The organism is Solirubrobacter soli DSM 22325 (assembly GCF_000423665.1).
GTDB lineage: Bacteria > Actinomycetota > Thermoleophilia > Solirubrobacterales > Solirubrobacteraceae > Solirubrobacter > Solirubrobacter soli.
Window position 1 is genome coordinate 36,669 of record NZ_KE384070.1, and the last position, 461,373, is coordinate 498,041.

The window sequence follows — 461,373 nt, forward strand, 5'->3', positions numbered from 1 at the left end:
ACCCGGGCGACATCGTCCTCGCGGGCGACTTTCAGGGCCTCGGCCACGACCAGGTCCTGTTCATCAACAACGACGGCGCGTACGGCCGGGTGGCGATCGTCGACTTCTCCGGCCCGACCGCGAACCGGCTGCACTACGAGGCCTACGGCGCCTCATCCCTGTTGGACGGGTGGCATGAGCCGGGCGACGTGGTCCTCGCGGGCGACTTCCAGGGCCTCGGCCACGACCAGGCCCTGTTCATCAACAACGGACCGGACCCTTCCGAGGGCCGCGTCCTGGTCATGGACTTCGCCACCGGGACCTGGAACCGGACGGACCATGAGGACGGCGAAGAACTCGACGGGTGGCGCATCGCCGAGTTCGTTTGCGCCGGGCGAGCTCTGGACGGCTCCCGCGACGCGCTCGTCGTCTTGCCGCACTGACGGCCGCGGCCGGTGTAGCCTCGGCTGCGGGAGCTATGGCCCGGTCAGTCGGGCAAGAGCGAAGGGAGCAAGCGGATGTTCGCGAGCATGAGGCGGTATCGCATGCAGCCTGGGTCGGCGGCGGAGTTCGTGCGACGCGTCGACGAGTCGTTCGCCGATCAGATCGCGACCCGCGCCGGGTTCGTGTCGTACGTGTTGATCGACTGTGGCGGCGGCGACCTGTTCACGTTGAGCATGTTCCTCGAAGCCGGCCAGGCCGAGGCCTCGCGCGAGTTGGCGCAGCAGTGGACCGGGGCCAATCTCGGCGACATCGAACACTCGCGCTTCGAGGCGATCCACGGCGAGAGCGTCGTCAGCCGGGTGGCTGCCGAGATGCTCGACGCGGTCCACGTCGGTGCCGCGCGCAAGGGCGTGAGCATCCGGTACTACCGGATGCGAAGTGGCTCCGTCGGTCAGTTGTTGCAGCGCGTCGACGCGGTCTTCGCCGCCCACGTGCACGAGCTCGACGGTTTCGAGGCCTCGCACCTGCTCGACTGCGACAACGACGAAGTGCTGTGGATCAGCGTCGCGCGCGATGACGACGCGGTCGAGGCCGCCGACGCGCGCGTATCCCGGTTCGTGCGGGAGGAGCTTGCGGAGTTCCGCCTCGAGCACGTGGTCGCGATCCGCGGCGAGGTGGCCGTCAGCCGCGCGAACTCGGAGCTGCTGGAACCCACCCACGCCTAAGTGACGAATGCGGGCGCGTCGGCGACGACGGTCTTCCAGTCCTGCTTGACGGTGGCCTGGCGGATCGTGCCCCCGGTGAACGCGTACGGCGACGTGCCCGGGCAGTCGTGGGTGACGGGCTCGCCTTCGTGCCGGCCGACGACCGGACGGGGGCGAGAAGCTGATTCTCTCGCCGTCATTCGTGAAGGAGGGCAACGAGCCGAGCCGGCCTTCGTCACGCGGCCACGGGATTCGTCCACCCGGTTCATCCGGCCGGAAGCTCATAGCCGTTCGGGGGATACGTCTTGACCGGCGAGGTGCGCAGCCACTCGTCGCACCTGCCTCGCGTCGGGTGAAAGACCAGCGATCCCGGTGCTGCCTGGACCGCGGGGCCGGGCACGGGGCCGACAGGCCGACCACAGGGCCAGGTCTCCGGCGTGAAACTGTTGCGTAGGTACAGATTCGATCCCGAGATTCATGCGCTCGGGGTGGTGCGAGGGGACCTGTCTATGGGCATCCTCTAAGCATCGGTCTTCTCGATGCAGCCGCAGTTCTCACCACACCGCTCCTTCCCGATGACTTTCTCGGGCAACTGAACCCGCTCTGGGCCACGCGCGAGCCGCGGGGGCGCGTGGAGGCCGTGGTCTCTGAGACGCGGGACTGCGTGACCCTGTGGCTGCGGCCCAGCCGTGGATGGCCCGCGCACGTGCCGGGCCAGTATGTGCGCGTCGGCGTCGATGTCGACGGCGTGCGGCACTGGCGCACGTATTCGCTCACCTCCACGCCGCGCAGGCGCGACGGCCGGATCGCCATCACCGTCAAGCGCATTGCGGGCGGCCTCGTGTCCGACCACCTCGTCAGTCATGCGCGCCGGGGCATGATCGTGCGGCTGGCGCCCCCGACCGGGCAGTTCGTCCTCCCGCAAACCGACGAGCCCGCGTTGCTGTTCGTGACGGCCGGCAGCGGCGTGACGCCGATCATGGGGATGCTGCGAGCGCTCTCCCAACGCACGAAGGGCCTTCCCGACGTCGCGCACGTGCACATCGCCCCGTCGGCTGAGGACACGATCTTCGGCACTGACCTCCGCGCGCTCGCGCGCCATGACGACCGCTACACGCTGCACGAGCACCACGACGATCGAGACGGTCGCTGGGACGTCGCCGAGCTCGACCGGAGCGTGCCCGACTGGCTCCGGCGACAGACCTGGGCCTGCGGCCCGGCCGGCCTCCTGGACTCGCTGGGCGCGCGCTTCGAGCGCGACGGCGTCGCCGATCGACTGCACGTCGAGCACTTCCGGCCCGTGGTCGTCCCAGCCGGAGCGGCCGGCGACGGCGGCCGGGTTCGCTTCCTGGTCAGCGGTAAAGAGGTCGAGACCGACGGGACCACGCCGCTGCTCGTCGCCGGTGAAGGCGCGGGAACGTTGCTGCCACATGGCTGTCGCATGGGCATCTGCAACTCGTGCACCGGGCGCCTGCGCTCCGGGGCCGTGCGCGATCTGCGAACCGGAGACATCCAGCACGCCGAAGGCCAACTGGTGCGCACCTGCGTATCCGTGGCGGCGGGCCCGGTCGAAATCGACCTCTAAAGAGGACTCCTAGCCTTGAACACGTTCCTTGAACACCTGACCCCGCATGACCTCGACGAGATCGGGCGGGAGCTCGACGCCATCCGCGACGAGGTCATGGCCGACCTCGGCGAGTCCGACGCCGCCTACATCCGCAAGGTCGTGAAGGTCCAACGTGGCCTCGAGGGCGCGGGACGCGCATCGCTGCTGGTGTCGCTGTTCCCGCCGGCCTGGCTCGCGGGAACGACCGCGCTCGCCGTCGCCAAGATCCTCGAGAACATGGAACTCGGTCACAACGTCATGCACGGCCAGTGGGATTGGATGCGCGACCCCGAGATCCACTCCTCGACGTGGGAGTGGGACAACGTCTCGGCCGCCGAGGGCTGGAAGAAGTCCCATAACTACGAGCACCACACCTACACCAACATCCTCGGCAAGGACCGGGATCTCGGCTACACGCTGCTGCGCCTGGACCCCGGCCAGCCCTGGAAGCCATTCCACCTCGCCCAGCCGCTGTACAACGTCGTCCTCGCGGTGGGGTTCCAGTGGGGGGTCGCGCTGTACGACCTCGAGCTCGACGAGGCACGGAAGGGACGCAAGCCATGGAGCCGGGTCGCCTCCGACGTCGCCCGGCTCGGGCGCAAGGCCGCGCGGCAGCTGACCAAGGACTACGTCGCCTGGCCGCTGCTCTCGGGCCCGTCCGCCGTGCCGGCCCTCTTCGGCAACCTGACCGCCAACGTGGCGCGGAACGTGTGGACGCACGCCGTGATCTTCTGCGGGCATTTCCCCGACGGGGCGGAGACCTTCGATTTCGACGAATCGGACCTCGACGGCGAGTCGCGCGGTGGCTGGTATGTCCGCCAGCTGCTCGGCTCGTGCAACGTCGACGGACCGCCCGTCATGCATCTGATGAGCGGCCACCTCAGCTACCAGATCGAACATCACCTCTTCCCGGACCTGCCATCGAACCGCTACGCAGAGGTGGCACCCCGGGTACGCGCGTTGTGCGAGCGCTACGGCCTCCCGTATGTCAGCGGTCCGCTGCCTCGGCAGTACGCGCAAGTGGTGCGCAAGATCCTCCGCATGTCATTGCCCGGTGGCCCGGCCTCCCTGCCGAGTGAGACGACCACGCACGAAGCCCCCGATCTGCGCCTCGTCGCCTGACACAAGCCGATCGGCGGACTCACGCTATCGTTGAGACCGCGTACGCATATCGTCATCCGAACCCCCGGGTGCTTCGTGTACGCGTGAAAGGGCGGGCGCGTAATGGCCCATTGCAAATGTCTTCGCTGCCAGGCCCGGGTCTGGCGTGTGTTGCCGACCGACCTGTGCCCGGGGTGTGGCGGCGATCTTCTAACGGCCGAGACCCTGTCCGAGCTCATCGGGCTGCGCTCCTTGGGGACCCCGCGACCACGACGCGACACGGACTCGGCCGTGCGCTTCGCGCAGATCAACCAACTGATCCGCGAAACGAGTGCGCGCCGCGACGCGGAGCGCGCATGCCGAGCCGGCGAGCCGCCCTCAGGGATAAGCGTCTAGCCATGGCCGAAATGACCTCCGCAGATGCCTGGAAGGGTTCCCCGGCCGAGGCAGAGCGGCAGCTGACCGCTGCTGCCGAGCGTCACCGGGAAGCCGTTTCCTCGTCCCAGGAACTCGGGCGCCCCGAAGCCGGCCAGCACGCGGCGATCAAATCGGTCGGCCGAGCCGTCCAGCTCGTCTCGTTCGCGCTCAGACGCGCCGAAGCCGCCGGCGTGTCGCACGACCGGCTGGTCGAGCTGAGCGGCTGGGAATCCGACCTCGTGCGCGAGGGTCTGCGGCGGGTCCCCGAGCCGCATGTCATCGCTCGGTTGGCGCCGACCGGACTCGACCCGCGGGCGGTCGGTCACTCCGCGGCCGGCTTCGAGGTTCTCACCCGCCTGAACGAGCTCACCCAAGCGGTGAGCGCCGAAGTGGACGGTGAGCCACCGTCAGCGCTGCGACGGCCGGATCTGGAGGCGCTCCGCGAACGGTTCGACACCGCGTGGGCCTCATGGCTCGACACTGCATGAGCCGGCCCGGAAGTTAGCCCCCGCGCCCCACGAGCCGCGCAAGGCGACCCGGGGGGCGCGCGGGAAAGCGGCCGTCAACGTCAGGCTTCGGTACCGGTGGCCGAACCGGCGTGCTCGCGCACCTCGGCGGCCGCGCGGCGGGCGTCCTCGGCCGTGATGAAGGTGTCGGCGGAGACCGCCAGCCGAGTGCCATCCTCGCCCACCAGCCGCCAATGGAACTTCGAACCGTTGTCCCGATAGATCACGAATTGCATCGCTTCATCTTTCTGTCGCCGATGCGTAGCCGGGCGGCCGCCTCGGGATTGAACCTGCCACCTTCGTCCACCCAGCGGCTGAGATCCACGCGCGCCTGTGACATCCGGCGCGCCTGGGCTACGAGTGCCGCCTCGAGCCTGGGGTGCGCCGTCGCCGTCCGGCCGGCGCGAGGCCGCCGATGACCCGCGCGCAACACGCCGCGGCGGTCCCGCTCGGCCTCGATCGCGCCTCGCGTGTGGCGCGTGAACAACGGTGTCGGCAGCGCGGCGCGCGCCTGCTCGGGCACCGACGGACCAGGGTGCCCGACCGCCGGCGGATCGCGCGGAGCCAGGAGTCCCTCGGAAGGGCCTGAAACGGTGTACATGCCTGCCTCGAATCGTTCGGGCAAGCGGCCGAGGTAACGCCCCGCACACACGGCCCGGGGTCGCTTGCGTACGCGGACGGCTCGCCAACGGCGAGCACCGGAGCCGCGTGCACCACCAACGATAGCGCTACGCCGGCGGACGGCTACTGAACCGCGGCCGCCCACGACGCCAGGCGATTCCACAGCTCGGCCCGCTTGCCCGCGAAGTTGTGGCAGTGGGCCGAGCCTTCCAGCACGAAGACGGTGATGTCGTTGCTCGACGTGTAGAACCCGGCGTCGTCACGCGGGTGCTCGGGGATGTCGCGGTCTCCGAAGCCGAGGAACACCGGCACCTTCACGCGGGCGGCGAAGGGGGCGGTGAAGCCGGCGGTGAGCGCGTCGGCGTATGACTGCCGAGGCCAGGCCGCGACGGTCCGATCGTCGGCGGCGATCACCGCCGCCGGGACGTCCGGGGCGTAGAGCCAGGGATGGCTCGGCTCGCGCGCGGCGACCGCGTAGCCGGCGTCCCAGTCGTCGCCGAAGAACGCCTTGGCCTGTGCGACGCCTGCAGCGCGCGGGCCGGCCGGATCGGCGACGGACGCGGTGGGACCGTCCTCGAGCGCGTCCTTGCTGCCGTGCGTGAAGCCGAGGTTCGCGATGGCGTCGTAGCAGTCGTGAGCGGCCTGGGCGAAGACGCAGATACAGCCGCCGAGCGAGTGGCCGACGCCGATGACCGGGAGGGAGAGACCGGGCGCGAGCCGTTCGCTCAATGTTCCGGCAGCGAGCCGGTGCCGAAGCTCCGAGGTGAAGGCCGCGCAGGCCGCCGCCATGCTCTCGAGCGCGACCGCGTCGACGTCGGCCGGGCGCGAGCTCTCGCCGACGCCGAGATGATCGGTCGCGACCACGGCGAAGCCACGGGCCGTCATGTGGTCGGCGAAGCTGTAGCCGGCGTGGCCCTCGATCCGCGCGTCCCAGTACGAGCGGTCGTAGGAGCCGCCGGGCCAGCAGACGAGGATCGCCCGCGGCGCCGTCTCCGGCAGGTGCAGCTCGGCGGCGATCGTGTTTCGCTCGGCCGCGAAGGGCAGCGCCGCGGACACGTCGACGCGCATCTGGGTGGAGGTCATTGGTAGCGCCGTCGCAGTTCGTGTTTGAGGACCTTCCCGGACGGCGTGTGGGGGAGGGCTTCGACCACTTCGACCGAGCGGGGCAGCTTGTAGCCCGCGAGCCGCGAGCGCGCGAACGCGACGAGCTCCTCGGGCGTGACCTCCGCGCTCGTCACGACGAGTGCCTTCACGGCTTCGCCCCAGCGCGCGTCGGGCACCCCGATGACAGCGACCTCGAGCACCGAGGGGTGGTGCGCGAGCGCCTCCTCGACCTCGATCGGATAGACGTTCTCACCGCCGGTGACGATCATGTCCTTGATCCGGTCGGTGAGGAAGAGGTAGCCCTCCTTGTCGAGATAGCCGCCGTCGCCGGTCCGCAGCCAGCCATCGTCGGTCAGGGCCGCGGCGGTCTCCGCGGGCCGGTTCGCGTAGCCGGCCATCACGTTGGGGCCGCGCAGCCAGACCTCGCCGTCGACGACCTGCAGCTCCATCCACGGGGACGGGCGCCCGGCGGCGCGCAGCAGGTCCTCGCGCTCGTGATCGGCGGGCCTGAGCAGGACGACGCCGCCGGTCGTCTCCGTCAGGCCGTAGACGCCGTACAGCTCGCAGTCGAACGTGCGCAGCGCGGCCTTCAACACGGGCGTCGTGATCGGCGACGCGCCGTAGGCGATCGACCGCAGCGCCGAGAAGTCACGCGCAGCCGCGCCCGGGACCGCCGTCAGCATCTGCAGGATCGTCGGCACGAACACGGCGTTCGTCACCCGCTCGGACTCGAGCAGATCCAGGACGGCCGCCGCGTCGAACTCGCTGACGATGATCGTCGTCGCGCCCTGCGAGAGCCCGAGATACGTCCAGGCGATCCCGCCGACGTGGAACATCGGCAGCGGCGTCAGCGACACTGAATCCGCGTCGAACGACCACACGGGCACATGCAGGCACGCCGCCGCGAGGTTGCGGTGCGTCGTCAGCACACCCTTGGGCACGCCGGTCGTGCCGGACGTGTACATCTGCAGCACGGGATCGTCGGCCTCACCGCGTGCGCCGGGGTCCGCGGGCGACGCGGCCGCCAGCCACGCCTCGTACTCCTCGCCGACGGCGACGATGCGCAGGTCGTGGGGCACGCCGGCGGCGACCTCGCCCGCGACGTCGAGGAACTCCGGCCCTGCGATCAGCACCGGGGCGCCGGCGTCGGTGACGACCGCTGTGAGCTCGGCGGCCGCGAGCCGCCAGTTCAGCGGCACCGCGACCGCGCCGAGCTTGGCAGCCGCCGCCAGCAGCTCGACCACCTCGGGCGAGCTGCGGTCCAGGTGCGCGATGCGCGACCCCGGGCCCGCGCCTGCGGCCACCAGCGCCTGCGCCAAGCGGTTCGAGCGGTCGTCGAGCTGCGCGTAGGTCACCGTTCGCGTGCCATGCCGGACCGCGGGGTGCGCGGGCCGCCCCACGGCCATCTCGCGCACGACGTCCGCCACCCGCAGCGTGTCCAGGTCAATCATCGAGGAACCACCGCGCGAACGACAGTTGCACGGCGCCCACGTCGCGGGTGACACCGGCCAGGGTCGACGCGATCGTGCGGATCGGCTCCACGGTCACGGTCTTGGCGAACGAGAGCTGCGCGTTGGTGGCCATCCGGACACCGGCCTCGCAGCGGTCCAGCACCTTCTCGGTGCCGCCCCACGGGACGAGCGCGGTCCGGGCGACGGCGCGGATCAGCCCATCGATCTCCACGTCAGAGCTCGTCCGCGATGCCGGCGGTCGTCATCGCCGCGAACTGCGAGTCGACGTCGTTGGCGAGCACGAGCAGATCGCGGACATGGCCATTGCGATCACGCACGTGGTCGGCCAGCAGCGCCTCGGCGTCGAAGCCGAGGGCGACGAACATCGCGATCAGCGCCGTCTGGTCCGCGATCACCTCGACCACGAGCTTTGCGAGCCCGAGGTCGACCGCGTCGTGCACGGCGTGGCGCGCGAGCTCGCGACCGATGCCGTGTCCGCGCGCCGCCGGGTCGACGACCAGGCGCACCTCGCCGACGTGGCTCGACCAGCCATGCAGCGGCACGACCGCGACCGACCCGACGACCTCGCCCGCGTCGACGGCGATCGTGCGCGCCGCGCCGGGGCGCGCCCAGGCGGCCACGACGGCGGTGTCGTCGACGTCCTCCTTGAGGAACGTGCGGTCGGCTTCGGGGATGCGCGCGAAGAAGCGCTGCAGCGCGGGCTCGTCCGCGGCCGCGATCGGTCGGAACTCCATCAGGACTCCTTCGCTTCGGGCAGTTCGTCTGAGTGCTCGATGATCCATGCGGTCAGGCGCGGCATCGTGTGCTTGACCGCGCTGCGGCCGGTGCCGAAGGTGACATGGCCTCCGGGGAGCCGCAGCTCCTCGCGGCGCGCGGGATCGCCGATCAGGTCCATCACGGGCTCGACCGCGGCGGGCGGCACGACGTTGTCGCGCTCGGCCATCGCGTTGAGCACGTTGCCGCGCGCGTCGGCGAGTTCGACCTTGCGGTCGCCGAGTCGGATCGACCCGGTCATCAGCACGTTCTTGCGGACGAGCTCCTCGACCAGCTGCCGGAAGATCGCGCCCGGGAACGGCACGTGGTCGCGCGACCACTGTGCCATCGCCTGGAAGCTCTCGACGAACTCGTCGTTCCAGAGGTTGTCCAGCAGCGTCGCCTTCTGGGCGATCTCGCTCGTCGGCGCCTGCATGTAGAAGCCGCTGTAGAGGACGTCCGCGGGGACGTTGCCGGTGTCGTCGACCAACTCCTCCGCGTTCAGCCGGCCCTCGCGCAGGAACGCGACCATGGCGCCCATCTCGTTGAAGTCGACCGGGGTCGCCATCAGGATCAGGTTGCGCACCGGGGCCTGCTCGTGGCCCGCGGCATAGAGCGCGGCGAGGACACCGCCGAGGCAGTAGCCCATCAGCGTCACCTCGTCGCCACCGCTCTCGCGCCGGACGGCGGCGACGGCGCGCGGCAGGTAGAAGTCGACGTAGCGCTCGAGGTCGTTGTCGGCGTCGAGCTCGTCCGGCACGCCCCAGTCGAGCATGTACACGTCCAGGCCCGCCGCCGTGAGGTACTCGACCAGGCTGTTGCCGGGTCGCAGATCGAGGATGTAGCTGCGGCTGACGAGACTGTGCACGATCAGCACCGGCGGGCCGTATCTGACCGGCCCGTTCCGGTAGCGCCAGAGCTCGGCCTTGCCGCGCCGCCAGACGACCTCTTTCGGTGTCGCGCCCAGCGTGGGGGCGTGCGTGCCGCGCACGTAGCGCACGCCGTTGCGGGCGCGCAGCAGCGAACGCTCGACATCGCGGTTGATCCGTGAAACGAGGTCAAGTGGGTTGAGCGTGGGCATCAGTCGTGCTCCTCGACCTGCTCGGAGAGCTGGTTGAGCCGCCGCTCCATGCGTGCGAGCTGCTCGCGCATGCGCCGCACGTCGGTGCCGGCGGGCAGGTTGAGCAGGTGCAGCGCGCGCGTCGACGCGCCTGAGACCTTGCGCTTGGCGCTTTTGGTCTTGCGCGTGACCGTGCTCATCACATCGAAGTACGTCTCGGTGCGCACGGCCGATTCGACGGGCTCACCGACGGCGCGTTCGAGGCGGTGCACAGCTCTGAGCCATAGCGGCTTCCCACTCATGTCCACGAGCCTACTAGTAACCTGACTTGACTTCAAGTCAGGTAGTTGCGTCGCCGGTGCCGGCCATGCTCCACTGGGCACCGCCATCGACCGTGAGCACGGTGCCGGTGGTGTAGCTCGAGGCACCGCTGGCGAGATAGAGGGCGGCGCCGACGATCTCCTCGGCCTCGCCGGCCCGCCGGGCGGGGAACGTGCGCGCGCGCTCGGCGAACACGTCCATGTCCCACCCGCGCGCGATCGTCGTCAGGAACGGCCCGGGCATGATCGCGTTCACGCGCACGGACGGCCCGAACGCGTGCGCGAGCCCGACCGTCATCGCGTTCACGCCGGCCTTGGCCGCGGCGTAGGGGACGATGTCGGCGGTCGGCCGCACCGCGCCGGTGCTCGAGACGTTGATGATCGACCCGCCGCCCGCCTCGACCATCCGCTCGCCGATCAATGCCGCGAGCCGGAACGGTCCCTTCAGGTTGACGTCGATCACCTTGTCGAAGAGCTCCTCGGTGACGGCGCTGAGGCGCTCGTACACCGGCGAGACACCCGCGTTGTTGACCAGGACGTCGACGCGGCCGAAGTCGCGATAGACGTCCTCGACCAGTCCGTCCAGCTCCTCCCAATGCCCGACGTGACACGCGTGCGCGGTCGCGCGGCCGCCATCGGCCCGCAACGCGGCGGCGACCTGGTCGCAGGCATCGGCCTTGCGGCTGACCACGACGACCTCCGCGCCCGCTTGCGAGAACCCGCGCGCGATGGCGAGCCCGAGCCCGCGGGTCCCGCCGGTGATCACGGCGACGCGGTCGGAAAGGTCGAAGCGGTCCCGGATCAAGGTCTCGGCTGGCTCGCGCAGAGCATCCACCTCCTAGTGGGCGTGCGTTGGGGTGCCGGCGAGCGCGAAGGACGCGACGCCGTACGTGCTGCCGTCGTCGGCCACCTGCTCGCGGACGCGTCCGGCGTCCAGCAGCAGGTCGAGGTGCCCGAGTACCTCCCAGACGACCAGCAGCGGCTGGTCGAGGATGGTCCGCTCGGGCCACAGGTCGGCGGCGATCTCATACGCCGTGGACGCGCCGGTCGCGAGCGCGGCGACGATCCGGTCGCAACGGCGCTCGTGGTCGGCGAGCCGCTGCGCGACGAGCCCGACGTGATCGGTGATGTCCGCGCCGTGCCCGGTATAGAGGCGCTGAAGTGGCATCGCGGCGGTCCTGCGGAGGCTCTCGAGGTACTCCACGCGAGCGCGCGGGCGTGTCCCCGTGGGCTCCAGCGCGGGGTAGATCTCGGTGTTGGAGGAGATCTTGGCCAGCAGGTGATCGCCGACGAACGCGATCCGCTCCCGCTCACAGACGAGCAGCGCGTCGGTGGTGCTGTGGCCGGGGCGGGCGACGACGCGCAGGTCGCGGTCGCCCGCGCGGATCTGTTCTCCGTCCGTCAGGACGATGTGCGCGGCGAACGGAGCTGACTGGCGGCGCAGGAACTCCCAGAACGCTTCGGTGTCGGCGATCACCGTCTCCGGGACGCCGTGGTGGCGCATCAGCGCGAGCGAGAAGCGCCGGTCGGCTTCACCGCGCTCCTCGAGGTGGGCGCCGTAGGCGGCCGCGCGTTCGTAGGCGGCGATGCGGGCGCCCGAGCGCGCGGCGATCGTCGCCGCGAGGCCGCTGTGGTCGAGGTGATGGTGCGTGACCAGGACCAGCTCGAGGTCCTCGAGCCGCACGCCGGCGCGGCGCAGCCCGGTCTCGAGCGCGCTCAGGGCCGCGTCGTCGCACGGGCCGGTGTCGATCAGCGTGAGCGGCGCACCGGGCAGCAGCCAGGCGTTGACGGATCCGATGTGCGGGAGCGGGAGCGGGATTCGGATAGGGGCGTGCATGCCTGAGTCGAGTTCAAGTATGACAAGCGCGGCGACTCGCGTCCAGTTCCATCAAGAGGGTTCTTGCCTTCTAGCGGTCGCCGTGTATGATTTGAACTCAGTTCGGCAAACGATTTGGAGAGTGTTCATGTCCGTGGAAGAGGCGACCCAGGTCATCCAGTACGAGGTCGACGGCCCGGTCGCGACGATCTGGTTCAACCGGCCGGAGGTCAAGAACTGCGTCAACTGGGAACTGCTGATGGGTCTCGGCGAGTATCTGGAGCGCGCCGAGGAAGACGATGACGTCCGCGCCGTGATCATCCGCGGGCGCGGGAACACGTTCTGCGCCGGTGCCGATCTGAACATGCTCGACTCCGAGTTCCTCGGCACCACGAACCAGTCGGTCAAGATCGCCCAGATCTCGGCCCGGACGTTCGACCGCGCGTTCAACCTCTCCAAGCCGACGATCGCCGTCGTCGAAGGCTTCGCGGTGGCCGGCGGCTTCGAGCTGTTCATCTCCTGCGATTTCGCGGTCGTCGAGGACAACGCCCGCATCGGCGACTTCCACATCCGCCGCGCGCTGTTCGGCGGCGCGGGCCCGATCTACCGCCTGCCGCGCTACATCGGCCTGCGCAAGACGAAGGAGCTGCTGCTCACCGGGAAGCTGCTCTCCGGCAAGCAGTGCGAGGAGTGGGGCCTGGCGAACGTCTCGGCCCCGGCCGAGGAGCTCGACCAGGCGGTGGCCGACTTCATCGCCCCGCTGATCGACAAGAGCGCGTTCACGATGCGCATCACCAAGCTCGCGGCCAACCGCGGCCTCGACGGAGACACCGAGACGCTGCTCGCGCTCGAGAGCATGACGTGCAATGTCGCGCACCAGTCGCAGGACGCCAAGGAGGGCGTGCAGGCCTTCCTCGAGAAGCGCGCTCCGGTCTGGAACCACGCGTAGTCGAACGCGGCGGCCGGCGCCTTTCGGGGCGCCGGCCGTTTCGGCGTTTAAAGGAGGTGGCGGCCCGCGTCCACGAGCGGAGCGACGAGCCGCTGCGCGTCGTCGAAGCCCGAGCCGACCATCGCGCCGCCCGCCGCGCGGGCGGCGATGCCCTGGCAGACGACGGCGAGCTTGAAGAAGGCGAAGGCCTGATACCAGGCGATGTCGGAGACATCGAAGCCGGTCGCTCGCGCGTAGCGCTCGATCAGCTCGGCGCGCGACGGGAAGCCTTCCGCCGCGGTCACGGGAGCGACGATCCGCGCTGCCATCAGGACATCGTCGTCGCCCACCTCGCTCCAGAACGCGAGCAGCGCCCCGAGGTCGGTCAACGGGTCGCCCAGTGTGCTCATCTCCCAGTCGAGCACGGCCACGATGCGGCCGGGCCGGGTGGCGTGCAGCACGGTGTTGTCGAGCCGGAAGTCGCCGTGGACGATCGCGTGGACGCGCTCGGGCGGCAAGGTGCGGACCAACTCGTCGCGCAGCGCGTCCAGCGTCGGGTAGGCCTCGACCTTGGAGGCCTCCCACTGCTTGGACCAGCGCCGTAGCTGACGTGCCATGAAGCCGGCGGGGCGGCCGAACTCGGCGAGTCCCACTTCAGCAGGATCGACGCGGTGCAGCGCGGCGAGGACGTCGACGAGACCTTCCCCGATCGCACGCCGGTCCTCGGGCGCGTCGGCGTAGCCGTCGGGCACCGCGTTGCGGCAGATGTGGCCGAGCACGCGTTCCATCACATAGAACGGGGCGCCGAGCTCGTCGCCCAGGTAGAGCGTCCGCGGGACCGGCACCGCGGTGCCGTCGAGCGCCGTCAGGACGCGGTACTCACGGGCCATGTCGTGCGCCGTCGGCAGGATGTGGCCGAGCGGCGGGCGGCGCAGGATGACCTCTCCGGCGTCGCAGCCGACGCGGTAGGTGAGGTTCGACTTGCCGCCCGAGATCAGCGCGACGTCGCAGTCATGCCAGCGCGGGTCGTGCAGAGCGTCGGCGAGGAGCGGCCCGACGACGTCGGGGTCGGCGCCGGTCGTGATGCGCTCGAGCTTCTGCGCGGTCGGGTCGTTGAAGCCGGTCTCGGTCATGCCGGCTGCCGTTCGCGCGCGGCGAGCGCCTTGCCGAGCTCGCGCTCGTGGTACGCCGCGTCCCCGAACTGCTGCTCGCGGACGATGATGCGCCGCAGGAAGCGGTGCGCCTGATGCTCCTCGGTGAACGCGATGCCACCGAAGACCTGCAGCGCGCCATGCGCCACCTCGCGGGCGGCGCGCGCGACGTAGGCCTTGGCGATCGACGCCGTCCGCTGGGCGTCCGGCAGCTCGTCGTCGAGCGCGGCGGCGGCGTAGAGCACCGTCGACCAGGCGCTCGCGCGCCGCACGTACATGTCGGCCAGGATGTGGCGCAGCGCCTGATAGGAGCCGATGGTGCGGCCGAACTGCCGGCGCTCGGCGGCGTAGTCGCGCGCGTCCTGGAGCATCCGTTCGGCCGCGCCCACGGACTCCGCGGCGGCCAGCAGGGCGCCGATCGCGGTGAGCCGGGTGGCATCGACGTCGACCGGTTCGAGCCCGGCGAAGGTGACCGTCGACATCGGGATGCCGACGTCGAGGGTGGCCGCCGGCTCGATCGTGGCGGCGGCCGCCAGCGCGACCGTTCCGTCGGCGACGACCGCGAAGCGGTCGACCTCACCCGCGTGCTCGACCGCTGCCCCCGGCATCGCGATCGCGACGCGCTCGGAATGCGGCACGCCGGCGTAGCGCAGGGACGCGCTGCCGAGGAAGGGCGCGGACGCCAGGTGCGCGCCGAGCAGCCGCGCCGCGAGGCACAGCTCGACAGCGCCGAGCTCGAAGTCGAAGAACTCTTGGAGCGCGGCCCACAGCCGCGCGCGCTGTTCCGCCGTGGCGTTGTGCGCGGCCTCCGCGGGCAGCCATTCGCGCTGCAGGAGCATGGTCAGCGCTTCGCTGAGCTGGTTCTGCTCGTCGGTCAGTTCGAGGTCCATGGCCTACTCCTGGGGCAGCGCGAGGATGCGGTCGGCGATGATGTTGCGCTGGATCTGCTGCGTGCCGCCGTAGACGCTGGCGGCGCGCGAGTAGAGGTAGGTCTCGGTCCAGAACTCGTCCTCGGCGCCGAGGATCTCGAACGCGCTCGCCGCGAGACGCTGCTCGGCTTCGGCCATCAACAGCTTCACGCTCGAGCTGTCCGGGCCGACGGCACCGCCGTTGAGGAACTCGCCTACGGTGCGGTAGGCGTGATGGCGCAGCACCTCGACGCCGATCAGCGCCTGGGCGAGCTGGACCTGCACGAGCGGGTCGTCGAGGCGGCCCTGCGCCGCGGCGTCCGCGATCGCGCGGTCCAGCCACGTGCGCAGCTTGACCTGGCGCGGGAGCGCGGCCGTCCCGCGCTCGTGGCCGAGCGTGTGCATCGCGATCTTCCAGCCGTCGCCGCGCTCGCTGAGCAGGTTCTCCTTGGGGACGATCACATCGTCCAGGAACAGCTCGCAGAACTCGGCGTGACCGGTGATCTGTGTCATCGGCCGCACGTCGACGCCTTCGGACTGCATGTCGACGATCAGCATCGAGATGCCCTTGTGCTTGGGGCCATCGGTCTCCGTCCGCGCCAGCACGCCGCACCAGCGCGCGTACTGGCCCCACGAGACCCACGTCTTGGAGCCGTTGAGCACGAAGTGGTCGTCCTCCTCGGTCGCGCGCGTACGCAGCGAAGCGAGGTCGGAGCCGGCCTCGGGCTCGCTGAAGCCCTGGCACCAGATCTCCTCGGCGGAGAGGATCGACGGGATGTAGCGGGCGCGCTGCTCGTCGTTGCCGAAGCGCAGAAGCGATGGGCCGAGCACGTCGAGCCCGACGACGTTGACGAACTCGGGCGCTCCCGCGGCGGCGAGCTCCTGGTCGACGACGATCTGCTCGACGGGCGGTCGCCCGCCGCCCCCGAAGTCGCTGGGCCAGGCGCGACCGACGAAGCCGGCCGCGTAGCAGGAGGCTTGCCACTCACGCAGCAGCGCCATCCTGTCGTCAAGGGCGTGCGGGAGGTCCGCGCCCACCAGCGGGGCCTGGGCCAGGAAGCTGCGAACCTCGTCCTGGAGCGCCCGTTCCTCAGCGGTAGCTCGAAGTTGCATGAACTGAGATCGTATCAGTAGTCATCGCAGAAGTGGCGTTTCTTGAATCCTTTCGTCGGTTGCGATAGATTGAAGTGACTTCAATCTATGACGCGAGGAAGAGACATGACTCCAACCGGCGAGGTGATCGATCTCCTCGTGCTCGGGGCGGGGATGGCCGGGCTGAGCGCCGCAGCCAAAGCGGCATCGGCAGGCGCCAGCGTCGTGCTCGTGGAAAAGGGCGAGGCGATCGGCGGCTCGGCCGTGTACGCCGGTTTCATCTGGACCGCGCCGACCGACGAGGTCATGCGAGAGGTCAACCCGGACGGCGACCCGGCGCTCGGCCGGCGGATCGTCGAGGGCTATGAAGACGCGCTCGCGTTCGTCCGCTCACTCGACGTGCACGTCGCCGATCCGGTCACGGTGCTCGGCTATGGGCGCGGGTGCGCGACCGACATGGCGAACTTCCTGCTCGCCTGCGACCGCCTCGTGCGCGAGCGCGGCGAGGTGCTGGTCCGCAGCCACGCGCTCCGGCTGCTCACGGAGGATGGTGCCGTCGTCGGCGCGGAGGTCGAGACGCCCGCCGGCGCGCGCGTCATTCGCGCGAGCAGCACGCTGCTCGCCACCGGCGGCTTCGGCGGAGATCCCGACCTGCGCGCGGAGTACATCGCGCCGGCGGCGAGGGACATCCCGTTGCGCGCGAACCTCAACAGCACCGGCGACGGCCTGCGCCTCGCCCAGGCCGCGGGCGCGGCCGTCGGCGAACCCGACGCCGGCTTCTACGGTCACCTGATCCCGTCCGGGGTCGTGTACACGAACCCGTATGAGTTCACGGACCTGACCTTCTACCACTCCGAGCACGGGGTGCTGCTCAACCGCAACGGTCAGCGCTTCTGCGACGAGACGATCGGCGATCACCTGAGCACGCTGCACGTGCTCGACCAGCCCGACGCGCGGGCATTGCTGATCACCGACCAGCGCGTGCACGAGCAGTGGATGCTCGCCCCCTACGTCGAAGGCGTCGAGCCGATCGACAAGTTCCAGCTCGCGTACAAGCGCGGCGCGCGGGCGGCGATCGCGGAGGACATCGAGGAGCTCGCCTACCTGCCCGAGGAATGGGGCTACGACGGGGAGGCTGCGCGCGACACCATGATCGAGTTCAACCGGGCGCCGAACCGCAGACTCGACTCCGAGCCGCTCGTCACGCCTCCCTACTACGTGATCGAGGTCATCCCCGCGATCACCTTCACCTTCACCGGGCTGCGGATCGACGAGCGCGCGCGGGTCCTGCAGGCCGACGGCACGCCGATTCCGGGGCTGCTGGCCGCCGGGGCCGATGCCGGCGGCATCTTCCACCGCGCCTACGCCGGCGGCCTCGCGGCCGCGCTGGTCTTCGGGCTGCAGGCCGCGTCCACCGCCACGAGCGCCCGCGTGGCGTCCTGAGGAGAGAACCGATGGGAACACTGGACGGCAAAGTCGCGTTCATCACGGGCGCGGGCCGCGGTCAAGGGCGCTCGCATGCGCTCAGGCTCGCCCAGGAAGGCGCGGACATCATCGCGCTCGACGTCTGCGACGAGGTGGTCGGCACGATCGGCTATGCGCTGTCGACGCCTGACGACCTCGACGAGACGATCGCGGGCGTGGAGGCGCTCGGCCGCCGCGCGGTCAAAGGTGTCGCCGACGTGCGCGATCTCGATCAGGTCATCGCCGTCGTCGAGCAGGGCCTGGAAGAGCTCGGCCGCATCGACGTCGTCTGCGCCAATGCCGGCATCGGCTCCTGGGCGGTCGCCTGGGAGATGACGGCCGAGCAGTGGAACGACATGATCGACATCAACCTCACGGGCGTCTTCAATGCCGCCCGCGCGGCGCTGCCGTCGATGGTGGCGCGCGGCGAGGGCGGCTCGGTGATCCTGACGAGCTCGACGGCGGGCCTGATCGGCTACGCCAACACCGCGCACTACACGGCGGCCAAGCACGGCGTGATCGGGCTGATGAAGGTGCTCGCGCAGGAGGCGGGGCTGCACGGCATCCGCGTGAACGCGATCTGCCCGACGACCGTCAACACGCCGCTCGTCATCAACGAGGGGACGTTCCAGCTGTTCAGGCCGGACCTCGAGAACCCCGGGCCGGCCGACGTGCGCGAGCCGTTCGCGGGGCTGAACATCCTGCCCGACGTGCCGTGGATCGAGCCGTCCGACGTGTCGGACACGGTGGCGTTCCTCGCCTCCGACGCGGCGAAGTACATCACCGGCGTCGCGCTGCCGATCGACGCCGGCAACGTCGTCAAGAAGGGCTGAGCGATGGCCGGCCGCGCCGCGGGCAAGGTCGTCGTCGTCACGGGAGCGAGCCAGGGGCAGGGGGCGGCGGAAGCGCGCGCCCTGCACGCTGAAGGCGCGACCGTGATCGCCGCCGACGTGCGTGATCCCGTCGAGCCGATCGACGGCGTCGAGTACCGCCGGTTGGACGTCTCGAGCGCCGACGACTGGGCCGCGCTGGCGGCCGGTCTCGAACGCGTCGACGGGCTCGTCAACAACGCCGGCATCACCCACCGGGCCTCGCTCTGGGACGTGACGCAGGCGGATCTCGAGCGCGTGTTGAGCGTCAACCTCAACGGTGCGCTGTTCGGCATCCAGACGCTCGCGCCACTGATGACCGACGGCGGGTCGATCGTCAACGTCGCGTCGCTCGCGGCGTTGACCGGCCACTTCGCCACGGCCTACACGGCCAGCAAGTGGGGCCTGCGTGGTGTCTCGCGAAGCGCCTGCGCGGAACTCGGTCCGCTCGGCATCCGCGTCAACACGATCTTCCCCGGCGCGATGGCCGCGCCGATGACCGAGACGCCACAAGCCTTCATCGACCGCCTGCTCGAGGAGATCCCGCTCGGCCGCGCGGGCGCGGCCGAGGACGTCGCGCCGCTCGTCGTGTTCCTGATCTCCGACGAGTCGAGCTGGATCAGCGGCGCGGAGATCGCCGTGGACGGCGGCCAGTCCGCGCACGGCGGGATGAAGGGCCTGGCCGACCTCGTGCGCGCCGAGCGGGCGCGGGCGCCCGCGAGACACGGTTGATCAGCGGCCCGCGGCGGCCAAGTGGGCGTCTGAATGGGCAGCTACCGCTCTCGAACCGTTCTCGCAGGGTTCGATCGTGGCGATTCACGAGCGGATCGCCGCCGCCGACCGGTGGCTCGCCGCTCACGTTGCCGCCGGTGGCGCAGGCGGCGATCGCGCACGTCCAGTTCGAGACCATCCACCCGTTCGCGGACGGGAACGGACGCGTCGGTCGGGCCTTGATCGGCGCCAGTCTGGCGCGCAGTGGTGTCTGCCGCGACGCACTCACGCGCTTCCGTCGCGGTGACCATGATCCGTGGTTCCTGCTGCTCGCGGAATCGGCGGCGCATGCCGCGCATGCCTCCATCGAACTCGCCGACCAAATTGCCGACCTGCAGGGACGCCGGCGGGAGATGGCCAGGCGTCCGCGACCGGATTCCGCCACCGAACGGCTCATTCGTCTCTTGCCGGCCGAGCCCGTCCTCAGCATCGAGCGTGCTGCGCCGCTCATCGAACGCAGCGAAGAGGCCACGCGCCAAGCGCTGAATCGACTCGAGGAGGCCGGCGTCGTGGAACTGACGCAGGTCGCGAAGCGCGATCGTGCATGGGAAAGCGTCGGCGTGTTTGCGCTGGCTGACGAAATGGAGCGGCGACTCAGTGGTGGTGCGCGGGGCGCTGCTGAGACGCGGTGACGGCTGAGCCCGTGCGCCTCTGACCCCCTCGAGGGTCAGAGGCGCGAGTCGCCTCAGACGTTCGCCGTGGCGACCTGGAGCGCGTGCAGGACCTCGTCCGGGACCTCTTCGCCGGGCTCGATCGAGATCGTCTTGTCCAGCAGGTACTCGTCGATCGCGTACGGGCCGTGCTCGCGGCCGATCCCGGACTCCTTGTAGCCGCCGAAGGACGAGTTGAAGTCCGCCGACATCGTGTTCACGCGGAACGTGCCCGTGCGGATGCGGCGGGCGATGTCGAAGCCCTTGACCGGGTCGCTCGTGAAGACCGAGCCGGAGAGGCCGAACTTGCTGTCGTTCGCGAGGCGGACGGCGTCGGCCTCGTCGTCGTAGGGGATGACGACGATGACGGGCCCGAAGATCTCCTCCTGGGCGACCGTGGAGTCGTTGCTGACGTTCGTCAACAGCGTCGGCTCCACGTACCAGCCCTGGTCGAGATGCTCGGGGACGCCGCCGCCGAACGCCACCGTGGCACCCTCGTCGACCGCCGTCTTGATGTAGCCCAGGACGCGGTTGCGGTGCGCTTCGCTGACCAGTGGGCCGACGACCGTGTCGGGGGCGTGCGGATCGCCCACCTTGTACGTCTTGAACACCTCGATCGCCCGCGCCACGATGTCGTCGTACTGCGCCCGTGGCGCCAGGATCCGGCTCATGCAGGTGCAGTTCTCGCCCTGCGTGGTGCCGGCGCCGAGGGCGACGACCATCGGGACGGCGGTGTCGAGGTCGGCATCCTCGAGGATGATCGCCGCCGACTTGCCGCCGAGCTCGAGCACGCAGCGCTTGACCTGCGCGCCGCAGACCTCGCCGATCTTCTTGCCGACCTCGGTGGAGCCCGTGAACGTGACCATGTCGACGTCCGGGTGGGCGACCAGGTGCTCGGACGCGTCGCGCGTGGCGGCGACGATGTTGATCACGCCGGGCGGGAACCCGGCCTCGGTGATCAGGTCGGCCATCGCGAACAGCGTCAGCGGGTCCGGGTCCGGGGCCTTGACCACGGCCGTGCAGCCGGCCACGATCGCCGGCGCGATCTTCTGGGCGATGCCCGGCAGCGGGAAGTTGAACGCCGTGAGCGCCGCGATCACGCCGACCGGCTCGCGCACCAAGAGGCTCTTGCTCTCGTACTTCATGATCAGCCCGCCGGCCGCGCCGGCCATCGACGTGAGGTCCGCCTCGCGGACCTCGGCGAAGGTGTGCTCGCGGCCGACCTTCGCGTAGTAGTTCCAGTGCAGCGTCGGCGCGACCGAGTGGTAGACGTCGGCGGTGATCTTGTTGTGGCCGAGCTCATCCACCGTCAGGTCGGAGAACTCGGGCGCATGCTCGGCGATCAGCGCCGCGAGGCGCTCCATCATCTCCGCGCGCTCGGCGACCGGCCGCGTCGGCCAATCCGTCTCATAGAACGCGGCGCGTGCCGCTTCGACCGCCCGATCGATGTCAGCCTCGTTGGCCGCCGGGACGTAGCCGATCTTCTCGCCGGTCGCCGGCGAGATGACATCGAAGCGCTCCGTCGAGTCCGGCGCTTGCCAGCTGCCGTCGATGTAGAGACTCGGGTATTCGCGGGACAGCATGGTTTCTCTCCTCGGTGGTTGACGATCTCATACGGCGGCCATTCCGCCGTCGACGCTCAGCACCGTGCCGGTGACGAAGCCGCTGCCGGCGCCGAGCAGGAAGAGCACCGCGTCGTCGAGCTCTCCGGCGCGGCCGCCGCGTCCCAGCGGCGTGCGCGAAAGCAGGAACTCCGGGAACTGCTCCGGATCCTCGCCGAGCTCCGCCGTCATCTCCGAGGCGAAGAACCCCGGAGCCACGGCGTTGACGCGAATCCCATAGCGACCCCATTGCGACGCGAGCTCACGCGTCAGACCGATGATGCCCGCCTTGGACGCGACGTATGCGGCGTCCGGGATCTCGCCGATCGAGCGCAGGCCCATGACCGACGCGATGTTGACGATCGAGCCGCCGCCGCCATTGGTGTCGCGCATCCCCTGCGCGGCGAGACAGGACAGCGCGAACGGTGCGATCAGGTTGAGATCGAGCACGTTCGCGAACGTCTCGGGCAGCGTGCGCAGCGCGGGGGCGGTCGCTCCCGAGCCGGCGTTGTTGATCAGCCCGTCGATCCGCCCGTGCCGCTCGATCACGCCTTGGATCAGCCGCTCCCGGTCGGCCTCGTCGGTGACGTCGCAGACGACGGGGTCCGCGTTGGCGATCTCCCGCGTCAGCGCGTCGAGGCGTTCGGCGCGGCGCGCGGCCAGGACCGGGATGCCGCCGGCGGCGCCGATCGCGCGCGCGAGCTGCGCGCCGAGGCCGGAGCTCGCGCCGGTGATGATCACGACCCGGCCATCCATCTCAGCGGGCATCGAGCGCCGCCTCCTCCTCGAGCCGCATGAGGTTCACGTCCACGAGGCCGGGCACACGCCCCAACTCGCCGTTGCGCGCGAGGACGCCCAGCCCCTCCTCGCCCCAGCGGCGATGGTCGAAGTACGCCTCGATGTAGCCCACGCGCGTGGTCGTTTCGAGCACACCGACCGGCCGCTGGCCCTCCACGTCGAGCGGCTCGCACTCGACCTCGTTGAGGACGCGGTTGAGGATCAACGCGCGCGCGCCGAAGGCACCGTCCATGACCGAGAGCACCCGGTCCGACAGCTCGGTGAACGAGCTCCACGCCTGCTCGGGATCGACCGACGCCGGCCGATCGGCCTCGAGCATGAACTTCGCCAGCGCCGTCTGTCCGCCGAGGCGGTCCAGCAGCACGGTCTCCTCGGCCTCGCAGGAACGCAGCCGGTACAGGCAGTTGACGTGATCCTGCGCGACCATCTCGTTCTGCTCGGGGCTGAACGCGAGCGCTTCGCCCGGCGCGAAGCGCAGCACCGCGAAGCGCCACGCCCGCGGCCGCTGACTGAAACCACCGTTGACGTCCGCCTGGGCGACCGCGCGATTGGTGTGGTAGGTGAGCAGCGACGGCATCGGGCGCAGCAGCTCCTGGGCCATGTGCACATGGACCTGCGTGTAGTGGCGCTCGCACTCCTCCGGGCTCTTGGAAGGTGTCGGGTCGAACCGGCTGAAGTGCTTGCCCATGCCGGCGTCAGCTCCCGCCGACGGGCTCGGCCGCCAGCGGCATGAAGCTGCGGGTGATCGCGCTCTGGGTCAGCTGGGCGCCCTCGAGCACGCTGCTGATCTTCCCGTCGACGATCACGAGCACGCGATCGCAGAGATCGGCGAGCTCCTCCAGGTCGCTCGAGCTGATGAGCACCGCCGCTCCCTCCTGCGCCGCGTTGACCAGCTCGCGGTGGAGCTCGCTCTTGGCGCCGACGTCCACGCCCTGGGTCGGCTCGTCCAAGAGGAAGACCGACGGCTTCTGCGACAGCCATTTGCCGAACAGGATCTTCTGCTGGTTGCCGCCGCTGAAGATGCTCAGCGGCTCCTCCGTGGCGTTCGCCGGGCGCACCGACAGCCGCTCGAACCACTCCTTGGTCCGCGCCTTCTCGGCCTTGCGGCGAACGACCCCGCCCTTCCAGAACGGCTTGAGGTCCGGCAGGGTCAGGTTCTCCCGCGCGCTCATCGTCATGACGCCGCCGCCGATCTTGCGGTCGGGCGCGACGTACGCCACGCCCTCGCCGATGGCGACATCGGGCCGTGACGGCGGCAGCGGCTTGCCCGCCACCTTGACCTCGCCGTCGGCGCGCGGCAGCGAGCCGAAGGCCGCGCCGAGGACCGTGTCGCGGCCTGAGCCGGCGAGCCCCGCGATGCCCACGATCTCGCCGCGCTCGGCCGCCAGCGAGATGCCGTTCGCCGCGCCGGCGCACAGGTCGGAGATCTCGAACACCGTCTCGTGCTTGCGCGCGGCCGCACGCGCGGCCTTCTCGCGCCTGGTCTCGCTCTCCTCGGCGAGCAGCTCCTCGCCGGCGAGCAGCTGGACGATCGAGGCGTGGTCGAACTCGGCGACCGGGCCCGCGCCGACCACCTTGCCGTCGCGGAACACCGAGACCTTCTGGGCGACGCGGAACACCTCGCCGAGGTGGTGGGTCACGTACAGCACCCCGACGCCGGTGGCCGCGATCGCGGCGACGCGGTCGAGCAGGTGGTCCACCTCGTCGACGGGCAACGTCGCGGTCGGCTCGTCGAGGACCAGCAGGCAGTGCGGGTACTCGGGGTCTTCACGGAGCGCACGCGCGATCGCGACGCCGGTCCGCTCGGAGGCGGCGAGGGTGGAGACCATCGCCTTCGGGTCGATGTCGAGGTTGAGCTTCGCCAGGTCGGCCTTGGCCTGCGCCCGGCTCGCCCGGTCCCGGATCGTTCCCCACGCCGTCGGGAAGCCCGACCCGAGCGACATGTTGTCCTCGACGGACAGCGTCGGGACGAGCCCGAGGTCCTGCTGCACGAACCGGCATCCGAGCCGATAGGACTGCACGGGCGCCTGGAACGGCAGCTCGTTGCCCTGGATCCGGATACCGCCGCCCGGGTCGGGCGCGTGGTATCCGGACAGGATCTTGATCAGGGTCGACTTGCCCGACCCGTTCTGACCCAGGAGCGCATGCACCTCGCCTGGTTGGATGGTCATGCTCACACCCGCCAGCGCCTGGGTGCGCGTGAACGTCTTCGACACCGAGTCGACTTCGAGCACCGCGGTCATCATGTTCTCCTAGGTCGCGTTACCGGTCGCCGTTGCCTAGGAGACGCCCCAGAGCGCCTTGAACTGGGCGAGGGCGTCCTTCGGCTCGCTCCAGGTCGAGATGTCACCGACGTTGTCTTTGGTCAGGATCTGCGTCGTCTGCAGGCCGGAGGCCTTGGCGTCGATCGGCATGCCGAGCGAGTCGCGGAACATCGCGTCCATCATCACGTAGGTCGAATAGACGGGATCGAACCCGGTCCACGCCAGCTGCTTGCCCGTCTTGAGGGCCGCGATTCCCGCCTCGTCGGCGGCCTGGCCGATGACCTTGACCCGGCTCGACAGACCCGCCGCCGCCAGCGCGGCGTCGATGCCATTGGCGAACGGGCCGACGTCGAAGGCCACGTAGTTGGCGTCCGGGTTCTTGCGCAGCGCGGACACCATCACGCTCGGCACCTTGCCGGCCGTCAGGTCAGGGATCGTGATGTCCTGGATCTGCACCTTGCAATCCGGGCAGAGCGCCTTGACCTCCTTCTGGAAGCCGTCGGTGAAGCCGCCGAGGATCGGATAGGCCGGGACGTGCTCGATGATCACGTTGCCCTTGCCCTTGGAGTCCGAGACGAAGAAGTCGGCGAGGACCTTGCCCATCAGCGCGTCGTTGGCGTACGCGTTGGCGTTGACGATGATCGGGCCGCCCGGCGTGACCTCGGCCGGGTGCACGGACGTCAGCACCCACTTGGCGCCGGCGTCCTGGACCTTCTTGATCATCGCGGGCGTCAGCGGGATGCCGGCCTCGGCGACGTAGTTGGCCTTCTTGGTGATCGCGGTGTCGATCGCGGCGTTGAACGTCGCCGGGTTGGCGGGGTCGTAGCTGACGACCTCGTAGTTCCACTTCGCCATCGCGGCGAGGTTCTTCAGCGACTTCTGCAGCTTCTGGTTGTTCGGGTCGTTCGTCCCGAGCATGACGAGGGTCTTACCGGTGGGCGGCGCGCCCTTGAGCTGCCCCTTGATGGTGATCTGGGTCGGCGTGGCCTGGTACTGCTTGAGCTGCGCGGCGGCCTTCGCGACGCCTGCGCCGCTGCCCGCGCTCGTCGAACCTCCGGATGACGTGGAGGAACTGCTCGAGTTGCTGCTGTCCGAGCCGCAGGCGGCGACCGTCAGGGCGAGCACCAGCGTGGCGATGAGGGCGGGGAAACCGCGAGTGTGGGTCATTGATCTCTCCTCTGAGAACGTGAAATTGCCGAAGCTGTGATGGGGCGTGGGGCTCAGTGCGGGACGGCGCGGGCATCGGAGCCCACGGTCGCCGTAGGGGTGGGTTCCGGCTGGGGAGGCACGTCAAGGCCGGAGCCGCCGGAGTCGTCCGATCCGTCCTCGCCCGTGGAGCCGCGCCCGAAGCGCGCCTTGAGCCGATGCCAGCGGGCCGAGGGGGAGCGCTGGATCGACAGGGCGACGGCGATGATCAGCGCGACGCCGTTGAACATGTCGTTCAGCCAGCTGGCGCCGGACACGAGCTGCAGTCCCTGCACGCCGGTGGCCAGGACGAAGATCGCCAGCAGCGTTCCCCAGACGTTGAACCGCCCCGGGATCAGCTGCGTCGAGCCGAGGAAGGCGGCGGCGAACGCCGGGAGCAGCAGGGTCCCGCCGAAGTTCAGCGACGGCCCGTTCAGCGAGGCGAACATGATCCCCGCGGCGCCGGCGACGGTCGCCGAGATCACGAGCGCGACCGTCGTGTAGCTGCGGATCCGAACGCCCGACAGGCGGGCGGCCTCGGGGTTGCCGCCGATCGCGTACAGGTAGCGGCCGGTCGGCGTGTGCGCCGTCAGCCACCACAACACGAACGCGATGACGAGCATGTACAGCACGACGATCTGGAAGCCCCCGACCGTCGTCTGCGTGAGGTTGTTCCAGCCCGCCGAGGTCGGCGGTAGCGGCTGGGCGTTGTGGGAGACGATCACCTGCGTCGCCGCGAGGATCGAGCTCATGCCCAGCGTCGCGATGAACGAGTTCACGCCGAGCCTGACGACGATGAACGCGTTGACGCAGCCGATGATGATCGCGACCGCCATCCCGAACGCGATCGCGGCGACCGGGCTCCAGTGATGGTCGTTCATCAGCACGACGGTGGTGACGCTGGCGAGGCCCGCCGTCGCCCCCACCGAGAGGTCGTAGAGACCCGCGGCGAGCGGGATCAGGATGGCGAGGGCGACGATGCCCGTCACGGCCTGCTGGGCGGCGACGCTGTGGAGCGTCGCGGCGGTCAGGAACTGATCCGGGACCCAGATGCCGAAGACGATGATGAACAGCGCCCACAGGTACAGGCCGCTGAACCGGTCGAAACCGGGGTTGAGCTTCCGTCGCGGCTTGCGCGCGGTTGCTTGGCTCACTGTCGCCACTTCAATCCTCTGACCTAATTCGCATGGGGCACCCACTCCTCCGGTGGCTGAATTGAACTCGATTCGAAAAGTACACACCGAGTACGAGAGTGTCAAGAGGATTGAGACGATCTACAGAACCGTCTTCAGCTCAGCCGCTTCGTATCGGCGGCGATCGTGGCCTGCAGCTGTTTGAAGTCAGGTCGGTCGGCTAGCGCCATCCTGTAGGAGCCGAGGCGCCGCGCCGCGTTGATCGCGATCACGCCGACCAGCCGTCCGTCGCGCTCGCCGCCATAGACGAACCGCGACCCGTCCTCGGTCGCTTCCAGGAGTTCCAGGCGTTCCGCGAGCCCGGGGAGGCCGAGCGACTGGATCTTCGTGTCGTACTGGTCGGACCAGAAGTACGGCGGCTGGTCATAGGGCGTGCGCTGCTCGGCTTCGAGCAGGGCGTTGCGGCCGGCGTGCTGTCCCTGCTCGGCCGCGACGGTCCAGTGCTCAATGCGGATCGAGTCGCCGCCGGCCAGGGGGTGCGGCCAGGACACGATGTCGCCGGCGCCGAGGACGTCGGGGTCGCCGACGGCCGTCAGCGTTGCGTCGCATTCGAGTCCCGGGGTCAGTCGCAGCCCGCTGTCCGCCAGCCATTCCGTGTTCGGGTGCGCGCCCAGTCCGACGACGACGAGGTCGGCTTCGACGCGCGTCCCGTCGGTCAGTTCGACGGCCTCGAACCGGCCGTTGCCATGGAGTCCGGCGACGCCGGTGGCTAGGCGCACGTCGACACCGTGGTCGCGGTGCAGGTCGGCGCACCACTTGCCCAGCTGGGGGCCCAGCGGCAGCATCGGCGTGGGGGCGACGTCGATCAGTGTCACGTCGAGGCCCTGCTTGCGGGCGGTCTGGGCGACCTCGCAGCCGATGAAGCCCGCGCCGACGATCGCGACGCGCGGGCGGTCCCCGAATGCTGCCCGCAGCGCGATCGCGTCGTCGAGGCTGCGTAGCACGTGGACCCCCTTCAGCTCGCCGCCAGGGCCGGGCCAGCGTCGCGCCCTTGAGCCGGTGGCGAGGATCAGCCGGTCGTAGGGCACCTCGCTCCCGTCGGCGAGCACGACGCGGCGGCGGGCGCGGTCGAGCCTCGTCGCGGGCACGCCCAGATGCCACTCCGCTTCGAAGGTGTCGGAGGGGAGGGCGACGCGTTCGACGTCGTGCTCGCCGGCCAGAAGTTCCTTCGACAGCGGCGGCCGGGTGTACGGCCGGTGGACCTCCTCGCCCACGACGACCAGCTCGCCGTCGAACCCTGCGGTTCGCGCGGCCTGTGCCGCCCGCAGCCCGGCGAGCGACGCCCCAACGATGACCAGTCGACGCACCTTGTGCTCCTCATTCGAAATCAATAAACTGAAGTCAGTTTAGATTCGCCGTCAACCCCCTGGAGACATGACCGAGCCCTTTCGCGCCGCAATCGTCGGTGCCGGTCCGAGCGGCTTCTACGCCGCCGGGCAGCTACTGGCCGTCGACGAGCCGTCGTTCGCCGTCGACCTCTATGACCGTCTGCCGACTCCCTACGGGCTGGTGCGGTCGGGTGTCGCTCCGGACCACCCGAAGATCAAGTCGGTCACCCGCGCGTACGACAAGACCACCCAGCACGAGCGATTCCGGTTCTTCGGGCATGTCGAGCTCGGCGGCGACGTCACGCGACGCCAGTTGCTCGAGCACTACCACGTCGTCCTGTACACGCTGGGCACGTCGATCGACCGGCGGCTCGGGATCCCGGGGGAGGAGCTGCGCGGCTCGCACGCCGCGACCGAGTTCGTCGCCTGGTACAACGGCCACCCCGACCACAGCGGCCTGGAGGTCGACCTCCAGGGCAAGCACGCGGTCGTCATCGGCGCCGGCAACGTCGCGATCGACGTCGCGCGCATGCTCGCGCTGGCGCCGTCGGAGCTCGCGGGCACCGACACCGCCGATCACGCGATCGATGTGCTCGCGGCCTCGGGCATCGAGGACATCACGATCCTCGCTCGCCGCGGCCCGCTGCAGGCGGCGTTCACGAACCCCGAGCTGCTCGAGATGGGCGAGCTCGAGCGCGGCGACGTCGAGATCGTCGGTGGCGAGCTGGACGAGCTGTCGGCGGTCGCGCTCGGTGAGGCCGACAAGACCCGGCGGCGCAACGTCGAGATCCTGCGGGAGTACGAGGCGCGGCCGAAGACCGGGAAGCCGATCACGGTCCGCTTCCGCTTCCTCGCGTCCCCGGTCGAGCTGCTCGGCGACGAGCACGGCCACGTGCGCGCCGTGAGGATCGTGAACAACACGATCGTCGCCCGCGACGACGGCTCACTGGCGGCGCGCGGTTCCGGGGTGTTCGACGAGCTTCCGGCGCAGCTCGTGTTCCGCTCGATCGGCTACACCGGGCAGCCCATCGACGACGTCCCGTTCGACGAACGGCGCGGCCTGATCCGCAACGAGGGCGGTCGCGTCACCGATCCCGGCGGCGCCCACCAGCTCGGCGAGTACGTGTCCGGTTGGATCAAGCGCGGCCCGTCGGGCGTGATCGGCACGAACAAGAAGGATTCCCTGGACACCGTCATCAAGATCGTCGAGGACGTGGCCTCCGGCCGCGTGAACCGGCCGGTCTTCGACGACATCGAGGGTCTGGTGGAGGCGTGCGCACCGGACGTTGTGACGTGGGAGGGCTGGCAGGCGATCGACGCGATCGAGACCGCCGCCGGCGAGGGCTGCGCGCCCGCGCGCCCGCGCGTGAAGCTCACCGAGTGGGCGGCGCTGCGCGAGGCAGCCTCCCGTAAACCAACTTCAATTCAGGGCGGTCGAACATGAACGGACGTTTCGCAGGCAAGGTCGTGATCGTGACCGGTGCCGCGACGGGCCTCGGGCTCGCCGCGGCGCTGCGGCTGGCGGGGGAGGGTGCCGACCTTGCATTGGTCGATGTCAACGGCGACGCGCTCCGGGAAGCGGGGGAGGCGCTGCGCGCCGCCGCGCCGGACGGACACGTCGCGCTGATCACGGCGGACGTCAGCGTCGAGGACGAGGTCGCGGCGTACGTCGAGGAGACGATCGCGAAGCTCGGCCGCCTCGACGGCCTGTACAACAACGCCGGCATCGAGGGCAAGCAGGACCCGGTCGAGGCCTACAGCGCCGAGATGCTCGACACGGTGCTCGCCGTCAACGTCAAGGGCGTGCTCTACGGGATGAAGCACACGCTGCCGCACTTCAAGGCCCAGGGCTCGGGCGCGATCGTCAACGCGGCATCGGTCGGCGGCATCCGCGCGGTGCCGAACCTGGTCGCCTACGTGGCCAGCAAGCACGCCGTCGCCGGCATGACCAAGCAGGCCGCGATCGAGTACGGCGAGTTCGGCGTCCGCGTCAACGCCGTCGCCCCCGGGGCGATCCTGACCGACATGATCAAGGGCTCGCTGATCCAGATCGCCGGCGAGGACGGCTGGGAGGCGGCCGGCGCCGAGTTCGTGAGCGTCAACCCGATGAAGCGCTTCGGCCGGCCGGAGGAGGTCGGCAACCTCGTCGCCTTCCTGCTGTCCGACGACGCGTCGTTCGTCAACGGCACCGTCATCGCGATCGACGGCGGCCAGTCGCAGGCCTACTGAACCGCGCAGTTCATCCGGGGGTGGCGTACGTTTCGCCCTGCTACAGGGGCGGAACGTACGCCACCCCCCCCAAGGGGAGCTGACGGTCAGGGGCTGTACGGCGTCTTAGTGACGAGCGAGAGGACCTCGCGGTCGATGATCTCCGACAGGGCGCCGGCGGCCTCCAGGAACTCGGGGTCCTGATAGGCCGCGGCGAAGGCCGCCGGGATGACGTTGGCATCGGCGACCTCCCACACGTCGTGGACCTCGTGGAGGTCGCCGACGAGGGTCATCCAGCCGCCGACGAGCCTCCAGCCGTTGGCCTCCATCACCCGCTTCACCGTGGCCATCGCCTCGTTGAACGCGGGAAGGCGGCCGTACTTGATCTTCACATTGGCGTAGACGTAGAGCACGATCAGTCGTCGATCACGACGATCGCGCCCTCCGGGCAGGTGCCGGCGAGCTCTATGGCGAGCTCGCGCTGATCGTCTCCGATCTCGATCGGATCGCCGCCGCGGATCGTCACGAAGCCCTCGTCGTCGGACTCGAGGAGGTCGGGGGCGAGCGAGTAGCAGCGCCCGTGGCCCTGGCACGCAGTGGTGACCTGCAGCTTCACGATCCCACCTCCCAGCGCAGCGGGAGCGTCTCGAGGGCCATCATCGCGCCGCCGCCGCGCTCCTGCAGCGTGGCGTCGGAGCCGAGCTCGAAGTTCGGGATCACGGACAGCCACTCCTGGACCGCGATCGCCATCTCGCGCCGGGCGAGGTGCATACCCAGGCAACGGTGCGGGCCGCTGGCGAACCCGAAGTGGTTGTTCTTCTTGCGGTCGATGACGAACTCGTCGGCGCGTTCCCAATGGCGTGGGTCGCGGTTCGCGCCGGACACGAGCGCGTACACCATGTCGCCCTTCTTGAGCTGCACGCCGTGGAACTCGACGTCGCGGGTGACCTTGCGCCCGTCGCCGAAGATGATCGTGTAGTAGCGCAGCGTCTCCTCGACCGCGAGCGGCGCGATCTCGGGGTCGTCGATCAGCTTCTGGCGATCGTCGGGGTTCAGGGCGAGGTGGTGGAACATGTAGCCGAGCTCGGCCCGCGTCGTGTCCAGGCCCGCGAGGGTGAGCACCGTGCACATGTCGAGCAGGACCTCGTCGTCGAGTGGCTCGTCGTCGACGGTCGCGTTGAGCAGGTAGGTGAAGAGGTCACCCTCCGGCTGCGGATTGAGCCGCCGGTCGGCGAGCTGCTCGGCCCAGAAGACGCGCATATCGCTGAGCGCGATCCCCATGTTCTCGGCGCCCTCGGGGTCGCCGCCGAAGCCGCCGAAGAACATGTCCACCCACTTGGCGAACTGCTCGGTGTAGGACACGGGCACGCCGATCACGCTCAGGAACGCCGCGGTCGGGTACAGCAGCGCGAACTCCTCGATGAAGTCGCACTCGCCCTTGGCGACGAGCGGTTCGATGTAGCTCTTGCACAGCTCCCGCATCATCGGCGCCGCCGCTTCCATCGCCTTCGGCGAGAACCACGGGTTCAGGATGCGGCGGTACTTGATGTGATCCGGTGCGTCGACCTGCGTCGGCACGAACCGGTAGATCGGGTTCGGCTCCCACGGCGTGATCGACTCGCTGGAGAAGATCTCGGGCGTCTTGTAGATGTCCTTGACGGCCTCGTGGCGCGTGAACACCCAGTACCCGCCGCCCGAGTACTTGTTGTAGAAGTGCGGGCAGCTCTCGCGCAGGTCGTTGGCGAGCGCCCAGTAGTCACCCAGGTCGCGGGTGGTGGAGAAGTCCTGGTGCATCACCGGGCAGCCGGTGACCTCCTCGCCCTTCACCTGCGAGATCGTGCTTGCTTCCATGGTTCAGTCTCCGTTGAAGTGTTCGGTTCAGGCCGAGGCCAGGACGGGCGGGATCTGGGCCGCGGCGCGCTGGGCGATGTCGCGGCCGGCGAGGTAGCCGAAGACCATCGCGGGCCCGAGCGTTCCGCCCGCGCCGCCGTAGGTCATGCCGAGCGGCGATGCCATCGCGTTGCCCGCCGCGTAGAGGCCGGGGATGACGTCGCCGTCGACGTCCAGGACGCGCGCGTGCGTGTCGGTCGCCGGTCCGCCCTTGGTTCCCAGCGCGCCGCTGAAGACCTGGATCGCGTAGTAGGGCGCGGTCTCGACCGGGCCGAGCGAGGCGCGCGCGGTGCCGTCGCGCAGCGTCGGGTCGCCCCACCACTTGTCCTGGGCGCTCCAGCCGCGGTTGTAGTCGGGATCGTGGAGGTCGCGCGCGTTGGCGTTGAAGCGCTCGATCGTCGCCGAGAGCGCGTCGGCCGGGATGCCGAGCTTCTCCGCCAGCTCAGCCGGCGTGTTGCCGGAGGTGATCCAGTCCGTGCGGGCCTTCTCGGTTCCCCCCAGGCCACCGGCGAAGCCGTACTTGTCGAGCCAGGTCTGGTCGAAGACCAGCCAGCACGGGAGGTTGCGGTACACGCCCATCGTCGTGTCCTGCTCGTGGAAGGCGGCGCCGAACGCGTTGTAGTTGGACGCCTCGTTGGTGAAGCGCTTGCCCTGCCGGTTGACCATGATGGCCCCCGGAAGCGTCCGCTCGTAGGTGAGCAGCTGCTGACCCGTCGGGACGATGTCGGTGGGCAGCTCGATCATCGGCATCCACCACGCCTCGCGCATGTTCCCGAGCATCGCGCCCACGCGCATCGCCATCTTGAGCCCGTCGCCGGTGTTCGTCTCCACCGCCACCGTGTGCGTGCACGGCCCGCGCAGGAACGCCCGCTTGAGGTCCGCGTTGTGCTCGAAGCCGCCGGTGGCGATCACGACGTTGGCCGCGCGCACCTCCCTGCGTCCCTCAGGTGTCTCGAACACGACGCCGGCGACCTCGCCGTCCTCCATGATCAGCTCGACGGCGCGGTGGCTGGTCTGCGGCTCGACGCCACGGTCCAGGCAGGCCTTCAACAGGCGGCCGCCGAGCGCGAGACCCATCCCACGCTCGTCGTTGGCGGCACGACGCTGCAGCTCCTCGGCGGTGAGCTCGTCCGGGACGGCCTGGCCGAGCGTCGTCTCGCCGATCGTGAGGTGGTAGCTCGGGTAGTACGGCGAGATGTGGACGCGGTCGGCCCACTCGCCGAGCTCGCCGTAGGGAAAGATCGCCGTCTCGAGCGACCTGCCCCCCTGTGGCATGCCGCCGGGCTGCTCAGGGTGGTAGTCGGGGAAATCCGGAACGGCCCGGAACTTGACGGGCGTGCGCTCGTCGAGCCAGCGGACCATCTCAGGGCCGACGTCGATGTACGTCTCCGCCATCTCGTCCGAGATGGTGTCGTTGGAGAGCGCGCGCAGATACTCGAGCGCCTTCTCGCGCGTGTCGCCCTTCTCCGGAGGCTCGTGCTGGTTGAGCGGGATCCAGATCATCCCGCCCGAGTAGACAGTGGTCCCGCCGAGCGTCGCGCCCTTCTCGAACAGGCCGACCTTCGCCCCGAGCTCGGCCGCGGTCACGGCGGCGGTCATTCCGGCGGCGCCTGTGCCGAGCACGATCACGTCGTAGTCGCCCATTCGGTTTCTCTCCCCGTCGCTACTTGAACCAACTTCAGATCAAACAAGTTAGACAAACGGCGCGAATCTGTCAACGTTCCGTCCTCAGCTGAGTTCAAATCGGAGGAGAGCGGCCATGTTGGACGGCAAGGTGGCGATCGTCACCGGGGCGGCGATGGGCATGGGCGAGGCGACCGCACGGGTGTTCGCCAAGGCCGGGGCGCGCGTGCTCGTGAGCGACATCAACGAAGAGCTCGGCGAGGCGACCGCGGAGCGGATCCGCGCAGACGGCGGCGACGCGTCGTTCTTCCGCACCGACGTCTCGAGCGCCGCCGACGCCGAGGCCATGGTCCGCACCGCCGTCGAGCGCTACGGGCGCCTGGACTGCGCGGTCAACAACGCCGCCGTCACGCCCGACACGCACGCGATCGCCGAGCTCGACGAGCAGGAATGGGACCGCGTCCTGGGCGTCGACCTCAAGGGCGTCGCGCTGTGCCTGAAGTACGAGATCCGTCAGCTGCTCGCGCAGGGCGAGGGTGGCTCGCTCGTCAACATCGGCTCGGTCAGCTCGCACCGGCCGCAGCCGAACAACGCGGCGTACGTCGCGGCGAAGCACGGCGTGATCGGCCTGTCCAAGGTGGCATCGCTCGAGAACGCACCGCTGGGGATCCGCGTCAACACGGTCTGCCCGGGCGCGATCGACACGCCGATGGTCCGTCGGCGCGCTCGAGACGGTCGGCATGACCGAGGCGGAGTTCGCCCCCGTCATCAGCCTGTTGGGCCGGTTCGGCACTCCGGAGGAGGTCGCGCAGGCGAGCCTGTGGTTGTGCTCGGATCAGTCCTCGTACGTCACGGGAGCGGTGCTCGCCGTCGACGCCGGCTACACCTCGCGCTGATCCGTCGCTCGCTTGACGAGGACGTCAGGCCGCCGTAGACTGAATCGAAGTAAGTTCAAGAACCCGGAGGAGAGCTCATGAGCGAGACGGCCATCGACTACGACACGATCCGTGCGCTGCAGGATCGAACCGATATCGAAGAGGTGCTCTACACGTACTCGTCGGCGGTCGACTCGTTCGACAAGGCAGGGGTCCGCGGCTGCCTCGCGGACGACATCCACGCCACCTATGGCAATGCCGAGCCCGTCACCGACGCCGACACGCTGGCCAACTGGATCGCCGACGCCACGGCGACCTGCATCTGGCAGCATCACCTGCTCAACGTCTACCACGTGAGGATCGACGGCGACCAGGCGAACACGGTGTCCTACCTGACGTCCTATCAAGTCTTCGAGGAGGACCCGAAGTCCGCGGTCATCCTCGTCGCGCGCTATCACGACGTGCTGCGGCGCACCGCGGACGGCTGGAAGATCTCCGAGCGCGTGATGGAGCTGCTGTGGGGCGAGACCAAGCCGGACACGGGCTTCCTCGACGGCCTCGGCGGCCGCGGGCCGAAGGTCTGGGCGCGCAGCTGATGTCCACCGTTCGCACCGCAGTGATCATGACGCTGGACAAGCAGGACCTCGACGAGGTCGTCGGGATCTTCGCGACCTTCATCAAGGACGTCCAGGAGAAGGACTACGGCGTCCTGACCTACCACTACTTCATCGACGACGGCGACCGGCCGGCGATCCATGTCTTCGAGGAGTACGAGAGCTCGCAGGCACACCTGGATCACTTCGCCAACATCGACATGCAGGCCGTCGGTCGCCTGATGGAGCTCGTCCAGCTCTCGGAGCCGCACTACTACGGCGAGCCGAGCGCTGAGGAGCGGGAGCTGCTCAAGGGCTTCGGCAACGTCCACTACCACCGGCCGCTGATCAGCATCGAGGAGCCGGCCAGGCAGTCATGACGATCTCGACGCTGGAGTTTCAGCCGGAGGCCGAGCGCTACTACGCGCAGGGCTACTGGCAGGACGGTGATCTCTGGGACGACTTCGACGCGCGTGCGCGTGAGCACGCCGAACGCGTCGCCCTGGTCCTCGAGGACCGCGCGGTGACATACGCGGAGCTGCGCCGCGCGGCGGTCGCTCTCTCGCACCGGCTGGCCGACGCCGGCGTCGAGGCGGGGGAGGTCGTGATCCTGCTCGGCCGCCACTCGATCGAGGCCGCGGTGGCGATGCTCGGATGCCTGCATCGCGGACTCGTGCTCGCTCCGCTGCCGCCGATGTTCAACCAGACGCAGATGGCGGCGCTCGCCGAGCAGACGAGCGCGCGGGCGATCGTGACCTTCGGTGGTGAGAAGGAGGTCGCCAAGTGCCGCGAGGTGGCGGGCGACCGCCTGCCGCTCTTGACCGTCGTGCCGGCGGACGTGGACAAGGCGCGCGAGCTCGATGACGCCCGGATGCCGCGCCACGCGGACGAGGTCGCGCTGGTCCTGCACTCGTCGGGTACGACGTCGGCGCCGAAGGGCATCGCGCACTCCTCCAACACGCTGCGCTACGCGACCCGCGGGGTCTGCTCGCGCTGGGGCCTGACGGGCGATGACATCTACCTGACCGTGGTCGAGTTCGGCTTCGTCGGCGGCCTCGTGTTCGGGTACCTGCCGGTGCTCCTGCAGGGCGCGACGGGCGTGCTGCTGAGCCGCTGGGACCCCGAGGAGGCGCTGCGGTTGATCGAGGCGCACGGCTGCACGTACGTGCTCGCGATGCCGACGCACGCGACCGACATGATCCTGGCCGCCGAGCAGACCGACCGCGACCTCTCGTCCATGCGCGTCCTCGCCGGCCCGGGCCTGTCGCCGGAGCGGCGGATGGCCATGCACCAGGCGTTCGGGACCCCGCCGCTAGGCGACTACGGGCTCTCCGAGGTCCCGGGCCATGCCGCGCACGCGCCCGACGATCCGCCCGCGAAGATCATGCGCACCGAGGGTCGCCCGTACGACGGCACCGAGATCCGGATCGTCGGCGACGACGGCGAGCCCGTGCCCACGGGGACGGTCGGCGCGGTCGTCGTGAACGGCCCGAGCCGCTTCCTCGGCTTCCTCAACAACGACGACCTGACGCGCACGTCGCTGACATCGTGGGGGGGCTACGAGACCGGCGACCTCGGGATGCTCGACGAGGACGGTCACTTCATCTACGTGGGGCGGAGCAAGGACATCATCCGCCGCGGCGGCGTGACGATCGTGCCGGCCGAGGTCGAGCCGGTGATCCTGCGCCATCCCGCCGTCCGCGAGGTCGCGATCGTGCCGATTCCGGACGACCGCCTGGGCGAGCGCGCGTGCGCGGCGATCATCGCCCGCGACGGCTTCACGGCGCCGACGCTGTCCGAGCTGCAGGAGTTCCTCGACGCCGAGGGCGTCGCCAAGTACACCTGGCCCGAGTCCGTCGAGGTCTTCGAGCAGTTCCCGCGCACGCCTTCGCTGAAGGTCGTCAAACGCGACCTCGTCGAGTTGGTGCAGGCGCGTGTGACGGCGTGAGCACCGCGTTGCGGCGAATGTACGCGCTCATCGACGGCCCCGAGCCTGGGCGTTGCCGGGAACTGCTCGCCGACGACCTGCGGTTCGCGATCGTCTTCTCCACCGGCGAGGTCGCCGAGGACTTCGCCGGTGGACGCGAGGCGTTCGACGCCTACCTCGCCCAGCGCGACGCACCGGCGTGGACACACCACGTGGTGAGCGAGTCGTCCGACGGCCGGGTCGAGCTCGTGCTCGGCGAGACCCGCGTCGACGGCTCGCCGCTGGCGACGTTCGTCGCGGCGGCGCGCATCAACGCCGGCGGCCTGATCGACCGCTACGTGGTGGGGCGCTCGCCCTCGGTGCTCTTCGACCTCTAGCTCGAGCTCTTGCGCTTCGCCGCGGGCTTGGCCTTGGCCTTCGCTTTGGCCTTCGCCTTCGGCGGTGCCTCGGACGGCAGGCCCGCGACGGCCAGGCAGCGGGAGACGAAGAACTCACGGACCTGCTCGAGCGAGAGGCTGCCGCGCGGGCGGTACCAGTGCCAGACGCTGTTGTAGAGGCCGAGGATCGCGCGGGCGAGCAGCCGCGGATCGGCCTGGGGGATCGCGCCCTGCTCCATGCCACGGGTCAGGAACGTGGCCCAGGCGAACTCGAGGTCGCGCATCTGCGAGCGGGCGAGCTGGCGCGACTCCTCCTCGCGGGTGGACGTGCGGTGCAGGCCGGCGAGCGACTGCTCGGCGACGAGCACTCGATTGCGCAGGACGTCGTGGTCGGTCAGCTCGAAGGCGGCGTTGAGCACGGCCTTGAGCGCCTCCGCGAAGTCATCGTGCTCGGCGATCGCCTTGTCGAACTTCGCGCTGTCGGCCTGGATGGCGAGCGCCTGGATCTCGTACAGGCAATGGAGCTTGGACTCGAAGTAGTGGTACAGCGCCGTCGAGCCGATGCCGACTTCCTTGGCGATGTCCGCCCACTTGGTGTACTCGTAACCGTGCTGACCGAAGTACTCGATCGCCGCGTAGATGATGTCGTCGCGCTTGCTGCGCGAGGAGCGCGGACGACGCTTCGCAGTCGTTGAGGCGGCCAAGGGGGAACTCGATCCTTTCTAGGTGACTTCACCACCACGTTACCAGCGCATTCGGCGGGTGTTGAGCCGGGAGCCGAAAACTGATATGACTTCAGTTCTGCGACTTGCGAAAGGAGCGCGTGGATGCGCGATACCCATGATGTGATCGTCGTCGGCGGTGGGATGGCGGGGCTCTCCGCCGCCCTGGCGGCCGGCGAGGCCGGCGCGAGCGTGCTCGTGCTCGAGAGCGAGCCCGCCGTCGGCGGGTCGATGGCGCTCAGCGGCGGACTGATCTGGGGGCCCGCCACGTACGAACTGGCGCGACACTGGGTCCCGCGCGGGAACCCTGAGCTGCAGCGCATCCTGGTCGACGAGCTGGAGCCGGCGTGGAATTGGCTGGAGGCGCACGGGCTGCCGCTCGACGCGGCGGTGCCGTGTCTGAAGGACCGCATGGGCCGTGGACGGCTCATGGCGGCGGGCGGGCCCGGTGCCCGCGGGCCGTGGGCGGAGCTCCTGCACGACGCCGTCCGGCGGGTCGGAGCCGAGGTGCTCGTCGAGGCGCGCGTGGAGACCGCGACCCCCAGCGGGGACGGCTGGACCGTGACGTACACGCGCGAGGGCACCACCCGTACCGCCCACGCCGCGTCGGTCGTCTTCTGCGGCGGCGGCTTCCAGAACTCCGAGGAGCTCGTGCGCCGCTACATCAGCCCCTGGCCCGAGGAGATGGTCGTCCGCAGCAACCGCTCCAGCGACGGGGTCGCGCTGCGCGCACTGCTGCCCCTCGGCGGGTCGGTCACCCACGGCATGCACTCCTTCTACGGCCACACCCTCCCGTACATCCCCGGCAAGACGTGGGACAACGGCCTCGAGTTCCTCGCCGGCTCGCTGTACTTCAGCGACTACTGCTTGATCGTCAACCACCTCGGGCTGCGCTTCACGGACGAGTCCGTCGGGTGCATCGACGAGCACAACGCCGAGCGCGGGTGCCAACAGCCCAACGGCCGCTACTACGTGATCTTCGACGAGCGCATCCGGCGCGAGCACATCGATGTGGACCTGATGGGCATCCCGGGCATCGAGGCGACGCGCGTGCCCGCGAAGGTCGAGCAGCTGCGCGAGCTCGGCGCGTCGATCGTCACCGCGACGACCCCTGCGGAACTCGCTGCCGCCATGGACGCCGAGTTCGGCGTCCCGGCCGCGAACGTGGCCGACACCCTGCGCACCTTCAACGCCACGTCCGACCCGATCGGCGAGCTCGATCCGCCCCGCCGCCGCGACCACGCGCCGATCGAGGAGGCTCCCCTGCGCGCGATCGCCTGCGTCGCCGGGATCACCTACACGATGGGTGGCCTGGCCGTGGAGGACGACATGCGCGTGCTCGACGGTGCCTATGCCGCCGGCGCCGACGCGGGCAACGTCTTCGAGGACGTCTACGGCGGGGGCCTCGGCTGGGCCGCCGTCTCGGGCCGGCGCGCCGGCCGCGCCGCCGCCACCCACGCGCAGTCGCGCGTGAGCGTCACCGCCGCGTAGCGGGCGGGCGGCGCGGCCACACGGGCCGCGCCGCGCAAACCTAAAGGGGCCTGACCCCTTTAGGTTCGGGTGGCCAGCTCGGCGTCGCCGAGGCGGCGTTCGAACGCGGAGGGGATCAGCAGGTCGGCCGGTCCGAGCTCGTGGATCGAGGAGCGCGCGAGACCCATCAGGGCGGAGTCGATGCCACTGCGCAGGATGTCGAGGACGTTCTCGACGCCGGCCTGGCCGTTGGCCGCGAGCCCCCACAGGTACGCGCGGCCGATCATCACGGCGCGGGCCCCGAGCGCGAGTGCCTTCACGACGTCGCTGCCGCGGCGGATCCCGCCGTCGAGCAGGACCTCGATGTCGCTGCCGACCGCGTTGGCGATCGCCGGCAGGGCGCGGATGGAGGCGGGTGTGCCGTCGAGGTTGTTGCCGCCGTGGTTGGACACCGAGATCGCGTCGAAACCGGCTTGGACCGCCCGGCGTGCGTCGTCGACGCGCATGACGCCTTTGAGCATCAGTGGGCCGTCCCACCGCTCGCGCAGCCAGCCCAGGTCGTCCCAGGTCGGCAGCGGTGTCTGCATCCACTCGCCGTAGACGTCGAAGAACGTTCGCGCGGGCTCGCCGAGCACGCCCATGTTCGGGACGGTGAGCTCGGGGATGCCGCCGGTCTTCGCCCACGACGCGAGCCAGCGGGGCCGGGTCATGACCTGGGGTGCGAACTTCAGCATCGTCTTGAGGTCGAGCTGGTCCGGGATCGCGGGGCTGCCCCAGTCCCGGCTGTGGGAGAACGACCAATCCAGCGTCAGGATCAGCCCGACGGCGCCGGCCTCGCGGGCGCGTCGCACGCGCCCGAGGATCTGCTCGCGCGTGCCCGCCCAATAGAGCTGGAAGAACGTCGACGCGTTCGCGGCGACGACGGCCTCGACGGGCTTGGAGGCGAACGAGCTCAGCCCCATCGCCACTCCGCGCGCGGCGGCCGCACGCGCGACCGCGACCTCGCCCTCCGGATCGACGGCCTGCACGCCCGTGGGGGAGATCAGCACGGGCATCGACACCTGCTGGCCCATCACGCTCGTCGACAGGTCGCGGGCGTCGCTCAAGCCGGCGACGTGCGGCGCGAAGGCCAGTTCGTCGAACGCCTCGACGTTGTCCGTGAGCGTCAGCCCGCGCTCGGATCCCGCTCGGATCGCCATGTACACCGAGTCCGGGAGCCGCTTCTTGGCACGTCTGTCCGCCTCGGCCACCGACTCGAACCATGCGCCGGCCATCAGACCCGCACCAGCGTCTTTCCGGTGGTGTCGCCGTTGAGCATGCGGATCAGTGCCTCGGGTGCGTTCTCGAGTCCGTCGACGATCGTCTCGCGGTAGACGAGCCGGCCGTCGTTGAGGTAGCCGGCGAGCTCGCGCTGAGCTTCCGGGAAGCGATGGAGGTACGCGCTGGCGCGAAAGCCGCGCAGCGTGAGGTTGTTGGCGACCGCCTGGAAGAGGTTGCTCGGGCCGGGCACCGGCTCCGTGCTCTCATACTCGGAGATCGCGCCGCACATCGCGATCCGGCCCCACGGCCGCATCCGCGCGAGCGCGGCCTGCAGGTGATCGCCGCCGACAGCGTCGAAGTAGACGTCGAGGCCGTCGGGAAGCGCGTCGAAGCCGTCGTGGTAGTCGAAGGCGGCGTCGAGCCCAAGCTCGTCGAGCAGGTGGCGGACCTTCGCCGGCGAGCCGGCGCTGCCGATCACGGTGTGGCCGCGCAGCTTGGCGATCTGTGCCGCGAGGCTGCCCACGGCGCCGGCCGCGGCTGAGACCCAGACGATGTCACCCTCGCGCAACTCGGCGGCGTCGATCAGCCCGACCCAGGCGGTGAGCGCCATGTTCCCGACGGCGCCGAGGAACTTCTCGGGCGACGCGAGCGAGGTGTCGATGTGCGCGAGCGTGCCGACGCCGCCCAACGAGGGCCGGCCCGCCTCGACCACGGCGTAGTCGCGCCACCCCCACGCGTGCGTCACCGCGTCGCCGGGCGCGAAGCCCTCCGCGCGCGACTCGACGACCTCGCCGACCGTCAGGATCTCATCCATCGCGGCATGGAGCGGGAACGAATTGAAGTAGCCCGCCGGGCCGCTCTCGCGCAGCCGTAGACGCATGCCCGGGTCACACGAGGTGAACAGGTTGCGGACGAGCACCTCGCCCTCGGCCGGCGCGGGGAGATCGACCTCCGCGACACGGAAGTGCTCCGGGCCGACCGGACCTTGCGGGTACTCGATCAGCTGGACCTGGCGCGCGGTCATGCCGCCCTCAGCAGCAGGCATGAGGCGAGCGGGCCGGCGCCGGCCGAGACGGCGGCGACCTTGGCATCGGCGACCTGGCGCTCGTCGGCCTGGCCGCGCAGCTGGAGGCAGGCCTCGTAGAGGTGGCCGAAGCCGTGCAGGCGCCCGGCCGACAGTTGCCCGCCGGACGTCGCCAGCGGCAGCTCGCCGTCGAGCGCGATCCGGGAACCGCCCTCGACGAACGGCCCACCCTCGCCCTTGGCGCAGAAGCCCAGGCCCTCGAGCCAGAACAGCGTCAACACGGTGAAGCCGTCATACAGGTTCGCGACGTCGACGTCGGACGGCTTGAGGTCGGTGCGCGACCACATGTGCGCCCCGGCGCTGGCGGCCGCCGTCTGCGTCATGTCCTCCCACTGGTCCCACGACGCGCGACCGCCCAGGGCGCTTCCGACCGCCTCGAAGTGGATCGGCTGGTTCGGCATGTCGGCGGCGTGCTCGGCCTTCGACACGATCAGCGCGGTCACGCCGTCGACCGCGATGTCGCAGTCGAACAGACACAGCGGGTCGCTGATCATCTTCGAGGACAGATAGTCGTCCATCGTGAGGTCGCCCTGCAAGACGGCCTTCGGGTTGCGCTGGGCATTGCGGCGCGCGTTGAGCGCGATCGCCGCGAGTTGCTCGCGGGTCGTGCCGTACTCGTGCATGTGACGCGTGGCGTAGAGGCCCATCCAGTTCGGTCCCGAGAAGGCGCCGAAGGGGAGCATCCACTGCATGGCGCCGGTCACGCCGCCGGCGTCGCTGTTCACGCGCTCGGTGACCGTGCGCCACACCGTGGCCTCGTTCAACGCGCGGTAGACCAGCACGTGCTCGCAGACGCCGGTGGCCACCGCCATGCAGGCATGGATCACCGCGGCGAACATGCCCGGCGTCTCGGGGCCCCCGTAGTACCAGGTGGGGTGCAGCCGCAGCGCGTCGATCACCGCGTGCGGGCCTGGGCCGGACGATCCAGGGCTCGACGGCGCGAGGCCGTCGGCGCGCGACACCGCGCCGGGCCAGGAGATCACGCCGTCGATGTCGGCGGGCTTCAGGCCGGCGTCACCGATCGCCTCCAGCGCGGCGTCCAGCGTCAAGGCCATCACGCCCTTCTCGACGCGGCGCCCGACCTCGGACTGGCCGATGCCGGAGATGATGCAGGCGTCCTCGAACTTCGTCATAGGGGCCACCCCCGGGATGCCCGAAACCGGACGGTCGATCCCTCGCTGGCGGTTGCCGGGCTCGCTCATGGCGCGGGGCGGAAGAAGGGGATGAACGCGTCACCGCGGGGCTCGAAGTCGACAGCGACGGCCATGCCGATCGCCGGCGTCTCGCAGTCGATCACACGCGCGATCAGGCGCAGCCCGGACTGCTCTTCGAGATCGACGACCGCGAGCACGAACGGGACCTCGAGGTCGGGCATCCACTGCTGGCGGTTGATCGTGTACGTGTAGACCGTGCCGCGCCCGCTGACCGCCTTCGGCGCGATGTCATCGCTCCAGCACTGCGGACAGCGCGGGGACGGCGGGTGCAGGTAGTAGCCGCAGGCGTTGCAGCGCTCGATGCGCAGTTCGCCGTCAGCACCCCCAGTCCAGAACGCGCGGTTCTCGTCGTCGATCTGCGGTTTCGGCAGGGCCATTTGCGGGTTTCTCCTCGAACTGCTACTTTGCCTGAACTGAAATCGTATCAGTATTTGAGATCAGCGTACACACGCGCTTTCGGAGGAGATCGGCCCGATGAACCTAGCCCAACTTGTGGCGACCCAGGCGGAGCGCTACGGCGCTCGCCAGCTCGCGCTCGTGGATGGTGAGCCGCTGAGCTACGAGCAGCTCGCCGATCGCGCGGGCCGCTTCACCTCCGGCCTGCAGGAGCTCGGCATCCAGCCGGGCGACCGCGTCGCGGTGATGATGCCGACGCGGGCGGAGTTCCTCTACGCCTGGTTCGGGATCCTCGGCGCGGGGGCGATCGAGGTGCCGATCCACGATGCGGCGCGCGGCCCGGGGATCGCGTACATCCTCGAGACCACGGGCGCGCGGGCGCTGATCGTCGACGAAGAGCACGTCGAGCACGTCGCGGGCCACATCGACTCCGTCGAGCAGGTGATCGTCCGCGGCGACGCCGGCGAGCTGTCTGCGCTGGACTTCGCGTCGCTGATGGCGAACCCCGTCGCGGCGCCGGTCGCTCGTGAGCCGGGCGACCCCGCTTCGATCCTCTTCACCGGCGGCACGACCGGCCCGCCCAAGGGCGTCGTGCTCCCGCACAACCACAACCTGAACCTGGCGCAGGGCGTCGTCGAGCTCGTCCGCTACACCGAGGACGACGTCCTGTACTCGGTCTTCCCGCTCTTCCACGCCAACGCGAAGTACATGAGCGTGCTCGCGGCGCTCGTCTCGGGCGCGCGCGTCGTGATCGACCGCCGCTTCTCGGCGAGCCGCTTCTGGGAGATCTGCCGTCGTGAAGGCGTGACGGCGTTCAACGGCCAGGGCGAGATGCTGCGCATCCTGCTCAAGCAGCCGGAAAGCGACGCGGATCGCGACAACACGGTGCGCGTGGTCGTCGGCGCGGCCGCCGCGACCGATCTCGTGCTCGAGTTCGAGCAGCGCTACGACCTCGCCGTGCTGGACGCCTACGGGATGACCGAGACCGGCCCGACGATCGCGGCCTCGTGGGAGGCGCGGCGCGCGGGCGCCGCCGGCCTGCCGACGCCGTGGTACGAGGCGAAGGTCGTCGGCGCCGACGACGTCGAGGTCGGCCCGGGGGTCACCGGCGAGATCGTCGTGCGCCCGAAGCTCCCGTTCGTGATGATGGAGCGCTACTGGGGCAACGACGCCGCGACCCTGGCCTCGATGCGCAACCTCTGGTTCCACACCGGTGACAACGCCTACCGCGACGAGGACGGCTACTTCTGGTTCGTCGCGCGCGGGACGGACTCGATCCGCCGTCGCGGCGAGAACGTGTCCGCCTGGGAGGTCGAGCGCGTGCTCGCCGATCACCCGGAGCTGCTCGAGGCCGCGGTCTACGGCGTGCCGTCCGAGCTCGGCGGCCAGGAGGTCATGGTGGCCTGCGTGCGCCGCCCGCAGTCCGAGGTCACGGCCGAGGGACTGCTCGACTACTGCACGGGCAAGATGCCGCACTTCGCGGTGCCGCGCTACGTCCGCTTCATGGACCGGCTGCCGCGCTCGCACGCGCAGCGGGTGCTCAAGCCCGAGCTCAAGGCGGCCGGCGTGGATGCGCCGGGGGTGTGGGATCGTGAGTCCGTCGGCTACGTGGTGCAGCGGTAGGAGGCCAGAGATGACTCTGGAAGGCAAAGTGGCGGTCGTCACCGGCGGTGGCGCGGGGATCGGTCGGTCGATCGTGCAACGGCTCGCCGCCGACGGTGCTCGTGTTGCGGCGTTGGACATCCGGCTCGAGACCGCCGAGAAGAGCATCGAGCTCGCGGGCGGAGCCGGACTGGCCGTCGTCTGCGATGTCAGTGACAGCGCGTCGGTGGACGCGGCGATCGCGCGGGTGGAAGCCGAGCTCGGACCCGTCGACATCCTGGTCAACAACGCGGGCGCGATCGTCATGGACCACCTGCGCCGCGTCAAGCCGCTGGTCGCCATCCAGCGCCAGGAGGCGTCCAACGGCGGTGTGAAGACGCCGCTGAACGCGCTCGTGCGGTTGACCGACGACGAGTGGCGGCGGACGCTCGCCATCCACCTCGACGGCACCTTCTACTGCACGCGGGCGGCGGTGTCGTACATGGCGCCCCGCGGCCGCGGGGTCGTCGTGAACATGTCCTCGATCTGCGGCCTGGAAGGCTGCACCGGGCACCCGCACTACTCGGCCGCGAAGGCCGCCATCCTCGGTTTCACCAAGGCCGCGGCGAAGGAGCTGATCGTGCAGGGCATCCGCGTCAACGCGGTCGCCCCGGGCCACGTCGGCACGGACACGTTGCAGGGTGAGATCAGCGAGGAGCGCCAGGCGCTGGCGAACTCCACGCCGGCCGGCCGCCTGGCCGAGCCGGCGGAGATCGCCGCGACCGTCGCGTTCCTCGCCTCCGACGACGCGAGCTACTTCGTCGGCCAGATCCTGAGCCCGAACGGGGGGCTCGTCACGGCCTGAGCTCTCTCTTGAGCACCTTGCCTGCCGCGTTGCGCGGCAGGCTGGGCACGAAGTGGATCGCGGTGGGCTTCTTGTAGCTCGCCAGGTGCCGGCGGCAGTGGTCGATGAGCTCGGCCTCGGGCGCGTCGCCGACCACGAACGCGACCGGCGTCTCGCCCCAGCGCGGGTGCGGCGCGCCGACGACCGCGACGTCCTGCACCGCGGGATGCTCGCGCAAGACACGCTCGACCTCGGCGGGGTAGATGTTCTCGCCGCCGCTGATGATCATGTCCTTCTTGCGGTCGACGAGGTACAAGTAGCCCTCGTCGTCACGGGTGGCGAGGTCCCCGCTGTGGAACCAGCCGTCGACGTCGGGCTGCTTCCAGTAGCCGCGCATCACGAACGGGCCGCGGTAGACGATCTCGCCGACCCCGTCGACCTCGTCGACCAGGCGGAGCTCGACGTCGCGCATCGGTCGTCCGACCGAGCCCATCTTGCGCGTGGCATCGGGGCCCTTGAGCAGCGTGGTCGCGCCTGACATCTCCGTCTGGCCGTACGCGCTCACGATGTCCACGCCGGGATAGGTGCCGGCGAGCGCCTCCAGCGTCTGCCGCGAGGCGGGCGCCGCGCCCCACATGGCCACCCGCAGGCGCGTCTGCTGCGGAACGGCCGTCACCTGGTCCTATTGCGTCGGGACGAAGATGCACATCGTCACCGCGTGCTCCGCCATCAGGCGCACCGCGTTGTGCGGGTCGAAGCCCGTCGTCGGCGTGATCACCGCCTTCGCGCCGAGCGCGAGGAACGGCAGCATTCCGTTGATGCCACCGATGTGGAAGAGCGGCTGGCCGGAGAGCCACACGTCGTCGGCGGTCGCGCCCATCTCGTGGATCCAGCTGCGCGTGGACGCCAGCAGGTTCGCGTGGGTGAGGACGGCGCCTTTGGGGCGGCCGGTCGTGACGGACGTGTAACAGATCAAGGCCGCGTCGCCGGCCGGCGCCTGCGGCGCGGGGTCTCCGTCGAGCGTGCCGTCGACCAAGGTCGTCGCGCCGCAGTCCGCGAGGATGTAGTCGATCTCGCTCTGCGTCAGGCGGAAGTTGATCGGCACGGCGATCGCGCCGAGCCGATGACACGCCAGCATCGTCTCCGGGAACTCGAGCCCGTTGTGCAGGAGCATCGCGACACGGTCGCCGCGCTTGACGCCGCGCGCGGCGAGCGCGCCCGCCACCCGGGCCACGCGCTCGTGCAGCTCCGCGTGCGTGCGCTCGCGCCCGTCGAAGACGAGCGCGACGCGTTCGGAGCGAGGGTGCGTCAGGTCGTCAAGACGGTGCACGCGCTGACCCCGGGAGCGCCGTAGACCTGGGTGAAGCCGACCCGCGCTGGTCCGGGGATCTGGCGCGCGCCGGCGTCGCCGCGCAGCTGCAGCACGACCTCATGGACCTGACGCAGCCCGGACGCGCCGATCGGCTCGCCGTTGGCCAGGCAGCCACCGTCGGTGTTGACCGGCAGACGCCCGCCGATCCGCGTCGCGCCGCTCTGGATCAGCGCTTCCTGCTCGCCGTCCTGGCAGAGGCCGGTCTCGGCGAGGTGCATGATCTCGGCGCCGGACTCGGTGTCCTGGAGCTGGGCCACGTCCACGTCCTGCGGCCCGATGCCGGCCCGCTCGAACGCCGCCGCGGCCGCCTCGGCGGTGGGGGACGGCCCGTCGTGGACCGGGATCGAAGGGCTGAAGACCTCGAAGGACCCGAAACGGCGCGTCTTGAACACCGCCGAGCGCAGGTAGACCGGCTTGCGTGCCCTCGCCTTCTCACCGCGCGCGAGCACGAGCGCGACGGCGCCCTCGCCGGGCGAGCAGAACATGTACTGGCGCAGCGGGTCGTTGACCAGCTTCGAGTCCAGCACCTCATCCTCTGACAGCGGCTTCCGGCGCCAGGCGTTCGGGTTCAACGCCCCGTTCTCGAAGGCCTTGCTCGCCACCTTGGCCAGCGTCGACTCGCTGATCGAGTGCTGGGCCATGTAGCGCTGGATCTTCATCGCGAAGAACTGCGTCGTCAGCATCAGGCCCGACTCGCCGTACCACGAGCCGATGCCCCACTCCTCGGGCAGCGGGTTGAACGCGCCCGGAGGGTGCTTGTCGAAGCCGACCACGAGCGCGGTCTCCGCGCTGCCCGCGATCAGCATCGCGTGGGCCGTGATCAGCGCCGAGCCGCCGGTCGCGCACCCGTTCTTGACGTTGATGAACGGCACGCCCGTGAGGCCGAGCACGGACACCGTGGTGTCGGCGTTGCCCGCCGCGTCGGAGCCGCCGGCGGCGAAGTCGATCTCGTCCCAGCCCAGCCCCGCGTCGGTCAGCGCGCCGCGGGCGGCGTGCGCGGCCATCTCGAGTCCCGTGACGCCGGGGTGACGACCGAATGGGTGGATGCCCACGCCGATGACCGCGACGTCGTCGCTCACGATCGCACCGGCCGGAAGGCGAAGGCCGCGTCGGGGATCAGTGTCAGCTCCATCTCCATGCCGATCTCGAGGTTCGCGGGGTCCGCCTCCGTCAGGCGCGCCTCGACGCGCACCTCGCCCGGCAGCTCGATGTAGCCGACGCCGTAAGGCTCGAACGCCTCGGGCCCGGTGTAGGGCGGGGACTTGGGGCGGAACCGCTGGATCGTCCAGCTCCACAGCGTGCCGCGGCGGGCGAGCCTGCGCTCCTGGACGTCGGTGGACGTGCAGCGCGGGCACGCGCCGAGGCGCGGGAAGCTCACGGTGCCACAGCTGCGACACTCGGAGCCGAGCAGCACCGGGTCGCTCGGCGTGCCGGCGAGCAGGTCAGCGTGCATGCGTGTGCGTGGGAAAGCTGATGGCGGGCGAGCGACCGACCATGTAGCGGTCCATCCGCCCGGCCGCGTCGAGGTGCGCGACCGCGAGGAACGTGCCGATGAAGCGGCCGTCGTCCCAGCGCGTCTCGCCGAGTGCGAACTCCGTGTCACCGTCGACCGCGGAGGAGACGACGTAGTGCGCCCAGCCGTCCATGTCACCCGCGTCGATGAACTCGCGCAGCTGCTGCTTGCCGCCGCGGAGCTGCGTGGCCTTGCGGTCCTCGCCCGCGGCCCACTCGATCGCGAACTCGACGTCGTCGGAGACGAGGTCGAGCGACGAGTACGGCTCCGGGCCGTCGAGGGCTTGGAAGTAGCGCTCGAAGAAACTCATCGGACACCCTCCACGAAATGGGACGCCTGAAACCCGCGGCTGAGCCCGCCGTGACCGCTGATCAGGCTCATGCCGCGGCGCGCTCCAGACCGGGGGCGACCGGGGGAAGTCCGATCATCAGTAGGGCGAGCTCCGTGTAGTACTCCGCGACGCGGGGCAAGGCGATGATCCCATTCGGCCGGTACCAGTGCCAGATGCTGTTGTAGAGGCCGAGCACGGCGCGCGTGAGCAGCCGCGGGTCGGTCTCCGGGATCGCGCCGTCGCGCATCGCGCCGGCGAGGAAGCTCGCCCAGGCGAACTCGAGCTCGCGCATGCGCGAGCGCGCGGCCTGACGTGCCTGCTCCTCGCGCTCTGAGCTGCTGGGGCTCGAGAGCCGCCCCTGCTCGGCGACGAGCACGCGATTGCGGAGCACGTCATGGTCCGAGAGCGAGAAGCAGCTCGCCATCACGGCCTCGAAGGCGCGCACCGGATCGCGTTCCTGCGCGGTGATCGTGGCGAACCGGCTGCGGAAGTCCTCGATGGCCTCGTCCATGATCTCGTAGAGGCAGTGTTGCTTGGACTCGAAATAGTGATAGAGGGCGGTCGCGCCGACCCCGATGTCGGCCGCGATGTCGGCCCACTTGGTGTGCTCGTATCCGTCCCGGCCGAAGCGATCCGTCGCCGCGGTGAGGACGTCGTGGCGCTTGCTGCGCCCGCGACGACCCTTCTGCCCTTCCTGAGCTGAATTCATCTTAGGTAAAGCTTATCATCTATTGAAGCCACGTCAACGGGAAGTGGACTGCCTAGTTCGCTTCGGTGGCGACGACGGCTGCGAACTTGCGCAGCGCGGCCTCGCGGCGGGTGGGGAGGTGCTCGCTGGGTAGTCCATTGGCCGGGACCGTGTACCCGCGCAGCTCGTGACGCGCGACGAGCTCGCGGTGGACCTCGTCGGCGCCGTCGACGAAGCGCGCGTGGCGGGCGAAGCGGTAGAGCATCTCCAGCGGCATGTCACCCGAGTAGCCGAGCGCGCCGTGGATCTGGACGGCCCGGTCGATCACGTCGTGCAGGACCTTGGCGCCGAAGAACTTGATCATCGAGACGTCGGTCCGGGCCGCGCTCGAGCCGTGGTTGTCCATCACCCAGGCGGCGTGCAGGGTCATCAGGCGAGCCGCCTGCATCTCGGCGGCGGAGTCGGCGATCCAGGCCTGCACGGTCTGGGTGTCCTTGAGCAGGCCGTGCTTCACGGGTCGATAGAGCGCCCGCTCGCACATCGCGTCGTAGGCGCGGCGGGCCATCCCGAGCCAACGCATGCAGTGGTGGATGCGGCCCGGGACGAGGCGTTTCTGGGCGATCAGGAACCCTTCGCCTTCGGCGCCCAGGAGCGCGTCGGGCCCAAGGCGGACGTCCGTGTAGAAGATCTCCGAGTGCCCGCCGAGGACGCCGAAGCGCTCCTGCGGGTGCTCCATCGTCGGCACGTCGCGAACGATGCTCACGCCGGGCGCGTCCACCGGCACGATGAACATCGAGGCGCGGCGGTGCGGCGGCGCGTCGGGGTCGGTGACGGCCATGACGATCAGGAAGTCGGCGATCGAGCCGTTGGACGTGAACCACTTGTGACCGTTGAGGACGTAGCCGTCGCCGTCCTTGGCCGCGCGCGTGACGAGCTGCGTGGGATCGGACCCCGGGGTCTCCGGCTCGGTCATCGAGAACGCGCTGCGCAGGTCGCCGGCGAGCAGCGGATGGAGCCAGCGCTCCTTCTGGTCGGGCGTGCCGGCGAGCGCGAGGATCTCGCTGTTGCCGGAGTCGGGCGCCTGGCAGCCGAACACCGGCGGGGCGTAGATCGAGGTCCCGAGGATCTCGTTCATCAGCCCGAGCTTGATCTGGCCGAAGCCCTGGCCGCCGAGCTCCGGCGGCAGATGCGCGGCCCACAGGCCGCGCTGCTTGACCTGTGCCTGCAGCGGCGCGTTGATGCGATCGAGGTCGGCCTGGGTCAGGCGGTCCTCGATCGCCTCGATCGGCCACACCTCTTCGCGCACGAAGGTGCGCATCCACTCGAGCTGGAGCTCGAACTCGGGATCGGTGCTGAAGTCCCAGGCCACGTCGTCGTCCTTTCGGCAGAACTGAACTCGGATAAGTTAGCAGGAACCGTGGCGTACACTAGTCGCGTGGCCGATCGGGACGACGATTCGACGTTCGGGCAGTTCATCCGGCATCAGCGCGAGATGCAGGACCTGACGATGCGCCAGCTCGCCGATCTGGTGGGCATCTCGAACCCGTACCTCTCGCAGATCGAACGCGGGCTGCGCGAGCCGTCGGAGAAGGTGGTCGAGGCGATCGCCGACAACCTCGAGATGTCGGCCGAGACGCTCAAGCAGTACCGGCCGCGTCCCGCGGCGGGGGCGTCCGAGGAGTCGGCGGTGGTGGCGGCGATCCGGGCCGACCCGGACCTGAGCGCGAAGGAGCGGGCGGCGCTGATCGAGGTCTACGAGGCGTTCGTGGCCAGAAAGCACTGAGCCGCGGCACCCTTGCGGGTACCGCGGCTCAGGATTCGCCGCAGGGAGGGATGGAGCGGCGAAGGGGAAGCTTCAGCGGGAGGCGACGAGGTCGCGCGCGGCGCTCGTGTAGGCCTTGGTGATCTCGCGGGCGAAGTCGGCCTGCGTGGCGGCCACGGTCTGCAGCCACTCGACGCGGGTCGCGCCGGCGGCCTTCTCGTAGCCGTCGGCGATCTGGACGACGGCCTTCTCGTAGGAGGCCAGGTAGGCGGCGCCGGCCTTGCGGCTGTTCTCGGCGGCCTTCTCGTTGAACTCCGTGACCTTCGCGGTCGCCTTCTCGTTGAACTCGGCGACCTTCTCGGCCGTGGTGTCGATCGGATCGGTCTTCGTCTGCGTGGCCATGTCGTTTCCTTTGGTCGGGGGGCCGCTTGCTTGTGTTAGCAAGATTAGCAACCGAGTTGGCTAAGTCAAGTGACTTCAGGTAAATTTCCTGGCATGCTCCACTTCGAATCCACGGGCGACGGCCCGGCCGTGCTGCTGATCATGGGCCTCGGGCTCCCGGGAGACGCCTGGTGGCGCACCGTCCCGGTGCTCGCGCGCTCGCTGCGGGTCGTGACGTTCGACAACCGCGGCTGCGGACGTGGCGAGCGTCCCGCCGGCCCGCTGACGCTCGCGGGGATGGCCGCGGATGCCGTCTCCGTGCTCGACGCGGCCGGCATCGCCCGCGCCCACGTGTACGGGATCTCGATGGGCGGCATGATCGCCCAGGAGGTCGCGCTGCGATACCCGGAGCGCGTCGATTCGCTCGTGCTCGGTGCGACCTCCGCGGGCGGGGTCGCCGCGACGCCGCCCGACCGCGAGACGCTGGCCTTCCTCACGCGCCGCGCCGCGGTCCCCGATGAAGAGGGCCGCTGGGCGTCCGTCCCGTACGTGTACAGCGAGCGCACGCGCCGGTCGGGCGCGGACCGGATCGGCGAGGACTTCGCGCGCCGGCGGTCCTATCGGTTCGATCCGGTGGGCTATGGCGCGCAACTCGCGGCCGCGGCGGGACACAACGCGGCAGCGCGACTCGGTGACATCGCCGCGCCGACGCTGGTCGTGCACGGCGCCGAGGATCGGATGGTCCCACCGGCCAACGGCCGCGCGCTCGCCGCGCGGATCACGGGTTCACGCCTGCTCGAGCTCGACGACGCCGCGCACCTCTACACCACCGATGAGCCCGCCGCCGACGAGGCCGTGCGCGCGTTCCTGACCAGCTAGCCGACCGCTTCGAAGAAGCGGGCGACCTCGGCGTCGGCCTCCGGCGCCTCGGTCGTGTACAGATGGCCCGCGCCCTCGAGCAGGTGGAGCCGGCCCTGGGGCAGGCGGCTCGCGATGAGATGGGCGTTGGCCACGGGCACCACACGGTCCTCCTCGCCATGGATGACGAGCGCGGGCATGCCGATGCGACCGAGCCGGCTCGTGCAGTTGTGCATCGCGGCGGCCATCATCTGGGCCTGATAGGCCGCCTCGTCGAACTCGTACTCGAGGCGGCGGCGGATGTCCTCGGCGATCCGGTCGGAGTGCTCGTCGCGGCAGCGACGGCTGTAGTTGTAAGCGACCGACGCCCAGGCCGCCTCCTCGCGCGAGAGGTTGCCTCGCGTGCTGAAGAAGTTCATGACTTCCTCGTCGGCGAGCTTGGCCTTGCGGCCGCCCGGGGTCGTCGCACCGAGCACGAGCGACCGGACGCGCCGGGGATGGCGGAGCGCGATCTGCTGGGCGACCATGCCGCCGAGCGAGAGCCCATAGATGTTGGCCTGCTCGATCGCGAGCGCGTCGAGCACGGCGACGGCGTCATCGGCGAGCGCCTCGGTCGTGTACGCGGGGGTGAGGCCGCGGGAGCGGCCGACGCCACGATTGTCGAACGTGATCACGCGAAAGCGCTGGCTCAGCGTGTCCACCGTTCGCCACCACGCCCCGCCGCTGAGGCCGAGGCCCATGACGAGCAGCACGGGCTCGCCCTCGCCGGTGCTCTCCCAGTACAACTGGGTGTGCAGGTCGGGGTGCGCGGTGCCGGAGGCGGTCGCTGGGCGCATCAGACCAACCATAGAGCAAGTGTTAGCAAGTTAGCTTCAGGTTCGAGAACACGGCGCAGCGGCGGGTCTAACGAGTTATTTGAAATGACTTCAGTTCTGGTGTAGGGTCCCGGCCATGAACACTCCTACCCACATCCGCCGCTTTGTCGTCCCCACCGTTCGCGAGCTCGGTCTTTCCGGCGCGGGCCACGACGTCCCCCCTGAAACGCGCGTCACGCGCCCCACGCAACGCTCGCTCGTCGCCGCCTCGCTGCTCTTCTGCCCCGGCCGCGCGGGACGCGGTTGATGCGGGCCTTCCAGCTCGTCGAGTGGCAGCAGCCGCCCGTGCTGCGGGACGTGCCGGTGCCGGAGCCGGGCCCGGGCGAGGTGCTCGTCAAGGTCGGTGGAGCGGGTGCGTGCCATTCCGATCTCCACGTCATGGAGTGGCCCGCTGGGTTCCTCCCGTACGAGCTCCCGTTCACGCTCGGGCACGAGAACGCCGGTTGGATCGAGGCGCTCGGGCCCGGAGTCAAGGGCTGGGAGGCCGGCGAGCCCGTCGCGATCTACGGCCCCTGGGGCTGCGGGCGCTGCCGCCCGTGCCGCACGGGGCTCGAGACACTGTGCGAGCGCGCGAAGGAGCTCGGCGCGGCCGGCGGCGGCCTCGGCCGTGACGGCGGCATGGCCGAGTACATGCTCGTCCCCGATCCGCGGCTCCTCGTGCCGCTCGGTGAGCTGGACCCGCGCGACGCCGCGCCCCTATCGGACGCCGCGCTGACGCCGTATCACGCGATCAAGCTCGCGCTGCACCAGCTCGTCCCGGGCTCGAGCGCGGTGGTGATCGGCGTGGGCGGCCTCGGGCACATGGCCGTGCAGATCCTCCAGGCGCTCTCGCCCGCGCGGGTGATCGCCACAGACATCGACGCTTCCAAGCTCGAACTCGCCGCCGCCGTCGGTGCGCACCACACCGTCGCCGGCCCGGACACCGCCGCGCGGATCCGAGAGCTCACCGCGGGCAACGGCGCGACCCTGGTGCTCGACTGCGTGGGCGGCGACGCCACGCTTGCGCTGGACGCGGAGATCGTCGCCCGCGGCGGGGCCGTGATGGTCATCGGCGTCGCCGGCGGCACGCTGCCCTACAAGTTCAACACGCTTCCGTCCGACGCCAGCCTCAGCCACCCCTACTGGGGGAGCCGCGTGGAGTTGGCCGAAGTCCTCGAGCTGGCCCGGGCGGGCCACATCGACGCGCACGTCGAGCACTTCCCGTTGGAGCGCGTCGAGGACGCCTACGAACGCATGCGCAACGGCACGCTCTCAGGGCGCGCCGTGATCACGCCGCATGGCTGACCCTCAGCCCGACAGGACTCGCTTGCAGTGCGCCATCAAGGCGTCGTAGTCCGCTGAGCGGGTGATCTCGATGTATTCGGCGTCGGTCACGGCCTCCAGGTTGTGGCCCGGTGCCCAGTAGTAGGTCTCGCCGGCCTCGTAGTCGCGCGCGCCGTCGGCGCTGTGTACGCGCATGGTGCCGCTGATGATGTAGCCCCAGTGCGCGCATTGGCAGCGGTCGTCGGGCATTCCCGCGAACAGCGGGTCGGTCCTGAGCCCCGCGTCGAGGCGGATCATGCAGGTGGCCAGGCCGTCGGCATCCGTCCGCCGGATGCCGACGCCGGGGCCCTCGAGTTCGGGGGTCAGGTCTTCCCAGGACAGTCCGTCAGCCACCGTGGCCTCCCGCGCCGCTCTACAGATCCGTCGTGACCGTACGTGATCTGTCACACGACGGTCAAGGGGCCCGGGTGTGGCCGCCGTGGATCTAGCCGACGAGCGATGTCACCATCGCGCAGAACTGCTCCTCGGTCATGTCGAACCCCGGGTGCGGCCCGCCCACCGCGACGACCTCGTCGTCGATCGTGACCCCGCCCGGGGTCCCATCGCCAAGGGTGTCGAACACGACGCGGTGGCGGAGCACGCCGCGATCGCGCAGCACGACCCGGCCGGCGCCGTCACGCACGACGAACGGTTGGCCCGCCTCGACGACGGTGAACTCGTAGACGTTGCCGCCCACCGGCGTCGCCGCGATCTCGTTCTGCACCGAGTGGCCCTCGAACGTCATCGTCTTCCCGTTGGCGGCGTTGGTGAAGACGTCGCGGTAGTCGAAGTTCAGCCGCTGGAAGAAGGCCTGCCCACCTGACGCCTTGTCCACGCGCACCCGGAAGTTGCCGCTGAACGTGCTGCTGCGGGTCAGCGCGATGCCACACTGCGGGTCCGGGACGGTCTCCGAGCCCTCGAACGAGCCGCGATCCACCACCGTGGCCTGCGCGGGTGTCACACCGAGCGCCATCACCGCCGCGAACCCCAACGTCGGAATCCAACGAGCCGGCAACTTCCGCGAAACGGACATCGCGACCTCCTGGCGGTTGATGGAGCGAACCTATCCGCCAGCCGCCAGCAGGTGCAATGGCATCGGCCACAGGGCGCGCTGCGACGGGCAACAGCCCGTCATCAGCGGTTGACGATGCGTCTCAGCCGACGGACGAGTCGAACGAGGGAATCGTGCAGTCGTGGAAGCCGGGGCTGTCGTAGCCGTGTGCGGCGCCGACCGGGATGCGGAGCGGGATCGAGTCATGCTGCGTCTGCGAGGGATCGGTGGCGCCGCCGAGCAGCAGTGGCACGGCGGTGACGCGGGCGATCGCGAACTGCGGTCCCGCGGTGAGCGTGGGCACGGCAAAGCTGCCGCCCATCTTGACCGACGCCTCGGCGCCCGCGTCCTCCGTGAACGTCGTGGTCGAGGGCGTGTCGCCGGGATCCCAGATCTCGTCCTTGGAGAAGTAGAGCTGCACCGTGGCTCGCACGCCGGTGGTGGAGTAGTTCGCGAACGCGACGCTGCCGGTGACCCGGTCGCCGGAGCAGATCCGCCGGTCGCCGGACGTGGAGCTGGTCTTGCAGGCGTTCGCGTCCTCGTCCCACGTGCTCGAGTCCGGGCAGAGCGCCACCTGCGAGGAGGCGTCGTCACCGGGCTGCGGCGCCGCGTACCACGTGTTGCGCAGACCGACGGCGTAGCTGGTGCCGACGTCGCCGTAGGCGTTGCGCAGCGTGCCGACCTCCCACGGGAGCATCCGCACCCCGTTGTCCTTGCCGCCGGCCCACGGGAAGCCGCCCGGGGAGCGGTGGTTCATGAACGAGTACACGCCCTTGACGTGCTTGAAGCCGAAGGCGTGGAGCAGCTCGTGCAGGAACGTCGGCCTGAACCACGTGCCCTGGTAGGTCGGCGCGGTGTCGTACCAACGCTCTCCTGGAGTCTCGTCGGGATCCGGCGTGAGGTAGTTCCACGTCTTGTCGGCGGGCCAGGGGAACTCGATGTGCGCCTCGCTGATCGTGCAGTTCGATGAGTCGATCCTCGCTTTCGTCAGACCGTCGGCGCCTTCGCCGTCGTTGTCCTCGGTGACCGCGCTCCGCGGCGAGAAGCGGACGTGGATCGTGGGCACCGAGTCGTTGACCCACGTGTCCCAGTAGTAGGGGTCCGTGGTCGTGGTCACGCTGGTGATCCGCGCCGACAGGTCGGGCGTGTCGCTGAACTCGTTCGCGACCTGCTGGATGGCGTTGACCATCTTCCCTTCGTCATCCGGCTTGGCGCCGCCGGCATTGAATTGCGTGGTGTGGATGACGATCCGCGGCTGCTTGGTCCACACCGGCCATCCGCAGCCGCCGCTGCTGCCGCCGGCCGTGTGGTCGCTCGCGCTCGGGGGCTGGTCCCTGACCTCCGCGTGGGCGCTCGCGACGCCCACGCCCAGCGCCGCGAGCGCGATCAGGAGCGCCGAGGCGCGCGTGCTGAAGAATCGGTTCAAAGGGATCGGCTCTTTCTGTGGGAAATGGTGGTCATTTCCGGGTACGACCTTCGTCGGCGGGCGAAGGTTGGCCGCTTGGCATGCGGCCTCATCACGGTGCGTCAGACAGCACCGTCGAGCTCGTGCTGCTAGGGGCGGCCGGCGTGTGGCGCGGGTTGGTGGGGCGCCGCGAGCAGCCGGCCGGTCGTGCCCGGTCCTTCGCTCATCAACGCGTCCATGCCGCGCCAGTGGGCGGCGGCGATGAACAGGGTCCGGCCGTCATCGCCCCCGAGCATGCAGGCAAAGCAGCCGCGATCGACCGTGACGGTGTCGAGCACCTGGCCGCCCTCGCCCACGCGGACGCAGTGCTCGCCCGGGACACTGGCGACCCAGATGGTTCCGTGCGCGTCGGCGCAGATGCCGTCCGGCGCGTGCTCGAGCGCGGCCCAGACCCGGCGCCCGGACAGCGCGCCGTCATCCGCCACGTCGAAGCCGACGAGTTGCCGGGCATGCGAGTCGGCGACCACAAGCGTTCGGCCGTCGTCGATCAAGGCCATGCCGTTGGGCCACAGCAGCCCGTCGGCGACCTCGCGCACGCTCCCGTCCTGGCCGACGTGGACGACGATCCCCGGGCCCCCGTTGACGTACGCGCTGCCGGCTCGGTCGACCACGAGCTCGTTGAAGGGAGCCGGACCGAAGCCGCTCAGATCCGCGATCTCGGTCAGGCTCCCGTCAGGCGCCTGGCAGAGCAATTGCTGCCGGCGCCCGTCGATCACGAGCAGCCGTCCGTCGGGAAGCCAGTCGATGCTGAACGGAAGCGTCGACGCCGCCAGACGAGCGATCGTCTCGCGCCGTCCATCCGGCGACACGGCCAGCACCTCGCCGCTTCCCCAGTTGCACACCCAGACCCGCCCGCCACGCCACCGGGTCGACTCCGGAAAGCCCAAACCATCCACGATCACCCGTGTCTCGCTCATCCGCATCTCCTTGCCCGAACAGCACTCAAGACACCAGACTCCGCACGCTCGCGATCCTCATCGCCGCGAGACGTGAGTCAGAGGTCGTAGGCGATGCCGGCGCGCCCGCGCGCGCTCAGGCGGGTCTTCAGCGACGCCAGGGTCGGGCTGTCGGGAGCGATCGCCCCGGCGACCTGCATGGCCGAGTAGAGCGCCGTCTCCTGCAGGTCCATGCCGGTGGTGTATTGGCCGCTGAAGTACAGGCCGTGTTGACCTTGCAGCGGATGCAGGGCGCGTGCTGCCTTGATGGTCGAGCGGCCGATGATCGGGTGCTTGAACCGCCGCTCCAGGAGCACGTGCTTCGGATCGGCGCGCCGGCGCTGAGCCCAGGACTTGAACACGTCGACACCCGTGCCCCCGGCAGGCGTCTCCTGCAGGGCACCGAGCCGGGAGCTGCCCTCGCACTCGAGTCCGTCCACCCCGGCGTTGTAGGCGGCCCAATTGCTGCGATCGCGGTGCACATAGGCCGGATCGGTGTGAATCAGGAGGCGGGAGTCGAAGTACCTGTACTCGTCCAGGAGCTCGGTGGCGTCGGCGAAGGCCGGCAGCGGCCGCAGCAGCTCGCGTCCGGCGCGCGGAGGCGCGTTGAGCACGACGAACCGGTAGGGCCCCTTGCGGCCCCGCGGCGTGCGCACGAACCAGCCGCCGCTCTTGCGACTCAGAGCCTGCGCCGGCCTGGAGAGATGCACCCGGACGCTCGGACTGCGGTCGAGCATGCGCTGGAGGTTCCCCTGCAGGCCGATCTTCGAGTTGTACGTGGTGGCGCTCTGGGACAGTTCGGCTGGAAACGCCAGCGCGAACGTCTGCAGGATCGACCGCGCCGACGCTCGTCGCGCGTCGCCCCGCGTACAGCCGATCGTCGCCGTGATCCACGGATATAGGACGTCGCCCTTGAATGCCGGCTTCAAGGGCAGGCCGCGGATCCAGGCGTCGACCGTCGTCTCCCACGACATGTCGGTCAGAACCGCCTGCCGAGCGAGTTGAGTGAACGTCGCAAAGTCGACGGCACGTTCCGGAGTCGAGAGCGGGTTCAACGACGAGAAGACCGGCGCGCCGCCGGCCGTGGGGAAGATGCAGAGGCTCGCGGGAGCCTGCACCGTGGCGTCGCCCTCAGGGTGCTCAGGGTCGTAGAGGCCCAAGTCCTCCAGCAACGTGACGTAGATCGGGTGGGTGTCGGGATGGAAGAACTGCGCGCCGAGATCGACGACGACGCTCTGCCCGCGGTGTTTGATCACCCGCGAATCGCAGTGGCCGCCGATCCGGGATCGTGCCTCGAAGAGGTCGACGTCGAAGCCGGCGGCGAGGAAGTAGGCCGCCGCGACGCCGCCCATGCCGGCGCCGACGATCGCCACGCGATCGCGCCCGGTCCTCGGCCGTGATCTGCCGGCAGCGCCGGCCGGCAAGGCACCGAGCGCCGCCAAGCCGACCGCCCCTTTGATCGCATCGCGGCGAGTTCCTTGCCACCCTCTGGCTGCGATCACGGCGACGGGTGGATGTCGTCGACCCAGTCGACCTGCTGCGGGTTCGGCTCGACGTCGGGCAGATCGAGGTTGACCACGACCGCCTCCTGCCCGGACCGCACGACGACGCATGACAGCTGCTGGGATGCCTCCGCGTTGATCTCCTGGTGCGGAACGTACGGCGGGACGTAGATGAAGTCGCCGGGGCCGGCCTCGGCGACGTACTCCAAGCGCTCGCCCTAGCGCATCCGCGCGCGTCCGGACACGACGTAGATGACGCTCTCGACCGGCCCGTGGTGATGTGCCCCGGTCTTGGCGTCGGGCTCGATGTCGACCGTGCCCGCCCAGAGCTTCTCGGCGCCCGCGCGCGCGGTGGTGATGGCGGCGGCGCGCGTCATGCCCGGGGTCTGCGGCGTGTTGCTATCCAGCTCGCCGGCCCGGACGACGCGAACGCCATGGGTGCGCCAATCGGTCGGCACGACCACAGTATCCCGCAGCGGGCACGCGCGCGCGGCTGGACGATCCGATCACCCGTTGAGGATGAGGACGCGCGGCGCCGCGATTGCTTGCATCCGCCTATGAGGCTCGATCTCGGCTGCGGCGTCCGGTGCGGCGACGGAGCCTTCGGTGAACTCGCCGACGTCATCGTCGACCCGATCTCGCGCCGCGTCACCCACCTGGTGGTCGAGCCGCACGGCCGCCACGAGCGGGCGCGGCTCGTCCCGATCGACCGCGCGCGACCCGCGGACGACGGGATCGCGCTGGACTACTCGCTCGTCGAGGTGGAAGGGCTTGACCCCTTGACCGAGTCGGCATACATCCGCGCGGGCGAGTCCGTCGCCGCGGACCCGGACTGGGACATCGGTACCCAGGACGTGCTCGCGCTCCCGGTCTACCAGGAGCTGGACGGCATGGGGACCGTGATCGATCCCGACCCGCACGTGATGGTCAACTATGACCGCATCCCCAAGCACGAGGTCGAGCTGCGTCGCTCGAGCGCGGTGTTCTCGACGGATGGGCATCACCTCGGCCAGGTGGAGGGCTTCCTGGTCGGGAGCGGTGAGGCGGCCGACATCGTCCTCGCGCGCGGCCATCTGTGGGGGCGGCGGGAGATCGTGATCCCCGCCGCGGCGGTGGAGCGCGTGCAGAACGACTCGATCACGTTGACGCTGACCAAGCAGGAGGTCGGAGCGCTCGACGCCCGACGCGTCCACCGCTGGTTCTAGTCGCTCACGTGAACGCGTTGACGGCGCGCGCGATGACCAGCCCGAACAGGGCCAGCGCGACGGTCGACTGCACGACCATCGCGTACTTCATGCGGTGCGTCAGGGGCATCACGTCGGTCGGGCTGAACGCCGTGGCGTTCGTGAAGCCGAGGTGCAGGTAGTCGAGGAACACGGGCTTCCATCCGGCGGGAGCCACCTCGGGGCTGAGGTGCTGGGTGAACGCGAAGTCGACCGGCGTTCGCAGGCTCTTGCGCGCGAGCGGGCCGCCGCCGTCCACCAGCCAGTACAGCATCGCGAAGGCGATGATGTTGCCGAGCCACACCTCGCCGCCGGAGGCCAGGAGCTCGCTCGGCGAGTTGCTGACCCCCGCGCCCCTGATCAGGTCCGAGATCAAGACCCCGGTCCCCCACAGCGCGGCGAACACGAGCAGACCGACCAGGACCAACGACACGCGCCGGAGCCGCTGGCGCTCGCGGGCGTTGCCCGGATTGCTCGTGAGCAGCACCAACAGCATCAGGCCCTCGACCGTCGGCATGAGCCAGGGGGAATGCGCCACGCCGGAATGTGGCAGCCACATCCGCACGATGATGTTGACCGCCATGAACAGGGCCACGGCGACGATCGGCGGCCAGCGCGACTCCCCGATCGGCAGTTCGTCCACGGATGTGACGTCAGGTCCCGACGACCTCGAGGACGCGGACGTCGGCGCCGGTCCGGCGCTTGAGCGACTCGACATCGAGGTGTTGGCGGTAGAGCGCGGACTCGTCGCCCCGGGCGACGATCAGCACGTCCCCCGCGGGGAAGAGCGCCAGGGCGTCGATGATCGCGTGCTCGGGGTTGCGGTCGCCGACATGGCCGGCGGCGTTGATGCCCGCGCGGCGCAGCGCGGCGACGGTCCTGGTCTCGGCTCGCAGGGCCCGCGCGTAGTCGTGCTCGTCGACCCGCAGCCCGCTGGTGCCGAGGCCCTCGGGGGCCACGAACATGATCGAGCGGCCCTCCGCGGAGTCGGCGCCGACGGCGTCGAGCACCTGCTCGCAGGTCAGCGCCGCCGTGCACATCACGATCGCGCGACCCGGCGCCGCGACGACCGCGGGGGCCTCGTCGTCGTCGCCGATCACGCCGCGCAGGTCGACGATGATCGCGATCGCGATCAACCCCATGGCCAGCACGCCGAGGACGGCGATCCAGACGTCGCCGGTGTCGGCGAGGGCCGCGACGCAGAGCACGCCGATCAGCACGAGGCCGAAGGCGAGCAGGACGACCTTGGGTTCGCTGAGTCGAGGGCGCATGGGCATACGATTCCGCCGCGCGTACCGGCGGCCGTCATCCGATCGGGGTGATCAGGCGGGAACGGTCTCCGGCGGCGGCTGCGCTTCGGCGGCACGGGCCCGGGCGACGTCGGCCGCGATGTGCGTCGCCGCCGAGGTCAACGGCGCGGCGAGCACGAGACCGATCGTCCCGAACAGGGCGCCGCCGGCGATCGTGACGATCAGGACGGCGAGCGGGTGGATGCCGAGCGCCGCGCCGTAGGCGATCGGCTGGATCAGCTGCTGAAGGGCCCCGTTGGCCAGCAGGATGATCACGGCCATGATCAGGGCGGTGCTGCTTCCCTTCGCGCCCAGGGCGATGAGGACGGTGAACGCGCCGGCCGACCACGCGCCGAGGTAGGGGATGTAGGCGGCGACGAAGTTGACGACGGCGATCGTGCCCGGCATCGGCACCCCGAGCACGAGCGCGCCGAGGCCGATCACGACGCCGTTGAACGCCGCGACGGCGGTGACGCCCGCGAAGTAACCGCGCAGCGCCTGCAGCATCCGCTCGCCCACCATCTGCCCGACCGCGTGCGGCAGGCCCATGTGGCGCTCGAGCCAGTCACGGATCTGTGGGCCGTCCTTGAGCAGGAAGAAGAGGCTCAAGGCGGTGAACGACGCGAAGATCGCCAGCGATCCGAGCGCCTTGACGCCGGTCCCGAGCCCGCCCAGCAGCGCATGGAAGGCACTGCTCACGCCCGCGCTCGCGTCAACGTTGGCCTGCTTGGCGGCGTCGGCGCTGACGCCCGCGTCCTGGAGCGTGCTCTGGAGCTTGGTTGCCGCGCTCTTGAGCGCGCCCGTGATCTCGGACGTCTGGCTCGTGATCCCCGCGACGATCAGCAACGTGAGACCGACGCCGGCCGCGATCACGCCGACGAAGACCAGCGCCGCGCCGGCCCCGCGCGGGACTCCGCGATGCTGCAGCCGGCGCACCAGCGGGGAGAGCACCGCGGCGATGATCGACGCGGTCACGACCGGGATGACGATCGTGTTGGTCAGCGCCAACAGCCAGATCGTGCCGGCGATGAGCACCGTCACACCGACGAGCAGCCATGCCATGACCCCGAGGTTTCGCAGCCAGTTCGGCACGTTGAACATCCCGGCGAGCTCTCCCGGCGCGATCTCGACGAACTCAGCCTGCGCGTCGGGTCCGTCGTGCCGGCGTTCGCGGATCACGCGTCGAGTTCGCATCGCCTGACCTTCTCGGAGCGCGCGGGCGGCGGCATCACCTAGATCGGACGATTCGTGCCCGTCATACGGACGGGGTGATGGCCGTTGTGAGGGGTGCGAGGAGCGTTCTCGCCATGAGCACCGCAGTCCCCACGCGCCCGCGCCCACAGGCGAGCGGCGCGACGAGTACCGACATGCTCGTCGTCTTCGGCATCAGCGGCGACCTCGCGAAGGTGATGACGTTTCGCTCGCTCTACCGGCTCGAGCGCCGCGGCCTGCTGCGGTGTCCGATCCTCGGCGTCGCCGTCGATCACTGGAGCGACGACGATCTGCGCACCCACGCCCGCGCCGCGATCCGCGCGACCGGCGAGTCGATCGACGAGGACACTTTCGCCCGGTTCGCCCAGCGCCTGAGCTACGTGGGCGGCGACTTCACGGACCCGGCGGCGTTCGAGCGCGTCGCGGCGGCGATGAACGGGGCCAAGCGGCCCGTGTTCTACCTCGAGATCCCGCCGTCGCTGTTCGGCATGGTGGTCAAGGGCCTGGCCGGAGCCGGCCTGACGGAGGGAGCGCGCGTCGTCGTCGAGAAGCCGTTCGGCCACGACCTCGAGTCCGCCCGGGCGCTGCAGGCCGAGCTCGGCCAGTACCTGAGCGAGGAGCAGCTCTACCGGATCGACCACTTCCTCGGGAAGCTCGGCCTCGCGGAGATCCTCTACCTGCGGTTCGGCAACGCGATCTTCGAGCCCGTCTGGAACCGCAACTACGTCGAGTCCGTGCAGATCACGATGGCCGAGGACTTCGGCGTCGACGACCGCGGGCACTTCTACGACCCCGTCGGCGCGCTGCGCGACGTGGTCGTCAACCACCTCATGCAGGTCGTCGCCGCCGTCGCCATGGAACCCCCGTCGGGCGCCGACGCGCGCACGCTCAAGGACGCGATCGCCGCTGTCCTGCGGGCCACGCAGCCCGCCGACCCCGGCCACTACGTCCGCGGCCAGCACGACGGCTACCGCTCGATCGAAGGCGTTGCCCCCGACTCGACGACCGAGACCTATGCGGCGCTGCGGCTCGAGATCGACAACTGGCGCTGGGCGGGCGTGCCGTTCTTCATCCGCACCGGCAAGTGCCTGCCGACGACGCAGACCGAGGCGCGCCTGGTCTTCCGGCGGCCGCCCGGGCTGGGGTTCCTGCCGCGCGGCAGCCAGGCGCCCGAGGCGAGCGAGATCGTCATCAAGCTCGATCCCTCGACCGGGATCCGCATCGTGGTCGACGCGCGCCGCGGCGACGTGCCGGAGCCGGAGAGCGTCACGCTCGATCGCGAGTTCGCCGATGCGGGCGACGAGGGCGCGACGCCATACGAGGTCCTGCTCGACGCCGCGATGCGCGGCGACTCCGCCCGCTTCCGGCGGATGGACGCCGTCGAGGAGCAGTGGCGGATCATGCAGCCGCTGCTCGAGGCGCCGCCGCCGGTCGAGCCCTACGCGAAGGGCACCTGGGGCCCGGTGTCGGCCGACCGCCTGCCCGCCGGCTCCGGCGGCTGGCGCGACCCGTGGGTGGCGTCATGAGCGCCGCCACGGTCGACGGCGCCCAGGCCGTCCCGCAACCGCGACCGCAGAGCGCCGCCGCGCCTTCGCCGTTCCCGCCGATCGCCTCGTATGGATTCCTCTCGGACTGTCATACAGCGGCGCTCGTCGCGCCGGACGGCGGGATCGGCTGGCTGTGCGTCCCGTGCTTCGACGCCCCGAGCGTCTTCGCCACGATCCTCGATCGGCAGGCGGGCTACTTCCGCGTCGGGCCGTTCGGCGTCGACGTGCCCGCGGCCCGGAACTACGAGGCCGGCACGAACACCCTGGTGACCACCTGGCACGCTCCCGGCGGCTGGGTGGTCGTCCGCGACGCCCTCGCGATCGGCCCGCGGCGCGGGGAGGACACCGTCACGCCGCACACGCGCCCGCCCGCGGACGACGACGCCGACCACCTGCTCGTGCGCTCGATCGAGTGCCTCGAGGGTCTGGTCGAGGTGGAGCTGGTGTGCGAGCCCGTGTTCGACTACGGGCGCACGCCGGCGGACTGGCAACTGGTGGGCGACGATCGCCACACCGCGGACGCGAGCGGCGCCGGCGTGACGATACGCCTGCGCACCGACATGGCGCTCGGGGTCGAGGGCAACCGCGTCCGGGCCCGGCACGCGCTGCGGGCCGGCGAGCGGGCGTTCTGCTCGCTCTCGTGGGCGGCGGAGCTGGAGTCGCCGCAGGACGCCGGCGAAGCCGAGGAGCGGCTGGCGCAGACGCGGCGCTTCTGGCGCACGTGGCTGGCGGGCGCCCGCATCCCGGACCATCGCTGGCGGGAGCCGATCCAGCGCTCGGCGCTGGCGATCAAGGGCCTGACGTACATGCCGACCGGCGCGACGGTCGCCGCGGCGACCACCTCGCTGCCGGAGACGCCCGGTGGCGAGCGCAACTGGGACTACCGCTACGCGTGGATGCGCGACTCGACATTCACGCTGCAGGCGCTGCATTGGCTCAACCTGGACTGGGCGGCCGAGGAGTTCATGCAGTTCGTCGCCGATCTCGAGGCCAACGCGGACGGCGCGATGCAGATCATGTACGGGATCGACGGGCGGCGCGACCTGACGGAGTCCACGCGCGACGACCTCTCCGGCTACGCGGGCGCGCGACCGGTCCGGATCGGCAACGGCGCATTCGACCAGCGTCAGAACGACGTCTACGGCGCCGTCCTGGACTGCATCCTGCTCCACACCCGGCGCAGCCAGCGGTTGTCGCGGCGGCTGTGGCCGATCGTCGAGGCGCAGGCCGAGTGCGCGCTGCGCGTCTGGCAGGAGCCCGACCAGGGGATCTGGGAGGCGCGCGGCGCGCCGCGCCACTACGTCTCGTCCAAGCTCATGTGCTGGGTGGCGATGGACCGGGCGGCCAAGCTGGCCGACATCCGGGGCGATCGCGGGCTCATGGAGCGCTGGGGCACGGCCGCGGAGGAGATCCGCGCCGACATCCTCACCCACGGGGTCAGCGAGCGCGGCGTGCTCCGCCAGCACTACGAGTCCGACGCCCTCGACGCGTCCAACCTGCTCGCCGCGATCTTCGGGTTCCTGCCGGGCGATGACCCGCGGCTGCGCGCCAGCGTGCTCGCGATCGCCGACGAGCTCACCGATCAGGGCTACGTCCTGCGCTACCGGACCGACGAGACCGACGACGGCCTGAGCGGGCGCGAGGGGACCTTCCTGATCTGCTCGTTCTGGCTCGTCTCGGCGCTGGCGATCATCGGCGAGCTGCAGCGGGCGCGCGACCTGATGGAGCGGCTGCTGCACGAGGCGTCGCCGCTCGGACTGTACGCCGAGGAGCTCGACGCGGACACCGGCCGGCACCTGGGCAACTTCCCGCAGGCCTTCTCGCACCTCGCGCTGATCGAGGCGGCCGCGCGGATCATCCTCGCGGAGGAGTACGGACGATGAGCCACTACGACGTGATCGTCATCGGCAGCGGCGCGGGGGGCGGCACGCTCGTCCACCGGCTCGCGCCGTCGGGCAAGCGGATCCTCCTGCTCGAGCGCGGCGACTGGCTTCCCCGCGAGCCGCACAACTGGTCCGCCGCCGACGTGTTCGTCGACAACCGCTACGTGTCCGCGGACACGTGGTACGACGACGCCGGCAGGCCGTTCCAGCCGCAGGTGCACTACTTCGTCGGCGGCGCGACCAAGCTCTACGGCGCCGCGCTGTACCGGCTGCGCGCGCGGGATTTCGAGGAGTTCTCCCACTACGACGGGATCTCGCCCGGCTGGCCGGTGGGTTACGACGAGTTCGAGCCTTACTACACGCAGGCGGAGCGGCTGTACCAGGTCCACGGGGCGCGCGGAGAGGACCCGACCGAGCCGCCCGCGAGCGCGCCCTACCCGTTCGCGGCCGTCACGCACGAGCCGCGGATCCAGCAGCTCTCCGACGACCTCGCCGCCGCCGGCCTGCACCCGTTCCACGCGCCGTGTGGCGTCATGCTCGACGAACGCGACGCGCCCAACAGCCGCTGCGTGCGCTGCGCCACCTGCGACGGCTTCCCGTGCCTGGTGCACGCGAAGTCCGATGCGGAGGTGCTGGCCGTGCGGCCCGCGCTCGCGCACGCCAACGTCACGCTGCTCACCCGCACGCGTGCGCTGCGGCTGGAGACCAACGCCGCGGGCACGGCCGTCACCGGCGTCGTCACCGAGCGCGACGGCGTCCGCGAGACGTTCAGCGCGGACATCGTGGTCGTGTCGTGCGGCGCCGCGAACTCGGCGGCGCTGCTGCTCGCGTCGGCCGGCGAGACGCACCCGCATGGCCTGGCGAACGACTCCGGGCAGGTCGGGCGCAACTACATGTTCCACAACAGCCAGGCCGTGCTCGCGCTCTCCAAGGACGAGAACCCGACGGTGTTCCAGAAGACGCTCGGGCTCAACGACTTCTATTGGGGCACGGACGGGTTCGAGCACCCGCTCGGCAACATCCAGATGGTCGGCAAGTCCTCGCCCGACATGTTCCGCGGCGAGAAGCCGCTGCAGACCAAGCTCGCGCCGCAGTGGACGCTCGAGAAGGTGGCGCGGCACGCGATCGACTTCTGGCTCTCGACCGAGGACCTCCCGCGCCAGTCCAACCGCGTCACGCTGCGCCACGACGGCTCGATCGCGATCGCCTACGAGATGACCAACCAAGTGCCCGCGCAACGGCTCCTGCACGAGCTCAAGGAGCTGCTCTCCAAGCTCGGCATGCACGAGCACCACCTGCTGCCGCGCCACGCCTACCTCAAGAACGAGATCCCGGTCGCGGGCGTGGCCCACCAGGCGGGCACCTGCCGGTTCGGCCTGGACCCCGCGACGTCGGTGCTCAACCCGAACTGCCGGGCGCACGAGGTCGACAACCTCTACGTCGTCGACACGAGCTTCTTCCCGAGCATCGGGGCCGTGAACCCTGCGCTGACGGCGATGGCCAACGCCCTGCGCGTCGGCGACCACCTGCTCGAACGGCTCGGGGCGGTCGCGCAGCCGGAGCCGGCTCATGCCTGAGCGTCGCCGGGTCGCGATCGTCGGCGGCGGGTTCGGCGGGATCGCCGCGGCGCGCGCACTCCACGACGCCGACGTCGACGTGACCGTCGTCGACCGCATGAACCACCGCGTGTTCCAGCCGCTGCTCTATCAGGTCGCCGCCGGCATCCTCTCGATGGGCGAGGCGGCGGCGCCGATCCGGCCGATGCTCGCCCGCCAGGCCAACGCGCGGGTGTTGATGGCCGAAGTCGACGAGCTCGACCCGCAGCGGCGCGAACTGACCCTGGACCGCGGCGAGCGGATCGGCTACGACAGCCTGATCGTGGCGTGCGGCGGGGCTACGTCGTACTTCGGGCACGACGATTGGCGGGAGCACGCGTCCGGCCTGAAGACGATCGGCGATGCGATCGCGCTGCGCGACCGTATCCACATGGCGTTCGAGGAGGCCGAGCGCGCGCCCGACGAGACGACCCGTGAGGAACTGCTGACGTTCGTGGTCATCGGCGGCGGACCGACCGGCGTGGAGGTCGCGGGGCAACTGGCGGCGATGACGCGCCACCACATGCAGGGCCAGTTCGCGCGCATCGACCCGGCGCGGGCGCGGATCGTGCTGCTCGACGCCGGCGACCGCGTGCTGACCGCGTTCAGCCCGTCGCTGTCCGCCAAGGCCGCGAAGGCGCTCGCCGCGCTCGGCGTCGAGGTGCGCGAAGGCGCGATGGCGACGGCGATCGACGCCGGGGGCGTGACGTTCGAGCAGAAGGGGACCACCGAGCGGCTCGCAGCGCGCACGGTGATCTGGGCGGCCGGCGTCCAGGCCGCACCGTTCGCCGCGAAGGTCGCGGAGGCCACCGGTGCCACTCACGATCGTGGCGGCCGGGTCCAGGTCAAGCCCGACAACGGGGTCGAGGGGCATCCGGAGATCTCCGTGATCGGCGACGCCGCGTCGCTTGCCGGGGCGGACGGGCACCCGCTCCCCGGCCTGGCCACGGTCGCGATCCAGCAGGCGCGGCATGTGGCGAAGGGCATAGCGGCGGGCGCGCCCGGCGCGACCACGCCGTTCCGGTACTTCGACAAGGGCGCGCTCGCGGTCGTCGGGCGCGGCCGCGCGGTGTGCGAGGTCCGCGGCGTCAAGCTGTCCGGGCCGCTCGCGTACGCGACATATCTCGGCGTGCACCTGTACTACCTCGGCGGCGTGCCGGGCGGGCGGATGTCGGTGTTGAGCGCGTGGACGACGACGATGGGCGGCCGCGAGCAGAGCCGCGTGATCGAGCGCGAGCTGCCACGGGAACACGCCCGGGTCTAGCCATGAACGTCGACCTGGCCCGGGTGCAGTTCGGGCTGACGAGCATCTATCACTTCCTGTTCGTGCCGGTGACGATGGGGCTGGCGTTCAGCGTCGCCGTGCTGCAGACGCTCTGGCATCGCTCGGGCGCGGCGGAATGGCTGCGGCTGACGCGGTTCTTCGGGACGCTGCTGCTGATCAACGTGGCCGTGGGCGTGGCCACAGGGCTGGTGCAGGAGTTCCAGTTCGGCATGAACTGGTCGGCCTACTCGCGCTACGTCGGCGACGTCTTCGGCGGGCCGCTGGCGATGGAGGGGCTCGCGGCGTTCTTCCTGGAGTCGACGTTCCTCGGCCTGTGGGTGTTCGGCTGGGGTCGGCTGGGACGCCGCGCGCACCTGTTCTGCATCTGGATGGTGGCGCTCGGCTCCTACCTGTCGGCGGCGTTCATCATGGCCGCCAACTCGTGGATGCAGCATCCGGTCGGATACGCGGCGGGCGATCCGCCGCGGCTGAACGACATCGGCGCCCTGTTCACGAACCCCGTGTTCGTCTGGGCCTACTTCCACGTCGTGCTGGCGGCCCTCGCGACGGGCGCGCTGGTCGTCCTGTCCGTCTCGGCGTGGCACATCCGGCGTGGGCATGAGGCGTTCGCCAAGAGCGCGGCCTTGGCGATCAGCGTCCTCGTGCCGGTGAGCATCGCGCTGATCCTCGTCGGCAGCCAGCTCGGCGTGATCGAGACCCGCTACCAGCCGATGAAGATCGCGGCGGCGGAGGCGCAATGGGACACGTGCCAACCGTGTTCGTTCTCCGCGTTCCAGATCCGCGGCGGGGCCAAGGATGAGGAGCCGCAGAAGGTGATCGCGATCCCGCACCTGCTCTCGTTGCTGGCGACGCTGTCCTGGAACGGGGAGGTGCAGGGTCTCAATGAGCTGCAGTCGTCCTACGAGCAGCAGTACGGGCCAGGCGACTACGTCCCGAACGTGTTCGTCCAGTACTGGTCGATGCGGGTGATGGCCTATCTCGCCACCGCGGTGATGGCGCTCTCGTTGTGGGGCGCGTGGCTGCTGCACCGGCGCCGGCTCGCGACGTCGAAGTGGTTCCTGCGTGCGGCCGTGTGGGCGGTGTTCACACCGTTCCTGATGAACACCGCGGGCTGGATGCTGACCGAGAACGGCCGTCAGCCGTGGATCGTGCAGGGCCTGATGAAGACCGCGGACGGCGTCTCACCGTCGGTGAGCGTCACCTGGATCTGGATCAGCCTCGGTGCGTTCGCGCTCCTCTACCTCGTCCTGGCCGTCGTCGATCTCGTCCTGATGCTGCGGTTCGCACGCCGCGAGCCGACGGCCGCTTCGCCGGAGCAGCAAACGACCTTGCCGGCGCTGACCTACTGAGGAGGGACGATGGACACGCTCTGGTTCGTCATCGTCGCGGTGTTCTGGACCGGGTTCTTCGTGCTGGAGGGCTTCGACTTCGGCGTCGGCCTGCTGCACGCCGTGGTCGGGCGCGACGAGCGTGAGCGGGGGCTGGCGCTGAGCGCGATCGGGCCGTTCTGGGACGGGAACGAGGTCTGGCTGATCGTGGCCGGCGCGTCGATGTTCGCCGCGTTCCCCGACTGGTACGCGACCCTGTTCTCTGCGCTCTACCTGCCACTGCTGCTGGTGCTCGTGGCCTTGATCCTGCGCGCGGTCGGCTTCGAGTTCCGTGAGCGGGTGCGCTCGCCGGGCCGCCGGCGGGTGTGGACGTGGGCCGTCACCGGGGCCAGCGCCCTGATCCCGCTCGTGCTGGGCGTCGGGCTCGGGGATCTCGTGGCGGGGCTTCCGCTCGGGCCGGACGGCGAGTACGCGGGCAACCTGGCCGACGCCTTCACGGCCTACGGACTCCTGACCGGCGTGACGCTGCTGGCGCTGTGCGCCCTGCACGGCGCCGCGTTCCTCGCGCTCAAGACGACCGGCACCGTGCGCGAGCGGGCGCGGACGCTCGGGGTGCCGCTGGCCGCGGTCGCGGTGGTGCTGACGCTCGTGTTCGCCGTCTGGAAGCCGGGGGTCCTGAGCGCGGTCGCGGTGGTCGCCGTCGCCGCGGCGGCGATCGCGTTGCGCGCGGGCCGCGAGGGCTGGGCGTTCACGGCGACCGCGATCGCCATGGGCACGGCCGTCGCCTCACTGTTCGCCGACCTGCACCCGAACGTGCTCGTCTCGACGAACCCGGCGTACACGCTGACGATCGAGGGTGCCGCGTCCGGGGACTACGCGCTGAAGGTCATGACGGTCGTCGCCGCGGTCCTGTTCCCGGTCGTGCTGCTCTATCAGGGCTGGACCTACCACGTGTTCAGGGCTCGCGTCCAGCACGACCCGCCACCCGGCCGTCCTCCAGCACGATGACCTCGTCCATCGCCTCGAGTCCGGCGAGGCGGTGCGTGATCAGCAGGATGCCGCGGTCGCTCGACAGGGCGTCGGCGACGATCGCGTCGCCGGTCGCGGCGTCGAGGTGCTCTCCGGGCTCGTCGAGGATCAGGAGCGGGAAGCCGGCGAGCTCGGCGCGGGCGAGCGCGAGCCGCCGCCGCTCGCCGCCCGAGAGCTGCTCGCCGCCCGGACCGCACTCGGTGTCGAGTCCGTCGGGCAGGCTGTCGACCCACGCGGCGAGGCGCGCGCGCTCGAGCGCGACGCGCAGGTCCGCTTCGCTCGCGTCGCGACGGGCGAGCAGGAGGTTCTCGCGCAGGGTCGTGTCGAACACGTGCGCGTCCTGGGCGATCAGCCCGACGACCGTGCGGTACGCGCCGCCGTCGAGCGTCTCGATCGGGACGCCACCGAGTGTCACCGAGCCCGCCTCGTAGTCGAGCAGCCGCGTCAGCACGGCCGCGAGCGTGGACTTGCCGGCGCCGCTGCGGCCGACGACGGCGATGCGCCGGCCGGGGGCGAGGTCGAGGTCGATCCCATCCAGCACCCACGGCCCCGCGGGCCCGTAGCGAGCCCGGAGGCCGCGCACGCGCAGCTCGCGACCGGCCGGCAGCGGCGCCGGGTGCGCCGGCTCGGTCACCGGCGCGGGTACGTCGAACGGCTCCAGCACGCGCCGTGCGCTCGCCCGCCCGGCGGCGAGCTGCTGGGCGGCGCCGGGCAGGCCGATGACGAGCTCGAGCGCGGCGAGCGGCACGAGCACGACGACCGCGAGCAGGACGCGGTCGAGCCGGGCCTCGTCGACGGCGTGCACGCCGGCGGCGAGGGCGCCGCACAGCGCGAGCCCGCACGCCAGCGTCACCACGGCGCGCCCGCGCCCGAGCGCCCGCGCCGCGCCACCCGCCTGCCGGGAAAGCCGCGCGTCGAGCTGCGCGACGTCGCGCAGCGCGTGTGGCAGCGCGCCGTTGACGCGCAGCTCGGGCGCCGCGTGGACGATGTCGACGACCGCGGCGCCGAGCTCGCCGTGGAGATGGGCGTCGTGGCTCCGTGCGCGCCACGGCTGGGCGGCGGCGGCGACCACCAGCGCGGCCAGGACGAGCGCACCCGCCGCCGGGAGCAGCGTCCACAGCAACACGACCGTCGCCGCCCCGGCGAGCAGCGCGACGGCGCACGGCGCGACGACCCGCAGCAGCAGATCCTGCAGCGCATCCGTGTCGCGGACAAGACGCGCGAGGAGATCGCCGTCACGGAACGCGGGCAAGCCGGTCGGGGCGAGGGGGACGAGCCGGCGGTAGAGCGCCACCCGCAGCGCCGCGAGCGCACGGAACGCCGCATCGTGGCCGGCCAGACGCTCGGCGTAGCGCCCGATCGCGCGCGCGAGCGCGAAGAACTGCACGCCCGCGATCGCCAGGCCGAGCACCGCCGCCCCCGGCTGCTCCGCCGCGCGCGCGATCAGCCAGGCCGACGTGGCGAGCAGCCCGACACCCGCGCACGCCGCGCCGGCCCCGAGCAAGGTCGCGAGGAACAGCCGCCCGCGCGCGGGTCGCCCGAGCGCGACGAACCGCCGCACCGCGCCGCCGCCCGCCAACCTAAAGGGGTCAGGCCCCTTTAGGTTCATGCCATCGCCTCGGTGGGTGCGAGCTCGATCACCCGGTCGGCGAGTGCGATGAGTGCGGGGCGGTGCGCGACGAGCACGACGGTGCGGCCGCGCGCGAGTTCGCGGACGACCTCCGCCTCGGTGCGGGCGTCGAGTCCTGCCGTCGGCTCGTCGAGCAGCAGCAGGGGCGCGTCGCGCACGAAGGCGCGCGCGAGCGCCACGCGCCGGCGCTCGCCCGCGGACAGGCCCGCGCCGCGTTCGCCGAGCGGCGTGTCGATCCCCGCCGGGAGGCAGACGACGGTGTCGGCCAGACGCGCGTCGGCGAGCGCGCGCCAGACCGCGGCGTCCGACGCGTCCGGCCGGCCGGCGCGGACGTTGTCGGCGATCGTGCCCGCGAACAGGCTCGGGTGCTGCGGGACCCACGCCAACGAGTCGTGCCACGCCGCGGGGTCGAGGTCGCGCAGGTCGACTCCACCGACCGAGACCCGGCCCGCCTGCGGCGCCACCAGGCCGAGCAGGACGGCCAGCAACGTCGACTTGCCGGTGCCGCTCGGCCCCGTGAGCGCCACGATCTCGCCTGGCTCGACCGTCAGCGAGACGCCGTCGAGTACCGGGCCGCCGCGCCCCGGATAGGCCACGCGCAGCCCGTCGACGACGATCGAGAGCGACGCGACCGCGCACGTCCCGGCTCGCGGGACGGGCGCGTCCAGCACCGCCGCGATCTGCGCGAGCGCCGCCTTTCCCTCTGCCCCCGCGTGGTAGCTCTCGCCGAGCCGGCGCAACGGCAGGTACGCCTCGGGCGCGAGGATCAGGACCAGCAGCGCCGTCTCCAGGGCCATGTCACCGCCGAGCAGCCGCAGGCCGATCGCGACGGCGACGAGCGCCACAGAGAACGAGGCCAGCAGCTCGAGCACCAGGGATGAGAGGAAGGCGACGCGCAGCGTCGCCAGCGTCTGCTCGCGATACGCGCCGGCGACGACGCCGATCGTGTCCGCCTGCGCCGCGGCGCGCCCGAAGAGCTTCAGGGTCGTCAAGCCGGCGACGACGTCCAGGAAGTGGCCGGAAAGGCGTTGCAGCGTGCGCAGGCTCGTGTCCACGCGCTCGCGCGTCGAGGCACCGACGAGCGCCATGAACAGCGGCACGAGCGGGAGCGTGCCGAGCACGATCGCGGCCGACACCGGGTCGCGGGCGGCCAGCACGACGAGCACGACCCCGGGGACGATCGCCGCGAGCGCGACCTGAGGGAGATAGCGGGCGAAGTACGGGTCGAGCGCGTCGATCCCACGCGTCGCGAGCGTGCTAAACGCGCCCGGCGACGGCCCGTCCACGCGCCCCGCCCGTTCGAGCAGCGCGAGCCGGAGCCGGGTTCGCACCCGGGTCGAGCAGCGCCCGCTGACGACCTCGGAGAGCCAGGCCAGCGCGGCGCGCGCCACCACGACCCCGACCAGGGCCGCGAGCGCGCCGGTCGACACGCGCGCGATCGCCGCGGCCAGCAGCCACGCCTGGGCGACCAGCGCCAGCGCCGTCGCGACGCCGAGCGCGACGGAGGCGATGATCGACACACGCGCCTGCGCCACGATCCACCTCGGACGTTCGCGGGCTCAGGCCTCGATCAGGCCGAGCTCGCGGGCGCGCATCACCGCGGCCGAGCGCGATCGCACGCCGATCTTGCGATAGACCGCGTTGGCCTGCGTCTTGACGGTGTTCCCCGTGACGCTCGTGCGCTCGCCGATCTGCCGGAACGTCAGGTGGGTGGGGAGGAACTGGAGCACCTTGAGTTCAGCGGCGGTCAACACGAACCGCTCCTCCCGCACGGCCGTGCGGTAGGCATCGAGCTCTGCGCCGGCTGCCAGCTGCCACTCCGCGAGCGTCACCGCGCCGGGGAGCCGCGCGACCAGCCGGCCGGCCGCCACGGCGTGCCGGCACGCCCCGTTGACGTCGGTCAACCGCAGGGCCGCGCGCGCCAGCACCACCTCGACCTCGGCGTCGTACCAGACCGCGAAGTCCGTCAGCCGTTCGCGCAGCGCCGCGGCCGCCGCGAGGTCCTGCGCGGCACCGTCGACGCGGCGCAGGGCGCTCACGAACGCCGACACGGCGAGGACGAGTGCGCTGGCGGGGAAGCGTTCCAGGCGGAAACGCTCGACCTGAGCGCGGGCGCGGGCCGTGAGCCCGGCGGCCTCCTCACGATCGTCCTCGTCGAGCGCGAGGAGCGCGAGCTGCGCGAGGCAGAGGGCTCCGATCAGCGGTGCGTGGACGGCTGCCCGCCGCGCGCCCTCCTCGAGCAGTGCGCGTGCAGCGCCGCGTTCCGAGCGCAGATGAGCGGCGACCCCCGAGGCGAGTCGGCAGAGCGCCTGGCCGGGGCTGTCGGGCGCGAGCAGCTCGGACGCGCGAGCAGCGTCCGCGGCGATGGCGGTGAGGCCCTGGCGACCGAGCACCGCGCGCAAGGCGGTGCCGACGCCGACGATCTCCGGCGTGCCGCCGGAAGCGGCCGCGCGAAGCCAGTGCTCCGCGATGTCACCTTGCCCGCCGGCGAGCTGGACGGCGGCTGCGGCAACGGCGAGGGGCGGCCGACGGGCGATCTCTCCCGGTGCGAACAGGCTGAGCCAGTGCTCGACCATCTCACCCGTGGCGCGCTCGACGCATTGTCCGAGCGCGGCAGAGACGGTCGCGCACCCTCGTTGCGGATCGCCCGCCGCGAGCGCGTGACGGAGCGCGGCCTCGGTGTCGCCGGCGCGCTCGTGCCAGGCGCTCGCCCGCCGGTGCAGCGCCGGCTCGAGCGCCGGTCCACGCGCGCCCAACTCGGCGCGCAGCAGGTCGCGCACGAGGTGGTGATGGCGCACGCGCTCGCCGCTGCGGTCGAGCGCGACGAACGGGAAGCCGCGGCGTTGGAGCCGGTCGAGCATCCTGGCCGAGTCCGTGCGCTCGAGCACGGCGTCGCACAGGGGTGCCGTGAACGCGTCGAGTGCCGCCGTCGCGGTGACGAACTCGCGCTCGGCGTCATCGAGCGTCGCGAGCACCTCGTCGCGGATGTACGCGGCGACGAGCCGGTCGCGGCCGTCGAAGCACGCGAACGCATGCTCGGCGGCACTCCGTCCGAGTGAGACGGCGGCGAGCGCCAGCCCCGCGGGCCAGCCTTCGGTGTGGCGCATGAGCGCGTCGAGCGCCTCGGCGTCGACCCGCAGGCCCGCCGCTCGGACGAACTCGGCGGCCTCGGCTCGGGTCATCGCCAGAGCCGGCGCCCGCAGCTCCGTCACCAGTCCCGCGGCGCTCAGTCGCGCCACGGGCAGGGGCAGCTCGGTGCGCGACGCGAGCGCGATGGTCATGCCCTCGGGAGGCCGCCGCATGACGCCGGCGAGCGTCTCGTGGGCGCCGGGCTCGAGCACATTCTGCACGTCGTCGAGGACCAGGACGATGCGGCCGTCGCGGGCCTGGGCGAACGCGTCGTCCGCGGCCCGGGCGATCGCGCGCAGCAACAGCAGCGGATCGTCGTGGGGGCGGCCCAGCGTCAACCACGCGCTCGGCCGCGGGTCGCGCGCGCACCACTCGCGCAGGAGCGTGGTCTTGCCGTACCCGGCCGGTGCCACCAACACGGCGAACGGACGCCCGCCGGGGCCGCCGAGCGCGTCGAGCAGGCGTTCGCGCCGTGCGAGCGGGGGTCGCGCCGGATTCCGGAGCTGCGCGTCGCGTCGTGACATGATCGGGCGCAGCTGCGTGTCACGCAGCACCTCGTCCGCAGAGATGACCGTCATCGTACGGGCAGCTTGCCGCCGGTCGCTCGCCGACGGCAAGGGCGTGAGGACCTGCCTTCGGGGGTGCTGACCCGACGCGAGAAGGGGTGCTGGCCCGCGAATGAGGGGTTGACGGGCGTCGGTTCGAAGCGGGATAGTCGAACCGTGGGAGCGCGCGTCATGCCCTCCGCCGTCCCGGCTCGGCCATCAGCCGCGCCCGCGTGCCGTCCGCTACGCGTGATCGTCGCCGATGACAGCTACCTCGTGCGGGAGGCGCTCGGATATCTGCTCGGCACCGACCCGCGCGTCGATCTGGTGGCTCGCTGCGAGGACGGCGAGGAGCTCGAGCGCATGGTCGGCGCCGAGTTGCCCGATGTCGTGCTGACCGACATCAGGATGCCGCCGCGCGGGGACGACGAAGGCATCCAATTCGCCGAGCGGCTTCGCACGACGCACCCTGGGATCGGCGTTGTCGTGCTCAGCCTCTACGCCGACCCGCGGTACGCGCTCGCGCTGTTCCAGCACGGCTCCGAGCGTCGTGCCTACCTGCTCAAGGACCGCTGTCGCGACCGCGAGCACCTGATCGGCGCCATCGCTGCCGTCGCGGACGGCGGCTCGGTGGTGGACCCGAAGATCGTCGAGGCGTTGATCGCGGCGCGCCGTACCGGGCTCGACGAGCTCACGCCGCGCGAGCGCGAGATCCTCGGCGGCATGGCGCGAGGCATGAGCAACCAGGCGATCGCCGGCGAGGTCTTCCTGTCCAAGAAGGCGGTGGAGAAGCACATCAACGCGATCTTCATGAAGCTCGGCCTGGTCGAGTCCGAGGAGGTCAGCCGGCGCGTCAAGGCGGCGCTGATCTACCTGTCCGGCGACACGAGCTGAAGCACCTGAGCCGCCGGCGGCGTCCAGCGACCCTCGAGCGCCTCCTCGCGCGGCCAGAAGAGGCGCAACGTGAGGACGAAGCGGTCCGGCGGGGCCGGGAGCCAGTTCGTCCCACGACCGGCGTCAGGCGCGTCGTGCTGGATCAGGATCGAGAGCGCGCCGTCGGCGTCCAGCATCAGGCCCTGCGCATCGCTGAGCGATCCGGCGGACGTCGACAGCGACCAGAAGGCTTGGACCGGCGGCGCCGCCTCGGGCGCGAAGCGCAGGACATAGCGGTCGCGTCCCGTCAGGGCCACACCGTTCGCGTCGGCCTCGGCCACCGCCACCAACTCGTCGGTCGCCGGCTCGTCGCCGAGGCCGGTGCGCGCTGCCGCCGCACGTCGCAGATAGTCGCTCCCGTAGCGCCCGTGGTCGTAGTTGATCCGCCACGCGCCCACGCGCGTGCCGGCCGGCTGGGCGACCGCCGCCCGGAGGGCCTCGCGGCCGCGCCGCACACCGGCGTCGAGGGCCGGCGCGAGCCCATCCCCAGCCGCGAGCACCTCGCGCAAGCGCGTCAGGATCCCGCGATCCGCGGGCTCCGGTGCGTTGTCGCCGCTCAGCCGCAGCAGATCCGAGAAGAAGGCTTGGGCGTCGAGCTGATCGACCTCGGCCGCCGCCCGCACCGTTGCGCCGTTGCCATCGGCGGCCGCCGCCGGCGCCTTCCCGTCCTCGACGGTCGTCCAGCGGCTCGCCGGCGCGAGCCGGATCCCCTCGGCGAGCCGATCGTCGCCCTCGCCCGCCTCGATCGCTCCCGTGACGCGCACGAGCCGTGTGGGCGTGGCGATCGCGGTCAGCCCGGCGCGCAGGTGGGTGCCCTGGCTCGCCGGTCCGACCAGAGCGATCGCGCGCGGTTCGGTGCCCGTCGTCCGCACGCCGACGGACGCGAACGCCGTGTGCCAGGAGTCGCGCAGCCAGATCACGTAGTAGCGCCCGAACGTCTCCGGCAGCGAGAGCACCCAGGGTTCCTGCCCGACGTCGAGCCAGCCCCAGATCCGGCGCGTGTGGTCCTGCGCGGCGGCGAGGAAGAGGCGGTTCGATTCGCGCGCGGCGTGGGCGCTGAGCAGCAGCGGATAGCCGAAGACGTACGCGTCCTGAGCCAGCGCGATGGCGTCGGACTCGGTGATCTCACCAGCGGACACAGGCTGACCGTAGGAGCACCCGCCAGGCTCCGGCATCATCCCGTTCGGACGACGCCGTTCAGGCGGGCATCTCGACCGGCGACGCATCTGTGGAGCGGCGCGCCGCACCGCGCATCCGCAGGCCGAGCATCGGGAACAGGAGCGTCGACAGGACCGCCGCGCCGACGAGCGATGCCGCAGTCGAGGCGCGCATGTGGCCCGTGTCGCGCGCGACCGTCGTGATCGCGAGCACCATCGGCAGCTGCGTCGCGCAGAACAGCGCGAGCGCGCGGCGTTCCGAGCCGTCGAGGACACTTCGATACAGGACCAGCGCGGGCACCCCGCGCACGACCAGGAACAGCCCGAAGAACAGGAAGATCTTGGCGATCGCGCTGGCGCTCCCGAACAACGCGTCGATGTCGATCTGCATGCCGCTGACCACGAAGAAGAACGGGATGAAGAAGCCGAAGCCGACCGCCGTGAGCTTGGAGTCGAACCCGCGCACCTCGGTCTCCCGGAGCAGCAGCCGGGTGATCATTCCGGCGGCGAATCCACCGAGCAGCAGATCGAGGCCGAGCTCGGAGGCGAGCAGGGCGAGCGCGAACACCAGCACCACGATCCAGCGGACCGCCAGCTGTGAGCTCTTCTCGATCGTCTGCTCGAGCATCGGGAGCAGATGGTGCGAGCTGCGCGTCACGGCCAAGGCGACGCCCACCGCCAGTCCGATGAAGGTGAGCAGGATGATCGAGTTGTGCAGGGCGCCCTGCGTCGAGAGCACCAGCGTGAGCAGCAGGATCGGCCCGAACTCGCCCGCGGCGCCCGCGGCCAGCAGGTACCGGCCGAGCCGGGTGTGCAGCTCACCGGTGTCGGACAGGATCGGGATCAACGTGCCGATTGCGGTCGTCGCCATCGCCGAGCCGGTGTACACGAGCGAGAGGACGACGCCCGCCCAGGCCAGCACACCGCCGATCGTGTAGGCCAGTGCGAGCGAGATGATCCAGCCCAGCAACGCGAGCCGCAGCGGCTCGCCGCGGATCCGCTGGATGTCGATCTCGTAGCCGGCGAAGAAGAACAGCAGGCCGAGGCCGAGGCTGGCGAGGAAGCTCATGACGTCCGACACGTGGATGCCGAGGACGTCGGGCCCGATCACGACGCCGATCAACAGCTCGACCACCACGGCCGGTACGAGGACACCACGGTCGCCGAGCAGCGCGGAGACGGTACCGGCGACCGCGCCCGCGACGACGATCGCCAGGGTCGTGGCGGGATCGACGGCCGCTAACAGCATTCAGCGCATCGACGCGCGACCGGCGATCCAGAAGAAGAGGTCGCTCAGCAGTCCGATGGCGACGATGATCCATTCCCAGCCGGTGACGCTGTTGGAGTCGATCGCCCACATCCAGGCGTAGAGCAACGTCGTCCACGGCAGGAGCAAGAAGCCGAGGATGATCACGACCCAGCCCGAGAACGCATTCCCGATGGTGTCGCTGAAGATCCAGAACCCGAGGATGAAGAGCCGGGGCCAGAACGCCACGTTGAAGAGCACGAACCACAGCACGACGCGCCCGGTGCCGGCGTCTTGGGATTCGTGGTGCTGCGGGAGCGGGGGGATCTCGGACATACAGCCGCGATCGTGTTGCGCCAAGCGCGAGCGCGCGTCATCCGATCGGGGTGATGTGGAAGAGATCGCCATCTCATCCGTCGGCAGCCTCCTGCAGGAGTTCGACCTCCGTCGGCTCAGAACCAGGAGGGCCCGGCGTTGACGTAGGGCGCTTCCAGCGCCGCGATCTCGTCGGGCGTGAGCTCGAGGTCCAAGGCGGCGACTGCCTCGGTGAGATGGTGGGGCTTGGTCGCGCCGATGATCGGGGCGGAGACGATCGGGTTGGTCAGCACCCACGCGAGGGCGACTTGGGCCATCGTGACCCCGCGAGCTTCGGCGACCTGTTGGACCGTGTCGATGACGGGCTTGTCGCGCGGCGCGTCGAAGGCCTGGACGACCTTGTCGACGGTGGAGCGCACGCTCTGCTCACCGTAGGGACGGGCGAGCCGGCCTTTGCCCTGCGGCGAGTAGGGCACCAGTCCGACGCCCATGTCGGCGCACATGGCCATCAGCTCGGGTTCGTCCTGGCGGCGCAGCAGGTTGTACTGGTTCTGCATCGAGACGAAGCGGGTCCAGCCGCCGAGGTCGGCGGCGTGCTGGAGCTTTCCGAACTGCCATCCGTACATCGAGGACGCTCCGATGTAGCGGACCTTGCCCGCCTTGACGATGTCATGGAGGGCTTCCATCGTCTCCTCGACGGGGGTCTCGGGATCGAAGCGGTGGATCTGGTAGAGGTCGACGTAGTCGGTGCCGAGCCGCGTCAGTGACGCGTCGATCTGCTCGAGGATCGCCTTGCGCGACAGGCCTTGTCCCCCCGGGCCGTCGTGCATGCGGCCGAAGACCTTCGTGGCCAGCACGATGTCCTCGCGCCGCGAGCAGCGCTTGATCGCACGTCCGACGACCTCCTCGGACGTGCCGGCCTGGTAGACGTTGGCGGTGTCCCAGAAGGTGATGCCGAGTTCGATCGCCTGCTGGAAGAACGGCTGCGCCTGATCGTCGACGAGCGACCATTCGTGCGCCCCCGGGGTGGTCGGGTCGCCGTAGCTCATGCACCCGAGCGAGAGCCGGCTGACCTTCAGCCCGGTGCTGCCCAATCGTACGTGCTGCATCTCTCGCACCCTACGCGTGTTTCGGCTCGGCTTGTTCCTGCATCAATGATGTCAACAGTGTTGACATCATTGATGCGGCGAGTTACGCTGCGGCGGTGGAGAGAGTTGCTGTGGCCGGCGGCCAGCCGGACGCCGCGCGTCCGCGCTTGGACGCCGAGCGCATCAACCGGACGACACGCCGAGCCTGCAGCGCATCGCCGAGCGTGTGCTCGGTGTCCTGCTGGAGATCGGGCTCTCGGAGGTGCGCGTCGCGCCGCATCTCGTTCCCGATTCTCGACGCGAGCTTTGACGATGCCACTGATCTGATCCTCGACGCGATCGAGCGTCTCGCCCTCACAGGAGTGTCCCCACCATGACGCGAGCTCTCAAGGCTCCCACGGCGGTCGCCCTGCTTGCCGCGCTGGCGGCGGGCGGGTGTGGCAAGGCCGCCCCGTCACCGTCGAGCAGCGCCGCGGCGAAGTCCCCCGCCGAGCTGAGCCCGGCGACACCCGCCGCGACGAAGGACGCGGGCAAGATCACGTGGGCGCTCTACCGGGACGTACAGACGCTCGACCCGATCCAGGCGTTCGACTATCCGGAGAACACCGTCGACGCCGCGCTGTGCGAGTCGCTGCTGCGCCAGAACCCGGACGGCAGCCTGGCCGCGGGGCTGAGCGCGCTCCCCGAGCGGCCCGACGAGAGGACCGTGGTGTTCAAGCTCAACCCGTCGGCGACGTTCTGGGACGGCAAGCCGGTCACCGCCGCCGATGCCGTGTACACGCTCCGGCGCGCGGCCGATCCCAAGGCCGGAGGGTTCTACCCGGCCGTCTTCACCCGCGTGAAGTCGATCGAGGCGACCGACGAGCACACGGTCACGATCAAGCTCTCAGAGCCGGACTACTGGCTCGACGGGGAGCTCTCCTCGATGCCTGGCATCGTGTACGAGAAGTCCTATGCCGAGGCGAAGGGCAAGAGCTTCGGCACCCCGGCGGGCGGCACCATGTGCTCCGGCCCGTTCAAGGTGGACGCCTGGAAGCCCGGCTCATCGCTGAGCGTCGTGCGCAGCGACGGCTATTGGGACCCCTCGCGCAAGGCGAAGCTGGCGGGGATCGACTTCAAGGGCGTCCCGGACGAGGCGAGCCTGACCTCCGGACTGCTGACGGGTGACATCGACGGCAGCTACCCGCAGGCGGTCAGCACGCTGGATCAGCTCGAGGCAAGCGACGCGCTCACCGTCAGCGAGGGCCCGTCGAACGCCACCGACGCGTTCGTGATCTCGAACCTGAAAGGGGTCCTGGGCGACGTCCGCGTGCGCCAGGCGCTCTCGCTGGCCGTCGATCGCGCGGGCTACATCCAGACCGCGTACAAGGGCGCCGCGCAGCTGCCGCGCACCCTGGCGAACCCCGGCTCGTGGGGCTACGGCAAGGCGGTCTTCCAGGCCGACTGGGACAAGCTCGCCGATCCCGCGCGCGATGTCACCAAGGCCGACCGACTGGCGCAGCAGGCGGGTGTGCAGGGCAAGACGCTGACGATCGGCATGTCGTCGGAGGTCCCGACCATCGCCGCATCGGCGAACGCGCTGCGCTCGGCGGGCGAGGCGATCGGGCTGAAGGTCGAGTTCAAGGCCGTCTCGGCGGAGAACTTCATCAACTTCTTCACCGACCCGAAGGCCCGCGAGGGCGTCGACGGGTTCCCGACCGTCAACTACCCCGACGCCGCCGATCCGGCGCTGTTCTACAACACCGTCGTCTCGCCGGACGGCTCGCAGAACTACTCCGTGTTCGCCGACGGGCAGATCAACAAGGCGATGGGCGACGCGCGCCGCACGGCCGACCCCGACGCCCGCGCCAAGCTCGTCGCGCAGGCCGGCGACCGGATCATGGACCAGCTGCCGTGGATCCCGATGGCCGCCGTCCACACCGTGCTGGTGACCCGCAGCGACCTCACGGGCGCGCCGTCGTCGTTCACCTACATGGCCGGCCCGTGGGCCGGCCTGCTCGGGGGGAGGTAGCCATGTGGCGATTCGGCCTCCGGCGCGGCGTGATGCTGATCGCCGCACTGCTCGTGTCGAGCTTCGTGATCTACGCGTCGCTGGAGCTCGCGCCCGGCGATCCGCTCTCGACGTTGTCCGGCGGCCGGACGCTCCCGCCGGAGGCCGTCGCGCAGTTGCGCGCCCAGTATCACCTCGACGACCCGTTGCTCTCGCGCTACGTCCACTGGCTCGGGAACGCGCTGCACGGCGATCTCGGGGTGTCGATCACGTACCGCGAGAGCGTGGCATCGGTGATCGGGACACGCATCGGTGTCACCGTCGACCTCGTCCTCTACGCCGCGCTGCTGATCGTGGTCGCGGGCGTGGGTCTCGGGATCGTCTCGGGGCTCCGGCGCGGCGCGCTCGACGCCTCGATCGTCGCCGGCACGACGGTCTTCGCGGCCGTCCCGTCGTTCATCGCCGCGATCGTGCTGCTGTCGGTGTTCAGCGTCAACCTCGGCTGGTTCCCGGCGATCGACGCGGGGGAGGGCTTCCTGGACCGGGTGTGGCATCTCACCCTGCCGGCGATCGCGCTGGCGCTGGCCACGATGGCGATCGTCGTGCGCGTCACCCGCGTGGCGGTGCGCACCGAGCTCGGGCGCGAGCATGTCCAGACCGCGATCAGCCGCGGCATCCCGTACCCGCTCGTCGTCCGCCGCCACGTGCTGCGCAACGCCGCCATCCCCGTGGCGACGGTGGTCGGCGTGACGATCGCGTCGCTGATCGCGCTCTCGGCGGTCGTCGAGCGGGCGTTCGCCCTCGACGGCCTCGGCGCGGCGCTGGTCAAGGCGGCGCTGAGCAAGGACTTCGCCGTCGTCCAGGGGATCGCGCTGATCGTCGTCGCGGCGTTCGTGATCATCAACGCCCTCGTCGACCTGCTGTACGCGGTGCTCGACCCGCGGGTGGCGATCGGGACCCGCGCGTCATGAGCGCTGTCGCCGTCGTCATCGACCGCCGGCGTCGTGTCGCGGGCAACGACGTCGTGGCCGTGATCTGCGCGGCGATCGTGGCGATCGCGGTCGTGCTCGCGCTGATCGGCCCGCTGCTCGCGCCGCACGACCCGAACACGGGCGAGCTCGCGAACGCCTATGTCGGGCCGATGCCCGGTCATCCGCTCGGCTTCGACTCCCAGGGCCGCGATCTGTTGAGCCGGTTGCTGACCGGCGCGCGGACCGCGATGCTCGGCCCGTTCCTGGTCGTCGGGATCTGCGTCACCGTCGGTGCCGCGCTGGCGGTCCTCGCCGCGTGGTCCCGCGGCTGGGTCGACGCCGTGACATCGACCGCGATGGACATCCTGTTCGCGTTCCCGGCGATCCTCCTCGCGATCCTCGCGGCCGCCGTCTTCGGCCGTGGGCTCCTCGCCCCCGCGATCGCTCTCGGCATCGCCTACACGCCCTACATCGCGCGGATCCTGCGCGGCGCCGGGTTGCGCGAGCGCTCGCGCGACTACATCGCCGCCGGCGAGGTCCAGGGCCTGAGCGCGTTCGCGATCTGCTCGCGGCACCTGCTGCCGAACCTGACACCGCTGATCGCCGCGCAGGCGACGCTGACCTTCGGCTACGCGATGGTGGACTTCGCGGCGATCTCCTACATCGGCCTCGGCGTCCAGCCGCCGGACGCCGACTGGGGCGTGATGGTGGCCACGGGCCAGTCGGGGGTGCTGCAGGGCTACCCGATGGAGTCGCTCACCGCCGGCCTGTGCATCGTGGTGGTCGTCGTGGCGGTCAACCTGCTCGGCGAACGGCTCTCGGCCAAGGACGCGGGCGATGCCTGAGCTCCTCACCGTCGACCGCCTCGCCGTCGAGCTGCCGATCGGCACCGTGTTGCACGACGTCTCGCTGACGATCGCCGCGGGCGAGGCCGTCGGCCTCGTGGGCGAGTCCGGCTCGGGCAAGTCGATGACCGCGCGTGCGATCGCGCGGCTGCTCCCCCGCGGCGCGACCGCGACCGGGGCGGTCGCGTTCGAAGGGCGCGACATCAGCGCGCTGAAGGGCCGCGCCCTGCGCGACTATCGCACCGACGTGGCGATGGTCTTCCAGGACCCGCGCGCGCATGTGAACCCGGTCCGGACGATCGGCGACTTCATGGGCGAGGCGCTGCGGACCCTGCGCGGCGTCGATCGCCAGGCGGCGCGGCGGCGCGCCGTCACGGCGCTCGCCGAGGTCGGCATCGAGGACGGCGAGCGCAGGCTGGGGCAGTACCCGCACGAGCTCTCGGGCGGCCTGCTGCAGCGCGTGATGATCGCGACGATGCTGCTGACCGAGCCGCGTCTGCTGCTCGCCGACGAGCCGACGACCGCGCTCGATGTCACCACGCAGGCGGAGGTGATGGCGATCCTGGACGAGCTCCGCCGCGACCGCGGCCTGGCACTGCTGTTCATCACCCACGACCTGGAGCTGGCGGGCGCGGTCTGCGATCGCACCGCTGTCATGTACGCCGGGCGGATCGTCGAGACGCGCGAGTCGGCACGGCTGCACGAGGACCCGCTGCATCCCTACACCGCGTCGCTGGCCACCGCGCGGCCGAGCGCGGACGCCGCGGTCCACCGGCTGACGGCGATCCCCGGGCGCCCGGTCTCCGCGTTCGAGGCGCCGCCCGGGTGTCCGTTCGCGCCCCGCTGCGCCCACGCGCGCGACCGCTGCCGCGACGAGAGCCCCGCCCTCGAACCGCTCGACGGTGGGCTGGTGCGGTGCGTGCGCGCGCACGAGCTGCGGGTGGTCAACCATGGCTGAGCCCGTGCTGGAGGCCGTCGGGCTGCGCAAGACGTTCGGCGACGTGGTCGCCGTCGACGGCGTCGACCTGGTCGTGCCGCGTGGCGGCTCGCTCGCGATCGTCGGCGAGTCCGGGTCGGGCAAGACCACGGTGGCGAAGCTGATCGTCGGTCTGCAGGCCCCGGACGAGGGCAGGATCGCCGCATGTGGCCGCGATCGCTCCACGCCCGCCCGGTCGGCGGCCGAGCGCCGGCGCCGCGGCCGCGAGGTCCAGATCGTCTTCCAGGACCCGTACTCCTCGCTCGATCCCCGCCACAACGCCGTGCAGGCCATCGACGAGGTCCTGCGACTGCACGGCGACCAGACCTCCAAGGACGCGCGGCGTGCGCGCATCGCCGAGCTCGGCGAGCTGGTCGGCCTCGACGACCGGCAGCTGCGCGCCCGCCCGAGAGCCCTGTCGGGCGGGCAGCGCCAGCGCATCGCCATCGCCCGCGCGCTGGCCGCCGAGCCGCAGGTCGTCATCCTCGACGAGTCCGTCGCCGCGCTGGACGTCTCGATCCAGGCGCAGATCCTCAACCTCCTGGCCGACATCCGCGAGCGGACCGGCGTGTCCTACGTCCTGATCTCGCACGACCTCGCGGTCGTCCGCCAGATCACCGAGGACACGATCGTCATGCACCGCGGACGCGTCGTCGAGCGCGGCCGCACGGCCGATGTGCTCGATCGCCCCCAAGCGCCCTACACGCAGCTGCTCCGGGCCTCCGTGCCCCGTCCAGGCTGGAAGCCGACGCGCCGCGTCCTGACCCAAGGAAGTGCCACATGACCCTCGACCTCGCGCTGATCAACGGCCGCGTCCGCACGCTGGACCCGGCTCGCCCGACCGCGACCGCGATCGGCATCGCCGGCGACTCGATCGCGGCCTTCGACGACGACGTCCGCGGCGCCCGGGAGACGATCGACCTCGCCGGCGCCACCGTCATCCCCGGCATCATCGACAGCCACGTCCATCCGTTCATGGGCGCCGTCGACGCGCGCGGCGTGGACCTGATGGACGCGCGAACGCTGGAAGACGTCCGCCGCCTCGTGAGCGAGGAGCGCCGCCGCTGCGCGCCGCGCGAGTGGGTGCTCGGCTACGGGCTCGACTACAACGCCTTCGCCCACACCGGGATCAGCGGCGAGCTCCTCGCCGACGCGGCCGGCGGCGGCCCCGCGCTGCTCACGTTCATCGACTTCCATACCGCGCTGGCCACGCCGCGCGCCCTCGAGCTGGCGGGCGTCGACGGCCCGCGGGCGTTCGCCGAGCACGCCGAGATCGTCATCGACGCCCAGGGCGCCCCGACCGGCGAGCTGCGAGAGCGCGGCGCGATGGAGCTCGTCCACGGCGCGATGCCCGCGCTGACGGCGAAGGACGTCTACGCGCTGCAGGCCGACCGCCTGCGCCAGTTCGCCGCCACCGGGATCACCGGGCTGCACGGCATGGACGGCACGCTGGACACGCTCGGCACGCTGCGCGAGCTCGAGGCCAACCGCGACCTGGTCACGCGCATGGTGATGCCGTTCTGGTCGCAGCCGGACACGCCCGAGGAGGTGTGGGAGGCCTACGCCCGCCAGCGCACCGAGCGCGGCGACCGGTGGCGCATGGGCGTCGCCAAGCTCTTCATCGACGGTGTCATCGACACCGGGACCGGTTGGCTGATGGAGCCCGACGCCGAGGGCGACGGGCTCGAATCGTTCTGGCCCGACTTCGGCAAGTACCTGCGCGCGGTGGAGTTCTTCGCGCGAGAGGGCTTCCAGATCGTCACCCACGCCACGGGCGACCGCGGCGTCCATGAGGCGCTCGACGCCTACCGGCGCGCCGGCGCGGCCCCGGGCGTCAGGCACCGGATCGAGCACATCGAGACCCTCCAGGCCGCCGACCTGCCGCGCTTCGCGGCCGAGGGCGTGATCGCCTCGATGCAGGCCCAGCACATGATGGAGCTCGCTCCCGACCGCTCGGACAACTGGTCGCGGCGGCTCGGCGCGGAACGGTGCGACCGCGCCTTCCCGATCCGCTCGCTGTGGGAGTCGGGCGCGCTCGTCACGCTCGGGTCGGACTGGCCCGTCGCGCGCTATGACTGGCGAGAGGGCATGGCCGCGGCGCGGTTGCGCCGCCCGCCGGGCCAGACCGGGCGCGCGCCCTACGACGACCAGGCCTTGACGGCGCTCCAGGCGCTCGAGGGCTACACGCTGCGCCCCGCGCTCGCCGTGGGGGACGACCGCCTCGGGCCGCTGCGCCCCGGACGCCTCGCCGACCTCACCGTGGTGGCCGAGGATCCGGTCGACACCGCGGCCGACGACCTCCCTGCGCTCCCGGTCGTCATGACGATCGTCGACGGCGACGTCGTGTTCGGCGCCTGAGCATCCGTTACGGTGGCCGCTCCATGGACGAGCAGAGCGCGCGCCCGCGCATCGACCGCGACCGGATCCTCGACGTCGCGGAGCGGATCACGCGCGAGGAAGGCCTGGGAAAGCTGACGCTGCGCCGGATCGGCACCGAGATCGGTGCCGATCCGACGGCCATCTACCGGCACTTCCGCAACAAGCAGGAGCTGCTCGTCCAACTCGCCGAGCGGCTCTTCGGACGCGTGACCGCGCTCGATCCGTCGCGCCCGTGGCGGGAGCGGATGCACGCGCTGATCCGCGAAGGCCTCGACCGCTTCCGCTCCCACGTCGACATCGCGCTGCTGCTGGCCAAGGCCGGCGACGAGATCCCCGGCCTGCGCCTCATCACCGAGACCAGCCTCGCCATGCTCGACGAGGTCGGCCTGACACCGGAGCAGGCGGCGCACTGGTACCAGGTCATCGAGAACCACGTCGTGGGCACCGGCGTCTACTACGCGGTCCTCGAGCAGCTGCCCGAGCCCCGCCTCGACAACCTCGACGGCGTCCGTCGCGCCGCTGCGCTCCTCCCGGCCGGGGAGTTCCCACGCACGCGCGACGCCGCGCCCTACCTCTTCCCGGATCTCGACCAGGCATTCGACACCGGTACCGATGCGATCCTCGACGCGATCGAGCGCCTCGGCGGTCAGCCCGCGGCGTAGGCGAACGTCGTCCCGTAGCCGCAGACGCCGCGATAGTGGAAGTCCAACGGGCCGTCGTCCACGCGCAGCTCGTCGGTGACGAGCTCCTCGCCGTCGCGATCGTGACCGGGGATGACGCAGGTGACGGTCTCGAGCCCGGGATAGCGGTCGCGGATCCGGACGCTGACGCGATCGCGGATCCGCAGCCATTGGCGGCGCTGCGTGTGGTCGACCTCGATGCCGACCGGGCGCACGGCCACGAGCTCGCTCGTCTTCCATGCCCACGGGAAGTGCCTGACGGCGTCGCCGCCACGGCGGCCGGCGAAGATGTCCTCCAACGCGGCGCGCTGCCGGTCGTCGGCGCGTTCGTCCAGGTAGAGGATCCAGGTCCACGGCGAGCCGGGCTCGTCGTCGCTGTAACGCGACGCGATCACCACCGGTAGGCCGGCGAGGTCCACGCCGTCCGCCGCGCCCTCGTGGATGATCCACGACAACACGCCAAGGCACAGTCCGTGTGTCGAGCGGCCGCCGGGGACGCCGTCGATCCTGCGACACGGGCAGATCGCGTCGCAGTTGCAGGACTCGAAGTAGGTGCCGGACAGAGACCAGCCCATCGTGCGAGCCTCCCAGAGTCGCGACCGCGGTTCAAGTCGTCGACCGCGCCGTGGCGACGAACAGCTTGCGGCCCGACGTGACCGTGGCACGATGCCAGTCCCCGTCGAGCATCGCGTTCAGGGCGTCGATGTCGTCAGGGTCGGCGAGGTCCGCGAACTTGCGCGCGCTCGCACGCAGCCGTCCCGCGAGGGCGGTCCGGGTCGCCTCGTCGTCGGCCACAGGTACCGTGCCGGCGAGGGTTCGCGCGGCGACGATCTCGAGTCCCGCCGCCGCCAGCATGTCCGGGTAGCGGTCGGCGTCGAGCGCGCCCGGCAGCGCGGGGCGCTCGCGCTCGAACCACGCGGCCCGGGCCGCGTCCAAGCGATCCCAGAGCCCCGGTCGCCCGCCATCCGTCGCGAGGCGCACGGACATCGGATCGGCCCGCTCGAGCAGGCACAGGAGCCCGTCCGGACGCAGGAGTCCGCGGACCGCCGCCAACGTCGCGACCTGATCCTCGGCGTGATGGAGCGCCATCGCGGCCCAGACGAGGTCGCACGCGCCGAGCGTGTCGAGCTCGCCGTCGAGGTCGATCAGGCGGGTGTCGACGCGATCTGCCACGCCGAGCCGCTCGGCCCGAGCCTGGACACGCGCGAGCATGGTGCCGGAGCCGTCGGCCGCGATGACCCGCGCTGTGGGAAACCGGTGGGCGAGCAGCACCGTGTCGACGCCCGGCCCGCAGCCGAGGTCGACGATGACCGACGGCTCCGCGAGGTGGTCGGCGCAGAGGGCGACGGCCTCGGCTGCGAGGCCCAGCGCCGCCTCGCCCTCGACTTCGAGTGCGGCCGCGACGTGCTCGGCATCGAAATGGTGCGTGCTCATGGCGACCACGCTAGCCACGCTCTGCCCAAACCGCATACTCTCTTGCCAATGACGCAAGACGACTCACTCGACGACGTCGCTCGCCGGCGCCTGCGAGCGCTCCGTCAGGCCCGGGGCTGGTCGCTCGACGAGCTCGCGCGCAGAGCCAACATCGGGGCGTCGACGCTCAGCCGCCTCGAGACCGGCGGCCGGCGGATCGCGCTCGACCACCTCGTCGTCCTGGCCCGCGTGTTCGATACGACGGTCGACGAGCTGCTGGTCAACGACGATGAGGACGACGTCGTGATCCGCCCGCGCCAGAACACGGCCGGCGGCTCGACCTACTGGCTGCTCACCCCTCCCGACGACGGGTCCGGGCGCGTCGTGGTCAAGATGCGCCTGCCGCCGCGCGAGCGGCTCGACGACACGCGCGTGCATCCGGGCCGCGACTGGTTCTACGTGCTCAGCGGCGTCGTGCGACTCCGGCTCGCGAACCGCGAGGTCCTCGTTCCCGCCGGGCGCGCAGCGAGCTTCAACACGATGACCCCGCACAGCCTCGGAGGTCACGACGGCCCCGCCGAGATCCTCAGCATCCTCGACCACCACGGCGAACGCGCACACCTGCGCGAGTGATCAGCTGCCTAGCCGGAGAGCGCATCGCGTGCATAGCGCGCGATCGGATCAGCGGCTCGGGCCGCGAGAGCCTCGAGAGGTTCGGTCGCCGCCGCAAGGCGGAGCGCGCGGGCCGCGAAGATGCCGAGCGCGACGTGCTCGTCGGAGGACGCCCCGAGCAGGCCCAGGATGTCGGCCTCGTCCAGCGGTTCGAGCGCGTCCGACAGCGCGTCCCACGCGAGTGTGTTGACCCCGAAGGCGTCGAGGACGCGGAGCCAGATCGCCGGGTTGCACGTGTACTCGAGGCGAGCCGAGCCGCGCTGCCAGCGGGCCAGTTCCGGCTCGCCGGGAACGAGCGGTCCGAACGCGAGCACCGATCCGCCGTTCCAGCCCGACGCGGAGAGCGCCGCGTCGAGATCGGAGAACGCCAGCTCAGGGCGCAGGACGAGGCGGCGGGCGCTCATCCCCCGATCTCCGCACGCAGCAGATCCGCGACGCGCGTGACGTCCTCGCCGCCCACGCGTGCATAGACGCAGCGCGCGGCCCACAGCAGGTCGGGCCACGACAGGTCGCCGGTTCGCAGCCAATCGGCCGCGGACACCAGCCACGCCTGCCACTCCCGCTCGACCGGCTCACCGCCGAGCACCGCCCCGGCAAGGGTCACCGCGAAGTTCTCGGGCACGGCCACCGGGGCGTCGACGGGGCCGGCATCCACGAGCTCGCGAAGCAGCGGCGGCTCACCGGCCGCCGCGGCGACGAACCACAGGCGCCGTTCGAAGTCGGGGTCCTCGGCGATCGGAGAGGCCGCGACCTGGTTCAGCCACGCGGCGGTCGGGTCCTCGCCGCTGAGCAGGTCGGCGCGCCCGGCGACGAGGACGTCGTTGCGGCAGGCGAGCAACGCCAGTCCGATGTCAGCGTCGACGACGTCCACGGGGGCGGGGGAGGTCGCGGCGGCGACGGCGCGGGCCAGCGGCGCGAGCAACGGCTCGGCCGGCTTCGGGCCGAGCACGACGATCGCCTCGGCGGCGGCGCCGTCGATGCCGACGAGCTGCTCGGCGAGTTCGTCGTCGGCGGGGAGCTCGGCGACGAACGGCCCGTGCAGCTCGACGTTGCTCGCCGCGCGCTCGCGGCACTCGTCCAGCAATGTCGTCCACGCGCTCATTTCCGTCCGACCCACTTCAGGCGGTCCTCATAGGCCTGTCCCTGACTGCTCCCCCGCGCCAACTCGTCGAGCTTGGCGATGAGATCGAGCCGCTGACCCGGCGTGAGCGACGAGCGATCCACGACGAGCGTGACGGGCTCGAGCGACGTCCCCTTCAGCGGCAGCCGCTGCTCATCGAGGCGCTCGAGCAGCGCCTTGGCCGTGGCCTCCACGTCGAACGAGCCGCCGCCCACCAAGGCCTCGACGACGACCGGCTTCCCGGCCTTGTCGTGAAGGTACTCGCGGCCGGGTGCCCAGTCGCACGGCCCGTTGACGACGCTGCCGCGTTCGGCCTTCATGACCGTGTCCGCCGCGAGGATCGACTTCGGCGTCATGCCACCCGGGGTGTCCGCCAGTTGGGCGAACCGGGTGCTGCCCGTGCGCGCCTCCAGCCGTTGGTTGGCGAGCTTGGCCTCCGCGATGCCCGTCTCCAGGTTCATCCGGTTGACCGTCACCTCGGTCCCGTAACGCCGTCGCAGGTCGCTGAGCAACCTGGGGAGCGTGGCCGCGTTGGCGCCCTTACCGAGGTAGGTGTCGGGGCCGAGCCGGATCTCGACGTCGAGGTGCCGGTTCTTGAGCGCCGCCTGGGCGACCTTGAACTCTTCCTTGGTCATGCCGAGACCGTGCGCGCCCAACTCGTTCATCCGCCGCTGCACGTCGAGCAGGTTCTGTCGCATGTGGTCATCGATCGCGGTGAAGTCCGCAGCCGGAACATAACGTCCGGGATAGTCCTTGACCTCGACGACTCCCACCCGTGCCTTCAGCCTGCCGGCGTTGTCGCGCTCGAACTTGAACACTACCTCGTCGAAGCCCTGCGACGAGGCGTTCTGGACGTTGAGCGGGACGTGCCGCTGGTTGGATGGGAGGGCGGCCGCGCGCGTCTCCGTGAAGGTGCGCGACACGAGTTCCATGATCCGGCCGCGGCGGACCGACTCGCTGCCGCGCTTGCGCCAGCTGCCGTCCGGCATGCGGATCTCTTCGAACGTGATCGGCTTGCCGCCGGTCGCGGGGTCGTAAAGCCGCACGCGGCGATATCTCCTCGGCGTGCCGTCCGGCCAGCGCTCGGTCCAGCGCGCGGTCTCCGTGGCGTTCATCCCCGGCCGCCATGACGGGCTGTCCTTGGCGTCGCGCAGCTTGCCGAAGAGCCGTGGCGGCTCCTCGGTGAACTTGGGCGGCGGAACGCCTTCGCCGCCCGGGAGCCGGGCGCCAGGATCGAATGCTCGGAGCTCGTGCAGCCGGGTCTCGAGCGCGGCGTGGGTGTCGCGCGCGAACTCGATCCGGCTCTCGAGGTCCGCGCGGATGTCCGGGTCGGTCGCGTGCGGCAACTCGGACTCGAGCTTGGCGAGCGTGTGCTGCTGGGCCTCGATCTCCAGGTCGAGCTTCGCCTGCCAGGACGCCATGCGCTCCTCGAGCGGCAGCTCGGGCCAGCGGCCGAGCCGCCCCTCGTCGAGCAGGATGACGCGGGTGGCATTCGCGGGGTCGGCCACCTGGCGCAGGTGCAGACCCTCCTCGCGCATGGCGTTCCGCAAGGCGCCCGGAGGCGCTCCCTCGCGAACCACCACGGTTGCCTTGCCGTCGACGATCAGCACCGCCGCGATCCCCTTCTGCTCGCTGCCCGTGCGGGCCGTGAACTCCGCGTCGGTGAGGATCTCGATCGGCGTCGCGCCGAACCGCTTGCGCTCGGTCGGCGGGATGTCCGCGAGCATCTCGGTGCGCAGCGCGCGCTTGGTGGCGTGGACGTCCTCGGCTGCCGCCGTCAGGACCGCCTCGCCCCGCTTGACCGCCAGCCTGAAATCCTCCAGCGAGGCGAGTGGGTACGACTTCTTGAAGTCGCGGAAGGCGGCCATGCGCTGCTCCGGCGTCCCCCGCAGCAGGAGCGAGTCGCGCGGCAGTGCCGCGGGATCGCGGAGCGCGGCCTCGGCGGCCGGCAGCATCACGGTGGCGCGCCCGCCTCGCAGGCGCTCGATCACCGGAGCCAGCGCCATGCCACCGACGTGCATGACGCCGCCGATCCCCGCGCCCACGACCATGCCCGTGCCGATCTGGGTGGCCGTGCCGGTGACGATGTTCTTGAACATGTCGCCATGCCAGTTCTGGCGGTTGAGGACGTTGCCCATGAGGGCTGATGGCGCGGCCTGGGCGATCTGCTCGATGCCCTGTGCCGCGAGCCGGGCGAGCAGCGGCTTCGCCGCGCGCTCCAGCGCGGCTTGCTTGATCGCCATCTTGAGGGCGACCTTCGTCGCCCCCGTGGCCTTGCTGACGCCGAGCAGCTTGTCGCCGATGCCCGCGGTCGCCACCGAGGCGAGCGCGTCGACCGTGCCGATGATCGCGTCGGTCTTGAGCTCGTGGATCCCGTAGGCCTTGTCGAGGAGGTAGGCCTTGGAGATGATCGTCGCGCCCGTCCCGGCCAGCGACGCGGCGAGCGCGACGAGCGCCGGAGCCGCGGTGCCGGCCGTCGCCACGGTGATCGCGATCGCGACGGTGATCGCCGCCGCGGCCGCGACGATCTGGGTGAACGTGTCGACGTAGGAGTCCACCCGGGCGCGATACGCGTCGGCGGACGCGACCGCGAGGTTGGCCTGGGTCGTGAAGGAGCGCTGCAGCGCGTTGCGCTGCTCCATCGGCAGGTTCTGCGTCCTGGCCTCGACCAAGCGGTCGTATCTGCGCTTGGCGAGCTTGTACTCGGCCTCCATCTCCGCGTACTCGAAGCCGGCCGCGAACGACCGGTGCATCGTGTCGCCGTGGAAGTACGCGTCCTTCTCCCAATCGACTCGGCGCTTCGCCGCGTCGAGCCGTTCTTCGGCAGTCAGCGGCATGCCCTGCAGGGCCTCGTCGATGTCGAACCGGTTGCGGCCGCTGGACTCCTCGTGCAGGCGATCGGTGAGCTTCTGGCTCTCGCCTTCGAGCTGCTCGGAAGCGTCCTGGAACTGCTTGTCGACCTCCACGAGCTCCTGCGCGGTGTTGCCCTCGAGCCCACCCATGACCTGCTCGCGGTCCATGTCGTAGCCGTGGACGCCCAGCAGGATCTGCTGACCGCGGTTGAGCCCGCCGCCCTGCTTGAGCCGCCACATCGCCTCGGTCTCGCCCGACCCCGGCGACCACCACTTGCCGGTGCCCTGCGTCTCGGAGCGCAGCATCCGCTCGAGCGCGCCTTCGCGCCCGCCCCAGGAGTCGCCGAAGAGCGTCCCGAAGCGCGCGTCGACCTCCGTCATCTGCTGCTCGGCCCTGACCTGGGTGCGCCGTTCGAGCTCGCGGTCGAGCTCGTGCTCCGCCTTGTCGATCGCGTCCTGATCCCACGGCTTGCCCGCCTTGGCATCCGCGTCCATCCGCTGCTGGAGGGCTCTGCGTAGCTGCGGGCCGTCCGAGCGCTTGACCGCGTCCGCGGCCATGTCGAAGTTGGCCTGCATCTGCTTGTTGAGGACGTCGTCGGACGAGTAGACGCCGGACTTCGCTTCCAGCTGGAGCCGCGCCGCGATCTCGGCGCGCCGGTCGACGTACAGCTGCGCCTCGGCGAGCTGGAGCTGGGCGTCGCCGCGCAGCTGCGCCTTCATCACCTGGTGCAGGCTCGATTCCTTGCCGTCTGCGCTGCCGCTGACCTCGGCGCCGAACCGCTGCCCGTAGGCGCCCTCCATCGCGGCCATCCGGCGCCGCGTCTCGGCGTCGACCTCGTCCTGCGACCAGTTCGGGTTCCGCTGCTCGGTCTCTGCCCGGATGCGATCGAATGACGCGCGGACGGCGTCGAAGTCCGCCCGCGGCGTGACCATGCCGCCGGCGTAGGAGCGCAGACCGCGGTCGAAGTCCAGCGCGTCCGCCTTGGCCTGCAGCCGGCGGATCTCCTGCGGATCCGGCTGGGCCGGCTTGCCGTCGCGTGTCGTCGCCCGCGCGGTATTGAGCTCGATCAGGACCGAGGCCTGCTCGTAGCCGCGCTCGTCGGCCTTGAAGCCCTGGTCGGTCTGCTTGAAGTCGGCCAGGGTCTCCTTGAGGTCCGCGCGGAGGTCGTCGCCGGTCTGCTTCTTGTAGACGGCCACGAGCTCATCGGCCTGACCGTCGGGCAGCGTGCGGAGCGCCTGGAGGATCGCCTCCTTGTCCTCCTTGCCGGCCGGCCCCCCGAGCAGCGGGCGCGCGTAGTCGATCGCCGCCGCCGCGGCGGCGACCGGTTGCGAGTTCAGCAGTGCGTTCGCTCGCCGCTTCTCCGCGCCGCTGAACTCGTCGTCGATGTCACTGCTCAGGCTCGAGCCGTGCTTGCGCGCATAGATGAACTGGACGAGCAGGCTCTGCTGCGGCGTCAGGTTCGCGAGCGCCGCGTACACGGCGTCCTCGTCGGTCCCGATCTGGTCCATCGCCTTGAACGCGCGGTCGGCCCGGGTGCTCGCATCCGGCGGGTTGTCGCTGAAGATGACCGCGCTCAGGTCGTCCTGCGACTCCCGATCCCACGGCGTCGGGAGGGCGAACACGATGTCCTTCAGCCGCACGACCAAAGGCGCCTGATCGCCCCCGATCTGTGTGGCGCGGAACTCCGCGCGGATGTGCGCGACGACCACCGACAGCGGGTCGGCGGGGTCCTCGCCGTCCTTGAGGTACTGCTTCGCGACCTCCTTCTGCTTGTCACGCAGCGCCTGGTCCTCGACCTTGCGAGCGCCCGCGTCCTTGTCGTTGACCAGGTCGTGGAAGTACACGGCCGCGCGCACGTCCTGCACCAGCCGGTCCCGCGTGTCGTTGGTCGCGGCGCGCGCCTCGGCGTCCTTCTCGGCCTGCTCCTGGCGGGCCTTGTCCTGCGCCTCCGTGTCGTGGCGTTCCTGCTCCGTGCGATCCTTCCTGACACGTTTTGCCGCCCAGTCGCGGACCGCGGCGCGCAGGTCGGTTCCGGCCTGTTCGATTGCTTTGACCCGTTCGTCGCGCGCGCTGTCGGTGGCGGTCCGCAGGCCTTCGAAGGCGGCGTGGATCTCGCGCTCGGCGACCGCCAGCCACAGCTCGCCGCCCGGCGCGAGCGGTGCGCGCCGGTCCTCGAGCTTGGTCTTCGGCGGATCTCCGGGGTTCGTCTGCCCTGCCTGCGCGCGGTTGTCGGCATCGCGCGCCGCGAGGAGGTACGAGGCCTCATAAAGGTCCAGGACGGCGCGGCGGCGCGTCGCGGCGCGCTTGATCGCGTTCACGCCGTCGCCGACCTGGAGATCGGCGAACTTCATCCGCTCCTCGACGAGCTCGTCGACGAGCTTCGGGTCGTGCGAGGTCTTGGCGGCCTGGAGGCGGCGGATCCGCTTGAGCTCCTCGCGCCGCTGCTTGGCGTCGATGGCGCCCTTCGTCTTGGCGGCGTCCTGGGTCATCGCGGCGACCGTCGTCTGCGCGGCCTGCGTCGTGGCGACGACCTTGCCCGCGGCGAGGTCGGTCAGGCGCTGCCGCCGATCGGCGGTCTGCTTGGCCAGCTCGGTCTCGGCCGGGTCGACGGCGGCGCGCAGTTCGTCGATCCGGTTCAAGAACGCCTGCTCGGTGGCCGGCACGAGGGGATCGAAGAGATGCTCGAAGAGCTTGCGGCCGGCCATCGTCCCGTTGAAGGGCACCTTCATCGCGTCGGCGACGATCGCCTTCGCGTCCTTCGCGGCGCCGTCGAGGACCTTCCCGAGCACTGCGATCGCCTTCGCGGCCTCCTCCGGCGCCGGAGGAGGGATCGGCGGCGATCGGAAGTCGACGAGCACGGGTGGGTCGACGAACTTGGGCTCGGCGGGGGCTTCGGCGGGCTGCTTCTCGGCCGCCGTCTTGGCCGCCTCGCGAGTGGCGCCGGCCTTGGCCGCCGCCTCCTTGGCCTTGCCTTCGGGCTGGGGCGGAGCCTCGACCTTCACCTCGGGTGTGAGCACGCCGGTCGGCGGCTTGACCGGCGTCGGCGCGATGTTCCGCGGCGCCCACCCGCGCGGGAGCACCAGCTCCGGCAGGTTCGGCGCGTTCGCGGCCAGCAGCGTCTCGGTGGCATCGGGCGTCGGGTCGATCTCGAACGGCGCCGGCACGCGCGGGGGCGGCACCTGTGAGGCGCCGCCGCCGCCGAGCGCTGCGCGGGCGGCGTCGCCGCGTTCGCGTGCCGCGCGGGCCATCGGGTCGAGCAGGAACTGCGCCGAGCCCTTCAGCTCCGGTTGTGGCAGGCGGCCGGCCGCGCGCGTGACGGCACCGGCGAGCTCCGCGGGCGTCGCGACCGACGCGGGCGGATCGACATCGCCGAAGAAGCCGTCCGGGACGACGCCGGCGTCGCCCGCGGCGGCGGCGGTCGCCGGCGGCGCCACCGCGCGGGCGGCTTCAGGGCTGGCCGGGGGCTCCGCGGCTTCGGGCGTGGGCTCGGCCGCCGGAACGAGGGCGGGCGCGGCGGGCGGCGCGGCGGGGGCGGGCGCGTCCGCCGCCGGCACCGGCACGTCGGCCTGCTGCGGGGCGGGCGCGATGTCTACGTCCCCGAAGAACCCGCGCTCGTCGTCGGGGAGCAGGGGCCCGGCGGCCTGGCTGCCTCGTGCCGCGACGGACCGCCGCGCCAACGCCTGGCGGGCGGTGCGTGGAGGCGGCGGCCCCGCTGGGTCGTGCTCCGGGCCCGTCTTGCGGGGCGGCGGCCGCTGCGGCGGCAGCCGGAGAGGCACAGGCGCCATCGTCACTCCACCAGCTCGTGGAGCTCGCGGAGATCGGCGCGCGTCGCCGCGCCGCCGGACTTCTCGAGCTCGCGTGCGATCGCGCGGACCGCGTCACGCAGCGAGATCGGGCGGCCGTCCGACGCGGCGAGGTACGCCGCGGTCAGCGCGGCGTTGCGGATCGCGCCGCCGGCGAGCTCGAAGCGCTCGGCGAGCAGGTCGAGGTCGAGATCGGCGGCGACCGGCGCGGCGGCGGGCAGCAGCGTCCGCCACAACCGGCGCCGCAATGCGGCGTCGGGCACGACGAAGTCGACGCGTTGATGCAGCCGGCGCGCGAACGCCGCGTCGAGGTGATGGACGAGGTTGGTCGCGAGGATCGTCAGGCCGTCGTGGCTCTCGAGCCGCTGGAGCAGGTACGCGATCTCCACGTTCGCGTAGCGGTCGCGCGCGTCGTGGACCTCCGCGCGGCGGCCGAACAGTGCGTCGGCCTCGTCGAAGAGCAGCACTGCGCCCGCCTTCTCGGCCTCGCCGAAGACGCGGTCGAGGTGCTTCTCGGTCTCGCCGAGGTATTTGTCGACCACGCGCGAGAGGTCGATCGCGTAGAGCTCATAGCCGACCGCGTCCGCGATCACGCTCGCTGCCAGGGTCTTGCCCGTCCCGCTCGGCCCGCTGAACAGCACATGCAGCCCGCGCCCGCCGTTCGCGAATCCCCACTCGTCCAGCACGCGAGGGCGTTGCGCGGCTGCCGCGGCGATGTCTCGCAGCCGGCGCATCGCGCTCGCAGGGAGGACCAGATCGTCCCACGACCGCCCTCGGCGAACGCGCGAGGCGAGCGCATCGAGCCCGTGCCGGGCGACCGAACGCGCGGCGGCGCGGAGATCGGCGCCCGTTCGCGCGGCCGCGGGTTCGTCGGCGGCGAGGCGTGCCGCGGCCGCGTCGATGCGGTCGAGCGCCATCGGGTGCGAGCGCGCGACCAGCTCGACCTCGTCGGCGGGGACCGCGAGCCCTGCCAAGTCGAGTGCCTGCTCCCACCGACGCCGGCGTGCGTCGACGCCGATCGCGGGCACTCGCCGGCGAGGCCACTCGTCCGGCAGCCGGTCCGCCTCGGCGGGGGTCGCGGTGACGGCGACACGCAGGCCGCTGTGCGCGAGCCCGGAGAGCGCCCGTTCGGCGTCGTTCACCGCCGCGGCGGCGACCGCCAGCCCGTGACCGTCGAGCCGCGCCCGCCGCGCGGCGACGAACAGGGACTCCTCGTCGTCCGCGTCGAGGATGAGCCACGAGGGAGCGAGTGCGCGCGCCGCGTCGAGCGCCGCCCGGCGATCCTCGGAGACGAGCACCGTGGGGGCTGAAAGCGGAGCGCCCTCGGCGCCGCCGGCCTCGACGCGCGAGACCTCGGCGACGGCATCGGGCACGTCGAACCCCGCGACGCGTGCCACCACCCACTCGTCGACCTCGAGCACGTGCTGCATCAGCGAGCGCCCCACCGGCGGCGGCGTCACGCGCAGAAGACGGTTGCGGACGAGCGGCGCGGCCGGGGCGAACGCGGCGCGCAGATGCGCGGAATGAGGCCCCGCGCCGGCGTAGAGGTCGATCGCGAGCGCGACCGTGGGCGCGCCGCGGCCGGGGTCGTCGGTCAACAACGCCAGCGCCGGGCGGTAGCGCGAATCGACCTCGGGCGCGAGCGCGAGCAGGAGCGCGAAGCGCTCGAACCGATCGAGCGCGAAGCGCTCGCCGATCGATGCCAGCGGGCCGTCCTCACTGGACGCCTCGCCGGTGAACGCGTGGCGGCCGGCGAGCGTGGCGGCGGCCAGCTCCGGCGAGACATAGACGCCGCGCAGCTCGTCGTCGCCCTGCCAGCGCCCCTCGGCACGCTGGCGCACGACCGCCGCGGCGAGCACGTCGTCGAGCCGGTCGAGCTCGGCGTCGAACGTGGACTCGATCGCGACGGTCATCTCACGCGCTCAGGTGGGTGACGACCACGTCGCGGTCCAGCCACGGCACGCGGTAGGCGAGCGTGTCCAGGCCTGCCATCACGAGCACCACGCCGAGCGGCGCGGGGTTGAGCTCGACACGGATGGCGACGTCGGTGACGGTGACTGCCCCGCCGGGCGGGAGCACGCGCTCGACGAGATAGCCCATCGAGCTGCGGTCGAACCCGGGCAGCCGCCGCGCGAGGTGCCGCAGCGCCGCACGCGCGGCGAGCCCGAGCGCGAGCTCGTCGTCGTCGCCCGGGGCGAGCCACGCGACGTCATCGTCGGGCGGGCGCGGCCGTGCGAGAGCGGTGCCGCACTCGGGGGCGGCGAGCTCTGGGCTGACGATCGCCGGAGCGTCGGCGAACGGCTGCGCGGCGGCCTCGAGCAGCGCCGGCCACGGCGGCCGCCGGCCAGGCGCGAGGACCGCGCCGGCGAGCCACGTGTCAGTGACCGGGTCGCGCACGAGCGCGACAACGCGACCGTCCGGTCGGGTGACCGTGATCGGCTCGAGCCAACGGCCGTCGAGCCGGTCATCCGCGGCGAGTGCGGCGGTGACGGTGGCGATCAGGGCCGGTCCGTCGACGACGTCCGGCTCCAGCGGGTCGCCCGCGGCGAGCTGGATCGCGGCGTCGACCGGCCGGCCGAGCAGGCGGGCGAGCACCAGGGCACGGACCGGGCCGGCCACGTCGGCCAGCCCGACGGCCTCAAGCGACGGCGTGACGAGGAACGCCGGCGCTCCGGCGGCCACGAAGACCGATGCCGCCGCGTCGGTCGGACGGCGTCGCGACGACACCTCACCCGGCGGCTCCTCGACGGCCTGTGCGCTCGTCGCGGATGCCGCAAACGCGTCGGCCGCTTCGCTGGGAAGCTCTCGCGGCGCTCTCAGGGCCGCGCTCGGCGCGACGATGAGGCGCGCGACCGCCGCGACGACCTCGGGCCCAGCGCCGAGCGCCGGGACCACGGTGGCGAACAGGCGGATCGCCCGCGCGGCGGGCGTGAGCACCCGCGTGGTATCGGCCGGGATCGGCGGGGCGGCGGCGACGACGCGCTCGAACAGCTCGGCGGCCACGCTGCGCGGGCCCGCCTCGGCGACGCACGCCTCCCACAGCGCGGCGACGTGTCCTGAAGGCGAGGCCGCGAGCACGGCGTCGACCCTGCGCAGCCGCGCGAGCTCAGCCAGCGCCTCGGTGACGGGGACGCCGGAGCGCTCCGCCGCGGCATGCAGCGCCCGCGCCGGTGCCAGCAGCCGCAGGCCCTCGAGCGGTCCGAACACCCACGAGTCCGCTCGGCCCTCGGCGAGCGCCGCGGCGAAAGCGGCGACGTAGGCGGCGCGCGAGGGGAACCGCACGACGTTGCCGCCCGGCCCCGCGAGGATCGTCTCGACGATCCCGCGTGCGAGCTGCGCGCCCCACTGGCGGGCGAGCTGGTCGAGATCGTCCTCCGCGGCGGACACGACGGCGTCCGCCCGCAGTTGCCGCACGACCCACACGGCGCCGGGGTCGGTCTCGTCGAGGGGAACGAGGGCGGCGGCGAGCTCGTCGCCGAGCCGTCCTTCCAGGACGCGGTCGAGCCGTCCCCGGAGCGCCCCCTGGTCGGCGTCGCGTGGCAGCGCGAATGTGCAGGCGAGGCGGGCGATCGACGTCGTGCCCGTCTCGCCGCTCATCACAGGGCCGCGGGCTCCGGCTCCGGCGCGACGGCGAGCAACTCCTCGAGCGCCCGGATCCCGCCGCTGACCCGGAGCAGCTCGCCGAGGAGCTGGTCGCGGCGGACGTCGAGCTCACCGAGCGCCCGCTCGCCCGCGGCGAGGTCGGCGCGCAGCTCCTCGAGCCGGCTGCTGACATCGGCGCAGTCGATCATCGCTTCCTCCCGATCGCCACCACGGTGACGAGCATCGTGTTGTCACCCTCGACGCTCCCGTCGGACTCGCTGCAGAACGCCCGCAGGTGCACAGTCGTCCCCACTACGCTCACAACGCGGGCGTACACGTGTTGGACGATGTTGCCGGCACTCTCGAGCCGGTCGAAGTTGTTGAACGAGACGTCGTTGGCCCAGAGGCTGAACCCGTTGAGGGTGACGAACGCCTCGTAGATCTCGTCGAGCTCGCCGCCGAAGGTCTCGTCCCACTCGGCCGCGGCGTTGTTACCTGCGTTGCTCACCGCACGGTCGTGACGCACGGCGGTGATGACTGACTTCACGGCGCCCTCGACGTGCAGCGCCCCGCTGACGTAGAGATCGCTCGTGACACCGTTCCACTGGCCGACGTAGACGTCGCGACCGGTCGCCCAGTTGAGATGGAGGTTGTCGAGCCCGTCGCTGCCCGACGCCTTGCCGGTGACGAACCGCGTCGTGAGCGCCGCGTCGCCGCCCGCGCCGACCGTGATCGGCCCGGAGACGCGCAGGTGGCTGGCGTCGTCGAGGCTCATGGCCCTGGCGCCCCCGCCGGTGTCGCTGCGCGAGTCGCCGTGGCTTCCGCCGCGATACCACTGGAAGTCCGCGTCGGAGCGGAAGTACAGCGTCCAGCTTTGGACACCGAGGCCATAGTTGGTGCTCCAGAGGTTGAGCATCTGCCGCACCCGGCTGCCGAAGAACAGGCTCCCGGAGCTGTCGAGCCGCATCTGCAGCTGGCCGCCTGCACCAGGGTCCGACTTGTTCGGCGCGTGCTTGCCGCCCTTGAACCACGCGAACTCCGAGTCGCTGCGGAAGTACATCGACGAGTTCTGGACGCCGAGCCCGTACTGCTCGGTGTAGAGGTCGATCATCTGCCGGATCGTCGAACCGAACCGCAGCGTCCCGGTCGCCATCTCGGCGACGTCGTCGGCGCGCACGTTGAGGACGTCCGTCGCCTTTGCGCCCTCGCCGGCGCCGATCGACAGCAGCGTCGTGGCCTGCCCGGGCTCGCCGAGCCGCACACGCAGCCGGTGCCCGGCCGACCCGTCGGCGGGACGTTCGCGGCCGGCGGTCAGCAGCGTCGACTCCTCGTCACCCATGTCATAGGTGAACCGGACCCGGTCGCCTTCGACGTAGATCTCCTTCTCGGCGTTGATGCGCCCCTGCACGCGCAGCCGGCCCTCGACGGTGGTGAAGTCGTCGTCGTCGACGGTGGTGGGCGCGCGGCGCCGGACATGCAATGTCGGCGTCGGGCTCAACAGGTGGTCGGCGATGGCCCCGACATAGGCGCGCCCTTCGTTCAGCCGGCCCGCGGCCGCAGGGCGGAAACGCTGCTGCGTGCCGTCCCAGTGCACCGTGCCCAGCCGGATCAGCCAGCGGTCCCCCGGCGATTGTTCGGGCAGCTGCTGGTAGGGCACCGACAGGTCCGCGGGGACGGGCGGCGTGCCTGCTCCGGGTGGCGTCGCCGCGACGCCGTCGACGATGATCGCGTCCGGCTCGGTGGTCGAAGGCGACACGACCAGCCGCCAGCTCTCCGCGATCCGCGTGGCGGTCGCGTCCTGACAATCGGCGAAGCCCGATCGCGCCCCGCCTGCCTCCTGCTCGTCGTAGGCCAGCCACACGGTCTGGTGGGCGTCGGTGTTGAACGCGTCGAAGGAGGCGGCATCGAGCCGCACCGGGTGGTAGGCGACGAGCTCGCGTCCGAAGCCGTCGACCGCTGCGCCGGGCCGCAGGATGACGTCGACGAAGCTGGGATCCGAAGCGACCGGGGTCTCCTGCAACTCGAGCCCGACGACGATGCCCCAGGTGTGATGGGCGAGCACGTGGCGACGCCGCGCGTCGCGGTCGTAGAGCTGCTCCGCCTGGAAGTCGAGCGCGCCCAGGAACTGGCGCTCGAAGTAGCGGACCCGGGTGATCTCATCCGCGCCGGGCATCTGACACCTTCTCGGGCGCGAAGCCGACGACGCGGCCCTTGTACACGAACGCCTGCACCCGCTCTCCGGGCTCGACGACCGGGACGAACGTGAGCCGGTTCAGCGGCACGGCGTCGGGGTCGTCGAGCTCGACGACGACGGGGTCGATCTTCGAGCGGACGAGCGTCTCCTGCACCGCGCCGACATGCTCACCCTCGAGCCCCGCAAGATTGACCGCCTTGGTCGACGGGCGTGGCAGCCAGGATGGCACCGCGAGCAACCGCCGGGTGACCTTGCTCGCGCCCGCCCGCCACGTTCCCGTGATGGCGTAGTCGTCACGGGCGAGCAGGTTGCGGTACGTCCGGTCGGGATCGCCGAGCGCGAGCATGCGCTGGACGCTCACCAGGCGCCGGTCGCGCGTACGCCCGACGATCGGGAAGCAGCACAGGACGCCGAGCGCCCACAGCACCACGGGCCCGATCGGCACCCAGTAGCGGCGCGACACGAACGACCCGGCGTAGCGCCGGCACTCCAGATTGCAGATGTCGAGCACCTTGCCGTCCTGGTACGTGAAGCAGCCGAGCCGGATGCGTTCATCGCACGGGTCCGGGCAAGGCGGGTTCAGCGCGTGGCAGACGCAATCGCGCACGTAGGCGACCACGAGCAGGACGAGCGTCTGGGAAGCCGTGACCAGCCGCTGCGAGTACGTGTCGCTGGACTCGTCCTCGCGCTGCGGTGAGCAGTCGACCTCTCCGAACTCGCGCGGCAGCTGGCACATCGAGCGCAGCGGGTCGCGCTGGTAGAGGTCCAGGACGGCGTCGTAGAGCTTGCAGATCCCGTCGCGCGCGTACGCGGAATCGGACCGCCGGATGTCCCCGAGCGCGGCCACCGCGGTCGCCTTCTGCTCCTTGGCCGAGAGGCGCTTGCCGAGCAGCTGCGTGAGGCTCGTCACGCACTCGAGCGCACGCACCGGGAACGTGCCCTCGACGGCCTGCGCGAGCGTGCAGCAGTCGCCGTCGCAACGACAGACCCCGACGTCGAAGCACTCCACGACGCGCGTGGGTTCACAACCTGGCGGCAGGTCAGGCGACGAGACATAGCTCGTGCACCCGCAGGCCTGTGTCGAGCGCGACGCGCCACAGGTGCAGTTCCAGCCGGCGGCCGCCGTCGTCGCGGCGCCGCCGCAGTGGCAACCACCGCCGTTCCCGTTCCCGCAGGAGCACTTCGACGCGCCGTTGCCGTTGCCCGCGAGCGGTGTCACGGGGCGCACCGGCGACTCGCGATAGCGCAACGTGACGCACCAGTGCTCGTCCGTCGGGCAGCCCTTCGGAGGCCCTGTCTGTGGCGGATCGCAGACCGGAGCGGCGCGTTCGGCGTCGAGGCAGTCGCGGATCAGCTGCGCCACCGGGATCGACTGGGGTGACGGCACGACGAGGTCGCGCCCGCACGGGTCGAGCGCGTAGCCGGGCTGGAGCACGAGGCCGTCGCCGCAGTCCTCGCAGCCGACCTCGAGCCCGCAGACGACGCCCCAGCCGTGCAGGTAGCGGTTGTGCATGCGGTGCGCGTCGACCGCGTAGCGCTCGAGCGCCATCAGGTCGACCTCGGTCAGCACCTGGCCCGCGAAGAAGCGCGGCCGGACGAGCGACGCCAGACCCTGACAGGCGGGGCACGCGCACCCGGCGCCGTGCCCGGTGGACGTCGTGGTCGTGCGCGGGTGTTGGATCGCGGTCATGGCTGGTCGCTTTCGGTGATCGTGAACCAGCTCTCGAAGGTGCCGCCTTCGATCAAGTCGCCGGTCGGGCAGCGGCGGTAGAGCCCAGGGCCGAGGTGATTGCCGTCGAGCGCGCGCGGACCCTTGCTGCCGTCCAGGCGGGGCCCGTCGGCGAACGTGATGATCGCGTCGCCGCGCAGCACGACGAGATAGATCCCGTCCGGGAAGCGGCGGGCCTCGCCGCGCGGGAGGATCTGCACGCCGAGCACGCTGTCCGGTGCGGGCTTGACTTCGAAGTCGTCCATCGAGCCGGGGTCGCACTCGCCCTTGATCAGGATCGGGTTGACCTCGGCGTGCAGGCCGGCCCAGTGGTAGCCGCTGAAGCCGCCGGGCAGCTGTTCCTCGACACGGAGGTAGACCGCGCACGTGATCTCGTCGAGCGTGTCGCCCTGCATCGGCTCGGTGAACGCGACGAGCAGCCCGTTGTGGCGCAGCCGATCGTGCTCGGGGGAGCCGGGCCGGAACCTCCCGCGGTGCGGCCAGTTGATCCCGTTGATCCGTGGCAGCTCCAGCAGCGGGAACTCGCCAGGGTCGCCCTTGTCGCCTTTCGGCCCCGGGTCTCCCTGTGGGCCCTTGTCGCCCTTGTCCCCCTTGGCGCCGGGGTCGCCCTTGTCGCCCTTTGGCCCTGGGTCTCCCTTGTCGCCTTTCGGCCCCGGGTCTCCCTTGTCGCCCTTGTCGCCGAGCGGCCCGCGCTCACCCGCCGGCCCGGGGTCGCCCTTGTCTCCCTTCGCGCCGGGGTCGCCCTTGTCGCCCTTGGGCCCGGGCGCACCGGGCGGGCCAGGCGCGCCGGTGCCGGCCGGGCGCTCGATCAGGCACTCCACCGCCGCGGCGAGCTGCGCCACGCTGGGCAGGATGACCCGGTCCTTGGGGTCGAGCACGTCGTCGCTGAAGTCCGAGTCGAGCTTGTAGCCGGCGACGGTCGTGAGCACCACGCATTCGCCGGTCTCGCACGCCGGGCAGTCGGCGCCCTCGAGCCACGACCCGCAGTCGCGCTCGTCGACTTCGAGCACGGCGATTCCCGCGTGCAGCGCGTCGCCCGGCGGGCCGGCGTACTGGGCATAGAGCGTGCCGGCGTCGCCGATCGCGAGCATCGTCGGCCGCGCCCCGATCGGCACGGCCGGTCCCTCGGTCGCGCTGCCGGTCAGCATGGCCGCGACCTCGAGCGTGCTCACGGAGCCTTTGTCCGCGGCGTCGCGCAGCGCGATCGCAAGCCACGTCCCGCCAGGCGACGCGACGGCGGCGACCGGCGTCTCCGCGAACGCGACCGCGGTGCCGGCGGGGGAGATCGCCGGCGTGGCGGTCAGATCGACGGCGAACAGCGCGACCTTCTTGGCCGCGGAGTCGACGACGGCGAGGCGGTCGCCGTTGACGGTCGCGAGCGCGTGCGGCGCGCCCCCGACCGGGATCGCGGTCGCGTTGGAGGCGTTCGCGGCGCGCACGAGCGTCAGATCGCCGTCGCCCTCGGCGGCGACGACCCATGCGTCGCCGCCGGCGATGACAGCGACGTCGGCCGGCCCGTCGCCGGTGGCGGCCGCCCCGAGCTTGGTCGCGACCGGGTCGGCGCCCGGCGCGTCGATCCCCGCGCCCCACGCGTGCACCTGCTTGGCTCCTGCGTCGAGCACCACGAGGCCTCCGCCAGGCCGCGCGGCGAGGCGCACCGCCCCCGATGGGGCGGCGGCCAGCGTTATCGTCGTCAGCGGCGTCGTCAGGTCGTCGCTCTTGAGGATCTCGACGGCCTTGGCCTGATCGAGCGCCAGGTACACGCGGTCGCCGTTCGCGCTGACCGCGATGTCGAGCGGCGCCGCCGGCAGGGTCCGCGACGAGAGCAGGACGTCGTTGTCGGTTGCGAACGCCAACAGCGCCGGGCTGGTTCCGCCAACCACGACGTAGAGCCGTTTGTGCGCCGGATCGACCGCGATCCGCTCGACCGCCGCCACGTTGAGCGTGCAGTGCCAGCGCAGCACCGGCCGGCTCGTGCGGTCGACCGCCGGAGGATCGAGCAGGACCCCGAACTCGTATCCGTCGCGGATCCGGCTCGCCTGACAGGCGCTGTCGTCGCAGCCGCAGTCGTCGAACAGCGCGGGAACCTGCTCGCTCAGGCACTCGCGGTAGCGCAGGCACAGCTGGATGTCGTGGCCGTCCTCGTACGGCTTGTTCCCGTGCGCGACCTTCCAGGCATCGAGGATCAGATCGTGCAGCGGCACGACGTCTGGCGCCGTGACCAGGACCTCGTGCCCGCAGCAGTCGATCAAGGTGCCCGGCGCGACGATCACCATCCGATCCCGGCATGCGGCGTTCGGGTGCTCGGAGACCTCGAGCCCGCAGGCGATGCCGGCACCGTGCAGCTGTTGGTTGTGACGTCGCGCCTTCCCGAGCAGGTACTCCTGCTCGATCTCGAAGTCTTGCGTGAGCAGCAGCTTGCCCGTGAAGTAGCGGTTGCGGGCCAGCTGGGGCGCTTCGCATTCGGCGCAGTGATGACTGCCGACGATCGTTGACACCGGTCGCGCCCCTTTCACATCCTCACTCGAGTCCTGTGTCCACACCGACGCGCGCACGCAATCCGACCTGCGCGCGCGGTCGGGGTCCCAACCGCGGATCGGGGCCGACGACGACGCCGTCGCCGAGCCGCGCCTGTCCGGCTCGCGCCGGGGGCGGGACCTCGCCGATCACCGTGTCGAACCCGATCATGCTCTGCGTTCCGACGCGCATGCGCGGCTCAACCGCGGCGACGTCGACCACCGTGTGCGCCGGCTTGGCGAGCTCGGCGACGCGGCGGGCGCGGGCGAGCAGCCGATCGTCCTCGCGGGCGATCAGCAGCAACGAGAACCGGTGCGCGTACACGTGGAACGGGTCACGCAGCGGGTCGTCGGTGTCGATCAGCTGGAACGAGCCGATCTCGCTGTACTCGTCGAGCTGCAGGCGGCGGACGATCGCCGACCCGTAGAGCTCGGTGTCACCCAGCCGGCCTCGGCCCGCGATCGCCCAGCGGCGCAGCTTGTAATGCTCGAGCAACCGCACCTCGACCCCGCAGAAGAGCGAGACGAAGCGGCGGACGCCCTCGGGCGTGCCCCGCAGGCGGTACAGCGACGCCGCCTCGCGCAACAGCCGGCGACGGCGCGCGATCGGGATGCCCTCGTCGAACGCCAGTCCGACCCAGCCGGCCAGCCACGAGAGCACGTCGCGCTCGTCGGCCGGCGCCGCCAGAGGGTCGAAGAGCGCGGCGATGCGGTCGACCTGGCGGCCGACGGTCGCGCGCTGGGCGTCGAAGACCGCCAGGAAGCGTTCGAGGAAGTCGGCGCTGTCGGGGTCCGAGCGGAAGGCGCCGGGCAGGTGGTCGAGCGAGGTGCAACGCGGGAACTCGACCTCGACGTCGGCGATCTCCGGCGTGGCCGCGCCGTCGCTCGCGAAGCTCAACGCGAGCCAGAGGTAACGGCCCGGCTGGCCGGTCACCAGGCAATCCCACCCCGTGCCGTCGGTCACCGAGGCGGTCTGCCCGGTCGCCCACCGCGCCTCCGGCAGCGCGAGGATCTCGGCCGGTGTGAGCGGCGCCTCGGCGGTCAAGGTCTGCACGCGCACGGCTGTGCCCGCGGGCACGGAACCGGTGAGCGCGACCCGATGCCAGCGGCAGTTCGCGAGCCCGCTGTCCAGGGCGGTGCTGACGAAGCGACCGGTCTTGGGATAGCCGCCGCCGTTGCGCATCCTGACGACGCAGCAGCGGCTGCCGTCGACGGTCACGGCGTCGCCCCCGGCGTCGAAGGCCAGCCCGCGGACAGGCCCGTCGACCGGGGTGACGCCGACCGCGTTCCAGCCGCCACCGCCGTCACTGAGTACGCAGACGTCGCCACCCGCCCCGGCGACGCAGAGGTCGCCGTTGGGCGCGACCGCGACGGCCACGGGACAGAACACGTGGCGGCGGTCGTCGAGCGCGTCGACATCGGCGATGAACCCTGAGCGATCGAGGATCCGCACCCTGACGCTGTCCTGCTGCAGCACGTAGACGCGCCCGTCGCCGTCGACCGCGACGGCCGTCGGATGGACGAGCCCGGGCACGCCAGGGCCCGCACCGTCGGTCGCCGCCAGATGGCGGCCGCATCCGTCGAGGAAGTGCACGAGCCCGTTCGCGCGGTCGGTCACCACCAGGCCGTCCGCTCGCGCGGCGACGCCCCAAGGCTCCCAGGTCTTGGCGGGCCAACCGTCACGCCGCGGCCTGATCCGGCGCACGGTGTCGCCGTCGACCTTCCATGGGCCGGCGACGCGCCGGATCGCGAGGCCCGCGCCGACGAGCACGACCAGGCGTCGCGCGGCGGCGTCCGCGACGACGACGTCGCCGCGGCGGCTGATCGCGATGTCGGTCGCGCCGGCGAGCTCGTCGAGGCACGGCAGCGGCGCGAACGCGAGTGCGCACGGGTCATAGCGCAGGACGCGGTTCCCGTCGCGGTCGAGCACGACGATCGTGCCGTCCGCCCCGGCCGCGACACCGACCGGCTCGCTCAGGCCGCCGAACGTCCCGGACGCGTCGGCGACAGGCTGCGGCGCGCCGGGAAGCGGCCGCAGGCGCACCACACCATCGTCGGTTTCCACGCCGATCGCAAGCAGCGGTTCGCCACGCCAGCCGGCGCGGCGGTCGAGCAGGAAATGCCGTGGGCCGGTCATGCGTAGCTCACCCGGAGCTCGGGCTCCAGCGGCTCGATCAGCTCGCCCGCGCCGATCGGCACGTCGCGGCAGAACGTCTGCCGGGCCCCGTCGAGCTCGACCAGCAGTTGGTTGTCCTTGACCCGGTCGACGCCGGGCGTGTCGAGCGCGAGCCGGTACAGGCTCGAGGCGTAGATCGTGCCGCCGAACGGCCAGCCTCCGGCGTCGTCGCCGCCGGTCAACGCGTGCAGCCACGTCTTGACGCGTTCGGCGAGCGTCGTCCGCACCGTCGCGAGGTCCGCATCGCCGCGGGCGACGATGTCACCGCTGATCCGGATCTGCCGGTAGGTCGGGCCGACCGCGAAGACCTCGGTGGTCACGAGCCGGTGCAGGTTGAGGTACCGGCAGACCAACTGCAGGGTCGCCTCGCTCGGCTGCGGCGCGGCGCCGGGAATGCCGGGGACGATGATCACCGTCACCGTGCCGGGCACCTCGATGCCGGGGAAGCCAGGGTGGACCAGCGCGAGCGCGTGCGCGCGAGCGACCGGCGCCGGCGCTTCGAGCGACAATGCCTCGAAGTCCTCGGCGGTGACCGCGCGGCCGCGTGCCTTCAGCGCCGACGGGGCGCGCCGCTTGGCGTCCGCCACGCTCTCCTCGTCGGAACCGCCGGACGCGGCACGCGCGTTGATGACCGAGGCGACGCCGGCGGCCGTGGTCTGCAGCGTCGTGATCGACCCCGCGCCGACGTTGCCAGCCGCGCCGCCGCCGGCGAGGTAGGAGCGCGCGACGATCGAGGAGGCGGGCAGCCCCGCGTTGGCGACGGGGATCCGCCCGAAACGCCCGTCGCCGAACCTGACCTCGCCCGCGGCGCGGTCGAGCACGTAGTGCGGGTCGTCGGGCCCCGAGGCGAGGAAGTCGTCGACCTCCTGCCACGGCTCGAAGCCTGAGCCCTCGTCGATCTCGAGCCGCAGGGCGGTGATCGTGATCTCGACGCCGTCCGAGCGTCGCACCTTGACCGGCCGCTCGAGCGCGACGACCGGTGCGGCGGAGAGCCGGAACGGTCCCTGGTCGGGCATCCCGTCGCTGCCGCCGAGAACGTCCTCGTCGACCGTCGTCGCCTGCAGCGCCGTGGCCGTGTTGGGCAGCACCTGCGCGAGCCGTGGCACGCGGTCGAACGCCGGCTCGATCAGCCGCAGCCGCAGCCAGAAGAGGTTCGCGGTCACGGTGCCGACCACCGCCTTCCGCGGGCGGCCGGGCGGGGCGGCGACGACGATCCGGCCGGTGCGCAGCAGCGCCCAGGTCTCGTCGAGCTGTCGCTGGAGCGGCTCCCACGACGATCCGTCCCAGTACTCGTAGGCGAGCGTCGCGGGCGGCGGGACCGGTGCGCTCTCGAGCGCGACCTCGACGACCGGGCGCGCGAGCGGCTGCTCGGCGTAGAGCATCAACGTCAGCGGCTGTGACGTGAACGTCGCCGCCGGCGTGTCGAACCCGAGCAGCAGCGCACTGCCGTCGCGCGCGTGCGGTCCGAACGGATCGATGCCCTGGCCGTTGACCGCGTTGGCGGTCGTGACGTCGCGGTAGGCGATCGAGTCGTACACCTGGACGGCGGCCAGGCGGGGACCGATCGCGACCAGCCCCTGCGGGAGCTCGAAGACCACGGGACCGCTCTCGCTGGTCGCCGCGACCTGTGTCCGCGCCGGCACGATCGCGTCGGCGTCGGCCTTCGCGGTGGTGAACGTGACGTCCACCTGCGCGGGCGTGGCGGGCTTGACGTCGATGCCGATCAGCTGCAGGAACTTGCGGTAGTTGCGCTCCGGCACCTGGTTGAGGCGGTAGAGCATCTGCTCGGCCAGCCACGCGTGCAGCTGCAGCAGCGCGATGCCGGGGTCGGTCTCGTTGTGATCGGTCCATTCCGGCGTGTAGCGCGGAATCAGCGAGCGCGCCTGCTCGAGCAGTTGGTCGAAACTGCGGTCGTCGAGGTTGGGTGCGTCGATGGCCATCATGCGCTCTCGGCCGTCAGGCCCTCGGTCGCATAGAGCGGGTAGACGAGGTTGTGGACCGTGTTGTTCTCGACGATGCGGTAGTCGACGGAGATCGCGAGCAGCGTGCCCGAGCCGCCGCCGTCCTCGACGCGGACGTCGAGCACGTCGATGCGAGGCTCCCAGTCGGTCAGCGCCTCGTGGGCGGCGTGCGCCGCGGCGGCCCGGGTGGCGTTCGAGTCGCCCCGGAACAGGAGCTCGTGGACGCCACAGCCGACCAACGGGCGCATCACGCGTTCGCCGAGCGCGGTCGAGAGGACGAGCCAGATCGACTCGGCCACCTTCTGCTCGCCGGCCGACCAGGCCAGCGAGCCGGTGGCATCGGGCCGGATCGGGAACCGCCAGCCGGTCCCGAGGTACTCGCGACGATCAAACGGCGCCACAAGCGACTCCTGTGATCTCGTCGATGACATCGACGACGCCCTGGAGCGTGGTGATGAGCGCGCTCAGGGCCTCGACGCTTTCCGGCGGCCCGCCCGGCGTGCTGAGCTGCAGATCGGGGAGCTGGGCGAGCTTGAGCAACGGCGAGACGAGCCCGAGCAGCACCGTCACCGGCTCGATCGCCTGGGAGAGGTTGTTGGCCGACGCCTGCGCGTTCTCCTGCGCGCACTGGAGCGTCTTGAGCAGGTCGTCGTTGCCCGTGGCCGCCTCGAGCCGCAACGTCAGCCCCTGCATCAGGTCGCGCACGGAGGTCAGCTGCGCCAGCAGGCAGTGCAGCACCGAGCGGATCAGGTTCAGGATGTCGCAGACGAACGGGAGGATCCCGAGCGGCGTGGGGATCAGGAAGCACGGCGCGATCTCCGCGGCGGCGTCGACGACGTCCTTGATCGCACCAGGCGTCGGCGGCGGGTTGGTGACCAGCGAGACGACCTTGTCCAGCAGCTTGAGCATCTTCAGCATGCAATCCATCGATGCCAGCAGCGGGGCGACCTGGAGCATCAGGTTGAACGTCATCGAGCAGTCGTTCGGGATCCCTTTCGAGATGTCGTTGAACGCCTGCAGGTGACCGCCGGTCGGCAGCTGGATCTTCAGCGGCGTGGGCGACGGGAGCCGGAGCGCCTCGCACGGCTCGAGGTTCAGCGCGGCCTGCAGATCCGGTTTGACGGGGATGTCGATCGACGGCATCGCTAGACCGGGTTGGGGGTGGGGGAGACGACGCGGGTGACACCGCTGGAACGCAGAGCGATCGTCGCCGCGTCGAGCACGAGCGTGCCGGCGGCGCGGATCGTGATCTTGCCGTTGGTGAGCACGATCGAATTGCCGTGGGCGTCCTCGATCGCGATCCCGCCGCGGTTGCCGCCCGCGGTGGGAGTCGAGTCGAGCCACCGGATCGTGTGCCCGTTGACGGAGCGGATCATCCGCTCGCGGACCGACACCGACGGCGCACCGTCCTGGCCGTTCCAGAGGAAGCCGAGCACGAACGGGTAGTCGACGTCACCGCGCTCGAAGGCCAGCACCGCCTCGTTGCCGACCTCAGGGATGAACCACGTGCCGTAGTCGGGCCCGGCCATCGGGCTGACGATCGGCGCCCACCCGCTGAGCGCCTGCTCCGACAGCCACGGGTACTGCACGCGCACGCGCCCCCAGCCCTCCGGGTCGTCGGTGTCATAGACGGTGCCGATGACCAGCCCCCGTGGAGCGCTCGTCGCGCCGCTTCCATCGTGCAGCACGTTCATGAGCGGTGCTCCTCGCGGCGCGCGGAGAACGTCGTCCGGTAGCCGCTGTCGTTGATCGTGTGCGTGGTCTCCGTGATGAACCACCGCCCGTTGAGCAGGTCGCCGAGGCCCGCGATCTCGACGGTGCGGCCGGCGCGCAGGTCGGGCAGTCCGACCACGACCCCGGCGGCCTCCGCGAGGTCCTGCACCTGGCGGTGCAGGTAGTCCAGCGCGACCCGCTTGGCCTGCGCGGCGTCGAACACCGGCACGTCGGTCACGACCTCCTCGCGCCCGATCACGTCGATGAACGGGTGCATGTTCTCGTTGAGGTCCTTGATGTCCTCGAGCGTCGCCTCGCCCTTGATCTGCTGCTTGGCCTTGCGGTCCCAACCGAGAACGGTGACCTTGCGCACCTGGCGCGCCAGCGAGATCGTCGGCTTGAAGCTCACGAGCGACTTGCCCCACTCGAGCTTGTACGTCCGGTCGCGCACCCGGGTCGACGGCCCGAAGTACAGGAACTGCTCGCCCGTCGTCTTGTCGCGATCGAGGAAGACGTCGTAGCCGAGTCGCCGAGCGCGCTGCATCAAGAAGACGATCGGATACTGGTTGTTCATCAGCACGCAGGGCTGCGGTGTCTCTCTGCTCTTGGCGGCCGCGTCGGCGCGCACCGTGATGCCGACGCCGGGCCGTCCGGGGGGATGATCGGGGGGCCCGGACAAGTCCTCGGCGATCTCGCTGTCCTTGATCGGCTTCTTCGGGTCAGCGGGCCACGAGTAGGTGAACTGCTTGCCGCGGAAGCGGTCGAGCACGTTGAGTCCGCGGACCGTCAGCCGCGGCGCGCCGGCCTCGGGGAAGTCGGCCTCGAGCGTCGTGATCACCCCGGTGGTCATCACGCGCATGTCGGGCTTGAGGCCCTGGTAGCCCATCCTCAGCACGAGCTGCGTCCCCGGCTGGATCAGCGGGAAGAGCTTCGACGGCTCCTTGCTGCCCAGGAACATCGGCTGGAGCCGGTCGCCATCCCAGTTGTTGAAGACCAGGACGAACGAGTCCACCTTGTCCATCGAGTCGTGGTAGGTGACCTCGACCACGTCCTTGACGACGCCGGAGCCGAGCATCGTCGTCGGTCCCTTGAGCGTGGCGAGCGTCTTTTTCGCGCCCGCGACCTCGACCTCGAACGCCGGCGCGTAGAACGGCTGCGTCAGCGTGTTCAGCGCGATCACGGTCACGCGACGGCCCTCGGGAGGCGCAGGATCGTTCCCGGCTCGAGTCCGAGCGGGTCGTCGAGGCCGTTGGCGTCGGCGATCAGGCGCCACGCGCCCGGGTCGCCGTAGGCGGAATAGGCGAGCGACGACACCGTGTCGCCCGCGACCGCGACGCGGGCCTTGGTGTGGTCGGCCGACTTGAGCTTGAGCTGGCGGATCTGGTCGGCGAGGCTCTTGTACTCGCGCAACTCGACGGTCAGCTTCGCCCGTAGCGGCACGCCCGCGGGATTGAAGAACGTGAACTGCTGGCGGACGCTCGCGACGACGCACTTGAACACGTTGTTCTCGCGCTTGCCGGGGAACGCCGGGCCGCCCCACGAGAACAGCAGCACCGGCGGCGCGTGCAGGTTGGAGTCGATCTTGATCAGGTCGTAGAACGCGTCCGTCTTGCCGGTGACCGGCTTCGCCTCACCTCCCGTCCCGTCCTCGGTGGAATCGAAGAAGAGGTCCAGCGTCAGCGTCTCGGTCTGCCCACGGACGAACTGGATCAAGGGCTGGTCGAGACCCGGGATCGGGACCTCGGCGAGCTGATTGCCCTTGGTCAGCGTGTACTCGCTCGGATTGAACTGCACCTCCACGACGCGGCCATGCACCGCGTTCGGGGTGGGAAGCCGTTCGAAGCGGGCGTGCAACACCGCGGTCATCGGCCGGTCCCCGCTCGCACCGACGTCCACATCGACGTGTCCTGGAGCGCGCGCCGGTCGCTCGACTGGCGCTCGGCGACGAGCGGGGCGATCGCGTCCGCGATCGCCGCGTACTGCTCCGGCCGCGGCAGCGACTGCGGCTCGATCGCCTGCACGCGCGTCTCCAGCTCACCGATCATGACGTCCACGTCAGAGCCTCCCCAGCGACGTGCCGATCGAGCCGATCGTCGACGCGATCTCGCCGACCACGCCGAGCGTCTGCACCTTCAGGCCCTCGTGCGCGATCTCGAGCTCCTCGACGGCGAGGCTGCTCTGCCCGGCGATCAGGTTCGGGCCGATCCAGCGGATCGGGATCCCGCGCCGGAAGCGCCAGCTCGAGACGACGTCGCCGCCCTCCCCGAGCAGCTCGATCACGCCGTCTCGGCGCTTGCCGATGCCACGCAGGTACGCCTCATGCCACTTCCACAGGTCCGGGCTGATTCCCGCGCCGCGCTTGAGCCGGATGTTGCCCCCCGCGATCGGCCCGGGGAACTTCAGGACTCCGTCGTTGCGCCCGCCCTCGCGGTATTCCTCCACGCGCATCGTGGACTCGAGCCCGACGCACTCGCTGAAGCCGCCGCCGGGCGGCGGTGCGACGCTCGTCAGGATCGCACTGCCGGGTTTGGCCGTGTCGATCAGTCGGACGTTGAAGTTGAAGCCGCCGACGGCCACGATCACACGCTCCGCTCGGGGGTCGCGCGGATCTCGAGGCGGTCCGCGGTGCGGACGACCTGCAGGAGGATCACCTCGGCCGGTGGCTGGGCCGCGACCCCGACGTTCACGACGACTTCGCCCGCCGCGCGGTCACCGCCGTCGACGTCGACGAAGAACGACGCCTCAGGCGTGTCGCCGGCGAACGCCCCGTCCTCCCACATGCTCTCCAGCAGCCCGGTGATCGCGGTCGCGAGGGTGCGGTCCAGGCCGGGGCTCGCCGGTTCGAAGACGCTCCACGCGAGCCCGGCGCGCAGCGTGCGCTCGATCTGCAGGAACAGCCTGCGGACGGCGAGGAAGCGCCACGTCGTGTCGCTCGACGCGACGGTGCGCGCGCCGAGGACGACGATGCCTCGCGCCGGCCGTGCTCGCAGGGCGTTGATGCCCGCGTCGTTGAGCGCCGCGTGGGCCGCGTCGTCGAAGCTGACGTCGACGTCGTGGACCCAAGCGAGGGAGCGGTTCGCCGGCGACAGCCACGGTCCGGCCTCGGCATCGACCCGGCCCATCAGGCCGGCGGCGTGACCGCACGGCGGCACGCGCCGCAGGCGGCCTGACGGGGCGATCGGTTGCCGCGGACCGGCGGCGAGCGGGTCGACGACGAGCACCCACGGCGCATACATGGCCGCGAAGCCCGAGTCGAAGCGCGAACGCCACGCGATCAGCGCCGGCACGTCGAGCCCGGTCGGCAGGTCCAGCAGCGCGATGCGATCGGCGCGGCGCTCGCAATGGTCGATGATCGACTGCTGGGCGAGTGCGATCTCAGCGCGGCTGAAGCCGGGGAACGACTCGCTCACCTCGGCGACGAGCCGGTCTGGCGGCGGCGCGGGCGGCGGACACGGCAGGCACGGATCGACCTCGACCGGCTCGGGAACGTCGATACGTGCCGTGACGGGTTCACCGACGAGATCGGGCACCGCGACGATTCCCGGCTCGTCGACCGTGACGAACGAGGCCAGTCCGCGCCCGTTCTCGAGCACATCGTCGCCGATCAGATCGGCGCGTCCCAGGGCGGCGGTCCCGTCGCGCCCGCCGGTCAGCGCGAGCCAGCCCGTCGTGTCCGGCAGCCCGGTGCCGAGCACGGTGCCGCGGACGAGCGCGGAGCTCGCCAGCACGTCGGGTGCGAAGCGCGGATGGCCCGGCGCGAGGCTGAGTCCTTCGAAGATCTCGCGCAAGGCGCCGCGCTCGCGCACCGAGAGCGTGAACCGCAGCGCCTCGACCCGCAGCGGCTTGGCCGGGTTCACGACCGCCAGCGGCGACGCCCACGTCAAGACGGCGCGCGCCGGGTCGATCGCCTCGATCACGTTCTCGGTCGAGACGAGCGGGCCGCCGCCGTCTTGGCTGATGCGCACGCGGTCGCCGACGACGAAGCCGTCGACTGCCGCGACCCGGGTCGCGGCGGCGCTCGCGGGCCCGGCCACGCTCGTCGTCGCCGCGGCGTAGCGCGGCGTGGCGAGCACGCTCACGTGGTTGCCCCACGCCCCAGGGCTCGACGCCGTCAGCTCCAACACGGGCAGGGCGCCCAGGTCGCTGAGGACCGTGCCGGCGCGGCCCGCCCCAGTCGCGACGTGCACCGTGGCCGGCGCGGTGAGATCGACGTCGGGATGGAGCGGTCGATCCCATGTCACTCGCGCGCTCACGGGATCGACGGCCACGACGAGGTGCATCCAGGTCCGCGCGGCCTGTTCGACCGCGACGACGGCCCCGATCACCAGCCCGTCGAGCGCCGCGACGATCGAACTGCGCCGGTCGGCCGGCTGGGCGCCGGTCAGCGTCGTCTCGTGCACCGGCGCGGCCACCCGCACCACCCACGCGGCGCGCCCGCCGTTGTCGAGCCAGCCCTTGGCCGCATAGGCGCCGAGGCCGTTGGCGATGAAACCACCGAACGCGGCCTGCAGCTGCGGCCACGAAGTGATCCGCACGGGCGTGTCGACGGGCCCGCGCTCGAAGACGCCGACCAGGCCGACGGTGTCGACCCGGACCGGGTCGAGCGGGGCGGGCTCGTCGCTGAGCGCGACGTAGACCCCGGGTGCGATGCCGGCGCTCATACCGGAACGATGTCCACCCGCTCGACACAGATCTCGATCGACTCGATCGCGACCTCGTTGGTCGTCGCATTCATCGCCGGGCCCTCCCACTTGCACACCCAGCCTTCGACGAACCTCCAGCGGACCACAGGCTGCTGTTCCTCGTCCCGGAGCACGATCGCGCCGGCCTTGCGCTCGGGCGCGCCGTTGACAACCGTCAGGTACCAGTTCCACAGCTCCAGGTTCTGCGTGAAGCCGCGGCGGAGCTGGATGTTCCCGTACTTCGTCAGCCCGGGCAGCTTGAGCACGTGCAGCTGCGTCGAGTTGCCCTCGCGGTACTCGATCGGGTCGGTCGTGAACGTCAGCCCGCTGGACTCGCGGAAGCCGGCGACGTTCGTGTTGTCGATCTCGACCGCGAAGTTGAAGCCGCGGTACGGATCGACGCGTTCACCCGTGGTGGGCATCGCTCATGGCCTCCTAGATCTCCTGGACCGACGAGCCGCCCAGCCACTGGGCGATCCGGATGATCACGAACTCGGCGGGCCGCACCGGCGCGATGCCGATCTCCATGATCAGCCGGCCGTTGAGGATGTCGTCCTCGAACATCGTCGTGCGATCGACCCGTACGAAGAACGCCTCCTCGGGCTTTGAGCCCATCAGCGCGCCGTCGCGCCAGACACTGGTGAGGAACAGCGTCACGCTGTCGCGCAGGCGCGCCCACAGCCGCTCGTCGTTGGGCTCGAAGACCGCCCATTGCGTGCCCTCGTCGAGCGACTCCTCGATGAAGATGAACAGCCGCCGGACGTTGACGTAATTCCACTCCCGCGCGCTGGTCGCGCAGCGGGCGCCGAAGATCCGGTAGCCGCGCTGCACCGAGGTGAAGTCGCGGATCACGTTGATGTTGAGCGGGTTCAGCAGTTCCTGGGTCCCGCGGGAGACGACCGTCTCGACGCCGAGGATGCCGCGGAGCACCTCGTTCGCCGGCGCCTTGTGGACTCCGCGCGTGTTGTCGACGCGTGCGTACACGCCGAGGATGTGGCCGCTCGGGGGAACCGGGATCGGCGTTCCCGGATGCAGCGGGTCGTCGATCACGACCCGGGGGTAGTAGAGGGCGGCGTACTCGGTGTCGTAGCGGCTGCGCTGCGCCTGGATCTGGGGCAGCGTCGCGGGTGTGTTGGCGGTGCCGCGCACGGGGTCGAGGACCGCGAAACGGTCCATCAACCGCTCGCACTGGTCCTTGAGCGCGTTCTGCACGGCCTGCGACGTCAGCCCGGGTGCGGCGAGGATCGCGATCTCGTCGACGTCCTCCAGCGCCAGCAGCCCGGTCTTGCGGTTGGGGCCGTTGTCGACGCCGAGCACGTCAGGGTCGGTCGGGACGACGTCCGAGCCGCCGCTCAGCGAAGCGGCCAGCCCGTCCGCCGCGCACGGATACATGAGCGGGTTGTTCGCCGCAGGCGCGGCGCCGGTGACCTGGACGAGGTTCGAGGCCGCGAGCTGGTCGACGTAGTAGCGGCCGGGGATGTTCTCGAGCGTGAGCCCGTCGTAGCGCTCCGACACCGTGACGCGCTCCACCGGGTCCTGGTAGGAGATCGAGAGCGCGAACTCGCACGTCGAGACGCGGGTCGCTGTCGCGGGCGCCTCCGGCGCGAAGTCGGCCGCCGCGAGGGGCCCTCCGTCGAGCACGAGGACCGGGCCGTCGATGGCGGCGATCCGGCGGTACCGCTTGGTGTTGCCGCGATCGATCTCGACCCACGCCCCGACGTAGAACGCCGCCGTGGAGACGAGCTGGATCCGGTTGTTGCCCGCCGCGCCGCTGATGAAGGCGGAGAAGTCCGAGCGCGCCGCCGAGACGTGGGCGGGGGCGATCGCGATGTCGCGGCCCCACACGCCCGGGCTCGTGGCTTGCAGCGTGAACGTGTTCGGCTCGGGATCGGTCGGGTTCGCGTTGGCCGCCGGCAAGCCGGTGCCGTCGATGCCACCCGCGGCGGCGACGTTGGTGAGCACGACGGTGCGCGCCGCCTCGAACACGTCGGTGGTCGAGATCGCGTTGTTGAAGGTGACCCGGCCGGTGTCGCGATTGATCGCTGTGATCGTCAGCACGGCCGACGTGGTGGTCACGCCGTCGCGCACCATCCGCAGCCGGGCCGTGGTGCCGACCTGGAGGCCGCGCACGGTGCGCAGCGTCGCCTTGTCACGGTCGGCGACCGGCGTCAGCACCGTGTCAGCCGCCAACCGCGTGACGATGCCGCCGGTGAGCGTGACGTTCGCCTGCGCCGCGCCCGCGCCGGCGACGCGCGCGACGAACGCGCGCCGACCGCCATTGTCGAAGAAGCCGCGCATCGCGCTCGGCAGGTACTGCAAGCCGTCGAACGTGCTGCCGAAGTCGAACACGCCGCCGAACGCGCGGACGAACTCCGGATAGCTGGTCACGAACGTCGGCGGGCCCTCGATCGGGCCACGCCGCGTCACACCGACGAAGCCCGCTGTGCTCGTCCCGACGGCCGCGATCGGCGGAGGGCCGCTCGGGACCTCTTGGATGTACACACCGGGCGCGAGGTATTCAGGCATGCACACTCCTCACGAAAGGCCGAAGTCGACGATGTTTGGAAGGCGGTAGTCGACGTCGTAGGCCCGCGGCCCGACCGTCGAGAACCCGGACGCGCTGACCGTGAGGGTCAGCGTTGCGAGCGCGCGGACGCCGTCCAGTCGCCAGCGCCCGCCGGCATCCGCGACGAGGTCTGTGACGCGCAGTTCGGAGGGCGCTCCGACGAGCTCGATGACACCCGCGGCCAATCCGGCGTTGAGCACCAGGACGCCGTCACCTGGCAGCGCGGCGCGTGTGAGCGTCGCGCTCGCGCCTGTGCCGGTGAACGTGAAGGCCTGCGCGGTCGCTCCGGCCGCGCGCGTCCGTCGCAGCGGCGCCGCGAGCGTGACCTGCCGGCTCATCGCGTCGACGCCTGCGATCTGCGCGTGCTCGAGCGTCGCTTCATCGCCCAGGGCGAGGACGCCATTCGCGGAGCTGCACCCCGCGACGGAGGTGACGCGCACCGTCTTGGCTCCGCCCGCGGCGGGCGCGCTCAGCGTCGTGGCGCCGGCGGCTGCGGTGAGCGTGCGCTCGCGCACCGTCGCACCGACCGGATGTGTCGTTGCGAGCGGGATCCGCAGTGCGGCGAACGTCGGCGGCGCGAGAGGCGCGCTGAGCGCGAGGCGCGCGCCGGCGACCGGCGGCTGCGGGAAGGCGACCGCGGTCACCGTGCCGACGAGCGCGGTCGGTGGCGGCTCGATCGCGAGGTCGGATGGTCGGAACGGCAGGACGGTGCCGCTCGGGAGGGTGAAGTCGACCTCGAGCGCCGGCAGATCGTCGAACTCGAGACGCGCCGACAGGTCCCGGGCGATGCCGTCCAGCCCGGGGACCGCGAGATCAGGGCGGCCGGACAGCACCAGGTAGCCGCCCGAGGCGATGTGTGCGTACGTGTGCGGCGACGTCGTCGTCGCGCCGGCGACGCGGCGCGCGCCGCGGGTGGCGGCATCGACGACGCGGACCACGACGAGCGCCGAGGTCGTGACGGGTTCGGGGATCGTGACCGCTGCCATCACGCCTCCGCCTGCGCGACGTCGAGGCGCCGGGTGAGTACGGGCGACGTGGGAATGGGCGGGAGGTGCGACGCGATGTCGACGACCTGCATCCGCACGGGCACCGCGAGCCGGAACGGCGCCTGCAGCGTGTACCAGAGGTTGCTGTCTTCGGAGAGCGTCGTGGTCTCGATGCTCAGCCGCAGCTCGGCGTCGGTGCCGGCCATGGTCTCCTCGAGGTCGGAACCGCGCAGGCGCACGTGGTCGTTGACGACCTGCAGCACGCGACCGGTGAGCGAGAGCCGCGCCTTGGGCTCCGGGTGCAACGCGGTGATCAGGTACGAGAGATCGAGCGGCAGCGAACGGTGGGCGATCGCGTCGTCGGCTGGGCGCCGCAGCGGCGCGTTGTACAGGTCCGGCTGCACTGTGACGCGGTAGAGCCACAGCGAGACCGCGGTGGTGATGTTGTCCTTGTCCAGTTCCGCGGGCGAGCGGAGGTCGATCGCGACCGTCGCCAGGTCGGCCTCAAGGCTGTCGGTGATGTGGCGCTTGAGGAGCGCCCTCAACGTCACCGTCGCGGCCCGCAACGCGGAGTAGTCGGTCACGCAAACGATCCAACACGGCCGCCGTCACGCGACCGTCACGTCGCGGTCACCACTCGCGCGGCATGTCGTCCGGGACGCTCGCCAACCACCGCTCGATCAGGTTCAGGGCCTCGGCACGGTCGGCGACCACGACGGTGTTCCGGCTCTCGCCTTCGCCGGTCGTGATCCGGATTCGGACGTGATCGGGTGCGACTCCTTCGACCCAGACGGACACGACCAGCACCGCGGTAGGGCTCGGTTCTACGAGATGCACGGCCGCGCATCGTGCACGTACCGCGTCAGCCAGCCGTCACCGCAGGCGTACGTCAGGCAAGAGATCGCGCATGAGTGCGGACGGCTGGCAGCCGAGCGTCGACCGCAGCAGGCTCTCGAACAGGTGGTACTGACGGAGCGCCTCGGCGATGTTGCCCTCGGCCACGTGGAGCTTGACGAGCGCACGGTGCGCGCTCTCGCGCAGCGGCTCGCAGGCGACCGCCGCGAACGCCGCCTCAGCGGCGTCGACGAAGCGGCGGCACGCGATCAGCGACTCGCATGCGCACTCCAGCGCCTGAAGTCGCTGGAAGCGCAGGTGCTCGCGCTCGATCAGCACCCAGTCGTCGTACCAACCGGGCAGTAACTCACCCGCTGACGCGATCAGCTCGAGCTCCTCGCTCGTCGGCGCCTCGCGGGTGGAGAGCAGCCGGGCGGACAGCGCCGCGATCTCGGCGACGTCGGTGCGCATCTCGGCGCTAAGCGCGATCGTCCCGTTTCGGCTCTCGACGATCGGCACGTCGAGCCGTCGCGCCCGCCAGAGCGCGCTGCGCAGGCTTGCGGACGCATGGTCGTCGTCGACGTCCAGCCACAGCGAGCACGCGAGGAACTGACGGCGGACCGGCGCGCGCTGCAGCGCCAGGAATGCGATCACCCGTTCAGCTGAGTGCGGCAGCACGATGCTGCCGCCGGCATTGGACACCTCAAAGCGCTGAAGCAGCACGAGGCGAGTCGACGACTCGGCCAGCGGCTCTGCAGTCACGGCGGCCGCGGACATCACCGCACCTCACGATGATCGGGGAGGGTGGGACCGGCGCAATGACCATATACACCGCATTCGGCACACGCAAACCGCAGTTTTCTAGGGCCACCGACCACGACAGCGAGTCTCTAGAAGGGCCGTCACCACGACGTCACCGCGATATCACCGATGGCATGTTGAGCGGTCCCGCCGGCGGGACCGAGACATCGATCCCCATCCCCGCGAACAGATCGACGAGGTCGAACGCCATGCGCAGGTGGAACTTGGCGTCAGGGGCGGCCGGGTCGCGGCCGAGGACGTCGGCGATCCGGGCGAGCCGGTAGCGCAATGTGTTCTTGTGGATGAAGCACGCCTTGGCGGTCTCGGCGACGTTGCCGTCGGCCGCCACGAAGGCGCGCAGCGTGCCGAGCAGGTCCGAACGGCCGCGGTCGTGGTTCAGGAGCGGGCCGAGCTGCTCCTGGACGACCGCGCGCACCTGTGAGACGTCGGGTGCGTCGAGGAGGAACCGGAGCGGGCCGAGGCGTCCGGCGTGAACCACATGGTCGCCGCCGCTCTGCGCGAGGCGCGTGCAGGCGACGGCCTGGCGGTGAGCGGTCGCGAGGTCGGCGCAGACGTCGCTGACGCCGATCGCCACCGCGATGCCACGTCGGTCGGCGGCCGTCGTGACGGCGCGGACCACGGGCTCGGCGTCGCGGGCCGCCAGGACGATCTGCTCGCCCCGGCGGCAGACGAGGGAGGCATCGCGATGGATCAGGCTGCGTCCGGTCGCGCGGCGGACGAGCTCGAGCAGGTCGTCGGCGACGAGCTGCGACGAGTGCACGGCGACGATGTGGTGGGCCTGCGCGAGATCGATGCCGTGGCGGCGCGCCCGCGCCGCGAGCGAGGCCGTGAAGGGCGCGTCGAGCAGCTCGTTCAGCAGATCGCCCTGGAGCTGCCACTCGACCTGCTGTTGCGCGCGCTCCTTGACGAGCTCCAGCGCGAGCACGGTGGCGGCGTGCTCGAGCGCCTTGGCCTGGAGCGGCGAGAGCTCCTCGAGCCCGCACACGGTCACGCGGCCCAGATCCTCGACGGGGATGGCGATCGTGCCGTCGAGCCCGTCGGCGACGAGGCCGCCCGCCGAGTAGCGCGCGCGAAACGGGGGCGAGATCTCCTGTTCGAGGACCACCTCGGTGCCGAGCAGCCGAGCGAGCTCGACGCAGATGTGGTCGCGCCCGGCGCCGGTGAGCGCGGCCTCGGTCAGCGTGCGGTGCACGGCGAAGGAACCCTCGAGCAGCTCGTTCTGCGTCGCGAGCGCCTCGTACAACCGCCCGTTCTCGATCGCGATCGCGCCCTGGGCGGCGAGCGCGGAGACCAGGGCGACCTCGATCGGGCCGAACGCCACCGGCCGGCGGCTGCCGACGTACAACGCGCCGACGACCTTCTCCCCCGTGAGCATCGGGCAGCAGAGCATCGAGCCGATGCCTTCGCCGAGGATCGCGTCGCTCACCCACGTGGGCGTCGGCGGGCGCTCGCGGGCGTAGTCGGGGACGACCACGGGCGTGCGCTGGGCCACCACCTGCCCGCCGACGCCGTCGCCGAGGTTGAGCTGCATGCGCATGAACGCGGCGGATCGCGCGCCGACGGCGACCCGCATGTCGAGCGTGCTCTCGGCTTCGTTGACGAGTCCCATCCACGCGAGGTCGGTGCCCAGCAGGTCACGTGAGCGGTCGACGATCAGCTGCAGCGCCTGGCCGACGTCGGCCTCGGCGGCCTGGATCTGCATGCCGATCTGGACGAGCGCCTCGTAGGCGCGTGTGCGGCGGGCCTGGACCTCGACCTTCTCGAACAGCAGCGCGACGTGCGCGGCGAACACCGGCATCAGCGCGCGGGCGACGCCGGGCCGGACACCGCCGCTGCTCAGGTCGGCGACGAGCGCGCCGCGGATCTCGCCGTCCGGATCGCGCACCGGCTCGACGCGATGACGTTGCGACGCCCGCGGCTGCCCGCCCAGCGCGGACTCGAGCCAGTCGGCGGCCCGCTCGCGGGCGCGCGCACCGCTGATGCCCTGCGTGGCGATCACCTCGACGATCGGGCCGCGCCACGCGACGGCGCAGTAGTCGGCGCGCAGGACGGTCCGCGCGGCCTCCAGCGCCGACGTCGTCAGCGCGACCTGATCCTCGGACAAACGCACCAACTCCACGCACTGGATTCGTACTCCTGTCCGAGTCGCTCCGCAACCCGGTGCCTTAGAACTCAATCCAAGCCCGTCGAGAGGAGAGACGATGACAACGGCAGCCCACGCGGCGCCGCGGGTGGGCGGGGCCGAGCGCACGAGCGCGCGTCCCTACACGGTCGACATCGACATCGGTGGCACGCTGACGGACGGCCTGTTCTCGGACGGCACGACGGTCAGCCCGGTCAAGGTCGACACCACCCCGCACGACTTCACGGTCTGCTTCTTCGAGTGCCTGAAGGAGGGCGCGCGGCAGCTCGGGTACGCCGACCTGAAGGAGCTGCTCGCGCACGTCGCGGTGATCCGCTGGTCGGCGACGATCGCCACCAACATCATCGCCGAGCGCAAGGGCCCGCGTATCGGCCTGCTGGTGAGCGAGGGCACGGGCACGGCGCTCTACGGCGAGGGCACGAGCCCGGCGGTCGACCGCCTGATCGCGTCGCAGAACATCGTCGAGCTCGCCGACGGGGCGTCCGACGCGGAGCTGCTGGCGGCGATCCGCGCGCTGCTCGAGGACGGCGTGCGCCGGATCGCGGTGAGCATGGGCGGCAGCTTCGCCGACGACTCGGCCGAGCAGGCCGTGCGCCGGCTCGTGGACGACAACTTCCCCGACCACTACCTGGGCGCGGTGCCGATGGTCCTGGGCTCGGAGATCATCCGCCATCCGGACGATCAGACGCGCACCCACATGGCGCTGGTCAACGCCTACGTGCACACCCCGCTCGCGGTCGCGCTGTTCAAGGCCGAGGACGAGCTGCTCGAGCGCCACAACTACCGGCGGCCGCTCTACATCGCGCACGTCAACGGCGGCGTCGCGCGCGTGTCCAAGACCAAGGCCGTGGACACGGCGGAGTCCTCGCCGTACTTCGGCCTGAACGCGTGTGCGTGGTGGGCGCGCCTGTACGGGCACGACAAGGTGCTCGCGCTCGACGTCGGCGGGACGACGGCCAAGCTCGGCGTGATCGTCGGCGGCCGGCCGTTGACGATCGCCGAGGGGGACCTCTTCGGCGTGCCGCTGAAGACGCCGTGGACGCTGCTGCACTCCGAGGCGGTGGGCGGTGGATCGGTCGCGCGGCTCGTCGACGGCGAGGTCACGCTCGGGCCCGACTCCCAGGGCGCGTACCCCGGCCCCGCCTGCTACGACCTCGGCGGGAAGTTTCCGACGCTCACCGACGCCTTCCTGGCCGCGGGCATGCTCGACCCGGATCGCTTCCTCGGCGGCCGGCGCGCGCTGCGCGTCGATCTGGCACGCGAGGCGCTGGGCGAGATCGAGCCGCAGCGCGTGATCGACACGGCGGCGGACATGGTCGCCGACGTCGCCCGCCGCACGCTGGCGCTCGCTCCGGAGGGCGACTTCGAGCTGTACTGCTTCGGCGGCAACGGCGCGAACTTCGCCGCGCCCTTGGCCGAGCGGCTCGGTCTCGACCAGGCGTACGTGTTCAAGCTCGGCCCGGTGCTGAGCGCGTTCGGCTCGAGCGTCGCGGAGATCTGCCACGTCTACGAGGAGTGGGGGGACGACACGGACGCGATCGCGGCGCGCGGCGAGCAGCGCGTGCGGCGCGACCTGGAGGGCGAAGGGCTCTCGGACATCCGCATCGAGGTCGAGGTCACCGGCCACGTGACGGTCCGCGGCTTCTCCCCGGTGCCGGTGTACACGCCGCAGCCGAACGAAGAGCGGCGCCACGAGGTCACCGGCGACGTGCTCGTCTGGGACGACCTGAAGGCGGGCGCGGCCGCCCGCGGGCCCGTCCGGCTGGAGTCCGACACCAACACGTGCACCGTTCCGGCCGGCTGGAACGTGCGCATCGACGGCCACGACAACGCGATCCTGGAGCGGTCATGAAGATCCGGGTGACGGAATACCTCGACCTCGAGCTCTCCGACGAGCGCTGGCGCTGCCACGTGTGCGGGCACGATCTCGGCCCGGCGCGCGAGAACTACAAGCACAGCTGCCAGGTCAACCAGCGCGACCCGCGGGAGATCCATCAGCCGCTGATCGACGCCGAGTACTCGTTCGCGCCCGACCCGGACTGGGTGCGGATCGTCGAGTTCCACTGCCCGGGCTGCTTGACGCAGATCGAGACGGAGTACCTCCCGCCGGGACACCCGGTCACGTATGACATCGAGATCGACCTCGACCGGCTGCGCGAGCGGCTGGACGCGGGCGAGCTGACCATCGTCGACGAACGGCTGGTGACGCGATGAACACGATCGACGTCGACGTCGGCGGGACGTTCACGGACCTGGTGCTCACGCTCGACGGCGACACGAGCTACCGCAAGGTGCCGACGACGCCGTACGACCTGAGCGTGGGCTTCATGCAGGTGATCGAGGAGGCGGCCGGCGAGGCCGGCGTCTCGCTCGACGAGCTCGTCGGCCGGGTCGAGACGGTCCGCTACTCGACCACGGTGGCGATGAACCGCCTGCTGGAGCGCAGCGGGCCGCGGGTGGCGCTGATCGCGACCGAGGGCCACGAGGACGCGACGCTGATCGGCAAGGGCGCGCAGTGGATCGACGGCACGCGGTTGGACGAGCGGCGCGCGCTGCCGCATCAGCACAAGCCGCGGCCGGTCGTTCCGCGCGAGCTGATCGTAGGCGTGAAGGAGCGCGTCGACGCCCGCGGCGTGGTGGTGCGCCCGCTCGACGAGGACCACGTGCGCGAACAGGTGCGGACGTTGGTCGACCGTGGCGCGCGGGCGTTCGTGGTCTCGCTGCTGTGGTCCTTCGTGAACCCGGCGCACGAGAAGGCGGTCAAGCGGATCATCCGCGAGGAGTACCGCGACTACCACGTCGGCTACCTGCCCGTGATCCTCTCCTCCGAGGTCGTCTCGCGGCTCGGCGAGTACGGGCGCACGAACACCGCGATCCTCGACGCGTACCTGCAGCGCTCGATGCAGATCGAGCTCAGTGGGACGTGGGACAAGCTGCGCGAGCGCGGCTACCGCGGGCCGTTCTTCATGATCCACAACACGGGCGGCTGCGCCGACCTGTTCAAGACGACCGCCAGCCGCACCTACAACGGTGGGCCGATCGCCGGGCTGATCGGCGCGCGTGACATCGCCCGCCAGCTCGGCGCGCACAACGTCGTGACCGCCGACGTGGGCGGGACGTCGTTCGACATCGGCCTGGTGGTCGGCGACTCCGTGCGCAACTACGAGTTCAACCCGATCATCGACCAGTGGATGGTCTCCACGACGATGCTGCAGTCGCTGTCGATCGGCGCCGGCGGCGGCTCGATCGCGCAGATCAACCGGGCGCTCGGGGACCGGCTCGAGGTCGGGCCGCGCAGCGCCGGCTCATATCCGGGTCCGGTCGCCTACCAGCTCGGCGGGACCGAGCCGACCGTCACCGACGCGAACCTCGTGCTCGGCTACCTGAGCCCGGACGGGTTCTTCGCCGGCCGCATGGCGCTCGACCGCGAGGCCGCCGAGGACGCGATCCGCGAGCAGATCGCCGAGCCGCTCGGGATCGACGTGGTCGAGGCGGCCGCGCTGATCCGCCGCATCATCGACGACAAGATGGCGTCGGCGATCCGCAAGGAGGTGACGCTGCGCGGCTACCGGCCGTCGGAGTTCACGCTGTTCGCGTTCGGCGGCGGCGGCCCGACGCACGTGGCGGGCTACATGGGGGAGATCCCGCGCGCGGTGATGTTCCCGTTCTCACCGGTGTTCTGCGCGTACGGCTCCTCGATCATGGACGTCGTGCACCTCTACGAGCGCTCGCAGCGGATGATGCTGCTGGCGCCGCTGACCGGCGCGCCGGCGGTCGATCTCGACGCGTTCAACGGCATGGTCGGCGAGCTCATGGACGAGGCGCGGCGCGAGGTCGAGGCCGAGGGCCTGAGCTGGGAGGACGCGGTGGTCACGCTCGAGCTGGACATGCTCTACGGCGGCCAGATCCATTCCAAGCGGGCGTCCTCGCCGAAGCTGTTCCTGGCCTCTGAGGACGACGTGCTCGCGGTGTACGAGCGCTTCGAGCAGGAGTTCAGCGAGGCGTTCAGCCCACTCGCGGTCAACGTGGCGGGCGGCGTGTACATCGACACGTTCGTGCTGCGCGTCGCGGTGCCGGGGCAGAAGCTCGAGCTGGGAGAGCTCGAGCTGACGAGCGAGCCGGCGGAGCCCGTCGGCACCCGTCAGGCGTACTTCGGCGAGTGGGTCGACACACCGGTCTACGAGCTCGAAGCCCTACGCCCGGGGCAGTCGTTCGCCGGCCCGGCGATCGTGCAGGCGGCGTACACGACCGCGGTCATCCCACCCGGCCGGCGGTTCTCGATCGAGTCGCACGGACTCGGAATCCTGGAGGCCTGAGATGCCGATCCCCACCGCTGACGCCAAGCTGGACATGATCCGGCTCGCCGAGCCGACCGAGGACGAGCTGCGCGCCGTCGCGACGCTGGCACCGGGCGACTACGAGATCGGCTTCCAGCGCACCAACGACATCCTCGACGAGGCGCTGGAGGTCTTCCAGCGCTCCTCACGCTCGTCGATGGGCATCGCGGGCGACGTGATGATCGCGCTGTTCACCGCCCAGGGCGACCTGGTGAACGCCGCGGCCGGCACGTACCTGCACGCGATCATCCAGCCGATCCTGATCAAGTACATCCTCTCGGAGTACGGCGAGAACCCGGGCGTGCGCGACGGTGACATCTGGTTCGCCAACGACGCCCTCTACGGCGGCATCCACAACCCCGACATGGTCATCGTGCTGCCGATCTTCCACGAGGAGAAGCTGATCGGCTGGGCGGGCGCGGCCAACCACACGACCGAGACCGGCGCGGTGGAGCCGGGCGGCATGCCCGTGTCGGCGACCACGCGCTTCCACGAGGGGCTGAACCTGCCGCCGATCAAGATCGGCGAGAACCACCGGCTGCGCAGCGACATGCTCGAGCTGTTCAACGCCTTCGGGATCCGCGCGCCGCAGATGATCACCACCGACCTGAAGGCGCGGGCGACGGCGGCCGACCGGGTGCGCACGCGCATCCTCGAGGTCGCGGTCAAGGAGGGCGCGGACTTCGTCGTCGGCGTGATGCAGCGGATGCTGGAGGTCGCGGAGGCGGGTGCGCGCAAGCGGATCGCCTCGTGGCTGGACGGCAAGTACCGGTGCGTGAACTTCGCCGACGCGCTCGGCACCGAGCACGGCCTCGTGCGCAACGCGTCGCTGACGTTGGTCAAGGCGGGTGACGAGATCACCTTCGACTTCACGGGGACCTCGCCGGAGAACCTCTCGCCGTACCACGCGCACGTGCAGGCGGTGGTGGGCCACGTGGCCAACTACGTCTACTCCTACGTGTTCTACGACCTGCCGATCTCGAGCGCGACGTTCGCGCCGTTCACGTTCGTGATCCCGAAGGGGACGGTCTTGAACCCCGACGACCGGGCGGCGACCTCGTGCAGCGTCATGGTGTGCACGGGTGTGATGAGCGCGTGCGCGAACGCCTTCGCGAAGATGATGTTCGCCTCCCAGGAGCACGACCGGGTGGCGGCGTCGGCGTCCAACGCCGGCAACGCGGTGGTGATCGCCGGCATGACGCAGTGGGGGCTCCCGTTCGCCGACATGGTCGCGTACTCGATCAACACCGAGGGCATGGGCGGACGCCCGGGGTCGGCGGGCATGAACGCGTTCGGGTTTCCGTGGTGCCCGTTCGGCCGCGCGCCCGACGTCGAGCTGATGGAGAACGAGTTCCCGATCCTGATCCCGCTCTCGCAGCACTGGACGGACTCGGCGGGGGCGGGCAAGCACCGCGGGGGCGTCGGCACCGTGCAGCCCTGGGTCGCCCACCAGGCGCCGATGGTCCTGCTCATGTGCATCGCCGACAACTCCAAGCTGCAGACGCCGCAGCCGCTGTTCGGGGGCTACGCGCCGTGCACGGTGCCGGGGATCGGCATCCGCGCGCCCGGGCTGATGGAGGCCCTCCAGGCCGGCGATCCGATCGACCTCGACTTCCGCACGATCATCGAGCAGCGCTCGATCGGCGGGCAGTGGGAGGTCGAGTTCATGGGCCGCTCGATCCGGCCCTACGACGAGGGCGACGTGATGGCGTTCTGCTTCAGCGCCGGCGGCGCCGGCTATGGCGATCCGCTCGAGGCCGACCCGGAGGAGGTCGCGCGCGACTACGTCGGCGGGCTGATCAGCGCGTGGACCGTCCGCGAGATCTACAAGGTCGCCTACGACGAGGTCGAGCAGGTCGTGCTGGGGGAGGAGACGTCGCGGCTGCGCGACTCCGAACGGGCGGCGCGGGCGGCGCGTGACAGCGACTGGGCGACGTTCGAGGCCGAGTGGTCGCAGCTCTCCCCGCCCGAGGACCTGCTCGTGTGGTTCGGGTCCTGGCCCGCGGGCGAGCCGACCGTCCCCGTCATGCGCATGTGAGGTGAGCGCGCTCGAGCCCGCACTCGCCGGCCGGCCTCTCGATCGCCCGCTGCTGGCGCCGCGGTTCGCGGCGCTGGCGGCGGAGGTCGAGGAGCTGCCGCTCGAGGCGTTCCTCGCCGACCTGGGCCGGCGTGCGCGGATCTACGCGGACCTCGCTCGTTCGCTGCGCGTCGACGTGCTGTTCGTCAACGACGCCGACGAGGAGCCCGAGGTCCTCGCGGACCTGCTCCGGCGGGTGCGGGCGACCGTGCCGACCACGCTCGGCGCCGTCATGACCGGACCCGCCACACGTGGCGAGCTCCCCTCCGTGCTCGCGGCGGCGCGGACGCTTGCCGAGGCGGGCGCCGAGGTCATCCTCGTGCGCGAGACGGTCGCGCTGCCGGAGAACTACCGGCGGCTGGCGAACCCGCTGTGGGGGTCGCTGAAGTTCTTCCGCGCGGTCGGCGTCCTGCTGGCGCCGGACCCGCCGGCGGGTCCCTATCTCCCGTGCCTGACCGCTGCCACGGACGCGCCGCACGCGCTTGCCGTCGCGCCGGGCGAGGCGTCGGCGCCGAGCCGCGCGACCGCGCTGATCACCCACACCGACGACCTCGCGGGACACGTGCCCGTGCGTGACCTGCAGGCGGTCGTCGCCCGGCTATGACCGTGTTGTGGACACCTCCGCCGGACGTGTTCGAGGCGACCGAGATCGGGCGCTTCGCAGCGCGGAACGGGTTCTCGTCGTTCGATGCGTTGCAGCGCTGGTCGGTCGAGGATCTCGAGGGGTTCTGGCGCGCGGTCGCCGAGTTCTACGACCTCGGGCTGGACGCGGAGCGCGTCCTCGGGCGCCGCGACATGCCCGGCGCAGAGTGGTTCCCGGGCGCGCGCCTGAACTACGCGTCGCACATGCTGGGCGGTGACGGCGTGGCCGTGGTCGCGCGGTCGAACACCCGCGGACCGATCGAGCTGACCTTCGCGGAGCTGCGCGACCAGGTGGCGCGTGCGCGGACCGGCCTGCGGCGGCTCGGCGTCGGGCGCGGCGATCGCGTCGTCGCGTACCTGCCCAACATCCCGGAGACGCTCGTCGCGTTCCTGGCCACCGCGAGCCTGGGCGCGATCTGGGCGAGCGTCTCGCCCGAGTTCGGCGCTCGCAGCGTGCTCGACCGGCTCGCGCAGATCGAGCCGAAGGTGCTCCTGGCCGTCAACGGCTACACCTATCGCGACGCGCGGATCGACCGGCGCGCGGAGGTCGCCGCGATCGTCTCCGGCCTGCCGACCGTCGAGCACGTCGTCGAGGTCGGGTACGGCGACGGAGCCCGCGGGTGGGACGAGTTGGTCCGCGAGCCGGGGCCGCTCGACTTCGAGCCGGTGCCGTTCGACCACCCGCTCTACGTGCTCTTCTCGTCGGGCACGACCGGTCTGCCGAAGGCGATCGTGCACGGCCACGGCGGCATCCTGCTCGAGCACGTCAAGAACCTCGGCCTGGGGTGGGATCTCAAGCCCGGCGGGCGGCTGTTCTGGTTCACGACGACCGCCTGGATGATGTGGAACGCGCTCGTCTCCGCGCTGTTGCTGCGGAGCTCGGTCGTGCTGCTCGACGGCGACCCCGCGTGGCCCGATCTCGCCCAGCAGTGGCGGCTCGCCGCGGAGACCCGTCCGTCGGTCATGGGCGTCAGCCCGGCGTTCCTGATGGCGTGTCGCAAGGCGGGGCTCCGGCCCGGGAGCGAGTTCGATCTGTCGAGCATCCGTGTCATGCCGATCGCCGGGTCGCCGCTGCCGGGTGAGGGCTACGACTACGTCTACGAACAGCTGCCAGGCATCCTGCTGCTCAACGGCAGCGGCGGCACCGATGTCTGCAGCGCGATCGTCAGCGCGAGCCCGCTACAGGCCGTGACCCGCGGGGAGATCGCGGGGCGCTGGCTCGGCGTCGACGCGACCGCGTTCGACGTCGATGGCCATGAGGTGATCGGCGCGTTGGGCGAGCTGGTGATCCGCCGGCCGATGCCGTCGATGCCGGTGGGGTTCTGGGGCGACGCCGACGGTTCCAAGTACCGCGCCGCGTACTTCGACGTCTACCCGGGCGTGTGGCGCCACGGCGACTGGGTGCGCTTCTCCGAGGCGGGCACGTGCATCGTCACCGGCCGCTCCGACGCGACCCTGAACCGCGGCGGCGTCCGCATGGGAACGGCCGAGTTCTACGCGGTGCTGGAGGAGCTGGCGGAGGTGGAGGACTCGCTCGTCGTGCACCTCGAGGATCGCGACGAGCTGGTGCTGTTCGTCGTCGCCGACCTCGACGAGGAGCTGCGCGGGCGGATCACGCGAACGTTGCGCTCGGAGCTCTCGCCGCGCCACGTCCCCGACACGATCGTCGCCGTCCCGGCGATCCCGCGCACGCTGACCGGCAAGAAGCTCGAGGCGCCCGTCAAGCGGATCCTCCGCGGTGAGGCGGCGGAGGAGGTCGCGAGCCGCGGCGCCCTCGCCGACCCGAGCGCGATCGATGTCTTCGTGGCCTTCGCCCATGAGCGCCGCTGAGCTGGCGCGGGCGATCGCCGCCGGCGAGCGCTCGGCGCGCGACGTCGTCCAGGCGCACCTCGACCGGATCGACGAGGTCAATCCGACCCTGAACGCGGTGACGGTCACGCTCGCCGACGAGGCGCTGGCGGCGGCGGACGCCGCCGACGCGTCGGTCGCGCGCGGCGGTCCGTTGCCGCCGCTGCTCGGGGTCCCGTTCACGGTGAAGGAGAACATCGACGTGGCGGGGACGGTCACGTCGATGGGGCTGCGCGGGGGAGTGCCGGCGACGCGCGATGCGCCGCACATCGCGCATCTGCGGGCCGCGGGCGCCATCCCGATCGCGCGGACCAACCTCCCGGACCTCGCGCTGCGCTGGCACACGGACAACGCGCGCCACGGCGCGACGGTCAACCCGTTCGACGCGTCGCTGAGCCCTGGCGGGAGCAGCGGCGGCGACGCGGTCGCGTTGGCGAGTGGCATGGCCGCGTTCGCGGTCGGCAGCGACTACGGCGGCTCGCTGCGCGTCCCGGCCGCGCTGGCCGGCGTCTACGCGCTGCGCCCGACGCCGGGGCGCCTCGCTCAGACGTTCGGTGCGCCGCCGTTGATGAGCCGCCAGTTGATGGCGAGCGACGGCCCGCTCGCGCGGCGCGCCGAGGACCTGTTGCTGCTGCTGACGGCGATGGGGCAGCCCGACGCGCGCGACCCGCGGTTCACGCCGGCCTCGGCCGCCGTCGCGCAGGGGCCGATCGCGGTCGTGCTCGCCTCCGACGCGGAACGCATGGCGGCGGACGCGCTCGTCGCGGCCGGCCACGAGGTGGTGGAGGCCGAGGCCCCGCGAGTGGAGGACGCGGCCCAGCTGTGGCTGGACCTCGTGAGCTTCGAGGTGCGGCTCGGCGCGCTGGCCCGGCTGCGCGAGGAGGGCAGCGAGGGCACGCGACGTTCGGCCGAGGCGCTGTTCGCGCTCGGCAGGACGCTCGACGGCGACGGATACGCGCGAGCGCTCGGCGAGCGCCACCTGCTCACGGCCGCCTGGAGCGAGTTCTTCGACCGGCATTCGCTGCTCCTGGGACCCGTCAGCACGAGCGCGCCATGGCGCGTCGGGCACGACCTCGGCGGTGCGGACGCGCTGCGCGACGAGTGGTGGGGCTTCCGGCTGACGGTCGCGACCGCCTGCCTCGGCCTGCCCGCGGTGTCCGTCCCGATCGGCTTCGACGCCCGCGGCCTGCCGCTGGGCGTCCAGCTCGTCGGCCCGCGCTGGGCGGAACGCGCCCTGCTCGCCGTCGCGGAGGCGATCAGGCGCCCAGCGTCGTCTCCTTGACGACTGGTGCACCATCAGACGTCTGTCCCGGGGGAAGCAGACGCGAGGAGATTGCCAGTGCGTGCGGTGATGTACGAGGGGTTCGGGGAGCCGATCACGGTCGCGAACGTGGACGACCCGCGGCCGGCTCCGGACGGCGTGGTGATCCGCGTGGAGGCGACCGGGCTGTGCCGGAGCGACTGGCACGGGTGGATGGGGCACGACCCCGACATCACCCGGTTCCCGAACGTCCCCGGGCATGAGCTCGCCGGCACCGTCGAAGAGGTCGGGAGCGACGTGCGGCGGGTGCGCCCAGGCGACCGCGTGACCGTCTCCTTCGTCTGCGCGTGCGGCGTGTGCGCCGAGTGCGTGCGGGGCGAGCATCAGGTGTGCGAGCACCAGCGGCAGCCGGGCTTCCACGTCTGGGGCTCGTACGCCGAGTACGTCGCGATCGACCACGCGGATCTCAACGTCGTGCACCTGCCCGACGAGCTCGACTTCGCGACCGCGGCCTCGTTGGGCTGCCGCTTTGCCACCGCCTACCGCGCCGTGCTCGAGGTCGGGCGCGTTCGGGCCGGCGAGTGGCTGGTCGTGCACGGCTGCGGCGGTGTCGGGCTGAGCGCGGTGATGATCGGCGTCGCCGCCGGTGCTCGTGTCGTCGGGGTCGACGTCAGCGAGGGCGCGCTCGAGCTCGCCCGCGCGCTCGGAGCCGAGCACGCGGTCGTGGCGGGCACCGACGTGCGTGAGCTGACCGACGGCGGGGCCCACGTGAGCCTCGATGCGCTGGGGTTGGAGGCCACCTGCGTCGCCTCGATCGACGGACTGCGCCGACGCGGCCGTCACGTGCAGGTCGGCGTCCTCCCGGGCTCGCCCCCGGTCCCGATGCACCGGGTGATGGCCCACGAGCTCCAGCTGCTGGGTTCACACGGGATGGCGGCGCACGCGTATCCGGAGATGCTCGGCTCGATCGTGGCGGGGCGCCTCGATCCCGGCCGGCTCATCACCAGTCACATCGCGCTCGAGCAAGCACCCGCCGCGCTGGCGGCGATGGGCGACGGCTCACCCCGCGGCGTGACGATGATCCATCCTCACACGACTCAGGGTGTTCGCGGATAATCCGGAGGCATGGACCTCGGAGCCCCAGCCTCATATCTCACACTGACCGACGGCACGAGCGTGTTCTCCTCCGACGGCGAGTCGGTCGGCGCGGTCGAGCACGTGCTCGCCGATCCGGAGGTCGACATCTTCGACGGTCTCGTGATCGATTGCCGGCTCGGCCCCGGCGGTCACCGCTTCGTCGACGCGCCGGAGGTGGCCGGGATCTACGAGCGCGGCGTCGAGCTCACGCTCACCGCGCGCGAGGTCGACCGGCTGCACGAGCCGTCCGCCAACGCGGCGGTGATGTCCGCCGACCCGGACGACGTCACCGGCAGCCACCTCGGCGACAAGCTGCGCCGTGCCTGGCAGCTGATCAGCGGCGACTACTGATCACCGGGCTGTCGCGACGGCGAGTTGCTCCACCACCTCGTCGGTCGTGAGCACCGACGAGGCGATCAGCGCGAAGCTGGTCAGCGCGGCATCGGTGGCCGCGCGGCCGGGCCCGGCGGTGGCATCGCCGACGACGTGGACGTCGAAGCCGTTCTCGGCGGCGTCGCGCACGTGGGACTCCAGGCACAGGTTCGCGGCCATGCCCGCCACCACGAGCGTCTGGATGTCGCGCTGACGAAGTTGGATCCCGAGATCGCCGCTCCAGAACCCCGACAGCCCCTTGTGCGGTGACAGGACGGTCACGCCCTGGGTGGGCAGCAGCTCGGGGTGAAAGGCCGACCCGGGCCCGGCGCCGTCGAACATCCGGCGGCTGAACATCAGCTGGTCGAGCGCCGTCAGGTGGTTCCACGTGCCGTACTCGTCGTCGGAGTACTCGTGCGGCGAGTAGAACACCGGCAGGCCGGCGTCGAGCGCCGCGGCGCGCAGGCGCGCGAGCTTGCCGACGACGTCCACGCGTTCGACCTCTTCGCCGATGACGTCCCAGACGACGCTCGACGGGTCCAGGAAGTCGACCTGCGGGTCGATCAGCAGCAGCGCGGCACGGTCGGTCGGGAAGGGCATGAACGTCCTTTCGGATGGCGGGTGGTTCCGGCATCCGGATTTATAACCGACCGGTCGTCTTCTATCAACTCGAACGCAGAAGGAGCGGCAGCGTCACCCGCTCGAAGCGCTCGTACGGGTCGCGTTCCTGCGCGACCTTGCCGCGCAACGCGGCGCCCTCCCAGGCCTCGATCAGCGCCGACGCCAACTCGCGCACATCGCGGTCGGCGGCCAGCTCACCGCGCGTCTGCGCCTCCTCCAGGACCGCGGCGACGTGGTCCTCCCAGCGACCGAACAACCCGGTCAGCGTGGTGCGGGCCCGGTCGCTGACGTTCGACATCTCGAGCGCCATGCCGCCCAGCAGGCAGCCGAGCGTGAAGTCGCGCAGCTCGTGGTCGTCGGCCATGGCCGCGAAGAAGCGGCTGACCCGTTCCAGCGGCGGCACGGCGTCGTCGTGCAGCAGCGCGCCGTGGCGAGCCTCGACGTCGTCCCAGTAGCGCTCGACGACGTCGACGAGCAGCGTCTCCTTGGAGTCGAAATAGCTGTAGAACGAGCCCTTCGGCACGCCGGCCGAATCGACGATCTCCTTGACGCCGGCGCCGTTGTAACCGCGCTCGTGGAACAGGCGCCCGCCCGCCTCGAGCAGGGCGTCGCGCACGCGGGGATTGGCGGGTCGGGGCATCAGACGGCGCTCGCGCGCTCCCCCTCCTGCTGTGCGGCGAGGAGCGCCCGGATGCGTTCTCTCGCCGTGATCAGGGAAGTCTCGGAGATCGAGAACGCGGCGGCACCGTCGCGCTTGCGCGCGGCGTTGACCAGGTCCTCCTGGCAGTCCGACAGCAGGTCCGGCTCGGAGGTGTCCAAGGCTCCCCGCGCGAAGACGATCTTGTAGGCGCGGCAGTGCTGCCAGAGCGTCCGGATCATGTTCACCAGAACCGGGTTGCCGGAGGCGGTGTAGAGGATCGTCAGCAATGCCTCGTCGTGGTCGAGGTGGTCGATCACGCGGCCGTCGTTGATCGCGGCCACCATCAGCTCGTACTCGACCTGCATCCGGTCGCAGTCGTCGTCGGTGACCCGTTCGCTCCCCAGTCGCGCGGCCTCGCCCTCGAGCAGCCGGCGCACGTCGTACGCGTGCACGAGCTCCTCGAGCGTCAACCGCTTCACGACGGCGCCCTTGTGCGGCTCCCGCTCGGCCAGGCCCGCCTCCTCGAGGCGGCGGATCGCCTCGCGCACGGGCATCACGCTGGTGCCGACCTGCTCGGCGAGGTCACGGATCCTCAGACGCGCGCCGGCGGGCAGGTCGCCGCTGATGATCGCGTCGTGGAGGACGGCGTAGACCTGATCGGTCAACAGCGTGGGCTCGAGCCGCTTCGAAAGGGTCACAGATCAAAGATATCTGATCTAGAGTTGCGTGATCTGTGATCACATCGTAAGGTGTGGCGACAAGAGAGCGCCCGCGCATAGGCGCGCCGGCGGCGACGGACCGCGATTCGTCCTTCGTTGAGGGGAGAGAGATGTTCGGTTCCAGGAACACGGCGGCCGTGGGCTGCCTCGTGGGCGCCCTTGCACTGGGTGTCGGGGCGTGCGGTAGCGACGACAGTGGTGGTGGTGGCGGCGACGCCGCGGGAGGCAGCGGCAAGACGCTGACGATCTACTCGGATATGCCGCTGCAGGGTGCGGGTGGCCCGCAGTCGCGGTCGGTTGTGAACGGCGAGAAGCTCGCGCTCGAGCAGAACGGCGGCAAGGCGGGCGAGTTCAAGATCAAGTTCGTCTCGTTGGACAACTCGACCGCGCAGGCGGGGAGTTGGACGCCGGAGGCGACGACGGCCAACGCCCGCAAGGTCGCTCAGGATTCCAATACGGCGGTGTACCTGGGCGAGTTCAACAGTGGCGCGGCGGCGGTCTCGATCCCGATCCTCAACGAGGGCGGGGTGCCGATGATCAGCCCCGCGAACACGTACGTGGGGCTGACGACCAAGGACCCGGGGTCGGCCGCGGGTGAGCCGGACAAGTTCTATCCGGCCGGTACGCGCAACTACGTGCGGGTGGTGCCTCGGGACTCGATCAAGGGGCCGGCGATGGCGTCGACGATGAAGGAGGACGGCTGCACGAAGGTCGAGCTGACCAACGACAAGGAGACCTACGGCGCGGGGCTCGCGCAGGCGATCGTGATCGCGGCCAAGCAGCAGGGGCTGAACGTGATCGCCAACGACGGGATCGACAAGAACGCCCCCAACTACCGCTCGCTGGCGCAGAGGGCCAAGGCGGCGGGTGCCGACTGCTTCGCGTACTCGGGCGTGACGCAGAACAACGCGGTGCAGCTCTTCAAGGACATGGCGGCGGGGATTCCCAACGCCAAGCTCTACGGGCCCGACGGCACGTGTGAGTCGGGCTTCATCAACAAGGACACGGGGATCCCGGCGGATGTGGCGGCGCGGTACAAGTGCACGTCGCCGACGCTGCCACCCGATCAGCTGCCGGCGACGGGCCAGCAGTTCTTCAAGGACTACGCCGCGAAGTTCGGCGGCACCCCGGATCCGTACTCGATCTACGGGTATGAGTCGATGCAGCTGGCACTGGACGCGATCAAGCGCTCCAAGACGGGCGAGAAGGCCGACATCGTCAAGGCGCTGTTCGCAACCAAGGACCGCGAGAGCGCGCTCGGCAAGTATTCGATCGACGCCAACGGCGACACGTCCTCGACCGACATGGCGCTGGACGGCGTCGAGGACGGCCAGCTGAAGTTCATCAAGGTCATCAAGGGCTCGTCGCTGTAGGCATGACCGACTTCCCGCACCTCTTCTCGTCGCTGGAGCTGCGTGGCAAGCTCCTGCGCAACCGGATCGTGTCCACCCCGCACGCCGCGGGCTGGGGGCGCGACGGGCTGATCGACGCGCGTGAGGTCGCCTATCACGTCCGGAAGGCCGCGGGCGGGGTTGGCCTGGTGATGACGTTCGGCTCGGCCTCGGTCGATCCCACCACGGCGGCGTCCTACGGCTCGGTCTCGCTGTGGGACGAACGCAACGAGCCGGCGCTCCGGGCCTTGGCCGACGGCGTCCATGAGCACGGCGCGCTGTGCATGTCACAGATGACCCACATGGGACGGCGCGGCACGTCGACGCTGACCGGCATCCCGCTGCGCGCGCCGTCGGATCTGCCGGAGGGCGTCCACCTCGAGGTGCCGGTGCCGCTGGCCGTCTCCGAGCTCCCGGCGATCGTGCAGCGGTTCGCGGACGCCGCCGCGCGGCTGGAGCGCTGCGGCTGGGACGGCTGTGACGTGACATCGTTCGGCGGGCATCTGATCGAGCAGTTCTTCGACCCGCGCGTGAACACGCGCACGGACGAATACGGCGGCAGCCTGGAGAACCGCACGCGCTTCGGCCGCGAGGTGCTGACAGCCGTGCGGGCGGCGGTGTCGGACGAGTTCATCGTCTCCTTCCGCATGGCCGGCGATCAGTGTCTCAGCGGCGGGCTCGGCCCCGACGAGATGATCGCGGTGGCGGGCAGCCTCGCGTCCACCGGCGCGATCGACGTGTTGAGCGTGAGCGGCGGCACGGGCGCGTCGCGCCTGTCGACCGCGTACTTCGTGCCGGGTGACGAGCTGCCCGAGGGCGTCTTCAACGACCTCGCGCGGCGCTTCCGTGAAGCGCTCGGCATCCCGGTCCTCGTGGCCGGGCGCAACGTCGAGCCGGCGATGGCCGACGCGTGCGTGGCGAGCGGCGTCGACCTGGTCGCGATGACACGGGCGATCATCGCCGACCCCGATCTGCCGTCGAAGGCGCGAGCCGGCCGCCGCGCGCGGCCGTGCATCGGGCTCAACGAAGGCTGCATCGGCCGCCTCTACACCGACCGGCCGATGTGGTGCTCGGTCAACCCGGGCATCCGCGACCCTGACCTGGCGACGCTCGTCCCGACCGACCAGCCGCTGAACGTCGTCGTCGTCGGCGGCGGCGTGGCGGGCCTGGAGGCGGCCCGCGGCGCCGCCCTGCGCGGTCACCGCGTCGTGCTCTTCGAACGCCGCCCGCACCTCGGTGGCCGGGCGCGCCTGGCCGGCGAGCGACGCGGCCGCGAACGCTGGGCGCGCTACATCGACTGGCTGCGCGAGGAAGCCCGGACCGCCGGTGCCGAGCTCCGCACCGGCGTCGCGGCGACCGCCGAGGCCGTGCTGGCCGAGGCGCCCGACGCCGTGATCGTCGCGACCGGCTCCGAGCTCCGCCCGGCCGCCGCGCTGCCTGGGCCGGTCCCGGTGATCGACGTCGACGCGCTGCTGGAGGACGGCGCCCCCGAGGTCGCGTCGGGCTTGGCGCTCGTGCTCGACGACGAAGGCGGCTTCCTCGCCCCGACCGCCGCCGAGCGGCTCGTCGCCGCCGGCTTCTCGGTGGAGATCACGACGACGCATCCCGTCGTGGGCGGCGAGATCGATCCCACCCAGCAGCCGTTCGTCCTCCGCCGCCTCGCGCTCGCCGAGGTCGTGATGACCCCGCACCTGAGCGGCGTGTCGAGCGACGGCGACGGCGTCACGCTCCGCCATCTCTACACCGAGCGCGACGAGCGGCGCGAGGGCGTCGACGTGGTCGTGATGGCCGGCTACCGCCACGCGCTCGCCGGCCTCCGCGACGAGCTCGCCGCGGCGCGGCCCGACCTGCGCGTCATCGTCGCCGGCGACGCGCTCGCGCCACGCACCCTGCTCGACGCCGTCGCCGAAGGCGCCCGCGCGGGAGCCGAGGTCTAGAACGCTTCGAGCGCTGGATCCTGGCGCAGCATCGCCTCCTGCAGTGCCCTGATGTGGGAGCCCGGTTCGATCCCCAGGTCGGCCAGCAGCGTCCGCCGGAGGTCATGGAACGCCGCGAGCGCGTCGGCCTGACGGCCCGACCGATAGAGCGCGAGCATGTGCTGGGCACGGGGGTGCTCGCGCAGCGGGCGCTCGCGGATCAGGGACTCGATCTCGCCGAGCACCTCACGATGGCGTCCGGACGCGAGATCGGCCTCGATCACGAGCTCGACGGCGTCGAGCCGGAGCTCCTCGAGCGCGCGGATCTCGGCCTGGGCGAAATCCTCGAACGCGACTTCGGAGAGCGGCGGACCGCGCCACATCGCGAGTGCCCGCCGGAGCGCGGCGGCGGCGTCCGGGGACCGACCGCCGCCGAGCGCACCTCGCCCGTCCACGATCAGCGCCCGGAACAGGTCGGCGTCGAGCGCATCCGGCTCGACGGCGAGCAGGTATCCGCCGGTGACCGTCTGCAGCGGGCCGCCGGCGCGGGACTCGCCGGTGGGGTCGAGCGTGGTGCGCAGGCGTGTGACCGCGACGTGGACGCGCTTGACGGCGCCCTTCGGGGGTTGGTCGCGCCACAGCGCGTCGATCAGCCGATCCGTGGAGACCGTGCGGTTGGCGTGGATGAGCAGGAACGCCAACAGCGCGAGCTGTCGCGCGCCGTGGACGGGCAACGGCCCGCGAGGACCTGCGACCGCGATCGGGCCGAGGATGCGGAAGCTCGTGACTCCTGCGGCTGGCGTCACGGGCTGACGCTACCGGTTCCCGCAGCGGCGCGCTCATTTTCCGCTCACGGCTGTAACCGCGCGGTAACCGCGTTGGCGGATGCTCGCCCGCGACTCGAACACGCCGCGAGAGGAGACAGCATGCCGTCCTGCCGGAGTTTGGCACCGGTATTGGCATCGATCGGGCTCTTGGCCATCGTCGCCGAGGCCCGCGCCGTCGAGCCCACGCACGTGGTCGCGGCGAATGTCAACGACGCCGCCATCGATGGGAGCCGCGGCTCGCACCAGGTCTTTCTCGCGAGCGATCCGGCGCGGCGTGTCGGAAAGCTGCTGGTGATCATGGCGGGCGGCGGCCTGACCAATCTCCCGCCGGACTGGTCCGATCTCGGCGCCGAAGGCGCGCGTCTCGGCTACCACACGATCGTCCTCGCCTACAAGAACGAGGTCCCGATCGCCGCGGCCCCGCCGGCCGGCTGCGGGAACAGCGTCGAGCCGCCCGCCTCACCAGCCAACTGCGCCTTCGACGCGCGGATGGAGATCCTCGACGGAAAGGGCGAGTCGACCGTCGTCGCGGTGGATCGGCCCAACAGCATCGAGAACCGGTTGACCAAGGCGCTTCAGTATCTGGCGGCGACGTACCCGACCGAGGGGTGGGCCGCGTTCCTCGACGCGAGCGGCACGGAGCCGGCGTGGTCGCAGATCGCGATGAGCGGCCAGTCGCTCGGCGCCGGGCAGGCGGTCGTGGCCGGCATGGCGCACCCACTGCACCGCGTCGTGACCTTCGGCGGCTGGACGGATGCCAAGCACGGGTGGGTGAAGCCCGGGCTGACAACGTCGAATCGCTACTTCGCGCTGATCCACGCACGCGACAACTTCTACGCGCGGGCGTGTTACGCCTACCTCGCGCTGGGCATGGCGCCGGCTTGCCCGCTCCCGGCGAATACACCGCTCATCGACGATCGCCAACCGCCGTTCGGGACGCCGCTGCTCGTGATGAACATCGAGCCGTTCAGGCTCGACGGCGTGGCCGATCCGTACCACACGAGCGCTTCACGGGATGGCTGGATCGCCCGTGAACCGGACCTCACGCCTTCGCGCAAGCTGCTCAACGCCTGGCGCTCCGTGCTCGGCGACAGCGACGCCGACACGCGGCTCGACCAGGTCGACAACTGCCCGCTCGTCGCCAACGCCGACCAGACGGACTCCGACCACAACGGGACCGGCGACGCCTGCGGACCCACGTTCGCCGCGGGCACGGTGGGCGGCACCGTTCCCGCGACGCTCTCGCTCACGCTCGGCCCCCCGGCGACGTTCGGCGCGTTCGTCGCCGGGGTCGACCGGACCTACACGGCCTCCACGACCGCGACGGTCACGTCCAGCGCCGGCAACGCCGCGCTCACGAACGCCGATCCGGGCAACCTCACCAACGGCGCGTTCGGGCTCTCCGAACCGCTGCTGGTGGAGCTGTCCAAGACCGCATGGAACGGCCCTGTGTCCAACGAGGTGACGACGGTGACGTTCAAGCAGCACATCGGCACCACGCAGGCGCTGCGCACCGGCACCTACAGCAGGACGCTGACGTTCACGCTGTCGACGACGATGCCGTAGGGGAACTCAGAGGCGATGTGACGCGAGGTACTCCAGCGAGGAGAGCGTGTCCGAAGTCGGCCGGTACTCCAGTCCGATGTGACCGGAGTAGCCGGCCTCGTCGAGCCGGGTGAGCACCGTGGGCCAGTCGATGACCCCCGTGCCGGGCTCGTGGCGCCCGGCGTGATCGGCCACGTGAACGTGGCCGATCAGCTCGCCCTTCCCGCCGATCGGGACGCCAGGGTCCTCGCCCATCACCGCCGAGTGGTAGACGTCGTAGAGAAGCTTCACGTGGGGCGAGGAGGTCTCCTCGACCAGTCGCAGGCCGTGTTCGGTGCCGGTGACGAAGACCCGCGGGTGGTCGATGTCATTGAGCGGCTCGAACAGCAGGGTGAGCCCGTGGCGGCCCGCGATCTCGCCGCCCACCCGCAGCGCCGCGACGATCGCGGCGTCCTGCTCCGCCGCCGGCACGTGTGGCAGGCGCTCGCCCGAGGCGACGACGAGCGTCGCGCAGCCGATCGTCTCCGCCGCGCGCGCCGACTCCTCCGCCGCTTCGGTGAACTCCGCCAGCCGCCCGGCATCCACGATCGGCACCTGCGGCTCGACGAGCATCATCACGATCGCGAGGCCGCCGGCGCGCGCCGCCTCGGCGACCGCCGCGAGATCCTTGTTCCGCCAGTGCCAGAACTCGACTCCGTCGAGCCCGGCGTCCGCCGCGCGGTGGATCCGCTCCGGGACGGACGCGCCGTCCTCGGCGAACAACCACTCGATGCAGGCCGACCGCCTCATGGCAGCTCGAGGAGGCCGTCGCTCAGCGCGATCGCGATCAGCTGGGCGCGCGTGCGCGCGCCTGTCTTCGCCATCGCGTTGCGCACGTGGGCGCGGACGGTGTCCGGGGCGATGTGCAGCTCGGCGCAGATGTCGGCCGAGACGTCGCCGAGCGCGATCCGGTGGACGATCTCGCGCTCGCGTGGCGTCAGCTTCGCGGGTTCGCGCGGGCGGTCCTGGTCCTGCCGGGAGCGTTCGTGGAGGCAGACCGCGAGCACGAGCGTGCGGGGACCGATGCGGGTCGCGCGCATCGCGAAGTCGACGATGCGCGTCGAGCCGTCGGGCCGGCGGATCCGCCGGCTGCCGAAGGACTCGCCCGCGAGCACCTGTGCTCGCCAGGTCTCGTCGTCGGGCGCCTCGGCGGGGTCGTCGAGGATCGTCGCGACCGGCTGGCCGACGAGCCAGTCCGTGGAACGGCCCGCCATGACGGCGCTCGCCTCGTTGGCGGCGACGATGCGGCGGTCGAGGTCGACCATGAGCATCGCGTTGGACGAGCGCTCGAACGCCGTCCGGAACACCGGCTCGAAGCCTTCGGCGCCTAGGCGGGTCGCGGACATTCGTCTCCGGCGCCAGCGTCGTGACGCGCCGGGTGACCGCGCCTCACCCGCGCGGGGTGACGGCGGGGCGAGAGCGGGCCCGGTACAACACCCGCTCTCGCCGATCGCCGACGTCCTGAGCGCTGCGACCTACCCCATCCATTTGCAGCGCTCACAAGCAGTATCGGAACCCGCCCACAGCTGGCCAATCGCACAGATGTGCGAAATGTGCTTGCGGCGGCGAGCCCGCACGTGGTAGGGAGTCACGATGAGTCTCCGGAACGCCGTGTTGATCGCGGCCATGATCGCGCTCGGCCTGCTGCCGGCGGCTGCCGACGCGGCCGAACCCGACGCGGTGCCGGGCGAGGTCGTCGTGGCGTTCCGGTCCGGAGCGGACGGCGCTGACCGTGCCGGCGCGCGATCGGCGGCGGAGGTGCGCGTCAAGCAGGGCCTGATGGCGTCGGGCGTGCAGCTCGTGACGGTGGAGAGCGGCCAGACCGTCGACGACGCGATCGCGGCGCTCGAGCAGCGCGCGGATGTGCTGTACGCCGAACCCAACTGGATCTACCACGCCAGCTCCACCTACCCGGATGACCCGCTCTTCGCCAGGTTGTGGGGGCTGGAGAACACGGGCCAGGCGGTCAACGGCGGCGCGGCCGGCACGGCGGACGACGACATCGACGCCCCGGAGGCGTGGGACCACAACCGCGGGAGCGCGTCGACGGTGGTGGCGGTCGTCGACAGCGGCGTGGCGTACGACCACCCCGACCTCGCGCCGAACATGTGGGTCAACGCGGGCGAGATCCCGGGCAACGGGCTCGACGACGATCTGAACGGCCGGGTGGACGACGTCCGCGGCTGGGACTTCGTGGAGGGCGACAACGACCCGTGGGACACCAACGACCACGGGACGCACGTCGCGGGCACGATCGCGGCCCGCGGCGACAACGCCACCGGCACCACGGGCGTGGCCTGGCGGGCGTCGATCATGCCGTTGCGCGCGCTTGACACCGAGGGCTCCGGCACGAACGCGACGATCACGGACGCGTTCACGTACGCGGCGGTCAACGGCGCCAGGGTGGTCAACGCCTCGCTGGGCGGCGGCGGCTTCTCGCAGGCCATGTCGGACGCGATCAGCACGCACCCGAACACGCTGTTCGTGGTCGCTGCGGGCAACGGCGGCACGGACGGGGTGGGCGACGACAACGACGCGGCGCCGACGTATCCGTGCAGCTACACGGCGGCGAACCTGATCTGCGTCGCCGCGACCGACAACCGCGACGCGCTCGCGGGCTTCTCGAACTTCGGCGCCGCGTCGGTCGACCTGGCGGCACCGGGCGTCGACGTCTACTCCGAGCGGCCGCACGTCACCGACCTCTTCAGCGACGACTTCGAGAGTGGCATCGGCAAGTGGACGGTGCAGAGCGGCCCGTGGGGTACGCAGTCGGCGCTCAACACCAACTGGCTGGTCGACTCGCCCAACGCCAATTACGCCAACAACGCCGACGTGGCGATCCGGACCACCGCGCGCGTCGACGCCGGCACGAGCACCAACTGCGCGATGAAGTTCAGCTACGGGACATTCCTCCAGGACGGCGTCGACTGGCTGTACGTGCAGTCGTCGCCGGATGCCACGGCGTGGACGGACCTCAGGCGCATCGGCCACACGAACGGCTCCGTGAGAGCCGCCGGGCTCGGCCTCGGCGCGCCGGGGAACCGCTACTACCGGTTCCGGCTGACGTCCGACGCCAGCGTCACCGCGAACGGCATCTACGTCGACAACGTCCGCCTGGGATGTCGAGGCGGAACGTACGGCAGCAGCGACTTCCAGTACTTGAACGGCACATCGATGGCGACACCACACGTCGCGGGCGCCGCCGTCGTGCTGTTCTCGGCCAAGCCCTCGGCGACCGTCGCCCAGGTCAAGGCGGCGTTGCTGAACACCGGCGACCCGCTCGCCGCGTTGAACCTCAAGACGGTCTCCGGCCGGCGGCTGAACCTCAACGCGGCGCTCCAATCGCCCGCGCTGAGGGCGAACACGGTGGCGACGATCGGCATCAAGCATCCCGATCCGTCGGTGGTCGGCCAGCCCGTCACGGTCCACTACAGCGTCGTGGGTGACGTGCTCGGCAACAGCGCGCCGACGGGAACGGTGACCGTGAGCGCCGGGGCCGGCTCCTGCTCGAGCACGGTCTTCGAAGGCCAGTGCACGCTCGTGTTCACGACGCCCGGCGCGAAGTCTTTGACCGCGACCTACGGTGGCGACGCGTACGACAATCCGAGCCCGGTCTCGGCCGCCGTGGCGCACCAGGTCAACCGCGCCGACAGCGCGGTCGCGATCGAGGACACGAAGACGACGTCGCTCGTCGGCGAGGCGGTGCGGATCAAGTTCACCGTCGCCGCCGTGCCGCCCGGAGCGGGCGCGCCGACCGGGTCGGTGCGGGTCAGCGACGGCGTGGACGACTGCTCGGCTGCGCTTGCGGCCGGGTTCTGCGACATCACCCTGACGACGGCGGGCGCGAGAACGCTGACCGGGACCTACTCCGGCGATGCGAGCTTCGCGGGCAGCGTCTCGCCCGGCGGAGCGCACACTGTCGACCGGCACGCGACCACCACCGTGATCCAGTCCGACGCTCCCGACCCGTCGGATGTCGATCGTCCCGTCACGGTGCGGTACGCGGTCACGGCGGGCGCGGGCCTGGGTACGCCGGCCGGAGCGGTCACCGTCAGCGACGGCATCGACAGCTGCACCGCCACGGTCGCCGCCGGCGGTTGTGACATCACGCTGACGTCGGTCGGCGCACGGTCGCTGACCGCGACCTACGCGGGCGGGGCGGACTTCGGCACCAGCACGTCGGCGCCGGAGCCGCACACCGTGGCCGGAAGGGCGACGATCACCACGATCACCCCCGTCCTCCTGGACCCGCCCGCCGCCCAGAACCCAACGAACCCCGTCATTCCCCAGCCCACCGTCGCGCCCGCGGCCGCGCGCATCTCCGGGGCGCGCGTGTCGAGCCGCCGGTTCCGGCTCTCCGCGACACCGAAGCTCGCGCAGGCCAGCCGCGCTCCCATCGGAACGACGTTCACCTACGTGCTCGACCGCGCCGCACCGGTGCGCTTCGACTTCACCCAGCCGCGAGGCGGCCGCGCCGTCGGCGGCAAGTGCGCCGCGCGCAACGAGCGCGGCCCCAAGTGCACGCTCCAGCGAGGTTCGCTCACCTTCGCCGGTCACGCAGGCGCGAACACGGTCCGCTTCCAGGGGTGGCTCTCCCGCACCCGGAAGCTCACCCCCGGCGCCTACACGCTCGTGCTGACCGCGGGCCAGACGTCGCAGCAGCTCCAGTTCACGATCGTCCGCGGGTGACAGGGGAAGCTGCGGGATGACCGCTCAGAGCGATGTGCTCGTGATCGGGGCCGGCGTCGTCGGTCTGGCGACCGCGCTCGGCCTTGTGCGGCGCGGCCTGCGGCCGGTCGTGCTGGAGCAGTTCGAGGTCGGCACCCTGTACGGCTCCAGCCACGGGCGGGCGCGGATCTTCCGGCTGCTGCACCAGGACGAGGCCGACGTGCGCGACGCGCTGGCGGCCGAGGAGCTGTGGCTCGGCCTGGAGCGCGAGAGCGGACGCCGGATTCGTTCGAACGTCGGCGGGCTCGATCTGCGCATCCAACAGGCCGACCGGTTCCTCGCCGCCATGCAGGCCGCCGGCGCGCCCGTCGAGGTGCTCGACGGCCGCGACGTGCAGCGCATCTACCCGACGCTGCGGCCGCCGGGCGGCGCGCTGCGCGATCCCGCGGCGTCGGTCCTATACGCCGACCAGGTGCTCGCCGCGCTGCGCGAGCGCGCCGAAGCCGAGGGAGCCGAGGTTCGCGAGGGCGCTCGCATGGAGCGCCTGGACGGCGCCGACGGCCATGTCGCGGCGCGGCTGGCTTCCGGCGAGGTGCTCGAAGCGGGCGCGGCGGTGCTGGCCGGCGGTCCGTGGCTGCGCCGGCTGGCCGCTGAGCAGGGCATCGTGATTCCCGCGGAGCCGACGCTGCAGAGCGTCAGCTACCACCGTCTCGCGGACGGGCCGACGCCGACCGTGATCGAGGACATCGAGGCGGGCGAGGTGTACGCGCTGGTGGAGCCCGACGGTCTGCTCAAGGTGGGGCTGCACGAGCCCGGCCCACCCGCGGATCTCGACGGCGGCGATCGCCGCCCGCGCGAGCCGGCGCTGGCCACGCTCGCGCAGTGGGTGGCCGACCGTTTCGTCACGGTCGACGGCCCGGCGCGCGAGCCTCAGGGCTGCATCTACACGTGGCTGCCCGGCGCGGCGTTCCAGATGGTCGCGCGCGATCGGGTGGTGGCCGTGTCGGCCTGCAGCGGCCGTGGATTCAAGTTCGGCGTGCTGACCGGGGACCGTGTGGCAGCGGAGGCCGCCGCCCGAGTCTGAAGGTGACGCGGTGTGGGACGCCTCGCGGCGTCCCACACCGGGTGGCTCAGGCGGTGCGGGGTGACAGCGCGAGCAGCGAGTTGAGGATCTGCGCGAGCTGGCCCAGCGGGGTGTTGGCGAGCGCGTTCGGGTCGAGCAGGCCCGTGATCCCGCAGAGCAGGTTGCCCAGCAGGTTGCCCGGGCCCTGGACCGCGTCGATGCGCAGCTGGATCTGGTTGGTGCGGACCACGAGGCCCAGCAGGTTCAGGTTGATCGGGCCGAGGTCCAGGCTCAGGATCGAGCACGTGTTCCCGGCCGGCAGCGGCGGCAGCGGCAGCGGCGGCACCTGTGCTGCCTGGGCGCCAGCGGCGGCGCTGGATGCGTTGGCGACGCCCGCGGGCAGCCGCACGTTGTCCTTGGTGACCTTCTTGTGGCCGGCCTTGCCCTTGACGGTGCCGACCGAGTAGAGCTTGCCGCCCTTGGAGATGAACTTCTCGATCGTGTATGTGCCGGTGAACTGCTGCTTGCCGTTGGTGCTCTTGCCGCTGATCGGCACTACCTGCGACAGCCGCGCCGGACTGTCCTGGGCATTGGCGACACCGGTGCCGCCGAAGAGCATCAGGGCGCACGTGGTCGTGGCCGCAACGGCGGCCAGACGGGTGAATGACATCGATCCCCCTACGAATCGTTTTAGGTTCTCAAGCACTCCCCAAGGCCGCCGCGCGATAACCGAACGTGGCGCGTTACCTGACCCCAGTCACAGCGGGTTGACACGTGGTTTCAACGGGTCAACAGTTCGCCACCGCGGGATCGACGAAGGGCGTGCCGACCAGGCTGCCGCTCGTCTGGCCGTTGTTGTAGAAGGCGTCGGCGCTGACATAGAACCGGTTGTTCCACGGGGCGGAGGCGATCCGGTACCACCAGGTGTTGCCGTCGGCGACGCGGAAGCCCTGGAGGCGGCAGGCGATCTGGACCGTCTGGTGGGCCGCGATGGTCGGGCCTTCGGTGCCGCCCGCGTTGCCGGCGTTCGTCCACGTGTGGGCGACGCCGCCGGTCGTCTCGCCCCAGGTGGCCGGCGGGGGCGGAGCGGTGGTCGGGGTGGGGGTGGGCGTCGTGGTGGGGCCGCTCACCGGGCGGTTCTGGGAGACGATGCGCGCGCCGTCGCCGAGCGGGCCGCCTTCGATCGGCGCCCACGGCAGGCTGCGGTTGTTGTTGCAGTCCAGCCGGCTGTAGTGCAGGTGTGGACCGGTCGAGTTGCCGGTCGTTCCGCTCAGGCCGATCAGCGCGTACTGCGCGATCTGATCGCCAGGGTCGACGTCGACGCGCGAGAGGTGCGCCATCACCGCGCACGTCCCGTCGCCCGCCTTGAGGTAGACGTAGTTGCCGTAGCCGCTGCCACAGCTCTTGTTGCCGACGACGCAGCCTCGGCTGACGCGGGCGACGACGCCGTTGAACCCGGCGCGGATCTCCGTCCCGGTTCCGATCCCCAGGTCGACCGCGTCGCGCGTGTAGACCGTCGAGTGCGAGAACACGCCGCCCGGGCCTTCGGTGAAGGTCGCGGCGTAGCCCTGGGGGAGCGGCCAGTAGCTCGCGAACCCGGCGCCGCCCGCGTTGGCGGGCCCGGAGACCGCGTAGTCGTCCGGGTTGCCCACGCCCTCCGGGAGGCTGTCGGTGAGGTCGAGGTGCTCGGAGACCGGGTCGGCCGTCGCGCTCGGCACCGGCGCGACGACGACGAAGCTCGCGCTCGCGCCCTTGGACCCGCACTTGACGCGGGCGATGTTCACGCCGATCGCCGCGGTCGAGGGCAGCGTGAGCTTCACGCGGGTCCCGCGGGTCCGCGTCGAGACGATCGGCGTGGCGCCCTTGACCGCCGCGCGGAGCGTGATCGTGCAGCGGCGGTGCTGGGTGCCGCTGAGGCGGACGGTCAACTGCTCGCCGGCGGCGACCGTGTTCGGCGAGACCTTGATGCGCGGTTTCACGCGCGCCTCGGCGACACCGCTCCCGACGACCGCCGACAGCAGCGCCGCTGTCATGAACGTTGCTCGAACCATGCGCCCAGCATCGAGCCGGGCCGAACGGCCGGCAAGGGAGCTCAGGTGCACGCCGCGTGCACCTCTCAGCAGAGCGGGACGGCGGGGTCCACGAACGGGGTTCCCTGCAGGCTGCCGCTCGTCTGGCCGTTGTTGTAGAACGCGTCCGCTGACGCGTAGAAGCCGTTGTTCCACGGCGCCGACGCGATCCGGTACCACCATGTGTTGCCGTCGGCCACGCGGAAGCCCTGCACCTTGCAGGCGACGTTCACGGTCTGGTTGCTCGCGATCGTCGCGCCCTCGGTGCCGCCCGCGTTCGCGTAGTCCGTCCACGTGTGCGTCACCCCGCCCGTGGTCTCGGGGTACGTGGCGCCGGGCGTCGGCACGGGGCTCGTGGGGGTGGGCGTGGGAGCCGGGGAGACCGGCGTGACGTTGTCGATCGCGAACACGCGCGCGTCGCGGTTCCCGGTCTGCGTGCCCTGGCCGTCGACGACGATCGCCTCGATCTTGACCGTGCCCCAGTCGGGTTGGCTCTGGTCGGGGATGGTGCGGCTGTCGAACGCCAGCTCCCACACGCCCGGGGCGCTCATCGGCGTGGCGTTGCCCAGGAAATGCCAGGCGCGCGTGGTGGCGTCGCGCGGGTTCGAGGCGTAGTACGCCCGCAGGCCGACCGCCGCGACGTCGCCCGCCGTCGTCACGTAGACGTTCGCCTGCCCGCTCAGCGTCGCGCCCGCCGCGGGACCGGTGATCTGCACCGAGATCCCGGGCTTGGGCGGCGGCACGAGCTCGTTCTCGTCGAGCCCGGGCCAGTCCGCCGGTGCGTTGGTCCACCCGAGGTAGAGGTGCTTCCAATAGCGGCCGCGGGAGATGTCGGTCACGGTCACCCGGTTGAGCGCCGAGATCATCTTGCCCTTGCCGAGCGCGAGGCCGACGTGCCCGTACTTGCGGTTGGTGCTGTCGGCCTTGAAGTACAGCAACGCGCCAGGCGGCGCCTTCTTCATGTTCTTCCAGCCGCGCTCGAGGTCCATCGCCTTCGCGGCGATCGCCGCCGTGTCGAAGAGTCCCTTCGTGCCGTAGGCCTCTTCGACGAACCGCTCGCAGCGCCACGGGTACTGGGTCGAGCCCATCCGCCCGCGCGCCCACTCGACCGCCCGCTCGCGATCCTCCGCCGGGCGCGGGCCGCCGCCGTAGCCGCCGCCGCTCTCGATCGGGCGGCCGCGCGCGCCGTCCTGGTCGGGCGCGTTCTTGGGCCGCTTCGCGGCCTTCGGGATCGGGATGCAGCCCTTCGGCTTGTGGCCGGCCTTGCAGTAGGTCCGGTCGGCCGCGGAGGCCGCGGGCGAGCCGAAGGCGAGGGCGAGCAGGAGCACCGCGGCGAGGGTTGCACCCACGCACGGCAATCGAACAAGACGAACGGTGTGCGCGACGTGCACTCAATGCGCAGCATAACCTGGTCCGCGGGGGTCGATGCTAGGGACGTGTCCGCTCAACTCGTCGGGATTCCCAGGCGCTTTCGCCACGCGATCGCGCTGCTCCTCACCGCGCCGGCGCTCCTGGCCGCCGCGCACAGTGCGTACGCCATCAGCGCCGCGCCGTCACCGGCTTCGATCTACTTCTCGCCTTACGAGGCGGGCAGCCACGAGCTGAACGACCGCTCGGCGCTGGGCCTCGCGCGGGGGTCGTGGTGGAGCTCGGGTTGCGCGCCCGGCGCCGCGGGGGCGGCCCGCTCGGCCGCGGGTGGACGTCCGATCACGACCGTCGCCGGTTGGAGCCTCGGGCGCGTGGGCGTGCTGCGCTACCTCGCGGCGGCATCCGACGACGAGCTGCGCCGGGTCAACTACGTGCTTCTGATCGACCCCGGCACCTACGACGAGCTCTCCTGCGACCGCCAGATCGGCGGCGGGGCGGCGCTCGCGCGGTGGCTCACGGTCAATCAGAACGCCCACCTGGCCGTGATCTCGACCACCGAGGTGAGCCAGAAGCAGCGTTCGAAGGGCATTCAGGAGAGCTACTTCAACGACATCCGCAACCAGTCGGTCCCGCCGCGGGTGAACCTGCGTCCCCGGGTGCTGACCTGCAACTACTCGATGACGCACCAGCAGGCGTTCAGTACCGCCCAGTACTGGATCCAGCACGGCATCGGCACTGATTCGTGCCCGACGCTGCGCACCGGCTCCCGGTCCTTCCCGCCCTCGGCCGCCTGGCATCCCTAGGCGCCGGATTGCGCGACGGATCCACATTGGATAGGTTCGCCGGACACGTCGATGTCAATCGTTGCGAGCCTCACCGCGCCGGGTGCGATCTCCGGGGTCGCGTTGCGCCCGGAGTCGGCGCCGCTGCTCATGGGCCGGGCACCCGGGGCGGACATCGTGCTGGACGATCCGACCGTCTCCCACGTCCACGCGCAGCTCTCGTGCGAGGGCCGGGGGTGGGTGCTGGCCGATGACGGGCGCTCGCGCAACGGGTGCTTCGTGAACGGTCAGCGCGTCCGCGAGCCGCGGCCGCTGCGCGACGGCGACCGGGTCCGGCTGGGGAACGCCGAGCTGGTCTTCCGCGCGCCGCGGCGCGGGTCACGCGCGCGGCCGCCCGGGGCGCCGCCGCTGCATCGTCAGCTGCTGATGGAGCTCGCGCGCCCGCTGCGCGAGCAGCCGCGGGGGCTGCCGTGCACGGACACCGAGCTCGCGCAGCGGCTCGGGATGACGATCGTGGCGGCGCGCAACGCCGTGCGTGAGCTGTGCGTGTGGTACGGGATCGCCGATCCCGATCCGTGGCGGGCGCGGTCGCGGCTGGCCAAGGCGGGACTGGGGCTCGGAGGATGAGGCGCGGCTGGTTCATGCTGCTGGCGGGCGTGCTCGCCGCCCTCGTCGGAACGGGCGTGCACGCGGTGGCGCGCGGCGTCGAGCACACGACGGTCGACTGGCGCTACCAGGTCCGCGGTGACCGCGCGCCCGCGCCGGACGTCGCGATCGTGGCGATCGATCCCGACACCGGACGCGCGTTCGGCGAGCGCCTGCCGCCGACCCGCGACCAACAGGCGGCGGTCGTCCGCAACCTCACCGCCGCCGGCGCGCGGGTGATCGCGTACGACCTCGTGTTGAAGGGCGTGACCGAGCCCGACCCGGATGACGCCATCGTCGCCGCACTCGACGCCAGGAACACGGTCCTCGCCGTCAACGCGTACGACTCCCAGGGGACCCCGGAGGACCTGATCGCCGGGATCGGGGACTTCGCGGACTCGGACGTCGTGCCGGGGAACATCAACCGCCTGCCGGTGACGGACGAGGGCAGCTGGATCCGCTTCACGCCCGCGATCGGTCCGCTCGACAGCTTCGCGTACGCGGCGGCGAAGGCGTTCAGCGGGCGCCGCATGGCGTTCGACGAGCGTGCGCTGATCGACTTCCGCGGGCCCGCGGGCACGCTTCGCCCGCTGTCGTTCGCTGACGTTCACGACGGGAACTTCGACCCCGCGTCCGTGCGCGGGAAGGTCGTCGTGATCGGTGTCACCGCGCCCGAGTTCCACGACCAGCACGACACGCCGTTCGGCCGGATGGACGGCGTCGAGCTGCAGGCCAACGCGATCGCCACCGCGCTCGACGGCTTCCCGCTGCGTACGGTCGGCAACGCCACGACGCTGCTGCTCGCCGCGCTGATGCCGCTCGTCGCGCTGGCACTGGGCCGACGCCGGAGCGGCGCGGGATCGCTCGAGCTGCTCGGCGCCGGCGTCGCGTCGATCGCCCTCTGGGCGGTGGCCGCGCAGCTCGCGTTCAACGCGGGATACGTCGTCGCGTTCGTGCCCGGCGCCGCGGCGCTGGCGACGGCGACCGCGCTGCTGTGGGCGAGGGCGTCCGCCGAGGAACGCCGCCGCCTGACCGAGCTGCGCCGGCGCTTCGCCGACGGCGAGACCGAGCTCATCTCGCGCGTCGTCTCGTCCCAGCCGGGCGACGAGGTCTACGACCTCAAGTTCGTCGGCGGCTACCAGCTGCAGCTCCCGATCGGGTCCGGTGGCATGGGGGTCGTCTGGCGGGCGAAGGAGCCGGACCTGGAGCGCGAGGTCGCGGTCAAGGTGATCCGCGAGCGGCACGCGCTGAACCCTGGCTACCGCGCACGGTTCCTGCGCGAGGCCCGCAGCGCGGCGATGGTCGAGCACCCGTACGTCGTGCCGATCTACCACGTCGGCGGCGACGGCGGGAGCATGTACATCGTGATGCGCCTGATCGACGGGTACACGTTGCGCGACCGGCTGCGCGAGCGCGGGCGGATGGAGCTCGGCGAGGCCGCGGCGCTGCTGCACCGGATCGCGGGCGCGCTGGACAAGATCGGCAGGGCCGGGATCGTGCACCGTGACATCAAGCCGGAGAACATCCTGCTCGCCCACGAGGACCCCGGCCATCCGTACCTCACGGACTTCGGCATCGCCGCGCCCGCGGCCAGCGGGCCGGTCGCGGGCGGACAGGCGGGGACGTTCGCCTACATGGCGCCGGAGCAGATCGCCAACCGCGACCTCTCGCACGCGACCGACATCTACGCCCTCGGCGCCGTCCTGTTCCACTGCGTGACCGGATCGACCCCGTTCCCGTTCGTCGACCAGGACGACGTGCTGGTCGCGCACGCGACCAAGGCGCGGCCGAAGGCGTCGGACGTCAACCCCACCCTCCCCGTCGCGCTCGACGGTCTGATCGAGCAGGCGATGGCGATCGACCCGGCGGAGCGCTTCCGCGCCGCCACCTCGTTCACCCAGGCGGTGCTCGACATCGTCCCCGACGAGCCGACCGCCGATGACGCCGACGACGACCCCGATCCCGCCCCGCGGCCGACGCAGCCGGTCTAGATGGATCCGTTCGACCCGCACACGTCCACGCCCGAGGAGCTCGTCCGCCGGAACGAGCTCGACCGCAGCGGCACCCCGTACCTGGCCTGGCGTGGCCCGGAGGGGGATCTGCGGATCTTCGAGCTCGACCCAGAGGACGCCGACGATGTCACGATCGGCGCCAATGCGGCGTGCACGATCGTGCTCGAGTGGGACGACAAGGTCTCGCGGCTGCACGCCGAGGTCGGCCGGCGCGGGGGTGACTGGTTGATCGTCGACGACGGGCTCTCACGCAACGGGACCTACGTCGGGGGTGAGCGCATGTCTGGCAGGCGCCGCCTGCGCGACGAGGACCGGATCGTCGTCGGCGCGACGATCGTGGCCTTCCGCGCAGGCGAAGCCCACGAGCGCGAGACCCAGGTCACGGACGGCCATGTCGGCCGCGGCGACCTCACCGCGATCGAGCTGCTGGTGCTGCAGCGGCTGTGCGCGCCGCTCGTGCTCGAGGGCGCGGACGAGCCCATGACCAACGAGGACATCGCCAAGGACATCCACTACTCACTGGACGGCGTCAAGCGCGGGATGACCCGGCTGTTGCGGAAGTTCGACATCACCGAGCGGCCGCAGCGCCGGCGGCTCGCGAAGCGTGCGATCGCGACCGGGATCGTGAGCCGCTCGGACTATCCGACCACGAACGCGTAGTCGCGCTCGATCCGGCCGTCCGCGGCGAGGGCCAGGAAGTTCAGCCCGACGGCGACCACCTCGCCCCCCGCGACGGCCTCCCAGTGGAACTTGACGACGTCGCCCACGCGGTCCGCGTCGTCGCGGCCGCGGAAGGTCATCCCCTCGGAGCCGACCCAGTGCTCGTAGGCGCTCGTCGCGCGAGCGAGGACCTGCTCATGGCCGCGCGCCTCGAGGTGCGCCGACAGGCCGATCCCGGGCCGCGCCGCGATCGCGCGGACCTCGTCCGGCGGCTGCAGGATGTAGCGCCCGTCCTCCGTGAACAGCTCGGCGACCATCCGCCGGCGCCGGTCGGCATCGGGCTCGTTCCAGAGGGCGATGTACTGCTCGATCAGCTCATGTGTGTGCGTCATGCGGCAACGGTCGCCGACCAGGCGCCGGGCGTCGATTACCTCTCGTGTAAGTTCATGCGGGTGGCCGTCCAGACCGAGCGGGAGCCTGAGACCGCCGGCGAGCTGATCCGGTTCTGGCGCACGCGCCGCGGTCTCAGCCAGCTCGAGCTGTCGCTGGACGCGAACGTCTCGACCAAGCACCTGAGCTTCGTCGAGACCGGCCGCTCCGCCCCGAGCCGCCAGCTGCTCGTCCACCTCGCCCAGCACCTCGATCTGCCGATCGGCGAGCGCAACCGGCTGCTGCTCGCGGGTGGCTTCGCGCCGCCCTATCTGGCGCTGCCGTACGACGGCGAGGTGATGCAGCCGCTGCGTGAGTCGCTCGCGCGGCTGCTCGCGGCGCACGAGCCGAACCCGGCCTTGATCGTCGACGGTCTCTGGAACCTGATCGAGTCCAACCGGGCCGCGTCGCTGCTCTGGGACGGCGTCGACCCGGAGCTCCTCGAGCCACCGATCAACCTGCTGCGCCTCGGCGTCCACCCGGGCGGCCTCCCGCGGATCTCGTCCATGACCGCGGCGTGCAACGCGCCGCTGATCCACCGGCTCAAGCGCAGGAGCCGCGACGACGCCGATCCCGCCCTCGCCGAGCTCATCGAAGAGGTCGAGTCCTACCTCCCCGACGAGCCGCCGGTCGCGCCCGCCACCCAGCCGGTGGTCTCGCTCAAGCTCCAGACCCGCGTCGGCGAGGTGGAGCTGTTCACGGTCATCGCCACCCTCGGCGCCCCGCTCGACGTCACCGCCGCCAACCTCGCGATCGAGACGTTCCTCCCGATGGACGCCGTGAGCGCGGCGAGGCTCGCCGCGCTCTCCGGCGACAGCGGGTGATCGGTTCGGTCGAATTCCGGCCAGGTTGCCGTGCCTCGAACACCCTCGCACTGTTCGAGTTGGCACGTTGGTGGGGTGCATCGATCCAGCGGCCTGACAGGGGTGGTGGACGGGGTGTAGGCGAGCGCCTTGGTGTACGTGCCGGTCCGCAGCACGTCGGTGCCTCCAGCAAGACGCTCACGTTCACGCTCGCCACGACGAGCCCGTGAGCTGACGCGCGTCACGGCGGGACGAGCCCGCGCAGCGTCCGGAGTCCCAGGTCGATTGCGGCGCGCGCATCGAGCAGGTCGTCCTCGGGAAGGACCGGAATCGGCGCTCCCGCGGGGCGGCGCCGGGCGCGTTCGGCGACGAGACGCTCGATTCGACGGAGGTGCTCGTGGGCCGCACAGGTATGCGCCCACGCGGCGTCAGGCAGCTCGGCGGCCAGGACCGCGCGGCCCTCCGCCCACGCCGAGCCGCGCAGTAGGCGGTTGTCGGGCGGATAGTGCTCCGCGTTGATCGCCGCCCCTAGGGCCTGCGCGGCGTCGACGAGGTCGTCGGCGACCAGTCGCGAAGCGCGCCGCACCTCGCGCTCGGTCCCGCGGCGCTCGGTGGCGCGCTCGCGTGATGCCTTACGCGAGTCCAGGAGCAGATTCGCGGTCACGGTGAGCAGGCCGCCGATGATGGCGCCGCACGCGCCGATGAGCGCTGCTTGGATCGGGGTCACCGTTGCAGCAGCGGTCATGAACATTCGCGAATCCTATTTCGGTGTGCGAGAAGGTCTCGACTGCTTGACATGTCCCACTCGATGGAGGTAGGACAAGGCCTGGATCCGACGATGTACGCCCCCGCTGGACCAGCCCTGCGCGTAGGCAGCGAATACACGGCCGTCGCCGGCCCTGATGGGCTTGCGCTGTCGCGCTACGTCGAGGGTCGTGACGGTGCGGTGGAGCTCCGGCCCCGGTCCAGCACCTCGTGGCGTCCGCGCTACGTTCACCTCGTCGGACGCGACCCCGAATTGGCGGTCGCGGAGCGGACCATCCAGGCTCGCCAGGTCGTCGAGTTCGCCGGCGAGCCGGGGGTCGGGAAGACCGCGCTGCTGCGCTCGGTCGCGAAGCACGTCGGTGATTCGGGACCGCCGGTCGTAAAGCCCGCGGCTGGGCCGCTCGACGACGTTCTGACGGCGTTGGTGCACCACTTCTGGGAGAGCGACGGGCGACCGTACGTCATCACGCCCGACCTGTGCGACGAGCTGCTCGCGGATGTCCAGGCAGTGGTGCTGCTCGACCAGCCGCCCTTCAACGAGGATGAGGTCCATGCGCTCCTCGACGCGGCCTCTCAGTGCGCGGTCGTGATCACGTCGCGCCGGCGGGTGCTGCGGGGGCGCGGGCTGCGCTCACAAACGCTGTCAGGTCTGGACGCCGACGCAGCGCTGGCACTGTTCGAGGAGGAGATGGGCGGGTCGCTCTCGCCGGAGGAATGCGACGACGCGCGCACACTCTGCGAGCTGCTGGGCGGGTTCCCGTGGCACATTCAACGCGCGGCCGGGCTTGTCAAGGACGGCGTCACGACGACGAACGAGCTGTTCGCGGCCGCGCGTGCCGCGGGCGCTGAAGGCCCGGCCCGCCAATGGCTCTCCGAGAAGCTCCTTCATCGACTCAACGAGGAGCAGTTGCGCGTGGTCGGCATGCTCGAACGGTTCGGCTGTCCGGTGCACCTCCGCCACTTCGCCGTTCTCGCGCAGTTGGACGACCCAGCAGCTGTGGTGGAGTCGTTGGAGGAACGCGGCATAATCGAAGCGCACAGCCCGGTCTACTCGCTGTGCGAGGGGCGGCTCCCGGCTCGCTCGAGGGTGGCGGACTCGTACCCGCTCGACGAAGCGCTCGAGTACCTCGGCGGGTGGGCGCACGAGCACCGCGAGCACACGGACCTGGTCGTCTCGGACGCGCCGTTGCTCGGCGCCGCACTCGGGCTCGCCGTCAAGCAGCGCCGACGGCCGCGCGAGGCGCTGCGCATCGCCCGCGCGCTCGACGCCGCGCTCTTCCCGGCGGGACGCTGGGCGGCCTGGGAGCTGGCGCTCCGTGCCGGGCGGGACGTGGCGCGCCAGTCCCGCAACGCATCCGCCGAGGCCTGGTTCCTGCACCAGGTCGGGACGCGCGCGCTGTGCCTGGGCGACCGGCGGCAAGCGATTCGCGACCTTCGCCGCGCGTACGCGATGCGCGAACGCGACGGCGATGAAAGCGGCGCCGCCACCACCTTGCAGAACCTCACCGTGGCGGGCGCGCGGCCCGGGCGCCGGTTGCGCGTGTCGCGGCGACGGCGCCCCATGGGGATCGGTGCCGCCGTGGCGGTCCCGGCCGGTCACGGCGGACGCGGCCGAGTCGCGACGGCCGGCGTGGCGGTCGCGAGCATGCTCGCCAGTGCCGCGGTCCTCTCGGTTCTCGTCCTCGGCGGGAGCTTGGTCCCTCGCTCGGCGCGAGCGATACCTCTGTCGGCCGCCGTGGCGTCGCGAGACAACGACGAGGCGATCGTGACGCTGCGCAACCGGTCCGAGGAGCCGCTCAACGTTGATGCGGTCACCGTCGCCAGACGCTTGGGAGCGAGGGTGGTCACGGCCGAAAGCTGCACGCGATTGCAGCCGGGTGCGACATGTGACGTTCGCGTGAGCACGCGGCGAGCTGACCACCTGAGAGCGCTGGAAGTCGCCGCCGACGGTCAGCCGCCGAGGGCTGTCCGCATCGAGGGCGCGCCCGAACGCTGAGCCCTGCAAAGGCGATCGCGACGTTGCACCCGCCGGATGAGTCCGCAGCGCGGTCAGCATGCGGACCGGGTCGGGCACGACCGCGTCACCGAGGTCACGGTCGTGCCGGAGTACGCTCGCGGTCTCAGCCGCGAAGCTAGGAGCCCTGTGCCTTGATCGTCTTGTCGAACTTCAGATTGCCGTCGGCGATCGAGTAGATGCCGTAGTCGGTGAGCGAGGTGTCACCGTTGGCGTCGATCGAGTAGGTGCCCAGCACAGACTTGCGGTCCTTGGTGGCGAAGAGCGCCTTGACGACGTCGGCCTTCTCGCCGGTCTTGGAGCGCGTGATCGCGTCGAGGGCGAGCGCCATCGTCTCGTAGCCGTAGATCGCGTACGGGTCGGGGTTCTGCTCGCCGTACTTCTCCGTGTAGGTCTTGAAGAACTCCTGCCCCTCGGGCGGGTACTGGTCGGGCGAGAGCGTCGCGATCGTGACCTTGGTGCGCTTGGCCACGTCGGCGGGGATGCCTTCCTTCGGGCTGGCGAACCCCGAGTCGGCGACGCCGTCGGGGCCGTAGAGCTTGGCGGTCGGCAGCGCGGCGGCGAAGTCCTTGAAGATCTGCGCCGCGTTGTTGGCCGTGATCCCGGAGAACACCATGCAGTCCGCACCCGCGGTCTTGGCCTTCTGCGCCAGCGAGCGGTAGTTGGCCGCGTTCTTGTCGGTCGCCTCGTTGGAGGTGATGGTCAGGCCCTGCGCCTCGGCCGAGGACTGGATGTTCTTGGCCAGGCCGGCGCCGTAGACCTCCTTGTCGTTGAGCAGCTGCACCTTCGTGCAGCCGTCCTCCTTCATCAGCGTCGCCAGCGCGGCGCCCTGGATCGTGTCCTTCGGGACGATGCGAGTGAACGTCCGCGTCCCGGTCGGGTAGTACTTGTCCGGCTCGCCGGGATTGGCACCGGGCTCGTCCGTCGTGAGGCCGACGGCGGTGTTGGACGGGCTGATCTGCGCGATGCCGGCCTCGTTGAGGATCGGGATCGACACGGCGCTTGCGCCCGAGTTGAACTCGCCGATGTAGGCCGCGGTCGACTTGTCCTGCGCCGCCTTGCGCGCGTTCGCCGAGGTCTGCTCCGGCGTCCAGTTGGCCGCCTGCGCGGTCGCGTCGTCCAGCGGGGTGTACGTGACGCTGATGTCACCCGCCTTCCCGCCCGCCTGCTCGAGCGCCAGCTTGGCGCCGTTGACCGCCGCCTCGGACTGCGCCCGCCCCGCGCCCTGGAGCGGGAACGAGGAGTAGACCGTGACCGACTTCGCGGCCGTCTTGGCCGAGTCGCTTCCGGACCCGCCCGTCGAAGCGTCGTCGTTGCCGTCGTCGCCGCATGCCGCCACCGAGAAGCCGAGTGCGACCACGACGCAGCCCGTGGCCGTGCGCGAACGTGACATCAGAGAACCCCCTCCGTCAGGGATCGGGAAGGAGCGAAATTATCAAATACGATCGATTTTATGGACTTTGCCCGAGCTCCCGGAAGTCCCTAGCCTCGGTCGCCAGCACGTGTCCGACCGCTCCTCATCGCCGATGCTCGACGCCGTCCGCCGGCTCGTCGACGACGTCGTGCTGCCGAACGTCGAGCGCTGGGACGAGGAGGACGTGCTGCCCGAGGAGGTGCTCGCACGGCTGGGGGAGCTCGGCGTCCCAGGGGCGCTCGTGCCCGAGGCGTACGGCGGCCGCGCGGTCGAAGTGGCCGTCATGGTCGATGTCTGGCGGACCCTCGCGCAGGGGTGGATCTCGATCACGGGCGCGGTGAACACGACGGCGCTGGCCACCGAGCTGCTCGTCCGCTACGGGACCGAGGCCCAGCGGGAGCGCTGGCTGCCGGGCATCGCCGCGGGTGACGTGTGGGCGTCGTTCTCGATCACCGAGCCGGGCGCGGGGAGCGATCTGCGCCGGATCGAGACGTGGGTCGAGCCGGCCGGCGACGGCCTCGTGATCACCGGCCGCAAGCGCTGGATCGCCGGCGGGTTCTCGTTCCCGCTCGCGTTCATGCTCGCCACCGTCAAAGGGCGGCTGCGGCCGTCGTGCATCCTGCTGCCGGCAGAGGGTCGCGGCAGCGCGACCTGGACGGTCGAGCCGTTGGAGAAGCTCGGCTACCGCGGGGTGGAGTCCGCGGCGTGGCGATTCGAGGGCCACCACGCGCGCGGCGCCGAGATCCTCGGCGGAGACGCCGGCGAGGGACAGGGCGCGCGGCAGATGCTGGACGTGCTGGCGGTCGGGCGGGTCAACGTCGCGTGCCGCGGGCTGGGGGTCATCGACCGGGCGCTGGCGTGCGCGCTCGACGAGGCCACCGGCCGCGGGATCGGCCGCGGCGTGCTCGGTGACCACAGCCACACCCAGCTGCGCATCGGCGAGATCCGCGGGCGCCAACTGGTGGTCGAGGCCGCGGTGCGCCGCGCCGCCGAGGCGATCGACGCCGGCGAGCCGGACGCGGCCGAGCGCGCCACCGCCGCCAAGACGACGGCCTCCGAGAGCGCGGTCTGGGCGGTCGAGCTGGCATCGCGCCTCGCTGCGAGCCGCTCCTACACCGGCGGCTCCGAGCTCACGCGTCTGCGCCGCGACGCGCCGCAGACGCAGATCGGCGAAGGGGCCAACGACGCGCTGCTGATCGCGGCCGGGAAGGCCGCGATCAAACACCACAAGGTCGCGGGGTAACGCGCATCCGGTTGTTGCGGGCGTTGTGCCCGACCTCGGCGAGCCCGGGCTCCTCGAGCACCGGCGGGACGTGCATCCTGAACCGACCGCGGTAGCCCGTGCGCAGCCGGTACCAGCCGCGAGCCGGGCGGGGTCTTGAGCGTCCACGGATCTTCTGTCGTGCCGTTCATGACCAAGGACTCGGGCCTGGTCACCGATCGCGCCGAGGGCACACGGCGTCTCTGGGCTGGGCCGGCGTCGCCGAGCACTTCCGGCGCGTCGCCGGAACGCGAGACTAGGGAAAAGCCCCGGCGCGAACGCGCGATTTGGCCTGTAGAACCTTCGCTTGGGGGCTGTTCTGGTCGAGTCGGGACGGAAACACGACGCAGGCGACCGCAGCCGAACACAACGCGAGGAGAGTTTGTGAAGGCTTCATCAGCAGCCGCCTGGTTGGCGGTCGCGCTGGCGGGTCTGGTCGCGGCGTCGCCGGCGCACGCCCAAGGCCCGGTCGAGTTGTCGCGCACGCCGATCCCTGAGAACGCGGCCTGGAAGAGCTACGTGCTCGGTACGGGCACCGCGGATGTGACACCGGTGCGGATCGCTTCGGTGTCCGGCTCGGTCACCAACGCGGAGGGTCTGGTCGACGCGTCGAAGGGACCCGCCACCCTGACCTACACGGCCGGCGGTCAGGCGCCGGTGATCATCCTCGACTACGGGCGCGAGGTCGGCGGCCTGCCGTTCTTCACGGCGGGCGCGGTCACGCCGGCCACCGGCACGTCGGTGACCTTGCGCAGCGCCTACAGCGAGACCCGCCAGTTCCTCTACACGGCGGGGAACACGACCCTGACGCTGCCCGCCGCGGCGGGTGACACCAACCTCAAGGTCGCCGGCGTCGGCAACTTCATCGTCGGCGACACGCTTCAGATCGGCTCACAGACCGCGACGATCAGCGCGGTCGGGACGCAGGCGCGCTCGACGACGCTGTTCGCGGCGGCCGCCGCCGGTGCCACCAACGTCAAGGTCGCCGCCACGACCGGCCTGGCCGCGGGCGACACGCTACTCGTCGATGGCGAGAGCGTGACGATCTCGGCCGTCGGCACGCAGGGCCGCGCGACGACGCTCTCGGCCGCCACGGCCGCGGGCGCGACCAACGTCAAGGTCGCGAGCGTGACCGGGATGGCGGCGGGCGATCCGATCGTCGTCGACGGCGAGTCGGGCACCATCCAGGCCGTCGGCACCAGCGGCGCCACCGGAACCGGCGTGACCCTCGCCGCTCCGCTGGCGAACGCACACGCCTCCGGCGCCGCGGTCCAGGACCTCGGCACGGGCGTCACGTTCGCGCCGGCGCTCACCGCGGCCCACGCGAGCGGCGCCCCCGTGATCGGCCCCGGCACCGGGATCACGATCTCCGCGCCGCTCACTGCCGCGCAGCCGGCGGGCACCAGCGTGCGCGGCACCCCGGGCACGCTCTCGGGCGATGCCAACGGGTTCAACGGCGTGGGCGTGGCCGCGAGCCGCGCCGAGAACTGGGTGTTCTCCGCGCCGGGGACGCTCGGCAACGCGGCGAACGCGATCCAGGGCGGCGAGCGTTTCCAGTCGCTCACGCTGACGACACCGGGAACGCTGCAGTTGAGCGCGGTCGGCATCCACGTCCGCTACCCCAATGCGGGCGCGAGCGACTACGTGGGCCACTTCCTGTCCAGCGACTCCAAGCTGAACAAGATCTGGTACCAGGGCGCCTACACCAACGACACCAACATGGTGCCGATCGGCGCGGTGCCGAACCAGACGATCCCGGTGATCCTCGACGGCGCCAAGCGCGACCGGCGGCCGTGGTCGGGCGATCTGGATCTGCAGGGCAAGACGATGTTCTCGAGCCTCGGGTTCGGCGCGAAGGGGTCGGACTACATCAAGGGCTCGATCCAGCTCTTCGGCGCCAGCCAGGCGGCCAACGGCTCGATCTTCGGCCACATCCAGGACTGGACGCGCAACCCGCCGGCGGGCGGCTTCTACTCGCTGAGCTACTCGATGTACTACGTGCTCAACCTGGCGTCGTACTACCTGTACTCGGGCGACCTGGACTTCGTGCGCTCCCAATACGCGATCGTGCAGCGTCAGATGGCGTACAACCGCGCGCTGGTCGATCCCACGAGCGGGCTGCTGATCTCCAACAGCTCGGAACGTGACTGGGACTTCTATGACGGCGGCAAGCCGGGCGCGGTGAGCGCGTACAACGCGATCTACTACAAGGCGCTGACCGACGCCGCGTACATGGCATCGGAGCTCGGCAACACGGCCGACGCGGCCACTTACGCCGCGCAGGCGGCCGACCTCAAGCAGCGCATCAACGCGACGCTGTTCGATGCCACCCGCGGCGTCTACAAACTCGCCGACCGCGACAACGCCAACCACCCTGGCAACTCGGTGCCGCAAGACGCCAACGCGGAGGCGATCAGCTTCGGCATCGCGCCCGCGAGCTCGCACACCGGCATCCTCAGCTGGCTGCGGACCAACCTGTGGGAGCCGTTCGGGCCGCAGCCGTACTCCGCGGACGCGAACTACTCGACGGTGATCAGCCCGTTCGTGACCGGCAAGGAGCTCGACGCCCGCTTCGCCGCCGGTGACACGCAGGGCGCACTGGACCTCACGCACCTGCTGTGGGACCAGATGACGGACGCGAACGGACCGTGGTACACGGGGGCGATGTGGGAGAAGCTCAACCGCGACGGCACCGACGTCGATGCCAACGCGAGCCTCTCGCACGGCTGGGCCACGGCTCCCACGCCCGCGTTGAGCCACTACGTGCTCGGCGTCCAGCCGGTGACGGCCGGCTTCAGGACGTGGCGTGTCGCGCCGCAGCCCGGTGACCTGCAGTGGGCGCAGGGCACCGTCCCGACGCCGCAGGGTCCGATCGTGTCGCGGTGGGCGCGGGGCAACGGCTCGTTCACGCTCACGGTGGACGCGCCGCAGGGCACGTCGGGCACGGTGCGCGTCCCGCTGTTCGGCCGCTCGCGCACGATCGCGATGGACGGCACGGTCGTGTGGCAGGACGGCGCCCCGCAGGGCGTCAGCGCTGTGGAGCGTGACGGTGCGGTCGAGTTCTCCGGCATCGCCGGCGCGCACACGTTCGCCTTCGGCACCGTCACCACGGACGTGCCGGGGACGGTCGGCGGCAGCGTCCCCGCAACGCTGAGCCTCACGCTCGGCGCTCCGGCGAGCTTCGGCCCGTTCACGCCGGGCGTGGCGAAGGACTACACCGCCGCGACGACGGCCAACGTGGTCTCGACCGCGGGTGACGCGGCGCTCAGCGTGAGCGACCCCGGCCACCTGACCAACGGCGCGTTCGCGTTGCCCGAGGCGCTGCGGGTGTCCTTCAGCAAGGCGAGCTGGACGGCTCCGGTCTCCAACGACCCGGTGACGATCACGTTCGCGCAGCACATCGGTGCCACCGACGCGCTGCGCACAGGGGCGTACTCGAAGACGCTGACGTTCACGTTGTCGACGACCACGCCGTGATGATCGCCGAAGCGCGCCGCGAGCAGATCAGGTCACTGCTGCTGGAGACGGGTGCGGTCACCGTCGGCCAGCTACAGGCGCGCTTCGGCGTCTCGCCCATGACCGCACGGCGGGACCTCGACGTCCTCGAGCGGCAGGGCAGCGCACGCCGGACCCACGGCGGCGCCGTCCTGCCGTCGCTGGCCGCGCCCGAGGACTCGTTCATCAAGCGGGTCGGCGTCGCCGCCGAGGCGAAGCTGCGCATCGCCGACGCGGCGTTCGCGCTGCTGCAGCCGCACGAGACGCTCTTCCTGGACTCGTCCTCGACGGCGTTCTTCCTCGCGCGGCGGATCGCCGAGGGAGGGACCGCCGTGCGCGTGCTCACCAACAGCGGTCCGGTGATGCAGGTACTGACCGCCTGTGACGACCCGCAGATCGAGCTGTACGTCGTCGGCGGCGCGCACCGGCGGCTCACCGGCTCCTTCGTCGGCCCGTCGGCGGTCCGGATGATCCGCGAGCACTTCGTCGATCGCGCGTTCCTGAGCGTGACCGGCATCGCCCGCCACCGCATCCTGACGGACGCGGACGGCCTGGAGGCGGCGGTCAAGCGGGCGATGATCGAGCAGGCGCGCGAGCCGGTCCTGCTGCTCGACGCCTCAAAGCTCGCGACCCATGGCAAGCACACGATCGCGCCGCTCTCGCAGATCTCGCTCGTCCTGGCCGACCAGCTCCACGGCGAGGACGCGCGGCGGCTGCGCGTCGACGGCGTGACGGTCCGGGACCTGAGCGCATGAGTTGTACAAGTGATGGCCGTGACCGTCTTCGTCAACCGCGTCCGCGAGCTCGACGTGCTGCAGCAGGCGTTCGCCGACGCGGCGGACGGCCGGTCACGGACGCTGATCGTCGAGGGTGAGAGCGGGATCGGCAAGACGACGCTGATCGAGCGCTTCCTCTCGGGGCTCGACGATGCGCACGTCGTGCGGGCGAGCGGCGACGCGACGGAGACCGACATCGAGTTCGCGCTCGCGGACCAGTTCCTGCGCGCCGCGCACGCGCGGGTCGCGGTGCTGGGTGAAGGCCATCTCGCGGTCGGCGTCGAGCTGTTGGAGGTGCTCAGCCGGGAGACGGTGAGCGTGGCGTTCGTCGACGACGCCCACCTTGCCGACGCCGCTTCGCTGCGTGCGCTGCTGTTCGCCGCGCGCCGGCTGACGGGCTGTCGCGCGCTCGTCATCCTCGCCGTCCGTTCCGCTGCGGTGCTGGCGGACGGGTGGACGAAGCTCGCGGCCGTGCTGCGCGTCGCGGAGCTGGGCTCGGACGACGTGCTCACGCTCGCGGGCGCGCTCGGCTTCGGTGTCACCGCGGACGCGGCTTCGCGGCTGCGCGAGCACACCGGCGGCAACCCGTTGCACGTCCGTGCCGTCCTGCACGCGCTCGGGGACGAGGAGGCGTGGCAGCACGAGCCGCGGCCGCTGCCCGCTCCCCGTTCATACGCGGAGCTCGTGCGCGAGCGGCTCGGCCGCTGCGCGCCCGCTGTCGCGGACCTGTTGTCGGCCGCGGCCGTGATCGGCGTGCGGGCGCCGCTGCACCTCGCGGCCGCGCTGGCGTCGCTGGATGCGCCGCTGGACGTGGTCGATGCGGCGTGCGAGACGGAGATGGTCGAGTTCGACGGCTCGGCACTCTCCTTCACGCACCCGCTCGCGCGCGCCGCGGTCTACGACGCCTTGCCGGCGGCGCGTCGAGCGGCCCTGAACGTGCGCGCCGCCTCGCTGGTTCCCGACACCCATGCGGCGCTCCGTCACCGGGTCGAGGCCGCGACGCTGCCGGACCCGTCGCTGGTCGCCGACCTCGAGGCGCACGCTCGCGAGGAACGTGCACGTGGAGCCTGGTCGGGCGCGATCGAGAGCCTGATCGCGGCCAGCCGCCTGAGCCCGGACCCCGGTGAGCGCGAGCGGCTCGCGCTGGACGCGATCGAGGCCACGATGTACTCCGGTGACGGGGCGGCCGCCCGCAGGCTCGCTTCGGGGGCGGAGTTCGCGGACGGCCCGCGCCGCGACAGCGTGCTCGCCTATCTGGCGATCTTCGCCGGTGACGTCGCCGAGGCGCAGCGGCTGTTGACACGGGCGTGGAGGGGCGATCGACGGTCGGCGGTGATCGCGATGCGCACGGCGTTCCTCGCCGCTTCGCGGTTGCGGGGCGGCTCGGCCGTCGAGTGGGCGGAGCGCGCGGTCGCGCTCGCGCCGGACGATCGCGGCCTCGGTCTGCTCGTCGCTCCGTCGCTGGCGATCGGCAAGAGCTACAGCGGCGATCGTGCGGGCGCCCACGCCGCCCTCGATCGCTGGCTGGACGACCCGTTGACCCCGGAGCGGGCAGGCGGCTACATCCTGCTCGCCATCAAGGGCTTCCTGCTGCTCGCGGAGGGTGACATCTTCGGCGCTCGGGCGGCGTTCGAGACCTCGGCGGCGGAGAGCCTGCGTCGCGGGCTGCTCGTCGTCGCCGCGCTGTCGCTGTCGGGGCTCACGCGGGTGCGGTACCTCGCCGGCGAGTGGGACGACGCCGTCGTCGCCGGAGAGCGCGCGATCGCGCTCGCGGTCGAGTCCGACGACCAGTGGGTGATCGCGCAGGCGCACTGGCGCGCCGGGCTCGTGCCGGCCGCGCGCGGCGACCTCGCGGTCGCGGCCGCCCATGTCGAGGCGATCGCGCAGCAGACGCCGACGTTCGAGCGGCACATCGCCGCGTCGCTCGTCGCTGCCGCTGGGCTTGCCGCGGCGCGCGAACGTCCCGCGGACGTGGTGGAGGCGCTCGATCGGTTGGAGGCACTTGGCGGCGACGGCGTCCACGATCCGGCGTTCCTGCCGTATCAGGGGTTGAAGGCGCACGCGCTCGTGGACCTCGGGCGCGGCGAGGCGTGGATCGCGGGAGCGCTGGAGTCGGCGCGGCGTCGGGCGAACCCGGTGCTGGAGGCGCAGCTGACGCACGCCGGTGCGCGGCTGGCATTCGCGCGGGGTGAAGCCGGCGCTGCGCTCGAGTCGTTGGTGCGCGCGCGCTCGCTGCTGGAGCCGCTCGGCGTCCCGTACGAGCTCGCGCTGGTCGAGCTGACCGAGGGCCAGGTGCGACGGCGCGTGGGGGAGCGCCGCGCGGCCGCCTCGCTGCTCACCGCCGCGCACGCGCGGCTGCTCGGGTGCCGCGCCGCTCCGGCGGTCAAGCGGTGCGAGCAGGAGCTGACCGCGTGCGGGCTCGCTCCGGCCGCCCGCAGCAGCCGCGACTACGCCGCGTTGACCCCGCAGGAGCTCGCGGTCGCGCGGCTGGTCGTGTCCGGCATGACCAACCGCGAGGTCTCCGGCGAGCTGATGATCTCCACCAAGACCGTCGAGTTCCACCTCGGGAAGATCTACGCCAAGCTCAAGCTCCGCTCCCGTTCCGAGCTCCGGGCGCGCGCTCGGGCGGACGAGATCGGGCTTTGAGGGGGGATGATGGAGCGATGCTTCCCATCACCGGTGGTTGCAACTGCGGAGCGGTGCGGTACGAGGTGACGGCGGCGTTGCTGGGCGCGAGCTACTGCCATTGCCGACGCTGCCAGCGCAGGTCGGGCGCGGCGGCCTCGCCGAGCGCCCACGCCGCGGCCGACGCGTTCGTCGTGGTCGCGGGCGACGACGTCCTGCGCTGCTGGAAGCCCGACGACGGCGGCGAGAAGTGGTTCTGCAGCGTCTGCGGGTCCTCCGTCTTCGCGCGCAACGACAAGCATCCCGAGTGGATCGGCGTGCGCATGGGGACCTTCGACGACGACCCGGGCGTCCGCCCGACGGTGCGGTCGTGGGTCGGTTCCGCCGCGCCGTGGGAGCCGATCCCGGACGACGGGCTCCCGCGGCACGTGGGCAGCCGCTACGGCTGATCGCTCAGGACCGATCCCAGCGCGGTCAGCGACGAGATCTCGACGACGACGTCGGAGCGGTCGGTGGTGCGGTTCGAGCGGTTGAGCCAGATCGCGTTGAGGCCGGCGGCTCGTGCCCCGTCCACGTCGCGCGTGAGGCTGTCGCCGATCATCGTCGTGGCGCCGCTGGTCGCGTTGAGCCGTGTCCGTGCGTGGGTGAACACCGCGGCGTCGGGCTTGGCGACGCCGAGATCGCCCGACACGACCACCGCGTCGAAGTAGTGGCTCAGCCCCGAGGCGGCGAGCTTGTCGCGCTGCAGGCACGAGGCGCCGTTCGTGACGAGCGCGAGCGCGTAGGACTCGCGCAGGTCGTCGAGCGTGGGCGTGACGTCGTCGAAGACCTGGTGGCGTGCGCGGCGCTCGGTGATGAACCGGTCGCCGAGCTCGGCGGCCAGCGAGCTGTCGTCGATGCCTTGGTCGGCGAGCGCGAGCCTCCAGGCCTCGCGGCGGTACGTCGGAGCCCAGGTCCGCAGGGCGCGCACGTCCGGCGCTTCTCCCTCGAACCGGCACCACAGACCCTCCCACGAGCTGATGCCGACCCGCCGGCAGAACGGATGGGTCGGCGCCGCGTACCACAGCTCGCGGGCACGGGCACGCGCGGCGAGCGCCAACGCCGCGGCGTCGACGTCATGGCGCGCGGCGGCAGCGGCGGCACGTGCGGTCGCGTCGAACGCCGCGACGGCCGCGGGCTCCTCGACCATCAGCGTGTCATCGAGGTCGAACAACAGCGCGCGCGTCACGGGAGGTGAACGCTAGCGCGCGATCGGCGCGGCGCCGGCGCCCGCCTGCACGGCCGGCCGGCCACGCCGCCGGTAGCGCCCTCAGCCGTCCGCTCGATACGTCGCGGTCAGCGCGATCTCCCCGACGATGTGGTCGTTGAACTCCTCGAGCTGCTCGGCGGGGAACCACAGCTCGTCGATCCCGGCGCCGCCGACCCTCTGTGGCGGGAACCGCGCGAGGTACTCGGCCTCGACCTCGAAGCGGAGCACGTGCCCGACGCGGCCCGAGCCCGCGTCCTTCGCGTTCCAGTCGCGCGCGATCTTGGTCGCGTACTCCTCGTTGAGGACGGGATAGAAGATCGGCTGACCGGTCAGACGCGGCGGAAAGCGCTTCCAGCCACTCTCGGCGATCAGCTCGAGCTCGCGCTGGCCGACAGGCCGCCAGAGAGTCGTCGTCGCGCTCATGAGTGGGTGAGCCTCCCAGAAGGAGCGGATCGTTGGCGTCGTCGATCCGGCGCTTGCTCGAGCGCCGGTCAACGGTCCTACATTGGTGTCTGTGATCGGGTATATGCGGGGCCGCGCCATCATCGGCGCGGTCGCGGCGACATCGATGGTTTGGGTCAGCGTGGCGAGTGCGGCGCCGTATTCGGGCCTCAAACACGCGTGCAAGTACACGTACGGCGTGGGCGACTATCAGAGTGTCAGCTACGACGGGCACACGAATTGTGCGGAGGCCGGCGGCCTCATCGACAACGTCACCGACGAGGGACGGCGCAAGCCGAAGGTGGGCACCCGGACGGGACACACGCCGCATGGGACGTGGCGCTGTACGACGATCCGTCGTCGTGAGGTGCACGGCGTGATCGAGTCGACGCATCGCATCACGTGCTCCTTGAAGGACGATCCGCGCGGGCGGCCGGCTCGCGTGCGGTTCTTCTACGAGTCCTAGCCGCGCCCGCACTTCAAGCGTAGCGCCACCTGGGGGGCTTGATTCAAGCCCCCCGGTGTGGTCCATACTCGCTCGCCGCAAGCGAGGTGGGGAGCAACACGATGGACCGCTACGTGGTGGCTTTGGGTGACATCGACGTGACGCAGGTCGGGGTCGTCGGGGGCAAGGGGGCGAACCTCGGGGAGCTGTCGCGGATCGACGGGATTCGCGTTCCGGCTGGCTTCTGTGTGACGACGCGCGCCTTCGAAAGGATCATGTGTGAAGCGTCATCGATCGACGAGCTGTCGCGGGTGAGCGCCGACGACACCCAAGCGATCCGCACCCTGAGCGCGGAGGTGCGCCGGAGCATCGAGGCGGTCGCGATCCCGGACGACGTGGCCGCCGCGATCGTCGAAGCGCTCGACCCCGGCGCCGCCTATGCCGTTCGGTCCAGTGCGACGGCGGAGGACCTGCCGACCGCCTCGTTCGCGGGTCAGCAGGACTCCTACCTGAACATCGCGGGAAGCGCTGCGATCCTCGAGCACGTCGGCCGGTGCTGGGCGTCGCTGTTCACCGAGCGGGCCGTGACGTATCGCCTGCACAACGGGTTCGACCACCGCAAGGTCCGGATGGCCGTGGTCGTGCAGGAGATGGTCATCCCGGACGTGTCGGGCGTCATCTTCACGGCCGATCCGGTCACAGGGAACCGGAAGGTCGCCACGATCGAGGCGGTCCGCGGACTCGGGGAGGCCCTGGTCTCCGGACTGGTGAACCCCGAGGCCGCGCTGACGGGCGAACAGGCGGCGAGGCTCGTCCGGCTGGGCAGGCGGATCGAAGCGCACTTCGGGCGCCCGCAGGACATCGAGTGGTGTCTGGCCGACGACGACTTCCACTTCGTCCAGAGCCGGCCGATCACGTCGCTGTTTCCGATCCCCGACGCGGGCGACGAACGGAACCACGTCTACATCTCCGTCGGTCACCAGCAGATGATGACCGACCCGATGAAGCCGCTCGGGCTCTCGGTGCACCAGTTGGTGGCGATCCCGCGCATGTACGAGGCAGCGGGAAGGCTGTTCGTCGACATCGCGCCGCGACTGGCATCGCCGGCGACGCGCGCGGCCACGCTGGAGGCCCTCGGGAAGGACCCGTTGATCAAGGACGCGCTGCAGCAGATCCTCGACCGCGGCGACTTCATCGCGTCGACCCCGGACGAGCTCCCGAAGACCCCGCCGCGTGGGGTCGCGCCGACCCCGATCGAGACCGACCCGGCCATCGTCGCCCAGCTGATCGACCGCAACCAGGCGTCCGTCGCCGCCCTCCAGCGCGACATCCGACAGCAGTCCGGCGCGGCGCTGTTCGACTTCATCCTCACCGACATCCAGGAGCTCAAGCGACTGCTGTCGGACCCGGTCAGCGTTCAGGTGATCATGGCGGGGATCGAGGCCACGTGGTGGCTCAACGACAAGCTGGAGGCGTGGCTGGGGGACAAGAACGCGGCCGACGCGCTGACGCAGTCCGCCCCCGGCAATGTCACATCGGAGATGGGGCTGGCGCTGCTCGACGTCGCGGACGCGATCCGCCCGTATCCGGAGGTCGTGGACTTCCTGCGACACGTTCAAGGCGACGACTTCCTCGACGAGCTGTCCGAGATCCCAGGCGGGCCGGGAGCACGAGCGGCCGTCCAGGCCTACCTCGACACCTACGGCATGCGCTGCGCCGGCGAGATCGACATCACGCGAGCGCGTTGGAGCGAACGTCCGTCCACGCTCGTCCCGATCATCCTCGGCAACATCGAGCAGTTCGAGCCGGGCGCGGGCGAGCGGCGCTTCGAGCAGGGGCGCGAACGGGCTCGCGAGTCCGAGCGGGACGTGCTCGAGCGGCTGCAGGCGCTCCCCGAGGGCGAGCACAAGGCCGACGAGGTCAAACGGATGATCGACCGCGTCCGCACGTTCATCGGCTACCGCGAGTATCCGAAGTACGGCATGGTCCGCCGCTACTTCATCTACAAGCAGGCCCTCCTGGCTGAAGCCGGGCGCATGCCGCTCGACGACCCCACCGACGTCTTCTACCTCACCTTCCAGGAGTTCCAGGAAGCCGTCCGCGCCGACCACGTCGACCGCCGGCTCATCGCAGAGCGCAAACGGAACCACGCGACCTATCGAACGCTGACGCCGCCCCGGGTGCTGACGTCGGATGGCGAGGCCGTCACCGGGACGTACAAGCGCGGTCACGCACCCGCCGGCGCGCTGCTCGGCGTCCCGGTCTCCGGGGGGACCGTCGAAGGACGCGCGCGCGTCATCCACGACATGGCCGACGCCGATCTCGAACCGGGCGACATCCTCGTCACCGCCTACACCGACCCGAGCTGGACGCCGCTCTTCGTCGCGATCACCGGCCTGGTCACGGAGGTCGGCGGCCTGATGACACACGGCGCCGTTATCGCCCGCGAGTACGGCCTGCCGGCCGTCGTGGGGGTCGAACAGGCCACCCGCCTGATCCGCGACGGGCAGCGAATCCGCGTGCACGGAACCGACGGCTACGTCGAGATCCTCAGCGAGGACAGACGTGACGATACGGCCGGTTCGGGAGCACCTCCCGCCACTCGTCAGGCGTGAGGTCGCGGCCGGCGATCTGGCAGGCGGAGCGTTGCAGGGTCGGCAGGTCGGTCGGCCACTCGCTCGTTGCGGTGAGCCCGAAGATCAGCAGCCGGCCATCGGGGTTGAAAGCGATCCCCGGCACCCACGCTTTCTCCTCGGGGTAGCCGCTGCCGACGCGCTTGCGCGTCGCAACGTCCCACAGCGCGAGGGGCGCGGCAACGACGGCGAGCAGGCGCCCGTCGGGCGAGAACGCGAGCTCCCCCGCTTGGGCGGCCGTGACCTTCGTCGGCGTCCGCAGCGTTCGGCCGGTCCGCACGTCCCACCACAGGACGCGCCCATCCGAGGTGCCGACCGCGATCATCGGCTGCCGCGGAGAGAGCGCGAAGGAAGGGGTGTCCTCGGTCACTCCGCGACTGAACCGCAGCGCGCCAGAGCGCGCGTCCAAGGCGATGACGGCCGCGCCGGCATCGCAGCAGTCGGACATGACGAGCTCCCGCCCGTCTCGGGTGAACGCCAGTCCTCCCGCACCGAACCGGATCGGCCGCGTGTAGAGCGTTCTGTCGGTGTCCAGGGCGCGCACCTCCACCTGCGATGGCTGCGCGACGGCGAGCAGTGTCCCGTGCGGTGACACGGCCAGCCTCAGCACGGGCTTCGAGTACCGCAGGCGCTGCACGACCGTCCGCGTCGGCACGTCCCAGATCGTCACCGTGCCGGCGTCGCCGCCGGTCGCCAGCCGCCGGCCGCCGGGCAGGAACACCGGCTGCGCGGGCGGCGTCCCGTCGCGCGCCGGCAGGACGGCGACGACCCGTCCGCTGCGCGGGTCCCGCAGTCCGGTCGTCCCGTCGAGGCGGCCGGCCGCCATCACCGGACTGTGCGCGTCGGTGACCCAGCAGACATCGCTCGAGCACCGCGAAGCGTCATTGGGGGAGCTGCGCCCGACGCGGCGAGTGCCTTCGGGGTCCCAGACCGTCAGGCTCCCCTCGCCCGAGGTGAAGAACGCGAGCCCGCGCCGGTCGATCACGGTGTCCGTGTTCCCACCCGCCGCGCCGCCCTGCGCCCCATAGGTGTCGACGACCTCGCCGCTGGCGATGTCCCAGATGTGCACGCCGCCCCACGACGGCCCGACGATCTGCTTGCCGTCGCGGGAGAAGCCGAGGCTGTAGATCCACTCGGTCGGCAGGTTGCCCTTGAAGTGCCGCACGCGGCCGGTGCGCAGGTCGAGCAGGGCGATGGCGGCGCTCGGGTCGATCGCGTGCCAGCTGTTGAGGGCCAGCGCCAGCGTGTGCCCGTCGGCTGAGATCCCCGGCCGGCCGCCGATCGGGAAGCGGCGCACGATCCGTCCGCTGCGGGCGTCCCACACCAGCGTCGCGCCCCGCGGCGCCGAGGTGATCAAGGCGCCGTCACGGCTGAAGAGGACGCGGGCCTCCATCTGGCCGTAGCGGAACGGATACTGCCGCCGCCAGAGCCGCCGCCCGGTGCGGCCGTCGAACAGCATGAAGCGCTGGGCTATCGGCCCGTAGGTATCCGGCCAGTTCCAGTTGGCCAGCCCGGCTGCGAGCCGCCGTCCATCCGGCGAGAAGGCGAACGAGAGGTTGATGAACTGGTCCGGCCCGACGCCGCCCGACCACGACCCGATCCGGTGCCACCGCCGCCGCGCGACGTCGATGAGGTAGAGCCCCGAGTGATTCTCCGAGCGCGTGCCCACGGCCAGCGTGCGCCCGTTCGGGGCAAAGCGGATCGCCTGCACCGAGACCGGCTCGGGCAGCTTGACGGCGTCGCCGGCCGGCTTGTAGGTACGCAGGTCGATGAAGCGCACCACCCCATGGACGTCCCCGCTGGCGAGCACGTGGTCGTCGGGGCTGACCGCGAAGGAGTACACCGGCGCGTCGGACAGCCGGAGCGTGCGGATCGCCGCCGGGTTCTGCTGCAGGATCGAGAGCAGGGCGCCGCGCGTCTCGGGCCGATCCTGGAGCGTGACCCCGGCGGCGGCGAGCAGCAGAGAACGCTCGAGGGTCGGCTCGCCGAGCGCGAGCGCACCCATCCGCTCGGCGTCCGAGCTCAGCGCCTGCCCCTCGGCGGCGGCCTGCGAGCGCCGCGCCTTGTCGCGCTGGCCCAGCGCCAGCACGCCGCCGGCGATCGCCACGCCGAGCAGCAGCGTCGCCGCGAAGAGCAGGGCGCGCAGCCGCCGGTTGGCCCGGATCTGGGAGCGCCGCTCGCGGCCGGCCTCGGAGGCGCTCGCGTCCAGGAAGGCGCGCTCGGTCGCGTTCAGCTCGCCGGCGGGCTCGCTCGCCGCGTCCAGGCGTGCGCCGCGATAGAGGTCGGACGGTTCGCGACCGCCGGCGTCCCACAGCCGCGCGGCCTGCCCCAGCTGGCGGTGCGCGCGCATGCCCGCGCGGTCCTCGTCGAGCCACTGCCGCAGCCGCGGCCACTCGCGGATCAACGCTTCGTGGGCGACCTGGGCGGTGCGCGCGTCGAGCGTGACCAGGCGCGCGTCCGCCAAGCGCCGCAGGAGCGCGTCGGCGCTCGCGGGATCGGCGTGCTCCGGGACGAGCTCGTCGATCGCCACGCGCCGCCGCGTGTCCTCGAGCCCTTCACCGAGCTCGGTCATGCGCAGGAACACGCCGCGTGCCAGCCGGCGCTGCTCTTCCGGCAACGCGTCGACGACCGCGTCCGCCGTGCGGGCGATGGCCGTGGCGACGCCGCCGCTCGCCCGGTAGCCCGCGACCGTCAGGGTGCGGCCGTCGCGGCGGTCCCACGTCGCCCGCAGCGCGTGCGAGAGAAGCGGCAGCGCGCCGGGCTCGTCGGTGACGTCGCGCAGGACGAGCTCGACCAGTCCGGGCTCGAGCCGCAGGCCCGCGAGCCGCGCCGGCTCGGTGATCGCGCGCGCGAGCTCGGTGGCGCTCATGGGTCCGAGCAGGACCTGATTGGCGGCGACGGCGCGCGCGAGCCCGGCATGGCCGCTCAGCCGCGCATAGACATCCGCGCGAACCCCGATGACGACCGCGCAGTCGAGCGCCAACAGGCCGTCGATGAACGCCCGCCGCCGGTCGGCGTCAGCGCACAGCGTGAACAGCTCCTCGAACTGGTCGACCACGAGCAGTCGATCGCACCCGTCAGTGACATCGAGCACCGGATCGGCGCCGGGCACGAGCAACGTGGCGTGCGTGAAGGCGTCGACCTCGCCGGCGCGCACGGCGGCGACGACGCCCGCGCGCAGCAGGGAGGACTTGCCGCTTCCCGAGGCACCCACGACGGCCAGCAGCCGGCCGGGCTCGAGGCGGCGGATCACGTCGGCGACCACTGCCTCGCGGCCGAAGAAGAAGCGGCGGTCCTCGAACGCCGGCAGGCCGCGATACGGACACTCGGCCAGCGGCGCGCTCGCGCCCGGACCGCGCACGGCCCGCGCGCCATCCGGTCCGACGTCGACGAGCGTGCAGCCGTCGGGGAGGTGCCGGGAGACGAGCTCCGCCGTGACGGCCGACACGAACACCTGCCCGCCGTCGGCATACGAACGCACGCGCGCGGCGGCACTCGCGGTGGGGCCCGAGTAGTCGTCGCGCCGGTCGGCCTCGCCTGTGTGGAGACCCCAGCGCACCGGGAGCGAGAGCTCGCGGTTGGCCTCCAGCGCCGCGGCGACCGCGGCCGGCGCCGAGTCGAAGACCGAGACGGTCGCGTCGCCCATCGAGGCGACCAGGCTGCCGCCGTGGCGCGCCATGGCGCCCGCGATCAGCTCGTCGTGGCGCGCCATCGCCGCCGGGTCCTCGCCCCAGTGGCCGTCGACGTCGGACAGGCAGAGCGTCACCACGCCGGTCGGCAGCGCGGCCGCCCAGCCCGCCCGCAGACGCTCCACCAGCTCGCCCGCGCTCTGTGGCCGGCGTGCCGGAACCGTGGCCATGCCGAGCCGCACCGCGGCTTCGAGCTGCTCGGCCTGGGCGGGGTCGATCCCCTCCCAGCTCGGAAGCACTCCCGCCGGCGCGCCGCCCGTCAGCAGCGCGAACGCCGTCGCCGCGAGCGCGTACACGTCCGCCGCACGCGACGGGCCCGCACCGGCGGCGAGCTCGGGGGCGCGGTAGCCCGGGGTCCCGGCCCGCCGGAGCGGCAGGTTCGGCGCCGATGACAGGCCGAAGTCGACGAGCTTGATCCGGCCGCGCCGCGTGAGGATGAGGTTGGACGGCTTGACGTCACCGTGGATCACGGGCGGCGTGTGGGTGTGCAGGTGGGTGAGCGCCTCCGCGGCCTGCGCGAGGTAGCCCAGGACGCTCGACGGCGCGAGCCCGGGGCGCCCGCGCTCGGCCAACAGCGTCGCCAGGTCGGTGCCGTCGACCCAGTCCATCGCCACCACGTAGCGGTCGCCGTCGAAGAAGTCCTCGCGCACGAGCGGCAGCGCGGGATGCGGTGCGAGGGCGAGCAGGATGCGCGCCTCGGTGAGCAACTCCGCGCGCGACGCGGCGTCGGGCACCGGCCGGATCTTCAGCGCCACGACACGGTCATGGCGGCGGTCCAGCGCCTTGACGATCTGGGCCTCGCCGCCCTGGCCGCGGAGCGCCAGCACCTCGTACCGGTCGTTGACGAGGGTCAGCACGGCGGGTGCCTTAGACTCGCCCGTGTGTCACCGCAGATCGAGGTGATCACCGGTGTCCGCAGCGAGCGCCTCGATCTCGTGGCGGACCGGTCGACCGTCGGCAAGGCGCCCGAGAACGACGTCTCGCTAGTCGACGACGCGACCGCGAGCCGACTCCACGCGGTGCTGGAGCGGTTTGCGGCAGGGTGGTGCGTCACCGACCTCGGTTCGTCGAACGGGACGTGGGTCAACGGCGAGCGTATCTGGGCGTCGCGACGATTGCGACACGGCGACGAGATCCGCATCGGCCAGACCCGGTTGGTCTTCCACGACCCGCTCACGGCCGCCGGTGCGGTGACCGAGGCCGAGATCGCGGCGCCCACGCTGACACCCCGCGAGCGCGACGTGCTCGTTTCGCTCTGCCGGCCGCTGCTCGCCCGCGACATGTTCACCGAGCCGGCGTCGACCAGGACGATCGCCGACGATCTCGTGATCACCCAGGCCGCGGTCAAGCAGCACCTCGCGAACCTGTACGACAAGTTCGGCGTCGCGCACGGGGACGCGCACCGGCGCTCACGGCTGGCCAACGAGGCGCTGCGCCGTGGGGCGGTCTCGCTGACTGAGCTCGGCGGATAGCGCACAGCGCGAGCGTGGCCCACCTGCGCGGCGCGCGCCATACCCGCTCGGGCGGTGCGGAGCTGACCGGCGGCAAGGCGTTCCTTGCCACCGGGCAAGCCTGTCGCGAAGGCAAGTTCGTGCTTGCCCGGCGCGAAGGCGATTGACCTCCGCCCGCCCATGGTCGCGAGTCACGAGCAGGCGGAGTATCGGGGTCGTTCCCGATCAGGAGGCTCCCATGAGCACCCGCACCGTCCTGTACGCCCTCACCATCGCTGTCGCAATGCTGACCCTGCCGGCGGCCGCCTCCGCCCGGCCGCTCTACGACCGCGAACCGCTGACGACCTCCGGACAGGCCGTCTCCAGCGGGCCGAGCCCGCTGCTCTTCGTCGCCGCCGCGCTCGCCGTCGTCCTGGTGATCGCCGCCGTCCGCATCGTCCGCTCGCATCCCGTCGCGGCGAAGGCATGACCCGCCGCCTCGGCCTGCTCGCCGCGGTCGTCGGCTCGTTGCTCGTGCCCTGTGTGGCGCGGGCCGACACCGTCACCGACTGGAACGAGATCGCGTCCAGTTCCATCGTCGGCACGGCGGGGCAGCCGCCGCCGGTCTCGGCCCTGAGCTTCGCGATGGTCCAGGGCGCCGTCTACGACGCCGTCAACGCGATCGACCGCCGGCACCGCCCGTACCTCGTCGCTCCGCCCGCGCGCCGCACCGACTCCGAGGACGCGGCGGCGGCGACCGCGGCGTTCCGCGTCCTCGTCGCGCTCTTCCCCACACAGCAGGCAACGCTTCAAGCTCGCTACGAGGCGTCGATGGCGGCGGTCGCCGACATCCCCGCCGGCGCAAGAGCCGGAGGCATCGCCGTGGGTGAGGCCGCGGCCGCGGCGATGCTCGCCGCGCGCGCCGACGACGGCCGCTTCAGCCCGTTCACGATCCCGATCGGGACCACCCCGGGAGCGTGGCGACCGACGCCGCCGGCGGGCGCGCTGGACCCGGCACCGTGGGTCGGCAACGTGCGACCGTTCCTGGTCGGCAACGCCCAGTGGCTGCGCAGCCGCGGCCCCAACGCCCTCACCAGCCGTGCCTACGCGCGGGACTTCAACGAGATCAAGACCGTCGGCGCGCTCCACAGCACCACGCGGACGGCGGATCAGACCGACGCGGCGATCTTCTGGCAGGAACCCATCTTCGGCCTGTTCAACCGGATCTTCCGCACGCTCGCCGCTGACCGGCGGCTCGGCGAGGCCGACAGCGCCCGCCTGTTCGCGATCACCGACCTCGCCGCGGCCGACGCCGCGATCGGCTGCTGGAACGACAAGTACCACTGGAACTTCTGGCGCCCGATCACCGCGATCCGCGAGGCGGCGGGCGACGGCAACCCCGCGACCGAGGCGGACCCGGCATGGCTGCCGCTGTTCGATCCCGCGACGCCGGTGGCCGCGCAGCCCCCGCTCGTCACGCCGCCGTTCCCGGACCACCCCTCGGGCCACAACTGCGCGACCGGCGCGATCGTGCCCGCGCTCCAGCGCTTCTTCGGTACCGACCACGTCGCGTTCAGCGCGACCAGCACCAAGTCCGGCACGACCCGCAGCTTCACCCGCCTCTCGGACGTGCTGCGGGAGATGATCGACGCGCGCGTGTGGGCGGGCATCCACTTCCGCACGGCCGACATCCAGGGCGCCCGGCTCGGCGCGAAGGTCGCCCGCTACGAGCACCTGCGCTACGGCTGGTAGCGCTCAGGCCGTCCGCAACGCCGAGGTGGGCGACATCCGGGAGGCTCGGACGGCCGGCATCAGCCCGGCGACGGCGCCGATCAGGAGGGCCGACGCGATGCCACCCGTCCACGCCTCGACCGGGATCACGATCGCCCAGTGCTTCGAGCTCGCGTAGACCGCCGTGGCGATGCCTCCCGCCAGCACGCCCACGACGCCGCCGATGACAGCGAGCAGGATCGACTCGCCCAGGAACTGCGCCCGGATCTGGCCCTTCGTCGCGCCGAGCGCGCGGCGGAGGCCGATCTCCGAGCGGCGTTCGAGCACCGAGATGATCATGATGTTGGCCACGCCGACGGCGCCCACGATCAGCGCCACCACGCCGAGCCCGAGGAAGAGGCTGTCGAACGCCCCCGCGGCGGCGGCGCGGGCGGTGAGCACGTCGGACGGCTGGCTGACGTTCACCTCGTTCGGCGCCTCGGGGTTCGCGGTCGGCGCGAGCAGCGACTGCACCGCCGCGACACGGTCGGTCTCCGCGCGCACGTAGATCGAGCTCGGCGGGCCGGGCTGCCGCTCGCCCTGGACGAGGCTCACGTAGCCGAGATACTCCTCCGCGGCCGGGTAGCCGATCAGCGCGCTGAGGTCGATGTCAGGCGCGAGCGGCGAGCTCTTGACGATGCCGACCACGTTGAACCACTGGCCTCCGAGCCAGATCCGTTGGTCGGGGAAGAGCCGGTCGATGCCCAGCCGCTGCGCCGCGACCCAGCCGAGTACGGCGACCGGCTCGCGGGCGGTCCCCGGGTTCAGCCAGACGCCGCGGGCGAGTCCGGTGTTGAGCACGGAGAGCAGGTTCAGGCTGGTGGCGCGCACCTGGAGCCCGCCGGTGTCGGTCTCGGGGATCAAGCGACTCCGGTAGACGCTCTTGCCCTTCACCAGCGCGGTGTGCGCCAGCAGCTGGACGTCGTCCAGGTGGGTGACGCGCGCCGGGGCCTCGACCGGCAGCTTCGACGGCTGGCCGGTGATGCTCTGGCCGGCCTCGACGGTGAGCATGTTCGTGCCGAGCCGGTCGATCTCCGCGAGCAGCCCGGCCTGCGAGGAGGACGACAGACCGAGCACCGCGACGATGGCGGCGGTCCCGATCGCGATCCCGAGCGCGGACAACGCGGCGCGCAACGGCCGCGCCCGCAGGCCGACGCTCGCCACCCGCAGCCGGTCCTTGACGCTCATGTCACCACCTGGCCGTCGAGCACGCGGATCCGTCGCGGCAGCTGATCGGCGAGGCCCGCGTCGTGGGTGATCATCAGGATCGTCGCGCCGTCGGCGTTGAGCTCGCGGATGAGCTCCATGATCGACGCGCCGGTCGTGCTGTCGAGGTTGCCGGTCGGCTCGTCGGCGAGCACGATCGCCGGGCGGCCGACGAGCGCGCGGGCGATCGCCACCCGCTGCCGCTCCCCGCCGGACAGCTTGGTGGGCTTGAACGTCGCGCGGTGCGAGAGGCCGACGCGTTCGAGCGCCTCGTCCGCGCGCCGGTACCGCTCGGCGGTGGGGACGCCGGCGTAGAGCAGCCCGTCGGCGACGTTCTCGCGCACGGTGGCGTGCTCGGCGAGGAAGAACTGCTGGAAGACGAAGCCGATCTCCCGCGCCCGCAGCCGCGAGACCTCGCGGTCGTCCAGTTGCGCGGCGTCGACGCCCCCGATGCGGACGACGCCGCTGCTCGGGCGCTCCAGCGTGCCGACGACGTGCAGGAGCGTGGACTTGCCCGACCCGGAGGGTCCGACGATCGCCACCAGCTCACCGCGCCGCACGCAGAAGGAGACACCGCGCAGGGCGTACACGGGCGGCTCCTCGCCGTAGACCTTGGTGACGTCGTCCAGCTCTAGGACGGCGTCGCTCATATCGACGGAACCACGACGACGTCGTGCTCGGTCAACCGGCCTTCGACCTGGACGCGCCCGTTGCCGGTGTCGAACAGGCCGAGCTGCACGGCGACCAGCTCGCGTCGTGAACCGGCGCGCACGACCTCGACCGCGTACCCGCCTCCGGACGTGCCGACGAGCGCGGTGACCGGGACGCTGAGCGCGTCGTCCACGCCCTTGGTCGTGATGTCGACGTCGACCGGGGCCTTGTCGAGCCCGCTCGCCAGGGCCGGGTCGTCGAGCCGGATGAAGGTCGGGATCGTCGCGTCGGCAGCCGCGCTCCCTTGCTCGGCCGGGGCCTCGGCGACGCGCCCGAACCCCTCGACGCGACCCGTCACCGGTGTGTTGCCCGGCAGCGTGATCCGGGCGCGATCGGCCTTCTTGACGTCGCCCTGCTGGGAGGGATCGAGGTTGACCTGGACGTGCAGCGTGTCGGAGGTGGCCTGCAGGAGGGGTGCTCCCGGACGCGCGGATTCCCCGAGCAGACCGGTGACCTTGGCGATCCGGATCGGCTCGGGCACGAAGACCGCTTCCCCGAGAGCGAGCTTCCCGGTCACGCGCATGCCCTTGTCGCGCTGAAGGCGCTCGAGCGCCTTCGACGTCTTGGAAGTGAACCCGCTGCCGGACTCGCGCAAATTCCGGTTGAGCTGACGGACGTCCTTGCCGCGCTCGCCGACGCGCAGGTCACGGTAGGCCGGGATCGCGCCGCACAGCAGCACCACCGGCTTCTCGTCGACCCGGTAAAGGACGTCGCCGCACGCGACCTTGTCGCCGTTCTCAGGCAGGCTCGTATAGACCCCGCGGGCCTGGTTGATCACCGGGTAGGGCGAGCCGTCCGACCGCGCCCGGTAGGTCAGCGTCCCACCCTGGGAGACCATCGCCGAGAGCGCGCCCCGCTCGACCTTGACCGTGTCGGCGGCGGGTCCCTGTGCGGCCGCGGCCGGATGGTCCCCTCCGGACAGCAGGACGACACCGACGATCGCCGCGCCCAGCACGGCCGCCGCGGCCGCCGCCCACAGCCTCACTTCTGGTCCCCCAGCGCCTCTTTCATGACGTTCTTGCACTTCGCCAGGGCGGCGTTGAGGATGTCCATGCCGCCTGGCCGGTTGGAGGACGGGATCTTGTACGTGTTGACGAGCGGCTCACCGTTGACGGGGTCCGGGAAGTCCTTGACGCCGTTCGCGCGGATGCACTGGGCCATCCGCAGGCTCGCCGACTGCTCCTTGGGGGTCCGCTTGGAGCTCAGCGTCCCCGGCGGCTGCAGGGCCTTGCACGCGGTGGTGGCCTGCTTCCACACCGCGGGGGTCACGCTGACCCCGTACTCGTACTGGCCCTTCGCGTTCGGGTCGGGGAAGTCGCGGACGCCGTGCGCGCGGATGCACTCGGAGAACTTCACCCCCTTCTCCTGGGCGGTGAGCTTCTTGGTCGAGGCGGTGGCGGTCGTCGTGGCGGTGCTGGTCTCGGACGGCGTGTCCGAGCCGCAGCCGGCGCCGATCAGGGCGACCAGCCCGAGGGCGACCAGCGGTCGTCGTCTGATGGAGATCACGCCGCAAGTCAAGGCCGCGGGCTGTTGCGGGCGCGTATGGCCTTTTCGATATGCCGCCGATATGCGTGAGCTCGTAGCCTCGGAGGATGCGCGTGCTGCTGGTTGAGGACGAGCCGTACATGGCGGAGGCGATCCGCGACGGGCTGCGGCTGGAGGCGATCGCGGCGGACATCGCTCCAGACGGCGACGCGGCGTTGGACCTGTTGGCGATCAACGTCTACGACATCGCCGTCCTCGACCGGGACGTCCCCGGCCCCACCGGTGACGAGATCGCGAGGCACATCGTCGCCTCGGGCAGCGGCATGCCGATCCTGATGCTCACCGCCGCCGACCGGCTCGACGACAAGGCGTCCGGGTTCGAGCTCGGCGCCGACGACTACTTGACGAAGCCGTTCGACCTCCGAGAGCTCGTGCTGCGGCTCAGGGCGCTCGACCGCCGCCGTGCCCACAGCCGGCCGCCGGTGCGCGAGATCGCGGGGCTGCGGCTCGACCCGTTCCGCCGCGAGGTCTTCCGCGACGGCCGCTACGTCGCGCTGACCCGGAAGCAGTTCGCCGTGCTCGAGGTGCTCGTCGCCGCCGAGGGCGGCGTCGTCAGCGCCGAGGCGCTCCTGGAGCAGGCGTGGGACGAGCACGCGGACCCGTTCACCAACGCCGTCCGCATCACGGTGTCAGGACTGCGCAAACGCCTGGGCGAACCGTGGATCATCGCGACCGTGGCCGGCTCCGGGTACCGCATCGACACTTGAGCGTCCGCCTCAAACTCACCCTCAGCTACGCCGGGTTCCTGATGCTCGCCGGTGCGTTGCTGCTGGGCGCCGTATGGCTGTTCCTCCTGCGCTACGTCCCCGATCGCGCGTTCCTGCGCGTCGCGAACGCGCCCCTCCCGGGTCCCTTTCCCGTCCGCTCCAACCTCCTGCACGTCTTCGCGCCGCGGGCGGCCGCCGTGATGGCGTTCCTGCTCGTGTTCGGCCTCGTCGGCGGGTGGCTCCTGGCCGGTCGCATGCTCGCTCCGCTGGAGCGCATAACGGACGCGACGCGCCTGGCGGCGACCGGCTCGCTGTCGCACCGCATCCGCCTTGAGGGCCGCAACGACGAGTTCCGGGAGCTCGCCGACGCCTTCGACGCCATGCTCGCGCGGCTCGAGGCCCACGTCTCCGAACAGCAGCGGTTCGCCGCCAACGCGTCGCACGAGCTGCGCACCCCGCTGGCGATCACGCAGACGCTGCTCGACGTCGCCCGCAACGATCAAAGCCGTGGGGAGGACGAGCTCGTCGACCGCCTGCACTTCGTCAACACGCGGGCGATCGACCTCACCGAGGCGCTGCTGCTGCTCAGCCGCGCCGACCAGGCATCGTTCGTCCGCGAACCCGTCGACCTGTCGCTGATCGCCGAGGAAGCCACCGAGACGCTGCTCGGACTCGCCGAGGAGCGCGGCGCGACGATCGAGACCTCGGGCGACACGGCCCGCGCTCTCGGTTCACCCGCGCTCCTGCAGCAGCTGGCGACGAACCTCGTGCACAACGCGATCGTCCACAACCTGCCGGGCCACGGCGCCGTCTGGGTCACCACCAGCGCTCAGCCCGACAGCGTGGCGCTCACCGTCGAGAACACCGGTGAGACGCTCTCCCCGGAGGTGGTGGCCACGCTGGCCGAGCCGTTCCAGCGCGGCTCCATGCGCACCCGCACCGACCACGCGGGCGTCGGCCTCGGCCTGGCCATCGTCCAGAGCATCGCCCAGGCGCACGACGGCACCCTGAGCCTGACGCCGCGGACCGATGGCGGGCTCCGCGTCACGGTACGACTCCCCGTCAGAGCCAGCCCTTCTTCCACGGACCGGTGATTCGCGGTGGTCGCGCTGGCGTTATCGGCTGGTGATCGGCACACTGGTGCTGTGCCCCCGCTCGATGCCGGACTGGTGGCCGCCCTCGCCGCCGCCGCTCTGACTGCGCCCTCGGGCGCGACCGAGACGGTCGGCCCGGCGCACGCGTCGGGCATCGTCGTGCACAGCGCGCCGGACGGGCGGGCGCTCGTGCGGCTCGGGGCGCGGACGCCCTACGGCGGGCGACTGCGGTTGTGGGTGCGCCAACGGCGCGGCGGCTGGATCAAGGTCGCGGTCGAGGACGGGCGCGGCGGCGTCGGGTGGGTACGCGCCCGCGACACGCGGCGCGCCGGGTATCGCCGGTTCCGGGTCGAGTTGGACCGGTCCGCGCGGCGGCTGAGCGTCATCGGCGGCGGCTCGCGCTGGAGCACGCCGGTCGTGCTCGGCGGCGACGAGACCCCGACCCCGCTCGGCACCTTCCAGGTCACCGACCGGATCGACGGGTCCCGCTTCGCCGGCGTCTACGGCGCGCGCGTCCTCGTCCTCTCCGCCTACGGCGACGGGACGAAGACGTCGCGGGTCGCGATCCACGGCGTCCCACCCGCGGCGACGACCAAGGCCTTCAGCCACGGCTGCGTCCGCGTGCCGCGCGCCGCGCTGCTGCGGCTCTTCAGGGACGCCCCGCCCGGCACCCCGGTCCGAGTGACCGCCTGACGGTCCGGGTCACCTGAAGTGGGTGATGCGCGCCCACCAATCGGCCGCGAACGTCCGCCGGCATGAGCGGACGGGACGAGCTGGGGCGGGCGGACGCGACACCGGCGACGCGAGCGGCGAACGATGCACTGCTCGGGGAGCTGCCATTCGAGGACACGCGGGACTTCGAGGAGGCCGCGCGCGGGCTGATCGCGCCGCTGCCCGACGAGGGTCGTGTGCGCGGCGCCGACGGCGGCCTCGTCTGGGACCTCTCGCGCTTCGCGTTCATCCACGAGCACGAGGAGGCGCCGGCGACGGTCAACCCGAGCCTGTGGCGGCAGACACGACTGGTCGTGCAGGGCGGGCTCTACGAGGTCGTTCCCGGGCTCTACCAGGTGCGCACGCTCGACCTGTCGAACATCACGTTCGCGGAGGGCGAGGACGGGATCGTCGTGTTCGACCCGTTGATCTCGACCGAGACCGCGGCAGCCGCGCTCGAGCTCTACTACCAGCACCGGCCGCGCAAGCCGGTCGTCGCCGTGGTCTTCTCACACAGCCACGTCGACCATTTCGGCGGCGTCCGCGGGATCGTCGACGAGGCCGACGTGAAGGCCGGCAAGGTCAAGATCGTCGCCCCGGAGGGCTTCCTCGAGGCGGCGGTCGCGGAGAACGTGCTGGCGGGCAACGTCATGAGCCGGCGGGCGAGCTACATGTACGGCAACCTGCTGCCCGCCGACCCGCGGGGGCAGGTCGGCGCCGGGCTCGGCATGTCCACGTCGTTCGGGACGGTCGGGCTGATCGTGCCGACCGACATCGTCTCGGAGACCGGGCAGCGGATGACGCTCGCCGGCCTGGACTTCGAATTCATGATGGCGCCTGACAGCGAGGCGCCCGCCGAGATGCACTGGTTCATCGAGCAGTTCAAGGCGGTCACCGCGGCCGAGAACTGCTGCCACACGCTGCACAACACCTACTCGCTGCGCGGCACGAAGATCCGCGACCCGCTGGCCTGGTCGAAGTACCTCGAGCGGACGATCTCGCTGTGGGGCGACCGCACCGAGGTCCTCTTCGGCATGCACCACTGGCCCGCGTGGGGACGCGAGCGCGTGCTCGAGCTCCTCGGCATGGCCCGCGACGGGTATCGGTTCATCAACGACGAGACGCTCCGGCTGGCCAACCACGGCCTGACCCCGCCCGAGATCGCCGAACGGATCGAGTTCACGGGCGAGCTGGGACGCCACTGGGCGATGCGCGGCTACTACGGCTCGCTCAACCACAACGTCAAGGCGACCTACGTCAACTACCTCGGCTGGTTCGACGGCAACCCCGCCAACCTGCACACGCATCCGCCCGAGGAGGCCGCCAAGCGCTACGTCGAGTTCATGGGCGGCGCCGACGCCGTGGTCGCGAAGGCAGGCGCGGCGTTCGAGCGCGGCGACTACCGCTGGGTGGCCGAGGTCGTCAACCACGTGGTCTTCGCCGACCCCGACAACCGCGCCGCCCGCGAGCTGCAGGCGGACGCGCTCGAGCAGCTCGGCTACCAGTCGGAGTCCGGCCCGTGGCGCAACTTCTACCTCAGCGCCGCCGCGGAGCTGCGCGCGGGCGTGCGCGTGTTGCCGGCGCCCTCCACGGCCAGCCACGACCTCGTGAGCTCGATGAGCGTCACGCTCTTCTTCGACTACCTCGCCGTCCGCCTGAACGGCGAGCGCGCGGGCGACCGGCGGCTGACGATCGTCTGCGAGTTCCCCGACCTCGGGGAGACGTGGACGATGCTGCTGCGCCACGGCGCGCTCAGCCACCGCCGCGGGCCGGTCGACGGCGCCGACGCCACGGTCGTGATCGACCGCAGCGACCTCAACGGCGTCATCCTCGGCACCGCCGACATCGCGCAGCAGATCAAGGACGGACGGGCCAGGCTCGAGGGCGACCCTCAGGCGCTGCGCGACCTCGTCGAGCTGCTCGACGAGTTCGAGTTCTGGTTCAACATCGTCACACCCTAATCCGGGAGCGACTGCGGGAGCTTCTTGGCGCCGCGCTTGGTGACCGGCGCCGAGGGTGGGGGGACGACCGGGCCGATGTCTCCGTCGGGCGCCTCGTCGAGGTCGACGATCACCGGCGCGTGGTCGGACGGGCCCTTGCCCTTGCGCGCCTTGCGGTCGATCCACGCGGCCTTCACGCGCTCGGCCACCGCGTCGCCCGCCAGCACCAGGTCGATCCGCATGCCGAGGTCCTGGTGGAACATGCCCGCGCGATAGTCCCAGTACGAGAAGACGCGCTCGGTGGGCCAGCGGTCGCGGACCACGTCGTGCAACCCGGTCGACTGCAGCTCGGCGAGGGCATCGCGCTCCGGCTTGGTCACGTGGGTGTGGCCCTCGTAGGCGCCGGGGTCGAAGACGTCCTCGTCGGTCGGCGCGATGTTCATGTCACCGAGCACGACGGTCGTCGACGGGTCGCCGGCGGCGACGTCGGCCCGCAGCGCACGCAGCCACTCGAGCTTGTACCGGTAGTGGTCGGAGTCGGGGGCCCGGCCGTTCGGGACGTAGACCGAGATGAAGCGGATGCCGCCGCAGACCGCCGAGACCGCGCGCGGCTCGGGTCCCGGGAAGCCGGGACCGTCGGGCAGCCCGCGCACGACGTCCTCGAGGCCGACGCGGGAGAGGATCGCGACGCCGTTCCATTGCGCGACGCCGTGGGCCGCGAGCTCGTAGCCCCGGGCCTCGAGCTCACCGCCGAGCAACTCGGTGAGCGCGTCGTCGGCGAGCTTGGTCTCCTGCAGGCAGACGACGTCGGGCTCGCGCTCGTCGAGCCATGGCAGCAGACGCGGCACCCGCTGCTTGATCGAGTTGACGTTCCAGGTGACGATCCGCACGCCCTACACGGTATTGAGCGCGCTCGACGCATCGGTGACACGGACGCGGGTCGTGGCGAGGGCCAGGACGGCGAGGGTGATCGCGGCGGCGATCGTGAGCGCCATCGGCAGCGCGTCGGCGGCGCCCGCGACGCCGACGAGCGGCGCGGCGGCGGCGCCGATCAGGAACTGCGACGTGCCGAGCAGCGCGGACGCCGCGCCCGCGTCGGCCGGGTGGTCGGCGAGCGCGAGGGCGGTCGCGTTGGGGTTGACGAGCCCGATGCTCGACACGACCAGCGTCAGCGCGACGAGGACGACGCCGACCGGAGCGTCGACGGCGATGCCGGCTCCGAGCAGCACGGCGCCGGCCGCGCCCAGCGCCACGCCGACGCACAGCAGCTGGGCCGGGGTCGCGCGGCCGATCAGCCGCCGGCTCGCGTAGGAGGCGACGACGATCCCCAGCCCGTTGACGGCGAACACGAGCGCGTAGAGCTGCGGGCTGAGGCCGTAGATCGTCTGCAGCACGAACGGCGAGCCCGCGATGTAGGCGAACATCGCGCCCATCATCAGGCCGCTGCAGAGGGCGTAGGCGACGAAGCGCCGGTCGCGCAGGACCGCGCGGGTCCCGCCGCCGCGACGGTCGGTGCGGGGCGCGAGCGATTCCGGCAGGCCGCGGGCCGTGGCGGCCAGTAGCGCCGCGGCGACGAGCGAGAGGACGACGAAGACGCCGCGCCAGTCGGTCACGGCCAGCAGCACCCCGCCCACGATCGGCGCGAGGATCGGCGCGATCCCGCCCACGAGCATCAGCGACGAGAACAGCCGCGCGGCGGCATCCCCCTCGTAGAGGTCGCGCACGATCGCGCGCCCGACGACGATCCCGGCGGCGCCCCCGAGGCCCTGGAGGAAGCGCAGCGCCACGAGGGCCTCGACCGACGGTGCGAGCGCGCAGGCGAGCGAGGCGGCGGCGAACAGCGTCGCGCCCACGAGCACCGGCCGCCGGCGCCCCAGCCGGTCGCTCAGCGGACCCGCCAGCAGCTGGCCGAGCGCGAGCCCCGCGAGGCACGCGGTGAGCGTCAGCTGGGTCGCGGACGCCGACGCGCCGAGGTCGTCGCTGAGCTGCGGCAGCCCGGGCAGGTACATGTCCAGCGAGAGCGGGCCGACCGAGGCGAGGCCACCGAGGAGCAGGGCGAGTCTGCGCACGCTCACCAGCATCGGAGACGACGCGCTCGGCGGGAATGACCGAAGCGCTCAGATGTATGGACTTTTCCGGTACTCGGTCGGCGCGCGGCCGTAGCGCCGTTTGAAGGCGCGCGAGAAGTACAGCCGGTCGTCGAACCCGATCCGGTAGGCGATCTCGCCGACGTCGAGGTCGGTGAACCGCAGCAGCCGCGCGCCCTCGAGCAGCACCCGCTCGGCGATCAGCTCCTTGAGCCCGTTCCCGGTCAGCGCCCGCAGCGCGCGGGTCAGCGCGGGCTGCGGGACGGCCAGCGCGAGCGCGTAATGGCGGGCGTCGTGGTGGCGGGCGAAGTCGCGCTCCAGCACGCCCGCGAAGCGGCGGAACAGCGCGGTGTCGGCGTCGTCGTGCTCGCCCTCGCCCGCGTCGTAGGAGCGCTCCAGCCACAGCAGCAGCGTCAGCACGAGGTAGCGGGCGATCTCGTCGCCGCGCGGCTCGGGCACGCGCTGGGACTCGGCATGCAGCGCCGCGACGACCGCCTCCAGCGCGGGGATGTCGGCCTCGGGGACGACGATCGTCCGCGAGCCCCGCCGCGCCAGCAGCCAGCCCGGGTCCGCTCGCGCCGAGGGTCCCGCGTGCAGGAGCTCGTCGCCGAACCGCACGACGGCGCCGTCGAGCCCAGTCACCCGCTCGAACACGTGGACCTGCCCGCGGCCGACGATCGTCACCGCGTTCGCGACCACCGGCACGCGCTCGCCGTCGATCAGGTGGTGGCCGCTTCCTGCCCGCGTCCAGAACAGCTCGTGATAGTCGTGCCGGTGCGGCGCGCGTGGGACGTCGACGACGTGGCCGGCGAACCGCTCGACCTCGAACGTCGCCGAGGCGAGACGATCGACCTCGAGCACGGCGGAAAGCCTCACACACGGTCCGCTCGACGGAGGGTTCGAGCGGACCGTGGGCGCGGCGGGGGAGGGGGTTTGAGCGTTTCGGAGGAGGGGGTTGAAGTTCGCTCACGGCCAGTGTCGGTCGCGGCGAGGAGAACCTTGACCGCGGGCTGCGCCTCCCTCCCCCGAAGAGGGGAGCGGCCGCCCGCGACGTCGCTCTCATCTTCGCGTGATTGACGAACGACGCCTTTGGATAGGACCCCGCCGTGCCTTTCCTGCGCCAACTCGGACGCGATTGGCTCGGCCTCGGGCCGGCCGCGCAGTCGAAGCGCTCGAAGCACCTCGTCGCACGCACGGCCACCGCGGACCGGGTCGTGCGCTCGATCTGCCCCTACTGCGCCGTCGGCTGCGGCCAGCGGGTGTTCGTCAAGGACGAGCAGGTCATCCAGATCGAGGGCGACCCGGACTCGCCGATCTCGCGCGGCCGGCTGTGCCCGAAGGGGTCGGCGAGCAAGAGCCTCGTCACCAGTCCCGCGCGCTTGACGAAGGTCAAGTACCGGCGCCCCAACTCGACCGAGTGGGAGTCGCTGGACCTCGAGACGGCGATGGACATGATCGCCGACCGGGTCGCCGAGACCCGCGAGCAGACGTGGGAGGACGCGAACGCCGACGGCGAGCCGCTCAATCGCACGCTCGGGCTGGCGTTCCTCGGCGGCGCGACGCTGGACACGGAGGAGAACTACCTCCTCAAGAAGAGCTTCACGGCGATCGGCGCGGTGTCGATCGAGAACCAGGCCCGCATATGACACTCGAGCACGGTTCCCGGTCTGGGGACCTCGTTCGGGCGCGGCGGCGCCACCACGTTCCAGCAGGACCTGCAGAACTCCGACTGCATCGTGATCATGGGCTCGAACATGGCCGAGCAGCACCCGGTGGGCTTCCAGTGGGTGATCGAGGCCAAGGAGCGCGGCGCGGAGGTCTTCCACGTCGACCCGCGCTTCACGCGCACCAGCGCGATCGCCGATCTGCACATCCCGCTGCGGACGGGCTCTGACATCGCCCTGCTGGGCGGGATCATCAACCACATCCTCAGCACCGGCAGCGAGCTGCGCGAGTACGTCCGGCACTTCACGAACGCCCCGGTGATCCTCAAGGAGCAGTTCCGCGACACGGAGGACCTCGATGGCTTCTTCTCCGGCTGGAACGAACAGGACAAGGCGTACCTCGTCGACTCGTGGGGCTACCGCGGGACCGAGGGCGCGCTGGCCGCCGACAAGCACGAGCAGACCGGCGACGTCTCGGGCGATCAGGCGCACGGCGCGCACGGCATGGAGCTCGACCAGGGCGAGCCGCCCGAGATCGACATGGACCTCGAGCACCCGATGTGCGTCTTCCAGGTGCTCAAGCGCCACTACGCCCGCTACACGCCCGAGTACGTGGAGCGTGTCTGCGGCGTCCCGCGCGACCGCTTCCTGCGCCTCGCCGACGCGCTGTGCCGCAACTCGAAGGCGGACCGCACCTCGGCGCTCGTCTACTCGGTCGGCTGGACACAGCACACGACCGGGGTCCAGATCATCCGCGCGGGCGCGATCATCCAGCTGCTGCTCGGCAACATCGGCCGCCCTGGCGGCGGCATCCTCGCCCTGCGCGGGCACGCGAACATCCAGGGCTCGACGGACATCCCGACGCTCTACGACATCCTGCCGAGCTACATCCCGATGCCACATCCGGGGGCGCGGAGCGACCTCGACGCCTTCGTCGAGCGCAACGGCCCTTCGACCGGCGTCTGGGGCGAGCTGAAGGCGTACACGGTGTCGCTGCTGAAGGCGTGGTTCGGGGACGCGGCGACGGCGGCCAACGGCTACCTGTTCGAGCATCTGCCGCGCGTCGACGGCGACTTCTCGCACTACGCGATGCTCCAGAAGATGCTCGACGGCGACTGCCGCGGCTTCATCGTGGCGGGTCAGAATCCGGTCGTCGGCTCGGCGAACTCCGGGCTGGTCCGCAAGGCGTTGCGGAACCTCGACTGGCTCGTCGTGCGCGACCTGTTCGAGATCGAGACCGCGACCGTCTGGGTCGAGGGCGCCGAGGACGTCGGCACCGAGGTGTTCCTGCTGCCCGCCGCGGCCCACACCGAGAAAGAGGGGACGTTCACGAACACGCAGCGTCTCCTGCAGTGGCGTCACAAGGCGGTCGAGCCACCGGGAGACTGCCGCTCGGAGCTGTGGTTCGCCTACCACCTGGCGCGTCGGCTGCGACAGCGCATCACGGGTTCCAGCTTGCTGAACGCGCTGACACTCGACTACCCGCTGCTCGGCGAGCACGACGAGCCGGACGCGGACGCCGTCCTGCGCGAGATCAACGGTCGCATGCCCGACGGGTCGTGCGTGTCGAGCTACCAGGACCTGGCCGACGACGGCAGCACCACGTGCGGGTCATGGCTGCACGCCGGGATCTACGCCGGCGGCGTCAACCAGACGGCCCGGCGAAAGCCGCACACCGAGCAGAACTGGATCGCCGCGGAATGGGGGTGGGCGTGGCCGTCCAACCGCCGCATCCTCTACAACCGGGCGTCCGCGCGGCCGGACGGGACGCCATGGTCCGAGCGCAAGCGCTACGTCTGGTGGGACGCGGAGAAGGGCAAGTGGACGTCCAACGGCGACGACCCGGACTTCACGCCCGACAAGGCGCCGGACTACCTCCCGCCGGAGGACGCCACCGGGTTGGAGGCGTTGCGCGGCAGCGCACCGTTCATCGCCCACCCCGACGGGCTCGGCTGGCTGTACGCGCCGAGTGGCCTCGTCGACGGCCCGCTGCCCACGCACTACGAGCCCGAGGAATCGCCCGTGCACAACGCGCTCTACGGCGTCGACGCCAACCCGACCCGCCAGCGGATGCCGGGCAATCGCTACCACGTGTCGCCTTCGCACGAATTCCCGTTCGCGCTGACCACCTACCGGCTGACGGAGCACCACACAGCGGGTGCCATGTCGCGCACGCTCCCGTACCTCGCGGAGCTGCAGCCCGAACTGTTCGTCGAGGTCTCGCCGGAACTGGCCGCGCTGCGCGGGCTCGAGCACGCGGGCTGGGCGACGATCCGCACCGCCCGCTCCGCGATCGAGGCGCGCGTCATGGTCACGGACCGGCTCGGGCCGCTCGAGCTCGACGGGCGGATCGTGCACCAGGTCGGCCTGCCGTACCACTGGGGCGCGAACGGCCTGGTGACCGGCGACGCCGCCAATGAGCTGTTGGCGCAGGCGCTCGACCTCAACACCCACATCTCCGAGTACAAGTCGCTGACCTGCGACGTGCGCCCCGGGAGGCGACCGCGATGACACAGCCGCGCATGGGGTTCTTCACCGACACGAGCGTCTGCATCGGCTGCAAGGCGTGCGAGGTCGCCTGCAAGGAATGGAACAACGTGCCGGCCTCGCCGAACGGCTTCACCGGCGACTCCTACGACAACACGATCGACCTCGGCGCCAACACCTGGCGCCACGTCGCCTTCATCGAGCAGCGCAAGGAGCTCGACCTCGTCGACGCCGCGATCGTCGAGCAGAGCGGGCTGCAGACCTACCAGGACGGCGACGGCATGCGCTGGCTGATGGCCTCCGACGTCTGCAAGCACTGCACCCACGCCGCCTGCCTCGAAGCCTGTCCCACCGGCGCGCTTTTCCGCACGGAGTTCGGGACCGTCGTCGTCCAGCCCGACGTCTGCAACGGCTGCGGCTACTGCGTGCCCGCGTGTCCGTTCGGGGTGATCGACCGGCGCGAGGACGACGGCCGCGTCTGGAAGTGCACGCTCTGCTACGACCGGCTCAAGGACGACCGCGAGCCCGCGTGCGCGCAGGCCTGCCCGACCAACTCGATCCAGTTCGGGGAGCTCGAGGAGTTGCGCGAGCGAGGCGAGGCGCGGCTCGCGCAGCTGCAGGACGCCGGTCTCGTGGACGCGCGGCTGTACGGGGCCGACGATGACGACGGCGTCGGTGGCTTCGGCGCGTTCTTCCTGCTCCTCGACGAGCCGGAGACCTACCGGCTCCCGCCCGACCCGGTCGATCCGCTGCGCGACATCCGGAGCGTGTGGGCGGCGACCGGCGCCGCCGCGGTCGCGCTCGGCGGCGCGCTGGCGGCGGCGGTGCTGTGGAGGCGCGGATGAGGCCCGAGCTCGTCCCGGCCCAGGAGCGGCCGATCATCAAACCGCCGGTCTGGACGCCCGAGATCCCGCTGTACTTCTATGTGGGCGGGCTGGCGGGCGGGAGCGCCGGGTTCGGGCTGCTGTCGGGGCTGCGCGGGGAGGACGCGATCGCGCGCCGGGCCTGGGGACTGGCGCTCGCCGGCAGCGCCGTCAGCCCCGCGCTGCTGATCTCCGACCTGGGCGTCCCGTCGCGATTCCTGAACATGCTGCGGATGGTCAAGGTGACGTCGCCGATGAGCATCGGCTCGTGGGTGCTGGCGGGCTTCGGCACCGCCACCGCTCCCGCCGCGCTGCACGCGTTCACGCGCGGCCGGCTCGGTGCGTTCGGCACGGCCGCGCAGGTGACGTCGGGCCTGCTCGGCCTGCCGCTGAGCGCGTACACCGCGGCGCTGATCGCCAACACCGCCGTGCCGGTCTGGCGCGAGGCGCGCGCCGAGCTCCCGTTCGTGTTCTGCGGCGGCGCGGCGGCCAGCGCCGGGGCCGCGCTGACGCTGCTGTCGCCGGTCGAGGAAGCGTCGGCCGCGCGGCGGCTCGCCATCGGCGGCGCGGCGGTCGAGGTGCTGGTCGCGCAGGTGATGGAGCGCCGCCTGCGCGCGCTGGGCGTCGGAGCGCCGTACAAACGGTCCGCGGTCCACAGTGCGGCGAAGGCCCTGACGCTGGCGGGCGCGGCCATGATCGCGGCCCGCGGCGCCCGTTCGCGCGGCGCGGCGATCACCGGCGGCGCGCTCGTCAGCGCGGGTGCGCTGACCGAGCGCTGGGCGATCTTCCGCGCGGGCACGCACTCGGCGCAGCGCCCGCGGGACACGGTCATCCCCCAGCGCGAGCGCATCCGTTCCGGCCTGAGCCGCGGCGCCGCCCGCAGCGGCGCGCGCCGTGCGGCGCCGGAGTCGACCGACGGCACCCCCGGCCGCCGGTCCGCCGGGTACGGCTCGCCCGCGTTCAGCCTCGTCGACGACGACGCGTCTCGTGAGCCACGGGTTCCCGGCGGGTAGAACCATGGTATGAGGACCCAGGCACGAACTGACGCTGCCCGGCGGTCCATCAGCTCCCCGATCGCCCTCGGCGATGTGACCGAGCTGAGCAATGCCGAGGTGGCCCGGGTGTTCGAGCGCTACGCACGTGAGCGCCGGCCGCAGGACCGGGAGACGCTCGTGCTGCGCTTCCTGCCCCTGGCGCGCCACCTCGCCCGCAAGTACGCGACGCAGAACGAGCGCGAGGATCTCGAGCAGGTCGCGTGCGAGGCCCTTCTGAAGGCGCTCGACCGGTTCGATCCGTCCCGCGGCCGGGCGTTCACCTCATACGCGGTGCCGACGATCCTCGGCGAGCTCAAGCGGCACTTCCGAGACCGCGGGTGGGCGGTGAAGGTCCCCCGCAGCCTGCAGGAGATGGCGACCCGTGTCGCGACCGCCGCGGGCGAGCTCTCGTCAGAGCTCGGGCGCAGCCCGACCACCGACGAGATCGCCACCCGCTGCGACATCACGGTCGAGCAGGTGCTCGAGGTCTTCGCCTCGCGCAGCGCGCACCGCCCGGAATCCCTCGACCGGCCCGTCAACGACGAGGAGCACACCTCCGTGCTCGAACTGCTCCCCGACGAAGAAGCGGGCTTCGACCGCGTGGAGCGGGCGACCGACCTCTCGCGCCTGATGGCGAGTCTCCATCCGCGCGAGCGTCTGGTGCTCCGGCTGCGCTTCGAAGCGGACCTCGTCCAGCGCGACATCGCGGAGCTGCTCGGGATCTCCCAGATGCACGTCTCGCGCCTGATCCGTCAGGCGATCGCGGCGCTGCAGGAGGCCGCGGAGCAGCCGGTCCGGCAAGCATGATCGGCTTCGTCACGCGCTGAGCGGCGGGCGTTCGTCGGTGCGGGTGGTGAGCGTCTCGCCGTCCGGGAGGACCAGCGGGCCGGGGACGGCGGTGCTCGAGTGGGTGCGGCGCTCGGCCGCGGCGAGGACCTCGAACGCCATCCGCGACAGGGCACGCAGCGACTGGTGGCGGTTCTGGCGGGTGCCGAGGTCGGTCTGCGCCATGCGTTCGAGGCCGACGAGGCGGTGCGCGTCGATCAGGTTGGCGATCTCGACGCCGTAGCCGACCGGGAACGCGAGCTGCTCGAGCAGCTCGCGCGTGGCCGCGACCTCGCCCGCGAGCGGCTGGTGGAAGCCCGCGAGCTCGGGGAAGTGCAGGTTCAGGTAGGGGCGGGCGAGCAGCTCGGTGACGCGTCCGCCGCCGTTGGGATCGATGCCGCCGGTGGTCTTGAACGGGCGCCGGAAGTGGCCCTTGACGAACGCGAGCCGCGGGTCGGCGAGCAACGGTCCGAGGACGCCGAGCGCGAGGCGAGGATCGAAGTCGGTCGTGTCGGTGTCGAGGAAGCAGATCAGCTCGCCGGTGGTGGCGGAGAGCCCGCGCCAGAGGGCGTCGCCCTTGCCCTGCGCCGGGCCGTAGGCGGGCTGGAGCGCGGATTCCTGTTCGACCCACGCGCCGCGGCGTGTGGCGATCGCGGCGGTCCCGTCGGCGGATGCGGCGTCGACCACCAGCAGCTCGTCGACGAGGTCGCCGAGCCCGGCGATGGCATCGAGGACGCTGCCGATCGTGCCCGCGACCTCGCGGGCCGGCAGGATCACGCTGATCGTGCGGTCCTTCAGCGCGCGCAGGCGGTCGAGCGGGAAGTCGTCGGCGTGATAGCTGCGCTCGGCCAGCCAGCCGGTCCGTCGCAGGTCCACGGCGAGCCCGCGCCCGGTACGCCCGAAGCGCCGGCCGGAGGTGGTCACGCGGACCGCCGCGAGCCGTTCGATCGGCACCCCGTGCCGGTGCAGCGCGCGTTCGAAGCCCTCGTCCTCGAGCGCGGCGCGCGGCTCCAGACGACCGACGAGCGAGTAGGTCGCCGCGGTCACGGCGAGCGACGCGCCGGAGAACTGGTGGTGCTCGCGGACGCCCGCGGTGACCACGCTCGCGTGCCGGCGGGCGGCGTCGCGCTCGCGCAGCCGGATCGTCTCAGGCGGGAGGTCGTGTGCCCCGAGCTCGATCCGCCCGCCGATCGCCCGCGCCCCGGTGGCGACGGCGTCGAGCTGGCGGCGCAGCCAGTCGGGCGCCGGCTCGGAGTCCGCGTCGGTGGTGGCGATCAACCCGTGCGGCGGCAGGCGCTCGGCGGCGAGGTCCATGCCGTGGCGGCGGGCGTGGCCGACGCCGGGCTCCGCCGCCTCCACGATGTGGAGCGTCATGTCACCCGCCGCCGCTCGGGCCCGCTCGGCGGTGGCATCGGAGCAGCGGTCGAGGACGAGCAGCACCTCGTAGTCGCCGCGGCTGACACCCTCCTGCGCCGCGAGCGCGGCGATGCAGGCGCCGATCAACTCCTCCTCGTCGCGGGCGGGGACGACGACGCAGGCGATCACGGGAGCGGCTCCTTGCCCTCGATCAGCGCGCGGCCGCGTTCGTAGTCCCCGTCGCGCTCGTGGGTGAGCACGCCGACCGTGACGCCGCCGGTGCCGTACCAGATCGCCCAGGCGCCGTGACCGTGGTCTGCGACGCGAACCTCGTCGTAGCCGTCGCCCCACGCGACGTACTTGAGCGTGTGGTCGCCGATCGTCGACCAGAACCCGGGGGCGACGTCCCATCGGGCGTCCTCGCCGGCGAGCACGCGCCCGGCGACCTCGCCCATGTTCAGCGCCTCGCCCCAGTGCTCGACGGGCAGCGGCCGGCCCGCGCGGGCGTTGTGCGCCAGGGCGGCGTCGCCGACCGCGAAGACGTCCTCGCGCTTGCTGCGCATGTGCTCGTCGACGGGGATGCGGGGCGACTCGACGCCGACGGCCTCGAGCCTCAGCCCGTCCGTGTCCTGCGCCTGCTCGCCGAGTTTGAGGCGGATGCCGAGCTCGCTGAGGAAGCCCGTGATCCGCCTCCCGGCCTCCTCGCCCAAGCGAGCGGCGTGCGGGATGTCCTCGTCGCTGACCAGCGTGACGTCGAGGCCGCGCATGGCCAGCGAGGCGGCGGCCTCGCAGCCGATGAAGCCCGAGCCGATCACGGTCGCCGCGTCGGCGGTCTCCGCGGCCGCCCGGAGCGTGCGGGCGTCGGCGAGGCTGCGCAGGACGAGGCCGTTCCCGATCCGCTTGGGCCGCGCGCCGGTGGCGAGGACGAGGCGGTCGAAGCCGAGGGTCTCTCGGCGCAGGACGACCTCGTGGTCGCCGACCTCGACGACGGCGTCCTCGACGACGGTGACCTCGTTCTGCGAGTACCAGTCGGCGGGCTCGATCGGCAGGTCGTCCTCGGTCGCCTCGCCGCGCAGGAAGTCCTTCGAGAGCGGGGGACGCTGGTAGGGGAGTGCGGCCTCGGGCGTGATCAGCGTCACGTCGCCGTCGCCGCCCGCACCGCGGTAGGCGCGTGCGGTGGCGAGCGCGGCGGGCCCGCCGCCGGCGATCAGGACGCGCATACGCGGAAGCGGTCCAGGTTGTACTCGGGCGTCTGGCGGCTCAGCTCGGGCGGCCCGAACCGCTGCCGGAGGCGCTGGTGGACCTCGTCGCCGGTCGCGGGATAGCGCGGCGCGCGCGGGCGCCAGTGGACCGCGAGCAGGACGCCGTCGAGCGTCCGCTCGATCGCGTCGCAGGTGGCGGCGAACGCCGGCTCGTCGAGGTAGTAGAGGACCTCGGAGGCGACGACGAGGTCGTAGGCGCCGTCCGGGAACTCCTCGGGGACCTCGCGGCGCTCGTACGTGACGTTCCGCAGCCCGCGGGCCTTCGCGCGGGCGAGCGCATCGTCGGCGACATCGATCGCCAGCAGCGAGTCGGTGAGCGTCGCGAGCCGCGCGGTGAGCACGCCGATCGAGCAGCCGATCTCGAGGCCGCTGGCGTAACGCCCCGGTGCGAGCGCCTCGATCGTGGCGTCGTACTTGGCCCGTTCGTAGGCGCTGGTCTCGAACCGCCAGGGGTCGGGGTCCTGTGCGTAGAGCTGCTCGAAGAACGCCGGGCGGACGCGGGTGCTCATGCCTGCACGCGCTCCCGGCCGAGGCGGGCGACCGCGGGGTCCAGGCGGTGCTGGAGGACGAAGAGCTCGAAGTCGCGGCGCGCGCGGTCCAGTGCGCCGCCGGTCGCGAACGGGCGGCTGCCGACGGCGCGCGCGGCCTCGTCGAGGATCGTCCTGCCGGCCTGCGCGACGGTCTCGCGGAGCGCGATCGCGCCGTCGTCGTGTTCCGCCGCGTACTCGAACCAGCGGTCGATCGTGGCCTGCGCGGTCGCGATCCGCCCGGCGGCCAGCGCGCGCAGCTCGTCGAGCTCCGGCCGCGCGGCGAGCTCCTGGAAGGTCGCTTCGACGGCGGCGTCGAGGATCCCCGCCCAGCACGCCGCGGTGCGCACGGCGTCACGGCTGAAGAACGGCTCGCGGGTGAGCGGGCGCAGGGTGGCCGCGATCGGTGTCCCGTAGAAGATCACGCGGTGGCTCTCGGACGCCCGCATACCGCTGCCGCGGTACCAGTCCTTGTCGATCTCGACGGCTTCGAGGTCGACGAGGACGAGCGTGCCGCGGGCGACGACCAGTGCTTGGTCGAGTCCACCCGCTCCCGAGCAGAAGACCTTCTCGCCGTGCAGGCGGTCGTGGTCGATGTGGGCGGGGGTGCCGTCGACGGGGTCGGCGCCCCACACGCCGAGGAGGCGGTCTCCCGGGTCCAGCTGATCGAGGGTGAGGCGCTCGTAGGCGTTGTAGTGGCCTTCGAGGATGCGGCCGACCGAGCCGTCGGCCTCCGACACGGCGCGGACGAACGCCCACTCCTCCGCGCGTGACGGCGGCGGGACGAGCGCGCCCGCATGCCTGAGGGCGGCGAAGGCGGCGTGCGGGAAGGCGGGATCGCGGTCCAGCGCGTCCGCGTTGGCGGCGATCTCGTTCAGCAGGTCTTCAGCGGCGGCGACGGTCACGCTTCGGGCACTACCCAAAGGCCGGATTTCCCAATGGCACCGGCACGGGCCAGGCGTCGGTGAGCGGACCGGGCGTGAGACCGCGTGCCCGGGCGCGGTGTGCGAGCGGGGCGATCAGCGCGGCCGTCTCCGCGGCCGTCGCGCGGCGCGCGCCCTCGCCGATCCCGTCGTGCGCGAGCACGATCGCACCGTGGCGCAGCGGGAGTGTCTCGAGCATGACCGCGGCGGGGTCGCCGCGCCAGTCGTGGGTGTCGGCGTCCCACCCGACGAGCTGGAGCCCGCGCTCCTGCGCGAGCGCGCACGTGTACGGCGCGAGATGTCCCCAGGGGACGCGCCAGCGGCGTGGCTTGACGGGGGCGAGCGCTTCGAGTGCCCGCTCGAGGTCCCGCTCGACGTCCGCGCGCGGCGTGAACGGGTGGCGCAGGTGCTCGAACCCGTGGACCTCGATCGTGTGCCCGCCCGCGCGAACTTGATCGAACAGCGCCCGGTGGCGTTCGACCTGGCGGCCGAGCACGAAGAACGTCGCCTTGGCCTCCGCCGCTTCGAGCGCGTCGAGGACGGCCGGCGTGCCGCGTGGGTCCGGGCCGTCGTCGAACGTGAGCGCGAGCATGAGGCCGCTCTACCCAGATCGGGTAATGCGGGTCATATGCCGCCTCCGCCTGTGGTCCTCGACGTCGACGGCACGCTCGTCGACAGCAACTTCCAGCACGCGCTGACCTGGCATCGCGCGTTCGCCCGCCACGGCCGCGCGATCCCCGCGTGGCGGACGCACCGCGCGATCGGCATGGGCGGCGACCAGCTCGTTCCTGCTCTCGCGGGCGAGGAGTGGGCGGCCGAGCACGGTGACGCGGTCGCCGAGACCGAGGCGGCGCTGTTCGGCGAGCTGATCGGCAGTGTCGCCCCGCTGCCAGGAGCGCGGGCGTTCCTCGAGACGCTCAAGGAACGCGGCCACGCCGTCGTCCTCGGCTCATCGGCCAAGCAGAGCGACCTCGACGTCTTCCTCGACGTCCTCGACGCCCGCCGTCTCGTCGACGCCTGGACGGTCTCCGACGACGTCGAGCAGACCAAGCCCGAGCCGGACATCGTCCACGCCGCGCTGGCCAAGCTGGGGAACCCCGGCGACGGCGTGATGGTCGGCGACTCCGTGTACGACATCCAGGCCGCCCACGCCGCCGGCCTCCCGGCGATCGGGCTGCTCACCGGGGGCTTCGGCGCCCAGGAGCTGCGCGACGTGGGCGCGGAGTACGTGTACGAGGACCTCCTCGAGCTCCTGGCGAAGCTCGACGAGTCCCCGCTCAGGCGGCGGTGAGGGTGACGTACCGCCGCGCGCGGCGGGCGAAGGCCTGCGGGCGTTCGGCGTAGACGCGTCGGCCGAGTTCGCGCGCTTCGGCGAGGAGCTCCGCGCGGCGCGTGTCGATCAGCTCGGTGAGGTCGGGGTCGTCGACGTGCTCGGCGAGGACCGCCAGGTCGTGGTCGGCCCCGAGGAGCTTCGAGAGCCTCTTGGCCTCTTTGGCCTGGGCCTTCATGACGCCCGGCCACGTCTGTTCGAGCAGCCGCTGCTGGTACCAGAGGTCCTTGACGCGCTTGCGCCACTCGTGGAGGTTCGCGGTCGTCGGGGCGTGGTCGGCCGTGGCGAAGGCCTTGCGCCCGCGCGCGTACGTGCGTCGCAGCGAGGCGGCCAGGTCGTCGGGGCCGAGATCCCCGAGCGGCCATGGCTCACCCGCCAGCGCGCGGAGGGCGTCGGCGTGGGTGCTCGCGTCTGCCGCCGGCTTGGTTTGGAGGCGGCCGCGGATTCGCGTGAAGGTCGTCTTCGGCCGCTGTCCGGCGTAGCGCTCGGCGAGGTCGTCGATCGTCTCGACCAACACGTCCGCGTCGCGTGTCTCCGACATGGCCCGCCCGGTGTCGCGCAGCGCGCGGTTGCGGCGCCGATAGTGCTTGTCTGACAGCCCGGGGCGCGCGAGCCGCAGCAGCGCCCGCGTCTTCTTGATGCGGTTGCGGGCGCTGCCCAGCGGCAGGGTGCGGCAAAACCCGCGCGGACCCGGTGTAACGCCTCGCGCGGTCGCGGGACGAAGGCGGCATGCGATTGATCCCCTTGCCGGTGAGCTTCCCGGCGACCGTCGCGGCGTTGCACCGGGTGGCAGAAGAGGTGGTCGCTCCGGCTCGCAAGCCCGAGAACGAGATCGCGCTCTACGCGACACCGGGCGGCTTCGGGACGCCGGTGTTCGAGTACGGCGGCGCGCGGCAGCAGGTGCGGGTCGACGGCGCGGAGCTCGTCCACACCGTCGGCGACGAGGAGCGCCGCGCGGCGCTGACGTCGCTCGAGTCGGCGCGCGCTCTGGTGGCGGACCTCGTCCCGGAGCCGCTCAGCGCGGAGCCGCTGACGGTCGACGCGGCCGCGGCCCGCGTGCTCGGTGACTGGTACGGGTTCGGGGACGCGGTCCTCAACGCGTTCTCCGACGCGACGGCGACCGAGGTGCGGCTGTGGCCGGAGCACTTCGACATCGCGATCGAGATGCGAGAGGTCAACTACGGCTTCTCGCCCGGCGATGGGGACCATGACGAGCCGTACGCCTACGTCGGGCCGTGGACGGCCGAGGTCAGCGGCGACCTGTGGAACGCGAAGGGGTTCCGCGGGGCGGAGCTGTCGTATGGCGAGCTCCTGCGCGCGAGCGACCCGCTCGCGGCGGCGCTCGAGTTCTTCACGTTGCGAAAGGACGCCCTGGGATGAACTGGCATCGGGTGCTGGCGGCCGACGAGCTGCCGGAGGGCCGGGTGACGACGGTCGCGGCCGGGCACAAGAGCGTCGCGCTCGTGCACTACGAGGGGCGCTTCGCGGCGCTCGACAACCGCTGCCCGCATCAGGGCGGGCCGCTGGGCGAAGGCTCGATCGAGAACGGCCTGTTGCGCTGCCCGTGGCATGGCTTCGACTACTGCCCGCTGGACGGCACCTCGCCCGGCTTCGATGACACGGCGACCACCTACCCGCTGGAGATCCGCGACGGCGAGGTCTACGTCGGCGTCGTCGAGGACCCACACGTGCGGACCGTCTCGGACGCGATGGTGGAGACGATGGTCAACTGGGGCGTCGAGCACGTCTTCGGCATGGTCGGGCACTCGAATCTCGGCCTCGCGGACGCGTTGCGCCGGGCGGAGGAACGCGGCGAGCTCACCTACATCGGCATCCGCCACGAGGGCGCGGCGGCGTTCGCGGCCTCGGCGTACGGCAAGCTCACCGGGCGCCCTGCCGCGTGCCTGACGATCGCCGGCCCCGGCGCGACGAACCTCCTGACGGGGCTGTGGGACGCGAAGGTCGATCGCGCGCCGGTGCTGGCGCTCACCGGCCAGGTGAACACGCAGGTGCTCGGCCCGGGCGCGTTCCAGGAGGTCGACCTGTCGGCCGCGTTCGGCGCGGTCGCCGCGTGGAGCCAGCCGGTGCTGCGCGACTCCAACCCCGTCGAGCTGATGAACCTCGCCTGCAAGCACGCGCTGCTCAAGCGCGAGGTCGCGCACCTGATCTTCCCCGACGAGGTCCAGACGCTTCCCAGCGAGGCCGCGGCCGGTGGCCCCGATGGTCGTGTGGCATCGCAGCGGATCGCGCCGCCCGCCGAGACGCTGGCCGAGGCGCTGTCTCTGCTCGAGGGCTCCGAGCGCCCGGTGATCATCGTCGGCCATGGCGCCCGGGAGCACATGGTGGAGGTGACCGCGCTGGCCGAGCAGCTCGGCGCACCCGTGATCACGACCTTCAAGGCCAAGGGCCAGATCGGCGACGACCACCCGCTGGCCGCAGGCGTCCTCGGCCGCAGCGGCACCCCCGTGGCGAGCTGGGTCATGAACGAGGCGGACCTGCTGCTGGTGCTCGGCGCCTCCTTCTCCAACCACACCGGCATCTACGCGGGCCACCCGATCATCCAGGTCGACTTCGATCCGCTGCAGCTGGGCAAGTTCCACGCCGTCGACTGCCCGGTCTGGGGCGAGGTCGGCGTCGTCGTCGGGCAGTTGCGCGCCGCGCTCGGGACCCGCACGGACTCCCGCCAGCGCGAGCAGCTCGCCGAGCGGTGGGCGATCTGGCGTGCCGAGAAGGCCAGCCGCGCCGCCGACGATCGCGGGCGGGGCGTGAACTCCGCCGCCGTCTTCGCGGCGCTGGGCCGCGGGCTGCCGGAGAACGCGGTGATCGCCGTGGACGTCGGCAACCACGCGTACTCGTTCGGCCGCTACTTCGAGTGCAAGCGGCACACCGTGCTGATGTCCGGCTACCTCGGCTCGATCGGCTTCGGCTACCCCGCCGCGATCGGCGCCTGGGCCGCCGCCCCGGATCGGCCGATCGTCGCCGTCACCGGCGACGGCGGCTTCGCCCAGTACATGGCCGAGCTGACCACAGCGGTCAAGCACGGCATGAACATCACGCACGTCCTGCTCAACAACGGCCAGCTCGGCAAGATCAGCAAGGAGCAGCGGGCGGGGGAGTGGGACGTCTGGCAGACGTCGCTGCACAACCCGGACTTCTCCGCGTTCGCCCGCAACTGCGGCGCGCTCGGACTGCGCGTCACCGACGCCGCGCAACTCGACGACGCGATCGCCGCCGGCGTCGCGCACGACGGCCCGGCGATGATCGAGGTGATGACGGATCCCGACCTCATCTGACCCAATGCGCGACGATCGCGTGTTCGGTGCGACGCGGGCGAGTCGCCGCTGCCGAGGCCGCTCACGGCGCAGACGCTCGGCGGGTGGTTCGCGCTCCCGGGCGTGACGGCCTCGACGGCCGCCGGAGCGCGATCCGGGTGATCTTGGAGCCGGCGTGGGCCTGCGGTGGGGAATCAAGTGACGTCACCGATTCCGGTGAGGATCCTGCCTCCGGTCCATGCCCCGATTCGCGGCATGCTGAGCAGGGCCGGTGCCTGAGGGTGGCGTTCGAACACCGCCTCGACCTCCAGCGCGAGCCGCTCGCGCGACGTGACCGTTCGCTCCCCGAGCGCGGCGAGCAACTCGTCGATCCGGGGCACACGCGGCTCGACCAGGCGCAGCAATCGGCGTTTGCCTGCGGCGCGCACCGCGGAGGGGATCGGGTAGCGGGCCGGCAACGCGCGGACCGCGGGATGGCGTCCCGTAGGGGTGAGGACGCCCACTGCGGTCTGACCGCACTCGGCGTCCGCACCCCCACTAAACGCGCCAACTCGAACCAGGCGTTCGGCGTGCCAATGACGAGGATGCCGGCCTCGATGACACTCTGGAAGGTCTCGGGCCAGTCGTCGTGCTCCCCAGTCGGCCTGGCGATCGTCTGTCCCGTGAGATCCAGCGGCGTTATACGCGGCGATGGTTCGAGAGCGAGCCGCGGCCCACGTCGAACGCGTGGCGGAGGCGGCGGCGCCCGTCGCGGACGTACAGGACGGTCTCGTCGGGCGAGAACGCGAGGCCGTGCGGGCGGGCGATGCCATCGGCCATCGCCCGCAGCTCGCCGCTGCACGGGTCGAGGCGATAGACCCGGGCGGGCAGCACCGGCCGTGGCCGGGACCACCGTCGCCGGCGGTCGGTGAACCAGACCGCGCCGTCACGCGTCACCACCACGTCGGTCGGTGTCGAGTTGAGGGGGAGTCCACGCCAGCGCAGCTGCATGGAGGTCACTGTCCGGCGAGTGCGCCGTGTCGTTACGGGGCGTAACACGACGCCACTCCGAGAGACCTTCGGCCATGCCTTCCTTCTCCGGTCTCCTCATCGTCACCGCCGTCGCCTTCGGCGCGCCGTTCGTGCTCGGCCTGTTCCCTCGATTGCGGTTGCCCGCGGTGGTCCTGGAGATCGTCTGCGGGATCGTGGTCGGACCGAGCGTCCTCGGGTGGGTGGAGGTCGATCAGACGATCGCGGTCGTGTCCACCCTCGGCCTCGCGTTCCTGCTGTTCCTCGCGGGGCTGGAGGTCGACTTCGGCCGGCTGCGCGGACGCGTGCTGACGCTGACGGCGGCCGGCTTCGCCGTCTCGTTCGGGCTCGCGGTCGTCGTCGGGTTCGGGCTCGACGCCGCCGGGCTCACCGACGCGCCGCTGCTGGTGGCGATCGCGCTCTCCGCCACGTCGCTCGGCGTGCTCATCCCCGTCCTGAAGGACGCAGGCGAGAGCACGTCGACGCTCGGCCAGCTCGTGATCGCCGCGGGCTCGATCGCCGACTTCGGCGCGATCATCCTGCTCTCGCTGTTCTTCACCGGCGAGGGTGGGACCGGAGCGACGCTGCTGTTGATCGGCTCGCTGCTCGGGCTCGGCGCGGCCGTGTTCTTCGCCGTGCGCGGCGCGTCGCGCTCGATGCGCATCCGCGCCGATCTGCTGCGCCTGCAGGACACGACGGCGCAGATCCGCGTCCGCGGCGCGATGGTGCTGCTCGTCGGCTTCGCCGCGATCGCGGAGGCCCTCGGCCTGGAGGCGATCCTCGGCGCGTTCGCCGCCGGCGCGGTCCTCACCCTGCTGGACACGGACGAGGTGATGTCACACCCGCAGTTCCGGCTCAAGCTGGAGGCGATCGGCTTCGGCTTCTTCATCCCGGTCTTCTTCGTCACCACCGGCGTGCGCTACGACCTCGACGCGCTGCTCGCGAGCGCCTCGACCGTGCTGATGATCCCGATCTTCCTCGCGGCGCTGCTGGTCGCCCGCGGGCTTCCGGCGCTGCTCTACCGCCGCCTGCTCGGCGCCCGCAAGGCCGCGATCGCGGGGCTGCTCCAGGCGACGTCGCTGCCGTTCATCGTCACCGCCACCGCGATCGGCCTCGACCTCGGCGTGATCGATGCCGCCACGGCCGCCGCGCTGATCGCCGCGGGCCTGCTGTCCGTCGTCGTGTTCCCCGCCACGGGGCTTGCGCTCCTGCGATCGGAGCCGGCGGTGAAACGCTTGGCGGTGATGGCCGACTGAAGCCGCCATGCCAATCGCACAGATCATCGAGATGCCAGGGCTGACCGCCGACGCCTACGACCGGGCGTTCGCGCTCATCCACCCCGGCGGCGCCTGGCCCGCCGGGCAGATCAGCCACGTCGCGGGCCCGACGGCCGACGGGTTCCGTGTCATCGACGTGTGGGAGTCCCGCGAGGCGTTCGAGCGCTTCGAGCGCGAGGTGCTCGCGCCGCTCGGCTTCGCGGGCGCGCCCACCACGGAATTCCCGATTCACAAAGTCGTTGTAACGGACTCGCCCGAGTCCTGACTACCTGCCTCGACCAACTCACCTCACTCCCCAGGAGGCTCCTCGAAATGAAGGTTCGCATGCGCGCCGCGGCGCCGATCGCCGCGGGCTTCGCCCTGCTGTTCACCGGTTCCGCGATGGCGTCGGACGGCGCCGTGTACACGCAGACCAACTCACCCACCGGCAACGCCGTGCACCGGCTCGATCGTGGTCCTGACGGGACGCTGACGCCGGTCGCCACGTACCGCACCGGTGGCACGGGGACGGGCGCGACGCTCCAGTCCCAGGGCACGGTGGCGCTGAGCGACGACGGGAGGATCGTCGTCGCCGTCGACGCCGGTTCGAATGACATCGCCGCGTTCCGCGTCGGGCGCCGCGGGCACCTCACGCTCGTCGATCGCGAGCCGTCGGGCGGCGTCACGCCGAACTCGGTCGACATCGCCGACGGCAGCGTCTACGTGCTCAACCGCGACGGCGTCCCGAACGTCACGGCGTTCGACCTCGACGGCTCCGGCCGGTTGCGCCAGCGCAGCACCGCCAACCTGACGGCCGGCGCGCTCGGCGCCGCGCAGGTGTCGGTCGCCCCGGGCGGCCGCGACCTCGTCGTGACCGAGCGCCAGTCCAACCGGATCGAGACGTTCCCGCTGAAGTTCGGCCGCATCGGCGCGCCGGTCGTCACCGCGTCCAGCGGCGCCGTGCCGTTCGGGTTCGCGTTCTCGCCGCGCGGCGATCTGGTCGTTTCTGAAGCCGGTGCCAGCACCGTCTCCTCCTACCGCGTCGCCGGCAACGGCGCCGCGAACGTGATCTCCGCCTCGCTGCCCGTCGGCCAGGGCGCCGCGTGCTGGGTCGCCGTGACGCCTGACGGGCGCTTCGCCTACACGGGGAACGCCACCGGCAGCATCTCCGGCTTCTCGATCGCCAGGAACGGCACGCTGACCGCGCTCACCCCCGGCGGCCTGACCGCTCCGTCCACGCGTCCGAACGACCTCGCGGTCGCCGGCGGCTTCCTGTACGCCGTCAACCCCGCCGCCGGCGAGGTCACCGCGTACCGGATCCAGGACGACGGCACGCTCGCGCAGATGCCGGGCGTCCAGAACCTCGGCGCCGGCGTCATCGGGCTCGCCGCCCGCTAGGAGACCCACACGGCGCGCGTGTACAGGAGCTCGAACCCCTGCCGCTGCGCGTTCTCGTGGGATTTGGAGGCCGGCTGCGTCGTCACGACCGCGACGTCGCAGCCGGCCTCCGCGGCGTCCTTCAGGCGCGCCGCAAACAACGCGGTCTGGACGCCGCGGCGGCGCTTGGCGGGTGCCGTCGCGGCGCCCGTCATCTGCGCGATGCCATCGTCGATCCGGAAGCTCGCCCCACCGGCCGGCTCGCCGTCGAGCCAGGCGGAGTAGCGCAGCGCCTCCCCGCGCGAGAAGAAGTCGCGCAACGCCGTGACGAGCGTCTCGCGCGGGAACTCCTCGTGCGACGGGACGCCCTGCTCGTCGGCCACGAGCGTCGCGTCGACGACCACGTCGAGCCAGGCGTCCAAGTCGTCATCGCGCCGGATCTCGATGCCACCGACCTGCTCGGGCACGTCGCGAAGCTCACGGCCGAGGACGTTCTCGAACCCTTCGAGCCGGTACCCCCGGTCGATCAGCAGGCCGGACAGCGCGGGATCGCCGAGGTGCGCGACCTCGACCTGCACCGGCGCACCGCGTTGCGCGAACGCGCGCTCGACCGGCTCGAGGTCCGGCAGCCCGTCGAACCCGAGGCCCGCGACCTTGTTGTACGGCGACCCCGGACGCGCGAAGCAGGCCACGCCGCCGGCGACCGGCGACACGAACCCGCCGCGGGCGGCGCCGGCGATCAGCCGCGCCTCGGCGCGCTCGATCCGCGCGGCCAGCTCGATGCCACAGAACATCACTCCATCATGGACTGCCGCGCCGGCCCCGGCAATCGGGGCGCCACCCTGAGATTCCCGCCGATCAGCCGCGCGTAGGCGCAGCCGGCCAGCAGGATCGACGCCGTGGTGACGATGCCGAGCGGAAGCGCCGTGTGCGCCCCTCCGAGGCCGACGAGCGGTGCGGCGAGGCCGCCGAAGGCGTAGCGCGCGAGCCCGAGCAGCGAGGAGGCGGTGCCGGCCATCTCCGGGTAGCCCGCCAACGCGAGCGACGTCGCCGGCGGCGACGTCACCGCGACGCCGCTGGCCAGCGTCAGCAGGGAGAGGACGATCGCCGCCAGCGGGAGATGCAGCGCGCCGGTGGCGAGCACGCCCGTCGCGCCGAGGCCGGCGATCCCGAGGCCGAGCGCGACCGTTCCGCGCTCGGACCACCGCTCCGCCAGCCGGCCGCCGAGGTACCCGAAGATCACGAAGCCGAGCGAGTTCAAGCCGAACGCGAGCGCGTAGCCCTGCGGTGAGAGCCCGTAGATGTCCTGCAGGACGTAGGTCGCTCCGCTCAGATAGGCGAAGATCGCGGCGTACGTGCAGCCGGTGAGCAACACGGCACCGAGAAAGACCGGGTCGGCGAGCAGCCGGCGGAAGTCCCGGCGGGCGTGAGACAGGCCGCCGCTCCTGCGCTGCTCCAGCGGGAGCGTCTCGGGGAAGACGATGGCAACGGCCACGAGGATGAGCACGCCGACCCCGGCGAGGAACGCAAATGCGCCGCGCCAGTCCGTGACGTTCGCGAGCTGGCCGCCGATCGCCGGGCCGATGATCGCCGCGAGCCCGCCGAGGACCGTGAGCCGGCCGTAGAAGCGCAGGAGCCGGCCGCCGGAGTACACGTCGCGGCCCGCGGCCTGCGCGATCACGACCCCGACCGCCCCGGCGAGCCCCTGGGCGAAGCGGGCCACGATCAGCAGCTCGATCGTCGGGCTGACCGCGCACAGCGCCGAGGTCGCGACGTACGCCGCCACGCCGATCAGCAGCGGCCGGCGCCGCCCGAACCGATCGGACAACGGCCCGGCGAGCACCTGCCCGAACGCCAGCCCGAGCAGACACGCCGTCACCGTGAGCTGGGCCGTGGACGTCGCGGCTCGGAGATCGCTCGTCAGTGCCGGGAGGACCGGGAGATAGAGGTCCATCGAGATCGGCCCGAACACGGTCAACAGACCGAGCAGCGCGGCCACCGATCGGCTTATCACGGGGGTGCGGTCGCTCATCGCCCCCAGCAAAGCGCGTCGCGTCGCGACCTGGGAGTCCCTGTCAGTACCCCCCGCCCAGCCGAGCGAGCCCGGCCGCTGAGTCAGAGCCCGGCTCCGCGGTCACGGCCCAGAGCGTCAGCCGGCCGCTGGAGCGGATCTCCATCGACTCCACGGTGAGCAGCAGCGCTCCCGCGACCGGGTGGTGGAAGCGCTTCTCCGTCCCCGACTGGGAGAGGCGGACGTTGCCGCTCTCCCAGCGCGAGCGGAACTCCGGGCTGCCGAGGAGCTGTTCGATCAGCGCGGCCAACCGGCGGTCGGAGGGGACGCGGCCGGTCTGGAGCCGCAGCATCGCCGCGAAGTCGCTCGCCACCTCGTCCCAGTCGGGGTAGAAGCGCATCGAGCGCGGGTCGAGGAACACGTAGCGCGCCTGGTTCGGGTGCTCGGATTCGAACATCTCGCACAGGAGCGCGCGTGCGAGGGCGTTGGACGCGACGTGATCGAAGCGCGGGTTGCGCACGAACGCCGGGACGCCGATCGAGTCGAGCAGCCGCTGCAGGCTCGGCCGGACCTCCTCGTCCTCCGGTGAGCCCTCACCGCCACGCGCCAGGTCGTAGAGGTGCAGACGCTCGGCGTCGTCGAGCTGGAGCGCGCGTGCGAGCGCATCCAGCACGGCGTCGGACGCACCGCCGAGGTTGCCTCGCTCGAGCCGCACGTAGTACTCGACGCTGACCCCCGCGAGCTCGGCGACCTCCTCGCGGCGCAGGCCCGGCACGCGCCGCTCATGGCCCCGCACCGGGACGCCCGCCGCTTCCGGCGTGAGGCGCCCGCGGCGGGACGTGAGGAACTGCCTGATCTCGTCGCGTCGGTCCACCGGGCGCCGAGCGTAACGCGTCCTACGCGAACGCACCCACGCCCGTGATGTCACGCCCGACGATCAGCGCCTGCATCGTCTCGGTGCCCTCGTAGGTGTGGATGACCTCGATGTCGCCCATGTGCCGGATCACGTGGTTCTCCAGGAGCACGCCGTTGCCACCCAGCAGGTCCCGCGCCTCGGCGATGACGGCGCGCGCCTTGCGGGTGTTGTTGAGCTTGGCCAGCCCCGCGATCGTGTCGGTCATCATCCCGGTCTCCTCCAGCCGCGCGAGCTGCATGCAATAGAGCTGCATCCCGGTGACATCGGCGAGCATCTTCACCAGCCGGTCCTGGACGATCTGGAACGAGCACAGCGGCTTGCCGAACTGGACGCGCTGCTTGCTGTACGTCAACGCGGTGTCGTAGGCCGCGACGGCGTGGCCCAGGGCGCCCCAGGCGCACGTGCTGCGGGTGGTGATCAGCACGCGGCCGGCGTCCTTGAACGAGTGCGTCTCCGGGAGCCACTCGCCGCGGGCGCCGGTCAGAGCGATCTGCGCCTGCCAGATCGCCCGCGCGGCGCCCTTGCCGCCGAGCGTCTCGGCCGCATAGCCGGGGTCGCTCGTCTCGACGAGGAACCCCTTGACCTGCCCGTCGGCGACGTCCCGCGCCCACACGACCACGACGTCGGCGATCGAGCCGTTGCCGATCCACCGCTTGGCGCCGTCGATCACCCACGAGTCGCCGTCGCGGCGCGCCGTCGTCTCCAGGGCGACCGAGTCCGAGCCGTGCGCCGGCTCGGTCAGGGCGAACGCGCCGACCTTGTCCAGCCGCGCCATCGCCGGCAGCCACCGCAGCTTCTGCTCCTCGCTTCCCAACAGCGCGATCGACTTCATCGCCAGCCCCGACTGCACGCCGAGGAACGTGCCGAGCGAGCCGTCGCCGCGATGCAGCTCCATGTTGACGAGGCCGCGGGCGAGCGGGCTCATGCCCGGGCAGCCGTAGCCCTCGATGTCCTCCCCGTACAGGCCGAGCTCGGCCAGGCGGCGCATCAGCGGCCAGGGCAGCTCGGCGGGCTCCCAGTAGTCGTTGATGACGGGAAGCACCTCCTCGTCGACGAACCGGCGGGTGGCGGTGAAGAACTCCCACTGCTCGGTGGTGAACTGCTCGCGGACGCGGAAGTAGTCCGTGGCGAGGGCGTCGCCGAGGTGGGCGTAGGGCAGGGCTTCAGCGGGCATGGACGTAGCTCCCCGGCGCCTTGGCGGCGCGCTTGTCGATCTTGGGCGCCGGCACGAGCCCGCCGGAGCGGGCGGCCAGCCATTGGTCGTAGTCGGTCCACCAGCTGCCGGGGCATTGGGTCCAGGCCTCGCCTTCGCGGATCCGGTAGCTGGAGCGGCTGTCCGGCCCGGGCGGGTTGACGAGCGCCTGGATGTGGCCGGAGCTCGAGAGGATGAAACGCGACTCGCCGCCGAGCAGCTCGGTGCTGCGGTACGCGTTCTCCCACGGGATGATGTGGTCGGTCGCGCCCGCGACGATGTAGCTGTCGACGTCGATCGCGCCGAGGTCGACGGGCGTGTCGAGCACGGTCAAGGCGCCCGGGGTCGCGATCGCGTTCTCCAGGCCGTTCTTGACGAAGTCGCGGTGCAGGCCCGCGGCCAGCCGGACGGTGTCCTGGTTCCAATACAGGACGTCGAACGCGGGCGGCTGCTTGCCCAGCAGGTAGTTGTTGACGACGTAGTTCCAGACCAGGTCGTTCGGGCGCAGCCAGGTGAAGACTCCCTCGAGCGCCCGCCCGTCCAGGTACCCGCGCCGGGCGGATTCGGCGACCGCGGCCGCTGCCAGCTCGCGGTTCGCGAGCGCGGCGGTCGTTCCCGCCCGCTCGTTGTCGAGTGCGGCGACCATCAGGCTCAGGCTCGCGATCTCACCCAGCCGGCCCTCGGCGGCGAGGTGCCCGAGCGCGCCCGCGCTGATGATCCCTCCGGAGCACGCGCCGTTGAGGTGCACCGCGTCCTGGCCCGTGATGCGGGCGACGGCGTCGCGCGCCTCCAGGACGGCCGCGGCGTAGGTGTCGAGGTCGAAGTGACCCTGCGCGGCGTCCGGGTTGCGCCAGGAGATGACGAACACCTGCTGGCCCTGCTGGACGAGGTACTCGACCAGGCTGCGGCCCGGCGCGAGGTCGAGCACGTAGTAGCGGTTGATCGTCGGCGGGGCGAACAGCAGTGGGATCTCGCGCACCTGCTCGGTCTGCGGCGCATACCGCAGGAGCTCGAAGACCTCCGTGCGCAGCACGACCCGGCCCGGCGTCAGCGCCAGGTTCTCGCCGACCGCGAACTGCTCCCCGTCGACGGTGGACGGCAGCCGCGGGAAGTCGGCGACGAAGTTGCGCGCGCCGCGGACGAGGTTCGCGCCGCCCTGATCGATGCTCGCCTTCAGCACAGCCGGATTCGACCACGGGAAGTTGGTCGGCGCGAGCGCGTCGAGCACATTGCCGGCGGCGAAGCGCGCCTGGCGCTCGGCGCGCCAGCCCGCGTCGCTGTCGGAGATCAGCCCGTCGACGGTCTCGCCGAGGGCGAGGTGGGTCTGCAACAGGCGCCGGAAGAGCCAGCTCTGCTCCCAGGCTGGATCGGCGAAGCGGCGGTCGCGCCTGCCCGCGCGCAGGGCGGAACGCCCGCCGGCCACGCGGGCCAGCTCGGCGCCGAGGTGGCCGACGCGCCGCGCGGTGCGGCGCGGCCGGCGGGCGAGCCCCGTGGCGACGCTGAGGGCCGCGCCGGGGCGGATGAAGGGGGAGCCGGTCTCGGTGAGCAGGACGTCGAGCGCGGCCTCGGGGACGGAGTTCATGCTCCGAACTGTCCCGCGGCGCCCGCCCCGCGTCATCGACGCCCGATCACGAACTTTCGCGCGTTCGTTGTGAGGCGATCACAACAGGAACGCGGCGATCTCCGGCGCCGCGTCCTCTGGCTGGTCGAGCAGGAAGAGGTGCCCGCCGCCGCGAACGACGTGCAGGCGCGCGTTCGGGAGCCGCTTCGCCAGCATCCGCGCGTTGGTGACCGGTACCGCCGGGTCGTCGTCCCCGCCCACGACCAGCACCGGGTGCTCGATCCGATGCAGCCAGGGGAGGCTCGTCCAGCCCGCCGCCGCGTAGAGCTGGTAGGCGTAGCCGAGCACGTCCGGCGGGCGCGAGAGCCGCGCCTGGGCGTTGCCGATCAGGACGGACCGGTCGCGCGCCGTCCGGCCGCCGGCGATCAGCGGGACGGTGAGCTCGAGCAGCCGCGGGTGGTAGTAGCGGGCGGGGGTCGCCAGCGCCAAGGCGGCGAGCGGCTTGGGCGGCACGCCGCCGAGGCCCGGGCCGGTCGCGCAGAGCACGAGCCGCCGCACCCGCTCCGGCGAGCGCCGCGTCAGCTCCTGCGCCAACGCCCCGCCCCACGAGTACCCGAGGACGTCGGGCCGCTCGAGCCCGAGGACGTCCATCAGCTCGCGCACGATCCGCGCGACGTCACCCATCCGCAGCGGCAGCCGCGGGCGTTGTGACCCACCCACACCCGGCGCGTCGAACGCGATCAGCTCCCGCTCGCCCAACCGCCCCTCGAGCGGCCGCCACATGTCGAGGTTCGCCCCGATGCCGGTGATCAGCAGCAGCGGCGGCCCGTCGCCGGCACGACCCACCCGCAGACGCAGCCCGCCGACCTCGACGACCGACGTCTTCATCGCTCGGTCAGCCGGATCGCGATGAGCAGGTCGATGACGTCCGGCAACCGCCGCAGGTCGCTGCCGGTCTTCTCGGCGATCCGCCCGAGCCGATAGTGCGCGGTGTTCGGGTGGATGAGCAGCGCCTCGGCCGCCGCCTTGGCGTTGAGGTCGGCGTCGGCGTAGGCGAGCAGGGTCTCGATCAGGTGCCCGCCATGCTCGCGGTCCTCGGTGACGAAAGCCTCGATCTCCGGGGCGATCAGCCGCCGAGCGGCCGCGTCGTTGCGCAGCGTCAGGTACTCGAACGCGCTCAGGTCGGGGAGCGAGAGCACGCCGCCGCCACCGGCCGCGGCCCGGCGCAGCGCCTGTGACGCCTCGCGATACGCGGCGCCGAGCGCGTCGAGGCCGTCGCGCACGGTGCTGACGCCGACGGCGAGCGCGACGCCCTGCTTGGCCGCCTTGTCGCACGCCTTGCTGAGTGGCGTTCGCAGGGCCGGCCGCCGCGTGCCCGCCTGGGCCTGGACGAGCACGATCTCGCCGTGGCGCGTGACCGCCAGCGGCGCGTTGCGGCCCTTCAGCGCCGTGGCGAGCGTGCCCGCCGCGCGGCCGAGCGCGCCCGCGTCGTCGGGCGCGTTCGTGGCCACCGCGGCAACCAGGACGCACCGGGCGCCGGGCTCCAGCCCGATCTCCTGCGCCGCCGCGAGCCCCGCCGCGGTCTGCGGGCTGCCGTGGGCGAGCAGGTCCTCGAGCAGGTCGCGGCGGACGCGGTCCGAGTCGGCGAGCAGCAGTTGCTGCGCCTCCAGGTACGCGCCGCTGGCGTGGGTCGTGACCGTATCGACGTACCCGATCACCGGGCCGGCCGCCGCCAGCGCCTGCTCCTTGACCGCCGCGCCGGCGGTCGACGCCGCCAGGATCGCGTCCCAGACGATCGTGTTGTAAGTGCGGAACGCGGCGAGGAAGTCGGCCAGCGGGATGCCCTGGCGGGCGCGGCGGGCGGCGTGCTCCTCGACGAACCGCAGCTCGCGCGGCTTGGCCGCGCTGCCGCGGCGCAGGACGTCGCACAGCAGGTCGTGGTGGGTCTCCGTGTGGCGGCGGGCGTCCTCCAGGACGGTCTCGCTGTAGCTCGCGATGCGGGAGGCGTAGCCGTCCACGGCGGCGCTCACGAGCTCGTCGCGGCGGGCGGCCAACGCGTCGGCGATCAGATCCGTCGCCATCGATGCCATTGTAATCGAGTCACAACAGGGGGTGGTCAGATTCGGTCCCGCGACCCCATGACCGGGCGCGAATGCGGCCATAGCTTGTCGTCCATGCCCAATCTCGCTCACCTGCTCTCCGCCACCCACCGCGACCGCGTCGCGATCCAGCTCGACCGGACCGAGCTCACCTACGGCGCGCTCGACGCCGCCGCCGCGCAGGTCGCCGGCCTGCTGCGCGCCAAGGGCGTCGCGCCCGGCGACCGCGTCGCGATCATGCTCCCCAACACGCCCCACTTCGCGGTCACCTACTACGGCGCGCTGCGCGCCGGAGCCGTGATCGTGCCGATGAACGTCCTGCTCAAGCAGCGCGAGGTCGCGTTCTACCTGCGCGACTCCGGCGCCAAGGTGCTCTTCGCCTGGCACGAGTTCGCCGAGGCCGCCCACGCCGGCGCCGAGGCGGCCGACGCCGAGGTCGTGCTCGTCGAGCCCGGCCAGCTCGAGGCGCTGCTCGCCCGCTGCGAACCCGCCGAGGCCGTCGTCGAGCGGGCCGACGACGACACCGCCGTGATCCTCTACACCTCCGGCACCACCGGCACCCCCAAGGGCGCCGAGCTCACCCACGGCAACCTCGCCCGCAACGTCGCGGCGTCGATCGAGCTCTTCGGTACCGGCGAGCACACCGTCGCCCTCGGTGCACTGCCGTTCTTCCACGCCTTCGGCCAGACCTGTGCCCTGAACACCACCATCGCGGTCGGCGGGCGGCTGACGCTGCTGCCGCGCTTCGACGCGGGCAAGGCGCTCGAGATCATCGAGCGCGACGCGGTCACGACCTTCCTCGGCGTGCCGACGATGTACGCCGCGATGCTCCACCACCCCGGCGAGCACGACACGTCTTCGCTGACGGTCTGCGTGTCCGGCGGCGCGGCGATGCCGGTCGAGGTCATGCGCGCGTTCGAGGAGCGCTTCGGCTGCGCGGTGCTCGAGGGCTACGGGCTCTCCGAGACCTCGCCGGTCGCGTCGTTCAACCGCCGCGACCGCGAGCGCAAGCCGGGCACGATCGGGCTCCCGATCGCCGGGATCGAGCTGCGGGTCGCCGACGACGGCGAGCTGCTGATCCGCGGCCACAACGTCATGAAGGGCTACTGGAACCGGCCCGAGGCCACCGCCGAGGCGATCGACGCCGACGGCTGGTTCCACAGCGGTGACATCGCGCGTGTCGACGACGACGGCTACTTCGCGATCGTCGACCGCAAGAAGGAGGTCGTCATCCGCGGCGGCTTCAATGTCTACCCGCGCGAGATCGAGGAGGTCATCTACGAGCATCCGGCCGTGCTCGAGGCCGCGGTGATCGGCGTCCCCCACGACACGCTCGGCGAGGAGGTCGGCGCCGCGATCGCGCTCAAGCCGGGCGCGACCGCCACCGCGGGCGAGCTGCGCGACTACGTCAAGCAGCGTGTCGCCGCCTACAAGTACCCGCGCCACGTGTGGTTCGTCGACGCGCTGCCCAAGGGGCCGACGGGCAAGATCCTCAAGCGCGAGATCGAGATCCCGGAGGCCGTCCATGCCTGACCTCGTCCTGCTCGGCCCGCCCGGCTCCGGCAAAGGGACGCAGGCCAAGCCGCTCGCCGCCGCGCGCGGCCTCGCCTACCTCTCGACCGGCGAGCTGCTGCGCGCGGCCGGCGCCGCCGTCCGCCGCTTCCTCGACGCCGGCGAGCTCGTGCCGGACGCACTGCTGTTCGAGCTGCTGGGGGAGGCGATGCCGGCCGGCGGCGTTCTGCTCGACGGGTTCCCGCGCACGCTGTCACAGGCCAAGGCGCTCGACGAGCGCACCGCGGTGGAGGCGATCCTCCTCGACGTTCCGGATGACGTGGTCGTCGAGCGGCTCGCCGGACGCGGGCGCGACGACGACACGCCGGACACGGTCCGCCGCCGGCTCGCGGTCTATCACGAGCAGACCGAGCCGCTGATCGCCTACTACGAGCGCGGCGGGCGGCTCGTGCGCGTCGACGGGGTCGGCACCGCCGCGGAGGTCGGTCACCGGATGCGGCGTGCGATGAACTCCGGCGCGTGGGCCAGCTGAGTCGCCGCGGCGCCGAGCACTTCTACGCGCCCGCCGCGGCCGACGCCCTGAACAAGGACGAGGCCTTCGTCGCCACCGCCGAACTCCACCGCGACGGCGTGAACCTCGAGCGACTCGCCGCGCACAGCGAGGGGGGTGTTCGACGTTTCGCCCCTGTACAGGGGCGAAACGTACCTCACCCCCCAAGGCTCGCGGCGCCGTACGCGCCCAACTGGCGCAGTCCCGGGCGACCGCGCGGGTCGCGGCCTGGACGAGGGTCTGGATGTCGTTGGCGACGAGGTCGGTGGGCACGGTGCCGTCCTCCTGCGCGCGCCAGGAGGCGGCCGATGCCGGCGTCGAGGGCCATCGCCGCGTCGCGGATGGCGTCGTCGTTGGCGCCGGCGAGGTGGGCGACCTGGAAGAACGCGCGGTCCGGGGCGATCTGCGCGGCCGCGCGTTCCATGTAGGTCTCCAGCGCCGCGCGCGGCTCGAGCACCGAGGACTCGAGGTCGTCGGTGATCTCCTTCAGGCGCACGTAGTGGTCGACCATGATCGCCGAGATCAGATCGTCCTTCGTGGGGAAGTGGCGGAAGAACGTGCCGACCGCGACGCCCGCGCGGCGGGCGATCTCGCGCGTGGGGGCGTTCGCGCCGAGCTCGGCCAGTGCCTGCGCGCCGGCGCGCAGCAACTCCGCGCGATTGCGGCGCGCATCGGCACGTTGGCGGGGAGCTTCGGCCATCACCGCACATCGTGGCTGAGCGAGGAGGAGTGGCCGTCTCGCTGGTCAGGCGAGACGGCCGTGAAGCGGAGCCGGCGAGCGTCGGGGAGGAGAGGAGGGACTACCCGGTGGCTTTTGCGTTCAAGGAGGGGGTCAGCCTCTGTGTGCTCCAGCTTCGGGCAAACGGGGCCGGGTTGCGATCGCTCGCCCGGGTGAACTCACTCACCCCCGAGGCGCTCGCCGCCGCTACCGGTAATACGACATGGTCCGTGCCTGGCGTTTCCGGGACGCTGGCGCGGCGATGACACCGACGCCGATCAATGAACCCGAGCGTCCCCGGCGCGACCAGCCGACGCGACGTCCCGATGTCACACCCGCGCCCGCGCCGTTCGGCCCCGCGGCGGTCCTGGCGCTGCAGCGCGGCGTGGGCAACCAGGCCGTCACGCGCATGGTCTCGCGCATGCAGGGAAACGCCCCGGCGCAGACGGGGCAGTCCTGGTACAGCCCGGTCGTCGACCCGATCTACAACTACCTCTTCGGGCCCGCCAACGCGGCACCGCAACAGCCCCCGCAGCAGCAGCAGCAGCCGGCGCCCGACAACCGGCGCCAGGACGACCGGGCGGCGCAGGAGGACGCGATCAAGCAGACGCTGCCGGGGCAGGTGGACGCGATCGCGCAGGCGCTCCAAGCGCCGTGGATCGACCAGCAGGTCACGGCGAAGCTGAACGAGATGACACAGTACGTCGGGCCGTTCAAATCGCGGGTCGAGCGGAGCTTCGACGGGCACGCCAAGGCCCTCGCCGACATGCGCGACACGACCGACCAGCGCGTCAAGGGGCAGACGTACGACAAGGGCGCGCTCGTCAAGGCCACGAAGGAGCACGCGGCCGCGGTGGCGCACTACGAGCAGCTCGGTCCGGCGCTCGCCGCGCTCGAGCGCCCGGACGTCAAGCACGCCGCCAAGCTGGCGCGGCTCAGGGAGCGACTCGCCAACGCGCAGCGCGACCTGGCACTCCTGCAAGAGGACCTGCCTCTGTACGGCGGCCTCTCGTGGCGCGGCCACGCCCACACCGTGAACGAGCTCGAGCGCCACGTGGGTGAGGTTCGCGCGGAGTTCGACAAGTACGCGGCGCGGGTCAAGGCGATCTACGACGAGCACTTCGAGGGCTTCGTCGAGCACGTCTCGTCGATCGATGCCAATGAGATCGTGGTCCCGCTGCATGGCGTCCCGGCGCCTGAGCGCAAGCCGAAGACGCGCGGGCAGGCCCCGCAGCAGCAGCCGGAGCAGCGGCTGGTGGCGTACGAGCAGTCCAACCGCGGGCACATCCAGAACGCCCAGTTCAGCGCGCCCGGCCGTTCCGGCGGCGGCGAGGCGATCGACTACCTGATCCGCGGCGCGAACGTCTTCGCTCCCGCGGACAGCTTCAAGCGCCACCACATCCTCGGGCGGCGCTACCTGCAGCTCCTCTACCAGGTCGTGGCGGCGATCAAGGACGACAAGCTGTCGGACCTGACCGCGCAGATCGCCTACGGCGGGGAGCTCACCCCCGCCGGGGTCTTCTGGTCGCCGGTGAACCTCTTCCTCGGCCCGGGCTCCCGCCTCGACGATCCCGGATCCGAGCTCGAGCTCAAGCGTCCCGCGTCGTTCCCGAACGAGCGTTGGACGGCGCTGATGGCGCTGTACCGCTTCCTCGACACGCTCATCCTCGACAAGCGCGCGTTCGCCACCGAAGGGGAGACCTCGCCGCTCGCCGACGTCGACAAGGAGCGCCGGCTCGAGCTGATCGCGCTGGTGGGCGCGCTCGCGCGCGTCGGTGCCTCGGCGGCACACCCGATGCAGGCCGCCGACTGGGGTGTGATCGCCCCGGGCGGGGCGAACAACCAGTACATGACGAACGGGCCCTACGGCGAGAAGGTCGACGCCGACGAGTGGCGCGTGCACGCGGCCACCGTGGGCGACAACGCGCCGAACTGGGTCGCGATGTGCGCCGATCTTGACACCTTCAACAGTTACAAGTTCTACGTGCTTTGAGCGTGCGGGCTGGGTAGCCCGGACCTATGAGCACTCGAGCACTGGTAGGGATGCTGTGCGGCGCGGCCATCGCACTCACGGGCTGCGGCGCGAAGGAGGCAGCGGTCGTCAAAGGGGCGTTCGAGAAGGACATCAAGAGCGCGAACGTCGACCTCTCGATCGGGATCAAGAGCCAGCAGGAGGCGGTGAACATCACCGTCACCGGGCCGTATCAGTCCAACGGCGAGGGCAAGCTGCCGAGCGCGGATCTCGCCGTCAAGGTCGACGCCGGAACGCAGAACTTCGAAGGCCGGCTGATCTCCACGGGCAAGAACGCCTTCGTCGTCTACCAGGGCGAGACCTACGAGGTGGGTGAGCAGACGATCGCCCAGCTGGAGAAGCAGGGCCAGTCCCAGCAGTTCTCGACCGCCGACCTGTCCAAGCTCATGGGCACGATGAGCGACTGGTTCCCGGAGAGCAAGGCCCAGGACGCCGAGCTCGGCGGCGAGCCGGTCGACCGGGTCACCGGCAAGCTCGATGTCTCGCGGGCGCTCAAGGACATCGACGCGCTCGCCAAGAAGTCCGGCGTCCAGGGCTACAAGGGGCTCTCGACTTCCGACATCAATCAGATCGACGACGAGGTCTCAGACCCGAACTTCACGATCGACGTGGCCAAGAGCGACGGCAAGCTGCGCCGCATCGAGGCGTCCATGTCCGTCAAGGACGCCTCCGACAGCGGCACGATCGACTTCGCCCTGATGCTGACGGACGTCGACAAGCCCGTTCAGATCGACGCCCCGAGCTCCGGCAAGCCGATCGGCGAGCTGATGCAGAAGCTGTTCGGCGCCAACGACGACACGCAGGTCAACTAGGCACGAGGACATCGGCAAGACCGAAGGCGCCGGCGCGGCGGGCGGGAAGCGTCGGCGTCCACGCGGGGTCGACCGCGCGGAAGGACTCCTGGTCGGCGTCGATGATCCCGACCAGCACCTCGCCGACGATCCGCCCGCCGACGGGGCCGAGCTGGTCGCCCGCGTGCAGGACCTCGGCCTCCTTGAGGATGTAGAACCACAGCGGGGTCTCGGCGGTCCAGTCGTGCTCGGCGAGGCCCACCTGCTCGGCGCTCAGCGCGGGCACGCCGAGGTGGCGGGCGACAGCCTCGCCGGACGGGAGCCCGACGGCCTGGCCGCGCTGCAGGTCGCGGTTGGCCAGCGACGCGTAGTCGGTGCCGGGGCGCTCGCCTGACACCTGCGTGGGCAGCGAGATCAGCGGGCCGGGGAGGCGCGAGTCGATGCGCTTCGCACGCTGGGCGGGCGGGAAGCCGTCGACGTCGACCTGGAGCGTCCAGTCGACCGTGTGCTCCGGCGGCACCGGGCCGAAGCCCATCAGGTCGGGGAACACCGGCACCGGACCGAATTGCGCGTTGACCTGGTAGCGGTCGCGGATCTGCGCATGGCCGTAGCGGTAGGCGGCGTCCGCGAACTCGAACGGGATGTACGGGTCGTCGCGGTCGACCCGGTAGAGCTGCGGGCCGCGGTCCAGGAGGGCGGCGGTCAGCTCGGCACCGATCAGCCCGGGCAGGAACTCGCGCAGGATCACGTGCTGGTAGTGCCAGGTCGCGGCGCGGCGGGCCTCCTCGAAGACCTCGCCGACGCCGTCGTCCCGCAGGCGGTCGACCAGGTGGTTGTGGAGCTTGATGAAGGCGACGAGCAACTGGTTGGTGAACAGCTGGACGTCGTTGCGCGGGTCGCCGATCAGCGCGATGCCCTGGTGGTTGCGGGGGACGTCGCAGCCGGCGGGGGAGAGCAGGAGCTTCGCGGGATCGTCCTTGCGGTACAGGTACGGCGACCCGATCGGCCCGGTGCCGTACATGCCCTCGAGGTTGGCCTTCGGGATGCGGAAGTTGCGCACCTGCGCGGGGTCGGAGCGATGGGCGATCGGCGACCGGTCGGCGGTGATGTCATGCGCGATGAACTGGCCGAAGAACGGCCACACCGCGGGGATCTTCGCGTCCGGGTCGTCGAGGAAGTCCGCGCCGAGGTCGCACGGGCCACCGGGGCGGCCGAGCCGGTGCAGCGCCTCCTCGTCGACGACCAGCGCCGGTAGTTCGGCGAACAGCGAGCGGTAGCGCCCGCCGGAGATCGGGGCGTCGACGCGTTCGGGGGCCAGGCAGTGATCACGGGCGGCGAGGGTCATGCAGCGAGTCTCCCGCCGCGGGCGCGCGACCTCATCCGTGCCACTCCCTGGTCGAGTCCCCAGTGTCACGGATCGGCAGGCGGTCCGGTCATGGGGGGCATGACCAATCCAACGATTGTGCTCGTCCACGGCGCGTTCGCCGAGTCGTCCAGCTGGAACCGCGTCATCGAGCCGCTGATCGCGGCCGGGCACCGCGTGATCGCGGTCGCCAACCCGCTCCGGAGCCTCGCCTCCGACGCCGCCGCCGTCAGCGATGTCGTCCGTCAGATCGAGGGCCCGGTCGTGCTCGTGGCGCACTCCTACGGCGGTGCGGTGATCACCAACGTCCAGGCCGAGAACGTCGTCGCCCTGGTGTACGTCGCCGCCTTCGCGCCGGCGCCCGGCGAGACCGCCTTCGGCCTGTCGACGATGTTCCCCGGCAGCTCGCTCGGGGACGCGCTGGAGGCCTGGCCGCGCACCGACGGGACGACCGACCTGACGATCGCGCGCGACCGCTTCCACGAGCAGTTCTGCGCGGACGTCCCCGCGCCCGAGGCGGCGCTCATGGCCGCGACGCAGCGGCCCGCGACCCAGGAGGCGCTGACCGAGCCCAGCGGCGAGACCTGCCTCTGGAAAGGCGTCCCGTCGTACTTCGTGGTCGCCGAGCTCGACCGCAACATCCCGGCCCAGCTCCAGCGCTACCTCGCCGAGCGCGCGGGCGCGGAGCAGACGATCGAGCTGGCGGGCGCCTCGCACGCCGCGGCGGTCTCGCGGCCCGACATCATCGCCGAGACGATCCTCGAGGCGTGCGCGCTGAAGGCGGTGGCGTGACATGGCGGCTCCCGCGATCACGCGGCCGATCGTGCTCGAGCGCGCCGCGCAGGCGTTCGCCGACGCCGCCGCCAAGCCGCCGCTGTTGTACGAGCTGACGCCGGCGCAGGCGCGCGCGGTGCTGGATGACGTCCAATCGGCCCCGGTCGAGAAGCCGCCCGTGCAGGAGACCTGGTTCACGGTGCCCGCCGACGTCGGCGACGTGCAGGTGCGGCTGCTGCGTCCGGTGGACGCGGTGGCGCCGCTGCCGGTGATCCTCTACATGCACGGCGGCGGGTGGGTGCTCGGCAACGCCCACACCCACGACCGGCTCGTCCGCGAGCTCGTGGCCGGCACCGGCGCGGCGCTGGCCTTCGTCGAGTACGACCGCTCCCCCGAGGCGCGCTACCCGGTCGCGATCGAGCAGGGCTACGCCGTGGCGAAGCACATCATCCGCGACGGCGCCGCCCACGGCCTCGACGCCGAGCGGATGGCCGTGGCCGGCGACTCGGTCGGCGGCAACATGACCGCCGCCCTGACGCTGATGGCCGAGGGCCGCGGGGACGTCCGCTTCATCCACCAGTCGCTGTTCTACCCCGTCACCGACGCCGCGATGGACACGGCCTCCTACCGCCAGTTCGCCGAGGGCTATCACCTGACCGCGAAGGCGATGGCGTGGTTCTGGGACGCATACGCCCCCGACCACGAGACCCGCAACCAGTCCTACGCCTCACCGCTGCGCGCCGCCGACCAACAGCTCGCGGGCCTCCCGCCCGCGCTGGTCATCGTCGACGAGTGCGACGTCCTGCGCGACGAGGGGGAGGCGTACGCCGCGCGCCTGCGCGAGAACGGCGTGGACGTGACGACGGTGCGCTACGACGGCACGATCCACGACTTCATGATGCTCAACCCCCTGAGCGAGACCCACGCGACCCGCGCGGCGATCGCCCAGGCGATCGCGACCCTGCGCACCGCGCTGCATCCCTAAGAGCCGGTTGACGAAGCTCCTAGTCCGCGAGCGCCTCGCGCAGGTCGCGGCGGGTACTCACGTCGAGTTTGCGGAAGACCTTGCGGAGGTGGTACTCGACCGTCTTAGGGCTGATGAACAGTTGCGCGCCGATCTCCGGGTTGGTGCGTCCGTCGCGGGCCATCCGCGCGACCTGCGCCTCTTGTGAGGTGAGCACGTCGCGCGGGGCCGCGTCGACGCGGCGGACGGCCTCGCCCGCGGCCTGCAGCTCGAGGCGCGCGCGTTCGGCGAAGGCATCGGCGCCGCTGCGGCTGAAGCTCTCGTAGGCGGTCCGCAGGTGCTCGCGGGCCTCGCCGCGGCGGTTCTGCCCGCGCAGCCACTCGCCGTAGAGCAGCCGCGACCGCGCGAGCGCGACGGCGACGCGGGTGCCGGACAAGAGGTCGATCGACTCGCGGTACGCGGACTCGTCGTCGTGCACGAGGGCGCGCGCCGCGGTCTCGGTGCCGAGCGCCCACGCCGTCCCGCTCGCCCGCGTCCGCTCACTCAACACCGCAAGCGCGGGCGCGGCGACATCGACGCGCCCGGAGCGGACCGCGGCTTCGACCAGCTCCGCCAGCGCCCACGCATAGATCCCCACGTCCTCGTGCTCGCACGCAAGCTGGGCGGCCTCGAGCGCCTCGCCGTGACGACCGCGACCGTTCGCGATCAGCGCGGTCGCCCAAGCGAGGACGCCGAGGCCCATGCCCTCGCCGCGCTCGGTCGCCTCGCGCCGCGCCGGCTCGAAGAGCGCGGCGGCGCGCACCGGGTCGCCGCGCCACGCGGCCAGCAGCATCGCGCCGTACTTGACCGGCGCGCCCTCGGTCACCTCCGTGATCGCGTCGGACTCCTCGACCAACGACGCGGCGGCGGAGAACTCGCCGGCGAACACGTGCACCGCCGCGCGGTGGGTGGCCGCGACGGGCAGCCGGCTGAGCGTGCCGGTCTCGCGCGCGGCGCGCACGCCGCGGGTCGCCAGCGCCTCCCAGAGCCCGTCGTCCCACAGGTCCTGCGCGAGCCGGCACCCGAGCGAGAGCCACTGGATCGAGCCCTGCTCGACGCACGCCCGCAGCGCCGCGGACACCGGTGCGACCGACGCCGCGTAGCCCTGCGTGAACCGCGTCACGAGCGCGTCGAGCAGCAGGTCGGCGGCGGTGGGCGGCGATGGTGCCGCAGGGGCGGAGCGGGCGGCCTCGGCCAGCTCGCGCACCCCAGGCCCGACCGCCAGCCGCCCCGCGTACAGCGTCGCCGCGATCGATTCGAGGAACGTCTCGCGCGCCAGCCCCGGATCGTGGGGGGAGAGACGCCGGGCCGCGTCGAGCAGGAGCGGCGGCGCGTCGCTCCCCCGCCGGCGCGCGAACGCGATCGACGCCTGCAGCCGGGCGAGGCGCGCCGCCTGGCGATCGTCGAGCGGGGCGGCCGCGGCGGCCAGCACCAGGTCGGTGGCCGCGCCCGGGTCGCCGACGTCCAGTTTCGCCTGCGCCGCTGCCAGCGCCCGCTCGACGCGCACCGCCGGCTCGGGCGTGAGCTCGGTGGCGCGTTGCAGGAACGCGGCGGCCGCCGCCAGGCCGCCGCGCCGCCGCGCGCGGCAGGCGGAGCCCATCATCTCGCCCGCCACCGTCTCGTCGGTGCCGGCCGTGGCGTGCGCGCGATGCCACGCCCGCCGGTCGGGGTCGACCGCCGGGTCGGTCGCCGCCGCCAGCGCGCGGTGGACCTCGCGGCGGTGGCCCGCGGGCGCGCCCCGGTAGACCGCCGAGCGGACCAGCGGGTGCTTGAAGTCCACCCGCAGGCCGAACTCGAGCAGCCCCGCGCTCTCGGCCGGCCCGCCCGCGTCGCCCCCGATCCCCAGCTCGCCCGCCGCGCGCCACACGAGGTTCGCGTCGCCCACCGGATCGGCCGCGGCCGTCAAGAGCAGCAGCTGGGTCTCGTGCGGGAGCGACTGGACGAGCTCCAGGAAGCTCTGTTCGATCCGCCCAGCAAGCGGGCGAGCGTCCGGCAGCCCGAAGCCGCCGGCCAGCGCCGCCGGCGTCAACCGCCGCGGCAGCTCGGTCAGCGCCAGCGGATTGCCGCGGCTCTCGGCGAGGATGCGATCGCGCACGCGCTCGTCGAGCCGCCCGGGCACGACCGACGCCAGCAGCGAGCGCGCGTCGCTGTCGGACAGCCCTTCGACGCGCAGCTCCGGCAGGCCGGCGAGCGCGTCGGCGTCGACCGGCTCGCGGACCGCGAAGACCATCGCGATCGGCTCGGCCAGCAGGCGGCGGGCGACGAACGCGAGCGCCTGGGCGGATGCCTGGTCGAGCCACTGGGCATCGTCGACGAGACACACCAGCGGCTGCGCCTCGGCCGCCTCGGCCAGCACGCCGAGGACCGCGAGCGCGACCAGGAAGCGTGACGGCTGGCCGCCCTCCTGCAGGCCGAACGCGACCCGCAGCGCATCCCCCTGCGGTGCGGGCAGGCGGTCGAATCCGTCGAGCAGCGGCGCGCAGATGTGATGCAGCCCCGCGAACGCGAGCTCCATCTCGGCCTGCACCCCGGCGGCCCGCAGCAGCCGGTACCCCGAGGCGCGGTCGGCCACGTAGGAGAGCAGCGCGCTCTTGCCGATCCCCGCCTCACCGCGCAGGACGAGCACGCCGCTCGTGCCGGTCCGCACCCGCTCCAGCAGCGCGTCGAGCCGCTCGCTTTCACGGCTGCGACCCGGGAGCATTCCCGCAACCTTAGCCAGGCTTCGCCGGGGGTCCCTAGGGACCCCCGCGGGAGGAGACTAGGGACCCCACGCGGGAGGTGCGCAGATGAGAGCGCAACGTCGTCGGAGGAAGCTCGGAGCATGCCCTCCATCGCCATCTCCGAGATCGACGCGGCGTCGTTCATGGATGCGCGCCCGCGTCTGCTGCGGATCGCCCGGCGCGTGCTCACCAACCCCGCCGAGGCCGATGACATCGTTCAGGACGCCTGGGTGCGCTGGCAGGAGACCGACCGCGACGTCGTGCGCGACCCGGCGGCGTTCCTGACGACGACCACCACGCGCCTCGCGCTCAACGTCGGCCAGTCGGCCCGCATGCGTCACGAGGCCGCCGTCGGCTCCTGGCCCGGCGACGCGATCGACCCGAGCGCGGACCCGTTGCGCGGCGCCGAGCAGGGCGAGGACCTCGAGCACTCGTTGTGGATGCTGCTCGAACGCCTGTCGCGGACCGAACGCGCCGTCTACATCCTCCGCGAGGCGTTCGAGTACCCGCACCGGCGGATCGCGCGCCTGCTGTGCCTGAGCGAGGCGAACGTCCGCCAGATCGTCACCCGCGCCCGCCGCCGCCTCTCGGGCGACGTGCGCTGGGATGTCGATGCCACCGAGCATGCCCGCCTGCTCGAGGCGTTCCTCGCCGCAGCCCGCACGGGCGAGCTCGAGGCGCTCGAGGAGCTGCTCGCAGATGACATCGAGCCGGCCCGCCTGAGCCTCGCGGCGTGAGCCTCAGGGCAGCGCGCCCTCGAGCTCGCGGCGCGAGCTGATGTCGAGCTTGCCGAAGACCTTGCGCAGGTGGTACTCGACGGTCCGCGGGCTGATGAAGAGCTGGGCGCCGATCTCCGGATTCGTGTGCCCTTCGGCGGCGAGGCGCGCGATCTGCGCTTCCTGGGGTGTGAGCAGATCGCGCGTCTCCGCCGTTCGCCGGCGGATCGTCTCGCCCGTCGCCACGAGCTCGCGGCGGGCGCGCTCGGCGAACGCCTCCGAGCCGATCTGCGCGAACGCCTCGTACGCCGCCCGCAGCTGCTCGCGCGCGTCGATCCGCCGGCCCTCACGGCGCAGCCACTCGCCGTACAGCAGGCGGGCGCGGGCGAGCTCGATGCGCATGGGCGTTCGCTCCAGCCGCTCGATCGCCTCGACGTAGTCGGCGTCGTCACCGGTCACCAGCGCCCGTGCCCGGGCGAGCACGCCCAACGCCCAATCCGTCCCCGCGGCGCGGGTGCGCGCTTCGAGACGCGGAAGCGCGGCCGCGGCGACCTCGGGCAGGCCCGTGCGCGTGGCCGCCTCGACCAGCTCCGCCAGCGCCCACCCGGCGTAGCCCTGGTCGTCGTCCTCGCTGCCACGCCGCGCCGCCTCCAACGCCACGTCGTAGCGCCCGAGGCCATTGTTGAGGACCGCTGTGGCGTACCCGCACTGCGTCAGCACCCGTCCCTCGCCGCGCGCCGTCGCGCTCGCGACGCACTCGGCGATGAGCGTGGTCGCTTCGGCCTCGCCGCCGCGCCAGACCCCGAGCAGCAGCCGCGCGTACACCAGCGCGGCATTGCCCGTGGCGGCGGCGATCGCGTCGGCCTCCTGGATCAGCACCCCGGCCGCGTCGAAGGCCCCCGTGAACAGATCCACACCCGCCCGGTAGACGAGCACGATCTGCAGCGTCGTGAGCACGCCGGACTCGCGGGCGAGCTGCACCGCGCGGTCGGCGAGCCCGTGGAACGCGGTCGCGTCCCACAGCTCGAACACGGCCAGCGACTGGACCACCGGGCACAGCGCGAGCCAGCGCATGACCGCCTCGTGGCCGTCGAGCGGTTCATCGAGGAAGGCCTGGACCGCATGCCGCAGCGACGGCGCGGCGGCGCCGGGACCGTCGGTGAAGCGCAGCGCCATGCCGTCGAGCACGCGGTCGACCGAGCGCGGCGCCGGCGCCGCGGGCGCGGTGCGGGCCGCTTCGGCCGCCTCGCGCACGCCGGTGGCGGCGTACATGGCGGCGCCGAGCGCCTCCAGGTACGTCTCCCGCGCCAGCGCGGGATCGAGCGCCTCGAGCTCCTTCGCCGCGTCGAGCAGCAACGGCGGGGCGTCGCGCCCTCGCCGGAGCGCGAACACGATCTCGGCACGCAGGCGCGCCACCCGCGCGCGCTGGAGCTCGTCGAGCGGGCTCAGCTCGGCCAGCACCAACAGGTCGAGCGCGGCCTCCGGGGCCGCTGAGCGGAACTTGGCCCGCGCGGCCGCGAGCGCGCGCCGGCTGCGCTGGGCCGGATCGGGGGTGAGCGCCGTGGCCTTCTCGAGGAACGCGGCGGTCGCGGCGACGCCGCCGCGGGCCTGCGCGCGGCCGGCCGAGCGTTCGAGCTCGTCCGCGACCGCCTCGTCGGGACCTTCCGCGGCGTGGGCGCGATGCCACGCGCGCCGGTCGGGGTCGAGCTGCGGGTCGGTCGCGTCCGCCAGCGCTCGGTGGACCTCACGCCGCTCCGGCGCCGTCGCCCCGCGGTACGCGGCGGAGCGCACGAGCGGGTGTCTGAAGCGGACCCGCGCGCCGAGCTGGATCAGCCCGGCCGCCTCGGCGGGCGCCTCCGCGTCGGGCTCGATCCCGAGCCGCTCGGCCGCGGCCCGCAGCAGCATCACGTCGCCGACCGGCTCCGCCGCGGCGAGCAGCAGCAGGCGCCGGGTCTCCGCCGGGAGCGGCTTCAGCCGGCTCGCGAAGCCCTGCTCCATGCGGCTGGTCAGTGTCATCGAGCCGGGCAACCCGAAGCCGCCCGCCACGGTCACGGGGGTGAGGCCGCGCGGGAGCTCCAGCAGCGCCAGCGGGTTGCCGCCCGCCTCGGCGAGCAGCCGGTCGCGCACCCGCTCGTCCAGCGGACCCGGGATCGTGGCCTCCAGCAGCACCCGCGAGTCGGCGGGTCCCAGCCCGCCGACGACCAGGTCCGGGAGCCCGGCGAGGTGGTTCTCGCCGCCGTTGGTGCGCCGGCCGAACACCAGGGCGACCCGCTCGGCGAGCAGCCGCCGGCCGACGAACGCGAGCGTCTGCGCCGACACCCGGTCGAGCCACTGCGCGTCGTCGACGAGGCACAGCAGCGGCTGCTCCTCAGCGACCTCGGCCAGCAGCGTGAGGACCGCCAGCCCGACCAGGAAGCGATCGGGCGGCGGCCCGGCGCTGAGGCCGAACGCGATGGCGAGCGCGTCCGCCTGCGGCCCCGGGAGCCGCGAGAGATGGTCGAGCAGCGGCGCGCACATCCCGTGCAGGCCGGCGAACGGCAGCTCCATCTCGGACTCGACGCCCGCGGCACGCGCCGTCCGGCACCCGTCCGCGCGCTCGGCGAGGTACTCGAGCAGTGCCGACTTGCCGACGCCGGCCTCGCCGCTGATCACCAGCACGCGGCTCTGACCGCCGCGGACGCCCGCGATCAGGCCGTCCAGCTCATCGCACTCAGCCTGCCGGCCCAGGAGTCCGGGCGCTGGGAGGTGCGATTCGTCCATGGCGCGTCCGCAGTATCACAGCTCCCAATCGCCGGTCACGAGCGCGCGCAGCACCGCCTGCTCGACCGGCAGCAGGTTCGCCGCCTGCTCGGCCGTGAGCGAGCGCTCCCCGTCCAGCACGTCGCGATCGGCCGTACGCCCGCGGGCGGTCGGGATCGCGTGCAGGAACACGGCCCGCGGGGCGGCGTGCGCGAGCAGCTCGGGGGTGACGCGGTAGGCGTCGGGGAGCTCGACGCGCCAGGGGGCGCCGTAGACCGCGAGGGCGCCCCGCACCGCCTCGCGCGGGGAATCGCACATGCGCACGCTCTCGCCGGCGAGCGCGAGCAGCGCCGGGTCCGGTCCGAGCTCCGGCGGGGCGGCGATCCGCAGGTCGACGCCGGTCAGCATCGCGGCGCCGATCAGCGAGTGCGCGACCGCCTCGCAGTCGCCGATGTAGGCGAGCGGGAGCCCGCGCAGCTCGCCGAAGCGGTCGCGCAGCGTCAGGCAGTCCGCCAGCGCACGGCATGGGTACTCGCGGTCCGTGAGCACGTTGACGACCGGCACCGATGCGTGCTCGACGAGCTCGAGCAGGTCGCGGTGGTGGCGGGTGCGGACCGCGATCGCGTCGCAGTAGGCGGACAGGATCCGCGCGGTGTCGGCGACCGTGTCGCCATGGTCGAGCCGCAGCTCCGCCGGGCTGAGCATCACGGGGAGCGCGCCGAGCCGGGTGATCGCGACCTCCAGAGACACCCGGCTGCGGGTCGACGGCTGCTCGAACAGGCACGCGACCGCGCTGCCTTCCAGCGCGCCGCGCCAGGCCAACCGGTGGCGGCGCATGAGCGCCGCCATGTCGAGCAGCGCCTCGACGTCGGTGGCCGCGAGGTCGTCGACGCCGAGCAGCTGCCGCGGGCGGAGCGCGACCGCGGTCATCGCGGCGCGGCCCGGTAGAGCTTGGCCTGGGCGCGGTGGGCGAGGGCGCGGACTCCTGATGCGGAGTCCTCGCGCCCGAGCTGCGCAAGCCGGCGGACGCGCTCGTGCGCGGTGCCGGCCCGGTGGCGGTGCAGGTGGCGGATGACGAACACCGGCAGCGAGATGATCGCCACCACCGCTCCGACCACCAGCGCCAGGGCGACGGTCGGGACGACCACGACCACGGCGAGGATCGCCAGCGGCGGGCAGATCAGCAGCGCGCCGATGGCGATCACCGCCAGCTCGGCGGCGCGGATCGTCTCCGCCACCGCCAGGCCCGCCCAGGAGAGCTCCTGTTCGGAGCGCTCGACGAGGTCCGCGCTCATCGCGCCCACCGCGGCAGCCGCCGACCCGGCATGCGGGCCGCGGCCGCCAGTGAGTCCACCCGGTCGCGCTCGCAGGGCGGCTTGTCGTCGGCGGACAGCAGGTACAGCAGTCGCGTGCTCATCGGAAGGTCCTTTCAGGGGAGGTCAGTACTCGGCGAGCTGGCGCGTCGCGCTCTGGAGCGCGAGCGCGAGGCTCGTGGCATCGATCAGCCAGGGCTCGCCGTCGCGGCGGGGATCGATGCGCAGGTGCAGCCGGCCGTCGTAGAGGACGGTCACGGCCACCTGCTCGGCGCCGATCCAGAACTCGACGTTGGCGTCGGCGGCCTCTTCGGGGCTGGCGACGATGACGCGGACGGGCGGCATCAGGCCGTCGCGAGCTGGCGCTCGAGCCAGTCCTGGAAGTGGACGTCGCCGAGCATCGCGCCGTCGCCGGGGTTCAGGGTGGTGTCGTCGACCTGGTAGACGCCGAAGTACGGCGCGTCCGGGTCGGTCACGACGGTACGCGGATCGTTGCCGGCCTTCAGCGCCTGGGCGATCAGCTCGTCCATCCGGACCCGGTCCGGGCCGGCGACCTCGGCGATCCCGTTGACCGGCGCGCCGACCGCCGTGCGGGCCACGGCCTTGGCGACGTCCTCGGCCGCGAGCGGCTGGAAGAGGACCGGGGGAAGCCGGACGGTGTCGCCCTCGGTGGCCAGCGCGGCGATGCTCTTGAGGAACTCGAAGAACTGCGTCGCGTGCACGATCGAGTACGGCATGCCGGATTCGACGATCAGCTGCTCCTGGCGCGCCTTGGCCTTGAAGTAGCCCTTGTCGGCCATGAGCTGGGTGCCGACGACCGAGAGCGCGACGTGGTGCCCGACGCCCGCGGCCTTGCACGCGGCGAGCTGGTTGGTCGTCGAGGTCTCGAAGAAGTCGTAGACCGCCTGGTCCTCGAACGAAGGCGAGTTGGAGACGTCGACGAGCACGTCGGCGCCTTCGAGCACCTCGGCGAGGCCTTCGCCGGTGAGCGTGTTCACGCCCGTGTTGGGCGCCGCGGCGACCGCGTCGTGCCCGTGCATGTTGAGCTGTGAGACGACCTGGGAGCCGATCAGCCCGGTGCCGCCGATGACCACGATCTTCATCTGAGGATGCCTTTCGCTTGGATGTGCTTCACCCGGCACTGACCGGACAGCGCCGGCGTCTGTGACATGTCACGGATCGGGGCCTCGTCCGGTCTGTCCTCTGCGTGACCATCCGCACCCGCATGACCGCGCGCTCGACCGATGAGCCGCACCGCGTGTCCAGCCAGCTCGAGCTGCTGTTCGACCTCACGTTCGTGATCGCCGTCGCGGCGCTCGCGCATCATTTCGCCGTCGCGATCGGCCGTGGGTCGGCGCTCGGCGAGTTGATCCCGTTCCTGGAGGTGTTCTTCGCGATCTGGTGGGCGTGGGTGAACTTCACGTGGTTCGCGTCGGCGTTCGACACCGACGACGTGCCGTTCCGGTTGTTGACCTTGGTGCAGATGGCGGGCGTGCTGGTGCTGGCGGCCGGCGTGCCCTCCGCGCTGGACCACGGCGACTGGCGCGCGGTGACGATCGGCTACGCGATCATGCGGATCGGTTTGGTCTCACACTGGCTGCGGGCGGCGATCGACGACCCTTCGAGTCGCGAGACCGCTCTGCGTTACGCGGCTGGCATCACGCTCGCCGAGGTGCTGTGGTTGTCGCGACTGGCGGTCGACGAGGCGGGGCTGCTGGGCGACACGTCGCGGGTGGTCGTGTTCCTCGCGCTGGTGGCGCTCGAGCTGTGCATCCCGGTGTGGGCGGAGCAGCGGCGGGCGACGAGCTGGCATCCGCATCACATCGCCGAGCGCTACGGGCTGTTCGCGATCATCCTGTTCGGCGAGAGCGTCTTCGCGGCGTCGACCGGCGTCGACCGGGCGCTGTCGGCGGACGGGTTCAGCCTGCCGCTGGTCGCGATCGGCGCGGCGGCGCTGGTGCTCGTCTTCGCGCTCTGGTGGCTCTACTTCCTGCAACCGGCGGGGGAGGGACTGGTGGCGCACCGCGAGCGGTCGTACGTGTGGGGCTACGGCCACTACGGGCTGCTGGCGGCGCTGGCCGCGATCGGCGCGGGGTTGGAGATCGCGGTCGAGCAGGTCGGGCACCCGCCGGGCGCGATCGGGTGGGCGATCGCGATCCCCGTCGCGGCGTTCATCGCGCTGACGTGGGCGCTGCACGCGCCACTGATGCCGCGCCCGGTGCTGCGGCCCGGGCTGGTGCTGGCGGGCTGCGCCGCGGTCCTGTTGGTGCCGACGCTGCAGGTCTCGGTCGTCGCGATGCTGGTCCTGATCGCCGTCGTCTGCGCGGCGGTTGTCGCGCTGACGCTGGCGTTCGAGCGGACCCCGGCGCTGGCGTTGGAGGCGGCATGAGCGCGCCGGCCGAGGTCTTCCCGATGTGGCATCGGGCGCAGTTCGAGGCCGAGCGGCTCGCGCTGTGCGCCCTGCCCGCCCCGTCCGTGCTGCGGACGACGGAGCTCCTGCGAGCCGAGGTCGCCGAGGCGGTCGCGGAGTGGTTTCTCGCGCCCATGGAAGCTCCGGGCGCCGCGGTCCTGCGGGCGTACCGGGCGCTCGAGCGCGATGTCGCGCGGCTCTTCGAGGTCATCCGAGGCTCGCTCGCCGTGCGGGTCCGCTATGTGCGGACGGAGGACGAGCCGTACTCGGGCGGCGCGGAGCTGTGCGCAGAGTTGCGATCCGCCGGCACGATGACGCTGCGGACGATCGCGTGCGAGCCCCCGCATCCGCTGCTCGGCGGCGTGCAGGGCGGCGTCGTCGACCAGTTGCGGGTCGTCCACGACGTCTTCGGCCACGCGGCGCTCGGCGTCGGCTTCGACCTGGATGCCGAGTTCAACACGTGGCTGCAGTGCCGGGCGCTGTTCTCGCCCGTGGCGCGGCCCGCGGCGTTCTGCGAGCTCGTCGGCGCGGTCACGGCCTACGTCGTCACCGGGACCAAGCCGGGCCTGGTGGCGAAAGTGGCGCCCCCGCAGCTGCTCGGCGCCTGCGCGGATCGGACATCCGTCGACTTCGCGCTTTGAAGTGCCATCCCCCATTCAGGGGATGGCCTTGTCAGTCGATTGGGGGACAACAAAGCCCCGTGGTTACTGCGGGGAAACCGTTTGTCCCAAAAGGAGGCCCTTCGTGGCCGTCTCGTTCTTTGGCAGCTCGAAGGGCCCGGTTCGCTCCACCTCGCTCGCCGACGATCCCGCCGTCGGGGAGCTCACGCAGCGGCTCACCAGCCTGCACGACAACTGCCTGACCAACCTCGTCGCCGGGCTCGACGCGATGCGCGGCGGCGACCTCACGGTCGCGGTCACCCCTGTCACCTCGCCGATCGCGATCCGCAGCGACGACCCCGCCGTGCAGGCGCTGGTCGACCTCTTCAACTCGATGCTCACGAAGGCCCAGGCGGCGCTCGAGGGCTACAACGACGTCCGCGAGACCCAGCGTCGCGCGCTCGGCGACCACTCGGTGCTCGAGGGCCTCGAGTCGCGGCTGACGAGCCTCTCGAACCACTGTCTGACGGGGCTCGGCGAAGGGCTCGCCGCGGCCGCCGAGGGCAACCTGACCGTCGACGTGCACCCGGTGACGACCCCCCTGACCGCCGCCCCCGGCGAGTCCGTCGGCGAGCTCGGCGAGGTCTTCAACGGCATGCTCGCCAAGGCACAAGGCGGTCTGGAGGCCTACAACGCCATGCGCGTGCGGCTCAACGAGAAGGTCGGCGGCATGGTGGGTGACATCGGCGCGCTCGCGGCGAAGGTCGCGAGCAGCTCCCAGCAACTCTCCGCGAGTGCGCAGGAGACCGGCTCCTCGATCGGCGAGATCGCCACCGCCGTCGGCTCGGTCGCCGAGGGCGCCGAGCGCCAGGTCCGCCTCGTCGCCTCCACCCAGGAGGCCGCGCAGGACGCGGTCCAGCGCGCCGCACGGGCCCGCGAGGTCGCCAAGGAGGGCGTCGCGCTCACCGCCGAGATCGCGTCGATCGCCGACCAGACGAACCTGCTGGCGTTGAACGCCGCCATCGAGGCCGCGCGCGCCGGCGAACAGGGCCGCGGGTTCGCGGTCGTCGCCGACGAGGTCCGCAAGCTCGCCGAGTCCTCCTCCCAGACCGTCGAGCAGACCCGCGCGGCGTTCGACAACCTCGCCGCCAGCATCGAGGACGTCAGCGATTGCATCACCCGCGTCGCGCAGGCGACGGACGAGGTCTCCGACGTCGCGAACAACTCGAGCGCGGTCACCGAGCAGGTCTCGGCCGCCGCCCAGGAGTCGTCGGCCAGCACCGCCCAGGTGGCATCGACCTCGGGCGAGCTCGCGGGCTACGCGGCGGACCTGGACCGTTTGGTGGCCGCGTTCTCGGTCTAGGCGGCGTCGGCGAGGGCAGCTGAGCGCAGGGCCCGCCAGGCCGCGGCGCGCAACGCGGGGATGAGGTCGCGGTGGCGTTCGCTCGCGACCAGCCAGATCGGCGTCGCGATGCCCTCGGCGAGCGGGCCGGTGCGGATGCGGGCGAGGCCGTCGGCGCCGGCGAGCAGGAGCGCGTAGCCCATGCCTGCGCGGGTGGCGGCGTGGACGCCGTTCATGTGTGGGCTCTCGGCGGTCAGGGTGACGTCGGCGCCGAGGTCGCGGATGCGGGCGAGGGCGAGGTCGCGCAGGGCGCACGGAGCGTCGTAGGCGACGAGCGGCAGCGGGTCCGGGAGCGTGGTCGGGTCCGGCTGCGCCGCCGCGCGCCACCAGTGCAGGCGGACGGGCCCGAGCGCGACCGGGTCGGGGACGTCGTACGGGTGCAGGGTGAAGGCGGCGTCGATGTCACCGCGCCCGACGGCGCGGCTCACCTCGGCGGAGCGGTCGATGCGCACCTGGATGACGCGGTCGCCGAGCTGCTCGCGGACCACCGAGAGCAGGCGGGGGAGGATCGGGTCCGCCAGATGTTCGATCGTCCCGAGGACGAACGGGCGGTCGGAGACGAGTCGCTGGACGGCGCGGTCGTGGGCGGCGAGCACGGACTCGAGCTCGGCCGCCGCCCGCTCGCCGAACGCGGTCAGGCGCACGCCGCGGCCGTCGCGCGCGAAGAGCGGCTCGCCCAGTTGCTCCTCCAGGCGCCGGATGTGGCGGCTGACCGCGGGCTGTGTCAGGTGCAACGCCTCGGCCGCGCGGTGGTAGCCGCCGTAGCGGACGATCGCCTGCAGCGAGCGGAGGTGCGCGGGATCGAGGTCCATTGATCACGAAACGGTATCGGTTTCGTCGAGGAGTGATTGATGCACGCGCGCGCGGCGCGGAGCATCGAAGCCATGTCCTCGCTCTTCATCGTCCTCTGGAGCTCCGGCTACGTCGTCGGCGCGCTGGCGCTCCAGGTCGCGGATCCGCTGCCGCTGCTGGAGTCGCGGTTCGTGCTCGCGGCGCTGATCACCGTGCCGCTGGTGCTCGCCCGCGGGCGCTTGGGCGACGTGCCGGTCGGTCGCCTGGCGCTGGTCGGCCTGCTGCTCCAGGTGCTGCAGTTCGCCGGCGTCTACGGCGGGATGGCGCATGGCGTCCCGGCCGGCGTGTCGGCGCTCGTGATGCTCGGGCTCTCGCCGCTCGTCACCACGGCGCTGGCGTTGCGCGCCGGCCTCGAGAACGGAAGCCGGCGGCGCTGGGCCGGGCTCGCCATCGGCGCGGTGGGCGTCTTCACCGGGCTGCTCCCGGAGCTCTCGAGCGCGCACGTCGGCGCGGGCCTCGGTCTGACGTTCGTCGGGCTGTTCGGGCTGGCGGGTGGGACCGTGCTGCAGAAGCGCGTCGCCGACGGGGTGGACCCGTTCGCCTCGGTCGCGGTGCAGTCGGTCACCGCGGCGCTCGTCCTCGCGCCCGCGCTCGCGATCCTCGGCGGCCGCGTCGAGCTCGGCGCGCACCTCGTGTTGTCGGTCGCGTGGATCGCCGCCGGCATGGGCGTGTTGACGGTGCTCGTGCTGATCCGGCTGCTCCGGGAGACCTCCGCGAGCCACGTCGGCGCGCTGCTGCTGCTCGTCCCGGCGGTGACCGCGCTGGCATCGGGGCCGGTGCTCGGTCAGCCGGTCCGGCCGCTCACGCTCCTCGGCATGGCCGTCGCGGGCGTGGGTGTCGCCACGGCGCTCAGTACGAGCGCGGGAGGCCGAGCACTTTCGTGGCGATGAAGCTCGTGACGAGGTTGTTGTTGACCGGCGCGACCTTGTAGAGGCGTGTCTCGCGGAACTTGCGCTCGACGTCGTAGGCGTCGACGAAGCCGTACCCGCCGTGGGTGTCGAGGCAGACGTTCGCCGCGGCCCAGCTCGCCTCAGAGCTCAACAGCTTCGCCATGTTGGCCTCGGCCCCGCAGGGCTCGCCGGCGTCGAACCGGCGGGCGGCGTCGTAGCGCATCAGGTCGGCCGCGCGGACCTGCATGTAGGCGTTCGCGATCGGGAACTGCACCCCCTGGTTGACCCCGATCGGCTTGCCGAACACCTCGCGGGTGTTCGCGTAGGCGGTGGCGCGCTCGGTGAACCAGTAGCCGTCGCCGATCGCCTCTGCGGCGAGCAGGATGCGCTCCGCGTTCCAGCCGTCGATCACGTAGCGGAAGCCCTGGCCCTCCTCGCCGATCAGCGACGAGCCGGGCACCCGCAACCCGCGATAGCGGACCTCGTTCGTGGCGTAGTTGAACATCGTCCGCACCGGGGTGATCTCCAGCGCGTCCGGGTCGACCTCGCGCAGGTCGATCAGCAGCAGGTTGAGCCCCTCGGTGTCACCGGAGCGGGCGAGCAGGAGCAGCAGGTCGGACTGCTGGATGCGGCTCGTCCAGTTCTTGTGGCCGTCGATGACGAAGGCGTCGCCGTCGCGCGTCGCCGTCGTGGCGATCGCGGTCGTGTTCGAGCCCGCCTCGTGCTCGGTGATCGAGAACGCCTGCAGCCGGATCTCCCCGCCCGCGATCCCCGGCAGGTACGCGCGCTTCTGCGCCTCGTTGCCGTGCTTGAGCAGCGCGCCCATCGTGTACATCTGCGCGTGGCACGCGGCGGAGTGCCCACCGGAGCGGTTGATCTCCTCCATCACGATGCTCGCGTCCGTGAGGCTCATCCCGAGCCCGCCGTACTCGGCCGGGATCAACGCGGAGAGCAGCCGCGCCTCGGTGAGCGCGTCGACGAACGCGTGCGGGTACTCACGCCGCGCGTCCAACTCGCGCCAGTACTCGTCGCCGAAGCGCGCGCACACCTCCCGCACCTGCGCGCGCAGCGTCGGGTTCGACTCGTCTCCCACACGCACATTCTGCCGCGCCGACGATCACGGCGCTGTTCGCGCCGGGGCGTACCTCGACAAGACCGAGCAGGAATGGAGAAGCGCCACCGCCGGCCCGGACCTAGCATCGCGGTCATGGCTTCCATCGCTTCCGTCACCCTCGAAGTCGCCGACACCAGCGCCGCGCGAGACTTCTACTCCGAGGCGTTCGGGCTCGGGCCCGAGTTGCGCCTGCGGGCCTCGGAGGCGCCGAGCACCGGCTTCCGCGCCTTCACGCTGTCGCTGACGGTGTCACAACCGGCCACGGCCGCCGCCCTGATCGACAGCGCGCTCGCCGCGGGCGCGACGTCGCTGAAGCCGGCGTCGAAGTCGCTGTGGGGCTTCGGTGGCGTTGTGCAGGCGCCCGACAGGACGATCTGGAAGGTCGCGACCTCCAAGAAGAAGGACTCGGGCCCGGCGACCCGCGAGATCGACCGCATCGTGCTGCTGCTCGGCGCCGCCGACGTCCCCGCCAGCAAGCGCTTCTACCTCGAGCACGGCCTGACGGTCGCGCGGAGTTTCGGCCGCAAGTACGTCGAGTTCGACATGCCGGCGGGTGCGATCGCGCTCGGACTCTACGGCCGAAAGGCGCTGGCCAAGGACGCGGGCGTCGACCAGGACGGCAGCGGCTCGCACCGGCTGATCATCGACGGCGACATCGGCGCGCTCACCGACCCCGACGGCTTCGAGTGGCAGCCGGCGCCGGTCGTGGGCGCCGCCACGTCTGACCGCCTCGCGGTCGCGCGCTGAGACCGCTTCCGCGGCGCGTCCGTGACGCGCCGCGGAAGGGTGTCGATCAGAGGACGTGGACCTGCCACAGCATGCGGCTGGCACCGGTGAAGAACTGCTGGTCGACGAGCTCGGAGAACGTCGTGCCGTTCTGCTTGGCGTCCTGGGCGTTCAGGGACCGCGACGACTTGAGGTTGCGCAGCTCGCGGAAGCAGCCGGACTCCAGGCCCTGCGCCCACAGCTGGTTCTGACCGTGGTTGCACGGCTGCGTCGTGACGAGGTTGGAGCTCGTCGAGGCCGTCAGGCACCGGCTCGTGTTGTTGCCCTGGTGATAGATGGCCGCGTTGCCGAACGCCTCCTTGACCCACGTGTGCGACGACAGGTGCGGCCCGGAGAAGCTCAGGCCGACGCTCCCTTGCGGGATGCCGCCGAACGTCTTCGGGGCGAGCACCTCGCCGCTGAGCTTGTTGACCAACTCGACGCGGACGTCGGCGGCTTCGGCGCGCGCGCTCATCGACAGCGCGAGCGTCAGGACCAGCACGGCGCCGAACAGCGCGGCGACGAGCTTCTGGGGGACAGCGGTGATCATGGGGTTGCCTCCTGGGCGGAATGGACGTACGCCCTCTGAGACGCCGGCCCGGCGCCCGCCCGCGGGGACTTCTCCTCGCCGACCCCTCATGCCGGCCGCGGCGGGGCATGACGACCGACCGGCGGATAGTCTCGATCCGGTGAGCGACGACGAAGCGGCGCTACGCGCCGCCATCGATGCCGGTGACGACGCTGCGCGCTTCGACCTCGGCGTGCTGCTCGCGCAGGATGTCGCCCGGCGGGACGAGGCGGAGGTTCATCTGCGGGCGGCGCTCGCCGCAGGGCGCACCGACGCTTACGACTACCTCGCCTGGATCCTGGTCGAGCAGGTCGGACGCGAGGACGACACCGAGGACGCCTGCCGCCACGCGATCGCGCACGGGAGCACGGTTGCGCAGGGCTATCTCGGTTCGATCCTCGCTCGGCTCCAGCGCTACCCGGAGGCCGAGGGCGCGTTCCGCGACGCGATCGCGGTGGGGGATGACCGGCGGCCTGAGCTGCTTCGCGCCCTCGCCGACCAGGCCGGCCGCCAGGCGGATGTCGCCGCGCTCGCGCGCGAGCTCGCCGCCGACGGCCACGGGTGGGCGTACGTGTGGCTGGCCTGGGCGCTGGTCGGGCAACCGGGCCACGCCGCCGAGGCCGAGCAGGCGAGCCGCGCGGCGATCGCCGAGGGCAGCACGGTGGCGCTGGACTACCTCGCCCGCGCGCTGCACGACCAAGGTGGGCGCGAAGCCGACGTCGAGGTCGCGCTCGAAGCGGCCCACGCGGCGGGCAGCACGATCGCCGCGTACCGGCTCGGCCGGCTCCTCGCCCGCGACGCCGACCGTCAGGACGAAGCCGAGGCGGCGTTCCGCGCGGCGATCGGCCGCGGGCATGAGAACGCCGTGCTGGAACTGGGGCTGCTGCTGAGCGGCTACCCGGACCGTCGCGACGAGGCGTTGGCCGCCTACGCCGCCGCGGTGGCGGCCGGGCACGAGCGCGCGTGGCTCATCCTCGGCGGCATCCTCTCGACGCCCGCCGTCGGCACGTTCAACCTCGGCGCCGAGCTCGAGCACGCCGTGGACCCGGACGAGGTCGATCCCGACGATCCGATCTGGCGCGGGACGATGCTGGCCCTCGCCGGCCGCACCGACGAGGCCGAAGCCAGCTTCCGCGATGCCGTGCAGGCGGGGGAGACCGAGGCGCTGATCGCGGTCGCGCTCGCGGTCTCCGGCGCGCCCGGACGCCGAGCGGAGGCAGAGCAGCTCCTGCGGCTCGCCGCGTACGCCGAGATCCCCGAGGCGGACCTGCTGCTCGGCGCGCTGCTCACCGACCAGCCCGGCCGCCGGGAGGACGCCGAAGCGTCCTACCGGGCGGCGCTCGATGCGGGCCTCGAGACCGCGGAATGGGGCCTCGCCGTGCTCGGTGGCGCCACCGAGCTCGACTGAGTCCTAGGTGGCGTGCGCGAACGTGCGCGGGCCAGACCAGGTGGTGCCGTTCCAGATGTAGCCGCGGCCCGTGTTCGTGACGGCGACGCAGAACGACGGTCCGCCGCACGAGCCCTTCGCGTAAACGCCCGCGGGCACCGTCAGGCTGTTGTTCCACGCGGCGCCGTTCCAGAGCCACAGGGAGGTGACGCCGCTGTCGAAGGTGGCGTTGCCGCCGCCCGCGATGCACCGGTCACCGGTCGGCGCGCAGCCGCCGGCGGCCATCCACAGGGTCTGCCCGCCGCCGGTGACGTTGACCGCCCCGAACGCTGTGCCGGCGAAGGCGTAGGCGCCCGTGTCCCCCGGGGCGAAGCACGTCGTCATCGACGCACACGCGACGTCACGCAGCACGTCGGCCTGCGGAGCCAGCATGGAGAGCGTCGTGCCGTCGAACGTGGCGGAGTCCCGGCCACCGGTGAGCACGCACTGGTCGACGGCGACGCAGTCGATGAACCAGAAGTCCACGCCCGGGGAAGAGCCGTGCAGGGTCCAGCCACTGCCGTCGTAGACCAGCACCTGCGACTCCGGATCCTGTGTGTTCGGGTCCCAGGTGATCGCCGCGATCGCGCAGTAGGTCGGCGTGACGCAGTCGACATCGCTGAACATGTGGTCGGGGAAGCCGGGATCAGGCAGCACCGTCCACGCGGTGCCGTCGAAGATCCCGATCCCGTGCTCCTGGTTGACGACCATGCAGAACGTCTCCGTCGCGCACGAGAGCTGCCCGGCGAACATCCCCATCGGGACGCTGTCGGCGCGTGGGCGCCAGCGCCCGCCTTCGAGCGCGTACGCCCCGTTCATCGCGTCGAGCGCCATGCAGAAGCCCGCCGTGGGGCAGGACACGTCCCACAACGAGATGGCGCTGTTCTTCCACATCTTCAGTGACAGGGCCTGCGTGTCGGTCTGGCCGGCCGAGTCCTCGACCTTGACGGTGAACGTCGCGGTCGTGGTGCTGGACGCGTTCGACGTGCCGGTGATGTGCCCCGTCGACGCGTTGAGGCTGAGCCCGCCGGGCAGGGTCCCGCTGTCGAGCGAGAACGTGTACGGGGCGGTGCCGCCGATGACGGTCACGACGTCGTCGTAGGCCTCGTTGACATGGCCGTCGGACAGCCACTCCGCGGTGATCTCCAGGCCGGCGGGGAGGACCGCGACGTTGATCGTGCGCGATCCGGTCCGTCCGTCGGCGTCGGTGACCGTGACGTTCAGGGGCGTGGTGCTCGCCGCGGACGGCGTGCCGCTGACGACGCCGCCGGCGGAGACCGAGAGGCCGTTCGCGCCCGTGGCGGACCAGGTGTACGGCCCGCGCCCGCCGGTGGCGGCCAGCGTCTGCTGGTAGGCGACGCCGACCATGCCCTCGGGGAGCGTCGCCGTCGAGACGACCGGCGCGGGGATGTCCTGGATCGTCAGAGCGATCGTCGCGGTCGCCGTGCGGCCGTCGGCGTCGGTGACCGTGGCGGAGAACGTCTTGGCCCCGGCGACGGTCGGGGAGCCGGTGACGCGCCCGCCTGAGCTGACCGCCAGTCCGGCCGGGACACCGGTCGCGCTCCAGGTGTAGGGCTCGAGGCCGCCGGTCGCGGTCAGCGTCTGCTCATAGGCCTGGCCGAACGTCGCGTCGCCGAGGGTGGTCTTGGTGATCGCCAACGCGGCCGGGGCGATCGTGATCGTGAGCTCGCGTACGGCGACCGCGCCGTCGAACGCCACCGCACGCACGGTGAACGTGAACGTGCCGGCTTTGGTGGGCAGCCCGGCGAGCTGCCCGTCGGACCCGAGCTTGACCCCGGGCGGCAAGGCGCCTGCCACGACGCTCCACCCGTCCGCGACCACCCCGCGGTCCGCCGCGATCGAGGCCGAGTAAGCCTGGGTCGCGGTGCCATCCGGGAGCGTGGTCGTCGTGATCGCCAGAGGGCGGCCGACGGTGTCGACGGTGAACGTCTTCCACCCCTCGTTGCCGAACCGGTCGCGCGCGGCGAGCACGAACTGGGCCGAGTCCCACCGGTCCGCCGGCCAGGTGCCCGAGATGACGCCCGTCGCGGCGTCCAGCGCGATCCCGGCCGGCAGCGCGCCGCGCGTGATCGAGTAGCTCAGAGGGCCGTAGGAAGAGCTTGCGGAAAGCGTGGCCGAGTAGGCCGCGCCGGGTGTCGCCCGCGGCGGCGCCGCCGCCGCGAACACCGGGATCGGCAGCGCGGACGCGTTCTGCACCGGCCAGTCCTCCGACCAGACCGTCCGCTCGTCGGCCGGGCCGCCGGCGACGCTCAACGCGGCCGAGATCCCGACACCGCTCGCGAGCTTCCACCAGGGCTTGGCGGCCGGATCGGCGTCGAAGCTCAGCCGGTTCTCCGCGGCCACGGCGAGCGTGTGGGCACCCGGGAACGCCCACGTGATGCGCGGGGTCACGGAGGCCCGGACGCGAGCGGCGGACCGCGGGACGGGCTTCGAGGACGCGCTGTAGCGGTCGACCTTGGCCGACTTGGAGAAGCCACCCGCGTCCCACTCGGCGGCGATCGTGGCGTTGACCAGCGGAGACACCGCCGTCTCCAGCGTGGAGCCCGAGACCGCGGACACGGTCCCGTGGAAGCCGAGCGTCGGGACGATCACGGCCGGAACAGGTCCCGCGTAGATCTCGACGGGGTCGAGCGCCAGGTCATGGCCGAGCAGGTCGGCGTCCAAGGTGCAGGCGGACGCGCCGGTGAGGCGCACGTTCAGCCCCGCCATCGCGCTCAGGTCACCCGATACGCGCGCCGACACCTCGCCGCTCGCGTTCCACCCGAGCTGGACGCGCAGATCCGCGGCCACGCTCACGCTCGACGAGAGTTGACCAGAGCCGGTGGAACAGACCAGCGGCGTGTCGGCCAGCGGCTGCCAGGTCGAGCCTGCGGCGAACGCGCGCGGCATGGCGCTCGTGAACGCGGAGGTCTTCTTGACTTCGCCGAGCGAGAGCTTTCGGTCGTTGACGAGCTCGCCCGTCGGGCCGATCGCCGTCAGCGGCGCCTGCTTGCCGCGCGCGATCGTCTGTGTGCCGGAGCGCGTCACGCTCTCCACCGCGATCAGCAGGCCCTTCGGCGTCACCGGGCCGATCCCGGCGGCGAGCACCGAGCCGACGCCGATCGCGCTCGTCGGAGACTCGACCGTCGCCTCCAGGACCCCGCCGCCGACGTCGGCGACGGACTTGACCGCCGACGCCGCGGCGACGCGGGTCGCGTTCTTCACCCGCTGGCCGAACCGCACGTCGATCGCACCCGCCGCGCCCTTGCGCAGGGTCGCCCGCGTCTCGCGGTAGGTCGCGAACGTCGTGTACTCCTTGCCCGCGATCGGGGCGGCGACGACGCGATACGCGCCGGGGCGGACCGTCCCGAAGCGAGTGGTCTTCTTGATCGTGCGCTTGAAGCCGCCCGGGCCGCTGACCCTGACCCGCGCGCGGGCGCCCTTAGGCGCGGCGACAGTCACGCGCAGCGTGGTCTTGCGCGCCTTCTTGGTCTTGTGCTTCGGCGCCAGGACGAGCGTCCGCGGCTTGGCCTTCTGGCCGCACGTGGCGGGGGAACACACGGTGGGCGCCGCGGAGGCGGACGCCGGCAGGGTCAGGAGGGCGAGCGCAGTCGTCACGACCGCCAACGGCTTCAGGGTTGGCACAGCCACGTTCTCGGCGGCCCAACATGAGAGTTGACCCCGCTTCGTCATCTGACTGACTGGTGCGGAGATGTGAATGTGGTGCACAGAATCCGCACAGCACCGCCACTGGACCCGCACACGCCGCGCCTACGATCGGCGGCCATGCGCGGATTCCAGCTCGTCGGCCTGGGGCTGGCCGTCGGCGCGCTCAGCTCCCTCGGCCGAGCGCACCTCGACGGCACGCTCGACGCATTCGCGAACTCGGTGAGCACCTGGCTGGTCGCCCCGTTCATCGTCGGAGCGCTGGCCGCCGGCCGCCGTTCCGCAGCCGCCGCGGGCCTGGCCACGTGCGCGGCGCAGATCGTCGGGTACTACGCGGTCGACCACCTGCAGGGCATCCGGACGCCCGGTTCACTGATCGTCTTCTGGACCCTGTGCGCGGTACTCGGCGGGCCGGTCTTCGGCGTCGCGGGACGGCTGTGGCGCACCACCGGCATCGCGGTCCTCGCGGGCGTGTTCGTCGCGGAGGGCCTTTACGCCTACCTGCACCGGTTGCACCAGTACCCGACCGCGGCGTTGTGGATCGGGCTCGGCCTCGCGCTGGCCGTGCTGGCGAGCCGCGGGCGCGTGGAGCAGTTGCGGTGGCTTGGCCTGACCGTCCCGCTCGGCGTGGCCGGGGAGGTCGGGCTGACGGCGGTCCTCCAGCGCTTCTTCTAGCGTCAGGCCGTACGGTCGCTCGCGGCCCAGCGCTCGCGCGAATCGATGAGCGTGTGCTGCGCCTCGCGCAGCGCGGCTCTCGCGTCGTCGTGCAGGTCGGGGTGGATGGCGGCGAGGACGCGCGCGTAATCGTGCAGCAACTGACCGCGCGCGACGGCCGTCACGGTCGACGGTCCCAGCACGGTCTCGCCCGTTCCCGTCACGTGGTCGAACGTCGCATGCACCGCGGTGCCGCGCGCCTTCGTGCCCGAGACGACGTCGAGGTCGTCGGCGAGGCGACGCATCAATCGCAGGCCGAGGCCCGACGGCGCGTCGTCCTCGCGGGACGGGATTCCTCCGCCGTGGTCGATGACCGACAGCGCCAGGGAGTCACCGCGCAGGACGGCGACGACGTACAGCGGCCCAGGCCGGCCGTCCTGGTAGGCGTGGCGGACGACGTTCGTCGTCGCCTCGCTGAGCAGCAGCGCGATGTCCGCTCGCTCGGCGCCGTCGAGGCCTTGGCAGCGAAGGCCCTCGTCCAGCTCGCGCCGGGTCTGGCTGACCGTGGCGGGCACCGCCGGGAGCAGCCGCTCGTAGATGATCACGTCGGCCTTGCGCTCGTCGTCGGCCTTGCTCAACGGGCGTGGGCCGGAGGGAGCGATCCGCTGCAGATAGATCGTCCCCGTGATGCGGGTGCCGCGGCCGGGCGAGGTGTGGATGACGACCTCGCCGCCGGCGGTGTGCACGCGATCGCGGATGTGGCGCAGACCATGACCGGTCTCCCTGCGCCCGAGCACGAAGCCGACGCCGTCGTCGCGGATCTCGAAGCGCAGGTGGCGATCCTGCGCGAGCTCGATCCACACGCCCGAGGCCTCCGCGTACTTCATCGCGTTCTGCACCGCCTCGGCGCACACGAAATAGAGCGAGGTCTCGATGTCGAGGTCGTGCCGCGTGAGTCCGGAAACGTTTACGTGCACTGGCAAGGGCGTATCCCGTGCGAGCGCTCGCAGCGCGCCTTCGAGACCGTGCTCGTGGAGGACCCGCGGGAACGAGCCACTGGCGTACGAGCGCAGCTCCTCGAGCGCCTCGTCGACCTCGAGCGTGAAGCCGCGCACGGCGCGCGCGCCCGCGACCGGGTCGTCGTGGAGCGTCTTCTCGGCCAGTGCGAGGCGGATGCCGAGGGCGATCAGACGCTGCTGGACGCCGTCGTGCAGGTCGCGTCCGATCCGGGCGCGCTCGGCCTCGGCGGCGTCGTCGATCCGCCGCCGCGCGTCGGCCAGCTCCACCAGCGCGCGGTCGCGTTCGGCGGTGATCTCCTCGTTGCTCCAGCGGGCCAGAACGAGCGAGCCGACGGCGGTCACGAGCTCTTGGTCGTCGCGCAGCGCGGCGGCATGGACGAGCGCCAGCGCCGGACCGTCGCCCTCGATGACGGTGACGTCGCGTCCCGGCGCCGGCTCAGGCGGTGCGGCCAGCTCATGGCCCGCGCCGTCGTGCCACGGCCCGGCCGCGTCCACGCGTGAGAGCACCTCGATCTCCGGGTCCTCGAGCGCGTCGGCGAGCCTGTCGCGCAGCTCCGTGCGACAGCGGGTCGTGCCGTTGAGCCGCATCAGGATCTCGGCCAGGAGCAGACGCCGCCCGACGAGCGCGAACAGGAAGGTCGCCGCGACGGCGACGATGCAGACGGCGGTGACGGCGCCGAAGGAGTCCACGAGGTCGCTCCCCGCGGCGGACTGGCGAAGCGCCGAGAACACCACGTGGCTCGCCACGGTCGCGGTGCCCACCAGCGCGACCGGCCACAGCATCCGCCGCCGTACGGGCGACGCGGCGTGCCAGCGGCCGAACATCGAGACCGCGACGCCCACGAGCAACAGGTCGAGCAGCGTGTTGCGCAGCGGAATGACCACGCTGTCCACCACTCCGGGCTCGGTGCCGAGCAGGAACGCCGCGTTGGCGGGGCAATCCACGCCGCACGATCCCCACGGCGTCCGCGCGGGGAAGTTCTCCACGAACGGCGTCGCGGCGAAGAAGAGCACCCCGACCACCGCGACCGTCGAGATCGCGAGCACGCGCTCGAACCGTCCGTGGATGCGGCCATCGGGGAACGTGAGCAGCAGCCAGTACACGAGCGTGAGCGCGAGCCACCCGGACAGCCGGCCGACCGTGTACGGGATGCTCGAGGACTGCCCGGCGAGTCCGGCGAGCGAGCAGGCGCAGCTCAGTGCGAGCAGCCCGATCCCGAACCGCGTGCCGGTCGCGGTGCCGAGCGCGTAGAGGCCCGCGACGAGCGGCACGCCGACGACGAGCAGGGCGAACACGCCGCGGCCGAACTTCTCACCCTCTGGCGCGCCCGCCGCGGCAATCGCCACCGAGAGCAGGCAGATCGTCGCGCCGATCATCGCCAGGGCCATCACCGGGGCCCGGTCTGCCGTTCTCTCAGGCATCGATGACTCGCTGACCCAGAGCGTGCGCCGACGGTATGGAGAAGTCCCCGCAAAAGCAAGCGACGCCCGTACCTACCACGGGCCGGACGATTCAGCCCCTCGGAGCGATTCCACATCGCCCGAAGTGGGTGATGTGGCGGCGCCCGGAGCGACGGACAATCGCGAGCGCCGATGGGGTCTGAGAGCACCCGAATCCTGATCGTCGCGAACCGGTCGGTCGCGACCCCCGCGCTGCTCTCGCAACTGCGCACCCGCGCCGAGGCCGGCCACTGCGAGTTCCACCTGCTCGTCCCCGACGCGCCGCCCGGCCGGCCGGGCGACTGGCTGCTGCGCTACGCGGTGAAGCTGTTCACGCGCGCGACCGGCGGACCGGTCGACGGCCGCCTGGCGCGGGGCTGCGCGCCACTGGAGGCGATCACCGACGAGCTCGCCCAGCACGTCTACGACGAGGTGATCCTCTCCACGCTCGCGCCGTGGGGCTCGCGCTGGTTGCGCGAAGGACTTCCAGACCGCGTCGAGGCGCTCGGCGTCCCGGTCACCGTCGTCACACCGTCGGGCCAGCGGGCGCCGACACCCGTCTAAGAGGAGCCCTATGGCGACCACGACCGCACCCGCACAGACCGCCGAGGCGGTCCCCACCTGGCACTCGCTCACACGCGACGACGCCGTGCACGAGCTGCACGTCGAGCCAGAACACGGGCTGACGAGCGAGGAGGCCGCCGAGCGGCTCACGCGCTACGGGCCCAACAAGTTCGCCGAGGCCAAGGCCGAGCCGCGCTGGCACGCGTTCCTGCGCCAGTACCGCGACCCGATGCAGATCGTGCTGCTGGTCGCGGGCGTGGTCTCGATCTACCCGGTCAAGCAGCCCGGGACCGGGATCATGATCCTGGCGCTGACGCTGCTCAACGCGGTGCTCGGGCTCAGCCAGGAGGGCAAGGCGGCCGCGGCCGTCGCCGCGCTGGCGAAGATGATGATCATCAAGGCGCGCGTGCGCCGTGACGGCAAGCTCGCGCAGCTGCCGGCCGAGCAGCTCGTGCCGGGGGACGTGGTCGAGATCGAGGCGGGCGACGTGATCCCCGCGGACGGGCGGCTGCTGGCCGCGGCGACGCTCGAGATCGCCGAGTCGGCGCTGACAGGTGAGAGCGTGCCGGTCGGCAAGGGCGTCGAGCTCGTCGAGGCGCCCGACGCGCCGCTCGGCGACCGCACCGACATGGTCTACATGAACACCAACGTGACGCGCGGCTCCGGCCGGTTCGTGGTCACCGCCACGGGCATGCAGACCGAGGTCGGCCACATCTCGGGCATGCTGCAGCACCAGGACGAGTCGAAGTCCCCGCTGACCGTGCAGCTCGAGAAGCTGACCAAGCAGCTGGTGACCATCGCCGGCCTCGCGCTCGTCGCGTCGGTCGCTTTGAACATGCTGCGCGGGCAGAGCTTCACCGAGGTCTTCACCGTCGCGGTGGCGTTCTCGATCGCCGCGATCCCGACCGGCCTGCCCGCCGTGGTAACGACGATCCTCTCGCGCGGCACCCGCCTGCTCGCCGACGCCAACGCGATCGTCAAGCGCCTGCGCTCGACCGAGACGCTCGGCGCGACGTCGGCGATCTGCTCGGACAAGACCGGCACGCTGACGCTCAACCAGATGACCGCGGTCGAGCTGACGATCCCGGGCCGCCGCTACAAGGTCTCGGGCAGCGGCTACTCGACCGAGGGCAAGATCAAGCACGTCGCCGGCGATCCCGAGATCCCGCTGGAGCCGTTCATGCTCCCGCTCGCGCTGGCCTGCGACGCCGTCCTCACCGACGCGGGCGAGATGATCGGCGACCCGACCGAAGGCGCGCTGGTCGTCCTGGCCGAGAAGGGCGGCCTGGACCTCGACACGACCCGCGAGCGGTACCCGCGCGTCGCCGAGCTGCCGTTCGACACCGCCTACAAGCTGATGGCGACGTTCCATCGCATGACCGACGACGCGGGCGCCGACGTAGTGCGCTGCTTCGTCAAGGGCGCGCCGGATCAGCTCCTGGCCCGCTCGAGCTCGCACCTGGACCCGGCGATGGCGGTCGCGCCCGCCGACGACTCGTTCAAGGAGCGCTACCTCGGCGAGAACGAGCGGCTGGCGAAGCAGGGCCTGCGCGTGATGGCGACGGCCCGCAAGGACTTCGACCCCGCCGCGTTCGACCCCAAGAGCGATCTGCTCACGTTGATGAACGACCTGACGCTGCTCGCGCTGGTGGGGATCGTGGACCCGCCGCGGCCCGCGGCCAAGGCGGCGATCGAGACCGCGCACTCGGCCGGCATCCAGGTCCGGATGATCACCGGCGACCACGCGATCACCGCGGAGGCGATCGCGCGCACCCTCGGCATCCCCGGGCGCGCGATCACCGGCGCCCAGTTCGCCGAGCTCGACGACGCGCAGGCGGACGAGCAGATCGACGAGATCGGCGTGATCGCCCGCGTGACCCCCGAGCAGAAGGTCCGGCTCGTGGACATCCTCAAGCGCAAGGGCCACGTCGTCGGCATGACCGGCGACGGCGTCAACGACGCTCCCGCGCTCAAGCGCGCCGACATCGGCATCGCGATGGGCATCACCGGCACCGAGGTCTCCAAGGAGGCCGCGGCGATGATCCTCACCGACGACAACTTCGCCACGATCGTGAAGGCCATCAAGCTCGGCCGCGGCCTCTACGACAACCTCGTCAAGTACATCCGCTTCCAGATGGGCGCGCTGGCCGGGATGATCCTGACGTTCCTCGGCGCGAGCATCCTCAACATCGCGTCCGGCATCCCGTTCCTGCCGATGCAGACGCTGTGGGTGAACTTCACCACGCAGGTCTTCCAGGCGATCGGCCTCGGCTACGGGGAGCCGGCCGAGGGGTTGATGGAACGCAAGCCGCGCAAGCCCGAAGCCCCGATCCTGCGGCGGGCGGACACGCACTGGTTCGTCATCGCGGGCATCGTCATGGCGGGCGCCACGCTGGGCGTCGCCGCGGGCGCCGAGCACTCCGACGGCGCGGACCTGGCGCGCACGATGGCGCTGACGACGTTCTCGATCGGCAACCTGCTGTTCTCGTTCACCGCGCGTGACGAGCTGCGCTCCGTCTTCAGCCTCGACACGTTCAACGACCGCACGTTCATCGTCGCGTCGCTGCTGTCGGCGGTGGCGATCATCTTCGCCACCGAGCTGAACTTCTTCCAGCGCATCCTCGACACCGTCGAGATGACCGGCGATCAGTGGCTGATCTGCATCGGGGCGGCGCTGACGATCATCGTGGCGTCGGAGCTGTGGAAGCTGCGTCTGCGTCGGCAAGCACATCATCACGCCGCTCCAGAGAGCGCGTGATCAGCTGATCGATGGCTCGTTCGACCTCCGGCGCGGCGAGGAGGTCGTCGAGCAGGCCCTCGAGGCGCGAGCGCAGCCGCGCCTTGACGGCCGCGCCTTCGAACGACAGGTAGCCGACGCCGGGCAGATGCTCGGCGGCACGCAACGGGATGCGGGCGGTCTCGACGACGGCGTTGCCGACCGCGAACGTGGCGTTCAGCAACTTGGGCGAAGTCCCTTTCACGCGCGCACTCTCTCCCAGCGCGCGCGGGCGCGCGTCATCCCCATCGGGTGATGACCCTCTCGGTGGCGCCGAGCAGAGTCAGGGCATCCACCCCCAAGGAGGCAAACGATGACCAACGTGCTGGAGCTGCTCGCCGACATGACCGAGCGCGCGATCGACCAGTCGTCGCTGGACGACCGGACGAACCAGCTCGTGCGGCTCGCGGCACTGGTCGCCGTGAACGCGCCGCCCGCGTCCTACGCGCTCAACCTCGGCGTCGCGGCCGATCTCGGGATCGGCGACGAGGACGTCAAGAGCGTTCTCGCCGTCATCGCTCCCATCGTCGGCACGGCGCGCATCGCCTCCGCGACGGGCAACATCCTCGAAGCGCTCGGCGTCGAGCTCGGCTGAGAACGACAAACGCCGCCCGCCCACCGGGCGGGCGGCTTTCGGCCTGTAGAGAACGACCGGGGGGCTGCCGCCCCCCGGAGCCCCCCGCTTAAGCGCTGACCGTCTCGCCGAGCGCGGAGCGCAGCCGCTCCTCCTGCTCGGTGTCGAGCGAGCTCTGGATGACCTCGCCGCCGTACTTGCCGATGCGCTCCAGGACCTTCTCCGGCGCGCCGGAGCGGCCGAGGAACACGAGCGCGGCGCCGCCGGCCGGCAGCTTCGCGCCGAGCTGCTTCATGAAGTCGTCGTTGACGCCGGTGTCGGACACCTTGCCGGCGACCGCGCCGCTCGCCGCGCCGATCGCCATGCCGAACAGCGGGGCGAGGAACAGCAGGCCGATCAGGCCGCCCCATGCCGCGCCGCCGAGGGCGCCCGCGCCGGTCAGGCTCATCGCCTGGCGCAGCTTGATCTTCCCGTCGGCCTGGTGCTCGATGACGACCGCGTCCTCGAGCGTGACCAGGTGCTCCTTGGCCATCGCCACCAACTCACCGCGGACGTTCTCCGCGGTGGTCGCGTCCGGATACGCGATCGCTACCAGTGTGCTCATTGTTCGTCTCCCTTATGCGAACTCGTCGTAATGAACGGTCAGAGCCCAGATGATCAGGCCGTCGACGACGATCGCCGCAACCGCCCATCCGGGATAGGTCCCGAGCCACAACAGCTGCGAGAACATGTTGATGCCGGCGATCGCGACGCCCACGATCGCGCTGAGGAAACTGCGCGTGAGGATGAAGACGCCGGTGAGGACCTGTACGGACCCGACGATCAACCACCACACGCCCCACGCCGTCAGATCGCCGAACAGCAGCTGCGCCTTGATGAAGTAGTCGTCGTTGGCGAGCGCGACGATGCCGTCGATCAGGTTGAAGACGCCGACCGTGATGAACAACACGCCGGCGAAAGAGACCCATCCGCTGCGGTGTACAGAAGCGGGCGGGGAGGACGTGACCATGCAACTCCCTTCGGATTGAACGCGGATCAGTTCGTGGCCACGGGGCCGGAGTCGGTCGGGGCTACGCCGTTGGCGAGGATCCGCGCCTTCTCGGCGCTCAACTCCTCGTCGCTGAGCAGCCCGGCCTCACGCAGGCGCGCGAGCCGCTCGAGCTGCTCCATCCGGGTGTCCTCATCGTCCCGCGAGAAGCGCGCGGCGCGGCGGACCTCGACGGCGTCGGACGCGGAGCGGGCACCCGAGACCGCCCGGTCGCGGATCGCCACGCCGCTGGCCTTGGTCGAAGCGGTGAAGCGGTCCCAGCGCTCGCGGTGGCGAGCGGCGGCGGCCTCGCGCGTCGACTCGGGGAACTCGCGGATCATCTGGCGGCGGAGCATCTCGACGCCGAAGGCCATCAGGCCGGCGAGGACCAGGACGGCCGGCGCGTTGCGCCACGCGGGCGTCGGCGCCCACCAGACGATGATGGCGACCACGACGACCAGGGCGGGGTAGACGATCAACGGCTCGCGCCAATACGGAGCGATCGTCCGGCGGACGGCGACGGCGGCGCGGTTCGGCCCGGCGAACCAGGCGCCCACGAACATGACGATGCCGTAGACGATGCACGCGGTCGCGACGCTGACGAGCAGGCTGGTGGCGATCGTGTAGAGCTTCTGGAGCGCCGGCTCGGCGGCCGCGGTCTGCGCCAGCGAGGACACGAACTCGTTGCCGCCCACCGAGCGGGCGAACAGGGCGCCGAGGCCCGCGACGATGAACCCGATGCCATACAGCCGCAGCGCGTTCCGGCGCCAGCCGGGTGCCACCAGGAGCGCGATCCCGAAGCACGCGAGCGAGCCCAGGACGAGGATCCACGGCAGCGGCTTGAGCCACTTCAGCACGGTCTGGGCCGTCGAGAGCTCGTCCGAGCGGAACAGGGTGATGTTCGTCGCGCTGGCCGGCAGCACCTTGCGCAGCCGCCCGCCGACGCCGACTTGGTTCTGCAGTTCGCCCAGCAGCTGCTTGACATTGAGCACGACCACGCCGTTCTGGGTCGACACGGTCGAACCGCCGCCCTCGAGCACCGCCAGCAGCTGCTCGTGCGCGCTGCGGTTGGCGTCGGCCCACAGCTGCTGCACGCGAGGACGCTCAAGCGCCTTCAGCGCCTGCTTGTTGACCTGCGTGCGCAGCGCGTTCGCGGCGGGCGCCGCGAGGATCTGCGCCCGCGGTGGCAGCGCTTCGCGCAGGGTGGCCTCGACGTCCACGCTCTGGAAGAGCTCTTCGGTCAGCCGGTCGGCGATCCTCGCACGGATCACGGGTTGCTCGAGCAGCTCCGAGCTCGTCTTCGTCCAGTTGTCGGTGTTGAGGACCTGACGGTTCGTCCAGATCGAGAGCACGGCCAGGAAGGCGAGCACGGACCCGAGCACGACGAGTCCGATCGCAACGGCACGTCTCCACCCACGTTGTCCAACCTGCGGCGCGGCCATGATCAAAGAACCTCATGGGCGCGGAGGGGCCGCAATGGCGAGTGCCGGTGTTCGGAGGTGGTGCGCGCACCCCGTGCACCCAGGTGGTGATGCGGACACCACCGGGAAACAGAGGTCGGCCTCATTGCCTGGTCGCGCCGCGCTTCGAAGGATCGACGGGGGCGGCATGTCGACCGTGACCTTGACGCACTCCTCTCGAGCCGGGCCGCTCACCATTCCGGTGGCCGCCGCGGCAGCGGCGTTGGCCGCCTCCGCGCTGATCCTCGCGGTCATCGTCAGCACCGGCACGGATCAGCCCCGTAGCGCGCTGGTGCACATCCTCGTGGTCGTCGTGCCGATCGCGGTGGGGCTCAACGCGATGCAGCGCCCGCAGTCGGCCCGGTTCGGCCGGCTGCTGATCGCCGCCGGCCTCGTGTGGTCGGTGTCACTGCTCTCGATGAGCTCGTCGAGCACCGCCTACAGCGTCGGCCGTGTCGCCGCGTGGCTGATCCACCCGGTGCTGCTGTACGTCATGCTCGCGTTCCCGGAGGGCCACATCGCCAAGCACTCGGATCGGGTGCTGTTCGTGGTCGCGCTGACGCTGATCGCGTCGATGTACCTGATCTCCGCGCTGTTCGTCGAGGCCTATCCGGTCGACACGCCGTGGGCGAGCTGCGACGCCGACTGCCCGGCGAACGCGTTCCTGGTGCTCGACCACGAGCCGGCGGTCATGCAGGACGTCGTCCAGCCGCTGCGGGAGCTGTTCGCGGTCGCGGTGATGGCGGCCGTCGCGCTCTCGCTGCTGCGCCGCGTCCGCGGCGCGAGCCACGCCTGGGGCCACCAGGTCGTGCCGGTGATGATCGCCTGCGTCGGCTCGTGCATCACGCTGATCGCGTTCCTGATCGTCCGCCGGTTCTGGCCGGACTCGCCCGCCGTCGAGGCGATCGGGACCGCGTGGGCGCTGTGGATCCCCGGCATCGCGGTGGCGTTCTTCATCGGCCAGATGCGGCGGCGGCTCGAGGTCGCCACGATCCTCGAGCGCCTCAGCATCGCGCTGCGCACGACGCCCGACGTGGGCGGTCTGCGCGACGCGCTTGCCGAGGCCGTGCACGATCCGGACGTCGAGGTCCTCCTCCCGACCGACGAGCCCGGGACCTGGCGCGACACGCGCGGCCGTTCGACGTCGGTCGCGGAGGCGATCGCCACGGGCAAGCAGGTGACCGCGATCGGTGACGACTCCGGCCCGACGGCGATGCTCGTCCACGACCTCGAGCTCGGTGAGGACGAGGAGCTGCTCGAGGCGGTCTGCTCGCTGTCGCTGTCGGCGTTGCGCCACCAGCGGCTGCGGTCCTGGCTCGTGATGTCACTCGGCGAGCTCGAGGAGTCGCGCAAGCGCATCGTCCGCGCGGCCGACCTCGAGCGCTCGCGGATCGAGCGCAACCTGCACGACGGTGCGCAGCAGCGCTTGATCATGCTGCGGATCAAGCTCTCGCTCGCGGTCGAGCTGCTGGAGACCGACCCGGAGGCGGGACGCGCCGCGGTCGCCGATCTGGGCGAGCACATCGACGTCGCGATGGAGGAGCTGCGCGCGATCGCCCACGGCGTGTACCCCGCGATGCTCACCGACCGTGGGCTGGTCGACGCGCTGACGAGCGTCGCCGTCGAGGCGAGCAAGCCGGTGCACCTGCGCACGTTCGGCGTCACGCGCCAGGCGGCGGAGATCGAGACCGCCGTGTACTTCACCTGCATGGAGGCGCTGCAGAACTCGATCAAGCACGCCGGGAGCGCCTCCGGCGTGTGGTTGACGCTGCGCCAAGGGAAGGAGCTGCGCTTCGAGGTCCGCGACGACGGCCCCGGGTTCATCCCGCTCGAATCCGACGCCAACGGCGGTCTGCGCAACATGCGCGACCGGGTCGAGGCGATCGGCGGGCGCCTGGAGATCGACACCTCGCCGGGGCACGGGACGCGCGTGATCGGGAGGATTCCCCTGCGGTAGGTGTGCGCACCACCCTGGATGGCGTGCGAGCGCCATTGCCGCCGCGAACCGGGGCGGCGAGCGTTCCGCACTGCGGCATGGCACTCATGCATTCCCGATCGGCGGAGCCCAACAGAGCGCTCGACGAGCGGCCGTGGCACACGGTCCCGGCGCTCGAGGCGGCGCGCGAGCTGCACGTCGATCCTGCCCTGGGCCTCTCGTCGGAAGCGGCCGCTCGACGGCTCACCGAGGTGCGGCCGAACCGGCTCGAGAGCGCGACGCCCGAGCCCGGACGCGTGGCGTTCCTGCGGCAGTTCGGTGAGCCCCTGAACGTCGCGCTCGTGCTCGCCGCCGTCGCCGCGCTCGCGCTCGGCGCGCCCGCCACGGCGCTCGTCGTCGCGACGCTCGCGCTGGTCAATGCGATCTGCCTGCTGTGGCGCGAAGGGCCGCCGGACGAGGCGGTCGACGCGTTGCGCCGGGCCGCGCCGCGGGAGGCGCGGGTGATCCGCGGCGGGGTCCTGCTGACCCTCGACGCCCAGGCCCTGGTCCCGGGCGACGTCGTGGCGTTGCGGGCCGGCGACGTCGTCCCCGCCGACGGGCGGCTGCTGGAGAGCGACGCGCTGCAGGTCGACGAGTCCGCGTTGACCGGGCAGGTCTTCCTCGCGCCCAAGGGGATCGACCTGATCACGGACGCGGACGCGGCGATCGGCGAGCGCACCGACATGGTCCACCTCGGCACGCGGGTGGTGCGAGGGACCGCGCGCTTCGTCGTCACCGCCACCGGGATGGCGAGCGAGCTGGGCGGCGTGTCGCGGCTGCTTTCGGCGATCACCCCCGCGCCTGCGGTCCGCGTCGCCCGTCTGGCCGGCCTGCCGCGCCGCCTCTTCGCCCTCGCGGTGGGCGCCGCGGTGCTCGCCCTCGTGCTGGGCGCGGCCTACGGGCGCGACTGGACCGTCTCCGGCGAGACCGCGCTCGCGGCGGCGCTGGCCGCGCTTCCGGTCAGCCTGCCGATCGTGCTCGTCGCGGTGCTCACGCACGCCCGGCGGGCGCTGGCCGCCGACGGCGTGGTCGTCACGCGCCCGATGGTCGCCGAGACGCTCGGCTCGATCACGACGCTCGCGATCGACCCGACCGGCACGCTCACGACCGGCCAGGTGAGCGCGGCCGAGATCCGCGTCGCGTCACACCGCTACACCGTGTCCGGCGGCGCGATCAAGCGCGTCGGCGGACGCTTGGACGTGTCGCTGGAGCCGCTGCTGATGGCGCTCGCGCTCGTCTCCGACGACGATCGCCTGGCCCGCGGCGATCCGATCGGCACGGCGTGCGCGGGGCTGGCGGACGCGGGTGGCATCGACGTCGCCGCGACCCGCGCCGCGCATCCGCGGGTCGCGCGGGTGCCGTTCGACGCGTCGTACAAGCTCGCCGCGACATTCCACCCGGCCGTCGGCGCTGACGGCGCCGAGGTCGTGCGCTGCTACGCGCTCGGCTCGCCGAGCGCGATCCTGGCCCGGACCACGTTCCTGCTCGAGCCCGGCGAGGCGCCGCACCGCGCCGACGAGGCCGCCCGGCGGGCCGTGCTCGAGCTGCAGGGCGAGTTCGAGCGCGACGGCCGGCGTGCGATCGCGGCGGCGTGGCGCGACCTGCGGCCCGGCGAGTTCGACCCGGCGGCGTCGCTCGTCCCGCTCGTCGACCGGCTGACGCTGATCGGTGTCATCGGCCTAGGCGATCCGCCGCGCGCGGACAGCGCCGACGCGGTCGCGGCCGCGCGCCGCGCGGGGCTGTCGGTGCACCTGGTGACGGGCGACGAGCCCGGCGCCGCGGCGGCCGTGGCGCGCGAGGCAGGGATCGACGGCCAGGCGGTCTCGGGACCGGAGCTCGACGCGATGGCCGAGGACGCGTTCGCGGACGTCGGTGTGCTCGCCGGCGCGACCGCGCGACAGCGGCTCCGGTTCGTCCAAGGCCTCAGGCATCGCGGCCACGTGGTCGCGGTGCTCGCCGACGGCGTCGGGGACGCGCCGGCGCTCGCTGCCGCCGATGTCGGGCTCGCGCCCGTGCCGCGGGCGGCCGAGGCCGCGCAGGCGGCGGCGGCGGCGACGCTGCGCGGCGCCGGTGTGGCCACGGTGGCCGCGGCGGTCCAGACCGGGCGCCGGCAGCTGGCGCGGCTCTCCCAGGCGATCCGCTTCGAGCTCGCGGCGGGCGGCGCGCTGGCCGGCGTCGTGCTCGCCGCGGCGGCGCTGGACCTCGCGGGCGGCATCGGGCTGACGCTCCGGCAGGTGGTCTACGTGACCTTGACGGTGCACGTCCTGCAGGCGGCCGCGCTGGGGCGTGCCGCGGCGGCCGGGGAGCGTGATCGCTCCCTGCCGTTGACGCTCGCGGGGGTGCAGGCCGCGGTGACGGTCGCGTGCATCGCGCTCGCGGACGCCGCGTGGGACGCGCACACGGCGCGCACGATGGGGCTCGCGACGTTCGCCACGGCGAGCGTGCTGTTGTCGGTCGCGTTGTGGGACGAGCGCCGCCCGCCGCTGCGTGTGGAGGCGCTCGATCGCACGCTGCTGCTCGCGGTCGCACTCTCGGCGGTGGCGATCGTGGCGGGCGTGCAGACCAACCTCATGCACCGCATCCTCGGCACCGTCGACCTCGATCTCGATCACTGGTTGATCAGCATCGGCGCGGCGGCGCTGGTGCTCGTGGCCTCCGAGGCCTTCTCGCGCCGGCCCCGGACAGACTGAAGGGGCCCGCGGCGTGGCCGCGAGCCCCTTCGAAGTGCACCGTGTCTCAGGCCGGGGCGGTCTCGCCGAGCGCTGCGCGCAGGCGCTCCTCGTCCTCGGAGTCGAGCGACGTCTGGATGACCTCGCCGCCGTACTTGCTCACGCGCTCGAGGACCTTGTCGGGAGCGTCCGCGCGCCCGAGCACGATCAACGCGGCGCCGCCGGGCGGCATCTTCGCGCCGAGGTTCTTCATCAGGTCGTCGTTGACGCCCACGTCGGTCATCTTGCCGGCGACGGCGCCGGTCGCCGCGCCGATGGCCATGCCGAAGAGCGGGACGAAGAACAACAGGCCGATCAGGCCGCCCCACAGCGCGCCGCCCGCGGCACCCACGCCCGCGGTGCTCTGCGCCTGATGCAGCTTGATCTTGCCGTCCGGCTGGTGCTCGACGACGACGGCGTCCTCGAGGGTGAGCAGATGCTCTTTCGTGGCCTGGATCAGTTCCGTGCGGACCTGCTCAGCGGTCGCTGCATCCTCATAAGCAATCGCGATCAGCGTGCTCATTCTGCCTCCTTGGGGTCGACTGCCCGAGGAGTCTCGGAGCGGGTCCCCGGCCGGGCATCATCCGATGCGGGTGATGATCGGCCCTGGCTGCGGCGGTTGAGTTCGGCCATGGAGCGCGACATCGACCAGGTGACCTACGGTCAGCGGCCGCGGTGGGAGCCGGAGGCTCCGCGGTTCCGGCCGACGCGGGTGCTGCTTGCGTGGGGTGTCAGCGCGCTCAGCGTGCTCATCGGCGCCGGACTGGTGCCAGGCGTCGAGCTGCACTTCCCCGGCGGCGCCCTCCTGACCGCGGCCGCGATCGGCATCCTCAACGCGATCCTGCCGCCGGTGCTCGCGGCGCTGCGGCTCCCGCTCACGCTCGTGCTCGGGTTCCTGCTCGTGCTCGTGGCCGACGCGCTCCTGTTGATGGCGGCGTCGAAGATCGTGCCCGACAGCATCGTGGTCAATTCCTTCGGCGACGCGCTGCTGGCCACGCTCGTGATCGCCGCGGCGTCGATCGTGCTCCAGGTCGTCCTCGGCACCAACGACGACTCCGAGTACCAGATGCGGGTCACGCGCCGGATCGCGCGACGCCAGGGACCCGTGACGCACACGGACGCGCCCGGGATCGTCTTCCTCGAGATCGACGGGCTCGCGATGCCGATCCTGCGGCGCGCGATGCAGAGCGGCAGCGCCCCCGCGATGGCGCGCTGGATGGCCGAGGACGGCTACCGGCTCGACGAGTGGGAGACCGATCTCTCCTCGCAGACGGGCGCCAGCCAGGCCGGCATCCTGCTCGGTTCCAACGAGGGCATCCCGGCGTTCCGGTGGGTGGAGAAGGAGCGCGGCGTGCTGATGTCGTGCTCGTCGCCCCCCGACTGCGCGGAGATCGAGAAGCGGCTGTCGACCGGCGCCGGCCTGTTGAGCGGCGGCGGCGCGAGCCGCGGCAACCTGCTGTCGGGCGATGCCGAGGCGGTGATCCTCACGGTCAGCCGCATGGACGAGGAGAAGCGGGCGAACCCCGGCTACCGGGCGTTCCTGGCCAACGGCTTCAACGTCACGCGCGCGCTGGTCCTGTTCATCTGGGAGATGGCGCTCGAGGTGCTCGCCGCGCGGCGCGCCGTACGCCGCGACGTGCGCCCGCGCGGGCACCGCGGCGGCATCTATCCGCTGCTGCGCGGGTTCATGTGCGTCGTCGTGCGCGACCTCGTCGTCTACGGCGTGCTGACGGACATGATGCGCGGGCGACCGGTGATCTACGCGACGTTCGCGTCCTACGACGAGGTGGCGCATCACTCAGGGCTGGAGCGGGCGGACACGCTCGAGGCGCTGCGCAAGCTCGACCAGCAGTTCGACCGGATCTTCCGCTCGCGCCGGTTCGCGGCTCGCCCGTACGAGATCGTCGTGTTGTCCGACCACGGGCAGACGCAGGGCGCGACGTTCAAGCAGCGCAACGGCTACGGGCTGGACGAGCTCGTCGCCAAGTCGCTGGAGTCGGGCAAGATGCTCGCGCTCGCCGAGGGCGACGAGCAGCAGGCGATGGCGTCGCGCGCCGTCGTCGAGGCGACAGGTCGCGGCAAGGAGAAGCGGCCGGCCAACGACGTCAGCGACCGCGACGTGGTCGTGCTCGGCTCGGGCAACCTCGGGCTCGTCTACCTGATGGAGTCCTCGTCGCGGATGTCGATGGAGGAGATCGACGAGCGTCATCCGGAGCTGCTGCCGGCGCTGCGCTCGCACCCCCACGTCGGTTGGGTACTGGTGCGCTCGTCCGCCCATGGCGCGATGGTGCTCGGCGCGCGCGGGTCGCACCGGCTGGCCGACGGCGTGGTCGAGGGCGAGGACCCGCTGGCGAACTTCTCCCCGACCGCGGCACGCCACCTGCTGCGGACCGACGGCTTCACCCACTGCGCGGACATGATGGTCGGCAGCTTCTACGACCCCGAGACCGACGAGGGCTGCGCGTTCGAGGAGCTGATCTCCTTCCACGGCGGGCTCGGCGGGCCGCAGACGCGACCGTTCGTGTTGCACCCGCCGGCGCTGCAGATGCCTTCCGAGCGCGTCCTCGGCGCCGGCTCGCTGCATCAGGTGCTGATGGGCTGGCGCGGCGAGCTGTCGGGCACGCCGCTGCTGGGCGCCGCGTCGGAGCCGCCGCCCGCCGTGCCCGCGGCCTGAGAGGCTGCCGTGCCTGGGGCGCTCGCCGCCGTTGACGGATGGCAGCGCCGCCACGCCGGTCTGGGATTCGTGGTGGCCGTCGTGCGCAAGTTCGCCGACGACGGCGCCTCGCGGCTGGCGGCGCTGATCGCCTACTACGCGTTCTTCTCGCTGTTCCCGCTGCTCCTGGCGTTCGTCTCGGTGCTCGGCTTCGTGCTCGAGGACAACGCGACGCTGCGCGAAGACGTCCTGGAGTCCACGTTGGCGCGCGTCCCCGTGATCGGTGCGCAACTCGGGGACGCGGTGACGCCGCTGACCGGCAGCACCCCGGCGTTGATCATCGGTCTCGCCGGCGCTCTGTGGGCGGGCCTGGGCGTGATGCTGGCGATCTCCCGCGCCTTCCAGGCCGTCTGGGACGTCCCCCGCATGGCCCAGCGCGGGTTCGTGGGCCTGCGGCTGCGGGGACTCGCGCTGCTGGCGCTGCTGGCCGTGCTGCTGATCGCCTCCGTCGCGATCGGCGGCCTCGCCGTCGACGGCCTCGATGCGCCGCGGGTCCAGCGCGCCGCGGCGGGCGTCGTGTCCGTGGGCGGCACCTCCCTCATCCTCCTCGCGGTCTTCCGCCTGCTCGGCCCGGACCACGTCCCGCTGCGCGACCAGCTGCCCGGCGTCATCCTCGCGACCGTCGGCTCGGTGGCCCTGCAATCCGTCGGCGCCTGGTACGTGAACTACGTGATCGCCGGCGCCACCGCCACCTACGGCACGTTCGCCATCGTCATCGGCCTCATGTCCTGGTTCTGGGTCGGCGCCCACGTCCTCCTCTTCTCCGCCGAGGTCAACGTCGTGCGCCGCGAACGCCTCTGGCCCCGCTCACTGACCGGCAGCCTCGAGCCCGCCGACCGCCGCGTCCTGGAAGCCACCGCCCGCATCGCCCAGAGCGACCCGCGCGCCGAGATCACGGTGCGCTTCCGCGAGGACGAGCCGTGAACCGGCATGGTCACCCGGATCGGATGATGCATGGCACCTGCGCTCGCCGGATTCTCGAACTCCCCGTAGAGAAGGAGGAATCCCATGGCAGAGGACCCGCTAGAGGAGATGGGCCCGGTCGACTATGTGGTCATCGAATGGCCTGGTAGGCAGCCGAAAGGCGACGTCGCGCCGATGATCCTCGAACTCCACGACCGAGGGATCATCCGGATCCTGGACGTGGCGTTGATGGTGAAGGGCGATGACGGGTCGGTGGCCGCGATCGACCTGGGCGAGCTCGACGACGACGGCGCCGGCTTCGCGGAGTTCCAGGGCGCGTCGACGGGGCTGATCGGGCAGGAGGACCTCGTGGAGGCGGCGGCCGCGCTCGAGCCCGGCACGTCGGCGGCGGTGCTCATGTGGGAGAACCGCTGGGCCGCGCCCGTGGCCGTGGCGATCCGTAAGTCGGGCGGCCAGCTCGTCGCCAGCGGGCGGATCGAGATCCAGGCGATCCTCGCGGCGCTCGACGCGCTCGAAGAAGCCTCGACCGTGTAGCCGACTGAGGAGAAACGAGAGAGATGCCAGGACTACTACGCGGGGTTGCCCGCACCGCTGTCGTCGCCGGCACCGCCACCGCGGTGAGCAACCGCGTGTCGCGCCGGCAGGTCAACCGCTGGGGCGCGAAGGGTGAGCTGCCGGGGCAGCAGCAGTACGCCCAGCCGGACCCGTACCAGCAGGCGCCGCCGCAGCAGTACGCGCCGCCACCGGAGCCGCCGGAGGACCCGGTGCAACAGCTCCGCGAGCTGGCCAAGCTGCGCGACGACGGCATCCTCACCGAGGAGGAGTTCGCCGCCGAGAAGCGCAAGATCCTCGGCTAGGAGGCGACACGAGAACGGCGCCGCCGCGGCGGCGCCGTTCACGTGATGGTCAGATCTCGCGCATCTTGCGGATCTGGAACGCGCGCACGATGTCGGTGACACCGTGCATCAGGGCCCAGACGCCGGCGAACACGAGCAGGATGTAGGCCTTCTCGATGAAGAACTGACCGGCTGTCCAGAAGGCCATGATCAGCATCAGGATGCCGCTGATCAGGGTCAGCCACCACAGCGGGTTGACGCTCTGCGAGACGAACGCCTCGATCGTCCACCAGACGCCCACGAGCAGGAACAGGAAGCCGAGGATGTCGGCGAAGCCGGCGAACGCCTTCTCCGGCCGGACGAACGCGATCACGCCCGCGATCAGCATCAGGACGCCGAAGGTGATCCACAGCCACCGCAGGTGATCGGTGAACGAGGCGAGCACGAGCTGCTGGATGCCCGCGAAGACGAACATGCAGCCGATGATCACGCCGACGGTCGTGACCGATGCCTTGTCGAACTGCAGGATCACCAGGGAGGCGACGATCCACGCGATGCCCGTGACCAACCACAGCCACCACATGCGCGGCGCCTCCATCTCCATGACCCGCGACGCGCCGGTCCCGAGCGCCGAGCTTCCCATGCCCGGGTCGACCGCACTGCTCATCTGTGCCTCCTTTGAATTTGTGCTGGAAACGACCACTATCGTCGCGCCGTGCGAGCGTCGCCGCACGGGGGCGCGCCAGCGGCTGGACGTGGTGTGCGCACCCCGTCGTTCATCTGTCGGCGAGCGCGTCGCGCAGGAGCTGTTCCTGCTCGAGCGAGAGCTCGGTGCGAAGCGCCTCGGCGCCGAGGCGAGCGAGCGCGTCCGCGATCTTCGCCGCCGACGCGCGCGTCGAGAGGATGAAGAGCGCCGACGTGCCGGGCGTGACGCTGTCGCGCACGCGCTTGACGAAGTCGTCGGCCACGCCGAAGTCGCCGAGCGAGCCAGCGACCGCGCCCGCGGCGGCGCCGAACGCCGGCCCGGCGAGCGGCGTGAGGAAGATCAGGCCGAGCAGCATCCCCCAGAAGCCGTGCCACAACCCGCCGGGCCCCGTGATGCTGCCGAGCTCCTGCGTGCGCGGCGTGCGCCGGCCGACCGGCCAGGAGACGAGCGCCGCGTCGTCGACCGTCGCGCGCCCCTCGTCCGCGAGCGCTCGCAGGCTCGCGAGGCCGGTCTCGGCGCCGTCCGGCGCGTCGAAGCGCCAGACGGTCAGCGTGTTCACGGTTCACCGATCAAGCCGACGCTGCGCCCACGCGCGACCGCGTCAGAGCGGCAGCACACGTTGAGCTTGCGGTAGACCGCCAGCGCCTGGGTCTTGACCGTGTTCGTGGAGACGTGCAGCCGCTCGCCGATCTCGCGGAACGACATGTGGCTCGGCAGCATCCGCAGGATCCGCAGCTCCGCGTTGGTGAGCGCGGGACCGTCGCCCATCGCGCTCTCGGCGAACGCGTCGGCACGGTCCCAGCCGTCGTGGATCCAATGCGAGAGCGTGACCTCGCCCGGGACCCGCCCCGCCAGCCGCGCCGCGCGGGCCAGCAACGCGCGCGCGGCGCGCCCGTCGCTGAGCGCGATCTCGGCCCGGGCCAGCCACACGTGCGCCTCGGCGAGCACCCACGGGGGGAAGTCGAGCTGCGCGTTGAGCAGCCGGTCGGCGTCGACGGCGTCATTGCGCGCCTGCGCGATCTCGCCGCGCGACGCGGCGACGACCGCGCTCGCGGCCAACGCCAGCGCCCGCACGGCGTCGGGCGCCGTCAGCGGGATCGCGATGTGCGCCTCGCGCACGCAGCGCGCGGCCTCGTCCCAGTCCTCCAGATCGGCGCAGACCAACGCGCGCTGCGCGCTCGCCAGCGCCGCCACCACCGGCAGGCGTCCGGCCGCACGGCCCTCGGCCTCCTCGAGCAGCGCCAAGGCGGCGTCGGACTCGCCGCGCAGGTGTCCCGCCACGCCGAGCAGCGTGAACGCCAGCCCGTGCCAAGGGCTCGCCGACGGCAGCAACGACCGGGCGAGCGCGGCCTCGCGGGCCATGTCACCGACGCCGTCGCGTGCCAGGCACGCCCGGATCAACGCGCACGTCGCCCGCACGCCCGCATCGGCGGGGAGCCCCCGCTCGGCGGCGTCCGCGGCGCCCGCCGCCGCGTGCCGGCGACCCGACACGAGGTGGTGCATCGCCGACGCCAGCTCGAACACGGGCGGCGCGCCCGGCCACGAGCCGCCGAACAGCGCGAGCCGGTCGCCGAGCGCCGCGCCGTTGCCGTCCACGGCGTAGCGCGGTGCGTGCACGTAGAGCATGCGGGCGGCGAGCTTGGTGTCGCGCGCCGCGAGCGCATGGCGGATCGCCTCGTCGTCCTCGCCGTTGCGGCGATGCCAGCGGGCCGCGCGGAGGTGCAGCCGCGGCGTCAGCTCCGGCTCCGCCCGCGTCAGCTCCGCGGCGAGCGCCTCGCGCAGCAGCGGGTGTGCGCGGTACGCGAGGTCGCGGCGGTCGAGCGACGTCAGCGGCACCCCGCGGCGCACGAGCTCGACCAGCGCCTCGCCGGTGCCGTGCGCGTCGAGCACCGCGTCGCACGCGGCGCCGGTGAGGCGGGGCAGGATCGAGGCGCGGCGCAGGAACGCGTGCTCGTCGTCGGTCAGCTCGGAGAGCACCTCGTCCGCCAGGAACTCGGCGACGGGGCGGCTCGCCCCGCTGAAGGTGGCGATCCCCGCCGCGAGATCCTCCTCGTCCGCCAGCTGCCGCGCGGCCAGGTAGAGCATCGCCGGCCAGCCCTCCGTGCGCGCGAGCAGCGCGTCGAGATCGGGGCCGCTCAGCTGCAGTCCCTGCGCGTCGAGGAGCATCGCCGCCTCCAGGCGGGTCAGCCGCAGGTCGCTCACGCGGACCTCGGTGATCAGCCGGTGGGCGCGCAGGCGGCCGATCGGCCACGGCGGGCGGGTGCGCGACGCGATCGCGAGCGTCGTGCCCTTCGGCAGGTGCTCGGCGGCGTCGAGGATGCGCCGGGCGTCGTCCTCGGTCGCCGTCTGCAGGTCGTCGGCGACGATCACCTGTGCGGGGCGGGCGTGGTCGAGCGAGTCCAGGAGCGTGTCGACGTCCGTGCCCGCCAGCGAGTCGAGCACGAACGGCCGGGGATCGCGCAGCGCCCACTCGGCGAGCAGCGTCGTTTTGCCGTATCCGGCGGGAGCGACGACGAGGACGAGCGGCGTGCCGGCGGCCGCGGTCAGCCGGCGCACCAGGCGCGCCCGCGGGACCGTGCCGGGCGGCAGGGGCTCCGCAGCGGCGCGGGGCAGCGCCCGGGCGAGGGTCGGGGCGGGATCGGTGAGCACCTCGACCGCAGCATTCACGCCTGGGGCCGGTCGGCCAAGGGCGCCAACCGTCCGATGCTCCGGGGCGCGTGCACCACCCCGGCCGAGGGGGTGTCCATGCGCAGCGTGCCTGCCTCCCACCCCGGACGGGGGCGCGCACCCTTGCCTTGGTCGGGCCGCTGGAGTTCGATCCGGCAATGTCCGCGCGCCCCGTCACGCCGCGCCCGCGAGTGTCTCGGCGCGTGGAGGACTGGCCGCGCAACGAGGTGCTGCTGCTGTGCGTGGTGGCCGCGGTCGCCGTCCAGGGGGCGATCCCCTCAGGCGACGTGCAGCGGGTGCTCGTGAGCGTGCTGCTCGGAACGATCCTGATCGGGTCCTTCCGCATGGCGCGGGCGACGGGCGCGGTGCGCTTCACCGCCGACGTGTTCGCCGTCGCCGGTGTGGCCGCGGCGATCCTGCGCTCCGCCGGCGTCGTGATCGGGGAAGGCCAGGCACAGCTGATGAACGCCGCGGTCGCCGCCATCGCGCCCCCGGCCGTCGCCCTCGGCGTGCTCCGCGAGCTGCGCAGCACCGACCGCATCGGGCTCGGCCCGGTCACCGGCGTGATCACGCTCTACATGCTGCTCGGGATGATGTGGGCGTTCATCTACGGGACGATCGACGAGTTCGGCGGCTCGTTCTTCGCGGAGAACGTCCCGGCCACCGCGTCGCTGAGCCTGTACTACAGCTTCGTCACGCTCGCGACGGTCGGCTACGGCGACTACACCGCTCGCTCCGACCTCGGGCACACCCTCTCGATCTTCGAGTCGCTGCTCGGCCAGATCTACCTCGTCACCGTCGTCTCGTTGATCGTCGGCAATCTCGGGCGGACGCGCCCACGCCGGGTTGAGCCCGGAAAGGAGCCGCAATGAACACCAACACCGGTCTCACCCTCGTCCGCGGCGCGCGCGTACTCACGTACCTCGTCTACGCGTTCGTGCTCTTCTCGCTCGTGATCCTGCTGCTCGGGTTCTTCCTGCTGCTGTTCGGGGCCAACCCCGACGCGCCGTTCGCCGAGTGGGCGTACCGCAGCCTGGACCGCGTGATGGCGCCGTTCCGCGGCCTGTTCGAGTCGATCGACCTGAGCGGGAACTCGGTCTTCGACCCGTCGGTGATCTTCGCGATGATCGTGTACGGCATCGTCGGTCTCGCGCTCAGCGCGCTGATCGACTGGCTGACCGAGAAGATGATGCTGCTGCGGTCGCGGCAGGCGTATCAGGTGCAGCAGCAGCAGGTCGCGGCGCAGCAGCTGGCGGCTCAGCAGGACGCGGAGCGGCAGACCACCGCGGTGTGATGTGCAACGGCTGACGTACGTCGGGCACGCGACGGTCCTGCTCGAGCTGGGCGGCGTCCGCCTGCTCACCGACCCGCTGCTGTGCCACCGGCTCGGGCACGTCGTCCGGCGCGTGCCGGACCCCGACCTCGAGACGCTCCGCGACCTCGACGCCGTGCTGATCTCGCACGCCCACGCCGACCACCTGCACAACGGCTCGTTGCGCGACCTCGAGCACGACGGGCCGGTGATCGTCCCGCGCGGCTGCGCTCGCCTGCTGCGCCGCGCGAAGGTCGGCTCGGTGATCGAGCTCGACGTGGGCGAGCGCCACCGGATCGGCGACGTGGAGATCGAGGCCGTCGACGCCGAGCACGACGGCCGCCGGCATCCGCTGGCGCAGGACGACCTGACCCTCGGCTACCTGATCGACCGCGTGTACTTCGCGGGTGACACGGACCTGTTCGAGGGGTTGGTGGCGCTGCGCGGCCGCGCCGACGTCGCCTTGTTGCCGGTGTGGGGCTGGGGTCCGCGGCTGCCCGCCGGCCATCTCGGCCCCGAGACCGCGGCGGATGCTGTCGCGCACATCCGGCCGCGGATCGCGATCCCGATCCACTGGGGGACGATGCGCTCCCCCGGCGAGCGCACGCTGAACGATCCGCGGGCGCCGGCGAAGGCGTTCGCGGAGGCCGTCTCAGCGCTCGACCTGGCCACACACGTGGAGATTCTCGACCCCGGCGCGGCGCTCGAGCTGGACGCTTCACCCGAATCAGGCGATGCGCCTCCCACCGCGCGAACGTAGCGTCGAGACATGGAGCGACAGGATCACACCCATCACGCGCCCGTGATCGCGGCCTTCTCGCCGGACACGGGCGCACGTGAGCCGGTCGAGTTCGGAGTGGCGGCCAGCCGCATCACAGGTGCACCCTTGATCATCGTCGTCGTGGCGGATACGGGGGCGGTGCGCGCCCACTTCGGGGCGGAACAGGAGGCGAAGCTCCCAGGCGGGATCGCCGACACTGTCAAGCACCTGGAGCTCGACCTGCGCGCGCGTGGCATCGACGTCGAGGTGCGGGCGTACGAGGACTCGACGGCGGCTCGCGGCCTCGCCCGCGCGATCGACGAATGCTCGCCCGAGCTCGTCGTCATCGGCTCGACATCTCGCGGAAGCAAGGGCTCGGCGCTGCTCGGCACCACGGCCGACCGGATCATCCACGTCAGCGCGTGCCCGGTCGCGGTCGTGCCGCACGGCTACCGGCGGCCCGAGGGCGGCGTCGCGCTGATCGGCGCGGCATACACCGAGTCCCAGGAGGGCGAGGACGCGCTGGCGTTCGCCGAGGAGCTCGCGCGCATCGGCGGCGTGCGGCTGCGGGCGATCACCGTGATCGACCCCAAGCACGCGGCCGTCGAGACCGGCGGCATGATGACCGAGCTGCATCACGAGGTCAGCACCGACGTGAGGGAGGCGCGGAAGGGGCGCGTGTCGATCGAGGCGAAGCTCAGGGAGCGTCTCGCCCGGACCCCGGACGCGGACATCGACATTCTCGCCAACGAGCCCGAGGACGGCCTCGTCGCGGCGTCGGCGCACGTCGACCTGCTCGTGCTGGGCTCGCGTGCACGAGGGCCGCGGCGTTCGGTCGTGCTCGGAAGCGTGTCGCGCAAGGTGATCGAGCGGGCGGCGTGTCCGGTCGTCGTGATCCCGCGCGGCTCCGAGGACAAGAGTGGGGAGCTGCTGGCGGACGCGGCCGGCCAGACACCGACGAGCTGAAAGCCCGGTGGGCGAGCAGGGCACTGCGTCGCGCGGCGCCTCGCGCCGCGCGCGCGCCGTTGCGACGGTGCAGCGGGCGCAGGCCCGCGCGCTCGGCGTCGCGTCGGCGGCGCCGGGCTACGACCTGACGCGCGCGGCGTTCGATCGCGACCGCCACGCGGGCGGCGGCCTGCTCGCCGGCGCGCTGGCGTTCCGCCTGTTCGCCGCGCTGCTGCCGCTGGCGCTGCTGGCGACGATCGCGCTCGGCTACGCCTCCACCGTCGACGACAGCGCCGCGGGCGACGCCGGCGAGCAGGTCGGGATCCGCGGCGAGCTGCTGAACTCGTTCTCGCAAGGCGCGTCGCTGTCGACCGGCACGCGCTGGACGGTCGCGGTGGCCGGCGTCTTCGCGCTGCTGTGGTCGGCGATGTCCGCCGCGCGCGCGATCCGCGCCGCGCACTCGCTGGCGTGGGAGGGACGCGTCACGCCGGTCAAGCGGCCGCTGCACGCGGGCGTCGCGTTGATCCTCGCGATCGTCGCGACCTTCCTCGTCTGGGGCGCCGTCGGGTACGCCCGCGAGCACCTGCCGGCGAGCCTGGGCATCCTCACCGCATTCGTCGCCCTGGTGCCGTTCTTCTTCATCTGGCTCGTGCTCGAGCGGCTGCTGCCGCACGCCGACGCGCCGTGGAAGGCGTTGATCCCCGGGGCCCTGCTGGTCGCCGTCGGCATGGAGATCATCCACCTCGGCACGACGCTGTTCCTCGCCGGGCGGATCGAGCACGCGTCGAAGACCTACGGCTCGTTCGGCGCGGCGCTGACCCTGATGGTCTGGCTGTACATCATCAGCCGCGTGATCGTCGGCTCGGCGATGCTCAACGCATCGTTGTGGCATCGCCGCTAAAGGGGTGTGCGCACCCTCGCGGCCTGGCGGTGGCGGTCATACGGTCACGGCATGGATCTGCTGGAGATCACCCAGAAGGAGCGCCTGAGCCGCGAGGAGGCCGCCAAGCGGCTGCACGCCCTCGCCGACAGCCTCGCCCGCCACAACGACGTCGAGTTCGAGCGCGGCGGGATGCGCTTTGTCCTGCACGTGCCGGACCAGGTCAACCTCAAGGTCGAGCTCGAGGTCGAGGACGACGGCACCGAGCTGGAGATCGAGCTGACCTGGTGAGCAGGCGCCGTCGCCTCGCGGCGATCGCCGCCCTGGCGCTCGCGCTCGCGTGGCTGGGCGTCGCGCTGGCCATGGCGATCGGGGCGTTCCCGCGGGGGTTGGCGGTGCTCGGGTGCGGCGCGCTCGCGCTGGCGGCGGCGTGGTACGGGGTGTTGCGACGTGGCACGGCGCGCGTGGTCGGGCTGAGCGTGGCGGTGGTGCTGTCGGCGGTCGCCGTGCTGGTGCCGGTCAGCCAGGACCCGCTGGCGACGATCGCCGCGGTCGTGCTGCTGTGGCTCGGTCTCGCCGCGGCGCGGACCGCGTTCAAGATCCGCGTCCGGCTGCCCGGGGTCCGCGCGCCGCGGCATCCGGTGCTCTTCTACAACCCGCGCTCCGGCGGCGGCAAGGCCGAGCGGTTCTCGCTCGCCGCCGAGGCGCGCAGGCGCGGGATCGAGCCGATCGAGCTCGGGCCGGGCATGGACCTGGAGACGCTCGTGCGGGGCGCGGTCGCGATGGGCGCGGACGCCCTGGCGATGGCGGGCGGGGACGGGTCGCAGGCGATCGTCGCCGCGATCGCCGCCGAGCACGCGCTCCCGTACGCGTGCATCCCGGCCGGTACGCGCAACCACTTCGCGCTGGATCTCGGCGTCGACCGCGACGACGTGGTCGGCGCGCTCGACGCGTTCGTCACCGGCGGTGAGCGTCGCGTCGATCTGGCCGACGTCAACGGGCGGATCTTCGTCAACAACGTCTCACTCGGCGTGTACGCCGCGGCGGTGCAGCGCGAGGGCTACCGCGACGCCAAGTTGCGGACCCTGCTGGACACGATGCCCGACACCCTCGGGCCCGCGGCGGCGTCGGCGCTGGAGCTGCGCTGCACCGGCCCGGACGGGGAGGCGGTCACCGGCGCCGCGACGATCCTCGTGTCCAACAACCGCTACCGGCTCGGCCGCGCGGTCGGGTCGGGCACCCGCCCGCGGATCGACGACGGGCTCCTCGGCGTGACCGTGGTCGGCGTGCCCCGGGCCGGCCGCTTCTCGCACCGCGTGTGGCGCGAGTGGAGCGCGCCCACGTTCGAGGTCGGCGGCGAGCGCGCGCTGCCGGCGGGCATCGACGGCGAGGCGGTCGAGCTCCAGCCGCCGCTGCGCTTCGCGATCCACCCGGGCGTGCTCCGCGTCCGCATCGCCCGCCGCCACCCGGGCGCCTCACCGTCGGCCCTGCAGCCGAACGGCGGCGTGGACGTCCTCCGCGCGCTCCTGCGGATCGCCGCGGGCCGCGCCCCGGACGACGCTCCGCAAGCCGTCGCCGAGGGCGACGCGACGACGCGCGTGCCGGTCGGCGCGCCCCCGGACCCGTGAGGCCGCGCGCCGCCGCGCCCGTGCCGCCCCCGGCGGCCCTCGTCCCGAGGGCGTGCCTGTGAGGCCGCGCGCCGCCGCGCCCGTGCCGCCCCCGGCGGCCCTCGTCCCGCGGGCGTGCCCGTGAGGCCGCGGCCGCGCTGGCTGCGCGACGCCGAGCGCGTCGACACCGCGATCTACGCCGCGATCGCCGCGACGCCCACGCCCGAGCTCGACCGCGTGATGGGGCGCCTCACCCACGCCGCGGATCGTTCCGGGGTGTGGGTGGCATCGGCCGGCGCGCTCGCCGCGCTCGGCGGGCAGTCCGGGCGGCGCGCCGCCGTCGCCGGGCTCTCGTCGATCGCGGTGGCGTCGGGGGTGGTCAACGCGTTGCTCAAGCCGCTCGCCCGCCGGCGTCGTCCCGATCGCGAGGCGCAGGGGGTCCCGCTGGAGCGTCACGTCGCGATGCCGACATCGCGCTCGCTCCCCTCAGGCCACGCCGCCAGCGCGTTCGCGTTCGCCACGGGCGTCGGGCACGTCCTGCCCCGCGAGGCCGCCGCGCTGCGCGGGGTCGCCGCCGCGGTCGCCTACTCGCGCGTCCACACGGGGGTCCACTACCCGGGGGACGTCATCATCGGCGCGCTCGTCGGGAGCGCGTGCGCGCAGGCGACGATGCGCGCCGTGGACGCCCGCCGCCGCTCGTGACCGCGGCTGATGAGTGGCGGGGCGCCGATTGCGGGGGGTGTGATTCTCCACCGTCCTGACAGGACGGCGCAGCATCACACCCCCGACGGCGCGCCGTGACAGCGTCGTGCTCGCCGACACGGCGCGCTTCGTGGGCAGCTGAGCTAGCCGCCGCGGGTGCGGGCGGCGGCGAGGATCTCCTCGCCGAGCTCGGGCAAGGTGCGCGGCCCGACCCTCGTGTCCAGCACGGCCGTGCCGCTCGTGCGTGCGGCGGCGTCGTCGAGCGCCCGCGCCCACACGTGGCCGATCAGCACCGCCGCGATCGCCTCGCCCGGTTGCAGCGTCTCGGCGAGCTCGCCGGCGAGGCCGTTCGAGCGGTCCATCGCGCGGCGGGTGGCGCGCTCGCGCACGGACGGGTCCAGGCGCAGCGCGACCAGCGCGCCGGTGAACCCGGCGGCCGAGCCGCCGCGGTGCTCGCTCGCCACGATCTCGCCGGCGTCGTCGCGCACCACGACCAGCACGTCGAGGACGCGCAGCGCGCCGCCTGACTCGATTCGTTCGAGCGCGCCGACGAACTGGCCTTCGAAGCCGGCGCCGGCGGCGAAGCGGTAGACGAGCAGCTGCGCCGGTTCGGTCGCGATCGCCACGACGAGCAGCCTCTCGCCGGGCTCGCGCGCGGGCATCATCCGATGCGGGTGATCGGGTGTCCGCATCCCCGCGCGGACACCGGCGCGTCCCATTGCCCCGGCCCACGGGGCGGTCGAGCATCCGGGACGCAACCCTGAACCCGCAACGAAGGTGGTCGAACCATGTGCCGCTGGAACGCCTACTACGGCCAGCCGTTGATGCTCGAAGAGCTGCTGTTCGAGACCGACCACGGGTTGATCGACCAGAGCAAGCACGCCCGCCAGGGGGTCGAGACCACCAACGGCGACGGGTTCGGGGTGGGCTGGTACACGCCGGACACGTTCCTGCCCGGCCGCTACCGCAGCGAGGCGCCGGCGTGGAACGATCCGAACCTGCGCGACCTCGCCGCGCACATCGCGTCGCCGCTCTTCCTGGCCCACATCCGGGCGGCCACCGGCACGCCGGTGCAGCAGACGAACTGCCACCCGTTCCGCCACGGCCGGTGGCTGTTCGTCCACAACGGCAGCATCCACGACTTCCACAAGATCCGCCGCGAGCTCCTGCTCCGGGTCGACCCGATGCTGTTCGAGGGCATCCACGGCTCGACCGACTCCGAGGTGCTCTTCTACCTCGCGCTCACCTTCGGCCTGGAGTCCACCGACCCGATCTCCGCCGTCGAGAAGGCCGTGGGGTTCATCGAGGCGACGGGCCGCGCGCACGGGATCGAGAACCCCGTCCAGATGACGCTCGGCTTCAGCAACGGTGAGAAGCTGTGGGCGGTCCGCTACTCGAGCGAGCGCGCGTCGCGCACGCTCTACGTGTCCGCCGACCGCGAGACGGTCCAAGCGCTGCATCCGGACAACCCACGCTTCCAGCGGATGACGAACGAGGACCGGGTCGTGGTCTCCGAGCCGCTGTCGGACCTCCCCGGCGTGTGGCGGGCGGTGCCCGAGGCGACCGCGCTCGTGATCCAGCCCGGCCCAGACGAGCTCCGTGAGTTCCGCCCGCAGGCGCCCGCTCCGACGGTCCTGGCCGAAGCGGGCTAAGGCCTTACGGCTCTGACTCGATCGCGATCGCGCCGGCGCGGACCGCCTCGGTCAGCGCGGCGTGGTCGCGGTCGTTGCAGTCGGCGTAGGACTCGGCGAACGTTGCGAGCGCGCGGTCGAAGACGTCACCGCCGCCGAGGTAGGACGCGATCGCGACCCGATCGCCCGCCCGGGCATGCGCGCGGGCCAGCGTCCGGCCACAGAGCTCGCCGTAGATCTCCAGCCGGTCGGGGGCGATCGTCTCCAGGTCCGCGGACGTCTTCCAGTCCCACAGCTGGCGCACGTAGAAGTCGCGCTCGACGCCGTCGATGCCGGGCGTGCGCAGCCAGCCGAGGAAGATGTCGCTCGCCGCCTGCATCAGCCACTGGCCCTGGACGACCCGCTGCCCGTGGTTGGGCGCGGGGTCCTTGCCGGTGTAGGGCTCGAGCGCCGACCGGCCGGCCTCCTTGACCTGCAGGAACAGCGGGTCGTTGTCGTCGCGCCCGGTGAGCATCACGACCCAGGCGCGCGTGCCCACGCTGCCGACGCCGACGACCTTGCGCGCGAGGTGCGCGTACTCGTAGCCTGCCAGCAGGTGCCGCCGGTCGCTCTTGAGCGAGCGCTTGTACAACGCCAGCAGCTTGCGCATCGCCGCCTCGGCCACGCCGCCGACGGCCTCGGACGCGAGCTCCTCGATCGGCACGAGCAACGGCGGCCGGCTGGCGATCCGCAGCCGGCCGTCGACCGTCTCGGTCAGCTTGGTGAGCGCGCGCAGGTGGTCCTTGTCGTGACGCGACTCGAGCTTGCGCTTGAACTCCTTGCGCTCACGCTCCGAGACACGCCCGCGGGCGCCCTCGACGAGCGTCGCGGCGTCGATTCGCGCGTACCAGACGTCGATCGTCCGCATCGCTGCGAAGTCGCGCATCGCCATCCGGTACGCGCGCACCGTCGATTGCACGATCCGCGCGCGATCGGCGGCCTCGATGCCACGCGCGCGGCCGGCGATCGCCACGCTGGCGGCGAGCCGCTTGACGTCCCATTCCCACGGGCCGGCGGCGGTCTCGTCGAAGTCGTTGAGGTCGAAGACGAGCGCGCGCTCGGGCGACGCGAAGCCGCCGAAGTTCGACACGTGCGCGTCGCCGCAGAGCTGCGTGCGCAAGCCGGAGTCCGGCGTCCCGTGGAGGTCGGCGGCCATCACGGCCGCCGCGGCGCGATAGAACGCGAAGGGGGAGGCGAGCATCCGGCCGTGGCGCAGCGGCAGCAGCTCCTCGAGCCGGCCTTCCTCCTCGGCGAGGATGATGTCGAGCACCGGCCGGCGATCCGCCGCCGGTGCCCAATCGGCATGTGAGGCACGCGGGACGGCCTTGCGGGCGGCGCGCCCGAGGGCGGCGCTCTCGTCCGCTGACAGCCGCGCGCCCGACCGCGCGCTCGCGCGCCGCGGCGTGGAGAAGACAGTTGCCGTCATGGTTCGGCGAGCCTTCCATCGCCGAAAGACCGCAGCAAGGGTGCACGCACCCCGCGTTGCGCGTGGAAATGCTGAATCGAGTGACCACGTTGATCGCTTCGCCGCGGGAACCGGTAGGGTGAATGCATGGGCATTCGTGTCGTGCTCGGGGAAGACAATCTCCTCGTTCGCGAAGGCGTCAGGCAGTTGCTCGCGGTCGACGGCGAGATCGACGTCGTGACCGCGGTCGGAGACCTCGATTCGCTTCGTGAGGTATGCGGTGAGTTGCGGCCGGACGTGGTCGTGACCGACATCCGCATGCCGCCGACGTACACGGATGAGGGCATCCGGATCGCGGCCGAGTTCCGCGAGGCGCACCCGGACATGGGCGTCGTCGTCCTGAGCCAGTACTCCGATCCGATCTACGCGATGGCGCTGCTGGACGGCGGCTCCGCGCGACGCGCCTACTTGCTCAAGGAACGCGTGCACAATCGGGCGGAGCTGACCGCGGCGATCCACTCGGTCGCCGAGGGCGGCTCGATGGTCGATCCGAAGATCGTGGACGGGCTGGTGCTCGCCCGCAGCCAGGCCGACCGCTCGCCGCTGAACGAGCTCACCGCGCGCGAGCGCGAGGTGCTGGCGGAGATCGCCCAGGGCAAGAGCAACACCGCGATCGCGGAGTCGTTGTTCCTGACCAAGCGCGCCGTCGAGAAGCACATCAACGCGATCTTCCTCAAGCTCGGCCTCGCGCACGCGGAGGACGTCAGCAAGCGCGTGAAGGCGGCGCTGATGCTGCTGGCGGAGTCCGGGACCGTCAGCCGGGTCGGCGATCCACACTGACGCGTCGCCGCTCGCGCGGCGCGTACACGACGACCGTCCGCGCGATCCGGTCGTGCAGCGCTCGCCGCCGGCTGTCGACGAGGATCATCAGGAACCCCGCGCAGAGCGGGATCGCCGACAACGGCAGCACGAGGATCCGCAAGAGCGCGCGGCCGAACCGCGGCGGCTCGCCGGTGGCGGCGGCCAAGACCCGGATGCCGAGCATGCGGTTCCCGGGGGTCTGGCCGTTCGCGGACCAGAAGAACGCGAAGTAGCCGATGGCCCAGCCCACGGCGACCACCGCGCCGATCGCGGCCAGCAGCTTCAGGACCTGTTCGGGCACGCCGAGCAGCGACAGCCCGATGCCGACCACGGCGCCCACGAACCAGACGGTCGCGTTGATGATGAGCGCGTCCGCGCCGAATGCGATGGTCCGCGTCGCCAGCCCCGCGTACGCGGGCGCGACCGCGGGGGCCAACGTCTCATCCGCGCTCGGCGCGGTCAGGGTCATGCGGCGCCCGGGGACGGTGTGCCGTCGCCGGGCGCGGTCTTGCGCCGCCTCAGCAGCCGCCACGCGGCGCGTTCGAGGGTGGCGTCGACGTGGCGCGAACGGTCACGGATCTCTTCGCCGACCTGATCGGCGAACCCCATGCTCTGCGCGGTGATCGCGTCGGTGACCATCGGGCTCTGGACGATCTCGTCGACGAGCGTCCACATGGCCGGGCTGGAGCGCAGGCGCTCTGCGGCGTCCTCCACCACCAGCCCGATCGCCTCGTCGACCACGCGGCTCTCGACGACCCGCAGCACCATCCGCTCGACGCCGGGGCTCTCGAGCGTCAACGCCACGAGTCGCTCGGCGCCCGGGCTGTCGAGCGCCTCGGCGAGCAGCCGCTCGGCACCGGAGCTCTCGAGCGCCAGCTCGACGATCCGCTCGAGCTCCGGCCCTTCGAGCAGGCGACCGGCGAGGTGCTCGGCGATCCCGCCCGCGAGCAGCCGGTCCGCGAGCAGCTGCGGCGCGCCCTCGGCGTCGAGCCGGTCGAACGTGTGGTCCAACGCCTCGCGCATCGGGACCTCGTCGATCACGCGCTCGAGCACGCGGTAGCGGACCATGTCGCGCGCGAACGCGTCGACCAGCTCGCCGCTGAGCGCGTGCGCGACCGCGCGCTCGGCCAGGCCGCTCTCGAGCACGCGCTGGACCGCGGCGTCGGCATAGGGCGAGCCCAGCACGGCGTCCACCAGGCGCAGCGAGAGCCGGCCGGCCTCGTCGAGCGTGCGCCGGCGCGTGGAGCGCTCCACCCGTCGCGCGACCGACCAGGCGCCAGTGGCGGGACGGACAGCGGCGAAGGGGACGGATCGCAGGCGCACGGCGAGACCGAAGCGTCTCCGGGCGCCCCGGCCGAGGCATCATGCGATCCGGGTGATGTGAGGGCTAGCGGCGGCGGTGCGCGATCCACAGGCCTCGCAGCAGCCGCGGCGTCAACCACTGCTTGCGCACCAGCGCCGCGGCACCGCAGGAGCGGGCGAGCGTGGCGAGCGCGCGCGAGTCGGCGCTGGACGCCAGCACCACGACCCGCGTCGGGTCCTCCGACCGCAGGCGCTCGGCGACCTCGATGCCGTCGAGCCCCTGCATCCGCACGTCCATGATCACCATGTCCGGGTCGGTCTCGGGGATCAGCCGCAGGGCGTCCTCGCCGCTGGTGGACTCGCCGACCAGCGTGAACCCGGGGCTGGACTCGATCACCGCCTGCGCCGCGCGACGGAACATGTCCTGATCGTCCACGGTGACGACCCGTACCGGACGGTCTTCGGCAGGCATGTGAGGAGCCTGAGCCCGCCGCGATCCGCCCGCAAGGGCACCCGCGCACCGCCCGGGCGCGTGCGCACACCACCGGGCCTCACCCGCGCGCACGATTGCGCGTCCCGGAGCGGCTGGTGACGATGGCCACGACGTCGACGTCTGACCCCGGAGGTGGGAGTCACCATGGAAGCGGGAGCGCAATACCACAGCGACCCGTCGCAGATGACGCGGCGCCCGTCCTCGGGCGCGGTGCGTGAGTCGGCCTACGACAAGTCCAGCGGCTGGGCCACGTTCGCCGGCATCTACCTGATCATCGCCGGAGGTCTGAACGGCCTCTGGGGGATCGTGGCGCTGGCGAAGAAGGAGCACTTCATCGACGGCGGCCTGGTGTTCTCGGGCCTGCAGACCTGGGGCTGGATCGCGCTGATCGTGGGCCTCATCCAGGTCGCGACGGCGGTCCTGGTGCTGATGCACAACGCGATCGGGATGCTGATGGCGATCGTCGTCTCGATGTGCGCGATCTTCGCCAACTTCCTGATGTTCGGCGCGTACCCGGGCTGGTCGGCGATCGCGATGGTCTGCAACGGCCTCGTCCTCTGGGCGGTGACGGTGCACAGCGAAGCCTTCGAGAGCTGAGGCGGCAATGCCTCACCGCCGTCGCAGGAGCCGCTTCGACGAGCTGGCGCTCAACACGCTGGCACTCGGATGGCTCCTGCGCGGGGCATGGCGGGTGAGCCGCGGCCGGCCCCCCTGGCGGGCCGCGGTCGCAGGCAAACAGGGGAAGGGGAGTCATGAGTGAGAACCAGTACGTGCTCGCCGCGGCGTACGCCAGCGTCGAGGACGCCACCGCGGACTTCCAAGGGATCAGCGCGGCCTTCAAGCACGTCGGGACGAGCGGCGCGTTCGACGCGATCGTGCTCGGCAAGGACGCCGACGGGAAGGTCGAGATCGTGGATCGCCTCGACGAGGCGACGCACCACGCGCGCACGGTCGGCATCGGCTGGGGCATGGCGGGTGGCATCGTCGCCGCGCTGTTCCCCGGCATCGGCATCCTCGGCGCGCTCGCGATCGGCGGTGCCACCGGCGCCGCGATCGGGACACACGCGGGTCACGCCGCGCGGGCGATGAGCCGCGAGGACCTCAAGACGCTCGGCGAGGTCCTCGACTCAGGCGAGGCCGGCTTGGTCGTGTTCTACGGTCCGGACATGGCCGACCGCGTCAGCACGGGCGTCTCGCGCGCGACGACCAGGGCGTCCGCCACGACGGACCTGTCGGCCGAGCAGCTCGCGGCCGAGATCCGCCAGGCGCAGGCCGCGGCGCACTGAGCGCCACTACGCGAACGCGGCCTCTGCGGCCGCGTTCGGCGTGGGGTCCGGCTGGCGCGTCATCCTCAGCGCCGCGAACGAGCCGAACACGCCGGCCAGCAGCGGCACGAGCAGCGCGACCTGCAGCGCCAGCGGACGCGTGTCCTCGTTGATGCGCAGGATCTCCTGCTGGACGGCCGCCGGTTGGCCGGCGAGCTGCTTCTCCAGCTGCGTGTTGCTCATGACCTCGGCGTCGTCGTCGAGCGCCTGCGCCACCTGCTCCTGCTGCGCCGGCGCCAGGACCGGGCTCGACTGCGCCTTGTCGGTGAAGACGATCGAGAGCGTCGCCAGCATGACCGCCCCCGCCGCCGCGAGGCCGAACGAGAGGCCGAACGACCCGGCCGCGGAGTTCACGCCCGCCGCCTCGCTCACGCGCTCCTCCGAGATCGGCGAGAGCGTGTAGTTGTTCAGCTGCGAGACGAGCAGCCCGAACCCGCTGCCGGTCAGCATCAGCGGCAGCGCGAGCGCCCAGCCCGACCCCACGCGCGGAACCAGCGGCAGCAGGATGAGGATGCCGACGGTGGTGGCGCCGAAGCCGATCTGGATCACGCGGCTCGGGCGCCGTTTGCCGACGCGCTTCCCGGCCAGCAGGGCCACGGCGAACATCGACAGCGACAATGGCGCGATCGTCAGGCCGGTCTCGAGCGCGTTGTACTCGAGCACCATCTGCAGGAACACCGGCAGAGCGATCATCATCCCGCCGAGCGCGATGTTCTGCAGCATCTGCCCGGAGAACCCGAGGCGGAACATCGGCAGGCGGAACAGGTCCGCGTCCAGCAGCGCGGGCTTGGAGGCGCGCTTGCGGCGCACCAGCCACCACGCCAGCCCGGCGAGCGCGACGGCGCCGACCGCCATCAGCGCGCCGACGGCCTCGCCGCCCTCCTGCCAGACGAGGATGCCGACGACGATGCCGCCCATGCCGAAGATCGACAGCAGCGCGCCCACGATGTCGATCCGGCGATCGCCGGTGAACGGCGCGTCCTTGACCAGGCCGATCCCCAGCAGCACGCCGATGATCACGGCGTCCTCGAACAGGAAGCCGACCCGCCAAGAGAGGAAAGTGGTCACGAAGCCGCCGAACAGCGGGCCGACGGCGGCCGCGATCGCCGCCGCGGCGCCGACGAGCGCATACGCCTTCGTCTGCGCCTTGCCCTCGAAGTTGCCGTGGACGAGCGCCTGCATCGCGGGCAGCAGCAGCGAGGCGCCGAGCCCGCCGATGATCGCCCAGAAGACGATGACCGCGGTCAGGCTCTGCGCGAGCGCCATCGCGGCCGCGCCGAGCGCGTAGGCGAGCAGCCCGATCACGTACGCGCGCTTGCGCCCGATCAGGTCCCCGATCTTCGAGCCGATCAGGATGAAGGAGGCGGAGACGAGCGCCTCGAGCGCGATCGCGGACTGCACGCCGGACACGGTCGTGTCGAGGTCTTTGACCACGGCGGAGATCGACACGTTCATCAGCGACGTGTCGACGACGAGCACGAACATCGCGGCCGCGAGCAGGATCGACAGGCGGCGGTCGCGCTTGGCGTCGGTGGGCTGTGTCATCTGGTGAGGATTCTTCACAGCTGCGGGCGCGCGCCGATCACCCTGATCGGGTGATGACGGGCCGAAAGCGCTCCCGGAGTGTGCATCCATGAGCGCTGTCACCCCCCGAACCATGTTCTCCGGCGAAGAGCTGATCGAGCTCATGTCGCTCCTCAGCGACGCCGACAGCGCCGAGCTGAAAGTCACCGTCCCCGAGGAGCACCAGCGCTCCACGATCATGGCGCTCGGCCTCGACCCGCTGGAGGCGCAGATCCGCCAGGTGCTGTTCTTCGACACGCCCGATCTGGCGCTCGACAAGGCCGGCGTCGTCGTCCGCGCGCGGCGCATCCAGGGCCGCGGCGGCGACTCGGTCGTCAAGCTGCGCCCGGTGGTCCCGAGCAGCCTGCCGGAGAAGCTGCGGCGCTCCCCTGGCTTCCGCGTCGAGGTCGACGCGCTGCCCGGCGGCTTCGTGTGCTCCGGGACGCTCAAGGGCATGCTCACCGGGGCGGAGGCGAAGGCCGGCTTCCGCGGGGAGCTCCCGATCCGCAAGCTCTTCTCGAAGGAGCAGCGCCGCTATTACGCCGAGCACGCCCCCGAAGGCCTGACGTTCGATGACCTGACGCCGCTCGGGCCGATCTTCATCCTCAAGCTGCGCATGACCCCGAGCGAGCTGCGAGACCGGCTCGTGTTCGAGATGTGGATGTACCCGGACGGGTCGCGCATCCTCGAGATCTCGACCCGCTGCGCGACCGGCGAGACCTTCCAGGTCGCCGCCGAGGTGCGTGCGTTCCTCGCGCGGTACGGCATCGATCTCAGCGGCGAGCAGCAGACCAAGACCCGCAAGGCGCTGTCGTACTTTGCGGGAGAGCCGGGATGACGATCGTCCCGCGCTGGGAGTGGCGGCGCTTCGGCCCTGGCCTGACCCGCGCCCGCCAGCACCTGCGCCGGTTCGACCCGACCCGCTCGGAAGAGAGCGACGAGACCTATCTGGTGTCGACCGACAGCGACGCCTCGGTCAAGATCCGCGATGGGCTGGTGGACGTCAAGGAGCTCGTGGCGGTCGGCAAGCACGGGCTCGAGCAATGGCGGCCGATCCTGAAGGCCGCGTTCCCGCTGAGCGCGAACGACGTGGCGACGGTCGCGTCGGCGCTGCACGCGCGGCTCGAGGTCTCCGAGGCGGGCCGCGCGAGCCTCGAGGCCTTCGTCGACGAGCTCGCCGGCACAAAGGTGCGTGCGGTGGCGGTCTCCAAGCACCGCGTGCACTACGAGATCGGCGGCTGCATGGCCGAGGTGACCCAGCTGCGCACCGATGCCGGGACGACGATGACGGTCGCCGTCGAGTCGCCCGTCGGGGAGGACGTGCTCGCGACCGCGGCGACGCTCGGCCTGCTGGACGGTTCGAACACGTGTGTCGCGCGCGGGATCAAGACCGCGCTGGGCATCGGCGGGCGGCGCTTCGCGGTCATCGACGTCGGCACGAACTCGGTGAAGTTCCACGTCGGCGAGCGCGGCGCGGACGGGACCTGGACCACGGTGATCGACCGCGCCGATGTCACCCGGCTCGGCGAGGGGTTGAACCAGAGCGGCCGGCTCGGCGCGGAGCCGATGGAGCGGACCGCGGCCGCGATCGAGCGGATGGCGGCGGACGCGACCGCGGCGGGCGTCGAGGCGCTGGTCGCGGTGGGCACGGCCGGGATGCGCATCGCGGCGAACGCGGACGAGATGATCGCGCTCGTCGAGCAGCGCTGCGGGGTGCGCATCGAGGTGATCCCGGGCAAGGAGGAGGCGCGGCTGGCGTACGTCGGCGCGACGTCCGCCCTCGCCCGCGCGGAGGGGCTGCTGACGGTCTTCGACACCGGCGGGGGCAGCTCGCAGTTCACGGTCGGGCGACCGGGAGAGGTGTCCGAGCAGTTCAGCGTCGACGTAGGAGCGGTCCGCATCACCGAGCGCTACGGGCTCGATCGGGCGGTCGGGATCAGCACCGTTCACCTCGCGCTGGCGGTGCTGTCGACGGATCTGGCCCGGGTCGACCAGCTCGCTCAGCCGGACGCCATCATCGGCATGGGCGGCGCGGTCACGAACCTCACCGCGGTCAAGCTGGGGCTCAAGACCTACGACCCCGCGCGCGTGCACGGCACGGTGCTCGACCGGGCCGAGATCGACCGTCAGATCGAGCTCTACCGGTCGCGCGACGCGGCCGCGCGACGTGACATCGACGGCGTCCAGCCGGCGCGCGCCGAGGTCATCCTGGCGGGCGCGCTCATCGTGCGGGTGATCCTGACGCTGCTCGGCCGCGACTCGTTCGTGGTCAGCGACCGGGGTCTGCGCCACGGGGTGCTGATGCAGCGATTTGCGGCGCCGTCTGAGCCGCAGGTCCCGGTGGCGGGGTGACCGGCTCGTCCGCGGCGCTCAGACGCTCGTAGACGAGGGAGATCGTGAACGCGGCCGGCGGCGAGATCACGCCGACCGCGACCGCCGCGACGATCAACGCGAGCCATTGCGAGCCGAGCACCGGCGCGGCGCTATGCGCGGTTGCATGGATCACCGCGTGCTCGACCAGGACCGAGGCCGTGACGGTGAGCGCGACGGCCCAGAAGGCGCGGCGCACGAGCTTCGTGCTGCGCGCGAGCGAGGCGCGGACGCCGAGGTGCTCGTGGACGATCGCGGGCGCGAACAGGCTCCAGATCGTCATCAGGTAGAGGCCGGGGAGGACGAGCAGGCCCGTCGCGGCGAGCGGGACCGACACGGCGATGATCGACGCGCCGACGAGCGCGGGGGCCGCGACGGTCGCGCGGCGCAGGAGGCGCCCGACACGCACCCGCACATGCTCGTGGTCGGCGGCGATCAGCAGCTCGGCGTAGCCGACGTAGAGCTCGAACCACAGCGCCAGCGCCAGGCCGAGCGCGATCTCGGCCGTCACGTGGTGGCGAAGCAACTCGATCGCGTCGGCGCCGGCGCCGAGCACGATCGCCGGCAGGAACGCCGCGATCTTGTGACGGTTCAGCACGCCCCACAGCTCGCCGCCCAAGCCGTGGAGCACGTGTTTGGTCTCGTGGGGCTCGCTCATGGGCGGGCGGTGGGGGACCGCAACGTCAGCGCGATGAAGTCGTCCGCGCCGACGACGTCGTGCTCCAGCGTCGCGACGAAGGCCTCGAGCGCGCGTTCCCGCCGCTCCACGCACAGGCGCTGGGCCTGGTCGGAGATCAGCTGCCGGTCGCGCTCGAACGTCTTGACCTCCCACGTGAACGCGTGGTGGGTGGTCTCGACGCGGCGCCAGGTCGCGCACTCCCCACACTGCAGCCACACGCGCGCCTTGGCGGTGTCGATGGCCTCGGCGCGGACGTCGCGGATCGCGTCGGCGCGGCAGAGCGGGCAGCTGCGCAGGCGGCGATGAGCGGCGACGCGCGCGAGTTTGCTCCAGAGCGCGGCGGCGAGCATGGGTCCGAGCATCAACGCGATCGCCGCGAGCCCGATGATCGCGCTCGTGTGGTCGGCGTGGGGTTGTGCACTTGCCAGGACCACCGGCGAAGCGTCGCCGCGGTCGGCGGCGGTCGCATCACCCGAAGCGGATGACCTCAGTTGCCCAGCGTGGCGAGGTCGACTCTGGCGAGCCGCGACTTCTCGTAGAACGCACGGGCGCCGCTGGCCTTCACGCGTGCCGGGTCAGGGCACTCCTCCGCGGACATCAGCAGGACGTCCGGCTTGGGCTCGGCGTGCGAGAGGTCCTCGGCCACGTCGAAGCCGCTCTCCTTGCCGAGGCCGAGGTCGACGAAGACGACGTCGGGTGCGCAGCGGTCGACGACGCTGCGGGCGCTGGACCGGTCGTGTGCCTCGCCGACGACCTCGTGCCCGAAGATCTCGAGCAGCTCGCCCATCAAGCTTCGGAACCCGGGGTGGTCGTCGACGACGACGACGCGGAGTCTGGATCGGGTCGGCACGGCGTAAGTCGGTTTACCCGCTTTTCGATCCTTTGAACGCCATGCACGCGTGGACACCACCCCGCGCGGCGTGTGCACGCCATTGCCCGTCTCGGCCGCTTGACGGAACCTGGCGCCATGCGCTGGATACTCGTGATCATCGGCGTCGCGGTCGTCGCGATCCTCGCCGTCGTCCTCTTCACCGGCGGCGAGTCGGAGGCCGACCAGGCCAAGGCCCAGGTCTGCGACGCGCGGGACAGCATCTCCAAGCAGGTCGACACCTTGAAGGGCCTCTCGATCAGCGACCTCGGCAGCGGCAAGGCCAGCAGCAGCCTCCAGGCGATCCAGGCCGATCTCAGGAAGATCGCCGATGCGCGCAAGAACCTGGCCTCGGCGAATCGCGACGAGGTCGACGCGGCCAACCAGAAGTTCGCCGACAGCATGCGCCAGACGCTGGTCGACATCACCTCGAGCTCCGCCGCGGACACCCGTGACAAGGCAACCGGTGCTCTGCAGTCGCTGGCCGCCACCTATCGCGACACTTACGGCAAGATCAACTGCTAGATGAGAGGCCGCGTTCGCGCGCGGCGGGCCACCGGTACCTTGGGACGCCATGGCTGCGGTGACCTCGCTCACGGACGTGGCCAAGCGCTACCGATGGGACGGGCCGTGGGTGCTGCGGGGCGTCGACGTCGCGGTCGACGCCGGCGCGGTCGTCGAGGTGCGCGGCGTCAACGGCGCGGGCAAGTCGACGCTGTTGCGGCTGCTCGCCGGCGCGTCGCTGCCGAGTCGCGGCCGCCGCCGGGTCGCGGGCGATGTCGCCGTGGGCTACGCGCCCGAGCGACTGGTGGCGCCGCCGTTCACGGGGGAGGAGTACCTGCGGCATCACACGCGCATCCGCAGGACACCGCCCGGCGATGCCCTCGCGCTGGCGGAGCGGCTCGGCCTCGGGTCGCTCCTCGCCGAGCGGATGACCGCACTGTCCAAGGGCTCGCTGCAGAAGGTCGTGCTCGTGCAGGCGCTGGCCGGCTCGCCGCGGCTGCTCGTGCTGGACGAACCGTTCAGCGGCCTCGACGCCGGCGCGCGCCTGACGCTGGCGGACGTCGTGCGCGAACGCGCCGCCGACGGCGCCGCGGTGGTCTTCAGCGACCACAGCGAAGCGGGCCAGACGCGCCCGCAAGCCGGGCTCCGATGGCTCGTCGACGACGGCCGCGTGACCGTCGCGCCCACGTCGCCCGAGGCCGCGCCCGCGCCGCCGCCCGCCGCGCCCACGTCGCGCCCCGCCGCGCGCCCGCCCGCCACGCCCGCCGCGCCCACGTCGCGCCCCGCCGCGCGCCCGCCCGCCACGCCCGCCACGCCCACGTCGCGCCCCGCCGCGCGGCCGCCCGCCGCGCCCACTTCCCGCCCCACCGCGCGCGTCGTCGCCGCGGCCGTCTCCGATCGCGTGTTGCGCGAGGCGCTCGCGCGCGGCGCGCACGTGCGCCGCGTCGAGCCGCTCGGCGACGGACGTGTCCGGATCGAGGTCGAGGAGCCGTGAACGCCGTCGCCCGCTACCTGCTCGCCGAGCACTTCCGGTCGCGGCGGTTCGTCGCGCCGATGTTGCTGCTGACCGCGGGCGTCGTCGTGCTCTATGCCCAGCCGCCGAACCCGGTCCTCTCGACGGCCGGCACCGTCGCCGCCTTCACGTTCCCGTGCATGTGCTGGGGCGTGCTCGCGCTGCTCAACACCCAGGGGGACGCGGACCGCCACGTGCTCCTCGTCGCCGCCGGCCCGCGGGCGTTCATCCTCGGCCGCCTGCTGGCCGTCGCCGCCTACTCGGTGGCCGTCAGCGTCCTCGTCGTCGCGTTCCCCACCGTCACCGGCCGCTTCGAGACCGACCCGACGCTCGGCGAGCTCGCCGACTGTCTCCTCGCCACGGTGTTGTGCGCGCTGGCCGGCGCGGGCCTCGGCGCGCTCTTCAGCCGCCCGCTCGTCCGCAGCCGCACGATCGCCGTCTTCGGCCTCGCCGCCACGGCACTGGTCACCGTGCCCCTCAACGGCCCGCCCGCGATCACCACGGCCCAGGCGCTCGACATCACCGACGCCTCCGACGTCCCGGTCCGGCTCGGCAGCACGCTCTTCTCGGTGTCGCTCTTCGCCCTCGCCGCCGCGGTCACCTGCGCGCTGCTCTGGCGTCGCCGGGAATAGCCGATAGGGGGTGGGCGACGTCGAGGTCCAGCGTGGACCCTCGTGTCACCCACCCCCGTCAGCTCAGGGTTCGATCGTCCAGGCGTCGATGCGGCCCGTGTCGGCCGCGGCGGCGTCGCGGACGCGCAGGTTCCACGTGCCGTTGGCGGGGAAGGCCGACAGGTCGACGGTGAAGGTCTGGTCGACGTTGTCGGCGCTGCCGCCGGAGCGGTTGAGCAGGTTGCGCACGGTGCCGTTGGGGGCGACGAGGTCGACGACCAGGTCACCGCGGAACGTGTGCACGATGTGGACCGTGACCTTGGCGGTCGCCGAGGCGTTGCGGGCGCAGCCGGTGACCGTGATCGGCGAGCTCGCGGTCCCGAGGTCCGGGATCGCGAAGTCGGCGTTGTTGGTCGCGGCGGCGCAGGCGGGCGGCTGCTGCGGGCCGGTGGCGCCGGTGAAGAGCAGCAGGTTCGGCGAGCCCGTCCCGGGGTTGGCGATCGCGCCGGCGGTCGCGTTGGCCTTCAGCGCGGTGGCGATGGCCGCCGGTGACGCCTGCGGCGTGGCGGCGAGGAGCAGCGCGGCGGCGCCCGCGACGTGCGGGGTCGCCATCGAGGTGCCGCTGATCGTGTTCGTCGCGGTGTTGGTGCCGATCCAGGCGGAAGTGATGTCCTGACCCGGGGCGAAGATGTCCGTGCAGGTGCCGAAGTTCGAGAACGAGGCGCGTGCGTCGGTGTTCGTGCTGGCGTTGACGGTGATCGCCTCGGGCACCCGCGCGGGCGAGGCGTTGCACGCGTTGGCGTTGCTGTTGCCGGAGGCGATCGCGTAGGTGACACCGTCGGCGATCGATCGCTGGACGGCCTGGTCGAGCGCCGTGCTGGCGCCGCCGCCGAGGCTCATGTTCGCGACCGCCGGTTGACCCGCCGCGTGCTGGGCGGTGACCCAGTCGATGCCGGCGACGACGCCCGCGGTCGTGCCGCTGCCGGAGCAGCCGAGCACCTTGACCGCGACCAGCTTGACGTTCTTGGCGACGCCGTAAGGCGCGCCGCCGACCGTACCGGCGACGTGCGTGCCGTGGCCGTTGCAGTCGGAGCTGGTGGCATCGACCGTGTTCGTGCCCCAGCTCGCGCGGCCGCCGAAGGCCGCGTGGGTGGTCTGGATGCCGGTGTCGATGATGTACGCGGTCACGCCCGCGCCGCCCGTGTCCGGGTAGCTGAACGTGTTGTTGAGCGGCAGCGCGCGCTGGTCGATGCGGTCCAGGCCCCACGAGGGCGGGTTCGGCTGGTCGGTCAGCGCGTCGATCGTGCGGTTCTGCTCGACGAACGCGACGGCCGGGTCGGTGGAGAGCTCGAGCGCCTCCTCGCGCGTCATCTCCGCGGAGAAGCCCTTGACCGAGCTCGTGAACTTGTGGTCGACGTCCGCGCCGTGCTCGTCGCTGAGCTCCCGGATCACCGAGTTCGTCGTCTGCCCGCCGGTGTCCTGGTCGAGCACGACGATGTAACTCTCCGGGATCGCGTCCGGCGAGTTCTCGCGCAGGATCTGGCCGTCGTCGGCAAACGCCGGCGCCGCGGCGGCGAGGACGCCGGCGGCCGCGAGCCCGGCGATACGCGTGAACCGCCGGCGGTGGGACGAAGTGGACTGCGCCATTGGGTCTCCCTGAGTCGAGGATGAGAACATCGGCGAAGGCGACGACATCACCGCCCGCAGACGCGGCGCAGACGCTTCGCTGACATAAAGGGGTCAGGCCCCTTTAGGTTCGACAGGGTGTAGGAGGTCCGGCATACTGCGCGAGTGGCCGATTCGCCGGTGATCGCGGGCGAGCTCCAAGGGCAGGTGATGGCGGCGCTGTGGCGCCTCAGTGCCGGCACGGTCGAACAGGTCCGGACCGAGCTTCCCGCCCGCTACCAGGGCGCCTACAACACGGTCCAGACCGTGCTCAACCGACTGGCGGAGCGCGGGCTGCTCGACCGGGCGCGCGAAGGCCGAGGGTACGTCTACACGCCGCGGATGAGCGAGGCCGAGTACCTGTCGGGCAGCATCCGGCGGACGTTGTCCGGGGCGTCGAGCGGCGCGCGCCAGGCGGCGCTGGCCAGTGTCATCGGCGGCCTGCGCCGCGAGGAGCGCGAGCAGCTCGACGAGCTGACCCGCGCCGCCTACGAGGCGTAGGGATCGCCCTCAGGCCATCGCCGGCTCTTCGACGGCGTGCGAGTTGGTGAGCGTCAGCGCGCCGAGGCCCGCGACCAGGCCGACGATCACCGCGAGCACGCCGTAGGTGATCCGCTCGCCGTGGAAGAACGAGGTCACGAGGTCGGCGCTCCAGGTGCCCGCGGGCAGCTTGGTCGTGACCAGCACCGCGATAAGTGTGCCGACGACGGCGGTGCCGATGCTCGTGCCGACCTCCTGCGCCGTGTCGTTGAGCGCGGCGCCGATGGAGGTGCGGTTGCTCGGCATCGCGTCGACGAGCGCGACGGCGCAGATCGTCATGACGGTGCGCAGGCCGATCGTCATCAGCACCATCGAGATCGCGATGGGGAGGTAGCCCTTGTCGACGCCCCACGAGAGGCCGGCCAGCGCGGCGGCGAGCGCTCCGGCGCCGATCAGGCAGGCGATGCGGTGGCCGTAGCGCTTCGCGAGCGTCTCGGACAGCGGCGTCGCGACGAGCATGGTGACGATGATCGGGAGGTTCGCGAGGCCCGCCTTCACCGGGCTCCAGCCGTAGGCGTACTGGAAGTGCAGGATCAGCCCGAACATCACGCTGGCCATGGCGATCGCGGTGCCGGCCTGCGCGATGGCGGCGCCGCGGACGGTGCCGTTCGAGAACAGCTTCAGATCGAGCATGGGCGACGCGGTGCGGCGCTCGTGGCGCACGAAGCCGACGCCCGCGGCCACGGCACCGAGCACCGAGGCGACCGTCGGCGCGGAGAGCCAGCCGTGCTCGACGCCGCTGGTCAGCGAGAAGCAGGCCAGGCCGATGGTCGCGACGCTCAGCACGGCGCCCGGCAGGTCGAGCCGATCGTGGGTCAGGTCCTCCGGCCGGTCGGCGGCGACGCCGAGTCGCACGCCGATGGCGGCGATCAGCGCGATCGGCGCGTTGACGAGCAGCAGCCACTCCCAGCGCACGTGAGCCAGCGCGGTGCCGCCGAGCAGCGGGCCGAGGATGAAGCCCGACATGCCGACGACGATCATCACCGTGATGGCGCGCATGCGCAGCGCCTTGTCGTCGAAGAGCCGGAAGACGAGCGAGTTGGTGATCGGCGCCATGGCCGCCGCGGAGATGCCCAGCGCGGCGCGCAGGGCGATCAACTCGCCGGTGGTGGTGACGAAGACGACGCACAGGCTCATGAGGCCGAACGCGGCGAGTCCGACCAGGAGTACGCGCCGGCGTCCTAGGCGATCGGCCACCGATCCAGCGGTGAGCAGCAGACCACCGAAGGTCAGCGCGTAGGCGCCCGTGACCCACTGCAGCGAGGTGGTGTCGCTGCCGAGGTCCCGGCCGATCGTCGGCAGCGCGATCGACAACAGCGTGTTGTCGACCATCTCGACGAAGAAGGCCAGGCAGAGCGCGGCGAGCGGGATCCACGCGGCGCGGAGCGACGTGTAGGTGTGCGAGCGGGTCGGGGCGGTGGTGGTCATGGGATCAGCTTCGGCAGCGCCGCTCGCAGCACGCTCACACGGCACTCGCACCGTCCTCGCAAGCGATATGTGCCCGCCTGGCCCGCGGTCGCTCACGGGATCCACGCGGTGCGCCGATGAGGGGCGCGTGACCGTGGATCTGAGGACGATCGCGCCACTGGTGCGTCAGTGGGTGGAGGTGCCTGGCGGGTGGGCCGGGCACCGGCCCGAGCCGTTGGCCGCCGAGCGCCTGTGGGCGCCTGGGGTGGACGCCACCGGTGTTGGGCGGTTCCCGCGCCGGCGGGCGGGCCTGGACGCCGAGGGGCGCGTGGTGCTGGTGGGTCCGCGCGACGTCCGCCTCGAGCGGTGGCTGACTCAGACGGGGATCCCTGGATGGGTCGATGTCGTCGAGCGCGCCTCGTGGCGATCGAGGAGTCGACCGGCTTCACGAGCCTCGACCCGGCGGCCTGGAGAGGGGACGACCCGATCGGCGGGCGGCTCGACGTCATCCACGACGACCTCGGCGTGCGGCTCGTGCGGCGCGCGGACAGCGGCCTCGATGTGTGGGAGCGACTCGATCGGCCGTGGCCCGACGCGCTGACGGGGTTCGCCGAGGCGCTGGCGCAGGCCTCGATCGACGGCGTGGCCGAGGACTGCCGCAAAGCCGGCGTCAAGGCCTCCGACGAGTTCTTCGCGCTCGCCGTCGTGCCCTACCCCGTCGCCGTCACGGAGCTGTGCCCACTGCTCTTCCTCGGGCGGGAACGAGACCGGCGGCGCCTGATCGACGACCCGGACGAGGATCTCGAGGAATACCTGTGGTGGCTCCAGCACTCGAGGGCCGACGGTGTCGTGGGCGGCGCGCACCCGCCGGAGGACGTCCAGCGGGCGGCCGTGCGCGCGTGCACGATGCACCACCTCGCCGACCCGCTCGAGACGCTCTGCCAGGCCGCCGTCCCGATCCTCGCCGAGTACGACTGGAGCGAGCTGTTCACGCCGACGCCCGATTTCGCGGTCTACGTCATCGGCGAGGACGTCAACGAGACCGACATCTACCGGTCGCTCCTCGCCGGCAACCCCGCCCACCGGCTCGCCGAACGCGCCGCGCGCTGGCGCGGCTCGCCCTACCCGCCTGAGGACCACTGAGCGCTCGTCAGCCGAGTAGAAGACGGAGCACGAGACCCGCCAGGCCGCCGAGCGCGACGTAGAGGACGAACCGGGCCACGGTCGATTCCGCGGGTCTCGCGGGTGGCGCCGAAGGCTCTCCGTGGGTGACCCTCGCCCGCGTCGCGAAGGCGACGGTTGCGATCAGGAGCGTCAAGCCGATCACGACCCACGGGACGATCGCCGAGTTCGCACCCTGATCGGAAGCTGTCGGTAGCGGACTCGAGGTGGCCGTTGCCGATGGGCTCGGGGTATGCGACGCGTCCGGGGTCGGCGTCGGCGTCGGGGGCGGGGTCGACGGGTTCCCGCGGGCGGACGTGACCAACAGCGTGAACGCGGCGCCGCCGAACCCTCCGAGCGGGGCCCAGATGTTCGGCGGCACGAGGAACGTCGCAGTCCGCTTCGACCACCCTGGCGGCGTCGCCGTCACCGAAGATCGCAACGTCTCGTTCCGGACGCGCGTGGCGACGACGACGTCGTGGGAGCGGAGGACGCGGGTTTGCTGCAGTTCTACGACATCGCCGTCGCGGAGCGTTCCGTGGGCATCACCCCGGAGTTCGACGTTGACGCCTTCACCGGACTCGAGTCGAAGCAGGAATGCCCATCGCTCAGGCGACTTTTGAAGCTCCTCGACCGTCCCTTTGGTCGACACGCCCTGACTCTAATCCTGTCGACGCGCATAGTGAAGTCGCCGCGACCGAGCTCACAGGCGTGTCGTAGCGTTGGGGCGGTGCGATTCTCCCTTTGGCCCAGCCTCGGCCACCCGCCGGGCGATGTGATCGAACTGGCCAGGCAGGCCGACGCCGCCGGTTGGCATGGTGTCTGGCTGGCGGACCACTACATGCCGGACACGGGCACGGTTCAGACCGCGGGCGGCGACCTGCACGAGGTCTGGGGCGTGCTGCCCGCCGTGGCGGCGGTGACCCGGCGGGCGCGGGTCGGGACGTTGGTCTCGCCGACGTCGATCCATCATCCGGCGCTGCTCGCCAACCGCGCGTCGACCGTCGACCACGTGTCGGATGGTCGGATGGTGCTCGGGATCGGCGCCGGGTGGCAGCTCAACGAGCATGCGGCCTACGGGTTCGACCTCACGTCGCGCGTCAGCCGGTTCGAGGAAGCCGTGCAGGTCGTCCGGGAACTGCTCACGAACGAGCGCACGACCTTTCGCGGTCGCTTCTATGAGGTCGTCGACGCCCCGTGCGATCCGAAGCCCGTCCAGCCGCGGCTCCCGATCCTGGTCGGTGCCAAGGGCCCGCGCATGCTGCGCATCACCGCCCGGCACGCCGACGAATGGAACGCCTGGGCCGACGCCGACACCGCCGGACCGCTGCGGCAACGGCTGGCCGAGGCGTGCGAGGACGTCGGGCGCGATCCGGCGACGATCCGCTCCAGTACGAACGCACTGATCTCCCTCGGCGCGGACCCGCCGCCCGGCCGGGTCAGCCTCACGGGCTCGGTCGACGAGGTCGTCGACCAGCTGGGCCGGATCGCCGACGCGGGCTACGACGAGTTCATCGTCCCCGACTGGAACCTGGGCGAGACGCTCGCCGAGCGCAGCGAGAACGTCGCCCGCATCAAGACGGAGATCGTCGACCAGCTCGTTTGACCTCGGAAGGTGAGCGCGCGCTACTGCTTGTGCTCGCGCCGCCGTTTGCGCTCCTCGCTCATGGCCGGGAAGTCCTCGAAGACGAGCGGGCCGACGGGGAGCGCGCGCGGCGGCGGGGCGCCGAGCCCTGCCGCTCTGCTTCGAGCTCGCCGACCGGATCGTGGTGCTCAACCGCGGGCGCGTGGCCGCCGACGTCGCCGCCGCGACGACCACGCAAGTGCTGTTGTCGCGTGGATCACGGGGCGTTGACGGATCTCCACACCCTAATTTCCTGTTACCCGATCAGAAAAGTTGACATTGGGCCGCGACGTGTGCCAAGGATGAGGACATCGTGAATTTCATCTTGGAGGTAACTGGCTCCGTGCCCTATTTGTCCAGGCGACTCGTACGGCTCGCGGCGTCCGCCGCGGTCGTCGGCGGGCTTGCAGCGCCGGTCGCGGCGTCCGCCGCCGGGTCGTTGACGCCGCCCACCGCTCTCACCCCGCAGGCCACGCTGGAGCAGGCCGCGGACGGCTTCCCGCAGAAGAACGTCCTCCCGATCTGGCCGGACAACCCAAACGACGCCTCCGCCAACGTCGGCGACATCCCGTATGACGAGATCGCGCCGAAGCTGAACGCGCTCCAGGCCGCGAGCGACCGCGTCTCCGCGCGCGTGGCGGGCAAGTCGTCCGGCGGCTACGACCTCTACGCCGTGGTCGTGACCGCGCCCGAGACGCCGGCGCAGTACGCCCAGCAGGAAGCGTGGAAGCAGCTGATCGAGGACGAGCCGGCCCGGGCGCGCACCGACGCCGACCTGCTCGCGGGCTACAAGACGCCGATCTTCGTCAACGGCAACATCCACGGCAACGAGAAGGAAGGCACCGACGCGATCATCCGCGTCATCGAGCAGTGGGCGACGAGCACCGACCCCGCCGTCGAGCAGCTGCTGCAGCGCAACCGGATCATCTTCAACGTCACGTCCAACCCGGACGGGCGCGTCGCGAACACCCGCGCGAACGCCGCGGGCTATGACCTCAACCGCGACCTGACCATCCGCTCGCAGCCCGAGGCGCGCCTGATCGCGGACCTGATCGTGCAGTACAAGCCGATCATCACGCTCGACCTGCACGGCTACGTCAACCCGACGCTGCTGCACCCGTCGACGCCGCCGCACAACGTCAACAACGAGTACGACCTCTACATCAAGCACGGCCTGCCGAACGCGCTCAACATCGAGCGTGGCATCGCCGCGCTCGGCTACTCGGACGTGACGCGCGCGCGGATCCCGTTCCGCGACGACGCACCGGGCGTGTGGGACGACTTCCCGCCGATCTACGTGCCGTCGTTCGCGATGCTCCAGAGCTCGATCCCGTACACGATCGAGGCGCCGTTCCAGCCCGGCAACGGCGCTGACCGCGTGCGCCGCGCCGACGTCGACACCGACGTCCACGAGGTCGCGATCAAGACCTCGCTCAAGTACATCCAGGACAACCGCAGCCAGGTCATCTTCGACCAGGCCGAGGTCTACCGCCGCGGCTGGGCGGGCGAGCCGTTGCGCGACATCCCGGTCGGCTACGTCGAGGGTTGGGGCGAGGAGGACAAGTACGGCACGACGTTCCCGCGCTCGTATGTGATCCCGGCCGGCACGGCCCAGCGCTCCGCTCCGGCGGTCAAGCGCCTCGTCGACCTGCTGATCGCGTCCGGCGGCCGCGTCACGCAGGCCAAGGCGGCGTTCACCGCCGGTGGGAAGTCGTACGCGGCCGGGTCGTACATCCTCGACATGCACCAGCCCAAGCGCGGCCTGGTCAACTCGCTGCTCGAGCCGGGCATCGATCTGACCGACCGCGTCGACGACCTGTACGCCGGCCCGGGTGGCTGGAGCCAGGCGCTGACGTGGGGCGCGACGGTCGACACGCTGTGGCAGGACCTGCCCGCCGTGCAGGCGGACCGGGTGTCCGCCGGCGAGTCGGTGCCGGTCGTCCCGGCGGGCACGGGCGACGTCGTCCTGGACCCGCAGGACCCCGAGGACGTGCTCGCGATCAACGCGATCCTCGGCCAGGGCACGAAGGTGACGCGCCTGGCCGACGGCTCGGTGCTGGTCCCGCGCGCCGCCGCGACCGCGCAGGCGACCGCCCGCGGGCTGACGCTCAAGACCGCGCCGGCCTCGTGGAGCGGCGCGACGATCGCGGACAAGGTCGTCGTCGCCTACAACGGCGGCTCGGAGGTGCGGGACACGCTGCTGGCGCTCGGCTTCGAGGGCCGCGCCGTGACCGCGACGACCTTGACCACGACGCTGACGTCCGACGTCGACGTGCTGCTCGTCGGCGCGACGCTGAACCCGTCGACGCTCAACGCGGCGAACAAGGCCGCGCTCGACGCGTTCCTCGCCCGCGGCGGCGGCGTCGTCGGCCTCGGCACGGCGGGCTCGGCCTTCACCACCAACGGCGGCCTGCTGACCGCGACCGGCACGGCGGCGGTCTCGCTCGCCAGCGGTGTCGCGAACGTCGTCAATGCCGGCGGTCCGGTCTCCAACGGCGCGCAGTCGACGGCGTTCATCTTCCAGCCCGCCTGGTACACGAACCTGGGGTCGAACGCGGTCGTCGAGCAGTCGTTCGCCGCCGATCCGCTGTTGTCCGGTTGGTGGCGGCCGAACGCGACCAACACCAACGGTCAGGCGCAGGCCGCGGGTAAGGCGACGATCGTCCGCGCGCTGAGCGCGAGCGGGCAGAACGGTGTCGTCCTGCTCGGCACCAACATCGTCACCCGCCTGCACTCCAAGGGCACGCAGCCGCAGCTCGGCCGCGCGCTGCTGTGGGCGTCTGCCCCGAACGCGAACCTGACCTCGGTCGAGGGGAGCGCCGGCGGCACGGTGCCGGCGACGCTCGCGCTGACCCTCGGCGCTCCGGCGACGTTCGGCGCGTTCACGCCGGGCGTGGCGAAGACGTACGACGCGTCGACCACCGCCACCGTGATCTCCACGGCCGGCGACGCGGCGCTGACGGTCTCGGACCCGAGCACCGTCGCCCCGGGCCGCCTCGTCAATGGCACGTTCTCCCTGCCGCAGCCGCTGCAGGGCCTGGGCGTCGTCAAGACGTGGTCCGCGCCGACCTCCAACGAGGTCGTGACGGTGCCGTTCAAGCAGGCGATCGCCGCGGGCGACGCGCTGCGTACCGGCACGTACTCGAAGACGCTGACCTTCACGCTCTCGACGACGACGCCGTAACCGGTGGGTACCGTGGCGCCCGGATGTTTCTTCTGGATCCGGGCGTCACGTACCTGAACCACGGCGCGTTCGGCGCGTGCCCGGAACCCGTGATGCGGGTCTTCCAGGATTGGCAGCGCGAGCTCGAACGGCAGCCCGCCGAGTTCCTCGTGCGGCGGGCGCCGGAGCTCTTGCGTGAAGCGGCCGCGGCGCTGGCGGCGTACGTCGGCGCCGAGGCCGTCGCGCTGATCCCGAACGCGACGGTCGCGATGAACATGGTCGCGCGCTCGCTGCCGCTGCGGGCGGGCGACGTCGTGCTCACGACCGACCACGAGTACGGCGCGGTCGACCGGCTGTGGGAGTTGGTCTGCGAACGCACCGGGGCCGAGCTGAGACGCTGCGACGTCGGGTTTCCGGTGGCGGGCGACGCCGCGGTCCTCGCCGCGGTCGAGAGCGGCCTCGACGAGCGGGTGCGGGTGGTCTCGATCAGCCACATCACCTCGCCGACCGGGCTCGTGTTCCCGGTGGCCGAGGTGTGCGCGCTGGCGCGCTCGGTGGGCGCGTTGAGCGTCGTCGACGGCGCACATGGACCCGGGCAGGTCGAACTCTCACTGTCGACCTTAGGGTGCGACTTCTACGCCGGCAACTGCCACAAGTGGCTCTGCGCGCCGAAGGTCGCGGGCTTCCTCTACACGCGTCCGGGGGTCGAGGCGACGATCGATCCGCTGGTCGTCAGCTGGGGCTGGGACGAGCCGGCGCTCGCCGAGCGCGTGGCGTGGCCGGGGACGTCGGAGCTGTCGGCGTATCTGAGCGTCCCGGCGGCGATCGACTTCGTCACCGCGGGCGATTGGCGCGAGCGCTGCGTCCGCCTTGCCGCGGACCTCCATGCGCGCCTGCCGGCGCCGGCCGGCGACGTCTCGCTGGTCCGCCAGATGGTCGCGGCCGAGGTTCCCCCGCACGTGACGGAAGAGCAGTTCCGCGCACGCGGGATCGAGGTTCCGGTCGGCGTCTGGCGTGGGCGCAACCTCCTGCGCGTGTCCGTGGCGCCGTACACGTCTCATGAGGATCTGGAGCGGCTTCTCAGCGTGATGTATCAGCTCTCGGGTCCACCGCTCTAACCCGGCGTGCGTTCCGACTGGCGGGACGCCCGACCGAAGGAGTACACCATGGACAAGCGACTCGAGATCGAGGACCTCAAGCCGGGCGCCGAGCTCGACGACGAGCAGCTGCGCGCGGTCGTCGGCGCTCTGATGCCGCGTCAGGCGGTCGCCAGCACGTGCCACATCTCGGGCGGCGTCGACTGCGACTGAGCCGTTCCGAGAGCCGGGGCCAGGACGGCCCCGGCTCATGGAGGGTGTTCCGATGATCCTCATCGTCACCAGCGACGACGACACCCACGCGGACCGCGTGGAGGCCGCGCTGCGCTCGCGCGGCGCTGAGGTCGCGCGGTTCGACCCGGCGTGGTTCCCGCGCGAGGCGACGCTCGCGCTCGCGGTCGGGGGCGGAGACGTCGGCGGGACGCTGGCGTTTCGCGACGAGGTCGTCGAGCTCGATCGGGTGCGCACGGTCTGGCGCCGGCGCCCGGGGCACCCGGACGGGACCGAGTTCGTCCAGCGCGAGTCGGCGGCGGTGCTCGCCGACCTCTGGGAGCTGCTGCCGGTGCGCCACGTGCCCGGCACTCCGGACGCGATCGCGCACGCGTCGCACAAGGCGCGCCAGCTGCTCCTCGCCGCGCAGCTCGGGTTCGAGCTTCCGCGGACGCTCGTCACCAACGATCCCGACGCCTTCCTGGACTTCTACGCGCCGGGCACGATCACCAAGCGGGCCGCGCCGAGCCAGCGGCTGACCACCGCCGACGGCGACGAGGCCCTGGTGCGCTACACCGAGCCCGTCCGGCCGCGCGACCTCGTGCACGTCGAGGACCTGCGCCTGTGCCCGGTGCTCGTCCAGCCCTACGTGGAGAAGCGGCTCGAGCTGCGCGTCACGGTGGTCGGCGAGCGCGTCTTCGCCGCCGCGATCCACTCGCAGGCGTCCAACCACACGCGCCTGGACTGGCGCCGCTACGACGACGCCCGCACCCCGATCACGCCGTTCGCCCTGCCGGGCGAGCTCGCGGACCGCTGCCGCGCGCTCGTGCGCGCGCTCGGCCTCTGCTACGGCGCGATCGACCTCGTCCTGACCCCGGACGACCGCTTCGTCTTCCTCGAGATCAACCCGAACGGCCAGTACCTCTGGATCGAGCTCGCCACCGGCCTGCCGATCGGCGCCGCCGTCGCAGACCTGCTGGAGGCATGAATGTTGACGACCACCGACACCGGGCTGCTCGACGCGGCGGCCGAGCTGCTGAGCGCCGGCGACCCCCACGACGCCCTCACGCGGCTGCGTGCGCGCCATCCGGACCATCGCCTGCACCTGCTCGCAGACGTCGAGGCGTACGACGGCTCGATCCAGCACGCGCTGCTGATCCGGCGGCCCGACGGCGTGACGCTGTCGCTCTCCGCCGCCGCCGGGCCAGGCCTGCCGTGGGCGCTGCGCGGGGCCGCGCGGGCGCGCGAGTTCGACCTGCTCGCCGTCAACGGCGTGCGTGTGGCGGTCGCCGACGCGCTGGCCACGGTCGACGCGTTGTTCGACGACCCCGAGCTGTTGCGCTGCTTGATCGACGCGTGCCTGATCGGGCAGGCGGTCGAGGAGCGGGAGATCACGGTCTCCGACGAGCTGCTGCAGGAGACCGCCGACGCCTTCCGGCGCGCCAAGGGCCTGCACACGGCGGAGGCGACCCGTCAGTGGCTCGCGGAACGCTCGCTGACCCCGGGCCGCTTCGCCGAGCTGATCGACGACCTCGCCCGGACCCGCGCGCTGAGGGCGCTGATCGCGGGCGATGCGGTGGGCGAGTGGTTCGCGTCGCATGGTCATGAGCTCGACGTGGTCACGGTGGCCTACGCCGATGTGGACGATCCGGCGCTGCTGGCGTCGGATCCGCTCGCGGCGATCGTGGCCGCCCACCGCGCGGGCCGCGCGGGCGGCGTGCGCAAAGGCCGGGCGGGCAACCTGCAGCTCGAGGGCCACACGATCGTCCTCGACCGCCGCCCGGCGGTGCTGGACGCGAAGACCCGTGACACGATCGAACGCCGCCTGTTCGACGCATGGCTGGCCGAGCAGCGCCGGACCGCCCACGTCGAGTGGTTCTGGGGCGACGACGCCCGCACGCGGCGGGCCGCGGCGTGAAGCGCGGCGGCGTGGGCGCGGCGCGAGGCGCCGCGGGCGCGGCGCGCGGTGGCGCGGGCGCGACGCGCGGTGGCGCCGGCCTGGCGCGTGGCGCCGCGTCTCGTGGCCGACGGCTCCCGCGGGTGCTGCGGCGCGTGCCGGTCGTTCTGCAGGCGACCGTGAGCGACTGCGGGCCGGCGTGTCTGGCGATGGTGCTCGCGCACCACGGGCGCGGGGTGCCGCTCGACGTGTTGCGCGACGAGCTCGGCGTCGGCCGCGACGGGCTCAACGCGCTCGAGCTGCGCGACGGCGCCGTGCGCTACGGGCTGCGCTGCCGCGGGCTGCGCGCCGACATCGACACCGCGCGGACCCTTCCCACGCCCTTCGTGGTGCACTGGGAGGGCCGTCACTTCGTCGTCGTCGAGCGCGTGCGGCGCGACGCCGTCGACCTGATCGATCCGACCCTCGGCCGCCGCCGCGTCCCGCTCGCGACCTTCGAGGCCGCCTTCGCGGGGGTCGTGTTGACGTTCGAGCCTGACGAGTCGCGCGCCCGGGCGGTGGCCGCGGGCGAAGACGGCGCGCGGCGCGACGGCGCGCCCGAGCGCGCGCGGCCCGCATCGTGGCGCCCGGGCACGCAGTCCTGGCACGCCGTGCTCGGGCCCGCGCTCCACGTCCCGCGCCGCGTGGTCGCGACGCTCGCCGCGACATCCGCGGCTCTCTTGCTCGCCGGCCTCGCGGTTCCGCTCGCCACGGCGGCGATCGTCAACCGCCTCGTCGCGGGCGAGGCGCTCGACAACGGTCAGGCACTCGCCGCGGTCGCCACGCTCGCGCTCGCGGTCGGCGCGCTGTCGTTCGCGCGCGGTGTCGCCGCGGCGAAGCTCCAGCAGCACGTCGGACGGGAGCTGACGGGCGGTCTCGTCGAGCGGTTGCTCGGGGCGCCGCTGGCGTTCGTCGAGCGGCGCGGCGCGGGTGAGGTGACGGCGCGGCTGAGCGCGACGGACGTCGTCCGCGACGCGCTCGCCACGCAGCTCGTCGGCGCGGTGCTCGACACGCTCGTCGCGCTCAGCTACGTCGCGATCCTGATCGTCGCGAGCCCCGCGCTCGGCCTCACGACCCTCGCGCTCGGCGCGACCCAACTGACGATCCTCGCCGCGCTCGCCCTGCGCGGCCGCCGCCTGCGGCGCGAGGAGCTGCTCGCGCAGGTGCGCGTCCAGGGCTGGCTCTACGGCGTCGTGACCGGGCTCGGGTGGGTGAAGGCGGCGGGCGCCGAGCCGGTCATGTACGGCCGCTGGCAACACCTGCACGAGCGGCGGCTCGCCGCGCTCGGCCGCACCGCCCGCACCGGTGCCCTCGCCGAGGCGGTCACCGGTGCCCTGCGGCTCGCGGGTCCGCTCGTCGTCCTGCTCGCGGCGGCGGCGCTCGCCGACGGCACGGGAAGGATCGTCGGCCTCGCCGCCCTCGCCACCGCGGCGTTGCTGCCGATGGGCGCGCTCGCCGGCCACCTGCAGGCCTTCCACGAGATCGGCTCGGTCGTCGAGCACCTCGGCGACCTCGCGTCCGCGCCGGCCGAGCAGCCGGACCGCAAGCCGCCGGCGCCGAAGCTCCGCGGCGCGCTCACCACACGCGACCTCGGCTTCCGCCACACCCACCGCAGCCCGTTCGCGATCCGTCACGTCGACATCGATCTCCCGCCCGGCGGCAAGCTCGGCGTCGTCGGACCCTCGGGTTCCGGCAAGAGCACGCTGGTGAAGCTGCTCTCCGGCCTGTACGCGCCGAGCGAGGGCGAGGTGCGCATCGACGGCCACGACCTGCGCGAGCTCGATCTCCGGTCGGTGCGCTCGCGGCTCGGCGTCGTGCTCCAGGACCCGTTCCTGCTGTCGGGGACCGTGGCGGAGAACATCGCGCTCCGGCGCCCCGACGCGCCGCGGCACGAGATCGTCGCCGCCGCCCGCCTCGCCGCGGTGCACGACGACATCGCCGCTTTCCCCCTCGGTTACGACACCAATCTGGCCAACGGCGGCGCGGAGCTCTCCGGCGGCCAGGCACAGCGCATCGCGCTCGCCCGCGCCCTGCTCGACCGCCCGAGCGTGCTGATCCTCGACGAGGCGACGTCGCACCTGGACACCGCCACCGAGGCGCGGATCGAGCGCAACCTGCGCGCGCTCGGGATCACACGGATCGTGATCGCCCACCGCCTCTCGACGATCAGCGACGCCGACCAGATCCTCGTCATCGAGGACGGGCGCGTCGCGGCGACCGTCTCAGGCGCGCATCGCGAGCCCGGCGACATAGATGTCGAGCAGGAGCTCGAAGCGCTCCTCGGGGTCCGACGCCGCGATGTGATCGGCGTGCTCGACGACGTGCGGGAACCGGTCGGCCGGCAGTGACGCGAGGTACGTGCGCGCCATGTCCGCTGACGACCGAGAACACCGGGTGGTGCCCGGCGACGGCGAGCGCGGGGGAGAGCCGCCGGCGCGAGGATCGCGAGCACGCGGCCGGCGTACCGCAGCGCGTTCGGCGTCCTGAATCTCACGTACGCACCTAGCAACTGACCGGCATTCTGCTTATGCTGGTCAGCGGATGGAGGACTGCGAGAAGCGGCTGATCGGCGAGGAGCTCGAGCCGGGCGGCCGGCCCAAGGCGCCGGGGCGGCTCGAGCTGCTGCAGCGGTTCGTCAACACCCACAACCACGAGTTCCCCGACGACTGGGACCGGCTCGGAACGCCTGAGAAGGCCACGGAGTGGCTGCGCGCGAAGGGGTTGATCGGACCTCGCGAGACGGTCTCGGATGTCGAGCGGCTGCGCGTGTTGCGCGAGGCGATCCGCGCGCTGCTCGTCGACCCGCAGCCGGACGCCTTCGCCGCCCTCTCCGGGCGTGCCCAGCTCAAGGTCGTCGTCGACGCCGAGGGCCGGACGGCGCTGGCGCCGGTGCGCCGCGGGGTAGACGGCGCGGTCGCGACGCTGCTCGGCATCCTCCACGAGGCCCAGCTCGCCGGCGACTGGTCGCGGATGAAGGCCTGTCGCCAATGCGAGTACGCGTTCTACGACCGCTCCAAGAACCGCTCGGCCGCGTGGTGCTCGATGTCGATCTGCGGCAACCGCACCAAGAACCGCACCTACTACCGGCGCCATAAGGCATGAAGCGCGCGGTCCTGGCGCTCGCCGCGGCCGCGGTCCTCCCGCTCTTCCTCAACCCCGGCGGGGACACGCTGAACAACCTCGTGCTGGCCGCGGCCTACACGGTCATGGCGCTCGGGCTGAACGTCGTCGTGGGCTTCGCCGGGCTGCTCGACCTCGGCTACGTCGCGTTCTTCGCGATCGGCGCGCACGTCGCCGCGTACTTCGGGTCCGAGTTCCGCGGCATCCACCTGAACTTCCTGCTGATCGCCGCCCTGGCGATCGCGATCACCGCGCTCGCGGGCGTCCTGATCGGCCTCCCCACGCTTCGCCTGCGCGGCGACTACATCGGCATCGTCACGCTCGCGTTCGGCGAGATCATCGGCGAGATCGCGGCCAACGGCCGCGACATCCACCTGTTCGGCGGCACGCTCACGGGCGGCCCGAACGGCATGTCGGCGATCGACAAGATCGACCTCCCGTTCCTCGGACCGTTCTCCGCGCTGGACCTGCGGCCCTGGTACTGGTTCGCGCTCGGCCTGGTCGCGCTGACGCTGGTCGTCAACTTCAGGCTGCGCGACTCCCGGCTCGGGCGGGCATGGATCGCGATGCGCGACGACGAGGCCGCCGCCGTCTGCGCGGGCGTGCCGATGGTGCGCACCAAGCTCGCCGCCTACGGCGTCGGCGCCTCGCTCGGCGGCCTCTCCGGCGCGTTCTTCGCCTCCTACCTGGGCACGGTCAGCCCGACCCAGTTCACGTTCTCGTTCTCGATCTTCATCCTCGCGATGGTCGTGCTCGGCGGGATGGGGTCGATCTGGGGCGTCGTCCTCGGCTCGATCGTCCTGTCGGCGATCAACACCTACCTGCTGCCGAAGGTCCTGTACGACCTGCCGAGCATGGTCGGGTTCGACTTCAACCTCTCGCTCATCGCCTCCGGCATCTACGGGTTCCTGCTGGTGCTGATGATGCTGCTGCGGCCGCAGGGCATCGTGCCCGAGGTGCGACGATCCGGACATGACGTCCACGCGCATCGGGCTCGTCGGCTACGGCTTCGGCGGGCGGATCTTCCACGCGCCGCTGCTGGCCGCGGCGGATAGGGTCGACTTCGCGGGCGTGGTGACCCGCTCCCCGGATCGCCGTGCCGAGCTCGCGCGCGACCACCCCGGCGTGGCGGCCTTCGACGACCTCGCAGCGCTCGCCGCCGCGGGCGCCGAGGCGGTCGCGATCTCCACCCCCGCGCCGACCCACATCCCGCTCGCGCTGGAGGCGATCGCGCTCGGCCTGGCGGTCGTGGTCGACAAGCCGTTCGCGCTCGACGCCGCCCAGGCACTGACCGCGGTCGAGGCCGCCGAGGCGGCGGGTGTCGCGTTGAGCGTCTACCAGAACCGCCGCTGGGACTCCGACCTCTTGACGATCCGGCGACTGCTGGAGCGCGGTGCGTTGGGCGAGGTGACCCTGTTCGAGTCGGCGTTCGAGCGCTTCTCGCCCGACCCGGTCCCCGCCGCCGGCGGCGGCATCCTGCTCGACTTCGGCAGCCACCTGATCGACCAGGCGCTCCTGCTCTTCGGCCCGGTCGCCACGGTCTACGCCGACGGTCCCCTCGACGAGCGCTTCTTCGCGGTGCTCGAGCATCGCGGAGGAATGACGTCGCACGTCTCGGGCGACTGGCGCCAGGGCGCACCCGCGCCGCGGTTCCGAGTCCGGGGGAGCTCGGGTTCATACACCGTCGAGGGCATGGACGGCCAGGAGGACGCGCTGATCGCGGGCCGCCACCCGGACGCGGAGTGGGGGAGCGAGCCGCCCGAGCGGTGGGGCGTGCTGCGGCGAGGCGGCGCGGCCGGGCCGGTCGAGAGCGAACGCGGCCGCTGGGACACCTACTACCCGGCGTTCGCGGCGGCGGTCCGCGGCGAGGGCCCGGTCCCGGTCGACCCGCGCGACGCGGTCGCGAGCTTGGGCGTGATCGACGCGATCCGGATCAGTGCGACGGAGCGCCGCGCGGTCTCGTTGTAGTAGCGCCTGGCATCGGTGGGCGGCGTGGCGTTTGGGTGCCGTGCCGGTATTCGGTTGACGGCCTAGCACTGGCGCGTTGGTGGGGGTGGGCGACGTGAGGGTCCTGTGCGGACCTCCATGTCGCCCACCTCCCTCGGAGTGCAGACGGACGTTCCTCAGACCGATCACGGCAGCCGAGAGCGGATAGGGGTGTCCAGTACCACGAGCTGTAGTGCTTGCCGTTGACCAGGCCGGCGCACCACGCCCCTACTACGCTCTGTCGTATGCCACCGACACCCCCGCCACCCGCCGTCCATGGGGCCGAGGCCGAGGCGATGGAGGTCCTGTGGGACCTCGGCGAGGCGCCGGTGCGGGCGGTGATGGACGCGCTCAACGACAAAGCTGAGGCGCCGCGGGCGTACACGACGTACATGACGATGCTCGGCCGGCTGCACAACAAGGGGTTGTTGACGCGGCGGCGGGAGGAGAAGACGGACTACTACCGCCCGGTGCACACGCGGGAGGAGTACGCGGACCTCAGGGCTCAGGTGGAGGTCGCGGCGGTGATCGACGCGTTCGGGGACGTCGCGCTGGGGCACTTCGCGCGTCAGATGGCCGACCTCGATCCCGAGCGGCGGGCAGCGTTGGAGCAACTCGCGCGCGGAATCAACGACAGCGTGTAGTATTACTGCCTGTAGTAGACGTTTCCTCCCCAGGAAAGGCAGCCCGACGTGAGACACACTCTTGCGACGCTCGGCGTCGCGGCGCTGACGTGCGCCGCGTTGGCCTCCGTGCCGACCGCGAGCCCCGCGGCCACGCGGACGCAGACGACCAGCGACCCCGTGATCGACTGGAACCGGTTCCTGCTCGGTGTGCAGGCGACGCCCGGCCAGCAGCCGGCGACGGTGCAGCCGACCTATGAGCTGGCGGTGATGCACAAGGCGATCTACGACGCCGTCGTCTCGATCGGCCGCGGCGGTGCGTCGATCCCGGCCGCGGTCGACGCCGCCGCCCACGACACGCTCGTCGTCCTCTATCCGAGCCTGAAGGCGTCGATCGACCAGCAGTACACGACCTCGCTCAACCAGGTCCCGAACGGCATCCGCCGCGGGCTCGGCGTCAAGGTGGGCCAGCTGGCCGCGGCGCGGCTCCTACGCGAACGCGCGAACGATGGCTCGACCGCCGCGCCGCTGCCGTTCACGCCCGGCACGCAGCCCGGCGACTACCAGTTGACGCCGCCCGCGTTCGCCCCGCCCGCCTTCACCCACTGGTCCGCGGTGCGGCCGTTCGTCCTGCGCCGCGCGAACCAGTTCCGCCCGCCCGCCCCGCCCGCCCTGACGAGCGCCAAGTACGCCGCGGCGATCGACGAGGTGAAGGCGCTCGGAGTCGCGGCGGGCTCGACCCGCACGCCCGATCAGACGCAGATCGGCCAGTTCTGGAACCCGCCGATCTGGGCGACGTGGAACCGCATCGCGCAGACCGCGGCACTCGGCCACCACGGCACCATCTCGGAGAACGCGCGCACGTTCGCCGCGCTGAACCTCACGTTCGCCGACACCGTGATCGCCTTCTATGACGCGAAGTACACCTATCGCTTCTGGCGTCCGGTGACCGCCATCCGCGCGACCACGGACCCGGCTTGGACGCCGCTGTCGAACACCGCGCCCGATCCGTCCTACCCCGGCGCGCACGGCGCGATCTCGGCCGCCGGCGCCGACGTCCTCTCCGCGCTCTACGGCAACGACTTCGACTTCACGGTCGACTCGACCGCGCTGCCCGGGGTCCTGCGCGGGTTCGTGAGCTTCACCGAGGCCGCGGAGGAGGCGAGCGTCAGCCGCATCTACAACGGCAACCACACGCGGATCGATCAGGTCGCGGGCGAGAACCTCGGGCACAACGTCGCCCGTTTCGTCCTACGCAGTCAGGCGTTGCGCGAGCTGGGTACGTGAGTTGATGACGATTGCCCGGGCGCGCGAGCCGGCGCAACTCGTCGCCGGTCAGCGGCGCCAGCCGCAGGGGTTCGCCGGAGGACGCCGAACCCCATGCCGGTCTCGGCGCGTTCGCCGCTCGCGCGCAGCACCACCAGTTCAGGGTGCTGGGCGAGGAAGTGTCGGACGAGCGCGGTCTTGCCGACGCCCGCGGCGCCCTCGACCAGGACGAGCCGCGGCGCGGCGTTCAACCGCTCGAGCTCGCCGTCACGCCCGGCGAAACGTGACCGCTTCGCGAACATCCGCGGCCGCCGACGCCAACCGAACGCGGCGGCGATTGCATCAGGTTCGATCACGTTCGACCAAGTCAGGGCGAGGCGTCGTCGAGCACGGCGTAGGCGAGCAGCGCGCGGCCGATCGCGCCCGATAGATACTCCGGTACGCCGAGCCGGTCGCGCGGTAGGGCGACGACGACCTCCCCGACGAGGCGCATGATGTCGTCGAACAGCGTGATGTCCGGTCCCTCGTCCTCATCTCCGAGCGTCCAGGCGCACGTCACGGCGGACTCGCGCCACGCCTCCACGTCGTAGCCGTTGTCGCGGCCGTGGGCGGCCAGCGCCCGGTCCAGCAGCCGGACGACGATGGCGGCGTCGCGCGTGAGCGCGTGCCCTCCAGTGACGCATCCGCCGCCCACCGCCGCGGCGGTAAGCCGGCAGCCGGCGCGCAGCAGGACGACGAGGCTCGCCGCCACGAGCTCGTCGGAGGCGGCGACGCGCTCCTCGGCGAGTGCGACGACCTCGCCGCAGCCCGCGGCGGTCGCGTGGTGGTACTGCGCCTCCCAGAAGTCGTAGCCGACCTCGGCGAGGCGATGCTCAGCGCTCACGTCTTGATCATGAGGAGCCCCTCTCCACTCGTTGTCGGTGCCGCGACCCCTGCGCCGCGGCTCTTGTGGAATAAGAGACGCGGGCGCGGCGTCCAGATACCGAGATCCCCCAATCAGGGGAGGAGTCCGGTCAGCTCGGGAACCAGGCCGGTCGCGGCACGCAGCCGCTCGAGGCAGCGTGCGCGGGTCGGGCCGATCGAGCCGATCGGCATGCCGAGCCGGTCGGCGATCTCCGCGTAGCTCAGCGGCGGCTCCGCGGTCAGCAGCTCGAGCAGTGCCCGGTCGCGCTCGGACAGGCGGGCGACCGCGGCGCGCACGCCCGCGTCGCGCTCGGCGGCGATCAGGTCGTCGAGCGTCGTGTCGTGGTGCAGCACGTGGAGCTCGTCGTCGTCGCCGAGGTGGTAGCGGGCGTTGCCGCGCAGGACCCGGAGGCTCTCGTGGTGCGCGGTGGTGGCGAGCCAACCCCCGAGCCGCGCGCCGTCCTCGATCCTGCCGACGCTGTGAAAGAGCCGCACCCACGTCGCCTGCGCGACGTCGTCGGCCTCCGCGGCGCCGAGGCCGTGCCGGCGGGCGACCCCGAGGACGAGGCGCTCGAAGCGCCGGACGAGGAGACGCCACGCGCGCTGATCCCCCTCGGCGGCGCGGCGGACGAGCTCTGGCAGATCCTCGCTCGCGTCCGCACGATGCTTGGTACTCGGCATCGCTCCAACTTCCACTCCGACCTTGCAAGGGCGCTGCAGCGACGTTGGGAGGCTTGCCGCCTCGGTTCGCGGCGGGTTAGGGTCGCGAGACGGTGAACGTCCAAGTCGTTCAGGTCGAGGTCTGCGGCGGCTTGGAGGTGAGCGTCGGCGGCAGGCCGATCGATATCCGCAAGACAGCCCGTCAGGGACGCCTCACTCTCGCCTATCTCGCGCTGCGGGCGGGGCAGCCGGTGACCCGCGCGGACCTGATGGAGCACGTCTGGGAGGACCCCGACCCGCGCAAGGTCTCTTCATCGCTCACCCAGACGCTCTCGCGCTTGCGGGCGGCGCTCGGTCCCGACGTGCTCGTCAAGCTCCCGAACGGCGGACAATGTCTGAGCGGTGACATTTCGGTCGACCTTTTCGAGGCCGAGGCCGAGCTGAGGGCGGCGAGGTCCGATTTCGAGCACGGTGGCGCGTCGGCGGTCGTGAAGGCCGCCGAGATCGTGCTCGAGCGCCTGCGCGGTGAGGTGCTGCTGGGTGACACGGCGGTCTGGCTCGAGCCGTTCCGGGCGCACGCGATCGATCTGCGCGCCGAGGCGTTCGCGCTCCTCGCGGCAGCCGCGCTGCGCGGCGGGGACGCCGCCCGCGCCGAGACCGCGGCGCGGAGAGCGCTGGAGCTGTCCGAGACCGACGAGCTCGCCTGGTCCGTCCTCATCGAGGCGCAGGCCAAACGCGCCGGCGTCGCCCGCGCCAGCGCGACGTTCCACGAGCTCCGCACGCTGCTCAACGACGGCTACGGACTGACACCCAGCGCGCGGCTGATCGCCCTCCACGAGCGGCTGCTCGACCAGGGTGCGGCGGAGTCCGGGCCGCCGACGCGGAGCGACCTTCCCACACGCCTGAAGCTGGCGACGCGCACGACGTTCGTCGGCCGCGACGACCAGTGGGGCGCGCTGACCGGCGCGTTCGAGCGGGTCCGCGCCGGGAGCACCGGCCTGGCGCTCGTCGCGGGAGAGCCGGGGATCGGCAAGACGCGCCTGCTCGCCCAGCTCGGCGCGTGGGCGCACGAGGCGGGGACGACGGTCTTCTACGGGCGCTGCGAGGAGGACGTCGGCGCTCCGTACCACCCGTGGATCGACGTGCTGCGCCAGTGCCTGGCCACCGCTCCGCCCGAAGCCGTCGAGCGGCACCGGCGCGCGCACGGTGCGGTGCTCGGCCGCCTGGCCCCGGACCTCGCCGAGAGCCACAGCATCCCGCAGCCGGTCCTGGACCCCGAAGCGGAGCGCTTCCGGGTCTTCGCGGCGGTCCGCGACCTGTTCGGGGACCTCGCCGGCGATCGCCCGGTGCTGCTGATGCTCGACGACCTGCACTGGGCGGACAAGCCGACGCTCCTGCTGCTCCGGCACCTGTGCGCGAGCGGCGGCGAGCTGCGGGTGCTCGTGATCGCCGCCTACCGGTCGACCGACGTCACCGACGAGCTGGCGGCGACCGTCGCGGACCTGCACGAGCTCGGGGGCGAGCAGATCGCGCTCAGCGGCTTCTCGTACGACGAGGTGATCGCGCTCATGGAGGCCAACGCGGGGCGGCGCGAGCTCGCGCCCGCCGAGCGTGAGCTCGCCGCCGAGCTGCGCAGCGACACGGACGGCAACCCGTTCTTCGTCGTCCAGATCCTGCGCAACCTGATCGAGACGGGGACGATCACGTCCGACGACGTCGGGTGGCGGCTCACGGGCGCGATGACCGCGCGCCTTCCGGAGTCCGTGCTCGCGGTGATCGGCCGCCGGGTCCAGCGCCTCGGCCCCGCGGCGACGCGCGTGCTGCGCACCGCCTCGGTGATCGGCCAGGACTTCGACCTCGGCGTGCTGGCCGAGGTCGCCGGCGTCGAGGAGGAGGTCGCGCTCGACGTGCTCGAGGCCGCGGAGCGCGCGAGGCTGATCTCCGAGATCGAGAGCGGCCGGTTCGGCTTCGCGCACGCGCTGGTCAAGAAGGCGCTCGAGCAGGAGCTCAGCCGCACGCGCCGGGCGCGGCTGCACGCGGCGATCGCCACGGCGCTCGAGGGCGCCGACGCCCCCGCGGGCGAGATCGCGAACCACTTGATCGCGGCCGGCGCCCCGGCCGCGCAGACCGTGCCCGCGATCCTGCGGGCGGGGCGCGCGGCGCTGGACCGGCTCGGCCCCGACGAGGCGGCGCGCTGGTTCGCCACCGGGCTCGAGCTGCTCGGGGCCGGGGACGCGATCGATCGCTGCGAGCTGATGATCGGCCTCGGCGAGGCGCAGCGCCAGGCCGGCGATCCGGAGTACCGGCGGACGCTGCTCGACGCGGCCGCCGCCGCCCAGCGGATCGGCGCGGCGGGGGCGCTGGCGCGCGCGGCGCTGGCCAACAGCCGCGGCTTCGAGAGCGCGTCGGGGAACGTCGACGCGGATCGCGTCGCGAGCCTGCGGGCGGCCCTCGCGTCCGACGAGGTGGCGGGCGACGAGCGCGCCCGGCTGCTCGCCCAGCTGCAGCTGGAGCTGACGTTCGTCGAGACGCTGCCGGAGCGACGCCGGCTCAGCGACGAGGCGGTCGCGCTCGCCGCCGACGAGGCGACCCTCGCCCACGTCCTCTGGGCTCGGCACGCCGTGCTGTGGACGCCCGACCTGCTGAGCGAGCACCTGGTCAACGCGCAGCAGCTGGAGAGCGTGGCGCGCCGGCTCGGCGACCTCACCACGACGTTCTGGGCGGCGTGCGACCGCGTCTTGACCTCGGTGTGGTCGGCCGATCTCGAGGGCGTCGATCGCGGGCTGGCCACGATGGAGGACGTGGCCGACCGGGTCGGGCAGCCGATCCTGCGCTGGATCCGCCTCTGGTACGGCTCCTGGCGGGCCTACCTCGATGGGAGCCTCGACCAGGCGGTGGCGCTGGCGCACGTCGCGGCCGAGGTGGGGACCGCGAGCGGGCAGCCCGACGCCCAGGCGTTCCAGATCGACCAGACGCTGCCCGTCCTGTGGGATCGCGGCGAGCTGTCGGGGATGCTGCCGCTGCTCGAGCGGGTCGTCGCCGAACAGCCCGGGCTGCCGGTGTTCGGCGCGTGGCTGGCGCTGGCGCTGGCCGAGGAGCAGCGGTTCGACGAGGCCCGCGCGCTGCTCGCCGGTGCCGCGGTGGCCGACTTCGCCGACGTGCCGTGGAACATCCTCTGGCTCCCGACGACCTGCCTCTACGCCGAGGTGGCGGCCCTGACCGGCGCCCGGCGCGAGGCGGAGCTGCTCTGCGCGCTGCTGTCGCCGTATCCCGACCTGGTGGTGTTCAACTCGAGCAGCATCCTCGGCACGGTCTCGCGCTTCCTCGGCGCCCTGGCCGCGACGCTGGACGACCACGCGGCGGCCGACGCCCACTATGCGCGGGCGCTCGTGCTCGACGAGCGACTGGCATCGCCGACGCTCGCCGCGCGCACGCGGACGGGCTGGGCGGCCGCGCTGCGCCGCGACGGCGACGGCGACGGCGACGGCGACCAGTTCGCGCGGTCCGCCGCGCTGCTCGACCAGGCCATGGCGACCGCCTCCGAGCACGGGATGGGCGGGCTGCGCTGGCGCTTCGACGCACTTCGACAGGAGATGACACAGGAATGACCAAGACCAAGGTCGCGGTCCTGGGTGGCGGAATGGCCGGGCTCGCCGCCGCGTTCGAGCTGTCCGAGCGCGACGACTACTGCGTCACGGTCTACACGCTCGACTGGCTCCTGGGCGGCAAGGGAGCGAGCACCCGCAACGAGGCCAAGCACGACCGCATCGAGGAGCACGGGCTCCACATCTGGTTCGGGTTCTACGACAACGCGTTCGCGCTGATGGACCGCGTCTACGCGGTGGCCGGCGGCAGCCGAGAGCAGCACTTCATCCCGTGCGGCGACGTCGTGCTCGCCGAGCCGCGCAAGACCGGTGGCTGGGCGCTGCACCGGTTCAACCCGCCGGTCCACAGGGGCGCGATGCCCGGCGACGACCCGGAGATCGACTACTGGGACGCGATCGAGCAGACGCTGGCGTGGGTCGTCGAGCGCTGGGGGAAGGTCAGCCATCAGAACTCGGGCGGCGTGGCGCACTGGCTGCGCGGTGTCGCGCGGTTCTTCGTCGGGATCTTCATCCCCGGGGCCGACCCGGACCGCGGGCCGGTGGGGAACGCGATCGTCGCGGGCTTCGGCCGGGTCGCGAGCGCGATCTCACGGCTCACCCGCTGGATCAAACCCGTCAGCGACCCCATCACCCGCCTCGGCGACGGTCATCTGCGACGGCGGGCGGAGGCGCTGCGGACCGGAGGAGGGAGCCGCATGGCCGGGGTCCCGCACGTCGCGCGCCGCGTCAGCGCGCGCCGGCGGGCGGGGCAGTCGCCGCTCGGCAACGTGTCGCACAGCGAAGCCGTCGCGACCTTGCTCGGGAGGTTCCTCGAGTGGGGCCAGCACACGTACTTCGATCCGGAGAAGATCGAGGAGCCCGAGAACGACGACGCGCGCCTGCTCTATTACGTCATCGACACCGTGACCGCGGTGCTCAACGGCGTCAACGCGGACCATGTCAACGACGATGGCCTCAACGCCATCGATGACATGGACCTGCGCGACTGGCTGCTCAAGCACAAGGCCAGCCAGAACACCGTCGACAACGCGCCCTTCATCCGCGCGCTCTACGACCTCGCCTTCGGCTACCGCAGGGGCGAGTCCGATCAACCGGACATCGCCGCCGGCAAGGGCCTGCAGGCGTGCGCGCGGATCTCGTTCATGTACCGCGACCACCTGGCCTACAAGGCCACCAACGGTCTCGGCGACGCGGTGTTCGCCCCGCTCTACCTCGCGCTCAAGCAGCGCGGCGTGAAGTTCGAGTTCTGTCACGAGGTCAAGGACCTCGAGGTCGGGGGCGGCGCGGTGACGAAGATCACCGGGACCAAGCGCGTGCCCAAGGCGCCTTACGAGCCGCTGCGCCCCGACAAGACGTGGCCGTCCGCGGCCCGCTGGGGGCTCGGCGAGAACGACGCCGGCCCGGCGACCGAGCCCGAGCCCGCGGAGGAGGACTTCGCGCTCGTCTCCGGCAAGGACTTCGACAAGGTCGTGCTCGCGATCTCAGGCGGGTGTCTCGAGACCGTATGCCGGAACGTCTCGGACGCGGTTTCCGACTTCAAGACGATGGTCGAGAACACGCACGCGATCGCCACGCAGGCGCTCCAGGTCTGGCTCACCGGCCCGCTGCAGGGCGAGCACTGGCAACACGACGGCAACGCCGCGCTGTCGGGGTACAAGCAACCGCTCGCCTCCTACTCGGGCATGAAGCACGTGCTCCCCAAGGAGGGCTGGACCGCCGCGGACGGCGTCCAGGACCTCGCCTACTTCTGCGGGGTGCTGCCGACGAACGGCGGGCCGCCGTTGACCGTGCAAGAGCGGGTCGAGGGCGCATTGACCTTCGTCGCGCCACAGGTCCACGGCCGCGGCACCGGGATCTTCTCGGACTGGGACCTGCTGTTCGGCACGACGGTCGGTCCCCTCCGCGCGGACGAGCAGTACTACCGCCAGAACACCAAGCCGGCCGAGCTGTACGTGACGACGCACAAAGACACGCCGCGGCACCGTCTGTGGCCGCATCAGTCCGGCCTGTCGAACCTCGTGCTGGCGGGCGACTGGACGCGCAACGGCATCGACGGCGGCTGCATGGAGGCCGCGGTGGCCTCGGGCTTCCTTGCCGCCGACGCGCTGACGGGCAGCAATCGCACGGTGCCGGGGACGGAGGGCTGGCTGGGCAGCGAGGGAAAGGGACGCAGGACATGAGCTATGTCGAGTACGGCGGGCTGATCACGATCCCGTCGCCGTATCGCTCCGAGGACGCCGTGCTGCACGGCTTCTGGGCGGAGGCCGATCGCGCGAAGCTCGCGGCGCTGTGCACCAAGGTCTTCGCCGGCCCGACCGGCGGCGCGGTGGACTACCAGCCGCTCGGGAAGTTCGTGATGATCACGTGGGGCGCGATCGCCAAGGTCAGCTCGCTGGACCCCGCGTACGCCGATCGCGGCTTCGTGTGGGAGAACCAGGTCGCCGTGTGGGTGCCGGTCGTTCGGCTGCGGCGCGACGGCGACGATCTCGAGGCGGTCAACCTCTCCTGGTTCGTGCCGTACATCTGGCTCGACAACCCGATGTCACTGACGAGCGGGCGCGAGGTCCTCGGGTTCGCCAAGACCTGGGGGACGCCGACGTTCCCGGACGACGACGCGGGCGACGGCGAGAGCCGCTGCACGTTGAAGGTCTTCGGGCTCGGCTCCAAGGGCGACCGCGCGGATTGGCACCCGCTGCTCGAGGTCGACCCGATCGACCGCGGGTTCGACGTCGGCGACGCGCTGGATTCCCTCCTCGACGTCGCCCGGCATGCGAGGGACGCCCTCGGCGACATCGACGGCAGCCCGTTCCGGCCCACGTTCGCGCTCGTGCGCGACGTCGTCGGCGATCTGTTCAACCACCGGCTGAACTCCGTGTTCCTCAAGCAGTTCCCGGACGTCCAGGGGTCCACCGCGGCGGTGTCACAGCAGGTCGTCGAGACCGCGTACGTGGTGCGGAAGTTCAGCGCCCGTCCGCTGCTCGGGCAGTATCACCTCACGGTGCACCCGGTGTACAGCCAGCCCGTGTTCGACGACCTCGGGCTGGCTGACCAGGATCTCGACCTCGCCTACCGGCTCGAGATGGACTTCGACGTACAGGACAGCAAGGTGCTGTGGCCGTGACCGCTCACGGCGTCGTGGTGGACAGGGTGAATGTGAGCGTCCGGCCGTAGGCGCCGGTGCGCAGCGCGTCGGTGGCGCCGATGTGCTGCTTGAAGCCGATCGTGACCGCGTCGTGCGAGACCGGCGCGGTCCAGGCGGCCTTGCTGAAGCTCACCTCGAGCGGCGAGGCAAGCGAGAACGCGCCGTTGGTCAGGTGGCCGGGATCGGACACCGTCAGCGCCGCGTCACCCGCGGTGGAGACCACGTCGGCGGTGGTGGACGCCGTGTAGTCCTTCGCGACGCCCGGCGTGAAGGCGCCGAACATGGCCGGTGCGCCGAGCGTGAGCGAGAGCGTCGCCGGCACGCTCCCGCCGACCGGCGCCGTCGCGCTCGTGCCCTGGACGAACGTGACGTCACCCGGCTGGACGTCGAAGACCTGGTAGCCGCCGGAGCGGCCAGTGGGCACCGCGTCGCCCGTGGCCACGAAGCTCTCGCCGTTGGGCGCCGGCACGTAGACCGTCGCGGTCGAGCCCGCGGGAACGCTCACCTTCATCGAGCTGATCCCGTTGGCGCCCTTGGTCCACTCGCTGGCGATCGTGCCGTGCGGCGACTCGTAGGTGCCGGCGACGTGACCGAGGGTCCCGACCGCCTGCGGCTTGATGACGATCCGGTCATACGCCGTCGAGCCCGCGGCCTGCTGGATGCCCGCCAGGCCCGCGTTGAACCACTCGTCGATCTGGAGCAGGATCATGTGGTTCTGCGAGCCGGCGAAGTCCCAGGACTCGGGGATCGTCGTGCGGCCCTGGTTGACGAAGTTCGCGTAGCTCGGCGCGCTGGGCTCCTGCAGGACGTTCCACAGCACGTCGCCGCGGCCGTTGTTCATCAGCACGTGGTAGATCGGCTGCAGCGAGACCTCGCCGCCGGAGATGTGCGGCCCGGACCCGCCCGGGTGGTACGCGTCGATTCGCGACACCAGGTCGTCGAGCACCGACTGCTTGGCGCCGTCCGGGACGATGCCCATCTCCAACGGGAGCGCATCCAAAGCCTGCGAACCCGTCGCCCCGCTCTTGTAGGTCTTGCTCGCGGCATCGAAGTAGGCGGCGTTGAACGCGTTGCCGAGGCTCGTGGCCAGCCCGCGGTAGTCGGCGGCGTCCGCGTCCTTGCCCATGGCGGCGGCCATCTGCGCCATCCGGTCGGCGATCACCCACAGCCCGTAGGTGCCGGTGGCCTCCTTGGGCGTGGTCGTGTCACCCGCGATCCAGTCGCCGAGGCCGCTCACGAGCAGGCCGCCTGAGCCGATCTGGGCGCGCACGTACGCCAGGTAGTCCTGCATCGGCTTGTAGTACTCGCGCATCGTGCGCGTGTCGCCGTAGGTCTGCCACAGGAAGTACGGCGTGATGACGAACGCGCCGCCCCAATTGACATCGTCGCGGTAGCCGCCGCCGAAGATGGGGAACTCCGGGGCGGTGCCGGGGATGAGCCCGCCCGGCTGCTGGGACTCGAGCATGTCGCGTTGCATGTTGCGCAGGAAGCCGGAGACGTCGAAGTTCGAGTGGATCGCGCCCATCGACTGGATCATGTCCGCGAGCCAGCCGAGCTTCTCGCGGTGCGGGCAGTCGGTGAAGATCGACTGCATGTTGGAGCGGATCGAGTACTCCGACATGCGATGGACCGTGTCGATCAACTCGTTGTCGGTCGTGACGGTGCCGCCGGTTGGAACGTCGGCGTTGGTCTGAAGGCCGACGAGGGTGTTCTCGTCCGGGACGAAGTCGGCGGGCAGGCCGCTGAGCTGGACGTACTGGAACCCGTGGTACATGAACTGGGCCGAGAACGTCTCGCCGTCCGGGTCGCCGTCGGTCGTGTAGGTGTCGAGGATGCCGGTCGCGGCGCCGGCGGACGTCGTGTTGACCGTGCCGTTCCCGCTCCAGCCCTCGCCGGGGACGATCTGGATCGTCGTGCCCGCGGGGACCTTGCCGGCGTCGAGGTGCAGGCGGGGCATGCCGGCGAAGTTCTGGCCGAGGTCGAACGCCCACGAGCCGGGGCCGACGTGCTTGATCGTCTTGGCCTTGAAGGTCTTCTGGACCCGGGTCGGCGGCGCCTCGCGCCACACCAGCTTGGTCTCCAGCGAAGGCGCGGAGGTGATCGATGCGCTCTCCCAGCCCGACAGGTCCGCACCCGGCTCATCCCACCCGGGCTGCACCGCGCGCGCGTCGAAGTCCGTGCCCGAGTACCAGTTGTCGGTGATCGTCGGGCCGTCCTTGGCACGGAAGCCGCGGTTGGTCACGATCGCGTCGGTCGTGCCGTCGGCGTAGGTGAGCTCGAGGCGGGCGAACAGGCGCGGCGTGACCGCCATCTCGGGCTTGGTCGGCGGGCCGGAACCCTGCACGGTGACGCCCGACGCGTGGGTGCCGCTCAGCGGCGGGTCGAACGTCACCGTGTTCGTGCCGACCGCGGTGACGCGGCGCGACTCGAGCTTCTCGCCGCCGTCGCCGGTGTCGACGTTGATGGTGTCGCCGACGGAGTAGCCGGTGACCGCGTCGAGCTGGACCGTGGTCGCGCCGGCGTCGACCGCGCCGATCAATGTCCCGCTCGGCGGGACGATGCTCGTGAACTTCACGTAGGCCGACGTCCGCCCGGCGGCCGCGTTGGCCTGTGGCACGACGTTCGTCTGCCCGTTGCCGAGCGCGACGCCGAGCGTGTTGTCGCCGCCGCGCACGAGGCTCGTGACGTCATAGGCGCCGTACTGGACGGACTTGAGCGGGTTGGTGACACCGGGATTGAGCACCGTGTCGGTGACCGGCTTGCCGTTGACCGTCGCCTCGTACGCGCCGAGGCCGGCGACGTAGAGGCGCGCCTTCGCCACCGGCATGGCGGCCGTGAACGCGCGGGCGAAGAGCGGCAGCGGGTTCGTGAGGTCCGGGCCAGGCGGCGTCGGCTGGCCGGTGACGGTCTTGATGACGGTTGTCGGCGTCGAGGACGTCGAGGAGATGCGGATCGTGTAGTCGACCGGGAAGTTCGGGACCTGCCCGTCCGGCGTGCGCGCGTCGCTGCGCGGATAGAGCACGATCTTGTTGAAGTGCACGACCGACTTGAGGTCGACCTGCACCCACTTGGAGGGCGTGACCGCCTGCGTGGTCGACTGCCGGCTCATGTAGCCCGGGCTCGTGATCCGTCCGTCCGTGAGCTGCTTCGTGCCCCAGCCCTCGGATTGGAACTGATCGAAGGCGCTCACGCTCGTGCCCAGCGCGAGGTTGGTCCCGTCGGGCGCGAGCACCTGCAGCTCGGCGAGCTGGATCCGCGAGACGGTGCCATAGGACGACTCGAAGAGCGGCAGTCCGAGTTTGGTGACGTCGAGGCGGACGTAGCGCGCGTCCTGCTCGCCCACGTCGATCACGACCGGACGGTTCAGCGGCGGCGGCGGGAGGTGGATCCACTGCGCGCTGCCCCAGTCGGTGGGGGAGAGGAGTCCCATCTCGAACGTCGACTCGGCGCTCCAGGGGGAGGCGTCGCCGTTGCCGTCCCACGCCCGTACCTGCCACTTGACACCGGTGCGCGAGGTGAGCGGCTTGCCGGCGTACGCGGCCTGCGGGCTCGCTCCGCCGACCTTCCCGGAGTCCCACAGCTCGTTGCCTGTGGCGTCGACGACCTTCACCTCGTAGGCGGTCTGCCGCGCGGCGGCGCCGCTGCCCGACAGCTTCCAGCTCAGCGTCGGCGTGGTGTCGTCGACCCCCAGCGGCTGGTCGCCGCGGTTGTCGATGCGCAGCGCGCCGACCTGGACCGCCGCCGCGTGTGCGGTGGCGCTCGCGGTCAGCGTCAGGGCGCAGACGACCGGGGCGGCGAGGACCGCCCGAGACCATCGATGCAGCACAACTCTCCTCTCTTAGACCGAGAGCAGGACTGCATCATTTTGATCGTTTGCTGTCAAGTATGGTCGATGAGAACCTCAAACGATCATGAGCGCAACATCTCCACGACGAGGAACGCGAGCTCCAGCGACTGCTGCGTGTTCAGGCGGGGATCGCAGGCGGTCTCGTAACGCGACCCGAGCTCGTCATGGGAGATCATCTGCGCTCCGCCCAGGCATTCCGTGACGTCCTCGCCCGTGTGCTCGACGTGGATGCCGCCGGGGTGGGTGCCGAGGCGCTGGTGGACCTCGAAGAAGCCCTCGACCTCGCCCATGATGTTGTCGAAGTGGCGGGTCTTGCGGCCGCTCGGCGACTCCTCCGTGTTGCCGTGCATCGGGTCGCACTGCCAGACGACGCGGTGTCCGGAGCGCTCGACGGCCTGGATGATCGCCGGGAGCTTGTCGCGCACCTTCTCGTTGCCCATGCGCGAGACCAGGGTGACGCGGCCGTCGACCCGGTTGGGGTCGATCCGGTCGACCAGCGCGACCGCCTCCTCGGGGCTGATCGACGGGCCGATCTTCACGCCGATCGGGTTCTCGATCAGCGCCGCCAGCGCGACGTGGGCGCCGTCGAGCTGCCGGGTCCGGTCGCCGATCCACAGCTGGTGGGCCGAGAGCAGGAACAGCCGGCCCTCGTCGAGCCGCAACAATGCTCGCTCATAGTCGATCACGAGCATCTCGTGGCTGACGAACAGGTCGACCGTCCGCAGCGAGGAGTCGTCGACGCCGCAGGCGGACATGAAGCGCAGCGAGCGCTCGATCTCGCCTGAGACGCGCTCGTAGCGCTCGCCCGCGCTGGACTGCCGCACGAAGTCCATGTTCCACTCGTGCAGGCGATGCAGGTCGGCGAGGCCCGCGCCGGTGATCGCGCGAGCGAGGTTCATCGCCGCCGCCGCGTTGGCGTACGCGCGCACGAGGCGGCTCGGATCCGGTCGCCGCGCGGCCTCGGTGGCCTCGATCGCGTTGACCATGTCCCCGCGGTAGGACGGCAGACCCGCGGCGTCGAGGTCCGCGCTGCGAGGCTTGGCGTACTGCCCGGCGATCCGGCCGAGCTTGATCACCGGCATCTCGGTCCCGTAGGTGAGCACGACGGCCATCTGCAGCAGCGTCCGGATCGTCCCGCGCAGGTGCGGCTCGGTGTTGTCCTGGAACGTCTCCGCGCAGTCACCCCCCTGGAGCAGGAACGCCTTTCCGCGCGCGACCTCGCTCATGTGCCGCTGCAGCAGGTCGACCTCGGCGGGAACGGCGATCGGCGGGACGCTCTCCAGCAGCCGCCGCACGCGGGTGACGTAGTCGCGGTCGGGCCATGGCGGTTGTTGCGCCGCGGGGCGCGCAAGGGCGTCGGCAAGGGCCGCCGCCAGTGGTCGCGGGAGCGGGGGGAGCTCGGGGAGCTCCGCCACGGGCACATCGACGGTCCAGGTCATGCGCAAAACCTAGCCGAGCGGGTCGAGGCCCTCGATCCTCACCGGGACGGCGTCAGGCGCCAGGCTGAACTCGTTGTCGGGGTCGGTCCGCGGCGGCCACTGCACTTCGATCACGCGGGCGATCGTGCCGTCGTCGGCGAGCTGGACGAGCTGCTTCGGCCCGTTATTGCCCTCGTGCCCGTACAGCGCGATCAGCGTGTGCCCCTCCGGGAGCCAGATGCCGCTGAAGAGCCACTTCGGGACCGGCACGCTCGCACCGCCGGGCCACACCGCCACTTCCGGCGCGCTCGTGTCGATCCCGTCGGAGCGATACGCGTAGGGAGGGCAGCACTCCGGATGCGTGACCATGATCCGGGTGCCGTCAGGCGACCACCGCGGCACGCCCTTGAGCGTGGTCCAGCTGACCTCGTTCGGCCGCGCGATCGTGAACACGCCGACCCGCTGCCCGACGTCCTCGCCGACCATCCGCCGCGCCACCGGCGACCAGGCCAGCTCTTCGAACCCGTTCTCGAGGTACCGGGCCCGTCGCACCCGTCCGGTCGTCGCGTCGAGCTCCGCGAGCTTGATGTAGTCGTGTGGTCCGACGATCTCGGCGACGAACCGGTCGTCGGTCTTGAACGTGAGTGCCGAGATCTCGCGCACGCCGCGCGCGAGCGGCAGTCGCCACCAGCGCCGCCGGGCGGGCTCGACGACGAGCACGTGGTCCTGCCGCCCGCTCTGCAGCTCTTCGAGCACGGCGAAGCGGGCGCGGCTGGGGGACCAGATCAGCTTCGGCTCCTTGCCGAATCCTTTGACCGCGATGTCGAACGACGCTTGACCACGGACGCGGACCCGGCCGGGCTGGAGCGAGACGCCCTGGCCCGCGGATGCGCGCACGCTCCCGTCGAGGCCGATGCTGATGCGCCGCCGGCTCGTGAGCTCAGGGCACGAGGTGCCCGAACCACCGCAGTCGGTCAGGTCGGCGATCTGGACGATCACCCGCGGCTCGGGCACGGCCTGCCGGACGGCGGCCGGCGTGGCTCCACACCCGGCGAGGCACAGCACGGACAGGACGAGGCCGGTGCGCATGGGCCGTCACAGCGACCCTCCCACCCGCCGGGCAGCCGGTCAAGCTCAGCTGCGCTGGAGCAGCTGCGTGCCTTCCCAATCGGGCTCGATGTCGTACGGGACGCCGAGGTGGCCGAGGTAGGCATACAGCAGCTCCGGCGGGAAGCGCTCGGTCTTGCGGCGCCGCTTGTAGGCGTCGAGATCCTCGAAGTCGAACGGCTCGCCGGAGGTCTCGAAGACCCACGAGCCGCCGTCGTTGGCCGCGGTGATCGAGCGGCGGTCGAGCAGCGGCGGCGTGCCGTCGATGTCGTAGACCTCGAGGATGCGGGCCGGGTAGGCGTCCTCGCCGTCGGGGACGCAGACGGCACGCACGGCGCGGCAGCCGAGCTCGCGCGCGGCGAGACTCGGGATCACGCCGACGTCGTTCCCCAGCGGGCTGTTGCGGAACAGCAGCGACCAACCGGCGACGGGCACGACGGCGTTGCGGTCCATCTGCCGGGCCGGGCCCATGACCGCCACCGCGTCCTCCAGCGAGCGCCACCGGACGGGCTGCATCCGCCAGCCCTTCATGCCGTCGAGCAGCCAGGGCGCGACCGTGTCCGCGGGCGCGTGGATGAACCCGACCGTCTGCGTGACCGGGCCGCCGGCCGAGGACGGCAGCATCAATCGACCTTCCGGAGCTCGAACTTGCCCTTGGGGTCGTTCGCGAGCAGGCGGTACTCGTGGGCGTCACCGCGTGGGTTGTCGAACCCTTCGAACTCCACGTAGTGCCGTTTGCCGTCGAGCGAGTACTGCAGATCCGGCCGGTTGGTGCCGACCCGGACGCCCTCGAGGTTCACCTGCTGCTGGTTCACGCGGAGATCGTAGGCGCCGGGCGGGAGATTGGCGATCTCGTCCGCGAGCGCCTGGTTGTGCGTCGCGCGCCCGATCGGCCGGTTCAGCCGCAGCGGGGCCGGCGGCTTCGGGTTGACCGCGATGTCCTGCGGGACGCGCTCCCGGCCCGGCGCCCCGAGCCGTCCGCCGACGCCGCCGATCCCGCCGCCGAGCAGCAGGTCGGTGGCCATGCCCCGCGGGTCGAACGGGTCGCCGCCGTGGACAGCGCGGTTCCCCGCGCCGCCGGCGAAGCTCTCGACGCCGCCCGCGAGCGCCCCGCGGCCGAACGCCGCCGCCTTCGAGCTGCCGCTGACGAGCGCGCCGGCGCCGTAGCCGAGCCCGCCCGCGGCGCCGCCGATCAGCCCTGCGACCGCGACCTCGGTGTAGTTGACGTGGCCGGTGGTGGCCTTCTGGATCGCGGCGCTCGAGCCCGCGCTGAGCAGCGCACCGCCGATCATCGCCGCCCCGAGCGGCCCGCCGACGCCGGTCGCCATCACCGCGATGCCACCGACGATCAGCACCCCGGCGACGATCCAGTCCGCGTTGCGCGAGAAGAAGTTCGAGCCCATCCGGTCGCGGATCTCGCGCAGCTCCTGCTCGGTCACCGGCCGCAGGCCGAGTGGGTCGGCGCGACCGATCGGGTCGTTGCCGGCGTAGTGGTACGTGTTGGTCGCGTAGGCCGTGCCCGGCAGCGGCGGGAGTGGGTCGGGGGAGAGGAAGCTGCGCGTCGACGGGTCGTAGACGCGCGCCCGCAGCCACGTGTGGCCGGCGAACTCGACCTCGCCGCGGTAGCCCCGGAGCGGCGCTTGGAACGCCGGAGCGCCGAACGGGTCTCGCGGGCCGGGGTCGTCCTCGGGCAGACCGACCACCGGCGAATACGGGTCCGCCGTGTCCCATAGGAGCTCGACGTCGTCGACCGCCGCGAGCTCGCCGAGCGCGTCGACGTCGACCTGTGTGTCGCCGATCGCGACGAGCCGGCCCTGCGCGTCCCAGCGGTACGCGCGGTCGAACCCGTCGCCGTACTCGCGCACGCGCCGCCCGGAGCCGTCGTACTCGAAGAACGTGGCGTCGCGCTCGGTGCGGCGGGCGAGCAGCTGTCCTGCCGCGTCGTGCTCGTAGGTGACCACGCCGTCGGCTGACTCCTCGCGCACGAGCCGGCCGCCCGCGTCGTAGGCGAACGTGTGCCCGCCGGCGGCGACGAGCTGGCCCGCCGCGTCGTACACGACGCCCGCGGTCTTGCCGTTCCAGCGCACGTCGAGGTCGATCCCTGTCTCGTAGCGGTAGGACAGCGAGAGCCCGTCGCGGCGGCGCTCCACGAGCCGTCCCGCCCGGTCCCAGGCGAACGCGTGCGAGTGTCCCGGCTCCTCGATCCCCACCTCGCGGCCGAGCTCGTCGCGGGTGATCGTCGCCGTGCCGAACGTGGCGAGGTTGCCGGAGGCGTCGTAGGTGTACTCCATGCGGCGGCCGGCGCCGTCGACGCGGGCGGTCACGCGACCCGCGGCGTCGTAGCTCCAGCTGGTCGCGCGGCCGAGTTGATCGATCTCGCGCACGAGCTGTCCCACCGCGTCGTACTCGCGTCTGACGATGCCGCCGAGCGGGTCGTGGATCTCCGCGAGCCGGCCGCGGTCGTCGTGCACGTAGCGGGTCGTCGCGCCGTTGGCGTCGGTGGCGGCGACGAGCTGGCCCGCGGCGTCGTAGGCGAAGCGGCGCGTGCCGTCGTGGCGGTCGGTGATCGCGACCGGCAGCCCGCGCTCGTCGTAGGCGTACAGCGACAGCCCGTGGCCAGGCGCATACCACTCGACGACGCGGCCGTTGTCGTCGTAGCGCAGCCGCTCGCTCTCGCCGCCGGGCCCGATGGTCGCGATCAGCGCGCCGTCCGCGTCGTGGACGAACTCGAAGTCGCCGCGCCGGGCCAGGCGGCCGCAGCGGTCGTACTCGAACGTCGTGACGCGCCCGGACGGGTCGGTGACGCGCTCGATGCGGCCCGCGGGCGTGTACTCGATCCGGCTGACGCCGCCGAGCGGGTCGGTGACCTGCGTGCGCCGCCCCAGGCGGTCGTACGTGGCGCGGGCGGTCGTCCCGTCCGGGCGCTCCTGGGTGAGGCAGCGGCCGAGCGCGTCGTAGGCGAACGTGGCGGAGGTGTTGCCGTCGTGAAGGGCGCTGACGCGGCCGAACCGGTCGTGCGTGGCGTCGTAGCGGACGCCGACCGGATCGGTGGTCGCGGTGAGGTTGCCGCCCGCGTCGTACTCGCGCAGCCAGGTCGCGCCGGCCGGGTCGGTGGTGTGGGTGCGGCGGCACAGCTCGTCGTGGCCGAAGCGCCAGGTGGCGCCGCCGGGCTGGACGAGCTCGACGAGGTTGCCGAGGACGTCGTAGTCGTGGCGCGTGACACGGCCGAGGCCGTCGACGGTCTCCGCCGTCTCACCGTGCTCGCCGTGGCGGGTCTCGACCCGCGTGCCGAGGGGGTCGATGACGGCGGTCCTCCGGCCGGCGGGGGAGTACTCGAAGCGCCAGGTCGACCCGTCGGGGTCGCGTTGCTCGAGCGGGCGGCCGGCGTGGTCTGCGACGAACGTCGTGCGGCGCCCGAGCGGGGAGATCGCGGCGGTCACGAACCCGGCCGCGTCGCGTTCGAGCCGTGCCGTGTTGCCGTCGGCGTCGGTGGCGGACAGCAGCTGCCCGTCGGCGTCGAAGCCGAACGCGACGCGCACGCCGTCGGGGTCCGTGATGGCGTGCACGAGGCCGTCGTGGACGGTGAGCCGCGTGATGCCACCTTCGGCGTCGACGATCTCGATCGGGCTGCGCTCCGCGCCCGCGTATCGATGGCGGATCGTGGCGCCCGCAGTCGTCACGTCGAGGACGCGGTCCTGGTCGTCGTAGGTGAACGTGAACTCGGCGCCGGTGGGGAGGACGCGGCGCGTCAGGTTCGCGCGCTCGTCCCATTCCTGCACCGTGACGGCGCCCTTGCGATCGGTGACGGCGACGGGGTTGCCGTGGGCGTCGTACTGGAAGCTTATGCGGGTCTCGTCGCCGGCGATCAGCGAGAGCAGGCGGCCGTGGGTGTCGTGGATGTAGACGTTGGCGGGGCCGTCGGTGTCGTCGGAGGTGACGGTGACGTGGCCGGGGAGGTAGGCGAAGAGGGTGTTGCGGCCGAAGGGGGAGAGCTGGTGGATGACGCGGCCGTCGTCGTCGTAGGCGTTGGCGACTTCGACGACGCCGTCGGCGTCGGCGACCGAGAGGACTTTCCCGGCGTCGCCGATCTCGTAGTGGCGTCCGGGCGCTTCGACGAGGGCGCCGTGCTCGTAGCGGTAGCTGACGGTGCGGCCGTCGGAGGCCTCGAGGGCGCTGATGCGCTCGTTGCGCCAGTGCACGCGGACCGTGCTGCCGCGCACGGGACGCCACTCGGCGAGGCGGCCGTCCTCGTAGGACAGCGCGACGTCCGTGCCGGGGCCGTGCGTGACGCGGGTGGGCCGACCGGCGGCGTCGAACTCCCAGCGCTCGCCGCCGAACCAGTTCAGGGCGAGTCCTTCACCGGGCTCGACGAGGGCGTTGACGCCGAGCACGCGGCCGTAGCCCGCCCCCATGCGCGGGAACACGGCGCGTTGCCCGTCCGGGCCGATGTACTCGGCGCCGTCGGCGCGCGCGATCAGGCGGACGTCGGCCCAGCACGACCAGCCCGGCCCGAACGCGCCCACGTGGTCGGAACGGCTGTTGTAGGTGCGGACGAGGAGGTCGTCCTCGACCTCGACGAAGTTGCCGCTCGCGGTGTTGACCGGGTCGTTGGCGTAGCCGGTGGTGGGCGGCATGCCGTAGGCGACGGGGTCGTCGAAGGTGACGTGCCGGCGGCCTCCGAGCAGCCCGGCGGCCTTCAGGCTGGCGTGGATCGCCGAGTCCGGGAGCGTCTTGACCTGACCGTCGCCGCCGGCGTGGCGGAACGCCTGCGCGATCTTGGCGACCCAGCGCGCGTCGATCTCGTTGTAGTCGACGAAGGTCCCGAACCCGGCCAGCAGGGAGCGGATGTCGAGCACGCCCCACTCGGTGCCGCTGAGGAAGCCCGCATAGTCGCTGCGCAGGCGGCGGTCGTGGGCGCGCAGCGCGTCGTCGGCGCGGCGACTCTGCGCGGCGAACCGGTCCAGGTCATCCGGACGTGCAGAACTCGTACCCATCAGCTCACTCCGTTTCGCCGACCACGGCGACCGATGCTGCCGCGGTGCGCACGCGTGCGCGAGAGTCCCGAGGCCCAACTTCGCGCCTGGGACCCGGCCCAGGACCGCTCAGGGGTTATGAGACAATCGCGCTGATGCAGGCGTCAGACGCCTTCAAGAGGGAGCCCATACGCAAACCGCCGGCAGGGGCGTCCTCGCTGACGGCCGCGCTGCTGGCCAGGAGAGATGCCGAAGCCGAGAACGACCCCCTGGCGGCGGCCCGGAAGGACCTCCTGAGCGAAGTGCCGATACAGCCCCCGGCGGCGGGCATCCAGCAGGACGTGTCGGTGCCGCTCCCACCTGGTTTGCCGGCGACCGGCCTCCCGGGACTGCAGCTCCGGCTTCATCTGACCACAGCCGCCAACCATCCAGATGTGCTCGCCCAGGGCCTCAACCCCGCCTTGAAGAAGAAGGGGATCGGAGGCCCCAACGGCGAAGGGTCCGACGCGCAGAACTTCTACGCGCTCGACCTCCAGGATCGCGCGACCGCGGGGCAGGTCGATCAGGACCTGTCGGGAGGACGGCCCGTCGGGGTCGTCAGCGGCGATGAGGGCATCCAGGACACCAACTATCGCGGGCTCGGGGGCGCTCGCCGGTATCCGGGGATCGCGCCGCCCATCCGCGATCGCGTGCGCTACCCGGGCCACGGCACGTTCTCGTTCCCGGTCCCGCTCACCCCGCGAAGCACGCGTCAGCTCACGGTGCATGCGAACGAAGCCCCGATCCTGCAGGGACACCGGATGAGCACCAACCAGGTGGAGCAGCGCGTCCACGACAGGATCCGGGCCGGCCTGTCCGACGCGCTCGGCCGGCAGATCCTCCCGTGAGGGCCTGACCGCTTCGCCTCGGTAGCCTCGTTCGCATGGCGACCACGCAGGTCTTGCGCAGCGAGCGCTTCCCGGATCTCGATGACGAGGTGCTGTTCCCCCGGCTGTCCGACGGCAAGCTCGAGTGGCTGGCCGAACGCGGGACGCGCAAGAGCTTCGCGGTCGGCGACGTGCTCTACGAACACGCGGACCGCGACGCGCCGTTCTACGTGATCGAGCGCGGGCGGGTCGAGTTCGTCGACCGCAAGCCCGGCAAGAACATCACGATCTCCGAAGCCGACGCGCGCACCTTCATCGGCGACATCGCCGCCTTCACCGGCGAGCCGACGATCAGCGCCTGCGTGGCGGTCGAGCCGACGGACACGATCGCGTTCGACCGCGGCCAGCTGCGCGACATGATGGCCCGCTGGCCGGAGTTCGGCGAGCACATCTTCCGCACGCTGCTCGCCCGCCGCTCCTGGCACGAGGCCGAGGGCCACGGCGTCATGCGGCTGATCGCCGCGCGCGGCTCACGGCGCGCGTACGAGGTGCGCGAGCTGCTCGAGCGCAACCTGCTGCCGGTGCGCTGGTACGACGTCGACACGGACGAAGAGGGCCTGCGGATGCTCGACTGGCTCGAGATCCCGCCCGCCGAGACCCCCGTGCTCGTGCACGCCACGAACGTGATGCGCAATCCCTCGCCCGCGCAGGTGGCGCGCTCTCTGGGGCTCCGCGCCGAGGTCGACGGACAGCGCTTCGACCTGGTCGTGCTCGGCGCCGGCCCGGCCGGACTGGCGGCTGCCGTCTACGGCGGGTCGGAGGGGCTGCGGACGTTCGTCGCCGAGGCGTGGGCGCCCGGCGGCCAGGCGGGGACGAGCACGCGGATCGAGAACTACCTCGGCTTCCCGAGCGGCATCTCCGGCATCGACCTCACCCGCAAGGCGACCCTGCAGGCACGCCGCTTCGACGCCGTGCTGTCGAGCTTCCACCGCGCGGTCGAGCTCGCCGACGGCCCCGAGGGGTTGGTGCGCGTCGACCTCGACGACGGCCAGCACGTCCTCGCCCGGTCGGTCGTGATGGCGACCGGCGCGCGTTGGCGCGAGCTGAAGGCCGAGGGCGTCGACCGCTTCCGCGGCGCGGGCGTCTACCACGCGGCGATGGCCACGGACGCCGAGCGCTGCCGGGGCGAGGACGTGATCGTCGTCGGCGGCGGCAACTCCGCCGGCCAGGCCGCGGTGCATTTGAGCCACCGCGCGCGCAGCGTACGGATCGTGGTCCGTGGCAAGGCGCTGAAGTCGACGATGTCGGCGTACCTCGTGGATCGGATCGAGCGCTCACCCACGATCGAGGTGATGACCGAGACCGAGATCGAGGCGGTCCACGGCGGAGCGACCGTCGAGACGGTCTCGCTTCGCGGTGCGGACGGCGGCGTCGAGCGCGTCCATGCCACCGCGGTGTTCGTGATGATCGGTGCCACCCCGTGCACCGAGGCCGCCACGGGCATCCTCGCCACCGACGCCGCCGGCTACCTGCTGTGCGGCCACGGCGCGTTCAAGTGCGCCGGCCATCTGAACTGGCCGCTGCGCGACCGCGAGCCGCACATGCTCGAGACCGTCCGCCCGGGCGTCTTCGCCGCCGGCGACGTACGGGCGGAGGCGTCCAAGCGGGTCGCGGGAGCGGTGGGCGACGGCGCGATGGTCGTCCGCTTCGCCCACGAGGTGCTGGCGGGCTAGACCCCGAGCTGCCGGGCGAGCGAGGCGAAGTCCCAGTGCGTCCGCTGGGACGCGATCGCGCCGCGCTCGAACTCGACGATGACGATCGCGGTCACGGAGGCGCTTCGATCTGTTGGCGCGACCCCCGGAAGGAGCCACGCCAGCTCGCAGTCGTGGACGAACGACACCGTCAGCTCGTCCACGAGGCGGAACCGGTCCACCACCCGCGCCTTCCGGGTGAGCGCGAGCTCACCGGGCAGGTGCGGGAGCAGCGCGTCGCGGTAGAAGCTCTCGACCTCTTGCCGCCCCGACGCCCCGGTGAGGGTGGGCATGTGCCGGACCGACGGCGCGGCCGTCATCGAGCGCATCGCCGCGTCGGGATCGCGGTGCTCCAGCAGCGCCGTGACGTGCTCATCCCACGTGTGCTCGAGCCGGCGCATGAACTGCGCGATCTCGGTCGTCATACCCGACCGAGTCTGGCAACTACGGGTCAGTACTCGTTCTTGATCACGAAGTACGAGCCGCGGATCGTGCCGGCCAGCTTGGACCGCTGCCGCGCGAACTTGAAGCTCGACGCGAGCTCCTCCGGGACCTCCATGCCGTCCGAGAGCTTGAATCCGACCGCCCGCTTCGGGTCCGGGCCGTCGAGGGTGTACATCACGTTGATCGACAGGCCGCTCTCGTAGAACACGTAGGCGATGCGGATGTTCTCGACCTGGAACGCCGTGGCCTCCAGCGGGGGAGAGGAGATCACGAGGTCCCGCTCCTCCTTGAGGATCCGGTGCACCCACTCGATGGTCTCCTGGGCCTCGCTCGCGGGTTCCACCGTGAACGTGTGGTCGTACTTGTTCTTGAAGTAACGGGCCTCGTTGGCGCGCAGACCGGCCAGCGCGTCAGCGTGCGGTGACGACTCCAGACCGACGGTCGAGACGGTGACGAAGTCCACGGTGTAAGACATGTCGCGTCCTCCGGGTTGTTTCGACCGCAGGCTACCTCGTGATTCGCGGCCTACGCGGTCGCTTGATCGCCCCAGGCGTTGTCGATCACGTACAGCCAGCTGCCGTCGTCCTGTCGGCGAGCCACCTCGGCCGTCGTCGCCCCGAGCGCCGCGGGGCTTCCATCGGGCATCGTCCCACCCGTCAGCGTCCAGCGGTTGGAGAGGTACGCGAGGTCCCCGACGCGCAGCGAGAGCGTCGTGTCGAGGCTGATCTGACCCCGGCGGTCGAGGAACCAACGCAGCGCTTCGCGGATTCCGTCGCTCCCCTCCACAGTGACGCCCGGCTGCGGGATCAGAGCCGCGTCCGGCTCATAGAGCTCCATCAGCGCTTCCAGGTCGCCGGCGTTGAACGCCTGCTCGAACAGGCGATGGAGCTGTTCGGGTTCGTTTGCGGGCATGGTCTCCCCACTTCCGGGTGCGAGCTACGCGATGCTACGCGCCACGCGTGGCTCGGGCAACGGTGCACGACCCGTACGGTCTTCGGCGCGATGGATCGAACACGGGCGTCCGACAGCGAGCGGGATCTCTTGCTGCGCGGCTTCCCAGAGGCAGTGCGCGATGACGCGCTGATCGCCGTCCGCGCACTTCCACCGCGCGAGTATCCGGCGTCGGTGAGGGACGAGACGGTGGCTGTCGGCGAAGAGCGGATCGCGATCCCGTACCGCGTCCACTATCCAGAGCTGGCCGTACCGGAGGAGTTGAGTGACCGGCAGCGGCGGATCGCGAACTGCATCTACTCGCGGCATGGCGACGGCTACGTGCGCGAGCGTTCGATCGCCCGTGTGCTCGACGCGACCGAGCCGTGGGTGATCCCGTACGTGCTCCAGCTGCTCGGCGAATATGTCGTCGAGATCTGCCTGATGATCCTCGCGAGAGCTCCGCTCACGTCTCTGGACTATCGGGCGTTCGCGCAAGCGAACCGCGACTTCATCGATCTCACGGAACAGCGGGCTACCAGCTACTGGGGTGCGTACTACCGCTGCCAGTACGCTCAGCGGTGTGACTTTCCAGCCCTTGTCGCGCTCGACCTCGTGCGAACGCGCGGGCACGCCACACTGGTGCGGCGTGTGGAGCCGTGACCCCGACCCCCTTTGCCGATGATCAAAGCCGCGTTCGCCATCCTCGCCGTCGCCGGCACGGGCTTGCTCGCCCAGGGCGGCGAGCTGCCGCGTGACGCGGTCGCCACGGTCGACGGGCAGGCCATCGAGCGGCAGGAATTCGACCGCTGGCTGACGATCGCCGCCAAGTCGAGCTTCGGCGCGGTGCCCGATCGCGAGGACGGCTACCGCAAGTGCATCGCCGCGCGGCGCAAGGCGCTGCCGCCGAAGGACCGGCAGAAGGTGTCCCGCCACGAGCTCGTGACGTGGTGCAAACAGGACTATGCGCAGCTGCGCAACCAGGTCATGCAGCTGCTCATCAGCTTCAAGTGGATCGCCGGGGAGGCCGCCCTACAGGGCATCACGGTGACCGACGCCGAGGTCGATCAGTCCTTCCAGGAACAGAAGAAGCAGAGCTTCCCCAAGGAGTCGGACTATCGGAAGTTCCTCAAGCAGAGCGGCCAGACCGAGGCGGACATCCTCCAGCGCGTCAGGCTCGACCTCTTGTCGAACAAGCTCCGGGACAAGGTCGTCGCGGGCAAGGATCAGGTCTCCGACGAGGCGATCGCGCAGTTCTACGCCGACAACAAGGCCCGCTTCGCCGTGCCTGAGCGGCGTTCGCTGCGCATCGTGCTGACCAAGCGCAAGGCCGACGCCGAGCGAGCGCGCTCGGCTCTTGAGCGTGGCACCTCGTGGAAGGCCGTGGCCCGCCGATACTCGATCGACAGCACGTCCAAGTACGCCGGCGGCAAGCTCGGCTTCGTCTCGAAGGGCACGTTGGACCGCCGGCTCGACAAGGCCGTCTTCGGCGCCGTCAAGGACCGGCTCGTCGGCCCGGTCCGGACGCAATATGGCTACTACGTCTTCACGGTCACGAGGGTCAAGCCGGCGCGCCAGCAACCGCTCGAGGAAGTCAGGGACGTCATCAAGGAGACGCTCGTCTCGGAGCAGCAGCAGGCGGCGCTCGACGCCTTCGTGAAGGACTTCACGGCACGCTGGAGGGCGAAGACCATATGCGCGGACGGCTACAAGACGTCCGACTGCAGCAACGGCCCGGCGCCGACGCCGACGCCGACGCCGACCTCCTGAGGGCTCGAGCGCCCGCCCGACTCTGGACGTCTCTGCACGCGGCGACCTCCCGGTCGCGCGCGACGTGCACCGGAGTCCGGACAGATCGCTAGGCGCGCCACTCGACGGCGCGGCACCGCGGGTCGCGCGGCTCCCCACTCCTTGTCGTCCGATGCGCGAGCGATGCGGCTCCGCGCCGCTGTCACGCGGTCGCGGTTGGCGAGACGAGCGTTGAGTCACGCAGGTCGGTCACCACATGTGCGACGTAGAGAGCCGCGTCAACGGACGGTGCGTCGGGCACGCGGACGCACCATGGCGAGACCCCGTCGGGCGGCAGCTCACAACCCAGGACCGCATGGCCGAAGCGTGCGAGCTCTTCTGCGTTGAGCGGGGACTTGTCGTCAGGCCGTTCATTGGTCCGGAACTCGTGCAGCACCAGCACGGCGTGGGATACACCCGTGGCTTCGGCGAGCGTGCCGGCCCATGCCGTTAGCAATTGGTAGCGGAGTGCACCGATCCTCGGGTCCTCGATCGGGAAGCGACACAGCCGAGTGACGAGATCCTGAATGCAACGCGAAAGCCGGTCAGGGTGTTCCCAAGCTCCGGGCGCCTGGGGGTGGGCAGGAAAACCTTCCTCTGGGTAAAGGTTTCCTTGCCACCCCCCTTCCACACCGAGACACAGCGGGGCTCAGCGGCGGGCGCGGGCGGCCCAGATGAGGTAGAGCACGGCGCCGAACGCCGCGTAGCCGGCGACGTTGGTGAGGTGCGCGACGTCCTGGGAGGAGCCGGCCACGAAGGACACGCCGGCGACGGTGGAGATCGCGCCGCTGGCGATCATCGGGAGCTCGCGGCGCGTGATCGCGGTGCCGAGCTGCACGGCGCCGGAGACGATGGCCCAGACGCCGAAGACGGCGAGGGTGGTGCCCGCGTCGGAGGTGCCCGCGGCCACCGCGAGCGCGACGGACGCGGCGAGGCTGATGAGCGCGTTGACGACGGCCCGCAGCTGGACCGACGCGCGGGCTTCGACGATTGACGCGATGACGTCGATGAGCGGGTAGGCGGCGAGCAGCACGGCCGCGGCCGTCGGCACCGCCTCGCCCGCGTCGGGGTCACCGCCCAGCGCGGCCGCGAACGCGCCCGCCCAGACCAGCGCGGCGATCGCCCGCACCCAGGCGATCCGGCGTCTCGCCGGAAGCAAGGGAGTGGACATGACGGACGATGCGGCGGACATATAAGGGCCCTTCAGTAGAGAAAGAACGATCGTTCTCCACCGTAGCCGCAGCGACCCGCCATGTCAAGAACGATCGTTCTTTCCGCTACTGTCCGAGGCGTGCCGCGCATCGCCACGCTCCCGCCGGTCAAGGACTCCGAACCCCGGACACGGCTCCTCGCGACGGCCTCGCGGCTCTTCTACACAGAGGGCGTCAACAGCGTCGGCGTCGACCGGATCGTGTCCGAGGCCAACGTCACGCGGGCGACCTTCTACCGGCACTTCCCCGGCAAGCAGGACCTCGTCCTGGCCTACCTGCAGAGCGCCCACGACGTGATCGAGCAGCGGATCGCCGCGGCCCTGGAGATCGAGGACCCGAAGGCGCGGCTGTCCGCGCTCGGCGAGGACATCGCCGCCCAGCTGCGATCGCCGGGCTTCGGCGGCTGCGCGTTCATCAAGGTCGCCTCCGAGTTCGACGACCCCGACGAGCCGATCCGCCGCGCCGTCTCAGCGCACCGCGCGTGGTTCGCCGAGACCGTCCGGACCGCCTTCGCCGACGCCGGTCACGCGCGTCCCGACGACGCGGCGCGGCACTTCATCATGCTCCGCGACGGCGCGATGGTCGCCGGCTACCTCGACGAGTCCGAGCAGGCCGCCGAGACCTTCCTGCGAAGCGTCGGCGCCCTTTTCTGAGACGATCCGGCTCGATCCGAGCGGAGGAGGAGTCGATGATCGAGCCCTATCAGGCAATCGGACTGGTCCCGACGATGTGGGGCATCAAGCGGCGCGAGGACATCCGGCGCAACCTCGAGCACCTCGACCACCTCGTCACGGCCTCGACCTGGCTCGGGGGACTCGATCTGCCGGTGCGGCTCGTCGCGGTGCCGGAGGGCGCGCTGCAGGGCTTCAACGACGAGGTGCTCGACCTCGATCACGAGACCTTCGCGCGCGAGTGCGCGATCGACATCCCCGGGCCCGAGACCGACGAGCTCGGGCGCCTCGCCCGCAAGTGGGGCGTGTTCGTGATGGCGCAGGCGAAGGCGCGCCACCCCGAGTTCCCGGGGCGCTTCTTCAACGTCGGGTTCGTGCTCGATCCCGACGGCGCGGTCGTCCTGCGCCATCACAAGGTGGTCCCGCTCCTGCCGGTCGAGCACTCGATGACACCGCACAACGTGTACGACCGCTGGGTCGAGCTCTACGGGGAGACGCTCGACGCGTTCTATCCCGTGGCCGACACGGAGATCGGCCGGCTGGGGATCATGATGGCCAACGAGGGGTCGTACCCGGAGAACGCCCGTGGGCTGGCGATGAACGGCGCCGAGGTCGTCTATCGCGCCTCCTTCCCGCATCGGGCGAGCGACGCGTACGTCGTCCAGACCCGCGCCCGCGCGCTGGACAACAACTTCTACGTGATCGCGCCCAACGTCGGCACCTACTACCTCACCGCCGACGACGACACCCCGATCGACACGTTCGGCGGGCATTCGCTGATCGCCGACTACCTCGGACGTGTCGTCGGCGACCACGCCTACAGCGGCAGCTCGTCGTGGGTCGCGGGGACGATCGACATCCACGCGTTGCGCCACTTCCGCGCCAACGCGAAGTGGGGCAACTGGATGAAGGACCTCACGACCGAGCAGTATCGGCTGATCTACGACCAGCCGATCTACCCGAAGAACCTCTACGCCGAGCGCCCGCCGTACAACCACGAGGAGTACCGCGAGAACGTGCTCGAACCGCAGATCCGCAAGCTGCAGGAGCGCGGGATCTACGTCAACCCCGAACGACCTTGACCTTCTTGGAGCGGGATGTGTTGCCCGCGCCGTCGGTGACGCGCACGGTCAGGTTCTTCGCCGTGCCGCGCAGGCGCAGCTTGCGCTTGAAGGCGGCGACGAGGATGCGCTTGTTGCGGCGCCGCACCTCGACGCGCTTGACGCCCGACGCGTTGTCGGTGGCCTTCAGGTTCAGCGTCAACCGGCGTCCCTTGGCCGGGGCGACCGTCGCCGTCGAGAGCGTCGGCGCCGTCTCGTCGAGGATGATGTCGTCCTGGAAGGTCTGCGACGGGTCGACGCACGAACCGCTGAACCGCACGTAGACCGTCTTCGGCAGCCGTTCCGGCCCCGACGAGTCGAGCACCCACGGGTAGCGGCGGCCGGGGTCGACCTGGCCGCTTGACGGCGCCTTGAACCCACCGTCGTTGGAGATCGAGAGCCCGGTCGCGCCGTCCGGCGGGATGATCGTCAGCTGCAACTTCGGGTCCTTCGTGTAGCGCGCGCCCGCGGCGATGCTGACCCCGATCGGCTGGCCGTCGCCGCGCCCGGCGCCGGCGCACGGCGGGGGAGCCGGCGGCGCGACGACGGTGAAGGTCCGCGTGGCGGGCGTCTCGTCCGCGTTGCCGTGGGTGTCGACGGCGCGCACGGAGAACGTGTAGTCCCCGACGCCGAGCGGCCCGAAGACCTGCGGCGAGGCACACGGTTGCTCGCTGCCGACCGCCGTTCCGGGCCCGTCGAGCCGGCAGCGGAAGGCGGCGCCCGCGTCGTCGGACGCGAACGAGAACGACGGCGTCGTCGCGCCCGTCTGCCCGCTCGGGCCGTCGGTGATCGTCGTGTCCGGTGCCGTCAGGTCGAGTTTCATCGCGAACGCGTCGAAGTCGCCGTTCTGGGTGGTGTCGAACGCGCCCGTGCTCGTGGGGAAGCCCGCGGAGCTGGTGGTGCCGCTGACGTAGACGCCGCCCTGTCCGTCGAGCGCGATGCCGAGGCCGCCGTCGCCGGCCGAGGAGCCGACGAACGTCGAATATCCGAGCCTCTCGCCGGCCGGCGTGAGCTTGGTCACGAAGGCGTCGTCGCCCCCGTTGTGGCCGGTGTCGAACGCGCCCTCGGTGGTCGGGAAGCCGAGCGAGTTGGTGACGCCGGCGACGAACGCCTCGCCCTGCCCGTCGACCGCGATCCGGTTGGCGACGTCGGAGCCGGCGTCGCCGAGGAAGGTCGAGTAGGCGAGGGCGCCCCCGGCGGCGTCGAGCTTGGTGACGAACGCGTCGTCGTCGCCGTTGTAGCCGGTGTCGACGGCGCCCGCCGTGGTCGGGAAGCCCGGCGAGCGGGTCGCGCCGGTGACGTACGCGCTGCCCTGGCCGTCGACCGCGATCGCCCGGCCGTCGTCGCTGTCATCCCCGCCGAGGTACGTCGAGTAGCCGAGGGTCTTGCCGATCGCGTCGAGCTTCGTGACGAAGACGTCGATGTCACCGTTGAAGCTGCGATCGAAGGCGTTCGCGCTGGTCGGGAACGTCGGCGACTCCGTCGTTCCCACGACGTACGCGTCGCCCTGCCCGTCGACGGCGATCCCGAAGCCGTCCTCAGCCTCGGAGGCGCCGAGGAACGTCGAGTAGGTGAGCCCCGTGCCGGCGGCGTTGAGCTTGGTCACGAAGGCGTCGATGCTGCCGTTCTCGCTCGTGTCGAACACGTTCGCGGTGGTCGGGAAGGCCGCCGAATCCGTGTCGCCCGTGACGTACGCGTTGAAGTTGGCGTCGACGACGATCCCGTTGCCCTCGTCCGCGCCCCCGGTCCCCAGGAAGGTCGAGTACGCGAGCGCGTTCCCGGCCGGATTGAGCTTCGTCACGAACCCGTCGAAGCCGCCGTTGTAGGTCTTGTCGAAGGCCAACGTGCTCGTCGGATACCCGGGCGAGGTGGTCGTCCCCGTCACGTACGCGTTGCCGAGCGCGTCGACCGCGATCCCCGCCGCGCTCTCGAGCTGATCGCCACCGAGGAAGGTCGAGTACTCGAGCGCCGTGCCCGACGCGTTGAGCTTGGTGACGAACACGTCGCCGTTGCCGTTGTGGGTGCGGTCGAACACGCCTGCCGTGGTCGGGTACGCCGTCGAGAACGTCTCGCCCGTGACGTAGGCGCTGCCCCGCGCGTCGACGGCGACGCCGAAGCCCGCATCGACGCCCGTGCCCCCGAGCAGCGTCGAGTACTCCACCGCGGAGTCGCTCAGCAACGCCTTCGAACGGACGCCGGGCTGCCCGTCCCACGCGAGGTCGACGTGGTGAGCGCCTGAGACGTCGTACGTCAGGCGCCCGTTCGCGCCATGGAAGGTCACGTCGACCCCGGGCCAGAGATCTCGGTAGGTGATCGCTCCATAGGTGGGGAGCGACGTCTCCGCGCGCCCGTTCCCGAAGTAGCTCACGATCCCGGCCGCCCGCCGGCTGGCGACGATCCGCGGCCTGCGGTTCGCGTGCTTGAACGGCAGCTTCAGCACGACCGTCCGCCGCGACCCGGAGACCGCCATCGTCACACCGCGATCCGTGAAGAAGAAGCTCTTCCCGCCGCCCTGCGCGACATACCGCACCCGCGCGTCGGACTGCCCCGCGTTCGGCACGAACGCCAGCGGCAGCGCGTCGTAGCTTGCCAGCGCGTGCGCGCGCGCCGGCTCGCTCGCCATCGCCGGTCCGGCGCCGGCCGCGAAGGCCACCGCGCACAGCCCAGCCGTCTGCCACAACCGTCTACTCCGTTCGGCCATCGGACGAGCCTCGCCCCCTGCCTCGCGGTAAGGGAAAGCAGATCGTTCAGTCATCGCCGATATCCGGCGAATGCAGCGCTTTGGAGCAACTGGTTCGCAACGCCCCAAACGCTCAGGTGAGCGATCATGGCGGCATGGACCTCCCGCCCTGCCCGCTCTGCGGCAACCTCGACTATCAACGCGAAGAAGAGCGCACCGACACCCGCTGGGGCTTCTCGACCCACATCAAGGTGCTGCTCATCTGCACCCAGTGCCGCTACGTCCTGACCTTCTACGACCAGAACAGCATCTTCGACTTCGACTAGCGGGAGATCCGCCGCAGGCCCTGCCGAACGCCGCGCGGCGCGACGCCCCAGATGTGCGTCTCGGTGTGATCGGGGCGACTCGCCATCTCGATGGTCACCGTGTCGCCTCGCTCGTTCTGCAGAAGCAGCTCGTCGGCCGTGCGGTGCACGATGGCGTAGGACGCTCGCGTGAAGAGCGGCACGACGTGGTCGGCGACGATCCGGCCCGCCTCACGCGGGTCGGCTGGGGTCCTCCAGCGCGCGGAGAACATCTGCCATCCCGGAAGCCACGGCCGCAGGTCGGGCCACGGCTTGACCCACGGTGGCGGTGCGACCGCGCGGTACCTGGGCGGGGACGCCGGGGCGGATGCTGCCCGCGGAGCGGGCTCCCATCGCGGACTCGGCGGTGGAAGCGGTTCCGTCTCCGGCAGGTCGTCGATCAGCGCGGCCAGCTCGCTTCGCGTGACGGCGGCGTACGCCGCCGCGCTGCGTTCGGCGAGCTCCTCGACATCGATGCGACCGTGGGTTGCCGCATCGCGCAGGATCGCGACGACCCGTTCACGTTCTGTGTCCGACGCCCGGGTGCGATCCATGGTCATGCGCGGCGCCGGCGGGGCGCGGCCGAGCGGGGTGGGATCGAGCGCATGTGGTCGCGCACCGGGGCGAGCAGGTCGGCGAGGGCCTTGACGTCCTCGCGCGAGAGCGGCTCGAACAGCAGGTTCCTGACGATCTCGATGTGACCGGGGAACACCTTGGCGAGCCGGGCGCGTCCGGCGTCGGTGATGGTGACCGTGGTGCCGCGCTCGTCATCTGATGCCTGGGTGCGCGTGACCAGGCCCGCCTTCTCGAGCAGGCCCGCCTGGTACGTCAGCGCGCTGCGGCTGTAGACGACGCCGTCGGCGAGGTCGGTCATCCGGTGGCTGCCCGTCGGTGCGTCGCCGAGGCGGGCGAGGAGCTGGAACTGCACGTAGCTGAGGTCGCCGGCCTCGCGCAACTGCTGCTCGACCGCGTGCCGGAGGAGGCTCGTGACCTCGATGAGGGCGAAGTACGCGCCGAGCTGGACGGGGTCGAGGGACGGCGGTGCGTCAGGCATGGACAAAGTCTAGTTGCTTCAAATTCGAAGCAGTGCTACGCTGCCGGCAGTTGCTTCAAATTCGAAGCAGATTGACCGAAAGAGGCCTGAGATGAAGGCAGTGCGTTTCCACGAGTACGGCGATCCCGACGTCCTCCGCTACGAGGACGTGGAGCAGCCCGTCCCGGGCGCCGGAGAGGTCCGGCTCCGCGTCGCCGCGAGCGCGTTCAACCCGGTCGACGACGGCATCCGCGGGGGCTATCTGCAAGGGCCGTTCCCGCTCACGCTGCCGCACATCCCGGGCATCGAGGTCTCCGGCACGGTCGACGCGCTGGGCGAGGACGTCGAGAACCTGGCCGTCGGCGACGCGGTGGTCGGCTTCCTGCCGATGACCGCCGATGGCGCCGCGGCGGAGTACGTCATCGCGCCGGCCGAGATCCTCGCGGCGGCGCCCACGAGCATCCCGCTCGCGGACGCCGCCGCGCTGCCGATGGTCGGCCTCACGGCGTGGCAAGCGCTCTTCGACGACGCAGGGCTGGCCGCCGGGCAGCGCGTGCTGATCAACGGAGCGGGCGGCGCGGTCGGCGGCTACGCGGTCCAGCTGGCCAAGTGGGCCGGAGCGCACGTCATCGCCACCGGCAGCCCGCGCAGCGCCGAGCGCGTCAGAAGCGCGGGCGCCGACGAGGTCATCGACCACACCACCACAGCGGTGACGGCGGCCGAGCCGGTCGATGTGCTGCTCAACCTCGCGCGCATCGCGCCGGAGGCGCTGGCCGCGATGGCCGCCCTGGTCGCCCCGGGCGGCGTCGTCGTGAACACGGTGCCGACGATCGCGACACCCGCCGACGAGGAGCGCGGCGTGCGCGGTGTCGGCGTCTTCGTCCGCAGCGACGCCGAGCAGCTCGCGCGGCTGGTGGAGCTCGTCGACCGCGGCGAGCTGCATGTCGACGTCGCCGAGCGGGTGCCGCTGGCCGAGCTGCCGTCGGTCCACGCGCGGGCGGCCGCCGGCACCCTCTCCGGCAGGGTCATCGTCGCGGTCTGAACGTCAGTGCCCGAAGAACCCCCGCGCTTGGCGGTCCGGAAGCTGCATGACCGCGACGCCGGCGTCGAGCATCGTCTGGCGCACGACGTCGTCGCGCACCGACCCGCTCGTGCAGAAGACGGCCTTGACGCCGGCGTCGATCAGCAGCTGCGGGCCGTCGGGGAACGGGAAGAAGCTGTCGCTGAAGGCGACGGCGCCGGCGGTGTCGTGGCCGGCGTCGCGGGCGCGCATGATCGCGAGGGCGCAGCCGCCGACGCGGTCCTGCTGGCCGACGCCGTTGCCGATCAGCTGCCCGTCGCGGACGAGCGTGATCGTGTTGGAGTTGCTGGTCGAGCCGATCGCCCAGGCGAGGACGAGGTCGCGTTCCTGCTCCGCGGTGAGCGATCCGAACCGCTGGAGCGCGGGGTCATTCAGATCGAGCACGAACGTGTAGTTGGGTTGCTCGAGCACCCCGCCACGCACCTGGCGGGTCCGGGGCCCGGTGTCGAGCGAGTGGCGGCCGAGCGAGCCGAGCGCCGGGTTGGCGAGCACGCGGCACTTGCCCTGCTTGCGCGCGAGCAGCTCGACCGCGCCGTCGGTGAACGACGCGGCGGCGACGGTGTCGAGCAGCCGGCGGACCGGGCTCTCGTGGTTGACGAGGACGTCGGCGACGGCCTCGTCGACGGCGAAGCCGAGCATCACGCAGCCGCCGAAGATCGCCCGCGTGTCGCCGGTCAGCATCCGCCGGGTCGCCTCGATCGGCGAGTCCGCCACGGCCGCGCCGCACGCGTTGCCGTGCTTGGTCCCGAGGGCGATCGCGGGGACGTCACCATCGAAGCCGGCGGCGATGTGCGTCACCGTCTGCAGCTGCCGGTCGATCTCGACCAGGTTGTTGAAGCTCGGGGCGGACCCGTCGAGCAAGGTGAAGCGGCCGAGCGCGAGCGGATCCTCGGTCTGCTCGTGCACCAGTCGGGCCGGCGTTTGCCAAGCGTTCTCGCCGTACGCGCACAGCCACGGCTCAGGAGTCGAAGTCACACGACTCGACCCTAGCGACCGGGTCAGCCGGTGACGCGAGGAGTCCGCTGGGGCCGGCCGCACACGACGACGGTCCGGGTCAGGGTGACCGGGGCCGTCGCCGACCCTCGCTGGAACTTGACGCGGACCGCGACCAAGTGGCGTCCCGGCGTGAAGAAGCGGGTCAGCAGCGTCGTCCGGCGCTGCAGGATCCGCAGGGTCCGCGTGCCGATCCGGCGGCCGTCGACCTTCACCGTGATCTGGTCGATGCGCTGGCCGGTGAGCTGGAGCTGGGACGCGCGCCGGATGCAGCTGACGTTGGCCGCGCTGATGCCCGCGACGCCGCCCTCACCGGCGTCCGGGACCACGGGTCCACCGGGCACGTACGGCGGCTCCGGTGCGGGCGACGGGCCGGGGAGCGGAGGCACCGGCGTCGGGCCCGGCTCCGGCTGCGGGCCAGGCCCGGGATCGGGCAGCGGCGGCTCGGGCGGCACGTCCGGGCACTCGATCGTGGTCGTGATCGATCCGTCGTCGGACACCGTGACGCCGCCGACGGTGCCGGAGCCGGTCGCGACGTTCGTGAACGCGGTGGCCACGCAGTCGTCACCCGCCTCGGCGGTCTTGTGCGAGCAGGCGTAGGTCCAGGTGTCGCCCGGGTCGAGCGTGTCCGGGGACGCGTCGCCGTTCTTGGTCGTCAACCGCGGTGGGTCGTCACACTTGGTGTCGGTGACCTCGACGCCGCTCGCGGGCAGCGGCAGGTCGCCGGGATTGGTCACGAAGAGCGTGTACTTGAGGGTGTCCCCGGCCTGCGCGATCGCCGGCCCGGTCTTCTCGATCGCGATCCCCGGCGCGCCCGCGCGCGTGTTCGTGAACGTGCACAGCCCGTGGCCGCCGGCCCGCAGCACGAGCCCGTTCCACGCGGTGCCCGACCGCAGGATCCCGCGGCGCCGGGTCACGGTGCGGCACGTGACGGTCGACTCGTACAACGACGGATCGGTCCCCGCGGCGGCCGACTCGCTGACGTTGTAGGTCCCCGGCGGGACGGGGAACGTGACCGTGTCCCCGTCGCCGGCGGCCGCCTTCACGGTGACTCCGTTGACGATCAGGTCGAACCGCCCGGGGTCGTCGGCGGGCCACAGCTGCTTCTCGACCGTGAGGCTGGCCGGCACCCAGTTGCCGAAGTCGCGCCCCTGGGCGTTCGGCGTGGTCGCGGTGCTCAACGGGCCCCAGCCGCAGCCGAAGAGCCCGCCTGGCCCGTCGGCGAAGCCGCCGGGTGTGCTCGCGTTCGGCAACGAGCAGTTCCAGCCGCTGGGAACCACGCGGCGACGGTCGGCGTTGACGAGCGTCTCCCGCAGCCGGTAGCTGCCCGACGGCGGCTGGATGTCGTCGATCACGTAGTGGCCGCCGGCGTCGGTGACCGAGAACGGCTCGTTCGCGTCGCGGACGCCGTCGTTGTCGTAGTCGGCCCAGATCAGGAACCGCGGGAGGCCGGGCTCGCCGGCGTCGCGCACGCCGTCGGCGTCGAGGTCGAAGAACTTCGTGCCCGAGGCCGAGCAGGTGCGAACACTGAGCGGCACCGGGGCCACCACGTCATCCATGTTCGACGTGTCGGAGATCGACGACCGCGAGTGCATCCAGATCGACGCGAACGCCAGGCACTGGTCGTCGAACGCCAGCCCGATGAGCTTGCTGAGGTTCAGTGCCGCCTCGCTGAACTTGCCCGTGTCGATCTGCGAGCCCGGCGCATAGGCGCCCGGGAGGTGGCTGGTGATCGCCGAGGTGTTGACGTTGCCCTGAGCGGTGCCGCTCGGGAGGTCCGTGACCTCCTTGACGGTGCCTGTTCTGGCACATCCCGTCGCGACGTCGGCCAAGGTGGTCGTCCACCGGAACAGCACGAGCTCGATGTCGTTGCCGTGGGGCAGCGTGGACAGCAGGAGGTCGCCGGTCGTGCGACACGGGATCTTCGCGTGCCCGTTGTTCCACAGGCGGGCGTCGCGGTTGAGCTCGAACGTGATCGCGGCGGTCCCGCTCGCGTCCTCGCGCGTGAACCCGAGGTAGAGGAACGTGTCGCCCGCCGGCTGGTCGACCGCCGACCAGCCGTCGAGGATGTTGACCTTGCCCGGGGTGGCGCCTCCGGCCTTCGTCGTGAAGTCCCAGTCGCCGGGCAGGAGGACCTTGGAGCCGCCGGTGAAGATCGTGTCGCTCGCGCTGAGGTCCGGGCTGTGCACGACCCGCCCGGCCGCCTGGAGCCCTTGCCAGTCGAGGTACGGCGGCGTGTCGTCCTGTGCGCCGTCACCGCCTTGGAACGTGCTCCCGGGCAGCGGCGCCGACCCCGAGGGCAGCGGGTCCGCATACGCGGCCGGTGCCGTGAAGAGGAACACGGCGACGAGCAACGCCCGCACCAGCATGCGTCCACCCTGAACTCGTCACGCGCTCATCGCCTCATCCGGATGGGGTGATCTCGACGGGCGTGCCGGGGAGCGCGGCGACGCCGATCCGCCGCACGATGCCGGCGATCGCGGCGTTGGACAGCCGGACGCAGCCATGGCTGGCGGCGCTGCCGAGCGGGTCGCGCAGGCTGGCGCCGCCGCGCCCGTGCAGCGCCACGCGACCGTCGCCGCCGTCGAAGTGTTGGAGCACGTCGCTATGCGCGGTGATCGTCAGCACCCAGCTGCCGAGGAAGTCCGACGGACGCCCCTTGTACGCCTCGACGACCGCGAACAGCCCTTGCGGCGTCGGCGTGGCCGGGGCGCCGATCACCGCGCGATAGCGCCGCACGACCTTGCCCGCCCGCAGGAGCGTGACCATCCGCTCGTCCAACCGCACCTCGATCCGCCACGGCGTCTCCGTCGTCACCACACGGTCCGCCGCGATCCACCCCTTGGCGACGTTCGGCCGCGTCGGCAGCCGCACCTGCAGCCAGCAGCGCCCGTCGCGATCGCCCGCGCCCGCGAGCACGAGCAGCGCGCCGGCACGGGACGGTGAGAGCCAGTGGCGGACCTTGCCGCCCGGCCGCGCGCTGACCCCGGTGCGCCCCGGCAACTCCGCCCGCAGCGCCTGGGTGTCCGACGGCCGCGCCGCGGGGCAGGCCGCAGACGCGCTCCCTGCGATCAGGAGAAACAGGACCAGCGCCGTGACCGTCAGCCGCATTCCCCGCCAATCGTTCCCGCTCGCGGGTGATGTCGCATCACCCGATGCAGGCGAGTTACGCTGGCGCGATGAATCCCGCCGTCTGGGTGGCGCGTCATGGGCGCCTGCGGCCGGACGCGCCGGCGATCGCCGACGGCGAGCGGATCCACGCCGATTGGGCGACGTTCGCCGCCCGCGCCGCCGCCGTGGCCGGTGGCCTGCAGCAGGGCTTCGGCCTCGAGCCCGGCGACCGGGTCGCGATCGTGATGCGCAACCGGCCGGAGTACCTCGAGGCCCTGTTCGGCATCTGGCACGCGGGACTGGTCGCCGTGCCGGTCAACGCCCGCCTGCATCGCGACGAGATCGCGTACATCGTCGATGACAGCGGCGCGGCGCTCGCCGTGGCCGACCCCGAGCACGCCGACGACGTCGAGAACGCGCTCATCGCGCCCGGCGAGCGGTGGGAGGAGCTGACGGCGTCGTCGCCCGCTGCGCTCGTCGACCGCGCGCCCGACGACCCGGCGTGGCTGTTCTACACGAGCGGCACGACCGGCCGGCCCAAGGGCGCGACGCTCACCAACCGCAACCTGCTGCTGATGTCGCTCTCCTACTACGCCGACATCGACGCGGTGAGCCCCGGCGACAGCATCCTCCAGGTCGCGCCGCTGTCGCACGGCGCCGGGCTCTACGGACTGCCGCACGTCGCCCAGGGCGCGGTGAGCGTGATGCCGGGCGAGGAGGAGATCGGCGGGCTGCTCGAGCGCTGGCCGGGCGCGTCGTTCTTCGCCGCGCCGACGATGATCAAGCGACTGGACCTCGACGATCCGGCGAACCTGAAGACGATCATCTACGGCGGCGCGCCGATGTACCTCGCCGACCTCGAGGTCGCGCTCGACCGCTTCGGTCCGCGGCTGGCCCAGATCTACGGGCAGGGCGAGTCGCCGATGACGATCACCGCGCTCTCCAAGGCCGATCACGTCGACCGCGACCCGGCGCGCCTGCAGAGCGTCGGGCGTGCCCGCACCGACGTGGAGGTCCGCGTCGTCGACGAGTCCGACCGCGAGCTCGGCGTCGGGGAGATCGGCGAGGTGGTGGTCCGTGGCGACGTCGTGATGGCCGGCTACTGGAACCAGCCCGAGGCCACCGCCGAGACGCTGCGCGGCGGCTGGTTGCACACCGGCGACCTCGGCAGCCTCGACGCGCACGGGTATCTGACGCTGCACGACCGCTCGAAGGACCTGATCATCAGCGGCGGCATGAACATCTACCCGCGCGAGGTCGAGGAGGCGCTGCTCCATCACCCGGGCGTCCGCGACGTGGCCGTGGTCGGACGGCCCGATCCGGAGTGGGGCGAATCGGTGATCGCCTTCGTCGTGCCCGCCGACGCGCCACCATCGATCGAGGAGCTCGACCGCGCCTGCCTGGAGCGCATCGCCCGCTACAAGCGCCCGAAGGAATATCGCTTCCTCGACGCCTTGCCGACCAACAATTACGGGAAGGTTGTAAAGCGAGAACTCCGCGCGTGAGAACTGTTACGTTCGCGTTCCCACGAGGAGGAGGCCGTCCCAGATGAAGCTCGCGCTGTACCTGCCGAACTTCCGTGACAAGGTCACGATCAAGGAGCTCGAGGACCTCACCGCGCTCGCCGAGGAGCTCGACTTCGACTCGGTCTGGACGCTGGACCGGATCGTCGTCCCGGAAGTGTCCGATCGCGGGGAGCTGCAGTACTCGTTCGGGATGATGGACGAGTTCCCCAAGCAGCTGCCGGTGACCTCGCGCGGCGAGTGGTACCAGGGCTGGCCGCTGATCCCGTGGCTGGCGGCCAAGACGCAGAAGGTGCGCATCGGGATGAGCATCACCGACACGCCGTTCCGAGCGCCGGGCGTGCTGGCCGCGGAGCTCGCCACGGTCGACCACCTCTCCAACGGCCGGCTCAACGTGGGCGTCGGCGCGGGGTGGATGCCCGAGGAGTTCGCGGCCGCGAGCGTGTCGCACATCTTCCCCAAGCGCCACAAGCACGTGCGCGAGTCGATCGAGATCATGCAGGGCATCTGGTCGAACGACCTCTTCGAGTACCACGGGGAGTTCGCCGACTTCGACCGCTGCGGGTTCGGCGCCAAGCCCCTCCAGGACCCGATGCCGATCTGGTTCAGCGGGCTCAAGGACCCGAAGCGTTCCGCCCGGCGTGTCGCGAAGTACAACCTGGCGGGCTGGATCGGCATCCAGGACACGCCCGAGGAGCTCGCGCGGTGGCGCGGCGAGATCGGGCGCGAGCTCGAGGAGCTGGGCCGCTCGATCGACGACATCGAGATGAGCAGCATGATCTGGTTCGTGATCACCGATCAGGACATGGACCAGACGCCCGCGGGCAAGGGCACCAACATCCTCGTCGGCAGTGCCGACCAGATCACCGAGACGCTCAAGCGCTACAAGGAAGCCGGCCTGGACATGCCGATGCTGTGGCCGCCGTTCACGGACGTGCCGGTCGCCAAGACGCTGGACGACCTCAAGCGCCTGAAGGAGGACATCATGCCGAAGGTCGAGGCCGCGTAGCGAAGGCTTCGAGCACGTCGTCGGGATCGTCGGCGCCGGACGACAGGTTGAGGTCGAGGATGACCTCGCTGACGCCCAGCGCCGCCAGCTCCTCCAGCGGCGGCATCGTCTCGAGCGTCCGGCGGACCACGATCTGCACGGCGTCAGGGTCTCGCGCGGCCTCACGCACCGTCTCGATCGAGGCGCGGAGATCGCCGAGCTCATGTTTGCTCGAGGCGATCCACCCCTGGGCGAGGCGGCCCGCGCGGCGCAGCGCGGGCGCGGCGGCGCCGCCCAGCAACACCGGGGGATGCGGCCGCTGCACGGGCTTCGGACCCACGAAGGAACGCGGCACGGTATAGAACTCGCCCGCGAACTCGACGGGGTCCTGCGTCCAGAGCGTGTGCAGGCAGCGCAGGTACTCGTCCATGCGCGCGCCGCGCCGCCGGTAGGGCACGCCGGCGGCGGCGTATTCCTCCGGCATCCAGCCCATCCCGAGCCCCACGGTGAGCCGGCCGCCGGACAGTACGTCCAGCGATGTCAGCGTCTTCGCGAGCAGCGCCGGCGGCGTGAACGGGGCGCAGATGGTCGCGGTACCGAGCCGGATCCGCTCGGTGTGGGCCGCGGCGTACGCGAGCGGGAGGACCGGGTCGAGCACGGATCGGTGCTCGTCGGTGGAGAGCACACGCTGGAACGTCCACAGCGATGCGTATCCGAGCTCCTCGGCGCGGCGGGCGACATGCAGGATCGTCTCCGGCGTCGCCCAGGGACCCGAGACCGGGAGGCCGAATCCGATCCGCATCAGACGGCGGGGTGGACGGTCCACGCGTTGGAGATCGCGCACGCCGTCCGCCGCATCGCGGGGAGGTGGCGGGCGTGCATCTCCTCGACCGAGACCCGCGCGGTGGCGGCGCAGAGGTTCAGGGCGGCGAGCGTGCGGCCGTCCATCGTGCGCAGCGGCACCGACAGCGAGCGCAGGCCGAGCTCGAGCTCCTCGTCCACCAGCGCGAAGCCCTGTTCGCGGACGGCGCCGACGATCGCCCGCAGGCGTTCCGGGTCGGTCGTCGTGCGGTGCGTGAGCGGTGCGAGGTCCGTGGCTTCGAGATGCTCGGCGACGTGCTCTTCGGGGAGCGCGGCCAGCAGCACGCGGCCCATCGCGGTCGCGTAGGCGGGGAGCCGCGAGCCGACGCCCAGCGACATCATCAGGATCCGCTTCGTCGGCACCCGCGCGACGAAGACGATGTCCGGCAGGTCGAGCGTGCAGGCCGAGCACGTCTCCTGCACCTCCGCCGAGAGGTCCTGCATGAACGGCCGCGCGATCTCCCACAGGTTGAGCGAGCTCAGATACGACCAGCCGAGCGAGAGGACCCGTGGGCTCAGCGCGAACCGGCGGCCGTCGGAGCGCACGAAACCGAGCGCCTCGAGCGTGAGCAGGATGCGACGCGCGGTCGCGCGCGACATGTCGGTCTGGCGCGCGACCTCGCTCAGCGTCATCGAGGGCGTGTCGTGGCCGAAGGCCTGGATCACGGCGAGGCCGCGCTCCAGGCCCTGCAGCCGGACGTCACCGGTCGGCGAGCCAGGGATAGCGTCCCTTGTCGCCACCCGCGTAGTCCGGGTCGAGGTAGATGAAGCAGCGCTGGATCTGGAAGTCGCGGATCTCGAAGACGTCGCACCAGCGGCCCGCTCCCCAGGCGGGCACATCGGCACGCCACGGACCGTCCTCGTGTTCGCCGTAGGACGTGCCCTCGGCGACGATCGTGTCGCCGCCGCCGAAGATCCAGTTGAAGTTCGCGTAGTCGTGGCGGATCGCCTTCAGCTTCGATCCGACCTCGCCGAACATCGTCCCGATCTCCTCGCGCCCGTTGGCGATCCCCCACTTCGGGAAGTACACCTGGGCGTCGGTGGCGAACAGCTCGAGGATGCTCTCGCCGGTCGATGTCACCCCGCCGTTGTCGAACGCCTTCAGGTACTCCAGCGCGACCGACTTGCGCTGCTCGTCGGTCATCGTCTGGCGCGTCAGTGCCATGCGTGCTCCTCCTCGCGGACAGGCTCCAGGTGTGCCGCGTTGGCGGCTCGGTAGGCGAAGGCGATGATCGGGCCGAGCGTGGCGCCGCCGGCCCAGTACGCGCGGGCGCTCGGTGACGCGACGCAGTTCCCGACGCCGTACAACCCCGGGATCGGCTGGTCGAGGTCGTCGACGACCTGGCCGTCGGGCGTCGCCTTCGGGCCACCCTTGGTGTCCAGCGTGCCGCCGGTGACGAGCGCGGCGTAGTAGGGGCCTTCGGCGCTCAGCGGCCACATGGTCGCGTTGGTGCGGCCCGGCTCCTCTTTGACGTCGCCGTTGAAGAGCTGCTGGACGGCGCGCTCGCCGCGGCCGAAGTCCGCGTCGACGCCGGTCGCGGCGAGCTCGTTGAAGCGGGCGATGGAGGCTTGGAGCGTCGCCGCCCAGTCGTCGGTGAGGGCGAGCCCGCCGGTCACGCCGGCGTAGTGCGCCAGCCGTTCGCGCACCGCCACACCCAGTTCCTCCAGCGTCTCCCCGCGCAGCACGTGGGCGTCGCTCGCGCCGGTGTCGCCCACGATCAGGCGCCCGTACTCGTCGCTGGCCGAGTGCTCCTGCGCGCGCTGGTCCCAGACCTGGATCAGCACCAGGTTCGGGTACTCGCCGCGCAGCGGGTCCCACTGGAAGAACATCTGCGCCAGCTCGTTGTACGGCAGCTTCTCGTTGACCACGCGGCGGCCGGTCTTGTCGACGAACAGCATCGAGTCCCCGGCGACGCTGAACATCCCCGACAGCGCCGGGTCGCGGTCGACCGCGGCCTCGAGCGGCACCGGGCACATCCAGGCCTGGTTCATGTTGCGCAGCTGCGCTCCGGCGCTGCTGCCGATCCGCACGAAGTCGCCTTCGTTGGTGATCGCCGCGCAGCCGCCGTAGACCGGCGCCGACAGGAAGTTCGCGCGCAGCTCGGCGTCGTGGGTGAAGCCGCCGGAGGCGAAGATCACGGCCTTGCGTGCACGGACTCGCACGGTCTCACCGTCGGCGTTGGTGGCCTCGACGCCGACGACCGCGCCGCCCTCGATCACGAGTCGCTGCACGCGGTGCGAGGTGCGGATGTCGACCCCGTCGCGCGCGGCCGCGGCGCTCATCGTGCGGATGCCGACCTGCCCGCCGTCGGACATCGTCGCGCGAGCGCCCTCGGGCACGAGCACGCGCCCGGTCGGCGCCTTGTCCTGCGGCAGCTCGGACCAGTAGTCCGGCACGGCCTCGCACCAGCGGTAGGGGAGGGCATCGCGTTCGGCCAACAGCTCGGCGGCCGGGGACGCGCTCTCGTAGATCGCGCGGATCTGCGCGTGCTCCCACTCGTTCAGCCCCAGCGTGGGGCTGTTCGGGTCGTACTGCTGCGGGCGCGAGAGCCGCGCCGTGTAGTGCAGGAAGTCCTCCTCGGGATCCTCGATCCCCGCGGCCTGCATGTGGCGGTTGTTCGGCACCCAGTACCAGAACGCCGCCTTCTTGGCCGTGCCGCCGAGCTCGGGCGCCTTCTCGAGCAGGATCACCTCGTCGCCCAGCCAGCGCGCGAACAGCGCCGCGGGCAGCCCGCCGCCGCCACCGCCGACCACGACGATGTCGGCAGTGGCATCCGCGGAGCCGGCGCTCACCGGCGCCGCGGACTCACGCTTGATCATCTCTCTCCTCCCACCGGAACCTCGATGCCGAGCAGGCTCTCCATCACCCGCCCGAGCTCCGCCGTCGGGTCCTCCGCGGCCGTGTGCGACCGCCACGCCACGTGCGCATCCGGGCGCACGAGCACGCATCCCGATTCCTCCACTTCCCGCGCCCGCGCCCAGTCGTCATAGATGTCGTGGGCGTCCCGCGCGGGACCGATCACGTACGCCGCGATCTCGACGCCGGTCCGTTCGGAGATCGCCGCGGCCGCCTCCACCCAGCCTTCGCCGCCGATGCCGGTCAGCAGCGCGAAGCGGCCCTTGCCGGCGAGGTCGTGCGTCGAGACGCGTTCGCCGTGGTGCTCGAGCCACGCGTGCGGCAGCCGAGCGCCCGGCCAGGTCGTGGGGTGGTAGTACAGCTCCGGGTCGCGGCTGAACTCCGGCTCCGGCGTCCCGTCCACGACCACCGCGGTGGAGCGGTAGCGATGCCCGAGCTCGACCCCGTGCGCGTTGAACTCGTAGTTCTTGAGCTCGATGGCGGCCTTCAGCTTCGCGCGCGCCTCGGCCCCGCGCGGGGAGTTCTCCTTGCGGATCTCCATGTTCGCCCGCATCTGCTCGGGATCCGATGTGCCGAGCAGGCCGAGCGCGTCGAAGATCGGCCCGAACTCCTCGATCGACTTGTTCGCGCGCAGGACGATCTGCTCGCCGATCGGCGCGCGCTCGGCGTCGTAGGAGTCCAGCAGCGAAGGTGAGGCCTTACCCTCCAGCACCAGCGCGAGCTTCCACGCCAGGTTGTACGCGTCGGCGATCGACGTGTTCGAGCCGAGGCCGTTGCTCGGCGGGTGCCGGTGGCAGGCGTCGCCCATGCAGTACACGCGACCCTCGACGTAGCGCTTGGCGTACATCTTGTTGTTGCCCCAGAGGGATGTGGAGCGCAGCGTGACGTCGATCGTGTCGTCGCCGACGAGGTTGTGGACGACGCGCGTCGCGACCTCCTCATCCACGAACGGCGGCGGCTCGTTGATGTCGTAGCCCCAGACGATCAGCCACTCGTCCCACGGGCGCACCATCCGCACGAGGCCCATGCCGATGCCGCCGATGTCGGCGCCCGGCTGCATGATCCAGTACAGGACGCTCGGGCGGTGGGCGACGTACTTGGACAGGTCGGCGTGGAAGACGATGTTCATCGACCCCGCCCAATCCATCACGCCCTCCATCGGCAACCCGATGTCCTGGGCGATCTTCGAGCGCCCGCCATCGGCCCCGATCAGGTACTTGGCGCGGATCTCGTACTCGCGCTCGTCGATCCGGTCGCGCACCCGCACGGTGACGCCGTCGGCGTCCTGGACGTGCGAGAGGTACTCGGTGTCGAAGCGGACCCGCGAGCCTCGCCGGGCCGCCTCGCCGAGGATGATCGGCTCGAAGATGTCCTGCGGCAGGTCGTAGTGGATGCAGGGGCTCGCGAGCGTGTAGTCGGCCAGGCGCTGCGGGTGCGTGCCCCAGGTGTGCAGGCGGGCGAGCTCGTCGCCCGCGAGGCTGGTGCAGAACACCGTGTCGCCCATCAGCGGCTGCGGCACGCCCTTGGCCTTGACCTCGTCCTCGAGGCCCATGTCGCGCATGATCTCGACGGCCCGCTGGTTGGTGATGTGCGCGCGCGGCGTGTTCGCCGTCCAGCGGTACTTCGTGATCACCATGTTCTGTACGCCGTAGGTGCTCAGGAAGAGCGCGCTCGAGCTGCCGGCCGGGCCGGAGCCGACGATCAGGACGTCGGTCTCGATCATGCCCGTGCCAGCACGAGGTCGTAGCTCATCGTCCAGTGGTCCCCGTCGCGCACGAACGGGGCGATCAGGGCGCTGCGCACGCCGAAGACGGCGTCGGAGTCCAGGTACTCGTCGCCCTCGACGAAGACGTGGGTGATCAGCCGCTGGTAGCCCTCGGCGGTGACCATGAAGTGGATGTGCGCCGGGCGCATCGGCCCGCGCCCGCCGGCGGTGAGCAGGTCGCCCACGGGGCCGTCGGCCGGGATCGGGTAGGCCTCGGGTTTGACCGACCAGAACGAGAACCGCCCCTCCTCGTCGGTGAAGAAGTGTCCGCGGCCCTTCGGCTCGTCGCCGGTTTGAACGTCATAGAAGCCGGCGTCGTCCGCCTGCCAGGCCTCGACGCGCGCACCGGCGACCGGGTCGCCTTCCACGTCTATGACCCGCCCGGCGACGAAACACGGTTCGCCGCTGAACCCCTTGGCGATGTCGTCGCCGTTGTCGAACGCCGGCGAGTCCTCGACGAAGAAGGGGCCGAACACCGTCGACTCGGTCGCCCCTGGCGCATGTCGGTTGTTGATCCCCACGACCAGCATCGACAGCCCGAGCACGTCGGACAGCAGCACGAACTCCTGGCGCTTGTCGTCGGTGATGTGGCCGGTGCGAGTAAGGAAGTCGATCCCCGCGAACCACTCCTCTTCGGTCAGCTGCACCTCGCTCGCGAACGCGTGCAGGTGCTTGACCAGGCTGTCGGCGATCGTCTTGAAGCGATCGGTCTTCGCGCCCTCGAACGACGCCAGGACGGCATTCGTGAGGTCTTCGTCTGCCAGGTTGCGAGTGCTCAAGAGCGTCTCCTCGTTCGCATACCGCACACTCGTTCGCTGAGAAGTCTCCTCCTCAGCGAACGATGTGTCAAGGAGCGAACGAGTGTGCGCTCAGCGAACGGGCGTCAGCACGTAGCCCACGACGGCGTTGGGGTCAGAGGCCGGCGTGGCGCTGCCGGCGATCTGGCCGTCGTCGTTGACGTCGGTGGCGGTGCGGAGCGTCAGGCCGCTGCCCGATGGGATCAGCGTGTTGAGGTCGACGACCTGGCCGCCCATGTAGCGGACCGCGGTCGCGCCCGTGGACACGTCGCCGGTGCCGACGACCGTGCCGGCGTCGTTGATCGAGTTGGCGCGCACGTCCGCCGCCGTGCCGGCGGCCGGGAAGTGGAGGTCGGTCGCCGTGCCGCCGGCGAAGAGCACCGCGCGATGCCCGCCGTCCGCCAGCGTCGCGAGTCCGACGGCCGTGTCGCCGATGTTGGACTTCAGCGCCTCGTTGCTGGTCGAGCCCGGCAGGGCACCGAGCTTGGTCGGGACGCCGCGCGGCCAGCTCGTGGCGAACCCGTCCGACTGGCCGACCACGAGCCCGTTGTCATTGATGTCGTTGGCCTTGGCGACCTTGCCGCCGGTCACCGCCGGCAGGCCGACGAGGTTCCCACTCGGGCTGTACAGGAACGCCGTGCTCGCGCCGGTATCGCTGGACGCGGCGCCGACGATGTTCCCGTTGTCGTCGATGTCGCGCGGGACGACGTCGAGGCCGGGGAAGATCGGGAGCTCGCGCCTGCTCGTGGACTCCCAGAGGTACGGGCGCTTGAGGCCGCTGACGGTCGACTGCATGTAGCCGACGACGTTGCCCAGCCGGTTGATCCCGAACGCCTCGCCCTTGTGCTTCCGGCCGGACGCGTCGCCGCCGATCGAGAGCCGAAGGTAGTCCTTGCGGATCGTCGGCTGGACCTCGGGCACGCCCGGGAAGCGCGCCGAGCCGACCACCGCGCCGAACGGATTGATCGCGTTGAGCGGGGCGTTCTGTGACCCGTTGACGGCGGGCGGGGTGACGACTTCGAGGGTGTACTCCGTGGCCGCGTGGGCGGCGCCGGCGGTGGCGAGTAGTGCGCCGGTGCTGAGCGCGAGTGCGAACTTGAACGTGTGTCGGTTCATGGCGTCAACACCTACTACACGCTGTCGTAGAAGCTACCCGGGGTGCGACCCTGAGCTTTCATAGAACGGTTCGAGCCACGCCGTCAGCGGGGTGACGATGTCCACCTCGCCCGAGGAGAGCAGGAACTGCAGCTCGAGGCCGTCCATCACCGCCATCGTCTGGCGGGCCAGCAGCGCGGTGTCGACGTCGGCGCGCAGCAGCCGGGCGCCCTGGTCGGCGGCGATGGTGCCATCGCGGAGTGGCCGTGCGCGAGCCGGTCGCGTGGCTGTTCGCGATCGCGCACGCCAAGCTGGCCGACCTACATCGGCGTGGCGCCGTGGATCGCCGCGCGCGGGCGCGGCTGGGCTTGGGGCCGGTCAGCGTCGAGGACGAGGCGCTGGAGCGTGTCGAGGCGCTGCTCGAGGAGCCGCGCGCCGTGCTCCTGCTCTCCGGCTTGCCCGACGTCGAGCGCGAGGCGGTGCTGGCGCGCGGGTCAGCCGCGCTCACGGTCGTCCCGGTCGTACTGGTGCTCGCCTTCGTGTTGTGGCCGCGTCGCGACGAGGTCTCGGTGCCACCACCCGTCGCTCCCGCGGAGCGCGTCGCCGACCTCCCGCGCCCGATCCGGCAAGCGATGTCGTTGCTGAAGGCCAGCCCCGGCACGCCGCTGTCCGTCGTGCGGCTGACCGATGTCGGTGGCCTCGAGTGGACGGCTGTGGCCTATCGCAGCCGGCCGAAGGCGATCGCGCACACCGCGGCTCCCGCGGGGCTCGTCGGCATGCCCAGCACGTACTGAGGGCCGCCGCGAACGCGCCGCCATGCCGGACAGCGTCACCGTCCGCGCCTTCGCCGCCACCTTCACCCCGGACCTGCTCGCCGGCAAACGCTCCGCCCGCCCGACGTTCGTCACGACGCTCGACGACGGCTCGACGACGTCCTCGGAGGGTGCCGGCTTCTGCGTCGCCCGCAAGTGCGGCACCGTCGTCCCGCGCGCGACTGGCACTTGGTGACTGGTCTGGTCGAACGCACGCTCGAATCGGCGCGTTGGTGGGGGGTGTGCTGCTGGTGTTTCGCTATGCGGGAGCGGAGCATCACACCCCCTTCACGGTGCCGGCATCTCGAACCTTAGGCACAGGTCTTGTGATACGGCCGGCCCGGGAGGAACTGGGCCCACTCGCCGCGCGTCAGGTCGCGCTCGAGCGTGGAGCACACGCGGGCGCGGAGCGCATCGGCGTCGCGGGTCCAGAGCACCGGGTCCCATAGACGCACGGTCGCGTCCTGGCCCGCGCTGGCCAAGGCGTCGCGGCGGGGATCGAACGCCAGCGCGCTGACCCCCGCGCCGTGGTCGCGAAGCGGAAGGCCGAGGGCCTGGCCCGTGCCCACGTCCCACAGGCGGATCGTGTGATCGTCGCCGGCGGTCGCCAACGTCCGTCCGTCACGGCTGAAGGCCACAGCCTCGATGACACCGGTGTGTCCGGTGAGCGGCGGCCCGAGCGGGCGGCGGCGGTCCGCATCCCAGAGCCAGACGGTCCTGTCGCGCCCCGCGCTCGCGAGGACCCCTCCATCCGGGGAGAACGCGAGCGCGTTCGTGAAGCCCACCGGTCCTTGCAGCGGCAGGCCGATCGGACGCCGGCGTTCGACGTCCCAGAGCCGGATGGGTCCCGTCCCCGCGGCGATCGCCAGAGTGGCGCCTTTCAGGGCGAACGCGACACTTCGGACGGGCCCGGCGTCGGGTTGCAGCGGCGCGCCGATCGCCGTGTGATGCTCGACGTCCCACAGGCGGACGGTTCCGTCGGCGCCGCCGCTCGCCAACGTGCGGCCGTCGGCGTCGAATGCCACAGCCTCCACGGCGCCTGCGTGCCCACGCAGCGGCCGGCCGAGCGGTTCGTGCGTCTTCGCGTCGTAGAGCGCCAGCAGACCGTCGTTGCCCGCGATCGCGACCGTTCGCCTGTCCGGACTGGCGGCGACGCCCAAGATCTCGGCGCCGGCGGCGATGGGCCGCGACCGGCCGAACTGCAGTAATCCGTCGACGCCACCGGACACGGGGGCGCCGTCGGCCGTGAACGCGACGCCGCGCACCCATCCGCGGTGGCCGGTGAGCGCGCCGCTGAGTCGGCGGCCTCGCCGGAGATCCCACAGCTGGACGTCACCGGACTCGCCGGCGGCCGCCACCACACCTCCGCGCGGAGCGAAGGCGATGTCGCGGATGGCCGCGACGCGTCCCAAACCGTTCGCTTGGTCCTGCGAGTCCGTGTCGTTGTCCAACACCTGCAGCGGCCGTCCTGTGGCCACGTCCCATACTCGGACGGTCGCGTCGTCCCCGCCCGTGGCCAGCACGCGGCCATCCGGGCTGAACGCCGCGGCGTGGAGGATGCCGATGTGTCCTCGGAGCAGACCGCCGATGGGACTGAACGACGCCGAGTTCCAGAGGCGGACGTCGCCGAAGTCACCGACCGTCGCGAACGTCGATCCGTCCGGGCTGAACGCGATGTTGTCCGACGACGCGGGGATGCGCGTCGCTGCCGCCTCTCGTCGACGCGCCACGTCCCAAAGTCGCACGGTGGGACCGCTACCGAGTTCCAGACGCGTGCCGTCCGGGCTGAACCCGACGTAATTGAACGTGTGCACGGGGAAGTGGATCGGCGGGCCCGCCGGTCGTCCGGACGGCATGTGCCACAGCCTGAAGGAACCCTCATTCGGGGGATCCGCGGCGTCCAGAGCGCCACCTCCGGCCGCCACGAGCATGCGATCGTCCGGGCTGAAGGCGACGCCGTTGACGTCGTCGGCCTCGATCGGCAGCGGAGGCGTCACCGGGACAAGCCGGGCGACGCTCCACACCCGCGCTGTCCCGTCGGCGCCTCCGCTGGCCAGCAACCGGCCGTCGTGGCTGAACGCCACGTCGATCACCTGCGCTCCGTGGTGTCCCGAGAGCGGCGGGCTGAGCGGCCGACGCGTCGCCAGGTCCCAGAGCCACACGCCGTCATCGGCGGCGGTCGCCAGCGTCCGCCCGTCCGGGCTGATCGTGACGCCACCCAGGCCGGCTCCGTGGTGCAGCGCGCCGAGGCGGTGGTATGAGGTCAACGCGGGCAGCACCGACAGGGCCGCGCTGCGAGCCTCGATCGTAGGCTCGATCCGGTAGGCCTCCAGCCCGAGCAGGCCGGAGAGGGCCACGTTGTCGTCGAGGTGTGCGCGCGCCTGCGCGGCCAGCGCGCGGGAGACCTCGGAGCGGCGCTCGCGCCGCCCGCGCTGGACGCCGCGGACCGCGAACGCCGTCGAGACCGCGGCGACGAGCGCCAACACGGCGATCGCGCCCGCGACGGTCTGCCGGTGGGTGCGGGCGTGGCGCCGCTCGGCGGCGTGGCTGTCGTCGAGGAACTCGCGCTCGACGTGGTTCAGCCAGTCCTCGTGGGCGCCGCGCCACTCGAGCGCGGCGGAGAGCCGTGCGCCGCGGTAGAGGTCGGTCGGATCGCGCCCGCCCGCGCTCCACTCGCGGGCCGCATCGGCGATCCGGCGCTGGAGCCGGCGGCCCTCCGCGTCCTCCTCGAGCCAGCCGCGCAGCCGCGGCCACTCTCGCAGCAGCGCCTCGTGCGCGAGCTCGACGTGGCCCTCGCTGACCGTGAGCAGGCGCTCGGCCGCGAGCAAGCCGACGATGCCGGCGTCCTCGAACTCGTCCGTGCGCACGCGCCGGCGCTCGCTGGCTCCGTCCACGCCCTCGGTCGCCAGCCGCAGCAGGACCGAGCGCGCCTGCGCCTGCTGCGACGGGTCGAGCCGCGCGAACGCCTCCTCGGCATGTCGCGCGACCGCCCCACGCACGCCGCCGGTGTCCTCGTACGTCGCCAGGCGCAGCCGCCGCCCGTCCCGGCGCTGCCAGAGCTCGAGCAGCGCCGTCGAGAGCAGCGGCAGCGCGCCCGGCTCGCGTTCCACGTCGGCGACCAGCGCGTCGGTCAGGCCGGGCTCGACCGATAGCCCGGCGCGGGCCGCGGGGGCCTCGACGGCGCGGTGGTACTCGTCGCGGCGCATCGGGCTGACGAGCACGTGGTGCGCCGCGAGCTCCCGAGCCAACCGCGGGTACGCACCGCAGCGTCCGTAACAGTCGGCGCGGATGGCCAGCACGACGATCTGCGGACCTTCGAGCAGCCTCGCGACGAACGCCTCGCGCTCCGCGTCGTCGGAGCAGACGGTGAACGTCTCCTCGAACTGGTCGACCGCCAGCAGCATGCGGTCGCCATCGGCTGCCCGGTCGAAGGCTCGCAGCGGGTGTTCCCCGGGGCGGATGATCGCCTGGTGCCAGCCCGCGCTGCCCGGGAGCACCCCGCGCGCCAGCGCCGGCAACAGCCCCGCTCGGACGACCGAGGACTTGCCGCTGCCCGAGGGTCCCACCACTCCGAGCAGAGGCGCGCCCACCAGGCGGGTGACGAGCTCGGCCACCAACCGTTCGCGACCGAAGAAGTACGGCGCGTCGTCGACGTCGAACGCGGCGAGCCCTTTGTACGGACAGACCATCTCGGACTCGTCCGGCAAGCCGGGCCCGGAGGCCGCCTCGAGCTCCACCAGACGCCCCGTCAACTCGGCTTCGGCGGCGCGCAGCCCGGCGCGGCCCGCCGCGGTGCGCTCCACCGCGGCGGCGGCGCGGCGCTCCGCCTCGCGCTGGACGAACCGGCGTGCCTGTTCGTGCACGCGGCGCGGCACGCCGTCGCTGGCCGCGAGCAGCCAGTCGGTCGGCACGTCGGGCGCGATCGTCGCGACCGCTTCGTGGCCCAGCGGCGCGAGCTCGACCGCGTCGGGCGTACTCGGCGCCTCGCGCACGCAGGCGATCACGAGCACCGGCATGTGGGAGACGTCCTCGGCCGGGGCGGCGCCGTCGACGACGACGAGCGTCGGGCGGGTGACCGGGCCGTCCAGATCGCCGACCGCGTGACCGGCGAGGCGTACCTCATAGGCGAGCTCGGCGGCCAGGCGCGTCTTGCCGATGCCGGAAGGCCCGACGAGCGCGACCACGTGGCCCTGCCCCGCGCGGGCGGCGGCCCAGTGCGCGCGGAGGCGGTCGAGCTCCGCGTCGCGGCCGATCAACGGCGGCTGTGGGGGCCGAACGTCGAGCGACGTCGCGTGGGCGAGGACATCGCGCTGCAACTGCTGCAGCGCCGGCCCTGGCTCCAGGCCCGCCTCCTCGACGAGTTCGCGGCGCACGTCCTGATAGACCTCGAGCGCCTCGACCTGTCGCTCGCTGCGGTAGAGCGCGAGCATCAACAGCGCCGTCAAGCGCTCGCGCGTCGGGTGCTCGGCCCGCAGGCGGGTCAGTGCGGCGATCGCGTCCGCGTGGTCGCCGAGCGCGAGGTCGGCCTCGACCCGAGCCTCGTGCGCGACGAGCCGTTGCTCCTCCAGACGCGCGATCTCCGCCCGCGCGACGTCCTCGAGCTCGGGCAGCGGCGGCCCGCGCCAGGTGACGAGCGCGTCCGTCAGCCGGCGGCGCGCCGCTTCTGCCTGACCGGTTGCGAGCATTCGCCGCCCTTCGGCGAGCGCCCGCTCGAACCGTTCGACGTCGAGCTCGTCGGGAGCGACCCGCAGGCGGTACCCGGCGGGCGTCCGGGCGATCCGGTCCGGGTCTCCGAGCGCCTTCCGCAGGCGTGAGATGTAGACGTGCACGGTGCGGCCGGCGCCGTGTGGGGCGTCGGCTCCCCAGACCGCGGTGGCGAGCCGTTCGGCGCTCACGGGCTCGTTCGCGTTGAGCAGCAGCATGGCCAGCACCGCTCGGGGTTTGGCCTGGCGAAGCGGCGGCGCATCGGGTATGCCGCTCACGACGAGCGGCCCGAGTATGCGGAAGTCCATCGCGCCCTCGGGCAGACGCTACCGCTGAAACAACCGTGCAGCAACGCTGCAACACGGCTGCGCGACGGTCGGCGCATGACCTTCAACCGACTCAGCGCCGCCGCGATGACGATCGCGCTCACCATCGCGCTCGCACCGGCGGCGGACGCGACCACGACCCCCTCGCACGAGACGCGCATGCGCGAGTTCCGGCAGATGATCGTCGGCCTCTACGGCGCGCCACGCGAGGATCCCCTCGACACGCTCCGGCGATCCCTGATCGCGCAGTACGGCGGTGGGTGTCAGCCGATGCCGAGCAGGCGCGCGGCGTTCTCCCTGAGCACCAGCGGGCGCACCTCGTCCTTGATCGGCAGTTGAGCGAAGTCGGCCAGCCAGCGGTCGGGCGTGATCAGCGGGTAGTCCGAGCCGAACAGCATCTTGTGCTTGAGCGGCCCGTTGGTGTAGCGGATCAGGTTCTCCGGGAAGTACTTCGGCGACCAGCCCGACAGGTCGATGTACACATTCGGCTTGTGGACGGCGATCGCCAGCGCCTCGTCCTGCCACGGGAAGCTCGGGTGGGCGAGGATGATGTCCAGGCCGGGGAAGTCGGCGGCGACGTCGTCCACGCACATCGGGTTGGAGTACTTCAGGCGCACGCCGCCACCGCCGGGCATGCCGGCGCCGATCCCGGTCGTGCCGGAGTGGAAGAGCGCGATCAGGCCGGCGTCGGCGATGACCTCGTAGAGCGGATACCACTCACGGTCGTTGGGCCAGAACGCCTGCGTGTTGGGATGGAACTTGAAGCCGCGCGCGCCCCGCTCGATCAGCTCCCGCGCCTCGCGCACCGCGAGCTTGCCCTTGTGCGGATCGACCGAGGCGAATCCGATCAGGATGTCGGGGTTGTTCGCGGCGGCTGCCAGCACCTCGTCGTTGCCCAGCCGCTTGCGCCCCATCCCCGCCTCGTCGTCGACGGTGAAGATGACCGCGGCGATCCTGCGCTCGCGGTAGTAGGTCGCGACCTCCTCCGCGGTCGGCTGCGGCGGCGACCCGCCGAAGTAGCGGGCGGCCGCCGCCAGGACCTCGCCGGTGACGGGGTCCTGCGGCTCGTCCGCGTTGCGCTCGGCGTGGACGTGCACGTCGATCGCGACGAGCTGCTCGAGGTCCATGCCGACGGATGATGCTCAGTCGACGTGCTTGACGTCGCCTGAGCCGTCGTCGTTCTTCGTGATCTGGGGGTTGCCGGCGTACTTGATGTCGCCGGAGCCGTCGAGCTTGAGGTCGAGGCGATCGTCGGCGCGGACGTTGGCGTCGCCGGAGCCGCTGACGTGGACGCGGGCGGCCTGGGCCGCGAGGCCGGCGACGTTCGCGTCGCCGGAGCCGTCGAGGTTCACGGCGAGGCGGCCGGTGGAGCCGCTCAGTGACACGTCGGCGGAGCCGTCGTTGCGGACCTCGAAGGCGTCGGAGCGGATGCCGTCGGCGTCGACGTCGCCCGAGCCGGAGACGTTGATGCCGTCGAGCGCGGGGACGGAGGCTTCGACGACGACGTGGCGGCCGCCGAAGCCGGAGTGGTCGAAGCGGACGCGCAGGACGCCGTCGCGGACGTCGGTGTGGACGTCGTCGATGACTTTCTCGCCCGCGCGAACACGGACGCGTTGGGGTTCACCGACGTGCAGGCGGACGTCGACGGAGCTGTCGTTGTCGATCTTGGTGAAGGTGTCGACGTCGCGGGTCTGGCTGACGCGGGCACCGTCGTCGGCGAGGTCACAGCCGGTCAGGGCGATGGCGGCGAAGGCGGCGGGGAGGAGGAGAGCGGAGCGGAGCATGCCGCCAAGCTAGGGCGCCGCGAACCCGCGATCAGTGGGGAGTCCGGGCGTCTCGGGGTGGGGTTGTCCTCACACCGCCGAGGTGGTGCCTCCCCGGGCCGACCTCGACCGGCGAGGAGCCGGGAACGATCACGGTGGCGCTCACGTTGGCGGGGATCGAGACCTCGAGCTCGATCGCGTCACCGGTCCGGCGCCACGACGACTCGATCGGTCCGCGCACCGAGCGATACACCGCGCGAGCCCACGAGAGCTCACCGGGCTCAGGCGCGATCAGCACCCGCGCGTACCCGGGCGCGGCCGGCCGGATGCCCGCCACGTTCTCGTAGAGCCACTGCCCGACCGACCCGAGCGAGTAGTGGTTGAACGAGTTCATCATCGGGGTCTGGAAGCCGGCGTCCTCGGTCCAGCCGTCCCAGCGCTCCCAGATCGTCGTCGCGCCATGCCGGATCGAGTAGCCCCATGAGGGGAACGTGTCAGCACGCAGCAGCCGGTGCGCGACGTCGCTGTACCCGTACTCGCTCAGCACGGGACACAGGAGCCCGACGCCCACGAACCCCGTCGTCAGGTGTCCGTCGTTGCGGGCGATGTTCTCGACCAGCCGCGCCGCGGCGCGCGGGCGCAGCTCCTCCGCCAGCAGGCCCATGCGCAGCGCGAGCAGGTAGACGGTCTGCGTGTCGCCCTCGATGTAGGCGTCCTCACCCACGTAGGCGCGGTTGAACGCCGCGACGATGCCACTGCGCAGCCGCTCGTAGTGCTCGACGCGCTCGACACGTCCCAACACCCCCGCCATCGAGGCCATCAACGAGGCGTCATAGGCCCAATAGGCGGTCGCGAGCACGTCCCGCGGCGTCTGCGCACCCACCGACAGCCAGTCGCCGTAATCGTTTCCGCGCCGCGCCGTCCACAGCAGGTCGGGGTTGTGGCGCACGAGGTACGCCATCCACCGCTCCATCGCGTCCCAATGACGCTCCACGAAGCGCACGTCGCCGTAGCGCTGCCACATCAGCCAGGGCACGATCACACCCGCGTCGGCCCAGGCGGCCGCGCCCTCGCGCTCCATGACCAGCCGCGGCGCGACGTCGGGGTAGGCGCCGTCGGGGAATTGGGCGTCGAGGATGTCGTCGCCCCACTTGGTGATGAACGCGGCGACGTCCATGTTGAGCATCGCGGTGGGGAGGAAGACCTGCGCGTCCGCGAGCCAGCCGAGCCGCTCGTCGCGTTGCGGGCAGTCGGTCGGCACCGAGAGGAAGTTGCCGCGCTGGCCCCAGCGGATGTTGCGCCAGAGCTGGTTGACGAGCTCGTCCGAGCACTCGAACGAGCCCGCCGCCGGCGTGTCGGATCCGACGACGCGACCGGTCAGCGAGAACTCGTCCACGCCCGTGACCTCCACGTAGCGGAACCCGTGGAACGTGAAGCGCGGCTCCCACTCCTCGACGCCCTCCCCGGACAACACGTACGTGTCGAGCTGGCGAGCGCCCCGCAGATTGGCCACGTACAGCGAGCCGTCGGCCTCCAGCGCCTCGGCGAAGCGCAGCTGCACCCGCGTGCCCCGCTCCCCCGAGACCCGCAGCCGCGCCCACCCGACCATGTTCTGCCCGAAGTCGACGATGCGCCCGGTCACGGAGACGGACTCGACGTCCTCGGTCACGCGGATCGGCTGCGCCCGCTCCGGCACCAGCAGGACGTCGTCGAGCGGCCGCGTCAGGACCGGATGCGCCCGCCCGAGGCCGCGCCGCGCGTCGTGGCGCTCGCCCATCAGCAGGTCCGAGTAGACGATCGGCCCCGTACACGCCGTCCACGCGGAATCGGATGCGATCACGCACGACGCGCCGTCCGCGTACTCGACGTGCAGCTCGCACAGCAGCTCCGGCTCGGCCCCGTAGTGGTTGCCCGGCCGGCGCGCGTCGAAGCCCACGAACCCCGCGTACCAGCCATCGCCGAGCACTGCCTCCAAGGCGTTCGAGCCCGGCCGCACCAGCCCCGTCACGTCATACGTCGCGTACTCGATCCGCTTCCGATAGTCGGTCCACCCGGGCGCGAGCACCGCGTCACCCACCCGCGCTCCGTTCACGGAGAGCTCGAACACGCCGCGCGCGGTCGCATAGACCACAGCCCGCCGCACCGCCCCGCTCAGCACGAACTCCCGCCGCAAGTAGGGACACGGCGTCAGCCGCCGCATCATCGGATCGGACTCGTCGAGCTCCTCGTCGGTACCGGGGACCGGCATCGCCGGATCGTGCGTCCGGTCCCGCAGGATCCACTGAGCCGTCCACGCAGGCCCCGTCCGGAACCGCGCCGGAGCGCTCACCGACGAGACAGGGCCGTCCCACACCTCGACGGTCCAGGTGAACTCGCCGCACGGAGGCAGCGAAGGCCCTCCGTACACGACATCCACCGTGTTCGAGGACTCCACCCGCCCGCTGTCCCACAGCCCGTCGACGCGGACCCGGTACGCCGTCTGGAACGCACCGCCCTCGCACCGCCAGCTCAAGCGCGGTGGACCATCGATGCAAGGAGTGTCGGTGCGGTGCTCGCACCGGAGGTCGACAGCAAGCACGTCAGCCCTTCAGTCCGCTGGCAAAGCTCTTGATCATGTACCGCAGGAAGCCCATGTACAGGAAGATCGTGAACCGCACCCTGCAGGCCAGGCGTCCAGGGAATCCCTACTTCTTGGCGTCTTCGGTGTAGAGGTTCCAAGGATCGGCCAACGGCGCGCCAAGGCGCAACCGATTGGCTGGTGGCGTGAACATCAGAACGCTCCTTGGACTGGCCGTCACGGCCGCCGTCGCGGGCCTCGCGGCGACGGCCTCGGTGTCGATGGCCTCCGTGAACCTCCCGCGCGACTGGGATCCGGCCACCGTCGCGGTCAACCGCGACCCGGCGAACACCTTCCTGCTGCGCCCCGGCCAGATCGTCGCGGGCCCGGGCGACGCGCAGGACGTTCAGCGGCTGCTGCCCGACTGGCGCCAGGACGACCAGCACCCGTTCGGCCTGACGCTGTTCACCCGGACCCCGCAGAACCCCGCGGATCCGGCCAAGGAGATCCTCGCCGCGCTCGCGCGCGTGCGCAAGGGCACGGCGGGCCGCCCCCAGGGCTCCGCCCGCGTCGCGCCCAACTACGTGTTCGTCGGCGAGTCCGTCGGCGGCGCCGCCGATGCGATCAACTTCTCCGGTGAGCCGCGCGTCCAGGGCGGGCCCGGCTCGACCGCCCGCGTGGCCAAGCTCCCCGCCGCGCTGCCGCTGCGCACGACCCAGGCCGGCGACGGCCAGGGCGTCAAGATCGCCGTCCTCGACACCGGGATGTTCGACCACGCCTGGCTCACGAGCGTCCAGCGGGCGCCCAACAGCACGGATGTCTGGGACGCCGACCACGACGGCTACGGCGACGCCGAGTCCGGCCATGGGACGTTCATCGCCGGCCTGATCCGCCAGGTCGCGCCCGCGACGTCGGTCTACGAGGTCAAGGTGCTCGACTCGCACGGGATCGGCGACGACTTCACGGTCGCCAAGGCGATGGGCCAACTTCCCGCGGACACCGACATCATCAACCTCTCGCTCGGCGGCTACACCGACAAGGACGCGCCGCCGCTGGCGATCGCGCAGGCCATGCAGGCGTTCGGCAAGAGCCGCGTCGTCGTGGCCGCCGCCGGCAACGACAACTCCTCGCGCCCGTTCTGGCCGGCCGCGTTCGAGCCGGTGCTGGCCGTCGGCGCCGACGAGGTCGACGCGGGCAAGTGGACGCGCGCCGACTACAGCAACTACGGCCCGTGGGTCGACGCGGTCGCCCGCGGCTCGAACCTGCAGTCCACGTTCGCCCGCGCCAAGACCAAGCTCGCGCTCGGCGAGCTCCCCGACCCGCTGGACCCGATCATCGCCTTCAACGGCTGGGCCTCCTGGGACGGCACCTCGTTCGCGACGCCGATCGCGGCCGCGCTGATCGCCCGCACGATGACCCGCGTAGGCATCGGCTCGCCGCTGACGGGCGAGGCGAAGCTGCTCGCCGGCGCGCCCGCGGGAACGCAGGCCGACTCCCCGAACGCCGTCCTGCTCGACGAGCTCGAAGGGCTTTCAGACCCGAACGACGCCTAAACACTGGGCCGGTGCCGCCGATGAACGGGGCACCATGGCCACACCCGAGATCTCACCGCTGACCGGCAACGAGGTCGAGTGCCCGCGCTGCGGCACGGTGGCCGTCAACAGCGACTTCTGCTCGTGCGGTGAGTATCTCGGCTGGGATCTGCCCAGCCTCCCACCCGAGGCGCCGGAGCCCGGACCGGCCTCCTACCGGCCGCCGGCGCCGCCGGAACAGGCGCGCGAGACCACCCTGCTCGGGTTGCGCGACCCAGCGCGCGAGGACGTCCCCGGCGCCCCCGTCTCGGTCTCGGTCGTCCCCGGCGACGGCGTGACGGTGATCGCCACCGTCCGCAACCAGAGCCAGATCGTCGACACGTTCGACGTCCGGATCGAAGGCCTTCCCGACGACTGGTGGACCGTCTCGCCCGGGGCCGTCTTCCTGAACCCGTGGGGGACGTCGGGCGCCTACGAGCAGGAGGTGCTCCTGCGCCTGCACCCGCCGCAGACGCCGGCGTCGGTGGCGAAGGCGTGGCCGCTGACCGTGATCGTCCGCTCGCGCTCCATCGGCGCCGACGTCGCGTGGGTGGCGGCGACGCTGACCGTCCTGCCGTTCCAGAGCACCGTGATGCACGCCGCCCCGGAACGCCGCCGCGGGCGCCGGCAGGCAGAGTTCGAAGTGGTCGTCGAGAACCACGGCAACAGCCCGCTGGAGATCGTCGTCGCCGCCGGCGACACCGAGGCGCGCTGCCCGGTCGGCGTCTACCCGGAACGCACGCTGGTGCCGGTCGACCAGGCCGCGACCTCGGTCGTCACGGTCGCCGTGCCGCGCCCCCTGATCTTCGGCCGCCCCGTCGACCATCGCATCGAGATCATCCACCGCGCGACCGGCGTCGAGTCCGACCCGGTGCCGCAGCGGGTGACCTTCCGCCAGAAGCCCTGGCTGCCCTGGTGGGTGCCGCCGGTGCTCGCGCTGCTGGCGGCGTTCGTCGCCGCGGTCCTGCTGCTGCGCCGCGACCCGGAGGTCCCCAAGCTCGCCGGCAACACGGTCGACGAGGCGCTCGTGGTGCTCAAGAAGGCCCACCTGAAGCTCGGCGACACGAAGTACGACACCGCCCCCAAGGACGCGGACGTCGGCACGATCATCGCCCAGCAGCCCGCGGCGGGCGACAACGTCGACAAGGGCGAGCCGGTGAACATCACGCTCGCCGCCCCGGCCAAGACCGCGGCGGTTCCGCCGGTGAACGGCAAGACCCTCGCCGACGCCGCGACCGCCCTCACCGGCGCCCATTTCGGCTACAGCCCACAGCCCGCGAGCGCGGGGAACGACTGGGTCGTCATCCGCCAGGATCCGACCCCCGGGACCAAGCTCGCGCTCGGGCAGCAGGTGACGCTCGCCGTCGCGCAGCCCACGCCCACCGCGACGCCCACGCCGACCGCGACGCCGAAGCCCAAGGCGACCGCCACCGCGACGCCCACCGCCACGGCCGCCGCGAAGGCGTCGAAGGCGTCGAAGGCTGCCAAGGCCGGTGGCGCGGCGGCAGCGTCCTCGAAGGTGACCGCCAAGGCGGCCTCGCGCCCCAGCCTGCCCGAGGACCTCGTCTTCGCCGGGGCGACCACCGGCCAGCTCTACCGCTGGGCGCACGGCGACCCCAAGGCCGCGTTGTTGACCTCGCCGAAGTACCGCTTCGAGACGCCCACCAAGGTCGACAACGGCTTCGTCGCCGTGGAGGTCACCGGCGCCGCGCGCCAGCTCGTGCAGATCTCCGCCGACGGCAAGACCGTCGCGGCGATCGCGGCCGGGGACTATCACCGCCCGGTCTACTCGTCCGCCCGCGGCCTGCTCGCGGTGATCGCGGCCGACGGCGACGGCGACGCGGGCTCGCTCTGCACGCTCGAGCCGCAGGATTCCGGCCCGCCCGCGTGCGCCGCCGGCCGGCGCCTCGGCCGGCCCGCGTGGGCGCCGAACGGGCGCTCGCTGGTGGCGCTCGCCGCGGGCCGCGGCGGGAGCTACGACCAGGTGCTCAACTACACGGCCAGCGGCGGTGACCCCGACGGCTGGGAGCCTGCGCCCGGCTACCGCGCGCCCGGCATCCAGTCGGCGGTGTGGGTCGGCAACGACCGCGTCGCGGTGCTGCTCGGCGGAGCGCAGGCGCACCTGCGGCTGCTCGCCCTCCAGCCCGACGGTGGCTTCAAGGACGTCGAGGACTTCCCCTCGCTGACCGGCTGCGAGCTCGCCGCCGCGGGGCGCTACGTCGTGCTGCGGCGCGGCGACTGCGTGAGCGGCGACGGGGCGATGATCCTGCTCGACGTGGACCGCGCCCAGCCGCGGCTGCGCGGCTTGACCAGTGGCGTGAACCCCGCCTGGGCGGGGTGAGGGGTCACCCCCTCACCCTCAGGTTGAGCCTCAGGTCGCGATCGACACGCCCATCGCGGACGAGATGCGGCCCCACGGCTCGGCGTAGCTCGTCACGCCGTCACCGGCGATGACCGCGGCGCGCGCGAAGGCCTGGCCGGTGCCGGACGGCAGGTAGAACGAGCCGCCGGAGTCGCCGGGGCGCGCCGGGCCGCCGACGTACTCGACCACCGGCCACTTGCAGCCGGTGCCCGTGCAGACGATCGCGCCGGTGCTGTTGACGTGCTGGCCGCACTGCTCGCCGCTGGTCTGGCCGCTCGAGCAGTAGCCGGTGAAGCCGGCGACGGGGTTGCCGGCGCCGATGATGCCGCGCGAGGAGGTGCTGAAGACGCCGCCGGTGTACACGCGCGGGGCGTAGGAGGAGCCGCCGATCAGCTCCATGTCACGGTTGTCCCAGAAGAAGATCGAGCCGAGCGTGCCGCGCTGGGCGACGGTGCCGAAGAACGTGCCGGTGGGGGTGCGGACGGTGGAGCCGACCGACCAGCAGTGCGCGGCAGTGGTCATGAAACGGGTGCCGTTCGGCTTCTTGACGGTGAAGCCGGCCGAGCAGGTGCCGCCGCCGCTCGTGATGGCGGCGCCGCCCCAGAACGACGGGATGTCGTCGCGGCGATTGAACAGGTCGCCGAGCGGCTTGCTCTGCTCGAGCTGGATCTCCGGGTGCGCCTTGACGAGGCCCTCGGTGACCGAGGCGGGCGCGTCGGTCTTGAGGATCACGCGGCCGGTCTGCAGATCGAGGTGGCTCGCGTAGCTGAACTTCTGCGCCTCGGGGCTGAAGTCCTGGCCCCCGATGTCCTGGCGGATGCCGTCGGCGGTCTTCTTGGCGATCTTCAGCCGCTCGAGCCGATAGGGGACGCCGCCGGCGAGCTTCTCCGCCTCGTCCGGGCCGATCGTGCTGTCCGGCCCGACCACGACCGCCAGCTGGCCCTTCTCGGAGTCCCAGTAGGAGCCGAGCGCGGTGCCCTGCTCGTCGATCCGGTCGGCCGCCGCGGCGATGTCGCCGTCGACCGCGGGGGCCTTGAGGACCTCGCGCGGGGCCGGTTTGACGTCATCCGCCGCGGCGGCGGTGGCGACACCGGCGACGAGCGTCAATCCGGTGACGAGGGCGGTTAGGGCGAGGGGAGCGTTGGGTCGCATGCCCCAACCGAGTCGCGACCCTCGCCCTTGATACGTCTACTTGACCTTCGTCGAGACCGTGCGGGTGACCGCGTTCCCGGCGGCGTCACGCGCCTGGACGGTCAGCGTGATCCTGGTGCCGCGCTTGAGGCTGGAGACCTTCAGGGCGATCGTCCGCTTGCCGGCGGCGACGTTCGTGCGGGCCGTCTTGAGCAGCGTGCGCTTGCCCGACTTGACGGTGATCGCCAGGTCGGCGCGCTCGTCGAGGGTCACGGTCGGGGCGAGCTTGCCGGTGCGGCGGACGGTCTTGAGCGCCAGCGTGAGCTGCGGGGCCGTGCGGTCGGCCATCGGCGCGGGGGCCGGAGCGGGCGTGGGGGTGGGGGTGGGCGTCGCCTGCGGGACGACCGTCGGCTCGGGCATGGGGGTCGGGTCCGGGGTGGGGGCGGACTTGCCGTCGCGCCCGGTGCACTTGATCGCGCCGGACCGCAGCGCGTGGTTGCCGTCGCCGCTGATGTCGTTGGTGTCGTCGGCGTAGAAGACCGGCTTGAGGTTGTCCACGCACTCCGTGTTCGGGGCGATCGCGAAGCCCTCGTTGTTGAGGTTCGGCATGCCGGTGGGACGCTCGTAGAGGTGGGTGATCTCGAAGCGGCCGGTCGCGCCGACCTCGAGCGTGGCGGTGCGGCCGTCGCAGGTGTCGTCGCAGACCGCCCACAGCTGCTTGGTCTCGGGCTCGTAGGTGAGGTCCATCACCGCCGGGAAGCCGCTGGCGACGGTGGCGACGCGGGTGTACGTGCCCGCCACGCGGTTGAGCGCGTAGGCGACGATCTGACCGGTCTGCTCGACGCCGACGAAGAACAGGCCCTGGCCGTGGTTGGCGTGCGTGGTCGGGTCGTACTTCTTGCCCGTGGACTCGTCGACGAAGCCCTTGGCGACCAGGAGGTCGTCCGGGACCCACGTGACCGCTTCCAGGCCCGCGTTCTTGCCCAGGCCGGGCAGGTCGGCGGTCATGTCGAACTCGTCGGTCGCGGTCAGCGTCATGCCGGCCGCGGTGACGTCATAGCGCAGGACGCCCGGGCGGCTGATCTTCGAGTTGCCGCCGCTGTCATCGCGCTCGATCGAGACGTAGATGCCGTTCGCGTCGCCGCCGGCCAGCGTCACGCCCTCGGAGTCCGGCACGCCGCCACCGTTCGGGAAGACCAGCGTCTTGCCGTTGGCCCAACCGTTCGCGGTGTCGGGCGTCCACTTCGTGCCGTTGTAGACGAGGCGGTAGAGCGTCGACGGGCCGTTGCGCACCGCCCACAGGACCGCCGGGTTGCCCACGCTCGCGGGCTGATACGCCAGGCCGCTGAGGTTCTGGCCGAACACGTTCGTGTCGTCGGCGTTGGCGATCGCCGGGCTGCCCGGCCAGGCGGCCGGGTCGACCGCGGCCGAGGCGGGCATCGCGGTCGCGAGCAGTGCGCCGGCGGCTGCGAGGGAGGCGAGGAGGGCTCGTGTGTTCATGGGCTGAACCCTCTCGCCGCCAGGGCGCCGTGTCGCGCTCACGCGCGACACTCGGAGTGTCAAGCTCGCGACACTCCGTATAGCTCGTGTGTATGGCGCTCACGTAGCGTCGCGGCCGGTTCATTCCCCGGCTTGAGTGGAGGTCGAGATGAGGGTCTCGGCAGCAGTGGCGACCGCGCTCGTCATCTCCGCGTGTGGCACCGCGCCCGCGCTGGCGGTCGACGAAGGCGTCCCGGATCTCGATGCGCATCCGAACGTCGGCCTGATGGGCTTCGACCCCGACGGGCCCGGCCCGGAGCCGACCGTCGCGTGGTGCACCGGCACCGTCGTGTCCGACCACGTGTTCCTGACGGCAGCGCACTGCCTGATCGACTTCCCGCCGGGGACCGCGTTCGCGGTCACGCTCGTGCCCGGCTCGCCCCTGAGCCCGGTCTACCGGCCCGGGCGGGTCTTCGACGACTTCCCGTATCCGTTCAGCGTCACGGCGCCGTTCGCGCGCCAGATGGTGACGCACCCCCGGTTCGGCGGCGATGCCAACCGCGTCCACGACGTCGGCGTGCTCGTCTTCGCGCCCGGGACGTTCGCCGGCGTGACGCCGGTGCGGCTGCCGCGCCCAGGCGAGTTCGACCGGCGCCTGCACCGCCGCGACTCCGTCGGCCTCGTCGGCTACGGCGCCGACCCGGAGTGGGGTGACGGCGACCCGCCCGTGTTCATCGCCGAGGGCTACCGCCAACGCGCGTCGGCGCCGTTCGAGACCTTGACACCGACCCAGCTGCAGCTCGACGGCCGCGCCCGTGTCACCGGCCGCGGCGGCCTCTGCCTCGGCGACAGCGGCTCGCCGCAGTTCTTCGCCGGCGTGCAGCTCTCGCTGCTCTCCGACGTCGACGATGTCAACTGCAACGGCACGATCCTCGGCCAGCGGCTCGACACGCCCTCAGAGCGCCGGTTCCTGGCCGGCTACATCAACCTCGGTCGCTAGCGCCCGCTCGGCCTCGCGGGCCCAGTTGGCGAAGCCCCAGCGCTCGGCGATCGCGACCGCCTCCTCGAGGTGCGCGCGGGCCTGATCGGACTCGCCGAGCGCGGCGCGGGCGCGGCCGAGGCAGGTGAGCGCGCCCGCGATGCCGCGCGAGTCCTCGCGCCGGCGCAGGTCGGCGAGCGCGTGGGCGGCGGTCTCGGCCGCGGCGTCGGGGCGGCGCTGGGCGAGCTGGACGCGGGCGAGCTCGATCAGCGTGAAGCCCGCGTAGCGCGTCCCGCGCATCCGCCGCATCGCGTCGTGAGCGCGGACGAGCAACGCCTCGGCCTCGTCGAGCTCGCCCCGTTCGAGGAGCAGGCAGCCGAGGCACTGGTCGGCGAAGATCACGCCCTCCTCCAACCGCGGGATGGTCGAGAAGATCGCGCGCGAGCGCTCGATCGCGACCCGCGCGTCGTCGAGCCGGCCGGCGGCGATCAGGGCTTGGGCGCTGTTGGCCAGGGCCTGGCCGAGGTCGTCGCCGCCGACTCGCTCGCACACGGCGACGGCCTCGTCGGTGATCGCGACCGCGTCCGCGGTCGCCGCGCCGGTCGCCATCCAGGAGCGCGTGACGAGCGCGTGCGGCCACCACGGGCTGTGCGGGCCGGACAGCGCGAGCGCGCGCTCGATCAGCTCGCGCCCGTGGGCGACGAAGCCGGTGCGGTACCAGTACCAGCCCATCGTCGCGGCGAAGCGCAGGGCGCCCTCACTGTCGCCGGTGTCGAGCGACCAGCGCAGCGCGGCGTCGAAGTTCTCGTGCTCGAGCCGGCTGCGCGGGAGCCACTCGGGGAGCCCAGGGCCGAGCATCTGCAGCTCGACGACCTCGGCGAGCTCCTGGTAGACGTCGCGGTGGCGGCGGGCGGCGTCCTCGTGGTCGCCGGACTCGTGCAGGCGGGCGAGCGCGAACGCCCGCACGGTCTGTAGGAGCCGGTAGCGGCCTGACTCCGCCGTGACGAGCGATGCATCCAGGAGCGCGCCGATGTCACCCACGACGGCGTGCGCCTGCTCCGCCGCGAAGCTGCCGGGGAAGACCGCGAGCCGCCGCAGGACGTCCTGCTGCTCCGGGGGCAGGAGGTCGTAGCTCCAGCCGATCGCGGCCTCGAGCGTGCGCTGCCGCCGCGGCGTCAGCCGCTGCTCGTCGCCGGGCATCGTGAGCCGCTCGCGCAGCGCGGCGGCGAGGTCCGCGGGCGCCGTCGAGCGCAGCGCCGCGGCCGCGAGCTCGATCGCCAGCGGCAGGCCGTCGAGGCAGCCGACGAGCTCGCGGAGGTCGTCGGGCTCGACCGCGACCGTAGAGCGCTCGGCGAAGAGCCGCTCGGCGACCGGCGGGCGCAGCCCGGCCAGCGGCTGCACGCGCTCGCCGGCGACGCGCAGGGACTCACGGCTCGTGCTCAGGATCCGGACGTCGGGGTCGCGGTCGAGCACGTGCGCCGCGAGGCCCGCGACCTCGGGCACCGCGTGCTCGCAGTTGTCGAGGACGAGGAGCGAGCGCGCCTCGCGCAGCCGCGCCACGACGAGGTCGGCGGCGGCGCGCCCCGGCACCTCCGGGACCGCCAGCGAGCGCGCCACCGCGGCCACGACCCGCCCCGCGGCGATCGATCCTAGATCGACCCACCAGACGCGCGCGTCGCCGATGCCGGCGGCCGTCTCGGCGGCCAGGCGGGTCTTGCCGACGCCCGCGGCACCGACGAGCGAGACGAGGCGCTCGCCGCGCAGCAGCTCCCGCAAGGCAGTGAGCTCGTCGCCGCGGCCGAGGAAGCTCGTCTCGTAGCGCGGCAACGCCGGCGCGCGCGGCGCGGGCAGGTCGAGCGCGCGGTCCTGGAGCAGGATCATCCGCTCCAGCCCGCGCAGCTGTGGGCCGGGCGCGAGCCCGTACTCGTCCGCCAGCGCGCGGTGCGCCGTGTGGTAGGCCTCGAGCGCCTCGGTCTGGCGGCCGGAGCGGTAGAGGGCGACCATCAGCTGGCCGCACGTGCGCTCGCGTCGCCGGTCGGCGGCCACGGCCGCGCGCAGCTCGCTCACCAGCTCGCGATGGCGCCCGAGCGCGAGCCGCGCCTCGACGAGCTCCTCCGCGGCGACCGCGCGCAGCTCCTCGAGGCGGCCGCGTTCGATCCTCGCGAGGTCGTCCTCGTCGAGCTCGGCGAACGGCGTCCCGCGGAAGAGCTCGAGCGCCTCGCGCAGCAGCGCCTCGGCGGTCGCCGGCTTGCCGCCCTCGAACGCGGCGCGGCCGGCGGCGAGCAGCGCCTCGAAGCGGTCGGCGTCGACGGCGTGGCCGCCGACCTGCAGCTCGTAGCCCTGGCGGCGGGTCAAGAGCGGCGAGTCCTCGGCCGGGCCGAGCGGCTCGGCCCGCAGCCGGAACACGTACGTGCGCAGGACCTGAAGCGCGTTGGCGGGCGCACGCGCGGGCCACAGGACGTCGAGCATTCGCGCCGTCGAGACCACCTCGTTGCGATGCAGCAACAGCAGCGCCAGCAGCGCGCGCTGCTGCGGACTGCCCAGAGCCAGCTCGACACCGTTGCGCCATGCCGAGACGGGCCCCAGGAGTCCGAACGCGAGCGTCATGGCAGGCCCGCGTGCGGCACGTCCACGGTCGTCGTGAGCAGCACGGACTCGTGGTTGGCCGAGCGCGCCTCGTGGTTGAAGTCCGGCGAGGCGCAGATCAGCAGCGTGCGCCCGTCGTCACCGCCGAGCATGCAGGCGAAGCAGTCCAGGCCCGCCGGCATCGCGATCTCCTCCACCACCTCGCCGCCGGGCGCGATCCGCAGGCAGCGCGCGGTCACCTCGTCCGCCGACCAGATGTGACCTTCGGCGTCGAGCGTGCAGCCGTCAGGGCCGAACTTCAGCTGCCCGAGCGTCTCCAGCAGCGGCCCGAACTCCGGCGCGGGGGCGAGCTGCGCCCACACGCGGCGGTCGGTCAGCGAGCCGTCCTCTTCAATCGTGAACGCGGTGTAGCGGGCGGCCGCGGTCTCGCCGACGATCAGCGTGCGGTGATCCGGCGTGATCACCGAGCCGTTGGGGAAGCGCATGTCCTCGGCGGCCACGGTGACCGTGCCGTCGGGGTCGACCCGGAGGAGCACCGTGGTCCGCGGATCCGCGAGGGCGTCGAGGTCGAAGCCGAAGTTCCCGGCGTACGCCCGGCCGTGGCGGTCGACGACCATGTCGTTGAGGTTCCCGCCGCAGTAGGCGCTCACGTCCGCGTGGAGCTCGGCGCCCGTCTCCGGCGTCCAGCGCAGGATCCTCTTGTCGAGCATCGAGATGACCAGCAGCGACCCGTCCGGCATCCACCCGAGCCCGGACGGGCGGCCTTCGACATCGAGGACGTGCCGCTCGTCGCCCCCGGTGCCGACGCTGATCACGCGGTGGCGGAAGAAGTCCGACACCCACCAGCGACCCTCATGCCATCGCGGTGATTCGAAGAACGCGCCACCCTCGAGCAGCGTCGCCAGCTCACGTTCGGCCATCCGCGTGTTCTACTCCCCACGGCAGCACCTCGCCGAACTGGACCAGCTCCCCGTGGAACGCGGGGTCGAACGTGGGGGCGAGGACGAGGTCGAGCGGCCAGGCTGCCGCCTCCTCCGGCGTCTGCGCTGTGCTCATGTCGGCGAACCACGGGCGCGAGGCGTCGGTGTCGATCAGCCCCGGGCAGAGCGCCATGACGAGCTTGCCCTCCTCGCGATGGGCGCGTGCGTAGGCCCGCACCGCGGCGACCTGCGCGACCTTCGACGGGATGTTCAGCCAGTCGCCGAAGCCCTCGTCGCGGTGCGCGTGGACCGCGGCGCGCCACTCCTCGACGAGCCCGTCGACCGCGTCGAGGTCGTCGAGCTGCGCGAACCGCGGGCGCACGCGTGGGTCGAGCCGGTCGAGCGTGCCGAGCGCGCTGGCGACGACGATCAGGCGCCCGCCGGGGCGCAGCCGTGGGCCGAACGCGCGCAGGATGTTCGTGGTGGCGAGGTTGCTGGTCTCGGCGACGGCATCGACCTCGGTGGCCGGATCGGCCTCCGGCGACACGCGCGCCGTGGCGTTGGAGAAGAGGATGTCGATCGCGCCGAGCTCCTCGGCGAGCGCGGCGATGGCGTGCGGGTCGCGGACGTCGAGCACGCGCGGCTCGACGCCGCCGATCTCCTGGGCGGCGGCTTCGACGCGCCGCCGGTCACGGCCGGTGAGCAGGACACGGTCCTCGGGGTGCATGCGGGCGGCCAGGCCGGCGACGAGAGCACGGCCGAGGCCTTGGTTGGCACCGGTGACGAGAGCGATCATGCCCGCTCACGCTAGGCCGGTCGTGGCATGCGTTCCGCGAGAATGACGCACAGTTACCATGCGTCGAACGCATGGATTTCTCGCCGACCGGGCTACGGGTGTTGCGCGAGGTCGCGCAGGCGGGGTCGTTCTCGGCCGCGGCGCTGAACCTCGGGTATACGCAGTCGGCGGTGTCGCGGCAGGTCGCCGCGCTCGAGGCCGTCGCCGGCCGCCGGCTGTTCGAGCGCAGCCGTTCCGGGGTGAAGCTGACGCCCGCGGGCGCGCGGCTGCTCCCGCGTGCCGTGCGGGTGCTCGAGGAACTCGAAGCGGCCCGCCGCGAAGCCGCCGGTGACGCCCCGGCAACAGGCCCGGTCCGGCTCGGCGCGTTCGCGTCGGCCGTCGCCGGCATCATCCCGCGCGCGCTCGCCGCGTCCGGCCTGCACGTGACCGTCCGCGAAGGCACCACGCCCCAGCTGGTACGTGCGTTGCGCGCCGGAACGCTGGACCTCGCGCTGCTCGCGCAAATGCCGCCGTTCCGCCCGCCGGACGGTGAGTCGCCGCCGCTCGAGCTGACGACTTTGTCGGAGCGCGAGCTGGTGCTGGCGGTGCCGGCGACGCACCCGTTCGCCGGTCTGGGTGCCGTCGAGGTCGACGCACTCCACGGGCAGGTGTGGATCGCGAGCCCCGGCGACTCCCTGCTCGGCGTCTGGCCGGGCCTGACCGAGCGCCCGGACATCCGCTACGTGGTCCGCGACTGGCACGCCAAGCTCGAGATCGTCGCCGCCGGGCTCGCGATCACCACGCTCGCCTCGGTCCTCATCGGCACCTTGCCCGAAGGCGTGGCGACCGTCGCCGTCCGCGGCGAGCCACAGGAGACGCGGCGGCTGGTGCTCGCCCGCCTCCCGGGCCCGCTCGACGGCGCGGTCGCGCGCATGGTCGACGCGCTGTTGACGGAGGCGTCCGCGCTGCCGATACAGGACGCGTGAACCTGCTGACGATCGCCGCGGCCACCGCCGCGCTTGCCGTATCGCCGCACACCAAGGTGCTCTCCGTGACGAACGGGAGCATGGCGCCGACGTTGCATCCCGGCGACCACATCCTCGCCGGCTACGACGCGTTCGAGCCGCAGCTGTTGGACATCGTCGTCTTTCACCCACCGCTCGCGGCCGCGGACGATTCGCTGGACGACGCGTGCGGCGACCGCTCCCGCCACAGCGACGCGATGTGCGCCAAGGCCCAGCCGGGCCTGTCGCGGCAGTTGTGGCTCAAGCGCATCGTGGGGCTGCCGGGCGATCGCCTCAAGCTCCGCAACGGCCGGCTGTGGCGCAACGGTCGGACCGTCGACGAGCCGTTCATCACCCCGTGCGACGGCGATTGCGACTTCCCGCGCACGATCGTGGTGCCGAGGGGCCGCTACATGCTCATGGGTGACAATCGCGGCCTGTCGTATGACAGCCGCGACTGGGGGCCCGTGCCGAAGTCGGCGCTGGTGGCGCGGGCCGACGAGTGCGACCCGCAGCCAGCCGTGGGGTGTCCTCCGCGCTAGCCCTGGTCGAGCGCGACCGCGACGTCGCGGTGCGCGAAGACGACCGCTGGGTGGTCCTGTAGTGCTTGCAGATAGCGGCGGCCGAACGCGCTCTCGGCGTCGGGCGGGCACACGAGCCCGCGCGCCTCGTCGAGCGCCGCGTCGATCGCGGCCGTGTCCTCGTCGGCGCGCGCCTGGTCGAGCCGGGCGATCGTCTCGGAGAGCTGGGTGAGCCAGCTGAAGCGCAGGTCCTGCGCCGCGGCCTGCAGCAGTTCGGCCGCTGTCATGCGGCCGCCGAAGCGCTCGGCCTGGACGCGCTGGGCTTGCAGCAGCTGCCGGTGCAGCTCGAGCAGGGCCGTGCGCGCGTGTGTCGTGTCGATCCCTGTGGTGGTCATACCAACAGTGTAGTTGATCGTGCAAGTACAAGTCCTGTTCAATGAGGTTTCATTTGCTGAGCGTTGCATCGCCCCATGACCACCCCACGCATGGCAGTCAAGGGCAGCGCGCGGCCCCCGGTCCCCGGTGCGCAGCGGATCGGTGACGTCGATGGCGCGAGGCGCGCCGAGGTCACCGTCACGCTCCCCGCCCGCGCGACGCCGGACCCGGAGGAGCGTGTCTCGCGCGCCGAGTTCGCCGAGCGCTACGGCGCCGACCCGGCCGCGATCGAGCGCCTGGAGACCTTCGCGGGCGAGCATCAGCTCGACGTCGTCTCGGCCGATCCGGCTCGCCGGTCGGTCGTGCTCGCCGGGACGCTCGACGACCTCGCCGCGGCGTTCGGGACGAGCTTCGCGCTCTACGAGCATCCGAAGCTCGGCGTGTTCCGCGGCCGCACGGGCGAGCTCAGCGTGCCGGACCACGTGGCACCGGCGATCGAGAGCGTGCTCGGCCTGGACGACCGGCCCGCGGCGCAGCCGCACTTCCGCAAGCTCAACGCGGGCGGCGCGCGCGCGTACAAGCCCGCGGAGCTCGCTCACCTGTACGGCTTCCCGACCGACACGATCGGCACCGGCCAGACCGTGGCCATCATCGAGCTCGGCGGCGGGTTCCGCACGAGCGACCTGACCACGTACTGGACCGAGATGGGCGTCACCCCGCACCCGAAGGTGGTCGCGGTCAGCGTCGACGGCGCCGGCAACCACCCGGACGGCCCGAACGGCGCCGACGGCGAGGTGATGCTCGACATCGAGGTCGTCGGCTCGGTCGCGCCGGGCGCGCGGATCGCGGTCTACTTCGCCCCGAACACCACCCGCGGGTTCCTCGACGCGATCACCGCGGCCGTGCACGACAAGGTCCGCAAGCCCTCGATCGTGTCGATCTCCTGGGGGCAGGCGGAGGACGCGCCCGGCGGGTGGACCGACCAGGCCCGCCGCGCCTATGACCGGGCGTTCCAGGACGCGGCCGCGCTCGGCGTCACGATCTGCGTGGCGGCGGGCGACGACGGCTCGGCCGACGGCGTCACAGACGGCAAGTCGCACGTCGACTTCCCCGCCGCGAGCCCGTGGGTGCTCGCGTGCGGCGGCACGCGCCTGGAGTCCGACGCGAACACGATCACCGCCGAGGTGACCTGGCACGAGCAGGGCCACGGCGCGACCGGCGGCGGCGTCTCGCTGTTCTTCGCGGTCCCCGCCTACCAGGCCGGCGCCCACGTCGACAAGCAGGCCGACACCAAGCACGCCGGCCGCGGCGTCCCCGACGTCGCCGGCGACGCCGACCCGCTCACCGGCTACCGCGTCCGCGTCGACGGGCAGGAGATGGTGATCGGCGGCACCAGCGCGGTGGCACCGCTCTACGCCGGCCTGATCGCGCTGATCAACGCCAAGCTCGGCCGCCAGGCGGGCTTCGTGAACCCGAAGCTCTACGCCCACGGCGCCCTGCGCGACATCGTCTCCGGCGACAACGGCGCCTACAAGGCGCGCCCCGGCTGGGACGCGTGCACCGGCCTCGGCAGCCCGGACGGAGCCCAGGTGCTCGCGGCGCTCAGCGCGTGACGCGTATGGACGGATAGTGCATTTCCCCTCACCGATGGGCGGCCTACGGTGCGCGGCGTGTTCTCCACACGCACGCGCATCGTCGGGCTGGGCATCTGCGTGCTCTGGATCCTGTTCTTCACCGGCCGCTTTCAGCCGTTCGCCAGGCCCGCGCCGCCCCCGCCGCCGCGCGCGACCGTCCCGCAGTATCTGCCGTGGGCGAGTGGGACGACCGCGCGCGTCAATCAGGGGAACGGCGGGTCGTTCAGCCATTTCAACGAGTGGAACCGCTACGCGTGGGACTTCGGGCTCCCGCTCGGCACGCCGCTCTATGCCGGAGTCGCGGGGACCGTCGAGATCGCCGCGGACGGCTGCGCGTTCACGCGGCCGACCTGCAACACGAACTACGGGAACACGGTCGCGATCCGCGCGGCCGACGGGACGTGCGCCCGATTCGCGCACCTGAACACCGTCGCCGTCTTCCCAGGGCAGACCGTGGCCGTCGGCACCAAGGTCGGCACCGTGGGTTCGACCGGTCACTCGACCGGGCCGCACCTGCACTACCTACGTGAGATCTGCGGCACGGGCGTCGCCCTGCCGTCGAGCTTCGTCGAGGCCGGGGTCCCGCGGCAGGGCGCCGATGTAACGTCGGCGCTCCCGCCCGGCTAAGCCGTCAGGACGGTCATGCCACCCAGGCGCAGCGCGTCGGCCTGGGACTCCTCCAGCCCGGTGACGACGACGGTGTCGACGTCGGCGATCGGTGCGATCACGCTCAGGCCGCGGACCTCGAGTTTGGAGTGGTCGATGAGCAACACGGTGTCGGAGGCCTGTTCGATCATGGTGCGCTTGAGCTCGGCCTCGAGCGGTTCGGCGTCGGTGAGCATGCCGTTGGCGGCGATGCCCTTGACCGAGAAGAACAGGCGGTCGGCGAAGTGGCCCTGCACGGTGCGCACGGCGAAGGGGCCGACGAAGGACCGCGTGAGGCGCCGCAGGTTGCCGCCGATGCCGATCACCTCGAGCTCGGGGCCGCCCTCGCGGAACAGGAGCTCCATGACCGGCAGCGAGTTGGTCAGCACGGTCGCCGCGATGTGGGTCTCGACGAGGCGGCGCGCGACGTAGTAGGTCGTCGTGGAGGAGTCGAGGAAGATCGTCTCGTGGGGGGTGAGCATCCCCACGGCGGTCTCGGCCAGGCGGGTCTTCTCGTCGGCGTCGACGTCGAGGCGGCGGGCGAACGAGTCCTCGTGCGCGCTGATGGTCGGCAGGACGGCACCGCCGTGGGTGCGGCGGGCGACGCCGCGGCGCTCGAGCTCGGCGAGGTCGCGGCGGGCGGTCATCGGCGAGACGCCGAACAGCTCCTCGACCTCGGCGACCGTCACCGCACCCATGGTGCGCATGCGGTCGGCGATCTCCCGACGGCGCGTCTCGGCCAGGAGGCCTGGCGACTCATCTGATCGTCTGCGTGCGATTGCTATCCCCTCCTGCGCTCAGACAACCAATACATGATCGGTTTGTCAAGGAACCACGCGAAACCGATCATAAAACGCTCAAACAAAACCGCGATTCGCTCTTGACAGACCAAGAGCGCTCTGTTTTGATCGTGTTCTGTTGTTTCGAGGGGGAGGAGCCTCAAATCAACCAGCAACTGACAGCTGAGTCGTCGACACCGATCATCGCGCTCAAAGGCGCCAGCAAGTCCTACGGCGCCGTGCGCGCCTCACGGGACGTCTCGATCGCGCTGAGTTCCGGAGAGGTCCGGGCGCTCGCGGGCGAGAACGGCGCCGGCAAGTCGACGATCGTGCGCATGCTCGCCGGCGTCCAGCGCCCCGACGAGGGGGACGTGCTGGTGGATGGCGCGCCGGTCACCTTCCACGGCCCGGCCGACGCCCGCGACGCGGGTGTCGCCGTGATCTACCAGGAGCCGACGCTCTTCCCCGATCTCTCGGTGGCGGAGAACGTGATGATGGGGCGCCACCCGCTGGGCTCGCTGCGCCGCATCGACCGCAAGGCGCTGCACCGCCAGGTGCAGGACCTGATGGACCGCCTCGGTGTCACGCTCGACCCCGAGCAGCCGGTCCGCGGCCTCTCGATCGCCGACCAGCAGATCGTCGAGATCGCCAAGGCGCTCTCGTTCGACGCGCGCGTGTTGATCATGGACGAGCCGACCGCGGCGCTGTCCGGCCACGAGGTCGACCGCCTGTTCGGCGTCGTCAAGACCCTGCGCGAGCGCGGCGCCGCGGTGTTGTTCATCTCGCACCGGCTCGACGAGATCTTCACGATCTGCGACACGGTCACGGTCCTGCGCGACGGCCAGGTCACCCACGACGGCACGACCGCCGCGATGACCACCGACGACCTCGTGCGCCGGATGGTCGGCCGCGAGCTCAACCAGCTCTTCCCGAAGCAGGAAGCGACCATCGGCGAGACGGTCCTCGAGGTCAAGCGCCTCACGCGCGAGGGCGTGTTCATCGATGTCTCCTTCGAGGTCCGCCGCGGCGAGATCGTCGCGCTCGCCGGCCTCGTGGGCGCGGGACGCAGCGAAGTGGCACGGGCGATCTTCGGCGTCGACACCCCCGACGCCGGCGACGTCTACGTCGACGGCCTCAAGCTCAAGCGCGGCTCACCGAGCGCGGCCATGCGCGCCGGCATCGGCCTGGTCCCAGAGGACCGCCGCCAGCAGGGCCTCGTGATGGAGCTCTCGATCGAGCGCAACATCGGCCTCACCCGCCTGCAGGCGCTGCGCGGCAAGCTCGGCGTGATCGGGCGCGGATCAGAGGCCGAGCTCGCCTCCGACTGGGCGACCAAGCTGCAACTCAAGTTCCACAAGCTGGCCGACCCGGTCGGCTTCCTCTCGGGCGGCAACCAGCAGAAGGTCGTGCTGGGGAAGTGGCTCGCCACCGGCCCGAAGGTCCTGATCATCGACGAGCCGACCCGTGGCATCGACGTCGGAACGAAGGCGGAGGTGCACCGATTGATGTCAGAGCTCGCAGGTGAGGGGCTCGCCGTGCTGATGATCTCGTCCGAGCTGCCCGAGGTGCTCGGGATGGCGGACCGCGTGCTCGTGATGCACGAGGGCCGGATCGCCCGCGAGCTCACCCGCGAGGAGGCCGACGAGGAGTCGGTCGTGCGCGCGGCGACGGGCCAGAAGGTGGTGGCATGAGCGTGCAGACGGCAAGCGCGCCCGCGCCGGCCCCGGCGAACACGCCGAGCCAGGAGCGCCGCTCATTCATCGACACGGTCGTGCGCGCCCGCGAGGTCAGCCTGATCGGCGTCCTCGCCGTGCTCGTGCTCGCCGTCTCGCTGGCCGAGCCCCGCTTCCTCAACGCGCAGAACCTGCGCGACATCCTGCTCAACGTCACGATCGTGGGCCTGCTCGCGGTCGGGCAGACGATCGTCGTCGTCACCCGCAACATCGACCTGAGCGTCGGCTCGGTGCTCGGCATCACCGCGTTCTCCACGGGCGTGCTGTTCGCCGACCACAACATGCCGATCGTCCTCGTCTTCATCCTCGGGGTCCTCTTCGGCGCGTTCTTCGGGTTGATCAACGGCGCGATGGTCGCGTTCGCGAAGGTCCCCTCGCTGGTGATCACGCTCGGCACGCTGTACGTGATCCGCGGCATCGACTACGCGTGGGCGCACGGGCGCCAGATCAACGCCGCCGACATGCCCGACGGCTTCCTGCACCTCGGGACGGCCGAGATCGCGGGCATCCCGGTCCTGCCGCTGTTCACGATCGCCGCGATGCTGGTGGTCGGCACGGTGCTCGGCCGCGCCCGTATGGGCCGCGAGCTGTACGCGATCGGCTCCAACCCCGACGCCGCCAACCTCGCCGGCATCCGCACCACCCGCCGTGTGCTCGGCGCGTTCGTGGCCAGCGGTGCCATCGCCGGCCTGGCGGGCGTCCTGTACGCCGCGCGCTACGGCACGCTCGACGCGGCCGCCGGCAATGGCATCGAGCTCGCCGCGGTCTCCGCGGTGGTCGTCGGCGGCGTCGCGATCTTCGGCGGCGCGGGCACCGTCTACGGCGCCGCGCTCGGCGCGCTGCTGCTGGGCACGATCCGCTCCGCGCTCGTGATCCTGCAGGTCAACCCCTTCTGGGAGCAGGCGATCAACGGCGCGCTGCTGCTCCTTGCGATCGGTCTCGACGCCTTCCTGGCGCACCGATTGGCGCGCGAACTGCGAAAGAGGGCGAGCCACCGTGTCTGAGCTCAAGTCTCGCCTGGCGCGCTGGGAGACGGTCACCGTCTTCCTGCTGATCGCCTCGATCATCTACGGGACGAGCACGTCGGAGGACTTCCTCACCGGCGGGAACCTCAACTCGATCCTGTCGGACATCGTCGAGATCGCGATCATCGCGCTCCCGCTCACCTTGATCATCATCGCCGCGGAGATCGACCTGAGCGTCGCCTCGGTGCTCGGCCTCACCAGCGCCCTGATGGGCTATCTGTGGAACCACGGCTGGGCGATGGAGATGATCATCCCGGCGGTCCTCGTCGCCGGAGCCTTGGCCGGAGCCCTCAACGGCGTGCTGGTCACACGCCTGGGCCTCCCCTCACTGGCCGTCACGATCGGCACGCTCGCGATGTACCGCGGCCTCGCCTACGTGATCCTCGGCGACGAGGCCGTCGCGGACTTCCCCTCGAAGTTCACCGACTGGGGGTTCGGCTCGTTCGCCGGCACCCAGATCCCGAACCCGTTCATCCTCTACATCGTGCTGGCGGTCGCCTTCGGCGTCGTCCTGCACTTCACCGGCATCGGGCGCTCGATCTTCGCGATGGGCGCCAACGAAGAGGCCGCGCACTTCTCCGGCGTGCGCGTCAAGCGGATCAAGTTCTGGCTCTTCGTCATCACCGGCATGGTCTCCGCGCTCGCCGGCATCATCTTCACCTTCCGCTTCGCCTCGGCGCGGGCGGACAACGCGGCCGGCCTCGAGCTCTCTGTCGTGGCCGTCGTGCTCCTGGGCGGCGTCTCGATCTTCGGCGGTCGCGGGAACCTGCTCGGCGTCATCTGCGCCGTGCTGCTTCTCGGGACGCTCCGCAACGCGCTGACGCTCAACGACGTCTCCGCCGAGGTGCTGACCATCGTCACCGGCAGCCTGCTGCTGCTCTCCGTCCTCGGCCCGAGCGTCACCGCCCGGGTGCGCGAGGCCCTACGAACCACCAAATCCCGTGAGGAGGGAAATGTTCAAGTCCAGTAAGGCAGGCCTGGCGGCGCTCACGCTCGCCGGCATGCTGACCGTCAGTGCGTGCGGTTCCACGAAGGACAGCACGGACAAGGAGTCGTCCAGTGGTTCGGGCGCCTCGTCGGCGAGCACTCCGGCCGCGAGCGGCGGCGGGGAGATCAAGGAGGGCCTGAAGATCGCCTTCTTGCCCAAGCAGATCAACAACCCGTACTTCACGATCTCCGACAAGGGCGGCGAGGACGCGGTCAACGCCGTCAAGGGCGAGTTCAAGCGCGTCGGTCCGTCCGATGCCACAGCCTCCTCGCAGGTCAGCTACATCAACACGCTGACGACGCAGAAGCAGGACGCGATCGTGATCAGCGCCAACGACCCGAACGCGGTCGTGCCGGCGCTGGACAAGGCGCGCGCGGCGGGCATCAAGGTCGTCACGTACGACTCCGACACCAACCCGAAGGGCCGCGACCTGTTCATCAACCAGGCCGCTGCCGAGGACCTGGGTCGTTCCGAGGTGCAGCTGCTCGCCAAGCAGATCAACAACGAGGGCAACATCGCGATCCTGAGCGCCACGCCCAACGCGACGAACCAGAACACCTGGATCGACTTCATGAAGGACGAGCTCTCCAAGCCCGAGTACTCGAAGATGAAGCTGGTCAAGATCGCGTACGGCAACGACGACGATCAGAAGTCCTTCGAGGAGACGCAGGGTCTGCTGCAGGCCTACCCCGACCTGAAGGGCATCATCTCGCCGACCACGGTGGGCATCGCGGCCGCCGCGCGCTACCTGCAGGGCTCCAAGTACAAGGGCAAGGTCAAGCTGACCGGTCTCGGCACGCCGAACCAGCTGCGTGACTTCGTCAAGGACGGCACGATCGACGCGTTCGAGCTGTGGGATCCGGCCAAGCTCGGCGAGCTCGCCGGCTACGCCGCGGCCTCGCTGGCCTCGGGCCAGATCACCGGCGCCGAGGGCGACAAGTTCAAGGCCGGCGACCTGGGCGAGAAGACGGTGGGCGCCAAGGGCGAGGTCCTGCTCGGCCCGCCGACGGTCTTCGACAAGGCCAACATCGACCAGTTCGACTTCTAGTCGGAACGCCGCGCGCACTCATGGAACGTGTCTGCTTTGAGGTCCGGGTGCGCGCGGACCGCCTCGACGAGTATCGCGAGCGTCATAAGGCCGTCTGGCCGGAGATGCTCGCGGCGCTCAGCGCGGCGGGCTGGTCGAACTACTCGCTGTTCCTGCGCTCCGACGGCCTCTTGATCGGCTACCTCGAGACCGAGGACTTCGGTGCCGCGCAGCGTGCGATGGAGGAGACTGACTCCAACGCACGCTGGCAGGCGGAGATGGCGCCGTTCTTCGAAGACGCGCTGACGTTCGCTCGCATCGAAGAGGTGTTCCACCTTGACTGAGTTCGCCGCAATCGATTTTGGAGCTTCGAGTGGCCGAGTGGTCTGCGGCCGCTTCGACGGCTCCGTGATGTCGCTGGAGCCGTGCCACCGGTTCGCGAACCGCCCCGTGCGGCTCCCGGACGGGCTGCGCTGGAACCTGCTGCATCTCTTCACCGAGGCGGTGGGGGCGTTGCGCGGGCGCAAGCTCGACGGCATCGGTGTCGATACGTGGGGCGTGGACTATGCGCTCCTCGACGCCGACGGCCGTGTCCTCGGCCTGCCGTTCCACTACCGCGACGAGCGCACGGAGGGTGCGTCCGGCGTCGCGGGCTACGAGATCACCGGCATCCAGGACATGCCGATCAACACCGTCTACCAGCTGTTGGCCGAGCGCGGCCCGGCGCTGGAGAACGCGGCCTCGATCGCGCTGGTCCCGGACCTGCTGGCCTACTGGCTGAGCGGCGAGCTGGCCAACGAGGTCACCAACGCGTCGACGACCGCGCTGCTGGACGCGCGGACGGGGGCGTGGTCGATCGAGCTGATCGAGCGCCTCGGCCTGCCGGCGCGTCCGTTCGGTGCGCTGGTCGAGCCGGGGACGAACCTCGGCTCGGCGCTGGGCCACCACGACGTCGACGCGCCCGTCTACACCGTCGCGTCGCATGACACCGCGTCCGCGTATGCCGCGACCCCCTTGCGCGACGAGCACTCGGCAGTCCTGTCGAGCGGCACATGGTCCTTGCTGGGGCTGGAACTTCCGGCGCCCGTGTTCTCAGATCCCGCGCTGACCAACGAGCGCGGCGTCGACGGCACGATCCGGCTGCTCAAGAACGTGATGGGCCTGTGGCTCGAGCAGGAGTGCGCGCGCGTCTGGGACGCCGGCTTCACCGAGCTGCACGCCGCGGCGCGCGAGGTCACCGGCCCGGTGCCCGTGTTCGACCCCGACGACGAGCGCTTCCTGCGCGGCGGCGACATGCCCGCGATGGTCGCCGAGGCGTGCGGCAAGGCGGACATGTCGCGCGGCGAGATCGTGCGCTCGATCTACGTCTCGCTCGCCACCAAGTACAAGCTCGTGCTGGAGCGGTTGGAGGCCGTGTCCGGTCGCGAGGTGCGCACCCTGCACGTGATCGGCGGCGGCGCCCAGAACGCGCTGCTGTGCCAGCTGACCGCCGATGTCTGCGGCCGCGAGGTGCTCGCCGGCCCGGTCGAGGCGACCGCGCTGGGCAACGTGCTGGTCCAGGCGCGCGCCGCCGGCGAGCTGGGCTCGCTGAGCGACATGCGCGCGGTCTCGGCCGCCTCCTTCCAACCCGTGTCGTACGAGCCTTCCAAGGAACGTGTCCATGCTTGACCTGTCGAAACTCGTGATCGAGACCCCGTCGTGGGGCTACGCGGACTCGGGCACCCGCTTCGGCGTCTTCCCGCAGCCCGGCCGTCCCCGCGACACGTTCGAGAAGCTCGACGACGCCGCCGAGGTGCACCGCCTCACCGGCACCGCGGGCCGCGTCGCGCTGCACTTCCCGTGGGACGCGGTCGACGACTACGACGAGCTGCGCGGCGCGATCGAGTCGCGCGGCCTGCAGGTCGGCGCGGTCAACCCGAATCTCTTCCAGGACCCCGACTACAAGCTCGGCTCGGTCACCCACCCCGACGCGGCGGTGCGCGAGAAGGCGGTCGCGCACATGCTCGAGTGCGTCGAGATCGCCACCGCGCTCGGTGCCACCGCGCAGTCGCTGTGGCTCGCCGACGGCACCAACTACCCGGGCCAGGACGACCTGCGCGAGCGCCGCCGCCGGCTGCTGGACTGCCTCGGCCGCGTGTACGCCGAGCTGCCCGCCGCGCAGGAGTTCCTCGTCGAGTACAAGTTCTTCGAGCCCGCGTTCTACGCGACCGACCTGGCCGACTGGGGCAGCGCGCTGCTGACCTGCCTGAAGCTGGGCGAGCGCGCGAAGGTGCTGGTCGACCTCGGCCACCACGCGCAGGGCACGAACATCGAGCAGATCGTGGCGTTCCTCGCCGAGGAGGACCGCCTCGGCGGCTTCCACTTCAACAACCGCAAGTACGCCGACGACGACCTGATCGTCGGGTCGGTCAATCCGTTCGAGCTGTTCCTGATCTTCGTCGAGTTGACGGCGAGCGACACGCGGGTGGGCGGGACTCGACTGACCATCGACCAGTCCCACAACATCGAGGCCAAGGTCGAAGCGATGACGCTGTCCGTCGTCAACCTGCAGGAGGCCTACGCCAAGGCGCTGCTGGTCGATCGCTCCGCCTTGCGCGCGGCCCAGCAGGCCTGCGACGTCCTCGCCGGCCACGAGGTCCTGCTCGACGCCTTCAACACCGACGTCCGACCGGCGTGCGCTGAGGCGCGCGTCGCGCTGGGCGCCGCCGAGAACCCGATCCGCGCCCTCCGCGAGTCCGGCTACGCCGCGCGGATGGCCACCGAACGTGAGACCCAGACGGAGCTGACCCGATGAGCACTGTGACTCCCCTGATCGACCATGTAGAGGACCTCTGGCCAGCGGAGGGCGTGCCCGAGGACACACTCGGGCAGGTCGTCCTCGCCTCGCACCTGCTGGGGGCGAACCGGGCCGTGTCGAACTTCGGCGGCGGGAACACATCCGCGAAGGGCGTGACCGTCGATCACACCGGGCGTTCGGTCAACGCCATGTGGGTGAAGGGCTCCGGGTCGGATCTGGCGACCATGGGCCCGGAGCACTTCACTCCGCTGCGGGTGGATGAGCTGCTGCCGCTGATGGAGCGCGGCGAGATGTCCGACGAGGACATGGTCGCCTACATCGCGCGCAGCCAGCTGGACCCGGCGGCGCCGCGCGCGTCGATCGAGACGCTGCTGCACGCGTTCGTCCCGGCGCCGCACGTCCAGCACACGCACCCGGACGGCATCAACGTGCTCGCGGGCACGCGCGACGGCGAGCGGCTCGTGGCCGAGTGCTTCGGTGACAGCGCCGCCTGGGTGCCGTACATCCGCCCGGGCTTCACGCTCTCCAAGCAGGTCGGCGAGGCGGTCCGCGACAACCCGGACCTGAAGCTGATCGTGCTCGGCAAGCACGGCCTGATCGTGTGGGGCGAGACGGCCGAGGAGGCCTACCGCAAGACGATCGAGGTCATCAACCAGGCGGTCGCGTTCGTCAACGAGCGCACGGGCGACGTGCCCCGCTTCGGCGGTCGCAACAGCGAGCCGTCCGGGTCGCTGCACGAGCTCCTGCCGGCGATCCGCGGCGCCGTCTCCAGCGAGCGCGCGAAGGTGCTCACCGTCGACACGTCCGACCGCGTGATGGAGTTCGTCACCTCGAGCGAGGTGGCGGAGCTGGTCACGGTCGGCGCGCCGTGTCCCGATCACCTCGTGCACACCAAGCGCCTGCCGCTGTGGGTCTCGCGCGAGAACGCCACCCCGGAGGGCATCGCCGACCTCGCCCGCGCGTACCGCGAGGACTATCGCGCGTACTTCGAGGCGCATGCCGGCGAGGGCGACGTCCCGGGCGACCCGGACCCGCGGATCGTGCTCGTCGAGGGCATGGGCATGGTCTCCACCGGGACGACCACGAAGCTGTCGAAGGTCTCGCGCGACCTGTATCACCGCGCGATCGAGGTCATGGCGGGTGCGCAGGCGCTGGGCGAGTTCGTCTCGCTGGACGCCGCGGAGTCCTTCGCGATCGAGTACTGGCCGCTCGAGCTCTACAAGCTCGCGCAGGCGCCGCCTCCCGGCGAGCTGCAGGGCAAGGTCGCGCTGGTCACCGGCGGCGCGGGTGGCATCGGGCGCGCGATCATCGAGTCGCTGGCGTCCGCCGGCGCCTGCGTGGTCGCGTTCGACCTCGACGGCGAGGGCGCCGCGGAGGCGGTGGCCGCCTATGGCGACCGCGGGCTCGCGGTCGCGGGCGACGTGACGTCGGAGGACTCCGTGGCGGGCGCGTTCGCCGCCGCCGTGGACGCGTTCGGCGGCGTGGACATCGTCGTCAGCAACGCCGGCATCGCCTCGAGCGCCTCGATCGAGGAGACCACGCTGGCCGAGTGGGAGCGCAACCACGCGATCCTCGGCACCGGCTACTTCCTCGTCGGCCGCTCGTCGTTCCAGGTGCTCAAGCAGCAGGGCGTCGGCGGGTCGATCGTCTTCGTCGCGTCCAAGAACGCCCTGGTCGCGGGCAAGAACGCGGCGGCGTACTCGTCGGCCAAGGCGGCTGAGCTGCACCTCGCGCGCTGCCTGGCCGAGGAGGGCGGCGGCGACGGCATCCGCGTCAACACCGTCAACCCCGACGCGGTGCTGCAGGGCTCGAAGATCTGGGGCTCGTCCTGGCGCGAGGAGCGCGCCGCGGCGTACAACCTGGACCCGGAGCAGCTCGACGAGCACTATCGCCAGCGCAACACGCTCAAGGTGTCGATCCTGCCGGGCGACATCGCCGAGGCGGTCCTGCATTTCGCCTCCGAGCGGCGCTCCGGCAAGTCGACGGGGAACATCCTCAACGTCGACGGGGGCGTGCCCGCGGCGTACTCGCGATAAAACATCGGGTCAATGCGCGTCGCGCTCTTCGTCACGTGTTTCAACGACACCCTGTTCCCAGAGGCCGGACGCGCCGTCGTCGAGGTCCTCGAGCGCCTCGGCTGTGAGGTCGAGTTCCCGCTCGAGCAGACCTGCTGCGGGCAGATGCACGTCAACTCGGGCTACGAGCACGAGGCGGGCGGGCTCATGTCCCGCTTCTCGCGGGTCTTCGCGGGCTACGACGCCGTGGTCTCGCCCTCGGCGTCGTGCGTCGCGCACGTGCGCGAGCGGATCGCGGACGCCCCGCACGTGTACGAGCTCACCGAGTTCCTGATCGACCGCTTGGGCGTGGTCGACGTGGGCGCGTCGTTCCCGCACCGGGTGACGCTTCATCCGACGTGTCACTCGCTGCGGCTGCTGCACATCGGCGACCGGCCGCGGCGGCTTCTGGAGGCCGTGCGCGGCATCGAGCTCGTCGGGCTCGAGGGCGAGCGCGAGTGCTGCGGGTTCGGCGGGACGTTCGCGATCAAGAACGCCGACACCTCGATGGCGATGTTGAGCGACAAGGTCCGGCACGTGCTGGACACGCGGGCGGAGGTCTGCACGTCCGCCGACACGTCCTGCCTGATGCACATCGGCGGGGCGTTGAAGCGCCAGCGCACCGGCGTGCGCACGATGCACCTCGCCGAGATCCTGGCGGCGCAGGAGTGAGCTTCCAGTCCGCCGCTCGCGTCTCGCTGGCCGACTCCCAGCTGCGGCGCAACATCGGCAAGGCCACGACGCTGATCCGGGGCAAGCGCGAACGCGCGGTCGCCGAGCTCCCCGACTGGGAGGCGCTGCGCGACGCCGGCGAGGCGATCAAGGCGCGCACGATGGCGACGTTGCCTGAGCAGCTCGAACGTCTGGAGGCGGCCGTGGTCGCCGCGGGCGGCGTCGTGCACTGGGCGCGCGACGGGGCGGAGGCGAACGCGATCGTCGCTTCGGTCGCCCGCGCGCACGGCACCGACGAGGTCATCAAGGTCAAGTCGCTGGCGACGGACGAGATCGGGATGAACGAGGCACTGGCCGAGGTCGGGATCCACGCGCTGGAGACCGACCTGGCGGAGCTGATCGTCCAGCTCGATCCGGAGGACAAGCAGTCGCACATCCTCGTGCCCGCGATCCATCGCAACCGGGCCGAGATCCGCGCGCTGTTCGAGCGCACGATCGCGCAGGGCCAGCACCTGGGGAACGACGCGTCGGCGATCGCCGAGGCCGCGCGCCTGCACCTGCGCTCGAAGTTCCTGACCGTCCCGGTCGCCGTGTCGGGCGCGAACTTCGGCGTGGCCGAGACCGGCACGATCGCCGTCGTCGAGTCCGAGGGCAACGGGCGCATGTGCCTGACGCTGCCGAAGGCCCTGGTGACGATCATGGGCATCGAGAAGGTGCTGCCGTCGTGGCAGGACCTCGAGGTCTTCCTGCAACTGCTGCCGAGGAGCTCCACCGCCGAGCGGATGAACCCGTACACGTCGCTGTGGACCGGCGTGCGTGAGGGCGACGGCCCGCAGGAGTTCCATCTCGTGTTGTTGGACGGCGGCCGCACGAACGTGCTGGCGGACGAGGTGGGGCGCCAGGCGCTGCATTGCATCCGCTGCTCGGCCTGCCTGAACGTCTGCCCGGTCTATGAGCGCGTCGGCGGCCAGGCGTACGAGTCCGTCTACCCGGGCCCGATCGGCGCGATCCTGACGCCGCTGCTTAACGGGTTGGAGACGGCGCCGTCGCTCCCGTGGGCCTCGTCGCTGTGCGGCGCCTGTTACGAGGTCTGCCCGGTCAAGATCGACATCCCGACGGTGCTGGTGCACCTGCGCGGGCGGGTCGTGCGCGAGGAGAAGTCGAAGCTGACCCCTGAGGCCCTGGCGATGAAGGGCATGGCCGCGGCCTTCGGGTCCCGCCGCCGCTACGAGGGCGCGCAGCGGCTGGCGCGGTTGGGCCGCGGCCCGCTGGCGAAGGCCGCCGTCCCGGGCTGGACCGCGATGCGCGACCTCCCGGAGCCGCCCAAAGAGACCTTCCGCGACTGGTGGCGCAAGCGCCCGCCGCGCCCCGCCGGCGCGGCGCCGCCCGCGGCTGCGCCGCCCGCGGCTCCGCCCGCGGCTGCGCCGCCCGCGGCTCCGCCCGCGGCTGCGCCGCCCCCCGGCGCGGCGCCGCCCGCGGCTTCGCCGCCCCCCGGCGCGACCTCTTCGGAGGACGCCTCGTGAGCTCCGCCAAGGCCGACGTCCTCGCGCGCATCCGCGGGGCGCTCGGGGCCGCGCCGACCGTCCCTGACGTCCCGCGCGCCTATCGCGCGGCCGGCTCGCTCCCCACCGAGGGGATCGTCGAGGCGTTCTGCGAGAACGTCGCCGAGTACCGCGCGACGGTCCACCGGATCGCGCCGGACGAGCTCCCCGCGACGGTGGCATCGCTGCTCGCCGGGTTCGAGCGGGTGGGGGTGCCGCCGGGGTTTCGGGACATCGGCGTCGAGGCGATCGAGGACACCGGGCTGAGCGTGGCGGAGCTCGACACGCTCGACGCGGTCGTCACCGGCTCCGCGCTCGCGATCGCCGACACCGGCACGATCGTGCTCGACTCGGGGCCGGCGTCCGGTCGCCGCGCGCTCACGCTCGTGCCGGACCTGCACGTCTGCATCGTCGAGGCCACGGATGTCGTGCCCTCGGTGCCCGACGCCATCGCGCGTCTGGCGGCCGCCGCGGACCGGCCGATCACGTTCGTCTCGGGCCCGTCGGCGACCTCCGACATCGAGCTCGATCGGGTCGAGGGCGTGCACGGTCCCCGCGTTTTGCACGTGATCCTGCTCATCCCGCCGTCAGGTCTCTAACACTCGATTTGCGGCGACTTCGCGGTGCGCCGCGACTCACCGGTTTGTGGCGTGGACAGCGTCCATCGTGGCGCGTTAGCGTCACCCGCGCGTGACGGGCGCGGTCCGCCCATGGTCAAGTCACGGGTCCTGTAAGCGCGCGACGGGGGTGCGGGTGGGCAACAACGGCTGGCTGGTCGGCGACGGGGAGATCGTCGAGCTGATTCGTTCGAAGGACTGGTCACAGACGGCGCTCGGTCCCATCGAGGACTGGCCGGAGAGCTTGCAGACGACGGTGTCGCTGTCGCTGGCATCGTCGTTCCCGATCAATGTCATCTGGGGTCCGGGCGCGGTGCAGATCTGGAACGAGGCGTACTCGAAGGTGTGCGGCGACAAGCACCCGCGGGAGTTCGCGTCGGACTATCGCGAGTGCTGGGCGTCGGCGTGGCCGGCGATCGGCGGCGCGTTCGAGACCGCCCGGGCCGGCGAGACGGCGTTCCTCGAGAACCAACCGATGTTCCTGGATCGAAACGGCTATCTCGAAGAGACCTGGTTCACGTTCTCGCTGAGCCCGATCCGCGACGAGTCTGGACAGGTCGTCGGGCTCTTTCACCCGGTGACCGAGACCACGCCGCGGATGCTCTCCGACCGCCGCACGCACGCCCTTCGCGACCTGGCCGCCTGCGCCGTTCGCGCCCGCACCGTCGGCCAGGCCACAGAGCTGTCGCTCGAGGTGCTCGCCGGCTTCCGCCTCGACCTGCCGTTCCTCGCGCTCTACCTCGTCGATGGCGAGACCGCGCACGTGGCCGGCCGGACCGGCCTGCGCGCCGGACACCCGCTGACACCGGAGCTGATCGACGTCGCCGACCGCCGCTCCGCCGTCGCCACGGTCGTGCGCACCGGCGAGACGGTCCACCTCACGGACCTCACCGCCCGCTTCGGCCCCGTGCACGCCGGCCCGCACGACGAGCCGCTCGAGCAGGCGCTGCTCCTCCCGGTCAGCCCCCCGGGCGTCGAACGGCCCGCGGGCGTGCTGGTCGCGGGCGTGAGCACGCGCCTCGAGCTCGACGAGACCTATCGCGGGTTCTTCGACCTCGTCGCGCAGGGCGTCACGAGCGCGCTGGCGAACGCGCTCGCCTACGAGCAGGAGCGCGCCCGCGCGGAGGCGCTGGCTGACATCGACCGCGCCAAGACCGCGTTCTTCTCGAACGTCTCCCACGAGTTCCGCACGCCGCTGACGCTGATGCTCGGGCCGCTGGAGGAGGAGCTCGCCGACCCCGATCTCAACGCGGTCGGCCGCGAGCGGCTCACGACAGCGCACCGCAACAGCCTGCGGCTGCTCCGGCTCGTGAACTCGCTGCTCGACTTCTCGCGGATCGAGTCCGGCCGCGCGCAGGCCCGCTATCTGCCGACCGACCTCGCGGCGTACACCGCCGACCTCGCGAGCCTCTTCCGGTCGACGATCGAGAGCGCCGGGCTCGAGCTCGTCGTCGACTGCGAGCCGCTTCCCGAGCTCGTGTACGTCGATCGCGAGATGTGGGAGAAGGTCGTCCTGAACCTGCTCTCCAACGCGTTCAAGCACACGTTCAAGGGGCGGATCGGCGTGACGCTGCGCTGGACCGGGGACGGCGCGGAGCTCGCCGTCTCCGACACCGGCATCGGGATCCCGGCGGACGAGATCCCGCGGCTGTTCGATCGCTTCCACCGCGTCCGCGACGCCCGCTCACGCACGCACGAGGGAACTGGCATCGGGCTCGCGGTCGTGCAGGAGCTCACGCGGCTGCACGGCGGGGAGGTGCGGATCGAGTCCGAGCTCGGTCAGGGCAGCACGTTCGTCACCTCCGTGCACGCCGGCCGCGCGCACCTGCCCGCCGACCACGTGGGCGACGAGACCGAGGCCGCCGTCGCCGGCGCGGCGGCCGCCGCCCACCTGCACGAGGCCGCCAACTGGCTCGGCTCCGACGAGGTCGTCGACGAGTGGCCGCTGGACGAGAGCGACGAGCGCCCGCGGATCCTGCTCGCCGACGACAACGACGACATGCGCCGCCACGTCGCGCGGCTGCTGCGGGGCCGCTTCCAGGTGACGACCGTCCCCGACGGCGAGGCGGCGCTGCAGAGCGCCGTGGCCGACCCGCCGGACCTCGTGCTGACCGACGTGATGATGCCGCGGCTGGACGGCTTCGGGCTGCTCGCGGGGCTGCGCGCCCACGAGCGCACCCGCGCGATCCCGGTGATCATGCTCTCGGCGCGCGCGGGGGAGGAGGCCGCCGTCGAAGGACTCGAGGCGGGCGCCGACGACTACCTGATCAAGCCGTTCTCCGGCCGCGAGCTGATCGCGCGGGTCTCGGCGACCCTGTCACTCGCCCGCATGCGGGAGGAGTCCGCGCAGCGGTTGGAGGAAGTCAACCGCGAGCTCGCCGCGGCGGCCGCGGCCAAGAGCCAGTTCGTCGCCGGGATCAGCCACGAGATCCGGACGCCGCTGAACGCGATCATCGGCATGACGTCGCTCCTGCTGCGCTCGCCGTTGAACGAGACCCAGGCCGAGTACGCGCAGGTGCTGCGCTCGAGCGGCGAGCACCTGCTGAACCTGGTCGGCGACGTGTTGGACTTCTCGAAGATCGAGGCGGGCGCGATCCAACTCGAGCGCGCGCCGTTCGACGTCCGCCGCTGCGTCCAGGACGCGCTCGACATCGTCGCCGTGGACGCCGGCGCCAAGCAGCTCCCGCTGCTCAGCCACATCGCGCCGGACGTCCCCGAGTGGGTGATCGGCGACAGCGGCCGGCTCTCGCAGATCCTGATCAACCTGCTGGCGAACGCGGTCAAGTTCACGGAGACCGGCCAGGTGACGCTGACGCTCGAGGCGGGCGCCGCCGGCCCGTACCTGTGTGAGCTGCGCTTCGCGATCGCCGACACGGGCATCGGCATCTCCGGCGCCGACCAGGCCGCGCTGTTCGAGGCGTTCGTGCAGGTCGGTGACTCGGACCGTCGCAAGGGAACCGGCCTCGGCCTCGCGATCTCCGCCCAGCTGGCGGACCTCCTCGGCGGCGCGGTCGCCGTGGAGAGCACGCTCGGCGAGGGCTCGACGTTCACCCTCACGATCCCGGCCGGCCTCGTCGACCCGCCGACCCCGGCCGCGCACGCCGTCGCCCCCGCGGTCGAGGTCGATGCCACAGAAGGGCTGCGGATCCTGATCGTCGACGACAACCGCGCCAACCAGCGCGTGACCGCCCTGCTGCTCGGCGAGCTCGGCTTCGCCCCCGACACCGCCGGCAACGGCATCGAGGCGATCGAGGCGATCGAACGCCAGCCCTACGACCTCGTCTTCATGGACATGCAGATGCCCGAGCTCAGCGGGCTCGAGGCCACCCGCATCATCCGCCGCCGGTTCCCGGGCGACCGCGGCCCGATCGTCGTCGGCCTCAGCGGCTATGCCTCAAACGACACCCGCCACGAGTGTCTCGCGGCGGGCATGAACCACTATCTCGTCAAGCCGGTGACGCTCGATCAGTTCGCGGCGACGATCGCCCAGCTGACGGCGGTGCCGGCGCGGGACGGCTAGGCCGATTCGTCAGACGAAGACGAGCCGGAGACGGACTTCTTGAACTCGCGCAGGCCCTGGCCCAGCGAACGGCCCGCATCCGGGAGACGCTTGGGACCGAGGACGAGCAGAGCGATCACCAGGACGATGATCAGCTCCATGGGACCGATGTTGGGCATGAGGGCCTGCGCTTTCGTTTCGTCGTGTTACGGGGTGGTGGTGGACAGCGTGTAGGTCAGCGTCTTGCTGTAGGTGCCGGTGCGGAGCGAGTCGTTGGCCTTGACCAGCTGGCTGAACTCGATCGTGACGGCGTCGTTGGAGATCGGGCCGCCGTAGGTGAGCAGGGTCAGCGGAGCGCCGACGTTGGCGAAGACCGTCGCGGTGTTCGCGGCGTTGCGGGCGCGGGCCTGGAGGAACTCCGGCAGGGAGAACGTGCCGTTGACCAGGTGGCCGGTGGCGGTCGAACTCGGGTCGGCGACGGAGAGCGCCGCGTCACCCGCGGTCGAGATGACATTGGCGGTGGTCGAGGCCGTGTAGGTCTTCGCCACACCCGGCTGGATGGTCCCGAACGTCGGGGTCGTACCGAGCGAGAGCGACAGCGTCGCCGGCACCGTGCCACCCGGGGTGTTCTGCGGCGGCGGCGGGCAGCCGCCCCAGGCGATCGCGTCCAGGGCGGTCACCGACGCGCCCTTGTTGGTGATCGCGCCGGTGGCCAGGTCGATCGTGACGAGGTTGGTCGCGCCGCCGAAGTCGTTGACGACGCCGTAGACCGTCAGGCCGTCACATGCGGTGTCGGCGCTGGAGATCATGTTGCCCGTCTTGTTCGGCGAGCCGCTGAGGTGCACGCCCTGCGTGACCGCGCCGGTGGCGGGGTCGATCTTGAAGACGTGCCCGAAGTCGCCGTCGAGCAGGCCCCAAAGCGCGCCGTTGCGGTCGAACGTGAGGCCGTCGCCGTAGGTGACGCCCTGACCGGACTCGCCGACCTTCTCGATCGCGCCCGTGCCCTTGTTGATCCGGTAGAGGTCGTCGCCGGTCTCGTTCCAGCCGTACAGCTGACCGAGCGGGCTGAACGCGATGTCCTCGATCTCATTGACACCGAGCGAGCCGATCACCGTCGAGGCGCCCGTCGCCGGGTTGATCGCGAGCAGATCCCGCGCGGAGCCGTCGAGCTGCACGCCCGCGGTGACGCCGTAGAGCTTGCCGTCGGTGCCATCGACGGCGAGGCCGGTGACGGCCTTGCCGATCGAGCCGATGCTGGTGGTCGCGCCGGTGTCCGGGTTGATCGTGTAGAGGTTCGACGCGGGTGTGGTGTCCAGCGCCGTGACGCCGGTGGCGCCGTAGAGCACCGGCGCGGCCGAGGCCGCCGGCGCGAAGAGGGCGCCGGCGGCCAGAGCCACCGCGAGCCCGCGAATCAACTGCTTGGACACGTGTCCCTCCTGGGCAAAGTAGTTGGGCATCACGCCGCCCCTCCGGTGGGCGTGATGTGCGCGCGGCGGCGGGCGAGCCGCGAGCGGCCCTCGTAGAGCGCGACCGCGCTCCCGAAGATGGCCGCGAAGACGACGAACGGCGTCAGACCGCCGAGGCCGTACCCGGAGCTCGGCGCGCTCTTGGGCGCGACGAGCGGGACCTTCGCCGGCGGCACGTCGGCCGGCAGCGGATGACCGCTCGCGGTGGCGAGCGCGCGAACGGCGGCCTTCGCGGCGACGGCGAGGTCCTCGCCGGTCGCCCCGGCGGCGGGAGCGATCCCCGCGAGCCCTCCGGGCGGCTTCGGCCCTGCGAGGCCGAGCCCGGACGGCGAGATGACCAGCACGGGCGCGTCGACCGCCACGCGGACGCCCTTGAGCGCACCGACGACGTACTCGGCGTACGCCTGCGGCTTGCCGAGCATCTCGGGCATGTCGAGCACGTCGGTCTCGTTGGCGATCAGCGCGACCTTGAGCGGGTAGTGCGCCCGCTTGGCCGCGTCCAGGAGACCGATCAGCTCAAGCTCCGTCTGCTCCGACGGCTGGTTGCCGAAGGCGGCGTAGAGCGAAGTGGTCTCGAGGTAGTGACTCGCCGCGTCGCCGTGAGCGGACGCGGCCACGGGCGCACAGAGCAGCGCACACGCTGCCAGCAACGCGACCCGCGTCGTGAACCGGGCGGACATGACGCCCTACTTGAGCCCCAGCAGCAGCCTGGCGCTGACCTTGGCGTGCCGGAGGGAGCGTCCCTGGTCCGCCGCGCCGCCGATGCCCGAGTCGGTCTCGACGATGTGGTGCAGGTACCCCTTCCCGCGGTAGGAGCGGGTCTCCGTGAACAGGCGCTTGAAGCCGATCACCGTCGGGTCCGGACCGGGCTTCGCGGCGGGAGCGGTCGCGCCCGGATCGAACGGGTAGCCCTTGCCGAGGTGACCCTCGGTCGAGTAGATGGCATCGACCCCGTTGTTGATCGGGAAGCCGGCGCGCGTCATCGTCTGGGAGAACGGGTTGCCCGGGGGAGCGGGCGCCGGGACGCTGCGGTTGGCGTCCTTGATGTGCCAGCCGACCATCCGCTTCCAGTTGTTCTTGATCCAGCCCTCGGCGTCCCACAGCGAGCCGTCGACCGGGTCGGGGAAGCGCCCGCGCGCGTTGTACGTGTGGTAGACGTCGGGCTCGAAGAACACGTAGCGCGGGTCGGTGTTCTCGGTGAAGAAGTCGATCCGGTGCTTGCGCGCGAGCTCGGGGTGCGCCGGGTCGTTGAAGAACTGCCAGTTGTTCTGCTCGGCGTGCAGGTAGACCTTGATGCCGTACTGCTCGTACATCAGCTCGCCGAGCTGGTTGTACTGGTCGCACGCGGTCTGCCACGCCGACAGCAGGCTCGCGTTGGCGCCCGTGACCGGGTCGCCGGCGGTGCCGATCATCTTGTGGCCGAGCACGTTGGCGATGTCGAGCTGCGTCGCACGCGTCGTCGCGTTGGTCATGCCCAGTCCGCCGGTGTGCGTGCCGACCGAGCGCATCCCGGCCGCGTCCAGATAGGAGCGGATCTCCGCGGTCGTGGGCTGGCGGCCGCCGAGGGTGCCCGCGGCCTGGGTGTACCCGAAGAACTCGAAGCCGGTGTAGCCGACCTCGGCCAGGTACTGGAACACCGCGGCGAACCCGCCGGGCAGCGGGACGAGCGGACCGAGATCGGTCGGGTCCTCGGGGAAGTTCGGGCCGCCGAGGTAGCCCATCACGCTCTTGTCCAGGCGCCCTGTGGCATCGCGCACCGAGAAGTGCTGGGCCGACATCGTCGCCTTGGTCACGATCGGCGAGTTCGGCCCGCCCGGGCGGCTGAACGCCCCAGGTGCCCAGCTGCCGAGGGCGGCGACTCCCGCCAGGCCCGCGGCGCCGCCGAGGAACTTCCGGCGGTCCATGCGCAGTTCATCCGTGCTCACGGCGATGCATCCTCCTCACTGTGAGGCAGCAAGAATTCACCGTCGATCCTCGACGGCTGCTCACACTCCTCACATAGCTCCTCTGGGGCGCAGGCGCGCCCCTGACCCAGTCGACCGAACTTACGCCCTGTTCCGTTCGGAAGCAAGGCTAGTTTTGGCTAGGTTCACCGCTCACTTTGCTCTCATTTTCGGCTAAGGAGTGAAACCCCTGGCTCTCAGGGTGTGCATTCGGTCCCCGGGAACGCTCGCCGTGGCATCGCGGTTCTCGGCCACGGCCGAGTTCCGAACATCCTTCGGCAGAACTTCGAAGATCTGCCCGTTCACTGAACAGAAGTCGGGAATCTTTTGCTCGTGGAGTGCCTTGCTTTCGATCTCAACAGGGTGATAGAAGCTCGCACGACATACGGGCCTAAGGAGAGGTGTATGAGGAGGAGAAGTGTGGGTCTGGCTCTAATGAGCCTGGCTCTTGTCGTGCCGGCGACCGCGTCGGCCCGGCCGAAGGCCGCCGCCGCGGATCCGGCCAAGGTGCTCGTCGTGACGAGCTCGCAGGACGCACTGTCGGCAGCCGGCATCGCCTCGATCCAGGCGGGTGCCGCGAGTGGCAACTACACGGTCACCGCCCCCGCGCCCGCGGATGTGGGCGCGCAGTTCACCCCCGCCGCGCTCGACGGCTATCGCGCGGTCGTGTTCCTGAACACGGACATGGCCAGCCCGCTCAACGACGCGCAGCGCGCGAATTTCGAGGCCTACTTCCGCAAGGGCGGCGGCTACGTGGGCATCGGCTCCGCGGTGGAGACCGACCCGAACTGGCAGTTCATGACGAACATCCTCGGCACCCGGTCGTCCGGCCGCGCGGGCGCGCAGTCCGGCACGGTGAAGGTGTTCGATCGCGTCCATGATGCGACCAAGAACCTCCCGGAGTACTGGGATCGAACCGAGAATTGGTACAACTTCGCGACCGACGTCCGCGGGAAGTCTCATGTCCTCGCGACCGTGGTCGAGGATCCGTTCAGCGCCCAGCCGGCCGGCAACACGGTCGATGGCATCGCGGGCGGCACGATGGGTGCCAACCACCCGGTCTCCTTCTGCAAGGACTACCAGGGCGGCCGCTCGTTCTACACGGCCCTCGGCACCAGCGCCTCGGCGTTCGACGCCCAGCTGGGCGAGCACCTGAAGGGCGCGATCTCGTGGGCGACCGGGCAGAGCAGCCCGACCTACTCGGACTGCGGCGCGACCGTGCTGGCCAACTTCCAGCAGGTCAAGCTCACGCAGCAGCCGAACATCAACGAGCCGATCGGCTTCGATCAGCTGCCTGATGGCCGCGTCCTCCAGACCGACCGTCGCGGCGGCGTGCGCCTGCACGACCCCGTGTCCGGCACGACGACGCTGATCGCCGATCTCGGCGCCGCGACCGTGCCGCAGACGATGCGCGTGTACACCAACTCCGAGGACGGCCTCTACGGCCCGGCGGTGGACCCGAACTTCGCCACCAACAAGTGGGTCTACCTGTACTACGCCCCGCAGACGGTCACCGACGTGAAGCTGTCCACGGGCGCGATCGTCACGCAGACCACGCCGAACACGACCGTGCCGAACTTCGCGTCGTCGCCGACGGCGTGGGATCCGTACGTGGGCTACTTCCAGCTCTCGCGCTTCAAGTTCGTCGAGGACGCGTCGGGTCCGCACCTGGACCTCAGCACCGAGCAGCAGATCCTGCGGGTCAACAACAACCGGCAGGAGTGCTGCCACGTCGCGGGTGACATCGACTTCGACAAGGCGGGCAACCTGTGGATGGTCACCGGTGACGACACGCCCGCCGGTGGCATCAACGCCAACGGCTTCGGCCCGTTCCAGGACCAGCTGACCGACGAGCAGCAGACGGTCCGGACCAACAACGCCACGGGCGGCACGTTCACGCTGACGTGGAACGGCCAGACGACCGCTCCGCTGCCCTACAACGCGACGACGGCCCAGGTCGACGCCGCGCTGGAGGCGCTCTCGAACGTCGGCACGGACAACATCCAGACGAGCGCCACCCCCGCGACCGCCAACGCGAGCACGGGTGTCATCAACGTGTTCTTCCGCCGCGCGCTCTCGCACAAGGATCAGCCGTTGATCACCGCCAACGGCGCGGGCCTGACGGGCTCGAGCCCGACGGCGGTCGCCGCGATGGCCACCGCGGCCAACGGCGCGCTGGGCACCCAGCCGCTGGACGGCGGCATGTACGCGCGCCCGACCGGTGACGATCGTCGCTCGACGACCAACACCAACGACCTCCGCGGCAAGATCCTCCGGATCAAGGTCAAGGACAACATCGGCGCCGCCGATGCCAACAAGGCCGACACCGGCTCCGGCACGGGCGCGTACACGATCCCGTCCGGCAACCTCGCCGCCTACGCGAAGGCCAACTACCCGGCCGTCGCCGGGCAGGCCAACTACGACGCGAAGTTCCGTCCCGAGATCTACGCGATGGGCTTCCGCAACCCGTACCGCATCCAGGTCGACGAGAACAACGTCGCCTACATCACCGACTACTCGCCCGACTCGCAGACGCAGCAGCGCGGCCGTGGCCCGGCCGGCACCGGCCGGATGGAGATCGTGCGCAAGCCGTCCAACTACGGCTATCCGCTCTGCTACTCCAGCAAGCTGGGTTACAACAAGTGGGAGTTCAACGAGTTCGCTCCCGGCACCACGACCGTCGGCATCCCGGCGACCGATCCGCCGTCGAACGACTGCGGTCGCACCGACGGCCTGCCCAACGAGTCGCGCTGGGTGAAGGACGGCGGCCCGGGCTTCGAGGCCGGCCTCGCGCTCACGCCTCCGGTCAGCGATCCGGACATCTGGTACTCGTACCGCGACAACAACGCGACGACCCCGCTCGGCACGCCGTGCGCCGGTTACTACGCGATGACCCCCGGTCCGACCGCTCCCGGCTCGACGACCGAGTGCCCGCGCCTGTTCCCGGATCTGTACACCGGTGGCGTCGGCCCGCACGGCGCGGCGAAGTACCACTTCGACCCCGCGAACACCAACACCAAGAAGTTCCCGGCCTACTTCGACAACTCGGTCTTCCTCGGCGAGTTCACCCAGGACACGCTGCGCGAGATCAAGCTCGACTCGCAGAACCGGATCTTCAAGATCAACAACACGCTCGACTGCGGCCAGGCGAACCTCGCCACTCCGCTGTTCGACTTCGAGTGCGACAACCCCGAGGACCTGCAGTTCGGGGCCGACGGCGACCTGTACCTGCTCACGTACGGCGATGGCTTCTTCGCCATCAACCCGGACGCGGGCATGTACAAGTGGCAGTACGTCAAGGGCCAGCGTGCTCCGAAGGCCGTGCTCACGACCAACAAGACCGACGGCGCCCTGCCGCTGACGATCCAGTTCAAGGGCTCGGCGTCCACCGACGCCGATCCGGGTGACTCGATCCGCTTCGAGTGGGACTTCGGCGACGGCTCGCCGCTCTCCACCGAGCCCGATCCGTCGCACGTGTACACGAAGGCCGGCCGCTACACGGCCATCCTGAAGGTCATCGACTCCTCCGGTCAGACCTCGACGCTGTCGACGATCATCACCGCCGGCAACACGAGCCCGACCGTCACGGTCACCGGCCCGATCGACGGCGGCCTGTTCTCCTTCGGCGACAAGATCCAGTACAAGGTCTCGGTCACCGATCCTGAGGATCCGTCGATCAACTGCACCGACATCGTGACCACGTTCGTGCTCGGTCACGACACGCACGGTCACGCCGAGGGCTCGGCCGCCGGCTGCACGGGCTTCCTGCAGACGGATGCGGCCGACGTCAGCCACGGCGGCAACGTGTTCGGCGTCGTCTCGGCGACCTACACCGACAAGGGCGGCCAGGGCGCCAACGCGGCCGCTCCGCCGCTGACCACGACCTCCCAGATCCAGATCCGCCAGAAGCACCAGGAGGTCGAGTTCGTCGTCAACCAGAACGGCACGGCGACGGCGAGCAACACCGACCCGGTCGGTGGCGGCGTGCACCGCAGCGCGATCACGGCGGGTGACTGGCTGCAGCTCAACGGCCCGTTCAACCTGTTCCAGATCAACAGCGTGTCGTTCCGCTACTCCGACGGCACCGCCGGCCGCACGGCAGGCTCGCCGCTGGCGGCGGTCGACATCCGCGAGGACTCGATCACCGGTCCGGTCATCGCGACCGCGAACCTGGCATCGACGGGCGGCACCGGGGTGTGGGCGACCAGCTCCACGCCGATCGCCTCGTCCGGTCGCCACGAGCTGTTCGTGACGTTCCGGCTCGTCACCGGCGGCCAGACGGGCGCCAACGTGGTCAACCTCAACTACCTCGAGTTCGCCGGCAACGGCGTGACGGTCCAGGAGGTCAGCGCGCCTGGCTCCGCCGGGGGCAGCGTGTCCCCGACGCTGGCGCTCTCGCTGGGGACGGCCGCTTCGTTCGGCGCGTTCACCCCGGGCGTGGCGAAGACGTACACCGCGTCCACGACCGCCAACGTGATCTCGACCGCCGGTGACGCGTTGTTGAGCGTCTCCGACCCGAGCTCGGTCGCCACCGGCCGCCTGGTCAACGGCACGTTCTCGCTGCCTTCGGCCCTCACGGCCAAGGCAGCGAGCGCGGGTGGCACCGGCGGTGCCTTCGCGGCCGTCGGCGGCTCGTCCAACCCGACCACCCTGCTCACCTACGCCGCACCGAAGTCCAACGACACGGTGACGGTCTCGTTCGAGCAGGCGATCGGCGCCTCCGACGCGCTGCGCACCGGCAGCTACTCGAAGACGCTGACGTTCACGCTGTCCACCACGACGCCGTGATCTGAAGGGCGGCGCGCCGTTCGCGGCGCGCCGCCCCTGCGTTGAAAGGGCGCGTCGGCTTCGGCCGGCGCGCCCTTTCGCGTTCTACGCGGCGCGGGCGTTGAGCCGCTCGGCCAGCGCATGCGGGGCGCGGGTGAGCTGCATCGCCGCGGCGCCGGTGACCTCGGCGCGCTCGCCGAGCGAGCTCGGCACGACCCGCAGGCTCCCCGCGGCGGGGGCGATCACGCGGCGCTCGATCGCGGCGCGGATCGGGTCGATCAGCACGTCGCCGGCGGCCGCGAGCTCCCCGCCGATGACGACCAACTCCGGGTTGAGCAGGTTGATCGCGGCGGCGAGCGCGGTGCCGACGGCCTCGCCGGCGTCGGCGACGGCGCGGCGTGCGCCGCGGTCGCCCGCGCGGACGAGCTCGATCAGCCGCGGCAATGTGACCTCTTCACCGCGGCTGCGGCTCAGCAGGTTGGTGAGCGCGATCGTGTTGGCGACGGTCTCGAGGCAGCCGCGATTGCCGCAGCGGCAGATCAGGCCGTCGTCGTCCATGGCGAGGTGGCCGAGCTCGCCCGCCACGCCGGCCACGCCGCGGTAGGGCGTGCCGTTGAGGATCAGCCCGAGGCCGATGCCGGCGGAGACCTGCACGTAGGCGAGGTTCTCGACGCCGCGGCCGGCGCCGAAGAGGTGCTCGCCCATGGCGCCCGCGTTGGCGTCGTTCTCGAGGTGGACCGGCAGGCGGAGTCGCGACTCCAGCTCGCGGGCGGGCTGGATCCCGCGCCAACTCGGCAGGATGCCGTCGGCGTGCACGAGGCCGGTCGCGGCGTCGAGGGGAGCGGGCAGGCCGACCCCCACGCCGATCACGTGCCGCGGGTCGACCTGGGCCTCGCCGAGCACCTGCTCGGTCAGCTCGCCGGCCAGCTCGAACCCGTCGAGCGGCGCCTCGTCGACGTCGAACGCCGTGTAGCGGTCCGAGATGATCCGCCCGCCCAGGTCGCACACCGCGGCGCGGACGTGGCGGTGGCCGAAGTCCAGCCCCACCGCGTACGCCGCGCTGGGCGCGAGCGAGACCTGCAGCGGCGGCCGGCCGTTGGAGCGCGGACGCTCCTCCGGGCCGTCGGCGGCCTGTTCGACCATCCCGGCGCGTTCGAGGTCAAGCAGGACCGCCGTGATCGTCGCGCGCGAAAGCCCGAGCGCGCGACCGAGCTCAGCCCGGCTCCGGCCGGGGCCATGGAGCAGCGCCTGCAGCAACCGCACCCGGTTCGCGTTCCGCGTGCTTGGAGCAAAATCCTCGATCACGAGCGCTCCTGTGTCCACTGGCGGTGGCACGAGTCACTCATGGCGCGACCCTACCTACCTGTAGGTCGGCTGTCCAGGACCGTTTACCGTGTTGTTAATGACGCGCGCCCGACCGACCGAGACCGAGCGCGGCCGCACGCAGCGCGAGCGGGTGCTGCGGGCCGCGATGGACATCTTCTCGACCCAGGGTTACCGGGGCGCGTCATTGGACGCGGTCGCGGAGGCGGTGGGAATGACCCGCCAAGGCCTGTTGCACTACTTCCCGTCGAAGGTCCAGCTCCTGCTCGGCGTGCTCGAACTCCGCCACACCGAGAACAGCGCGTGGATGGAGGAGATGTTCGAGAGCTCGCACGGGCTCGCCGACGCGCTGGTGACCCTCGTGAGCCACAACCAGGACCGCCCGGAGCTGGTCCGGCTGTTCACGGTGCTCGCGGCCGAAAGCGTTAACGGTGACCATCCGGGCCACGATCGGTTCGTCGATCGCTACCGCGTGGTGCGCACCCACATGAGCGGGCAGATCGCGGCCGAGCAGGACGCCGGGACGCTGAGCGCCGCGATCGAGCCGGAGCGCCTCGCGGTCCTGCTGATCGCGGTGATGGACGGGCTCCAGCTCCAGCACCTGCTGGAGCCCGACGCGGTCGACATGGTCCGCCCGCTCGCGGACCTGCTCGCTCTCCTCACTCCTCGCTGACGCCCGCCTCGGCGAACGTGAGCATGCCGTCGTGGGTGGCCGCGGCGAGCCGGAGGACCGCGAGGGCGGCGACCGCGCCGCTGGCCTCGCCGAGCCGCATCCGCAGCTCGAGGACGGGGTCGAGGCCCAGGTGCTCGAGCAGGCGGGTGTGGGCGGGCTCGGGCGAGCGGTGGCCGGCCAGCAGGCGGGGCTTGAGATCGGGGTCGATGCCCGCCGCGACCGCCGCCGCCGCGGTGGCGATCAGCCCGTCGCAGATGTAGCCGAGGCCGTGCTCGCCCGCGCCCAGCGCGAGACCGGTGAGGACCGCGATCTCCCCGCCGCCGAAGCTGGCGAGCGCCTCGAGCGGCGTGCTCGGGGAGTGGCGCGCGAGCGCGGCGGCGACCACGCCGGCCTTGCGGCGCACGCCTTCGGGGTCCAGCCCCGTCCCGGGCCCGGTGAGTGCGTACGGGTCGCCGTCGGTGAGCCAGCAGGCGAGGCACGTCGCCGGCGTCGTGTTGCCGATCCCCATCTCGCCGCCGATCAGCACGGTCATGCCGTCCTCGCGGGCGCGGGCGGCGAGCTCGCGGCCGGTGTCGATCGCGGTCGTGACATCCGCGGCGGACAGCGCGGGCTCTTTGGTGAGATCCGCGCTCGGGGCCAGGCCGGTGCGGACCACGTCCAGACCGGAGGTGTCGGCGTCGACGCCCGCGTCGACGCACACGAGCTCGGCGCCCGTCTCGCGTGCGAGTACGGACACGGCGCCGCCGCCGGAGAGGAACGTGGCGAGCATCTGCGCGGTCACCTCGCGCGGGTAGGCGCTGACGCCGGACACGCCGTGGTCGGCGGCCGCGACGACGACGCGGGCGCGGACCGCGGGGCGTGCCTCGCCCGTCGCTCCGGCGAGCCAGATCGCGAGCTCCTCGAGCCGGCCGAGGCTGCCGGGCGGCTTGACGAGCTGGCCCTGGCGGTCGCGGGCCTGGTCCATGGCGGCGGTGTCGAGTCCAACTGCGGCGAGGTCGATCATCGCCGGGGATTGTGCCGGGCGGGCCCGGTCGCGGCGTTGTCAGCGTTCGATCAAGAACTCAAAAGCGGTGCAACGTGGCACCGGATCGCGCTCGTGTGCGTTCGGGTGCGCGTGGTGAGAAACGGCTTGACCGTGGGTCCCGGGCGTGGTTAGCTCGGCATTCGGAGCGGCCTGCACTGCAGTCCAATGATGGTCTGCGGAACGAGAAGGATCCGCTGAACGTGTCGACGACGTGACCCCCTGCCCGCCGCTCGCGCGGTGGCGACCGAGCTCACCCCGACCAAGGGAACCCACGCATGGCTGTCACTCCCACGTACCCCGGCGTGTACATCAGCGAGACGGCGTCGATCCCGCATGGCGTCGTGCCCGCGACGACGAACCTGACGGCGATCATCGGCGAGTTCCCGAAGGGGTCGACGACCGAGGCGGTGCTCGTGTCGTCGTGGCCGGAATTCGTGTCGCTCTACGGCGGGCTCGGTCCGAAGTCGTCGAACGCCGCGTACGCGGCCTATCAGTTCTTCCTCAACGGCGGGATCGGTGCGTGGATCGTGCGTGTGGCGCCGATCGGGGCGGGCACGCCGGCGACGCCGGCGACGGCGACGATCGCCCCGCCGAACGTCGCGGCCGCCACACTCGACCTGACCGCGTCGAGCCCCGGGAGCTGGGCCACCAACACGCTGGTGGCGACCTTCCAGCAGTCAGGGCCGAGCGCCTATCCCGACGCGGACCACGTCGACCTGGTCATCTCGAACTCGTCGACCAATACGACGGTCGAGACGGTCAGCGGCATCAGCGCACCGGCCTCGACCTCCGGCACCGCGGCCGTGTCGGCGCTGCAGGCGCAGATGGCGGCGGCGATCAACGCGACCGCCACCTCGGTGACGGCGGCTCCCAGCAAGGCCACCAAGGGCACGCCGTCCGCGACGCTTCAGGGCGGCGTCGACGGTGCCTGGGACGTCCCGCCGCAGGAGAGCGCCCCTGTGGCCGACGCGGGCGGCGCGCCGCCGACGCCGGACGCGACGCCGCCGAAGAAGCTCGTGACGTTCGCGAGCGCCGTCGACGCGGAGCTCGAGCCGGGCGCGCGCCTGGACCGGATCGCGCCGCAGGTGTTCAACCTGCTGTGCATTCCCGACCTGCCATGGGACGCGGGCACGTACGCGACCGCGCAGGAGTTCTGCGCGCCGCGGCAGGCGTTCATCCTCGTCGACCCGCCGCAGGGCCAGACCGGCGACTCGATGGCGAGTTGGGCGGAGAGCTTCCTGGGGCCGGACAACGTGGCCGGGGCGACGTACTTCCCGTGGGTGCAGATCAGCGACCCCGTGACGCAGCTGCCGAAGCTGCTGCCGCCGTCGGGGACGATCGCGGGCGTCTACGCCGCCACGGACGTCGCGCGCGGCGTGTGGAAGGCGCCGGCGGGGACGACGGCCGCGCTGCGCGGTGTCAGCGCGCTCGAGAGCCTCGTGACCGACGAGATCTCCGGCCAGCTCAATCCCGCCGGTGTCAATTGCTTGCGGACGTTTCCGTTGTATGGGTCTGTGGTGTGGGGTGCGCGGACGTTGGCGGGGTCGGATTTGGCGGGGTCGGCGTTTAAGTATGTGTCGTCGCGGCGGTTGGCGGATTTCATCGAGCAGTCGTTGTCGCAGTCGTTGCGGTGGGCGGTGTTTGAGCCCAATGGGCCGGCGTTGTGGTCGTCGGTGAGTGTTGAGGTGACGTCGTTCATGGCGGGGTTGTTTGGTCAGGGGGCGTTTGCGGGGGGCACGGCGGCGGCGGCGTATCAGGTGGTGTGTGATGCGTCGACGACGTCGACGTTGGATCAGTTGGCGGGTGTGGTGAATGTGAATGTCAGTTTCGCGCCGGTCGATCCGGCGGAGTTCGTCATGTTGAACATCACGATCGTCGCGGCCGCAGCCGCCTCGTAGGCAAAGGAGTCCGCCGTCATGGCCGTCACCCCGACCTACCCGGGCGTCTATCTCTCAGAGACCCAGGCGATCCCGCGCAGCGTCACGCCCGCGACCACCAACCTCACCGCGTTCCTCGGGGACTTCCCGCAGGGACCGATCTCTTCGGCGGTGCTCGTCACCAGCTGGCCGGAGTTCGCGAGCGTGTTCGGCGCGCTCAGCGAGACGTCGTCGCTGGCCGCCTACGGCGTCTGGCAGTTCTTCCAGAACGGTGGCATCGGCGCCTGGATCGTTCGGCTCCCCGCGCCCGGCGCGACACCCGGCAAGGTGCTGATCGACTCGCCGACCGGAGACGGGCAGCTGGAGATCACGGCCAACGGGCCCGGCGCCTGGAGCGCGTCGGTCGCGGTCGCGTTCAACCCGTCGATGGGGAGCAAGACCCACGTGGACTTCGTCGTCTCCACGTACGTGAAGGGCAACAACCCGAGCCCGCCGCCCGCGATCGAGACGATCCCGAACATCGCGCTCACGCACGCCGACGGGACGCCGCTCACCTCGTCCGACATGGCGGCGGTGATCGACAACGGATCGAGCCTCGTGACGGCCGCGGCCGCGACCGGGACGGGGCTCGCGACGCCCGCTCCGCTCAACGGCACCGACGGCACGTTCAACGACAATTCACTCGTGTCGGCGGTCGAGGCCGCGGTGGTGGCGGGCGGGCTGCTGGATCAGATCGCGCCCGCGGTCTTCAACATCATGTGCATCCCGGACCTCGTGTGGAACGCGACCGTGTTCGGGCAGGTGCATTCCTACTGCGAGGCGCGGCAGGCGTTCCTGCTCGTCGACCCGCCGGCGCCGAGCGGCCAGAGCGTGGCCGGCACCGACGGCCTCACGGCCCTGCTGAAGTGGGCCAACGGCGGCTTCCTCGGCCCGGACAACGTCGCCGCGGCGGTCTACTACCCGTGGCTCGAGATCACCGACCCGGTGACGCAGTACCCGAAGGCGGTGCCGCCGTCCGGGACCGTGGCGGGGGTCTACGCGACGACCGATGTCACACGGGGCGTGTGGAAGGCGCCGGCCGGGACGACCGCCGCGCTGGCGGGCGTCAACGGCTTGACCGACGTCTTCGGCGACGTGCCCAACGGGGAGCTCAATCCGTCCGGGATCAATTGTCTGCGGACGTTTCCGTTGTATGGGTCTGTGGTGTGGGGTGCGCGGACGTTGGCGGGGTCGGATTTGGCGGGGTCGGCGTTTAAGTATGTGTCGTCGCGGCGGTTGGCGGATTTCATCGAGCAGTCGTTGTCGCAGTCGTTGCGGTGGGCGGTGTTTGAGCCCAATGGGCCGGCGTTGTGGTCGTCGGTGAGTGTTGAGGTGACGTCGTTCATGGCGGGGTTGTTTGGTCAGGGGGCGTTTGCGGGGGCGACGGCGGCGGCGGCGTATCAGGTGGTGTGTGATGCGACGACGACGTCGACGTTGGACCAGCTTGCCGGTGTGGTGAATGTGAATGTCAGTTTCGCGCCGGTCGATCCGGCGGAGTTCGTCATGTTGAACATCACGATCGAAGCCGCGTCGAGCGCGAGCTAGGGGAGAGCCGCAATGCCACCAACCCTGACCACCGAGGTCGTCAACCCGTTCCTCACCTACAACTTCCTCGTCAAGTGGGACGGCAACTACGTCGCCGCCGTGACGAGCGTGAGCGGGCTCACCCGCCGGACGGCCGTGGTCTCCTTCCACGCCGGCGGCCAGCCCCAGAGCGCCCTCAAGATCCCCGGCCAGACCGACTACGAGCCGGTGCGCCTGGAACGTGGCATCACCACCGACACCGCGTTCGAGGACTGGGCCAACCTGATGTGGAACTACCCGAACACCCAGAAGCTGGGCAACGAGACCCAGCTCGCCACGTTCCGCAAGCCCATGCAGATCGAGCTCTACGACCAGCAGGGCATCCTTGCCATCCGGTACAACCTCTACCACTGCTGGCCGAGCGAGTACACCGCCATGCCCGACCTCAGCGGCGAGGCCAACGTCGTTGCCCTCGCCAGCATGACCATCGAGCACGAGGGATGGGACCGCGACACCAGCGTGACCTACACACCGGGCACCGCGACCTCCTAGCGGGCGGCGGTGGCATCGGCAATCGGCCTGTCGGCGGCACAGCTCCTCGACCTCGTCGACGCGGCTGAGTCCGCCGACGCCGCGGCGCGCGGCCGGCTCATGCTCGCCGCCGCCGTCGGCGACGCGCGGCCGCTCGACGAGCTCACCCTGGGGCAGCGCGACGCGTGGGTGCTCGCGCTGCGCTGTGGCACCTACGGCGATGTGCTGGTGTCGCGCGTCAAGTGCCCGGACTGTGGGTTGACGTTGTCGGTCGCGATCCCACGGGGGCATCTCGGCGTGCCGGCGCTGGATGAGAGCCCGCCCGTCGCGGTGCGGGTCGTGGACGGCGCCTGGGCGGTCGAGGCGCGCGCCGTCGACGGCTTCGCCCTGGCCGCCGCCGCCCGGTGCCGCGACGTCGCCTCGGCCCGTGCCGCGCTGATCTCTGCGTGCGTCACGCACGCCTCCTACGCGGGCGATCCGGTCGACCCGCTGGACGTCCCCGACACCGTTGTGGCAGCCGTCGGCGAAGCCCTCCTCGCCGCCGACCCGGGCTGCGAGCTCCGCGTGCCCCTCGCCTGCGCCGGCTGCTCACTGGAGTGGTCGCCCGTCCTCGACATCGTCCACTACCTCTGGCGCGAGCTCGCCACCTCGAGCTCCCACCTCCTCGACGAGATCCACCACCTCGCCAAGGGCTACGGCTGGACCGAAGACCACGTCCTCACCCTCTCCTCCCGCCGTCGCCGCCAGTACGTGGAGCGCCTCGCCGGTGACTGACCTCTTCGGGCGCATCGCCACCCGCCTCCTCGCCCCGGGCGCCGACCTCATCTGGCCCGCCGTCGCCTCCCCGTTCGACCCACCCCCAGAACTCCTGGACCCAGGCACCCCCGCCCCAACCCTCCCGGTCCGAGGCGACCGCCCATCCCCATCGGGCCGCCCACCGGCTTCCACTGACCACACCGCGCGCTCAGACCCCCGCGGTGCCACCGCGCAAGCGCCACATCCGCACAGTGCATCGGCGCCTGCCGAGCGCTCCGAGTCCGCGCGGCCCGTGGCGCACCCCGAGGCCGCGTCCCATTCGCCCGAGCGTCCCACGTCGGAGCGGCCCGTCGCGCACCCCCACGCCGCGTCCGCGCACCCCGCGACCGCCCCCGATCCCACACCGCCGCGTCTCGAGCCGACCGAGTCGGACGTCCCCCAAGCGCCTCCGCAGGCCGAGCCGGACGTCCCCCAAGCGCCTCCGCAGGCCGAGCCGCCCGCCTCGGGGCCCGACGCCGCCGGCGTTCACGTCGAGGCGGCCCCCGACATCGCGTCCCCGCACGCCGAGCCGCGCCCGTCGGACACTGACGCCGCGTCTCCGCGCGTCAGCCGTCCCGAGTCGGAGCCGCCCGCCGTGTCACCGCGTGCGTCGGAGACTGACGCCGCGTCTCCCCGCGCCAGCCGTTCCGAGTCGGAGCCGCCCGCCGTGTCGGCGAGTGCCGAACCGCTCGTGTCGGGCGTCCGCCCAGCACGTCCGCACGCCGAGCCGTTCGTGTCCGGGACCGACGCCCCTCGCCACGCCGCGGCGCCCCCCGACATCGTGTCGCCGCACGCCGAGCCGCGCGCGTCGGACACTGACGCCGCGTCTCCGCGCGTCAGCCGTTCCGAGTCGGAGCCGCCCGCTGTGTCACCGCGTGCGTCGGAGACTGACGCCGCGTCTCCGCGCGTCAGCCGTCCCGACTCTGAGCCGCCCGCGGTGTCACCGCGTGCGTCGGACACGGACGCCGCGTCTCCGCACAACGACGCCGCGCCCGTGAGCGCCGAGCGACGAGCATCGGACTCTCGCATCGCTCCGCCGGTTGGCGAGCCGCGCGCGTCGGACAGCGACGCGGCGCCCTTACGCCCGGAGTCGGACCCGCTCACGTCGTCGCCGGCTGGCGAGCCGCCCACGTCGGACACGGACGCGTCGTCTCTGCACGCCCGCCGTCCTGATTCGGCGCCGGTCGCCGCGTCGCCGCGAGCCGCGCCGCTCACATCGGATACCGAGGCTGCGCCCGTGCGTGATGAGGGACCCGCGTCGCACCGCCACACCCCGCCGCCCGTTGGCGAGCCTCGCGCGTCGGACACCGACTCGTCGTCTCTGCGCGGCCGCCGTCCCGATTCGGGGCCGCCCGCCGTGTCGCCGCGTGCGGCGCCGCTTACGTCGGATACCGCGGCCGTGCGCGCCGGGCGACCGGCGTCGCGCCCCGAAATCGCGCCGCCGCCTGCCGAGGAGCTCGCGTCGGAGATCGACGCCGCGCCTGTGCGTGCCGATCGGCCGGCGCCGGACCCCCACGTCGCGTCGGACGCTGGCGAGGCGCTCGCGTCGGGCCCCTGCGCCGCGCCCGTGCGCGCGGAGACACCTTCGCGCACGGCGTCGCCGGCCGGCGAGGCGCTCGCGTCGGGCCCCGGCGCCGCGCCCGTATTCGCGGGGCGGCCGGTGTCACACCCGCACGTCGCGTCGCCGGCCGGCAAGGCGCCCGCGTCCGCCACCGACGCCGCGCTCTCGTACGCCAGTCGTTCCGAAGCGGATCCGTCCGTCGTGTCCCCGCGTGCCGAGCCGCTCGTGTCGGACGGAAGCGGCGCGTCGGTCACCGACACCGAGCCCGCGCGCGGCGAGCGATCGGTGTCGGACTCCCGCATCGCGTCGCCGGCTGCCGAAGGGCTCGCGTCGGTAACTGACGCCGCGCCCGTGCGTGGCGAGCGATCGGTGTCGGACTCCCGCATCGCGTCGCCGGCTGCCGAGGGGCCCGCGTCGGACAGTCACGCCGAGCCTGTGCACGCCAGTCGTTCCGGGGCGGAGCCGTCCGCCGCGTCGCCGCGTGCCGAATCCCTCGTGTCGGACGCAAGTGCCGCGCGTGCGCAGGTCGAGGCGCTCACGTCGGACACGGGCGACGCGCCCGTGCGCGCCGAGCGACCGGCGTCGGAGCCGCACACAGCGTCGCCGGACGGTGAGCCGCGCGCGTCGGGGGCCGAGCGATCGTCGAACTCCCGCACCGCGTCGCCGGCTGCCGAGGGGCTCGCGTCGCGGACTGACTCGACGCCTGTGCGTACCGAGCGATCGGTGTCGCATCCCCGTGTCGCGTCGCCGGCTCGCAAGGCGCTCGCGTCGGACACCGACGCCGCGGCCCCGTACGCCAGTCATTCCGGGGCGGAGCCGTCCGTCGTGTCGCCACGTGGCGAGTCGCTCGTGTCGGAGCTTCGCGCCGCGCAAGCGCAGGGCGAGGGGCTCGCGTCGGACACCGACGCCGCGTCTGCGCAGGCGAAGCGGCCGGTGTCGGACCCCCGTGTCGCGTCGTCCGCTGGCGAGCCATTGGCGCCGGACCGTGACGACGGGGCACTGCACGCCAGACGCCCCGAGTCGGAGCCGCACGCGACACCGACTGAGTTGAAGCGACGCGCCGAGTCGACGCAGGGCGAGTTGCTCGCGTCGGCCGGCGACGCCGCGTCTGCGCACACCAGCCGTCCTCCGTTGGACCCGCCGACCGCGTCGCCGGGTGCCGAGTCGCTCGCCGTCGCGTCTGCGCAGGGCGAGCGGCCGGCGTCGGACCCCGACGCCGCGCCCACACAAGCCGTGCGGCCGACGCCGGTCCCCGACTCCGCGCCGCCGCATGTTGGGCCGCTCGAATCGGAGATCGACGCCGTGCATCGGCGTGTCGCGCCGGTGGAGTCCGATCCACGCGCCGCGTCGCTGGCCGCCTCGGCGCCACCGCGCGCCGGGCGGTCCGCGCATGGCGTCCGCACGGCGTCACAGCGCTTCGAGCCCCCGGCGGAGGAGCCGGCGCGCGCCGCCTTGCCCGAGTCGAATCATCGCGCCGCTTCGCAACGGGCCGATGCGCACCCGTCAAACCACCGCGCGGCCGGGCAGGGCGTCGGCTCTCGCGCGTCGGAGCCGGGCGTCGTGCCTCGGCGCGTCGACGGACCGGCGACCGTCGCGCCCGCCGCGTCGGGGCGCGCGGAGCGGCCCGCACCGGAGACCGCAGATCCTTCGGGGCGCGCGGAACGGTCCGAGCCGGAGACCACGGGTCCGTCGAGGCGCGCGGAGCGGCTCGCGCCGGAGACCACGGGTCCGTCGGGGCGCGTGAAGCGGCGGCGGGCCGGCGGGCCGGCGCTCGTCGCACCCTCCGCTTCGCCGGACGTGGAGCGTTCCGCAGCTGAGTCCTCCGCCGCTCCGCAGCGCGACCCAGTCGCGGCTGCCGCTTCGCCCGGCACCGAGCGTCCGCGCCGCGTCGAGGCGACGGCGCGCGCCGCCGCACGCCTCGCGGCGCCGGAGGCTCGCGAGCCGGGTGAGCCGGCTGCGTCTCGTTTTCCGCGACCAAACCGACTCACCTCGCGCACGGACGACGAGAGGCGCGCCGAGCCGGAAGCTTCACAGGCGCCGCCGGAGATCGCGTCACCGCAGCGAACGAGCGAACCCACCCCGCGCGACTCCCGCGACGTGCACTTCGACGCGGGCGTCGTCGATCACGCGCCGTGGCGCCGGCTCCGGCCGGCCAAAACCCAGCCGTCCGCCCCCGGCCGGGCGCCGGGGAGGGAGCCCTCGAGCGCGATCGATGTCACCGTCGAGATCGCGTCGCTCGAGGTCGTGCCGGCGACGGGCGGGCCGCGGGCGAAGCGACCGCCGAAGCCGGCCCCGGTGTCGCTGAGCGACTACCTGAAGGCCCGGGACGCAACCAGATGACGACGTTCAAGGGCATCGCTGCGGTGACGCGGACGCTCGGATACCTGGTCGGGTCGGCGGCGCGCGCGGCGGTGCCGGAGGTCGATGTCACGCTGGCGCGGCCGGAGGAGCCGGCGGCGGGGTCGGCGAACTCGCCGCGGTTGAACGTGTACCTCGTGCAGGTCACCCCGGAGGCGACGATGCGGTCCAACGACCTGCCGACGCGGACGTCGCCGGACAAGCTCGTGGCGGCGCCGATGGCGCCCGTCAACCTGCGCTACCTGTTGTCGTTCTTCGGGACCTCGGAGAAGGCGCACCTGATGCTGGGAGCGACGGAGCTCGTCCTGCGCGAGCGGGCGGTGCTCGACCCGACGCTGATCGAGCAGGCGCTGGTCAACTACCCGGAGCTGCAGGACTCGGGGCTCGAGCGGCAGGTGCCGCCGGTGCGGGTGGTGCCGAGCCTCGTCACGCTGGAGGAGCTGTCCAGGTTCTGGTCGGGGTTCCTGCAGATGCCGTACACGGTGTCGACGGTCTATGAGGCGATGACGGTGATCCTGACGTCGTCGTCCACGCCCGCCGCGTCGCTGCCGGTCGCCCAGCTCAAACGCAACACGGGCGCGGCGATGCCACCACGACTCGAGCCGTTCCCGCCGATCCCGTTCACCGCCCACCCGCGCCCGAAGGTCCCGGTCAAAGGCCGCGGTCTCCAGGCGGGCGACCCGGTAAAAGTGGGCAGCGCTTGGACGACGCTCCAAACGAGCGAGCAAGGCCTCACCTTCACCCTCCCGCCCGACACGCCGGCGGGCGTGCAGACCGTCACGCTCGGCACCCTCGTCGACGGCAAGCCACAGGAGCGACCCGGCGCCCGCTCCGAGACCCTGCGGATCCGCCCCGACCTGCTCGCCGCGCACGCACACGACAGGACCGCCAGCATCACCGTCGCACCGGCGGTCGAGCGCGGCCAGCATCTGCAGTTGAGCCTCGTCGCCATGGAGGGCGACGCGTCGGTCCAACTCGACGCGTCGCCGGACGAGCAGGGCACCGAGATCACGTTCACATTGCCGTACCGCCTGCCGCTGGGCAGGTATCTGGCGCTGCTCGAGGTCGACGGCGTGACATCGCTGCCGATCCGGCGCGCCGGCCACTACGCCGAGCCGATCCTCGAGGTCAAATGAAGGTCTACAACGACATCATCAAGGACAAGGTCAAGCTCCCGCCGCCGGAGAAGGACCCCTACAAGCTCAAAGGGCTGTCCGACCGTGGCATGGCATCGAACCATCTAAAGGGATTCGGAGACAGGTCCGCCGGTGGAGTGATGGGCTTCGGGCTCGATTTCGCCAACGCCTATCAGCACTTGGTCGGCAAGCACTTCGGAACCGACTCGCCGTTCAACCTGGGTGAAGGCGGCGGCTTCCACCCCACCTTCACGGACCCCGTGAACCAGAAGCTCTTGAGCAAGCCGCCCACCGACAAGAACCTCCGGAAGATCGTCAACCTGGATCAGAAGGCGCTGAACCACCCGAAGAGCGATCCCGTGACGGTGAACAGCTCGAAGTCGGTGAGCGATGACACCCGGTTCAAGCTGCTGAAGATCAGCAAGCACGCGTACCCCCTCATGAACTCCTTCGACACCCACTTCCCGACCACCTCGAGCCCCTTCAATTGAGCAGCGACGCCTTCCACACCTGGCAGGAGCACAACCGCGAGTTCCTCGCGCTCGCGATCGACGACCTGCACGCGCGCATGGAAGGTGAGGACACCGCGGCTCTGCGCGCGCGCCTGGAGGCGCTGCTGATCGAGATGTCACACGAGCCCGGGCTGCTGGCGCTGGCCGGGCGCTTCGACCTCGACGCCTTCGCGCAGGACCTGGTGCTGCTCTGCCTGGCGTTCGAGGTCGACCCGCGGTTCCGGATCGACGAGCACCCGGTGACCGTGGGCTACGCGCTCGAGGTCCTCGAGGGCTCCAACTGGGCGGCGGTCGACGCGAGCGCCCCGCTGCGCAGCTGGGGCCTCGTGGAGCTCGAGCGAGCGGTGACGATGACCGACGCGCGCGTGCGGCTGGCCGAGGACGTGGCCCGGTTCCTGCTCGGCTTCGACCCCCGCGAGGGCGGCGACGAGGTCTTCACGCTCGCTCCGGCACCGGTGCTCGTGGAGTCGCAGCGCCAAGGCGCGGTCGAGCTGGCCGAGCTGATCACCGAGACCGCCGAGGCCGCGGGACAGGTGCCCGCCGTCGAGCTGCACGGCGCCGCCGAGGAGGACCGGGTCGCGCTGGCGACGATGTGCGCGAACGCCCTCGGCGCGGTGCTGGCGACCGCCGACGTGCGCGACCTGCCCGAGCCCGGCCAGGAGCTCGACGCGCTCCTGCGCACCTGGGGGCGCATCGCGCGTCTGACATCGACGATGCTGTGCCTCACGCAGCCGGACCGCGACGACGATCCGGCGATCCGGCACCGGATCGAACGCGCGCTGGTCCGCCTGCGCGACGTGTTCTTCGTCTGCACCGGCGCCCCCACGACCGCCGAGCCGGCGCGGACGGTCCTGCGCCTCCGGGTCGAGCCGCTGAACGCCGACGAACGTCTCGAGGTGTGGGAGGCGTGCGCCGAGGCGTCGCGGAACGAGCTGATCGCGCTGGCCAACGACTTCCGCTTCGGCGCCCGCACGATCCGGCGCGTCTGCGCCGAGTCGAGGGGCGACCTGCGCGGCGCCTGCGCCCGCACGGTTCGCGCGCGGCTGGACCCGCTGGCCGAGCGGGTGAGGCTGCAGGACGTCGCCGACGTCGTCCTGCCGGTCAGGGAGGCCGAGCAGCTGCTCGAGCTCGAGCGCAGCGTCCGGCTGACGAAGGAGGTCTCCGAGGACTGGGGCCTCGGCCACGGCCGCGGCGGCGCCGCGACCGCGCTGTTCGCCGGCCCGAGCGGGACCGGCAAGACGCACGCGGCGCTCGCGCTGGCCAGGCGGCTGGGGCTCGACCTGTACCGGGTCGACCTCGCGAGCGTGCTGTCGAAGTACATCGGGGAGACCGAGAAGAACCTCGACCGGATCTTCGACGCGGCGGAGGTCGGCGGCACGATCCTGCTCTTCGACGAGGCGGACGCGCTGTTCGGCAAGCGCAGCGAGGTGCGCGACAGCCACGACCGCTACGCGAACCTGGGCACGGCGTACCTGCTGTCGCGGGTCGAGCGGACGCCGACGCCGACGATCCTGACGACCAACCTCAAAGAGGCGATCGACCCGGCGTTCCTGCGCCGGCTGCACTTCGTGATCGACTTCCCGTTCCCCGCGCGCGGCGAGCGCGAGCAGATCTGGCGCACGATCTACCCGGAGCGCGCACCGGTCGGCGAGCTCGAGCCGGGCAAGCTGGCGGCGGTCTCGGCGACCGGCGGGACGATCCGCAACATCGCTCGCCGCGGCGCGTTCCTGGCGGCCGCGGAGGGCGAGGAGATCGAGATGGAGCACCTGCGCGAGGCGACCGTGCGCGAGCTGCGCACCGCCGGCCGCGACCTGACCCCGGAGGAGCTGCGCGCGTGGCCTCGATCCGAGTGAAGATCGGGGCGCTGACGGTGCACGAGCCGCTCGACGCCGCGGACCTGCACCGGCGCGTCGAGCGCGAGCTGGCGGCGCTGCTGGAGCGCGAGCCGCTGCGCGCCGCCCCGCCGCCCGGCGCGAGCATCCAGCTCCTCGGCGGGAAGGTGCACGCCCCCGACACGTCCGCGCCCGCCGTCGCCCGTGCGTTGGCGCGGCGGATCCACACCGAGCTCCAGAACGGGGAGGTGCGGCGATGAGCGGCAACCCGATCGCCCCCGGCAGCCTGCTCAAGGGCGCGATCGTCGCGATCGCGAACGACGGCTCCAAACGCTCGCTCGCGTTCCAATACAACCCGGACACGATGCAGCGCACGCTGCAGCCGAACACGGTCGGCGGGCAGCCCGGGTCGCGCTCGCGGGCGGTGCGGTTCGCGGGTGCGCCGACCGAGACGATCACGCTCGACTGCCGCTTCTCCGCGGTCGACGCGATCGACGCTGGCGACGTCGGCCAGGGCATCGCGCCGCAGCTGGCAGCGCTCGCGGTCCTGCTGTACCCCAAGAGCGCTGACGTCATCCAAGCGCAGTCGATGCTCGACGACGGGCTGATCGAGGTCGTGCCCGCGCTCGCGGACCGGCTGCTGTTCGTGTGGGGCGCGAACCGCGTCCTGCCGGTGGAGCTGACATCGGCGACGATCGTCGAGGAGCTCTACGACGCGGAGCTCGTGCCGGTGCTCGCGACCGTCACGCTCACGTTGCGCGCGCTCAGTTACTCCGACGTCGACGAGGCCAACGGCTCCTACGCCGCGTTCCTCAGCTACCAGCAGGGCCTAGAAGGCCTGGCACAGGGCGCGTTCAGCAGCGGTGGGGCGGAGGATTGGGAATGAGCACGAGCCGCTACGCCAACTGCGCGCCGCTGGCGCGCTACGACGCGTCCGGGCGGCTCGTGCGCTACCTCGCGCCGCGGATCCTGCCGCAGGGTTCGGCGATCGCCGGCGGCGGGCGCACGCAGGTCCGCCCCGCGGAGCGCCACCGGCTCGACCTCGTCGCCAACCGGACCCTGCGCGCGCCCACACAGAGCTGGCGCATCGCCGATGCCAATGATGCGATGGACCCGTTCGAGCTGTGCGAGCGCGCGGGCACGATCCTCGAGCTTCCGGGCAGCACGCTGTGAGCTCGCTCTCGACGATCACGCTCGGCCTGCGCGTCGGCCCGCTGCTGCCGGTCTTCGCGCCCGCGCACATCATGCGCGCGCTGCGCAACGTCGAGGTCACGCAGCGCGACGCGGGGCCGTGCGGGTTCCAGCTCACCTTCCTGGCCGAGGTCACCTCCGCCGGCGAGGCGTTCGACATCGTCTCGGACCCCCTGCTCGCGCCGTTCAACCGCGTCCTGATCCGAGCAGAGGTCGACGGCCTCCCGACGACGCTGATCGACGGCTTCATCACCCACCAGCAGTACATGCCGGGCAACGGCCCGGGTGACTCGACGTTCGTCGTCACGGGCGAGGACGTCAGCGTCCAGCTCGACCTCACGAGCTACTCGCAGGAGTTCCCCGCGATGCCGGACGAGGCGATCGTGCTGGAGGTGCTGGCACCGTGGCTGACGCTCGGGATGGTCCCGATGGTGATGCCGTCGATCAACTCGATCGTGCCGGTCGAGTACGTGCCGCAGCAGCGCGGAGAGACCGACCGCGCGCTGCTCATGCGGCTCGCGCAGCAGAACGGGTACGTGTTCTCGGTCCGCCCGCTGCCGGTCCCTTTCACGAACACGGCGTACTGGGGCCCGCCGCAGCGCTGGTGGCCGCCGAGCGCGGTGATCGACGTCGCGGTCGGCGCGGCGAGCACCGCGGACTCCTTCTCGGCCTCCTACGACGCGCTCGCGCCGGAGACGTTCTACGGGAGCTCGATGCAGACCGACGTCGAGCCGTTCGTGGAGCTGCCGGTGATCACGATCACGAGCACGCGGGTGCCGCCGCTGGCATTACTGCCGGCGATCGACCTCAACACCGTGCTGGACACGGTGCGGCGCACGCTCTGGAGCGACGACGACCTCGACCCGGTCACGGCGAACCTGCGCGCGCAGGCGATGACCGACGTCTCGACCGACAAGGTCGTGACGGTCACCTGCGAGGTGACACCGACGCGGCTCGGGACCGTGGTCTGCGCGCCGGGCGTCGTCGGGGTCCGCGGCACGGGGCTCGCGTTCGACGGCCTCTACTACCTGGAGTCCGCGACGCACCGCATCAGCCTGCTCGCGGGCGAGGGGTGGGACTACACGCAACAGCTGACGCTGACCCGGGAAGGGGTCGGGACGACCACGCCGGTGCTGGAGGCGCTATGAACTACTGGGGGAAGTACCGGGGCAAGGTGATCTCGACCGAGGACCCGACGGTCAGCGGACGGCTGCTGTGCGAGGTCGCGGCGCTGCCCGGGATGGTGCTCAACTGGGCCACGCCTTGCGTGCCGTACGCGAGCCTGGGGCAGGGCTTCTTCGCGCTGCCGGTGGAGGGCTCGGACGTGTGGGTCGAGTTCGAGCGCGGCGACGCCGACAAGCCGATCTGGTCAGGCGCGTACTGGGAGCCCGCCGAGGAGCCGGTGATGCCGGAGCTCGATCCCGAGGCGCCCGAGCTCATCAACATCCTCCGCAGCAAGTTCTGCACGCTGCTGTTCAACGACACGCCCGGTGAGGGCGGCGTGACGGTGTCGGCGATCGACCCGGTGGCGCCGGTGCCGGTGACGATGCTGATGAACGAGGAGGGCTTCTCGCTCACCTGCGGCGAGCTGAGCTTCACCATGAACCCCGAGGTCGGCATCACGCTGACCGCGGGCGAGACCGTGATGACGCTCACGCCAGAGGGCGTGACGGTCGAGACGCCGACGGTCGATGTCACCGCCGACGACACGATCAACGTGACGAGCCCGACGACCGAGGTCGAAGGCGACGTCGACATCACCGGCGCGGTCGAGATCGAGGGCGACGTCGAGATCACCGGCGCGGTCGAGGTCGAAGGCGACGTCGAGATCGCGGGCGCGGTCGAGATCGAAGGCAACGTCAACGTCGTCGGCGCCGTCGAGGTCGAGGGGGAGACCAACGTCGTCGGCGCGGTCACGGTGGAAGGGGAGACCAACGTGCTCGGCGCGCTGACCGTGGAGGGCGACGCGAACTTCCTCGGCGCGCAGCAGACGGAGGGCAACTGCGCCGTGCTCGGAATCATCGAGGGGATCGTCGTCCCGCCACTGCTGTGAACGCGAACGGGCTCGACTTCCCGCTGCACCTGGACCGGGCCGGCAACGCCGCCCGCGCGTCGTCGCGCGCGAGCGCGGTCGAGCAGCTGATCGAGGAGCTGCTGTTCACGAACCTCGGCGAGCGCCTGAACCGGCCGACGCTCGGCTGCGGGCTGCTCGAGTTGGTGTTCGACCCCGCGGGCGACGAGCTGCGCGCCGCCACGCAGTTCCAGGTGCTGTCGGAGCTGCAGACCTGGCTCGGGGATCTGATCCGCGTGCAGTCGGTGACGGCGGAGTCGACGGGCGCCGAGCTGACCGTCACCGTCACCTACGCCCCGCTCGCCGGCGGCGCTCCGCGGACGGCGGTCTTCGTGCGATGACCGCGGTCGCGCAAGCGATCTCGACCCGTCGCCTCGGCCGTGACCGCTGGCGCGTCGAGCTGGCGCTGGAAGGACCGGCCCGTGCGCACCCGCTGCGGGTCGAGGGCGACGACTCCGAGCGCGTGCGGATCGAGTCGCTCGTCGTTCCGACACCATCCGCGCGCGATCGGTTCAGCGTCGTGCTGACGCTCACCGGCGACGCCCCCGCGGCCGTCGAGCTGGCCGGCGAAGGCTGGCGTGGCGCGGTCCGTCTGGCACCGAGCGAGTTGCCGCGTCCCGCCGAGCCGCACGCCGCCTCGCCGGTCCCCGCGGCCGTCGACTACACCGCGCGCGACTTCGACGCCCTGCGAACGATGTTGCTGGGTGTCGTCGACGAGCAGGGGCTCGCCGAGCAGCCGGTGTCACAGACCTCGGCATTGATCGAGGAGATCGCCTACCTCGGCGACGCGCTCAGCTACCACCAGGACGCGATCGCGACCGAGGCGTATCTGGCGAGCGCGCGGCGGCGGGTCTCGGTGACGCGCCAGGCGGCGCTGCTCGACTACCCCGTCTCGCTCGGCCGCAGCGCGCGCACGTGGGTGCGGTTCAGCGTGGAGGAGGCGCTCGAGCTGCCCGCCGGCACCGCCGTGCTCGCGCACGCGGCGGGGCTCGGCGACCGCGTGCCCACGGCGATCCTGCGCGGCGGGCTGCCGGCGCGGGCGCTGGTGTTCGAGACGCTCGAGCCCGTCGCGCTGACACCGGACCACGTGCCGCTTCCGGGCGTCGGGCGGCTCGCCCTCGGCGCCGTCGAGGCGACGCTCGAGGGTCGCTGCGAAGCGCTCGGCGAGGGAACGCTCGCACTGCTCGAGCCCGCGTCCGGGCCCGGTCAGGTTGTGCGGGTCACGCAAGCCGAGCACGGGCGGACGACGCGGATCGCGTGGGACGAGCGCGACGCGCTGCGCGCCTTCACCGGCCCGTTCCGCGTGCGCGCGGGCAACCTCGCGCTCGCCGATCACGGTCGCACGTACGACTGGGCGCCGCTCCCGCCACCGGTCGGCGGGCGGCGCTATTGGCCCGAACTTCCGGAGCGGCACCCCGCGCCGTCGGCCGGGACGAGGACGGGAGCCGCCGCGGAGATCCTCGCCGGCGGGCACGCGCGCCCGGCGGTGCACCTGCGAGACGGGGCGCACCGGTGGTACCAGCGGGCGTCGCTGCTGGAGAGCGGGCCGCTGGACCCGGCGTTCGTGGTCGAGGTCGAGGAGGACGGCCGGACACGGTTGCGCTTCGGAGACGGGACGAACGGCCTGCGGCCGCCGAGCGACGCGGCGTTCTCGGTCCGGATGCGGGCGGGCGGCGGCGCGGCGGGCAACGTGGGGGCAGGCGCGATCACCGGCGTCGTCAGCGACGACCCGCGGGTGCGCGCGGCCGGCAACGTCGTCGCGGCCGTGGGTGGGGAGGACCCGGAACCGCTCGAGCGCGTGCGCCTGTTCGCCCCGCGCTCCTTCCGGATGACCGAGCGCGCCGTGTTGCCCGTCGAGTACAGCCGCGCGGCGCTGGCGGTCGAGGGTGTCGCCGACGCCGCCACGATCATCGTCCCCTCTGGCGCTGGGCCGGTCGCGCGGGTGCGGGTGCACGCGGGCGGGTGGGAGATAGGAGTGGCGCCGCTCGTCGCGCGGGTGCGGGAGCGGCTGGAGCGGCTGCGCCCGGCCGGGGTCGCGCTCGACGTGGCCGGGGCGACGCCGATGCCGGCGAGCGTGGCGCTCTCGATCGTCGCCGAGCCCGGATGGACCTTCGCGGCGCTCGCGGCGACCGTCGATGTCACGCTGCGCGAAGGCCTGCTGACACCGGGGCGATTCGGGTTCGGCACGCGCCTGCATCGCAGCGACCTCGTGCGGATGGTCGCGGCCCTGCCCGGCGTCCTCGACGTCACGCTGGCGCGCTTCGACTGGACCAGCCGCGACGGCTCGGGGCGCCTCGAGGACCTCGAGCCGCCGTTCGGCCACGTCATCCGGATCGACAACGACCCGGCGGCGCCGGAACACGGCACCGTGTCGTTCCGGCTCGGGAGCGCGGGATGATCGCGGGCTATCAGGCCGCCCGCGCCGAGTTGCTGGAACGGCTGCGCGGCCAGCCCGAGCTCGCACGGCTGCGGATCGACGACGCCGAGGACTGGCTCGTCGGCTTCTGCGACGCCTGGGCGGCGCTGGCCGAGGTCTTCGGCTTCTATCAGGAGCGGATCCTCGAAGAAGCGTTCCTGGCCACGGCGCAGCAGCCGTCCTCGGTCGAGCTGATCTACCACTCGCTCGGCCACCGGTTCCCCCCGAACGCCGCCGCGACCACCGCCCTGGCCTACCACCTGAGCCCGAAGGTCGCGGGCGTCGAGGCGGTCGGCCGCGTCCGCGGGCAGGGCGGGACGGGCGCGAGCCCGGAGGAGCGCGCACGCCGCGCGGTGGGTGGCATCGCGACGCCGGCCGCCGGCCCGGGCGGGAGCGTGCCGGCGGGCGTCGGGGTGACGGGCCTCGGGGGCGCGGCGGGAGCGACGGCGGGTGCGAACGGCGGTCCGGGCGCGGGTGGGCTGGGCGCGGGCGTGGGCGCAGTGCCTGCCGGCGCGCCGGGCTCCGCGGCGGCGCTGGCCGGCGGCGGCCTGAACGCGCCCGCGAGCATCGTCCCCCCGCCGCCGTCGACCCCGACGGGCATCGCGATGCCGGGCGGCGCGCTGAGCGGCGCAGGTGTGGGGGGCGCGGGTGGCGCGGCGGGGTTCGGCGGCGCGGCGGGGCTCGGCGGCGCGGGCGGGTTCGGTGGCGCGGGCGGCGGCGGTCTCGCGGGCCTGGCGGGGGCCGGCGGCTTGACGGGCGGAACTGGCCTGGCCGGCCTGGCCGAGGCCGGCGGCCTCGCGGGCGGGGGTCTGGCGGGCCTGCCGGGGGTCGGCGGCTTGACGGGCGGAACTGGCCTGGCGGGGGCCGGCGGCTTTGCGGGCGGTGGTGGCCTGCCCGGCAGCGGCGGTCCCGCGATCCCCACCGGCGCGCGGCCGACCGGTGGGCGGCCGTTCGTCGGCACGCCGGCCGGCATCGCGAGCGGTCCGCCTCCCGCCCCGGAGCCCGCCCCCGCGATCGGGGTCACCAGCCAGATCCCACCCGCCTCGCAGGTCCGCGCGATCCCGAGCGGGTCGGGGGCGGCGCCCGTGTTCGTCACGCTCGCGCCGCTGGGCGCCTACGTCGGCGCGAGCCGGCTCGGCGTCAGCACCCCCGCGACCGAGCCGCCGGCGCGGCTGACGCGGACCACCACCCAACTCGAGCTGGCCGGCGCCAAGACCGGCATCGCGGCCGGCCAGCCGGTGCTCGTGACCGCGACCGGTGCGAGCGGCGCCGCCGCGCGGTGGGTGCGCATCGTCACCTCCGTCAAGCCGGACGCGCAGCGCGGGTCGACGCGGATCGCCTGGGCGACGCCGCTCGGGACACAGGGCGAGCCCGACCCGGAGGCCGCGTCGGACCCGGTCGTCTACGGCTTCTCGGCGTCTTCGGCGCTCGTCGGCGCGAATGCCCCGGACTGGAGCTCGGCGACGCTCGCCCAGCAGCTCGCGACGACGACCGTCGAGGGGAAGCCGCTGCCCGTCCGCGGCGGCCTCGCCAGAAGCGACGACGAAGGAGCGAGCTGGACGCTCTCCCCGGCGAGCACGCCCGCGGGCGCCGACCTGGCCGCCGTTGCCTGTTACGACACCGGCGAGGAGACGGTGACGATCGTGGCCGCCGGCAGCGCGTGGCTGCTGCGGGCGGTCGGCAACGCGCCGTTGAGCCCGGTCGCGACCGGCGGCGGCGCGCGGCGCGCGGTCGGATACCTCGGCGGCACGCTCGAGCGCATGCTCGCGGGCGCCGCCGGCGGAACCGTCTACGAGTCGATCGACCAGGGCCAGACCTGGAGCGCGGTCAGCGGCAGCGCACCCACGCTGCACAAGGGAGACGACGGGGCGAGCACGGTCGTCACCAACCAGCTCCCGTCGGCGACCGTACGCACCGTCGTCGACGGCAAGGACTGCAAGGTCGACCTGCTCGCCGGCACCGACGCGGGCCTCTACGGCTACGCGAAGGGCGTCTGGTTGCCGATGCCCCAGGTGGGCGGCGTCAGCGCGATCGCGACGCCCCCGACGCCGGCCCTGCCGATGGCCGTGTTCGCGCTCGTCCCGATCAAGGACGGCTACGTCGCGGCCACCGCCGGCGGGATCTACGAGTACGGCGCGGCGGCCGGCTGGAAGAGCAAGCTCGCCACGCCGGCCTCGGCGCTGACGACCGCCGCGACCTCGATCTACGCGGCGATCGCCCAGGGCGTCGCGGTCCGCGGCCCCGACGCGACGTGGTCGCAGCCCACCTCCACCGGTCTCCCGCACACCCGGATCACGGCGCTCGTCGTGGCCGGCGACCAACTGCTGGCCTCCACGGCCCAGGGCATCTACACCGCCACGATCCCGCCCTCGCCGGGCTTGGAGTGGACGCGGTGCGACCACGCCGCCGCGTTCTCCCTCCCGGACAGCGCGTTCGACGCGCCGACGGGCAGCGCCGTCCCCGACGGGCTGTACGCGGGGTTCGCGGACTATGGCATCGCGCTCGGCACGGGTGCCGAGCTCCAACCCGCCGGGAGCGGGTACCGGCTCACGGACGGCGCGCACCAGTACACCGTCACCCCGGGAACCGGGACCTGGAACGTCGGGTTGATGGACGCGCTGCCTGCTGCGAACGACCTCGCGGTGTCGCCCGCCGGCACGGTGATCGCGGTGGCGGACGCCGCGACGCCGGTGGCGACCGCATGGCCCGGCTTCGCGGTGAGCGGCACGCAGGTGGAGTTCGCTCCGCCGCTGCGCACCGTCGCCGCCGGGGTCCCCGCGCTGATCGAGCAACGGACGGTCACGCCCGCCTCGCGGATCCTCGATGTCACACAGGTCGACCAGGACGCCGGCGTTCGCGCCGGGCGCCGCACCACGCTCACCCGGCTCACGTTCGGGACGGCGCTGGCTCCCCGGCTGTTCCCCCGCGCGGTCAGCACGGTCTGGACGGGCGCGGTCGCCAAGCCGCTGTTCGTCCCGCCCGCGACCGCCGTCGCGCAGGTCGCGGGCACGGGGCTGACGCTCGCGTCGCAGCTGCCGGCGCCGGTCGCGCCCGGCCGCCTGGCCACCGTAAGCGGCGCGCCGCCCGGCCTCGCGGTCGCCCCGCTCGGCGGGACCTTCCGCATCGCGGCTCCTGGCACGACCCCGGTCGCCGAAGGCCCGCCACAGGCCGACGTCGCCGACATCGCGGTCCTGCCCGACGGCACCGTGCTGGCCGCGACGGCCGAAGGCGTGTTCTCGCTGGCCGACGGCGTCAGCGCGCAACGCATCGACGGCGGCTGGCCGGGCGGGGCGTCGGCGGGCCTGGTCGTCGCCGGGGGCATCGCGCTCGCCGCCTCCGCACGCGGTGTTCAGCGCCTGAACCCGGCCGTCAGGAACGGACCGCCGGCGTCCTGGACGCGGGTGCTGGCGACACGGACGATCACCGCGCTCGCCACCGACGGCACGCGAGTGGTCGCCTGCGAGGCCAACGGCGCCGTCCATCTCGCGCCCGGCGCGGCCGCCGAGCCCGACCAGTGGGACGCGGTCGCGCCGGCGCTCACGCACGCCGCCACCGCGCTCGCGCTCTCCGCCGACGGGATGTGGGCCGCCACCGCGGACGGCGTCCTGTCGTTCGCGAAGGAGCACGGTTGGCGCACGCTCGCCGCTCCTGCGGGCCAGATCGCCTGCCTGCTCGTCGACGCCTCCGGCCGGCTCTGGGCGGGCGGGACGGCGGGGGTCCAGGTCCTCGATCCCGCGACCGGCACGTGGGGGTTGGACACGGACGTCGCCGGCCCGGTGGCGGCGCTGTGCGTGACGCCGGAGGGCCGGCTGCTGGCGTACGGGGCCGACGGCGTGCTCGAGCGCACGGGGACGACGTGGCAGCGTCTGGCGGCGGGCGTCGGCAGCGCGGTGACCGCGTTGGCCGAGGCACCGGACGGCTCGTGGTGGCTCGGGACCGGCGCGACGCTCCCGCTCCCGACGCTCCCCGGCGCGGGCGTCCAGCAGGTCAGCCACGCACCGCTGATCCCGGCGCTGGGCATCGATGCCACCGACGTGGCGACGCTCGCGCAGGGCGCGGTTCCCGACCGGCTCCTGGCGGCCTTCGCCGATGCCGGCAGCCCGCTCGACTCGACCCACGTCGTGGTCGACGCGGACGGCCCGGACTGCTGGCTGATCCGCGTCGGCGCCCAGCTCTCCGTGGTCGCGCTGCGGCGCAGCGCGGCGAATCCGCCGGTGCTGACGGTCACGGTCCACCGCAACCAGGCCGTCCTGCACCCGACAGGGGCGCCGACGACCGCGGACGGCGTGCAGACCTGGCCGATCGAGGTCGGCGGCGTGGCCGCGACGCTCGTCGCGCCGGCGAGCTGGATCGTCTCGTTGCCGGCGGACGCGGACTCGCCCGCGCTCGCCGAGAGCGCCACGCTGGCCGCGCCCCCCGGCGGCGGCGAGCCGGCGGTCACGAACGTCGGCGCCGGCACGGCGCTCACGTTCACGCAGCCGCTGACGCACGTCTACGACGCGAGCACGGTCCAGGTCGACCTCAACGTCGTCCCCGCCGCCCAGGGGCAGCCCGTGTCGGTGCCGATCGGGAGCGGCGACCCCAAGGCCGCGAACCAGCGCTTCCCGGTCCCGACGCCGGTGGTCGCGATCGGCTCGACGACCGCGACGCCGACGACGACGCTGCGCGTCTACGTCGACGGGCAGCCGTGGAACGAGGTCTCCTCGCTGCACCGCGCCGGCCCGGACGCACCGGTGTACGTGGTCCAGCACAACGCGGACGGCAGCGCCACCGTGTCCTTCGGGGACGGCGAGCACGGCGCGCGGCTCCCGGCCGGCCACGACAACGTCGTCGCCACCTACCTCCAAGGCGGCGGCGCGGGCGGCGAGGTCGCGCGCGGCACGCTGATCCAGCCGCTGACGCGCCCGCAGCTCGTCAAGGCGGTGCACAACCCGCTGGCCGCGCTGATCCCCGCGACGCCCGCGCTCGTCCCGTCCCGGATGGCCGCCGTCCGCGGACTCGACCGGGTCGTCACCCACGGCGACTACGAGGATCTCGCGGCCGCGCAGCCGGGAGTGGCGCTCGCGGCCGCGGAGCTGATCGCGGCGGCGTTCGGGCGCGCGCTCGTGATCACGATCGCGGGTGCGGCCTCCGCGCCGGCCGACCTCGCGCGGCGCGTGCAGCAGCAGCTGGGGACGACCGCGCCGAGCGGTGTGCCGGTCCGGGTCGCCAGCGCGCGGCTGGTCGGGGTCAGCGTCGCGCTGGAGGTCGTCTCGACCGCGCCGGCGCACGCGCTCGAGGTCGCCCTGCGGGCTCAGCTCGGCGGGCTCACGGGCCGGCGGCCGGGCGGGTCGCTGCTCGCCTCGCAGGTGCTGGCGGCGGCGACGGGGGTCGCCGGCGTGACCGCCGCCACGATCACGGGATGGGGCCGCGACGGACGTCCCGCGCTCACCCGCACGCAGCTCTCGGGCGCCGGCGCCGCGTGGCCGGAAGACTCGCCGGCGCCGCTCGGCGGCGAGCTGCTGGTCCTCGACGCCGACCACCTCGAGGTCGCGGTCGTGGCGCCGCGAGCGGTGGCGCGGACATGACCACGCCCAGCGACGAGCTGCTGCGCCGGCTGCTTCCGAGCTACTACTGGCTGCGCGACGCGGAGAGCGGCGAGGGCACGCTGGCGGCGCTGGTGCGCTCGCTCGCCGAGCAGTACGACGAGTTGCGGCTCGATCTCGACCGGCTCTACGACGACCTGTTCATCGAGACCTGCGGCCCGGCGCAGGTGCCGTTGATCGGCGACGGGGTCGGGCTGCTCGGGCTCGCGCCGGACGCGGGGCCGGGCGTCGGGGACCGGGCGTGGGTGGGCAGGATCGTCGGGCTGCGGCGCCGCAAGGGGATGCTCGCCACGATCGCGCGCGGCGTGACCGCGGCGACGGGCTGGGCGGCGTACGTGCAGGAGGGGCGCACGGTGACCGCCACCACGCACTCCGTGCGGGACACGGGGGACCCGGGCGGCTTCGCCGAGGTGTCGGGGAGACGGCCGGCCGCGCGCCTGCGCGAGCCGTGGTCGACGGTCCCGCGGAGCGCGTCGATCTCCGGGCACGCGGTGCTCGCCGGCGAGCCGGCGCCGCCCGTCATGCCGGCGCGCGCGGGCTATCCCGCACCCGCCGCGGTCGCCGTGTCCGTGTGGCGGCTGCAGAGCTACTGGGTGGCGCGCCGGAGCGCCCGCCCGGCAGGGCTCGCGAGCCGGGCCTTCCACCTGGACCCGCTCGGCCGCGACGTGCAGCTCTTCGCCCCGCCGTCGGCACCCGCCGATCCGCAGCTCGCCCCGGGCCCGTCGGAGCTTCCCCTGCCGCTGACCGTCGACCGGCTGCGCGAGGCGCTCGAGGGCCGCCCGCCGGTCGTGCTCGGCGGCTGCGGGCGGATCGTCGCCGGGGATCTCGCGAACTGGGAGGGCGCGCTCGGTGAGGCCGACGCGATCGTCGACCCGGTGCGCGGGCGCGCGCTGCTGGCCGAGCCGCGTCTCGCCCTCGACGTCAGCTACGCCTACGGCTTCCCGGGCGAGCTTGGCGGCGGCCCCTACGGCACCGCCGGCGACTACCGGACCGTTCGCCCCGGCGCGCGGGAGCTGCGGGTCACGCGCGGCGTCGTCGACGCGCTCGCCGGCGCGCTGGCCGAGGCCCGCGACCACGATGCCGACATCGTCATCGAGGACAGCGGGACCTACCTCGCGGACGCCGGGGCGTGGCGCGTCGAGGTCGCGCGCGACCGCGTGGTGCGGCTCGCGTCGGCACCGGCCGCGGCGCCGCTGCTCGACGGCGACCTGCACGTGCGGATCGAGCACGGCGGCCGCCTCGAGCTCAGCGGGTTCACCCTCAACGGGAGCTTGAGTGTTGAAGGCGAGGGGGAGCTCGCCGTGGAGCACTGCACGCTGGCGCCGCGCGAGACCAGCCTGCGTGCGGGCAGCGACGTCGCGGTCGTGCTCTCCCACACGATCCTGGGCGGCGTCATGGGCGTCCACCTCGCGCTGCGCACGACGATCGTCGACGGGCGCCTGGAGGCCGCGGGCACCGCCGACCTGGACCGCGTCACCGCGCTCGGCCCGGTCGACGCCGCCGTGCTGCTCGCCCGCGACTGCCTGTTCACCCGCCCCGTCCTCGCCGGCGCCGGCGTGGTCGAGACCAGCTATCTGCCGGACGGCTCGCGGGTGCCCCAGACGTTCGGCTGCACCGGTCCGGCCGCGGGCGAGGTGCGCTTGGAGTCCACGCGCTGGGGCGACGCGGCCTACTGCCGGCTGCGCCTGGACTGTCCGTCCACGATCGCCGGGGGCGGCGGGCAGGGCGGGGAGCTCGGGGTCTACAACTGGCTCGGCCAGCCGCAGCGGTTCGCCCGGCTCCCGGGCCTGCTCGGCGAGCTCCTCCCCGCGGGGATCGGCGCAAGCGTCCACTACGTCACCTGAAACGAGCACATGCGCGGAACCCGCTACGGAGACTTCTCCCGCCTCGGCGTCGACACCGCCAAGGGCTATCGCGGCCTGCTCCTGCAGCAGGGTCGCGTGCAACTGGACGCCGACTTCAACGACCGCGGCGAGCTTGCCGAGCGCGCGCTGCGGACCGCGCTCGGCGACCTCTTCGGGCCGGCCGCCGCGCCCGCGGCCGCTCCGGGATTCGGCATCCGGACGCGGATGGGGCTCGAGTTCACCGGCACCCAGCGGCTGGTCCTGGCGGAGGTCTTCGACCGCGATCGGCACACGCTCGAGCTGTGGCTGAGCTGGTACGGGCGCGCGGGCGTGCTCGTCGACTGCCGCGACCGCGATCGCACCGCGGCCGGCTACACGGTCGAGATCGAGGACGACGGGACGCTGCGGCTCGTGCTCGAAGGCGAGGGCATCAGCGCCCGGCGCACGCTCCGCACGCGCGAGCGCCTGCCCGTGCGGACGCCGGTCCTGCTCTCGCTCGTGTTCGGCAGCGACTTCGTCGCGCTCTACCTCGACAGCCGCCAGGTCGTCCGTGACGCGTACCGCGGTGTCCACCTCGACCGCCCGGAGATCCTGATCGGCGGGCCGATCCACGAGGAGGGCGACGGCTTCGTCGGCCTGATCAGCGAGGCGCGGGTGTGGCGGACGGCGCGCACGCTGCCGGAGATCGCCGCCACGGCGACGCAGCCGCCCACGGCCGGGGAGGATCCCGACCTGCACGCCATGCTCGCGTTCGACGAGGGCGAGGGCCCGCTGCTCGCGGACGCCGTGTCAGGGCAGCGCGCGCGGGTGCGTGGCGGGGAGCCGGCCTGGCGTCTGCTGGACCTCGTGATCGATCCGGGGCGCCTGTACGTCGACGGTGTCGCGTGCGAGCAGCTCGGGCAGCGCCGCTACGGCGAGCAGGGCGTGGGGCCGCTCCCGACCGAGGGCGCGTACCTCGTCTACCTCGAGGCGTGGGAGGAGTCCGTCAGCGCCGTGCAGGACCCGGGCCTGCGCGAGGTCGCGCTCGGCGGCCTGGACACGAGCGTCGCGACGCGCATCGCCACGCGCGTGCGGCTCACGCCGCTCGACCTGCGCTACGACGACGACGTCGAGCAGGAGGTGCAGGCGACCGCCGACCAGCTGGCGCTGCCGTCGACGGGGCGGCTCGCCGCCGACCACGATGGCGACCATGCCCCCGGGAACTACCTGTATCGGGTCGAGATCCAGTCGAGCGGGCGGGTCGGCGGCGGCTCGACGCCGACCTTCAAGTGGAGCCGCGACAACGGGGCGTCGCTGTTCGCGCTCGCGGGCGCGCGCGAGGGCGAGACCGAGGTCGGGGTCCTCCCGAGCGGCGGCAGCTTCGAGCCGCTCGCGCCCGGTGACGTCGTCGAGCCGCTGGCGGCCGCCGCCGGCCTGGACGACCGCGGCCATCCGCTGGCCCGGGTGCTGCGGGTGTCCGAGACGGGTGACCGGGTCGAGCTCGACATCCCCCTCGAGGCGGGCTGCGCCTACCTGCGGCGCTGGCAGCCCGGCGCCGCCGAGCGCGGGAAGAGCGCCGAGCTGCCGGCGGGGGCGCACTGGACGGAGCTCGAGGACGGCATCCGCGTGCGCTTCGAGCCCGGCGGCTACCGGCGCGGCGACTACTGGTGGATCGTGGCGCGGCTCGACCTGCGCGGGATCGAGTGGCCGCGCGACGCCGGGCATCCCGTCGCGCTGCCGCCCGCGGGCGTCGAGCGCCTGACCGCGCCGCTCGCCCTGTTGCGGCTCGACGACGACGCCGTGCGGATCGAGGACCTGCGGCGGATCGTCACCGCGATCGTCGCCGAGCGGCCGTCGCCGATGCCACGGCCGGACCCGCCGGCCGATGACACCGACGACGACGTCGACGTGGTGGTCGTCACCGATGACGACGGCGACGTCGTCGAGGTGATCGTCGTCGATGACGAGGAGCCGTCGGAGGAGGTCGACGAGCCGCGCTGGCGGGCGCGCAGCGCGCTCGAGCTGCCGGGCGATCGGCTCCAGGGCGCGGTCAGCGCGGGCGGGATGCTGGTCGTCGCGTCGGATCGAGAGCTGTTCGAGATCGGGGTCGACTCCGGTGATGTCAGCACACTTGCGCCGCTGCCCACGCGCCGGCTCGGACTGGAGCTGTGCGCGCTCGAGGACCTGATCCTGCTGATCGGCGGCGGCGAGGAGCCCGACGAGCTCGACGGGCACGTGTACGCCTTCGAGCTGAGCACGGGGGAGTGGAGCGCCCGCGCGAAGCTGCCGGCGCGGCGCGCGCATCCGGCGGTCGCCGTGGCCCGCGGGCACGTGCACGCGATCGGCGGGCGGCGCGAGGGGACGCTGCGCCACGGCGTCCAGGGCGCCCACCACGTCTATCACCCCGAGACGGACAAGTGGACCGAGGCCAAGTCCCTCCCGACGCACCGTTCGGGCGCCGCCGCCGAGGCGCTTGGCGACCACGTGCACGTCGTGGGCGGGTTCGGCGCCGGCCGTCCCGCGAGGGCGCACACCGAGCACGAGCTCTACGACCTGGACGAAGGCAAGTGGCATCGCGCGCCGGAGCTGCCCGAGCCCGGGCCGGTCGTCGGCTCGGCGACGCACGCCGGCCGGCACGTCGTGCTCGTCGACAACGCCCGCCGCGCGGGTCCTCAGGCGACGCTCGCGTACGACCACCGAGCCGCCCGCTGGCACGCGCTCCCGTCGCTGCCCGAGCGGGTGCGCCGCCCGGTCGTCGCCGCCCACCGCGAGCGCGTGTACGTCGTCGGCGAGCGCGCTGACGGCGTGGTGGTGCTCTACGAGTTCGGCTGACGCCTACAGGTAGGCCTGGGCGCGTGACTTCTGCAGCGCGAGCAGGCGGGCGTTCAGCTGGTTGGCGAAGTGCTGCTGGGCGGTGGCGTCCTGGCCCTGCTGGATCAGCCCCTCGGACTGCGGCGTCAGCCAGCCGGGGCTGAACTCGCCGGCCGAGGTCCGGAACCGGTGCGGGGTCGTCTGGCTCCAGGCGAGGTTCCCGCCCTGGTGTTGCGCCAGCACCTGCTTCTGCTGCGGGATCAGCGAGAGCTTGTTGCTGTTGGCGGTCTTGCGCTCGAAGCGGTAGTCCGGGTGGTCCTGGAGGCTGCTGTTCTCGGTGTCGCCACCCGTGTCGAGGTTGCCGCGGGCGCTGTGGACGTACCCGCCGAGGCGCTGCACCTCCTTGGGGACCAGCGGGGTCGCCGTGTAGTGCTTGTTGACCAGCTGCAGCGCCTGCTTGTGGCCCGGCGCATTGGCATCGCCGCCGTAGAGCGCGGACGTCTTCGCCACCGCCGCGGCGTGCGGGATCTGCTTGTTGAGCAGCGGCGTGAGGAACTTGTCGCGCAGCACGCTCGAGGCGACGGCGTGCGTGCGGGCGAGTCGCGCCTTCTGGAACGTCGTGCCGGACTTGAGCTTCTTCCCGGTGCGGGCGCGGTAGCGACCGCGCAGGTAGTTGTCGAGGCTCGTCTTGGCGCTGAAGCGCGACGGCCGGCCGCTGACCGTGTACTTGCCGGCGGACACGCTGACCTGCAGCCCCTTGGGCTTCTTGGCCTTCGGCTTCGGCTTCTTCTTCGTCTTGGGCTTGTACTTGCTGGGCATCAGGGGGCGCTCCAGGTCGCATGCCACACGGCGTGATCGACCGCTTCCGTGGGCGGGAGCCCGAGATAGAGCTGCAGCCAGCGGCAGCCTTCGGCGCAGCGGGCGTCGAAGACGCCGTCGGTCGGGAGGCGGACGAAGCCGCGGACGTGGTGCATCTGCTGCTGCCAGGCGAGCACGTCGGAGCCGCGCACGCCCTCCTTGAGCACCCGGCCGCGCCAGGCCGGCACGCCCGGGTCGTGGTGTGGCGGGGCGGGCGCGGGCTCCGGCGCGCCGCCGACCAGTGCCTCGAGGTCCGCGTGCGATCCGCGGAAGTACGAGGTGTCGACGGCGCCCGCGATGCCCTCGAACGTGCCCGCGTCGGTGAACTGCCAGAACGTCCACCGGCTCCATGAGCGCAGCAGTTGCGGCTGTGCGGCGTAGTCGGCGAGCCACAACGGGCAGTCCCAGACGTCGGTGTAGCCGTCCAGCAGCGACCTCCAGAATCCGCCGGCGTAGATCATCGGCCGGCGGCCGGTGGCACGATCGACGGTGGCGACCCACGTCGCCGCCCACTCGTAGAGCTGCGCGGAGGACAGGGTGCTGGTGAAGCGCGAGCGCTCGAAGTCCAGCGCGGGCGGCAGGTCGCCGGCGTGCGTGCCGCCGACGGAGTGCAGGACCTCGACGAAGTGCTGCGCCTCGGCCGTCGCGGCGGCGCGCACCGCGGCGGTCGTCGCCGGGTCCGGCACGGTCAGGTTGGCGAAGTGGTACGCGCCGCGGATCAGCCCTCGCTCGCGGATCCCATGCCAGTTGGCCGCGAACTGCGGGTCCGTCCAGCCGCTGCCCTCGGAGGCCTTGGCGATCGCGAAGGCGAGCTCGTGCCCGCCCTGCAGCCGCACGCGCGGCCAGGCGATCTCGCCCTGGTACTCGGAGACGTCGGGCCCGGCGAGCATCCGCGTCAGCTGTCGAGCAGCGCCGGGTCGACGTCGAACGCCTCGTAGCGGGCGCCGTCGGTCCGCGGCTCGACCCGCGCCGGCGAGTACGTGGCCTGGGCGGCCGACTGCTTGGCCAGCTCGATGTCCATCAACCCGCCCTCCCACCGCTGCCAGCCCTCGAGGTACTTGTGCTGGAGCGCCCAGGTGATCAGCACGCCGACGACGAACGTCGTGCCCTGGATGATGTCGGCCCGCGCCGCCGACTCGTCGGTGATCAGCCCCGGGAAGTTCTGCGACAGCCACGATGCCACGCCGCCGGCGAAGATCGCGATGAACGGGCCCAGCAGCGCCACGATCCGGTTCAGCGGCAGACGCGGGGTGGACAGGATCGGCTGCTGTTCGGACGCGTCGGGGTTCACGGGCTTCTCCTTGGGCTCGGGGTGGTCAGGACGGGTCGCGGGCGGCGCCGGATGGCCGCGCAGGGCGGCGACCGTCGCCCGGTCCAGCCCGCCGGTGGGCTCGAGGCCGTGCGCCCGCTGGAACGCGAGCAGCGCATCGCGGGTGGCGGGCGTGGCCTCGCCGTCGACGGGCAAGGTCGGGTGGCCGTGCCGGCGCAGCAGCTGCTGGACGATCGCGGTCGCCTCGGTGCGCGTGTCGGGGCGCCGGCGGACGGGGGTCGGTTCGCTCGTGGGATGCCACACGCCCGGGCGGTAGCGGAGATGCCACCACTCGCTCGGCGCGTCGCTCCAGATCTTCGCCCATCCGTACCGCTCGCCGATCTCGTCCACGATGCCGCGCATCCGTTCGGTCCCGAGGTCGATCGCGAGCCCGAGCCCGTGGTTGGACGTGCCCGGGACCGCCGCCAGCTCGCCCTTGCCCTCCTCGTAGAGGCGGTAGAGGTACTGCTGCTCGGGCACGGTGCGGTAGGTGCCGAGCGGCCCTTCCGAGCGCAACGTCACGCCGAACCGGCGCTCGCTCTCGGCGTTCATCGCATTGAAGGCGGCGGCCGCATCGAGGCGTAGACGCCCGCCCGGGACAGGCGCGAGCAGGCTCTCCGGCACCCGGCCGTTGTGGCTCGCCGCCTCGAGCTCCGCCGGTGTCAGCTCGGTGCGGATCGGCTGGGGCGTGGGTGGATTCGGGTGCACGGGGTCGTGCGGGTGGTGGCGCGGCGGTGGCGCGGGCCGCTTGCCGACGGGGCGCAGGAACAGCGCCCGCTCCTTCTCGCGCCGGGTCACGAGGCCTGGCAACCGCACGCCGCCCGCCGTGTCCCACGCGAGCATCGCGTCGGCCGCCGTCTCCCATTGGTGGGCGCGCAAGGCGCGTCCGACCCTGCTCGCGGGCGCGATCCCCGCCGCTCCGACGTTGTAGACGAAGGACACGAGCGCGTCGAACTGGTTCTGGTTGAGCGGGAGCCGCAGCGCGTTGACCAGCGGCGCGTAGGTCCGATCGACGTCGTGCTCCAGCCGCGCCTGCGCCTGCGCACGGGTCATCGGGGGCGTGCCCGGGCCGATGCCCGCCGTCGTCCCGTAGCCGATCGTCCACAGGCCCTGCGGGTCGTGCGGGCCGTGGTACGGCCGCGCGCGGAAGCCTTCGAAGGACTCGATCAGGCGAGCGCCGGCGGGCGAGAGCTCCACGTGCGCGATGCTCTCAGAGCGGTCAGGGTTCCGTAGGCTGTGGGGGTGTCCCCGGCGCGGGTTCGCGGCCTCCTTCCAGGCGATTCGCTCGACCACCTCGAACCGCTCTGGGGTGCGCTTGCTGACATCCCGTCCGAGCCCGGGCCGGGCGCGCTCGTCGTGGTCCGCGGCGAGGCCGTCGAAGCGCTCGCGTCGGTGGCCGGACGGCGCGTCGTGGGCGTGTACGTCGCTCCAGGTATCGGGGGCGGGGAGGTGCTCTCGGCGCTGGCCGACGAGTCCGCCGGGAAGCGGCTCGAGCTGCTGGCGCGTGATGCCGGCCCGGCCCTCGAAGCGGCCGCCGTCTCGGCCGGTTTCGCGGTCGTGCACCGCCAGGTCCGGGTGAGCGGCTCGCTCGCCGGGGTCGGTCGTCCACGGCACCGCCCGCTGACGTTCCGGACCTACGGCGAGGTCGGCCGCCGCGGGATGCTCGCGGTCCTGAACGCGGTCTGGTCCGGCGGCCCTGGCCCGACCGGCGTGCCGCCGGCGGTGGCACTCGACGAGTTCATCGACGCCGCGCCGGACACCTCCCTGTGGCGGGTCGCCTATCACCGGGGCGAGCCGGCGGGCGCGATGCTTCCGCTGCTCGTCGACGACGATCCGCCCTCGGGCGTCCTGCTGTACATCGGCGTGTGCGCGGCGTTGCGGCGGCGCGGGCTCGGCCGCGCACTGCACGCCGAGGCGCTGTGGCGGCTGCGGTCCGCGGGCGCCGAGGTGTATCGCGACAGCACCACGCTGGACAACGCGGCGATGCGCCACCTGTTCGCGCGCGCCGGATGTGTCGAGGAAGGCACGTCGCTGCTGTTCGCCCGCCCGGGATCGGTCGAAGGGGCGCCCGGCGTCTCCCCGCGGTTGCCGCTCGGAGCGCACGTCAGCCTGTTGGAGAAGGTGCCCATCCGGCGCGGCGTTGTATTGTCCTCGCCTCCAGCCGCGAGGGCGCGGGAAAGCCGGTGAGAGACCGGCGCGGTCGCGCCACTGTTATCGGGACGTTCGATCCCGGAGCCAGGATTCCGACCTTCGCGGGACAGACCGACGGGACGCGTCATCCCGAGGAGGTTGCCTTGCCCAAACCGCACCGACCGATCGCCCGAGCACACCGCTCGCGGTGACGCGCAGGTTGCTGCTCGTTCGCCACGCGTCCACGGACGCGGTGCGAGCCGCTGCCTTCGGTGCGGATGAGCCGTTGGACGCCGGCGGGCGTGCCGCCGCCGCGGCGCTCGCGGCCCGGCTGCCACGGACGGACGACGTGCTGGTCTCACCGGCCTTGAGGGCACGCGAGACCGCCTCGTTGGCGGGTCTGGCCGCCTCTGGCGCGGCGCCGGCCGAGTGCGACTTCGGCACGTGGGCGGGCCGCACGCTGCGTGACGTCGCGGAAGCGGACCCGGCGGGCGTGCAGGCGTGGATGACCGACCCCGACGCCGCACCCCACGACGGCGAGTCGCTGACCGCGCTGCTTTCCCGCGTGCGCGCCTGGCTCGCGGATCAGGCGTCGATCGACTCGGGCACGGCCGTCGCGATCACCCACGCGGGCGTCGTGAAGGCCGCGGTCGTCGCCGCGCTGGACGCACCCCCGATCGCGTTCTGGCGCGTCGACGTCGCTCCCTTGTCGATCACCGAGCTGCACGCCCACGACCAGCGCTGGACGGTCACGCGGGTGAACGACCGATGAAGAGCGCCGTCGTCCTCGGCGTCGGCGCGGATGTCCTCTTCGGCGACCCTCGCCGTGGCCATCCCGTTGCGGCGTTCGGCTCCGTCGCGGGCGCGTTCGAACGGGTGGCCTATCGGCCGGCTCGGATCGCCGGCGCCGCCTACGCCGCGGTGCTCGTCGGCGGCGCCGTGGTGCTGGGCGTGCTGCTCGAACGCGCCCTCGGTCGTCGGCTCGCCGGCGCCGTCTGCCTGTGGGTGGCGCTCGGCGGGCGGTCGCTCGCCCGCGAAGCGGCCGCCGTCGGCGAGCTCGTGGCGCGCGACGATCTCGCGGGCGCGCGACGGCGCATCCGCTCGCTCGTCGGTCGCGATCCCGAGCACCTCGATGCCGCCGGGCTCTCCCGCGCGGTGGTCGAGTCGGTCGCCGAGAACACGGTCGACGCGGTGATCGCGCCGCTCGTGTGGCTGAGGGTCGGGGGTGCGCCGGGCGTGCTCGCCCACCGCGCCGTCAACACGCTCGACGCGATGGTCGGCAACCGCAGCGAGCGCTACGAGCGCTTCGGCATGCCGGCGGCGCGCGCCGACGATGTCATGAACTGGCCGGCGGCCCGGCTCGCCGCCGCGCTCACCGTGCTGCTCTCCGGCCGTCCGGTCGCGACCTGGCGGGCGTGGCGCGCGGACGCGGCGGCCCATCCGAGCCCGAACGCCGGCCAGATCGAGGCCGCGTTCGCCGGCGCGCTCGGCGTCCAGCTCGGCGGGACGCTCGCCTACGCGGGTCGCGTCGAGCACCGCCCGCGACTCGGCGACGGCCGCGAGCCCGGCCCGCGGGACATCGCCCGCGCGATCTCCTTCGCCCGCCGCATCTCCCTCGCCACCGCGCTGCTCACCGCGACCCCATGGCGGCGCCGATGAGCGTGCTGATCGCCGGGACGGCGTCGGACGCCGGCAAGAGCGTGATCACGGCGGCGATCTGCCGCTGGCTCACGCGCCAAGGCCACTCCGTCGCTCCCTTCAAGGCGCAGAACATGGCGCTCAACTCGACCGTCACCGCTTCGGGGGCGGAGATCGGGCGGGCGCAGGCGATGCAGGCCGCAGCGTGTGGCATCGAGCCCGAGGCGGCGATGAACCCCGTGCTGATCAAGCCGAGCGGGCGTCATCGCAGTCAGGTGCTGCTGATGGGCAAGCCGTACGCGAACGCCACCGCTCGCTCCTACCAGGACCTCAAGCCGGACCTGCGCGAGCCGGTGATCCAGGCCTACCGGAGCCTGAAGCGCCGGTTCGACTTCGTGATCTGCGAAGGCGCCGGCAGCCCGGCCGAGATCAACCTGCGGGCGAACGACATCGCGAACATGGGGCTCGCCCGCGCCGCCGGCATCCCGGTCGTGCTCGTGGGCGACATCGACCGCGGCGGCGTCTTCCCCTCGCTCTACGGCACGCTCGCCCTCCTGGACCCCGGCGATCAGCGACACGTCGCGGGCTACGTGATCAACAAGTTCCGCGGCGACGCGTCGATCCTCGCGCCCGGCCTGGACACGCTGCGCGACCTCACCGGGCGGCCCACGTACGCGGTCCTCCCATGGCTGGACGGGCCGTTCATCGACGCCGAGGACTCGCTCGCGCTGCGCGCCCCGGCCGCCGACGGGGCGACGCTCGACGTCGCGGTCGTCCGCCTGCGCTGGATGAGCAACTTCACCGACCTCGACGCGCTCGCGTCCGAGCCGGGCGTGTCGGTGCGGTTCACCCGCTCCGCCGCGGACATCGAACGCGCCGACCTCGTCGTCCTCCCCGGGACCAAGGCGACCGTCGAGGACCTGCAGGGTCTGCGCGACGCGGGCCTCGACCGGGCGCTGATCGAGCGCCGCGGCCCGATCCTCGGCATCTGCGGCGGCTACCAGATGCTGGGCACGACGATCGACGACGAGGTCGAGAGCGACGCCGGCCGCGTCGACGGCCTCGGGTTGCTCGGCATCTCCACCCGCTTCGCCACCGAGAAGCTGCTGCGGCGCGTCAGTGGCACCGTCTGGGACGTCGATGCCTCCGGGTACGAGATCCGCCATGGCCGGGTGACATCGGACGAGTCGCTGCTCCAGCGCGGCGACGTCCTCGGCACGAGCTGGCACGGCCTGCTCGAGGGCGACGCGTTCCGCCGCAAGCTGCTGACGTGGGTCGCCGAGCGCCGCGGTCGCGCCTGGACGCCCGGGACGACGAGCTTCGCCGCCGTCCGCGAGGCCCACCTCGACCGGCTGGCCGACTGGTTCGGCGAGCACGTCGACCCCTCCTTCCTCGACCTCCTCCAACGTGGTGTCCCCGAAAGGCCGCCGGTGATCGCTTGCTCCGTCTCCTGACGACCGCTGACACGGAGATCCTCGCCGCAGCGCACGCCGTGCGCGCGCTCGGCCCGGACTTCCCGGAGGTGCGGGCGGCGAACCCGGTCGATGACATCGAGCCGTTCGTCGCGGGCGCGAGGGTGGTCGTCGTGCGGCTGCTCGGCGGAAGGCGCGCCTGGCCCGAGGGCGTCGAGACACTGCGTGCGCTCTGTGAGCGCGACGGGATCGCGCTGATCCTGCTCGGCGGCGAGTCAGAGCCGGACGCGGAGCTCGCCGAGCGCTCGCTCGCCCCGGCGGGCGCGATCGCGCAGGCGTTCGAGTACCTGCGCCACGGCGGCGTCGACAACACGCGCGAGCTCCTGCGCTTCCTCGCTGACACGTTCGGTCTGGAGGGCCACGGCTTCGAGCCGCCGCGGGAGCTGCCGGAGCTCGGGGTCTACGTTCCCGGCGTCGGCGACGTCGACGCGCTGCCGTCGCGCGACGGGCGCCCGCGCGTGGGCGTCGTCTTCTACCGCTCGCATCGCGTCACGGGCAACACGGCGTTCGTGGACGCGCTCGCGGCGGCGATCGAGCGCGCCGGCGGCCAACCGGTGTGCGTGTGGGCGTACTCGCTGCGCGGCGACGCACCCGCCCTCGCCCTGCTCGACGGCGAGATCGACGCCCTGGTGACGACCGTCCTGGCCAGCGGCGGCTCGCACGCGGGGGACGAGTGGCACGCGGAGGCGCTGGAAGCGTTGGGCGTTCCCGTCATCCAGGCGCTCTGCGCGACGACGTCCCGGCAGCGCTGGGAGGAGTCCGACGCCGGGCTGAAGCCGCTCGACGCCGCGATGCAGGTCGCCATCCCCGAGTTCGACGGGCGCATCATCGGAGTGCCGATCTCCTTCAAGGAGCCGTTCGAGGACTTCGACGCCGTCCACTACGCGCCTGACATCGAGCGCTGCGAACGGTTGGCGCGGCTCGCCGTCCGTCACGCCCGCCTGCGCACGCTGGCGCGCGACGAGCAGCGCACGGTGATCGTGCTCTCGTCGTTCCCGACCAAGCACGCGCGGGTGGGGAACGCGGTCGGGCTCGACACCCCCGCCAGCGCGATGGAGATCCTGGCCGCACTCGCGGCGCATGGCCACCGCGTCGAGCACGACTTCGCCGACGGCGACGCGCTCATCCACGCGCTGATCGCCGCCGGCGGCCACGACCCGGAGTTCCTCTCCGACACGCAGTTGGAGGCCGCGCCGGCGCGGTTGCCCGTGGCCGACTACGTGCGCTGGTTCGACGCGCTTCCGTTGCAATTGCGCAAAGCCGTAACAGATACGTGGGGTCCGCAGCCGGGCGAGCATTACGTCGACGGCGACGATTTCGTGATCGCCGGTTTGGCTCTGGGCAACGTGTTCGTGGCGATCCAACCGCCTCGCGGCTACGGCGAGAACCCGGTCGCGATCTACCACGACCCCGAGCTCGCGCCCGCGCATCACTACCTCGCAACCTATGTATGGTTTGACCAGAAGTTCGGGGCCGATGCGATCGTCCACCTCGGCAAGCACGGCACGCTCGAGTGGCTGCCGGGCAAGGCACTCGGGCTGAGCGCCGCCTGTGCGCCCGACGCCTGCCTCGGCGACGTCCCGTTCTTCTACCCGTTCGTGGTCAATGACCCGGGCGAGGGCATGCAGGCCAAGCGCCGCGCCCACGCCGTGGTGATCGACCACCTCGTCCCGCCGATGATGCGCGCCGAGACCTATGACGAGCTCGCCCAGCTCGAGCAGCTGCTGGACGAGTACGCCCGCTGCGAGGCGCTCGACCCGGCGAAGCTTCCGACGCTCGCCAACCGCATCTGGACGCTCTTGCACGAGGCCGACCTGCACACCGACCTCGATGTCACCGGCGAGCAGCCCGCGCTCGAGGACTTCGGCGACCTGATCGAGCACGTCGACGGCTACCTGTGCGAGATCAAGGACCTCCAGGTCCGCGACGGCCTGCACATCCTCGGCCGGGTTCCGGAGGGCGACCAGTTCCGCGGCCTGCTCGGCGCCTGCCTGCGGCTGCCGGGGCTGCGCGACGCGATCGGCATCGCGGACGTCGACGCGGCCGCTGCCGAGGAGGAGCGGATCCTCCGCGAGTTCCTGGCGACGGGGGACGTGGGCGAGGACCCGCGGGTCCGGCCGCTGCTGGAGCTCGCCCGCGACGAGATCGTCCCGAAGCTGCGCGCGACGCCCAACGAGATCACCGCGCTGCTCGGCGGGCTGCACGGCCGGCACGTGCCGGCGGGACCGTCCGGCTCTCCCACCCGCGGGCGGCTCGACGTGCTCCCGACGGGCCGCAACATGTACTCGGTCGACCCGCGCGCGCTGCCCTCGGAGCTCGCGTACGAGACCGGCGTCCGCCTGGCCGACGCGCTGCTCGCCGACGGCGTCCCGGAGACCGTCGGCATCGTCGTGTGGGGCACCGCCGCGATGCGCACGGCGGGCGACGACGCGGGCGAGATCCTCGCGCTGCTCGGCGTTCGCCCCCGCTGGCACGCCGAGACCCGCCGGATCGCCGGGCTCGACGTGATCGGGCTCTCGGAACTGGGTCGGCCGCGCGTCGATGTCACCGTGCGGATCTCGGGCTTCTTCCGCGACGCGTTCCCCCACCTGGTCGAGCTGCTCGACGAGGCCGTCTGCCTGGTCGCGGGCCTCGACGAGCCGGTGGAGATGAACTACGTGCGCAAGCACGTCCTGGCGGACGTCGAAGGGCTCGCCGGCGACTGGCGTGGCGCGACCGCCCGCATCTTCGGCGGCCGCCCCGGCACGTATGGGACCGGCATCCTGCAGCTCGTCGACGTCCGCAACTGGCGCGACGACGCCGACCTCGCCGAGGTCTACGAGGCCTGGGGCGGGCACGCGTACGGGCGCGGGCTCGACGGCGTCGAGGCGCGCTCGGCGATGCGCAAGCAGTTCGCCCGCATCGACGTCGCGGTCAAGAACATCGACACCCGCGAGCACGACCTGCTCGACTCCAGCGACTACTTCGCCGAGCACGGCGGGATGATCGCCTACGTCCGCCACCTGGCCGGCGCGGACCCGCGGGCGGTGATCGGGGATTCGAGCGACCCCTCCGCGCCCGCCGCCCGCTCTTTGGCCGCCGAGGCCAAGCGCGTCTTCCGCTCCCGCGTCGCGAACCCGCGCTGGATCGGCTCGATGATGCGCCACGGCTACAAGGGCGCGTTCGAGCTCTCCGCGACCGTCGACTACCTCTTCGGCTACGACGCCACCACCGGCGTGGTCGACGACTGGATGTACGAGTCCGTCACCGAGCGCTACGTCGGCGCCCCCGACGTCCGCGATTTCCTCCAGCGCTCGAACCCCTGGGCCCTGCGCGCGATCGCCGAACGACTGTTGGAAGCCGCCGACCGCGGCCTCTGGTCCGCGCCCTCGCCCGACGCGCTGGAGACGCTGCGCGAGGCGTACCTCGAAGTCGAGGGCGATCTCGAGGAGGCGAGCGCGTGACGGCCTTCCCCTTCAGCGCGCTCGTCGGCCAGGACGACCTGCGCGAGGCACTGCTCGCGTGCGCGGTCGATCCCGCGATCGGCGGCGTGCTCGTGCGTGGGGAGCGCGGGACGGCCAAGACGACGGCCGTGCGTGGGTTGGCACCGCTGGTGGGATCGCTGGTCGAGCTGCCGCTCGGCGCGACCGCGGATCGCGTGCTCGGGACGCTCGACCTCGACCGGGCGCTCGCCGAGGGCGCGGCCGAGTTCAAGCCCGGGTTGCTCGCCGGCGCCGACGGCGGCCTGCTGTACGTGGACGAGGTCAACCTGCTGCCCGACCATCTCGTCGACGTGCTGCTCGACGCGGCCGCGCTCGGTCGCGTGCACGTCGAGCGCGATGGGCTGTCGGCCGCGTACGACGCCCGCTTCGTGCTCGTCGGGACGATGAACCCCGAGGAGGGCGACCTGCGCCCGCAGCTGCTGGACCGCTTCGGCCTGTCGGTCGAGGTCGTGGGCTCGCTCGATCCGGCCGCGCGCGTCGAGATCGTCCGGCGCCGGCTCGCCTTCGACCGCGACCCCGCGGCGTTCGCTTCCTCGTGGGCGGCGGAGGAGGCCGCACTCGCGGCACGGGTCGCGACCGCGCGGGAGCGCACGGTCCGGTTGCCGGACCGCATCGTCCTCCTGATCGCGGGAACCTGCGCGCGGCTCGGCGTCGACGGCCATCGCGCCGACATCGTCTGCGCCCGCGCCGCCACGGCGCTCGCCGCCCTCGACGGCGACGACGCGGTCACGGCCGACCACGTCCGCCGCGCCGCCCGCCTGGCGTTGGCCCACCGCCGTCGCCGCGGCCCGCTTCAGGCCCCGGGCCTCGACGAGTCCGAGCTCGACGCGGCGATGTCAGAAGCGGAGGACGACGACCTCGACCCGTCCCCGAACGGGGGCGGCGGCGCCCCGCGCGACGCCGGTGGCGGCGACGACGACTCGGACGCCGAGGCCGGCGCTCGCGGCGACGAGCGGCCGTACCGCGCCGACGCTCCCTCGCGCGAGCGCACCGACGCACCCACCGAGGCCGGCCGCGCGCCGCTGCTCGCGCTCACCGGCCGCGGCCGCGGCGCCGCGGGCCGGCGCAGCCGCGCCGAGGGCGGCCCGCCGATCGACAGCCGCGAGCCCGCGGGCCCGGTCACCGACCTCGCGATCGCCGCGACCCTCCGCGCCGCCGCCACCCGCCGCGCGCTGACCGTGCCGCGCCGCGACGCCGCGCCGGCCGACGCCGCGCCGGTTGCCGCTGCGCCGGCCGTCCCCGTGCGGCCGCGCGGCGCGGCGGGCGCCCTTCTTCGCTCCGACCTGCGCGAGCACGTGCGGGCGGGCAAGGAGGGGAACCTCGTCGTGTTCTGCGTGGACGCGTCGGGGTCGATGGGGGAGCGGAGGCGGATGGCGCGGGTCAAGGGGGCGATCCTCGGTCTGCTCAACGACGCCTACCAGCGGCGGGACAAGGTCGCGCTCGTGACGTTCCGCGGCGAAGGGGCGCAGCTCGTGCTCCCGCCGACGAGCAGCGTCGAGCAGGCCGCACAGGCGCTGACCCGGCTTCCCACCGGCGGGCGGACGCCGCTCGCGCACGGGCTCGCCGAGGCCGAGCGGGTGATTCGGCACGAGGCGCGGCGTGACCCCACGCGCCGGGCGCTCGCGCTGGTCGTCACCGACGGTCGCGCCACCCACCGCGACGCGGTCGCGCTCGCCGCCGCGCGGCTCGCCCAGGCGGCGCACGGCGTGGTCGTGTTCGACGGGGAGCAGGGCCCGGTGCGGCTCAATCTCGCTCGCGACCTGGCCGAGGCCGCGAACGCACGACTGCTGCCACTGGAGGCGCTTGCCGCATGACCGACATCGGATCCGCCGATCCCAAGCGCCGCAAGCCGCGCGACCGGCCGCTCCTGATCGTGATCACCGGTCACGGGAAGGGGAAGTCGACGTCGGCCTTCGGGATGCTGATGCGCTCGTGGGCGCGGGGGTATCGCTGCGGGGTCTTCCAGTTCGTGAAGTCCGGCAAGTGGAAGGTCGGCGAGGCGAAGGCCGCGCAGCACCTGGGTGGCATCGACTGGGAGAAGATGGGCGACGGCTGGACGTGGATCTCGCGCGATCTCGAGGAGTCGGCGGACAAGGCGCGCGAGGGGTGGGCGGAGGTCAAGCGGCGGATCGAATCCGAGCGCTACGAGTTCCTGCTCCTCGACGAGCTGACTTACGCGATCAAGTACGGCTGGATTCCCGAACAGGAGATCCTCGACACGTTGCGTGACCGGCCCGGGTTCCAGCACGTCGTCGTGACCGGCAGGGACGCGTCGCCGGGGCTGATCGAGGCGGCCGACCTGGTCAGCGAGGTCGCGAAGGTCAAGCATCCGATGGACGCGGGCATCCGCGCGCAGCAGGGGATCGAGTGGTAGCGCGGATCGTCATCGCGGGCACGAGCTCCGGCGCGGGCAAGACGACGGTTGCGACCGGCCTGATGGCGGCGCTGGCCAAGCGCGGCGACAAGCCGGCGCCGTTCAAGGTCGGCCCGGACTTCATCGACCCCAGCTACCACGCGCTCGCGGCGGGCCGGCCGGGCCGCAACCTCGACGCGTTCCTCTCGACCCCCGAGCTGATCGAGCCACTGTTCAACCACGGCGCCAACGGGGCGGACGTCGCGGTGATCGAGGGCGTGATGGGGCTCTACGACGGCGCGTCGGGGCGCGGCGAGCTGGCGAGCACCGCCCACGTCGCGAAGCTGCTCCAGGCGCCGGTGATCCTCGTGGTCGACGCGGCCGCGATGGCGCGCAGCGTCGCCGCGATCGTGCACGGCTATCGCACGTTCGACCCGGACGTGAACGTCGCCGGCGTCATCCTCAACCGCGTCGGCTCACCCGCCCACGCGAACCTGCTGCGCGAGGCGCTGCCCGACATCCCCGTCCTCGGCGCCCTGCCACGCGACGCCGGGCTCGCGGTGCCGGAGCGCCACCTCGGCCTCGTGCCGGTCGCCGAGCGGGCGCCTCGGGCACGGAGCGTGATCGACCGGCTGGCCGCGAGCATCGAGCAGCACTGTGACATCGAAGCGATCCTGAACCTCGCCCGCACCGCGCCCGCGCTCCACGCGCCCGCCTGGTCGCCGGGCGAGGCGCCGCCGCGTGTGCGGGTCGCGATCGCCCGCGGGCCCGCGTTCTCCTTCCACTACGAGGAGAACCTCGAGCTGCTGACCGGCGCGGGCGCGGAGCTCGTCCCGTTCGATCCGCTCACCGACCCGCTGCCCGACGCCGGCGCGCTGATCCTCGCGGGCGGGTTCCCGGAGATCTTCGGCGCCGAGCTGTCCGCCAACGAGGGACTACGCAAGCAGATCGCGGCGTTCACCGGCCCGATCCTGGCCGAGTGCGGCGGGCTGCTCTACCTCACGCGCCAGCTCGACGGGCATCCGATGTGCGGGGTGATCGACGCCACGGCCGCGATGACGCGCAAGCTGACGCTCGGCTACCGCGAGCTGACGACCACCGACGACCATCCCGTGTGGCCCACCGGAACGAGCCTGCGCGCGCACGAGTTCCACTACTCGACGGTGACGCCCGTCCAGCGCTCCTACGTACGCGGCAACGTCCACGCGTCCTACCTGCACACCCACTGGGCCGCGATGCCCGAGGTCGCGCAACGACTGGTGGCGGCATGCGGCTGATCGGCGTCGGCGTCGGGCCGGGCGACCCGGAGCACCTCACCCTCAAGGCGCTGCGGGCGTTGAAGGAAGCGGACCGCGTGTTCGTGCCACACGGGGGACGCGCGGCCGAGATCGTCGCCGAGCACGTCGAGTGCGAGCCGCTCGAGTTCGGGATGTCCGACGCCGCGGCACGCGACGAGCACTGGGATCGCGGCGGCGAGCGGATCGCCGCCGTCGTGCGCACCGGCACCGCCGCCTTCGCCACGATCGGCGACCCGAACCTCTACTCGACGTTCGCCTACATCGCCCAGACGGTGCGCGGGCTGGTACCGGACGTCGTGGTCGAGACCGTGCCCGGCATCACCGCGATGCAGGACCTGGCCGCACGGTCGGGGACCGTCCTGGCCGAGGGAATGGAGCGGCTCGCGCTCGTCCCGTACACCGCCGGCGACGACGCACTTCGGAGCGCACTGCGCAGTTTCGACACAGTTGTGGTCTACAAGGGCGGCCGCCACCTGCCGGCCGTGCTGCGCGCGGTCGACGAGGCCGGCGGCACTCCGATCTACGGCGAGGAGCTCGGCCGCCCGCGCGAGACGCTGGTTGCGCCGGACGGGCCCGCGCCGTACTTCTCGACCGTGATCGTGCCTGCAAATCGCGGGAAACGAGGGAGCCGGCTGTGAGCGGCGCCGCGCACAACGAGGAGGTCGAGGCGACCGTCGAGACGCCGCTCCATCGCGCGCCCGCCGAGTGCAAGGTGCTCGCGACGGTGCTGTTCGTCGTCGCCGTCGCGCTCGTCCCAGGTGGTCAAATGGTTTGGCCATATCTGGCCGACGCCGCGCTGCTCGCCGCGGTGGCGTTCGCCGCTCGGACGCCCCTGTCGTTGCTGGGCGGACGGCTGGTGATGGAGGCGCCGTTCGTGCTCTTCGTCGCCGTCCTGCCGTTCGCGGCCGACGACGGCTTGTGGCTCGCGTCCGCGATCCTCGCCAAGGCCACGCTCGCGGTGCTCGCGACCGGGGTGCTGGCCTGGACGACGCCCGCGGCCGAGATCCTCCGTGGCGCCGAGCGGCTGCGGGTGCCGAAGACGTTGATCGGGATCGCGGGGTTCGCGCTGCGCTACCTGCAGGTCGTGCTCGGTGAGCTGCGGCGGATGCGGCTCGCGCGCGCCCAGCGCGGCGACGATCCGCGCTGGCTATGGCAGGCCCGCGGCACGGGCCCGATGGTCGGCGCGCTCGTCGTGCGGACGTTCGAGCGGGGCGAGCGCGTGCACGTCGCGATGCTCGCCCGCGGCTACGACGGCTCGATGCCACGGCTGCAGCTCGCGCCGGCGGCTCGGCCGCTCTCCTGGGCGGCCGTGGCCGCGTTCGCGGCGCTTCCGTGGATCGTGACGGTGACGGCATGAGCGCGGCGCTGCTCGTCGTCGGCCATGGCAGCCGCGACGCCGACGGGCTCGAGGAGTTCTGGACGCTCGCCGAGCACGT

Annotated in this window: 402 protein-coding genes, 4 pseudogenes and 1 riboswitch (1 of these 407 cut by a window edge); of the genes and pseudogenes, 205 read left to right on the forward strand and 201 right to left on the reverse strand. The window is 71.9% G+C overall.

What is annotated here, in order from left to right; all coding sequences use genetic code 11:
- The coding region (locus tag G569_RS53620; RefSeq protein ID WP_037501061.1) for a hypothetical protein at nt 1–422 on the forward strand (422 nt) is incomplete at its 5' end.
- 87 nt (nt 423–509) lie between these two features.
- Nucleotides 510–1,148, forward strand: coding sequence for a hypothetical protein (locus tag G569_RS0133115; protein WP_157592489.1), 639 nt, complete (start codon nt 510–512; stop codon nt 1,146–1,148).
- On the opposite strand, the gene G569_RS0133120 is transcribed toward G569_RS0133115, so the two are convergent.
- A complete protein-coding gene (locus G569_RS0133120) occupies nt 1,145–1,327 on the reverse strand; it encodes a hypothetical protein (protein ID WP_028066593.1) in 183 nt (60 codons plus the stop codon). The two genes, G569_RS0133115 and G569_RS0133120, sit on opposite strands and share 4 nt — an antisense overlap.
- 506 nt (nt 1,328–1,833) lie before the next feature.
- On the opposite strand from G569_RS0133120, the gene G569_RS0133125 reads away from it, so the two are divergent.
- From G569_RS0133125 to G569_RS0133135, 3 genes are all read left to right on the forward strand, one after another.
- Nucleotides 1,834–2,712 carry a flavin reductase family protein gene (locus G569_RS0133125; protein ID WP_245602640.1) on the forward strand — a complete coding sequence of 293 codons (879 nt, stop codon included), beginning with the start codon at nt 1,834–1,836 and terminating at the stop codon, nt 2,710–2,712.
- 15 nt (nt 2,713–2,727) lie between these two features.
- Entirely contained in the window at nt 2,728–3,855 is a 1,128-nt protein-coding gene (locus tag G569_RS53625) for a fatty acid desaturase family protein (RefSeq protein ID WP_037501064.1), read from the forward strand.
- Between the two features lie 377 nt (nt 3,856–4,232).
- Nucleotides 4,233–4,739 carry a hypothetical protein gene (locus tag G569_RS0133135; RefSeq protein ID WP_157592490.1) on the forward strand — a complete coding sequence of 169 codons (507 nt, stop codon included), beginning with the start codon at nt 4,233–4,235 and terminating at the stop codon, nt 4,737–4,739.
- A gap of 80 nt (nt 4,740–4,819) precedes the next feature.
- On the opposite strand, the gene G569_RS63245 is transcribed toward G569_RS0133135, so the two are convergent.
- The 10 genes from G569_RS63245 to G569_RS53635 form a co-directional block, all read right to left on the reverse strand.
- Nucleotides 4,820–4,993, reverse strand: coding sequence for a DUF1508 domain-containing protein (locus G569_RS63245; protein WP_157592491.1), 174 nt, complete (start codon nt 4,991–4,993; stop codon nt 4,820–4,822).
- On the reverse strand, nt 4,981–5,280 hold the full coding sequence (locus tag G569_RS63250; protein WP_157592492.1) for a hypothetical protein: 300 nt from the start codon (nt 5,278–5,280) through the stop codon (nt 4,981–4,983). The genes G569_RS63245 and G569_RS63250 overlap by 13 nt, the downstream gene beginning before the upstream one ends.
- Before the next feature lie 221 nt (nt 5,281–5,501).
- Nucleotides 5,502–6,461 carry an alpha/beta fold hydrolase gene (locus G569_RS0133145; RefSeq protein WP_028066596.1) on the reverse strand — a complete coding sequence of 320 codons (960 nt, stop codon included), beginning with the start codon at nt 6,459–6,461 and terminating at the stop codon, nt 5,502–5,504.
- On the reverse strand, nt 6,458–7,933 hold the full coding sequence (locus tag G569_RS0133150; protein ID WP_028066597.1) for a long-chain-fatty-acid--CoA ligase: 1,476 nt from the start codon (nt 7,931–7,933) through the stop codon (nt 6,458–6,460). Before G569_RS0133150 ends, G569_RS0133145 begins: the two co-directional genes overlap by 4 nt.
- Nucleotides 7,926–8,165: a hypothetical protein gene (locus G569_RS0133155; RefSeq protein WP_028066598.1), complete on the reverse strand. Its 240-nt coding sequence runs from the start codon at nt 8,163–8,165 to the stop codon at nt 7,926–7,928. Before G569_RS0133155 ends, G569_RS0133150 begins: the two co-directional genes overlap by 8 nt.
- Before the next feature lies 1 nt (nt 8,166).
- On the reverse strand, nt 8,167–8,688 hold the full coding sequence (locus G569_RS0133160; protein ID WP_028066599.1) for a GNAT family N-acetyltransferase: 522 nt from the start codon (nt 8,686–8,688) through the stop codon (nt 8,167–8,169).
- On the reverse strand, nt 8,688–9,788 hold the full coding sequence (locus G569_RS0133165; protein ID WP_028066600.1) for an alpha/beta fold hydrolase: 1,101 nt from the start codon (nt 9,786–9,788) through the stop codon (nt 8,688–8,690). The genes G569_RS0133160 and G569_RS0133165 overlap by 1 nt, the downstream gene beginning before the upstream one ends.
- Nucleotides 9,788–10,069 carry a hypothetical protein gene (locus G569_RS53630; RefSeq protein ID WP_157592493.1) on the reverse strand — a complete coding sequence of 94 codons (282 nt, stop codon included), beginning with the start codon at nt 10,067–10,069 and terminating at the stop codon, nt 9,788–9,790. The genes G569_RS0133165 and G569_RS53630 overlap by 1 nt, the downstream gene beginning before the upstream one ends.
- Nucleotides 10,070–10,106: 37 nt before the next feature.
- Nucleotides 10,107–10,922: an SDR family NAD(P)-dependent oxidoreductase gene (locus tag G569_RS0133175; RefSeq protein WP_211233157.1), complete on the reverse strand. Its 816-nt coding sequence runs from the start codon at nt 10,920–10,922 to the stop codon at nt 10,107–10,109.
- A gap of 3 nt (nt 10,923–10,925) precedes the next feature.
- A complete protein-coding gene (locus G569_RS53635) occupies nt 10,926–11,924 on the reverse strand; it encodes an MBL fold metallo-hydrolase (RefSeq protein WP_053227347.1) in 999 nt (332 codons plus the stop codon).
- A 127-nt stretch (nt 11,925–12,051) separates the two neighbouring features.
- Between G569_RS53635 and G569_RS0133185 the strand changes: the two genes are divergently transcribed.
- On the forward strand, nt 12,052–12,852 hold the full coding sequence (locus tag G569_RS0133185) for an enoyl-CoA hydratase/isomerase family protein (RefSeq protein WP_028066602.1): 801 nt from the start codon (nt 12,052–12,054) through the stop codon (nt 12,850–12,852).
- Between the two features lie 47 nt (nt 12,853–12,899).
- Here G569_RS0133185 and G569_RS53640 read toward each other — a convergent pair whose 3' ends face one another.
- Genes G569_RS53640 through G569_RS0133200 form a run of 3 tightly spaced genes read right to left on the reverse strand, consistent with a single transcriptional unit; the run spans nt 12,900 to nt 16,003 of the window.
- The gene (locus tag G569_RS53640; protein WP_084285961.1) at nt 12,900–13,964 is read right to left on the reverse strand and encodes a phosphotransferase family protein; all 1,065 of its coding nucleotides are present in this window, start codon (nt 13,962–13,964) and stop codon (nt 12,900–12,902) included.
- Nucleotides 13,961–14,872 (reverse strand): acyl-CoA dehydrogenase family protein, encoded by a 912-nt coding sequence (locus G569_RS59495; protein WP_053227348.1) that lies wholly within the window; start codon nt 14,870–14,872, stop codon nt 13,961–13,963. The genes G569_RS53640 and G569_RS59495 overlap by 4 nt, the downstream gene beginning before the upstream one ends.
- 3 nt (nt 14,873–14,875) lie before the next feature.
- Nucleotides 14,876–16,003, reverse strand: coding sequence for an acyl-CoA dehydrogenase family protein (locus tag G569_RS0133200; protein ID WP_028066603.1), 1,128 nt, complete (start codon nt 16,001–16,003; stop codon nt 14,876–14,878).
- A gap of 105 nt (nt 16,004–16,108) precedes the next feature.
- On the opposite strand from G569_RS0133200, the gene G569_RS0133205 reads away from it, so the two are divergent.
- From G569_RS0133205 to G569_RS53650, 4 genes are all read left to right on the forward strand, one after another.
- The gene (locus G569_RS0133205; RefSeq protein WP_028066604.1) at nt 16,109–17,425 is read left to right on the forward strand and encodes an FAD-dependent oxidoreductase; all 1,317 of its coding nucleotides are present in this window, start codon (nt 16,109–16,111) and stop codon (nt 17,423–17,425) included.
- An 11-nt stretch (nt 17,426–17,436) separates the two neighbouring features.
- Nucleotides 17,437–18,279: a mycofactocin-coupled SDR family oxidoreductase gene (locus G569_RS0133210; RefSeq protein ID WP_028066605.1), complete on the forward strand. Its 843-nt coding sequence runs from the start codon at nt 17,437–17,439 to the stop codon at nt 18,277–18,279.
- Nucleotides 18,280–18,282: 3 nt separating this feature from the next.
- Nucleotides 18,283–19,047: an SDR family NAD(P)-dependent oxidoreductase gene (locus G569_RS0133215; RefSeq protein ID WP_028066606.1), complete on the forward strand. Its 765-nt coding sequence runs from the start codon at nt 18,283–18,285 to the stop codon at nt 19,045–19,047.
- A 137-nt stretch (nt 19,048–19,184) separates the two neighbouring features.
- Nucleotides 19,185–19,718 (forward strand): Fic family protein, encoded by a 534-nt coding sequence (locus G569_RS53650; RefSeq protein ID WP_053227350.1) that lies wholly within the window; start codon nt 19,185–19,187, stop codon nt 19,716–19,718.
- A 53-nt stretch (nt 19,719–19,771) separates the two neighbouring features.
- Here the strand turns inward: G569_RS53650 and G569_RS0133225 are convergent, their stop codons facing one another.
- The 7 genes from G569_RS0133225 to G569_RS0133255 all read right to left on the reverse strand — a co-directional run bounded on the left by G569_RS0133225 (nt 19,772) and on the right by G569_RS0133255 (nt 28,084).
- The gene (locus G569_RS0133225; RefSeq protein ID WP_028066607.1) at nt 19,772–21,319 is read right to left on the reverse strand and encodes an aldehyde dehydrogenase; all 1,548 of its coding nucleotides are present in this window, start codon (nt 21,317–21,319) and stop codon (nt 19,772–19,774) included.
- Between the two features lie 27 nt (nt 21,320–21,346).
- The gene (locus tag G569_RS0133230; RefSeq protein WP_028066608.1) at nt 21,347–22,105 is read right to left on the reverse strand and encodes an SDR family NAD(P)-dependent oxidoreductase; all 759 of its coding nucleotides are present in this window, start codon (nt 22,103–22,105) and stop codon (nt 21,347–21,349) included.
- Nucleotides 22,095–22,823, reverse strand: coding sequence for a hypothetical protein (locus G569_RS0133235; RefSeq protein ID WP_028066609.1), 729 nt, complete (start codon nt 22,821–22,823; stop codon nt 22,095–22,097). The genes G569_RS0133230 and G569_RS0133235 overlap by 11 nt, the downstream gene beginning before the upstream one ends.
- Before the next feature lie 7 nt (nt 22,824–22,830).
- Entirely contained in the window at nt 22,831–24,378 is a 1,548-nt protein-coding gene (locus tag G569_RS0133240; RefSeq protein ID WP_028066610.1) for a sugar ABC transporter ATP-binding protein, read from the reverse strand.
- Nucleotides 24,379–24,414: 36 nt separating this feature from the next.
- Complete coding sequence (locus tag G569_RS0133245; protein WP_028066611.1) at nt 24,415–25,566, reverse strand: sugar ABC transporter substrate-binding protein; 1,152 nt, start codon at nt 25,564–25,566, stop codon at nt 24,415–24,417.
- Nucleotides 25,567–25,619: 53 nt separating this feature from the next.
- A complete protein-coding gene (locus G569_RS53655) occupies nt 25,620–26,738 on the reverse strand; it encodes an ABC transporter permease (protein WP_053227352.1) in 1,119 nt (372 codons plus the stop codon).
- A 134-nt stretch (nt 26,739–26,872) separates the two neighbouring features.
- Entirely contained in the window at nt 26,873–28,084 is a 1,212-nt protein-coding gene (locus tag G569_RS0133255) for an NAD(P)/FAD-dependent oxidoreductase (RefSeq protein ID WP_028066612.1), read from the reverse strand.
- A 67-nt stretch (nt 28,085–28,151) separates the two neighbouring features.
- Between G569_RS0133255 and G569_RS0133260 the strand changes: the two genes are divergently transcribed.
- The gene (locus G569_RS0133260; protein WP_028066613.1) at nt 28,152–29,549 is read left to right on the forward strand and encodes an FAD-dependent oxidoreductase; all 1,398 of its coding nucleotides are present in this window, start codon (nt 28,152–28,154) and stop codon (nt 29,547–29,549) included.
- Entirely contained in the window at nt 29,546–30,334 is a 789-nt protein-coding gene (locus G569_RS0133265; protein WP_028066614.1) for a glucose 1-dehydrogenase, read from the forward strand. Before G569_RS0133260 ends, G569_RS0133265 begins: the two co-directional genes overlap by 4 nt.
- Before the next feature lie 86 nt (nt 30,335–30,420).
- Here the strand turns inward: G569_RS0133265 and G569_RS0133270 are convergent, their stop codons facing one another.
- From G569_RS0133270 to G569_RS0133285, 4 genes are read right to left on the reverse strand one after another with little or no spacing between them, the layout of a single operon-like run.
- A complete protein-coding gene (locus G569_RS0133270; RefSeq protein WP_028066615.1) occupies nt 30,421–30,726 on the reverse strand; it encodes an NIPSNAP family protein in 306 nt (101 codons plus the stop codon).
- A 2-nt stretch (nt 30,727–30,728) separates the two neighbouring features.
- Complete coding sequence (locus tag G569_RS0133275; protein ID WP_028066616.1) at nt 30,729–30,929, reverse strand: ferredoxin; 201 nt, start codon at nt 30,927–30,929, stop codon at nt 30,729–30,731.
- Nucleotides 30,926–32,164: a cytochrome P450 gene (locus G569_RS0133280; RefSeq protein WP_053227353.1), complete on the reverse strand. Its 1,239-nt coding sequence runs from the start codon at nt 32,162–32,164 to the stop codon at nt 30,926–30,928. Before G569_RS0133280 ends, G569_RS0133275 begins: the two co-directional genes overlap by 4 nt.
- Nucleotides 32,165–32,191: 27 nt before the next feature.
- Nucleotides 32,192–33,847, reverse strand: coding sequence for an FAD-dependent oxidoreductase (locus tag G569_RS0133285; protein ID WP_028066618.1), 1,656 nt, complete (start codon nt 33,845–33,847; stop codon nt 32,192–32,194).
- 115 nt (nt 33,848–33,962) lie between these two features.
- Between G569_RS0133285 and G569_RS53660 the strand changes: the two are divergent.
- The 5 genes and pseudogenes from G569_RS53660 (at nt 33,963) to G569_RS0133310 (ending at nt 37,598) form a co-directional block, all read left to right on the forward strand.
- A pseudogene (locus G569_RS53660) lies at nt 33,963–34,722 on the forward strand (SDR family NAD(P)-dependent oxidoreductase).
- A gap of 77 nt (nt 34,723–34,799) precedes the next feature.
- Nucleotides 34,800–35,297 (forward strand): nuclear transport factor 2 family protein, encoded by a 498-nt coding sequence (locus G569_RS0133295; RefSeq protein WP_028066619.1) that lies wholly within the window; start codon nt 34,800–34,802, stop codon nt 35,295–35,297.
- Nucleotides 35,297–35,674 carry a putative quinol monooxygenase gene (locus G569_RS0133300; RefSeq protein WP_028066620.1) on the forward strand — a complete coding sequence of 126 codons (378 nt, stop codon included), beginning with the start codon at nt 35,297–35,299 and terminating at the stop codon, nt 35,672–35,674. The genes G569_RS0133295 and G569_RS0133300 overlap by 1 nt, the downstream gene beginning before the upstream one ends.
- Nucleotides 35,671–37,242, forward strand: coding sequence for a class I adenylate-forming enzyme family protein (locus G569_RS53665; protein WP_053227354.1), 1,572 nt, complete (start codon nt 35,671–35,673; stop codon nt 37,240–37,242). Before G569_RS0133300 ends, G569_RS53665 begins: the two co-directional genes overlap by 4 nt.
- Before the next feature lie 17 nt (nt 37,243–37,259).
- On the forward strand, nt 37,260–37,598 hold the full coding sequence (locus tag G569_RS0133310) for a hypothetical protein (protein WP_037501319.1): 339 nt from the start codon (nt 37,260–37,262) through the stop codon (nt 37,596–37,598).
- On the opposite strand, the gene G569_RS53670 is transcribed toward G569_RS0133310, so the two are convergent.
- A complete protein-coding gene (locus G569_RS53670) occupies nt 37,595–38,302 on the reverse strand; it encodes a TetR/AcrR family transcriptional regulator (protein WP_053227355.1) in 708 nt (235 codons plus the stop codon). The two genes, G569_RS0133310 and G569_RS53670, sit on opposite strands and share 4 nt — an antisense overlap.
- Nucleotides 38,303–38,425: 123 nt before the next feature.
- Here G569_RS53670 and G569_RS0133320 point away from each other — a divergent pair, with 123 nt between their 5' ends.
- Entirely contained in the window at nt 38,426–39,811 is a 1,386-nt protein-coding gene (locus G569_RS0133320; protein ID WP_084285964.1) for an FAD-dependent oxidoreductase, read from the forward strand.
- A gap of 59 nt (nt 39,812–39,870) precedes the next feature.
- Here G569_RS0133320 and mftD read toward each other — a convergent pair whose 3' ends face one another.
- From mftD to G569_RS0133340, 4 genes are all read right to left on the reverse strand, one after another.
- The gene (gene mftD / locus G569_RS0133325; protein ID WP_028066623.1) at nt 39,871–41,064 is read right to left on the reverse strand and encodes a pre-mycofactocin synthase MftD; all 1,194 of its coding nucleotides are present in this window, start codon (nt 41,062–41,064) and stop codon (nt 39,871–39,873) included.
- Nucleotides 41,064–42,095 (reverse strand): NADP-dependent oxidoreductase, encoded by a 1,032-nt coding sequence (locus G569_RS0133330; protein WP_211233160.1) that lies wholly within the window; start codon nt 42,093–42,095, stop codon nt 41,064–41,066. Before G569_RS0133330 ends, mftD begins: the two co-directional genes overlap by 1 nt.
- Complete coding sequence (locus G569_RS0133335; RefSeq protein ID WP_028066625.1) at nt 42,071–43,267, reverse strand: thiolase family protein; 1,197 nt, start codon at nt 43,265–43,267, stop codon at nt 42,071–42,073. Before G569_RS0133335 ends, G569_RS0133330 begins: the two co-directional genes overlap by 25 nt.
- 65 nt (nt 43,268–43,332) lie before the next feature.
- Nucleotides 43,333–43,725, reverse strand: coding sequence for a Zn-ribbon domain-containing OB-fold protein (locus tag G569_RS0133340; protein ID WP_028066626.1), 393 nt, complete (start codon nt 43,723–43,725; stop codon nt 43,333–43,335).
- Nucleotides 43,726–43,822: 97 nt separating this feature from the next.
- Between G569_RS0133340 and G569_RS0133345 the strand changes: the two genes are divergently transcribed.
- Nucleotides 43,823–45,367, forward strand: coding sequence for an AMP-binding protein (locus G569_RS0133345; protein WP_037501076.1), 1,545 nt, complete (start codon nt 43,823–43,825; stop codon nt 45,365–45,367).
- Nucleotides 45,368–45,377: 10 nt separating this feature from the next.
- Nucleotides 45,378–46,190, forward strand: a complete 813-nt coding sequence (locus G569_RS0133350) for an SDR family NAD(P)-dependent oxidoreductase (protein ID WP_028066628.1) — start codon at nt 45,378–45,380, stop codon at nt 46,188–46,190.
- On the opposite strand, the gene G569_RS65700 is transcribed toward G569_RS0133350, so the two are convergent.
- From G569_RS65700 to G569_RS0133380, 7 genes and pseudogenes are all read right to left on the reverse strand, one after another.
- A complete protein-coding gene (locus G569_RS65700; RefSeq protein WP_371683503.1) occupies nt 46,180–46,566 on the reverse strand; it encodes a class I adenylate-forming enzyme family protein in 387 nt (128 codons plus the stop codon). The two genes, G569_RS0133350 and G569_RS65700, sit on opposite strands and share 11 nt — an antisense overlap.
- Nucleotides 46,564–47,499, reverse strand: a pseudogene (locus G569_RS64890) (AMP-binding protein); the annotation flags it as partial. The pseudogene G569_RS64890 and the gene G569_RS65700, both read right to left, overlap by 3 nt.
- Nucleotides 47,478–48,620, reverse strand: a complete 1,143-nt coding sequence (locus tag G569_RS0133360; protein WP_028066629.1) for a thiolase family protein — start codon at nt 48,618–48,620, stop codon at nt 47,478–47,480. The gene G569_RS0133360 and the pseudogene G569_RS64890, both read right to left, overlap by 22 nt.
- Complete coding sequence (locus G569_RS53680; RefSeq protein WP_037501079.1) at nt 48,617–48,994, reverse strand: Zn-ribbon domain-containing OB-fold protein; 378 nt, start codon at nt 48,992–48,994, stop codon at nt 48,617–48,619. Before G569_RS53680 ends, G569_RS0133360 begins: the two co-directional genes overlap by 4 nt.
- Nucleotides 48,984–49,364, reverse strand: a complete 381-nt coding sequence (locus G569_RS0133370; RefSeq protein WP_028066630.1) for a hypothetical protein — start codon at nt 49,362–49,364, stop codon at nt 48,984–48,986. Before G569_RS0133370 ends, G569_RS53680 begins: the two co-directional genes overlap by 11 nt.
- A 67-nt stretch (nt 49,365–49,431) precedes the next feature.
- Nucleotides 49,432–50,094: a TetR/AcrR family transcriptional regulator gene (locus tag G569_RS53685; protein WP_053227359.1), complete on the reverse strand. Its 663-nt coding sequence runs from the start codon at nt 50,092–50,094 to the stop codon at nt 49,432–49,434.
- A 52-nt stretch (nt 50,095–50,146) separates the two neighbouring features.
- Nucleotides 50,147–51,442, reverse strand: coding sequence for an acyl-CoA dehydrogenase family protein (locus G569_RS0133380; protein WP_028066631.1), 1,296 nt, complete (start codon nt 51,440–51,442; stop codon nt 50,147–50,149).
- Between the two features lie 66 nt (nt 51,443–51,508).
- Here G569_RS0133380 and G569_RS66160 point away from each other — a divergent pair, with 66 nt between their 5' ends.
- Nucleotides 51,509–51,856, forward strand: a complete 348-nt coding sequence (locus G569_RS66160; RefSeq protein ID WP_028066632.1) for a helix-turn-helix domain-containing protein — start codon at nt 51,509–51,511, stop codon at nt 51,854–51,856.
- 72 nt (nt 51,857–51,928) lie between these two features.
- Here the strand turns inward: G569_RS66160 and G569_RS53690 are convergent, their stop codons facing one another.
- Nucleotides 51,929–52,237, reverse strand: a complete 309-nt coding sequence (locus G569_RS53690) for a phasin family protein (RefSeq protein ID WP_053227360.1) — start codon at nt 52,235–52,237, stop codon at nt 51,929–51,931.
- Between the two features lie 93 nt (nt 52,238–52,330).
- Here G569_RS53690 and G569_RS53695 point away from each other — a divergent pair, with 93 nt between their 5' ends.
- The gene (locus G569_RS53695) at nt 52,331–53,095 is read left to right on the forward strand and encodes an alpha/beta fold hydrolase (RefSeq protein ID WP_037501082.1); all 765 of its coding nucleotides are present in this window, start codon (nt 52,331–52,333) and stop codon (nt 53,093–53,095) included.
- Here G569_RS53695 and G569_RS53700 read toward each other — a convergent pair.
- Nucleotides 53,092–53,910 (reverse strand): alpha/beta fold hydrolase, encoded by an 819-nt coding sequence (locus G569_RS53700; RefSeq protein WP_053227361.1) that lies wholly within the window; start codon nt 53,908–53,910, stop codon nt 53,092–53,094. The genes G569_RS53695 and G569_RS53700 overlap by 4 nt on opposite strands.
- 115 nt (nt 53,911–54,025) lie before the next feature.
- Between G569_RS53700 and G569_RS63255 the strand changes: the two genes are divergently transcribed.
- Nucleotides 54,026–54,196 carry a hypothetical protein gene (locus G569_RS63255; RefSeq protein ID WP_157592495.1) on the forward strand — a complete coding sequence of 57 codons (171 nt, stop codon included), beginning with the start codon at nt 54,026–54,028 and terminating at the stop codon, nt 54,194–54,196.
- Nucleotides 54,196–55,233: an NAD(P)-dependent alcohol dehydrogenase gene (locus tag G569_RS0133405; RefSeq protein ID WP_028066633.1), complete on the forward strand. Its 1,038-nt coding sequence runs from the start codon at nt 54,196–54,198 to the stop codon at nt 55,231–55,233. The genes G569_RS63255 and G569_RS0133405 overlap by 1 nt, the downstream gene beginning before the upstream one ends.
- 3 nt (nt 55,234–55,236) lie before the next feature.
- On the opposite strand, the gene G569_RS0133410 is transcribed toward G569_RS0133405, so the two are convergent.
- From G569_RS0133410 to G569_RS66565, 6 genes and pseudogenes are all read right to left on the reverse strand, one after another.
- Nucleotides 55,237–55,605, reverse strand: coding sequence for a cupin domain-containing protein (locus tag G569_RS0133410; RefSeq protein ID WP_053227362.1), 369 nt, complete (start codon nt 55,603–55,605; stop codon nt 55,237–55,239).
- A 91-nt stretch (nt 55,606–55,696) separates the two neighbouring features.
- Nucleotides 55,697–56,242: a hypothetical protein gene (locus tag G569_RS0133415; protein WP_028066635.1), complete on the reverse strand. Its 546-nt coding sequence runs from the start codon at nt 56,240–56,242 to the stop codon at nt 55,697–55,699.
- A 163-nt stretch (nt 56,243–56,405) separates the two neighbouring features.
- Nucleotides 56,406–57,728 carry a hypothetical protein gene (locus G569_RS0133420; protein WP_028066636.1) on the reverse strand — a complete coding sequence of 441 codons (1,323 nt, stop codon included), beginning with the start codon at nt 57,726–57,728 and terminating at the stop codon, nt 56,406–56,408.
- A gap of 128 nt (nt 57,729–57,856) precedes the next feature.
- A complete protein-coding gene (locus G569_RS0133425; RefSeq protein WP_037501333.1) occupies nt 57,857–58,684 on the reverse strand; it encodes an SMP-30/gluconolactonase/LRE family protein in 828 nt (275 codons plus the stop codon).
- 77 nt (nt 58,685–58,761) lie between these two features.
- Complete coding sequence (locus G569_RS0133430; RefSeq protein ID WP_028066638.1) at nt 58,762–60,075, reverse strand: FAD-dependent oxidoreductase; 1,314 nt, start codon at nt 60,073–60,075, stop codon at nt 58,762–58,764.
- 125 nt (nt 60,076–60,200) lie between these two features.
- Nucleotides 60,201–60,680, reverse strand: a pseudogene (locus tag G569_RS66565) (cupin domain-containing protein).
- A gap of 81 nt (nt 60,681–60,761) precedes the next feature.
- Here G569_RS66565 and G569_RS0133440 point away from each other — a divergent pair.
- Entirely contained in the window at nt 60,762–61,409 is a 648-nt protein-coding gene (locus G569_RS0133440) for a hypothetical protein (protein ID WP_028066639.1), read from the forward strand.
- A gap of 4 nt (nt 61,410–61,413) precedes the next feature.
- Here G569_RS0133440 and G569_RS53710 read toward each other — a convergent pair whose 3' ends face one another.
- Genes G569_RS53710 through G569_RS0133455 form a run of 3 tightly spaced genes read right to left on the reverse strand, consistent with a single transcriptional unit; the run spans nt 61,414 to nt 63,910 of the window.
- Entirely contained in the window at nt 61,414–62,070 is a 657-nt protein-coding gene (locus tag G569_RS53710) for a hypothetical protein (protein ID WP_037501085.1), read from the reverse strand.
- 10 nt (nt 62,071–62,080) lie between these two features.
- Entirely contained in the window at nt 62,081–62,698 is a 618-nt protein-coding gene (locus tag G569_RS0133450) for a hypothetical protein (RefSeq protein WP_037501089.1), read from the reverse strand.
- Between the two features lie 51 nt (nt 62,699–62,749).
- On the reverse strand, nt 62,750–63,910 hold the full coding sequence (locus G569_RS0133455) for an AI-2E family transporter (protein WP_084285972.1): 1,161 nt from the start codon (nt 63,908–63,910) through the stop codon (nt 62,750–62,752).
- Nucleotides 63,911–64,023: 113 nt separating this feature from the next.
- On the opposite strand from G569_RS0133455, the gene zwf reads away from it, so the two are divergent.
- Genes zwf through cydB form a run of 6 tightly spaced genes read left to right on the forward strand, consistent with a single transcriptional unit; the run spans nt 64,024 to nt 72,574 of the window.
- Nucleotides 64,024–65,454 (forward strand): glucose-6-phosphate dehydrogenase, encoded by a 1,431-nt coding sequence (gene zwf, locus G569_RS0133460; protein ID WP_037501093.1) that lies wholly within the window; start codon nt 64,024–64,026, stop codon nt 65,452–65,454.
- Nucleotides 65,451–67,358, forward strand: a complete 1,908-nt coding sequence (locus tag G569_RS0133465) for a glycoside hydrolase family 15 protein (RefSeq protein ID WP_028066643.1) — start codon at nt 65,451–65,453, stop codon at nt 67,356–67,358. The genes zwf and G569_RS0133465 overlap by 4 nt, the downstream gene beginning before the upstream one ends.
- On the forward strand, nt 67,355–68,935 hold the full coding sequence (locus G569_RS0133470) for a GMC family oxidoreductase (protein WP_028066644.1): 1,581 nt from the start codon (nt 67,355–67,357) through the stop codon (nt 68,933–68,935). Before G569_RS0133465 ends, G569_RS0133470 begins: the two co-directional genes overlap by 4 nt.
- A complete protein-coding gene (locus G569_RS53715) occupies nt 68,928–70,217 on the forward strand; it encodes an NAD(P)/FAD-dependent oxidoreductase (protein ID WP_053227363.1) in 1,290 nt (429 codons plus the stop codon). Before G569_RS0133470 ends, G569_RS53715 begins: the two co-directional genes overlap by 8 nt.
- A gap of 2 nt (nt 70,218–70,219) precedes the next feature.
- Nucleotides 70,220–71,587, forward strand: a complete 1,368-nt coding sequence (locus G569_RS0133480; protein WP_028066645.1) for a cytochrome ubiquinol oxidase subunit I — start codon at nt 70,220–70,222, stop codon at nt 71,585–71,587.
- A gap of 9 nt (nt 71,588–71,596) precedes the next feature.
- On the forward strand, nt 71,597–72,574 hold the full coding sequence (gene cydB / locus G569_RS0133485; protein ID WP_028066646.1) for a cytochrome d ubiquinol oxidase subunit II: 978 nt from the start codon (nt 71,597–71,599) through the stop codon (nt 72,572–72,574).
- On the opposite strand, the gene cydC is transcribed toward cydB, so the two are convergent.
- From cydC to G569_RS0133495, 3 genes are read right to left on the reverse strand one after another with little or no spacing between them, the layout of a single operon-like run.
- Nucleotides 72,522–74,204 (reverse strand): thiol reductant ABC exporter subunit CydC, encoded by a 1,683-nt coding sequence (gene cydC, locus G569_RS59510; RefSeq protein WP_084285974.1) that lies wholly within the window; start codon nt 74,202–74,204, stop codon nt 72,522–72,524. The two genes, cydB and cydC, sit on opposite strands and share 53 nt — an antisense overlap.
- On the reverse strand, nt 74,201–75,760 hold the full coding sequence (gene cydD / locus G569_RS59515; protein WP_053227365.1) for a thiol reductant ABC exporter subunit CydD: 1,560 nt from the start codon (nt 75,758–75,760) through the stop codon (nt 74,201–74,203). Before cydD ends, cydC begins: the two co-directional genes overlap by 4 nt.
- A 24-nt stretch (nt 75,761–75,784) precedes the next feature.
- Complete coding sequence (locus G569_RS0133495; RefSeq protein ID WP_028066647.1) at nt 75,785–77,932, reverse strand: winged helix-turn-helix domain-containing protein; 2,148 nt, start codon at nt 77,930–77,932, stop codon at nt 75,785–75,787.
- A 216-nt stretch (nt 77,933–78,148) separates the two neighbouring features.
- Here G569_RS0133495 and G569_RS0133500 point away from each other — a divergent pair, with 216 nt between their 5' ends.
- Nucleotides 78,149–78,793, forward strand: a complete 645-nt coding sequence (locus G569_RS0133500; RefSeq protein WP_037501095.1) for a response regulator transcription factor — start codon at nt 78,149–78,151, stop codon at nt 78,791–78,793.
- Here G569_RS0133500 and G569_RS0133505 read toward each other — a convergent pair.
- The 5 genes from G569_RS0133505 to G569_RS63260 form a co-directional block, all read right to left on the reverse strand.
- A complete protein-coding gene (locus G569_RS0133505) occupies nt 78,769–79,971 on the reverse strand; it encodes a DUF1214 domain-containing protein (protein WP_028066649.1) in 1,203 nt (400 codons plus the stop codon). The two genes, G569_RS0133500 and G569_RS0133505, sit on opposite strands and share 25 nt — an antisense overlap.
- A gap of 58 nt (nt 79,972–80,029) precedes the next feature.
- On the reverse strand, nt 80,030–81,238 hold the full coding sequence (locus G569_RS0133510; protein ID WP_037501099.1) for a cation:proton antiporter: 1,209 nt from the start codon (nt 81,236–81,238) through the stop codon (nt 80,030–80,032).
- Nucleotides 81,239–81,571, reverse strand: coding sequence for a hypothetical protein (locus tag G569_RS53725; protein WP_037501101.1), 333 nt, complete (start codon nt 81,569–81,571; stop codon nt 81,239–81,241).
- A 116-nt stretch (nt 81,572–81,687) separates the two neighbouring features.
- Complete coding sequence (locus G569_RS0133525) at nt 81,688–82,659, reverse strand: aldo/keto reductase (protein ID WP_028066651.1); 972 nt, start codon at nt 82,657–82,659, stop codon at nt 81,688–81,690.
- Nucleotides 82,660–82,741: 82 nt separating this feature from the next.
- The gene (locus G569_RS63260; RefSeq protein ID WP_028066652.1) at nt 82,742–82,957 is read right to left on the reverse strand and encodes a hypothetical protein; all 216 of its coding nucleotides are present in this window, start codon (nt 82,955–82,957) and stop codon (nt 82,742–82,744) included.
- Nucleotides 82,958–83,011: 54 nt separating this feature from the next.
- Here G569_RS63260 and G569_RS0133535 point away from each other — a divergent pair, with 54 nt between their 5' ends.
- From G569_RS0133535 to G569_RS0133565, 7 genes are read left to right on the forward strand one after another with little or no spacing between them, the layout of a single operon-like run.
- Nucleotides 83,012–84,649, forward strand: coding sequence for an ABC transporter substrate-binding protein (locus G569_RS0133535; RefSeq protein ID WP_028066653.1), 1,638 nt, complete (start codon nt 83,012–83,014; stop codon nt 84,647–84,649).
- A 2-nt stretch (nt 84,650–84,651) separates the two neighbouring features.
- Complete coding sequence (locus tag G569_RS0133540) at nt 84,652–85,599, forward strand: ABC transporter permease (RefSeq protein WP_028066654.1); 948 nt, start codon at nt 84,652–84,654, stop codon at nt 85,597–85,599.
- Nucleotides 85,596–86,444 (forward strand): ABC transporter permease, encoded by an 849-nt coding sequence (locus tag G569_RS0133545; protein ID WP_028066655.1) that lies wholly within the window; start codon nt 85,596–85,598, stop codon nt 86,442–86,444. The genes G569_RS0133540 and G569_RS0133545 overlap by 4 nt, the downstream gene beginning before the upstream one ends.
- Nucleotides 86,437–87,402 (forward strand): ABC transporter ATP-binding protein, encoded by a 966-nt coding sequence (locus G569_RS53730; protein ID WP_037501104.1) that lies wholly within the window; start codon nt 86,437–86,439, stop codon nt 87,400–87,402. Before G569_RS0133545 ends, G569_RS53730 begins: the two co-directional genes overlap by 8 nt.
- Nucleotides 87,395–88,204 carry an ABC transporter ATP-binding protein gene (locus G569_RS0133555; protein ID WP_028066656.1) on the forward strand — a complete coding sequence of 270 codons (810 nt, stop codon included), beginning with the start codon at nt 87,395–87,397 and terminating at the stop codon, nt 88,202–88,204. The genes G569_RS53730 and G569_RS0133555 overlap by 8 nt, the downstream gene beginning before the upstream one ends.
- Nucleotides 88,201–89,778, forward strand: a complete 1,578-nt coding sequence (locus tag G569_RS0133560) for an amidohydrolase (RefSeq protein WP_028066657.1) — start codon at nt 88,201–88,203, stop codon at nt 89,776–89,778. Before G569_RS0133555 ends, G569_RS0133560 begins: the two co-directional genes overlap by 4 nt.
- A 23-nt stretch (nt 89,779–89,801) precedes the next feature.
- Nucleotides 89,802–90,461 carry a TetR/AcrR family transcriptional regulator gene (locus G569_RS0133565; RefSeq protein ID WP_028066658.1) on the forward strand — a complete coding sequence of 220 codons (660 nt, stop codon included), beginning with the start codon at nt 89,802–89,804 and terminating at the stop codon, nt 90,459–90,461.
- Here G569_RS0133565 and G569_RS59520 read toward each other — a convergent pair.
- Nucleotides 90,446–91,054: a DUF1326 domain-containing protein gene (locus tag G569_RS59520; RefSeq protein WP_053227366.1), complete on the reverse strand. Its 609-nt coding sequence runs from the start codon at nt 91,052–91,054 to the stop codon at nt 90,446–90,448. The two genes, G569_RS0133565 and G569_RS59520, sit on opposite strands and share 16 nt — an antisense overlap.
- 31 nt (nt 91,055–91,085) lie before the next feature.
- Complete coding sequence (locus tag G569_RS53740) at nt 91,086–91,913, reverse strand: class I SAM-dependent methyltransferase (protein WP_053227367.1); 828 nt, start codon at nt 91,911–91,913, stop codon at nt 91,086–91,088.
- Nucleotides 91,914–91,961: 48 nt separating this feature from the next.
- Here G569_RS53740 and G569_RS0133580 point away from each other — a divergent pair, with 48 nt between their 5' ends.
- Entirely contained in the window at nt 91,962–92,525 is a 564-nt protein-coding gene (locus tag G569_RS0133580) for a helix-turn-helix domain-containing protein (RefSeq protein WP_028066659.1), read from the forward strand.
- A gap of 8 nt (nt 92,526–92,533) precedes the next feature.
- On the opposite strand, the gene G569_RS0133585 is transcribed toward G569_RS0133580, so the two are convergent.
- From G569_RS0133585 to G569_RS0133710, 26 genes are all read right to left on the reverse strand, one after another.
- The gene (locus G569_RS0133585; protein WP_028066660.1) at nt 92,534–92,968 is read right to left on the reverse strand and encodes a hypothetical protein; all 435 of its coding nucleotides are present in this window, start codon (nt 92,966–92,968) and stop codon (nt 92,534–92,536) included.
- Nucleotides 92,965–93,666: a hypothetical protein gene (locus G569_RS0133590; protein ID WP_028066661.1), complete on the reverse strand. Its 702-nt coding sequence runs from the start codon at nt 93,664–93,666 to the stop codon at nt 92,965–92,967. Before G569_RS0133590 ends, G569_RS0133585 begins: the two co-directional genes overlap by 4 nt.
- Nucleotides 93,663–100,313 carry a hypothetical protein gene (locus tag G569_RS0133595; protein WP_157592497.1) on the reverse strand — a complete coding sequence of 2,217 codons (6,651 nt, stop codon included), beginning with the start codon at nt 100,311–100,313 and terminating at the stop codon, nt 93,663–93,665. Before G569_RS0133595 ends, G569_RS0133590 begins: the two co-directional genes overlap by 4 nt.
- A gap of 11 nt (nt 100,314–100,324) precedes the next feature.
- Complete coding sequence (locus G569_RS53745) at nt 100,325–102,253, reverse strand: AAA family ATPase (protein WP_053227368.1); 1,929 nt, start codon at nt 102,251–102,253, stop codon at nt 100,325–100,327.
- A gap of 1 nt (nt 102,254) precedes the next feature.
- Nucleotides 102,255–103,937: a hypothetical protein gene (locus tag G569_RS0133605; RefSeq protein WP_028066663.1), complete on the reverse strand. Its 1,683-nt coding sequence runs from the start codon at nt 103,935–103,937 to the stop codon at nt 102,255–102,257.
- Complete coding sequence (locus tag G569_RS0133610; RefSeq protein ID WP_028066664.1) at nt 103,937–104,131, reverse strand: hypothetical protein; 195 nt, start codon at nt 104,129–104,131, stop codon at nt 103,937–103,939. Before G569_RS0133610 ends, G569_RS0133605 begins: the two co-directional genes overlap by 1 nt.
- Nucleotides 104,128–106,095: a hypothetical protein gene (locus tag G569_RS0133615; protein ID WP_028066665.1), complete on the reverse strand. Its 1,968-nt coding sequence runs from the start codon at nt 106,093–106,095 to the stop codon at nt 104,128–104,130. Before G569_RS0133615 ends, G569_RS0133610 begins: the two co-directional genes overlap by 4 nt.
- Nucleotides 106,079–107,806, reverse strand: a complete 1,728-nt coding sequence (locus G569_RS0133620; RefSeq protein ID WP_028066666.1) for a hypothetical protein — start codon at nt 107,804–107,806, stop codon at nt 106,079–106,081. Before G569_RS0133620 ends, G569_RS0133615 begins: the two co-directional genes overlap by 17 nt.
- Nucleotides 107,803–110,343, reverse strand: a complete 2,541-nt coding sequence (locus tag G569_RS64905) for a hypothetical protein (protein WP_211233163.1) — start codon at nt 110,341–110,343, stop codon at nt 107,803–107,805. The genes G569_RS0133620 and G569_RS64905 overlap by 4 nt, the downstream gene beginning before the upstream one ends.
- A 22-nt stretch (nt 110,344–110,365) precedes the next feature.
- Nucleotides 110,366–112,498: a phage tail protein gene (locus G569_RS59525; protein ID WP_028066667.1), complete on the reverse strand. Its 2,133-nt coding sequence runs from the start codon at nt 112,496–112,498 to the stop codon at nt 110,366–110,368.
- The gene (locus tag G569_RS0133635; RefSeq protein WP_028066668.1) at nt 112,495–114,480 is read right to left on the reverse strand and encodes a putative baseplate assembly protein; all 1,986 of its coding nucleotides are present in this window, start codon (nt 114,478–114,480) and stop codon (nt 112,495–112,497) included. The genes G569_RS59525 and G569_RS0133635 overlap by 4 nt, the downstream gene beginning before the upstream one ends.
- Complete coding sequence (locus tag G569_RS0133640; protein ID WP_028066669.1) at nt 114,477–114,899, reverse strand: GPW/gp25 family protein; 423 nt, start codon at nt 114,897–114,899, stop codon at nt 114,477–114,479. The genes G569_RS0133635 and G569_RS0133640 overlap by 4 nt, the downstream gene beginning before the upstream one ends.
- A complete protein-coding gene (locus tag G569_RS0133645; RefSeq protein ID WP_028066670.1) occupies nt 114,886–115,641 on the reverse strand; it encodes a hypothetical protein in 756 nt (251 codons plus the stop codon). The genes G569_RS0133640 and G569_RS0133645 overlap by 14 nt, the downstream gene beginning before the upstream one ends.
- Nucleotides 115,642–115,643: 2 nt before the next feature.
- Nucleotides 115,644–116,192, reverse strand: a complete 549-nt coding sequence (locus G569_RS0133650) for a phage baseplate assembly protein V (RefSeq protein WP_037501109.1) — start codon at nt 116,190–116,192, stop codon at nt 115,644–115,646.
- Complete coding sequence (locus G569_RS0133655) at nt 116,189–117,397, reverse strand: phage late control D family protein (protein ID WP_028066672.1); 1,209 nt, start codon at nt 117,395–117,397, stop codon at nt 116,189–116,191. Before G569_RS0133655 ends, G569_RS0133650 begins: the two co-directional genes overlap by 4 nt.
- A complete protein-coding gene (locus tag G569_RS0133660; RefSeq protein ID WP_028066673.1) occupies nt 117,394–118,077 on the reverse strand; it encodes a CIS tube protein in 684 nt (227 codons plus the stop codon). The genes G569_RS0133655 and G569_RS0133660 overlap by 4 nt, the downstream gene beginning before the upstream one ends.
- Nucleotides 118,074–118,265, reverse strand: a complete 192-nt coding sequence (locus G569_RS0133665) for a hypothetical protein (RefSeq protein ID WP_028066674.1) — start codon at nt 118,263–118,265, stop codon at nt 118,074–118,076. Before G569_RS0133665 ends, G569_RS0133660 begins: the two co-directional genes overlap by 4 nt.
- A 1-nt stretch (nt 118,266) precedes the next feature.
- Complete coding sequence (locus G569_RS0133670; protein WP_028066675.1) at nt 118,267–118,794, reverse strand: phage tail protein; 528 nt, start codon at nt 118,792–118,794, stop codon at nt 118,267–118,269.
- On the reverse strand, nt 118,791–120,872 hold the full coding sequence (locus tag G569_RS0133675; protein ID WP_028066676.1) for a phage tail sheath subtilisin-like domain-containing protein: 2,082 nt from the start codon (nt 120,870–120,872) through the stop codon (nt 118,791–118,793). Before G569_RS0133675 ends, G569_RS0133670 begins: the two co-directional genes overlap by 4 nt.
- On the reverse strand, nt 120,869–121,315 hold the full coding sequence (locus G569_RS0133680; RefSeq protein ID WP_028066677.1) for a phage tail protein: 447 nt from the start codon (nt 121,313–121,315) through the stop codon (nt 120,869–120,871). The genes G569_RS0133675 and G569_RS0133680 overlap by 4 nt, the downstream gene beginning before the upstream one ends.
- A gap of 13 nt (nt 121,316–121,328) precedes the next feature.
- Entirely contained in the window at nt 121,329–123,419 is a 2,091-nt protein-coding gene (locus G569_RS59530) for a phage tail sheath family protein (protein WP_053227370.1), read from the reverse strand.
- A gap of 9 nt (nt 123,420–123,428) precedes the next feature.
- Entirely contained in the window at nt 123,429–124,445 is a 1,017-nt protein-coding gene (locus G569_RS0133690) for a hypothetical protein (protein WP_028066678.1), read from the reverse strand.
- Entirely contained in the window at nt 124,445–125,029 is a 585-nt protein-coding gene (locus tag G569_RS0133695; protein WP_028066679.1) for a Pvc16 family protein, read from the reverse strand. Before G569_RS0133695 ends, G569_RS0133690 begins: the two co-directional genes overlap by 1 nt.
- 46 nt (nt 125,030–125,075) lie before the next feature.
- Complete coding sequence (locus G569_RS63265) at nt 125,076–125,282, reverse strand: hypothetical protein (protein ID WP_157592499.1); 207 nt, start codon at nt 125,280–125,282, stop codon at nt 125,076–125,078.
- 36 nt (nt 125,283–125,318) lie between these two features.
- A complete protein-coding gene (locus G569_RS0133705; protein ID WP_053227371.1) occupies nt 125,319–126,056 on the reverse strand; it encodes an AfsR/SARP family transcriptional regulator in 738 nt (245 codons plus the stop codon).
- Nucleotides 126,057–126,192: 136 nt separating this feature from the next.
- Complete coding sequence (locus tag G569_RS0133710; protein ID WP_157592500.1) at nt 126,193–128,220, reverse strand: helix-turn-helix domain-containing protein; 2,028 nt, start codon at nt 128,218–128,220, stop codon at nt 126,193–126,195.
- An 82-nt stretch (nt 128,221–128,302) separates the two neighbouring features.
- On the opposite strand from G569_RS0133710, the gene G569_RS0133715 reads away from it, so the two are divergent.
- From G569_RS0133715 to G569_RS53765, 9 genes are read left to right on the forward strand one after another with little or no spacing between them, the layout of a single operon-like run.
- The gene (locus tag G569_RS0133715) at nt 128,303–130,096 is read left to right on the forward strand and encodes a hydantoinase/oxoprolinase family protein (protein WP_084285983.1); all 1,794 of its coding nucleotides are present in this window, start codon (nt 128,303–128,305) and stop codon (nt 130,094–130,096) included.
- Nucleotides 130,093–130,458 carry an acetone carboxylase subunit gamma gene (locus G569_RS0133720; RefSeq protein ID WP_028066683.1) on the forward strand — a complete coding sequence of 122 codons (366 nt, stop codon included), beginning with the start codon at nt 130,093–130,095 and terminating at the stop codon, nt 130,456–130,458. The genes G569_RS0133715 and G569_RS0133720 overlap by 4 nt, the downstream gene beginning before the upstream one ends.
- Nucleotides 130,455–132,560 carry a hydantoinase/oxoprolinase family protein gene (locus G569_RS0133725; protein ID WP_028066684.1) on the forward strand — a complete coding sequence of 702 codons (2,106 nt, stop codon included), beginning with the start codon at nt 130,455–130,457 and terminating at the stop codon, nt 132,558–132,560. Before G569_RS0133720 ends, G569_RS0133725 begins: the two co-directional genes overlap by 4 nt.
- 1 nt (nt 132,561) lies before the next feature.
- Complete coding sequence (locus tag G569_RS0133730) at nt 132,562–134,619, forward strand: hydantoinase B/oxoprolinase family protein (RefSeq protein ID WP_028066685.1); 2,058 nt, start codon at nt 132,562–132,564, stop codon at nt 134,617–134,619.
- Between the two features lies 1 nt (nt 134,620).
- Nucleotides 134,621–135,262: a hypothetical protein gene (locus tag G569_RS0133735; protein ID WP_028066686.1), complete on the forward strand. Its 642-nt coding sequence runs from the start codon at nt 134,621–134,623 to the stop codon at nt 135,260–135,262.
- A complete protein-coding gene (locus tag G569_RS0133740) occupies nt 135,259–137,130 on the forward strand; it encodes an acetoacetate--CoA ligase (RefSeq protein WP_028066687.1) in 1,872 nt (623 codons plus the stop codon). The genes G569_RS0133735 and G569_RS0133740 overlap by 4 nt, the downstream gene beginning before the upstream one ends.
- Nucleotides 137,117–138,430: an amidase family protein gene (locus G569_RS0133745; protein ID WP_053227372.1), complete on the forward strand. Its 1,314-nt coding sequence runs from the start codon at nt 137,117–137,119 to the stop codon at nt 138,428–138,430. Before G569_RS0133740 ends, G569_RS0133745 begins: the two co-directional genes overlap by 14 nt.
- Before the next feature lie 57 nt (nt 138,431–138,487).
- Nucleotides 138,488–139,525 carry a zinc-dependent alcohol dehydrogenase family protein gene (locus G569_RS0133750; RefSeq protein WP_028066689.1) on the forward strand — a complete coding sequence of 346 codons (1,038 nt, stop codon included), beginning with the start codon at nt 138,488–138,490 and terminating at the stop codon, nt 139,523–139,525.
- Between the two features lie 9 nt (nt 139,526–139,534).
- Nucleotides 139,535–139,897: a hypothetical protein gene (locus tag G569_RS53765; protein WP_037501113.1), complete on the forward strand. Its 363-nt coding sequence runs from the start codon at nt 139,535–139,537 to the stop codon at nt 139,895–139,897.
- On the opposite strand, the gene G569_RS0133760 is transcribed toward G569_RS53765, so the two are convergent.
- The 3 genes from G569_RS0133760 to G569_RS0133770 all read right to left on the reverse strand — a co-directional run bounded on the left by G569_RS0133760 (nt 139,898) and on the right by G569_RS0133770 (nt 141,877).
- On the reverse strand, nt 139,898–140,518 hold the full coding sequence (locus G569_RS0133760) for a cysteine hydrolase family protein (RefSeq protein ID WP_028066690.1): 621 nt from the start codon (nt 140,516–140,518) through the stop codon (nt 139,898–139,900).
- A gap of 64 nt (nt 140,519–140,582) precedes the next feature.
- Nucleotides 140,583–141,179 (reverse strand): TetR/AcrR family transcriptional regulator, encoded by a 597-nt coding sequence (locus G569_RS0133765; RefSeq protein WP_028066691.1) that lies wholly within the window; start codon nt 141,177–141,179, stop codon nt 140,583–140,585.
- Nucleotides 141,179–141,877, reverse strand: coding sequence for a GntR family transcriptional regulator (locus tag G569_RS0133770; RefSeq protein ID WP_028066692.1), 699 nt, complete (start codon nt 141,875–141,877; stop codon nt 141,179–141,181). The genes G569_RS0133765 and G569_RS0133770 overlap by 1 nt, the downstream gene beginning before the upstream one ends.
- 131 nt (nt 141,878–142,008) lie before the next feature.
- On the opposite strand from G569_RS0133770, the gene G569_RS0133775 reads away from it, so the two are divergent.
- Nucleotides 142,009–143,271 (forward strand): branched-chain amino acid ABC transporter substrate-binding protein, encoded by a 1,263-nt coding sequence (locus G569_RS0133775; protein ID WP_028066693.1) that lies wholly within the window; start codon nt 142,009–142,011, stop codon nt 143,269–143,271.
- Nucleotides 143,272–143,273: 2 nt separating this feature from the next.
- Nucleotides 143,274–145,226: an oxidoreductase gene (locus tag G569_RS53770; RefSeq protein ID WP_053227374.1), complete on the forward strand. Its 1,953-nt coding sequence runs from the start codon at nt 143,274–143,276 to the stop codon at nt 145,224–145,226.
- Here the strand turns inward: G569_RS53770 and G569_RS53775 are convergent.
- Nucleotides 145,223–146,011 (reverse strand): AfsR/SARP family transcriptional regulator, encoded by a 789-nt coding sequence (locus tag G569_RS53775; RefSeq protein WP_084285985.1) that lies wholly within the window; start codon nt 146,009–146,011, stop codon nt 145,223–145,225. The genes G569_RS53770 and G569_RS53775 overlap by 4 nt on opposite strands.
- Before the next feature lie 168 nt (nt 146,012–146,179).
- Here G569_RS53775 and G569_RS0133790 point away from each other — a divergent pair, with 168 nt between their 5' ends.
- Entirely contained in the window at nt 146,180–147,598 is a 1,419-nt protein-coding gene (locus G569_RS0133790; protein ID WP_028066694.1) for a BPSS1187 family protein, read from the forward strand.
- Between the two features lie 6 nt (nt 147,599–147,604).
- Here the strand turns inward: G569_RS0133790 and G569_RS0133795 are convergent, their stop codons facing one another.
- The gene (locus tag G569_RS0133795; RefSeq protein WP_028066695.1) at nt 147,605–148,366 is read right to left on the reverse strand and encodes a TIM barrel protein; all 762 of its coding nucleotides are present in this window, start codon (nt 148,364–148,366) and stop codon (nt 147,605–147,607) included.
- Nucleotides 148,363–148,962 (reverse strand): helix-turn-helix transcriptional regulator, encoded by a 600-nt coding sequence (locus tag G569_RS59535; RefSeq protein ID WP_028066696.1) that lies wholly within the window; start codon nt 148,960–148,962, stop codon nt 148,363–148,365. The genes G569_RS0133795 and G569_RS59535 overlap by 4 nt, the downstream gene beginning before the upstream one ends.
- 247 nt (nt 148,963–149,209) lie before the next feature.
- Here G569_RS59535 and G569_RS59540 point away from each other — a divergent pair, with 247 nt between their 5' ends.
- The gene (locus G569_RS59540) at nt 149,210–152,305 is read left to right on the forward strand and encodes a S8 family serine peptidase (RefSeq protein ID WP_084285986.1); all 3,096 of its coding nucleotides are present in this window, start codon (nt 149,210–149,212) and stop codon (nt 152,303–152,305) included.
- 16 nt (nt 152,306–152,321) lie between these two features.
- Nucleotides 152,322–153,368: an NAD(P)/FAD-dependent oxidoreductase gene (locus G569_RS0133810; protein ID WP_028066698.1), complete on the forward strand. Its 1,047-nt coding sequence runs from the start codon at nt 152,322–152,324 to the stop codon at nt 153,366–153,368.
- A 46-nt stretch (nt 153,369–153,414) separates the two neighbouring features.
- Here G569_RS0133810 and G569_RS53790 read toward each other — a convergent pair whose 3' ends face one another.
- From G569_RS53790 to G569_RS63270, 3 genes are all read right to left on the reverse strand, one after another.
- Nucleotides 153,415–154,017: a hypothetical protein gene (locus G569_RS53790; protein ID WP_053227377.1), complete on the reverse strand. Its 603-nt coding sequence runs from the start codon at nt 154,015–154,017 to the stop codon at nt 153,415–153,417.
- A gap of 118 nt (nt 154,018–154,135) precedes the next feature.
- A complete protein-coding gene (locus tag G569_RS59545) occupies nt 154,136–155,398 on the reverse strand; it encodes a M23 family metallopeptidase (RefSeq protein WP_169542300.1) in 1,263 nt (420 codons plus the stop codon).
- A gap of 65 nt (nt 155,399–155,463) precedes the next feature.
- Nucleotides 155,464–156,765 carry an NlpC/P60 family protein gene (locus tag G569_RS63270; protein WP_157592501.1) on the reverse strand — a complete coding sequence of 434 codons (1,302 nt, stop codon included), beginning with the start codon at nt 156,763–156,765 and terminating at the stop codon, nt 155,464–155,466.
- Between the two features lie 87 nt (nt 156,766–156,852).
- Between G569_RS63270 and G569_RS0133830 the strand changes: the two genes are divergently transcribed.
- Genes G569_RS0133830 through G569_RS0133845 form a run of 4 tightly spaced genes read left to right on the forward strand, consistent with a single transcriptional unit; the run spans nt 156,853 to nt 160,883 of the window.
- Nucleotides 156,853–157,587, forward strand: coding sequence for a hypothetical protein (locus tag G569_RS0133830; RefSeq protein ID WP_028066700.1), 735 nt, complete (start codon nt 156,853–156,855; stop codon nt 157,585–157,587).
- Between the two features lie 51 nt (nt 157,588–157,638).
- Nucleotides 157,639–158,193, forward strand: coding sequence for an FHA domain-containing protein (locus tag G569_RS64910; RefSeq protein WP_053227379.1), 555 nt, complete (start codon nt 157,639–157,641; stop codon nt 158,191–158,193).
- On the forward strand, nt 158,190–160,202 hold the full coding sequence (locus tag G569_RS59560; protein WP_053227380.1) for a CHASE2 domain-containing serine/threonine-protein kinase: 2,013 nt from the start codon (nt 158,190–158,192) through the stop codon (nt 160,200–160,202). The genes G569_RS64910 and G569_RS59560 overlap by 4 nt, the downstream gene beginning before the upstream one ends.
- The gene (locus G569_RS0133845; RefSeq protein WP_053227381.1) at nt 160,203–160,883 is read left to right on the forward strand and encodes an FHA domain-containing protein; all 681 of its coding nucleotides are present in this window, start codon (nt 160,203–160,205) and stop codon (nt 160,881–160,883) included.
- On the opposite strand, the gene G569_RS0133850 is transcribed toward G569_RS0133845, so the two are convergent.
- Complete coding sequence (locus G569_RS0133850) at nt 160,862–161,275, reverse strand: hypothetical protein (RefSeq protein WP_028066702.1); 414 nt, start codon at nt 161,273–161,275, stop codon at nt 160,862–160,864. The genes G569_RS0133845 and G569_RS0133850 overlap by 22 nt on opposite strands.
- Nucleotides 161,276–161,335: 60 nt before the next feature.
- Here G569_RS0133850 and G569_RS0133855 point away from each other — a divergent pair, with 60 nt between their 5' ends.
- Nucleotides 161,336–162,136: a helix-turn-helix domain-containing protein gene (locus G569_RS0133855; RefSeq protein ID WP_053227382.1), complete on the forward strand. Its 801-nt coding sequence runs from the start codon at nt 161,336–161,338 to the stop codon at nt 162,134–162,136.
- 220 nt (nt 162,137–162,356) lie between these two features.
- Here the strand turns inward: G569_RS0133855 and G569_RS0133860 are convergent, their stop codons facing one another.
- Nucleotides 162,357–162,860: a hypothetical protein gene (locus G569_RS0133860; RefSeq protein ID WP_157592502.1), complete on the reverse strand. Its 504-nt coding sequence runs from the start codon at nt 162,858–162,860 to the stop codon at nt 162,357–162,359.
- Here G569_RS0133860 and G569_RS0133865 point away from each other — a divergent pair.
- A complete protein-coding gene (locus tag G569_RS0133865) occupies nt 162,828–164,876 on the forward strand; it encodes an ATP-binding protein (RefSeq protein ID WP_157592503.1) in 2,049 nt (682 codons plus the stop codon). The genes G569_RS0133860 and G569_RS0133865 overlap by 33 nt on opposite strands.
- A gap of 136 nt (nt 164,877–165,012) precedes the next feature.
- On the opposite strand, the gene G569_RS53815 is transcribed toward G569_RS0133865, so the two are convergent.
- The gene (locus tag G569_RS53815; RefSeq protein WP_053227383.1) at nt 165,013–166,287 is read right to left on the reverse strand and encodes a branched-chain amino acid ABC transporter substrate-binding protein; all 1,275 of its coding nucleotides are present in this window, start codon (nt 166,285–166,287) and stop codon (nt 165,013–165,015) included.
- Nucleotides 166,288–166,396: 109 nt separating this feature from the next.
- On the opposite strand from G569_RS53815, the gene G569_RS0133875 reads away from it, so the two are divergent.
- Nucleotides 166,397–167,551: an acyl-CoA dehydrogenase family protein gene (locus G569_RS0133875; protein ID WP_028066706.1), complete on the forward strand. Its 1,155-nt coding sequence runs from the start codon at nt 166,397–166,399 to the stop codon at nt 167,549–167,551.
- Here the strand turns inward: G569_RS0133875 and G569_RS66570 are convergent.
- A complete protein-coding gene (locus tag G569_RS66570) occupies nt 167,526–167,702 on the reverse strand; it encodes a DUF6855 family protein (RefSeq protein ID WP_371683504.1) in 177 nt (58 codons plus the stop codon). The two genes, G569_RS0133875 and G569_RS66570, sit on opposite strands and share 26 nt — an antisense overlap.
- Nucleotides 167,703–167,953: 251 nt before the next feature.
- On the opposite strand from G569_RS66570, the gene G569_RS0133880 reads away from it, so the two are divergent.
- From G569_RS0133880 to G569_RS0133895, 4 genes are read left to right on the forward strand one after another with little or no spacing between them, the layout of a single operon-like run.
- The gene (locus G569_RS0133880) at nt 167,954–171,046 is read left to right on the forward strand and encodes an alpha-L-rhamnosidase C-terminal domain-containing protein (RefSeq protein WP_157592504.1); all 3,093 of its coding nucleotides are present in this window, start codon (nt 167,954–167,956) and stop codon (nt 171,044–171,046) included.
- Nucleotides 171,046–171,819: a DeoR/GlpR family DNA-binding transcription regulator gene (locus G569_RS53820; RefSeq protein ID WP_037501118.1), complete on the forward strand. Its 774-nt coding sequence runs from the start codon at nt 171,046–171,048 to the stop codon at nt 171,817–171,819. Before G569_RS0133880 ends, G569_RS53820 begins: the two co-directional genes overlap by 1 nt.
- An 18-nt stretch (nt 171,820–171,837) precedes the next feature.
- The gene (locus G569_RS0133890) at nt 171,838–174,486 is read left to right on the forward strand and encodes a helix-turn-helix transcriptional regulator (RefSeq protein ID WP_169542301.1); all 2,649 of its coding nucleotides are present in this window, start codon (nt 171,838–171,840) and stop codon (nt 174,484–174,486) included.
- A 17-nt stretch (nt 174,487–174,503) separates the two neighbouring features.
- Nucleotides 174,504–174,914 carry a GFA family protein gene (locus G569_RS0133895; RefSeq protein ID WP_028066709.1) on the forward strand — a complete coding sequence of 137 codons (411 nt, stop codon included), beginning with the start codon at nt 174,504–174,506 and terminating at the stop codon, nt 174,912–174,914.
- Here the strand turns inward: G569_RS0133895 and G569_RS0133900 are convergent.
- Both G569_RS0133900 and G569_RS0133905 read right to left on the reverse strand, forming a co-directional pair.
- Nucleotides 174,905–175,693 (reverse strand): HAD family hydrolase, encoded by a 789-nt coding sequence (locus G569_RS0133900; protein WP_028066710.1) that lies wholly within the window; start codon nt 175,691–175,693, stop codon nt 174,905–174,907. The genes G569_RS0133895 and G569_RS0133900 overlap by 10 nt on opposite strands.
- 81 nt (nt 175,694–175,774) lie before the next feature.
- The gene (locus G569_RS0133905) at nt 175,775–176,137 is read right to left on the reverse strand and encodes a hypothetical protein (RefSeq protein WP_028066711.1); all 363 of its coding nucleotides are present in this window, start codon (nt 176,135–176,137) and stop codon (nt 175,775–175,777) included.
- Nucleotides 176,138–176,240: 103 nt separating this feature from the next.
- On the opposite strand from G569_RS0133905, the gene G569_RS0133910 reads away from it, so the two are divergent.
- Nucleotides 176,241–176,621 carry a hypothetical protein gene (locus G569_RS0133910; RefSeq protein ID WP_028066712.1) on the forward strand — a complete coding sequence of 127 codons (381 nt, stop codon included), beginning with the start codon at nt 176,241–176,243 and terminating at the stop codon, nt 176,619–176,621.
- 101 nt (nt 176,622–176,722) lie between these two features.
- Nucleotides 176,723–179,215, forward strand: coding sequence for a rifamycin-inactivating phosphotransferase (gene rph, locus G569_RS53825; RefSeq protein WP_037501387.1), 2,493 nt, complete (start codon nt 176,723–176,725; stop codon nt 179,213–179,215).
- Here the strand turns inward: rph and G569_RS0133920 are convergent.
- Nucleotides 179,151–183,779, reverse strand: coding sequence for an nSTAND1 domain-containing NTPase (locus tag G569_RS0133920; protein WP_028066713.1), 4,629 nt, complete (start codon nt 183,777–183,779; stop codon nt 179,151–179,153). The two genes, rph and G569_RS0133920, sit on opposite strands and share 65 nt — an antisense overlap.
- A gap of 24 nt (nt 183,780–183,803) precedes the next feature.
- On the opposite strand from G569_RS0133920, the gene G569_RS0133925 reads away from it, so the two are divergent.
- The 4 genes from G569_RS0133925 to G569_RS0133935 all read left to right on the forward strand — a co-directional run bounded on the left by G569_RS0133925 (nt 183,804) and on the right by G569_RS0133935 (nt 186,104).
- Nucleotides 183,804–184,394 (forward strand): FHA domain-containing protein, encoded by a 591-nt coding sequence (locus tag G569_RS0133925; protein WP_211233165.1) that lies wholly within the window; start codon nt 183,804–183,806, stop codon nt 184,392–184,394.
- A 14-nt stretch (nt 184,395–184,408) separates the two neighbouring features.
- Nucleotides 184,409–184,540 (forward strand): hypothetical protein, encoded by a 132-nt coding sequence (locus G569_RS66165; protein WP_306765319.1) that lies wholly within the window; start codon nt 184,409–184,411, stop codon nt 184,538–184,540.
- 71 nt (nt 184,541–184,611) lie between these two features.
- Nucleotides 184,612–184,842 carry a hypothetical protein gene (locus tag G569_RS0133930; protein WP_028066715.1) on the forward strand — a complete coding sequence of 77 codons (231 nt, stop codon included), beginning with the start codon at nt 184,612–184,614 and terminating at the stop codon, nt 184,840–184,842.
- Nucleotides 184,839–186,104: a vanadium-dependent haloperoxidase gene (locus tag G569_RS0133935; RefSeq protein WP_028066716.1), complete on the forward strand. Its 1,266-nt coding sequence runs from the start codon at nt 184,839–184,841 to the stop codon at nt 186,102–186,104. Before G569_RS0133930 ends, G569_RS0133935 begins: the two co-directional genes overlap by 4 nt.
- Nucleotides 186,105–186,107: 3 nt before the next feature.
- Here the strand turns inward: G569_RS0133935 and G569_RS0133940 are convergent, their stop codons facing one another.
- Genes G569_RS0133940 through G569_RS0133955 form a run of 4 tightly spaced genes read right to left on the reverse strand, consistent with a single transcriptional unit; the run spans nt 186,108 to nt 189,545 of the window.
- Nucleotides 186,108–187,310, reverse strand: a complete 1,203-nt coding sequence (locus G569_RS0133940; RefSeq protein ID WP_028066717.1) for an ABC transporter permease — start codon at nt 187,308–187,310, stop codon at nt 186,108–186,110.
- A complete protein-coding gene (locus G569_RS0133945; protein ID WP_028066718.1) occupies nt 187,307–187,978 on the reverse strand; it encodes an ABC transporter ATP-binding protein in 672 nt (223 codons plus the stop codon). The genes G569_RS0133940 and G569_RS0133945 overlap by 4 nt, the downstream gene beginning before the upstream one ends.
- Entirely contained in the window at nt 187,975–189,024 is a 1,050-nt protein-coding gene (locus tag G569_RS53830; protein ID WP_053227385.1) for an efflux RND transporter periplasmic adaptor subunit, read from the reverse strand. The genes G569_RS0133945 and G569_RS53830 overlap by 4 nt, the downstream gene beginning before the upstream one ends.
- Nucleotides 189,021–189,545: a hypothetical protein gene (locus G569_RS0133955; RefSeq protein WP_028066719.1), complete on the reverse strand. Its 525-nt coding sequence runs from the start codon at nt 189,543–189,545 to the stop codon at nt 189,021–189,023. Before G569_RS0133955 ends, G569_RS53830 begins: the two co-directional genes overlap by 4 nt.
- A gap of 86 nt (nt 189,546–189,631) precedes the next feature.
- Between G569_RS0133955 and G569_RS0133960 the strand changes: the two genes are divergently transcribed.
- The 4 genes from G569_RS0133960 (at nt 189,632) to G569_RS0133975 (ending at nt 194,057) form a co-directional block, all read left to right on the forward strand.
- On the forward strand, nt 189,632–190,291 hold the full coding sequence (locus G569_RS0133960; protein ID WP_028066720.1) for a response regulator transcription factor: 660 nt from the start codon (nt 189,632–189,634) through the stop codon (nt 190,289–190,291).
- The gene (locus tag G569_RS0133965; RefSeq protein ID WP_028066721.1) at nt 190,288–191,385 is read left to right on the forward strand and encodes a sensor histidine kinase; all 1,098 of its coding nucleotides are present in this window, start codon (nt 190,288–190,290) and stop codon (nt 191,383–191,385) included. Before G569_RS0133960 ends, G569_RS0133965 begins: the two co-directional genes overlap by 4 nt.
- Nucleotides 191,386–191,436: 51 nt before the next feature.
- Nucleotides 191,437–192,078, forward strand: a complete 642-nt coding sequence (locus G569_RS0133970; protein ID WP_028066722.1) for a L,D-transpeptidase — start codon at nt 191,437–191,439, stop codon at nt 192,076–192,078.
- Between the two features lie 62 nt (nt 192,079–192,140).
- A complete protein-coding gene (locus tag G569_RS0133975) occupies nt 192,141–194,057 on the forward strand; it encodes an alkyl/aryl-sulfatase (RefSeq protein WP_037501126.1) in 1,917 nt (638 codons plus the stop codon).
- On the opposite strand, the gene G569_RS0133980 is transcribed toward G569_RS0133975, so the two are convergent.
- Genes G569_RS0133980 through G569_RS0133990 form a run of 3 tightly spaced genes read right to left on the reverse strand, consistent with a single transcriptional unit; the run spans nt 194,054 to nt 196,999 of the window.
- Complete coding sequence (locus tag G569_RS0133980) at nt 194,054–194,926, reverse strand: exodeoxyribonuclease III (protein WP_037501129.1); 873 nt, start codon at nt 194,924–194,926, stop codon at nt 194,054–194,056. The genes G569_RS0133975 and G569_RS0133980 overlap by 4 nt on opposite strands.
- Nucleotides 194,927–194,929: 3 nt before the next feature.
- Complete coding sequence (locus tag G569_RS53835; RefSeq protein ID WP_245602642.1) at nt 194,930–196,105, reverse strand: multidrug effflux MFS transporter; 1,176 nt, start codon at nt 196,103–196,105, stop codon at nt 194,930–194,932.
- Nucleotides 196,106–196,153: 48 nt separating this feature from the next.
- Nucleotides 196,154–196,999, reverse strand: a complete 846-nt coding sequence (locus G569_RS0133990) for a helix-turn-helix transcriptional regulator (RefSeq protein WP_084285993.1) — start codon at nt 196,997–196,999, stop codon at nt 196,154–196,156.
- A 230-nt stretch (nt 197,000–197,229) separates the two neighbouring features.
- Between G569_RS0133990 and fdh the strand changes: the two genes are divergently transcribed.
- The 4 genes from fdh (at nt 197,230) to G569_RS53850 (ending at nt 202,978) form a co-directional block, all read left to right on the forward strand.
- Entirely contained in the window at nt 197,230–200,298 is a 3,069-nt protein-coding gene (gene fdh, locus G569_RS53840) for a formate dehydrogenase (protein WP_306765323.1), read from the forward strand.
- The gene (locus G569_RS0134005; protein ID WP_037501133.1) at nt 200,295–201,119 is read left to right on the forward strand and encodes a 4Fe-4S dicluster domain-containing protein; all 825 of its coding nucleotides are present in this window, start codon (nt 200,295–200,297) and stop codon (nt 201,117–201,119) included. The genes fdh and G569_RS0134005 overlap by 4 nt, the downstream gene beginning before the upstream one ends.
- The gene (locus G569_RS53845; protein ID WP_157592505.1) at nt 201,116–202,150 is read left to right on the forward strand and encodes a polysulfide reductase NrfD; all 1,035 of its coding nucleotides are present in this window, start codon (nt 201,116–201,118) and stop codon (nt 202,148–202,150) included. Before G569_RS0134005 ends, G569_RS53845 begins: the two co-directional genes overlap by 4 nt.
- A 75-nt stretch (nt 202,151–202,225) precedes the next feature.
- Complete coding sequence (locus G569_RS53850; protein WP_053227389.1) at nt 202,226–202,978, forward strand: SigB/SigF/SigG family RNA polymerase sigma factor; 753 nt, start codon at nt 202,226–202,228, stop codon at nt 202,976–202,978.
- Between the two features lie 9 nt (nt 202,979–202,987).
- On the opposite strand, the gene G569_RS61755 is transcribed toward G569_RS53850, so the two are convergent.
- The 5 genes from G569_RS61755 to G569_RS53865 are packed head-to-tail and all read right to left on the reverse strand — an operon-like array spanning nt 202,988 to nt 207,656.
- Nucleotides 202,988–204,541, reverse strand: coding sequence for a glucosyl-3-phosphoglycerate synthase (locus G569_RS61755; protein WP_169542302.1), 1,554 nt, complete (start codon nt 204,539–204,541; stop codon nt 202,988–202,990).
- Nucleotides 204,538–205,572, reverse strand: coding sequence for an NAD(P)/FAD-dependent oxidoreductase (locus G569_RS53860; protein WP_053227390.1), 1,035 nt, complete (start codon nt 205,570–205,572; stop codon nt 204,538–204,540). Before G569_RS53860 ends, G569_RS61755 begins: the two co-directional genes overlap by 4 nt.
- Nucleotides 205,560–206,123: a class I SAM-dependent DNA methyltransferase gene (locus G569_RS0134030; protein ID WP_028066728.1), complete on the reverse strand. Its 564-nt coding sequence runs from the start codon at nt 206,121–206,123 to the stop codon at nt 205,560–205,562. Before G569_RS0134030 ends, G569_RS53860 begins: the two co-directional genes overlap by 13 nt.
- Complete coding sequence (locus G569_RS0134035) at nt 206,120–207,046, reverse strand: acyl-CoA dehydrogenase family protein (RefSeq protein ID WP_028066729.1); 927 nt, start codon at nt 207,044–207,046, stop codon at nt 206,120–206,122. Before G569_RS0134035 ends, G569_RS0134030 begins: the two co-directional genes overlap by 4 nt.
- Before the next feature lie 10 nt (nt 207,047–207,056).
- A complete protein-coding gene (locus G569_RS53865) occupies nt 207,057–207,656 on the reverse strand; it encodes a polysaccharide deacetylase family protein (RefSeq protein ID WP_053227391.1) in 600 nt (199 codons plus the stop codon).
- Nucleotides 207,657–207,692: 36 nt separating this feature from the next.
- Between G569_RS53865 and G569_RS0134045 the strand changes: the two genes are divergently transcribed.
- Complete coding sequence (locus G569_RS0134045) at nt 207,693–208,355, forward strand: HAD family hydrolase (RefSeq protein WP_028066730.1); 663 nt, start codon at nt 207,693–207,695, stop codon at nt 208,353–208,355.
- On the opposite strand, the gene G569_RS53870 is transcribed toward G569_RS0134045, so the two are convergent.
- Nucleotides 208,342–209,187 carry a CHAD domain-containing protein gene (locus G569_RS53870; RefSeq protein ID WP_245602654.1) on the reverse strand — a complete coding sequence of 282 codons (846 nt, stop codon included), beginning with the start codon at nt 209,185–209,187 and terminating at the stop codon, nt 208,342–208,344. The two genes, G569_RS0134045 and G569_RS53870, sit on opposite strands and share 14 nt — an antisense overlap.
- Between G569_RS53870 and G569_RS64915 the strand changes: the two genes are divergently transcribed.
- Together G569_RS64915 and G569_RS0134060 are read left to right on the forward strand one after the other, a co-directional pair.
- Complete coding sequence (locus tag G569_RS64915; protein ID WP_028066731.1) at nt 209,124–209,774, forward strand: hypothetical protein; 651 nt, start codon at nt 209,124–209,126, stop codon at nt 209,772–209,774. The two genes, G569_RS53870 and G569_RS64915, sit on opposite strands and share 64 nt — an antisense overlap.
- Nucleotides 209,771–211,687, forward strand: coding sequence for a thiamine pyrophosphate-dependent enzyme (locus G569_RS0134060; RefSeq protein WP_028066732.1), 1,917 nt, complete (start codon nt 209,771–209,773; stop codon nt 211,685–211,687). Before G569_RS64915 ends, G569_RS0134060 begins: the two co-directional genes overlap by 4 nt.
- A 173-nt stretch (nt 211,688–211,860) precedes the next feature.
- Here the strand turns inward: G569_RS0134060 and G569_RS0134065 are convergent, their stop codons facing one another.
- The gene (locus G569_RS0134065; protein ID WP_157592508.1) at nt 211,861–212,169 is read right to left on the reverse strand and encodes a hypothetical protein; all 309 of its coding nucleotides are present in this window, start codon (nt 212,167–212,169) and stop codon (nt 211,861–211,863) included.
- Between the two features lie 175 nt (nt 212,170–212,344).
- Complete coding sequence (locus G569_RS0134070; protein WP_084286001.1) at nt 212,345–212,704, reverse strand: SMP-30/gluconolactonase/LRE family protein; 360 nt, start codon at nt 212,702–212,704, stop codon at nt 212,345–212,347.
- A gap of 26 nt (nt 212,705–212,730) precedes the next feature.
- Here G569_RS0134070 and G569_RS0134075 point away from each other — a divergent pair, with 26 nt between their 5' ends.
- Genes G569_RS0134075 through G569_RS53880 form a run of 3 tightly spaced genes read left to right on the forward strand, consistent with a single transcriptional unit; the run spans nt 212,731 to nt 215,328 of the window.
- Nucleotides 212,731–213,930 carry a cation:proton antiporter gene (locus G569_RS0134075; RefSeq protein WP_028066735.1) on the forward strand — a complete coding sequence of 400 codons (1,200 nt, stop codon included), beginning with the start codon at nt 212,731–212,733 and terminating at the stop codon, nt 213,928–213,930.
- Nucleotides 213,931–213,937: 7 nt separating this feature from the next.
- Nucleotides 213,938–214,216 carry a hypothetical protein gene (locus G569_RS53875; RefSeq protein WP_053227394.1) on the forward strand — a complete coding sequence of 93 codons (279 nt, stop codon included), beginning with the start codon at nt 213,938–213,940 and terminating at the stop codon, nt 214,214–214,216.
- Between the two features lie 47 nt (nt 214,217–214,263).
- Nucleotides 214,264–215,328: a lactonase family protein gene (locus tag G569_RS53880; protein WP_084286003.1), complete on the forward strand. Its 1,065-nt coding sequence runs from the start codon at nt 214,264–214,266 to the stop codon at nt 215,326–215,328.
- On the opposite strand, the gene G569_RS0134090 is transcribed toward G569_RS53880, so the two are convergent.
- From G569_RS0134090 to G569_RS0134120, 7 genes are all read right to left on the reverse strand, one after another.
- Nucleotides 215,325–216,101, reverse strand: a complete 777-nt coding sequence (locus tag G569_RS0134090; protein WP_028066736.1) for a GNAT family N-acetyltransferase — start codon at nt 216,099–216,101, stop codon at nt 215,325–215,327. The genes G569_RS53880 and G569_RS0134090 overlap by 4 nt on opposite strands.
- A complete protein-coding gene (locus G569_RS53885; protein WP_053227396.1) occupies nt 216,101–217,339 on the reverse strand; it encodes a multidrug effflux MFS transporter in 1,239 nt (412 codons plus the stop codon). Before G569_RS53885 ends, G569_RS0134090 begins: the two co-directional genes overlap by 1 nt.
- Before the next feature lie 43 nt (nt 217,340–217,382).
- On the reverse strand, nt 217,383–218,192 hold the full coding sequence (locus G569_RS53890) for a helix-turn-helix domain-containing protein (protein ID WP_053227397.1): 810 nt from the start codon (nt 218,190–218,192) through the stop codon (nt 217,383–217,385).
- 22 nt (nt 218,193–218,214) lie between these two features.
- Nucleotides 218,215–219,408 carry an acyl-CoA dehydrogenase family protein gene (locus G569_RS0134105; RefSeq protein WP_037501137.1) on the reverse strand — a complete coding sequence of 398 codons (1,194 nt, stop codon included), beginning with the start codon at nt 219,406–219,408 and terminating at the stop codon, nt 218,215–218,217.
- Nucleotides 219,398–221,008, reverse strand: coding sequence for a PHA/PHB synthase family protein (locus tag G569_RS0134110; RefSeq protein WP_028066738.1), 1,611 nt, complete (start codon nt 221,006–221,008; stop codon nt 219,398–219,400). The genes G569_RS0134105 and G569_RS0134110 overlap by 11 nt, the downstream gene beginning before the upstream one ends.
- A gap of 78 nt (nt 221,009–221,086) precedes the next feature.
- Nucleotides 221,087–221,875, reverse strand: a complete 789-nt coding sequence (locus G569_RS53895; protein WP_037501139.1) for an alpha/beta fold hydrolase — start codon at nt 221,873–221,875, stop codon at nt 221,087–221,089.
- Complete coding sequence (locus G569_RS0134120; protein WP_157592509.1) at nt 221,872–223,068, reverse strand: PucR family transcriptional regulator; 1,197 nt, start codon at nt 223,066–223,068, stop codon at nt 221,872–221,874. Before G569_RS0134120 ends, G569_RS53895 begins: the two co-directional genes overlap by 4 nt.
- Before the next feature lie 93 nt (nt 223,069–223,161).
- Between G569_RS0134120 and G569_RS0134125 the strand changes: the two genes are divergently transcribed.
- Together G569_RS0134125 and G569_RS0134130 are read left to right on the forward strand one after the other, a co-directional pair.
- A complete protein-coding gene (locus tag G569_RS0134125) occupies nt 223,162–224,619 on the forward strand; it encodes a long-chain-fatty-acid--CoA ligase (RefSeq protein WP_028066740.1) in 1,458 nt (485 codons plus the stop codon).
- Entirely contained in the window at nt 224,612–225,130 is a 519-nt protein-coding gene (locus G569_RS0134130; protein WP_028066741.1) for an adenylate kinase, read from the forward strand. The genes G569_RS0134125 and G569_RS0134130 overlap by 8 nt, the downstream gene beginning before the upstream one ends.
- Before the next feature lie 175 nt (nt 225,131–225,305).
- On the opposite strand, the gene G569_RS53905 is transcribed toward G569_RS0134130, so the two are convergent.
- Nucleotides 225,306–225,848 (reverse strand): TetR/AcrR family transcriptional regulator, encoded by a 543-nt coding sequence (locus G569_RS53905; protein ID WP_084286007.1) that lies wholly within the window; start codon nt 225,846–225,848, stop codon nt 225,306–225,308.
- A 280-nt stretch (nt 225,849–226,128) separates the two neighbouring features.
- Here G569_RS53905 and G569_RS0134140 point away from each other — a divergent pair, with 280 nt between their 5' ends.
- Nucleotides 226,129–227,859 carry a hypothetical protein gene (locus G569_RS0134140; protein WP_028066742.1) on the forward strand — a complete coding sequence of 577 codons (1,731 nt, stop codon included), beginning with the start codon at nt 226,129–226,131 and terminating at the stop codon, nt 227,857–227,859.
- Nucleotides 227,860–227,885: 26 nt separating this feature from the next.
- Nucleotides 227,886–228,710: a hypothetical protein gene (locus G569_RS0134145; protein ID WP_157592510.1), complete on the forward strand. Its 825-nt coding sequence runs from the start codon at nt 227,886–227,888 to the stop codon at nt 228,708–228,710.
- Here the strand turns inward: G569_RS0134145 and G569_RS0134150 are convergent.
- Nucleotides 228,703–230,034, reverse strand: coding sequence for a peroxidase family protein (locus tag G569_RS0134150; protein ID WP_028066744.1), 1,332 nt, complete (start codon nt 230,032–230,034; stop codon nt 228,703–228,705). The genes G569_RS0134145 and G569_RS0134150 overlap by 8 nt on opposite strands.
- Nucleotides 230,035–230,133: 99 nt before the next feature.
- Between G569_RS0134150 and G569_RS0134155 the strand changes: the two genes are divergently transcribed.
- Both G569_RS0134155 and G569_RS0134160 read left to right on the forward strand, forming a co-directional pair.
- The gene (locus G569_RS0134155; protein WP_028066745.1) at nt 230,134–230,844 is read left to right on the forward strand and encodes an alpha/beta fold hydrolase; all 711 of its coding nucleotides are present in this window, start codon (nt 230,134–230,136) and stop codon (nt 230,842–230,844) included.
- Between the two features lies 1 nt (nt 230,845).
- Nucleotides 230,846–231,811, forward strand: a complete 966-nt coding sequence (locus tag G569_RS0134160; RefSeq protein ID WP_028066746.1) for an alpha/beta hydrolase — start codon at nt 230,846–230,848, stop codon at nt 231,809–231,811.
- A gap of 19 nt (nt 231,812–231,830) precedes the next feature.
- Here the strand turns inward: G569_RS0134160 and G569_RS0134165 are convergent, their stop codons facing one another.
- Nucleotides 231,831–234,530, reverse strand: coding sequence for an ATP-binding protein (locus tag G569_RS0134165; protein ID WP_037501148.1), 2,700 nt, complete (start codon nt 234,528–234,530; stop codon nt 231,831–231,833).
- Nucleotides 234,531–234,650: 120 nt separating this feature from the next.
- Between G569_RS0134165 and G569_RS53915 the strand changes: the two genes are divergently transcribed.
- Nucleotides 234,651–235,286 (forward strand): sigma-70 family RNA polymerase sigma factor, encoded by a 636-nt coding sequence (locus G569_RS53915; RefSeq protein WP_053227400.1) that lies wholly within the window; start codon nt 234,651–234,653, stop codon nt 235,284–235,286.
- A 3-nt stretch (nt 235,287–235,289) separates the two neighbouring features.
- Here G569_RS53915 and G569_RS0134175 read toward each other — a convergent pair whose 3' ends face one another.
- The 6 genes from G569_RS0134175 to G569_RS0134200 are packed head-to-tail and all read right to left on the reverse strand — an operon-like array spanning nt 235,290 to nt 240,420.
- Nucleotides 235,290–238,025, reverse strand: coding sequence for a helix-turn-helix transcriptional regulator (locus tag G569_RS0134175; protein ID WP_028066748.1), 2,736 nt, complete (start codon nt 238,023–238,025; stop codon nt 235,290–235,292).
- 15 nt (nt 238,026–238,040) lie between these two features.
- A complete protein-coding gene (locus G569_RS53920) occupies nt 238,041–238,934 on the reverse strand; it encodes an ornithine carbamoyltransferase (RefSeq protein WP_037501151.1) in 894 nt (297 codons plus the stop codon).
- Nucleotides 238,931–239,299, reverse strand: coding sequence for a hypothetical protein (locus G569_RS0134185; RefSeq protein ID WP_028066749.1), 369 nt, complete (start codon nt 239,297–239,299; stop codon nt 238,931–238,933). Before G569_RS0134185 ends, G569_RS53920 begins: the two co-directional genes overlap by 4 nt.
- Nucleotides 239,296–239,421 (reverse strand): hypothetical protein, encoded by a 126-nt coding sequence (locus G569_RS66170; RefSeq protein ID WP_306765331.1) that lies wholly within the window; start codon nt 239,419–239,421, stop codon nt 239,296–239,298. Before G569_RS66170 ends, G569_RS0134185 begins: the two co-directional genes overlap by 4 nt.
- Nucleotides 239,422–239,443: 22 nt before the next feature.
- Nucleotides 239,444–239,662: a hypothetical protein gene (locus G569_RS0134195; RefSeq protein WP_028066750.1), complete on the reverse strand. Its 219-nt coding sequence runs from the start codon at nt 239,660–239,662 to the stop codon at nt 239,444–239,446.
- On the reverse strand, nt 239,662–240,420 hold the full coding sequence (locus tag G569_RS0134200; RefSeq protein ID WP_028066751.1) for an SDR family oxidoreductase: 759 nt from the start codon (nt 240,418–240,420) through the stop codon (nt 239,662–239,664). Before G569_RS0134200 ends, G569_RS0134195 begins: the two co-directional genes overlap by 1 nt.
- A 122-nt stretch (nt 240,421–240,542) precedes the next feature.
- Here G569_RS0134200 and G569_RS0134205 point away from each other — a divergent pair, with 122 nt between their 5' ends.
- The 3 genes from G569_RS0134205 (at nt 240,543) to G569_RS66690 (ending at nt 243,689) form a co-directional block, all read left to right on the forward strand.
- Complete coding sequence (locus G569_RS0134205) at nt 240,543–241,706, forward strand: low temperature requirement protein A (protein ID WP_053227485.1); 1,164 nt, start codon at nt 240,543–240,545, stop codon at nt 241,704–241,706.
- Nucleotides 241,703–242,368: a hypothetical protein gene (locus tag G569_RS63275; RefSeq protein WP_028066753.1), complete on the forward strand. Its 666-nt coding sequence runs from the start codon at nt 241,703–241,705 to the stop codon at nt 242,366–242,368. The genes G569_RS0134205 and G569_RS63275 overlap by 4 nt, the downstream gene beginning before the upstream one ends.
- Nucleotides 242,369–243,056: 688 nt before the next feature.
- Nucleotides 243,057–243,689 carry a methyl-accepting chemotaxis protein gene (locus G569_RS66690; protein ID WP_442800907.1) on the forward strand — a complete coding sequence of 211 codons (633 nt, stop codon included), beginning with the start codon at nt 243,057–243,059 and terminating at the stop codon, nt 243,687–243,689.
- Here the strand turns inward: G569_RS66690 and G569_RS0134220 are convergent.
- Nucleotides 243,686–244,540 carry a LysR family transcriptional regulator gene (locus G569_RS0134220; RefSeq protein ID WP_028066755.1) on the reverse strand — a complete coding sequence of 285 codons (855 nt, stop codon included), beginning with the start codon at nt 244,538–244,540 and terminating at the stop codon, nt 243,686–243,688. The two genes, G569_RS66690 and G569_RS0134220, sit on opposite strands and share 4 nt — an antisense overlap.
- A 72-nt stretch (nt 244,541–244,612) precedes the next feature.
- On the opposite strand from G569_RS0134220, the gene G569_RS0134225 reads away from it, so the two are divergent.
- Nucleotides 244,613–245,470, forward strand: coding sequence for a DMT family transporter (locus tag G569_RS0134225; protein ID WP_157592511.1), 858 nt, complete (start codon nt 244,613–244,615; stop codon nt 245,468–245,470).
- Here the strand turns inward: G569_RS0134225 and G569_RS0134230 are convergent.
- Nucleotides 245,430–246,563 carry an acyl-CoA dehydrogenase family protein gene (locus tag G569_RS0134230; RefSeq protein ID WP_157592512.1) on the reverse strand — a complete coding sequence of 378 codons (1,134 nt, stop codon included), beginning with the start codon at nt 246,561–246,563 and terminating at the stop codon, nt 245,430–245,432. The two genes, G569_RS0134225 and G569_RS0134230, sit on opposite strands and share 41 nt — an antisense overlap.
- 114 nt (nt 246,564–246,677) lie before the next feature.
- On the opposite strand from G569_RS0134230, the gene G569_RS0134235 reads away from it, so the two are divergent.
- Nucleotides 246,678–247,331 carry a VOC family protein gene (locus G569_RS0134235; protein WP_028066758.1) on the forward strand — a complete coding sequence of 218 codons (654 nt, stop codon included), beginning with the start codon at nt 246,678–246,680 and terminating at the stop codon, nt 247,329–247,331.
- Between the two features lie 46 nt (nt 247,332–247,377).
- On the opposite strand, the gene G569_RS0134240 is transcribed toward G569_RS0134235, so the two are convergent.
- Entirely contained in the window at nt 247,378–247,899 is a 522-nt protein-coding gene (locus G569_RS0134240; protein ID WP_028066759.1) for a ricin-type beta-trefoil lectin domain protein, read from the reverse strand.
- Nucleotides 247,900–248,038: 139 nt separating this feature from the next.
- Between G569_RS0134240 and G569_RS0134245 the strand changes: the two genes are divergently transcribed.
- Nucleotides 248,039–249,325, forward strand: coding sequence for a hypothetical protein (locus G569_RS0134245; RefSeq protein WP_028066760.1), 1,287 nt, complete (start codon nt 248,039–248,041; stop codon nt 249,323–249,325).
- A 3-nt stretch (nt 249,326–249,328) separates the two neighbouring features.
- Here the strand turns inward: G569_RS0134245 and G569_RS0134250 are convergent, their stop codons facing one another.
- The gene (locus G569_RS0134250) at nt 249,329–252,988 is read right to left on the reverse strand and encodes an Ig domain-containing protein (protein ID WP_157592513.1); all 3,660 of its coding nucleotides are present in this window, start codon (nt 252,986–252,988) and stop codon (nt 249,329–249,331) included.
- Between the two features lie 78 nt (nt 252,989–253,066).
- Between G569_RS0134250 and G569_RS0134255 the strand changes: the two genes are divergently transcribed.
- On the forward strand, nt 253,067–253,684 hold the full coding sequence (locus tag G569_RS0134255) for a DUF6518 family protein (protein ID WP_306765333.1): 618 nt from the start codon (nt 253,067–253,069) through the stop codon (nt 253,682–253,684).
- A gap of 2 nt (nt 253,685–253,686) precedes the next feature.
- Here the strand turns inward: G569_RS0134255 and G569_RS0134260 are convergent, their stop codons facing one another.
- The gene (locus G569_RS0134260) at nt 253,687–256,071 is read right to left on the reverse strand and encodes an ATP-binding protein (RefSeq protein WP_028066763.1); all 2,385 of its coding nucleotides are present in this window, start codon (nt 256,069–256,071) and stop codon (nt 253,687–253,689) included.
- A 204-nt stretch (nt 256,072–256,275) separates the two neighbouring features.
- On the opposite strand from G569_RS0134260, the gene G569_RS0134265 reads away from it, so the two are divergent.
- Both G569_RS0134265 and G569_RS0134270 read left to right on the forward strand, forming a co-directional pair.
- The gene (locus G569_RS0134265) at nt 256,276–256,686 is read left to right on the forward strand and encodes a hypothetical protein (protein WP_028066764.1); all 411 of its coding nucleotides are present in this window, start codon (nt 256,276–256,278) and stop codon (nt 256,684–256,686) included.
- Between the two features lie 10 nt (nt 256,687–256,696).
- Complete coding sequence (locus G569_RS0134270; RefSeq protein ID WP_028066765.1) at nt 256,697–259,444, forward strand: cation-translocating P-type ATPase; 2,748 nt, start codon at nt 256,697–256,699, stop codon at nt 259,442–259,444.
- On the opposite strand, the gene G569_RS0134275 is transcribed toward G569_RS0134270, so the two are convergent.
- On the reverse strand, nt 259,368–259,667 hold the full coding sequence (locus G569_RS0134275) for a hypothetical protein (RefSeq protein WP_157592514.1): 300 nt from the start codon (nt 259,665–259,667) through the stop codon (nt 259,368–259,370). The two genes, G569_RS0134270 and G569_RS0134275, sit on opposite strands and share 77 nt — an antisense overlap.
- 108 nt (nt 259,668–259,775) lie before the next feature.
- Here G569_RS0134275 and G569_RS0134280 point away from each other — a divergent pair, with 108 nt between their 5' ends.
- Complete coding sequence (locus tag G569_RS0134280) at nt 259,776–260,057, forward strand: carboxymuconolactone decarboxylase family protein (protein WP_028066767.1); 282 nt, start codon at nt 259,776–259,778, stop codon at nt 260,055–260,057.
- Between the two features lie 88 nt (nt 260,058–260,145).
- Here the strand turns inward: G569_RS0134280 and G569_RS0134285 are convergent, their stop codons facing one another.
- The 3 genes from G569_RS0134285 to G569_RS0134295 are packed head-to-tail and all read right to left on the reverse strand — an operon-like array spanning nt 260,146 to nt 262,445.
- Complete coding sequence (locus tag G569_RS0134285; RefSeq protein ID WP_028066768.1) at nt 260,146–260,640, reverse strand: DUF1269 domain-containing protein; 495 nt, start codon at nt 260,638–260,640, stop codon at nt 260,146–260,148.
- Nucleotides 260,641–260,652: 12 nt separating this feature from the next.
- Nucleotides 260,653–261,045 (reverse strand): DUF7144 family membrane protein, encoded by a 393-nt coding sequence (locus G569_RS53925; protein WP_064750509.1) that lies wholly within the window; start codon nt 261,043–261,045, stop codon nt 260,653–260,655.
- 26 nt (nt 261,046–261,071) lie between these two features.
- Entirely contained in the window at nt 261,072–262,445 is a 1,374-nt protein-coding gene (locus tag G569_RS0134295) for an SHOCT domain-containing protein (protein WP_028066769.1), read from the reverse strand.
- 280 nt (nt 262,446–262,725) lie between these two features.
- On the opposite strand from G569_RS0134295, the gene G569_RS0134300 reads away from it, so the two are divergent.
- Both G569_RS0134300 and G569_RS0134305 read left to right on the forward strand, forming a co-directional pair.
- Nucleotides 262,726–264,480, forward strand: coding sequence for a sensor histidine kinase (locus tag G569_RS0134300; protein ID WP_028066770.1), 1,755 nt, complete (start codon nt 262,726–262,728; stop codon nt 264,478–264,480).
- 86 nt (nt 264,481–264,566) lie between these two features.
- Nucleotides 264,567–267,188: an HAD-IC family P-type ATPase gene (locus G569_RS0134305; RefSeq protein ID WP_037501163.1), complete on the forward strand. Its 2,622-nt coding sequence runs from the start codon at nt 264,567–264,569 to the stop codon at nt 267,186–267,188.
- 46 nt (nt 267,189–267,234) lie between these two features.
- On the opposite strand, the gene G569_RS0134310 is transcribed toward G569_RS0134305, so the two are convergent.
- Nucleotides 267,235–267,729 carry a DUF1269 domain-containing protein gene (locus tag G569_RS0134310; protein ID WP_028066772.1) on the reverse strand — a complete coding sequence of 165 codons (495 nt, stop codon included), beginning with the start codon at nt 267,727–267,729 and terminating at the stop codon, nt 267,235–267,237.
- Nucleotides 267,730–267,837: 108 nt separating this feature from the next.
- Here G569_RS0134310 and G569_RS53930 point away from each other — a divergent pair, with 108 nt between their 5' ends.
- The 4 genes from G569_RS53930 to G569_RS0134330 all read left to right on the forward strand — a co-directional run bounded on the left by G569_RS53930 (nt 267,838) and on the right by G569_RS0134330 (nt 271,700).
- Nucleotides 267,838–269,880, forward strand: coding sequence for a phage holin family protein (locus G569_RS53930; protein ID WP_053227402.1), 2,043 nt, complete (start codon nt 267,838–267,840; stop codon nt 269,878–269,880).
- A 9-nt stretch (nt 269,881–269,889) separates the two neighbouring features.
- The gene (locus G569_RS53935; protein ID WP_084286017.1) at nt 269,890–270,843 is read left to right on the forward strand and encodes a YihY/virulence factor BrkB family protein; all 954 of its coding nucleotides are present in this window, start codon (nt 269,890–269,892) and stop codon (nt 270,841–270,843) included.
- Nucleotides 270,844–270,927: 84 nt separating this feature from the next.
- Nucleotides 270,928–271,377, forward strand: a complete 450-nt coding sequence (locus tag G569_RS0134325) for a DUF6325 family protein (protein ID WP_028066773.1) — start codon at nt 270,928–270,930, stop codon at nt 271,375–271,377.
- A 23-nt stretch (nt 271,378–271,400) separates the two neighbouring features.
- On the forward strand, nt 271,401–271,700 hold the full coding sequence (locus tag G569_RS0134330) for an SHOCT domain-containing protein (RefSeq protein WP_028066774.1): 300 nt from the start codon (nt 271,401–271,403) through the stop codon (nt 271,698–271,700).
- Nucleotides 271,701–271,749: 49 nt separating this feature from the next.
- On the opposite strand, the gene G569_RS0134335 is transcribed toward G569_RS0134330, so the two are convergent.
- The 3 genes from G569_RS0134335 to G569_RS0134350 all read right to left on the reverse strand — a co-directional run bounded on the left by G569_RS0134335 (nt 271,750) and on the right by G569_RS0134350 (nt 275,052).
- On the reverse strand, nt 271,750–272,346 hold the full coding sequence (locus tag G569_RS0134335; RefSeq protein ID WP_084286019.1) for an HdeD family acid-resistance protein: 597 nt from the start codon (nt 272,344–272,346) through the stop codon (nt 271,750–271,752).
- Nucleotides 272,347–272,455: 109 nt separating this feature from the next.
- Nucleotides 272,456–272,944: a DUF1269 domain-containing protein gene (locus G569_RS0134340; protein ID WP_028066776.1), complete on the reverse strand. Its 489-nt coding sequence runs from the start codon at nt 272,942–272,944 to the stop codon at nt 272,456–272,458.
- A complete protein-coding gene (locus G569_RS0134350; protein ID WP_028066777.1) occupies nt 272,941–275,052 on the reverse strand; it encodes a LuxR family transcriptional regulator in 2,112 nt (703 codons plus the stop codon). Before G569_RS0134350 ends, G569_RS0134340 begins: the two co-directional genes overlap by 4 nt.
- Nucleotides 275,053–275,255: 203 nt before the next feature.
- Here G569_RS0134350 and G569_RS59565 point away from each other — a divergent pair, with 203 nt between their 5' ends.
- The 8 genes from G569_RS59565 (at nt 275,256) to G569_RS53960 (ending at nt 281,258) form a co-directional block, all read left to right on the forward strand.
- Nucleotides 275,256–275,924: a potassium channel family protein gene (locus G569_RS59565; protein ID WP_053227404.1), complete on the forward strand. Its 669-nt coding sequence runs from the start codon at nt 275,256–275,258 to the stop codon at nt 275,922–275,924.
- The gene (locus tag G569_RS59570; protein ID WP_053227405.1) at nt 275,921–276,346 is read left to right on the forward strand and encodes a YggT family protein; all 426 of its coding nucleotides are present in this window, start codon (nt 275,921–275,923) and stop codon (nt 276,344–276,346) included. Before G569_RS59565 ends, G569_RS59570 begins: the two co-directional genes overlap by 4 nt.
- 1 nt (nt 276,347) lies before the next feature.
- The gene (locus G569_RS53950) at nt 276,348–277,124 is read left to right on the forward strand and encodes an MBL fold metallo-hydrolase (RefSeq protein WP_053227406.1); all 777 of its coding nucleotides are present in this window, start codon (nt 276,348–276,350) and stop codon (nt 277,122–277,124) included.
- 9 nt (nt 277,125–277,133) lie between these two features.
- Nucleotides 277,134–278,090 carry a universal stress protein gene (locus G569_RS0134370; RefSeq protein WP_028066779.1) on the forward strand — a complete coding sequence of 319 codons (957 nt, stop codon included), beginning with the start codon at nt 277,134–277,136 and terminating at the stop codon, nt 278,088–278,090.
- A 67-nt stretch (nt 278,091–278,157) separates the two neighbouring features.
- Nucleotides 278,158–278,970 (forward strand): YihY/virulence factor BrkB family protein, encoded by an 813-nt coding sequence (locus G569_RS0134375; protein WP_169542303.1) that lies wholly within the window; start codon nt 278,158–278,160, stop codon nt 278,968–278,970.
- Nucleotides 278,971–279,021: 51 nt separating this feature from the next.
- Nucleotides 279,022–279,240 carry an amphi-Trp domain-containing protein gene (locus tag G569_RS0134380; RefSeq protein ID WP_028066781.1) on the forward strand — a complete coding sequence of 73 codons (219 nt, stop codon included), beginning with the start codon at nt 279,022–279,024 and terminating at the stop codon, nt 279,238–279,240.
- Nucleotides 279,237–280,577, forward strand: coding sequence for a diacylglycerol/lipid kinase family protein (locus G569_RS53955; RefSeq protein WP_053227407.1), 1,341 nt, complete (start codon nt 279,237–279,239; stop codon nt 280,575–280,577). The genes G569_RS0134380 and G569_RS53955 overlap by 4 nt, the downstream gene beginning before the upstream one ends.
- A gap of 114 nt (nt 280,578–280,691) precedes the next feature.
- The gene (locus G569_RS53960) at nt 280,692–281,258 is read left to right on the forward strand and encodes a phosphatase PAP2 family protein (protein WP_053227408.1); all 567 of its coding nucleotides are present in this window, start codon (nt 280,692–280,694) and stop codon (nt 281,256–281,258) included.
- Nucleotides 281,259–281,401: 143 nt separating this feature from the next.
- Here the strand turns inward: G569_RS53960 and G569_RS0134395 are convergent, their stop codons facing one another.
- Nucleotides 281,402–281,884, reverse strand: a complete 483-nt coding sequence (locus tag G569_RS0134395) for a hypothetical protein (protein ID WP_157592516.1) — start codon at nt 281,882–281,884, stop codon at nt 281,402–281,404.
- Between the two features lie 162 nt (nt 281,885–282,046).
- Here G569_RS0134395 and G569_RS0134400 point away from each other — a divergent pair, with 162 nt between their 5' ends.
- Nucleotides 282,047–282,910, forward strand: coding sequence for a class II glutamine amidotransferase (locus G569_RS0134400; protein ID WP_028066783.1), 864 nt, complete (start codon nt 282,047–282,049; stop codon nt 282,908–282,910).
- 4 nt (nt 282,911–282,914) lie between these two features.
- Here G569_RS0134400 and G569_RS0134405 read toward each other — a convergent pair whose 3' ends face one another.
- Nucleotides 282,915–284,354, reverse strand: coding sequence for a DUF2252 domain-containing protein (locus tag G569_RS0134405; protein WP_028066784.1), 1,440 nt, complete (start codon nt 284,352–284,354; stop codon nt 282,915–282,917).
- 126 nt (nt 284,355–284,480) lie between these two features.
- Between G569_RS0134405 and G569_RS53965 the strand changes: the two genes are divergently transcribed.
- Complete coding sequence (locus G569_RS53965) at nt 284,481–285,173, forward strand: LuxR C-terminal-related transcriptional regulator (protein WP_037501169.1); 693 nt, start codon at nt 284,481–284,483, stop codon at nt 285,171–285,173.
- Here the strand turns inward: G569_RS53965 and G569_RS59575 are convergent.
- From G569_RS59575 to G569_RS0134425, 3 genes are all read right to left on the reverse strand, one after another.
- Complete coding sequence (locus G569_RS59575; protein WP_053227409.1) at nt 285,148–285,663, reverse strand: RDD family protein; 516 nt, start codon at nt 285,661–285,663, stop codon at nt 285,148–285,150. The two genes, G569_RS53965 and G569_RS59575, sit on opposite strands and share 26 nt — an antisense overlap.
- Nucleotides 285,660–286,448: a hypothetical protein gene (locus G569_RS0134420; protein ID WP_028066785.1), complete on the reverse strand. Its 789-nt coding sequence runs from the start codon at nt 286,446–286,448 to the stop codon at nt 285,660–285,662. The genes G569_RS59575 and G569_RS0134420 overlap by 4 nt, the downstream gene beginning before the upstream one ends.
- A gap of 133 nt (nt 286,449–286,581) precedes the next feature.
- The gene (locus G569_RS0134425) at nt 286,582–286,968 is read right to left on the reverse strand and encodes a response regulator (protein WP_028066786.1); all 387 of its coding nucleotides are present in this window, start codon (nt 286,966–286,968) and stop codon (nt 286,582–286,584) included.
- A gap of 165 nt (nt 286,969–287,133) precedes the next feature.
- Between G569_RS0134425 and G569_RS0134430 the strand changes: the two genes are divergently transcribed.
- Nucleotides 287,134–287,586 carry a DUF7144 family membrane protein gene (locus G569_RS0134430; protein ID WP_037501171.1) on the forward strand — a complete coding sequence of 151 codons (453 nt, stop codon included), beginning with the start codon at nt 287,134–287,136 and terminating at the stop codon, nt 287,584–287,586.
- Between the two features lie 155 nt (nt 287,587–287,741).
- Nucleotides 287,742–288,275: a DUF1269 domain-containing protein gene (locus tag G569_RS0134435; protein ID WP_028066788.1), complete on the forward strand. Its 534-nt coding sequence runs from the start codon at nt 287,742–287,744 to the stop codon at nt 288,273–288,275.
- 6 nt (nt 288,276–288,281) lie between these two features.
- On the opposite strand, the gene G569_RS0134440 is transcribed toward G569_RS0134435, so the two are convergent.
- Nucleotides 288,282–289,859, reverse strand: a complete 1,578-nt coding sequence (locus tag G569_RS0134440; protein ID WP_028066789.1) for an MFS transporter — start codon at nt 289,857–289,859, stop codon at nt 288,282–288,284.
- 88 nt (nt 289,860–289,947) lie between these two features.
- Between G569_RS0134440 and G569_RS0134445 the strand changes: the two genes are divergently transcribed.
- A complete protein-coding gene (locus tag G569_RS0134445; protein ID WP_157592517.1) occupies nt 289,948–290,715 on the forward strand; it encodes an adenylate cyclase in 768 nt (255 codons plus the stop codon).
- Nucleotides 290,712–292,229 (forward strand): Ppx/GppA phosphatase family protein, encoded by a 1,518-nt coding sequence (locus tag G569_RS61765; RefSeq protein WP_028066791.1) that lies wholly within the window; start codon nt 290,712–290,714, stop codon nt 292,227–292,229. The genes G569_RS0134445 and G569_RS61765 overlap by 4 nt, the downstream gene beginning before the upstream one ends.
- Here the strand turns inward: G569_RS61765 and G569_RS0134455 are convergent.
- Genes G569_RS0134455 through G569_RS64180 form a run of 3 tightly spaced genes read right to left on the reverse strand, consistent with a single transcriptional unit; the run spans nt 292,147 to nt 293,854 of the window.
- Nucleotides 292,147–292,905, reverse strand: coding sequence for a hypothetical protein (locus G569_RS0134455; protein WP_028066792.1), 759 nt, complete (start codon nt 292,903–292,905; stop codon nt 292,147–292,149). The genes G569_RS61765 and G569_RS0134455 overlap by 83 nt on opposite strands.
- Complete coding sequence (locus G569_RS0134460) at nt 292,902–293,360, reverse strand: hypothetical protein (RefSeq protein ID WP_028066793.1); 459 nt, start codon at nt 293,358–293,360, stop codon at nt 292,902–292,904. The genes G569_RS0134455 and G569_RS0134460 overlap by 4 nt, the downstream gene beginning before the upstream one ends.
- A 53-nt stretch (nt 293,361–293,413) precedes the next feature.
- The gene (locus tag G569_RS64180; protein WP_306765336.1) at nt 293,414–293,854 is read right to left on the reverse strand and encodes a response regulator; all 441 of its coding nucleotides are present in this window, start codon (nt 293,852–293,854) and stop codon (nt 293,414–293,416) included.
- Nucleotides 293,855–293,893: 39 nt separating this feature from the next.
- Here G569_RS64180 and G569_RS64185 point away from each other — a divergent pair, with 39 nt between their 5' ends.
- From G569_RS64185 to G569_RS53985, 3 genes are read left to right on the forward strand one after another with little or no spacing between them, the layout of a single operon-like run.
- Nucleotides 293,894–294,319, forward strand: coding sequence for a hypothetical protein (locus G569_RS64185; RefSeq protein WP_028066795.1), 426 nt, complete (start codon nt 293,894–293,896; stop codon nt 294,317–294,319).
- Between the two features lie 49 nt (nt 294,320–294,368).
- Nucleotides 294,369–295,292, forward strand: a complete 924-nt coding sequence (locus G569_RS59585; protein ID WP_053227411.1) for an ATP-binding cassette domain-containing protein — start codon at nt 294,369–294,371, stop codon at nt 295,290–295,292.
- On the forward strand, nt 295,289–295,942 hold the full coding sequence (locus G569_RS53985) for a hypothetical protein (protein WP_028066796.1): 654 nt from the start codon (nt 295,289–295,291) through the stop codon (nt 295,940–295,942). Before G569_RS59585 ends, G569_RS53985 begins: the two co-directional genes overlap by 4 nt.
- A gap of 63 nt (nt 295,943–296,005) precedes the next feature.
- Here G569_RS53985 and G569_RS0134485 read toward each other — a convergent pair whose 3' ends face one another.
- Entirely contained in the window at nt 296,006–297,568 is a 1,563-nt protein-coding gene (locus tag G569_RS0134485; RefSeq protein WP_053227412.1) for a S8 family peptidase, read from the reverse strand.
- 144 nt (nt 297,569–297,712) lie between these two features.
- On the opposite strand from G569_RS0134485, the gene G569_RS53990 reads away from it, so the two are divergent.
- Entirely contained in the window at nt 297,713–298,087 is a 375-nt protein-coding gene (locus G569_RS53990; protein WP_053227413.1) for a BlaI/MecI/CopY family transcriptional regulator, read from the forward strand.
- Nucleotides 298,088–298,096: 9 nt separating this feature from the next.
- On the opposite strand, the gene G569_RS0134495 is transcribed toward G569_RS53990, so the two are convergent.
- Nucleotides 298,097–299,554 (reverse strand): MFS transporter, encoded by a 1,458-nt coding sequence (locus G569_RS0134495; RefSeq protein WP_028066798.1) that lies wholly within the window; start codon nt 299,552–299,554, stop codon nt 298,097–298,099.
- A gap of 399 nt (nt 299,555–299,953) precedes the next feature.
- On the opposite strand from G569_RS0134495, the gene G569_RS0134500 reads away from it, so the two are divergent.
- From G569_RS0134500 to G569_RS0134565, 13 genes are all read left to right on the forward strand, one after another.
- Nucleotides 299,954–300,676 carry a hypothetical protein gene (locus tag G569_RS0134500; protein WP_028066799.1) on the forward strand — a complete coding sequence of 241 codons (723 nt, stop codon included), beginning with the start codon at nt 299,954–299,956 and terminating at the stop codon, nt 300,674–300,676.
- Between the two features lie 748 nt (nt 300,677–301,424).
- Complete coding sequence (locus G569_RS0134510) at nt 301,425–302,300, forward strand: LLM class flavin-dependent oxidoreductase (RefSeq protein ID WP_028066801.1); 876 nt, start codon at nt 301,425–301,427, stop codon at nt 302,298–302,300.
- 331 nt (nt 302,301–302,631) lie between these two features.
- Nucleotides 302,632–305,502: a M14 family zinc carboxypeptidase gene (locus tag G569_RS53995; RefSeq protein ID WP_211233167.1), complete on the forward strand. Its 2,871-nt coding sequence runs from the start codon at nt 302,632–302,634 to the stop codon at nt 305,500–305,502.
- Nucleotides 305,503–305,525: 23 nt separating this feature from the next.
- Nucleotides 305,526–306,599 carry an aminotransferase class V-fold PLP-dependent enzyme gene (locus G569_RS0134520; protein ID WP_028066802.1) on the forward strand — a complete coding sequence of 358 codons (1,074 nt, stop codon included), beginning with the start codon at nt 305,526–305,528 and terminating at the stop codon, nt 306,597–306,599.
- Nucleotides 306,600–306,647: 48 nt separating this feature from the next.
- The gene (locus G569_RS63280) at nt 306,648–306,791 is read left to right on the forward strand and encodes a hypothetical protein (RefSeq protein WP_157592518.1); all 144 of its coding nucleotides are present in this window, start codon (nt 306,648–306,650) and stop codon (nt 306,789–306,791) included.
- 52 nt (nt 306,792–306,843) lie between these two features.
- Nucleotides 306,844–307,776, forward strand: coding sequence for an MvdC/MvdD family ATP grasp protein (locus G569_RS0134530; RefSeq protein WP_037501175.1), 933 nt, complete (start codon nt 306,844–306,846; stop codon nt 307,774–307,776).
- Nucleotides 307,777–308,706 (forward strand): TIGR04500 family putative peptide maturation system protein, encoded by a 930-nt coding sequence (locus G569_RS0134535; RefSeq protein WP_028066804.1) that lies wholly within the window; start codon nt 307,777–307,779, stop codon nt 308,704–308,706.
- Nucleotides 308,707–308,840: 134 nt separating this feature from the next.
- On the forward strand, nt 308,841–311,072 hold the full coding sequence (locus G569_RS54000) for a peptidase domain-containing ABC transporter (RefSeq protein WP_169542305.1): 2,232 nt from the start codon (nt 308,841–308,843) through the stop codon (nt 311,070–311,072).
- 193 nt (nt 311,073–311,265) lie between these two features.
- Nucleotides 311,266–311,826, forward strand: coding sequence for a CGNR zinc finger domain-containing protein (locus G569_RS0134545; RefSeq protein ID WP_053227415.1), 561 nt, complete (start codon nt 311,266–311,268; stop codon nt 311,824–311,826).
- A complete protein-coding gene (locus G569_RS54005; RefSeq protein ID WP_053227416.1) occupies nt 311,823–312,899 on the forward strand; it encodes a branched-chain amino acid ABC transporter permease in 1,077 nt (358 codons plus the stop codon). Before G569_RS0134545 ends, G569_RS54005 begins: the two co-directional genes overlap by 4 nt.
- Entirely contained in the window at nt 312,817–313,812 is a 996-nt protein-coding gene (locus tag G569_RS0134555; protein ID WP_028066806.1) for a Gfo/Idh/MocA family protein, read from the forward strand. Before G569_RS54005 ends, G569_RS0134555 begins: the two co-directional genes overlap by 83 nt.
- Nucleotides 313,813–314,075: 263 nt before the next feature.
- The gene (locus G569_RS54010; protein ID WP_084286029.1) at nt 314,076–314,474 is read left to right on the forward strand and encodes a BlaI/MecI/CopY family transcriptional regulator; all 399 of its coding nucleotides are present in this window, start codon (nt 314,076–314,078) and stop codon (nt 314,472–314,474) included.
- 48 nt (nt 314,475–314,522) lie between these two features.
- Nucleotides 314,523–315,740, forward strand: a complete 1,218-nt coding sequence (locus tag G569_RS0134565; RefSeq protein WP_028066807.1) for a vanadium-dependent haloperoxidase — start codon at nt 314,523–314,525, stop codon at nt 315,738–315,740.
- Here G569_RS0134565 and G569_RS66575 read toward each other — a convergent pair.
- From G569_RS66575 to G569_RS0134580, 3 genes are all read right to left on the reverse strand, one after another.
- A complete protein-coding gene (locus G569_RS66575; protein ID WP_371683502.1) occupies nt 315,713–316,021 on the reverse strand; it encodes an ATP-binding protein in 309 nt (102 codons plus the stop codon). The two genes, G569_RS0134565 and G569_RS66575, sit on opposite strands and share 28 nt — an antisense overlap.
- A gap of 65 nt (nt 316,022–316,086) precedes the next feature.
- On the reverse strand, nt 316,087–316,602 hold the full coding sequence (locus G569_RS0134575) for a hypothetical protein (RefSeq protein WP_028066809.1): 516 nt from the start codon (nt 316,600–316,602) through the stop codon (nt 316,087–316,089).
- Nucleotides 316,603–316,715: 113 nt separating this feature from the next.
- Nucleotides 316,716–317,303, reverse strand: coding sequence for an RNA polymerase sigma factor (locus G569_RS0134580; RefSeq protein ID WP_053227418.1), 588 nt, complete (start codon nt 317,301–317,303; stop codon nt 316,716–316,718).
- 92 nt (nt 317,304–317,395) lie between these two features.
- Here G569_RS0134580 and G569_RS0134585 point away from each other — a divergent pair, with 92 nt between their 5' ends.
- Genes G569_RS0134585 through G569_RS0134595 form a run of 3 tightly spaced genes read left to right on the forward strand, consistent with a single transcriptional unit; the run spans nt 317,396 to nt 324,008 of the window.
- Nucleotides 317,396–320,890 carry an ATP-binding protein gene (locus G569_RS0134585; RefSeq protein ID WP_028066811.1) on the forward strand — a complete coding sequence of 1,165 codons (3,495 nt, stop codon included), beginning with the start codon at nt 317,396–317,398 and terminating at the stop codon, nt 320,888–320,890.
- Nucleotides 320,887–323,067 carry an FAD-dependent oxidoreductase gene (locus G569_RS0134590; RefSeq protein WP_028066812.1) on the forward strand — a complete coding sequence of 727 codons (2,181 nt, stop codon included), beginning with the start codon at nt 320,887–320,889 and terminating at the stop codon, nt 323,065–323,067. Before G569_RS0134585 ends, G569_RS0134590 begins: the two co-directional genes overlap by 4 nt.
- Entirely contained in the window at nt 323,064–324,008 is a 945-nt protein-coding gene (locus G569_RS0134595) for an acetoacetate decarboxylase family protein (RefSeq protein ID WP_028066813.1), read from the forward strand. Before G569_RS0134590 ends, G569_RS0134595 begins: the two co-directional genes overlap by 4 nt.
- Before the next feature lie 4 nt (nt 324,009–324,012).
- Here the strand turns inward: G569_RS0134595 and G569_RS59590 are convergent, their stop codons facing one another.
- The 5 genes from G569_RS59590 to G569_RS54020 form a co-directional block, all read right to left on the reverse strand.
- Nucleotides 324,013–327,855 (reverse strand): family 78 glycoside hydrolase catalytic domain, encoded by a 3,843-nt coding sequence (locus tag G569_RS59590; RefSeq protein WP_053227419.1) that lies wholly within the window; start codon nt 327,853–327,855, stop codon nt 324,013–324,015.
- An 83-nt stretch (nt 327,856–327,938) separates the two neighbouring features.
- On the reverse strand, nt 327,939–329,315 hold the full coding sequence (locus G569_RS0134605) for a class II 3-deoxy-7-phosphoheptulonate synthase (RefSeq protein WP_028066814.1): 1,377 nt from the start codon (nt 329,313–329,315) through the stop codon (nt 327,939–327,941).
- Between the two features lie 9 nt (nt 329,316–329,324).
- Nucleotides 329,325–330,383, reverse strand: a complete 1,059-nt coding sequence (locus tag G569_RS0134610; protein ID WP_028066815.1) for a TolB-like translocation protein — start codon at nt 330,381–330,383, stop codon at nt 329,325–329,327.
- Nucleotides 330,384–330,428: 45 nt separating this feature from the next.
- A complete protein-coding gene (locus G569_RS0134615) occupies nt 330,429–331,025 on the reverse strand; it encodes a hypothetical protein (protein WP_028066816.1) in 597 nt (198 codons plus the stop codon).
- Nucleotides 331,025–335,395, reverse strand: a complete 4,371-nt coding sequence (locus G569_RS54020; protein WP_037501178.1) for a DUF6531 domain-containing protein — start codon at nt 335,393–335,395, stop codon at nt 331,025–331,027. Before G569_RS54020 ends, G569_RS0134615 begins: the two co-directional genes overlap by 1 nt.
- A gap of 134 nt (nt 335,396–335,529) precedes the next feature.
- On the opposite strand from G569_RS54020, the gene G569_RS63285 reads away from it, so the two are divergent.
- Together G569_RS63285 and G569_RS0134635 are read left to right on the forward strand one after the other, a co-directional pair.
- A complete protein-coding gene (locus G569_RS63285) occupies nt 335,530–336,261 on the forward strand; it encodes a hypothetical protein (protein WP_157592519.1) in 732 nt (243 codons plus the stop codon).
- Between the two features lie 35 nt (nt 336,262–336,296).
- Nucleotides 336,297–337,973 carry an FAD-dependent oxidoreductase gene (locus G569_RS0134635; RefSeq protein ID WP_053227420.1) on the forward strand — a complete coding sequence of 559 codons (1,677 nt, stop codon included), beginning with the start codon at nt 336,297–336,299 and terminating at the stop codon, nt 337,971–337,973.
- Here the strand turns inward: G569_RS0134635 and G569_RS54025 are convergent.
- The 3 genes from G569_RS54025 to G569_RS0134650 are packed head-to-tail and all read right to left on the reverse strand — an operon-like array spanning nt 337,970 to nt 339,347.
- Complete coding sequence (locus tag G569_RS54025; RefSeq protein WP_053227421.1) at nt 337,970–338,416, reverse strand: nuclear transport factor 2 family protein; 447 nt, start codon at nt 338,414–338,416, stop codon at nt 337,970–337,972. The two genes, G569_RS0134635 and G569_RS54025, sit on opposite strands and share 4 nt — an antisense overlap.
- A gap of 26 nt (nt 338,417–338,442) precedes the next feature.
- Entirely contained in the window at nt 338,443–338,910 is a 468-nt protein-coding gene (locus G569_RS0134645; protein WP_028066820.1) for a DUF8821 family protein, read from the reverse strand.
- A gap of 50 nt (nt 338,911–338,960) precedes the next feature.
- Nucleotides 338,961–339,347, reverse strand: a complete 387-nt coding sequence (locus G569_RS0134650; protein WP_028066821.1) for a YybH family protein — start codon at nt 339,345–339,347, stop codon at nt 338,961–338,963.
- Nucleotides 339,348–339,476: 129 nt separating this feature from the next.
- On the opposite strand from G569_RS0134650, the gene G569_RS54030 reads away from it, so the two are divergent.
- Nucleotides 339,477–340,028, forward strand: coding sequence for a hypothetical protein (locus G569_RS54030; RefSeq protein ID WP_053227422.1), 552 nt, complete (start codon nt 339,477–339,479; stop codon nt 340,026–340,028).
- An 18-nt stretch (nt 340,029–340,046) separates the two neighbouring features.
- The gene (locus tag G569_RS0134660; RefSeq protein WP_028066822.1) at nt 340,047–341,135 is read left to right on the forward strand and encodes a peptidyl-prolyl cis-trans isomerase; all 1,089 of its coding nucleotides are present in this window, start codon (nt 340,047–340,049) and stop codon (nt 341,133–341,135) included.
- A 181-nt stretch (nt 341,136–341,316) separates the two neighbouring features.
- Here the strand turns inward: G569_RS0134660 and G569_RS66730 are convergent, their stop codons facing one another.
- Both G569_RS66730 and G569_RS0134670 read right to left on the reverse strand, forming a co-directional pair.
- Nucleotides 341,317–341,784: a DUF6946 family protein gene (locus G569_RS66730; protein ID WP_503473930.1), complete on the reverse strand. Its 468-nt coding sequence runs from the start codon at nt 341,782–341,784 to the stop codon at nt 341,317–341,319.
- A gap of 18 nt (nt 341,785–341,802) precedes the next feature.
- Nucleotides 341,803–342,324 (reverse strand): hypothetical protein, encoded by a 522-nt coding sequence (locus tag G569_RS0134670; RefSeq protein ID WP_028066824.1) that lies wholly within the window; start codon nt 342,322–342,324, stop codon nt 341,803–341,805.
- A gap of 120 nt (nt 342,325–342,444) precedes the next feature.
- Between G569_RS0134670 and G569_RS0134675 the strand changes: the two genes are divergently transcribed.
- Together G569_RS0134675 and G569_RS0134680 are read left to right on the forward strand one after the other, a co-directional pair.
- A complete protein-coding gene (locus tag G569_RS0134675; RefSeq protein ID WP_211233168.1) occupies nt 342,445–343,017 on the forward strand; it encodes a TetR/AcrR family transcriptional regulator in 573 nt (190 codons plus the stop codon).
- Between the two features lie 35 nt (nt 343,018–343,052).
- Entirely contained in the window at nt 343,053–344,117 is a 1,065-nt protein-coding gene (locus G569_RS0134680; RefSeq protein WP_028066826.1) for a nitrilase-related carbon-nitrogen hydrolase, read from the forward strand.
- Here G569_RS0134680 and G569_RS59595 read toward each other — a convergent pair.
- Nucleotides 344,098–346,836 (reverse strand): SBBP repeat-containing protein, encoded by a 2,739-nt coding sequence (locus G569_RS59595; protein ID WP_084286033.1) that lies wholly within the window; start codon nt 346,834–346,836, stop codon nt 344,098–344,100. The two genes, G569_RS0134680 and G569_RS59595, sit on opposite strands and share 20 nt — an antisense overlap.
- 134 nt (nt 346,837–346,970) lie before the next feature.
- Here G569_RS59595 and G569_RS64190 point away from each other — a divergent pair, with 134 nt between their 5' ends.
- Nucleotides 346,971–347,141: a hypothetical protein gene (locus G569_RS64190; protein WP_169542306.1), complete on the forward strand. Its 171-nt coding sequence runs from the start codon at nt 346,971–346,973 to the stop codon at nt 347,139–347,141.
- Here the strand turns inward: G569_RS64190 and G569_RS54040 are convergent.
- Both G569_RS54040 and G569_RS0134700 read right to left on the reverse strand, forming a co-directional pair.
- On the reverse strand, nt 347,138–347,713 hold the full coding sequence (locus G569_RS54040) for a DUF1707 SHOCT-like domain-containing protein (protein WP_053227424.1): 576 nt from the start codon (nt 347,711–347,713) through the stop codon (nt 347,138–347,140). The genes G569_RS64190 and G569_RS54040 overlap by 4 nt on opposite strands.
- Before the next feature lie 2 nt (nt 347,714–347,715).
- Entirely contained in the window at nt 347,716–348,213 is a 498-nt protein-coding gene (locus G569_RS0134700; RefSeq protein ID WP_028066827.1) for a MarR family winged helix-turn-helix transcriptional regulator, read from the reverse strand.
- Nucleotides 348,214–348,304: 91 nt separating this feature from the next.
- Here G569_RS0134700 and G569_RS0134705 point away from each other — a divergent pair, with 91 nt between their 5' ends.
- The gene (locus tag G569_RS0134705; protein WP_028066828.1) at nt 348,305–349,234 is read left to right on the forward strand and encodes an NADP-dependent oxidoreductase; all 930 of its coding nucleotides are present in this window, start codon (nt 348,305–348,307) and stop codon (nt 349,232–349,234) included.
- A gap of 3 nt (nt 349,235–349,237) precedes the next feature.
- Here G569_RS0134705 and G569_RS0134710 read toward each other — a convergent pair whose 3' ends face one another.
- Genes G569_RS0134710 through G569_RS54045 form a run of 3 tightly spaced genes read right to left on the reverse strand, consistent with a single transcriptional unit; the run spans nt 349,238 to nt 353,377 of the window.
- Nucleotides 349,238–350,248 carry a hypothetical protein gene (locus tag G569_RS0134710; protein WP_169542307.1) on the reverse strand — a complete coding sequence of 337 codons (1,011 nt, stop codon included), beginning with the start codon at nt 350,246–350,248 and terminating at the stop codon, nt 349,238–349,240.
- Nucleotides 350,249–350,271: 23 nt separating this feature from the next.
- Nucleotides 350,272–352,635 (reverse strand): CLIPPER-2 domain-containing protein, encoded by a 2,364-nt coding sequence (locus G569_RS0134715; RefSeq protein WP_028066830.1) that lies wholly within the window; start codon nt 352,633–352,635, stop codon nt 350,272–350,274.
- Nucleotides 352,636–352,669: 34 nt separating this feature from the next.
- A complete protein-coding gene (locus tag G569_RS54045) occupies nt 352,670–353,377 on the reverse strand; it encodes a L,D-transpeptidase (protein ID WP_053227425.1) in 708 nt (235 codons plus the stop codon).
- Nucleotides 353,378–353,445: 68 nt separating this feature from the next.
- On the opposite strand from G569_RS54045, the gene G569_RS0134725 reads away from it, so the two are divergent.
- Both G569_RS0134725 and G569_RS0134730 read left to right on the forward strand, forming a co-directional pair.
- The gene (locus G569_RS0134725) at nt 353,446–354,882 is read left to right on the forward strand and encodes an AMP-binding protein (RefSeq protein WP_028066831.1); all 1,437 of its coding nucleotides are present in this window, start codon (nt 353,446–353,448) and stop codon (nt 354,880–354,882) included.
- A 43-nt stretch (nt 354,883–354,925) separates the two neighbouring features.
- Nucleotides 354,926–355,909: an LLM class flavin-dependent oxidoreductase gene (locus G569_RS0134730; RefSeq protein WP_028066832.1), complete on the forward strand. Its 984-nt coding sequence runs from the start codon at nt 354,926–354,928 to the stop codon at nt 355,907–355,909.
- Here G569_RS0134730 and G569_RS0134735 read toward each other — a convergent pair.
- From G569_RS0134735 to G569_RS0134765, 7 genes are all read right to left on the reverse strand, one after another.
- Entirely contained in the window at nt 355,884–356,690 is an 807-nt protein-coding gene (locus G569_RS0134735; RefSeq protein ID WP_028066833.1) for a TIGR03619 family F420-dependent LLM class oxidoreductase, read from the reverse strand. The two genes, G569_RS0134730 and G569_RS0134735, sit on opposite strands and share 26 nt — an antisense overlap.
- Entirely contained in the window at nt 356,690–357,490 is an 801-nt protein-coding gene (locus G569_RS0134740) for an IclR family transcriptional regulator domain-containing protein (protein WP_053227426.1), read from the reverse strand. Before G569_RS0134740 ends, G569_RS0134735 begins: the two co-directional genes overlap by 1 nt.
- Complete coding sequence (locus G569_RS64920; protein ID WP_028066835.1) at nt 357,450–357,914, reverse strand: nuclear transport factor 2 family protein; 465 nt, start codon at nt 357,912–357,914, stop codon at nt 357,450–357,452. The genes G569_RS0134740 and G569_RS64920 overlap by 41 nt, the downstream gene beginning before the upstream one ends.
- On the reverse strand, nt 357,905–359,569 hold the full coding sequence (locus G569_RS54050; protein WP_037501184.1) for an FAD-dependent oxidoreductase: 1,665 nt from the start codon (nt 359,567–359,569) through the stop codon (nt 357,905–357,907). The genes G569_RS64920 and G569_RS54050 overlap by 10 nt, the downstream gene beginning before the upstream one ends.
- Entirely contained in the window at nt 359,566–361,329 is a 1,764-nt protein-coding gene (locus G569_RS0134755) for an FAD-dependent oxidoreductase (RefSeq protein WP_037501186.1), read from the reverse strand. Before G569_RS0134755 ends, G569_RS54050 begins: the two co-directional genes overlap by 4 nt.
- Entirely contained in the window at nt 361,326–362,150 is an 825-nt protein-coding gene (locus G569_RS0134760; protein WP_028066837.1) for an intradiol ring-cleavage dioxygenase, read from the reverse strand. The genes G569_RS0134755 and G569_RS0134760 overlap by 4 nt, the downstream gene beginning before the upstream one ends.
- Before the next feature lie 90 nt (nt 362,151–362,240).
- Nucleotides 362,241–363,284 carry a hypothetical protein gene (locus G569_RS0134765; protein WP_028066838.1) on the reverse strand — a complete coding sequence of 348 codons (1,044 nt, stop codon included), beginning with the start codon at nt 363,282–363,284 and terminating at the stop codon, nt 362,241–362,243.
- Between the two features lie 239 nt (nt 363,285–363,523).
- Between G569_RS0134765 and G569_RS0134775 the strand changes: the two genes are divergently transcribed.
- Nucleotides 363,524–364,057: an RNA polymerase sigma factor gene (locus G569_RS0134775; RefSeq protein WP_028066839.1), complete on the forward strand. Its 534-nt coding sequence runs from the start codon at nt 363,524–363,526 to the stop codon at nt 364,055–364,057.
- Between the two features lie 22 nt (nt 364,058–364,079).
- Nucleotides 364,080–364,271 carry a hypothetical protein gene (locus G569_RS0134780; RefSeq protein ID WP_028066840.1) on the forward strand — a complete coding sequence of 64 codons (192 nt, stop codon included), beginning with the start codon at nt 364,080–364,082 and terminating at the stop codon, nt 364,269–364,271.
- Between the two features lie 115 nt (nt 364,272–364,386).
- On the opposite strand, the gene G569_RS54055 is transcribed toward G569_RS0134780, so the two are convergent.
- Entirely contained in the window at nt 364,387–369,087 is a 4,701-nt protein-coding gene (locus G569_RS54055; RefSeq protein WP_084286037.1) for an nSTAND1 domain-containing NTPase, read from the reverse strand.
- A gap of 75 nt (nt 369,088–369,162) precedes the next feature.
- On the opposite strand from G569_RS54055, the gene G569_RS0134790 reads away from it, so the two are divergent.
- Nucleotides 369,163–369,444 (forward strand): hypothetical protein, encoded by a 282-nt coding sequence (locus G569_RS0134790; protein WP_028066841.1) that lies wholly within the window; start codon nt 369,163–369,165, stop codon nt 369,442–369,444.
- Here G569_RS0134790 and G569_RS0134795 read toward each other — a convergent pair.
- From G569_RS0134795 to G569_RS54065, 3 genes are read right to left on the reverse strand one after another with little or no spacing between them, the layout of a single operon-like run.
- Entirely contained in the window at nt 369,369–370,232 is an 864-nt protein-coding gene (locus tag G569_RS0134795) for an amidohydrolase family protein (protein WP_028066842.1), read from the reverse strand. The two genes, G569_RS0134790 and G569_RS0134795, sit on opposite strands and share 76 nt — an antisense overlap.
- Nucleotides 370,233–370,247: 15 nt before the next feature.
- Complete coding sequence (locus G569_RS59600; protein WP_028066843.1) at nt 370,248–370,889, reverse strand: head GIN domain-containing protein; 642 nt, start codon at nt 370,887–370,889, stop codon at nt 370,248–370,250.
- A 31-nt stretch (nt 370,890–370,920) separates the two neighbouring features.
- The gene (locus G569_RS54065) at nt 370,921–373,380 is read right to left on the reverse strand and encodes a family 78 glycoside hydrolase catalytic domain (protein WP_053227428.1); all 2,460 of its coding nucleotides are present in this window, start codon (nt 373,378–373,380) and stop codon (nt 370,921–370,923) included.
- Nucleotides 373,381–373,631: 251 nt separating this feature from the next.
- Here G569_RS54065 and G569_RS59605 point away from each other — a divergent pair, with 251 nt between their 5' ends.
- Both G569_RS59605 and G569_RS0134815 read left to right on the forward strand, forming a co-directional pair.
- Nucleotides 373,632–374,978, forward strand: coding sequence for a S8 family peptidase (locus G569_RS59605; RefSeq protein ID WP_053227429.1), 1,347 nt, complete (start codon nt 373,632–373,634; stop codon nt 374,976–374,978).
- Nucleotides 374,979–375,012: 34 nt separating this feature from the next.
- Nucleotides 375,013–377,337, forward strand: coding sequence for a PASTA domain-containing protein (locus tag G569_RS0134815; RefSeq protein ID WP_028066844.1), 2,325 nt, complete (start codon nt 375,013–375,015; stop codon nt 377,335–377,337).
- Between the two features lie 30 nt (nt 377,338–377,367).
- Here G569_RS0134815 and G569_RS54075 read toward each other — a convergent pair whose 3' ends face one another.
- Nucleotides 377,368–378,510 (reverse strand): S1 family peptidase, encoded by a 1,143-nt coding sequence (locus G569_RS54075; RefSeq protein ID WP_211233169.1) that lies wholly within the window; start codon nt 378,508–378,510, stop codon nt 377,368–377,370.
- A 36-nt stretch (nt 378,511–378,546) separates the two neighbouring features.
- On the reverse strand, nt 378,547–379,989 hold the full coding sequence (locus tag G569_RS54080; protein WP_064750511.1) for an esterase-like activity of phytase family protein: 1,443 nt from the start codon (nt 379,987–379,989) through the stop codon (nt 378,547–378,549).
- 148 nt (nt 379,990–380,137) lie between these two features.
- Here G569_RS54080 and G569_RS0134830 point away from each other — a divergent pair, with 148 nt between their 5' ends.
- Nucleotides 380,138–380,968, forward strand: coding sequence for a trypsin-like serine peptidase (locus G569_RS0134830; RefSeq protein WP_157592521.1), 831 nt, complete (start codon nt 380,138–380,140; stop codon nt 380,966–380,968).
- Here the strand turns inward: G569_RS0134830 and G569_RS54085 are convergent.
- From G569_RS54085 to G569_RS0134845, 3 genes are read right to left on the reverse strand one after another with little or no spacing between them, the layout of a single operon-like run.
- A complete protein-coding gene (locus G569_RS54085; protein WP_053227431.1) occupies nt 380,924–383,554 on the reverse strand; it encodes an ATP-binding protein in 2,631 nt (876 codons plus the stop codon). The genes G569_RS0134830 and G569_RS54085 overlap by 45 nt on opposite strands.
- Nucleotides 383,551–384,453, reverse strand: a complete 903-nt coding sequence (locus G569_RS0134840) for an SMP-30/gluconolactonase/LRE family protein (RefSeq protein WP_028066846.1) — start codon at nt 384,451–384,453, stop codon at nt 383,551–383,553. Before G569_RS0134840 ends, G569_RS54085 begins: the two co-directional genes overlap by 4 nt.
- Nucleotides 384,440–385,249, reverse strand: coding sequence for an SDR family NAD(P)-dependent oxidoreductase (locus tag G569_RS0134845; RefSeq protein ID WP_028066847.1), 810 nt, complete (start codon nt 385,247–385,249; stop codon nt 384,440–384,442). Before G569_RS0134845 ends, G569_RS0134840 begins: the two co-directional genes overlap by 14 nt.
- A gap of 71 nt (nt 385,250–385,320) precedes the next feature.
- On the opposite strand from G569_RS0134845, the gene G569_RS0134850 reads away from it, so the two are divergent.
- Together G569_RS0134850 and lepB are read left to right on the forward strand one after the other, a co-directional pair.
- Nucleotides 385,321–386,214 carry a LysR family transcriptional regulator gene (locus tag G569_RS0134850; RefSeq protein WP_028066848.1) on the forward strand — a complete coding sequence of 298 codons (894 nt, stop codon included), beginning with the start codon at nt 385,321–385,323 and terminating at the stop codon, nt 386,212–386,214.
- Nucleotides 386,211–386,774, forward strand: a complete 564-nt coding sequence (lepB, locus tag G569_RS54090) for a signal peptidase I (protein ID WP_053227432.1) — start codon at nt 386,211–386,213, stop codon at nt 386,772–386,774. Before G569_RS0134850 ends, lepB begins: the two co-directional genes overlap by 4 nt.
- On the opposite strand, the gene G569_RS54095 is transcribed toward lepB, so the two are convergent.
- A complete protein-coding gene (locus tag G569_RS54095; RefSeq protein WP_053227433.1) occupies nt 386,771–387,148 on the reverse strand; it encodes a hypothetical protein in 378 nt (125 codons plus the stop codon). The two genes, lepB and G569_RS54095, sit on opposite strands and share 4 nt — an antisense overlap.
- A 75-nt stretch (nt 387,149–387,223) precedes the next feature.
- Between G569_RS54095 and G569_RS0134865 the strand changes: the two genes are divergently transcribed.
- On the forward strand, nt 387,224–388,741 hold the full coding sequence (locus G569_RS0134865) for a S53 family peptidase (protein ID WP_028066849.1): 1,518 nt from the start codon (nt 387,224–387,226) through the stop codon (nt 388,739–388,741).
- Nucleotides 388,742–388,798: 57 nt separating this feature from the next.
- A complete protein-coding gene (locus tag G569_RS54100) occupies nt 388,799–389,389 on the forward strand; it encodes a M23 family metallopeptidase (protein ID WP_169542309.1) in 591 nt (196 codons plus the stop codon).
- Here the strand turns inward: G569_RS54100 and G569_RS54105 are convergent.
- The gene (locus tag G569_RS54105) at nt 389,386–390,114 is read right to left on the reverse strand and encodes a DeoR/GlpR family DNA-binding transcription regulator (protein ID WP_084286040.1); all 729 of its coding nucleotides are present in this window, start codon (nt 390,112–390,114) and stop codon (nt 389,386–389,388) included. The two genes, G569_RS54100 and G569_RS54105, sit on opposite strands and share 4 nt — an antisense overlap.
- 248 nt (nt 390,115–390,362) lie before the next feature.
- On the opposite strand from G569_RS54105, the gene G569_RS0134880 reads away from it, so the two are divergent.
- From G569_RS0134880 to G569_RS54120, 12 genes are all read left to right on the forward strand, one after another.
- Nucleotides 390,363–391,877 (forward strand): sugar ABC transporter ATP-binding protein, encoded by a 1,515-nt coding sequence (locus G569_RS0134880; protein WP_028066850.1) that lies wholly within the window; start codon nt 390,363–390,365, stop codon nt 391,875–391,877.
- On the forward strand, nt 391,874–392,923 hold the full coding sequence (locus tag G569_RS0134885; RefSeq protein ID WP_028066851.1) for an ABC transporter permease: 1,050 nt from the start codon (nt 391,874–391,876) through the stop codon (nt 392,921–392,923). Before G569_RS0134880 ends, G569_RS0134885 begins: the two co-directional genes overlap by 4 nt.
- A complete protein-coding gene (locus G569_RS0134890; protein WP_028066852.1) occupies nt 392,916–393,914 on the forward strand; it encodes an ABC transporter permease in 999 nt (332 codons plus the stop codon). The genes G569_RS0134885 and G569_RS0134890 overlap by 8 nt, the downstream gene beginning before the upstream one ends.
- Nucleotides 393,898–394,980: a rhamnose ABC transporter substrate-binding protein gene (gene rhaS, locus G569_RS0134895; RefSeq protein ID WP_028066853.1), complete on the forward strand. Its 1,083-nt coding sequence runs from the start codon at nt 393,898–393,900 to the stop codon at nt 394,978–394,980. The genes G569_RS0134890 and rhaS overlap by 17 nt, the downstream gene beginning before the upstream one ends.
- A 20-nt stretch (nt 394,981–395,000) precedes the next feature.
- Entirely contained in the window at nt 395,001–395,303 is a 303-nt protein-coding gene (locus tag G569_RS0134900) for an L-rhamnose mutarotase (RefSeq protein ID WP_028066854.1), read from the forward strand.
- Nucleotides 395,304–395,340: 37 nt separating this feature from the next.
- Nucleotides 395,341–396,627: a rhamnulokinase gene (locus G569_RS54110; protein WP_211233172.1), complete on the forward strand. Its 1,287-nt coding sequence runs from the start codon at nt 395,341–395,343 to the stop codon at nt 396,625–396,627.
- Nucleotides 396,620–397,753, forward strand: a complete 1,134-nt coding sequence (rhaI, locus tag G569_RS0134910; protein WP_037501193.1) for an L-rhamnose isomerase — start codon at nt 396,620–396,622, stop codon at nt 397,751–397,753. The genes G569_RS54110 and rhaI overlap by 8 nt, the downstream gene beginning before the upstream one ends.
- Nucleotides 397,750–399,792, forward strand: a complete 2,043-nt coding sequence (gene rhaD, locus G569_RS0134915; protein ID WP_028066856.1) for a bifunctional rhamnulose-1-phosphate aldolase/short-chain dehydrogenase — start codon at nt 397,750–397,752, stop codon at nt 399,790–399,792. Before rhaI ends, rhaD begins: the two co-directional genes overlap by 4 nt.
- A gap of 12 nt (nt 399,793–399,804) precedes the next feature.
- The gene (locus tag G569_RS0134920) at nt 399,805–400,482 is read left to right on the forward strand and encodes a (Fe-S)-binding protein (protein WP_028066857.1); all 678 of its coding nucleotides are present in this window, start codon (nt 399,805–399,807) and stop codon (nt 400,480–400,482) included.
- Complete coding sequence (locus G569_RS54115; protein WP_064750513.1) at nt 400,479–402,005, forward strand: lactate utilization protein B; 1,527 nt, start codon at nt 400,479–400,481, stop codon at nt 402,003–402,005. Before G569_RS0134920 ends, G569_RS54115 begins: the two co-directional genes overlap by 4 nt.
- Nucleotides 402,002–402,622: a LutC/YkgG family protein gene (locus G569_RS0134930; protein WP_028066858.1), complete on the forward strand. Its 621-nt coding sequence runs from the start codon at nt 402,002–402,004 to the stop codon at nt 402,620–402,622. The genes G569_RS54115 and G569_RS0134930 overlap by 4 nt, the downstream gene beginning before the upstream one ends.
- A gap of 154 nt (nt 402,623–402,776) precedes the next feature.
- The gene (locus G569_RS54120; RefSeq protein WP_157592522.1) at nt 402,777–406,160 is read left to right on the forward strand and encodes an ATP-binding protein; all 3,384 of its coding nucleotides are present in this window, start codon (nt 402,777–402,779) and stop codon (nt 406,158–406,160) included.
- Here G569_RS54120 and tatA read toward each other — a convergent pair.
- From tatA to G569_RS0134955, 4 genes are read right to left on the reverse strand one after another with little or no spacing between them, the layout of a single operon-like run.
- The gene (tatA, locus tag G569_RS0134940) at nt 406,157–406,300 is read right to left on the reverse strand and encodes a twin-arginine translocase TatA/TatE family subunit (RefSeq protein WP_053227437.1); all 144 of its coding nucleotides are present in this window, start codon (nt 406,298–406,300) and stop codon (nt 406,157–406,159) included. The two genes, G569_RS54120 and tatA, sit on opposite strands and share 4 nt — an antisense overlap.
- Nucleotides 406,301–406,345: 45 nt before the next feature.
- A complete protein-coding gene (locus G569_RS0134945; protein WP_037501197.1) occupies nt 406,346–407,596 on the reverse strand; it encodes an NHL repeat-containing protein in 1,251 nt (416 codons plus the stop codon).
- Nucleotides 407,596–408,285, reverse strand: coding sequence for a hypothetical protein (locus tag G569_RS0134950; protein ID WP_028066861.1), 690 nt, complete (start codon nt 408,283–408,285; stop codon nt 407,596–407,598). Before G569_RS0134950 ends, G569_RS0134945 begins: the two co-directional genes overlap by 1 nt.
- Nucleotides 408,286–408,291: 6 nt before the next feature.
- The gene (locus G569_RS0134955) at nt 408,292–409,530 is read right to left on the reverse strand and encodes a sugar phosphate isomerase/epimerase family protein (RefSeq protein ID WP_157592523.1); all 1,239 of its coding nucleotides are present in this window, start codon (nt 409,528–409,530) and stop codon (nt 408,292–408,294) included.
- Between the two features lie 453 nt (nt 409,531–409,983).
- On the opposite strand from G569_RS0134955, the gene G569_RS0134960 reads away from it, so the two are divergent.
- Nucleotides 409,984–414,336 carry a ThuA domain-containing protein gene (locus G569_RS0134960; protein ID WP_169542310.1) on the forward strand — a complete coding sequence of 1,451 codons (4,353 nt, stop codon included), beginning with the start codon at nt 409,984–409,986 and terminating at the stop codon, nt 414,334–414,336.
- 84 nt (nt 414,337–414,420) lie between these two features.
- On the opposite strand, the gene G569_RS54125 is transcribed toward G569_RS0134960, so the two are convergent.
- Nucleotides 414,421–415,578 carry an ROK family transcriptional regulator gene (locus G569_RS54125; RefSeq protein ID WP_053227438.1) on the reverse strand — a complete coding sequence of 386 codons (1,158 nt, stop codon included), beginning with the start codon at nt 415,576–415,578 and terminating at the stop codon, nt 414,421–414,423.
- A gap of 139 nt (nt 415,579–415,717) precedes the next feature.
- On the opposite strand from G569_RS54125, the gene G569_RS54130 reads away from it, so the two are divergent.
- On the forward strand, nt 415,718–416,311 hold the full coding sequence (locus tag G569_RS54130) for a TetR/AcrR family transcriptional regulator (protein WP_053227439.1): 594 nt from the start codon (nt 415,718–415,720) through the stop codon (nt 416,309–416,311).
- Here the strand turns inward: G569_RS54130 and cobT are convergent.
- Nucleotides 416,298–417,314 (reverse strand): nicotinate-nucleotide--dimethylbenzimidazole phosphoribosyltransferase, encoded by a 1,017-nt coding sequence (gene cobT / locus G569_RS0134975; protein ID WP_037501199.1) that lies wholly within the window; start codon nt 417,312–417,314, stop codon nt 416,298–416,300. The genes G569_RS54130 and cobT overlap by 14 nt on opposite strands.
- 296 nt (nt 417,315–417,610) lie before the next feature.
- Here cobT and G569_RS59610 point away from each other — a divergent pair, with 296 nt between their 5' ends.
- The 18 genes from G569_RS59610 to G569_RS0135070 all read left to right on the forward strand — a co-directional run bounded on the left by G569_RS59610 (nt 417,611) and on the right by G569_RS0135070 (nt 445,418).
- Nucleotides 417,611–419,233 (forward strand): phage tail sheath family protein, encoded by a 1,623-nt coding sequence (locus G569_RS59610; RefSeq protein ID WP_084286045.1) that lies wholly within the window; start codon nt 417,611–417,613, stop codon nt 419,231–419,233.
- 18 nt (nt 419,234–419,251) lie between these two features.
- Nucleotides 419,252–420,796, forward strand: a complete 1,545-nt coding sequence (locus G569_RS59615; RefSeq protein WP_028066865.1) for a phage tail sheath family protein — start codon at nt 419,252–419,254, stop codon at nt 420,794–420,796.
- A gap of 12 nt (nt 420,797–420,808) precedes the next feature.
- Nucleotides 420,809–421,327, forward strand: coding sequence for a phage tail protein (locus G569_RS0134990; RefSeq protein WP_028066866.1), 519 nt, complete (start codon nt 420,809–420,811; stop codon nt 421,325–421,327).
- Nucleotides 421,328–421,336: 9 nt separating this feature from the next.
- The gene (locus G569_RS0134995) at nt 421,337–422,080 is read left to right on the forward strand and encodes a hypothetical protein (protein ID WP_028066867.1); all 744 of its coding nucleotides are present in this window, start codon (nt 421,337–421,339) and stop codon (nt 422,078–422,080) included.
- A gap of 1,015 nt (nt 422,081–423,095) precedes the next feature.
- Complete coding sequence (locus tag G569_RS0135005; protein WP_157592525.1) at nt 423,096–426,002, forward strand: hypothetical protein; 2,907 nt, start codon at nt 423,096–423,098, stop codon at nt 426,000–426,002.
- A complete protein-coding gene (locus tag G569_RS0135010; RefSeq protein ID WP_028066870.1) occupies nt 425,999–427,156 on the forward strand; it encodes a Pvc16 family protein in 1,158 nt (385 codons plus the stop codon). The genes G569_RS0135005 and G569_RS0135010 overlap by 4 nt, the downstream gene beginning before the upstream one ends.
- Nucleotides 427,153–427,647 carry a hypothetical protein gene (locus G569_RS0135015; RefSeq protein ID WP_028066871.1) on the forward strand — a complete coding sequence of 165 codons (495 nt, stop codon included), beginning with the start codon at nt 427,153–427,155 and terminating at the stop codon, nt 427,645–427,647. The genes G569_RS0135010 and G569_RS0135015 overlap by 4 nt, the downstream gene beginning before the upstream one ends.
- Nucleotides 427,644–429,521, forward strand: a complete 1,878-nt coding sequence (locus G569_RS54145) for an ATP-binding protein (protein WP_053227441.1) — start codon at nt 427,644–427,646, stop codon at nt 429,519–429,521. The genes G569_RS0135015 and G569_RS54145 overlap by 4 nt, the downstream gene beginning before the upstream one ends.
- Entirely contained in the window at nt 429,503–429,760 is a 258-nt protein-coding gene (locus tag G569_RS0135025) for a hypothetical protein (protein WP_157592526.1), read from the forward strand. Before G569_RS54145 ends, G569_RS0135025 begins: the two co-directional genes overlap by 19 nt.
- Entirely contained in the window at nt 429,757–430,386 is a 630-nt protein-coding gene (locus G569_RS0135030) for a hypothetical protein (RefSeq protein WP_028066873.1), read from the forward strand. The genes G569_RS0135025 and G569_RS0135030 overlap by 4 nt, the downstream gene beginning before the upstream one ends.
- Entirely contained in the window at nt 430,383–430,673 is a 291-nt protein-coding gene (locus tag G569_RS0135035) for a hypothetical protein (RefSeq protein ID WP_037501205.1), read from the forward strand. Before G569_RS0135030 ends, G569_RS0135035 begins: the two co-directional genes overlap by 4 nt.
- The gene (locus G569_RS0135040; RefSeq protein ID WP_028066875.1) at nt 430,670–431,839 is read left to right on the forward strand and encodes a hypothetical protein; all 1,170 of its coding nucleotides are present in this window, start codon (nt 430,670–430,672) and stop codon (nt 431,837–431,839) included. The genes G569_RS0135035 and G569_RS0135040 overlap by 4 nt, the downstream gene beginning before the upstream one ends.
- Nucleotides 431,836–432,744, forward strand: coding sequence for a phage baseplate assembly protein V (locus G569_RS59620; RefSeq protein WP_053227442.1), 909 nt, complete (start codon nt 431,836–431,838; stop codon nt 432,742–432,744). The genes G569_RS0135040 and G569_RS59620 overlap by 4 nt, the downstream gene beginning before the upstream one ends.
- Entirely contained in the window at nt 432,741–433,103 is a 363-nt protein-coding gene (locus tag G569_RS0135050) for a GPW/gp25 family protein (RefSeq protein ID WP_028066876.1), read from the forward strand. Before G569_RS59620 ends, G569_RS0135050 begins: the two co-directional genes overlap by 4 nt.
- Entirely contained in the window at nt 433,100–435,160 is a 2,061-nt protein-coding gene (locus tag G569_RS59625; RefSeq protein ID WP_053227443.1) for a baseplate J/gp47 family protein, read from the forward strand. The genes G569_RS0135050 and G569_RS59625 overlap by 4 nt, the downstream gene beginning before the upstream one ends.
- Nucleotides 435,157–440,745, forward strand: coding sequence for a hypothetical protein (locus G569_RS66175; RefSeq protein WP_028066877.1), 5,589 nt, complete (start codon nt 435,157–435,159; stop codon nt 440,743–440,745). The genes G569_RS59625 and G569_RS66175 overlap by 4 nt, the downstream gene beginning before the upstream one ends.
- Nucleotides 440,742–442,607 carry a hypothetical protein gene (locus G569_RS0135065; protein WP_028066878.1) on the forward strand — a complete coding sequence of 622 codons (1,866 nt, stop codon included), beginning with the start codon at nt 440,742–440,744 and terminating at the stop codon, nt 442,605–442,607. The genes G569_RS66175 and G569_RS0135065 overlap by 4 nt, the downstream gene beginning before the upstream one ends.
- Nucleotides 442,608–442,616: 9 nt before the next feature.
- A complete protein-coding gene (locus G569_RS0135070) occupies nt 442,617–445,418 on the forward strand; it encodes a DUF6519 domain-containing protein (RefSeq protein WP_028066879.1) in 2,802 nt (933 codons plus the stop codon).
- Nucleotides 445,419–445,421: 3 nt separating this feature from the next.
- Here G569_RS0135070 and G569_RS0135075 read toward each other — a convergent pair whose 3' ends face one another.
- The 3 genes from G569_RS0135075 to G569_RS59635 are packed head-to-tail and all read right to left on the reverse strand — an operon-like array spanning nt 445,422 to nt 448,761.
- Nucleotides 445,422–446,216, reverse strand: coding sequence for a hypothetical protein (locus G569_RS0135075; RefSeq protein ID WP_157592527.1), 795 nt, complete (start codon nt 446,214–446,216; stop codon nt 445,422–445,424).
- Nucleotides 446,216–447,145 (reverse strand): GH25 family lysozyme, encoded by a 930-nt coding sequence (locus G569_RS54165; protein ID WP_053227444.1) that lies wholly within the window; start codon nt 447,143–447,145, stop codon nt 446,216–446,218. The genes G569_RS0135075 and G569_RS54165 overlap by 1 nt, the downstream gene beginning before the upstream one ends.
- 5 nt (nt 447,146–447,150) lie before the next feature.
- Nucleotides 447,151–448,761 (reverse strand): glycoside hydrolase family protein, encoded by a 1,611-nt coding sequence (locus G569_RS59635; protein ID WP_053227445.1) that lies wholly within the window; start codon nt 448,759–448,761, stop codon nt 447,151–447,153.
- A 45-nt stretch (nt 448,762–448,806) separates the two neighbouring features.
- Here G569_RS59635 and G569_RS66695 point away from each other — a divergent pair, with 45 nt between their 5' ends.
- The 11 genes and pseudogenes from G569_RS66695 to G569_RS66585 form a co-directional block, all read left to right on the forward strand.
- Entirely contained in the window at nt 448,807–449,751 is a 945-nt protein-coding gene (locus G569_RS66695) for a GNAT family N-acetyltransferase (RefSeq protein ID WP_028066881.1), read from the forward strand.
- Nucleotides 449,715–449,830: riboswitch (cobalamin riboswitch) on the forward strand. Its footprint overlaps the gene before it by 37 nt.
- A gap of 72 nt (nt 449,831–449,902) precedes the next feature.
- Nucleotides 449,903–450,466 (forward strand): histidine phosphatase family protein, encoded by a 564-nt coding sequence (locus G569_RS0135095; protein ID WP_028066882.1) that lies wholly within the window; start codon nt 449,903–449,905, stop codon nt 450,464–450,466.
- Complete coding sequence (cbiB, locus tag G569_RS54175; RefSeq protein ID WP_037501208.1) at nt 450,463–451,353, forward strand: adenosylcobinamide-phosphate synthase CbiB; 891 nt, start codon at nt 450,463–450,465, stop codon at nt 451,351–451,353. The genes G569_RS0135095 and cbiB overlap by 4 nt, the downstream gene beginning before the upstream one ends.
- Nucleotides 451,350–452,786, forward strand: a complete 1,437-nt coding sequence (locus G569_RS0135105; RefSeq protein ID WP_084286087.1) for a cobyric acid synthase — start codon at nt 451,350–451,352, stop codon at nt 452,784–452,786. Before cbiB ends, G569_RS0135105 begins: the two co-directional genes overlap by 4 nt.
- Complete coding sequence (locus tag G569_RS0135110) at nt 452,771–456,247, forward strand: cobaltochelatase subunit CobN (protein ID WP_028066884.1); 3,477 nt, start codon at nt 452,771–452,773, stop codon at nt 456,245–456,247. The genes G569_RS0135105 and G569_RS0135110 overlap by 16 nt, the downstream gene beginning before the upstream one ends.
- Nucleotides 456,244–458,100 (forward strand): VWA domain-containing protein, encoded by a 1,857-nt coding sequence (locus tag G569_RS54180; RefSeq protein ID WP_037501211.1) that lies wholly within the window; start codon nt 456,244–456,246, stop codon nt 458,098–458,100. Before G569_RS0135110 ends, G569_RS54180 begins: the two co-directional genes overlap by 4 nt.
- Complete coding sequence (gene cobO, locus G569_RS0135120; RefSeq protein WP_028066885.1) at nt 458,097–458,660, forward strand: cob(I)yrinic acid a,c-diamide adenosyltransferase; 564 nt, start codon at nt 458,097–458,099, stop codon at nt 458,658–458,660. Before G569_RS54180 ends, cobO begins: the two co-directional genes overlap by 4 nt.
- Nucleotides 458,654–459,916, forward strand: coding sequence for a cobyrinic acid a,c-diamide synthase CobB (locus G569_RS0135125; protein ID WP_028066886.1), 1,263 nt, complete (start codon nt 458,654–458,656; stop codon nt 459,914–459,916). The genes cobO and G569_RS0135125 overlap by 7 nt, the downstream gene beginning before the upstream one ends.
- The gene (gene cobI, locus G569_RS0135130) at nt 459,907–460,575 is read left to right on the forward strand and encodes a precorrin-2 C(20)-methyltransferase (protein WP_028066887.1); all 669 of its coding nucleotides are present in this window, start codon (nt 459,907–459,909) and stop codon (nt 460,573–460,575) included. Before G569_RS0135125 ends, cobI begins: the two co-directional genes overlap by 10 nt.
- A complete protein-coding gene (locus G569_RS54185) occupies nt 460,572–461,294 on the forward strand; it encodes an energy-coupling factor transporter transmembrane component T family protein (protein ID WP_053227446.1) in 723 nt (240 codons plus the stop codon). The genes cobI and G569_RS54185 overlap by 4 nt, the downstream gene beginning before the upstream one ends.
- Nucleotides 461,291–461,373: pseudogene (locus G569_RS66585) on the forward strand (sirohydrochlorin chelatase); its annotated part runs 640 nt beyond the window's last position; the annotation flags it as partial. The gene G569_RS54185 and the pseudogene G569_RS66585, both read left to right, overlap by 4 nt.

Coding starts and splice junctions, on each gene's coding strand:
- G569_RS0134635 (WP_053227420.1), top strand. CDS start 336,297: ATGGCGACCACGCAGGTCTTGCGCAGCGAGCGCTTCCCGGATCTCGAT.
- G569_RS0133440 (WP_028066639.1), top strand. CDS start 60,762: ATGAGGCTCGATCTCGGCTGCGGCGTCCGGTGCGGCGACGGAGCCTTC.
- G569_RS64920 (WP_028066835.1), bottom strand. CDS start 357,914: ATGGCACTGACGCGCCAGACGATGACCGACGAGCAGCGCAAGTCGGTC.
- G569_RS66170 (WP_306765331.1), bottom strand. CDS start 239,421: ATGAGCACGCGACTGCTGTACCTGCTGTCCGCCGACGACAAGCCGCCC.
- G569_RS0134920 (WP_028066857.1), top strand. CDS start 399,805: ATGCGCGTCGCGCTCTTCGTCACGTGTTTCAACGACACCCTGTTCCCA.
- G569_RS0134730 (WP_028066832.1), top strand. CDS start 354,926: ATGAAGCTCGCGCTGTACCTGCCGAACTTCCGTGACAAGGTCACGATC.
- G569_RS0134175 (WP_028066748.1), bottom strand. CDS start 238,025: ATGGACGAATCGCACCTCCCAGCGCCCGGACTCCTGGGCCGGCAGGCT.
- G569_RS53700 (WP_053227361.1), bottom strand. CDS start 53,910: ATGCGCCCAGCGACCGCCTCCGGCACCGCGCACCCCGACCTGCACACC.
- G569_RS66175 (WP_028066877.1), top strand. CDS start 435,157: ATGATCGCGGGCTATCAGGCCGCCCGCGCCGAGTTGCTGGAACGGCTG.
- G569_RS0134130 (WP_028066741.1), top strand. CDS start 224,612: ATGCCTGACCTCGTCCTGCTCGGCCCGCCCGGCTCCGGCAAAGGGACG.
- cydC (WP_084285974.1), bottom strand. CDS start 74,204: ATGAACCTAAAGGGGCCTGACCCCTTTAGGTTGGCGGGCGGCGGCGCG.
- G569_RS0134645 (WP_028066820.1), bottom strand. CDS start 338,910: ATGTCTTACACCGTGGACTTCGTCACCGTCTCGACCGTCGGTCTGGAG.
- G569_RS54075 (WP_211233169.1), bottom strand. CDS start 378,510: ATGCGACCCAACGCTCCCCTCGCCCTAACCGCCCTCGTCACCGGATTG.
- G569_RS0133850 (WP_028066702.1), bottom strand. CDS start 161,275: ATGACGCACACACATGAGCTGATCGAGCAGTACATCGCCCTCTGGAAC.
- G569_RS0133730 (WP_028066685.1), top strand. CDS start 132,562: ATGCCGATCCCCACCGCTGACGCCAAGCTGGACATGATCCGGCTCGCC.
- G569_RS0135035 (WP_037501205.1), top strand. CDS start 430,383: ATGAGCACGAGCCGCTACGCCAACTGCGCGCCGCTGGCGCGCTACGAC.
- G569_RS59570 (WP_053227405.1), top strand. CDS start 275,921: ATGAACACCAACACCGGTCTCACCCTCGTCCGCGGCGCGCGCGTACTC.
- G569_RS0134325 (WP_028066773.1), top strand. CDS start 270,928: ATGGCAGAGGACCCGCTAGAGGAGATGGGCCCGGTCGACTATGTGGTC.
- G569_RS53965 (WP_037501169.1), top strand. CDS start 284,481: ATGGGCATTCGTGTCGTGCTCGGGGAAGACAATCTCCTCGTTCGCGAA.
- G569_RS0134765 (WP_028066838.1), bottom strand. CDS start 363,284: ATGAACCGACACACGTTCAAGTTCGCACTCGCGCTCAGCACCGGCGCA.
- G569_RS0133470 (WP_028066644.1), top strand. CDS start 67,355: ATGAGCCACTACGACGTGATCGTCATCGGCAGCGGCGCGGGGGGCGGC.
- G569_RS53920 (WP_037501151.1), bottom strand. CDS start 238,934: ATGACCGCGGTCGCGCTCCGCCCGCGGCAGCTGCTCGGCGTCGACGAC.
- G569_RS53925 (WP_064750509.1), bottom strand. CDS start 261,045: ATGGTCACGTCCTCCCCGCCCGCTTCTGTACACCGCAGCGGATGGGTC.
- G569_RS0133945 (WP_028066718.1), bottom strand. CDS start 187,978: ATGAGCGACGCCGTCCTAGAGCTGGACGACGTCACCAAGGTCTACGGC.
- G569_RS0133120 (WP_028066593.1), bottom strand. CDS start 1,327: ATGACGGCGAGAGAATCAGCTTCTCGCCCCCGTCCGGTCGTCGGCCGG.
- G569_RS0134165 (WP_037501148.1), bottom strand. CDS start 234,530: ATGCTCCCGGGTCGCAGCCGTGAAAGCGAGCGGCTCGACGCGCTGCTG.
- G569_RS0135010 (WP_028066870.1), top strand. CDS start 425,999: ATGACGACGTTCAAGGGCATCGCTGCGGTGACGCGGACGCTCGGATAC.
- G569_RS0133235 (WP_028066609.1), bottom strand. CDS start 22,823: ATGGGCAAGCACTTCAGCCGGTTCGACCCGACACCTTCCAAGAGCCCG.
- G569_RS64910 (WP_053227379.1), top strand. CDS start 157,639: ATGTCAATCGTTGCGAGCCTCACCGCGCCGGGTGCGATCTCCGGGGTC.
- G569_RS0133765 (WP_028066691.1), bottom strand. CDS start 141,179: ATGCCCCGACCCGCCAATCCCCGCGTGCGCGACGCCCTGCTCGAGGCG.
- G569_RS0133650 (WP_037501109.1), bottom strand. CDS start 116,192: ATGAACGTGCTGCACGATGGAAGCGGCGCGACGAGCGCTCCACGGGGG.
- G569_RS0134005 (WP_037501133.1), top strand. CDS start 200,295: ATGACACAGCCGCGCATGGGGTTCTTCACCGACACGAGCGTCTGCATC.
- G569_RS0133150 (WP_028066597.1), bottom strand. CDS start 7,933: ATGATTGACCTGGACACGCTGCGGGTGGCGGACGTCGTGCGCGAGATG.
- G569_RS53740 (WP_053227367.1), bottom strand. CDS start 91,913: ATGAGCACGCACCATTTCGATGCCGAGCACGTCGCGGCCGCACTCGAA.
- G569_RS0133340 (WP_028066626.1), bottom strand. CDS start 43,725: ATGGCCCTGCCGAAACCGCAGATCGACGACGAGAACCGCGCGTTCTGG.
- G569_RS0134485 (WP_053227412.1), bottom strand. CDS start 297,568: ATGGCGCAGTCCACTTCGTCCCACCGCCGGCGGTTCACGCGTATCGCC.
- G569_RS63285 (WP_157592519.1), top strand. CDS start 335,530: ATGCAGGCGTCAGACGCCTTCAAGAGGGAGCCCATACGCAAACCGCCG.
- G569_RS0134270 (WP_028066765.1), top strand. CDS start 256,697: ATGGCGACCACGACCGCACCCGCACAGACCGCCGAGGCGGTCCCCACC.
- G569_RS0134945 (WP_037501197.1), bottom strand. CDS start 407,596: ATGCCCAACTACTTTGCCCAGGAGGGACACGTGTCCAAGCAGTTGATT.
- G569_RS0133675 (WP_028066676.1), bottom strand. CDS start 120,872: ATGAGCGCCGGCATCGCACCCGGGGTCTACGTCGCGCTCAGCGACGAG.
- G569_RS63245 (WP_157592491.1), bottom strand. CDS start 4,993: ATGCAATTCGTGATCTATCGGGACAACGGTTCGAAGTTCCATTGGCGG.
- G569_RS0134185 (WP_028066749.1), bottom strand. CDS start 239,299: ATGAGCGCGGACCTCGTCGAGCGCTCCGAACAGGAGCTCTCCTGGGCG.
- G569_RS53790 (WP_053227377.1), bottom strand. CDS start 154,017: ATGTCATTCACCCGTCTGGCCGCCGTTGCGGCCACGACCACGTGCGCC.
- G569_RS0134520 (WP_028066802.1), top strand. CDS start 305,526: ATGTTTCTTCTGGATCCGGGCGTCACGTACCTGAACCACGGCGCGTTC.
- G569_RS0133535 (WP_028066653.1), top strand. CDS start 83,012: ATGACGCGAGCTCTCAAGGCTCCCACGGCGGTCGCCCTGCTTGCCGCG.
- G569_RS0133540 (WP_028066654.1), top strand. CDS start 84,652: ATGTGGCGATTCGGCCTCCGGCGCGGCGTGATGCTGATCGCCGCACTG.
- G569_RS0134120 (WP_157592509.1), bottom strand. CDS start 223,068: ATGGCGACGGATCTGATCGCCGACGCGTTGGCCGCCCGCCGCGACGAG.
- G569_RS54005 (WP_053227416.1), top strand. CDS start 311,823: ATGAAGCGCGCGGTCCTGGCGCTCGCCGCGGCCGCGGTCCTCCCGCTC.
- G569_RS0134240 (WP_028066759.1), bottom strand. CDS start 247,899: ATGATCACCGCTGTCCCCCAGAAGCTCGTCGCCGCGCTGTTCGGCGCC.
- G569_RS0133310 (WP_037501319.1), top strand. CDS start 37,260: ATGTACGCGCTCATCGACGGCCCCGAGCCTGGGCGTTGCCGGGAACTG.
- G569_RS0133795 (WP_028066695.1), bottom strand. CDS start 148,366: ATGAGGCGGTCGGCCTGCATCGAGTGGTTGTTCGCCGAGGACGGCGCG.
- G569_RS0133845 (WP_053227381.1), top strand. CDS start 160,203: ATGGATCCGTTCGACCCGCACACGTCCACGCCCGAGGAGCTCGTCCGC.
- G569_RS0133725 (WP_028066684.1), top strand. CDS start 130,455: ATGAACACGATCGACGTCGACGTCGGCGGGACGTTCACGGACCTGGTG.
- G569_RS0133910 (WP_028066712.1), top strand. CDS start 176,241: ATGCGGGGCCGCGCCATCATCGGCGCGGTCGCGGCGACATCGATGGTT.
- G569_RS0133775 (WP_028066693.1), top strand. CDS start 142,009: ATGTTCGGTTCCAGGAACACGGCGGCCGTGGGCTGCCTCGTGGGCGCC.
- G569_RS0134195 (WP_028066750.1), bottom strand. CDS start 239,662: ATGCCGCCCGTCCGCGTCATCGTCGCCAGCCCCGAAGAGGCCGCCGAC.
- G569_RS0134370 (WP_028066779.1), top strand. CDS start 277,134: ATGGAGCGACAGGATCACACCCATCACGCGCCCGTGATCGCGGCCTTC.
- G569_RS0133580 (WP_028066659.1), top strand. CDS start 91,962: ATGACGCAAGACGACTCACTCGACGACGTCGCTCGCCGGCGCCTGCGA.
- G569_RS59595 (WP_084286033.1), bottom strand. CDS start 346,836: ATGGCCGAACGGAGTAGACGGTTGTGGCAGACGGCTGGGCTGTGCGCG.
- G569_RS59540 (WP_084285986.1), top strand. CDS start 149,210: ATGAGTCTCCGGAACGCCGTGTTGATCGCGGCCATGATCGCGCTCGGC.
- G569_RS65700 (WP_371683503.1), bottom strand. CDS start 46,566: ATGCGCGGCTACTGGAAGCAGCCCGACGTCGACGGCTGGTTCCACAGC.
- G569_RS0134850 (WP_028066848.1), top strand. CDS start 385,321: ATGGATTTCTCGCCGACCGGGCTACGGGTGTTGCGCGAGGTCGCGCAG.
- G569_RS0134865 (WP_028066849.1), top strand. CDS start 387,224: ATGACCACCCCACGCATGGCAGTCAAGGGCAGCGCGCGGCCCCCGGTC.
- G569_RS63280 (WP_157592518.1), top strand. CDS start 306,648: ATGGACAAGCGACTCGAGATCGAGGACCTCAAGCCGGGCGCCGAGCTC.
- G569_RS54040 (WP_053227424.1), bottom strand. CDS start 347,713: ATGGATCGCACCCGGGCGTCGGACACAGAACGTGAACGGGTCGTCGCG.
- G569_RS0134595 (WP_028066813.1), top strand. CDS start 323,064: ATGAGCTATGTCGAGTACGGCGGGCTGATCACGATCCCGTCGCCGTAT.
- G569_RS0133565 (WP_028066658.1), top strand. CDS start 89,802: ATGGACGAGCAGAGCGCGCGCCCGCGCATCGACCGCGACCGGATCCTC.
- G569_RS0134605 (WP_028066814.1), bottom strand. CDS start 329,315: ATGACCTGGACCGTCGATGTGCCCGTGGCGGAGCTCCCCGAGCTCCCC.
- G569_RS0133905 (WP_028066711.1), bottom strand. CDS start 176,137: ATGAGCGCGACGACGACTCTCTGGCGGCCTGTCGGCCAGCGCGAGCTC.
- G569_RS53895 (WP_037501139.1), bottom strand. CDS start 221,875: ATGAAGACGTCGGTCGTCGAGGTCGGCGGGCTGCGTCTGCGGGTGGGT.
- G569_RS59615 (WP_028066865.1), top strand. CDS start 419,252: ATGGCCGTCACCCCGACCTACCCGGGCGTCTATCTCTCAGAGACCCAG.
- G569_RS0133930 (WP_028066715.1), top strand. CDS start 184,612: ATGAGCACCCGCACCGTCCTGTACGCCCTCACCATCGCTGTCGCAATG.
- G569_RS59535 (WP_028066696.1), bottom strand. CDS start 148,962: ATGTCCGCGACCCGCCTAGGCGCCGAAGGCTTCGAGCCGGTGTTCCGG.
- G569_RS53905 (WP_084286007.1), bottom strand. CDS start 225,848: ATGGCCGAAGCTCCCCGCCAACGTGCCGATGCGCGCCGCAATCGCGCG.
- G569_RS54045 (WP_053227425.1), bottom strand. CDS start 353,377: ATGCGGCTGACGGTCACGGCGCTGGTCCTGTTTCTCCTGATCGCAGGG.
- G569_RS63275 (WP_028066753.1), top strand. CDS start 241,703: ATGAGCGCGCCGGCCGAGGTCTTCCCGATGTGGCATCGGGCGCAGTTC.
- G569_RS54165 (WP_053227444.1), bottom strand. CDS start 447,145: ATGCTCGCCGGGCCCGACGTCTCCGAGTACCAGGGCGAGATCGCCTGG.
- G569_RS0133240 (WP_028066610.1), bottom strand. CDS start 24,378: ATGACCGCGGTGCTCGAAGTCGACTCGGTGTCGAAGACGTTCACGCGC.
- G569_RS54010 (WP_084286029.1), top strand. CDS start 314,076: ATGCCACCGACACCCCCGCCACCCGCCGTCCATGGGGCCGAGGCCGAG.
- G569_RS0134220 (WP_028066755.1), bottom strand. CDS start 244,540: ATGGACCTCGATCCCGCGCACCTCCGCTCGCTGCAGGCGATCGTCCGC.
- G569_RS0133705 (WP_053227371.1), bottom strand. CDS start 126,056: ATGTCCGCGGCCGCCGTGACTGCAGAGCCGCTGGCCGAGTCGTCGACT.
- G569_RS53745 (WP_053227368.1), bottom strand. CDS start 102,253: ATGACCGTCGCGATCGAGTCCACGTTCGACGCCGAGCTCGACCGGCTC.
- G569_RS0134205 (WP_053227485.1), top strand. CDS start 240,543: ATGACCGCGCGCTCGACCGATGAGCCGCACCGCGTGTCCAGCCAGCTC.
- G569_RS53930 (WP_053227402.1), top strand. CDS start 267,838: ATGGAGCGCGACATCGACCAGGTGACCTACGGTCAGCGGCCGCGGTGG.
- G569_RS0134285 (WP_028066768.1), bottom strand. CDS start 260,640: ATGAGCACACTGGTAGCGATCGCGTATCCGGACGCGACCACCGCGGAG.
- G569_RS0134680 (WP_028066826.1), top strand. CDS start 343,053: ATGATCGAGCCCTATCAGGCAATCGGACTGGTCCCGACGATGTGGGGC.
- G569_RS0134105 (WP_037501137.1), bottom strand. CDS start 219,408: ATGCCCGCTGAAGCCCTGCCCTACGCCCACCTCGGCGACGCCCTCGCC.
- G569_RS0133425 (WP_037501333.1), bottom strand. CDS start 58,684: ATGAGCGAGACACGGGTGATCGTGGATGGTTTGGGCTTTCCGGAGTCG.
- G569_RS0134150 (WP_028066744.1), bottom strand. CDS start 230,034: ATGACCCTCGCCGCCCGTGATCACTGCCTGGCCCCCGAACGCGTCGAC.
- G569_RS0134140 (WP_028066742.1), top strand. CDS start 226,129: ATGACACCGACGCCGATCAATGAACCCGAGCGTCCCCGGCGCGACCAG.
- G569_RS0134310 (WP_028066772.1), bottom strand. CDS start 267,729: ATGAGCACGCTGATCGCGATTGCTTATGAGGATGCAGCGACCGCTGAG.
- G569_RS0134400 (WP_028066783.1), top strand. CDS start 282,047: ATGTGCCGCTGGAACGCCTACTACGGCCAGCCGTTGATGCTCGAAGAG.
- G569_RS0135105 (WP_084286087.1), top strand. CDS start 451,350: ATGAGCGTGCTGATCGCCGGGACGGCGTCGGACGCCGGCAAGAGCGTG.
- G569_RS0134110 (WP_028066738.1), bottom strand. CDS start 221,008: ATGAACTCCGTCCCCGAGGCCGCGCTCGACGTCCTGCTCACCGAGACC.
- rhaI (WP_037501193.1), top strand. CDS start 396,620: ATGCTTGACCTGTCGAAACTCGTGATCGAGACCCCGTCGTGGGGCTAC.
- G569_RS54055 (WP_084286037.1), bottom strand. CDS start 369,087: ATGGACTTCCGCATACTCGGGCCGCTCGTCGTGAGCGGCATACCCGAT.
- G569_RS0134795 (WP_028066842.1), bottom strand. CDS start 370,232: ATGGACCTCGAGCAGCTCGTCGCGATCGACGTGCACGTCCACGCCGAG.
- G569_RS0133760 (WP_028066690.1), bottom strand. CDS start 140,518: ATGCCCTTCCCGACCGACCGTGCCGCGCTGCTGCTGATCGACCCGCAG.
- G569_RS53630 (WP_157592493.1), bottom strand. CDS start 10,069: ATGAGTGGGAAGCCGCTATGGCTCAGAGCTGTGCACCGCCTCGAACGC.
- G569_RS0134075 (WP_028066735.1), top strand. CDS start 212,731: ATGCCTTCCTTCTCCGGTCTCCTCATCGTCACCGCCGTCGCCTTCGGC.
- G569_RS54020 (WP_037501178.1), bottom strand. CDS start 335,395: ATGGGTACGAGTTCTGCACGTCCGGATGACCTGGACCGGTTCGCCGCG.
- G569_RS0133350 (WP_028066628.1), top strand. CDS start 45,378: ATGACTCTGGAAGGCAAAGTGGCGGTCGTCACCGGCGGTGGCGCGGGG.
- G569_RS0133345 (WP_037501076.1), top strand. CDS start 43,823: ATGAACCTAGCCCAACTTGTGGCGACCCAGGCGGAGCGCTACGGCGCT.
- G569_RS0134200 (WP_028066751.1), bottom strand. CDS start 240,420: ATGAAGATCGTGGTCATCGGCGGCACCGGGCTGATCGGCTCCCAGGTC.
- G569_RS0135030 (WP_028066873.1), top strand. CDS start 429,757: ATGAGCGGCAACCCGATCGCCCCCGGCAGCCTGCTCAAGGGCGCGATC.
- G569_RS0133450 (WP_037501089.1), bottom strand. CDS start 62,698: ATGCGCCCTCGACTCAGCGAACCCAAGGTCGTCCTGCTCGCCTTCGGC.
- G569_RS0134380 (WP_028066781.1), top strand. CDS start 279,022: ATGGATCTGCTGGAGATCACCCAGAAGGAGCGCCTGAGCCGCGAGGAG.
- G569_RS0133225 (WP_028066607.1), bottom strand. CDS start 21,319: ATGCTGTCCCGCGAATACCCGAGTCTCTACATCGACGGCAGCTGGCAA.
- G569_RS0134535 (WP_028066804.1), top strand. CDS start 307,777: ATGTTGACGACCACCGACACCGGGCTGCTCGACGCGGCGGCCGAGCTG.
- G569_RS53640 (WP_084285961.1), bottom strand. CDS start 13,964: ATGACCGAGACCGGCTTCAACGACCCGACCGCGCAGAAGCTCGAGCGC.
- G569_RS0134990 (WP_028066866.1), top strand. CDS start 420,809: ATGCCACCAACCCTGACCACCGAGGTCGTCAACCCGTTCCTCACCTAC.
- cbiB (WP_037501208.1), top strand. CDS start 450,463: ATGAAGAGCGCCGTCGTCCTCGGCGTCGGCGCGGATGTCCTCTTCGGC.
- G569_RS0134610 (WP_028066815.1), bottom strand. CDS start 330,383: ATGCGCACCGGCCTCGTCCTGTCCGTGCTGTGCCTCGCCGGGTGTGGA.
- G569_RS0134580 (WP_053227418.1), bottom strand. CDS start 317,303: ATGCCGAGTACCAAGCATCGTGCGGACGCGAGCGAGGATCTGCCAGAG.
- G569_RS53690 (WP_053227360.1), bottom strand. CDS start 52,237: ATGGCCACGCAGACGAAGACCGATCCGATCGACACCACGGCCGAGAAG.
- G569_RS0133135 (WP_157592490.1), top strand. CDS start 4,233: ATGGCCGAAATGACCTCCGCAGATGCCTGGAAGGGTTCCCCGGCCGAG.
- G569_RS53665 (WP_053227354.1), top strand. CDS start 35,671: ATGACGATCTCGACGCTGGAGTTTCAGCCGGAGGCCGAGCGCTACTAC.
- G569_RS0134125 (WP_028066740.1), top strand. CDS start 223,162: ATGCCCAATCTCGCTCACCTGCTCTCCGCCACCCACCGCGACCGCGTC.
- G569_RS0133115 (WP_157592489.1), top strand. CDS start 510: ATGAGGCGGTATCGCATGCAGCCTGGGTCGGCGGCGGAGTTCGTGCGA.
- G569_RS0134845 (WP_028066847.1), bottom strand. CDS start 385,249: ATGATCGCTCTCGTCACCGGTGCCAACCAAGGCCTCGGCCGTGCTCTC.
- G569_RS0133940 (WP_028066717.1), bottom strand. CDS start 187,310: ATGAGCGTCAAGGACCGGCTGCGGGTGGCGAGCGTCGGCCTGCGGGCG.
- G569_RS0134650 (WP_028066821.1), bottom strand. CDS start 339,347: ATGCCCGCAAACGAACCCGAACAGCTCCATCGCCTGTTCGAGCAGGCG.
- G569_RS0134445 (WP_157592517.1), top strand. CDS start 289,948: ATGAGCGCTGTCACCCCCCGAACCATGTTCTCCGGCGAAGAGCTGATC.
- G569_RS0133960 (WP_028066720.1), top strand. CDS start 189,632: ATGCGCGTGCTGCTGGTTGAGGACGAGCCGTACATGGCGGAGGCGATC.
- G569_RS66575 (WP_371683502.1), bottom strand. CDS start 316,021: ATGTTCGCGAAGCGGTCACGTTTCGCCGGGCGTGACGGCGAGCTCGAG.
- G569_RS53820 (WP_037501118.1), top strand. CDS start 171,046: ATGATCGCCGAAGCGCGCCGCGAGCAGATCAGGTCACTGCTGCTGGAG.
- G569_RS0133810 (WP_028066698.1), top strand. CDS start 152,322: ATGACCGCTCAGAGCGATGTGCTCGTGATCGGGGCCGGCGTCGTCGGT.
- G569_RS0134735 (WP_028066833.1), bottom strand. CDS start 356,690: ATGCGGATCGGATTCGGCCTCCCGGTCTCGGGTCCCTGGGCGACGCCG.
- G569_RS53770 (WP_053227374.1), top strand. CDS start 143,274: ATGACCGACTTCCCGCACCTCTTCTCGTCGCTGGAGCTGCGTGGCAAG.
- G569_RS59625 (WP_053227443.1), top strand. CDS start 433,100: ATGACCGCGGTCGCGCAAGCGATCTCGACCCGTCGCCTCGGCCGTGAC.
- zwf (WP_037501093.1), top strand. CDS start 64,024: ATGAGCACCGCAGTCCCCACGCGCCCGCGCCCACAGGCGAGCGGCGCG.
- G569_RS0134235 (WP_028066758.1), top strand. CDS start 246,678: ATGGCTTCCATCGCTTCCGTCACCCTCGAAGTCGCCGACACCAGCGCC.
- G569_RS0134305 (WP_037501163.1), top strand. CDS start 264,567: ATGCATTCCCGATCGGCGGAGCCCAACAGAGCGCTCGACGAGCGGCCG.
- G569_RS59610 (WP_084286045.1), top strand. CDS start 417,611: ATGGCTGTCACTCCCACGTACCCCGGCGTGTACATCAGCGAGACGGCG.
- G569_RS53730 (WP_037501104.1), top strand. CDS start 86,437: ATGCCTGAGCTCCTCACCGTCGACCGCCTCGCCGTCGAGCTGCCGATC.
- G569_RS0133480 (WP_028066645.1), top strand. CDS start 70,220: ATGAACGTCGACCTGGCCCGGGTGCAGTTCGGGCTGACGAGCATCTAT.
- G569_RS0133555 (WP_028066656.1), top strand. CDS start 87,395: ATGGCTGAGCCCGTGCTGGAGGCCGTCGGGCTGCGCAAGACGTTCGGC.
- G569_RS0133680 (WP_028066677.1), bottom strand. CDS start 121,315: ATGCCCACCACGGGTGAACGCGTCGATCCGTACCGCGGCTTCAACTTC.
- G569_RS0134060 (WP_028066732.1), top strand. CDS start 209,771: ATGAACTGGCATCGGGTGCTGGCGGCCGACGAGCTGCCGGAGGGCCGG.
- G569_RS0134660 (WP_028066822.1), top strand. CDS start 340,047: ATGATCAAAGCCGCGTTCGCCATCCTCGCCGTCGCCGGCACGGGCTTG.
- G569_RS0134335 (WP_084286019.1), bottom strand. CDS start 272,346: ATGAGCAGTGCGGTCGACCCGGGCATGGGAAGCTCGGCGCTCGGGACC.
- G569_RS0133265 (WP_028066614.1), top strand. CDS start 29,546: ATGAACGGACGTTTCGCAGGCAAGGTCGTGATCGTGACCGGTGCCGCG.
- G569_RS54095 (WP_053227433.1), bottom strand. CDS start 387,148: ATGACCACCACAGGGATCGACACGACACACGCGCGCACGGCCCTGCTC.
- G569_RS0133245 (WP_028066611.1), bottom strand. CDS start 25,566: ATGACCCACACTCGCGGTTTCCCCGCCCTCATCGCCACGCTGGTGCTC.
- G569_RS0133185 (WP_028066602.1), top strand. CDS start 12,052: ATGTCCGTGGAAGAGGCGACCCAGGTCATCCAGTACGAGGTCGACGGC.
- G569_RS0133330 (WP_211233160.1), bottom strand. CDS start 42,095: ATGCCTGCTGCTGAGGGCGGCATGACCGCGCGCCAGGTCCAGCTGATC.
- G569_RS0133690 (WP_028066678.1), bottom strand. CDS start 124,445: ATGGCAGCGGTCACGATCCCCGAACCCGTCACGACCTCGGCGCTCGTC.
- G569_RS0133615 (WP_028066665.1), bottom strand. CDS start 106,095: ATGCCCGGCGCGGATGAGATCACCCGGGTCCGCTACTTCGAGCGCCAG.
- G569_RS0133210 (WP_028066605.1), top strand. CDS start 17,437: ATGGGAACACTGGACGGCAAAGTCGCGTTCATCACGGGCGCGGGCCGC.
- G569_RS61765 (WP_028066791.1), top strand. CDS start 290,712: ATGACGATCGTCCCGCGCTGGGAGTGGCGGCGCTTCGGCCCTGGCCTG.
- G569_RS0134265 (WP_028066764.1), top strand. CDS start 256,276: ATGGGGTCTGAGAGCACCCGAATCCTGATCGTCGCGAACCGGTCGGTC.
- G569_RS0134555 (WP_028066806.1), top strand. CDS start 312,817: ATGACGTCCACGCGCATCGGGCTCGTCGGCTACGGCTTCGGCGGGCGG.
- G569_RS53695 (WP_037501082.1), top strand. CDS start 52,331: ATGCTCCACTTCGAATCCACGGGCGACGGCCCGGCCGTGCTGCTGATC.
- G569_RS53635 (WP_053227347.1), bottom strand. CDS start 11,924: ATGCACGCCCCTATCCGAATCCCGCTCCCGCTCCCGCACATCGGATCC.
- G569_RS0133935 (WP_028066716.1), top strand. CDS start 184,839: ATGACCCGCCGCCTCGGCCTGCTCGCCGCGGTCGTCGGCTCGTTGCTC.
- G569_RS0133510 (WP_037501099.1), bottom strand. CDS start 81,238: ATGCTGTTAGCGGCCGTCGATCCCGCCACGACCCTGGCGATCGTCGTC.
- G569_RS59520 (WP_053227366.1), bottom strand. CDS start 91,054: ATGGGCTGGTCTCTGTCCGGCACCTACTTCGAGTCCTGCAACTGCGAC.
- G569_RS64185 (WP_028066795.1), top strand. CDS start 293,894: ATGCGCTGGATACTCGTGATCATCGGCGTCGCGGTCGTCGCGATCCTC.
- G569_RS53915 (WP_053227400.1), top strand. CDS start 234,651: ATGCCCTCCATCGCCATCTCCGAGATCGACGCGGCGTCGTTCATGGAT.
- G569_RS0134440 (WP_028066789.1), bottom strand. CDS start 289,859: ATGACACAGCCCACCGACGCCAAGCGCGACCGCCGCCTGTCGATCCTG.
- G569_RS0134455 (WP_028066792.1), bottom strand. CDS start 292,905: ATGAGCGAGCCCCACGAGACCAAACACGTGCTCCACGGCTTGGGCGGC.
- G569_RS0133160 (WP_028066599.1), bottom strand. CDS start 8,688: ATGGAGTTCCGACCGATCGCGGCCGCGGACGAGCCCGCGCTGCAGCGC.
- G569_RS0133720 (WP_028066683.1), top strand. CDS start 130,093: ATGAAGATCCGGGTGACGGAATACCTCGACCTCGAGCTCTCCGACGAG.
- G569_RS0134780 (WP_028066840.1), top strand. CDS start 364,080: ATGCCGGACAGCGTCACCGTCCGCGCCTTCGCCGCCACCTTCACCCCG.
- G569_RS0133740 (WP_028066687.1), top strand. CDS start 135,259: ATGACCGTGTTGTGGACACCTCCGCCGGACGTGTTCGAGGCGACCGAG.
- G569_RS0133590 (WP_028066661.1), bottom strand. CDS start 93,666: ATGAGCGCGTGGACGACATTGCTGGACGAGTGCCGCGAGCGCGCGGCG.
- G569_RS59585 (WP_053227411.1), top strand. CDS start 294,369: ATGGCTGCGGTGACCTCGCTCACGGACGTGGCCAAGCGCTACCGATGG.
- G569_RS0133610 (WP_028066664.1), bottom strand. CDS start 104,131: ATGATCGACTGCGCCGATGTCAGCAGCCGGCTCGAGGAGCTGCGCGCC.
- G569_RS0133285 (WP_028066618.1), bottom strand. CDS start 33,847: ATGGGCGACTACGACGTGATCGTGCTCGGCACAGGCGCCGCCGGAATG.
- G569_RS0133585 (WP_028066660.1), bottom strand. CDS start 92,968: ATGAGCGCCCGCCGCCTCGTCCTGCGCCCTGAGCTGGCGTTCTCCGAT.
- G569_RS53875 (WP_053227394.1), top strand. CDS start 213,938: ATGCCAATCGCACAGATCATCGAGATGCCAGGGCTGACCGCCGACGCC.
- G569_RS0134160 (WP_028066746.1), top strand. CDS start 230,846: ATGGCGGCTCCCGCGATCACGCGGCCGATCGTGCTCGAGCGCGCCGCG.
- G569_RS53715 (WP_053227363.1), top strand. CDS start 68,928: ATGCCTGAGCGTCGCCGGGTCGCGATCGTCGGCGGCGGGTTCGGCGGG.
- G569_RS59620 (WP_053227442.1), top strand. CDS start 431,836: ATGAACTACTGGGGGAAGTACCGGGGCAAGGTGATCTCGACCGAGGAC.
- G569_RS0134755 (WP_037501186.1), bottom strand. CDS start 361,329: ATGATCGAGACCGACGTCCTGATCGTCGGCTCCGGCCCGGCCGGCAGC.
- G569_RS0134885 (WP_028066851.1), top strand. CDS start 391,874: ATGAGCGTGCAGACGGCAAGCGCGCCCGCGCCGGCCCCGGCGAACACG.
- rhaD (WP_028066856.1), top strand. CDS start 397,750: ATGAGCACTGTGACTCCCCTGATCGACCATGTAGAGGACCTCTGGCCA.
- G569_RS0134045 (WP_028066730.1), top strand. CDS start 207,693: ATGCCGCCTCCGCCTGTGGTCCTCGACGTCGACGGCACGCTCGTCGAC.
- G569_RS0134405 (WP_028066784.1), bottom strand. CDS start 284,354: ATGACGGCAACTGTCTTCTCCACGCCGCGGCGCGCGAGCGCGCGGTCG.
- G569_RS59560 (WP_053227380.1), top strand. CDS start 158,190: ATGAGGCGCGGCTGGTTCATGCTGCTGGCGGGCGTGCTCGCCGCCCTC.
- G569_RS0134815 (WP_028066844.1), top strand. CDS start 375,013: ATGGCCACACCCGAGATCTCACCGCTGACCGGCAACGAGGTCGAGTGC.
- G569_RS53885 (WP_053227396.1), bottom strand. CDS start 217,339: ATGAGCGACCGCACCCCCGTGATAAGCCGATCGGTGGCCGCGCTGCTC.
- G569_RS0134715 (WP_028066830.1), bottom strand. CDS start 352,635: ATGCTGGTGCGGGCGTTGCTCGTCGCCGTGTTCCTCTTCACGGCACCG.
- G569_RS0134790 (WP_028066841.1), top strand. CDS start 369,163: ATGACCTTCAACCGACTCAGCGCCGCCGCGATGACGATCGCGCTCACC.
- G569_RS0133495 (WP_028066647.1), bottom strand. CDS start 77,932: ATGACGGTCATCTCTGCGGACGAGGTGCTGCGTGACACGCAGCTGCGC.
- G569_RS0134260 (WP_028066763.1), bottom strand. CDS start 256,071: ATGGCCCTGGCGATGATCGGCGCGACGATCTGCCTGCTCTCGGTGGCG.
- rph (WP_037501387.1), top strand. CDS start 176,723: ATGGACCGCTACGTGGTGGCTTTGGGTGACATCGACGTGACGCAGGTC.
- G569_RS64190 (WP_169542306.1), top strand. CDS start 346,971: ATGGACCTCCCGCCCTGCCCGCTCTGCGGCAACCTCGACTATCAACGC.
- G569_RS0133715 (WP_084285983.1), top strand. CDS start 128,303: ATGACAACGGCAGCCCACGCGGCGCCGCGGGTGGGCGGGGCCGAGCGC.
- G569_RS53845 (WP_157592505.1), top strand. CDS start 201,116: ATGAGGCCCGAGCTCGTCCCGGCCCAGGAGCGGCCGATCATCAAACCG.
- G569_RS54080 (WP_064750511.1), bottom strand. CDS start 379,989: ATGAACACACGAGCCCTCCTCGCCTCCCTCGCAGCCGCCGGCGCACTG.
- G569_RS59600 (WP_028066843.1), bottom strand. CDS start 370,889: ATGCTCCGCTCCGCTCTCCTCCTCCCCGCCGCCTTCGCCGCCATCGCC.
- G569_RS0135070 (WP_028066879.1), top strand. CDS start 442,617: ATGCGCGGAACCCGCTACGGAGACTTCTCCCGCCTCGGCGTCGACACC.
- G569_RS54025 (WP_053227421.1), bottom strand. CDS start 338,416: ATGACGACCGAGATCGCGCAGTTCATGCGCCGGCTCGAGCACACGTGG.
- G569_RS53680 (WP_037501079.1), bottom strand. CDS start 48,994: ATGCACGCTGACCTGCTCGCCGGCACGCCGAGCGACCCGGTGCTGCTC.
- G569_RS59545 (WP_169542300.1), bottom strand. CDS start 155,398: ATGGTTCGAGCAACGTTCATGACAGCGGCGCTGCTGTCGGCGGTCGTC.
- G569_RS0133370 (WP_028066630.1), bottom strand. CDS start 49,364: ATGAGTTTCTTCGAGCGCTACTTCCAAGCCCTCGACGGCCCGGAGCCG.
- G569_RS0135075 (WP_157592527.1), bottom strand. CDS start 446,216: ATGCCCAGCAAGTACAAGCCCAAGACGAAGAAGAAGCCGAAGCCGAAG.
- G569_RS0133525 (WP_028066651.1), bottom strand. CDS start 82,659: ATGCAGCACGTACGATTGGGCAGCACCGGGCTGAAGGTCAGCCGGCTC.
- G569_RS0134900 (WP_028066854.1), top strand. CDS start 395,001: ATGGAACGTGTCTGCTTTGAGGTCCGGGTGCGCGCGGACCGCCTCGAC.
- G569_RS0134030 (WP_028066728.1), bottom strand. CDS start 206,123: ATGAGCACCCGCGTCCGCCCGGCGTTCTTCGAGCAGCTCTACGCACAG.
- G569_RS0133335 (WP_028066625.1), bottom strand. CDS start 43,267: ATGACGAAGTTCGAGGACGCCTGCATCATCTCCGGCATCGGCCAGTCC.
- G569_RS0134425 (WP_028066786.1), bottom strand. CDS start 286,968: ATGCCTGCCGAAGACCGTCCGGTACGGGTCGTCACCGTGGACGATCAG.
- G569_RS0133295 (WP_028066619.1), top strand. CDS start 34,800: ATGAGCGAGACGGCCATCGACTACGACACGATCCGTGCGCTGCAGGAT.
- G569_RS0133545 (WP_028066655.1), top strand. CDS start 85,596: ATGAGCGCTGTCGCCGTCGTCATCGACCGCCGGCGTCGTGTCGCGGGC.
- G569_RS0134495 (WP_028066798.1), bottom strand. CDS start 299,554: ATGACCACCACCGCCCCGACCCGCTCGCACACCTACACGTCGCTCCGC.
- G569_RS64915 (WP_028066731.1), top strand. CDS start 209,124: ATGCGATTGATCCCCTTGCCGGTGAGCTTCCCGGCGACCGTCGCGGCG.
- G569_RS0134155 (WP_028066745.1), top strand. CDS start 230,134: ATGACCAATCCAACGATTGTGCTCGTCCACGGCGCGTTCGCCGAGTCG.
- G569_RS53860 (WP_053227390.1), bottom strand. CDS start 205,572: ATGCGCGTCCTGATCGCCGGCGGCGGGCCCGCCGCGCTCGCCACCGCA.
- G569_RS0133215 (WP_028066606.1), top strand. CDS start 18,283: ATGGCCGGCCGCGCCGCGGGCAAGGTCGTCGTCGTCACGGGAGCGAGC.
- G569_RS0133605 (WP_028066663.1), bottom strand. CDS start 103,937: ATGAGCGGCGAGACGGGCACGACGTCGATCGCCCGCCTCGCCTGCACA.
- G569_RS0133645 (WP_028066670.1), bottom strand. CDS start 115,641: ATGCCGTCGATCGACATCCCCGTCAAACCGGATCTGCAGGCCGCGCTG.
- G569_RS0133260 (WP_028066613.1), top strand. CDS start 28,152: ATGACCGAGCCCTTTCGCGCCGCAATCGTCGGTGCCGGTCCGAGCGGC.
- G569_RS0134545 (WP_053227415.1), top strand. CDS start 311,266: ATGGAGGACTGCGAGAAGCGGCTGATCGGCGAGGAGCTCGAGCCGGGC.
- G569_RS0134830 (WP_157592521.1), top strand. CDS start 380,138: ATGAGGGTCTCGGCAGCAGTGGCGACCGCGCTCGTCATCTCCGCGTGT.
- G569_RS0133320 (WP_084285964.1), top strand. CDS start 38,426: ATGCGCGATACCCATGATGTGATCGTCGTCGGCGGTGGGATGGCGGGG.
- G569_RS54050 (WP_037501184.1), bottom strand. CDS start 359,569: ATGATCAAGCGTGAGTCCGCGGCGCCGGTGAGCGCCGGCTCCGCGGAT.
- cobT (WP_037501199.1), bottom strand. CDS start 417,314: ATGATCGACCTCGCCGCAGTTGGACTCGACACCGCCGCCATGGACCAG.
- G569_RS0133300 (WP_028066620.1), top strand. CDS start 35,297: ATGTCCACCGTTCGCACCGCAGTGATCATGACGCTGGACAAGCAGGAC.
- G569_RS0134430 (WP_037501171.1), top strand. CDS start 287,134: ATGGAAGCGGGAGCGCAATACCACAGCGACCCGTCGCAGATGACGCGG.
- G569_RS0133635 (WP_028066668.1), bottom strand. CDS start 114,480: ATGATGGCCATCGACGCACCCAACCTCGACGACCGCAGTTTCGACCAA.
- G569_RS54130 (WP_053227439.1), top strand. CDS start 415,718: ATGACGCGCGCCCGACCGACCGAGACCGAGCGCGGCCGCACGCAGCGC.
- G569_RS53865 (WP_053227391.1), bottom strand. CDS start 207,656: ATGCTCGCGCTCACGTTCGACGACGGCCCGGACCCACGCGGCACGCCG.
- G569_RS0133200 (WP_028066603.1), bottom strand. CDS start 16,003: ATGCAACTTCGAGCTACCGCTGAGGAACGGGCGCTCCAGGACGAGGTT.
- G569_RS0134960 (WP_169542310.1), top strand. CDS start 409,984: ATGAGCCTGGCTCTTGTCGTGCCGGCGACCGCGTCGGCCCGGCCGAAG.
- G569_RS0133660 (WP_028066673.1), bottom strand. CDS start 118,077: ATGACCGCGGTGTTGCACGCCCGCTTCGAACGGCTTCCCACCCCGAAC.
- G569_RS0133860 (WP_157592502.1), bottom strand. CDS start 162,860: ATGACCGCTGCTGCAACGGTGACCCCGATCCAAGCAGCGCTCATCGGC.
- G569_RS53765 (WP_037501113.1), top strand. CDS start 139,535: ATGGACCTCGGAGCCCCAGCCTCATATCTCACACTGACCGACGGCACG.
- G569_RS53725 (WP_037501101.1), bottom strand. CDS start 81,571: ATGTCCGAGATCCCCCCGCTCCCGCAGCACCACGAATCCCAAGACGCC.
- G569_RS0135065 (WP_028066878.1), top strand. CDS start 440,742: ATGACCACGCCCAGCGACGAGCTGCTGCGCCGGCTGCTTCCGAGCTAC.
- G569_RS0134090 (WP_028066736.1), bottom strand. CDS start 216,101: ATGTTCTGTGGCATCGAGCTGGCCGCGCGGATCGAGCGCGCCGAGGCG.
- G569_RS0134700 (WP_028066827.1), bottom strand. CDS start 348,213: ATGCCTGACGCACCGCCGTCCCTCGACCCCGTCCAGCTCGGCGCGTAC.
- G569_RS0134280 (WP_028066767.1), top strand. CDS start 259,776: ATGACCAACGTGCTGGAGCTGCTCGCCGACATGACCGAGCGCGCGATC.
- G569_RS53685 (WP_053227359.1), bottom strand. CDS start 50,094: ATGAATTCAGCTCAGGAAGGGCAGAAGGGTCGTCGCGGGCGCAGCAAG.
- G569_RS0133745 (WP_053227372.1), top strand. CDS start 137,117: ATGAGCGCCGCTGAGCTGGCGCGGGCGATCGCCGCCGGCGAGCGCTCG.
- G569_RS0134725 (WP_028066831.1), top strand. CDS start 353,446: ATGAATCCCGCCGTCTGGGTGGCGCGTCATGGGCGCCTGCGGCCGGAC.
- G569_RS59530 (WP_053227370.1), bottom strand. CDS start 123,419: ATGCCTGAATACCTCGCGCCCGGTGTGTACATCCAAGAGGTCCCGAGC.
- G569_RS54085 (WP_053227431.1), bottom strand. CDS start 383,554: ATGACGCTCGCGTTCGGACTCCTGGGGCCCGTCTCGGCATGGCGCAAC.
- G569_RS59575 (WP_053227409.1), bottom strand. CDS start 285,663: ATGACCCTGACCGCGCCGAGCGCGGATGAGACGTTGGCCCCCGCGGTC.
- cobI (WP_028066887.1), top strand. CDS start 459,907: ATGCGGCTGATCGGCGTCGGCGTCGGGCCGGGCGACCCGGAGCACCTC.
- G569_RS0133560 (WP_028066657.1), top strand. CDS start 88,201: ATGACCCTCGACCTCGCGCTGATCAACGGCCGCGTCCGCACGCTGGAC.
- G569_RS0133620 (WP_028066666.1), bottom strand. CDS start 107,806: ATGACCGCGATCCAACACCCGCGCACGACCACGACGTCCACCGGGCAC.
- G569_RS0133465 (WP_028066643.1), top strand. CDS start 65,451: ATGAGCGCCGCCACGGTCGACGGCGCCCAGGCCGTCCCGCAACCGCGA.
- G569_RS0134840 (WP_028066846.1), bottom strand. CDS start 384,453: ATGGCCGAACGTGAGCTGGCGACGCTGCTCGAGGGTGGCGCGTTCTTC.
- G569_RS0134950 (WP_028066861.1), bottom strand. CDS start 408,285: ATGTCCGCCCGGTTCACGACGCGGGTCGCGTTGCTGGCAGCGTGTGCG.
- G569_RS0134530 (WP_037501175.1), top strand. CDS start 306,844: ATGATCCTCATCGTCACCAGCGACGACGACACCCACGCGGACCGCGTG.
- cydB (WP_028066646.1), top strand. CDS start 71,597: ATGGACACGCTCTGGTTCGTCATCGTCGCGGTGTTCTGGACCGGGTTC.
- G569_RS0134615 (WP_028066816.1), bottom strand. CDS start 331,025: ATGCTGCCGTCCTCGGCCGGCGGCCCGGTCACGCAGACGGTCGGGTTC.
- rhaS (WP_028066853.1), top strand. CDS start 393,898: ATGTTCAAGTCCAGTAAGGCAGGCCTGGCGGCGCTCACGCTCGCCGGC.
- G569_RS53880 (WP_084286003.1), top strand. CDS start 214,264: ATGAAGGTTCGCATGCGCGCCGCGGCGCCGATCGCCGCGGGCTTCGCC.
- G569_RS54105 (WP_084286040.1), bottom strand. CDS start 390,114: ATGCGCACCATGGGTGCGGTGACGGTCGCCGAGGTCGAGGAGCTGTTC.
- G569_RS0134670 (WP_028066824.1), bottom strand. CDS start 342,324: ATGTCCACTCCCTTGCTTCCGGCGAGACGCCGGATCGCCTGGGTGCGG.
- G569_RS63255 (WP_157592495.1), top strand. CDS start 54,026: ATGAACACTCCTACCCACATCCGCCGCTTTGTCGTCCCCACCGTTCGC.
- G569_RS0133975 (WP_037501126.1), top strand. CDS start 192,141: ATGAGCGGACGGGACGAGCTGGGGCGGGCGGACGCGACACCGGCGACG.
- G569_RS0133165 (WP_028066600.1), bottom strand. CDS start 9,788: ATGCCCACGCTCAACCCACTTGACCTCGTTTCACGGATCAACCGCGAT.
- G569_RS59495 (WP_053227348.1), bottom strand. CDS start 14,872: ATGGACCTCGAACTGACCGACGAGCAGAACCAGCTCAGCGAAGCGCTG.
- G569_RS0133145 (WP_028066596.1), bottom strand. CDS start 6,461: ATGACCTCCACCCAGATGCGCGTCGACGTGTCCGCGGCGCTGCCCTTC.
- G569_RS59525 (WP_028066667.1), bottom strand. CDS start 112,498: ATGACCGGCCCACGGCATTTCCTGCTCGACCGCCGCGCCGGCTGGCGT.
- tatA (WP_053227437.1), bottom strand. CDS start 406,300: ATGGAGCTGATCATCGTCCTGGTGATCGCTCTGCTCGTCCTCGGTCCC.
- G569_RS0133405 (WP_028066633.1), top strand. CDS start 54,196: ATGCGGGCCTTCCAGCTCGTCGAGTGGCAGCAGCCGCCCGTGCTGCGG.
- G569_RS66690 (WP_442800907.1), top strand. CDS start 243,057: ATGGTGGGTGACATCGGCGCGCTCGCGGCGAAGGTCGCGAGCAGCTCC.
- G569_RS0134435 (WP_028066788.1), top strand. CDS start 287,742: ATGAGTGAGAACCAGTACGTGCTCGCCGCGGCGTACGCCAGCGTCGAG.
- G569_RS0134590 (WP_028066812.1), top strand. CDS start 320,887: ATGACCAAGACCAAGGTCGCGGTCCTGGGTGGCGGAATGGCCGGGCTC.
- G569_RS0133230 (WP_028066608.1), bottom strand. CDS start 22,105: ATGCCCGCTGAGATGGATGGCCGGGTCGTGATCATCACCGGCGCGAGC.
- cobO (WP_028066885.1), top strand. CDS start 458,097: ATGACCGACATCGGATCCGCCGATCCCAAGCGCCGCAAGCCGCGCGAC.
- G569_RS0133455 (WP_084285972.1), bottom strand. CDS start 63,910: ATGCGAACTCGACGCGTGATCCGCGAACGCCGGCACGACGGACCCGAC.
- G569_RS0133205 (WP_028066604.1), top strand. CDS start 16,109: ATGACTCCAACCGGCGAGGTGATCGATCTCCTCGTGCTCGGGGCGGGG.
- G569_RS0133280 (WP_053227353.1), bottom strand. CDS start 32,164: ATGGAAGCAAGCACGATCTCGCAGGTGAAGGGCGAGGAGGTCACCGGC.
- G569_RS53815 (WP_053227383.1), bottom strand. CDS start 166,287: ATGTCACGTTCGCGCACGGCCACGGGCTGCGTCGTGGTCGCACTCGGC.
- G569_RS0133895 (WP_028066709.1), top strand. CDS start 174,504: ATGCTTCCCATCACCGGTGGTTGCAACTGCGGAGCGGTGCGGTACGAG.
- G569_RS0134330 (WP_028066774.1), top strand. CDS start 271,401: ATGCCAGGACTACTACGCGGGGTTGCCCGCACCGCTGTCGTCGCCGGC.
- G569_RS0134225 (WP_157592511.1), top strand. CDS start 244,613: ATGTCCTCGCTCTTCATCGTCCTCTGGAGCTCCGGCTACGTCGTCGGC.
- mftD (WP_028066623.1), bottom strand. CDS start 41,064: ATGGCCGGCGCATGGTTCGAGTCGGTGGCCGAGGCGGACAGACGTGCC.
- G569_RS0134705 (WP_028066828.1), top strand. CDS start 348,305: ATGAAGGCAGTGCGTTTCCACGAGTACGGCGATCCCGACGTCCTCCGC.
- G569_RS0135015 (WP_028066871.1), top strand. CDS start 427,153: ATGAAGGTCTACAACGACATCATCAAGGACAAGGTCAAGCTCCCGCCG.
- G569_RS0134145 (WP_157592510.1), top strand. CDS start 227,886: ATGAGCACTCGAGCACTGGTAGGGATGCTGTGCGGCGCGGCCATCGCA.